Genomic DNA, 362,500 nt, shown 5'->3' with positions numbered 1-362,500 from the left:
CCAAGACTCTTACCTTGAGGCTAGCCCTAAAGCTATTTCGGAGAGAACCAGCTATCTCCAGGTTCGATTGGCATTTCACCCCTACCCACACCTCATCCCCGCACTTTTCAACGTGCGTGGGTTCGGGCCTCCATTCAGTGTTACCTGAACTTCACCCTGGACATGGGTAGATCACCTGGTTTCGGGTCTACGACCACGTACTCATGCGCCCTATTCAGACTCGCTTTCGCTGCGGCTCCGCATCTTCTGCTTAACCTTGCACGGGATCGTAACTCGCCGGTTCATTCTACAAAAGGCACGCCATCACCCGTTAACGGGCTCTGACTACTTGTAGGCACACGGTTTCAGGATCTCTTTCACTCCCCTTCCGGGGTGCTTTTCACCTTTCCCTCACGGTACTGGTTCACTATCGGTCACTAGGGAGTATTTAGCCTTGGGAGATGGTCCTCCCGGATTCCGACGGAATTTCACGTGTTCCGCCGTACTCAGGATCCACTCTGGAGAGAACGAAGTTTTGACTACAGGGCTGTTACCTCCTATGGCGGGCCTTTCCAGACCTCTTCATCTACCTCGTTCCTTTGTAACTCCGTACAGAGTGTCCTACAACCCCAAGAGGCAAGCCTCTTGGTTTGGGCTAATCCCGTTTCGCTCGCCGCTACTCAGGGAATCGCATTTGCTTTCTCTTCCTCCGGGTACTTAGATGTTTCAGTTCCCCGGGTCTGCCTTCTCATATCCTATGAATTCAGATATGGATACCACTCCATTACGAGTGGTGGGTTTCCCCATTCGGAAATCTCCGGATCAAAGCTTGCTTACAGCTCCCCGAAGCATATCGGTGTTCGTCCCGTCCTTCATCGGCTCCTAGTGCCAAGGCATCCACCGTGCGCCCTTTCTAACTTAACCGTTAAAAAGAATCACTATGTGATATCTTGTGTTACTAATTGAATGTGATGTCTACTGTTATCTAGTTTTCAAAGAACACGTTTCGAAGGAATGATCCTTCAAAACTAAACAAGACAGGGAACGTTCTGTTTATAAGACCCAAGGTCTTATATTCCGTAAATATCCTTAGAAAGGAGGTGATCCAGCCGCACCTTCCGATACGGCTACCTTGTTACGACTTCACCCCAATCATCTGTCCCACCTTCGGCGGCTGGCTCCATAAAGGTTACCTCACCGACTTCGGGTGTTACAAACTCTCGTGGTGTGACGGGCGGTGTGTACAAGGCCCGGGAACGTATTCACCGCGGCATGCTGATCCGCGATTACTAGCGATTCCAGCTTCACGCAGTCGAGTTGCAGACTGCGATCCGAACTGAGAACAGATTTGTGGGATTGGCTTAACCTCGCGGTTTCGCTGCCCTTTGTTCTGTCCATTGTAGCACGTGTGTAGCCCAGGTCATAAGGGGCATGATGATTTGACGTCATCCCCACCTTCCTCCGGTTTGTCACCGGCAGTCACCTTAGAGTGCCCAACTGAATGCTGGCAACTAAGATCAAGGGTTGCGCTCGTTGCGGGACTTAACCCAACATCTCACGACACGAGCTGACGACAACCATGCACCACCTGTCACTCTGCCCCCGAAGGGGACGTCCTATCTCTAGGATTGTCAGAGGATGTCAAGACCTGGTAAGGTTCTTCGCGTTGCTTCGAATTAAACCACATGCTCCACCGCTTGTGCGGGCCCCCGTCAATTCCTTTGAGTTTCAGTCTTGCGACCGTACTCCCCAGGCGGAGTGCTTAATGCGTTAGCTGCAGCACTAAGGGGCGGAAACCCCCTAACACTTAGCACTCATCGTTTACGGCGTGGACTACCAGGGTATCTAATCCTGTTCGCTCCCCACGCTTTCGCTCCTCAGCGTCAGTTACAGACCAGAGAGTCGCCTTCGCCACTGGTGTTCCTCCACATCTCTACGCATTTCACCGCTACACGTGGAATTCCACTCTCCTCTTCTGCACTCAAGTTCCCCAGTTTCCAATGACCCTCCCCGGTTGAGCCGGGGGCTTTCACATCAGACTTAAGGAACCGCCTGCGAGCCCTTTACGCCCAATAATTCCGGACAACGCTTGCCACCTACGTATTACCGCGGCTGCTGGCACGTAGTTAGCCGTGGCTTTCTGGTTAGGTACCGTCAAGGTACCGCCCTATTCGAACGGTACTTGTTCTTCCCTAACAACAGAGCTTTACGATCCGAAAACCTTCATCACTCACGCGGCGTTGCTCCGTCAGACTTTCGTCCATTGCGGAAGATTCCCTACTGCTGCCTCCCGTAGGAGTCTGGGCCGTGTCTCAGTCCCAGTGTGGCCGATCACCCTCTCAGGTCGGCTACGCATCGTTGCCTTGGTGAGCCATTACCTCACCAACTAGCTAATGCGCCGCGGGTCCATCTGTAAGTGGTAGCCGAAGCCACCTTTTATGTTTGAACCATGCGGTTCAAACAAGCATCCGGTATTAGCCCCGGTTTCCCGGAGTTATCCCAGTCTTACAGGCAGGTTACCCACGTGTTACTCACCCGTCCGCCGCTAACATCAGGGAGCAAGCTCCCATCTGTCCGCTCGACTTGCATGTATTAGGCACGCCGCCAGCGTTCGTCCTGAGCCAGGATCAAACTCTCCGATAAATGGATCGCAGATTGAGTTCACCACATCCTGTGGTAACATCTGCGTGATCTGCATCGTGCAGACCTCAGTTTGACTGACTACGCACATCGCTGTGCGATTTATAATAAAACTTGAATTAACAGGTACGTTTTGTCTTGTTTAGTTTTCAAAGATCATCCGTCACTTCTTTAAGAAGCGACTTTTTTAGTATAACATTTCGACTTTGTTTTGTCAAATGTTTTTTATTTTATTTCTCCGCCGCTGTGAGCTTGTTTTTTCAGAAGCGCATCAGCGACGTTTAATAATATACCATGCTCAGGAATCAGAGTCAACATCTTTTTTAAAAGAATATCCTCGATGAAAGACAGCCTGTCCTTTGGTTTCAATTCGGCACACGCTGATAAGACCTTTTTCTGTCAGGTAATCAAGCTTGACGCCAAGGTCTTGAATGAAATGTTTTAAGTCAGGATGCTGAAGAAGCTCGCTAAATTGCCAGATGTCCTTTTCTTTCATCACTTCGAAAAGATGTGCTGAACCAATCTCAGCTTTAGAATGAATCAGAAAATCATTTGCTAAGAATAATAATTCAAGCCTTTTTTCCAAGCTTTCGTGACTTTCAATCAGCTCGGAATATAATTTGTACACTTGAGGCTCCATCTGACGCACTTGACTCCACACAGTGGTTTCCGGATGGAATCCTCTGTCGATTACTTCAATACGTGCTAGGTGATGCAATGCATGGACTACTGCATTGTAGGCATCTAAAAATTGATTGGCTTCAAAGAAAGCTTTTCCTTCAACGTATCTTCTAATTAACTTGCCGTATTCAAGGCCGATCTTCAGTTTACGTTCTGCAAACGGAAAAGTATTAAGCCTGTCGATAAGCTCAGCAATATACTCATTGCGGTCAAACATGACTCTTCCGTTTACAATCCAATCTATGATTCTTCTATTTGTGCCGAGCAAAATCCATTCTTGAACCTGAGCATCAGTTATCACATGCAAAGAGGCTGTTTTGTGATCAAATTCATAATGCTTTATAAAAACAGGCTTATCAGACTGCTTTACAATGACAAGCAAAGCGGCATCAAAGTTATCTGTTATGGAAGACGTTTTGTTTCTTCTCTCAATCATAATAACAGCCAATGTATTGGGATGACTTGCTCTTTCTTGGTAAATTGGACGGAGAAGATTTTCCATCACTATTCCTCCAATGCAATTGTTCAATTTTTTTATTCTCTATTTGATTCAATTCTATGGTTAAATCGAAATTCCTTTTTTCTAAACACATTGAACTATTATAAACAATTTCAAAGCAAGTCTCCATATTTAAATTCCATTTCAAACGAAAACATGAAGAAAATACCATCAGGTTTGTGCTATATTTAATTCAGAGGGGGATGGACATGGCGAAATACTCCAGCAAAATTAATAAAATCAGAACGTTTGCGTTAAGTTTGGTTTTCGTTGGGTTTATCATTATGTACATCGGGATTTTTTTTAAGGAGTCCGTTTTGCTTTCGAGTTTGTTTATGATACTCGGGCTTTTATCTATCGGGCTCAGCACGGTTGTTTATTTTTGGATCGGCATGCTCTCGACCAAAGCGGTTCGGGTCATTTGTCCGGGCTGTGAAAAAGAGACCAAGGTTTTAGGCAGAGTAGATATGTGTATGCATTGCAGAGAGCCGCTGACTTTAGATCAAAGCTTAGAAGGAAAAGAATTTGATGAGTCTTATAATAAGAAGAAAATGTCGAAATAAATAAGCTGACCGTTTTGCGGTCAGCTTATTTTAATGGTTTTCTTTTTTTGAACACTCTTGGCAGACGCCGTAAATTTCTAAACGGTGGTGGCTTACTTTAAAGCCGGTCACATGTGCAGCAAGCTGTTCCACTTCATCAAGGCCGGGATAGTGGAAGTCCACAATTTTACCGCAGCTTTCACAAATGGCGTGATAGTGATCGGATGTAACAAAATCAAATCTGCTGGAAGCATCACCGTATGTGAGCTCTTTTACCAGGCCGGATTCCCGGAACACACGCAAGTTGTTATATACCGTCGCTACGCTCATGTTAGGAAATTTCCCTTCCAGAGCTTTATATATATCGTCCGCTGTTGGATGAGCCATAGAGTTAACGAGATATTCCAGAATCGCATGACGTTGAGGAGTAATGCGAACTCCGGTTTCCTTCAACGTTTCTAAGGCTTCTTTTAGTTCATGTGCAGCCATCCGTCATGCACCTCTCTTCTAAAAAAGATTCTTACATTATAATGTTTATAATTAGTGTAACTCTTTTTACGATAATTTGTCAATTGATATTAGGGTAAAAGTTGCAGCTATGCTATGAGGCTGATTGACGATTTTACTTTCCCGACATATCTTTCAGCGTCTGGAGCGCTTCAGCTACATGGTCTTTCACTTTTACCTTTCTCCATTCTTTAATGAGCCGGCCTTCTTTGTCAATCAAAAAAGTCGAGCGTTCAATCCCCATATATTCTTTTCCGAAGTTTTTCTTCAGTTTCCATACATCAAACGCCTCCGCCAGCTTGTGTTCGTCATCGACAAGCAGCAAAAACGGCAGATTATGCTTCTCTTTAAATTTCCCGTGTTTTTCCTCGCTGTCCGGGCTGACGCCGATAATCACAGCATCCAGCTCAGCGAAGTTTTCGTGGCTGTCACGAAAATCGCACGCTTCAGTTGTGCATCCCGGTGTCATGTCTTTTGGATAAAAGTAAAGGACGATATACTTCCCTTCATAATCCGATAATTTTACGATCTCCCCATGATCGCCTTTCAACTCAATATCAGGCGCTTTTTGTCCGATTTCAATAGTCATTTCTTTACCTCCGGATGTTTTTGTATTAAGCGTATCCAATTCTTGTCCAGATTACAACTATGACCCTGTATCTTGAGCCTGAATCCGTTGTTCTTGTCTGGAAGCATGCTACAATAGAGGGGACGCAAGGAGATATAGGAGGTTATTATTTTTGTATACAAAATCAGTTGAACTTCACCGTGAAGCATTAGAGCATATTGTCGGCGGTGTAAACAGCCCTTCAAGATCATATAAAGCAGTTGGCGGGGGTTCTCCTGTTGCAATGGAGAAAGCAAATGGCGCTTATTTTTGGGACGTCGACGGAAACAAATACATTGATTATTTGGCGGCTTACGGGCCGATCATCACCGGACATGCCCACCCGCATATTACAGAGGCGATTAAAAAAGCCGCAGAAAACGGTGTATTATATGGAACACCGACAAAACATGAGGTTACTTTTGCAAAGATGCTGAAGGAAGCCATCCCCGCTATGGATAAAGTAAGATTCGTCAATTCAGGGACAGAAGCTGTGATGACGACCATCCGTGTGGCTCGTGCTTACACAGGCCGCACCAAAATTATTAAATTCGCAGGCTGTTATCACGGCCATTCAGATCTTGTACTCGTAGCGGCAGGCTCCGGTCCGTCTACTCTGGGCACACCTGACTCAGCCGGTGTACCGAAAAGCATTGCAAACGAGGTCATTACAGTTCCATTTAATGATATTGACAGCTACAAAGCGGCCTTAGATAAATGGGGCAGTGAAATCGCAGCGGTTCTCGTTGAACCGATTGTCGGCAACTTCGGTATCGTTGAGCCAAAAGAAGGTTTCTTAGAACAAGTAAACGAACTGACACACAATGCGGGCGCCCTCGTTATTTATGATGAAGTCATTACTGCTTTCCGCTTTATGTATGGCGGTGCTCAGGATCTTTTACAAGTGAAACCGGATTTAACTGCACTTGGAAAAATTATTGGCGGCGGACTTCCAATTGGAGCCTATGGCGGCAAACAAGAAATTATGGAGCAAGTCGCACCGCTCGGCCCTGCATATCAGGCAGGAACAATGGCCGGAAACCCCGCTTCTATTTTATCCGGCATTGCTTGCCTGGAAGTGCTGAAAGAGGAAGGCGTGTATGAAAAGCTTGACCATCTTGGCGCTATGCTTGAGGAAGGCATTTTGGCACACGCAGAAACCCACGGCATCACAATAACAGTCAATCGGTTAAAGGGTGCGCTGACGGTTTACTTCTCTGATGAGAAAGTAGAAAATTACGATCAGGCAGAACGCAGTGACGGTGAAACATTCGCTACGTTTTTCAAGCTGATGCTTGAGCGCGGCATTAATCTCGCACCTTCTAAATATGAAGCGTGGTTTATTACAACAGCGCATACAGAGCAGGATATTAAAGATACGCTTGCTGCTGTTGAGGATGCTTTTAAACATCTTAAAAAGTAATTTTGCACAACCCCGGACAGGAGCTTAAAGCTCCTGTTTTTTTGTACTTTTAAAAAGCGTGTAAGATTTTGGTCTTTTTCTTGAAAAATAGCTTGAATAATTGTATTGATCCCTGTATATTACTTAATTGTTTAGCAAATAAACTCACAGGGAATTTTAATGATTAGCCATTTGCTAGGTCAAACAATTTATTATAGAAAGGAATGCACGCACAAACCAATGAAACTTGGTGCCCGCATTTTCAAAACAGGGATCGCGATTACACTGGCTCTTTATTTAGCTTCGTGGATCGGACTTCCCGCACCGATTTTTGCTGGGATTGCAGCGATATTTGCGATCCAGCCGTCAATTTACCGCTCTTTTCTTATTATTATTGATCAGGTTCAGGCAAATATTATCGGAGCTGTTATCGCCACAGTGTTCGGTCTTATTTTCGGACCCAGTCCGATTATGATCGGATTGACAGCAGTTATTGTTATTACCATAATGCTGAAGCTTAAAATTGAACATACGATTTCGATTGCTCTTGTTACAGTTATTGCGATTTTAGAATCTGCCGGTGACGACTTCTTAATGTTTGCGCTGATCAGAACAAGCACAGTCATTTTAGGGGTACTTTCTTCCTTTATCGTCAACCTGGTGTTCCTGCCGCCTAAGTACGAGACAAAGCTGATTCATAACACAGTCGAAAACACTGAAGAAATTATGAAATGGATCAGGCTGATTATGCGCCAGTCAACAGAGCATTCGATTTTGAAAGAGGATATTGAAAAATTGAAAGAAAAAATGATCAAGCTTGATCAGACATATCTTCTATATAAAGAAGAAAGAAGCTACTTTAAGAAAACGACTTACGTGAAATCAAGAAAACTTGTCCTGTTCAGACAGTCGATAATAACCGCAAACCGGGCGCTCGACACGCTGAAGAAGCTGCATCGCCTGGAAAACGAGATTTATCATATGCCTGAAGAGTTTCAGGAAACGCTGACTGAAGAGCTTGATTACCTGCTTTATTGGCACGAGCGGATTTTGATGAGGTTTGTCGGCAAAATTAAACCGCATGATGATACAGATGAAGAAGGCATCCAATACAAACAGCTGCTGACAAAGTCATTTCTTAGAAACCAGCGCAACTCTGATGATGAGCTTCTTGATTATAATATGCTTAATATTATGGCAAGCGCTGTGGAATATCGCGAGCAGCTTGAACATTTAGAAACACTTATTACAAGCTTTCAAACGTACCATCCAAAAGACTGCGAATTGGAAATAGAAGAGTAGCCCGGTTCACATCACCGGGTTTTTTTATACAAAAAAATCTTATATCCTTGATAAAAGGATATAAGATCAATGTTTAGTTCAAGTTTTGGATTGTGAATAAGTGCTTGTATTGACTGTCATAATCCATCAGTTCATCATGGGTTCCTGTTTCGATGATTGTTCCGTTTTCCATGACGACAATTTTATCCGCATGTGTGATGGTTGATAAGCGGTGGGCCACAACAAAAGTTGTTCTGTCTTTCGCCAGCTTGTCCATCGCTTCTTGAATGTAGTGCTCACTTTCAAGATCCAAAGCTGAAGTAGCTTCATCCAAGATCAGCAGCGGCGGATTTTTCAGAAATACACGCGCAATGGAAATCCGCTGTTTTTGTCCCCCTGAGAGCTTAACGCCTCTTTCTCCCACACGGGTCTCATACCCTTCCGGAAAATTCATAATAAAATCATGTGCATTGGCTGCTTTTGCGGCTTCCATAATGTCTTCAAGCGTGGCATCAGGTTTTCCGATCGCAATATTTTCTCTAATCGTTTCACTGAATAAAAAGGTATCCTGAAGCACCATGCCAACCTGATTGCGCAGGCTTCTTGCTTCATACCCCCGAATGTCTGTCCCGTCAATCAATAGGCTGCCGCTTGATACATCATAAAACCTTGGAATCAGGCTGACAAGCGTGGATTTCCCTCCGCCGCTCATTCCAACGAGGGCTACGGTTTCTCCTCTGGTTACTTTTAAAGATACATCGTGAAGGATGTTTTCTTTTCCCTCTTCATATTGAAACGACACATTACGAAATTCGACTTCTCCGCGGATATGGTCAGCTTTGATGGCATTTGGTTTGTCAGTCAGTTCATACGGCTCGTCAATAAATTCAAATACCCTGTCCATTGAAGCGATTGACTGCGTCAAGGTTGTAGAAGAATTAATCAGCCTTCTGACAGGGTTATACATTCTGTCGATATACCCGACAAACGCAACCATCGTTCCGACTGTCAGCGGTCCGTTGATGACAAAATAGCCGGCAAATGCAATCACGATGAGCGGTGCCAGATCTGTAATGGTGTTGACAACCGCAAAAGTTTTGGCATTCCAATTCGTATGACGGATTGCTTTATCTAAGAAATGGCTGTTTTTTTCGTTAAAGTTGGCCTGCTCATGGTCTTCTATCGCAAAGCTTCTGATCACCGGCATGCCTTGAATCCGTTCATGCAAATGCCCCTGTACTTGAGCAAGCGCCTGTGACCGCTCTCTTGTCAGCTTTCTTAAACGGCCGTAAAAATACTTCACTGATATACCGTATAACGGAAACAAAATGATGGAAATAAGCGTTAATTTAACGTCCAGTGTCAGCATGATAGAGATCACGATCAAAATCGTCAGCATATCGAGCCATATATTCATCAGACCTGTGATCACAAAATCCTTTGTTTGTTCCACGTCATTGATGACTCGGGAAATGACTTCCCCTGTTCTAGTATTCGCATAGAAACGAAGGCTCAGCTTCTGTATATGATCAAACAGCTTGGCTCTTATATCATAGAGTACCTTGCTGGCTGTCCACTGGGCAAAATATTGCCGATAATATTCAACAGGCGGGCGCAAAATTAAAAATAAGGCGAACATGATCGCCATAATGGTGAACAATGACGTTGTTTTGTCACTGGCCGTGCCGCCTCCTTGAATAATGTCGTCAACTACGTACTTCAGGAGCAATGGGAGAGCAAGCGGAATGGAGAATTTTACGATCCCGATTAATACTGTAATGAAAATTTGCTTCTTATAAGGTTTGACGAATTGCATATAGCGTTTCATAACCCCCACGTTGATTCCCCCTCTCTTTATCATGATGTGTGTGAGCCCATGTGAAAAACCTGTTGTACCCCGCAACAGGTTTTTACTCAACCATTATTTTGTATAGCGCAAATACCGTTCATACCACATATCGACAAACTCGGGTGCAAACGGGCCCTGCCGCTGATGAATCCAATGGAGCAGCGTGTTTAAGTAGTCTCTTAAAATACTGTCAATTTCTTTTGGATAATTCATGGCTTTCCGATGATCATCATATTCGTCTTCATCGAGAATATTGTAAGTCATGTCAGGAAAAACCTTAACATCTAAGTCATAATCAATATATTTAATTGCTTCGCCATCATAGGCAAACGGAGAACTGATGTTGCAATAATAATGAACCCCGTCTTCCCTCAGCATCCCGATGACATTAAACCATTGTCTTGCGTGAAAATAACAGATTGCGGGCTCTCTGGTTATCCATGTCCGGCCGTCTGATTCGGTTACCATCGTCCGGTCATTGGCTCCGATGACACACATTTCTGTACTTTTTAAGATTGTTGTCTCATTCCAAATTCTATGAATCAGCCCATTATGCTTATAGCTGTGAATTTGAATGGTTTCTCCTTCCTTGGGATAACCCATATTTCTCCCCTACTTTCTATAAAGCCCTACAGTTAGTATGTCCAAATTTGCTTACCGACAACGTCTTTTACCTATTATAACGTTACAAATTGAAAAATGAAAATAAAAGAGCCATTCCGGCTTGGGAATGGCACATTCCTGCTCTACACATAGGAAGACGGCTTTTCTGAGCTGCGATATGAACGAATCACCTGCTCTGTCTGTTTTTGAAATGTATCCTGTATATCAGCAAGATGTTTTCGTTTTACCGCAATTTCATCCTGAATACCGCGCAGCCTTGCATCCCTTTCCAAGTGCCGGAGTTCTGCTTCGATTTCTTTGCAGCGGTCGAGCTCTGATTGGAGATCGAGAAGCTTGTCCATCGTTTTCATCTGTTCTATTACCAGCTTTTCAAATTCCGTCATCGGTTCCTCCTTCAGCCTGGTCAAAGTCTAAACGTTTCTACCATTACTCATTTCGATTCTGATCTGGCAAACCCTTTGACTCATTCTGTTGAGCTTTCACAAGTTTTGTCGTTTTTCAAACAGAAAAAAGCACTTCCACCCGAAGATGAAGTGCTTTTTTCTGTTTCAGTGATTAGCTGTTTTGTTGTTTGTTTTGTTCAGCAGATTGGTTTTGCTGTCTTACCTGCTGTGTGTTCGTTTCACTTGCGAATTCAGTGCCGAATTGACCTTGTTGGCCAGCAGCTGATTGTTGGTTTTGTTTTCTGACTTGCTGAGCGTTTGTTTCGCTAGCAAATTCAGTGCCGAATTGACCTTGACCAGCAGCTGATTGTTGGTTTTGTTTTCTGACTTGTTGAGCGTTTGTTTTGCTGAAGTTATTTGAGTTAGCCATTGTTATCACCTCCACGGTCATTAGAATGTGCAGGTGATCGAGTGGCTATTCCTTTTTTTAAAAAAATTTTTTTAAACGAGCAGAGAACGCCCGCCGTCAACGATAATGGTCTGTCCGCGGATCATGTCAGCTTTTGATGACACTAAAAATTCAACCGTATCGACCATATCTTTAATCTCTACCATACGTCCCGCCGGGGTATTTTGACGTGCATCCTCCAAAAGGTCTTCTCTGTTCGGGAAGTGTTTGAGCGCATCTGTGTCAATCGCTCCGCCTGATACCGCATTTACGATAATCTGTTTTGGTGAAAGCTCTACTGCGAGATAACGGGTTAAAGCCTCTAACGCAGCTTTTGACACACCAACTGTCGTATAGTTTTCAAGGTAGCGGATTGAACCTAATGAGCTGATGCTGACGATATGACCGCCGCCGTTTTTCTCCATCAGCTTTGCCGCTTCCTGAGCGCAGAAAAGCAAGGCTTTTGCATTGATGTTCATCGTCCAGTCCCAATGTGTCTCCTCTAATTCCATAACCGGTCTCAGTACGCCTGATGCAGCATTATTAACAAAAACATCCAGTCTTCCAAAGGTTTCATCAATTTGCTGAAACATCTCTTTAATTTTTGCAGGCTGCCCTACGTTTGCTTTTACGATAAGCACTTTCACGCCAAGTTTTTCGATTTCTTCCGCTGTTTCCAGAGCGGCTTTTTTGCTGCGTGCATAGTTAATGACAATATTATAGCCGTTTTCCGCAAGTCTGATCGCCGCTGCTTTTCCGACGCCGCGGCTGCTTCCTGTTACCAGTGCGCATTTATTTTGTTCCATTTTTTCCTCAGCTCCTTGTAGCGTATAGTTCTCTTCATTCCACAAACAATAATGGCAAGAACTTTAAAGGGGGTCTTCTGTTATGTATGTCGGACGAGATATGAGCGAATTGACCATGATTTCCAAAAAGGACTGGAAAAATAGTGAACTCGCCTTTTTTCATCATGCCTTTCAGCAAATTATGCCTTACTTGAACGAAGAAGGCCAATCAAAATACCGTGAATTAACGCAAGAGATTGAAGCGCGCGGCGGAATGAAGCGCAATGAAGCAGACTACAGCCACGGCACGCGCGTCAGTTATGATTAAGGACTCTTACCGAGCAGCCGAATTAAATGACTCCGGCTGCTTCCACTGCCATCTTCCAAATTTTCTGGTGTGACACTGGAAATGCGAATTCTTCGAGCTCTTCCTTCGTTACTATTTTCAGGTCTGCAGTATCCGACACTTGTTTTACTTTACCGAAAAACACAGAAATATTCCATACCAGGTGGGTAAAAACATGCTCCACTACACCTTGGAGGTCACTGATTTCAGCTTTTATGCCAAAATCACTTTCTAAAAATGCAGTGAGCTGCTCGCGCTCTGTTTTGATTCCTTTTTGTGTTTCAAGATTCGGGAATTCCCACAGATTGGCAAGCAGTCCCTTAGACGGGCGTTTATGAATATAGACTTGTCCGTCATCATCTGTCAGCACAATTGCAGCCATTGTTTTGATCCCGGGTTTCTTCTTTTTGCTTTTCAGCGGGAGTTCTCGTTCAGTGCCTTCTGCAAACGCTGAGCAATGCTGCTGGACAGGACAAAGCAGGCAAGAAGGTGATTTCGGCGTACAGATGATGGCTCCCAGCTCCATTAAACCCTGATTGAATTCAGAGGGTTTTTCTTTTGAAATAAACGCACGGACTGCTTCTTCAAAAATCGTTCTTGTTTTTGGCTTGGCAATATCATCCCAGATGGACAGAATTCTCGACATGACACGCATCACATTTCCGTCAACCGCGGGAATCGGTTTATTGTAGGCGATGCTTAGCACCGCTCCTTTTGTGTAAGGGCCTACGCCTTTTAAACCGCCGAACTCTTTTTCTTCTGACGGAACAACTCCCCCGTATTGCTGCTTCACTTCTTTAACCGCGCTTTGCAGGTTTCTGACCCGCGAATAATAACCGAGGCCTTCCCATGCTTTGAGCACTTTTTCTTCATCGGCATCAGCGAGCGCTTCTACTGTCGGGAATTGCTCCACAAACCGTAAAAAGTAAGGAATGACCGTCTCTACCCTCGTTTGCTGGAGCATCACTTCAGATACCCACACCTTATACGGATCTTGGTCCTCTCTCCACGGCAGAATGCGCTGTTCTCTTTCGAACCAGTTAATTAAATCATTTTGAAATTGCTGTATATCTTTTTGTTTTATCTTATCTTCAAGTACGTTCATATGTGTTTCTCCCCAGTCTCTCGCGCCCCGCTTTTCTTTAGACTGTTTTTTGTTGTACACTAAGGGCACAGTACGATAATATGTTACATTAAATAGAAGTAAAGAAAAAGCGGAAACATATGAGAACGATTAAACAGGTTAAAAGATTGGGTATATAAAAATAGGTAATGTCTTACAAAAGTGAATGTGCAGGATACACCTGCAAGGAGGTCACCTATGGATACGGGCACACATGTTGTCATGGGCATCGCCCTCGGCGGAATCGCGACACTGGATCCGGTTGTCGGAACAGATCCGGCAATGGCTCACGCAGTCATGATCGCTACGCTTGCGGGCTCACAGGCTCCTGATATTGATACTGTGTTAAAACTTAAAAACAATGCTGTTTATATAAGAAATCACAGAGGCTTTACCCATTCTATTCCCGCCGTTTTGTTTTGGTCTGTCATCATTCCGGCGATTTTGTATTTATTTTATCCGCAGGCTGATTTTCTGCATCTGTGGCTGTGGACATTGCTAGCAGTTGTGCTGCATGTATTTGTTGACATTTTCAACGCGTACGGAACACAAGCCATCCGGCCGTTTTCGAAAAAATGGGTGGCACTCGGGCTGATTAACACATTTGATCCGTTTATATTTATCAGCCATCTGGCGGCCATCGCGGTTTGGTATGTCGGCGGCAGCCCCGGTATTACATTTCTCACCTTATACGTAATACTGGCAGGCTATTATATCTTGCGCCTGATGATGCAGCTGCGAATCAAACGGCAGCTCCGTGAGATGATTCACGAAGAGATCGAAAGCATTATCATTTCACCGACGATGAAATTCAGGCAATGGCGGATTGCGGTTACGACTGCGCATGCTTTTTATGTAGGAAGGAGCATGGACGGGCATGTGGTGATACTTGATACGTTTAATCGGGTGCCGGTTCCTGAAACCGACGTTATGCAAGCGGCGAAGCAGGATGATAACATTGCGGCGTTTCTGTCGTTCTCCCCGGTTTACAGGTGGGAAGTGGATACGTATAAGGATCATTACGAGGTACGGTTTATTGACCTGCGTTACCGGAGTAAAGGGCACTATCCGTTTGTGGCAATCGTTCATATCAGCCATGATCTTGAGATACGCTCATCTTATACCGGCTGGATATTCAGCGAAGAAAAGCTTCAGAAAAAATTAAAGCTCGGCTCTATTTAGAGCCGGGCTTTTTTGCGTCTTGTATAAAAAACAGCTAAGAGCAGACTGATGAAAGACATCAGTGCGGATATTTTAAAATATGGCGGATAGTAGGTGAGTTCAATTTGATTGTCTCCCTTTTGCGCCTTAAAACCGATAAAAGTGTAATCGGCTTTTTCAATTTTCTGCTGTTTTCCGTTAATTTTCAGCTCCCAGCCTTTCTCATACGGAATCGGGAGCATGATGTACTGGGGTTTGGAATTGTGATATGTGAATGTCAGCTTGTTTTTATTCCATTCCAGGCTGTCTGTTCTCTCTGTTTTGTTTTGCGACACAGCGTTTTTTAATGTTTGATAATTTTCTTCATAAAGCGCTATGTGTGAAAGCTCGTACGTTCCTTTCGGAAGCCTGATCGAGATATGATCTGATTGAGGCACTCTGATGGTCAAATCATTTACACCCGTTTTATAGATCGATTGATTGGATTTTCTTGTTGTGACATAATCATTTACCTTTAGCGTAAATCCTTTTTCTTTTGCTTTGCTTTTTAAATAAAAACTGACATAGTAATCGCCCGGACCGGCTGTCGCCTTTTTCGGAGTGATGATCAATTCTCCGCCGTTTTCTCCAGTTACAGTGAGGAGTCCGTTTTGATATTGAGCTTGTTTTGCAGTGATATCCGATTTGGAGATCAGATTCGCCAGATCAGGGGGCTGCTCTGTTTTTTCAGTTGGATCTGCTAATACAATTCCTTTCAGCATCGCTTGCTCTTTCGCAAGAGCGGGCAATTTTTCCAAATCCCTTTCTGAGTAAACTTTATCGGCTGATTTGACAAAAGGAAGCATGTATTGATTTTCATAAACGGTGTAGTGCTCTGATTCCATATGTTTTGTAAAGCCGTATGGAACATTCGCTTCGTTTATTTTTTCCGTCATATAGTATCTGCCGTAAAGCAAGCTGTACAAATTCGCTCTGTCCCCCAATGAAGCGTAGCGGCTGACGCTTTCTCTTCCCATATCGATGCGAAGATCATTCCAATAGAAGGAGAGCAAGTGGCTGTTTAAAATGCTCGAGTAGGCGCTGAATCCATTAAATCCGTAAATAATCGGAGTGTTATTGCGGACGCCATTCATCCAGTCGATTCTCATGAGCGGATCATTGTCTTCCTTTTGCACACGTCTAATGAGCTGAGATTGTTCGTCTCCTTTGTATTCCTCGCTTGTCATATAGGATTTTGAGACACTGTCCAGCCCGCCTCCTTCTGAGAGCGCATATTTCTGATAGGTGTTAGCGACAAGCAGCGAAGACAGAATCACCACACCGTATACAGCCAGCTTTGCCCGTTTTTTCACAAAAACTGCGGCAAACAAAGCAGCGATTGTCAGGAACAAAAGCAGCAGGATGCTTTCATTAGCTGGCTTCCATATATCAAGCTCATACCTTTGGACATGATACCAATAAAGAAGCAGAACAATCGCTGCTGCAGGAAGCAGTTCTTTCCGCCTCAGCTCCTGCAGCTGCGATAAACCTGCGGCGGCTGCTCCGGCGATTGTAAAGGCCAAAATATATTCAAACCGGTTTTGCGGGGCGGAAAAGCCGTTAAAGGCGCTTGCCGCGTACGGACTGAAATGAAAGAGGATAAACAGAAGGCTCAATCCGGCAAAAAGGCGAAACACCCGGTGTTTATAAAAAGAAATGACAAACAAAAACAGCAAAAAGATGGCTGGCACCACGATAATCCTGCTTGAAAATAAAATATTATCATCGAAATTCAGCCACTCTATTTTTTCATTATAAGGAGGGCGCAGGTTATTTAAATACCCGTAAACCACCGGCACAAATACCGCCGCACTGATACCGAAAGAAAGGAGTCCCGAGACTAAAAACATTTTGCATTGAACCCATTTTTTCACTTCATGATCTTCCAGCTTGATGAGCCATCTGAACAAAATATAAATTCCAATGAAAATCAGATTTATGTATGCAAAGTAAAAATTGTTGATTAAGCTCAGTGAGCAAGCAATGATAAACCATGCCGGACGCCGCTCCCTGATGATTTTTTCCGCTCCAAGCACGAGAAGCGGGAGCCAAATCATTGTATCGGTGAAAAATTCCCAATACGATTCGTGGCGAAAGTAAATAATCGATACTCCGTATAGTACAGCACCCGTAAACGCCGCTGCTCTGCGTTTGAGCAAATAGCTGAAAACAGAAGCTGCTGTAAAAATAATCAGACTCAGCTTTAAAATGCTGATAAAAACGGCTGACTGTGCCCAAAAAAGCGTGTCCGCCTCACCGATGAGATGAACGGATTGCAGCAGCCATACTGCGGCGGCTGTCGCGAGAAAAAGGAAAGAAGCAGAAAAATAATAGCCAAGCTGACTGAATGTGCCGCCGCCGAGTCCGAATGAATAATCATAGAAAAAGTTTCCTTGCGTGTATTGTTCATATAATAATTTCTTAAATACGATCATTTGCGCCAGTCCGTCACCTGGACCTGTCATATATCTGCCTTCCGCCCATTCTTTCACAAAAAAAGCGTGCGCAAGAACGGCTATGAATAGACTGGCCGCATACATCATGACATGTTTTCTTTTTTTCATAAGAGTTCTCCAGTCTTGCCGTTAACTGTAAGCATGCAAAAAAGCACTGCCAATGGCAATAGATTCATTTCAGTGCAGTTTGGTCAGGCGCCGCATGTTTTTCAATTCGTTCGTTTCAGGCAGATCTTTGCTCGGAATATTTGCTTCTTTGATCAAATAATGCGGACGTTTTTTTGTTTCGTAATAAATTCTGCCGATGTATTCTCCTATGATGCCAAGGCTTAACAGCTGAACCCCGCCAAGGAATAAGACCGCAGATATAATTGTGAAATATCCGGGTACAGAAATACCGTTTGTAAGAATTTTGACGAACGTGGCTATGATATAAATAAGAGAGAGCAGCAATACAAAAATGCCGGTGTAAAAGCATATTCTCAGCGGTTTATGGTTAAAGGAGACAACGCCGTCCATTCCGTAATTAAAAAGGCTGCTGAATGACCATTTGGATGTGCCGTTTTTTCTTTCGACATTTTCGTAAAAAACAATTTTCTGTTCGAAGCCGATCCAGCAAAACAGGCCTTTTGAAAAGCGGTTGCCTTCGCTCAATTTCAAAAGTGCATCCACAGCTTGGCGGCTTAACAGCCGAAAGTCTCCGACACCGTCACGCAAATCAACTTCCACCGCTTTATTAATGAACTTGTAGTAAAGGGACGAAAGAAGCGAACGCACGGGGTTATCCCCTTTTCTGTTCCTTTGGGCAATGACTTGATCATAGCCTTCCTCGTAGCCTTTAATAAAGTCCTTCAGCAAATAGGTCGGATGCTGCAAATCGGCGTCCATCACGACAACGGCCTCACCTTGAACATGTTCAAATCCGGCCAAGATCGCGGCTTCTTTTCCAAAATTCCGCGAAAATGATATGTATTTCACTCGGCTGCATTTGGATGCCAGGTCTTTGATCTGCTGAAGCGTGTCATCAATACTTCCGTCGTTAATGAAGAATATTTCATAATCATAATGAATGTTTTTGAATTCCTTTTTTAAAGATTCATGAATGAGTTTGACATTATAACCTTCATTGTAAGACGGGATAATAATCGAGATTAATCCTTGCTTCATTAAGGCACCTTCTTTTTATTATTCTTTTTAAGTATTGCCTTAGGGGAATTGTACACAAATCTTCAGTAAGGCTATTCCTTTTTTTAAAGTCGTTTAAACCTGTTTTTTGTTACATTTTTGGTATGACATTTGAGTATATGTAATGTTATTTTGTCAGGATTAAAATAGAGTATGAAAAAAAAGCATAGAAAAAGTCTGCCATTTCGACAGACGGTGCAAAGAAAATCTGACTTATTGGTTTTCAAGATATTCTAAAATAAGCTGATTCACGATGGCCGGCTTTTCGTGGCTGATCCAATGGGACGCTTCATCCACAAATATTAAATGCCCGTTTGGACAGCGTCTTGCTGTTTCTTTTGCAAGCTTTCTGCTTAAAAAGCGGTCCTCCATTCCCCAGATCATCCGATAAGGGGCTGTATGGCATTCGCGGGAATTTTCTGCAAGGCTGCCTTTTCTGAGGGCCCTGTACCAGTTCAGCATTGATGTCAGGGCGCCAGGCTGCTTCCACGCTTCTTTGTACTTATTGATATCCTCAGAAGAAAAAAGCTCCGGCCGATCAGATAGCCCGATGGCTTTATCTAATTTCTCATAATCATTTTCTTTTAACGCGGCCTCCGGTTTGTCCGGCAGCTGGAAGAAGGCAATGTATGAGCTTTTCAGCCATTGCGGAGGGTAGACTGGCGTTACGGTTTTCATGACGTGCGGATGCGGTATGTTAATGGCGATAAGCTTTTCAAGATATTCCGGACGTGTTGATGCCAAGTGCCAGGCTACTGCTCCTCCCCAGTCATGACCGATCACGATTGCTTTTTGATCAGTGAATTGCGAAATAAGCCCAATGATATCATCTCTTAATGTATCAATCCGATATGCCTCAATTCCTTCCGGTTTGTCACTGAGATTGTAACCTCGCTGATCAGGAGCGATCACCCGGTACCCCGCGTCCGCAAGCGGTTTGATTTGGTTTTTCCAGCCATACCAAAACTCAGGGAATCCATGGAGCAGGACGATAAGCGGGCCGTCCTCCGGTCCTGCGGAAGCAACGTGGAGTGTGATTCCATTTGTTTTGACAAACTGGCTGTTAACTCCTTCCACTTAAATCTCCTCCTTGACTTTGCGTCATATGTTTCAGCCTTTTCTCCGTCAGCATAAAAGTGATGATACAAGCAGCAACAAGCAAGATCAGCTGAAGGATGATAAAGCTTGATCTCAGGAGCACCCCGGCCCCCAAGACAATCAAACCTGACAGGATCATGAGCGCCGCACTGTAACGGTTGGCTTCCTTCCATAACTTTTGATCTGACATTGAGCGTCTCGTTCTGAATCCATATACACTGTTAATGGATTTTGGAGGGAACAATTTGATGAAAAGACCTGCAATTATCATGAGCCCTCCGCCGATTAAACATGCCATATGATCATCTCCTCTCTCATTGTTACGTTCAGAAAGAAGAAATGTTTCAATATCCAGACAAAAAGACAAGCAGGAGCCTGTCTATTTAGCGTATTTGTAAATCCTTTGTCGGAATATAGCCTTTTATCCCGCCGTAATCAACGAATGCCCAGCTGAAATCAAATCCTCCGTTTTCACTGAATCCCCAGCCGAGCAAAGTGACTTCTGTCCCCGAGGAAAGCTGCTTGGCTTTTCCATTTTCCGGTGTTGGAGAATAGAAGGCAGTCTGCTTTGCTGTTTTTGCTTGACTTGCGGTTTTCATTAAGAAGTGTGTTGAAATATATGCTTTTTTTCCTTTGAATTCGATTTGAGCCCAATCAGCATTAGCAAATCCCTTTACAGTGACTTTCTGTTCAGATGATACTGTGCCGAGAATCGCGCTTTTTTGTTTTGGCTCAGCCCGGACATTCAGTTTTCCTGCTTTAATCATATACGAATCTGATGATGGCAGAGAGACATTTATGGTCTGAAGGGTTGCAGCTTTTGCTGCGGGAGCAGTGCTAAATGCTGTGAAACTCAGTCCTGCGGCGGCAGTTAAAGCGAGTAATACTTGTTTCTTTTTCATACATAGCTCCTCCTCGCATTTTGACAAGATATAAGAGATATTCCCTGATTGCCTGGAGGATGAAACACTTTTTGTTTATTTTTTCTAACAGTTAAGGAAATGTTAAGGTTTGTAAGGTGTACATTACATTCTAATCTATGTATGATACATTATGTAAGGTATACGTTACATAATGAGAGAGGACAAATAAGATGAAGCACGGGGTTCGTAATTGTGTAAAAGAATACAGAAAAGCTAAAGGATGGACTCAGGATCAGCTGGCAGAAAACATTCAAGTGACAAGACAGACGGTCATTGCAATTGAAAAACAAAGATATGAACCCTCGATAGGCACTGCAATTAAATTATCTTCAGCATTAGAGTGCTCATTAGATCAATTATTCTGGATAGAAGGAGACAAATAATATGAACATGACGTATCGTACCGGATTATTTTTGCAAACTTTGCTTCCCATTTTATTGTATGTCCTTTATTGGCATTCACCTTCAACTTTAACACTTCTGTTAGCAGTCATCGGAACTGCACGAGTTCTTTATTCTGCCGCACATATTCATAGAAATAAACTCTGGGGAAACGTACACTTTCAGAATGACCAACGCACCCGCTCAAATGCTCATTTCGCGGGCTATATATCACATTGGGTGATGATTGTTATTTTGCTTATAGGTGTTGTTCTTATTCATCAATCCATGCTTCCTCTTTCCTATCTGCAGCTGATTGCATATACTGCTTTTCTTGGTTTTATGCTTAGAATGGTGATGAGTGATGTACTAAATACAAATGTGTAAAAAAACAGCCTGCCGTACTTTGCCGGCAGGCTGTGTTAATGTAAAAGCCCTCTGCTTTGGTTTAAGTAATCATTCACGTCTTCACGGCCGCTTTGGAAAAGGTGGAGCTGGCCGCCATAGTTCTCAATCCACTGTGTGACGATTTTTTCGGTCATTTTTTCGCCTTGGTAGGCGTGTCCGGCTTTTGCATAGGTTGCTTCAAAGTCGCTCCATAACAATTCCACCCATGTTTTCGCCTGAATGTAGCTGATCATATCGTTTTTTTCCAGAAGCAGATTTGTCAGTTTCTCAATATACGTATTCATTTGGTGGTCTCCTTTCCTTCAGGAAAAAAATTACGCTTTAAAACTTCATGTTCTCCATATACTAACCTTACGTCTTCATCCGGCAAGACGCAACTTTTTGATCTCGAACCTAGGGGGATATGACATGGTCCGCAATAAAGAAAAAGGATTTCCTTACGAAAACGAAAACAAGTTTCAAGGTGAACCGAGAGCGAAGGACGACTATGCTTCAAAACGTCCTGACGGGTCAATCAACCAGCATCCTCAGGAAAAAATGAGAGCCTCCGGCAAACGATAAAAGAAGAACAGCTGCACATGTGCAGCTGTTTTTTTACCCTTTATTGACTTGATACTCATAGACGCTTTTCTTTTCAGAAAGATGCGCGAATGTTGAGAGCACCAGTCCGCAAGCGGTCATCAGCGCTCCTCCCGCAAACAGCCAGGAATAAGAGCCGGTTCCGCTTAAAATGATGCCGCCGATCCAAGCGCCGAGCGCATTAGCCAGGTTAAATGCAGACACGCTCACAGCTGCGGCGATTGTTGTGCCGTTCTCAGATGAAGAAAGCACCTTTGTTTGCAAAAGAGGCGGTGTGCCGAATGCGCAAGCTCCAAATAAGAAAGTCGCGACAATGGCTGCGGCCGGATAAACGGCGATGTACGGAAATACCGCAAGTACGCCGATCAAACCGATCATGACGCCAATCATGGTCCGGGTCAGCAGAGGAAGCGGCACTTTTCCCGCAAAGAAGTTTCCCGCAACCCCTCCCAAACCATAGGCGAAGAGGGCGCCTGTAATGCCGACTGTGCTGAAACCCGCTGAATTTCTTAAAATCGGCTCGATAAACGTATACGCGATAAATACGCCTGAATAGCCTAAAATTGTAATCGCAAAGGAGTACAGCACCTGTTTATGTTTAAATACTCCCCACTCATTCATGAGCATCGGGATGACTTTTGGTTTTCTGTTCGGCACAGTAGCCATCAGGCCTAAAAATCCGATCACTCCAAGCACCGTAATGATGGAAAACACGACTCTCCAGTTTAGGACATCACCCAAGTAGGAACCGAATGGAACACCCAGCATCAAAGCCACTGTTAAACCGCCGTTCATAGACGCAGCGGCTGCGGCGCGTTTTTCCGGCGGCACCATTTCACTAGCGAATACCATCGCAATCGCAAAGAAAGCGCCGTGAATGGAAGCAGATAAAATTCTTGAGACCGCCAATACCGCAAAATTCGGTGCCAGTGCGCTCATCAGGTTGGAAAGGATGAAAATCCCCATCAATCCAAGAAGCACCGGCTTTCTCGGGAGCTTGACAGAAACAATCGTGACAAGCGGGCCTGTCACACAGACGCTTGCCGCATAAGCGGTGACAAGGAGTCCCGCAGAGGAAACATGTATATGAAAGTCATCGGCAATCGACGTCAAAATACCCATCACCGCATATTCTGTGTATCCAATTGAAAACGTGCAGATCATTAGAACAAAAATAATTAATTTTACTGATGGATTTTTCATACTCAACGTCATCGCCTCCTTTAATGTGAAAAAACAACGAGTTCCATCTTAAAAGAAATCCAGGGTGAATTCAATCATTTTTTCTCTAAAAATCGCCTTGAGTGTGCTCAAATAAAAAAGAGGCTGTTATTCAGCCTCTCGGTTACCCCTGCTTCTTTTGCTGTAATACTGAGATTGGAAGCGCTTCTTCTTGATCGGGAGCTGATGTTCTGTATCCCCAAGCGAAAACGCCATTTAAATAGGTAATGTGGAACTCGTCATCAGAACCGTCCACAACATACGTTTCTCCCGGCGAGAAGTCCTCCGGGTTCAGCAAGTAGGCCTTTGCCATGGCAATTTTCCGTTCGAGCACTGCCAGTTCATTTATGATTCCAAGCTGTTCCGCTTTCCTTGCTTTTTCAGAAAGTCCTGCGATTTCTGTATTGAGTTCGTGCGTTGTCATTTGACTGTATCGTTTCTCCATTTTCAGCTACTCCTCTTCCTGCAGAAATTGATCGATTAAATCGAGTGAGAATCCTTTTCTGAATAAAAATTGTTTGACCTTCATGGCACTTTCATAGGAGCCGTCATAACGGTATTTTCTAAACGCTTTTTCCGCATGAAGACGCAGCGCTTCTTTTTCAGTATCTTCGTCATTTTCGTATTCAATCTGCTCCAGCGCCGCAGAGATGACATCAAATGAGAAGCCTTTGCGCTGCAGCTGCATCTGTGCTCGCTGTTTGATTTCTTTTGAAGAGAGTTTCTTGTCTTTCTTCAGAAGCTTTTCGATATGCTTAACTGCTTTTTCCGTCTGTTCTTCAAAGGAGAAAGAACTCAGTGTATCTTTGATGGTGTCGTCATCGATCCCCTTCGCTTTCAGCTCTCTGAACAAAACGTCAGGCCCTTTTCCGTTTGTTTTTTTGTGAGTGCTCACGTAGGCCGCCGCAAACTCTTGGTCATTTAAATAGTTGTAATCGTTCAGCTTATGAATCACTTCCGTAATGACGGGCGCCGAGGTTTCTTTTTTCTTTAAATGGTCTTCTACCTCTTTCGTTGACCGCATTCGATAGGATAAAAAATCAATCGCACGGTTGAAGCCTTTTTTCACTTCATCTCCGTATTGAATCTCAATGATCTCGAGGTCATCAAGCTCTTTTCCCTTTGTAAGCTCAAATTTCACGAGCACATCTGCGTCAACACTGAAAGCATATTTTTCATCCAGAAAAATATTAAAGCGTTCCGTATTCTTCTTTTGCGCTGAAATCTTTGTAATAAATGGCATTTTAATCTCCCTTCTCCGGTCTCAAACGCGTTTTCTATGATCAAAATGAGGTAAAGTATAGGTATCAGAACGATGAGGAGAGATGTTTATGAATATTGCAATGACGGGCGGAACGGGTTTTCTCGGTACGCATCTGACTGGCGTCCTCACCCGCCAAGGACATCATGTTTATATTTTATCAAGAAACGCGCCAAAAACTGAACAAAAAAATATCTCTTATGTCCAATGGCTGACTGAAGAAGCTGCGCCTGAACAAGAACTTCCTCATATTGATGTTTGGGTAAATCTTGCGGGAAAATCAATTTTTGGCCGCTGGAACGAAAAAACGAAGCAGCAAATTCTCTCCAGCCGGATCGATGCAACCCGGGAAGTACGGCGGCTTATTCATAAACAGGCGGAAAAACCAAAGGCGCTTATTCAAGCCAGTGCAGTGGGCATTTACGGCACTAGCCTTGAAAAAACCTTTACAGAAGACTCCCCCACGTCGGACGAGGATTTTCTCAGCCACACTGCACATATGTGGGAACGGGAAGGGCAAAATATAGAGGCGATGGGCATTCGAACGGTTTACGCGAGATTTGGCGTGATGCTCGGGGAAAAAGGCGCTCTCCCGCTGATGGTTCTGCCATATAAGCTGCTGGCCGGAGGAACGATCGGGACGGGCAATCAGTGGCTGTCCTGGATTCACGTGGATGACGCCGCCCAGCTGATTGTATATGCAATCGAAAACGACAGCATCTCAGGTCCTGTTAATGTGACAGCGCCTAATCCGGTTGAAATGAAGCAGTTCGGAAAAACGATTGCACGGGTGAAACACCGTCCCCACTGGCTCCCCGTTCCAGCATTCTTTTTATCAAAAGCATTGGGAGAAATGAGCCTGCTTATTGTGAAAGGACAGCGCGCTCTGCCTAAAAAAGCAATTACGTCCGGATTCCGTTTTACATATTCAGATCTTGAATTCGCCCTGTCGCAGCTGCTGACGGACCGAAAGGCTGTATAAAAACGGAAGGAAGCGTCAACCTTAAGAATAACATGGTTGAAGGAGGTCCTTTTATGGAAAAGAAGAGGGAGAAGCACCAGCAAGGAGCCAACCTGAAGAAAATGCAAGAAGTTCTTTATTCGAGTGAATTTAAAAAGGCGGAAAAAGCTGCTAAGCGGAAGTAGGGATACATAACGCCGGAAAGCAGATACTATGTTTGTTTGATATCACTTTTTAGGGGGAATTTGATATGGGCAGAAATCATATTCACAAAAACCGTGATAAAAACAAACAAAAACTTCCTCAGGTTCCCGATGCGTTAAAACGAGAAACTGACGGCGTTTACGAGGAATATTCAAGTGAACTTGCTGATGCGGATGACCGCGAAGCGCAGGAGCGCGCGAAAGCGGCTGACAGCAGAGCGAAAAGCAAAAAACGTTAATGAAAAACCCCTTGTCTCTGCTTGAGACAGGGGGTTTTTTACAGCTCGGTGAACCGTTCCTTTATCGGTGTGCGTTTTTTCACTTCCGGCATTTCATCAGGATAGCCTGTTTGTATGATCGCGGCGAAGCGCTCGTTATCCTGTAAACCGAAGGCTTGATGCACGTCTTTGTCATAGAGGATCTTTCCGCTTTTCCAAACCATGCCGATTCCTTTTTCCCAGGCAAGAAGCTGGAGGTTTTGAATCAATGAGCTGGTTGCCGCAAAATCATCATCTCGGGCTCTTTCGTTCTCATCTTCCTGAAATACAACGAGCAGAAATCCCGGCACACGGCTGAGTGTCTTTTTGAAGTTTTGGAGTTTTTCTTCCGTCATGTCCGGCTTTGATTTTTTAGAAAATGAAGCAAAGGTTTTAATCAAGCTTGCTTTTCCTGTTTCACTGGAAACGTAAATAAATCTCCAAGGCTCCGTCACTCTGTGATTTGGCGCATATTTTGCCGTTTCTAGCATGTCAAGGATGACAGCCGGAGGGACGGGATCTTGTTTAAATTTACGGATTGATCTTCTGCTGCGTATGATATTCCGCAGTGCTGAATCTTGATTTATCTGTTCGGCTTGAGGCATACCGCTTCACCCTTTCTATCCAATTGAAAATGATTATCAATCATAATCATAACGGAAAGTGCAGCTTTTTGTAAACCGTCAGCCATATTAGATTTCAAGAATCCGAGTTTCTGAGTAAACGGCAGTCCCTGTCATGTTCACTTTGATGTGATCGTTATCTCCATTTATTTCAATTTCCACTCTTCCGTCTTTCCCCATCTCCTGTCCTTGTTCAATGATGAATGTACGCTGCCCGGACCGGCCGTATTGCTGCATGTAAGCTCCCATTACACCGGATGCTGTGCCAGTCACGGGATCTTCTATTGTTCCTGAATACGGCGACGAAAAGTGGCGCCCGTGCAGGTCACTGTCAGAGTGAATCGTTTCAAAGGTAAACGGATGCACTGAGGCTTTTGGCAGATCAACTAGAACATCCGGAAATTGTTTGTTATTCGGCACCATTTTTTTAGAGGCTTCTAATGATTTGAGCGGAACGATTGCAGTCCATATGCCTGTACTGCCAAAAACAATTGGAAGGTCCTCATGAAAGTCCTCCGCCGTAATCCCCAATGCGTCCGCGAGCTTTTCCCGGTCGCCCGTAAATGGTTTGAATGTCGGAGCAGCCTGTTCAAGTGTGATATGGATGCGACCCTCTTTTTCAGAAATGTTTGCTGGCAGGATACCGGCTTTTGTCTGGATGCTGTACGTTTTACCAATCTCCAGCCTTCCTTTTTCACACAATGCGTATAGGGAAGCGACCGTCGCATGTCCGCATAAATTCATTTCGTGTCCAGGAGTGAAGTAACGGAGTTCAAGATCAGCCGCCTCGCTGTTCCGAATAAAGGAGGTTTCTGAATATCCTGCGATTTCAGCTATTCTCTGCATTTCTTCTTCTGTATAATGGTCCCCGTGCAATACCACACCCGCGGGGTTTCCTTTGCCGGGATTTTCCGTAAATGCTTCATATTTTAATACCTCTGCTTTCATTCGCCTGCCATCCTTTCTGCATTAATGTCTCTGTCAGTATAACAAAATATTAATGGGAATTTTCAGTCATTATTAAAAAACCCATTTTCTTTGCAGAGAAAATGGGTCCTTACATTCAGGAATTTCTTGTTTTATAGAGCAAATAAATAAAGTAGGGGGCGCCGATCGCCGCTGTAAAAACGCCTGCCGGCACTTCGACCGGGGCAAATAAGGTTCTGCCGATGATGTCTGCTCCTAATACGAGCAGAGCCCCGATCAGTGCAGATGCTGGGAGCAGGGCACCGTAAGACGAGCCGACGAGACGCCTTGCGATGTGCGGCGCCATCAGACCGACAAAACCAATCGTTCCGGCAACAGAAACCGCACAGCCCGTAAGAGCCGTACTCAGCAGAAGCAGGAAGAACCGGTTTCTTTGCACGGAGCTTCCCGCGCCTGCCGCAATATCTTCACCGAGCATCTGTATATTCATATTTTTAAGACAGATAAAACAAATGAATAAGAGAATGACAGACAGCAACACGGCTATTTTTACATGCTGCCAGTTAGATCCGTAGACCGAACCTGTTATGTATACATTGGCTTGGGACGCCCTGTAGATCGGTCCTTTGATCATGAGCAATGTGGTCATCGCTTGTGCAGACATTGAAAATCCGATTCCGATCAGCACCAGCCGAAACGTGGAGGCGCCATTTTTGTATGCGAGTAAATAAACGATAAGTCCAACAACTGATGCCCCGATAAATGCGGCAGCCGGAAGCCATGACAGACTGATCGTCAGTGAATCGCTTCGGTCTGAGAAGAACATCATGACAAGCACCACAGCCACAGCCGCTCCGCCCGTGATTCCGATAATATCCGGGGATGCGAGAGGGTTTCTGACCAGCCCCTGCAAAATTGCGCCTGCCGCAGCCAAGCAAACGCCGGCGCATACAGCTGTCAATATTCTTGGCATGCGGAACGACATCACCATCATTTCATCGAGCTTTGAACCTGCACCGAAAAATGTTTTGGCCACATCCCAAGGAGGAATGAACCGCTGTCCGAGACCGGCGCTTATGATGAACAAAGCCGCTGTTAAACAGAGTAAAACAAAAAAGACAATCCATGCTTTCTTTTCAGCCGCTGTAATGCCAAAACGAAGTTTCATAGATTCGCCCCCCTTCTTGCGATGTAAACAAACACAGGCATGCCGATAATCGCCGTCATAACCCCGACAGGAACTTCCTGAGGCATAATGATATATCGTGCCCCGATGTCCGCGGCAACAAGTAAAATCGCACCCAACACAGCGGAAAACGGCAGAACCCAGCGATAATCATTGCCGATGATAAAGCGGGCAAAGTGCGGGATGATGATGCCGATAAAGGAAATCGGTCCGGCAATGGCGACAGCCGAACCGGCAAGCAGGACAATGCATAGTGCCATAGCAAATTTCAGCAGTCCCGTTTTTTGACCAAGTCCTTTGGCAACATCTTCTCCCATGACAAGAAGATTAATTTTTCGGCCGAGGAAACAGCTGATTAAAAGCGCCGCCGCGGCATATGGAAGCATTGTCATCAGCAAATCGAGACTCCTGCCCTGCACAGAGCCCGTCAGCCAAAATAGCACCTGAGCCAGCTCGAGTTCATTGACGGAAAGCATGCCTTGTGTCAGCGAAGAAAACATTGCCGCCATGGCTGCTCCAGCCAACGTTAATTTGATCGGCGTGAGCCCTTCTCTTCCAAGCGAACCTGCGGCATAGACAATCGCGGCGGTAAAGGAAGCACCGAGAAACGAGCTCCATACAAGCGCTTGGGGTGATTGAATATGCAGAAAAAATGATCCGGCAACAATAAAAAAGCCGGCCCCTGCGTTGATTCCGAAAATCCCTGGTGATGCTAGCGGGTTTTTTGTCAGCGCCTGCATCAGAGCGCCGGCAGCCGCAAGGGAAGCGCCGACGACCGCGGCAACCAAGGCGCGCGGGAGCCTGACGTCTTTAATGATGACTTGCTCATTTGATCCGTTAAAAGATGTAAACGCTTGATAGACCTGTCCCCATGACGTACCGGTATAGCCGTATATGACACTTGCGCAGACAGCCGCCAGCAAAACGAAAAGCAGACATAATAACAAAATCCATTTCGAATAAGCCTTTTTGAAGATCATCATCCAATTCTCCTAGTGATTTACTATGTACCATTCTTCATCATGACTGCAGTAAATTGATTGTTTTTGAGAATCATCCTCAATTAATGATTGACACTCTCACCACTGCTTATTATGATCTAAATGATAATGAATTTCAATATTGGGAGGAAAAAGATGAAAAAGCACATCAGCATGCTATTTGTATTACTTATGGCCGTTATGGTGCTTTCTGCCTGTAATAGTTCAGAAAGTTCAAGTAACAGCGAGGGGTCAAGCAGCAAAACAAGAACGGTTAAACATGCAATGGGGACATCAGACAACATTCCAGCCCATCCAAAACGGATTGTCGTCTTAACAAATGAAGGAACAGAGGCGCTTTTAGCGCTTGGCATTAAACCCGTCGGGGCCGTGAAGTCATGGAAGGGCGACCCGTGGTATGACTACCTGAAAGACGATATGGAAGGTGTTAAAAACGTCGGGCTAGAAACTGAACCGAATGTGGAAGCCATCGCGGAATTAAAGCCTGATTTGATTATTGGAAATAAAGTGCGCCAAGAAAAGATTTATGATCAGTTAAATGCGATTGCGCCCACGGTTTTTGCTGAATCTTTAGCCGGGAACTGGAAGGATAACCTGACTCTTTATGCCGACGCGGTAAATAAGGCGGACAAAGGCAAAGAAGTCATTGCCGATTTTGATAAGCGCGTTGCCGATATGAAAGATAAGCTTGGCGATCAGACAAAGAAAACTGTGTCTGTTGTACGCTTTCTGTCCGGCGAGTCAAGAATCTATTATAAGGATTCATTCTCTGGCATTATTCTAGACCAGCTGGGTTTTAAACGTCCTGAAAAGCAAGTGGAGCTATTCAAGAAACAAAAGGACCAATTCACGTTCTCAACAGACAGCAAAGAATCCATTCCCGATATGGATGGCGATGTGCTTTTTTATTTCACTTATAAAGCCGATAATGCAAAAGATAATGAAAAATGGGCCAATCAGTGGACGAGCAGTTCACTATGGAAAAACCTCAAGGCTGTGAAATCAGGGAACGCCCATGAGGTCGATGACGTCGTGTGGACAACCGCAGGCGGAATCAAAGCCGCAAACTATCTGCTTGACGATATTGAAACGTATTTCTTAAAGTCTAAATAAAAAAGAACTCCGTCTGTTTAGACGGAGTCTTTTTTGCTTTTGCCGATCAGACGCGTGACGAGGAACATGGTGACAGAAAGAGATCTGTTTTTCCGATACGCCAAGTATTTTCCGCGCCATTCGGGTTTGTATTTTTCTTTAAATGCCCGGAGCCCGCTGAAACTGTACATGTACCGAACATTATTAAAAATGACAGCCGCGAAGCGTTCAGACCAGAAGGATGTAAAGGCTGTGCCGACATTGGCCAAGGGCGCCATACCCATGTTAAATGACGTGCACCCCTCCTCCTTCGCCCATAAAAACATGCGGATGAACAATGCATCCATAATACCGTTCGGGGCGTCGCTGCGATAGCGCATCAGATCGACCGAGATTTCGCCTTCCTGATACATTGGCATGATATTGGCGAAAGCGACAATGTCCCCTTCGGCATTTTTCATATAGGCGATCGGTGCTCTCTGTAAATATGACGGATCAAAGAACCCGAGCGAAAAGCCCTTCTCCTTTTTCGAGCCGAGCCATTCATCGGAGATTTGTTTGAGCTCTTCTAAAAACGCTTCTGAAAATGGAGGATGATCTACATGGAAAGTATATTCCTCCCGTTCAAACCGGTTATTGATCGCCCGCAGGCCGGCTTTTTTCTTCCCTGATATGGTAAACGTGTTTAAATCCACATAGGCTTCCTCGCCAAGTTTAAAAAAGTTATAGCCAAAATCGTGGTACAGCGCCATGTCCTCTCGTTCGATTTGATAGAACAGAACACTGAACCCCTTTTGATGTGCTTCGTTAAGAAATTCTTCGAGCACAAGCGGGAACGACTCCTTTTGGCCGGACGGATCGCCGAGCACGACCAGTCGTCTTGCGATTTTCCCAAACAGAAGCAATGCATTGCCGTCGCTAGAGAAATAAAAGCGCTTATCTCCCAGAAAGCCGAGATGGCTGAGCGCGTTGCCGCCTTTTTCATTCAAAAACTCAGCAAGACGTTCTGGATTAGCTTTTTCCCCAATTGGTTTGGTTTTCTTATGATACACCACTGTAAAAATAAAGAAGAACAGCGGAACGGCAATGATTGCCATGATGGTCGCATGTGTAATATGGGAAGTGCTGTGGACGAAATATTCGTGGCGCAGCACCTTTTTCATCCGATCCCAGATGAAGCTTGCGATAATGTTATAGTTAAACAGCGCCACAGTAAACAGGGCCGCAGCGAAAATCATTTGCCCGAGCGTATAGGAAGCCTGTTCTCTGACAAATTGTTTTTTCAGCAGCACAAGCAAGACGATGATAATCGGCAATATGAATATTGCACTGATATTGAGCCCTTTTAAAAAGCTGAAAACAAATCCGCCGACAAGTGCTGTAATCGCCATTGTATAGGACCGTTTTGTCCGTTTATAAAGCTCGATCGGCAATATCAGCAAAATGAGCGCTGAGCTTAAGGACAGCCCGTTGAACAGCAAAAGGACCGGACGGGGAATGTGCGGAATGACTGTCAGCCGATCAATCGGCAGTGACACCGACGCAAGGACAATGAGACCGGCTACGAACACAATGAGTGAAAGCGATCCCTGTAAAATCCTCACTAACATGGCCCGCTGTACGACAAGCAGCACGTTTGTCGTTTCGATAGCCGGCGCAATTCGCGGGTTCGTTTCAAGCCGTTTCATCGTACTTTCGGTCAGATCGCCGGCAGCAAAGAACAGTCCCAAAACGAACGGGATAAATGAGTAGACGAGCCGGTACAGCACAATCGACGTCACAATGGCTTCCTGATGGTAGCCAAGCTGCTCCATTCCGAGCAAAAACAAAAGGTCAAACGAGCCGAAGCCGCCCGGAACAAGACTGATCATGCCTCCGATTGCCGCAATCACAAATACCCCGAACACATACCTGATGTCAGCATGAATTCCCATGGCGAACAGAGACAGATAGATTACGATTCCAGCCATAAGCCATTCTGCAACGGAAGCACCCATATAAGCGAAAATCGGATTTTTCACTTTGTCTGCGCCCTCTTCATCCCCTGCTTTGCGGCCTTTTCGTTTAGCCGCCGCCAAAGAGATCGGCACAATCAGCGCGAAGCCGATAACAACCGCCCACAGCCATGGTTTTTCATTGATGACTTCATCCACGGGCAGCAATCTTGCGACAACGAAAATGCTGAAAACTGAAAGGCCGAGCAGCATAGAGGATGTAAGCCAGGCAATTCCCTTCACCAGCGCTTTATGGTCTTTTGTATGCTCCTTATAAAACATCATTCTTAACCCGACTCCGGCTAACCCTCCGAAGCCAAGGACATTATTAAATGAATTGGCAATCCAGGATACTCTGAACACCTTTCCGTTTGTGATCGAAAGGCGCAGCGAATATTTAAGAACGTAATCATATAGTGACATGGCCGCAACAGCAAGCAGGCCGATGAGCACAAGAATGAATAAGTCGGTCCGCTCCAGCCCGTTGATTACCATAAGCGTTCGTTTGAATGACAGGTTTGTCAATTCTTTTTTCGACTGATAAAACACAAATAGTAAAACAGCAACAGGAAAAACGATTTTTAAAATTGATAAAGCATTCTTTTTAATCAGCAATGGTCTCTCCAATCATATACAGTTCGATATTTCTTTCCCCAATAATCTCCAACTCATTATACACTACCGCTATTTTTCGGACAAAGTCTCATCTGCGGTTTATGCTGACTTTCTTTCAGCGGTTAAAATCGAGTAATATGGTAAGAGGAGCGAATGACGAGGAAGTGATCAAATGGAATATAACTTACATGATACAACAGTATTAAACGAAAATATTCTTTCATCTGAGGAACGTGAAATTTGGGTGCTTTATATGAAAGTCTTAACATCTGCCGGGCTCGGTGATGTGTCTGAGTGGATGAAGCTGGATATGAGCATGCCGCAAATGAAAGTGCTCATGCTTTTAAACAATCACGGAACGCTGAAGGTCAGTGACATTGCAGAGAAAATGGGGGCTTCCCTGTCAAATACAACCGGGCTGCTTGACCGCCTTGAGAAATCCGGCTTTGTTAAACGCTCACACTCTGAAGAGGACCGCCGTTCAGTGGTTGTTCATTTAACGGAGGATGCGAAAAATATTTTTCGCGGGCTTTATCAAAAGGGCCATATGAAATTGAAGCGTTCCTTGGAAATGCTGTCTCCTGATGAAAAGCAAGCTGTTTCCAAAGGGCTTTCTATTCTTTCCAGAGCGCTGGAGCAGGCTAAAAAAGAATAATGTCAGCGAAGTCTGTCCTCACGCAAACTGCGGAGGCAGACTTTTTTCATTTGACATTTGGTTCATTTTAAATGAATAATATATTCCGAGTGAAGTAAAAGGAGCTGATGAATATGCATAAGGCATTGGCAGATCAAAAAAGCCAAAAGTGGGCGATCAGCCTGTTTACCATCGGTGTGTTTATGGCTGCGCTTGATAACGGGATCATCTCCGCTGCGCTGACCACGATAAACGAATCATTTGCCGTTTCTCCGTCTTGGGGTTCATGGGGCATTACGCTTTATACGCTCGGTCTCAGCGTCAGTGTGCCGATCGTCGGAAAGCTTTCCGACCGCTACGGCAGAAAAAAGCTGTTTCTTATTGAAGTTGGCCTTTTCGGGCTTGGTTCTTTGCTTGTCGCTTTAAGCCAAAGCTTTCCGCTATTTCTTATCTCACGGCTGATTCAGGCGCTTGGAGGCGGCGGGATATTCATCATCGGAAGTTCTCACGTCCTTGCTACACTTCCAAAGGAAAAGCAAGGGAAGGCCCTTGGTTTGCTAGGGGCGATGAACGGGATGGCTGCTGTGCTCGGACCCAATATCGGAAGCTTTCTGCTTGATTGGACCGGGTCATGGCATTGGCTGTTTTTGATTAACCTGCCGATTGCAGTGCTGCTGGTTGTTTTCGGTGCATTTTTTATTGTGGAAACCAAAGCGCCGGAGGCCAAACGTCTCGACACGGCCGGAATTTTTCTTCTGTCCTTGTCAATTTTGGCTGTCATGTACGGCATGACAAACCTTGACGGGGCAAATCTCTTAAAAAGCCTGGGAGATCCTGAGGTTTATGGATGTATTGTTTTCGGTATTTTTTGTTTTGCGGCGCTCGTATGGTTTGAGAAGCGGATGGAAATGCGCGGGGGCGATCCCATTCTGGCGTATTCTTTACTTCGGAATCACATGTTTCAGCGAACGCTTATCATCGGTTTGCTATCCGGGGGCCTCTTGGCGGCGGTTATTTTTATTCCGTCATATGTTGAGCAATATTTAGGCATTCCTGCCGCAAAAGCGGGCTATTGGATGACACCTCTTGCCTTAGCTTCCGGAATCGGCGCTTGGCTTGGCGGAGCGCTCACCGACAAAAAAGGACCGGTGAAAACTGTTGTGCTTTCAGGAATTATTTCATGTGCGGGATTTGCTTTATTTCCGCTTTGGGTGACGGAAAAATGGGAGTTTGTCATTGCAAGCGTGGCGGCCGGCATCGGTTTTGGCTTTCTGCTAGGCGCTCCGCTGAATGTTCTTGTATCAGAAGCAGCTAAAGCGAATAAGGGCACGGCGCTCGGCACGCTTTCATTAGTAAGGCAAATCGGACTGACATTGGCGCCTACTCTTTATGCAGGTTTTATCACAGCAGGGTTTGACCAAATCGGCGATGAAATCAGCAGCCGCTTATCAGACAGCGGACAGTCAGGGAAGGCTATGCAAATGATTCCCGAGATCGACAGTTCAGATGTTTCTTCTTTACAAGAACAGATCGAACGCATTCCTGTGCCTGAAGTCAAAACTGCGATAAGCGATGCCATTCATGCCAGTGTTGCCAGCGGCTATGATCATTTATATGCGGCGGCGGCTGTGATTTCTCTGCTGGTGGTTGCAGCAATCAGTCTCCCGGCTTTCCGCCGGCAAAAGCGTTAAGACCACCCCATCCGTTTGGAAAGCTCCGTAATATGAGCGATATGGTGATGTGAGTGCCAGACATACAGCCCGAGCGCGTTCTCTAGGGTAATGACCTCTTTTGTATCGGGATGGTAAAATCCGCGCTGAAATTGCTGATCTGTCAGAGTGCGAAGAAGAGCTGTCCATCTTCCGTGAAGCTCCTGCAAAAGCGCGAGTGAACCGCTCGGCTCCGCTGTTTTGGAGTCTTCAAGCTCCGACCATGCTTTTTCATCATACGGACGGATGGCCGGCGTCTCTTCTGTCAAGCTTAATTTAAAACGGATATAGCTATTCATATGACTGTCAGCCAGATGATGAACAACTTGCCGGACGGTCCATCCCCCGTCTCGGTACGGTGTATCAAGCTGGCTGTCCGTCATTCCTTCAACCGCTTGCTTCAGCTTAACCGGCACTTCCTCCAGCACTTGAATCCATTCTTCTTTCTGCTCGTTTGATATGAATTTCCTAGGTTTGTACTCTCCTATCGGATAGCTTAGATTGGCTGTTGACATGCGCATCTCCCTCCTGAATGCTTTATTCAATCTTTATTATTTTACAAGAAAACGATTGTTTATTGTGTTATTTTCCCATACAATAAAAACGACACTAGTGTCACTTTTATAAACAGGAGGAGAAAACTATGGGTCAATCATTGTTTTGGAGAAATAAAGGGCTGATGACGCTGTTAGCCTCGCAAACGATTTCTTCCCTTGGCGACTGGCTGCACATTTTGGCCGTCTTAACATTAGCCGCCTTTCAGCTGGATGCTTCTTCACTGGATATGTCTTTTTTAATGATGTCATATGCACTGCCTGTCATTGTTCTCGGCCCCGTATCGGGTGTGCTTGCAGATCGATTTGACAGAAAAATGATCATGTTTCTGTCTGAAATCGGTCGCACCCTCACCGTTATCAGCTGTGTTTATGTCAGTGAGCTTTGGCAGCTTTACGTATTGCTCAGCCTTCAGAGCTGTTTTTCTTCATTGTTTTCACCTTCTAAAAACGGTAAGCTTAAGGAATTGACATCAGAAGCTTTTCTTCAGCAGGCCGTTTCTATCAGCAGCATCATCGATAACACTGCAAAAATTTCCGGTCCCGCGCTTGGCGGCATAATGGTCGCCGCAGTCTCCATTCATTCCGTTTTCTTCATCAACGCGGGCGCTTTTCTTCTATCTGCTGTCATTTTGTTTTTGCTTCCGAGAGATGCATTTCAGCAAACATCCAATACACCTCAAGACAAAACATCAGCACTTGCTTCTATAAAAGAAGGTTTTCTATTTATGAAACAGACACCTCTTCTATTGACGGGCTTGTTCACGGCTTGCTTTGTTCTCTTCATATTGCAGATAGGCGATTCACAGGCTATTATTCTCATCCGCTCTTTTCCCGGTGCGCCGCCCGAACTTGCAGGATGGTGCATGGCCGTAAGCGGGGCCGGCATGTTGCTGACGGCGGTCACTGTAGGGAAAAGGCGAATTTCCTCTTATCTGCTTTATTTCACACTAGGGGCTTGTCTGCTTGGAATAGCAACTGGATGTGTGCCATTTCTGGGAGGCCTCGGAATTGTCGGCACAGCACTTTTTATCTTCTCTTTTTTCATCATGGGAGCAGCTTTCGGGCTCGTTCATATCCCGTTTCAAATTCTTGTTCAGACGTCCGTGCCTGTTGATTATAGCGGCAGAGTGTTTGGCGCTATTCAGAGCATGACGACTCTCGCCTCCATTCTCGGCATGGCGGGCGGGGGCGTGCTGGCCGAATTGATCGGCGTATCTCTTGCTTTTCTGATCTGTGGCTGCTTGCTGATTGCGGCCGGGTTGACTACACTTATAGGTAAGAAAATGGCAGAAAGCAGGCGATATTTTGTCACCGAAAGTAACAAAGGAGCACAAAGATAAACGGCAAGCGGAGATTTTAGAAGCCGCCAAAACCGTTTTTAAACGAAAAGGATTTGAATTAACGACAATGAAGGACGTTGTGGAAGAATCGAGCTTCAGCAGAGGCGGCGTCTATCTTTATTTTTCCAGTACAGAAGAGATGTTTCGCCGCATCATTGAGGCCGACCTCGATGAAGGGCTCCGAAAGCTGGATGAATCAGCTGAAAATCGAAGTGTCTGGGAGACTATTACCAGCTACCTCGATGGACTGACTGAAGGCCTGCGTGGAGCGGCGGATACATTGGCGCCGGTACAATTTGAATATTTGGTGACGGCTTGGCGCAATGAAGAACGGCGCGAGTATTTGGAGAAGCGTTATGATCTTTTTGTGACAAGGTTTTCGAAGCTTTTGCAAAAAGGAATCGATCAAGGGGAATTTCAGCCGCTGCAGCCTCTGGCGACGATTACTAAGTTTTTTCTTAATGTGAACGATGGCATCATCCAGAACGCGCTTTATTTCAATGAAGATAAAGCTGATGTATCAGGAATGGCTGAAGCAGCTAAACTGTATTTAAAAACAGTATTGCAAGTGAATGAAACATAAAAATCACGGCAGGAACGTTTCTCCTGCCGTGATTTTTCAGCCTGCGTGGTCTCGCACTTCCATTTTTACTTTTCGCCTCTTCGGCTGATAGATTTTCCCTACAAACAAATATCCATATTTAAACTTGTTCAGTGCCCAGGATGTCAGGATCGGGCCCGCTGTGCAGACGGCAAACAGCAAGAAAACGGCCGGCACGGCGGGAATGTCTGGCATATTTAACAGCAAAACATAGCCAATGATCATAAAATAAGCGTGCAGCAGATAAATCGAAAAGGAATAGTTACTGATAAACATAATGATTTTCGGCACCTGCTTTATGTTAGAAAACAGGTGAAAGCACAGGAAAATCATACTTGTTGAATAAAGCATGATGTCAGGCCGCTTTGAGCTGATCATGCCGACCTCTCCGAAATAAGAAACAGCCACAACCAACGCGGCGGACCCGACCGCAGCGCCGTATACCCACCAGCGGTATTGATTCAGCAGCGCTAAAAACCGCTTGTACTCTTTTCCGCAGTAATAAGCGAGACAAAAGTAGAAAAGCCAGCCTGCAAACGGAACCCAGAAGAACGGAAATGAACCGCCTTGTTCAGAAGCGGGTGCCGGACTGTCTGCTGAGAAATAGCCCAAATAAGCGGCTGTCACCACAAACGAAACAGACAGCACCCATTTTGGCGATGCTTTTTTCAAATACTCATGAAAGAGCATGTGCAGGATATAAAATTGGAAGATGACAAGAATGAAATATCCGATAAAGTTTCCTAAAAATACGTTTTCCAGATATTTCTGCACAAACGCCAGAAAAGTCAGCTTTCCCCCCATTGCACTGGCCATCAGCAAGGCATCAATGGCTGCGATAAACAAAAAGGGAATAAAAATCACTTTTCCTCTCTTCTTCAAAAATCCCTCCGGCACCCCGTCAGGATAAGAACGCGCCAGCAAAAACTCAGAGATAAAAATGAAAGCAGGCGTGCTGAACATCAGGAGTGTGCGCAAAGAATCAACCGTGTGAGAAATATCAGCAAGTGCTTCCGCCTGAAGCATCAGGACCATTGAAATGATATGGAGCAAGACGACACTTAAGCACGAAATGCAGCGGATCATAAAAATTTCTTTAATTTGCATAACAGCGCTCCTTTTATTTCAAATTTATAGAAATTGATGGTTGTACCATAACACACCTGCTTCAATTGAAAAAAGTGCCTGATTTCTTATCTTTCAGTATGCACGAACGACTAAGACCCATAAAAACCCATAACTTTTTGACATACCGCCCTCAGCCATTTGTCCCGTGCAGCCGGGCTGCTATGCTTGACGCGCGGGTACAGTGTCCTGTTCACTTTTTTGATTCCGCAAAATTGCAAAATGCCTTTTTGATAGTAATCTAATCCGCGATTTGCCTCGGCATCCACGAGTGAAATTACCAAAAAAGCCGGCGTTGCGGAAGGGACCATTTGTCATGAAGGCGGCGGCTCCCGCATTAGCGAAAAGCTTCAAACAAAGAAGGATTAGAGCAGGATTATCCGTTATATGAAGTATTCATTCCGGAAGTGCTGAATAACTGTATTAGAACTTACAAAAAGGTCAGTTTTCGTTCCGACTTTCTGCTCTTTTCAACCTGCCAGAAAACAAAAAACCTGCTGTAACTGAACAGCAGGTTTTAACATAGCGCATATCTTGAAGCATTAGTTCGTATTTAGTCCCCCGCCATTCAATCCTTCTTTGATATAGGCGTTGACTTGGCTATTAGAAAGCAATCCAATATGTCCAATGCCATACAGCTGGATGTTTCTGGCTCCCTGTAATCGAGACAAGCTATTGATTACAATTTGATCATTGAGACTGTAAATAGATGTATAGAGGATCTTTTGATTAGGATCTGTACCCGGCAGCGCCGTTGATGACACTAAACCATTAGCCCCTCCAAGCGTGACAACATTTTGAATCTTATTGCCCCCGCCTAAATATTTAATATAGTACAGCGTATTGGCGCCTCCCATACTATGAGCCACAATATCTACTTTTTTTGCCCCCGTCTCTTTTAAAACACGGTCAACATATGCTGCAAGCTGCGGGCCGTTATTTAAGTTATTCCCTGTTTTATCATAAAAATCAATTGCATACAGTTTATTGCTTTGCCAGCCCTGAGAGATTAAGTAATTTTTAATAGCAAAAAAATTGTATGATGCACCGCTAATCCCATGAACAAGAACAACAGGGTTATGTGCTGTTTCCGCCTTTGCACTTGAAGGCGGAGCTGCTAGAATAGACAAAATCATTGATAGACAAATAGATGATGCAATAAGTAATCTTTTCATTTTCCGTTTCTCCTCAATCATGTATTTACCAGAATGATTATACAGTTAAATTTAAACTTGGTAAATATAAACTTATCAGAATCTTCAATTTCATTATTATTTTGATGAAAGCATAAATTTTTCTATTGGCAGTTGTCTTCCATACACTCGAAAGAAACTTGAAAGGACTATAAGCGTAAGGGGACATGCGGTTGTGTTCCCAGTCTCCCTTTCCTATAATATAGGGAACAGATGAAAGCTAGACATGAGAATAGATGGCATTCACTATTTTGTATAAGAATTCACATTTGTTTTTGCCGGTATAAGAGAAAAGAACGATCCGATTTTGCGGCGGCAGGGCATTTAAAAAGTTTCTTTTTTGCAAAAACAGCCATAGACACGGAGGACAGCATGAGAGTATTAAAATACGCCATATTAGGGCTTTTACGAAAAGGCGAATTGAGCGGATATGATATTACAAGTTATTTCAAAGCGGAGCTCGGCCAGTTTTGGAGCGCCAAGCACAGCCAGATTTATCCGGAGCTCAAAAAACTGACAGATGAAGGCTTTATCACATTCCGGACAACGATTCAGGGCACAAAACTTGAGAAAAAAATGTATACCCTGACAGACAGCGGAAAACAAGAGCTTCACGTGTGGCTGACCCGCCACCACCCTATTCCGGAAACAGTGAAGGATGAATTTATGCTGAAGGCTTATTTCATTTCTTCTCTGTCACGCCAGGAGGCAGCCGCCTTGTTTACAGACCAGCTGCTGAAGCGCAAGGACAAGCTCGCTGATCTGCAAGGAAGTTATGAAAAGCTAATGGCCTCAGCGGAGCCGATGCCGATGTCGTTTTCTTCACCGGATTTCGGCCACTATCTGGTACTGACAAAAGCGCTGGAACGGGAGAAGAATTACGTATCCTGGCTGGAGCATATTTTAGCCATGATACAAGAGGATACCCAGGAGCGGCCTTAAAGGCTGCTCCGCTACTCTTATGCAGGAGGACGTCAAATGAATGTGACATTGAATGAATTAATGGGCAAACAGATCCGAGTGGTGCCGATGGACAGGAGCCATATTCAAGGTTTATATGAAGCGGCAAATAAATGAAAGAATTTGGACCCATTTGCCGAAAACGATTGAAACCGCATATGATATGGAGGACTTTGTTGAGGAAGCATTGCATCATAAAAAATCCGGAACAGAATTTCCTTTTGTGATGTTTCATCGTGAAACCGGCAAAATCGTCGGCATGACTCGTTTTCTGTATATATCGCCTGACAGCAGAAGCCTGGAGATCGGCTGGACGTGGTTTCATCCTTCGGTATGGGGCACAGCCGTCAATACTGAGTGCAAATATTTACTTTTACAGTATTGCTTTGAACAGATGAACACCATTCGGGTGCAGTTTAAAACAGATGAACGGAATATCAGATCCCAAAAGGCGATAGAACGATTGGGAGCAGTGAAAGAAGGAATATTACGAAATCAAATGATCAGAAAAGACGGAACATTTCGTCACTCCGTCTTTTACAGTATTATCGAAAGTGACTGGCCGTCCGTCAAACAACACTTGGAACAAAGACTGAACCTGACAGAACACACGATATAATGATAAAAGCATCTGCCCGGAGGCGGATGCTTTTACGTTCGGAGCGCTTTCAGCCCCGCTGTGAAGGTCACGGCGGCAAAAGCAAGCAAGATGCCGCAAATGCCGAGTATATCCGTAATGGTTGCCCCGTTAGCGATAATGTCTGTCAGTCCGCTCATCGCCCACTTTTGCGGGAGAAAGTCAGCAATGGACTGCATCAGCTTCGGCTCAATTTCTATCGGCCAATACATTCCGCTCACCATACACGTCGCAATAACGAACAAGTTGCCGAAAGCAAGCTGCTGCTCTGGTGTTCTGACATTGGCAGCAATCATCAGCCCGATGCCCACGACTGCAAACAGAAAAAAGGATACTAACACGATCAGTGCAGCCGGATTGCCCCAGCTGATTCCGAACAGCCAATGGGATGCGAGAAGCAGCATTCCAAATTGGATCCAGCCTATCACAAAGAACGACAGCACATACCCCGCTCCGATTTCCGCGCGGCTGACAGACGCGGTGAGCAGTCTCGGCCAGACGCCATTTTTCCGCGCTTCTAATATCGTGCCCGCTGCCCCCATCATTGTCAGCATCACAAACAGAATGGAAAAGCCTGCAGCTCGTGAAGCTGTGTCACTTACGCCCTTGCCTTCTTTTTTATCATTAAGAGATTCCCGTTTTACAGCTGGGGCGCTATCTCCATGATCTTTGGCGATTACCGTTTTATAAGCCGATTTCCAGCTTTCCCCCGCCGCCTCGGCCGCAGTTTTTGCCGCGGTTACCTGAATGTTGAGCTTTGCCAGCTTGCTTTCGGCATACTGTTTAGCGACTGGCGCCTCTGTCAGCTCTGGACCGTGGCTGAAGACCAGCTCCGGCTTCTCTCCTTTTTCCAGCTTCTCTTGGAAAGTGCGGGAAAGGGTGATGACTCCGGCAATTTTCTTTTGTTTCAGTTTTTCTGAGGCTTTGCTTTTAGACATCGTTTGAAATGTATACATGTCATCATGTTGCTTGAGTTCCCGGATATAATGCTGTGAAAGAAGCGTGTCATCCTGATCGACGATCGCAAGCCGCACCTTATCATCATTTCCGCCGAGCATACCGCCGAATACAAAGGTCAGCAGCAGCGGGGCAGCGAACATCATTAAATAGTTCTGCGGCTTCTTAAAAATGAGAGAAAGCTCAACGCCGCAAATGGCTATGATTTTTTTCACCGTGTTTTACCTCCTTATCTTGTGTGAAGCCTTCTGATGCCAACAGCCAGTGAACAAAGACCGATTGCTGCAAAAAGAAGGACCGGTGTTTGAAGTTCAGCCCAGCCTCCCCCCTCCATTAAGGAAAGAAAGCCCTCGAGCGCCCATCGATTGGGTACCGCCTTTGAAACAGATTGCAGAAAATCCGGAAATTGATAAAACGGAAGCATAGAACCGCCGAGAACGGCAAGCACCTGAATGCCAAAACCCCCCAAAACATCTGCTGACTTCATATCGCTGATGCACGAAGCAAGAAGCATTGAAATGCCGGATACAGCTGCTGCGTAGGAAAGCCCCAGCACGCACACAAACAAGAGATTGTCTCCCCAGTACACATCAAATATATTGATGGTCACAATAAGAAAAATGAAAAATTGTATAATGGCAAACAAATAGGTTCCGAGCCACTTCCCGAAGAGAATGGCGTATTTTTGTGCAGGCGTCATCAGCAGTCTGGCAAGGGTTTCTGTTTCCTTTTCCAGCAAAAATGATTTCGCGCCGACCGTCATATGAAACAGCATAAACATGCAAAGCATTGCCGCCGAATAGTATTGAAAACTGGTAACTTCTTTTGTGCCGACTGATTTCTCCGTAACAGCAAGCCTGGCACCCGCTTCTTTTTCAAGCGTCTTAGCAAGATTTTCTGCAATGAGGGCAGGATTGAGCTTTCCTTGTTTTACAGCTTCCGTCTTGGTGACATATTCCATCGAGGCGGATGCCGCTTCTCGTACCGCCTTGTATTGATCTATAAAAGACACTGCAGCCGTTTCTATGATAGAGCTTTTTAATTCCTGATCAGTGCCAGCATAAACAGCGGCCGGTTTCTTGCCGGATCCCCAATGTGCCGGGACGGCAATTCCGACATCAATTTTCTTTTCCGCCAGCAGCTTTTTCATTTCCTTTTTACTGCTCGCTTCTGTGACCTTGATTATCTTCATTTTTTCAAGTACATCTGTTTTAAACATCTTCGACGCGCCTGACTGATCAGACTGGACATAGCCGACTTTGATTTCATCAATCTCGCTGCCTCCGCCAAGGATTGATCCAAGAGCGGCCCCTAATATGGCTGTTAAGATCAGCGGCATTAGGATAAGCATCATAAACCCTTTTTTGTCCGTGATTCTGATTTTGACATCTTTCCATGCGATCCATATTGCTTTTTTCATCGCCTTCCCTCCTAATCCCGCAATGTGCGGCCTGTCAGATTCAGAAACAGCCGTTCCAGATTCGGTTCCTGAACCTGAAGAGACAGGAGATTCGTTTGATGGGCAGCGGCTTCCGTGAGCAGGCTGGTGACTACTTTCTCATGGTGCGCCGCAGCAACCTCAATTTTGAGCTCTGATTCACTCACTGTTACATCATTCACATAGGCAAGCGAGCGGACAGCAGAAAGAAATCCTTCATCTGCCCCGCTGACAGTCATCTGGATGATCGTGTCTCCTCCAAGACGGCTGCACAAGTCGTTTTTTGTGCCGATCGCAATCATTTCTCCCTGATCAATAATGCCGATCCGGTCACATAAATACTCGACCTCTTCCATGTAATGACTCGTATAGATCACAGTCATGCCTGTTTCGTTGAGCTGTTTGACTGTTTCTAAAATATGATTTCTCGATTGGGGGTCAATGCCGACGGTCGGTTCATCCATGATAAGCAGCTCAGGCTTATGCATAAGGGCGGCGCCGATGTTAATTCTCCGTTTCATTCCGCCGGAGAATGTTTCGATTTTATCTTTAGCCCGCTCAGTAAGCCCTACATATTCAAGGACTTCTGCTGATCTTTTTTTGGCCTCTCCATGCGTGAGTCCATACATTTTTCCCCAAAATACGAGATTTTCTTGAGCCGTCAGTGTCGGGTACAGGGCGATTTCCTGCGGGACGATGCCGATTTTTTGTTTGGCTTTGTTCGTGTCTTTACCGATAGCATACCCGCCGACTGTAATCTCCCCTCCGTCAAGCGGCACAAGTCCGGAAATCATAGAAATGGTTGTGGACTTCCCCGCTCCGTTCGGTCCGAGCAGTCCGAACGACTCACCCTTTTTCAAGGAAAAAGAGATTCCTTTGACAATTGTTTTTTTTCCGTATGCCTTTTTGATATTTTCTGCTTGAAGCACGCTGTTTCACTCCTTTTTTTATCCCATTGCCATTGTAGAAGAGATTGAGGGGTGAAACATGTGGCGCCGGATAGAACATCGGGCATAAAAAAAAGGCCTGTGACAGGCCTTTTCAGGGCAACGCATATGCCAAACGTCATCTATCAAAAGACAGATACGCCATGTCTGACGGAATAAATGGCGGCTTGGGTTCTGTCTCTGACCGACAGTTTGCTGATAATGTTTGACACGTGATTTTTCACTGTTCCTTCTGTAATGTACAGCTTTTCGGCAATTTCTTTATTGTTCAGTCCGTACCCGAGCTCAGTCAGCACTTCCATTTCACGCTCGGTCAGGTCGAGCAGTTCCTTCGGTTTTTCTTTCTCTTCCGTTCCTTTCAGCTGTTTTTCCCGTTTCCATTCATTCAGCATTTGGGCTGTGAGTTCCGGCGGGAGCACCATTCCTCCTGATTGAACAGTCATCACCGCTTTCACAATCGTATCGGCAGACATGTCCTTTAACAGGTACCCGCTTGCCCCTTCTTCAAGCGCTTCGGCAATCAGCTCTGAATCTTTAAAGGTCGTCAGCATCAGCACCTTTACGCCCGGCAGCGAGCTGGTGATCAATTTTGTTCCCTCCACCCCGGTGGACACCGGCATGCGGATGTCCATCAATACGATATCCGGTTCCAGCTCTTTCGCCTTTTCAAAGGCTTCCTGTCCGTTTCGCGCCGTGGCGATGACATCGAGCTCTTGCCGGAGCTGAAGCAGAGACGCCAGCCCTTCTCTGACGATATCCTGATCGTCGGTAATGATGATTTTAATCATGATAAACTCTCCTTTTGCTGTGCGGGCCCAAAGCTCCATTTTTTATTGGCCAAAGAAAATTCCGCCATCACGGTAAATCCTTGATCCCGCTCGCTTTCAAAACGGATCATCCCGCCATGTTCGGCCGCCCGCTTTTTCATATTCAAGAGACCAAATCCCAGCGCGGCCTCAGGATTTCCTTTTCCGTCATCTTTAATCAAAAGACTGACTGTTTCCGGTGAACACGTGAGCTGAATCGAGCAGGCAGTGGCGCCGCCGTGACGTTTTGCATTGGTCAGCGCCTCCTGCACCGTTCTGATCACAGTCGGATGCAGAGACAGCGGGACCAGCGCAGGATCGCCGCTGACCGTCAGTTCAGATGTGACGCCCGCATTTTTGTAAAAGTCTTCTGTCAGTTGTTTTAGCGATTCAATGAATGAGGGATCGTTCTCCGTTTGCAGGGTTCGGACTGATAAGCGGATATCGCCGAGTGCTTCACGGGCGAGCGTTTCACAAACGCCGACTGTCTCATCTGCTTTTCGGCTGTCTCTTTTTTGCCATTCACGCAGAAGCTGCAGCTGGACAAGAAGCGCCGTCATTTTGTGCCCTACTGTATCGTGGATATCCCGTGCCATTCTGTTCCGCTCGTGAATGGCAGTGAGTTCTTCGACCTGCTTCGCATATAAATGCAGCTCCTGGTGTGCTGCTGACAGCGCCCGATGCGAATCTGTCAGTTCCTGAAACTGCTGTTTTGCCGTTTCTTGTGCTTCAAGAAGTTTGCGGATTAATTTGCCGACGACTCCGCAGAACACCACAAATGTCATGCTGGTGATGTGATCCATGACATATTCATTGCCGGCTAGCAGATATGTACGTATGAGGACAATTGAAAACAAAATTGAGCAAAGACATAACAGAAACCATGCCATTTTTCTATTGAACCCGCGCAGAAAAAATGCGACAGCTACCGGGCATAGCATAATAATGAACAAACCATTGCCGGGAAACATGAACCCGAACGAAAAGCCGACCGTAAGATCAATCAGACAAAACCAGACGTCATACTTCTCTGTTTTCAGCAGAAAATGATTGGCTGCATACACGGCAGCTCCTAACGCGATAAATAGATATTCAAACCAGTTATCATCCTTTACAAGGGACAGATACATTGAACAGCTCACCATCAAGGTGAATATTCTTGTAAATAAAAGAGCTTTCACGCTCATCACTCCTATAAGCAATTCCTTTCTTATCATACCTGCCTCCTGTTATTTTTTACAGGTGTTTCTGGAAAATAAAAACCGCATATGAACTTTATGTCATATGCGGCGCTTCCACTTATTTATTCGAATAATGGATGTAAAATGAGGCACCATTTTGCTGTATTTAAAGCGATTGTGCCCGATACAAGATGGTTTCAAACGTCCCCTAACAGGTTGGTTCTCCCATCATAACAAGGCGGACAGAAATAAAAAATCCCTCTGCCGTTTTTTACGGCAAAGGGATGACAGTTAAATCACAAATTTGATATGTGCTCCGGAGACAGGGTCTTTCACAAGAAAATGGTTTTCCGTTTCTTCAAGCGAATATCCAGCGTTTTTGACTCGGTCCGACACACGTTTGAGTTCCTCCTGATGAGGCAGGATAACGGTGTAATAGTCGAGCCCGCTCGCATTTGCCGGCTTAGGTGGCGCATGTTTCCCAGCCCAGATGTTTAAGCCGATATGGTGGTGGTAGCCTCCGGCTGAAATGAAGAGAGCAGACATGCCCGCATAGTCTCCGACAATGTCAAAGCCCAGCACATCTGTGTAAAACGCTTTTGCTTCTTTCAGATCACTGACATGCAGATGAATGTGCCCGATGACCGTACCGTTTGGAAGTGTTGTTTTCCGCTCTTCTCCGGCCTCTTCCAAAAGGCCCTCGATGTCGACAGCAGTTGTTGTCATGACGTAATTTCCTTCACGATCCCGCTGCCAAGTGCTGCGGGGGCGGTCAGCGTACATTTCAATTCCGTTTCCGTCCGGATCAGAGAGATAGAGCGCCTCGCTGACAGCGTGGTCTCCCTGTCCGAGGGCAATCCCGTTTTCAATCAAACGGGCGAGCGCGATACCAAGTTCCTTTCTGTTGGGAAGCAAAATCGCAAAGTGATACAGACCCGTTACCGTGCGTTCAGGCAAGACGACAGCGCTCGGATTTTCTTCCAGAATAAGCAGGGGGCGTTTTCCGTCAGCCGTTAATTCAGCTTGGCGGTCCGTCTTATTCAAGACTTGAAAGCCGATCACGTTGCAGTAAAACTGAAGGGAACGCTCCAGACTGCGGATTGTGAGTTTGACATAGCCAATGGTTGTATCCTCATGAATGCTGGTCATGCTGTATGCCTCTTTTCTTATGCTGATACGTTTCCGTTCTTTTTTGCTTTAAACACGAATGGGTCCAGTGCCAGGAATCTGCTTCCAGTAAGCGCCAGGTGAATGGATGTCAAAAGCAGAAGGTAATCAAATTCCGCATTGCCCATGAATGGCGCTTTCAGCTTCACTGTGATGATGGCGCCGATCAGCGTAAGAGCGAACAGTACACCGACAATACGTGTAGCCAATCCGAAAAAGACGAGCACTCCGCCAACGAGTTCAATCGCTGCGATGACATACGCCATAAAGCTTGGAAGGCCTATGCTGCCGAAAAATTGGATCGTGCCCTCCATTGCCTGAAACTTTGATAAACCGTGAACAAAAAAGATAATACCTGTGATGACTCTTAAAAGTAATGTGCCAATTTCAAATGATTTATTCATTTTTATCCTCCTTGATAAATGTTATCACTTACTTAATGTAAGCTAGTATATATACATAACTTGTTTACGTCAAGTAATTTCGTTACATTTTACGAAATTGAAATAAAAGTACTATAAATCTGTAACAAAAAAGACCTTTGTACAGGCCAAAGGTCTTTTTCTTTATTTCTGAAATTGGCTTTCGTATAAGTCACTGTAAAATCCTTTTTGGCGTATCAGCTCATCATGGCTGCCTTTTTCAATCATTTCGCCGTCTTTTAATACGATAATCTGATCCGCTCTTTGAATGGTATTCAGCCTGTGGGCAATGATGACGCTCGTTCTCCCCTCCATTAAACGGGCAAGCGCTTCTTGGATTTTCACTTCTGTAACGGTATCAATGTTGCTTGTCGCTTCATCCAAGATGAGCAGAACCGGATCGGCCAGTACGGCTCTTGCTATGGAGATCAATTGTTTCTGTCCTTGACTGATGCCCGAGCCGTTTTGCGTCAGCACTGTATCATATCCTTTTGGCATCCGCTCAATAAAGCTGTGGGCATTCGCTGTTTTTGCAGCGGCCTCGACTTCCTGATCGGAGGCATCTAGCCTGCCGTAGCGGATATTTTCTCTGATCGTGCCTTGGAACAAGAACGAATCCTGAAGCACAAACCCCATGTTTTTTCTCAGGCTGGCCCTTGTCAGCTTTTTAATATCAATCCCGTCAATTAAAATGCTCCCCTCATTGGGCTCATAAAAACGGGCAAGCAGATTGGTAACAGTGGTTTTTCCCGCTCCCGTCGGGCCGACAAAGGCGATTGACTGTCCGGCCGGCACTGTGAATTGGAGGTGTTTCAGTGTCTGATTGTTTTCCTCGTAGCCGAAGGAAACATTTCGGAATTCAATGCTGCCTGTTTGTATCGGCTGATGCAGGGCATTCTTTTCATCCTCACGCTCCTCTTTTTCATCCAGTACGTCAAACACCCGTTCAGCGCCGGCAATAGCGGACAGCATCGTATTAAACTGATTGGCCAGATCATTTAATGGACGGGTGAACTGTCTTGAGTACTCGGCAAAGACAACGATGGTGCCGATGGATATCCAGCCTTTCAGCGCAAACAGTCCGCCGATTGCAGCAATGATCGTAAAGCTTAAATTGTTTAAAGAGTTCATCACTTTCGGGATAAAGCCGGAAATCGTCTGTGCCCAGAAGCCTGAAGTCTTGAGTGCTGCGTTTTTTTCCAGAAACTCAGCTGTAATCTGGTCTTCCCGTGAATACGCTTTGATGACCTTTGCGCCTGAAATGCTTTCTTCAATATATCCGTTCAGCTCGCCAAGATTTTTTTGCTGTTCTTTAAACAGTTTTCCCGTACGGTTTGTAATCCATTTCAGACTCACCGCCATTACCGGAATGATCGTCAGCGTGATCACAGTCAGCAGCGGACTCATATACAGCATGACGGCAATCGTTCCGACGAAGGTGATGACACTCGACAGAATTTGAATCACAGACGTATTTAAAGTGGAGCTGACATTTTCGATGTCATTGGTCACCCGGCTCATCAGTTCGCCATGCCGCTGTTTATCAAAAAACGGGATCGGCAGCTCATGCAGATGGGTGAACAGCTCGCTTCGCATTCTAAAGACAGTGCCTTGCGAAATCGTGATCATCCAATAGTTTTGAAACCATAGTGATAAAGATTGAATGAGATATATGCCAAGCAGAATGAGCAGAACGGGAATAAGCCCGCGGACCGTCTGGCCGACGATGAAATGGTCGATAGCCTTTCCGATCACAAAGGGGCCGAGGAGCCCGAATATCGCGCTGATTACGACCATCAGCATAACGAGTATGAGCAGCCCTTTTCGTTCTGCCAGGTAAGACCAGATTCGTCTCAGGGTGCCTTTTGTATCCTTTGCTTTCGCTCTTTTTTTGGCGCGTTCTTTTTTATCGATTGGGATTTTGGGATATTGGAAAGGCTTGCGGATGTCTTTCAGCACGACTCGCTCCCCTCCCTTCCGAATTGCGACTCGTAAATGCGTTTGTATAAATGTGAGTCAGAAAGCAGCTGGCTGTGTGTGCCTTTTTCTATCAGCTCTCCATCCTCGAGCAGCAAGATTTCATCAGCTTTCATGGCCGTTGTTATTTTTTGTGTAATGATTAAGGTTGTGCACTCATATGTGCTGATGGCCTCAAGCAGCTTCGCCTCCGTTTGCAGGTCAAGCGCGCTTGTGCTGTCATCCAAAAGAAGGATGGACGGTTTTCTGATCAGCGCCCTTGCAATAGAAATCCGCTGCTTTTGGCCGCCGGACAAATTGACGCCTCTTTGTCCCAGGACGGTATCATATCCCTTCGGAAGCTTCATGATCGTTTCATGGATTTGTGCGTGTTTGGCCGCTTCCATTATTTCATCAAGTGAAGCATTTTCTTTGCCCCAAGCAATATTTTCTTTGACAGTGCCTGAGAACAAGAGCACTTCCTGGGGCACAAATCCAATTTGCTTGCGAAGGCCCTCCGCCGGAAAGTCATCAATAGGCTTTTCATCTATGTAAATGCTGCCCGAATCCGGCTGATAAAGCCGCGGAATGAGCTGAAAAAGCGTCGATTTCCCTGATCCCGTCGCCCCGAGAATCGCGATCGTTTCTTTCGGCTTTGCGGAAAATGTGACATGTCGCAGCGCTTCTCTGTCCATATCCGGATATCGGAAGGACACATCCTGAAAGTCAATTCGGCCTGACAAGCGAGCTGAGAGTAATCCTTCCTCCTGCCCGTCACCTTCTGTTTCAAGCACTTCGCCGATTCTGTCGCCTGAGGCTTTTGCCCGGGTGAAAATCATAATCAAAAACGGGAACATAGAAAGCGCACCCGTAATTCGTGTCGCATAGTTAATAACCGCAACGACATCGCCGACCTGAGAACCTCCGCTTGTGATGCTGTGAGCTCCCGCCCATAAAATAAAAAGAATGCAGAGGTTCATCAGCAGCATCAGCACAGGCATCGTAAATTCTACAAGCTGAAATGCCGAGACCGTTTTTTGCATCAGCATCGTGTTTGCTTTGATAAATCTCTTGACCTCATGGCTTCCGCGCAGCAGCGCTTTAATCAGCTTGATCGCGGTTAAATTCTCCTGCATGATCGTATTCACCTGATCCAGCCGTTTCTGCACAGATCGGAACAGCGCCCCGCCCTTTTTCAGTACCCAAAGCAAAAACAAAATCAGGATCGGAATCGTCACAAGAAGAAAAAAGCCGAGCTTCACATTAACAGCGAGTGACAGCGCAATGCCGCCCACAATCATTAGCGGCGCACGCAGCATAAACCTCAGACTCATAAAAATCAGGTTTTGCACCTGTGTTACATCGTTTGTCAGCCTTGTCATATAGGATGAGGACGAAAACTGTCCAAATGTTGAATAAGAGAAGGACTGGATTTTTTGAAAAAGCCCTTTTCTCGTATCGTAGGAAAAGCTTTGGCTGACATGGGCAGCGTAAAAGGAATTCAGCATACCCGCCGCAAATGATAAAATGGTCAGACCGATCATGACCGCACCCCATATCCAAACGTGCCGCATGTCTTGCTTCATAATCCCATCGTCGATGATTTTTGCGATCAATAGAGGCTGTACCAGTTCAACCGCGAGTTCCGTCAGCATGAGAATCAGCGCAATTCCCACCAGAAGTGAGTATGGTTTCAAATATGATAAAGCCTTTGACATGTAAAAGCCTCCAAATCCCTTATACTCGATTGTCTCTTTCTTTACTTTACTATGATGGTCTTTTTGACGGCAAACGAAAACCCTCCCAAAAAGGAGGGTCTGCTTTATTGATCTAATAGTTTTTCCACACGCTCCCGCATCTGCGGCACGCTCAATCCGATAATCACCTGAAACGCCTTCCCGTTTCTGACGACGCCGTGTGCGCCAAGCGCGCGGAAGACGCTGTCGGGTTCGACCTTTTTTTCATCCTTGACGCTGACTCTGAGGCGAGTGGCGCAGTTTGTGACCTCGGTGATGTTGTCTTTTCCGCCTAACGCTTCGATGTACAATGCAGCGGTTTCATCTGCCGTTTCTGCCGCGGAGGCTGTTTCGTCCTTTTTGTTTTTTCTTTCTCTGTATTCTTGTTTCGAATACAGCTTTGTTTCCTGCTGATCGTCAATTTCCCGTCCCGGTGTGGCAATATTGAATTTGAGGATCAGAAATCGGAAGACGAAAAAATAAATTGCTGTAAATGAGAGTCCAATCAGAATTTGATACACATACGTCATACCGTGGCTGCCAAAGAGCGGAATCCAGTTCAGGGTAACCGCCTCAATTAACCCGCCCCCCATGTTTCCGACAACACCGGCCATATACATGACCGTCGACATTGTCGCGGCGAGTACGGCGTGAACCGCAAATAGGAAAGGAGAGATGAATAAGAAAGTAAACTCAATCGGCTCTGTGATGCCGGCGACGATTGCCGTGAGTGTGACAGGAATCAGCAGGCCGGCGACAAGTTTTTTCTTTTCCTTTTTGGCTGTGACATAAAACGCGAGCGCAATCCCCGGAATGCCGAAGATTTTTGAATTGCCGTGAAGCGCGAATCCGCCTTGCGGGAACAGCTCCTTCAGCGGTTTGGCGCTTTGTGAATATTCACCAAGGTGCTGCGCCCAGTACGTGACGATCCCGCCTTCCGCCACAGCCGGGCCGTAGATGAACGGCGTGTAAATAAAATGATGAAGACCGGTCGGAATCAAAATCCGTTCCAAAAATGTGTAAATCCACACGCCCACCGCCCCGGAAGCGACAAGAAAGCTTTGAAGCGACCCGATTCCCGTTTGGACCATCGGCCAGATAAAAGACACGGCCAGAGCGACCGGAATCATAATGAAGAAGGAAATCATGACGATATACGTGGAGCCTTGAAAGATGCCGAGAAAATCAGGCAGTTTTTTATCAAAATAGCGGTTATGCAAAAATACGACAATGGAAGAAATAAAGATTGCCCCGATAATGTTGGTATCAAGCGTTTTAATGCCGGCAATCATCGTTAATCCGCTCGTTCCGCCGACCTCTTGATTCATATCGACGCCAAAGGCGCCTCCCCAGACTGTCAGGATCGAGCTGACAAAATAATTAAACGTTAAATAAACCGTAAGCGCTTCCAAACAAGCGCGCGCCTGAGCTTTTTTCGCCAAAGCGACTGGAATGCCGATGGCGAATAAAAGCGGCATTTGATTAAACACCGTCCAGCCGCCTTGCTCAATGATATACCAGCACTGATACCAAAACCCGTCAGGATCAGCGAGCGGCCCCATCAGGGTTTCGTTTTTGAAAAGCGTGCTGACACCCACGATAATGCCGGCGAACGCAAATAATAATACAGGCACAAACATCGCGCTTCCAAAGCGCTGGACTTTTTGCATCATACCAAAACCCCCTGCTACTCAATGTCGTTTTTTTCAGCTTCTTTGTAATCAACATATGCGCGGAACAATGCTTCGCCAACGAGAAAAAACGGCGCAAAAGCGACAATTTCTTTTTTATCACTCAATGTCACGGGCTTGCTTGTCGCATAAAGATTATGCGGTGTGAGCTGGGCGAGGACATTGTTTTTCAAATTCGTAATGGAAATAAAGGGAACCCCCTTTGCGGAAAGCATCCTTGCCTGCGGAATCAGCTCAGGCGTTTCTCCGGACAGCGAAATGATGATAAACAGATCATTCACCTTAAAATCATCCTGCATCTGGTCAAATTCATTACTGCCCTCAATCAAAATCAGATACTTATTGAGAGGGATAAACATTCTTTGCAAATCATGGGCGCATATCTTTTGCGCCGTTCCGGACCCGTACACGAAAATGCGGTCCGCTTCATCAATCAGCTGGCACATGTCCGTCATGTCCTTTGTCCTTATAAATTTCAAATTTGCTTCAATATCATCCAACAGCTTTTGAAAACTCATACTCTCGCCTTCTTCCGGCTGATCTTCCCACTTCAAAAAAACGCGAAATTCACTGTAGCCGCTGAAACCGAGCTTTTGGGCAAGACGCAAAATCGAGGAACGCGATACGCTGCATGCTTTCGCAAGGGCATCGATTCCAAGACGATAGCACGTGTTCTTGTGATTCAATATATATTTCAAAATATGAAAATCATTGTCATTTAATTTACTGTAATGCTGATTAATCAGTTCTTCGAGCTGCATATCAGATCCCCCCATTTTCTTTCTATTATATACAATATAGATTTCGAAAATGGGGGATTTTTCAGTTATGAGATACGGCTCGGGCTTTGATCAAGCTCAGGCCAGAAATCTTTGTTGGCCTCCAATAAATCTTCGAGAATAAGCCTTGCCACACGGGCGTTCGGCACTGTTTTTGAGAGAATGAGCGCCTGCCATAGCTTTTGGAAGGATTTTTCCGTCCATGCCTCAACTGTCAATTTCTCAACTGATACCTGCTGTTCCATCAGTCCTTTTTGGAACTGCGGAATGTTTCCGACTGTGATCGGTTCAGGCCCGTTTGAGCCGACGATACACGGCACCTCTACCATTGCTGTCGGGTCAAAGTTTGCGATTGCCCCGTTATTTTCAACAATTAAAAGCATTCTTTCACCTGTATTGTAGGCAATGGCGCGGGCAAGATCGACGATATATGACGCGTGATCGTCTATTTTGATTTCGCTGTTTTTAGAGGACTGCTCGCGTGCAATCATGTCGCATTGGCTGAAAATAAAGGCTTCGCGTCCTTCCATGACTTCGTTTGCCCGCGTATGGTTCGGATTTGATTTTTTCACCATGTCATCCGGGAACAGATAATATTGTAAATACGTATTCGGTAATGTGTCCGGATCGGCGGCCTGCACGTCACGCGCTTTTGCGAACGTGTCATTCCAGCTCGCCTCCACCGCCTCGGACTCTGCGTTCGGAATATACCCGTACTGAGACACATGTTCCTTCAGCTTCGGCATTAAATCATTGCCCTCTTGATCCTGAATGGATGTCCACCAGCCGAAATGATTTAATCCATAATACCGGACCTTCATTTCTTTTCTTGAGGACAGGCCGAGAATTTGCGCCATACGGTCTTCGATACCGACCGGCATATCACAGATGTTGAGGATTTTTGAGTTCGGTCTGAGGCGTCTCGTTGCTTCCGCCACAATCGCCGCCGGGTTGGAGTAATTCAGCATCCACGCATCTGGCGAGTATGTTTCCATGTAATCTAATATTTCAAGCACGCCCCCAATTGAACGCATACCGTATGCGATACCGCCCGGTCCGCACGTCTCCTGGCCCACAACTCCGTACTTCAGCGGAATTTGCTCATCAAGCGCACGCATTGCGTATTTCCCTACCCTGATGTGTGCCATGACAAAATCAACGTCTGTAAAAGCTTCTTCCGGGTCAGTCGTCGCTGTAAATTCAATTTCGGGTGCTTTTTCTCTGATAAAAACGTCACAGGCCCCCGCGATCCGCTCCTGTCTTTCCTTATCATTGTCATACAGCTTCAGCTTTCTGATCGGAAACTCATCCAAATGGTCTAAGAGCATCAGAACAATCCCGGGAGTAAATGTGCTCCCTCCGCCCGCTATTACGATTGAGAATGATTTTTTCTTCATATGACGACCTCCTTGATAACGTTTACATTTTATTTATATCATGTGACAGCTTGTCTCGTAATGCTTTTGGCGCACTTAGATCATTTGATCAGTTTTAGTTTTTTTTCCCATTGAGCGGGAAATTTCTCACTTATCTATCAGTTCAACAATTTGATTTTTTTACCTTTTTTGTAATCTCAAAGTCTCATCATCTGTGAAATTTGAGTGAATATACGCCCTTCCAATTCTTATGAAAAGGTTCTTTTGTACGATTCGGATACATGCCGAATTATTTATAATCATTTATATAAAACATCCATTTGTGCGTTAATTTAGGAAAGGCAGGGGACAAAAGTTGGACTCACATAAAGTCATCGAGCTTGCAAATCAGTACAGTGCAGCCGCAGAAGAGGTCAGAAGCTCAAAAATGCTCCTTGACTCCCGCTTATCTGCATTGGGCGATGCTTGGCAGGGAAAAGCAAGAGACACATTCGACCAGGATTTCGAGGAAACAAAAGCCGCCTACGATCAGTTCGAACAGGAGCTGCTTGAAACAAGCCAGGAACTTAAGGCAGCTGCCGTAAAAATAGAAGAACGAAAAGCTGAGATTGCCAGAATGGAAGAATTAGAAAGAAAAGCAAGAGAGGAAAGACATAAACTCGAGAGGTGAATAGCGTGTCAGGAAACATTGCAGTTGATCCGGATAAGCTTGAACAGCTGGCAAATGATGTGGTCACAGAATTAACTGATATGGAAAACAAATATAAGGATTTACATATGGAGCTGGGACAGCTGATTTTACAATGCGATCCCCGCTACAGCAGCTGTTTTTCGGGGGTTGGGGATGCTTGGAGCTCAGGAAAAGCACTCGTCAGCAAGCTGAGTGACAATGAGATATTCATCAGAAAAACGAGCGACAAATTTGTTGAGCAAGACAATATTTTACGAAAGCTTTATAACGCTTACGACAAATATGGAACGATGACAAGCTTAACCGCCTTGATGCTGACCCAGGGAAAATACTACGGATTAGGGCTTACAAAGTTTGTGAAACAGCCAAGCGGCTTACATACTGCACGGCATTCAAAGCTTCTATTGGACATTTCCAGAGCAGTAGACAGCTCCCGTTATCAAAAAGCAGCCAGAGTGCTTTTGAACCCAAAATATCTGTTTAAAAAGACAAACCGGCCATTTTCTGATTTGGTACATAAAAAGTTTACAAAATACTTTCCGCAGGACACGGTGGATTTTTCAAACAGCGTAAGGAGCTATACAAGAGGATTTGTTAATGAAGCCGGCGTACGCTCAACACTGAAGGATGTCGGAAAAACAGGTTTGAAATTCGCAAAAGGAAATGCCATTACAGCGACACTGATAACCGGAGCGACAGAAACGTTTGGAGCAGGCTTAAAGATCGCCGAAAATTACGCGAAATACGAAGACAAACCCGAAGTGCTCAAACGAGAAAATGCAAAAGCTGTTGGCAATGCAGTGAATAACACGATTTTTGTCGCTGGCGGCGCAACGGCAGGCGCTGTAATAGGAGGGGCGATCGGAAGTTTTGCAGGCCCTGTTGGTACTGTCCTCCTTGGCGCAGCTGGCTCTTATGTTGGCGGAGTGGCAGGAGAACAAATTGCCAAATTTACGGCAGGTTTCGCCGAAAAGACAGCCTTAAAGCTGAAAGAACCGATTCATGCTGTTGTTAATACTGCCAAAAAAGGGCTGGAAGCGGCCGGCAAAGTTGTAGAATCAGTGAATGACGGCATAGATGCGGCTAATAAAACAATTCATAAAGGAATGGCCAAAGCAAAGAAAACGGCGGACTCGCTCATACACGGCGCAACTCATTTCCTTAAAGGCAAACTTTCATTCGGATAGGAGAATAAATCATGAATCAGTTTACGATCAGCTTAGAAGAGCTCATATTTTGTTTTTACAGCGAAGGCTTTTTTGAACAGGGCATGTCACTGAAGCAAGCCTATTTCCCTGAAATAGAGGATGAGCAGCTCGGATTTTTATTTGAAGCGGCCTGCCGTTCGCTTTTGGCGAAGGATGCTGCTGAATATCGGAATCATCAATACAGGTTAAAGGACGAGTACTGCCCGTTTATCCACGTATTAAATGACGCGGACTATACAGTGAAGCTTTCCAAGTTTGACGAGCAAGGCAGCGAACGGAATGTTTCCTGCCATGTTTCAAAATTCGGCACCTACTCCCATGAGCTTCTTTTTGATGAGCAAGTACATAGCATAAAAAAAATGGAATCAAGTGACGGATTACTTACAAAAACAGCTGAGTTTTTAAATATAATAGATACCGAGGATAAAAGCGAATCTATCCTGACTTTGACATCAAAAGAATTTGAAGCACTTCTGGAAGGTGCTTCCGAGACTCCCTCATACCTGAAGGAATTCCTTGGAAAGCACGACTACCAAGAGGACATTACCCGGTTTATAAATGATTTGTCATTACGTAAAGGAAAGATGGATACGCTGATGCGCCTGTCTTACGATAAAGATAACGCACCGGAAGTGGATGACATGGCTTTTATCCTGCCCGGCACCCGCCATACTTGGCTTGTAACGGGTATCACCCAGAATGAATTTACTGTCATGGCTGCTCATAAGGATGTTGTAAATCAAATCATTTCAAAACCGAACGAGAATCTGAATTGATAAAAGGAGAAGAGCATTGGAAAATCAAGTAGTCGAAGTCAAAAGCAGAATGTTCCTGAGAATATGGGCTTTTGTCGGATCTGCCGGTATGGGGCTTGCTTGTTTATGGCTGTTTTATATGGGGATTACCTTTCAAACGAAATATTATCTCCTAGCCATTCCAGCAGGTTTTCTATTCACCTTGTTTTGTTTATATTTATTTATCATCTTTTTTCCTGCCTTTACCCCTAGGGGAAATATCATCTTCCGTATTAAAACCGGAAAAGATGGTGAGATATTCACTGACAAAGCAGCTGTGAAATTTGCCGATATCAAGAAAATTGAAATGAATCGCAATAAATACCGCTTAAAAGGGATTTTTCAGGAAGATGTCATAATTCAAACAACTGACCACAAGACGATTCGCATTCCTACTTGGAATATCATTCCGAACCCTTTGTTTTTTGAAGCGGTTGAACGTTATATTGTCCCACATATGAATAATGAAGCGAAAACGAATTGGATCGGTCAGTTTACAGAGATTCAGCGCAATGTGTATTTAAAAGAATTTGAGAATCATCCGAAGCTTTAGGAGCAGCACATTGGAATCACATGATATCGAAGTCAAAAGCAGAATGTTTTTCAGAATATGGCTGTTTCTCGCAACAGGCGGCGCCGTGATTGCAGGCGTGTGGCTGGTGTCAGAAGCCATTACGTTCGAATCCAAGTACTCTCTGCTTTATTTGGGCGGCGGATTGATGGCGGTTGTCTATGGCTTGATCACATTTTCTATGGTTTTACCAGCGTTCACAAGCCGAGGACATGTTATTTTTCGTATCAAACAAGGGCCTGATGGGAAGATTTTCACAAAAAAACGCAGCGTGCCTTTTACTGAAATCAAGCGCATTTATATGGGGCGCCATCAATACAGTTTGAAAGGGATTTTTTTTGAGGATATTATCATTGAGAGGAATGACGGCAAGATCGTTCGCATTCCGACTTGGAACATCATAGCTAATCCATTATTTTTCGAAGCGGTTGAACGCTATATGCTGCCCCATATGACGGAAGAGGCGAAAAACAATTGGATCAGCCAGTTTACGGAGATTCAGCGCAGTGTGTATTTGAAGGAATTTGAAGAGAATCCGAAGCTTTAACGCGTCTCGCTCCTTTATAATGAAATACAACTGCAGTTTGAGGGGTGTGCGTGATGCTGATGACCATTCTTTTATTTCTCGCGGCGGGACTTGCTGAAATTGGCGGAGGCTATTTGATTTGGCTGTGGCTGAGAGAAGCGAAGCCCGTCGGATACGGGGCAGCCGGGGCACTGATATTGATTGTGTACGGCATTCTCCCGACGTTTCAATCCTTCCCTTCCTTCGGCCGTGTATACGCCGCTTATGGAGGAGTGTTCATCGTACTAGCTGTCTTTTGGGGGTGGCTTGTCGATCGGAAAACTCCTGATCTGTATGACTGGATCGGCGCACTGATTTGTCTGATCGGCGTTTGTGTGATCTTATTTGCGCCGCGAGCATAACAAAATGGCCTGCTTATGAAAGCGGGCCATGTTTGTTTAATCCTCTTTTAAGTTGTTCAGCAGCACTTCATGCTCCTGCTGCGGTTCGTCCAGCGGATAAATTCTTGCTGTTCCGGTTTCTTCATTCACATGCTGAATGTAAATCGGAACTCCGTTATACGTTACTTTCTTCATATCCGGTGATTCCACGATTTCTTTCGCTCTCTGTATATTCATCTCAACACCCTCCTTCACCCATAACGTTTCCATTTCTTGAAAGAAGTATGCTTTATGATCCAGCGGTCATATTAAATTTTTTCAATCGTTTGTAGAAAGTGCTGCGCGGAATGCCGCTGATTTTCGCAGCTTGGGAGACGTTTCCTTTTGCCGTTTCAAGCGCATTGATGAGGATATCTTTTTGAATTTGCTCACGGAGATTAAGCCCCTTTGTTTCAGCCTCCTTTTCTTTTACGGGGCCGATCGGCAAGCCCGACGCTTCGAGCAATAAGGAAAGCGGCTCGTCACTCAGCCGTCCGTCCGGAAACCTGATGGAAAGGCGTTCAAAGACATTAAACAGCTCGCGAATATTCCCCGGCCACTTCCATTGCTTCAGTACGTCCAAAAAGGCAGGCGGAAGCTCTCCCGGCCATCCATTTTTCTGTGTGTAGTACGCAAAGAGGGTCTCAATATCTTCGAGACGGTTCCGCAGCGGAGGAAGCTGAATCGGGTAGACATGAAGGCGGTAAAACAGGTCCTCTCTGATTTTTCCGCTTTCTGCGAGTTCACGCAAATCACAATGTGTGGCAGCAATCACTCTGATATCAACCGGAATTTCTTTTGTCCCGCCGACCGGCGTAATCTTGCGTTCCTGAAGCACCCGTAAAAGCGCCACCTGCATCGAGTGGGAAATTTCTCCGATTTCATCTAGAAATAAGGTGCCGTGATGTGCTTTTTGGAAGGCGCCCTTGTAGCCATCTCGTTTCGCTCCTGTAAAAGCCCCTTCTGCATAGCCGAACAGCTCGCTTTCGATTAAATCCGACGGGATCGCTCCGCAATTCACGGCTACAAACGGGCCGTGCTTACGGTCGCTGTTTTCATGAAGCGCGCGGGCCGCGACTTCCTTGCCCGTGCCGGTTTCACCCGACAGGCAAACTGTCGCATCAGCCGCGGCCGCTCGTTCAAGGCTTTTGAGCATCGCTTGCGATTGCCTGCTTTGTCCGAGGACTCCATTGAATCGAAAGGCCGGCTTTTTCTTTTGTTCCGATAAATAAAAACAAGTGGCGCTGTTCCCCATGGTGACCGCTTTTTCGATCGTAAAACCTCTTTCCTTCAACTCATAAAGATGCCGGCCTTGCCAATCCGGTATTGACGTTCGTATCGGCAGGCTTGCGCCGATGATGTGCTGCTTGGCATTGCAAAGCACGATCGGCACACGGGACGCTGCCCTATCGGCAAAGCGGCTGAGCAGTTCAAGCTCTTTCTCCCTGCTTTTGGCTGCCAATTCCCTTTCCGCGGCAAAGGCAATGGCCGCGGAAATGCCGAGCATATTTGGCTGTGCGTGCGCTGCCGGGCAAGAGATATCAATCACCCCCGCAAGACTGCCGTCCTCATAATGAATTGGTGCTGCTGAGCAATTCCAGTGATGGGAGGCGACAGAATAATGCTCTGATCCTTGAATGACAACCGGCTCGCTAATGTGAAGCGCCGTTCCAATTGCATTTGTGCCAACCGCCGTTTCTGTCCAGCACGCGCCTTCGACAAAGTTAATGCGTTTGGCTTCATGCAGCGCGCGGCGATGGCCGTCAAGCGCCAGCACCACGCCGTCCGCATCAATTAATAGCGCCATCATTTCCATTTCTTTTATTGCGGGCAGCAGTTTTTCCAGATAAGGCATTGCGGTCGACAGAAAGAATGAATGCTTGTTTGACTGCTGATCCAGTTCCGTTTGCTGCAAAACCTTCGGGCCTTTTTCTAAATAGGGGTTAACCTCAGCCTTTCTGCAGCGGTGCCAGGATTCGGCTATCCTTTTTCTTATTCGGGCTTCGTCCAGCACGCCGTCTTTCACAAAACGTTTCCAGGTTTGCAAATCGTTCGGGATCGAATTCATTCCTTGATCGTTCCTCCCTTACACGCCGTTTTCATCTATTGTAGGGGAAAAATAAAGCGCTTTCAACATAAAAAAGCCGGCGCATTCGCCAGCTTTTCTTGTTATGCATGCACCGCAAGCCCAATCGTGCTTAACAATGCTTCGTGCAGCGTTTCCGACAGTGTCGGATGGGCCGCGATAAAATGCTCTGCCATATCCGCCGTCATTTCTCCGTTCATGATGGCAGCCGCCTGGCCGATAAGCTCGGTCACATCCGGTCCGATCATTGAGACTCCGACGATTTCGCCGAACTCCGGTTCCGCCACGATCTTGACCTTTCCTTCCGCTTGGTGTTTGATGAGCGCCTTCCCGTTTGCGGAAAAAGGAAATTCACCAATCTGTACATCTCCGTAAACGTGTCTTGCCTGTTTTTCCGTCAATCCGATACATGCGATTTCCGGCGATGTGTAAATACATCGGGGCACGTTTTTTTCATTCATTTTGACGTCGCGTCCTGAAGCGTGTGAAGCAGCGATGATCCCTTCATGGAAAGCAGCATGGGCCAGCTGAATGCCACCGATCGCGTCCCCGCATGCGTAGATATGAGGAACATTGGTCTGCATCTGCTCATTTACGGGAATACCTTTTTGGGAAAAATCAATTCCCGCCTGGTCAAGCTGTAATCCATCCAGACGAGGTTTTCTGCCGATCGCCACCAGCACATAATCGGCCTTTGTCTTAAACTCACGCTGTCCGCTTTTCCATATCGCCGTTTTGGCTGCTTGATCAACACGCTCTAACCGGGAGGAGGTGTGAACTTCAACTCCGTCTTCCTCAAGCTTTTCCTGAAAGAGACGGGCGATATCCTCGTCCTCTGCCGGGATCAGCTGGCCGGCCGTTTCAATGATCGTCACCTTCGATCCAAGTCTGGCGAACAATCCGGCATACTCGCAGCCGATCACACCGCCGCCGACAATCACAAGCGAACCGGGAATTTCAGAAAGGCCGAGTGCATCTTTGCTGTCGATCACCCATTTGCCGTCAAACGGGGCAAAGGGCAGCTGGATCGGCTCTGATCCGGAAGCAATCAATATTTGTTCAGCCTCTCTGATTTCTTTTCCGTTCTCCCCTTCGATCAAGAGCTTCTTGTCAGAAAGAAAGGAGGCCTCCCCCTTCACGACTTGTATTTGATTTTTTTTCATTAAGTACTGTACGCCTTGGACAAGCTGGCTGACAACCTGCTGTTTTCGGCTCTGCATTTTGTCCCAATCAACCGATATTGCACCGTGCGGAAGCTCAATTCCGAAGCGCCCGGCATGTTTAATTTTATCGAGCACATTTGCGCTTTCTAACAAAGACTTCGTCGGAATGCAGCCTTCATTCAAACAGGTTCCTCCAAGCGAGCCTTTGTCAATGAGCAGCACCTTTTTTCCCTGCTGTGACGCTGAGACTGCTGCCGCATAGCCTGCTGGTCCCCCTCCGATAATGGCTAATGTCATGTCGTTTCACCTGCTTTTCTATAAAATTAACGCTGCCGGTTCCTCCAAATATGTTTTGATCGCCTTCAGAAATTCAGCTGCCGGAGCGCCGTCACAGGTTCTGTGATCAAACGTCAGGCTGAGCGGCAGTATCGTACCTCTGACAATCTCCTCTCCTTGAAAAACCGGTGTGTCATAGCTTGCTCCGATGCCAAGAATGCCTGTTTCGGGCGGATTTAATATCGGTGTAAAATGCTCCACGCCGGATGCGCCAAGGTTTGTGACTGAGAAGGTCGAGCCTTGCAATTCTTCGCTCCCCGCACGTCCCTCGCGTGCTTTTTTGGCGTTTTCTGAAATGGTTTTGGCCAGCTCAATCAGCGGCAGTTTTTCAGCATGACGAATGACAGGGACAACCAACCCTTTTTCAAGAGCAACAGCCATTCCGAGATGAACATGAGGATGTGTGATAATGCGCTCATTTTTGTAGAAGCTGTTCAGCATAGGGTGTGATTGGAGAGCGAGCACCGCAGCTCTTGAGACAAAATGAGTGATCGTCAATTTCGTGCCGTGCCGTTCCTCCGCTGTCGGCGAAAGCTGTTTTTGAAGAGCTGCCAGCTTAGTGATATCAGCCTTCATTGTAATCGTCAGCTGGGCGCTGTTTGCCAAGCTTTCCTGCATTCTGGACGCGATCACTTTTCTCATGCCTGTAACTGGCGTTTCCTGCGCCTTTTGTTCGGAAACTGGCTCAGCCTGTTCCCTTTTTTGTTCAGAAAGCGCCTTTGTGACATCATCCTTTACGATTCGTCCGCCCGGTCCCGTGCCTTTCAGATTTTTCAGGTCTAACCCTGCTTTTTCCGCTATTTTTCTGGCGACTGGAGAAATTTTCAGTCTGTCTTTTTTAGTGTTTGCGGGTTTGTTCTCCTGTTTAGGAGGCGGGGGATTGGCTTGCCTGCTAGCTTCAGCGGCTGGCTCTTTCGCCTCTTCCTGTACCGATTCATTAGCGTCCCCGATGTAGCAAATGGCCGTACCGGGCGGAACCTCTTCCCCTTCTTTCACCTTAATATCAATCAGCGTGCCCTTTTCAGGCGCTTCGATGTCCATTTCAATTTTCTCCGACTGAATGCTGGCGATGCTTTCTCCCTTTTCAACCGGATCTCCCACTTTTTTGTTCCAAATCGATACTTCTCCTTGTTTCATGGCCATTCCCAACTTTGGCATCACTACTTTGACCGCCATATGTGTCCCCCCTTTAATTCACTGCCGGCTCGCCAAGCAATTCAAGCGTGACGCTGACGATTTTATCTGGTGTCGGCAAATATTGGTCTTCAAGCACTGGCGAAAACGGCACAGGTGTGTGCGGCGCTGTAATCCGCTTAATCGGCGCATCCAGCAGATCAAAGCCTTTGTCGGCCACAATCGCGGCTATATCTGTGGCTATGCTGCATCGCGGATTGGCTTCGTCAATGATGATCAGCCGGTTTGTTTTTTCTAGCGATGTGAAAATTGCTTCCTCATCCAGAGGAGACAGACTGCGCGGATCAAGAACTTCGGCTTCAATGCCTTTTTCTGATAATTGTGCTGCCGCTTCGAGTGCGGTATTGACCTGCTTGCCGATCGCAAACAGCGTAATGTCGCCGCCCTCGCGTTTGATGTCCGCTTTTCCGAGCGGGATTGTATAATACTCTTCCGGCACTTCCCCTTTCATGTTGTAGGACGTTTTGTCTTCAAAAAAGAACACCGGATCGTTGTCTTCGATCGCCGCAAGCAGCAGACCTTTGGCATCATACGGATTCGACGGAACAACCGTCTTCAGCCCCGGAATGCTTGTGAAAAGGCCGTACAGCGTCTGGGAGTGCTGTGCCGCAGCCCGGAAACCCGCTCCGTATGTGGTGCGGACGGTAATCGGCACTTGCGCTTTTCCGCCGAACATATAGCGGAATTTTGCCCCTTGGTTAATGACCTGGTCAAAGCACGTGCCGATGAAATCGTTAAACATCAGTTCCGCAATCGGTCTCAGCCCTGTTGATGCCGCAGCCATAGCGGCGCCCATATAGCCCGCTTCAGAAATGGGCGTATCCAGCACCCTGCTCCGTCCAAATTCCTGAACGAGCCCTTTTGTGACGCCTAATACGCCGCCCCATGCTTCGTCATCCTGCAAATGATCGACTGCCGCTCCTCCGGCTACATCCTCACCGATCAACAGCACATTTTCATCTCTTCTCATCGCAAGCTTCATTGCTTCATTGATCGCGTCTGACATACTTATGACTCTCGCCATCTTACATTCCTCCTTTTTCGTATGAGACATATACATCTGCCAGCAGCTCTGATTCTTTCGGATATGGGCTGTCTTCGCTGAACGAGACGGCTTTTTCAATCGATTCTTTGACGCTTTGTTCAATGTCTGCCAGTTTTTTTTCATCCGCCTCTTTTAACAGATAGTTTTTAAAGCCTTGTATGGCATCCTTTTCTTCAAGGTGCTCAGCTCTTTCATCCTTTGTTTTATAGGTTTGGGCATCTCCTTCGAAATGGCCGTAGTTTCTGTAAGTCATGCATTCAATCAAGGATGGGCCTCCGCCGTTTCTTGCTCGTTCAATCGCTTCCTCTGCTGCCTGATAAACTGCTAAAATATCTTTTCCGTCCACGGTTACTCCCGGCATGTTATAGGCAGCTGCCCGATCAGCGATTGAATCACAGGCTGACGCGTACTCAAATGGGGTAGCTTCACCATAGCCGTTGTTTTCAGCAACAAACACGACAGGAAGGTTCCATACAGCCGCTAGATTCAGTCCTTCGTGGAAGGTGCCTTGGTTATTTGCTCCGTCTCCGAAAAAGCAAACGCTTACATTATTGGTCTGTTTATATTTAGCCGTGAGCGCTGACCCGCATGCGAGCGTAAAACCGCCCCCGACGATTCCATTTGCCCCTAACATGCCCTTATCGAGATCGGCAATGTGCATCGACCCGCCCTTGCCTTTACAAAGCCCGGTCGCTTTCCCGAAAATTTCAGCCATCATGCCATCCAGATCACAGCCCTTGGCGATACAATGCCCATGCCCTCTATGTGTGCTTGTAATGCTGTCGCCATCATCTAAGTGAGCGCACACGCCTACAGCTACCGCTTCTTCACCGGCATACAAATGGACGAATCCGGGAAGCACTCCCTCTGCGAACAGTTCATGCACTTTGTCCTCAAAGCCCCTGATTTCCAGCATCTTTTGGTACATCCACAGCGCTTTTTCCTCAGTTAATGACAAGCCTTCTCGTTTTAACAGTTCCATTGTGTGTGCCTCCTTCTATTTAGGGTTCACCTTAATGAATGCAAGAAGTGTGCCAGCTATTGGATGCCCGTAAAATCAGTCTTTTATGTTGATACCATGAGACAGTTTGAGACAGGTGTCTCATTTTGTCTCGATATGAAACCATGTGTCTCGTTTTATTCCAAATCAAAAAGACCGGGCACCTGCCTGGTCTTTTGACGTCGATCGACATATTTATTTCCTCGGAAATCTTATCAACTTCCTAATGCCTCTGCATCGTTTTTCTGAATGGCGATTTCAGGAGTGAAATCAATTGAATATTTTACATAACCAAAGCCGCCGTCCCCATCCTTCTGCATGCAGTCTATCGTGCCTCTGAAATATGTATACCCTTTTTGATTAAGCGTTTTTCTGACGGTTTCCGCCATCGCCGCGGCATCTGTTTTTGTTTTTCCGCTTGCATCTAACTGAATCGTCAAACTCAGCGGCGCTCTTTCAGCCAATTGCTTGCTCCATCTTGTATCTAATGTAAACTGGGCGTTTTCAACGCTGATATCTGCTTCGGCTTTTATAAGTTGCGGAACGGCTTTTTTCAAATCCGCTTCGATTTCCTTTGATGCTTCTTGATTTAGATGTTTTGCAACAGACTCGGTATAGGCTTCTTCAATCCCATCGCAGGTTACCTTAGGATGGAGAAACCCCATCTCGCACATTTGGTAGCTTTGAGATTGGGTGTTTGCTTGAAACACATATTCCGAGGTTTTAACGTTATATACCCCATTCGTGATCTTGATTTCTTTTTGAGGATAGGTTTCTTTCACATAAGAGACAAGCTTTTGCTCTGCGGTATTTTTCGTAAATGGATCACCGAAACATACATGATAGATGAATAGTCCGCATCCGAATAATGCAATGGCAAGTAAGCCAACCACAAGTTTTTTCATGTTCACACTCTTTTCTTCATCTGCACGTTCTGCAGTTCATGCTTTTCTTCAACAGCCCGATTCAGCGCTTGAAGCATGTAACCAATGCCTTTGTACGATGACAGAGGCCAGCTGATATTCTGATGTTCTTCAATGACGGCGTTTAGGACGTTTCGGTATTTTTTCCCGCCAAGCATAACAAGCTGTTCAATGTCGGAAAAGCCTTTTTCGTGAAATTGACGGCGCAGCTCGTCCGCTGCCATAATCTCCGGGTGAGCGGTTCCAAAAGTGACATCGTAATTTTCGGGTACGACATCATCTGGGCGAAGGAATCCGTGCTTAGCCGACAATATGACCCACTCGTCGAAAAAAGCTTTCGCATATCGCTCGCACGCCTGATGAAACGGGCTGAGATAAGCGTCTTCCGCCCTTACCGGACCTGTATCTGGCCGGATGTCCCATATTTTTTTCTTGCCGCAGGGGATGATGCATAGTCGTTTCATTTTTCTCTTCCCCCTATTTCTGTTTCATATAATAGTTGAAATAACAAGCGCCCCTGTTTTATTTTCCATATCCCGGGCAGTTAGTTCCTCACATTATTGTGAAAGAGGCATTTGTTAAAATTTATTTTTATCTTTTCCCAAACCAGCTGTAAAATCTCCTTTGATCATTGAAAACATATATAAATCTTCAAATTTACCACAAGCGAATTCATAATGTCTCAACAAACCCTCTCTGCTAAAACCTTGTTTTTCTACTAGTTTTATCGATGGGATATTAGAAGGTTCAATAAGAGCTTCAACTCTTTCCAGCTGCAAGTGGTTATATCCATATTTGACAACAGCCTCTAATGCTTCACTGACGATTCCTTTTCTCCAGTAATCTTTGCTTAATTCGTACCCAACTTCAGCTCGATAATGTTTTGCAAGTCTATTAAGAAATCCACAACTTCCTATTACGACGCCAGAATCTTTAAGGGTAATTCCCCATCTGATTCCTGTACCTTCTTCATAAATGGATTTATACCACCTGATCTCTTCCCACACATCTTTAGTTGTTTCAAAGGGGTCTAACCCCATCGGCTTAACAACATCTTGATCTGAAAGATATGGTAGCATATCTTTGGCATCTTCAAAGTTTACTTCTCTTAAACGTAATCTTTTTGTTTCAATTATAGGAAATTCTTTCACCGTAAACTCCCCCTTCATTGTTTCCGCACCATCTCCTGTTATTACCATGTATTTTATCTTATCCATTTAGATAAAAAAAGATAGCAAGGACAATTCCCTGCTATCTTGATTCTTATAATACTTCAACAGCTTCTAGGCAGCATGTCTCCCTGAATATCGAGATGAAAATTTGCAGGAATAATCCGGCGCAATACCGCATTCACACCAGTTTAATGTCCCCACTTCGCTCTCACCTTGAATTGGAACACTTTTTACTTTGGCTCCGCCCCATCAAGATACTTCCTCTCAAATTCATCGAGCAATGCACGCACTTCATCTGTTGACTTTGTGTTCATGCATTGATTTCTTAATTCACTGGCCCCTCTGAATCCGCGGAGGTAAATCTTGAAAAAGCGAGGAAGAGGCTTGTATGGACGGGCTTCTAATGCTGAATATTTATCATGAAGATCCAGATGCAGCCGTAAGAGATCAAGCAATTCCTTACTGCTATGCTCTTTCGGCTCCTTTTCAAAGGCAAATGGATTTGTAAAAATACCGCGGCCAATCATAATCCCATCAACACCGTATTGTTCAGCAAGTTTCAAGCCAGTTTGACGGTCAGGAATATCCCCATTGATCGTCAACAGTGTATCTGGCGCTACCTCATCACGAAGTTTCTTAATCTCCGGGATGAGTTCCCAATGCGCATCCACTTTGCTCATTTCCGATCTTGTACGCAAATGGATAGAAAGATTCGCAATGTCTTGTTTCAGTACGTGTGTCAGCCACTCACGCCATTCGTCAACATCTGTGTAACCAAGCCTTGTCTTCACACTTACAGGCAATCCCCCTGCTTTTGCTGCTTGTATTAGTTCTGCTGCAACCTCTGGACGACAAATAAGGCCGCTTCCCTTTCCATTCCCCGCCACATTAGGTACAGGGCAGCCCATATTAATATCCAGACCCTTAAACCCTAATTCCGCCATACCAATACTCATTTGGCGAAAGTTCTCAGGCTTGTCTCCCCATATATGAGCTACCATTGGCTGTTCATCCTCTGTAAAAGTCAAACGGCCGCGCACACTGTCCTTCCCATCCGGGTGACAATAGCTCTCCGAGTTTGTAAATTCCGTAAAGAACACATCAGGTCTTCCTGCTTCACTCACTACATGGCGAAACACAACATCCGTCACATCTTCCATTGGTGCCAGTACAAAAAAAGGCCGTGGTAATTCACGCCAGAAATTATCTATCGTCATTACATTCAAATCCTTTCATTATGGGATACGGCTACACCTTTATCCCAAAATTAAAAAGCTGACCATACTTCTTTTACACTTATAGCATGCTTAAGCACTTCTTATCAAACGATAGTAAATTTTGAACATTTAAATCTTTGCTAATCACACATAAAAAGTGACAAAGTTTGGGTCAAAGGTTTAGGTACATGATTCAGGTTTCTTCTGTATGTTCCTGAAAATTTTCTTATCAATTGCTGGGGGGCTCATCACATACTTGTTTCTGCGTCCCTGTCCAAATTTGTTAAAAAAGTATTGCCAAGATACTGAATCGAGAAATTATTTGATACAGAATGGGAAGTTTACTTTTACAGTACAATTTCTGTGAAACGGTAATAAACATGATCCCCTGTTCCCCTCCATTTTCTATCTTTATAAGGATCTCTGAAAAGAGAAGAGTCAGGGCAAGGTCTGCGCATGAAAAAGACCCGGAAATCGGCAATGTTCATTCTACCGAAATCCAGATCTGATTAGGACTTAATGAGACGATTTCATTACAAGCTTCGCCACTGCTTCAACATGAGCCGTCTGCGGAAACATATCGACAGGCTGAATATATTCCACGCGATAGTCTTTCGACAGCGCCTGTAAATCCTTCGCAAGCGTGGATGGATTGCAGGAAACGTACACAAAGCGTTTCGGTTTGACTTTTTTGATCGTGTCCAGGAACGTAGTGTCACAGCCAGTTCTTGGCGGGTCGACGATGACGACGTCCGGGCGGAAACCTTCTTTCGTCCATTTCGGGAGCCAGTGCTCGGCTGTTCCTGTTACGTACGTGGCGTTTGTCATGCCGTGTTTTTTGGCGTTTTTCTTGGCATCATCAATTGATTCCTTGATGACGTCCATGCCGCGGACTTCCTTCGCTCCGTCCGCCACCCACATGCCGATGGTGCCGACGCCGCAATACGCGTCAACGACTTTTTCTTTTCCGGTCAGCTGCGCCGCTTTTTTCACTTCGTCATACAGCTTGACGGTTTGCTCCGGGTTGAGCTGGAAGAAGGCGCGGGCGCTCAGTTCAAATGAAACATCTCCGAGCACCTCTTGAATCACGGTGTGTCCGGCGAGGGGTTTTGATTTCTCACCGAAAATAACAGAGGTTTTCGCTCCGTTTACATTTTGAATAATGGATTTGACCTCAGGCAGGCGCTTTTGGATCGCGTTGACGATTTCTTCCTTATGCGGAAGCGTTTCTTTTGCTGTCACAAGCACGACCTGCACTTCGCCTGTTTCAAAGCCGACTCTCGTCACGATCGTGCGAACGTCGCCTTTTCGTTTTCTTTCATTATAAACAGACACATTGAAGTCCTCTAAAATGCGGCGGACGATGCCTGTTGTTTTATTTGTTGCCGGATGCTGGACGACGCAGTCTTTGATCGGCACGATATCATGAGAATCAAGGCCGTATAAGCCGGCGATGATGCTGCCGCTTTGTGAGCGTCCGATCTGGAATTGGCTTTTGTTGCGGTAATTCCATGGATTGTCCATGCCGACCGTTTCTCTGATATCCATGTTTTCGACTTTAAACTTCGTATGGCGCTCCAGAGACTGGATGACGATGTCGCGCTTTTCCCGAAGCTGCTGGCTGTATGCAAGATGCTGAAGCTGACATCCGCCGCACTGCTCGTAGACAGGGCAAGGCGGTGCCACCCGATGCTCTGAAGCCTTGCGAATCTTCTTGATCCGTCCCTCCGAAAACTTCGGCTGCACTTTCGTCGCTTGGACGACAACCTCTTCACCAGGAAGGGCGCCGGGCACAAAGACGACTTTTTTCTTAAAATAGCCGACACCTTCTCCGTTAATGCCGAGACGTTTAATCGTCAGCGGAAAGGTCTGTCCGACTTTCAGTTCGACGGGCGCCTTTTTGTTTTGTTGGTTCACGTTGTTCTCTCCGTTTCTATATGAAGCTTTCTGCAGATGGCAGAAAGTGAAATGGTTTTTTCACATCTTTCTAGTATAACACGTTTGCACGATTTCCTTCATTGTCAGACGAATTATTCTATACTCCTCCACAAATACAACGACGCATAGCTCAAATAAGGCTCCCACTCCTTGCTCATCGCGAGCATAACATCCTTTGCCGGTTTGTCGTCCAAATTGAAATGGCGTTTGATCGCGTTTTGCAGTCCGATATCGGCCAGCGGGAATAAATTGGGCCGTCCGAGCCCAAACATCAGTACGTTTTGTACTGTCCACGGGCCGATGCCTCTGATTTTGATCAGTTTCTTCATGATGTCTTCATCTGTCAGTTGGGGCAGCTCTGACAAATCGAGTGTGCCTTCTGCGATCATCCTTGACGTATCAATAGCGTATTCCGCTTTTCTCATGCTGAACTGGAGCTCGCGGAGATCTTGATAATCCAGCGCCGCAATCGTTTCCGGCTTCGGATAGCACCACACGCCGTCCTTCTGCTCGCCGAAGGTTTGGACAAACCGTTCTGTCAAGGTGTACGCAAAAGATAAATTCAGCTGCTGATGCACAATGCATTTCATGATACAGTTGTACACGCTGTAGTCCAATACAAGCGGCGTGCCTGCATGCTCTTCAAAAATCGCGGAAAGATTCGTTTTTGAGAAATGATCAAGGACATGCTGCAAATCATGTTCCCATTGAAAAATCCGTTTGATTTCCTTCATCATGTCTTCCTGCTCTGTTTCCCCGCTGACGAGAAACTCGGGCTCGTCCGCATGGCCTAAAGCCTGCACCTTCACAATACATACGTCACCGGCCTTATTTCTGATCGGCACTCTTATGTCCCGCGCTTTCAAATCAACTGCATTCAGAGGGTCTAACGCCAGCCTGTTGAGCACACGGTCAAAATGGTACGGCGGTGTGACCGATACTTTTTCTTTCCACATATGATCAGCCCTTTTTCCGTTTTTTGTTCAGTATACCACGCCGCTGGAAACCGGTAGAAAACACTGTATACTTTTCTGAAAAAGGCCGCATGATATAATGGCAGGTGGAGGGTTGTTTATGATCAACATTACCGCTATCACAACACAGCATCAGCTTTTGAAAAATATACCGATCGAACGGGTTGAACAGCCGGATATTGCGTGGTACTGGGTTGATTTTTACGGCCCGGAGGAAACGGAAACCGCGTTATTGAGAGATTTTTTTCATTTTCATCCGCTTGCGATTGAAGATTGCTTTCAGCATATGCAGCGCCCGAAGCTTGACCATTACGATGGCTATCGCTTTTACGTGCTTCATGCGCTGAATCAGGAAACACTTGAGACCGAGGAAGTCGATATCTTTCAAGGCGAAACATTTGTCGTCACCTTTCATTTACACGAAACGCCCGGTATCGCCAAAGTCCGGGAGCGATTATATGCTTCACCGGACATGTTTAAAAAAGGGCCGGGGCATATTTCTTACATGATCATGGATCAGCTTGTTGATGAATATTTTCCTCTGGTGTACAAAATAGAAGACCGGCTGAATGAGATTGAAGACAGCCGCAGCCACAAAACGTACGGGACGCTGATGAGCGAGGTGTTTGAGCTCAGAACTGACCTATTGCATCTCAGGCGGACCATTATTCCGATGCGTGATTTGCTGTATCGGATTTTAAGTCTTGACCATGTGAAAGAGCAGCGGGAAACAAAGGCATACTTCAGCGATATTTACGATCATTTATTAAAGCTTTCAGAAATTGTGGAATCTAACCGCGACATGACGTCCGATTTGCGTGACAGCTACGTGACACTGAATTCGAACCGGATGAATGCGATTATGATGACATTGACCATCGTGTCTACGATTTTTATCCCGCTCACGTTTATCGCCGGCGTTTACGGCATGAACTTCGACAACATGCCGGAGCTTCACTGGAAATACGGATATTTCGCTGTGCTTGGCCTGATGGCCGCTCTTGTGGCCGGCATGCTGATATGGTTTGTACATAAAGGATGGTTCAACATCTTTAAATGAGGACAGCGTGAAGCTGTTCTTTTTATTTTGGTAAGCCGATTTCCAGCATATCCTGTTCATTTTGTATATAATGAAAAAAATGTTCAGGGAGTGATCAGATTGAAAATCGCTGTGATCGGACTCGGCAATATGGGACAGCCCATTGCCCGAAACGTGCTACAAGCAGGCTATCGTTTGACAGTATACAATCGGACGAAAGAAAAGACGGAGGAATTCGCATCCCAGGGCGCCCAAGTGGCAGAAACGCCGCGCCAGGCGGCCGAGACCGCTGATATTGTCGTGACAATGCTTTCTGATGACAATTCTGTCAGCGCCGTGACATTCGGCAAAGACGGATTGATTGAAGGATTATCAGAGAATGGCATTCACATTTCGATGAGCACGATCAGTGTGGAGTTCTCAGAAAAACTCGCGGCCGCCCATGCAGAAAAAGGACAATCCTTCCTTGCGGCTCCTGTGCTGGGAAGACCGGATGCCGCCGCAAAAGCCGCGCTTCGCATTATAGCGGCAGGACCCGCGGAAGCGAAAAAAACAGCAAAACCTCTGCTCGAAAGCTTGAGTCAGCAAGTGTTTGACGTCGGCGAAGAAAGCAAAACAGCAAACGCAGCGAAAATCAGCATCAATTTCCTGCTCGTATCCATGCTGGAGGCGTTATCTGAATCATTCCTGTTGATGGAGAAATACGGACTAGAGCAAAAACAATTTTTAGAGATCGCCAACGCGCTTTTCGGTTCCCCCGTATATCAAAATTACGGAACGATCATGGCCGAGCAAACATTTGAGCCGGCGGGCTTTAAAATGTCATTAGGGTTAAAGGACACCAATCTGGCGCTCGCCGCCGCGGAGCAGGTTTCTGCAAACCTCCCTCTTGCCGAGCTGGCGAAAAGCCATTTTGAAAACGGTATTGAAAAAGGGCTTGGAAACCTAGATTGGGCCGCTTTAATAAAATGCATAGAAAAATAGAAAAAGCCTCTCCATTGCGGAGAGGCTTTCTTGCTTACAAAGACGGAAGCTTCATTTCTTTCTCAAACATCAAGTCATCAATGCTTTTAAAGGTATAGCCTTGTTTTTTCAGGTCGGTAATCGCATCGTCCAGCGCCTCGGCATTGTCCTTGGAGACAGTGTGAAGCAGGTAAATCGCACCCGGATGCGCCTGTTTGATCATGTGGTCGTAGGCGTATTTTTTTCCTTTTTGATGATTGATTTTCCAGTCGACAAAAGCGACGGACCAGAAAACGGTTTGATAGCCCATGCGTTTTGTTTCTTTCAGCACATATTCACTGAATACGCCGCGCGGCGGCCGTAAGTACAGGTTGTCCTGCTTTCCCGTGATCTTATAAACTTCCTCGTTGACTGAATCAAGCTCATCCTGAATTTGGTCAGCTGTTTTTGTCGTCAGATCCGGATGGTGAAAGGAGTGGTTGCCGATGATATGCCCTTCATCCGACATCCGTTTGATCAGCTCGGGCTGATCCTTCACGAAATGCCCGGTGACAAAAAACGTTCCTGTCACGTGATGTTTTTTTAAGACATCAAGCACCTTTGGCGTATAGCCATTTTCGTAGCCGTTATCAAATGTTAAATAAATTGTTTTTTCTTTTGTATTGCCTAAATAAAACGCGTCATATTGTTTGATCAGGCTGTTCAGCTGTTTTCCCGCATCTGGCGGCTGATGATTAACGCTTCGCTTAAAGCCCCAATTAATCGGCTCATTCGGTACCGCATCTGCCTGTTTTGCTCCTGCTACAAGCAGGACGGCGGCGCAGCATATTGCACACATCCACTTCATGGCCAGCGCTCCTTCTGCATTTTTTCTTATTTTACAGAAAGGCGCCCTGTTTTATACTAACGCTTTATGCCAATATAAAAAACCGCGGCATGCGCGGTTTTATTCCCAGTCTTTTTTAAATCGTTCATATTTGGCTTCCAGGTCATCCAGCATGCCGATGAGTCTGTCTATATCTTCAACGTCTGTTGCTTCAGGGTCTAATGAATCGATGACGTTCATAAACATGTCTAGTCTGTTCTTTAAATAATCAAGCTGCTGATCTTTATTGTTTACTGCGTTCCCCATTCTGCGCCTCCATTCATTTTTTATTATGGTAGCTCATTTTTTGCTGTTTTTCAATCGCCCCGCTACTTGCGATCTTGGCAAATCAGGTCTAAAATTAACTGTTGGCAGCGTTAGTATGCCCCATTTATAAAGGAGTTAGATAGTCATGACACAAAACACGAAGCTGCGTCCGATTACACCTGAGTTCGATCCTTGGGAAGCCTATATGGATGTCGACCAGTATGGAGATATGCAGCTGACGAACGTTGAATTTACAACGACGACACTGTGCAATATGAGATGCGAGCATTGCGCTGTAGGCTATACATTGCAGCCCAAAGACCCGAATGCTCTGCCAATAGATCTTCTGTTAAAACGGCTGGAGGAAATTCCCCGCCTCAGATCCATCAGTATTACAGGCGGAGAGCCGATGCTTTCATTAAAATCTGTAAAGGAATATGTCGTGCCGTTATTGAAATACGCCCACGAGCGCGGGGTGCGGACCCAAATCAATTCAAACCTGACTCTCGATATCGAGCGATACGAATGGATTATTCCGTATCTTGATGTGTTACATATTTCTCATAACTGGGGAACGGTTGAAGAGTTTGCGGAAATCGGTTTTGCTATGATGGACAGAAAACCGACCTTCGAACAGCGCGCGCGCTATTTTGATAAAATGATCGAAAACAGCCGCAAGCTAGTGGATGCCGGAGTGATGGTATCAGCGGAAACGATGCTGAACAAACGCACACTTCCGCACATTGAGCATATTCACCGCCAAATCACAGAAGATATGAAATGTCAGCGTCATGAAATCCATCCGATGTATCCGAGTGATTTTGCGAGCGCCCTTGAATCTCTCAGCCTGAAGGACATGAGACAGGCGATTCACCGTTTGCTGGATATTCGTGATGAAAAGACATGGATGCTGTTCGGCACACTGCCGTTTTACGCATGCAGTCCTGATGAAGAGGATCAAGAGCTGCTTCGCCGGCTTCGCACGGCGAAAAACGTGACAGTGAGAAATGACCCTGATGGCCGGTCGCGCCTGAATGTCAATATTTTTGACGGAAATATTATCGTGACCGACTTTGGCGATACACCGCCGCTCGGCAATATACAAACGGACAGCCTGCCTTCCGCCTATCAAAAGTGGAGAGAAACAAAGCTGGCCAAAGAACTGAACTGCCACTGCCCGAATGTCCGGTGCCTCGGACCAAACGTTCTCGTCAAAAACAGCTACTACCAGGATACAGATTTTTCAAAACGTCAAGCCAGGAGTTAGATGCGGATGGAAGAAACACTTACGGAGATTTTTCAGAATAAAATCGTTGATGTTCTCCTCGTCGCCGTCATTTTGTGGATCGGTGTTTTTATCATTAACCGATTGGTGCAGTTATTTTTTAAACGGACGGACTTTATTGAAGAAAGAAAAGAGAAAACCATTGAAAGCCTTGTCCGTTCTATCACCCAATATACGGCGACGATCGGTTTTATCTTTTATGTTATTTCTTTATTTGTGCATGATTTCGGCAAGATTTTAGCCGGGGCGGGCGTAGCCGGTATCGTCATCGGTTTTGGCGCCCAATCACTGATTAAGGATGTGCTGGCGGGTGTGTTTTTAATTTATGAACGCCAGCTTCATAAAGGCGATTATGTGACGGTAAATAATTTATTTAACGGCACCGTCGAAGAAATCGGCCTGCGCTCGCTGCAAATCCGTGAATGGAGCGGAAAGCTTCTCACCATCAGCAACGGCGAGGTCAGACAAATAGAAAATTATAATATTGATTTTATGCGGATTACCGAATCCTTTCTCATCAGCTTTAAAGAAGATCCAGATCGTGTATACAGTGTGCTGGAGGAAGCGTGCGACATGCTGAATGAAGAGCTTCGCGATTCACTGAAGCGGGATGAATTCGGAAACCCGACAGAGCCTTTTCAAATACACGGCATCACCGCTTTGAATAAAATCAACCGCGGGGTTGAATTTACCGTAAAGGGCATGGTGCGGGATGAAGATTATTTCAGTGCCAGCCTTGCCGCCAGACGGGTTCTCGTTCGCCAGCTGTACCAAAACAATGTGCAAATGCTTGAGGAAGCTATAAGAATCGAAAGAACCCAATAAAAAAACTGATTCCATAATGGAATCAGTTTTTTGTTTATCTTGGCTGTGAGGAAAGCTGGAAGCTAAACGTGACATGGTCTTGAACCGGAATCCACGCGCCGATTCCCTGTGACGTGACATTTTTCACTACAAGTTTTCGTTTATTGCCCTTGAGCACTAAATAGACTTCTCCGTAAGTCACTTTCCCTTTTTCATTCACAGCCGGAGCATATGCGTTTAAATAACCGAGTTTTTTCGGAGCGACTTTATAAATTTGATCTCGTTTTGTTCCCGCTCCGATGACCGTTTCAAATGCTAGCGGAAGATTTGTTTTTTTCATCGCCTTCAGCATCATCATGCTTTTGACATCTTCCGTGTTTGGAACTTTTGCTGTCAGGCCGCCCGTTACTCTATATTGCTGCTCTTGGTCATAATGCATTTCAGCCGTTTGTTTTCCGCCGCGGTTATCCGCGCGGTTTGTATTGATTTTTTTATACTCCCAGTTGGCGACTGTTTCATTCGATTCATATCCAAGCGCCCATTTCCCGAGAAATATTGTGGCTCGGTAGCCGACCGCAAGCGGTGTGCCAGAGACCGTAGACTCGTTCAGCATTTTGATGAGGTGCGGATTTTCGATCTGTACCTCTGATGAACTCAGCAGTTCCTTAGCCAGCTTGCTCGGCTGAAGCATCGGCTGATCCTGTGAAGCATTCGGATACGTGTTTTCCTTCGAAATGCTTGCTACAGAATTCGGCACCTTAAACTGCTTCTTCGCGTGGATGGGCTGAACGCCGAAAAAACTAAAGAATAACAACACAATAAGTGTGGAATGAAATAGCTTTTTCATCATATCACTCTTTCTATCGCATTTTCCCTTAGTCTTTTCATCCCGCTTTGTTGTTATCCATCATTTTTTCAGGTTAAAGAAGGAAAAAGCCGATCGCCATAATGACATAAGCCGCTAGCAGCGTGGCACCTTCAAACCAGTTGGAATCACCATCATTCGAAATGGCAATCATCAAGAGAACGGAAGATACCATCGCGACAAGCTCCGGCAGTGTAAACACAAGCGGCATGCTTACCGGGAAAAAGATAGAGCAGATCACGAGAACCGGCGCAACAAACATGGCAATCTGCAAAGTGGAGCCGACAGCGATCTCCACCGCAATATCCATTTTATTTTTATAGGCCATAATGATGGCAGACGCGTGTTCCGCCGCATTACCGACAATCGCAACGATGATGACCCCGATAAACAGCTCGCTCCAGCCGAACTGTTCAGCAACCGAGTGGAATGTGTGCACCAGATTTTCGGAAATGTACGCCACGACAATTGTTGCCGCAAACAAAACAATCGTGGCAACCTTCCCTGACCATTCCGGCTGCTCCTCTTCCTCAGGCTGGACAGCATTGTTCGGCTGATATACACCGCGGTGCGTGACAAGCTTAAAGTACAGAGCCGCCACATATAACAGAATCAAAATGATGCTGATACCGATGCTTAAATTAAGCTTGCTTGTATCCCCCATTCCAACCGAAAATACCTCAGGAATTACGAAAGCCACAATAATGGCGAAAATCAAAAGCCCGGAATTATGGCGTGCATCATGGATATTAAACTCCTGCCGCTTGTATTTTAAACCGCCGACAAAAAACGATAACCCCGCAACCAGCAGGAGATTTCCCAGCACTGAACCTGTTAAAGAGGCAAGCACGATTCCTGTAAGGCCTTCCTTTAATGCAAATAGCGAAATAATCAGCTCAACCGCATTCCCGAAGGTGGCGTTCAACAGACCGCCGATCCGCGGCCCGGCAATAATGGACAGCGATTCTGTCGCTCTTCCCATATAGCTTGCCAGAGCAATAATTGTTACACAATAGACTGCAAAGAGAATGGCAGAAGGCCAATGCATCAAACTGCCGATAACAGAAAGCGGAACACCAGCCGCCACTAATATAAAAAAGATACGATTCATAGTGAATTGACTCCTTTAGTATGACTTGTTTTATTTTTATTCTTCACAAAAATCATCATGATTACACGAGGTCAAATGTTTGCGCGCGATATAGGCTTTTTTCAGGTTGCCGCCTTTTGGAAATCGGTGTACGATCAACATAGATCTCACAAAGGAGAACAGACACGATGTCACGAATGCATTTTTCTATTCTGGTTTTGCTCGTTTCCATATCCGGGTTTTCACAGGGCATGCTGCTCCCCGTCATCTCGATTATCTTTGAAACAAATGGTGAATCAGCGGCGATGAACGGCCTGCATGCGACCGGGCTGTACATCGGAGTGCTATTGGCTTCTCCGTTTATGGAGGCTCCGCTTAGAAAACTGGGCTTCAAACCGCTGATCGTCATTGGCGGAAGCATCGTCATTTTAAGCTTGTTCGGGTTCATTTGGCTTCAGTCGGTTTGGGTGTGGTTCCTGCTTCGTCTTTTCATTGGGATCGGCGACCATATGCTTCACTTTTCTACGCAAACGTGGGTGACCTCCATGTCGTCAAAGCAAAACCGCGGGAGAAATCTTTCCATTTACGGACTCTCCTTTGGTCTTGGTTTTGCTGCGGGCCCGTTTATGGTCCCGTTTGTTAAGCTGAGTCCGGCACTGCCTTTTATCGTGTCAGGCTGCATCAGTTTGCTTGCGTGGCTCTTTGTTTTCTTGCTACAAAATGCATACCCGGAAACCAGCCCTCACGAAACCAAATCAGACAATAGTTTCAGACGCTTTTACCAGGCTATGCTGTTTGCATGGGTTGCGTTTATGCCTACGTTCGGGTACGGATTTCTGGAGACTGCATTAAACGGCAGCTTTCCTGTGTATGCGCTGCGTCTGGGTTTATCTGTGGACGCCGTCGCTTTGATTCTTCCTGCATTTGCGATCGGAAGCATTATTTTTCAATTCCCGCTCGGCATTCTCAGCGATAAATACGGAAGACGGAATGTGCTGCTTGTGATTTTGCTGACGGGGGCCTTTTGCTTTCTCATCGCAGGCGTGTTCCCTTTTCCTTACGTGATCGGCTGCTGCTTCTTTATTGCGGGCATGGCAGTCGGGTCAACCTTTACACTCGGCATCAGCTTTATGACAGACCTTCTTCCGTCCCACCTGCTTCCGGCGGGGAATTTGCTATGCGGCATTTCATTCAGTCTCGGCAGCATTTTCGGGCCGATTGCAGGCGGCTGGTATATGCAAACCTTCGAAAGTGCTAACTTGTTTTATTTGATTACCCTCATTCTAGCCGCTGTCTGGCTCGCTATCGCTTTAGGCAAACCGAAAAGCTGGCCAGCGGCTGAGACCTATTCTTCCTCTTCATAAGAAAAAGCCTCCTGACACAAAGTCAGGAGGCTTTTGTTCTAATGATAGCCGTTTTGTCCGTTGGCACTTCCGCTTGTTTTATGACTCGATTTGCTCTTTGAGTTCTGTTTGTTATGGCTTCCGCCTTTTTTCGTATGCTTTGTCATCACGTTTTGCCCCCCGGATCATTTTTGAACTGAAGTTCCTTTATAGGGTGCGCTAATTGTAGGGATTTTCATCAGGAAGCTTTTTACGTTTATGTAAAAGCGCGTTGATTTCTCCCCCTAAAATAATTAAAATCCCGCTTAAGTAAAACCAGATCATCAGGACGATGATCCCCCCAATGCTTCCGTATGTGGCGCTATAGTTCGCAAATGTACTGACGTAAAACGAAAACAGGGTGCTGACGACAATCCAGCCGATGGCCGCAAACAGCGCACCCGGCATTACAAAGCGAAGCGACAGCTTTTTGTTAGGCGCGATGACGTACAAAGCGGAAAAAACAATCAGTAGCACAAGCGGGCTGACTCCCCAGCGGATCGCCGTCCAGATGGATAAAAACAGGTCCGAAGCGCCGACAAAGTCCGCAGCAAGCATTCCGATCTGCCGGCCGAATACCGGCAGAAGCAAGGCAACTAAAATGGTAAACACCATGGCGATCGTCAGAAAAATTGAGGTTAGACGTACAATGATAAAAGAGCGGTTTTCCTCCACTTCATACGCGTGGTTTAACGATCTGACGATGGCATTCATTCCATTAGACGCAGACCATAACGCCGCGATGATCCCGAATGACAGCAATCCGCCGTTTCGGTCATTTAATGTTTGGTGGGTAATGGATTCAACGAGGGACATCGCACTTCCGGGAGCGTATTGTTTTATAACCCCCAGCACGTCATCTGTAGAAATCGGAAGATACGCGGTGAGCGTCAGCATAAAAATCAAAAACGGGAACAGCGATAACAGAAAAAAATACGCCAGCTCCGCAGATTTGCTTTGCCCCTCATGAAGGGTGTATCTGCCGAACAGCTCTTTCAGAAAGTTCATGTCGTCTCACCTCGAATGTTTAATCATTTATCTTTTGTAAAATGTTCCTTTGTTTCCTGTACCAGCTCCATCACTTTCGGCGTTGTTTTCTTCAGCTCTTTGACTTGCTGATTAACGAAGCCGACTTCATCTGACAGCGTCTGGGCCAGCTGTTTGGCTTCATCAATTTTTGTAATGACATTGTTTTTCAATAGTTCAGGATTGTTTTTGTACAGAGACATTTTATGCTTGCACGTCATCCATCTCATGCCGCAGGCCTGTCTCGTCGGCTTATGGAGCAAGGATAGCGCCGCGCCTGCCGCAGCTCCGAGAATGACACCTTTCAGCAACCAGCGTTCATTGTTCATGATGAACTCTCCTTTCCCTCACAATTGTTTTTCTTCTTGAATGGATGCAAGCAGATGCTCACAGCCTGATCTGATCAATTGATAGACCACGTCAAAGTTCCCAGTGTAGTAAGGGTCGGGAACGTCCGCAAGATCTGAATCATCAACGTAGTCAAGCAGCCTCTTGATCTGTGCGGCTTTTTTTAAACCCGCCATGCTTCTCAGGCTTCCGATATTTTCTGCATCCATCGCAATGATGTAATCAAAATCGGTTAAATCCTGTTCGCGCACCTGGCGCGCCAGCATGCCTTCAAAGCTGATCCCTTCTCTGTGCAATATCTCCTGCGTTCCTTCATGCGGAGGATTGCCGACGTGCCAGCCGCCGATGCCGGCTGAGTCTGTTCTGATTTTCCCCTCTAATCCTTTTTTCGCTGCCAAGTCCCGAAATATCGCTTCCGCCATCGGAGACCGGCAAATGTTTCCCAAGCAAACAAATAACACGCTGATCATGTTGTGCAACCTCCCTATTCTTTGCCCATATTTCTCTAAAAAGAAACCTTTACCGCTATCTTAGTAGGATGTTCAATCACTTTTCAACTGATGTCACCACTTTTTTGAAATAAATGGCCGAAATGAGAATAGGGTTTTTTTCTGATGGAATTCTGTTAGAATAAAACATACCAAATGACGCGAAAGAAAGGATGGAATCATTTGTCCAGCCAAAATACAGAAACATTAACTCAAATGATTGAAGAGATTTCACAAAAACTGAACATGCTGAATGTCGGGGTTATCAAAGCGGAAGACTTCAGCGACGAAAAAATAGAGGACCTCACCTACCTTCATAAAATGGTGATGAAAAAAGCAGCATTCAGCCCGAGCGAAATGCAGGCGATCGCTCAAGAACTTGCATCACTTCGAAAATAATGGGGCTTGCCGGCATCCGGCAAGTCTTTTTTATTATTGATGAAGATGATTCTTTTTGCTTTCGTTTATTAGGGAGCCGGAAAGACGCGGCAGCAAGGCGCCGGGCTTCCTGAGGCCGGCGAATACAGCAAATGGCCGAATAAGATTTTGAAGGAGTACTAGAATGAAAACGAAATACGTCAAAACAGCAACCGGAATGTACATCAACTACTTCTTGCTCGGAATGGTCAATATCATTCTCGCATCCAACATGTCCTCCTTAACGAAGCAGTGGAATACCGACCCGACAGGCATCAGTTATGTGATTGCGGCTATCGGATTCGGCAAGCTGCTGACATACGGAATATCTGGCGTTTTATCAGATAAAATAGGCAGAAAACCGCTCATTGTGGCTTCCGCCGGATTGATGGCTGTCTTTTTAATCGGTATTCCATTATCACCGAGTTATGAACTTGCGTTTGTGTTTGCTTTATTAGCCGGAGTCGCAAATTCGGCCATGGACGCAGGAACATATCCGGCTTTAACGGAGCTCTTCCCAACTGCTCCCAGCTCGGCGAATGTCTTGGTAAAAGCTTTTATGTCTCTCGGGGCCGCTCTTTTGCCGCTCCTGATTACAGTTTTGGCAGACCATAGCCTATTCTACGGATATGCATTTTATTTGCCGGCAGCTGTCTATGTGCTGAACATCCTCTGCTTATCAGCGGTTTCGCTGCCAAAAAAACAGAAACAGCCCATCAGCACCGGGCAACAGGGATCTCCTGCTTTCTTATCTGAACCCGACATGAAGAAAGAAGGCGCCGCGCTGATTATCATTGGTTTTACATCAACGGCTTTATTCACAGTATCTCAAATCTGGCTTCCAAGCTTCGCCCAAAAGGCTGCAGGGTTAGCTGAATCAGCTTCCGTACAATTGCTGAGCTACTATAGTATAGGCGCTTTGGTATCTGTTTTATTATTAGCCCTTCTGCTGAACAGATGGGTAAAACCGGTGATGATTACGCTGCTGTATCCGATTATTACATTATGTACGCTTGCCGTTATGCTGACAGTTCACGTCCCAGTTGTACTGGACATCACAGCCTTTTTCTTAGGATTTTCAACCGCAGGTGTGTTTCAAATTACCATTACATTAATGACAGAGCTTTTCTGGAACCGCAAAGGCACCGTCACCGGAATTGTTGCGACAGCTTCAAGTATTGCCTCGATTCTGCTGCCGATCGCCACCGGGCTCATCGCAAAAGCGGGAGGCATAGCCCATATCTTTATGTTCGACTTCGGCATTGCCGTCATCGGAACAGCTTCTGCTGCTTTTTTGTATTACAGATACAATAAACTGACCGCACGTTCCAAGCTATCATGAAAAAACGGACGTCCCCGCAGGGCGTCCGTTTTTGTTATTTTTCAAGCAGTGCCAAAGATTCGCGGTTAAATGCAGGAATGTCATCCGGCGTGCGGCTGGTGACCAATTGATTTTGGCAAACCACGACTTCCTGATCAACGACATCTGCCCCCGCGTATTCCATATCTACACGAATGGACGTATAACCTGTCGCTTTTCTGCCTTCCAGCGCTTTAGCAGTAATCAGCAGCTGCGGGCCGTGACAAATCGCAAATACCGGCTTTTTGTCCGTCATAAACGCTTTTGTAAACTGGACGAAACGCTCATCGGCACGAAGCTGGTCAGGTGAAAAACCTCCCGGAATTAATAGCGCGTCAAAGTCGGAAGGGTTTACGTCATCAATGGACGCATCGACTGTGACTTGCGCATTTCCCTGCTTGCCTTTTACGGTTTTCCCTTTTTCATTTTCGATAACGGTCAGCTCATGCCCCGCTTCTTTAAATGCTTTTGCTGGTTCAGTATACTCGCTGTCTTCGAAATAATCTGTCAGCACAACTGCGATTTTTTTACCCATGATTGATAACCTCCCCCTTAATATGTCTACATAAAACACTCTACCCCAGCCACAATATAATAAACATTTTGCAGAGCCGACAAACGATAAGCATAATGACCCAATTCACATCACCCAAAGATGATACATAATACTTATTTTTCTCCCTTTTACAATAATCATAAAGAAACATCTACAAATGCTTACAAAATATTCTTACAATAGAACCAGTAACACAAATTTCGTTGAAAGGTGGAGAACTGGTGAGAATACAGAAAAGACGAAAAGACGTCAGTAACATTCTCCGTATTCTGCTGCCCCCAATTATGATACTTAGCCTAATCCTCCCAACACCGCCCGTTCATGCAGAAGAAAACACGGCTCCTCAAGTGAATCTCAGTATTTTGGCTACAACTGATATTCATGCCAACATGATGGATTACGATTACTACAGCGACAAAGAAACGACAGAATTCGGGCTTGCCAGAACGGCGCAGCTGATCCAAAAGCACCGCCAGGAGAACCCAAACACCTTGCTCTTGGATAACGGTGACTTGATTCAGGGAAATCCGCTGGGCGAATACGCAGTGAAATACGAAAAAAACAACATTATCTCCGGCGCGAAACCCCACCCAATTATCAGCGTCATGAACGCGCTGAAGTATGACGCAGGAACACTTGGCAATCATGAATTCAATTACGGGCTCGACTTTCTTGACGGCACGATAAAAGGAGCCGATTTCCCGATTGTAAACGCCAATGTGAAAACAACTGGCGGCGAACACCGTTATACGCCGTATGTAATTAACGAGAAAACAGTCACAGATGAAAACGGAAACGAACAGAAGATCAAGGTAGGGTACATAGGTTTTGTCCCGCCGCAAATCATGACCTGGGACAAAAAGAATCTCGAAGGACAGGTTCAGGTGCAGGATATCGTCGAATCTGCCAATGAAACGATTCCGAAAATGAAGGCAGAAGGCGCGGATGTCATTATTGCCCTTGCCCACACTGGTATTGAAAAGCAGGCGCAATCGTCAGGTGCAGAAAACGCCGTTTTTGACCTGGCCACGAAAACAAAGGGCATTGATGCGATTGTCTCGGGCCATCAGCACGGACTCTTCCCTTCCGCAGAATATGCGGGTGCCGCTCAGTTCGATGTTGAAAAAGGAACCATTAACGGCATTCCGGTCGTCATGCCAAGCAGCTGGGGCAAATACTTAGGCGTCATTGACCTCAAGCTTGAAAAAACAGACGGCTCGTGGAAGGTCGAAGATTCCAAGGGCAGCATCGAATCAATTTCCGGCAGCGTCACATCCAGAAACGAAGCCGTCACAAAAGCCATTCAGCAAACACATCAAAACACGCTGGAATATGTCAGAAAGCCTGTCGGAAAAACAGAAGCCGACATTAACAGCTTCTTTGCACAAGTCAAGGACGACCCTTCTATTCAAATTGTGACAGATGCGCAAAAATGGTACGCGGAAAATGAAATGAAGGATACCGAGTATAAGGATCTTCCAATTTTGTCTGCAGGCGCGCCGTTTAAAGCCGGCGGCAGAAACGGTGCCAATTACTATACAAACATTCCGGCCGGGGATCTTGCGATTAAAAACGTCGGAGACTTGTATCTGTACGATAATACCCTCCAGATCGTGAAGCTGACCGGCAGCGAGGTGAAGGACTGGCTCGACATGTCAGCTGGACAATTTAATCATATCGATCCGTCAAAAGGCGGCGACCAGGCCTTGCTGAATGAGAATTTCCGCTCCTACAACTTTGACGTGATTGACGGCGTCACCTATCAGGTCGATGTCACAAAACCGGCCAAATACAACGAAAATGGAAAAGTGATCAACGCGGATTCAAGCCGGATCATCAACCTTTCCTATGAAGGCAAACCGATCAGCCCGAGCCAGGAATTTCTCGTAGTCACGAATAATTACCGCGCCTCCGGCGGCGGCGGTTTTCCTCATCTGACGAGTGATAAGATTGTCCACGGCTCCGCAGTTGAAAACAGACAGGTACTGATGGATTACATTATTGAACAGAAAACATTAAACCCAAAGGCCGATAACAACTGGTCGATTGCACCGGTTTCCGGCACAAATTTGACGTTTGAATCTTCGCTTTTAGCCAAGCCTTTTGCGGACAAAGCCGATGATGTCGCTTATGTGAGACATTCTTCAAATGAAGGCTATGGCGTGTACAAGCTTCAATTTGACGACGATTCAGATACCGATCCTCCTGAAGGCGGATTATGGGATCTTACCGTCATGCATACAAATGATACGCACGCTCACCTTGATGACGCAGCCAGACGAATGACGAAAATCAACGAAGTAAGAAACGAAACAGACCACAACATCCTGCTTGACGCGGGAGATGTGTTTTCCGGCGACCTGTATTTCACGAAATGGAACGGTTTAGCCGACCTGAAACTGATGAACATGATGGGTTATGACGCCATGACCTTCGGAAACCACGAATTTGATAAAGGTCCGTCCGTTCTTTCTGATTTTCTCAGCGGGAACAGCACAACTGTCGATCCGGCGAATCGCTATCACTTTGAAGCGCCTGATTTCCCAATCGTCAGCGCGAACGTGGATGTATCAAATGAACCTAAGCTAAAATCATATGTCAAAAAGCCGCAGACCTTTACTGCGGGAGAAAAGAAAGAGCCGGGCATCCATCCGTACATTCTGTTAGACGTTGACGGTGAGAAAGTGGCCGTGTTCGGACTGACAACAGAAGACACAGCCACAACATCAAGCCCGGGCAAAAGCATTGTATTTAACGATGCATTTAAAACTGCGCAGAACACCGTGAAAACGATTCAGGAAGAAGAAAAAGTAAACAAAATTATCGCGCTCACCCACATTGGGCATAACCGCGATCTTGAGCTAGCCAAAAAAGTGAAAGGCATTGACTTGATCATCGGCGGACACACCCACACTCTCGTGGACAAAATGGAAGTCGTGGAAAACGACGAACCGACGATCGTGGCACAGGCAAAAGAATACGGCCAATTCTTGGGGCGCGTTGATGTCGCGTTTGATGAAAACGGGGTGGTGCAAACAGACAAATCAAATCTGAGCGTGCTGCCAATTGATGAACATACGGAAGAAAACGCGGAAGCAAAAAAAGAGCTCGATCAGTTCAAAAGTGAATTAGAAGACGTGAAAAATGAAGAAGTCGGCTATACGGATGTGGCGCTTGACGGCCAGCGTGAGCATGTGCGCACGAAGGAAACGAACCTCGGAAACTTCATCGCGGACGGTATGCTGGCAAAAGCGAAAGAAGCAGCCGGCGCCAACATTGCGATTACAAATGGCGGCGGCATCAGAGCAGGCATTGACAAAGGCAAGATCACACTTGGCGAAGTACTGAACGTAATGCCGTTCGGCAATACGCTTTACGTGGCCGATTTGACCGGAAAACAAATTAAAGAAGCCCTTGAACAAGGCCTAAGCAATGTGGAAAATGGCGGCGGCGCTTTCCCTCAGGTGGCCGGAATCGAATATACCTTTACATTAAACAACGAACCTGGACACCGTGTGTTAGACGTGAAAATTGAATCGCCTAACGGAGACAAAGTTGCTATAAATACGGATGATACCTACCGCGTGGCAACAAATCATTTTGTCGGTGCCGGAGGAGACGGATATTCTGTCTTTACAGAAGCCTCCCATGGTGAAGACCTTGGCTACGTTGATTATGAGATTTTCACCGAACAGCTGAAAAAACTAGGAAACAAGGTCTCTCCTAAAGTTGAAGGACGGATCAAAGAAGTATTCCTGCCGACAAAGCAGAAGGACGGCAGCTGGACACTCGACGAAGACAAATTTGCGATTTATGCCAAAAACGCCAACAAGCCGTTTGTCTATTATGAAACGTCTGAAGGATCACAAGAGAAACCAATCAATCTAAAAATGAAAAAAGACCAGGTCAAGCTATTGAAGGATAGAGAATTAGATCCTTCCCTGACGGTGTTCAACTACTGGTACAGCATGAAGCTTCCAATGGCGAATATCAAAACCGCGAACACTGAAATCGGAATCAAATCTAAGGGAGAATTAAACGTCTCCCTATCAAATGTATATGACTTTACAGTGAAGCAAAAAGGAAAAGAAATAAAATCATTCAAGGAGCCCGTTCAGCTTTCGCTTCGCATGTTTGATATTGAAGAAGCCCATAACCCTGCCATTTATCATGTCGACAGGAAAAAGAAAGCTTTCACAAAGACAGATAACGGATCAGTTGACGATGATATGGTGACAGGATACACAAACCACTTCAGCGAATACACGATCTTAAATTCCGGTGCTCACGATAAACCGCCGGCGTTCCCGTCCGATCAGCCGACAGGCGGCGGTGATGATGGCAAGAATGGCGGAGGGCCCGACAATCCAGGCGGAAAGCAGCCAACTGACGGAAACGGAGGAAATGATACGCCTCCCGGCACTCAACCGACTAACGGCTCTGGAGGAAACGGTTCGGGCGGATCAGGAACAGACGGTCCGGCTGGCGGCCTCCTTCCGGACACAGCCACATCCATATACTCGATCCTGTTGGCCGGATTTCTGATCAGCGCACTCGGTACGGCAATGTACTTACATCAGAGGAGAAAACAGAATAGAGCGAATCAGGCATAAAAAAAAGCTGCTCGTTATCGAGCAGCTTTCGTTTTTATACCCATTTCACAACATCTTCAACTGCAGATCTTGTTTTCGGACGAGGGTCTCGCACACGGTAGCCGAATGCCACCATAACAGAAATATCAAAGCTTCCGTTTTCCAGAAGGCCTTCTTCTTCAAGGATGCGATGAATTTCATCATATTGGAAGCCTTCCACAGGGCAGGAATCAACGCCGATTTGCGCAGCGGCTGTCATCATGTTGCCAAGCGCGATATAGGTTTGTTTTGATGCCCAGTCAAACAGGGTTCTGTCGCTTTCAAGCAAATGCAAATCGTGCTTCTGGAACTCCTCTGTTTTGCTGAGATAACCTTCATACACGTCTTGCGGCATTTGTTTTACTTCTTTTAAATGACGTTTGATGTAGTCCGCATTATATTTGATATCCTTCGCTGTACGTGCCAGAATCAGGACGAAATGGCTTGCTGTCGGAAGCTGCTTTTGCGCGCCCCATGTGTATTCGCGAAGCTTTTCGCGGAATTCGGGATTTTGGACAACAACGAATTTCCAAGGCTCAAGGCCGAGTGAACTTGGAGACAGTCTTCCTGTTTCTAAAATAAATTCAAAATCGCTGTCTGATACTTTTTTATTCGGGTCAAATTCCTTTGTCGCATGTCTGAAATTGTATGCGTCCAGAATTTGTTTCTTTACATCTGCCATGTTAAGCACCTCTCCTTTTGGTTACTCTCACTTCTATTGTAGCCATTCTCACAAAAAGTAAAAGTACGCACATTTTTGTATGATAGTATCAATTTTGATACCAAGAGAAAAAAGCGCTCTGCCGCAGGCAGGCGCTCTTTATTTTCCCCGTCGCGCAAAATCGACAAACCTGAATTTGTCCAGACGGTGTCTGCTTTCCGTATATTGAAAGAGACTTGTATCCTCTAAAAAGACATAGTTTCTCACAACCACCATATGGTCATAGCCTCGTAAATCAAGCAATTCCCTGTCCTCATCCGTACACGGCTCGGCCACAATTTCTTTCTGCGCATAACTGATCAAAAGACCAAGCTCTCCTTCAATATATTCATAAATGGAGTTTTCGCAAATTTCTTTCGTCAGGTGAGGCACATGCTTTCTGAAAAAGTAGTCCTTGTCCAAAATGACATGCTCCCCGTCAATCTTTCTTGACCTGATCACTTCCCATATGTCATCATCCGGCTGTGCCCGAAGCTGTTTTTGGATCAGATCTGACGGGGGCACCAGCCCGAATTTGTGAACGGCTGTTTTCGTATCTTTTCCCAAAGTTTGCGCCAGTTCCTTGAAGCTGACAAGCCCAGAGACCGGAAACTGCATTTTTTCACGGTTGAGAATCACGGAGCCTTTCCCCCTGATTTTCTGGATATATCCATTTTGAGCCAGCATGTGAAGCGCCTTTCGAACCGTTTCTCTTGATGTGCCGTACTGTACGGTCAATTCATGTTCAGACGGAAGAATCTCCTCCGCCTTCCATCGGCCGTCTTCAATTTGCTGTGCGATGTCTTTATAGATTGTGATAAATTTATTCACCTTCATTTATGACCACCCAGCTTAGTTTAGCACGGTTTTGTTAAATGATAAACAATGGACTCATACGGGCGGAGCGTCATATTCTTCAGTTCTTCTCTCTCTTCATCATTTGTCAGAAGCACCTCTGCCTTCCACTCGCCGGGCTTCAGCGTGTCCGGCAGTGTAAAGGCTGCCTCCGTCCCGTAAAAATTATTGATGATGAGCAGCTTCTCATTTTCGCCATGTCTCATATACGCAAAAACGTTCGGATCATCCTTTGCGATCAATTCATACGTTCCCTCTGTGACAATGTCATAGGTTTTTCGGATCTGGATCAGCTTCCGGTAGTGATAAAAGACCGAGTGTTTGTCCTTCAGTGCCGCCTCAGCATTGATCTCCCGGTAATTTCCGGCGGCCGGTATCCATGGCGTGCCTGTTGTAAATCCGGCATTCGGCGTATCATCCCACTGGACGGGTGTTCTGGAATTGTCACGGGATTTTTCCTGTAAAATGGCTAAAATCTCTTTCTCCGCCATGCCTTTTTTCTTGAAGGCGTGATACATGTTCAGCGACTCGACATCCCGATAGGAGCTGATGCCGGTAAACTTCGGATTGGTCATGCCGAGCTCTTCACCCTGATAAATATAAGGCGTGCCCTGCATCATATGAATGGCCGTCGCAAGCATTTTTGCTGATTTCACCCGATATGGACCGTCATTTCCATATCTCGATACAATGCGCGGCTGATCGTGATTGCACCAGAACAAAGCGTTCCAGCCCCCTCCCGCCTGCATCTCCGTCTGCCATACAGATAAGATCTCCTTCAGCTTCAGAAAATCGAACGGAGCCAAGGCCCATTTTTCTCCGTTTGGATAATCGACCTTGAGATGATGGAAGTTAAACGTCATATCAAGCTCTTCATTGCCGGGATTTGTATATCGGATGCAATGATCTACAGTTGTTGAAGACATCTCACCGACCGTCATGCTGTCATAATGTGAAAACACCTTTTCGTTCATTTCATGCAGAAATTCATGCACCCGCGGCCCGTCAGTGTAAAAGGTACGGCCATCATCGCCGTTTTCCGCATTCGGAAAGCGCTGGTCTTTTGAAATCAGATTAATGACATCAAGCCTGAAGCCATCAATTCCTTTTTCAAACCAAAAATGCATCATCTCATAGACATGCTTTCTGACCTCTTCATTTTCCCAATTCAAATCAGCCTGTGTGACATCAAACAGGTGCAGATAATATTGGCCTGAGGCTTCGTCAAGCTTCCATGACGAGCCGCCGAATTTCGATTCCCAGTTTGTCGGGGCTGTCCCGTCTTCGTTCGAGTTTTTCCATATATAAAAATCACGGTATGGGCTGTCTTTTGAAGAAATCGCCTCTCTAAACCATTTGTGCTCAGTTGACGTATGATTGACTACAAGATCCATGACGACTTTTAAGCCTCTTTTGTGCGCTTCAGCTAATAAGCGTTCAAAATCTTCCATTGTGCCGTACTCTTGATAAATCGTGTAGTAATCACGAATATCATACCCATTATCATGCTGCGGCGAGTCGTAAATCGGCGTTAGCCAAAGAACATCCACCTGAAGCGTTTTTAAGTAATCAAGCTTTTCAATAATTCCATTCAAATCGCCAATGCCGTTTCCCGTCGTATCTTTAAAGCTTTTCGGATAAATTTGATAAACCACGGCTTTTTTCCACCATGGTGTTTGTTCTGTTTTCATCTGTCTCCACCACCGTCTTTTTTAATGAAAATGGGAAAAAGGGAACGTCAAAAACACGTCCCGCTCCCCTTTGTTATTTACGTTTCAGTCGCGCATAAGCGTATGTTCCGGCAAACGGAACAATCAAGACAATCGCCATCCCGATTGCGAATGCGCCCCAGTACTGGCTCATAATCGAGAAAATGCCGGGCACGCCGCCAACACCGACGGAGCTTGCCAAAACGCCTTGAGATGAGATATACATCCCGGCAAGCCCTGAGCTGATCATCGCAATGATAAACGGAAATCTGTAGCGAAGGTTCACCCCGAATATGGCAGGCTCTGTAATGCCCAGATAAGCGGAAATGCCTGATGTTAAGGAAAGGCCTTTTTGTTTCTCATCCTTTACGATAAACATCATCGCCAGCGCCGCTGACCCTTGAGCGATATTTGACAGCGCCAGCATCGGCCATAAAAAAGTGCCTCCGAGCTTAGAACCGATCAGCTGCAGATCAACTGCCAAAAACGTATGATGCATTCCGGTAATCACCAGTGCCGAGTATAAGCCGCCGTACAGCAGCCCGCCCAGCGCGGCAAATGAGCCGAACACCGAGATAAGCCCCGAAGTTAACACATTCCCGATCGCAAATGTGACCGGTCCGATAATGATAAAGGATGCAAAACCTGTCACGAGCAGCGTAATCGGCGCGACGACTAAAAGCTGTATTCCCTCGGGTGTCCGTTTCGTCAAAAACAATTCAATCTTGGCGAGCAAATACGAAGCGAGCAAAATCGGGAGCACCTGCCCCTGGTAGCCGACCTTCTGCACCTCAAGGCCGAAAAGATTCCATACAGGGATCTCTCCGCTTTGTTCCGCAGCGCCATACCCCCACGCATTCAGTAAATCAGGATGCACGAGCATAACGCCGAGCACAATGCCGAGGAGCGGATTGCCGCCAAACCGTTTCACCGCCGACCAGCCGATCAGCGCTGGCAGGAACGTAAAGGCCGTGCCTGCGATTAAATTGATCATATTGGCGAGATCCGCCCACTGCGGGTACACTTGCACAATCGATTTTGTACTGAAGAAAATCCCCTGCGCCGTTAAGATATTGTTGATCCCCATTAAGAGACCCGCCGTGACAATCGCCGGCAAAATTGGAATAAAGATATCTGCAAGCGTTTTCACAGCACGCTGCAAAGGATTCATATTTTTTTCTGAGGCCTTCTTCACGTCATCCTTTGTTGACTCGCCAATCCCCGTTTCCTTGACCAGTTCCGCATATACTTTGTTGACTGTTCCCTGGCCGATCACAACCTGAAACTGCCCGTTTGTCGAAAACGACCCCTTTACAACATCGATTTGATCCAGCACCTCTTGGTCAACCTTGCTTTCATCTATTAACGCGAAGCGTAAACGTGTTACACAATGAGTTGCCGCTGCAATATTTTCAGCACCGCCGACTGCTTCAACAATTTGCCGTGCTGATCTGTTCAGTTCCCCCATGCCAACCCCTCCGTTTGATAACTTGTATATACAACTTATGTTTACATTGTATTCCTGTATATACATGTAGTCAACAACTTTTTATAGCGCTTTCATACTATTCGTAAAGTCATAGAATATCTTAAACAGGCAGGGTTGCTCTAAAGAATAAACACGAGAAAGCCCTGCAGCTCCTGCGTGAGCTCGAAGGAAAACTCTGACCTTTTTAACAGAAGGCTGCTCAGATTTGTGTTTACAAAGTTGGACTTCGGAAATGTGCATGCGGATCTATTGTATATATCGAAGGAATCGTAAAATCTGAATCTATTCAGGATCACGTCCTCCGTCTTTTTTTTGCGGCATCTGAGGGATGAAATAAGGAAAACGAGGAATCTCAGCCGATATGCTGTCTATTTCCAGCGTATTGGCTGAGACGAGTTTAGATCTATTATTTTGTAAACGGCAAAATGCCTGATTGTAAAAATAAAAGGCGGCCAAAGGAGAGTCACTGAAGAACCGATCACCGAGTCCATCAGAAGGCTTTACAGAAAGCCTCAGAGTCAATAGTGCTTTTGTGCGCTTTCGCGTCAATCACTTCAGCTTAAACGATCGCTTTTAAAATCGGCCCGAGAACCAAGACCGACATCGTCTTAGCCTATATCGGACGGAATGGCAGGTACGCAGGGCATTGACAAGATGAAAAAAGAATCAAAACAGATAGACTTAACAGAATCAAACCGCTCATTAACGTGGTGATGCGATCTTGCTGCCTTTGTTCACCTAATTGATTATCAAGAGTAAGACGAGGTTAAGTTCCAAAAACACTAAGAGTTTTCGGCTTCTTTTGTCTGGCAAACAGCACTCTGTTTCGTTTTTCTTCTATCTTTCAGGTAATACTGTTCAGATGTGAAAAATTCGGTATACAGCGCTTTTACCTTCTTGCTCAATAATAACAGCGCAATCACATTCGGAACGAGAATGAAAACTAACGCTAAGTCCAGAAAGCCCCAGATGGCTTTTGCTCCGCCGGCGGCACCTATGATAATAGCCGCTAAATAAACGAATTTAATAACATGCCCCGACAGCCGTCCGAATAGAAATTCAGCTTGTTTTACGCCGTAAAAGATGACAACCATAATGGTCGAGACAACAAAAAAGACGAGAGAAATCGAAACGAAGTATCCTCCGCCAGTTCCGAAATAATGCTGAAATGCAGCCGTAGTCAGTGCTGCTGGGTCACTTGAGGCGTTCTTCCCTGTCCAGACTCCGGATGCAAGGACGACAAATGCCGTGGTGGTGCAGATAATCAAGGTATCAATGACAATGCCGATCACAGACCAGAACCCTTGTCTTACGGGGTGGTCAGTCATTGCCGCCGCATGTGCAATCGGGGCGGTTCCCATCCCGGCTTCATTAGAATACAGGCCGCGGGCAAACCCCCAGCGGATGGTTTCAGCCAAGGCAGCGCCTGCAAATCCTCCTGCTGCCGAAGAAGAAGTAAACGCATTCGAAAATATCAGAGAGAAAAACGCCGGAACAGATGAAAGATTCATAAGAACGATCAGGAGACCGGCTCCCGCGTATGCCCCTGCCATGAGAGGCACAACAAACTCTGTTACTTTTCCGATCCGCTTAACCCCGCCAATTACAACTAAAGCAATCAAAAACGCGATGCCGATTCCGGCGTATATTTTATTGAAAGAAAACGTTTCGGCAAGAGAGACTGAAACTGAATTCCCCTGAACCATTATGCTTGGAATCAGCTCTACGATCAGTGCAACAGAAAAAAACACGCCGAGCCATTTCATGCGCAGCCCTTTTGTTATGTAATACATCGGTCCCCCGACAAATTCACCCTGCTCATTTTTTTCTCTGTAATGAACCGCAAGCACACTTTCTGAAAACTTAATTGCCATAGCAAATAAGGCAACCAGCCACATCCAAAAAACAGCCCCGGGACCGCCAAACATGATAGCCGCAGGCACTCCGACAATGTTCGCCGCCCCAATCGTCGAACTGAGGGCTGATGTCAATGCCTGAAGAGGCGTAACTGTCCCCTCTCCCTTCGGCTTTTTTCCTACGCTGCCGATCGTCTGCTTTAAAATGTATAATGGATAGCGAAATTGAAAAAACTTCAGCAAAATGGTGAAGTACAATCCCGTCCCCGTCAGTAAGATAATTAGCGGCGGCCCCCACAGCCAATCAGATATACGCTCTACCCATTCTAATAGTTGTTCCATCCCATCACCCTTTCCCGTTTATGGGTCAATTCCCCACAGATGGAAAAACATAAACCTTTTAGGGCAGACAGAACTAAGTCAAATTGAGGAATAAAGGAAGCTGTACGGCTAAAAAACATCGCCTGACAAGGAAAACTAAGTGGAAGAAGGTCTGTTTCGCCCCAGCCGCTCATATACTTGATTCTTATAAAACGATGACGCTGGTTTGGAAAACATGCCTTTTTTGTCGGCAAGCTTATCGAGCATCAGCTGCTTCTCTGATTTTTTTCTTACTAATTGCTCACGTTCCTTTTCGTCATAGCACTTGGAGATTAAATGGTTGAGGGTCATAAGCTCTTTTTTCAGTGCACCCTCATCCTCAGCCATCCCTGCATTTTTTAACATTCGGTATCCCATCCGCAGGGATTCCGGCAAGTGGGCCGCATCATCCTTTGGCAGCGGTTTTCCCATTCCCGGCAGGTTGTCAAATTCTCCGTCTTTGATGGCGCGTTTAATCTTATCTTCAGACACAATATGAGAATAATCCATCGTCCCACCTCTTTTCATTAATGAATATATTTTATCATACAGCTGTCACAAACCATATTATTCCTTTATTTACAGTAATAAACCTGCTTTTACATCTGGCAAATTCCTAAGAAAACGTTGATTCGACGGCGTTTTTCGCCACTTTTTCCATCGGACGATTTTCACTTTTCTAATCCGCTGATTCGTGTTATATTGGATACGTTCGTTTTTTCTATCGTTTCGCTCGAACTGTGATCGGAAAAAAGGAGTGTAACAATGAAAACATTTATAAAAGAAAGAGGACTGGCCTTCTTCTTAATTGCGGTCGTCCTGTTATGGGTAAAGACGTATGTCGGTTATGTCCTGAACTTCAATTTAGGAATAGACAACACGATCCAGAAAATATTGCTTTTTGTGAATCCGCTCAGCTCAAGCTTATTCTTTCTTGGATTTGGACTTTTGTTCAAGAAAAAATTACAGCAGACAGCCATCATAGTGATTCATTTTTTAATGTCTTTTTTACTGTACGCAAACATTGTGTATTACCGATTCTTCAATGATTTTATTACGATTCCGGTCATTATGCAGGCTAAAACAAACGGCGGCCAACTCGGTGACAGCGCATTTTCGCTGATGAGACCGACTGACGCCTTTTACTTTATCGATACGATCATTCTGATTATCTTAGCGATTAAAGTGAACAAGCCTGCCGATACGTCTAACAAAAAATCATTCCGAATCGTTCTTGCGTCTTCGATTCTCGTTTTCTTAATCAACCTGGCAGTTGCGGAGTCAGACCGTCCTGAATTGCTGACGAGATCATTTGACCGAAACTATCTTGTCAAATATTTAGGAACATACAATTTCACGATTTATGACGCTGTGCAGAATGTCAAATCCAACAGCCAGCGCGCACTTGCCGATTCAAGCGACGTAACGGAAGTTGAGAACTACATGAAAGCCAATTACGATGTGCCGAACAATGTATATTTCGGCAAAGCGGAAGGAAAAAACGTCATTTACGTTTCACTTGAATCTTTACAGTCCTTTATCATCGACTATAAAATTGATGGCAAAGAAGTGACACCGTTCTTAAATAAACTGGCGCACGATAACGAAACGTTCTACTTTGATAACTTTTTCCACCAAACAGGACAAGGTAAAACATCGGATGCAGAATTTATGATGGAAAACTCTCTGTACCCGCTGGCTCAGGGTTCCGTTTTCGTGAACAAAGCGCAAAACACGCTTCAATCCGTTCCGGCGATTTTGAAGTCTAAAGATTACACATCTGCGACGTTCCACGGGAATACGCAGACGTTCTGGAACCGAAACGAAATGTACAAAGCGGAAGGCATCGATAAGTTCTTCGACTCTGCTTACTATGACATGAACGAAGAAAACACGAAAAACTACGGCATGAAAGATAAACCGTTCTTTAAAGAATCAATGCCGCTGTTAGAAAGCTTGCCGCAGCCGTTCTATACGAAGTTCATTACCCTGTCTAACCACTTCCCATTCGGAATGGATGAGGGGGATACTGACTTCCCGGCTGGAGACTTTGGCGACTCTGTCGTCAACAACTACTTCCAGTCAGCCCATTACCTTGATCAGTCCATTGAACAATTTTTCAATGACCTGAAAAAAGACGGGTTATATGATAAATCGGTTATCGTGATGTACGGAGACCACTACGGCATCTCTGAAAACCACAATAACGCGATGGCCAAAGTGCTTGGCAAAGACGAAATTACCGATTATGACAACGCCCAGCTTCAGCGAGTGCCGCTCTTTATCCACGCTGCCGGCGTGAAGGGCGAAAAGGTTCATAAATATGCCGGAGACGTCGATGTGGCTCCAACCCTTCTGCATTTGCTCGGGGTGGATACGAAAGACTACCTGATGTCCGGTTCTGATATTTTATCTAAAGAACACCGTGAAGTGATTCCGTTCCGTAACGGAGACTTTATATCACCGAAGTACACGAAAATATCCGGCAAGTACTATGACACAAAAACCGGTAAACAGCTTGATGAATCTGAGATCGACAAGTCAGAAGACTCACTCGTCAAGAAGGAACTCGAAATGTCCGATAAAATCATAAACGGAGACCTGCTGCGTTTCTACAGCCCGAAAGGTTTTACAAAGGTGAACCCTTCCGATTATGATTACACAAAACACGGCGAGGATTCAGAGACGTCAACAGAAGACGAAGATAAATAAGAAAAAAGCAGAGAGGCCAGCCTCTCTGCTTTTTTTATTTCACTGCAGCACGTAATTCCTCTGCCGCAAACTCTACATTCGGGCCAATAATGACTTGTACTGATTGCCCGCCCGATTTGACGACTCCTTTTGCGCCTGCTTTCTTTAATAACGCTTCATTTACTAAAGACGTATCTTTCACTGTCAGTCTCAGCCTTGTCGCACAGTGATCAATCGTCTGCAGGTTTTCTTTTCCGCCAAGCCCCTTCAGCATGATGTTTTCATTGACAGACTGTGCTGTGTTCTCGTCCAGCACTTCATCCAAATCATCATCCTCACGTCCCGGCGTTTTCAAATTCAACGTCTTAATTAAGACGTAAAACACGACAAAGTATACAGCCGCATAGCATATACCTACCAGAAGCAGCAGCAGCGGCTTTTCTGCAATTCCGTAGCTCAAAAGATAATCGATCGCACCGGCTGAAAAAGAAAATCCAGAGCGTATGCCGAGCAAATTAACGATGAATAGCGACAGTCCGGTTAAGACTGCATGCACAGCGTATAACAGCGGAGATAAAAACATAAATGCAAACTCAATTGGCTCGGTTATCCCTGTGATAAACGCAGTCAACGCAAACCCGATCATCATTCCGGCCGTTGCTTTTCGTTTTGACGGCTTGGCAGTCACAATCATTGCCAGACATGCCGCCGGAAGACCGAACATCATAATCGGGAAGAATCCCGTCATGTATGTGCCCGCTGTCGGGTCTTTAGCGAAAAAGCGCGCCAAATCTCCTGTCACTCCGTTATATTCGCCGAATTGGAACCAAAAAATATTATTTAGCACGTGGTGAAGACCGAGCGGAATTAACAGCCTGTTGAATAAGCCGAATATGCCCGCGCCGATTCCGCCAAGCCCAAGCATCCACTCCCCAAACGCGTTAATTCCCGATTGAATCGGCGGCCATATCGAACCGAATATTCCTGCTAAAATGATTGTGAAAATAGCGGTGACAATCGGCACAAGCCGTCTGCCGCTGAAGAACCCGAGATATTCCGGCAGTTTTGTATCCTTGAAGCGGTTATAGGTGTAACCCGCAATTAAACCGGCAATAATTCCCCCAAATACCGCCATGTTGTTTGCTTCATTAATCGATTTTGTTGCCGCGTCGAGCATCAGATACGAAATCGCCCCCGATAAACCCGCGGCCCCATTGCTGTCCTTTGAAATGCCGATGGCAATCCCAATCGCAAATATAAGCGGCAGGTGATCAAAAACAGCAGTTCCCGCTTGATAAACAAACGGGATATCGAATAAATCCTCCCTGCCAAGTGCAAGGATAATCCCGACTGCAGGCAAAACCGCAATCGGGAGCATAAATGACTTTCCAAGCTTTTGTAAAAATGAAAGCATACCCATCCCCCTCTTACCCTTTTTTAAAAATATACCATACAAGATATCTAGTGATCTATACCAATTTTCCCGGCATATTTCTTTTTTCCCAGGTTCGTGTGTTTCCTATTCTAGAGCCAATTGTGGTAAGCTTAAACTAGATTATTTAAAAAGAAAGCGGGAATGACAGATGATTGTAACAAACGATCAAGAATTAGACGGCCTGAAAAAAATCGGCAGAATTGTAGCGCTGGCGCGTGAAGAAATGAAACGGAAAGCAGAGCCCGGCATGAGTACAAAAGACCTTGACCTTATCGGAAAAGCGGTGCTTGACGAGCATGGCGCTGTTTCGGCTCCGCAAAAAGAATACGACTTTCCTGGTGTTACATGCATCAGCGTAAATGATGAAGTGGCGCATGGTATTCCAAGCACATCCACTATTTTAAAAGCCGGAGATCTTGTGAACATTGATATCTCTGCTGAATTCGGCGGTTTCTACTCCGATACAGGCATCTCGTTTGTGCTCGGTGAAGGAGAAGAACGACTTCACAAGCTATGCCAATGCGCAGAGGATGCCTTCCAAAAAGGGCTGCAGCAGGCAAAAGCCGGCAAGCGCCAAAATCAGATCGGGAGAGCCGTTTATCATGAAGCACGTTCTAAAGGATTTACCGTCATTAAAACCCTGACTGGCCACGGAATCGGCAGAAGCCTTCACGAAGCGCCGAACCACATCATGAACTATTATGATCCATTTGATAACGCGCTCTTCAAAAACGGCACAGTGATCGCACTTGAACCATTCATTTCAACAAAAGCGGAAACCATCGTCGAAGCTGGAGACGGCTGGACCTTTAAGACGCCGGATAAAAGCATGGTCGCCCAAGTTGAGCACACCATCGTCATTACCAAAGACGAGCCGATTATCCTGACACAGCTGTAAAAACACATTTCGTATGTTTAACCTCCTCCTATTACAGGTAAAGCATCACTATTCTGCAGGAGGAGGCACTGTAATGAACAGAGATCAAGAAAAAATCCAAATTGAAAATGAAATGAATGCAATGCACGGAACAATAAAAGAAGAAATGTTAAAAGACTTTGAAGAATTTAAAGACTACCTGAAAAAACAAGTTAACCGGGGCAAAAAAATAGGATTAGATGACGGCAAGCTTGTCAAAAGCGCTGCGATCCTGGGAGACTATCTCGCGAAACATGAAGAGCCGCAAAACGGCGAAGAAATGCTGCTTCAGGAACTTTGGAGCGTTGCGGATGATGATGAGAAAAAACATTTGGCACAGCTGTTAGTCAAATTGGTTGAGAAACAATAAATACCTAAGCCGGGCGTATGCCCGGCTTCTTTATATTGTCACAAGCCCGGCCCATCCAGATATGCTACACTAGGATTAATGTCTGTGAAAGGAGCCATTGTCCGCATGTGGTTTATTATTTTTGGAATCGTCTTTTTCATTGAAGGCATCATCATGACCGTTTTCGGCGTGAAGAAAAAAAACGGGATGCTTACATATATCGGTATTGTGTTCAGCATCATGACACTTGGCATTGTCGTGCTGAAACTCACCGGGCATTAAATCATATTCAGCGTTTACTCCGCATATACATACAAGAAGAAAGTTCGCATCACTAGTGCGAAAGACTCAGTTTTTCCCGCATCTCTTTTCAGCATCTTTTGATAGATGTTACAATGCCAATCGTTTGGTCAATCAGATAGGGAAAGGAGTTTTCTGACATGCATTACGGCAGTAAAGGCTGGTATGTGGCAGAATTAAAAAAGCAGGGTATCACGAAATATGAAGGAAGAAAGCTTCAAAGCTATAAAACCTATTTTCTTGCCAACCTGCTTGAAACAAAGAAAAAACAATCCTGACATGGTAAAGCCGCGCACGTTTAGATGCGCGGCTTTTTTATTGAATCGGAAGCAGCCTGTCCCGTTTTTTGATAAAGGAAGATCTCCAGCTTTCCGACAATGCATCTTCACTTAAAATCCGTTCAATGGCGGCGAGATTTTTTGTGTCATGGTATTTGATATGGTTTGCGAATTGGACGGATATGCCTTTTTTGCCTCTGGACAGCAGGTCGAGCTTGGCGCCCGGAGCAACCCTGCCCTCTTCCAGCACGCGAAAATAAAATCCCGTATATCCGGTTTGCTGAACTTTCAGCACCATATCCTTTGCACCGAACTTTTTGGCAAGCTTTATACACGGCTGACGCGGCTGGCTGACCTGAACCACGGCGTCATCGAGCTGAAAGACATCGCCTATGCAAACGTCCTCCTCAGTCAGGCCTTGCACCGTGAGATTTTCACCAAACGCGGCGCTCGGGAGCGGTCTTGAGAGAAACTCGGCCCAAAACGGATAGTGCTCCGCCGGATAGACACAGACAGCCTTATCAGGGCCGCCATGATTGACGAGATCCGCTTGTCCGTCTCCCTCAAAATTCTCCCGATACAGCATCACTGCGGAATCTGCCGGCCGCTTCATAATGCCGGTCTCTATTTTCTTTCCATCGTATTCAAGCGTCTGCGGCTTTCCCAGATTAAGAGAAAGAATGGAATAATGCGCTGATGTCATATAAACACATCTCCTTTACAGGATATAAAATGATTGATTATCATAAAAAGAAAAGGTGGTTTTTTACATGCTTCAATATCGAATCGTTGCAGACGGCCGGGTTCAAGGTGTCGGTTTCCGCTACTTTGTTCAAGCGGAAGCCGATAAGCATAAACTCACCGGCTGGGTCAAAAACCGTGATGACGGGCGTGTCGAGATTTTGGCCGAAGGGCCGGAAAACGCCTTGCAATCATTTCTTGAGGCCGTGAAGAAAGGCAGCCCCTTTTCAAAGGTTACCGGCATCTCTGTCACTGAATCCAGCAGCCTTGAAGGCCATCACCGGTTTTCAATTGTCTATTCGTAAGGCTTATCCTGATAAAAGTAATTCGGCTTGACGATTGAATTGTCATAAGACCGGTGAAAAATATGTGTGGAGGCGGGTGAAATCGGCGGTATCAGCCACGTCCAGTCACCCGTCAGCTTTCTGCCCGCTTCTTCCTCCTGTTCTTCAAACCGTTTAAACTGGCTTGCAGCCGTGTGATGATCGACAATGCTGACGCCGTGCTTTTTATACGAGTGCAAAACAGCTTTATTCAATTCAACAAGCGCCTGATCCTTCCATAAATCTGTATTGTAATCAGCAGCGATGCCGATCACGGACGCCACTTTTTTCAGCATGTCATACCGCTTCACATCTGCCAGGTTTCTTGCTCCGATCTCCGTCCCCATATACCAGCCGTTAAACGGTGCGGCATTATAATGAACGCCCCCGATCTCAAGCCTCATATCCGCAATAATCGGCACGCCGTACCATTGCAGCTTCAAGTCAGAAAACGCTTCGAATTCCGGGTGGGTCAGCGGAACTTCTATCACCAGTGAGCGGGGCAGCTCATACCAGACCGGCAGCTTGTCACCCTTCATGCGAAAAATAAGGGGAAGAAGATCAAAATCGGTCCGCTCTCCGCGCCAGCCGAGCTGCTCACAGGCTGCGGTGAGAGAACGGGAAGCAGGATCGCCGATTCTTTCTCCGTTGGATTCATATCCCGCGTACCGGATCAGCTGATGATTCCAGATCTCGACTTGCTTTTCGCCCTTCTCTTCCGGAGGGAATATCGTAATGGTCGGCCTGATTTTCCCGTTATTTGTGGCGGTTTCAATGTGATGAAACAGAGCGTCCCGTACTTCTTCTTTAGTCCGGACGTCACGTCTGTCAATGACATTCAGCGAGTTCCAGAACAGTCTGCCGATGCAGCGGTTGCTGTTTCTCCAAGCCATTTTCGCCCCGTGCGCCAGCTCTTCCTTTGTATGTACATAGCTTCCAGTCCGGTCAATCTCACTTTTAATGTCATCGAGGCGGTCTTGCGCTTCATCCTCCTTTCCGAGTTCCTGATAGCAATTGGCAATAAACGCTTTCGCTTCGTTCCAGAGTATTTCTTTATCTTCCAACAAACTCTCTCCTCCAAATCGCATTCATGCTTCTCATTGTATCGTTTTTGAGCGGGAAGACAAATGGTTTTTCTGCATCTTCTTGGAAAAACAAATAAAAAAACACCCGCATTTGCGAGTGTCAAAGGAATGATAAATGATGGGCCAATTCCATTAAATCACTGCGAAAGTTTCTGCCTGTCATTGGGATGCCGTGCCCGGTCAGCAGCGCTTCCGGTTCTCGTTCGGCAAGTCTTTGAATGGACTCGGCGGCCATCTCAGTGTCAGGTGTGAAATAAGCCGGCGGGCCGTGAAGCTCCTGTTTTTGAATGAAGACGTCAGCCATTTTTTCCTGTTCAACTGTAATCACCGCATCGCCAGCGACAAGCACACGGCCGTCCTCGCGGAATAATGAAATATGGCCCGGTGTGTGGCCCGGTGTTGCGATCCAGATCCACTCGTCCAAAAACGGAACAGTGCCGTCTTCAGGCAGTGCTTGAACATGAGAGGAAATATCGATCGAATGGCGCGGAAACAGCGGCGACAGCTTGGCAACCAGCCCGCTTTTGCTGTCTGGGCGCGCCGGCGGATAATCCTCTTTTCCGGTCACAAAAGGCATTTCCCGCGAATGAACATAAACAGGAACATCCCAATGCTCAAGGATCTCTTCAATGGCCCCGATATGATCAAAGTGCCCGTGTGTCAGAATAATGGCCTTCAAGTGATAGTCATCACCGAATCTTTGTTTTGCTTCGTTTAAAATCATGCCGGCTGATTGAGGCATGCCGGCATCTATTAAAATAAATGAACGTGGTTCAGAAGGATACTGAATAAAATAGACATTCGCAATTTGCACGGTCAGACCATGTACACCCTTTGCGGCCTCGAACCCAGTCCCGCTTCTGACTGAAGTCAGCGGCATATAAGGATCACTCATGAAGACACCTCCGGTACGTTGTATGCCGTTAGTGTATGTCATTCCGCCTGAATTATCATGCAGAAATCGAAATGGCACCGATCAATAAAGCGGTAACCGTCATGACAATCACGGCGAGAACCGCCCATTTCAAAGCGAATTTTTGATGATCGTCAATGGAGACCCCGACAAGCCCGACAAGCAAATGTGTAGATGGCACAAGCGGACTCAGCATATGAATCGGCTGTCCGATAATTGAGGCTCTGGCAATTTCGACTTTATCAACACCGTATGCGACAGCCGTTTCTGATAAAATCGGCAGCACTCCGTAAAAATACGCGTCATTCGGCATGAGAAATGTGAAAATGCCGCTAGTTAAGGCTACAATCGCCGGGATAAACCCGCCCATTTGTTCAGGAATCATCGACACAAGCGAAATCGCCATTTCGTCAACCATTTTGGTGCCTGTTAAAATTCCCGTAAAAACGCCTGCTGCAAAGATCATGGAGCCAATGGCCAGCACGTTGCTTGAATGTGCTGAAATACGCTGTCTCTGATGATCAAGGTTCGGATAATTCACAATGAGTGCAATACAGAATGCGATGACAAACAGCACCGTTAAACTGATTTTGCCTGATACTAAAAAGCCTATTAATGAAAGCGTCAACAACAAATTGAACCACCAAAGCTTCGGGCGTTTCCACTCATCTTCAACCGCAGCGGCCGGTTCGTTGACATCGGCCGGCTGTTTCAGCTCAATCACGCCGAGTCGTTTGCGCTCCGCTTTACCCAGCACATACGCAACTGCGACCATACAAAGCATTCCGCTCGCGATCACAGGGATCATCGGCCCGGTCAGCTCAGCCGGATCAACCCCTAGCGCGCTCGCCGCCCGCGGCGTCGCGCCTCCCCACGGAATCGTATTCATAATCCCCATGCCGACACCGGCGATTCCCGCCAATATAATCGGCCGGATGCCGAGCAGCAAATAGAGCGGAAGCATTGCGCTTGTTGTAATCATATAGGTTGTTGAACCGTCTCCATCCAATGCAACAAGCATCGTAAGAACCGCTGTCCCGACAACGATTTTTAACGGATCGCCTTTGACCATATTTAATATTTTGGCAACCATCGGATCAAAAAGCCCAGTGTCAATCATGATCCCAAAATATAAAATCGCAAACATAATCATAACAGCCGTCGGCGCCACCTGCTGAATCCCCGAGATCATCATATCGCCAACTTCAGTGAACCCGAAACCGGCTATCAACGCAAACACAATCGGCGTCAAAACCAATGCCGTCAGGACAGAAAGCCGTTTTGTCATGATCAGTACCATAAACACAAGCATCATAAGAAATCCTAAGATTGCTAACACATTCATTCCCCCTTTAAATGAATCCGCTTACATTTTATCCCCTATTCCCCTTTTGCCTTTTTGTCATCGTATGAGAAAAACGGTTTCAAGTAAATAATTTGGTTTTTTTATATTTTTAATTTTTTAAAACCGTTTTGTTCTTTTTGGTCATATCTAAACACAAAAAAAGCATTCCGCCTACGGCAGAATACTTTTTGCTTAATTGCCTGTCATGATGGTTTGATAAAACGCTGATTGTTCTTCAAGAAACCGTTTCGTTTCCTTGCTGTTTAAATAAAAGCTCTCCCAGTCTTGCTCGTTTATTTTCTGCTTCCATTCGGGCGAGGATGTAACCTTTTTTAATGCTTGGTCCCAGTAAGAAATCTCTTCCTCAGACATGTTTTTCGGCCCCAGCACCCCTCTCCAATGAGAGAAGACAAACGGAATGCCCTGCTCTTTCCACGTCGGCACTTTTGGAAAACCGGGCAGCCTTTTATCTGACGTGACGGCGGCTAATGTAATCTCGCCGTTTCGCTCGTACGGCTTGGCTTCTGAAACAGTCATGGAAGCTGCTTCTATCTCATGCCTGATCAGCGCCTGGATCAATTCTTCACTGCTGTCAAACTGTAAAAACTCAATGTCGAAAGGGTCAATCCCGTACATATCAGCGGCTCTGACGAACGAGAGCTGATCGTCATTGCCAAGCCCCGGGGAAAAACCGATTTTGACTTTGCCAGGATGCTTCTTGATCTCTTTCAGCACATCCTTTCCGCTTTTCAGCGCCGACCCTTTCGGAAGAGCGACAGTCTGCCATTCCTTAGCGAGAATCGCCAGCGGCGTAAAATCATCAGTTTTTAATTTACTTTGTCCGAGCAGGTAATTGCTCAGGATTAAACTGGACATCATACTGATAGTCTTCCTGCCGCTTTGGTTGACATATTTCCAGCCTTTATCGCCTCCGCTCCCAGGCTTATACACAATATGAATCCCGCCTTTCATCAGCTGTTTTTGCCTGAGCACGGATTGAATCGCCTGCGCCGTTACATCCCAGCCCCCGGAAGGCTCGGCAGGCACAACGATTTCAACCGGCCCGTCCGGCAGACGTGGAGCGGCCGCCTTCCGGATGTCACCTTGCATGAAGACCAATAGACAAATAAATAGGATCACACATTTTTTCATCGCTATTCAGCCGCCAAATAATATTTTCTCTCCGGTCTGCCGATAATCCCGTACTCCAGCTCGGCTCGCGCTTCTTCCTTAGACACAAGATATTCGGCATAGCGGCGGGCTGTTGTTCGTGACGCGCCCATTGCTTCGCCAAGTTCTTCAGCTGTCATTCCTCCGTCCGCAGTACGCAGCGCCTCTTTGATTTTTTTCAGCGTGATCGGATTGATGCCTGTCGGCAAATCCTCCGCAGTGACAGCTCCCTTAGAGCTGCCCCCAAAAATATGGTCAATCATGGATTGGCTGACCTCCGGCTGAGACAGCAGCACCTGCCTTTTTTCTTTATACTGGAGCAGCACCTGTTTGAACTTGTCAGCCGTTACGGGCTTTATCAAATAGTTTGCGATGCCCGTCCGCAGCGCTTCCTGTAAGTGGCGGGTTTCCGTTGCGGCTGTGATGATCATAATATCCACTTCCGGAAACCGTCTCCGTATCTCTGGAATCAATGCTGTTCCAAGCTCGTCCGGCATATAAATATCCAATAGCAGCAAATCAGTTTTGTGTGTCTCCAAAAGCAACATTGTCTCTTTGGCATTGCCCGCTTTGCCGATAATGCTGAATCCATCAAGCTGTTGAATCAATCTCTCATGAATTTGCGCAACCCGAAAATCATCCTCCGCAATCACGATGTGAATCAAATGGATTCCCCCTTTGTCTGTTTCTCCTTCGGTATAAAAACAGTAAATACCGCTCCCCCGCTTTTTTGATTTGTCAGCTCGATCCAGCCTCCCAGCTCACGCACTGACTCTTTTACGTTGGCGAGTCCGTAGCCTCTCTTCATCCCCTTTGAAGAGTAGCCTCTTTCAAACACTGCCTCCATTTTATCAGGCGGCACTCCCATTCCCGTATCGGATACTTCGATAACAATATCCCGTCCGATATCTGTAATAAAACATGAAACCTCCTGTACGCTTTGATCCGCTACAGCTTCGAAAGCGTTATCAATCAAATTGCCGATAATCGTAATGAGATGGGACAAGCCGACATGAGGAGGAAGAGGCCCAAGTGTGCTGTTGTCATCGATCGACAGCTTCACCTTTTTTTCCGATGCTTTGCTCATCTTTCCTAACAAAATCGCCTGCACCTGCTGCGAATGAATATTTTGGAATAAAATATCATGCTGTTCATTTTGGATGGCGTATTCCTCTTTAATCAATTCAATCGCTTCCTCATATTCGCCAAGCTCAAGCAGCCCTAAAATCGCGTATAGCTTATTAGAAAATTCATGAGTCTGGGCGCGCAGATCTTCTGAGTATTTTCGCACCTCTGTCAGCGTGTCAATCAGCTTTTTCAGTTCTGTTTTTTCTCTGAAGCTGATAACTATTCCATACGCCTGTCCGCCTTGTGTCATGACTTTTGTATTGATAATAAAGACTTGGTCGTTGACGCATACCTCCTGATTCGGCGGCATATCTTCCTGCTCAAGCACAGACATCAGCTCTGCTCCCGGCATCACGTCATCAACAGGCACGTTCATCACAGGCTCGGGTAGCTTAAGCATTTCAGCCGCCGATACGTTCATCATCGTTACAATGCCATCACGATTGGTGGCGATAATCCCTTCCTTAATCGCCCGCAGCATCGCATTCCGCTCCCGATAGAGAGAGGCAATTTCGTGCGGTTCAAGGCCAAGCGTATCCTTTCTGATGCTTTTGGCAAGCGCGGCGGCACCGGCAAATCCAAGCAGCAGCACGAGTACAGCCATGAAGCTTAAGTCTCTCAGATGTTTCTTGATGCCTTGCTCTGCCTTGGTTTGCAGAAAATCAACGGACACGCTGCCGATTACGTGGCTGCGCCCCTTTTGTTCCTCGATAATCGGTGCGCTCCCACGGATCACCCTTTGTCCATCCGCTTTCGTCTCTGAGACGTGAGAGCCTCCAAACAGGATTTCTCTGCTTCTCGTCAGATGCTTATTTCCGCTATTTTCCGAGGCGGTTCGGACCATTCCTTTTTCATCAAGCACATAAATCGCATAAGCGCCGGTCTGTTCTTTCATTTGTTCAATGACCTCCTGCGCCTCGGCAGCTTGCCCGCCTTTCGACACGATAAGCTCCTTTGCCGGCGGCATATAGGAAATCGTTCTCGCCGTCTGCACCGCCAGCTGCTCTGCCTGTTTTCGCCCTTCTTTTGTTTGCTGAACGGCAAACGTGACCGTCAGCACGCCAATCACAAAGATCAGCAGCGCCGCAATCAACCCCATTATTTTTGTTTGCAGAGAAAAATGGAATCGCTTTTTCACCACAGCACCAGCCGTCCTTTCTACCTAGATCATACCATTTTTCGCCCGGGAATTTTCTTATTTTTCAAAATCCACTTCTTTGTTAATCAGGATCTATTATTCAGATCAAGATGTTTCCTTTTCACATTGTCCAGTTTTGCTGAACAATCCTTCTTTCATGAAGGAATCATTCCGTCTGAACATTTCGATATACATATAGTATCTGAGTGATATGGTGAAGGGCGGGAGGTTATGGTGAAAACGAGTCTTATTGTGCTGACTTATAATCAATTGGCGTTAACAAAACAATGCTTGGAGAGCAGATGAACGCATACCGATGATGACTGTATAGAAGTGATTGTTGTAGATAACGGCTCCTATCAAAACGATTTTTAATGAAACAAAGAAGGGTTTGCGAAAGCCTGCAATCAGGGCCTTGAGGGATAAGGTTTCTTGGTGTTATTTACGCGGATATTAGAACAAATTAATTAAGTGACTGATCATCCTCTATGACTTGTCTAGTAAATGACTGAGTCTCATTTGTCATGTGATCGAATATAAAAAAGGCAGACCGCGTCTGCCTTTTTTCTTTCTACCATATCCCTAATAATTTCCACCATAATCCGCCGATCACAAGCCATGTGACAATATGAACGATCGACAGGATAAATCCGATAGACCACCATTTGCCTTGCGAAATGTAGCCTGCCCCGAAGAAGACCGGAGCCGCTCCAGAACCGTAGTGAGTCGTTGACCCGAACAGGTTACTGATGAACGCGAGGCTCAGCGCTGCTAAAAGCGGCGGTGCGCCCGCTGCCACGACAACAGCCAAAAATGCTGAATACATCGCACTGATGTGGGCTGTCGCACTTGCAAAGAAGTAGTGAGAGTAATAATACACAACAATTAAAATTAAAAATGCCACAATCCAAGAGAATCCTGATACAGATGATTTCATGGCGTTGCTGAACCAAGAAACCATGCCTAATTCATTCAGGAAGTTGGCCAGCATAACAAGCGCCGCAAACCAAGTGAGCGTATCCCAAGCGCCCTGTTCTTTCTTGATATCATCCCAAGTCAGAACCTGTGATAATAAAAGAACTGACAATCCGATCAGTGCGGTTGTGGTTGCGTCGATGTTGAAGCTGCCGCCAAAAATCCAAAGAGCAAGCACTAAAAGAAACACAATAACCATGGAAAGCTCTGATTTTTTAAATGGTCCCATTTCTTTCAGTTTTTCGGTTGCGATTTTCGCTGCGTCCGGTGTTTCTTTAATTTCCGGCGGATACAGCTTGTAAATCACAAGCGGTGTGATGATTAAGCTTACAAGTCCCGGTACAATCGCGGCAATTGCCCAGCTTGTCCATGTTAAGTCCACCCCTGCGACATCATGGGCCAGCTTGGCAATCAGCGGGTTCGCCGCCATCGCCGTCAGGAACATAGCAGATGTAATCAAGTTTCCCTGAAAACCGGTTTTTAATAAGAAAGCACCTATTTTTCTTTCTGTTCCATCTGCCGGGCTTGATCCGAATGTTTCGGATAATGATCTGATAATAGGAAATATAATGCCTCCTGCACGCGCCGTATTACTTGGAATAGCAGGTGATAATATTAAATCACTGAACAGCAGTGAATAAGAAAGTCCAAGGGTTTTCTTCCCGAATTTCTGAACGAATACATACGAAATTCTCGCACCTAGCCCGGTTTTGATAAATCCCCGGGAAATAAAGAATGCGATGACGATAAGCCAGATGGTCTTATTCCCGAATCCGCTTAATGTATCCTCAATTGATAATGTTCCAGTTAATGCAGTAACCGCCAATGCAAAAATTGCAATTGCACCCATTGGCAAGGGCTTGGAGATAAAGCCGATAATTGTCGCGACGAAAATCGCAAACAAATGCCATGCTTTAGGTTCAAGTCCGGACGGAGCGGGAATAAACCAGATGATTAGTCCCACAGCGACAGTAATAAGCAATGGAACAAGCTTTACTGCTGACTGTTTTCCTGCGTCTTTTTCTGAAGCCATAAATAGGTCTCCTCCTATATACTTGTTTTCCGATCCCCTTTTTCATTCTACTCCTTAACTAAGTTAATAAACATTTTAATTAATTAAAAAAACACAAAGGTGAGCAGCCCTTTGTGTTTTTTCATTTCTTAATTTAGTTTACCCGCGCCCGCTTGAGATGTAACATTTGACTTCACATTCGCGGAAGCATCAATTGATCCCTGCAAAGATGGCGTCCATCCGACAGAAGAGCTCAGCCCGTTTGCAGCCGATGCGTTGATCTGCGTACCGTTCAGCAATGTGCCGGAATCGTATAAAGCCGTTCCCCCGCTGAATACGCTGATCGTTTTAGCAGCAGTCAATCCCGGAACGTCAATGGCATTGTTTTGCGCATAAATTTTAGATGATTTTCCGATTCCCCACGCATAGCTAAAGGCATACTCTGATGAGTTTTTATTGCCTTCATAATAGTTGTTGTAAACGTGTACCTGTCCAAAACGGACTCTCGGTGCGCGCTGAACGATATTTTTGTAGCGGTTATGATGCAGTGTGATTTTTAATTTGCCGTCATCGGAAGTTTTGCTGTCGCTTGATCCGAAAATGGAGCTTTTATCATGATCGTGATAGAAGTTATAAGACATTGTAATGTAATTAGCGCCGTTAGAGGCATCAGTTTGGCCGTCATGGTGCTGATATTCTCTTCCAAAATACTTTGGAGAGGTGCTGTCTGGACGCGAACCGTCATTAAATGTACAGTGATCGATCCATACATGTGTACCGCCGTTTATTGTGATGTTGTCATATTGTGAGTTCCAGTTTCCTGAACTTCCGTCAGTCGGGTCCCATTGCGGGAAATAGTCATATGCGTCTTGGAATTCGATATTGCGGATAATGACGTTATCGCTCTTGATCTGGAAGTTTCCGCCCAGAACTTTAGCATTTGACCCTGATCCGACGATCGTCGTATTTGCAGGGATATCCACCATCACGCGTGCCTTTTGGTTTTTCTGTGAGCGTGCTCTGGCCTCTTCCTGTGTTCCGGATGGTTCTTTTTTGCCCCATGTGCTTGGGTCATAGGCTTTCAAATATTTGTTCAGATCGTACTCTGGATCTTTATAATCATTCAGACCAAGCGGTTTCAGATTGTCATCGACATTCATGTCAATCGTTCCCTTGATATAAATGATTTTTGGCGTAGTGTTGGTGTCCTTGCCCAAAGCCGAAACGAGCTGGCTTCTGTTGCTGACTGTATACACGTGGGATGACGAGGCTTTTGATCCGCCTGTCGTGCCTGTCGAGTACGCTCCCCAGCCATCATTTGACCCTAACGTCTGATGGCCCAAATCCGCTGCGTTCGCCCCAACCGGAGTCAAGCCTAATAACAAAGCCGTGGCTAACATCACTTTTTTCATGCAGTCTGAACCCCCATTTTCTATTTTGTGAGAATTTGTTCCATATTCTCACAAAAAACATAATAGCAAATTCATGGGTATCCATAACCGAAAATGTACCGCTTTTTATTGCGGCATCCTGCAAAAAAACACCGCAAAGACCGCAAATATAAAAAACCCCAAAAGGACGATAATCGCCTTTTGGGGTTACATTCCTGCATCATGCCCAAGATTTTACTTTTTCGTTGTCTGTCACAAAGAGAAGCACTTTCCCTTCATCGAGCCGTTTTTCAAACTGAGCCGCTTCGTCTTCTGAAAAACCGATTTCGTGGATTTTATTGCGCAGCTCGTCACCTTTTTTATTAAATATGTTTCCTACCGCATGTTTGAAACCTGTTTCTTTGGCTCCGATCGTGTTGGCATTCGTGTTGTCTGCCAGTCGTTCCGTTCTGTCATCGTCGTGAGCTAAGACGTATACATCCTCTTTTGCGACACCCATTTGCTGTAATTCTTCTACATCCTTCATGAGCTGTTCGTCGTTTGTATACTCTCTTACAACTGGTTTCATATCCAATTCCTCCTTCATCATGTCTATGTTATATTCATACCCGATCCTTTTTCTATGAAACAGCATCCAGAGCATTGGGCACAAAAACAGGAAGAATGGTAGTAGATATTTCATTTCTAACCATGGTAAAGTGATAGAACGAGAGTATTTTCAGAATAGTCAAAATCAAAACCGCTGCACGGAGCGTCCGAACATGAATCGCCATTTTTATCCGTACAAGCAGGAGGTATGTCCAATGCAATACTTTTCACCAGAACAGCAATACAATGCGTGGGTTGTGAGTGATTTAGTAAAACAGGTCTTCCATCAGCGTGTCGGCTATTCAGCCGGCATTCACCAGCTTGCCATCTTTGCCGAAGAAACATTTCACATCGATATTGACTTTGTTTTCTCTATTGTCATGAATATCGGAGACATTGAATTTGCGCTCTCTGAAGAAATCGAAAAAAAATTGTCCGGCTATCTCAGCGTTCTTCTTCCCCATGTCAGCAGAGATATGCTTGAAGCCTCTAAAGCCAACGCCAGTTCGTTTTTATCCCACAGACACGGCGATGCTGTGTACGATTTATTTGTGCCATATGACCCATACATCAAAAAAACATAAAGCAGCGGGCTTCTGTTTCTTTATTTAAAAAATATTGACATAGGAAGCCATGATATTATAGTGTTTATTTGTGATAATGATTCTCATTATTAAATTCAGAAAAAAGGAAGAAAACAATGCGCACCTATCCTAACAAGTTTATTGCCATCATCAGTGTTTTATTAATCGCTTGTTTCATTATATCCGGCTGTTCATCAAGTCAGGATAACAGCGGCAGCAAAGCCGGAAGCAAATCTAAGGATTCAAGAGTCATTCAGCACGAAGACGGGAAAACAACAGTGACCGGCACACCTAAAAAAGTTGTTGTGCTTGAGCTTTCATTCCTGGATGCTGTTTACAATCTCGGCATCACGCCGGTAGGCATCGCCGATGACAACAAAAAAGACATGATTCAAAAGCTGGTCGGCAGCCCGATTGATTATACATCCGTAGGCACGCGAAGCGAACCGAATCTTGAGGTCATCAGCTCCTTGAAGCCTGATTTAATCATCGCTGACGCTGAACGCCATAAAAACATTTACAAACAGCTGAAACAAATCGCACCGACCATTGAATTGAAAAGCCGGGAAGCGACTTATGATGAAACAATCGACAGCTTCAATACCATTTCTAAAGCATTAAATAAAGAAAAAGAAGGAAAAGAAAAACTCGCCGACCATACAAAGGTCATTGACGATCTGAAAGCGGAGCTTCCAAAAGATGAAGACCGCAGCATCGTTCTCGGCGTGGCAAGAGCCGATTCCTTCCAGCTTCATACGTCATCTTCTTATGACGGAGAAATCTTCAGCATGCTCGGCTTTACGCACGCCGTGAAGTCAGATAACGCGTATCAAGAGGTCAGCCTCGAGCAGTTAAGCAAAATCGATCCAGATATTTTGTTTATTTCAGCCAACGAGGGTAAAACAATCGTAGATGAGTGGAAAAAGAATCCGCTCTGGAAAAACCTAAAAGCGGTGAAAAACGGACAAATCTACGATGCAGACCGTGACATTTGGACAAGATTCAGAGGAATCAAGTCCAGTGAAACAAGCGCCAAAGACGTGCTCAAAAAAGTGTATAATAAGTAGGACAAAAGAGAAGCGAGGAGAATCCTTGCTTCTTCGTTTTTGCAAACAGACGCAGCAAGGAAGTGAGACTGTTGTATTACTCAGCCAAACGGCGCTCATCATCAAGATTGATGGTTTTTATCATTGCACTGATCATCCTTATTTTCGGGCTTGGGCTGAATCTCTCAGTAGGCGCCTCAGACATCGGCATCATTGATGCTTTGACATATCTTTTTGTATGGGACGGATCAAAAGAACAGCTTATCATCTCTACTCTTCGCCTCCCCCGCACATTAATCGGCGTTTTCGTCGGCGCCAGCCTGGCTGTAGCAGGAGCGCTGATGCAGGCCATGACAAGAAACCCTCTGGCTTCACCTCAAATTTTCGGTGTGAATGCGGGTGCATCGCTGTTTGTCGTTGCTTCTCTCGTCATTCTGCCGGCGTCGTCCTACTCTTCGGTTGTGTTCGCTTTTGCAGGTGCGGCGGCAGGCGGCGCAATTGTGTATATGATTGCCTCTTCCGGCGGAATGACACCTGTCAAACTGGCGCTGTCAGGAATGGCGGTGCATTTGTTCCTGTCCTCCATGACACAGGCGATTATTATTTTAAATGAGTCTGGAGAGGATGTGCTGTATTGGATGACGGGTGCGATTGACGGAAGCAATTGGCAGGACGTTATGACCATTGCCCCGTTTTCTGTCATCGGCATTGGACTTGCCCTTGTGTTTTCAGGCCCCGTTTCTGTTCTCGGTCTCGGTGATGAAACCGCAAAAGGACTCGGGCAAAACATGAACGGCATGCGGATTCTGATCAGCTTTATCATTTTAATTCTTTCCGGCGCTTCTGTGGCGGTTGCCGGCCCAATCGGCTTTGTCGGGCTGCTCGTCCCGCATATCGTCCGCAAGCTGATCGGAGAAAATTACAAGTATGTGCTGCCGTTTTCGGCGCTGTTCGGCGCCATCTTATTGGTGTACGCAGATGTCCTGGCCAGATGGATTGCATTCCCTTATGAATCTCCGGTCGGCATTGTCACCGCCATTATCGGAACACCATTTTTCTTATATTTAGCAAGGAAAGGGCGAAATCTGAAATGAAGAAATCAACCAGAAAACAAAAACGCCCCTTGCTGGCCATCCTCATATTGGCTGTCATCCTGCTAGTGCTGTCCGTGATCAGCATCGGCTTCGGGGCATTGTATATTTCACCTGATGCGGTGGTTACGAACCTGTTAGGAGCGGATCATTCCTTCGAGTTTATTATTCAGCAGTACCGGCTCCCCCGCATTATACTGGCGATTCTGGCAGGCGCCGGGCTTGCCGCTGCCGGAGCCATTTTGCAGGGTGTCATCCGAAATCCCCTTGCGTCTCCGGACGTTGTCGGAATTTCAAAAGGGTCCGGACTGGCCGCCATGGCCGTTATTCTCATTTTTCCTGAGTCTCCGGTCTACGTGCTGCCGTTCTCCGCATTTGCCGGAGCAGCCATTATTGCTGTAGTATTATTAATGATAGCCCGCAAAAAAAGCATTCAGCCCTCTTCATTGGCTTTATCAGGCATTGCCTTAGGCGCGGTCTGCCACGCCGGCATGCAATATATGATGGTCAAATTTCCGGGGGACGTCAATGCAGCGCTCATTTGGCTGACAGGCAGCCTCTGGGGGAGAAACTGGGAAGAAGTCAAGCTCCTTGCGCCATGGCTTTTGGTTCTGTTGCCGATTGTCTGCATCCTCATTCCGAAGCTTGATCTGATGTCACTCGGAGATGAGTTAGCGCAGGGTCTCGGCGAAAATGCAAACAGGCTGAGATTCATCCTGATTTTCACCGCAGTTGCACTGGCGGGGAGCTGTGTAGCTGTCGTCGGATCAATCGGTTTTATCGGGCTGCTTGCGCCGCATATCGCCAGAAGGCTTGCCGGAGAAAAAGCTAAATATTTACTGCCTGCATCGGCATTAATTGGTGCTATTATATTACTAATCGCAGATACATTAGGACGCGGCATCATGCCTCCGGTTGAGATACCCGCCGGAATATTGACAGCTGTGATCGGCGCGCCTTATTTTTTATATTTATTGAAATTCGAAGCGAGGAAACAGTAGGGAGAGGATACCATGGGAAAACTGGCTGCAGACCAGCTCACTCTTTCATATGACAGCACAGTGATTATTGACGGAGTCGATTTAAAGATTGAAGAAGGAAAAATCACTGTGCTCATCGGCGCCAACGGCTGCGGAAAATCAACAATCCTCAAATCGCTTGCCAGGCTGATGGCACCAAAAAGCGGCACGGTCCTATTAGAAGGAAAAGATATTCATCGCCAGCCGTCCAAAGAAGTGGCTAAAAAGCTGGCGATTCTTCCTCAGTCTCCTCAGGCGCCTGAAGGATTGACGGTACAGGAACTATGCTATTTCGGCAGACATCCTCATAAAAAACTGTTATCCAAGCATACGCAAGAGGATCACGATATGGTAGAGTGGGCGCTTGACGCAACCGGAATGAATGAGCTGAAGGATCGGACACTTGATGCCCTTTCAGGCGGTCAAAGACAAAGAGCCTGGATTTCCATGGCGCTTGCACAAGGCACTGATTTGCTTTTGCTCGATGAACCGACCACTTACTTGGACATTTCTCACCAAATTGAGGTGCTGGAGCTGCTGAAAAAGCTGAACCGGGATCATGGACGCACAGTTGTCATGGTGCTTCACGACTTAAACCAAGCCGCTCAATATGCTGACTATCTGATCAGCGTCCTGGACGGAAAAATCTACAATGCCGGAACGCCGGAAGACGTCTTTACCCAGCCGTTTTTCCGGGAAGTCTTCGGCTTGGAATGCTGCATCATGAGAAGCCCGATCGACCAGAAGCCGATGTGCCTGCCGATGGGACTATGCCCAAAATTACGGACGTGATGAAAAAGGAGAGGAATCTGCCTCTCCTTTTTTTATGCGGCTTACTTTTTGTATTTCATCACTTGTCCGTGTTACATTGGTGTCAATCAAATGATAGGAGGATGAATATGACAACAGCTCAACAGCAGATTCAATTAGCAAGACGTCCGCAAGGGGTGCCCGTTCACGAAGATTTCCGCTTTGAAACGATCCCCGTTCCTGAGCCGAAGCAAGGTGAGGTGCTTGTCAAAACACTCTATGTCTCAGTCGATCCTTACATGCGCGGACGAATGCAAGACACGAAGTCATACGTAGAGCCATTTGCCTTAGACGAAGCGCTGTCAGGCGGTGTCATTGCTGAAGTCGTGTCAGACGGAGATAAGCTGAAACAAGGAGAAATCGTAATCGGAAACCTGAACTGGCAGGAATATTCCGCTGTCAGCGAGTCCGCCGTGCGAAAAATTGATACAAGTCTCGCCCCTGCTTCAGCGTATCTCGGCATTTTAGGAATGACCGGTTTGACGGCATATTTCGGCCTGCTGGACATCGGCCGCCCGAAAGAAGGCGAAACCGTGGTTGTCTCCGGAGCTGCAGGGGCTGTCGGTTCCGCTGTCGGACAGATCGCCAAAATTAAGGGAGCACACGTCGTCGGTATCGCAGGCTCTGATGACAAAATTGACTACTTAAAGAATGAACTGCAATTTGACGAAGCGATTAATTACAAAACTGCAGATGATATTCAACAAGCGCTTGCTGACGCTTGTCCGAACGGTGTCGATGTGTATTTTGACAATGTCGGCGGGCCGATTTCAGATGCGGTCATGAACCTTCTCAATGAGTTTGCCCGTATCCCTGTGTGCGGCGCCATTTCTTCCTATAACGCGGAAAACGAAGCGGACGACATGGGCCCTCGCGTCCAATCCAAGCTGATCAAAACGAAGGCGCTGATGCAAGGATTTATCGTAAGCGACTACGCCGACCGTTTTCCTGAAGGCGCAAAACAGCTGGCGGAATGGCTGAGCGACGGAAAGCTTCATTATGAGGAAACGATTACTGAAGGCTTCGAAAACATTCCCGATGCATTTCTTGGCTTATTTAAAGGAGAAAATAAAGGTAAACAGCTGATCAAAGTCAGTGATCCAAGCTGAAAATATACCAATAAAAGGAGGGCTTTCCGCCCTCCTTTTATTTTTGAGAATACGTCAATGACGAAGAGTCAAAGTAAAAAATCCATCTTCATCAGGTTCTGTTTCTGCCGACGTAAACCCGGCTGCTTTAAAACAGGATAAACTGACTTGATTGTCTTCTTCAATGCAGGCAACCCATTCACTTACCCTCGCAAAATTGGGATCATCAATTAATTTACGTAATATCGTTTTCCCATAACCTTGAAGATGCTGCTGAGGATTTACGATCAATCCAATATACGCCTTATCCTCTACGAACTCAATGACGGCCATCCCTGCCGGCAGCTGTTGGTCATATGCCATCATGACAGCATTGCTTTCATCATTAATCACTCGGGCGTACCACTGATGTAATGGCAGCATTCCATCCATTCTCTCCCTGACATTCTCATTCTCAAACCACTTTTCAATAATGTTCAGCTCAGACTCCTTCAAAAAACGAAAACGGTCTATCGAAGCCATCTCCTCATCCCGCTCCTATTTTCTGTTATTTTACAGCAAAAAGGAAGGGCGATTCCGCCCTTCCTTTTATTTCGTATTCAGGTTACCGCCTGAATAAACAGCTTCACTCAGCTCCACGCCAAGTTTCTTCGCCATTTTCTTCAGCTTTGATTCTTCCATACGCGTGACAAGACTCAGCACGTTCCCTTCTTTTCCAGCCCGTCCTGTTCGCCCTGATCTGTGAACATAGCTGTCTTCATCAGGAATATCGGCGTGGATCACATACGGCAGGTTTTCAATATCCAAACCGCGCGCGGCAATGTCAGTTGCCAAAAGCAGCGGAAACTCGCCCTGCTCAAACGCTTTAATAATCTTCGCCCGCTCCATCTTTTTCGCCTCACTGTGAAGGATGCCAAGGCCGACATGATGGTACGCCAGCTTTTCCGCGTACACACTAAGGTTACCGATATCTCTCACAAACACAAGCGCCTGCATGCCATGAAGTCTTGAAAGCTTTTGCAGCAGCTTCACTTTGTCGCGCTGGTCACAGATGATGTATTGATGCTTCACTTTTCCCGCTTCCGCTTTGCTGCGTTCTACCTTCAAAACCTCGGGCTCTTTCGTCATGTCGCGGAGCACGTCTTCTGTTTCTTTCTTCAGTGTGGCTGAAAAACAAAGAAGCTGGCGGTCTCTTAATGTAGTTTTAATGATTTGCTTGATTGTTTCACGATGCTCCGGCAGGACAAGCTGATCGGTTTCATCAAGTACGATCGTTTTCACTTCATGCATCTTGAGTTTTTTCGCTTGAATCAGCTCAAACACCCTGCCCGGCGTCCCGACGATAATATGCGGATGATTCTTTTTCAGCTTTTCGACCTGCTTTTTCACATTCGCTCCGCCGATTAAGGAAACTGCCCGTAATTCTGATCCCATTTTCCAGTCCTGAATCACCTGAAAAATCTGCATCACCAGCTCACGTGAAGGTGCTAAAATCACCGCCTGCGGATGCTTCTGATCAGGTTTGATGCGCTCCAATACCGGCAGTGCGTAGGCAAGCGTCTTACCTGTTCCTGTCGGCGATTCTGCGATGACATCCTTACCTTCCATGATGAGTTGGGCCGCCTGCTCCTGCACAGGAGTCGGCTTTTCAAAGCCTGAAGCGTTCCAATTTTCTTTGATAAATGATTGTGCATTATGTAAAAATGGCCAAGTTTGCGTCATTTTTGTTCTCCTCGATTCCTAAAATCTATTCCATAGTATCTCAAAACAGCGCGCAGAACGCAATTTTTCTTTTTCTTTCCTATGCCTTTCAACAATCGTCTTCCTCCTTTATAATCAAAAGGTGAGAAATACACGCCATACAGCGTGTTCGATAAACGATAGAGGTGTAAACATGAGTATTTTATCTGTAAAGGACTTAAGCCACGGCTTTGGTGACCGGGCCATTTTTAATAATGTATCTTTCCGTCTATTAAAAGGCGAGCACGTCGGTCTGATCGGCGCGAACGGTGAAGGAAAATCGACCTTCATGAATATTATTACCGGAAAGCTTGAGCCTGATGAGGGAAAAGTCGAATGGTCAAAAAACGTCCGTGTCGGCTATCTGGATCAGCATACCGTGCTTGAAAAAGGAAAATCCATCCGTGATGTGCTGAAAGACGCTTTCCATTATTTATTTGCAATGGAAGAAGAAATGAATGAGATTTATAACAAAATGGGCGAAGCAGATCCTGACGAGCTTGAAAAGCTTCTTGAAGACGTCGGTGTGATTCAAGACGCGCTGACGAACAATGATTTTTATGTGATTGATTCTAAAGTGGAAGAAATTGCACGCGGACTCGGCTTGAGTGATATCGGACTTGACCGTGACGTTACTGATTTGAGCGGGGGTCAGCGCACAAAAGTGCTTCTCGCCAAGCTGCTTCTGGAAAAACCGGAAATCCTGCTTCTCGATGAGCCGACCAACTACCTTGATGAGCAGCATATCGAATGGCTGAAACGCTACCTGCAGGAGTACGAGAATGCGTTCATCTTGATTTCCCATGACATTCCGTTCTTAAACAGTGTCATCAATCTGATTTATCATGTAGAAAATCAGGAGCTGACACGCTATGTCGGCGACTACCATCAGTTTATGGAAGTCTACGAGGTGAAGAAACAGCAGCTTGAAGCGGCCTACAAAAAACAGCAGCAGGAAGTCGCGGAGCTGAAGGATTTCGTTGCCCGCAACAAAGCCCGCGTCAGCACGCGAAACATGGCGATGTCCCGCCAAAAGAAACTCGACAAGATGGATATGATCGAGCTGGCGGCGGAAAAACCGAAGCCTGAATTCCACTTCAAGCCGGCCCGAACATCAGGAAAGCTGGTTTTCGAAACGAAGGATCTCGTGATCGGTTACGATTCCCCGCTCTCACGTCCGCTGAACCTCCGCATGGAGCGCGGGCAAAAAATCGCCCTTTACGGCGCAAACGGGATCGGGAAAACGACATTGCTGAAAAGCCTGCTTGGCGAAATCCAGCCGCTCGAAGGCTCTGTTGAACGAGGCGAGCACCTCTTTACCGGCTATTTCGAGCAAGAGGTCAAGGAAACAAACAACAATACGTGTATTGAGGCAGTTTGGAGCGAATTCCCTTCATATACACAGTATGAAATCCGCGCCGCTCTGGCAAAATGCGGACTGACGACAAAACATATCGAAAGCCGCGTCTCCGTATTAAGCGGAGGCGAAAAAGCGAAGGTCAGATTATGCAAGCTGATCAATTCGGAAACCAACCTGCTGGTGCTCGATGAGCCGACAAACCACTTGGATGTCGACGCCAAGGAAGAGCTCAAGCGCGCCCTCAAAGAATACAAAGGCTCCATTCTTCTTATTTCTCACGAGCCTGATTTCTATATGGACATCGCGACAGAAACATGGAACTGCGAGTCTTGGACGACGAAAGTGCTTTAATGTTACGAAAAAACCCGCCCTTCACCAGGCGGGTTTTTTACTACCATTTTTTCTGAACGATTCTCAAAAGCTCTCTGTCTTTTAAAATGAGCTGCAATGGCGAGGTGAATTCATCAAGTGTCAGCTCTCTTTTGGCAGACAGTTCAAGGTCTTCCTCATCAGCCCATGCGGTGAACCATTCAACCGAAAAGCTGTTTTTCATAACGCTGTGTATGTATTGATAAAGCATGTGTAAACACTTCAGGTCATATGCTTCAGGCTTTGCCTTATGCATGGCAAATGATCCCTCTTCAGCATGAACTATTATTTGATAAGGCAACCGTAAATGCACAGACACATTCTCAGCTTCCTCAAGATCAATGCCCGCCGCGTCAATACCTGACCGGAGCGGATGCCCTTTCCAGGAGCAGCCGGAAGACTGACTGAAAAAACCGGTTTCTAAAGGCGTTTTAGCAGCTAAATAGTAAAATTGTGTCATCAGGATGCCCTTTCTCGCGTCGATTTAATTATGATTAGATTATAACCGATTGCAAAACATATCCTTGCATGCCATTTCACTTCATAATAGAAGGGGTTAAAAATATGATAAATGGCTATCTGACGGGAAATACGATCATACCATTATGATGGGAAGGTTAAGCAAATAAAAAAAGACACTGCACCTTAGCAGTGTCTTTCGTTATTAATGCCCTGCCTTGATTCCGGCAAGATGTTTACGACCCATGAGAAGGACAAGCATGCCGACAAAAACGACGATACCGCCTACTGTATATGGTGTGCTTGCGGTAAAGTGTTCTGACAGCATTCCCGCAATCCACGGAGCGAGCGCGCCGCCGATGAAGCGGACTGAGCTGTAGGCTGAAGACGCGATTGAACGTTCAACAGGCGCAGCCCCCATGACAGCTGTTGTCATGATCGTGTTGACCATACCAAGGACAGCACCGGCCACAACGATACATGTAATAATCAACGCCTGATGCTCTGTCCAGATGCCCATAATGATCAGAATGACCGCAAAGGCGATAAAGAGAACAACCAAGGAACGCACTGTGCCCAGCGCTTTGTGCACGATCGGCGCCGTAAAGACTGACGTAATCGCCAGCAGAAGTCCCCAGCCAAAGAAAACATATCCAAGGCCGTGTTCATCTAAATCCAGAACGAACGGAGAATAAGCGAGCAAAATAAAAAATCCAAAGTTGTATAAGAAAGCCGATACCGCCATTGTCAAAAGGCCTTTATATTTGAGTGCCTTCATGGCGTCAAATACCCCAACGCGCTTCGCCGGTTTAGGCAATTTCGGCAGCATCAAGGAAATGGCGATTAACGCAATAAACATCAGGACAGATACTCCGAAGAACGGCGCACGCCATGAGATGCTTCCAAGCTCTCCGCCTGCAAGCGGTCCGACGGAAATCCCGAGTCCGAGCGCCGCCTCATACAAAATAATCGCTTGAGCGCTGCCGCCGACAGACACGCCGACAATGACCGCAAGCGCTGTTGAAATAAATAAAGCATTACCTAGTCCCCAGCCGCCGCGATAGCCGACAAGCTGAGCAATTGAGCTTGAACTTCCGCCAAGCGCTGCAAAGACAATAATAAAAATAAGTCCGAGAATTAACGTCCATTTTGCGCCGATCCTGCTGGAAATGGCTCCTGAGAAAAACATCATAAATCCGGTAACGAGCAAATAACTTGTAAATAAGAGTGATACTTCACTAGGTGAAGCATGTAATTGTGCGGCAATCGCCGGAAGAATAGGATCGACCAGCCCGATTCCCATAAAGGAAATCACACAGGCAAACGCGACAGCCCATACAGCTTTCGGCTGATTCAGCAAACCTGTCTTCTGATTCACTTGTTTTGAATTATCCATTTGATCTGACCTCCATCTTTATTCCATTAAAAGAAACGCTACAAAAATAGCGTTTAGCAAACGTTTTATTCGATTGATTGAATGGCATGCTCCGCTTTGTCTTTCATCCCGTGCAGACGTTCCTTAAAGCTTTGGAATGTGCGGATTTTTTCATCAATCAAATCCAGCTGGTGATTCAGCGTTTCCTGAATTTCCTCCAGCTTCTCTTTCCGTTCCTTTGGATCCAGTGACAACAAATACCCCTCTTTGTTTAACTCAAGCTGGCGGCTGGTTTCCATGAAATGCTGAAGCTCCTGAAGGGAAAAGCCAAGCACTTCCTTTGTGCTGATCACTTTCTCAAGCTCTTCCATATCATCCTCTGAATAAAGTCTAACGCCGCCTTCCGTCCGTTTCGGCGCTGGAATCAAGCCGATTTCTTCATAAAACCGAATGGTCCGCTTTGTCAGCCCGCTTCTTTTGGCAACTTGATCAATCTTCATCCATTCCATGGTAAATCCCCCTTCGCCTTTTCTGTTATTATTATACACCTTTTGCACCTTAACGTAAACGTTAAGTTTTGAAATGTAATAAAAAAGACGAGTACATAAAGCACCCGTCTTTCATTATCCTATTTTAAGCTAAGCTCCCTGTCACTGACAAAGACTGCTTTTGCATACTTTCAGAAAGCAGTCGATACGCGATAACCTTCTTCTTGTACTGTTTCACGACATCGATATGGTCATCGTAGCTGTACACAAACAGCTTTACATCTTTTTTGCCTTTTTTCGTATCTATCACGAGCGGTGTTCCGCCGTTTTCGGGGTATAAATAACGCTCTTCGTCGCCTGGGTAAATATAATATTTCTCCAGAAAGACAGCTTCGTTAAATTGATCGATCATGTGCCTTTTCTCTTCACCCTCGAGCCATTTTCCATCTAGAGAGAGAACAGCATCTTCGTCGTTCAGCTTGGCGTGCACCTCAAATTTGCTGAGCAGCCATTCTATGACGCCTGTTGGCAGGCAGGTTAATACGATTTTCACCAGACTCATGAGGATTAACATCACGATAGCCCATGTCATACTTCATCATCTCCGTTAGTTTTCCGTGTGCCGCTGACACACAATTCCATCCTATCATAAGCTGGCCGTTTCGTTTTTGTACATTATGTGAAAAGTGCGGCCTGCTGCGGCCGCACTTTTCTAGCTTTCCAGCTCTTCTATCATGAGGGACAATTCCGTCCAGCGATCCATCGCTGTCTCAAGCTCTTCCGCTGTTTTTGCCTGCTCGGCCATCAGCTCTTGAATTTTCCCGAAATCACTGCCCGCCGCGGCGATATCCGCTTCAAGCTGTTCATGCTTTTCTTCAAGCTCGGCAATTTTATCTTCAATGCCGTCCCATTCAAGCTGATCTTTGTAAGAAAGCTTTTTCCGTTTTTTCTTCGGTTCCGCTTCAGCCGGTTTGATTTCAGCTGCGGGTTTTTCAGCCGTTTTTTTCGCTTTGGCCTGCTCCATATAGTCGCTGTAGGAGCCCTGGAACCGTGAAATCACGCCATTCCCTTCAAATACAATCAAACGGTCTACGACGCGGTCAAGGAAGTAGCGGTCATGGGATACGGTGATGACAACGCCGGGGAACTGTTCAATATAATCCTCAAGCACGCTTAACGTTTCTGTATCCAAGTCGTTCGTCGGCTCATCGAGAAACAGCACATTCGGCTCCTGCATCAAAACCTGAAGCAAGTATAAGCGCCGCTTTTCTCCGCCGGACAGCTTGCGGATATAGGTTTGCTGCATGGAGCGCGGGAAGAGGAAGCGCTCAAGCATTTGTTCAGCGGTGACGATATCGCCGTCCTCTGTTTTCACGACTTCCGCTGTTTCCTTAATGTATTCAATCACCTTCAGCTCACCGTTCATTTCACTGTGATCCTGGGTATAGTAGCCGATTCTTACTGTTTGGCCGATCGTAATATGCCCGCCGTCAGGAGTGATTCGTCCGGCAAGGCTGTTTAACAGTGTTGTTTTTCCAATGCCGTTCGGCCCGATGATCCCGATTCGTTCACCAGGTATAACCAGTTCATTGAATCGATCGACAAGCACGTTTCCTCCATAAGCGATCATCACGTTCTCCGCTTCGATTACTTGCTTTCCAAGACGGTGGGAGCCGATCGCAAAGTCGAGCGAGCCGGCTGACTGAGGGCCTTTCTGCTCCTTAAGCGATTCTACCCTGCCGATTCTCGCCTTTTGTTTTGTGGAGCGTGCTTTCGCTCCCCGTCTGAGCCAGGCCAGTTCACGGCGCAGCAGATTTTGCCGCTTCGTTTCTTTTTGCTCAGCCTGCGCTTCCCGTTCCGCGCGCTTTTCCAAAAAGACTTCATAGTTGCCTTTGTAGGTATAGAGACTGCCCCGTTCAAGCTCATAAATGCGGTTTGTCACGCGGTTTAAGAAGTACCTGTCGTGCGTCACCAGCATGACGGCGCCTGGATATTGCGCCAAATACCCTTCAAGCCATTCAATCGTTTCATTATCCAAATGGTTCGTCGGCTCGTCTAAGATCAGGAGGTCGGCGGGCTGGATTAAGTTTTTCGCAATCGCCACCCGTTTTTTCTGTCCGCCTGACAGCTCGTTGACAGGCTTTGTTACGTCAGTTACTCCCAGCTTCGATAACACCGTTTTCGCCAAGGTATTCGCATCCCACGCATTGTTTGCATCCATTTTCGCCTGCGCAGCCAGCAGGTGTTTCTGGCGTTTTTCATCTTCCGGGTCTTCTCCCAGTTCATAGAGCGCCTTTTCATATTCACGGAGCGTTCTCATGACAGCCGATTCACCGGAATAAATATGCTCCAGTACAGTTTGTCCAGCAGGCAGCTGCGGGTCCTGATGAAGAAATTCAACATGCACGCTGCCGGATTTGGCGATGTCTCCTTCTTCAACAGATTCCAAGCCGGCAATCACTTTCAGCAGCGTTGATTTTCCGGTGCCGTTCGGCCCGATTAATCCGATTCTCTCATTCTCTTCAATATGAAAGGAGATATGGTCAAATAACGTCTTATCTCCGTATGTTTTGTAAAGGTTCTCCGCTTTTAGTATGCTCATGGTTCCTATCAATCCTCACGTAAGTTCATGTGTACATTTTAAATCAGCCGCTGGAATAAAACTAGTAAAAGAGCAGACAAATTTCATGGAAATACCGGACAGAAAAAAAGACCGGGGACTCTGTCCCCAGTCTCTTACTCTTCTTCAAGCGCTTTCTCTGCCATTTTAGCGAGATGCTGCGCACTGCCTGAGATCTCCTGCATCGTGGCGGAAATCTGTTCAACAGCAGCAGCTTGTCCGTCAGTATGCTGATTAATCGATTCAATCGATTCTTCTAGCCCTTTTAACAGGCTGTGGATTTTTTTCGTGATCTGATCGATCTGGCCGACATTTTCTTTCGAATGCGTCGCAAGCTTTCTGATTTCATCCGCTACGACAGAAAATCCTTTTCCGGACTCCCCTGCCCGTGCGGCTTCAATCGCAGCATTTAAACCGAGCAGATTGCTCTGATCAGAAATGCCTTTCACGGTTACTGAAATATCAGCGATTTCTCCCGCGCTTTCGCTTACCTTTTTCGCTTGTGAGGAAATGCCCGACATTTGCGATGAGAAACCGTTAATTGATTCAGAAATATCGGAAATGGCCGCAGCCGTTTGTTCAACAACTGCCGATAAGCTTTCCGCTACATCATGAAGCTTAGAGGACTCCTCAAGACTCGTGCCGAGGCCCACTCCCCCAATCACTCTTCCGTTCTGGTCATGAAGCGGGATGGCGCGTGCGATTAATGGAAAGCCGAACAACTCCTTCGGCACCATGCTCGTTTTTTTCTGATTGCTGCGGATCGCGTCTGTGATGATATCTCCTTCCTGCAGCGGATCTCCGGCTTTTACGTTAAGGGAAAAGGTTTTTGCCGGAATATTGACCAGCAATTTCTCCGTATCATAAATGCCGATTGTAATATCATCCTGAACCAGGCTGTTTAAATAAGGGGCTACTTTCACAAATGCGTCTAGAAGATCTGCTGTTTCATTTTCCGTTCTTATGCTCAATTCCAATCACTCCTTTTATTAGTAAGGGAAGCTTCGTTTTTCGTGCTGAACCGAAATCCATTTCAGCGTCGTAAATTCTTCAAGGCTCCATTCGCCATTTAATCGGCCGAGGCCAGATTGCTTTTCACCGCCGAAGGCCACATTCGGTTCATCATTAATCGTCGTGTCATTAACATGGATCATGCCCGTTTCAATCCGTTTCGCAAAAGCCACGCCGCGTTCAAGATTTGAGGTATGTACGGCTCCGCTTAAGCCAAATGGGGTATCATTCGCGATATCCACCGCTTCGTCTTCTGAATCAAACTTCATGAAGGAGACGACTGGCCCGAACAGCTCTTCCTTGGCAATGCTCATAAACGGTTTTACGTCTTTTAAGATGGTCGGCTCCACGATCGTCCCGTTAAATCCGCCAAGCTTCACTGGAACAGCCCCTTCTTCAATCGCTTTCTCAACAGATTTCATTAACCCGTCAGTCTGCCTGCTGTTGATTAAAGGCCCGATAATCGTATCAGGGTCCATCGGGTCGCCAACTTTCAGCGATTCCACTTTTGCCTGATACAGCTCAAGGAATTGATCATAAATTGATGAGTGAACCAGTACGCGATTGGCTGACATACAAATCTGGCCTTGATGGGTAAATCTGCTGAACACTGCCGCATTGACTGCATATTCGATATCCGCGTCTTCAAGCACGATAAAGGCGCTGTTTCCGCCAAGCTCAAGAAGCGGCTTTTTAAAGTGCTTCATCGCGAGCTGGCCGATGTAGCTCCCCACTTTCGTAGATCCTGTAAATGAGATGATCCGCGGCACTGGATGTTCGACAAAGCTGTCACCGATTTCTGCAATGTCAGTGACAACAACATTCAGCAGTCCTTCCGGAACGCCCGCGCTTTCAAAAATCTTCGCAATCAGCGTACCGCCGCAAATCGGTGTTTCTTCGTGCGGCTTCAACACAACGCCATTGCCTGCTCCGAGTGCCGGCGCTACTGATTTCATAGATAAAAAGAATGGGAAGTTAAAAGGACTGATGACACCGACAACACCTGCCGGCACGCGATATAATCTGTTTTCCTTGCCGTCTATTGTAGAAGGAAGAATTTTCCCTTCCATGCGGACAGGGAACGTCGCCGCTTCTTTCATGATATTTTTCACGAGTCCGATTTCAAAAGCGGCTTTCAGCCTTGTGCCGCCCAGCTCTTCCATAATCAAATAAATGATGGCTTCTTCATTCTCTTCTATATACGTTACGGCTTTTTCTAAAATTGCTCTTTTCTCGAATGGGTTGACCGCATCCCATTTTTTCTTTGCCAAAGCCGCTGCCCGGTACGCTTCATCTACATCATCAGCAGTCGCTTTTTGAAAGGATGTGATTGTTTTATGAGTATAAGGATTTTTGTTTTCCAATACATTTGGGCTGCTGCCCTCCTGCCATTTTCCGCCAATAAATTGTTTGTTTAATTCTTCATATTGAAACATGGTCAGCATCTCCTTTTTAACAGCAAATCAAAATATGGCCAATCTATCATTTCTATCGGTTCACCATCAGCAAAATTCAATATCCCGTTTGTAAAAATTACTATATTATGATACGACAACGCTTTTTAGCTTCTATCGTTTAAAGCAGAAAAATATATGATTGACGGCGTCAAATTTCGACAATATAATACAACGAGAAATGTATATAATGATTAGAATATTTTGAATTTTCCAGGAGGAACTTTTTATGAGTTCATTATTTAGAAAAAAACCGCTTGAAACATTAAATGCGCAGAGCCAGTCAAAAAGCCTCGCCCGTACTTTAAGCGCATTTGATTTAACACTTCTCGGTATCGGGTGTGTCATCGGCACTGGGATTTTCGTTATTACAGGAACTGTGGCCGCGACCGGTGCCGGTCCTGCTCTGATCTTATCGTTCATTTTAGCGGGTCTCGCCTGTGCGCTTGCCGCCTTCTGTTATGCTGAGTTTTCGTCTTCGATTCCGATTTCAGGAAGCGTGTACTCATACTCCTATATCACACTTGGAGAGCTGCTCGCCTTTTTAATCGGATGGGATCTCATGCTTGAATATGTCATTGCGCTGTCGGCGGTTGCCACGGGCTGGTCTTCATACTTTCAATCGCTGCTCGCCGGCTTTAACTTTCATATTCCGGCTGCGCTGACAGGAGCTCCGGGAAGCTCGCCGGGCGCCGTGTTTAACCTTCCGGCTGCGGTTATTATTCTCCTCATCACTGCAATTGTCAGCAGAGGTGTCAAAGAAAGTACACGCTTCAACAACGTGATCGTGCTGATGAAAATCGGAATTATTTTATTGTTCATTATTGTCGGCTTCGGTTATGTCAAACCGGATAACTGGACTCCTTTTATGCCGTTTGGAATGAAAGGCGTCATTGTCAGCGCGGCAACGGTTTTCTTCGCGTATCTCGGATTTGACGCAGTTTCCAACGCTTCAGAAGAAGTGAAGCATCCGCAAAAAAATATGCCGATCGGCATCATTTCAGCTCTGGCCGTCTGCACCATTTTGTACATCACGGTATCGCTTGTTTTGACAGGTATGATGCCTTATGCCAAATTAAATGTCGGTGATCCGGTGTCCTTTGCGCTTAAATTCGTCGGCCAGGATGCGGTTGCGGGAATTATTTCTGTCGGCGCTATCATCGGAATCACAACAGTGATGCTCGCATTGCTGTATGCCCAGGTCCGTTTAACCTTTGCCATGAGCAGAGACGGTCTTTTGCCGGGATTGTTCGCAAAGATTCATCCGTCATTCAAAACGCCGTTCCGCAACACATGGCTGACAGGAATCGTCGCGGCGGGAATCGCAGGATTTATTAATCTCGGCACACTTGCGCACCTTGTGAACATGGGAACGCTTGCGGCATTTACTGTCATTTCGATCGCTGTGATTGTGTTAAGAAAGAAACACCCGGAAATCAAAGCCTCCTTCAGGGTGCCGTTCGTTCCGGTTGTGCCAATCATCAGCGCTGGAATATGCCTTTGGTTTATGTACAGCCTTCCAGGCATCACATGGCTTTCATTTGTCATCTGGATCGCCGTCGGAACAATCGTTTATTTCCTTTATGCAAAAAAACACAGCTTATTAAACAAATAATTGTAAGCCGTCGGTGCGGACATTTCAAACGTCCAATTCGCCGGCTTTTTTCTTTTTTGCGTGTGCTATACTTTGAGTATACATACAGAAAGGAAGACCAGCCTTGAAACCATACCGCACTTTATTATTTGATGTAGATAATACCATTTTGGATTTTACAGCGGCAGAAAAATCAGCGCTGCGCCTGCTGTTTGAAGACCAGAACATTCCGCTTACCGATGAAATGGAATCCCGATATCAAACAATTAATCAAGGCCTCTGGAGAGCCTTTGAAGGCGGAAACATGACTCGCGATGAAGTGATGACCAACCGTTTTTCCGCTTTGTTCAAGGAATATGGATATGAAGCAGACGGAGTGCTGCTGGACCAGAAATATCGCCGTTTTCTTGAAGAAGGGCACCAGCTTATGGACGGGGCTTTTGATCTCATCGCAAAACTGGAACAGCATTTTGATTTGTATATCGTGACAAACGGCGTTTCCAGTACTCAATATAAGCGTCTCAGAGATTCAGGATTATTTCCGTTCTTCAAGGACATTTTCGTTTCTGAAGACACAGGTTTTCAGAAGCCGATGAAAGAGTACTTCGACTATGTGTTTGAACGGATTCCCCATTTTTCAGCGGAGCACACCTTAATCATCGGCGATTCGCTGACAGCGGATATCAAAGGCGGACAGCTCGCCGGAATTGATACGTGCTGGCTTAATTCTGGCATGAATCTCACTGAAACAGAGGTTGTGCCGACGTATCATATCCGTAAGCTTGAAGAGCTATATCAAATTCTGAAAATCGAAAAACCAATCATCAACTGTTAATGTTTTTTGGCTTCGGGTGCTGCTTCTATCCAGAAGGCGTCTTTTTTCCTCTTGATAAATCCTTCACCTTATGAATAATATGGTGGTATGCATTGGTGATATATGTTAGGAGGAGAATCATTTGGCTATTGCCGCCCCGCTGAAGGAAAAACCTGTTCAAAAACCGGGCACTACCGTGTATCCGATTTTGTTTATCATCGGAATCTGCCACATGCTCAACGATTCGCTTCAGGCTGTGATTCCGGCCATGTTCCCGATTTTGGAACGCTCCATGAGTTTGACGTTCACACAGCTCGGCATCATCGCTTTTACGTTAAACATGGTGTCTTCCGTCATGCAGCCTGTTGTCGGCTGGTATACGGATAAACGGCCGCGGCCGTACGCCCTGCCGATCGGGCTGACTGCCAGCATGCTCGGCATATTGGGCCTTGCATTTGCCCCGTCATTTGTGACGATCTTGTGCTGTGTGTTTTTCATCGGATTAGGCTCCGCTATTTTTCATCCGGAAGGCTCCCGTGTGGCTTATATGGCCGCCGGCACAAAACGCGGGCTTGCCCAGTCCATTTATCAGGTCGGAGGAAACTCAGGCCAAGCGATGGCGCCCCTGATTACCGCGCTGATCCTTGTCCCGCTCGGACAATTCGGTGCTGTCTGGTTTACACTTGTAGCCGCGCTCGCCGTTATGTTTCTGCTTTATATTGCAAAATGGTACGCCGCTCGGCTCGGCAGTCTTGCACAGAAGCAGGGCACCCAAAAGAAAGCCGCTGAACAAAACTCGTCTGTCACCAAGTCCGTTATAACCGCTCTTATTATTATTATCTTTTTGATTTTCGCGCGTTCTTGGTATACGAGTGCGATCGGCAACTTTTACACGTTTTACGCGATGGATACATATCACGTAAGCATTCAGCAGGCTCAGAGCTATATTTTCGTCTTTTTGCTGTTTGGCGCTGTCGGAACCTTTCTCGGCGGCCCGCTCGCAGACCGTTTCGGAAAACGAGTTGTCATTCTCGGCTCGCTGCTGTGCTCAGCGCCGCTGGCGATTCTGCTTCCATTTGCCGGACCGGTTCTGGCCTATGGGGTACTCGCTTTGATCGGCTTGGTTCTCATGTCGAGCTTTTCCGTAACAGTTGTGTATGCACAGGAGCTTGTCCCCGGAAAGATCGGCACGATGTCCGGTTTAACCGTCGGCCTCGCCTTCGGTATGGGAGCAATCGGCGCTGTGGCGCTTGGCGCTCTCATTGATGCTGCGGGACTGACCCCGACCATGATTGCCATTTCGTTTCTCCCGATTCTTGGCATCCTTGCGTTTCTTTTGCCGAGTGATCAGAAACTGAGAGAATGGCATAGCTGAAAAAAACCCCTGCCGCCTGGCAGGGGTTTTTTAATCAAGCTGAATAAAATGAGTGTCCGGCACCGCGTGCTTCGGGATAAAACCGTCCGCAAAGTCCGGAAATGCCGCCTGTATTTCGTCAATCCATCTTTTCAGGTTTAACACATACGGCATATAAATCATTTCAATTGTCGCTTCGTCTTCAATGCGGTAATACCAGCAAAGATTAAATTCGTTCTCCGTCACCAATGTGAATCCGGAGAAATGATAGAAAATCAGCGGCGTTTCATCTAGATAAACGCGGCCGTCCTTTTGAGTCACCTGATAGTTTTCTATATTCCAAAGCGCCGTATTGGCTCCGGTTGATTTGACAACATGCACACCCTGATACTGCGCCGGCCACTTCTCCACATACCTTTGATCGCCGTACGTCTTTCTTTTCGTATTCATTTCCACCGTGCAATATTCAATGCAATCCTGTCTCCACTGCCACACCGCTTGATAGGCTTCTTCCGTATTCCGGGCGCCGACAAAGCCTGTGTTAAAACGCCCGGTCCGCTCATAATAAGACTTGAACCGCGGCGAGTTGCGGTGATCGGTCAAATACAGTGAAGCCGCCGGATTTTCGGCAAAAATACGCGCTGGATCAGAAAAGAAAAACAGATCGGTATCCATATGGGCATAATATTCGGCGTCATCCCACTGGCTCATGACATGGAACAAAAATGCGGGCTTCAGTGTCCAGCAATACTCATGGAACGTTCTGTTGCTTTTCGCTTCCAATAGCTCCGGATCTTCCATTTCATGAAGCTGCACAAAGGTGACATGCTCCCATGGCACGTGCTGTAGCAATTCATATGCCTTCTGATCGACACACAGCACATATAAATGAAAATCATCGCAATGCTCATGGAGGGAATGAATCATAGGCATCAGTTTAAAGATGTGCGTCCTTGACACTATTGTTGAAAAATGAAATTGACTCACCATACCACATCCATTTATCTAAGATCCACGTGCAGTATATCATTGACAAGCGCATACAGCGCATTGGCAAAATCGTTTACGCCAAGCTTCTTCTTCGCTTTTGGCAGAAGCTTTTGAACGGCTTGCAAATCAAAGCTTTTCGCAGTCACCCGCGGTGTTTTTTTCTGCCAATCCGGGTCCAGATTGCGATCCTTCACGACATGGAGCAGCTCAAGAAACAGATGCAGCAGCATGTCGTATTTCTTCGAGTCCAGCAGCTTATGAATATCATCCATGATCCTGTTGGTCATGTCCGGAGGGAATGGGCCGTTAAAGGCAAGATGAACGTCTAATGACTGAATGTTGTTATATTTGTCGCACATATAGGCAATGTTTGCTCTGATATCGTCTACTGACTGACAATTGCTCGGGTGCTCCTGATGAACGCTGACAATATCGCGGTGCAGCCTGAACGTGAGTCCGGCCTGATGGAGCCTGATCCCAAGATCATAATCCTCAAACCCGTACCGCACAATGCCTTCGTCAAACAAACCGAGATCAGCCACATGCTTTCGTTTTACTGATGAATTGTTTGTGATAAAAAAACGCCACGGCATATGGTAGCCCTTTAAGTCATCGCCGTATTCATCCAGTATCCGCTTCAGCACGTCAATAAAATCGGTATCAAGGTCAAAGCTTTGGTCCAGAAAGCTTTCGTTTTTGATATCCGCTTCCGCCAGAAGCTTTTGTTTGTCTTTTTTCGGCATTTCATCATACAACTTTGCGAGCTGCTTCTTATGTTCATCTTCAAAGCGCTCATAATAATAGCTGTAGATCCTTTTCCAAAATAAACCGCACACAACAAGATTTTCTTTGTTTTCATGCGCTTTGATATGCTTTGCCACAAGATCTTTGGCAGCAAGCATATCGCTGTCATGAAATATCAGAATATCTCCTCTGGCATTGCGGACCGCCTGATTTCTTCCGTATGCAATGCCCCTGTTTTCTTTAATCCGTACAAAAATCAGCGGAAAGTCCGCTTGAAACGATTTGAGCATCGAGAGCGTCCCGTCCTCAGAGCCATTATCCGCTACGATGACCTCAAACTCTTCATCGCACTCCTGCTGGTTTAAAGACAGAAGGCTGTTATAGAGGCGCTCCTTTGAATTATATGCAGGAATAATAACGCTTGCTTTCACTTCATTTTCACTTCCTGTATTTAATCATTTATTTGTTATCATCTTTTGAAGCAAAACCGTTAAATTCAGGGTCAAGCGCTTTGATATGCTGAATGATATGCGGCAGGGTCTGCTGGTACAGCTCATGCACGAACGGCAGGTCTGTGCGTGTTGTTTCGTGAATCTGTTTGATTTCATTGATGCTGACGATTCGATATCCGCTGAAATGATAGAAGATCAGCGGGTTTCCATCTTCCAGCACAATTCGGCCATCCTTCCAGGAAAACGTATGCTGTCCGTAATTCCAATGGCCAATGTTCACACCTGGTGTCGTAATGTCACACACATTCGGAAACAGCTCAGACATATAATCCAAATAGCCCTGATCCCCGAATTTCCCTTCACCCGGCGCATTTTTACACTCCTCAAGACAGCGCTCCTTCCACCACTCCAGACAGTCCGTTCCTGCTTTATCATGTTTAAAGCTGATAAAGCCCGAGTTATATCTGCCTAACAGACGCTGCAGCATATCAATTTGCTCTCTCTCAAAGGAAGGGATGATAATATCGCCCCGGGAAAGCAGCACCGAGCAGTCCGGCTGGTTCGCAAATATCGGTGACGGGTCGGCGTAGAAAAATAAATCTCCGTCAATATACGTCACCCGTTCCAGTTCGGGATTGCTGTTCAGCACAGCTTGCAGAAAGATCGGCTTCATCGTCCAGCAGTATTCGCTTTGATCCCGTGTATCCTTCAGCTTTAGGAGCGTTTCATTTTCAAGCGCTGACACCGGTACAAGTGTCAGCTGCTTCAGATTCAATTTCTGCAATACGCGGTGCGTGTCATCATCCATACAAAGCGTAAAAATGGGGCTGTCTTGATCGACTTGCGCTAAAGACTTAAATAAGGCGACTGCCTGATATAATCTTCCTTTTGATAAAACGGTGCAATAGGCGCTCGTCACGGTATGTTCACCTCATTTCGCGTTACTTTTTGAAGAATTCTGTGTACCACGCAATGGTTTTTTCAAGTCCTTCATCAATGGTGTAAGCAGGTGTCCAATTCAGCAGCTTTCTCGCTTTTTCCGCAGATAAATATTGGTGCTTGATTTCATTGCTTCCCTGATTCAGCACCTTCGGCTTTAGATTGCTGTTCATTTTCTTTAATATTTTCTCGACTAACTCAAGCACAGTCAGCTGAATCTCATTGCTGAAGTTAAAGGCTTCTCCGGCGAGATTGTGTTCCTCCATTTTCTCCGCCAGAAGCAGATAAGCCTGAACGGCATCTTCAATATAGAAATAGTCGCGGACAAAGGTGCCGTCGCTGCGGATTTCGGGAGCTTCCCCGTTCAGCACAAGCTGAATCGTCTGCGGAATGATGCGGTTGAAGTTCAAATCCCCGCCGCCGTACAGATTTCCGCAGCGTGTAATACAGACCGGCAGGCCATAGGTGTGAAAATACGTATGGCTGATCAGATCCGCGCAGCTTTTCGATACGTCGTACGGATGCTTGCCTTGCAGCGGCATATCTTCATCGTACGGAAGGTTTTCTTGATCGCCGTATGCTTTATCGCTTGACGCGACAATGACACGCTTGATTAACGGATGCTTCCGGCAGGCCTCAAGAACATTCCACGTGCCGAGAATATTCGCTTCAAAAGTGGAAACCGGGTTGCGGTTCGCTACGCCGACAATCGCTTGTGCAGCGAGGTGAAACACCGTGTCGATTTCATACTCGCCAAGTGCGCGTTCAATCACGGGCAAGTCTTCAAGAGCGCCCTGCACGATGTTCATTTTCTTCACGTGTTCTCCCTGATATAGGTTGGACTGAGGCACATGATCTCTGACAAGCCCCGTCACGTTTGCGCCCTGTTCGATCAGCTCTTTCACCAAATAGCTTCCTAAAAGACCTGTACAACCCGTGACAAATACGTTTTTATTTTTCCAGAAACTCAAATCAGTTCACCATACCTTCCATACATGTTGTCCTTGATCCCACAGCTTGTTGACTTCCAAAAGATTTTTATACGTATCGATTGCCGTCCAAAATCCGTAATGGCGATACACGGCAAGTTCACCGTCTTTCGCAAGGTTCTTCAGCGGTTCATCTTCGAACATGGCGTTTCCGTCCTTCGGCAAATAATCGAAAACCTTTGGATTGAGAACGAAAAATCCGCCATTGATGATGCCGTCACTCGATGTCTTTTCAGAAAATGTTTTCGCTATGCCATCCTCAACCGTTAAGGTGCCGAACTGCGAGACTTTATCAATGCCGGTGACAGTCGCGGCAGCACCCTTTGTCTGATGATAGCTGATGAGATGAAAAAGATTGATATTGGCCAGCCCGTCCCCATAGGTGAGCATAAACGTTTCATCGCCGATGTAGTCCTTCGCCTGCAAGATTCTTCCGGCTGTCAGCGTGTCTTCCCCTGTCTCCAAAAATGTGATTTTCCACGTTTCAGGCTGTCCCAGCATCTGCACCTCTCCTGTAGAACTGTCGAGCGTGAGGCTGTTGTGCTTCCATTCGTAGTTCAGAAAATATTCTTTGATTTTTTCTCCTTTGTAGCCTAAAAGCAGAATAAACTCGTTCACTCCGTAGTACTGATAGATTTTCATAATATGCCATAGAATCGGTTTTCCGCCTATCATGGCGAGCGGTTTAGGAAGTTCATTCGTGACCTCACTCATTCTCGTTCCTTTTCCGCCGCAGAGAATGACCGCTTTCATCTCTACCCCTCATCTCTATGAATATTGAGTTCGAAACCTTGGTACCTCCTTACAATCTATCAAGGCATTTCCCCGATAATTTGTCCGATTCCAATACCGGTTTCAAAATCTACTGTAATGATATGAGAGAGAGGCGGCCTTGGTGACCAAATAGAATCTATTTTTTCAACTTGGTTATGTAACCACACAAAAAAAGAGCCCTGAGCGCGGCAATGCGCCCGCTCAAGGCTCTTCTTTGTCTTATTCGATATCTTGTTCCTTGCCGTAATGATAATCAGAAGGATCAACAGTTTTAAAGTCACTGAGTTTATGGAATCTCAGCAAGTCTTTGTAAAGGACACTGTCTGAAAGCTTCAGCTGCTGTGTCACTCTCGTTTTCAGGTTCTTCGTATCTTCATTCGCTTTTACTTCTTTACCTGTCTTCGTATCATAGATGATATTGTCGACAGATGTGTACTTCGGCGTTACGAAGTCGCCGTTTCTAAACGCCACTGTGTCGTCGTGGTCTTTAGAGAATAAATCGGTACCGAAGTTGATATATTTCTCAGAATCAATACCTTGCAAGTGAAGAAGTGTCGGCATGACGTCAATTTCGCCGCCATACGTATGGTTCACTCCGCCTTTTTTGCCAGGAATGCGGATCATCAGAGGTACACGCTGGTTTTGCGCGTTTTGATAATCTGTGATCTCTTTTCCGAGAATTTCTTTCATCGCGCGGTTATGGTTTTCAGAAATCCCATTGTGGTCACCGTAAATCATGATGACTGAGTTGTCATACAGACCTGCTTCCTTCAGTTCCTTGAAGAATTGCTCAAGGGACTCGTCAAGGTAACGGGCAGTCTGGAAGTAGCTGTCGACTGTATTATCGCCAGTCGTCGCTTTCTTAATCGTCGCGTCTTTTTCATCCAAGTTAAACGGATAATGGTTTGTCAAGGTAATCAAATGCGCGTAAAACGGCTTTTTCAGAGATTCAAGTTTTGGAATCGATTCTGTAAAGAACGGCTTATCCTTGAGCCCCATATTAATGATGTTTTCTTCTGACATATCATACGTGCTTGCGTCGAAAAATTTGTCATAGCCGATATGTTTGTAAATCTGATCGCGGTTCCAGAACGATTTGTAGTCACCGTGCAGAACGGCGCTTGTATAGCCTTCCTTCTGATCCAAAATCGCAGGAAGCGACTGGTATGTGTTTTCGCCTTTTGTTACAAATGCGGAGCCTTCCGGAAGACCGAAGATCGAGTTATCCATTGTCAGCTCGGCATCAGATGTTTTACCCTGACCTGTCTGATGGAAGAAGTTATCGAAGTACGTGACGTCTTCGCCGCCGTGGGCCAGTTTATTTAAGAATGGCGTAACTTCTTCACCGTTCAGCTTGTAATCAATCAGGAACGACTGGAAGCTTTCCAGGTGAATCTTAATGATGTTTTTGCCTTTGGCAGAACCAAAGTACTCAGCGTTCGGCTTCGCGTAATGTGACGTCGTGTAATTCTCGACACTTGTCAAATCATCGCTGCTTGCATACGCTCTTTGCGTTTCTGTTTGAGCCGTCTGCACACCGTCATAAATGGTGTAATTGTAAAGACCTAAGTATTTTACGATATAATTGCGGTCAAACGTTCTTGTCAGCAGCTGCGGGCGGTCTTTTTCCGCAAAATGCAGGTTGATGAAAAACAGTGCGACCCCGGAAAGAATCACCAAAGACGCAAAACGTTTTTTCATTTTGAATTCTTTGAATTCAGGTCTCCAGATCAGTACCGCAATCAAGATGATAATATCTAAGAAATAGAAAATATCATGACCGGCCATGATGCTGAAAATACCGTCTCCCATGTTTCCGACGTTGCCGGACTGTTTAATGTTCGGGAACGTTAAGAAATCATCAAAGAAACGATAGAATAAAATATTTGCATATAAAATGAACGTCATCACAAAATCAATAATCAGCATGATAATAGCCGATTTTCGCCCTTTCGCAAGCAAAGCCAGTCCTAAAAAGAAGACGGCGCTTGAGAACGGGTTAAACACCAAAAGGATTTCTTGGGTTGTGCCTTTTACCCCAAGGTTAAACTCTGTTTTGTAGGATAAATACGTTTTTGCCCAAAACAGTATAACAGCCAACACAAAAAAGCTAAGTTTGTAAGAAAAAAGTTTCTTCATGGCAACCTCTACTTTCTTAAACACTTTAAGTCTTTATTTACTTTTACCTTCTCTTTTTATCCTGTCTTCCAATTCCTTCTTTCCAAACAAAATCAAGGCATCACACAACAAATAAATATACCGCGCTAACCGGGATATTTACGTTTTGCACCATACCAGTTCTATTACACCTATTTCAAACCAAACACTGGACGAAAGAAGCCCTCAATTCGTTTCACTTTTTTCTCGTAAATAAAAAAGGTTTCTTTTGTCATGCCCGCTTTTGGAAAAAAAGAAATAGATACCGAGTATAAGAATAACATAAACTAGCAAAAACGAAAAATAGGTCTTAAGGACAGCCCGCCCATCAGGCGGACTGTGGTTATTGTATGCACAGACGTTTAGCGAGATCACATTTTTTTAAAAAGGACATAACAAAAGGACTGGATCTTTCCAGTCCTTTGTAAAAACAATCAAATCCCCGACCAGACATCCTTTGCATACATGCCTGTTTCCTGCAGATGTCTGAGCCAGTTTTGCGCTTCTTCTTCACTGGTGCCATGAACAGACTGATACGCGTTTTGCAGCGCGGCCTCCACATCAGGCGCCATCCTGCTGCCGTCACCGCATACATAAAGCCGGCCGCCGCGGTCGAGAATCGAAATTAAGGTTTCCGCATGTTCCGCCATGAGGTGCTGAACGTACGTTTTCGGTATGCCTTCTTTACGGGAATAAGCCGTGTGCACAGTAACAACTCCGTCTTGTTCAAACTGCTTAAGCTCATCCCGGTAAATAAAATCGCGGTCATTTCTGCAGCCAAAATAAAGATGGGCTTCACCGAGCGTTTTCCCCTCGCGTTTTAAAGCTGACCGGGCTTGCAGGAATCCGCGGAATGGCGCAACCCCTGTTCCCGGCCCCACCATGATGATTGGTGTTTCAGGGTCTTCCGGAAGCTGAAATCGGGATTCCGGTGTGCGGACAAACATCACGACATCATCTCCCGCCTTACGCTCCGCCAAGTCATTCGATGCCACTCCGCGGTATTCGCCGCGTCCGCTCCAAGCCGGCCCACGCACAACGCCTACAGTTATCGAGGCTTGTTCCGGATTCACCCGCGGAGAGCTTGAAATCGAATAATACCGCGGTTTTAACGGGCGTAAAAGCTCTAAAAACCGTTCAAACGGCATTTCACATGCTTCATATTGTTCGAGCAGATCCAGCATGGAAATCCGTTTTTTCAAAATTTGTTCCTGATAAACGCCCTCTTCTGTCATATCTTCCAATTCACGTTTATGAGGCGGACAGACGGTAAATGCGGCCAGCTCGCGTATTTGCGCCCTTGTTGCCGCTTCCTGCACCTCGACGCTGTAGCTGAGCAGATCATGCAGGCTGACAGGCCGATTCAAAGGCAGATGCCCCGAGCTGCGCCCGCTTGCCGTCAGTGTAACTTGGTCAGTTCCTTTTAAGCCGAATCTGTGAAGAATCCGGCTGACATTTGTCCGGCTGTTCCTTGGCAGAACGCCAAGGTGATCGCCCTCCCGGTATTCGACGCCAGAAGGCAGCGCAATTTCAATATGGCGGGTGCTGCGCCCACTGTCTGCGGACTGGAGTTCACGATTTTCCGCAATGGATGCGTGAACCGCTTCATACGACCGGGCTAATGGGGATTCTCCCAGCCCCCTGACAAACTGAAGGCTCAGCGTGCTTCTCTCCTTATCAGCGTTTTCATTAAGCTCGAGTCCGAAGGCTTTGATGGCGTCCGACCACATGCTTTTTTTCCACTGGTCAAGCTGTCCTTCAAAATCGCCGCTCACATCGCCCTCTCCGCGTGCAGAAAAACGGGTCGCCCCTTTTTCCGCTAGCTGCTCGTCAATGGTTCGGGGTACATATTGATACGTGCTTGCCCAGTTATGATCTCCGCAGCCAAACACCGCATAATGGACACCCTCAAGCTCACCCGGCTGTATTTCTTCAAGCCACTGCACAAACTGTCCCGCATTGCTTGGCGGTTTTCCATTGTAGGAAGAGGTGACGATCACAACAGCTCCCTCTTTCGGCAGCTTTCCAATCTGATCGTTCAAAGGCGCAACCTCAGTCCTTACGCCGTGAAGACTGGCTGTATCTGCAAGCTCCCGGGCGACGCCTTCCGCGGTGCCTGTATCAGAGCCGTACAATACGAGTAGCGGCCGGTTGTTGAGACCGATAACCGAAGCACTTTTCGTTTCCTGTTTGCCCTTTTGTTCATCGTCGTGCGCCGCTTTTTCCTCAGACGGAACGCCGGCATGAATCGCTTCCTGATTTCGCGTTTGAACCCGGATGTGAAAATCACCGGGCTTAAGTGTCAGCGTTTGTTTGATATCAAGCTCATAATTCTCATGATCGATCAAAGTGAAATATTTTAAAATCATGCCCAACACAAGTGTAGCCTCATGCAGGGCGAACTGCATGCCAATACAGGCTCTCTGTCCATTCCCGAACGGCTTGTAGGCATGATGAGGCACTTGGTCCTGATGTTCGAACCGTTCTGGACGGAATTCCTCAGCATCAGCTCCCCATGCGTCTTGATCGCGGTGAAGCTGCGGAATCAAGACAGAAATTCTGTCCTTGGTTGTGATCGGATATTTTCCGCCAATGACCGTATCTTCCTTTGGATAAAGGCTGAAAGCCGGAGCCGTCGGCCATAGACGCAATGATTCATTTAAAATCATCCGGATGTATTTCAGGTCAAGCACTTGTTTATAGGTCGGCGCTGCATCCGTCAGCACCCGGTCGACCTCTTCATACGCCTTTTTCAATTTGTCGGGATGCTTCAATAAAAAGTAGATCGCAAACGAAAGCAGGCCGCTCGTTGTTTCATGGCCGGCAATTAAAAATGTAATGATCTGAAAACGGATGTTTTCATCATCAAGCTTTTCCCCGGTCTCTGGATCTTCCACCTTCAGCATCCGGGCGAGCAAGTCTTTTTCATCCTGATCCCCATCCGCCTTGCGCTCTGCAATAATGCTGTCGACTAACGAAAACATCGTTTGTATATCGTGGTGGAATTGGCGCTTTGTTCTGACCATGAGTTTATCCTGAACATCAAGCCGCTGCATCTGGTGCATCGCTTCATCCAGCGCGCGCACCATACTGTTGATAAACGGATGAGGCGTTTCTCTGTAGTAGCTGTTAAAACGATAGTTAAATCCGCATAACCCGATCGTGTCCAGCGTCAGCCGGGTCATATCCGCAGGGACGTCGACTGCTTCGTTCGGATTGAGCCTGGCCCACTTTTGAATCAGCTGAACAGCGATATCGACCATTTTTTCATGATAATCCTTCATGGCCCGCTGGCTGAACGTCGGCATCAAAATGTTGTGCGCTTTTCTCCAGTTGGGCTCATGCGTCCAGCTTGTAAACAATCCGTCACCGGAAAACGCGCGAACTTTTTCCAAAGCGCCTTCAATGCTTTTATCGAAACGCTCTTCATCACAAACTTCTTTTACGAGTTCATGGCCGGACACCACAATTGTCGTGCCCGCCGGTGTGTGAATTTGAAAAATGGGGCCTTGCTCGTCCGCCAATTTGATCAGTGACAGGGTCGGTTTATCTTTATCAATTAAAGGAAGATTGCCGAGCGGTCCAAACGTCTTCGGCTGAGGAATCGGGCTTGTTTCCTTCATCGAACCATTCCTTTCGTATGTAATGCTTTCTATCTGACTACATTTCCCTTTCATGGTGACGATTATTCCATTTCTCTGATTGACGCCTGATCATTGTTTTTTCTATACTTGAGAAGCTGTACAATACGCAAATAAGGTGAGTTCATATATGGATTTTGAAATTCGGTTTTTATCCTTTTATGTCATACAGGTGGAAGGCAAGGATGAGCAGGCAAACAAGCAATTCAAGCACTTCCAGACCCTTGATACAGAGGAATTTGAAGAAAGCGAACTGAAGGACTTTCTTGACGGAGAGCTGAAAAAAATCGTCAAACGGAAAGCCGACCGCCATCCGCAGTCCGAGCAGGTGCCGACGAAAATCGGCCATTTTATCGTCGAACCCGGCCACGAGCTGGATTCCAACCCGAACTACAACATGTTCAACCGCGCGCGCTTGGCGGAAACAAAAGAGGACTTTAACGAGCTGAGCGAACAGTTCGTCCGCACGTACCTTGATACAAGCGCGGTCCGCGGCGGAGTGTTCTTAGTCGCTTCGGCCGTGCCGAGAAAGTACTTCGACGAGTCATTTGTCTTCATTATGAAATGTGATTTTGAGCCGAAGGTCGCCCGCATCTCAGACGCGTCCTCCCTCATTAAAAAAGTCGAAATGGCCATCACGACAAAAAACATGAAGAGCATCCAATACCCGTTCATGCCGGAGGAAGGAATGGTCGAGGAAGGCGAGCTGAAAATCCACCAAGCCTCCCACGCCCGCTATTTCGAGGATTTCCTGAAATTCGTTGAGTACGGCGAATCAATGCCGGAAATCATGAAAACCCAGGTCATGAACATGGTGCAGGAGCACGTCTATGAGACATTTGAGGACAACAGTGAAGAGCTCAAGCAGTTTGAACAAGACATCGAAATCTGGGAAGCGAGCGAAAAACGGGAAATCCAAGAACGCCTCGACACGCATCAAGTGATCGAAGCCTCCGCCCAGATCATCGAGCACACGCCGGAAGCCGAGCTGAAAATGAAAGTCGGAGAAACCGAGATTAAGGGATTGCTAGCGGATTTTGGCGAATCGATTCACCTAGCGAAGGTGAACGGGCGCTATGTCGCGCTGATTGAAGCGGAGACGATTTCGTTTGAGAAGGGCAGTTCGCCGGTGGAGTTTTATAAACCTGAAGGGCTGCATGAGGTGATTGAGCGGATACAGAATAAAACAGAGCAAGAATAAAAAGTCCAGAATTCAATTCTGGACTTTTCCTATTTAATATCCTTCTCTCAACACCGCATAACACTCCCCGATCAGCTCTTCCGCTCCCGGCTGGCCTTTCAGCCCGCGGCGGACGATTTCTGAGGATAAATCCTGCACGTTGAGCGCTCTTGGCGCTCTTCTTTCGTAGTATGCATGAAATGCGGTTTTGATGCTGTCGTGGTTTTTGAGTTCTTCGGCTAGGACCATGGCATCCTCGATGGCCATTGCCGCTCCTTGTGCGAGGGTCGGCGCTCCGGCATGGGCGGCGTCTCCCCCGATGACGACGCGGCCTTTGTACCATGGCTCCTGCACTGCAACCTGCTCCAGCTTGTTAAAAATGACGGGGTGTTCTTTTGACATATGCTTTGTGACAAAATCGAGTCCCGGAAAGCCAGAGAGAATCTCTTTGACTCTATCAAACCGGGTGTCTTCCTCATCCCAATAATCGCTCGCGCAAGGCTGGAGGACGAAAACATAGCCGGCATGTTCCCCCAAAGGCACAACGCCGATTTGTGTCTCTCCGCTTCTGTACATCAATGTCGCGTCCTCAAATGTGTCATCGGGAAGTTCGATATAAAAGCGCCACGCCCCCATGCCGAGAAACTCTTTTTCTATTTCTTTTTGCAGCATGGCATCCCGCACAATAGAATGAATGCCGTCAAAGCCCGCCAGAATATCGGCCTGCATCTTTTCGCCATCATCAAATACAGCGGTAACCGCTTCAGGCGTTTCTTCATAAGCCACAATCTTTTTCCCCCACAAGATCCTTGCACCCGAAGCTTCGGCATGCTTGATGAGAATGTCATTTAACGTTTTTCTCAGAATATTATTGCGGCCCGGAAGCTTATCATCTAAGAAAGACTCACTGACTTTGAATAATAGATTCCCCTGCTTATCGAATGTTTTAAACCATGCTGTTTGAAATCCATGCTCGCAGCACTCTTCAAATACGCCCAGCTCCTTTAACACCGCCAGTGCGTTTTGCGGCTGGAGAATCCCTGCGCCGGTCTTGCGGTTTTCTGCAGCCGCTTCACATAAGGTGACGGAAAAACCTGCTTTACTGAGAGAAATGGCTGCCGACAGCCCGCCGATTCCGCCCCCCGCAATCAGTATATGTTTCATGTTGATAACCACCTTTTCAGTTCTCTGCATGTAGTTAGGCACCTAATTATATTACCTTACTATGTGCGGCAAACAGCTGTCAATCAACTCCAACACAGGTTGCGTTCTGATTTTCCCTCCATTATAATCGTGTCACGACAAACGTACGGGAGCTTATTGTGATGGAATTAAAACATTTACCGAAATACAAGCATATAACAGAACACGCCGAGACGTATTCCAATGTGAACGCCGGTTCTCTTGAATTATTTTTATCTTTGTTTGATATCTCGAAAAAAATGAATCATGTGATGGAGCATTATTTCGCCAGATGCGGACTGTCTGAAGGAAAATTTAAAATCCTGATGCTTTTGTTCGATGCAAAGGACCACACGTTAAGCCCGACGGAGCTCGCCAAGCAATCAAACGTCACAAAAGCAACGATTACCGGCCTGCTTGACGGACTCGCGAGGGACGAATTTGTCCGCCGCAGGCATCACACCGAGGATAAACGAAAAATGAGTATCGAGCTGACAAAGGAAGGCAAAGAACGGCTAGAGCAATTTCTGCCCGGCCATTTCAGCAAGATTTCCGCTGTCATGGAAAACTACAGCGACGAGGAAAAAGACATGTTCGTAAATATGCTGGGTGATCTGTTTGAAAAGCTGAGCGTGTTTAAAGACTAAAAAACCCGTCCGGTCTGGACAGGCTACAGCATTTTTCTTTAAACACGTTGACAAATATCGCTGATTACAAACACAATGCCGATCAGAACGAATAGAAAAATGCCGGACACTATTGTCACGCTATTGTACATAAATAACAATTTCAAAAAGCGCCTATCTCAATGACAGGCGCTTTCTGATTAATCATCACTGTTTAAAATGCCAAAGAAGCGAAGCAGGTTGATGAACAAGTTGATAAAGTCAAGATACAGTGACAATGCCATAACCGGAATTAAGTCCTCTGTAATATGACGGTGTTTGATTTGGTTTAAATCATACAAGATGTAAAGGGAAAAGACGATGGTTCCGATCACGGAATACGCCATCATCGCCGCTGAGTTTAACGGGCTGAAAATGTTGAAAATGCCCACCACTGCGAGTGCGAGCACCGCTACCAGCAGAAATGACCACAGGAAGGATAAATCCTTCTTCATTTTTGCGCCGATTGTGCCGAGAACGGCAAAAATGACAAATGTAGAGCCAAAGGCTTCAAGCACGACATAGGCGCCGGCGATAGAAGCGTAGTGGCTGACGATCGGAAATAACGTAATGCCGGAAATGAAAGCGAATGTATATACAAACGCATACCCGACCGCTTTTCTTCTGCGCATCCAGAAGGCCAGAATAATCATCCCCACTTCAAGAATGGAAAGCGGCAGCATCAAAGCGACAGGAACAAATTGGCCGATATAAAGGCCGACAGTCGCGATCAGCAGCGTGAAGACAAAGACTGTCAAAATGCGCTGCATGATCGATTGCTTACTCTCGTGAACCGTAGCTTGCATGTCAAAAATCCTCCTAAGAAATGATCTTAAAGGTCTATTATATAAAAAATGGATGAAATATGTATATGTTTTAAGGAGAATTTATGTCGAACAAAGGCCTTTAAAAAACCTCTTTTACTTCGATTCTTTGCTTTTCAGTGAGAAACGGTGCTTTTCGACCTTCTCAATCTGTGTGATCTGGGAATCGTGTACGGTGATTTGAACGGTGCCGAAATCCAGTGTTTCCAACGAACTGATGATTTTTTCAATCACTTTCGGATCAACGGTTGTTTTTGAAACCAATGACCTTCCCCCCTGTTTGGTTTTAATTCATAGTATTCTTATAAGAATTATAATATTATGTTTTTTCCAATAAATCAATGGTGATTTCTATTCAAATCAAAAAGGCATATGATCACCTCATCAAGGGGCGGTCATATGCCTAATCAGATTTCATCTTAGTTTTCTTCCAATTCCTCAACAATACAGCGGACGCCCATGTTTTCAAGCGCCTGCTTCAGCGTGCCGTATGTTTCATATTCACTGAAATCGAGCCCTAATTGAATGGATGTTTGGGCTACATCCGGTCGAATGCCTGAAAATACGGCTTTGACGCCAAGTAAGAAAAGTGTTTTTGACAGGTTGTACAATTGCTGTGCAACCATTGTATCCACAATCGGGACGCCGGAAAGATCGACAACAAGACTTGTGATTTTTCTCTCAATGCATTGGACAGGCACTGTCTCTAAAATCACCTGCGCACGTTTTGTGTCGACAGAGCCAATCAGCGGCAATATGCCGATTCCATCCGCAATGGAAATCACCGGACAGCCTAATTCACTGATTAATTCCTGCTGAGAAGTGAGCCTCATCAGCATAAATTTTTGATACTGCTCGGAAAACTCAATAATCAGCTTATCGAAAGACTGATTCACAGTACGGTTCCAGCGGTCAGCATCCTCATTTGTGACGATATCCCGATGCTCTTTTATAAACGTAACGACAGCATCCCAGAATGCGATTCTTGAATTTGATATGGCTTCGACGACCTCATGCACCGGAACATCTTGCTCTACTCTGTTTTTCGCAACATTCAGCGCCCATTTTGCCATATTGTCTTGAAATTCGGTTTGTTCCTCCAGGAATGCACTTGCGATTGTTATATTCGTAAACGTATGCTGCTCTGTCAAAAGCTTTTTCGTTTCTTCACTTAAATGGTCGGCGGAGTATAATTCGCCTTGCAGCTGACTTCGTAAACTGAACCATTTCTCAGTAATGTCAGCCGTATGGTCTATGATATATTGATATAGTTTTTGATCGATATTCACGGTCTGTCTCCTTTTTCATAATAGAAGCTCTTATATTATAAAATTATAAATCGGAATTGTGAATGGGACTAGGGAAAAATGGATTGTTTCTGCACACTGAGCGCATGCCAATTTCATCCATAGGCAGATTCACTAATATAAGCCCACTCTCATATCCTGTCAAATGTACAGTTTACTATGAGAAAGGACGTTATGATATGTATTATCATCCATATATGTATGACGGACCGATTTATGATCCATGGCTCGCAGTTGAATATGATTACCGCTACCCAGTTGGATACCCAGAGCCTGGAATTGGCGGAGGCGCCGTGCCCGGAATTGGCGGAGGCGCTGGGCCCGGAATTGGCGGGGGTGCCGTGCCCGGAATCGGCGGAGGCGCCGTGCCCGGAATTGGCGGGGGTGCCGTGCCTGGTATAGGCGGAGGCGCCGTGCCCGGAATTGGCGGGGGTGCCGTGCCTGGTATAGGCGGAGGCGCCGTGCCCGGTGTTGGAGGCGGGGCGCCGCAAGGTCCTCCCCCGCATAAAAAGCCGGCAAAACCGACAAAGCCTCAGGGCTTGCATGGGGCGGCTTATTTAGTTGAACCCGTTCTCATTCAGCCTTGCCTCTTCCGTTTTACCTATGTTTGGTTAACCAACGGCAGCTCATTTTGGTTCTATCCAGTCATTCTTGGCAGAGAATCCGTCGGCGGCTTTTATTGGGATGCCTCACACCACCGCTGGTTTTATTACGCCTTGGACACAAAACATATAGATGTCGTAAGCTGCTCATTTTAATGGTAAATCAGCCGGTTCTCCCGGCTGATTTTTCTGTGTTACTTCAGCTTTATAAAGGTTATGATATACATATCTATCGAATTGGAGGTTTCCCTATGATCAAACAAATCGGCACTGTGGCTGTATATGTTGAGGATCAGCAGAAAGCAAAGCAATTTTGGTTGGAGAAGGTCGGTTTTGACATTGTGGCGGACCATCCGATGGGGCCAAACGCAAGCTGGCTGGAGGTCGCACCCACGGGGGCACAGACTCGTTTAGTCATTTATCCGAAAGCGATGATGAAAGGCGCCGAACACATGAAGGCTTCTATTGTCTTTGAGTGTGAAGACATCTTTGGTACATATGAAAAAATGAAGGCAAACGGCGTAGAATTTCTCAGTGAGCCGAACCAGATGGACTGGGGCACCTTTGTTCAATTTCAGGACGAGGACGGCAATGAGTTTTTATTGAAAGCATAAGTGTGACGGCGGAGAAAATGCTCCGCCGTGCTCTTTTTTTGACATTGAGAATGAATTTCATTTACAATAACGGATATATGAGCGTGATTGGGGAGAGATACATGTTTGTTCAGTTAAGAAAAATGACGGTAAAAGAAGGCCATGCTGATAAAGTGATCGAACGTTTCAGCGCTGAAGGAATCATTGAAAAACAGGAAGGCTTAATTGATGTGACCGTGCTTGAGAAAAACGTCCGCCGCGGCGATGAGGAAGTCGTTGTCATGATACGTTGGCAATCCGAGGATCACTGGAAACAGTGGGAAAAAAGCGATGCGCATATCGCTGGGCATAAAGCGAACAAAGGCAAGCCAAAACCTGACTATATGATCAGCACTGAAGTGAGCATGTATCACGTGAGAGCTGTTAAACAAGGGACTCATCAATAACGAAAAAGAGCTTGGGCTATGCCGCAAGCTCTTTTTTCATGAGGATCTGCTTTCTTCAAATGTGATGGCGTACAGCGGTTTATTAGGATGCCATTCAGCAAATAATACATCCTTAGTCTTTTCAATCCCCTGCTTTTTCAGCGTTTGCTTCAGCCACTGTTCGTCTACCCCTGCTTCTCGCAGGTTGTCATACACAATCTCCCCATCAAGAATTAAAGTGGTGGGCAAAGACACATTTTGCTGCGGAAGATTCATATCTTTTCTCGTCGGATTGCCAAAATCGGATTTCTGAAGAACACTGACCATCCCGTTTGTTTCTAATATGGCATATTCCACTTCCTGTATGGAAAAGCAGCCTGCCTGCCTTAAAAGGCTCTGCAGCTGATTAATGTCGAGCTTGTTTTTCTTCAGCATTTCATATTTGAGCTTTCCATTATGGATGACGATATTCGGTTCACCTTCCAGGAACTTTCTGGACCCTTTTACTTTTTGGGTAATGAATTCAATTAGATAAATCAGCAGTCCCCACAGCAGCGAAGCGAAAATAATCTCTCTGATCTTAATTTCATGATCGTACACTGCATTTCCGACCAGTTCCCCTAAAATCAATGCAGAAATAAAGTCAAACGGCGTGATTTGAGAGAATTGGGTTTTTCCGAGAAACTTCAAAATGACAAATAAAATACCCAAACCGCAAACTAATTCTACCGCTACATTGAGATAATCTCCCATGTTGATAGCACCTACTTCTTAAGAGCTACTATCATTATGGTCAACTGCACGTTTTCTAAACGGTCACTGATCGCTATTAAAAATTCGGCTGGTGCTTTGAAAGCATGTCGTCAAAAAGCTGCTCCGCATCACGGCGGTCGAGCGTGACAAGCGGGTCATTGAGAAACGCTTGAAAAGCGAGACCGCGGTCCTTTGTTAGCCCCGCTTCCGCCACTGCCTCCTGATTGGATACGTGTCGTGCCGCCAGCATTTCCACACCCTTCGGCAGCGCTCCGGAAACAATCGGCTGGACACGGTTGCGCGTAATGAATGCGTTTGTTTCCACGATCGCATCTAATGGCAGATGAGCGACCTGGCCTTGATTCGGCAGATTCACATTTGTTACAAGTTCGCCCAGTCCGAGGAGCGCCGCCATGATGCTCACGCCCTCTTCTCCTGATGCTTTCCTCTCAACACCCTGTTTTTGCTGTGCCATGTGATCCGTTTCTTTTTGTTTCCGGTTTCTGTCCTGTTTTCTGAGGGATATGGGTGTCAGGTGAAACTTCCATGTCTCAGGCTGTTTGAGATAACAACCGGGGAGAAACTCAGCCAGGTGCCTGTCACCGGCAGCGGGGATGGCACCGTACGCTTCAAATAAATCGAATGTAATACGGTGCGCAGAGCGAAATACGCTGTCCTTCCAGCTTTCCCCCTCCAGCTCATAGCCGGATTCGGCATAATGCGCGCAGAAATCACGGAAAACAGGCAGCAGATCAATATGCCGGTAAGAAGCTGCTGTGACCCATGTAAAATGGTTAATGCCCAGCACATGAACATGGACGTCTTCACGCCGCTTTACCTCTAGTCCAAGCCTATCTGTAACCATCTCCGCCAGCAGTTTTTGCGTGCCGAATATTTCGTGGCAGCAGCCGAACGCTTTTATGCCGGGAAACACTTTATACAGCGTTCTCGTGCACACAGACATTGGGTTTGTATAATTAATGACCCATGATTCGGGGGCGTAGTCTCTTATTGCCCGGGCAATTTCTGCAAACATCGGAACGGCCCGCAAACCTCTCATGATTCCCCCCGGGCCAACAGTATCACCAACTGATTGATAGATGCCGTATCGCTCAGGCAGATGAACGTCCGTTTCCATGTCATCCAGAGTGCCCGGCAAAATCGAAATAATCACGATATCCGCACCGGATAACACTTTTTTCAAAGTAGACACCGCCTCGTACCGCCATCTGCCGTCTCCGCTGTTATTGCCGATGATTTCATTTTTCTGCGCCGCTTCAACATTCAGATCATAGAGCGCCACCATGCCTGACATTCGGTCATCAAGGGACAAATCGCTCATTAAGCTTCGGGCCCAGCCTTGGGAACCCCCGCCGATATAGGCGATTTTGATCTGATCTAACGTACTGATATGAAACACTCCCTTTCTCAGCCTTTCACAGAACCGATCAGCATTCCTTTGGCAAAATGTTTTTGTAAAAATGGATAAACCGCCAAAATCGGTATGGTTGCGATGACGATGACAGCAAGCTTAATCCCCTGCTCCGGCGGAATGGTATTTTGCATCGTATCGCCATTGGTCGCCGTTAAGTCCGATAAAATCGTGACCTGGCGGAGCACCATTTGCAGCGGCCATTTTGCACTGTCATTGATATATAAGAGAGCATGGAAGAAATCATTCCAAATCCCGACCGCATAAAACAGCGCAAAGGTGGCAATGACCGGCTTTGACAGCGGCAAAGCAATCCGCCAAAAGACGCCGATTTCTGAACAGCCGTCAATTTTTGCTGATTCCTCAAGCTCCCGCGGCAGCTGCTGAAAGAAGTTTTTGATAATAATAAGGTTAAACGGATTGATCGCCATTGGCAGGATCAACGCCCAATAGGAATCCAGCAATCCAAGTGATTTGACAACAAGATACGTCGGAATCATCCCCCCGGAAAACAGCATCGAGAAAATCACAAGGTTTAAAAGCAGATTCCGTCCCTTCACATGCCGCTTCGCCAGCGGATACGCCATCGTAAAGGTGAAAAACAATTGCACGGCTGTCCCGACTACGGTAATGAAGATGGATACGCCCATACTTCTGATAAACGTCGGTGTCGAAAACACGTACCGATAAGCGTCAAGGGTAAAGGTTTTCGGGAAAATAAAGAAGCTGCGCTGAGCCAGCTCAGCTTCTGTCGCAAAGGAACCGGCGATAATATACAAAAACGGCAAAATGGTAATCGCGCCGACGCCGCCAAGAAACAAAATGTTGCAGACGTCAAATACCCGTCCGGCTTTTGTGTTGTGCATCGTATGAATGTCAGCCATACCTCTCCCCCCTTTAAAACAATCCTTCCTGATCGAACTTTTTCGCGATGTAATTGGCACCGAAAATTAAGATAATCCCGACAACTGATTTAAACAAACCGACAGCTGTGCTGTAGCTGTACGCGCCTTGGGTAATCCCCATCATGTAAACGTACGTGTCGAAGATGTCAGCCACGCTGCGGTTAAGCGAGTTTGTCATCAAATACACCTGTTCAAAACCGATATTTAAAAAGCTTCCGATCCTTAAAATCAAAAGAACAATGATGGTGCTTCTGATTGCCGGAAGCGTAATATGCCACATCCGCCTAAACCGGCCGGCCCCATCCATAATCGCCGCCTCATATTGCTCCTGATCCACCGTTGCCAAAGCGGCGAGAAATAAAATCGTTCCCCAGCCTGTCTCCTTCCAGATGCTTTGCATGACAATCATCGGCCGGAACCAGTCAGCGTCTGATAAGAAAGAAATCTGATTCCCTGTCAGGCTCATGACCATTTTGTTGATGACGCCTGTATCGACTGTAAAGAAAACAAAGGTGATGCTGACCACGATTGTCCATGAGACAAAATGGGGCACATAAATAAGGGTCTGAATGCACCTTTTATACACAGCCTTCCTCAGCTCATTCAACAGCAAAGCCAAAATGAGCGGCGCGGGAAAGGCAAACAGCAGATCAAGGCTTGCCAGCATGAGCGTGTTGCGCAGCAGCCGGAAAAAATCCGGATTCATAAAAAAATCTTTAAAATAATCAAGACCAACCCATTCGCTTTTCCAGAAGCCGAGATATGGCGAATAATCCTTAAACGCGATAAGCACGCCCCACATCGGCAGGTATTTGAAAATCAGAAAATAAAGCAGACCGGGAATAAGAAGAAGATAAAGCCATTTGTCTCTTTTGAGCGCAGCCATCCAGCTGATGCCTTTTCCAGCAGCGAGAACTGGTGCGTTTCCCTTCTTCGGCACCGTTTCCATATCTGTTCTCCTTTCGTGTTACCGATGCGCCCGCTGAACGGCAGGCGCATCGGTTTATTTTGACGATTGATACAATTTGTTTAAGTCCTTCATCAGTTCATTGCCGCCGCTGTTTTCCCAAAGCTTCACCGCATCCTTGAAGCCTTTTTCATCGATTTCTCCGATAATAAATTGTGTTCTTGCATCGAGAATGATGTTGTCCAGCTGGGCTCCTTTTTGGGTATATACATCGGATACAAGCGACTCAGCCGGGTTAAAGACGGCTATTTTTTCTCCTTCAGTGATGATGTCCTTGCGATGCTGGAAGAGCTTTGTTTTCTGATCTTCGATGTAGTACTCGCTTTTCGGGATGGACATGCTGAACTGAGCCAAGCCTTCATGCTCATACAGAAGGGATTTGTTGTTTTTTTCAAGAGAGGTGAATACGCCGTCCTTCAGCTCATAATTACGGCCCTCGACTCCGTTGTTGGTCAGAATCTGCGCCTCCTTATCGTTCAGCTTATCGAGGAAGGACAGCACCTCTTTCAGCTCTTTTTCCGTTTTCACGCTTGATTTTGGTATCGCGATCATGCCTGAATATCCTGATGTCGGGAAAGTGCGCTTGCCTTTTGGTCCTTCTACTGTGCCGACGATATCAATGATATCCTTGTTCGACTCATCTGCTTCTTCCATGGCGCTTTGAATTTGCGACGCTCTGGAGCCTGTATCAACGATGACACCCGCTTTTCCTTTTACAACCGGGTCATTCCACTTCGCCGAATCCATAACAGCGAAATCCTTGTTGATCAAGCCTTCATCATACAGCTTCTTAAAGAAGGTGAGCGCCTCCATATATTCCTTCGTTGTAAAATCAGGCACCAGCTTTCCGTTTTCAACGCCGTAGCGATTCGGGGCGCCGAACCAGATTTGCAGAACATCCCACGGGCTTCCGTTGCCAAGCCCCATCCATTTCGGCACGACCATGCCGTACGTATCGTCCTTGCCGTTTCCGTCAGGATCTTTTTCCTTAAAAGCCTTCAGCACTTCATAAAAATCATCAAGCGTTTCCGGCATATCGAGCCCGACGTTTTTGAGCCAGTCGGTTCTGATGATCATACAGGCTCTGATCAAGTCTCTCGATCTGTAGACCCCGTACACCTCGCCATTTACCGAGCTGTTCTTGAGTATCTTTTCATCAGCCTGGCTTATATTCTTGTAGTCTTTTAAATAAGGAGACAGCTCCCAAAAAGCGCCCGCTTTGACAGACTTAATAAAGCCGGCTGACTTATCTTTAATCACAATCGCATGCGGCATCTCTCCAGAGGCCATGACGATGTTAAATTTATCGTTGTAGGATGAATCAGGCACCCATGTGACCTTAATATCTTTGCCTGTGTATTTCTCTAACGCTTTTAATGATGGGCTTTTATCACTCGGGCTTTCCGGTGACAGCAGCGGTGCCATGATGTTAATCGTGTTTTTTGAATCGCTCGCTGAATTGGATGTTTCTGAATTGCTGCACCCGGCTATCATCATGGCAGCGAGCGGTAAAGCAATCCATCTTTTTCGTATTCTTTTTTTCATGATGCGTAAGTCCCCCTTTTTCTCCTTTTTCATTTCTCCTTTGCCACCCTTAATATAAAGCGCTTACATAAATTCTTGCAATCTTCATTTTTTGCATCATTTCTCCTATGAATTGACGGCAGTTATCCTTTTTTGCCGGATGTATCCTTTTTTGCGGGGAGGTATTCACCAATTAATTCAAGTGCCGCAATGACATTTAAACACCATTGGGAGACAGTGTTTGTCGTTACCCACGTAAGCTCTTCAAGCTGAGTCCACGTCTCGATTTGCGCGGGTTTGATCGGAAGCGGCGTATGGCTCAGTTTATGGTCGAGCAAAAGATTCCACGCTTTTTCGGCGAGGTTATGGTCTTGTTTTTTTCTCGCAGCATAGGCTGTCATACCAGCCGCAAACATCGGCCAGTGAAAATGCCCGTCATGGAGCGCACCTCCGCTTTTTTTGCGTTTTTCTTCATCACTGAATGTGTAAAACTCGCCGAATTCACTCAGCATTTCCTTCCATTCACGGTCATCGAGAAGCTCAGCCAGCTCCATCCACACTTGCGGCGCGCCAAACGCAATGATCATATGATAGCCGCCCGCGATGCCGTCTCCCATGTGATGAAGCATAGATGTCGCCGGATCATATTCAAACGTCGGACCTGATAATAAGCGAAGGGGCAGGGGTTTCAGGCAGCTGATGCCAGTTTGGATTTTCCTGAGATATTCAGGATTCTCAGTCCGCTCCCATTCCGCCAGCCAGTTCGAGCAAAACGCCGCCCAGTCCGGCCCCGTTCTGACGTGAGTCGGGTGCTCTCCTTTCTCGTAGAAAGCACGCATCGGATCGGTGTTCACTAGGGCGGCATCGGCGTCCTTCACTTCCGTCAAAAGATCTCCCGTGCGCTCATCGCCCGTCAGATAATAATAGAATTTATAAAGGCCGGCCATGCTGATTCTCGCTTCCTTGCAGCCGCATCCCCAGTGCACCACGTTATGCCGGGAGCCAAGCCCCGCATATTCTCCGAGATGAAAACAGTCGGTTTCACTTGTATGGCGGGTCATTGCTTCTGCCATTCGGAACAGTTCTTCTCTGCCGGAGCGGAAAAACGCCTGCCACAGCCACAAGGTTGGAACGAGCTCATTATTTTGCCACGCGTACCCGCCGAGATCATACCGCCACATATGCCGGACCGGGTCATACGTATGCATGACGTCTCCATAGTTCCAGAACCCGTACCATCTGCGCTGCTCCACTTCTTTTTGATAAAACGAGAAGGCGGCGTCCAGCTGTTCTTCCAGCTCTTTTTTGACCGGATCGGCCGTATCGATTACACTCCAAACGCCAAGCGCTTTTGACTCGTAATAAACGTCCGGCTCACAAATAAGCAATGGCGGCGCCTGCCATTTGTCCGCTAACGCATTCAGCACGTCATCAGACGGCATCTGAGAAAAGCATGACAGGCTGATGTCGTTTGTGTTGGCAATGCCTGTCGGATCAGAGCGCATCTCATCAAACCCTTCGTACGCGCTGACGACATGGGTGTCCCCTGTATAATGCCTGAAATCCATTGCTTCCGCGTCTGGCGGCCAGAGCCAGACGGTCAAGTTCGGCTGATCACCGGCAAGACCTGTTATCTCAAGTGACGACGGATATTTTTCAAAAAAATACCGCAGACCGAGCGCTAAGCCTCCATTTTCGCCGCCCGCATAGCAAAGCCCCTTCGCCCGCGTACCATGCAGCATGTCAACCCATGAATATTCCTTTTCGGTCCGTTTTGCCAGTCGGTAATGATCGCTGGAGTCCTGAACAAGTTTCATATCATTCCAAACTGCGTTCTGTACGCCGTGTGCGAACCAATCCTTGTGCTCTTCACTTGGAGAAATCGGTTCGCCGTTGATGTGCCGCTGATAAAGTGGATGCCGTTCATTCCATTTGCGGGTGCCAAACAGCTGGGCGGGTTCCTTATAAACGCCTTTGTCCCCCGCAAAACGGAAATGGCGGTTGTACGGCTCTCCCTGTAAAAAGAGGTCAAACTGCATGCCAAGCCCTTTGATGAACTCTCGTTTGAAATTTCTGTCGATCAGCTGAGTGTGCATGATATTCATCTCTGAAAGCCCGGCATAAAACGTCAATCTGATAATGAAGGGCAGCCATTCTTCATTTGTCTTTTGGAGTACATGCCCCCCCTCAATCTTGATGACTGCTTTTACAGGACCTCTCTGTTCAATGACCGCACGTTTTATGAGACTGACCGATGTTTCATGAGAGAAAACCTTTTCCGCCGCCATCTCCTTTCTCGTTTCCTTTATTGCGATCAGCCGCCCGCCTGCGGCGATCGGCTTTCCGTTAATCACCAGCGATTGAATGATGTCGGAACCTGTTTTATTCACAGTGCAAACAAGCGCCCCGGTATCCACTTGAATTGCACCCTTTGACTCGTGGATCATGAGCTTTTTCGCTGGCAGCTGGTTTTCATCTCTTTGAAGGGTAAAGCTTGTATCGGTTTGCTCACTGAACACAGCCGCGTGCTTCGTCCATTTGATGCTCCCGTCCGGCCAATAGGCCGACGGATCGCTTTGCACATAGCGGCTTTCACCCTTTGCATTTACAAGCGCCAGACAGTCTCCCTTTTTCAATTCACCTCTTTTCCAAGGCACACCCCACGTTACGCCGCTTGTCAGCTTAGGCTGTTCTGATAGCCATTTGATCTTTTTCATCGGTTCTCTCCTTCCATATAAAAAAGCTGATTCAATGCAAAGAATCAGCTGCGATTATCAAACTGAATCACACGGTATTCGTGTTGGCCGACTGACAGTCTCCCCGCTCCGACTGAACGGTTTGCCAAAAGGTCGGTCCCCTCTTCCCGAAGCGTCACACTCCCGCCTTTTCCATCCATATTAACGATAACCCATACAAGGCCGTTTCCTCCTTTTCTCGGGGCAACAATCGTACCGGGGGTGACATCGGACTTGACAGAAACGGCTGCTTCTCCCGCATAATGCCTGACGAGTGCTTCCAGCATTGCATCCCCTTTTTCGCCTGATGGAAGCGAGCCGAGCATGACCATTTTCCCTTTGCCGTGCTCTCGTTCTGACAGAAATGCATGGCCGGCGCCAGGCCCGGATTCAATTGTGCCGAGAGTGTTTCCGCTCTCTGTATCAAACACCGCGCTCCACAGCCCGAGCGGCGCCGTCATGCCAAACGCTTTTCCTGTATTTGCATCCTCGTTCATCGGGAACGTGAACAGTGTTTTGATTCCGGCTGTTTTCTCCAGTTCTCCAAGGGCATAATCGGTATGAACCGTATGCTCGCCCGTACGCCCTCCCGTCAGCGGCCCGGCAATCCATATGCCGCCCGCTTCAGCAAATGCGGAAGCTTTTTTGATAAAAGCAGAAGACAGATAAGGCACAAATGGTGTAAACAGCACACGATAGCCCTCCAGCGGAAAGCCTTCCGGAACGAGATCACGATGAATACCCGTGTTGAGGATGCGCTCGTAAAAGTGTGTGATAAGCGTTCGGTGTTGGAGCCCCCGGTGAGGTTCTGTTTTCAGAAACGCTTTCGCCCTGTCGGAATAGGTCATTGCAACTTCAGCCTGAACGGGCACCGTAGAAAGAATGATCGGTTCGATTTCCTTTCTTGCCCGCTCAACCGCCAAAACGTTTTGATAACCAATCGTCGGCTCTCCCCAGGCACTAAGGACGGAACCGTGTGAAATCTCGCTGCCGGAACGCTGCTGGCGCCACAGCCAGTAGCAAAATCCCTCGCTCCCCAAGGCGTAAGAAGACACGGCTTCAGCTTGTAAATACCCACCGGCGTGCGGCATGGCACAGCTTTCGAGCGAGGCTTCATAGGACGGGCTTGTTTCCAGAATCCAAAACGGGCGGTCTTTTTTGAAATGCCTCCAAATATCACAATTTAATAAAAATGCAGATGCATTTTCTTGGGAAGCGTACGTATCATAGGAAGCAAAATCGAGATTCTGAAACATCCGCTCATTGTCTGTGCTGAACATGACCGATCCGTTATGAGTGATTGGCGCATCTGAATAACAGCGGATGATTTTCGCCTGTTCATCCGCAAATTGAGCGATCATCTCCATCGAAAACAGCTGATACATCGTGCGCAATGAAGCGTGATGCAAAAACGGGGCCGGACCCGGCTGCGGCACCTGCTCAAAGGTTTGATAGGTTTCGCTCCACACATCGGTTCCCCACGCTTCATTTAACCGTTCAATCACACCGTAACGGTTTCTAAGCCAGTCATGCCATAAGCTTAAGCACGTCTCACACATGCATTCAGCCACATGGCATTTAAATTCATTATCGAGCTGCCAGCCGATCAGCCCCGGCAGGTGTCCCAGCTCTTTGGCGATGCTTGTGGTGATGATGGCGGCTCTTTTTCGGAAATACGGGTTATTTGTACAAGCATGCTGACGGGAGCCGTGCCCCATCACCTCTCTTTTTTCGTTGATATGCATTCGCTCAGGCCGGCCGTGCGACAGCCAAATAGGCGGTGTCGGTGTCGGTGTGCACATGATCATTTCGATGCCGTTGTCATACATCCGGCTGATCATTTCCTTAAAAAAGCTCACGTCAATTTTTCCTTCTTCCGGCTCGATTACAGACCAGGCGAATTCACCCATTCGCACCACATTGATGCCGACCTGCCGCATCCTGTCAATGTCCTGCTGAATCGTCTTTTCATCCCATAGCTCCGGATAATAGCAAGCGCCGTGATATAATTTTCTCCCCAAGTCCTTCACCCTTCTTTGACGATAGATTCTGTTAATGGCAGGCCGATCTCCTTCATGCCTTTCGCTACGAGTTTTGCCATTTCATTTGCGCCTTTTTTTGTAAAGTGCGTGTAATCGTCAATCCCCTCAGAAACCATAAAATAGGTGTATACTTTTTCTTCGCCCTTCTCAGTAAAGAAAGCGAGGCTTTTTTCCATCAGATCAATGAGCTGGACATTCTCCTCAGCGGCTGTCTGCTTCATGGCAATGCAATAATCAGGAAAGTCGTTCAAAAACACGCCGTTTTCATAATGAAAGCGGGCTACTGGGGTAATGAGAAGCGGATGCGCGCCTTTTTCTCTAGCGCCTGCGATATACTGCTTTAAATATTGTTTATAGGTGGTATAGGGCTCGGTGTAGCGCTCCGGCTTATTTTTCGACGCGTCATTATGGCCCATCTGCACAAACAGCCAATCATCCGGCTCAATCACATCAAGGATCGCCTGAAGCCTGCCTTCCTCCACAAAGGTTTTTGAGCTTCTGCCGCCGATCGCTTTATTGATCACCTGAATATGCTCCGGCAGATGCGAACCGAGAAACTGCCCCCAGCCCCCTTGATTTGTACTTTCTCCATACGTTTGGACAGTCGAATCACCAGCAAGATAAAGATGATGTGCCATGTCTCATTCCCCCTCGTTTTTTTCACTTAATATAAACTCAATGGCAGAAAGCTCCTCGTTTGAAAAGTCCGCTGATTGCAAGGCTTGAACGTTTTCCTCTATTTGTTGCGCCCGGCTTGCTCCAATTAAAACGGAGGTCATCCGGGCATCCTTCAAAAGCCATGAGAGCGCCATTTGCGGGAGCGATTGTCCCCGTTCTTTCGCAACCAGATTCAGCCTTTGCGCCTTACTGACCGTCCTTTCGGTAATGTGCTCCGCCTGGAGGAAAGGACTGTTCGCATCCTTTGCTCTTGAGTTTTCCGGGATGGCGGAAACGTACTTTGTCGTAAGAAGCCCTTGAGCGAGCGGCGCAAACGCGATGCAGCCGGCTCCCTTTTTGTCCAGCACATCAAGCAGCCCTTTTTCCGGATCTCGGTGAAACATCGAATATCGCGTCTGATGGATGGCGAGCCGGACTCCGAGCTGTTGTAAAAGATCGGCGGCGCGCTCTGTCTCTTCAGGGCTGTAGTTTGACAGTCCGACATACAAAGCTTTTCCTTGACGCACAAAGCCCGCCAGCGTCTCCATCGTTTCCTCAAGCGGCGTTTCAGGATCAGGACGGTGCGAATAGAAGAGATCCACATAATCAAGCCCCAGCCGCTTTAAACTTTGATTCAAGCTGGCAGTTAAATGTTTTTTCGAACCGCCATTGCCATACGGCCCCTTCCACATGTCATAGCCGGCTTTAGTGCTGATGACGAGTTCATCACGGTAAGGCGCAAAATCCGTTTTCAGCATGCGCCCGAACATCTCCTCAGCGGAGCCGGGCGGCGGGCCGTAATTGTTGGCCAGATCAAAATGGACAATGCCTGCATCAAATGCGGCTCTCAGCATGGACCGCGCGTTCTCCGGAGAATAGGCAGCGCCGAACTGATGCCAGAGGCCGAGAGAAACGGCGGGAAGCCTTAATCCGGTTCGCCCGGCTTTGTGATAGGTCATTTTGTCATAGCGTTCAGTCTTTGCTTCGTATCCCATACGGTTCCTCCTAAAGCGGCGTCTCCGCTCTGTTTCCCGCTATGTACAGAGCGGGCTTCGGCGGTTTTTTCATCCCTGTTCCGAGATAAAAGCTTGTGTGCGGCGGCTGGTTGTACGCGGTGTTCTGCCAAGCGATCCCCAGCCTGTAAACCGGATCGTGCATCAGTGTGTAAAAACGATGGCGGGTAAGGTGTGTCGTTGTATAGATACGGAGCGCACTGCTGTCTTCGGTTCTCCAAATGACCTCTTCCCGCCAGTCTCCGAACAGGTTGGCCTGAAGAACCGGGCTTCCTTTTGTCCCGTTGTTGGACAGCACACCTTCCGGCTGAAAAATCGTTTTTAAACAGCGGTTTTCAGCATCCCACTTTTCAATCTTTGGTTTGCCGATTGTCCCATTCCATTCATGATCCAACAGCTCCCTGACCAAGTCCCCGTCCCACCAAATGGCGAAATTGGCTGAAGCAGGCGCTTTGTCACTGATTTTTTCTCCTTTGCTCGTATAGAGCCCATATGACATTCCATCATTGCCCGGCGGATCAATTCCCCAGACGAGCGATCCCTTGTACCGAGGGTCAATGTGAGCCGCCATTCCTCTGCCGACATCTGTTCCGGCATGGACGCCCCATAACACCTCGCCTGTTCCGGCATCACGCAGCGACAACCCATACGGCTTGCTTGCGTCCTCATGAACCTGAAACACTTCAAGCCCTTTGCGTGACGGATCTAGATCGCCGACGTGCATGGCGTCTCCGTGTCCGAGTTCCGTCGTGTACAGACCGGTTCCGTCATGATCAACCGCCATGGCGCCGTAAATAATTTCATCCTTTCCATCTCCATCAACATCGGCAACGCTCAAGCTGTGGTTGCCCTGTCCCGCGTATGCTTCATGCCCCGGCTGATTGGAATCAAACATCCAGCGTTTTTTGAGCCTGCCGTTCCTGAAATCATAAGCGACCAGTACCGTTCTCGTATAATAGCCCCGTGCCATCACCAGGCTCGGCCGCTCTCCATCTAAATAAGCGATTCCGGCGAGAAAACGGTCCATCCGGTTGCCGTAGCCGTCTCCCCAATCCTTCAGGTTACCGCGAGGCGGTTCATAATCGACAGTCGTGAGCGCTTCACCGGTTTCCCCTTTAAACACTGTCAAATATTCCGGACCTGACAGGATTCTGCCCTGCTCATTCCTGAAATCAGCATGCGCTTCACCGATGATGTTTCCTTTGCCGTCTATTGTGCCGTCGGCTGTTTTCATAGCGATTTCTGCTTTTCCGTCACCGTCTAAGTCATAGACCATAAACTGCGTATAATGGGCGCCTGCTCTGATATTTCTGCCGAGGTTGATCCGCCACAGAAAAGTGCCATTCAGTTTATAGGCGTCAATGAGGACGTCTCCGGTATATCCGTCGTGGGCGTTATCTTTTGAGTTGGACGGGTCCCATTTCAGGATGATTTCATATTCTCCGTCCCCATCCACATCTCCGACGCTCGCATCATTGGCGCTGTAGGTATACGGTTTTCCGTCCGGTGTCACGCCGCCTTCGGGTTTGTTAAGCGGGAGCTCGAGAACGTTTTCCCGCCAAACGGAAGCTTCTTTCGAAAGCCTTTCTTCCCGGCCTTTATAGACAGCCGCCACTTGATAGAGAGAGCCCTCCGTTCCCTTTTCATCCAGAAAATTGGTGCTATCCGCAATCGGTTTGCCAGTGATCCGATCTCCGTTCCGATAAATGTGAAAAGCAACAGTCTCATGATCGGTTCCGAGAAAACGCCAGCTCACAAATACGCCTTGCTCCGTTTTGACCGCGATCAGGCCTCTGGTCAGGTATTCCATTTGCCTCTTTTTTGGTTTCATTTTAATTGGGAACGGGCCAAGCGTGCGGCCCGTTCCTTCCCCCCTTCTGTTAAGGCGTATACATATTCGGTTTAGACTGTGCCGCCATGCCGTCTCCTAAAAAGAAGCTTGTATGCGGCGGCTGGTTATACGCGACATTTTGCCAGGCAATGCCGAGCCGGTACACAGGATCATGCATCAGCGTATACAGCCTGTGCTCGGTCGGGATTGTGGTGGTGTAGATGCGGAGCGCACTGCTGTCCTCGGTTCTCCACACAGCTTCCTCCCGCCAGTCACCGAGCAGATCAGCCTGAAGAGCCGGTGTTGCTTTTGTAGAGTTATTGGAGACAGCACCTGATGCCGTCAGCAGGTTTTTAGAGACGCCGTTTTGATAATCCCATTTATCAATCCTGTTGCTGTCCAGCTGTTCCCGCAGCAGGTCATCGTCCCACCAGATGCCGAAATTGGTTGACGACGGCACACTGCTGCCGATTTTGGCGCCTTTCGATGTGTAAAGAGAACCGTTCGCCCAAACCTCTTGTCCCGGATAGCGCGGATCAATATCAGCAGCCATGCCCCGGCCTACATCCTTGCCGGCGTGGACACCCCAAATGATTTTTCCCGTTGCGGCGTCACGGAAGGATAAGCCGTATTGCGCGTTTTTGTCCTCATGAACCTGAAATACTTCAAGCCCCGGCCGGCTCGGATCAAGATCTCCGGCATGCAGCGCGTCTCCGTGGCCTAAGCCTGTCGAGTACATGCCTTTGCCGTCATGGTCAACCGCCATTGAGCCGAAGATGATTTCATCCTTGCCGTCTCCGTCCACATCTGCAATGCTTAAGTTGTGATTTCCCTGTCCGGCGAAAGCTTGATTACCCGACTTAGAGGAATCCAGCGTCCAGAGCTTTGACAGTTTTCCGTCTCTGAAGTTATACGCAACAAGCATGGTTTTGGCGTAATAGCCTCTAGTCATAATCAGGCTCGGACGCTGTCCGTCGAGATACGCAATGCCCGCAAGAAAACGATCGACCCGGTTGCCGTAGCTGTCACCCCAATCTGATACATTGCCCCGTGCCGGTTCAAAGTTTGAAGTGACAAGCTCTTTTCCCGTTTCACCTTGAAAGACAGTCAGGTACTCAGGACCAGAAAGCACACGCCCCTGCTCATTTCTGTAATCGGCATTCGCATTTCCGATCACTTTTCCCGTGCCGTCTTTTGTTCCTTCAGCGGTTTTCATCGCCACTTCCGCTTTTCCGTCACCATCCAGGTCATACACCATAAACTGAGTGTAGTGTGCGCCCGCTCTGATGTTTTTGCCGAGACCGATTCGCCATAATTTTGTTCCGTCCAGCTTATACGCATCAATAAACACTTCACCCGTATAGCCGTCCTGTGAATTGTCCTTTGAATTGGACGGATCCCATTTTAGGATCAGCTCATACTGCCCATCGCCATCCACATCGCCCGTACTGGCATCATTGGCACTGTAGGTATAGGCTTCACCCTTTGGTGTCGTGCCGCCAGCCGGTTTATCAAGCGGAACGGAATGATACGGCTGTGCCCATACAGAGGCTTTTTCAGAAGCGGCCTGCTCGGTTCCGTTTACAACAGCCCGAATGGAATACGATGAGCCAGCTGTTCCGTTTTTATCGATATAATTCGTGGATTTGACAGGCGAAGCATTCAGCTTTTGTCCGTCTCTGTACACATTAAACGTCACAGATGCGTTTTCTGTCCCAAGAAACCGCCAGCTGACAAAAATGCCGCCATCCGTTTTGACTGCCACAAGGCCCCGGTTCAGCGCTTCCATCTGCCGCGCCGCTCCTTCTGCTTTGACAGGAAACACAGAAGCCCCCATCATCAACAACACCAACAATGTGAGAGTGGTAAACATGCTTTTTCTTCGTCTAATCATCAGACAGCTCCTTATCATTTATCTGTAAGCGCTTACTTAAATTGGATTTTATGCGCTTGAGGAGCTGTCTTCAATGTCACATTTTTGCATAAACGTTTTTGATTAGCTGCACTTTTTTGCCCGTTTGTCATTTTTTTGTTTATCAGGCCTGATGACGGTGCTGCGCCTCTGTTTTTTGAAACCCTCTGAAAGCAAAAAACATCGACACGAGCCCAAATAAACTTGGGCCGTAAAATGGGATCAGGCCCGGAAGCGTATACAGCAAATAAAGCACAAATCCGCAGCCGATCAGCATGCAGCCGGTGGTCAGCGGCCGCATGGCGCCTAACAGCAGCGCTTGCGGAATATATTGGCGAAGCGGAAGCTTGTAATGCACATAAAGAGGAAACACATACATGAGCGCGACAGTATACAAAAGCCCCGCCAAGAGGGTGCAGCTCGTCACGGTAAAGGACAGCCAATCCGCACTTGCCGAAAAATAATAATAATTAGCCGACAAAATAAGCAAAAGAGCAAAAAACGCAAGTCCAATCGCATTGACCTTCAGAAACTCTTTTTTGTAGGTATCCAGAAATAACGCAAATACCGGGACATCTTTTTGCCCCATCAGCCATTTCCGTATGACGGCACACATCGCGGCTGTGCTCGGCGCCCATCCGAAAAGAACGCCGCCCAAAAGTGTAAACAACAGCCACAGCCCGTTCAGCCACGCGATTTTTACGACCGCTTCACAGCCTGCATAAAGCGCATCCGTCACAGTCGTCTTCATTTTCTCACCGCTTGGTGCACAGACAAATCACGATAAGCGGCTTTCATCGGCGCCATTTGCCTCAGCCCGATTTTTCCTTTTGTTAACACAGGTCCGAATGTGCTTCCGTCATCCTGCCACTCCAGAATGGGCAGATCATTGATCGAAAAATGCACATACCCTTTATCCTTAATAAGCTTCATATGATACGGGGAATCAGCGTCGTCCGGAGAAGGCAGCGGATCAGCTCCCATTGCAGCGAGGTGGAAACCGCGGCTTTTTCTTACATTGCAGGTGCGGAACGCTCTTTCCTCCGGGTATTTTCTGCGGAAATACGACAGATGGAGCGCATTGATGTCTCCGGAATGGTATTCGGGGTACTTTCCTGTTCTTTTCTTGAGCCGCGGGTCAAATAAGTCCTCGCCTCCGATGCCGGCGGCTGCGAAAAACAGCATACACAGCCCCGGCTGTTCAATCGGGTAAAAATCCCACTTCACAATGATGCCGTCGGGAAATGTTTCCGGGCACCAATAAACAAAGTGCGCTTCGTCCTGTACATGTGACAGGTGCATACGGTAATCTTCGAATGAAACCTGCCCGCCTCCCTCCATCCGCCAGTCCTTCACATCGCTTGCTGAACGGAACGGATTGCGGTACAGGCACGCGCCTTCTTTATACATGTTCTTTCCCCTCCCGGCTTACGAGATGGTCCTTCAGCGGAAAGCCGATTTCTTCGATGCCTTCAGCAACGAGCTTCGCAACCTCCATGGCCCCTTCTTCTGAAAAATGCGTATTATCCTCAATGCCATCTGGATAATTCGGATGTTCATTCGGCTGAAGCCACACGAACAAACGCTTTGACTCCTCCGGTCCGTATGCTTCATAAAGCGCCTTCGTTTTCGTTAACAAATCAATGACCGGCACATCAAACTCCTTCGCTAACGCTTTCATCGCATCCGGATACTCACCGAGCGTGTGCTCAATATTTCCGTTCTCATCAAAGCGGCGGCGCTGCACTGATGTAACGAACACAGGCTGCGCTCCTTTTTCTCGTGCTGTGTCCGCAAACAAAGTGAGAAATTGCTGATACGTCGAGTACGGCTTCGTCCCCCGCGGTTTCTGGTCATTGTGGCCGAATTGAATAAACAAATAATCGCCTTGTGCTATGCACTCAGCAATCGCCCGAAGCCTTCCTTCCTCCACAAAAGAGTTGGTGCTTGCTCCCCCTTTGGCGTGATTGCGCACCTTCACCTGTTCAGTGAACAATTGACCGAAAACCTGCCCCCAGCCTGCCATCGGCGCTTCATGCGGCGGGCAGTCGCTTACGGTGGAATCCCCTGCTAAAAACACCTGAATCGGTTTTTCCATCACATGTCCTCTCCTTTCACGGCGTTTCCTGATACATTTGCCTAAAAACTCCCGGCGGCATGCCGACCTGCTTTTTAAAAATCCGGTTGAAATAATTATGGCGATAGCCGACTTCTTCTGACACATCATGAATTTTTTTATTCGTATTTACCAGCAGTTCTTTTGCTTTTTCAATTCTGATGCGGGTCACATAATCAATAAAATTAACGCCCGTCACTTGTTTAAAGGCCTTGCTCAGGGTGTAAGAATTCATGCCCAGCGCATCCGCGCAGCTTTCAAGAGAAAGATCCGCCATATACTGCTCATGAATCATCGCAATCACACGTTCTGCCACCTGTTTTTGCTGTCTGTTTTTTCTGCCTTCAAGTTTGGCGAGATACGGGGTGACAACCGCATCCATCAGCCAGGCAGCCGCTTGGACAGGCTCATGCAGCTCAGATATTTCCCGAAGCATATCCCTGTTGCCAAACAGCTCGCTCGGATGAAGGCCGGAATGCAGAATATCCTCCTGGATGCGGGAAAACAGCTGAATCAGCGCAGAATGCACTTGTCTGTCGCTGACCGCCTTTTCGGCCAGTTCATCCATACATAAGCGAATCAGCTCTTCTGCTTCCGCTTTTCTTTCCAGCCGAATGGCCTGAACGATTTGCTTTTCAAGTTCAAAAGGATAGCAGGGTGCGGATGGCTCAGCCTGAAAAACATCATCCTGCAAATCTATGATCTGATGGCGATTGGCAAAACACCTGCGGGACTTGCCGCTTTTCACATCCTTAAACAGAGATGGGATATCCATAATACGGGCCGATTGCCTGCTCATTGTTCCGGTCAGGCTTAGTCCCGTGACCGCACCAAATATGCGGGCCAGCTCTGAAACATACCCCTTCAGATCCGATCCGCTCGTTTTCATCACAAGCACGGTGACGGAAAGGCGGCCAATATCAAGAATTGAAGGTTGAAAACGGCGGTTTGCCGAAAGCTCCTCATGTAAATTGGTCAGTGTAAACACAGCAAGCTGTTCATCATCGGCATAGAACATGCTTTGATCACCACGAAGCCCTGTCACCTGAAGATCAAGCACGTGAAATACGTGTTCCCCGATGTCCCAGCCCGCATCCTCCATCCGCGATCTGAGACTGTCCTCTGTGTCATAGTAAAAATCACCCTGGAGAAGGTGCTGCAAAAAACTCTTTTTCATATGGGGCGTCTGCCGGAGCAGCTGCTCTTGAAGCTTTCGGCTCTCAAGGGAAAGATCATTCCATCTCTTTTCTATCCACTTAAATTCGTCCTGGCCTGACGCCTGCCATGTTTTTTTCTCTCCTCCCGTAAACAGTCCGAGCAGATGCTGAATCGGGCGATAGATTTTCTTTGAAGCGTACCACGTCATGCACACAGCCAAGCCGATACAAATGACAAGCATCACAATAATCACCTTTGATAAAAACACCATCGGCGCTGTAATAGCTGAAAGAGGCGCCGCAGAAACAAAGGTCCACTTCTGATGCATTCGCTTCATTTCTCCATAGGAGACGGAATACACCGTGCCGTCCCAATCCATCTGAAAATGACCTTTCTGGTGAGGCTGTTTTTTCACCTCATTCAGTAAAGCATTTTCAAAATCCTTTTCTCCTCCATGGAAAAGCACCTCCCGCTTTTGATCCAGAAGAAGCGCGCTGCCTTCAGGATAAGGAGACAAACTTTGCAGGAGCGCCTCCATTTCTTTCGGGTCTACCGTCAGCATGATCGCGCCAAACGGTTTCTCGGCCGCACCCGGAATGAGCTGAATCAGTGCGGCGTCTTTTCCCGGCCGGCTCCAATAAATACTCCGATCTGAGGTGAGAAGCGAGCGGTATTTGCGAAGCATATCCTGTTCTGTCAGCGCGCTGTATTCAGGGCTCAGCACAAGAGGCCGGGGGCTGTTCAGAAAGATAGAAGCCTGCTGAATCAGCGGCTGCTGGTCCCGCAATAGAAACAGCTTTTTCGTTAATTGATAGGAGAATGTAAAGTCTTTCTCCAAATCCTTTTCGGCCAATCCGTTCATCAGCGAGGAATCGTATGCCATTTGGGCAAGCGTCAGCTCAAGGTCTTCCAACTTCTCATCCATCCGGCTGACTTCACGCGCCACCTGTGTTTCATGCGACTTTTGCAGCTCTTTCTCCACCTTATCGATAGACAAAAAGTAGATGGCCCCGCCTGTCAGCAGTCCGGGAATACAGGCAATCAGCAAAATGAAAACAAAGTTTCTTTTGAAATACGTTCCCTTCCAGTGTGAAACCCGTTCTTTCTGTTGAGGCTGTTTTTTCATCCCTTTCCCCCCGCCGCCGTCTTTACTGATACACGCGTTTTTTCGTTCTCAGCACATCAGCGAGAAATGTGAGTGCAAGCCCCTGTCCCCAGCCTTGTATTCGTTTGTAAGGCACTTGTTTGTATCCTTCCGCATTTTTCATGACGGCTGTGCCCGCGGATACTTTACTGACCCGACCGTCCTCTTCCACCGCATCCAAAATGGCGGCAAGTGATTTCTGCACGTATTTTGTATAGAGCTTCCCGCTCGACAGCAAAGCAGAGGCAATGCCCGCCGATGCGGAAACCTCAAAATACGAATCCGGATCATCCAAAATGGTATGCCACAGCCCTGAATCGTCCTGCAGCCGGACAAGCGCGCTCAGCTGGTCTCTGAGCGATCCATCAATAATCATAAAAGAAGGATGCGTCACCTCAATGAGCGGGAGCGCTTTTGCCATCGTGAGCGCAGCCCAGCCATTCGCCCGGCCCCAATAAATCCCCGATAGGTGGTTTTGCGCTTTATTGTCCCAGGCATGGTAATACAGATTGGTCATGGGGTCCTGCAGCACGTCCTCATGTCCATGAAACTGGCGCAGGCCGTCCTCAAAGTAGTCCTCCCGCTCCATCACACGGCCGATTCTCAGCATAAACAGCCCCGCCATCATCAGCGTATCCGCCCATGCCTGCTCAGGAAACACATAATCCGCCGAGTTCACCGTATGCTGAAGAATACCTTCCCCAAAGCGCGGCGCGTGATGAAGCACATATTCCGCCATCTCGCCAGCCGTTTCCAAATAGACATGATCTCCCGTCACCTGATGCAGAAACAAAAGCGTATGCCCGATGGAAACCCCGTTGATCGACAGCGGCGGCAGCCCATCCTCAAGCTGTTCATCCACCCACGTTTTTAACAGTTTGATATACTCCTCGTTTTCCGTCGCTTCATACGCCTCCGCCACGCCGTAAAACGCGACGCCGCCCGGCCAATCCCACGCAAAATCCATTTGAAATGTTCGTTTCACGATTCGGTCAATAACGGATGTGACCTTTTCTTCATCAAAGATAAGCTGTGCCATCTGCAACACTCCTTTTTATTTTAATCCAGTCGTACTGATGCCCTGAACGATATATTTTTGAAACAGAAAGAATACGAGAATCACAGGCAATAACGAAACGGCAGACATGGCAAACATCGCGCCCCAGTTCGAAGCGGATTCCGTATCGAGGAAAAGCTTCAGCGCAAGTGAAACAGGATAAAGCTCCGGCTTATTCAAATATAAGAGCGGCTGAATCAGCTCCTCCCACTTCCAATAGAAGGAAAAAATCGCAGACGTCGCAAGCGCCGGTGCAATGAGCGGCAGAATGATCCGCCAAAAACAGGCAAAGCGCCCGCACCCGTCGATTCTCGCTGCTTCATCCAGCTCCTCAGGGATCGTCCGGATAAACTGGATCATCAGAAAGATAAAAAACGCATGCCCGAAAAATTGCGGAACGACAATCGGTTTAAAAGAATTCAGCCAGTCTAATTTCGCAAACATAATGTACTGCGGAATCATCAGCACTTCATGCGGCAGCATTAACGTTCCCATCATGCAGGCGAACCAAAATGCTTTTCCTTTAAACGGGATGCGCGCGAAGCCGTAGGCAATGACAGCCGATGACAGAACGGCGCCGATTGTAGACAGCCCGACAATGATCGCCGAGTTTTTAATAAAGGTCAAAAACGGCTGACCCGCAATGCCCTTCCACCCTTCAGCATAGTTGCTGAGAATAAAAGGATCTGGAATGAGAGAATGAGAGGTTGTGAAAATACTGGAGCTTTCTTTAAAAGAACTGACAAACAGCCAAATGACGGGATACAGCAATAACACCGCCAGTGACGCCGTAAAAACATGGAACAGAATGCGTTTTGGCTTGATGCGCCCGGCTTTTTTCCCTTCAAACACCGGGGCTTGCCTGACAGGCTGGTTGACCGGCTCCATCCGTTATTCCTCCTTTGATTCGTAGTGAACCCAATATGATGATGTTTTAAATAAAATCAGCGTAATCAGCCCGACAATGATCAGCATGATCCACGCCATTGCCGAGGCGTAGCCCATTTGAAAATAGTTAAACGCCCGCTGGAACAAATAAAGTGAATACAATAGCGTCCCGTCAAGCGGACCGCCCTCGCCTTTTGAGATGATATAGGCCGGGGTAAAGGTCATAAAAGCAGAAATCGTCTGCATGACCAGGTTAAAGAAAATAATCGGCGTCAGCATCGGAAGCGTGATCCTAAAGAAGCGCTGCACCCGATTTGCGCCGTCCACGCTGGCCGCCTCCAAGTATGATGCCGGAATGTTTTTCAGCCCGGCCAAAAAAATCAGCATGGATGACCCGAACTGCCAGACGGACAGCAGAATCAGCGTCCATAACGCGCTTGCCGGGTCTTGGTACCAGAGAATTTTTTGATCAATCCCGACAAAAAACAGCAGCGCATTGATGACCCCGTCATTGCCGAAAATATTGCGCCACATAATGGCAACAGCCACACTTCCGCCGATGATCGAAGGCAGATAAAACAGCGTCCTGTAGATAGCCGTTCCCTTTGCCGCATTGTTTAAAATGACGGCAATAAAAAGCGCGAAGCCGAGGCGGAGCGGAACCCCGGCAAGCACGTACGTGAAAGTGACCTTCAGCGACTGCCAATACTTTTCATCACCCGTAAACATTTCCTTATAGTTATCGAGCCCGATCCACTTCGGTGCCGTAAAGAGGTCGTAGCTTGTAAAGGACAGAAACAGGGACGCGCCCATCGGAATCACCGTAAAACAGAAGAAGCCGATAATAAACGGAGAAATAAAAGCATATCCCGCCAGATTGTCTTTTCTCATACTCCGGCTTATTTTCATTCTGTCAGCCCCATTTCCCGTCAATTATTCCTCTCTAAAATGTCATTGGCCTGCTTCCGGAACGTTTTGGCGGCTTTTTCCGGCGATACCTTCTGATACAGAATCTGATCAGACGTATCCTTCAGCAGCTTGATGACCTCCGCGCTTCCTACAGGCTCCGGCGGATCGGCTTTGCTGATATTTTTCGACGCGGCTTCCACATATTCCACAATGTTGGCCTCTTCCTCATTCAGCTCCGGTTTAATCGCATCTGCCACCTTGTCGGAAACCGGAACACCCCGTTCGCCTTTGATCAGCATGTTGGCTTCTTTATTGTTGACGAAGAAATCGATAAACTTTGCGGCCTCTTTTTTATGCTCAGAGCTTTTCGGAATCGAAAACAGCATACTCGGCTTCAGCGTCAGCGCTTTTTCCTTCATTTGCTGCGGCGGCAGATAGAGAGAAAGCGGCGAGTCTGTCAACCGGGCAAAGCCTAAATATTGATTCGAGTAGTTCCATGTAATGGCTGATTTGCCTTTGACAATAAAGTCATCTTCCATCCCTTTAATTTGGGCGCTTTCGTCCGGTGTTGGCGACGTTTTTGCTTTGACCAGTCTCAGCTGCCTCTCAAAATAGTCAACAAACAGCTTGTCATCCTGATACGCAAGGCCCATGCCGTCCTCTTTATAAAAACGCTCACCCTTCGTGCGCAAATAATACGGGAAGAAAATATCAGGCGGGTGCATTCCGTTAGATCCGTATATGCCGGCTTTTTCCTGCAGCTCATACGCCAGCTTCTCATAATCCTTCCACGTCCAGTTTTCCTGATGAATTGAAACACCGGCTTTCTTCAGCAGATCATCATTGGCAATCACAGAAAGCACGTTGACCCCAAGTGTAAATCCGTAAAGCTTTCCGTCAATCTTTCCGCCGGACAGCATATTCTCATCGATTGAACTGACATCAATTGTTCCGTCCTTCATATATGGCGATAAATCCTCAAGCTGATTTTTCTTTCCGTATTGCGCCAAATATGCCGTATCCATTTGAATGACATCAGGCAGCTGGCCCGCGGCAGACATTGGCGCAAGCTTCTTCCAATAGTCATCCCAGTTCGCAAATTCCGCTTCAATATGGACGTGCGGATTCTTTTTCTCATATAATTCAATGACCTTTGTTGTATAGTCATGCCGCGGCTGTCCGCCCCACCATGCGATTCTGAGCGTAATGTCTTCTTTTTTCCCTGATGCTTCTTCACCCGCAGAACATCCGCTGAAAAACAAGACGCACACAAGTGACAGCAGCACGTAGTAAACCTTCTTCACATCAATCCCCCCTTTAATGTAAGTGCTTACATTTTATTTTAAAGGGTTGTGACGGGGCGAAACACTCAAAAAACAGTGGCGAAAGTTAAAAAAACAGAGATGGCTATCCTGCGGAAGAAGCGCCTCCCTGTTTTCTTCTGAATTCTGACGGTGTCAGACCGGTATATTTTTTAAAGACGAGACTGAAATACTTCGGATTATCACCGAATCCGATTTCTTCCGCGATTTCTGATACACTCACATCCCGCCTCAGCTTCATCTGCTTCATCGCATGCTCAAGACGCACCCGCGTAACATATTGGGAAAACTTTTCGCCTGTCTCCTGCTTAAAGATTTTCCCCACATAATCAGGGTTCATAAACAGCATATCTTTTGCTGCCCATTTCAGAGAGAGATTCGGATTGCCAAGCTCGTCGGCGACAAGCCTGGTGATTTTAGAAATCAATTCACTCCGCTTTTGGCCACCGGCCGTTTCAGTTGCTTCACGGAACAGCTGTCCTGCGTCCTGCAGCTCCCCCGTCCGGCTGATAATCACCCGGCAGCCTGCAAAGCCGTCCGCCGCCTTTTTCTCCAGATCGGGCGTGCCCTCCTCCACGGCAAACACCGCACGTCCTCCGCTGCAGCAAAAAGCTGTCAGCGCGGAACCAAACGCCTCTCTGGCGGCAGAATCTTCAGGCTGAGTGTTCTCCGCGATGATAAGGCGAATCTTCTTTCCTGCAAGCGAAGGCGGCGGAGACAGATGGGTGACACCGGCGATCAAGCCTTCCAGGTATTGATCAGCCGCAAAGGAACGGATATGATTCAGCTCATGTTTCAGGTGGGCGGCTTTCTTCTTCCGCACATCATGCAGCTTCAGCTCGGCGATGATTTCCTCTAATGAACGGATAATCTGCTGCTCATTACAGGGCTTCAGCAAATAATGCCTTACCCCGTATTTCATCGCTTCCTTCGCGTACTCAAACTCCCCAAAACCAGACAGGACGATAAATTGCACGGACGGGCAGACGGCTGACACCTTTTTGATCAGCTCAAGCCCGTCCATACCGGGCATTTTTACATCAGTGACGACGATATGCGGCTGCTTGTTTACGATCTTCTCATACGCTTCAATTCCGTTCTGCGCTTTGCCGACTAAAGAAGCGCCAAGCGTCTCCCACTTAATGATCCCTGCCATTCCGTCAAGAATGATTCTCTCATCATCAGCAAGGAGTATTTTGTACATCACACCACCTCATTTCGGCACGGTATTGTCAGCAAAATCGCTGTTCCCTTCCCTTTCTCACTTTGAATGCGTAAGCCATACGGCTCCCCGAACATCAGTCGGATGCGTTCATGAATATTCCAGAGCCCGATCCCTCTTCCGCCCGTTTTTTCAAGAATACGTTCGTCCATGCCGGGCCCATTATCTTCGACAGTAATACAGACGCACTCCTCCGTTTTTTTCGCTTGAAGGCGGATGGCGCATGGCCGAGTAAAAGGCTCAAGCGCGTATTGAATCGCATTCTCCGCCAGCGGCTGGAGTGTCAGCTTCGGAATTCGGCAATGCTTCACCTCATCGGCGATGTCCAGTGTGAAGTTCAAGCGCTCCTCAAACCGGAACCGCTGAATCGTCATATAGTGAAGCACAATATCCGCCTCCTCCTGAAGGGTCACTGTATCTTCTTTGATATGAATGCTGTTTCGCAGGAGAAAACCGAGCGATTCCACCATTTGAGAAATTTGCTTCTGCTGATTCGCTTTCGCCAGCCAATTGATGGACTCAAGCGTGTTATACAAAAAATGCGGGTTAATCTGGGCTTGCAGCGCCTTCAACTCTGTTTCTTTAATAATAAGCTGCTTTTCCACATTTTCTTCCATCAGCTCATTGATCCGCTTCATCATCACGGTAAAATGGCGGTTCAGCGTTCCGGCCTCATCCTGTGTGTGTTCCGGCAGTGACAGCGACACGCCCGCCTCAATTCCGCCGTGCTGCACCGATTTCATTGCGGACACAAGCTGCTCGATCGGCTCTGTGATGCTGTTGGCAATCTTCCGCCCGAAAAGCAAAACCACACTGAAAAACAAAAGAAAACACGTACCGATCACCGTTTTCATAAAGGAAATTTTCGCGAACATCTGATCAAAGGGGATGACATTGTAGTAGCTCCAGTTTTGATAGGATGATTGAAGGAAAGAAATAAAATAACGTTTGCCATTCTTTTTTACCAAGTCATAACCAGGATGCCGCAGCGTCTGCTTTGTCATCTCAGGCGTAAGCACCGATGCATGTGCCGAATACACCAGATTGCCGTCCTTGTCTGCGATCATTATGTCTCCTACCGAATCGCCCCAATCCTTCGGCAAATCACGAATCATCTGTTTCACATTCACTTGAATCAGCACCATGCCCAAGCCATTTAAACTCAGCTGATGAAACGATCTGATTTGCCGCGCTGAAATCAGGACAGGATCTGAATTGCCAAAGGTCATCCAAAGATTCCTGCCTTTTTGTGCTTTCGCCCGTTCAAATACCTCTTCCTGCTGCTGCTTCATAAGGTCCGATGAACTGCTTCCGGCGGAATACTCTGAGCCGCGGGCATCAATCAAATGAATCGAATCAATGTACTTTTCATCGCCGGCATATTGCGCAAGCTGATCCCACAGCTCCTGCTTCATTTGATACTGGTCATACGTATCATCACGGTTTTGCATGCTGAGAATGCGCTGAATTTGTTCATCGGTAATGATTTCATACGATACATCTTCGATTTTCTTCAGCTCGTCTTCAATCCGTTCAGAAGACATCCGCAGGACCTCCGAGGATTTGCGGTAAATTTGCTCATCATAGACATGAAAAGCGTACTGCACCCCGCTGTATACAAACAGAAAGGACACGGCCATGATCGATGACAGAAACACAAACAGCTTATCCTTAATCTTCATCCGCCTGTACCAGCCCGCGACTCTTCCTTTCATGCCGCCTTTTCTATCTCCTGACGCTGATCTATTGACCTAAATGCTGTAAAGGACAGCTTCGTTAACAACAAGCTCAGCACGCTGCCGCTGAAAAACAGCAAAAACGTCATATGAAACAGCACTAGAAACAACATTCCGACCGCACCCGCTGCCATCATCAGCGTCACCAATGGCCGGCTGAAGGCAATTAAAAAGCTGATGCTCAGCACCTGTCTGAGCTTTACATCAAAATGAGAAAAGACCGGAAACACATATAACAGCACAAACAAGAAAATCAATCCGATGCTCATAAACACATTCACCAGCACAGGCTGATTCATCTGAGCGGCAATCCGTATATCCGCAAACAAAAACAAACCGGCCGTCACAAGAATGAGCCCCAACAGCTGAGCTGCACCCCACTCCTTCTTAAACGTCCGGATAAACACAGAAAACACCGGGACATCCGTGTTCCCCTTCGCCCACTCTCTCGCCACTGAAAACATCGCGGCCGTAGCAGGCATCAACCCAAACACGACGAGCCCGGCAAGAGAAAACAAGATCCACAGCACATTTACATAAGCCAGTCTCATCACCCATGTACAAAAATGATTCAGCCCATTTGTCAGGCTATGTATCATCGACATCACCTTCCCACTACAGAAAACGCTTTCATTGTAAAGTAATATGTATTTCTCCACTCGAAAGAAAATTCCTGCCGCCCCGTAAAAAATTCGACATCATTTGAGACGGCACATGTCTTACCTTCTCCTGATTTGCCTTTTCAACAGCCGGAACACCGTCTCGATCAAGTACCCGGCAAACGCTCCGACTATCACATGAATCCCAAGCATGCCCAGCGCCATGCCATCCCAGCCGCCGACAAAAAAGATGCTGCACCAAATTGTGATCACACCGAGAACAAGCAGCCCACCCAGTATCCATTCCGGCCATTTATTTGGCGGCATCCTCAACCGCAGAAAAATGGAGACACAAGCGGAAATACAAGCCGTCGCAATGGCCATCACATAAAAAAGATCATCCGGCCTGTCCTCCCTTTTCAAAAAGGCAAAAAAGCCCCCTAAAAAGGACGCTTATTCTGACTTGTTCAGTTCTTTCTCAAACAAATGAAACCCCGAGGCATCTGATCCCTTAAATTCATATCCCATTCTCCGGTAGAAGGAATGCAAGGCGTCGTTATCAGCAACACAATCAAGACGGATCCGCTTCTTCCCCGGATACTCAACACCTGTCTCCGTCCATGTGAGAATCTCGGCCCCAAGCCCATTCCCCGCAAACCGGCGGCTGACCGCCAGTCGATGCAAATAAATGGACTCTTCGTGCCCTTCGTCTCCCCAAAGCGTTCTGTCCCACTCGCTCGGCTCAGGAAGAAGCATCACTACACCGGCCAGCTCTTGATCTTTCTGGAACACAAACACATGTCCGCTTTCAATTGAGCCAACAATATCATGTGAGTCATGCCCCTCCAGCAGCCCGCTCCATTGGTCAGAGCCCCGGTCCCGCAGCCATTCAGCCGTACGGACGAGCAGTCCCGTTATTTGCTCTGCATCCTCACGATCTGCCAGGCCGGCGTGAAAATCATTTGCGACAGTTTCTTTCGTAATCTTAAAAGATGTCATAAAGGCCCCCCGATCAAAACTAAACTTACATGCATACCTTCATTATAATGCAAGCAAACGACAAAAAAACAGAATATTTTGTCTGTATGTAAAAGGACGCATGAAGGGAGCCCCCGCTGCCTGTTAAAAGAGTTTCTTCTTATCCCGTTCTTCTTTTAAAATCTCAACCGCTTCCCTGAAGCGCATAGAATGCACAATTTCACGTTCACGCAAAAACCGCAGAGAATCGTTCAAATCAGGATCATCCGAAATATCAATCAGCCACTGATACGTCGCACGCGCTTTTTCTTCTGCCGCGATATCTTCATACAAATCCGCAATCGGATCGCCCTTCGCCTGAATATAGCTTGCCGTAAAAGGCACCCCCGCCGCATTGTGATAAAAAAGCGCGCCGTCATGATTCGCGTAATGATCGCCAAGCCCGGCTTCACGCAGCTGCTCCGGCGTCGCATCTTTCGTCAGCTTATACACCATCGTCGCAATCATTTCCAGATGGGCAAACTCCTCCGTGCCGATATCTGTTAAAAGGCCGATGACCTTATCAGGAATGGTATAACGCTGGTTCAAATACCGGAGAGCCGCGGCCAGCTCGCCGTCCGCTCCGCCATATTGCTCAATCAAATACTTCGCCAGCGTCGGATTGCACGTGCTGACCTTGACAGGATATTGCAGCTTCTTTTCATACACCCACATTCAGGCATTCCTCCTTATACTTGCCACGGCCAAGGCCCTTTTCCCCAATCCCAATCCTCGCCCGCGGGGCTGTTTCCGAACTGCAGAAGCGGTCCGTAAGATGATTCGAACTGTCTTTTTAAGTGCCTCGAATAACCGGAATATTGATTAAATTGCTTCAGTGCGTCTTCATCATCAGGATGTGTATCTAAATACAGACTCAGCTCAACAAGCACAAAATCCGCTGCTTGAATCTGCTCAAGCTGGCGGTAATATTCCGCATCAACCTTTTTTGTCATGTGTGTCTCCCCCTCGATAAGGATTTTCATAAAAATCATAGAGATCCTTCCAAAGGGTGCCTTTCCTTAAAGCCTCCATCGGCGAAAACTGCTCCATATGCTCAGGCTGAAAGGTCATATAGAGGTTAGGCGGCGTTCTGTAATATTTCTTCCCTATGGGCGGACAGGGATCAAAACGGCTGTGAAAGGGCGTGTATGATTTAACAGGTGTAAACGGCTGCATATCCTTCATTCTGGCTCCTCCTTTCTCAAAAACAATGACCTTAATAGGTATGAGGCAGGAGGCGTTATGATGACAAAAATTTAATAAGGAAGCTTGATTTGTTTTTCTATATCTGCAATCCGGAGCGGGCCCAAAAGCGTTAAACGCGTTAATTGATTCGCCATAAATAAAGGACTGTACTTCATGCCGCTTTCCAGCCAGGAACAAATCATCCCGATATGGGCGGAGGTGATATAGCTGACCAGTATCTCTTTCAATCTGAAGCTGTTTCTCAGATTCTTCAATGGATGAAAGCAATTCCGTAAATTCGTTTCTGAACGAATTCCGCCATCAGACTTCTGAATTGAGGAAGCCCTCTGTCGCTCAGCATTACTTGAAAGTACTCGGCGTGTTCATGGATGTACTCAAAGAGTTTCACAAATGAAACAGGCGGATGATCCTCATCCATACTGACCGGTTCTACCGGCGTATCAGGCTTAACCTGCCGGATTAAATCATCGAGAACCTCCGTCAGATTCAAAATCGGCACCGAAAACGCGGCAAGCCTTTTTAAACTCAATAGATAAAAAGAAGACCTTCGGCAGAGCAGAAAGTCTTTCTAGACTGTTCAGTCCAAAAAGAGGTCAGCGCGTCCAGTACGAAGCGTGATCAGCCGCAAACTCATCCAGCGAGCGGGGCTCTTTTCCCGTGACACGCTTCACTGTATCCGTCACCCGGTGTTCGGCACCATGGCGGATCGCTTCATCTAATTCCGCCATAAAGCGGGCATAATCCGCAGGCAAACCTGCTGTTTCCATCCTATTTTTCAGTTCGGAAGAAGACATGCTGACATGCGTCACCGGTCGTCCCGCCGCGGCTCCTATAATCTCCGCCGCTTCAGTGTAGCTCAGCGCCTCAGGTCCCGTCAGAATATGATGAGTATTATGAGGCACACTGTCAATCAAAGCACGCACTCCTGTTTCTGCAATATCATCAGCATCAATAAAACCAAGTTTCCCTTCACCCGCCGCCGTGATGATCTGCCCTTCAGTTTGAATGGACCTGCGATGCTGGACATTGATGAAGTTTTGCATGAAGTATGACGGCCGCAGCACCGCCCATTCCGGAAACCCGCGTACTGCACGATGCAATGCCCCAAATACAGGACCATCCTCAGGAACAGCGGACGCGCTGAGCATCACCACACGTTCAGCACCGAGCCGCTTTGCTTCCTTTAAAAAGGGAAGCACATAAGGAGACGGATCAAGCACACCAACCGGCGCAACGAGGTAAATCCGTTTCACCCGCTCCAATGCAGGCGTAAAGCTGGACTCATCCTTCCAATCAAAATATACATACTCCGCATTGCTAATCTCTCCCTTTTTCCTGCTCGCGATGCGAATGCTGTAACCCTGCTCAATTAACCGTTTAGCAATCCGGCTCCCTGTTGTGCCGGTTCCTCCCGTAATCAGAATCTGATCGTGACTCATCATTTTTCATCCTCCTCTGTTTGTACAAATGTTTCTCCAAATGTCTCATTGACGACAAGCGGATTCCAATAATCCTTATAATGCAAAATGCTGCCGTCCTTCGTTTCAATCACACTGATATAGGTTTGCCGGTAAGGCAGCCCAGTCGCGATCGCATAGCCTTCACATTGAAACTCCGCAATGATCGTGTTTGTATCAGCCGAGCGATACACTGTCGGAGCAGTAAAAGCAGAAATATGAATGTTATCAGGAAAATCCTTAATATAATCGTAAATGGCCGCCTTCCCTTCAATTCTTTCCGGAAATCCCTCTGGCGCATAGGGAAACTCCAACACAGCATGTTCATCCCACAGCTCTGCCCAGCGCTCCATATCCTTTTCAAGCATATATTGCATAAATTGATTCAGTGTGTCACATGCTTTTTCGTATTCCGTCATCATCATGGATCATCACCTCTTTTTTTAGACCATTCAGTCCGAAAACTACATCAAAGGGCAAAGCACCCTTTATCAAAAAAAGTCAATCAAGTACAGATAAACTCACTTCAACATAATCCTGAAGCTGGTCAAAATCAGCAGAAACCTTAGCGATAAACGTCAGAGACAGCCGGCTCTGGTTTAAATAACGGGCAAGGGCCGATATATCAAGATGTTCCTTCAATTCTCCTTCAGCCTGTGCTCTTCTCAGCGCCTGATAAAAGGCCGTCTCAAGCTGTTTCGTCTGTCCTTCAAAGTACCGGGCAAGGGCCGGATCATGCGGGATTTGTTCAATAGCGCTGTTGATGATAAAACACGCCTTTGAACGTTCAGGATCTTTCAGGACATTCACACCCTCCTGAAAAATATCACGAATGGCTTCCTTGACAGAGCCCGGTGCCTCAAGCCTTTCCACAACAGCCGCGTTTTTTCCCTCAAGATACGTTTTAACAGCTGACAGAAACAAATCCCGCTTCGTTCCATACGTATCGTACAAACTCTGGCGCGCAATGCCTAAATGAGAAAGCAGCTCTTGCAGTGACGTGCCTTCGTAGCCATACTCTCCAAAAACCTCTATCGCTCTGCGCAAAACAAGCGCGGTATCGAATTCTTTATTCCTACCCAAACGAATATCACCTCCTGCAAGAAGATATTACCTTTTCCAGACTGAACAGTCAAGAAAAACAAAAACAAAAAAACACCCTTGATCAGCAAGAGTGTCCGTTCTCCACGCTTTTTATTTATGGCCGTCTTTTCCCCAGTGCCCCATTTGGTGGTGATGGTGCCCGTAATTTCCGTCATCATGATGCCCATAATTTCCATCCTGATGATGTCCGTAATTTCCATCCTGATGGTGTCCGTGATGTCCATCATTATCATAGTGCATTCCGTAGCTCGGATAACTCATTGAGCTCGGATAGCCTCCGCTTGGGTAGCCGCCGAATCCTCCAGACATGCCATAACCCGGGTAGCCTGCGCCTCCATAACCTGGTTGGCCCATCCCTGTATACATGCCATGGCCCGGATAGCCCGCGCCTCCGTACATGCCGAATCCCGGACCGCCTGCACCATAGCCTGGGTAAGCGCCAAAACCGGGTCCGCAGCAGAAGTGTCTTGTATCAGTCATATCCAATCTCTCCTTCACATAGGTTACAGTCCAGCGTATGAGAAGAGCTTACAGATCGTATAGACACCTGCCTAAAAAGGAGAAAATAATTTTTGGAACACAAAAAACAGAATAAAATTCAGTCTGCTTTTAATTTATCTCTCGTAACTTTATAACTTTCTTTTCACTTCTACTATTATGGGTTTGTGTTGTGATGTATGACCCTTTATAACATATAACTTTTATTAGAGTGATTCTATTAATACATTTCCTTTAACAACAAAGGATACTTCTTCATTTTTCTCCTCATTATACAGACTTACCTGAAATGCCTCTAGCCTTTTATAGGCTTTCATAAATGCATTAAATCCTCTTTTTTTATTATTTCCATTTGTATAGCCATTTATTATACAACCATTAAAATCAAGTTGTATGTAAACTCTATCTATTTCTTCTTTAACATATAGTTTAGTTTGATTATAAAAATCTATACTCTGCCCCTTAGATGGGAAATCTCGAATCAAATCTAACTTTTCGGTCATACTTTTAATTACATTATTAAAATCCTTATTCTTGCTATAAATTTTTCCGACTAACGGAATTCCCCATTTTTCTTTAGTATTTTTCTGTACACCTATAAAAATTTTATCGTACTCGTTTGGTAAATTTAATAAAACCTCTTGTTCTTTTCCTAGTTCTACTTTGATTTGATTTTTTTTATGTAGTGTAACCCTCAAAGCGAAACTATTTTCCCTTCCTATATAAGCTAAAACTATGCCATTGTTTTTATTCAGTTTTTTTCTTTGATAAAGACCCATCCATTTCCCTATATAAATCAATCCTTTATCATGTTGATTATTTGCTAATAAAGACACCCCTAAACCAATTAATCCTAACTCATTAGTAGGTTCGATATCCAAACATTGAAGATAATATTCTGAAGCTAACTCATACATACCTTGATTTTTATAATTGTCCCCTATTAAAGCAAGGGCTTGTGCATTTTTTAAATTGATTTTCAACACCTTTTCCAAATAATATAATGCATTTGGATAATCAAATAATGCCGTATATATATTGCCAATGATTAATAATGCCCACTCATTTTCTATATCAAGATCGAGAACTTGTTTTAGCCAATTAATTGCTTTCGAATAATTACCAAGAGCAAAATGCAATATTCCATATTGGATATATCCCTCAGGAGTTTCCTTAATAGATAACGATTTTTGTATTGATTTTATTGCTTGTTCATAATTTTTCAACTCAATATAAGCTGAAGCCTTTATTAGATAAATCAGATAATTATTCTCATTAATTTTTAGTGATCTATTACAAAATCCAACCGTCTTTTTATACTTTTTAGATAACATAGATAAGACTGAACATTTAATAAACACTTCTTCCTCTTCAACAAAATTCGCCATACTGCTACAGAGTTTTAAAGCCTTTTCAAACTCTTTTTTCTGGATCCAATTCTCTATTTCTTGATTTTTTTGATCAAATGAGCTTAATAGTTTCTCCTTTCTTAATAGAATATTTTGATTGCTTTCTAATATGATTTTTTGGAACTTCTTTATGTTATCACCAATTTGAATAATCCTTTCATATATTCTGTTTATATTTTCTTTATTTAACTCTTTATAAAACCTATAAGTTAATCCTTTTTGAGATGTTGAATTCAAATTGAGATTTTTTTTCAATGCGTACTTTTGTATTTCATTTGCCCATTCCCAAACAAAAATCTCTTCATCCTCCAAATAAATCATAAATATAGAAGAAGGATTATTTAATAGATAATTTAGACTTTTTATTTTCACCTCATAACTATAAGTTCCATCCATATTCTTAATAGAAGCACTATTTAACTTATCCTTAAGTTGAATTTGACAAAGGTAATTACTTGCATATTTTTTATTTTCACCTATAAGTTTAGCCTCTATATTCAGATCAACACCATAATCATTTTGCCTTATGTCCCTTATAATAAAATTTGAACGACCTATAACTAATCTAAAGGCAGTTATACTATTTTCTTCCTGTTCATGTTGACTTGTTGTTTCTGGTAGATTTACTTCCATATTACCCACTCCTTAATTCGAAAAAATTATTGTTAACATCTAAAATTTACGAATCATCAGTTTTAATAATTCAATTACACATAATAAATTCTTTAATTATATATATTTAAAAATTTCTTTTACGAAATTAAAACTTCGAATAATCAAGTTTTAGAAAAATAAATGTTATGTTACAAATATACATTTTAAGCCATACTAAATAATATTTACAAAATAATTATTAAAAGGAATTTAACATTTACAAATAAAAATAGGCTTAAAAAGGAAAACTCATTTTTGAGGACCGTTACGGTAGACTCTGAACTTTTTGCTCTGTATAAATTAAAATTCTTTCTTCATCAATGAACTCAGATTTGTTATTGTGAATTCCTATCATATTCTGATTTATTTTATCCATTTTATTTATTGTAGCCTTTAATTTTCTGTGTATTGATATATACTATAGAATCAACTTATCCTTTGATATTAAAAGAGCTCACCTCTTCTATGAATGATTTTCATACAAAAAGTGAGCTTAAATGTGCAAGTGTATTAGAAATAAAAAGCGTTAATTTAACACGTTTGCTTTACTCTCCTAGATCTACGTTATGATACACCTGCTGAACGTCTTCCAAGTCCTCTAACGCGTCAATCAGCTTTTCGAACTGTTCCTTCGCGTCCTCAGGAAGTGTCACTTCACTTTGCGCAAGCATGGTCAGCTCCGCTACCGTAAATTCCTCGACGCCCGCGTTTTTAAATGCCTCCTGCACCGCATGGAATTGATCCGGCTCCGCATAGACGATCACGCTGTCATCCTCTTCTAAAATATCGCGGACATCCACATCCGCTTCCATGAGAATTTCAAGCGCTTCATCAGCCGTTTTACCTTCCACACCGATAACAGCCGTCGCGTCAAACATGTAAGCAACAGATCCGCTCACACCCATGTTTCCGCCATTTTTCCCGAACGCCGCACGCACTTCCGGCGCCGTACGGTTCACATTATTCGTCAGCGCATCAACGATAATCATTGATCCGTTCGGCCCGAAGCCCTCATAACGAAGCTCATCATAATTTTCTTCCGCTCCGCCCTTCGCCTTCTCGATCGCACGTTCAATGATATTTTTCGGCACGCTGTAAGTCTTCGCGCGTTCAAGCACAACTTTCAGCGCCTGATTGGATTCCGGATCAGGCTCGCCCTGCTTAGCCGCCACATAAATCTCACGGCCAAACTTTGCGTAGACCCGACTCGTATTTGCGTCCTTAGACGCCTTCTTCTCTTTAATATTGTTCCACTTACGGCCCATGATGTTCCACTCTCTTTCATATATATCAATCTAAATACTGTTATTCACTTTAACCATTATACCTCAAATGCTTTGGTTGTTTCGAGTGTCTTGCGTTAGAAATAGAAGGAATGCGGTAGTTTAAAAGAACCAGACGACACGAACTTCCAATAAAGCAAGAAAAAAAGCCCTAGCTAAGGGCTTTCTTATCCTGATCAGTCATGTCATTGTGAGGAGAATGATCGATATACGTCGTGTTTCGATCCGTTGATTCCTTAACACCGCCGGAGTTTGTCAAGAACGGAAAAGACAGGCTTCCGCCAAATATAAGAGTAACACCAAGACATACCATCACTTTTTTCTTAATATTCATATAGACACTCCCCTTTTTGAATATCTTCTTGTGCTTGCAGCACTTTTCGGTAAAGCACAGCAGCATCTTCAAAATGACAGCGGCTTTCAAATACAGATGCCGCACTTTGGGCACATGCTTCCACATAGGCGTGCAGATTCTTTTCTTTAAAGCCGCTCAATACATCATGAATCCTGTCTTCATCCATAACATCTTTGTACACCGCCTGTAAGAACGTATACAATTCTTTATAGTATTTATGGTGAAGCATATTTGGATATTTTTTGATATGTTCTAAGCCTTCATCTATAAACTGAAACGCCTGCTGTTTTTGTCCAGCTTTACATAATGTCCAGCTTAACCCAAACAAGACTTTCGGCAGCAAATCAGGAACCGACTCTCTGCTTACTTTCGCCGCTTTTTGGAAGTGCTCAATTGCCAAATCATATCTTCCTGACCTGTCATAACTGTTGGCGATGTTCAATAAAGAGATGCCAATGAACCTGTCGTTTTCAATGTCCATTGCCAGCTCCAGCGCCTTTTTTAAATGCGGGAGCGCTTTATCATAACATCTGAAGTCATCATAATTTCCCGCTACGATAAACAAGCTTTGTATTCTTCTCATACAATATAACGGATGATCTTGATAAATGTTTAAGGCTTGAAGGATATGATGCATCGACACATGGGTTTGTTTCATATTGTAGTATGCTTCTGCTACCTTAAAATGAAATTCCGCTTTCTCGATTTCATCTGTTACAAACGGAAGCTCCTTCTCCGCCTCACGGTAATATCCAATCGCTTCAACATATTCTTTCTGATCAAATTCATACATGCCGCGGAAAAACAAAGAGTAGTATTTCAAAAGACCTGTGAGTTTTTTCTGAGGGGCTTCAATCGTTTCCAAAAGCTCTGTCACTGTAGGGCGATTCCCGTAAGTTTGTCCCGGCTCCAAATAATCCAGCATCAGCTGGTGCCGAAAACACATCAGAGAATAATAGATCAGCAAATCCTGATCCTCTTCCATCTGCTGAATGTCCTGCTCCACCTCCGCTTTCAGAACCTCAGCATCCGGAACACTGAACTGGCGAATCATCTTGTACCATTCATTAATCTTAACACCAACACGCGAAGATGGTATCGCTTGCTTCACTCGCTTCCCTCCCTCTCTGTAAGATATGTCATATTCTATCAATCCCAAATTTTGAAAACAAGACAACAGGAAGAAATTGTTTTTTCATCCTGTCAATTTGTTTTCTTCAGCAAAAAAAGACCCCATGCAAGGGTCCCGTGTCATTCTTTTTTCATATACGTTTTCACTGATCATAAACCACAACAAAATCCTGAACCTTCACTTGTTCCTCAGGCAAATCAAACTGATAAAGCATCTTCTTAGAATGGATATCAAACACACCCACGTACCCGCCAATGCCCTTTTTATGCTCTTCCTGGGCAACAACATACAGTCGATTCCCCTTAAACTTCGCTTCCATATAAGGGAATGTCAAGTCGTATGTATGAAAAGAAAAATCCTTCCCATATTCCAGCAAGTGAGCTTTCCCCTCTTTGTCTTGATACATAACGTAAAAACTGCCGCTCTCTTTGTCATAGTACACGGTATCAGCATATTCAAGATCATCAGGATACGGAATATATTTTGTCTTCCATGTTCCTTTTTCAATCACAGTCAGTTCATGCTCCGAGCTCGCAACAATAAATTCCTCCGAGTCTGCGAATTTATCAGCGTATGAGGCTAAGGTCAGGGTCTCTATGATTTCCTCTGTGTTTCTGTCGATCACGTAAATAGCCATGCTTTGAATGACATAAATATAATTCCCGTCACTCGCCCCCATCGTGACAAGTGTAGGCAAGGTGAGGCTATATTCCTTTTTCGTTTTTTTGTCGTTTATATGCACGTCATTCCCCGTCGTATCAACGTTATAGGCCTTAACAGAAACATCCTTCCCCTCATACCAAAACGAAAATGGATTTGATAGCGGATGCTTTTTTATGGCATCCTTCTCCAGCGTGTAATAAAAGGACTCATGTTCCGCTAGTAATACAATGTCTGTTGATGCGTAAGACTTCGTTTGGATGTACGGCACATCCGCCACCTTAAACGTGCGCCTATTAAATCTTTCGCCTGTTGAGGTTGAGAGCAGCGTGCTTTCTTTTATGAGAGGATTGGAATAGATAAAAAAGATGCGGTCTTCTTCGGGCTGGATAGAGGAAGTTGTGACCGGATATATGTTCTTATTTTGAGAGTAAATATATGCAGCCAACATTAAAACACTTGCGAACAAGCTCAATAGTATAAAACGCTTTTTCATATAAACAGCTCCCAGTATATGGTTCAAAACTCTATATCGTTTTCAACATGCTCTGCACATTTCCCTTGTAACCCAATAAAAAAAGAACTTCTCAATGGAAGTTCTCACTTATTTTTCTCATAGGTTGCTTGATCAATCCCATGATATATTCAATGTGTTCGTCGTCCTTTATGAAAATTTCGTAGTCGCCATTTCCCCAGTGACCGGTCTCAGAGACATCCCGCATTCTCTCTTCAGGATCCTGCAATTCTCCCTTTTTCATATTCACCCACACCTTAAGTCCGCTTTTTAAAAGAGAAATATCCACGAAGTTTACTTATTTGATGTAAACGCAATATAAATCTTCGTCGGTTTGATTGAAATATGATCGTCTTTCCTATTCCTAAATCTGCTCCCTCGGATGATGTGTGAGTTGCTCAATATAGACTCTTATCAGTATGTTTAATTTGTATTGATTTAGAAAAGCCATCTTAGAATAGACACTCGTTAATTTAACAAATGATTAACTTCTTTGTATTTTATTTATCTTTTTTAAGATTCTAAAAATACGAATAAAAACACTGCTAGTCTTACAGCCAGATATATTCTCTGTGGTACTCACGTATTTCATTAAGCACAAGTCTTCCTCTACTCTTGTTAACGGACAATACTTCAGGGATCAAGTCAAGATCAAGCTTTGCATTTCTAGTACCAAAAGCAACTGCCCCGTTACCGCTTAAAAGATTTTCGTACTGCTCAATACTTAACTCATATCGTTCATCTAAATGCTCTTTAATACCCGACTGCTTAATTTTCTCTTGTCCGCTTAATGTGACTATTCCACTGTGAAATTCCGAACAACAGCCTGACCCGTAAGAAAAGCAGCCCAGTCTCTTAGGGGAATCAAAGTCACCATTATCAATAGTACTTAACAATGATAAGAAAACAGTTGCCCCCATAATATTCCCGACACGCTGACAATAAGTTAAGCCCGGAATCACTCTATTGCTAAAATCATTCTGAATAACGTCGGTCTTAGCTTTGCACATTTTACGCATCATTTTTCGATGTGCTCCCTTTACCATTCCGCCAAATGGTGTATGGAACACTAAATAATGAAATGATTTTTCATAATCAACATCTTCTACACGCTTCTTATATTCTAAAAATGAAGATTCACAACAATCCAAATACGACATAAGGGATAAATCTGCATTCCCCGCCTCGCTGTCTGGAATCGGCCTGCATGTATCCATAATCTCATAGCCATAATACCCGTTCGCACCAATATCAACTTCATATATATACGGTGTGTCACTAATAAGCATCGCTACAGCACCTGCTCCTCCAGTAGGTTCAGCAAATGACCAGTCAGCCATTAGCGCTTCTCCTGCATCTGCAGCCATAAATCGAGCCAAATCTGTCGCGACAACTAATACCTTTGCCCCTGGTGATACCTGAGAAAGCACAAAATTAATAGCCATCTGAAAGCCCGCAGTTCCCGAATAACAAGCGTTCTTTAATTCAAAAAGACGGCAATTACGGTTTAAACCTAAGTAATGGTGAATGTATGTACTTATGGATTTCCCAAAATCAATACCTGATTCTGTACAAGTGATGACCATCTCTATACGATCCTTTTCTTGAGAGGAAAGAGCATCTATAAGAGGCATTGCTGCATTTACCCCAAAAGAAACAGGATCTTCATAAGGAAGAGGCACTGTCTTCTCCTTCATTAACAGGTTATCAAACCTTTCATTATCTAGATTCCGATATTTTGCAAGTTTTTGGACGTCCAGATAAGCAGAACCCCCGTAAAAATTAATAGCTTCAATTCCAACTGTTTGCTCGTTCATTATTTAGCCCCTCTCAAATACTTCTTTAAAACTTGATGCAACATAGCTGATTCTGAATGCTCCTCAAATCTGATTTAGATATTGAATTAATATAATGGCTTGCCCAATATAACTATCTCTTAATAATAGGTTATTTTCACCATATTTTTAGACTTCAGAAAAATATACGGAAAACCAGCCTAGACTAACATTTGTTTACAATATTCATTAAGCTGTTCCGCCGTTTCAGTCATGAGCATAGTTCCTATATCAGCGACATGTCGATTTCTCCAGTCTTCCATCTCAGACCCCTTTACCCACTGATTGAAAGATCCAAGTGCGGACCCACATAAGATTTGATAATCTGACTGATTATCTTCCTCACCATTAAGAGCCCATTGAGCTGATTTAATAAAATACCATTTAAAAGTAAGTAGCATTTTCAGCTTTGGATTTATTTCAGCTTCCTTAAGTGTCTTCCTGCTTGTATACTGCTTAACCTCAGTGTAAACTTCCTCTAAGCTCTTTTTAAAATAATTATTTTCAATTTGCTTTTTCACCATTTCATCGATCCCATCAATTGAATGATGACTGCTATAAATCGAATGCAACTTATTGCTCCTAACTTGATACAGGGTTCCCTTCTTGAGCACCTGCACCTTACTACTCGTTTCATAAAGATCCCATGAAGGTGCGTATCCTGTATCTTGTACATTAATACCGCTTAACATCTCCTTTGCTGGAACACTTATATCTGCTTCTACAGAGCATTGATTAATTGATCCTGTTGTTATAAAATCTGCCCCCATTATAAATGCACCAGCTGCTGCTGTCGGGGTCCCGATTCCACCGCCGACACCGAGACGAATTTTATAATGATACCCATGTTTCTTAGTCATTTCACTTCTTAATCTAAAAAATGTTGGTAATAATACAAAACCATTTGCAGCATCTGTATGTCCTCCCGAATCTCCTTGAACACATATATCATAAGCCATCGGAATTTGTTGAGATAACTGCGCCTCAGTTTCCGTAATCTCTCCTTCTCTTAATAGACTGTCAACTATCTTTTTTGGCGGCGGGCTCATATAACATTCAGCTACTTCCGGTCTTGATAGCTTAGCAATGATTCTGTTCTGTATAATGACATTACCTGTTCCATCTTCTTTAAGACCTTTGATTCTATACTTTACCAGTGGCTTAGTGATTGTTACATATCCAGATGCTTCAATAGTTCTCACACCATATCTAAGAAATAAATCAAAAATTCTTTTTTCTCGTTCAGGATTCTCAAAATCAGGAGATAGACTGAAACCATAAGGCTCGCCATTTTTTAATGTTCTTTGAATATTTTTAATGCCCTTTTCAATTGAAGAATCATCAACACCAACAGTGCCGTAGAACGCGAGTAAGCCTGCTTTACCCGCTTCAGTTACTAGCCGCTCGCCGGAAATTCCTCTATACATACCACCTAATATATAAGCATACTTTAAGTTATAATCATGGATGAACGAACCATCTCCCAGCATTTCCGGTGAAATACTTTTCGAGATGGTTTTTGGAAAACCTGTTTCGTTTATAGTTGAATTCGTCACTTCTGCCTCGCTCTTGATATGAACTTCTTCCATGATTTCATCCTGCTCTTCTCTATACCTCTCTGTTGGAAGATCCTCTTCTTCAATCATAATCGGTTCAGCGTCTCTGATAATTGTTTGAACCATTCCCTGAACAACTCGCCCAGGCCCTACTTGGATAATATCCTCTACGCCTTTTGCTAATAAATATCTTATGCTATCTGTCCATTCAACGGATGATACCAATTGTTCAGATAACGTTTCTAACACCCGAGACTGTCTATATGGTCTGGCATAAACATTCGAAATTACCGGAATCTTCATGCTGCCAATCTTAAACTTTTGGAGATATTCAGTGAATTCATCTCTTGCCGGCTGCATATACCTTGAATGGAAGGCTCCGCTAACATTTAGGACCTTGTACATCATACAATTACTATGGTTCTGAAAAGGGTCTTTTGCCTTTTGAATATCCTCTCGATATCCTGCAATAACAATTTGATTAGGTGTATTCATATTTGCCACATCAAGGTTGGTAAGTTTATTTTCATGGAGTACTTGTTCAACTTGCTCCTTCGTTAATCCGACGACTGCAGCCATTTGACCGCCTGCTTCTCGGAACATCAATTCTCCTCTTTTTTTAACTAGCTTTAAACCGGTTTCAAAGTCTATGGCGCCAGATGCAAATAAAGCCGCATACTCACCAATACTGTGTCCTGCTAAATAATCCGGTTCTCCCTCCCCATCCTTTAGCTTCTTTAGATAGGAGAATACACTTACAACATAGAGTGCTGGCTGTGTATAAACGGTTAATCCGAGCTTATTTTCTGGGTCATTTAGACACAGATCCTTTATTGAGTACCCTAGTATTTCATCAGCCTTTTGCGTCAATTCGCTGAATTCATCAAATAGCTCAGCCCCCATTCCCTTTTCCTGTGAACCTTGCCCTGGAAAAACATACGCTTTCATCTTATGCCCTCCTGTTTCCTTTATCGTATTCATTATGCTTGTTACATCCATGTCCACATTAAAAAGTGAAGCTATTTTAAATACATCTTTATGCTCCGGCAAAATGTAATGTAACATCGCAGCCAGCTCTCCATCAGGAGATAAATCAATAAACATCGTATCATTTGTCGCCGTGTTGGTAATGGATTCCTTAAATCTTATTTGTTCCCTGATAACCTCCCAAAAGTAGTCCATTTTCACTTGATCCAGTGCCTTACCAGTAACAGAGGAAATGATTTTGCATGCGGGCTGCTTTAGATTTACTTCAGCAAAAAGCCTGCAGCATTCCTCTCGCATACTTTCAATTTCACGAGAATGAAATGCATATTGTACCGGAAGCACCTGACTAAGAATACTATTGTCACTCAATCGCTTTTTTATTGATCGGATCCTTTCTGAATTTGCAGAAACCACAAAATGATGACTATGGTTAACTGCTACTAATTCGCTCCCCGTGAATATGTCTTTACGATTCTGAAACACTGAAGCATCATCAAATACAGTGATCATTCCGCCCATGGGGGCTTTGTCCATTATCAGTTCTGAAAGCTTTACCAGCAAAGCAACTGCATCTTGCATCTCGATCATGCCAGAGATAACGGCACCGCTAAACTCTCCCAAACTTGCTCCGATTACTCCATTGGGGACAATCCCATTCTGAATCATCATCTGTGCTGCTGAATACTCATACATAAAAATGGCGAGATTCGTTTGAAGAATCGGTAAAAAAGCTTCACCCCGATTTTTATTTTCATCAAAAACAATGTCACGTACAGAAATACCTGCAAACTTTACGATTTCATGATCGACGGCATCTATATTTTTTCTGAAGTCAAAATTTGTTTCGTATAGTTTTTTACCCATGCCATAAAAATGACATCCTTGCCCGGCAAACATAAATATTTTTTCCATTGATTACTCCTCGATTTCAGAACAATTCCAATGTTCCTATATGATGAATCGATATTTTTTATTTTTTCTATGGATGTATATTCCCACCTGTGAAACTACCGATTGTCGTGCTCTCATAATTTATTTTTCGCTGATTTCCATTGCCAGCATTGCGATAAGCTCTTCCTCACTCATCTGATCAATTTTATTAAAAAGAGCTTCATCTTCTTCACTGTTATGGACCGGATCTATGAATAGAGTCCTGTTTTGATCTATAGCCGCTTCTTCTGCTTCAGCTAAGCCAGGAAGGTCCTCTGGCTCTGATAGAATCTCCAATTCGTCCAAATTCAACATCGGCAAAATATACTTAGATACCTCGACAATATTTGGGTAGTTAAAGAAAATCTGTTCATCAAGCTCTATATTAAAAACTGTTTGAAGCATGTTATACCCCTCGGCAATTGCAATGGATTCCAACCCCAGCTCAAAGAATCCCTGTTCAGGGTCTGGCAGTCTTCCTTCTGTGAATCCTAGTAATGAAGCAAATATTTCCTGAATGTAATGAATCATCTTCGGAATTTGTTCACTTTCAAATGAATTGGCAAGTTGATAAAGAAATGTCATATCAGAACCGTTTGACAACGGCTCTTCCTCTTTACATGGACTCGCACTTTTATCCGAAATACTCATTTCCAACTTTTCTTCAAATGGAACCGCTTTTTCTGGAGTTCGATACATCCAGTACTTTTCTTTTTCATAAGGGTATACTGGAAGCGAAATCCGATATGGCAGGAAACCTTTGTAAAGTTCACTAAACGGGATTTCGTTACCTTCCACCCATTTAGCCGCCATCTCATAAAGATCACTTTCTGCAGATACCTTTCCGGAGTAATCGCCCGGCTTGATCCTTTCGCTTGCCGGAATAGCCTTTCCCGCTATCAATCCTCTTATATGTTTAATTTCATTGACATCCTCATTCAAAAATTTCTCAACCATTTTCCTTAATTCCTCATACTCGGAAACAATAAAAGCCACTCTGTATGGAAAAGCTTTACGGCCTGTCTGTAGTGTAAATGCAATATCCCTAAGATCAGGCACTTTCTGATCTTGGTCCTTCGTATCCACTAGATAATGAAAAAGCTTGGTTGCATACCTTTTTAATGCAGATTCATTTTTGGCTGACAATGGAATGATAACTGGATTTTTTCGGGTTCCTTCCGCCGGTCTCCTTTCAGGTTCATACTCCTCAATAATCATGTGGACGTTTACTCCGCCAACACCAAACGAGCTAATACCCGAACGCCTTGGACACTTTGTTTTTCTGCCTTTAAGGATTGTCGGCTGTTTCCATTCTTCGGCCTTCATCTGAACATAAAATGGAGTTTCGGCAAAATGAATATCTGGATTGATTTCCTCCGTATTAAGCCTGCTCGGCAATAACATTTTATGTTTCATCTGCAACAATACCTTAGCAACTTGTGCTATTCCTGCAGCAGCTTCAGGATGGCCGATATTTGACTTTACTGAACCAATTGAACAATATTGTTTATCTGAAGTATATTCAGCATATGCATCCGTTAAAGCTGTAATCTCAATTGGATCTCCAAGAGATGTTCCCGTTCCATGTGCTTCAACATAGCTGATAGTCCGTGGATCTACATTTGCCTTATTCAGTGCTTTCTTAATGACTTCTTTCTGAGCAACTGGATTTGGGACAGAATAGCCATTCGTTTTGCCATCATGGTTAACAGCTGAGCCCTTAATGACACCGTATATATGATCCCTATCCCTTCTAGCCTTCCAAAGAGGTTTTAAAAGCACCGCGCCTACCCCTTCACCTGGTACATAACCGTCTCCGCCTTTACCGAAGCTTCTGCAATGCCCGTCAGAGGCTAGGAATTTAGCAGAATCTAAGGTGATGTACTTACTTGGATGTAAGGTTAAATTCACCCCGCCTGCTATCGCCATATCACATTCATCTCTTAATATGCTTTCACAACCGAGGTGTATAGCATATAGCGATGAAGAACATGCCGTATCCACAGACAAGCTCGGCCCTCTAAGGTTGAGCAAATAGGATACTCTGTTAGCAACTGAATAAATCTGTGAATTAATCGGAACTGCATTCCCTCTATCAATCTCAGCAGCCCCTGAAAGACCGTAAGTGTTAAAGGTAACACCTGCATAAACCGCCACATTTCCTCGTTGATCTTCATCATAACGATCACCTAATGATTCTGGCGTATAACCGGCATCTTCCAGGCAACTCCAGACAGCCTGAAGAAATAAACGTTCCTGCGGGTCCATAAAAGCCGCATTGAGGGGGGAGATATTAAAGAATTGCGGGTCAAATTTATCAGCATCCGCAACAAATCCTCCCCATTTGCAGCTAATATCTGGATATTTCTTATGGTCCCATCTTTCTTTGGGAATCTCGGTAATACTGTCCTTTCCTTTCATGAGATTCCTCATAAACTCATCCATGTTTTCTGCCTGTGGAAATGTTCCGCTGATTCCAATAATCGCAATTCCCTGTTCATCTTCAGAGATTTTTTCCTCCGCGACAGTTTGAGGTACTGCTTCCTTCGAAAAAGGAACCGGTTTTTCCGGTCTAACGTTTCCGGTTTCCGCAATTTGATGATCATTAAGAGAATTTAGCAGCGTAATGATTTTCCCCCTCTGCTTTTCAACGAAATACTTGCTAAGCGTATATAAGTTTTTATATGTAAACATAAGAGTGGCTGGCAATGTACCAAAGACCTGTTCAAAAAATCTATTAAGCTGATTGATATGAATAGAGTCAATTCCATAGCTTTCAAATTCTTCATGCGGAGAAAGATAGTCTGTCGGTATATTAAGAACTTCTGAAAACATTTGCTTTAAATATTCAAGAATGGCATCAGTTAGCTTCGCATCATCCTCTGTCGATAAGTAATAAGGCCTTTCTAATACGGGCGTTTCTTCTTGAATTTTTTTAAGTATAGGATCTTCAGGATCGTTTTTTATCATCTCCTTGTTCGGTATCAGGCGGTGATCCTTCCCGACTTGCAAGATCCAATGTCGTTTTCGATCAAAAGGATAGGTTGGAAGAGACATCCTTTGTCTCGTCTCATCCCTATACATTTTTCCCCAATCAACATCAGCTCCCATCACCCAGAGCTCGGCGATTTTTTCCATATCTCTATCCTCAAGAAACTTTTGCATTTGTTTCTTGGCAATTTCACCATTTAGGAGAATATCGAATTTTTCAATGAACTCATTGGTATTTCCTTGTTTGAGGTTAGGATTATCGTTTTTTCCATTACAATAGTCAGACAGACCTTTCTTAAGATCATTGACATCCCCGGCAATGATTGCTAATCTCTCTTTCATGCTTTCACGTCCTACTTGAAGAGTGAATGCAAGATCTTCAAGGGGAAAATCCATTTTCACATCAGGTTCTGCCTTCTCAGGTATTGAACTTTTTGACTCAAAGGAGGATAAATATTCAGCCAGACCATTCAAAGTGGAATGATATACCAGTTCGTTGTCTGGGATCTCCAGTTTTAGCTTTTTCTCGAGTTTATGATGTAACACCGTTAAATCATAGGCATCTAACCCATAGTCAGTAAATGGCTCATCATAGTCCACTTCTGCCTGACTTATGCCTAAAATTTCAGCGATCTCCTGTTTAATGATTTCTTTAACAACATAATTACGCTCCGCGATACCTGTATTAACTTTGATTGACTGGTCATTGGGATGAATAGGTTTATATGTTTCCAGAAATAAATGTAACTGATCAGCATAAACCTTAAGTCGTTCTTTATTTTTAGCTGAAAGAATAAAAAGCTGAGAATGACTGTCTTCTCTGGATATCGAAGGCGATCCCTTCTCGTATTCCTCAAGAATAATATGCGCATTTGCACCGCCAGCTCCAAAAGCGCTAACTCCGGCTCTTCTGGGATAACGTTTTTCCTCTGATGCCGTTTTAATAGCAGGCTGTTTCCACTCTTCGAGTGAACGCTGGACATAGAACGGATTATTTTTAAAATCAATGAAAGGATTTAACTGCTTAGAATGAATAGATGGAACAAGCATCTTATGCTTCATCTGAAGCAGTACCTTTGTGACTGCCGCAATACCAGCTGCAGATTCCGAATGTCCAATATTTGATTTTACTGAACCGATAGCACAAAATTGCTTCTCATCCGTATATTCATGAAAGGCCTTCGATAGGCCCGATATTTCAATCGGATCACCTAATGCTGTACCTGTTCCGTGCGCTTCAATATAACTAATAGTCCGAGGATCAATGTTAGACTTTTCGAGAGTTTCTTTAATCAGTTCACTTTGTGCATTCGGGTTTGGCACTGTATATCCACTCGTTTTGCCGCCTGAGTTAATTGAACTTCCTTTGATCACTGCATAAATCTGATCTCCATCTTCAACAGCTTTACTCAGTGGCTTTAGCACGAGCGCTCCAACCCCTTCACCCGGAACATATCCATCCCCATCACCGCCAAAGCTTCTGCATTTTCCATCCGTTGAGCAAAAGTTTCCTATGCTGAGCTGAAGATATTTGTTAGGATGAAGAGTTAAATTCACTCCTCCGGCAATAACCATCTCAGCCTCACCTTTGCGGATGCTATCACAGCCAAGGTGGAGAGCCACGAGGGAGGAGGAACACATTGTATCCAATGCGATACTGGGGCCATGAAAATCAAAAAAGTATGAAACTCTGTTTGCGATTGATGCAAAAGAAGAGCGGCCTGAGATTTTATCTCCAAATTGTTCCGTTTCAAGCAACTGATAGAGACCGTACATCGCACCCACAAATACCCCAACTTTCTTGCCTTTAAGTGAAGCGCTGGCATATCCTGCATCTTCAATTGCATTCCAGGTCGCTTCTAAAAACAATCGTTCCTGCGGATCAATAAACTTCGCCTCATTTGGAAGAATACTGAAGAATTGAGAATCAAACATCTCTATATCATCAATAAATCCTCCCCATTTGCTGTATGTTTTTCCGATAATCCCTTTATCTGAATCATAGTATAGACTATGATCCCATCTGTTTTCGGGAATCTCTGTAACACAGTCCTTTCCCATCTTCAAATTCTCCCAAAACTCATCAAGGTTCTGCGCCATAGGATATCTGCCTGATACTCCGATTATTGCGATATCTTCATCACGAGCTTCTGTTTCCCGCCTGCTTTTCTTTTTTTTCTGATTTCCCGGCAATTTAACCCGTACGTTCTTTTTGCCTTTAGGTTGGTCTTGAACGTGAAGGTTTTCCGTTCGGTCTCTATCAGTTAGTCCAAACAACATTGTTAAGGCTTCTTTTTTATAATTCACTAAGTATTCCGCCAGTTCAGTGATGTTATTATATTCAAAAAACAATGTTTTGGAGAGATCCCCTAACTTCTCCTCCATTGTTTTTGTCATGCCCATAATCGCCACAGATTCAATGCCAAACTTACTAAAGGTCTCATCGTTTCTGATTTTATCTATTGGGGTCTTGGTTTGAATTGATATTAGCATTTTTAAGAATGTTTCAGTCCTATTAAGCAATATCTTTTGGCTTGCATCTGTTACAACAGGATCATTTATCGGTGGGGTCATACTATTGTCCTTTTCAGACGAAATAGCATCATTATTTTTCATTTTTTTTATTTCGGATTGGATTTTTTCTCCTTCACCCTGTAAGACTATAAGTTGCGATCCCGATTGCTGTAATCCATACTCTAACGCCGGGATCCCCCTTTCCTTTGGGAGCGGAACCATACCAAATCCATCCTTCATGATTTTTAGTTTCTCATCATTCACGCTCATTTTACCGCCTTCCCATAAAGGCCAGTTTATTGAGAGAGTCTTCCCGAAACGTTTACCGGCTTTACACTGAGCATCTCTCCACTGTGCAAAATAATCCATATAACTGTTTGCATACCCATAATCGCTTTGGCCGACATTACCTAAAACTGCCGCAACAGATGAAAATAAAACAAAGAAATCAAGAGGTTCGTCCTTTAATGCTTCATCCAAATTCTTCGTACCGAAGACCTTTGAAGCTAATACCGATTGAATTTCCTCATCATTTTTGTTTAACACAAATGAATCTCTAATAACTCCCGCAGAGTGGATAACTCCATTTATGTTTCCAAACCTTTCCTTTGCTATGGCAACAAGCTTCTCAACTTGCTGCTTGTTTGACACATCCGCTTTAACATAAAGGATATCTGCTCCTAGGTTTTCGAGTTCTTGCAGCTTTGAATCATTTTCCCTTTCTATCTCACTGCGTCCTGTCAGAACAAGCCTTGCGTTCGTCTTTTGAGCTAGGTGTTGGGCAAAGATTAGCCCCAATTCTCCTAGACCCCCCGTGATAAGATAAACGCCCTGTTCTTTAAGGAAATCAATTGAGTCAAACTGTTGGATTGATTCAGTTATTTTCATTCTTCCCCTCATTCCTTTCGTTTTCCCAAAACACAAATCCAATATTAGGGGATGAATCGCAGGTTAACCATTTCCAAAAACATTCTAACTTTTTGATTGGTTATGTGTTTTTCCTGATTTAGTCCCGCTTCCCATAATCGGACTCAATCGTGTTTACGAGAAGCGGGAACTAATATAAAAGGCCGTTTATGAATACACTAACCCTTTCCCCTACAAATCGGTATTAAATTCATTTGACTTAAAGAATTGATAGTTCTTTGATACCTTTAACTAATCGGATGTTGCCCTCATAACGCACCTCTACTTCTGAATCAAAAATATCAAGCTCATTTAATAGAAGTCTTGCGTTAGAAATGTCACCTTCTTTTAAGAAACGATCTGCTTTTTGTATTTCAACTGTCCTTAAAAGAAATGCAGGATTCTCCATACGGATTGTTTTAGAAAATCCGCTTATTGCGCTGTATTCAGGAATGACCTCTTCTTTGTTATTGACAAACGTAAATAGCAGCCGGATTTTTGTTTTAATTTTCTGCTTAATCAGTGCTTGACTGAGATAAAACATCGAATAAATTCCTTGTTCCAGGTGATCATTCAAATCCTCATTTGTTTCAGCAGAACTTTCGATATCCCGATACAGTATTATCCTATCCGGCTGTAACCCATGTTCTTCGAGTTTCTGAAGCAAATTTTGATAGTCATCCTGCAACATTGGATTTATATCATACATATGCTTCGCTTTCTGGCGATAAACTTTCCCGGGATTAACCAGTATGACTTCTGATTCATCATTGTCCTGTCTAAGCTGCTCTAAAATATTCTTGTACAATTTTTCATCTTGATCAAACACGATTACTGAACCTTTTGCTTGCTGCGGGATGATTTCATCATCCCTGTTCATTTGTGACTCAGATTCACACCATTCAGTTGTATAAAGATATGTTTTAAAATCAGAATCATTGGTTTGTTTCATACTGGACTGACTTTCCTGGTCAGTCATATTAAATGCTTTTAAAGTGAACTCATCTACACATACCAATGTTTTTCCAGAACGATCGGCAATCTTAATGTCAAACTTTTGAATTGATGATTGTGAATTCTGTGCATGGCTTGAACGTGTAACATAGGCAACACAATCATTCACCAACGATTCATAAATTCTTATTTCAGTAATAGCAAATGGTAAAAGGATTACGGATTCAGACTGTACATTTCTTTCTATTAAACCAAGCACCGTTTGAAAAGCTCCGTTTAGTAATGCAGGATGAAGGACATAGTCTTTGTTCGTTTCTTCCATATCCGGTGACAGCTTTAAATACCCTAATGCTTCTGATTCATTGGAATGTATTTCTTGAATCACCTGGAAAGTGTTTCCGTTTATCAATCCGCTCGCTTTCATTGAATCATAACAATCTTGCCCATGATCAATCGTCCTGCAGCGTGCCTGTATCTGCTCAATATCTATTGAAGCTTCTCTTGCCTTTGAAACCAGACTCTCCCTAAACTCCAGCTTGCCTTCTGTACAAATGACCGGTTCATGCTCCTCTGCCTCACTTGGAATACTTATCTCAAAATCAATTGTCTGTTCGTTCGGATACAAACGAATCTCTGTATTCACTGTTTCACTTTTAACCTCAATTTGATTAGTCCAGACAATATCCTTGATCACATTTATCTGATCTTCTGTGCTCAATTCGCCAGCAATCCTTGTCATTTCCAAAATAGCTGAGCCAGGCAATACCTTTCGCTCTCCTAGCCGGTGATCTCTTAGGAAAAATTCATTTCCTGAAAAGTTGGAACAAAAGCGCTGGTTATAAAGACTTGAGAGGTTCTTATGAATAAGCGGATGAATATTCCCTTCTCCCTGATTTCCATTTTCAATTGGCATCTCAGGACTAAGTTTCACCCAATATTTTTCTCGTTCAAATGGATAAGTTGGCAGACTTATCCGCTTTGGCTTTCGATGACGGTAAAGATTATTCCAATCGAATTTGACTCCATTAACCCAATATGCACACAATTGATCGTATTGGGCACGATCGATGCAGTCCTTTACAGCTTTATTTAAGCCGTCAGCTGATGTAAAAGCATATTCAAATTTTCGTTTACCATAAACTTGGCCATAGTAAATCTCACTTTCAGTCTCATGATCCATTACGAAGGCTTTCAGCTTTTGAACGAGTGTTTCTCGTGAGTGTGCAACAAATGCAATCCGCTCCTCCATCGCTTCGCGTCCAACCTGAAGAGTATAAGCGATATCGGACAAATCGTTCTCCGAAAGGTTTTGATTCTCTATTGCATCTAAAAGGTTTTTAGCTGATATATATAACTGATCTTTAGATTTAGCTGATAAAACGATCACCGCTGGTTTCATTGATTGCGAGTCAGCAGGTTTACTTCCCCGTTGTTCAGGTGTGTATTCCTCTAGAATAATATGAGCATTCGCTCCGCCAGCACCAAATGATGAAATTCCTGCAATTCTTGGATGTTCCTTCACCTCTCCATTAACTTCTGCAACCGGGCGCTTCCACTCCATTACTTCTTGAGGTACAAAAAACGGACTGTTTTTAAAATCAATATTTGGATTGAGCTCACTCGAATGCAGGGATGGTACAATTTTTTTATTTCTCATTTGTAGTAACACTTTTGAAATAGCTGCAATGCCAGAAGCACTTTCACAGTGTCCGATATTTGATTTCACGGATCCGATTGCAATATTGGAAGCTTTGTCACCATAAGCTTTAGTCAAAGCAGCAATTTCTATCGGATCTCCTAATGCTGTACCTGTGCCATGGGCTTCTACATAACTGATCTTATCAGGACTTATATTCGACTCTTCCAGCGCTGTACGAATCACTTCCGACTGTGCGGCAGGATTTGGTACCGTATAGCCATTGGTTTTCCCGCCATGGTTAATCGACGTTGCCTTAATCACTCCATAAATATGGTCTCCATCAGCAACGGCCTTATCCTTTGGCTTTAGAAGCAAAGCTCCGACTCCTTCACCAGGAACGTAACCATCTCCGCCCTTTCCAAAACTCACACATCTTCCATTCGTAGATGCAAATTTCCCTTGGCTGATCAGAAGATACTTATTTGGGTGACTGATCACATTAACTCCGCCTGTCACAGCTAACTCACATTCCCCATGTTTGATGGCCTGACACGCCATGTGAATCGCTACAAGCGAAGAAGAGCACATCGTATCTACGGCTAGACTCGGCCCATGAAAATCAAAGAAATATGAAACACGATTTGCTATTGATGATGGATTACCAGAAAGGACAATCGGATTCCCTACTTTCTGCTCCTGAGCAGCGTAAAGCTGATAATCTTCACTCATGACGCCAACATATACTCCCACGTTTCGGCGTACATCAGAACCCGGATTATATCCAAGTGCCTGTCTTGTATAACCAGCGTCTTCAATTGCCTCATATACACTTTGCATAAACAATCTTTCTTGAGGGTCCATGATTTCTGCGTCAGCAGGTGAAATATTGAAAAACAGCGGATCAAAACAGTCTATGTTTTTCATGAAACCGCCCCATTTCGTATAAGCTGTTCCAACATGATCCTTATCCTCATTAAAATACTTACTGTGATCCCACCTTGATAATGGAACCTCAGAAATACAGTCACGTCCATCATGCAAATTATCCCAGAATTCATTTAAGTTTTCTGCCTGAGCAAAAGCTCCTGACATACCGATAATGGCAATATCTTGGAGCGTCTCTGTCTTCTTCACATTGCTTGGCATCAAACGAGAATTTTTCCTAGCTGTAATACCTTGATTTTTCTGCTCTGCAGAAGTACTGGATTTTACAACTTCCGGCAGGTGCTCTTCAGCTGAACACCCTGTCAGTTTTGGAAATTGATCAGCGTACTTATTGACAAAATAATGAGTAATAGCATGAATACTCTGACATTCAAAGAGCAGCGTTTTCGGCAACGGTCCAAATGTTTTTTCTAACTGTTCAGTCAGCTTCATAACAAAAATCGAATCTATTCCATATATATCCAGAGGTTGTTCCTCGTCCAATTCCTGAATTGGAATGTTTAAAGCTTCTGCAAAGATCTGTTTAAAAAACATCATTGCCTTTTCATTAAAATTGCCTTCAGATTCATTTCCAGTTATCTCTTTTACTTTTTCAAAATTCCCAATAGACTCATCGGATTCAATAAATACAGAGCGGATTTTTTGAGCATATCCCTCTACAGCTATTATCTGAGACTGGTTCATTGCCAGTGATTGATAAAATAGCTTTAATCCGGTTTCAGTACGGAGACCCGTAATTCCGGTACGTTCACTCATTGCCTTTTCAAATGATTCATCCAGAAGGATTCCTCCTTCTTTCCACAAAGGCCAGTTGATAGAAATCGTTTTCCCCTTACGCTTATCTGCATTCACCAAATCTTCCCTGTATGCGGCAAATGCATCTATAAAAGCATTTGCTGCCGCATAGTCAGCTTGGCCTACATTACCTGTTATTCCTGACAGAGAAGAACATAGCACAAAGAAATCAAGTTCCATCTCTCGACTTGCCAAATCAAGATTTATTGTTCCTTGAACCTTTGGAGAAAGAACAGCTGACAGCTCTTTTTTTGTCTTTTTGTATATAAAATTATCCATAACCAGACCTGCAGAATGAATAATTCCATTTATTTCTCCAAAATCCTGATGGATCCCCTCTAATAGATTCACCATGGATCCCTCCACACTGACATCAGCCTGTCTATAAACTACTTTCACCTGATGATTGCTTAATTCGTTCAACACAGCCTGTTTATCTTCAGTTAGAGGAGACCTTCCAGTAAGCACAACAACGGCATTCTTAACCTGATGAGTGATTTCCCTTGCAAATATCAGCCCCAGACCGCCCATACCTCCGGTTATTAAATAGACACCGCCATTTTTCCACACGTTTGTCTGCGTTCCTGCCGGATAATTGAAACATTCCTCCATTTTCAAGGTGAATCGTTTTCCGTTCTCATACAATACAGAGTGATCAAGGCTGTATTTCGCATTCTCAGTCAATTTTTCAGCAAGAATACCTGCATCATTATCATCCTTGATCCCTATCACCTGACCATGGATATTCGGATTCTCAAGATGTGCTGTTTTAAGCAAACCTGCTAATCCCATAAGCAGGTATCGGTCATTTGTAACCGATACTGCGACCTGTATCAATACTTGATCCTGAGACTGACAGCTTATCTCATTTTTCACGGTTTCAAATAAGTCCAATGCATATTGGGTAAATCGCTTCGCTATGCTTTCAGATTGACTCTTTAACGTAATAATATGGCAATCCTTACATTCAGAATTGAATATGCTGCCCACTTTCTCATTCACATCACACAGTATAACTATCCGTTTGGAGTACTTGTAAGATGCCTCCGCTTTTTCTATGTTTGTCACTTCCCATTTTGGGGTAAATGTAAGAGGTGTGACATTTTCGGCTATAGATGGTTTCTCAGATAAACTGTTACGATCGCCCTTTTTAACAGCGCGAAAATATATATCTTCAATCTTAACGCAAATATTTCCAGTTGAATCAAATAGATCAATATCTAAATACTCTCCATCATTCTCGATAACCTGATTATGACTGGGACGTAAGTTCACCCACATCGAAGGAGAACAACCTTTGTAAACAGTAAGCTTCTTAATCATGAAGGGAAGTCTAGGCGTTGCTGAATCGTCTCCTGTGGATACGCGCTGTCCTCTGAACATGTGAACAGCATCCTCTTCTATACCAATGGCAGCTTGTAACGCAGAGTCCATTATACATGGATGCAGAGTATATTCTGATACAGTCTCTGCTAACGAATCTGACATCTTTAAATGGGCAAGAACTTGGCTCTCCCCAAGGTCTAAGAACTCAATGCCCCTTTGTCGAAGGCCATAATCAATTCCAATTGATTTAAAATGATCATAAATCTTTTCCGATTCAATTCGTTCTAGACAGCACTGACTTCTTATCTCGTCAACTTCAACTTTGGGAATTTCATTGTTTTGATTAAGACTTGCATACCCTTTACAATACAGAATCTGATTAGAATCATTGTCTTCTGATAGGCTGAAAACCCTGAATGCTATTTCACCATTTTCTTCAAGATCTAGTTCAATATGAATTTGAACCGGACGATGATCAATAATTACCGGTTGGATCCAGACTATATCTTTAAACTGAATCACATACGTTTCATCTGAATTTAAAGCATTACTGATCGAGGCATAGACCATTTCTATATAGGCCGCTGCCGGCATCGTCTTTCTTCCATTCACCAAATGATCAGAGAAGAAGGTTTCCCTGCCCGTAAAAACAGAACTGTACCTCTGCTGATTAAAATCTGACGTATTGTGATGTACAAGAGGATGAATAACATGATGACTATTCACGGCCAATTCATATTCCTGAGATTGAGTCTCTTCGTTTGGTATCCAATAAGATTCCTTGGCAAACGGATAGGTTGGGAGACTTATTCTTCTAAACTTTTTGTCTGAATAGAATTTACCCCATTCTATATTTAGACCTTTAACCCATAGCTCAAGAATTTTTTCATTTTCACCCTGTATGAACCATTTACCCAACACGCTCTGAAATTCTTTATCAGAATCCAAAACGTTTAGCACATTATTAATCCTTTTCGCTTTTCCTCTATAATAGTCCCCTGAACCTTGCAGAAAATCAGTTAGTTTTTGATTTAATTCTGAGATTGAGGTAACCGTAAACGCAAGACGTTCTTCCATTGCCTCACGTCCAACCTGAAGGGTATAAGCGATATTCTTCAACTCTGCATCGGAAGGCAATCTTTTTTGATTCCATGAAATGAACTGCTTTACTTGTTCCTGTAGCTGCTCTTCTTTTCTAGCAGAAAGAGTAATCATGATTGGTTCATTGTTTTGTTGATCAGAATTGAATTCGACTGAACTTTCAGGGATATATTCTTCTACAATCACGTGAGCATTTGAACCTCCTGCACCAAAAGCTGAGATCCCTGCGATTCTAGGATATTCCTTTGTTTCACCATTTTCTTCAATCATTGGACGCTTCCACTCAGTTAATCCTTGGGATACAATAAATGGACTATTCACAAAGTCTATATCGGGATTCAGCTCAGCAGAATGTAAGGATGGAACAATCAGCTTGTTTTCCATTTGCAGAAGAACTTTTGTCAGACCCGCGATCCCTGCTGCACTCTCACAATGGCCGATATTGGATTTAGCAGATCCTATAAGACAGAACTGCTTGTCCTTTGTCTGTTCTCCAAATGCTTTCTTTAAGCCAGATATCTCTATTGGATCTCCTAAAGAAGTTCCCGTACCATGAGCTTCGATATAACTGATTGTTCTTGCGTTCACTCCCGATTTTTTAAAAGCTTTTTTAATTAAACTCGCTTGTGCACGCGGATTTGGGACCGTATATCCATTTGTTTTTCCACCGTGATTAAGAGCAGTCCCTTTGATTACTCCGTAAATATGATCTCCATCTGCAATTGCCTTTGCCTTAGGCTTAAGGATGACTGCTCCTACCCCTTCCCCCGGTGTATAGCCGTCTCCGCCTTTTCCAAAGCTTTCGCATCTTCCCTTACTTGACATAAATCTGTTTTGTCCAAGCATTAGAAACTTATTTGGATGAAGCGAGAGATTTACTCCACCTGCAATGGCGGCCTCACATTCACCAAACAAAATACTCTGACATGCCAGATGAATGGATACCAATGATGAAGAGCACATAGTATCAATCGCCATACTTGGTCCGTGGAAACCACATGCATAAGAAACTCGATTTGCAATCGAAGCAGGACTTCCATTTAATGTATACCTATTTCCTCTAGCCTGCGCTTGTGCGCCATATAATTGATACTCTTCATACATTACGCCTACAAAGACACCAACATTGGATTCCAATCGATATTCCTTGCCTTTTCCAAGAGTGTGCCTTGTATATCCTGCATCTTCAATGGCATTGTATGCGCATTGTAAGAATAGTCTTTCCTGAGGGTCTAAGGCTTGAGCATCCTTTGGCGAGATATTAAAAAATAGCGGATCGAACTCATCGACACCATTAATAAAACCGCCCCATTTAGCATAAGTTTTGTCTGACTTACTCTTGTCTTTATCATAGTAAATACTATGATCCCAGCGGTCTTTTGGAATTTCAGTAATACAATCTTTGCCGTTCTTCAAGTTGATCCAAAATTCTCCAATGTGATCTGCCTGCGGATACTTTCCTGCAAGTCCGATAATGGCGATTTCTTCTCTACTATCATGATGATCATTTATTTCTTTCATTTCAGTAACGGCTCGAGTTTCGTTCTTTTCTTTCCATCTCCAGCCTTTAGCTTTGCTTCCGCCATTACGTTGTTTTTCACTAGCAGAAGGATTATTACACAACGGTATGGCCTCTGGATCCTTTTTCTTAATACCCAGCATTGCTATTATTTCGTTTGGATAAGCTTCAGAAAAATACTCTGCTAATTCCATTAAACTTTGATATTCAAAGAACAGCGTTTTAGGCAATACTCCAAATGTTTTTTCTAACTCATTTGTGAGCTGAATAATCATGGTCGAATTTATCCCATATGTTTCTAAAGGAACACGTGAATCAATCCGTTCAACGTCAAGCTTCAACTCAGATGAAAGAAGATGCTTTAACGCAACTGCAAACTTATCTTTTAGCCTGTTTTGATCATCACTCTGTTCTTCCTGCTTTAAGTCCCCACTATCAAATTCATATACTGGCAAGCTGTTAAATAAATAACTGTTGAGTTTTTCAGTACTCCCTTCAAGTGCCAAAATCTGAGACTCTCCGCTTGATATGCTCTCATATAATAGCTCGATTCCCGTTGCAGTATGCATCGGAATAAGACCAGTAACTTCCTGGATCGCCTTTTCCATTTCTATACTGATTTTCATTCCGCCTTCACGCCATAACGGCCAGTTAATGGAAACAGTGTGTCCGCAGCGTTTCCCTTCTGCTCCCAGACCATTTCTATATGCAGCAAACTGATCCATAAAGGCATTTGCAACTGCATAATCAGCCTGTCCTATGTTTCCTGTCACTGCCGCCATTGATGAAAAAATAATAAACAGATCTAATGGTACGTCTTTCGTTGCCTGGTCAAGGTTATAGATTCCAGAAACTTTTGGCGCCAAAACATCACGGAGTTCTGTTTCATTTTTCTTTATAATAAAATGGTCACGGATTATTCCAGAACAATGAATCACTCCATTGATATCACCAAACTCTTCTACCGTTCCTTGAATCAACCCATTCACCTGTTGCTTGTCAGCCACATCCGCTTGTCGGTATATGACTCTGACACCATCTCTCTCCAATTTTCTAATCTGCCTTCTATTATCCTCTGTTAAGGATGAACGTCCAACTAAGACTAGGGTGACGTTTTTCCCTTTATTGGCTATTTCATTGGCAAGTATAAGCCCTAAACCACCTGCTCCCCCAGTGATAAGATATACTCCGCTATCCTTCCAGCAAATACCAGTCTCTGGTCGAACTTCTACTTTCTTTAGTTCAGAAACAAAGCGGCCATTTTCTGTATATCGTACTTGTTGATCGACAGGATCTGTACCGCTCTCTTCTAAGCGTCTGCATAACTCAGCTATGCTGCATTCCTTTTGTGATTCAATCAACTGGCAAATCATATTGTGATTTTCAAGTTGTACCGTCTTTAAGAAGCCCGAGAAACCTGCTAAAACCTTATTTTCAGACTCTGTCACAATAAAGAGCTGAGTGAGTATTTGTTCTTTATACAACATCTGAGAAGACAGTTTTTTTACTTCTTTGAGCAGTTGGACGGTATAATCTGTAAATTTATCCGCAATATTTTGAGCATTAGATCGCAAAGCAATACATTTTGTGTCCTGTAAGCAGAGCTCTACATCTTGAATAAACTTTTCCTCAGGCTCACAAAGAATAACCAGTCTCCTACTAAATGAACCTCTCTTCGAGTTGGCAGTCACACTCTTTTCCGTCCATTTTTTAGAAAACATGATTTGTTCACTTAAAAAATCACTCTTTTCAGACCCGGCTTTATATGTTTTAAAAGCAATTTGGCTGATTCTAATGCAGACATTTCCCTGTAAATCACAAAGATCAATATTCAGTTTCTGCATTTTATCTTTTGACTTACTCTGTTTGTCCTTCCTGATATAGGCCAACATTTGAGAAGAGCAGTCTTTTAGAATCTCAATTTCATTTACTGCAAACGGCAGTTTTACCTCTTGGCTCTTCTCCGTATCTGATAATATCGTTCCCAGCATCTTATCATCGGATAGAGAAAAAGCGATCGTTGCCTGCAATGCTGCATCTAAAAGACTAGGATGTAATGTATATTGGGAACTGTTTACCAGCACTTTTTTCGGAATTGATAGTTCTGCGATGATCTCGTCCTCTCCAATATATACTGACTCTATTCCTTTATGTGATGGACCATAACTAATGCCTATGCTTTCGAACAGCTGATAGAACGACTCACCACTTACTTTAGACGCACCGCATTTTGACATAATGCCATCAATATCCACTCTTGATTCAGTTGCATCTTGATCTATCAGCACGCTTCCCTGGCAATGAACTGTTTCCTCACTTGCATTATCCGTCTGACTATAAATCGCAAATTTGATTTCACCGGAATCTTCGGGTTCAAGTGAAATGTGAAGAGCTGCCGCCCCGCTCGTCACCTCAAATGGTCTTTGCCAAACCACATTATGAATGTGTATCACTGTTTCATTCTGATCAGCAACTTCAAGCGCAGATTCCACAGCCATCCAGGCCATTTCAAGATATACAACACCCGGCAGAACCTTTTTACCATTAATGACATGATCCTTTAAGAAAAACTCTTGTCCATTAAACACTGTGCTATAACGTAATTCATATACGTTAGAGGTGTTCTTGATGACTAGCGGATGCATTTCTTCAACAGATATATGCCTGCTATTTAAACTTTCTAACATTCCCTTCGGCCAATACCGTTCTTTTGCAAATGGATAAGCAGGCAGTGATATGCGATATGGTTTACTCTCCTTATAAAACTGATTCCAATCTATTTCCTTTCCCGTAACCCACAACTCGGCAATTTTGCCAAGCTCATTTGTTTCAATAAGACTTGAAACAGTTTTTGCGCAAGTTTTTTCACCAATTGTCGATTTAATTTTCTGCTTAGCATCAAGAATGTTCCCTTTATAAAATTGATCTTGATTCTCATTTTTTCCATTTATAAATAAGGTAAGCTTTCTGACCAGCTCATTACTATTTTTTGCGATAATCGCTAATCTTTCTTCCATCGCTTCTCTTCCCACTTGTAAGGTATAGGCAATAGAAGGTAGGTCAGCAAAAATCCCCTTTGATATACTTCCAGATTCTATATCTTGCGGCAGCAACTCGCTTATATATCCGGCAATCGAATGAATCGAAGAAGTGAGATTAAATACTGAATCAGGAAGATAGATTTCCAGTTCCTTCTCAATTTCGTTTTTTAACCTCATGGACTGGACAAAATCAAATCCATATTCATCTAATTCGATTTTTGCATCGATATTCGTTTCTTTTATTCCTAATATATTTGCAGAAATACAGGTGATCTTATTTCGGATATCATCAAATATCAGATTCTCACCTGATGTCCCAGACTGTTTCTTTTGCTGTATACCGTTTTTCTTTTGCAAATACTCAATTAGTAATTTTGCATATTCTCTTAATCTCTCTTCATTTCGAGCTGAAAGAACAAATAACATTGGAGTGTGATCGCTTACTGTAGGTGATCCATGTAAAAACTTGTATTCTTCAACGATAACATGTGCATTCGCACCGCCTGCACCAAATGAACTAATCCCGGCCCTTCTTGGCACTTTCGTTTCTTTTCCGTCCTTAAAGATCACCGGCTCATCCCAATACTCAAGTTTCTGCTGTATATAAAATGGAGTTTTCTTAAAATTAATGTTCGGATTAAGGTTTTCCGAGTGAATGGACGGAACCAACTGGTGATTTTCCATTTGCAGCAGCACTTTTGTTAACGCCGCAATTCCTGATGCAGATTCCAGGTGTCCAATATTTGATTTTACTGATCCTACCGAACAAAACTGCGTTTCAGTCGTTTGCTTCCCAAAAGATTTTGTCAAGCCGGTAACTTCAATTGGATCTCCTAGAGCAGTACCCGTCCCATGCGATTCAATGTAGCTGATTGTTCGTGCATTAATATTTGCCTTTTGCAGAACATCTTCAATTAAATCCCCTTGGGCATTTGGATTTGGCACTGTAAATCCGCTTGTTTTGCCGCCGGAATTAATAGAGCTGCCCTTTATAACTCCATAAATATGGTCTCTGTCTTTCACAGCTTTCTCTAAAGGTTTTAATAAAACAGCTCCCACCCCTTCGCCGGGAACATATCCATCACCGCCCTCACCAAAGCTTCTGCAACGGCCATCACTTGAAGCAAACTTGCCCATACTCAGCATAATATGTTTATTAGGATGCAAGGTAAGATTTACACCGCCCGCAATCACTAAATCACTTTCTCCATTTTTAATGCTTTCACATCCGAGGTGAAGGGCAGTTAATGAAGAAGAGCACATGGTATCAACAGCCATACTTGGTCCAGTGAAATTACAGAAGTAGGATACCTGGTTGGCAATAGAAGCAAAAGACGAACCTATGGGCACCCTTTTCCCTTTTACCTCACCTTCAAAAAGCTGATACATGCCATACATTACACCAACAAATACTCCAACCTTATCCTTTTCCAATAAGGCCCTTGTATAGCCAGCATCCTCAATAGCCTGCCAAGCGGTTTGCATAAAAAGTCTAGCCTGAGGATCCATCTGTTCTGCTTCAATAGGTGGAATATTAAAGAAAAGCGGATCAAACATAGAGACGTCATTGATAAATCCGCCCCATTTACTATATGCCTTCCCAATCCTTTGTTTATCGGCATCAAAATATTTTCGGTAGTCCCATCTATCCTTAGGTATTTCTGAGATGCAATCTTTTCCATTCTTTAGGTTTTCCCAGAACTGTTCAAGATTATCTGCCATCGGGTAACGCCCGCTTACCCCAATAATTGCTATGTCTCCTATATCCTTCTTGACCGTTGTTTCAGATGTTAAAAAACGAGATCTCTTTCTTTTTTTCAGTGCTGACTCATCTGAATCTTCACTTATATTTTCCTCAGCGAGACGGCTTCCTTTATCCGTTTTTGAAGGTTTTCCAAACATGTTAATAATTTTTTCAGAATAATGATTTAGGAAGTAGTCTGTTAATTCCTTTAGATTACGGTATTCATAGAATAATGTTTTTGACAGTTCACCAAATGACTTTTCAAGGACACGAGTAAGACTCATAATAAGGATTGAGTCAATCCCATAGATTTCAAACGGCTCCAAAACATTAATCTTTTCCGCATCGATTTTAGTTTTTCCCGATAATACTTCTCTTAAAAATTCCTCTGTCTCTTCTCTGAACGTTTCAACTTCAGAAATATTTTCATTTTCTATAATGAGAGAATCAGTGATTGAAACTTTATCAGCCTCACCATTTAATACATCCACAAACCACTTCACTTGATTTATTTTACCCTTCACTAAAACTAACTGAGAGGCGTTTAGGCATAATCCATCTTCAAACGTTCTGATACCCTCTTCTATTTCTAACGGAATAAGCCCGCTTTTCTCTTCCATCGCCTTTCTTGATTCAAAGTCGATACCCATTCCTCCGCTTATCCAAAACGGCCAATTGATTGAAATTGTTTTTCCATAACGTTTCCCTTGAATACGCATATTTTCTCTATTTTCAGCGAAATGATCCATATAACAGTTCGCATAACTATAATCACATTGACCAATATTTCCAAACACGGAAGCAAGGGAAGAGAACATAGCAAAAAAGTCAAGATGCTCATCCTTTAAAATTTCATCTAAAAACCTGGTTCCGTATACCTTTGCTGCCAATACCACTGACATTTCCTCAGGTGTTTTATTCCAGAATAGAGAGTCCTTCAGAACACCAGCAGCATGAATGACGCCATCTATTTTATGAAATCTGCCTTTAGCTTTAGAGACAAGTTCGGCTGTTTCTTGTCGATTTGAAATATCCGCTTTAATATAGAGCACTTCAGAGCCGCGAGCTTCCAGCTCTTTAATCATAGCCCGCTCATCAGCGTCCGGCTTTCTGCGTCCTGTTAGAATTAGTTTTGCCTTCACTTTCTCACTTAAATAACGTGCAAAGATAATTCCAAGGCCTCCAAGGCCACCTGTAATCATATAAACACCATTATTTTTGATAAGAGCGGAATCAGACATATCCTTCTTTTTATCTAATGCTCGGATTTTCTTAACCCATCTTTTCTTTCCATCATGACGAACGTCACGACGTTCGTCCTCTATATCAAATTCCCCTAATAATATTTCTGAAAGTACTGAGATACTTATAGCAGCACCCTTTAATTCAACAGTCTTATAGTCGAACAACTGATTTTCCATTTGTAATGTTCTAAAAAATCCGCTCATTGCACCCTGTTCCGGTGTCTGATTTTTCATAGCAGCCTTATAAACGTATAACAGCTGTATCTTGCTATTCGTTTTTTGAGCCATTAACGCTTGAGTTAGCGCCAGCATTGAATATACGCCGCGTTCTAATCTTTCATCAAGCTGATTCTGTTTACTAATGGAGTCATCACAAGGCCAATTGTAGATGATTCTACCAGGTATAATCCCTTTATCTCTCAGCGCCTGTAACAAGACTTCAAATCCATCCGTATTAGACGGATTCATGACGAAAGTTTGTTGATCAATTACTCTATGCTTTACCCCCGGTTTTACAAGAATAACTGTGTCGTTAATTTTATTTTCCAAAGCCTTGCGAAGATCATTATTCATGTCGAAAAGGAGTAAAGCACCCTCAGCTCCGGATTTTTTCAGGCTTGTACTGCTATTAGCTTTCTCAGCTTCCCATACATGCTTGAAATACAAAGCTGATACTTGATCTGCTGATTGCAGTTCATTTGGAACCGCTTTGTCATTCTTAACAGAATTCTTTTTTTCTTGAATCGGCTTCACATTAAAGTCATTTATCACAGCTGAAATATTTCCTAAATCATCTGTAACAGTAATATCAAAGCTCTTTATTAAGCGACCTTGCGTATCATTATGTCTCTCCGTCTTAACAGCAGTTGTGTATACATAACCGGTTTCGCTCAGAGAAGAATGGATAGTGATTTTCCCCAGAGAGAAAGGAAGATAAACCTTATTCTCTTGCTCATTCTGTAGGAATATAGAGATTGTCTGTAATGCTCCGTCCAGCAAACCTGGATGTAAGCAATATTCTTTGGTCTCTTCCTTACTAGATGGGACATTTAATTTGACTCGTGCTAAAACTTCATTTTCGTTATAGGCTATTTCTTCTAGAGTCTGAAAGCGGGGACCATATACGAGCCCGTTATTCTTTACTGCTTCATAATTCTCTTTTGATTCAATCATCAACTGACAAGAGGATTTATATGCTTCAATATTTAATTGCTCTAATTGATCATTCTCTTTGTTTTTATATTCTATTGTTCCCTCTGCACACAAAATTTCTTCATCACTGTTTTTTGCGGATTCATCAGGAATACTTAGCTCAAAAGCAGCCTGATGATCCCCTTCTGGATATAGACGGATGTAAACAGTTTGCCCGTCTTCATTTACCTTTATGGGATAGACCCAGGAAATGTTGCTGATACTAGAAACCTGTTTTCCCCCAGATATTTCCCCAGCCGCTCTGGCCATTTCTAACATGGCTGCAGCAGGAAATATTTTGCTGTTTTGAACCATATGATCTTTAAGAAAGAACTCTTGTCCAGTAAAAACCGAGCGGAAACACTGCTCTGAAAAGTCTGAGACATTCTCATGCAATAATGGGTGCAGCACATTCATAACAACCCTCTCTTGGTGAGTATTGCGCGCTCTTTGCTGCAGCCAATGGACTTCCTTTTCAAATGGATAAGCAGGCAGAGGAATTCTTCTTGGTTTTACTGCATACTCCCTCTCCCAATCTACTGTTTCCCCAGCAATCCACCGATTAGCTAACACATTATACTTACAGGCTGATCTATCTTTATAAACCTCTTTCTCAGCAATGTCCTGCTTATCAACTTTATTACGTATTTTATTTCTCGTTATGCCGCCCCTTAAAATTTCTGTACCATTCGCTCCATTTCGAAGAAAAATTGAGAGTTTGCTGGATAAATCATGTAGACCAGAAGTAAGGATTGCTAATCGTTCGTCCATTGATTCCCGCCCGATCTGTAATGTATACAGGAAATTAGCAATATCTAATTCAGGGTTTGCCTCAAGATAATCTTTCATGTTTTCCACATAGATATTCAGCTGTGTCTCATTTTTCGCTGAAAGGACAAATATTCCCGGACTGTTACTGGATATTTCCATCTTCTTTTTGTGGTTTCCAGCCTGATGATTTGACATATCATATTCTTCAATCACTGCATGAGCATTGGTCCCGCTATATCCAAAAGAGCTAATACTCGCACGACGGGGATACCCATTAATTGTATTCCATTCATTCGTTTCTCGATTGATATAAAAAGGTGAATGATTGAAATCAAAATGTTCGTTTGGCGTGTTTACGTGTAAGGTAGGCACTAATTTTTTATGTTTCATAGATAACAATATTTTATGAATTCCCGCCATAGCAGCCGCTGCAGAAGTATGACCAATGTTACTTTTCACCGAACCTATGGCACAATAATTCTTTGCATCTTTTTTTTCACTGAATGCAGTGGACAGTGCTTCCAGTTCAATCGGATCACCTAACTTTGTACCCGTTCCATGCATTTCAGCATAACTTATACTTTCAGGATCTATATTGTATCTGTCATACATATCACGGACTAACTCAATCTGACTTCCGAGATTTGGTGCCGTTATCCCATTAGTCTTTCCATCCTGATTGATAGCAGAACCGATAATAACTCCGTATATATAGTCTCCTGCATCCTGAGCATCCTTTAGCCTTTTTAGAACAACTGCTCCGACACCTTCCCCTGGCACAAATCCGTTTGCACTATTATCAAATGCTTTGCACTGACCATCTGCAGACAACATTCCGGCCGAACACATACTAATATAAGATTCTGGTGTTAAATACAAACTGACCCCGCCAGCCAATGCCATATCGATTTCACCACGTAGCAGTGCCTGAATCGCCAAATGTGTACTGACAAGTGAAGATGAACAAGCCGTATCGATAGAAATGGCTGGTCCCTTTAAATTGAGATAATAGGCGATTCGGGCAGCGCCAATTGCATTACTATGTGCCGTTACACTTGAGTTCTCGCTACTCTGCTGGCTTTGAATGTTATATTCGCCATTTACAATACCCAAGTACACACCGCACTTTTTGTGATTCAACGCACTACGACTATATCCGGCATCTTCAAAAGCTCTATATCCCTCTTGTAAAAAGAGGCGATGCTGCGGATCCATCATTTCAGCCTCAGACGGCGGGATTTCAAAAAATAGAGAGTCAAAACAATCAACATCTTCGAGCATTCCCATCCATTTACAGTATATACTTCCCTCTTTTGAAATTTCAGGGTCATAATACTCGCTCATATCCCATCGGGACTCTGGAATTTCTTTTATTGCACTTTTCCCATTAGACAAAACTCCCCAAAACTGATTAATATTTTCCGAATCAGGATAACGACCTGATATCCCTATGATTGCTATCCTTTCATCCTGTTCAGAAAAATTGCCTCCAGAGTTTTCAGCTTCATATATTTTAGAATTTAGATTACTTATATTCTTATTGGAATCCTCAGAAACTATATTTGGTTTATCTTCATCAAAGCTGGAATTAAATTCTTGCAGTTTTTTTTTAGCCTCTTCTGGCGTTATTTTTTTCTCATTCAACGCTTTTAGAATATCTTTTAATTCCATGTTGTCATCCCTTCTTCCGGTTCGTCCCTATCAGCTTCTCCGCATAATTAATATCAACTTCCCCTTGATATACTTGCCATAGTAATTCCTCAACCTCATCGCCTTCTTGGCTTTTATTCATACTTTCAAGTACTTCGTACAGATATCTCGTAAAATCCGCTAGTGTTGGATACTGGTAAATCTTTGTCATACTTATTGATATTTTGAATTTCTGGTTTACAGCGCGAATCCATTCAACACCTATGATTGAGTCAAGTCCAAGCTCTGTAAAGCTTGCTTCTGGATCGACTTCCTTCACATCCATGTATAGTTCCCTTGCTAAACTTTCCGTTAATTCAGTGAGCAACTCTTTCATAAATAATCTTGAATTTATCTGGCTTGTTGTTGCTGTTCCTTCTTCCTCGGTTGGTTCTGAAAACGATTGTTGAATGGTTGTTTTTACCCGATCCTCTTTTTCCGTACATTTCGGCAGCCTGGATAACGACTTAGGAGATTTCTCTTCCTGATTTTCACTGCATTCCTGTGCTCCTGTCATCTTTTCGATTACATCGTAAAGATATGTCACAAATTCCATAAGTGTTGGATACTGATAAACCTTTGTCATACTTATTGATGTTTTGAATTTTTTATTTACATCACGAATCCATTCAACTCCGATGATTGAGTCAAGCCCCAGCTCTGTAAAACTTCTGTCTGTCTCAATATCCTCAACATCCATATACAGTTCCTTTGCTAAACTTTCCGTTAGTTCATTCAGCAGTTCTTCTGCAGAAAGCCCTGTGCTTATCTGATTACTACTCTGTACCGCAAAGTTCTTATGTGAAGATAACGGGTGCAGGGTGTCTGTCTTTGCTGGTTCCACTTTTCCCGTAATATCCGACAACCTCACTAACGGCTTAAGAGTTTTCGCTTCCCGTTTTTCACTGATGTTTTTAGGCACTTCTTCTGCCTCTGTCGTTGCTTTGAGCACATCGGAAAAATATTTCGTAAATTCCATAAGTGTCGGGTACTGGTAAATTTTCGTCGTACTTATTGAAGTTTTGAATTTTTTGTTTATCGTACGAATCCATTCAATGCCAATGATCGAGTCAAGTCCCAGCTCTATAAAACTTCTGTCTGCCTCAATGTCCACGACATCCGTATACAGCTCTTCCGCTAAACTCTCCATTAATTCATCCAGCAGCTCTTGTACAGATAGCCCTGGACTTTTGCCATAATCCGGATCCGATAAAGGTTGCAGAATGTTCGTTTTTGTTTCCTCTTCTTCAGAAATACTAGGTAACTGCATCAACGGTTTTAACCTTATATTTTTCGGTTTTTCATAAGCTGTTTCAGCAGTTGCAACGATTTCAACAGGTACATCCAATTCTTCTGTTAAGATTATTTTTGACGCTTTTATTTTATCGAGTGTCCCCGTTCTTTTACTGGTTTCCTCTGCTTGATTCATGTTAACCATTGTGATCTGCTCTCGGGCAATTGCTTTAATGTTATCCTTTGGTATTGCCGTTTCCTCGTTGCTCTGGTGAATTCTATTGACTTTTTTATGGACCCAGTAATGCTTTTTGCCAAACGGATAGGTCGGTAAATTGACTCTATTAAGTTTTTCAATATTAAATATTTTCTCGCAGGATACTTCATAACCCAAACAGTACAACTCAGCCAAAGCGCACAGACTTTCTTTATACTTATTCGAATTTTCTTCATCCACATGGCTCTGCTTTATTAAATCCTTCACCGCTTTACTGAGACCGGTCTGAGCTATAAAGTGTCTTGACACTCTTCCTTTAAATAGATCCGGCAGTATTTCGTTCCCTTCAGCTTGTCTGAGTACTCGGACTGCATCTTCCGTGTCTTTGATCACAACGGCACAGCGATGATCGAAGTGATGTCTTCCTTCCATTAGGGTATAGCTGATTTCGGGTAATTCTCCTTCAATCGACTTGTTTTCCTCAAAGAATTCTATCAGATCAAAGATTCTTTGCTGTAATGCTTCAGATGTTTTAGCGGACAAGGCAAGCAAATAATATGGTTTGTCGTTCTGAGTGTTTTCCTTCTCTCTTACAGTACTTTCTGGCGTATAGCTTTGAAGCACGACATGAGCATTCGTACCGCTCATTCCAAAGGAGCTGACTGCACCAAGTCTGTTTTTCCCTTCTTTATCTGTCCATTTTCGATTTTCTCGATTAATGAAAAACGGACTGTTCTCCCACTGAATATAGTCATTTACCTGTTCACAATTAATGCTCGCCGGAATGGTCTCCTTCTTCAATGCCATCACAAGGCTTATCAGGCTTACGACCCCTGAGGCCGCCAAGGTATGACCGATATTCGGTTTCGCGGACGTTAATGCACAGTAACTTCTTTCCTCTGTATAATCTTTAAATGCCTCCGCCAATGCATTAATCTCGATCGGATCACCGAGTTTCGTCCCCGTTCCATGGGTCACGATATACTCCATATCTTCTGGCTTGATATGAAAACGATCGTACACTTCTTTGATGAGCCGGCTTTGCGAACGTCCGCTTGGCGCGGTAATTCCGTTTGTTTTTCCGTCATAATTAATTCCGCTTCCCACTACGGTTGCGTATACTGGGTTACCGTCGGATTCCGCTTTTGACAGCCTTTTTAAAACGATAACGGCCACGGCTTCAGCCGGCACCATTCCGTTTGCACGCTTGTCAAAGGCATAACACTTTCCGTCTGCCGACAACATGCCCGCCTTATTCATCCCGTTATAACTATCAGGAGTAATCAATAGATTGGCCCCTGCCACGATGGCAGTATCACATTCTCCGTTTCTGAGACTTTGGCAAGCCTGATGAACAGCTACAAGTCCTGACGAGCACGCCGTATTGATGGCCATGTTTGGGCCATCAAGGTTTAAGAAATAAGAAAGTCGCGCCGCCAGAATGGCATTATGGTTTGAAGTAATCCCGGCCTCTTCGTCAACTAACAGTTTGTAATCCCCGTCCTCGATTCCAACAAACATTCCTATTTTTTCGTCTTCAAATGACTTGGAACCATAGCCGGCATCCTCCAATGCCTTCCATGTTTCCTGAAGCAGCAGTCTCTGTCTGGGATCCATATTAATTGCTTCACGCGGGGATATTTCAAAAAACTGAGGGTCAAATTCGGAAATACCTGGAATTACCCCGAATCTTTTGTTCACTTCTTTTCTATCCTCAGTATTATTCTGACTTTCCCGCCATTCGGCGCGCTCATATGGCACCTCACCGATTACTTCCCGTCCGTCATGCAGGAGGGACCATAGTTCCTCTACATTCCTTGCACCTGGGAACCTTCCGCTCATTCCAATGATGGCAATTGGTTCTTTTTCAACCGCCTGTTTCTTCTGCTTCGTCTCCAATTTTTCGGAACGGATCTTTCTTATTTTCGGTCCTCTATTTTCCGGTGGTGTTGTTAAAGAACCTTCTTCCTCACCCTCGTGATAGAACGCCTGCATTTCATCAGAATAACGTTCAAGGAAATACTGGCTTAACCTCTCTATCGTCGGATAACCAAAGAAGATATCCGGCGTAATCTCTAATTCATAACGCTCACTTAACACATCGGCAAATTCCGCAAGACTGATAGAGTCGAAGCCGAAGTCACCTAAACCCTCATCTATATTCAGCTTTTCTTTTGGATATTTAAGAATTCGACTGATCGCATCCTTTAGTTCCCAAATCACACACTGTTTTATGTTCCAGCCGCTCATTTCAGCTCTTCTGCCTTTTCCGGGAGGTAACGCTGCTCTTTTCACTTCAGTTTTTGCCCTTGTTTCTTCACTTAACCCAAGGAATTTATATACTCTCTCCCGGTTTCCCGTCATGACAAGCCACTGAGTATGTTTCTGGCGAAGAATGGCTTCAAAAACTTCCGTTCCTTCTGTTGATTCCAACAATCTTTGTCCGCTGGACTTGAGGTACATCCGGCTGCTTTGCTCATCGGCAAAGCCCATCCCTTCACTCTCCCACAGCGGCCAGTTCACCACAACGGTCTTCCCTTTATGTCGGGTGTTCCGATATGCCCCGTAGCTCATGAGGAATCGGTTTCCGACTGCATAGTCACAGTTTCCGAAATCTCCTATGATCGCTGAGCTTGATGAGAAATAACAGATGAAATCAAGATGCTCTCCCTGTAATGCTTCTTCAAGCGCAAGCGTTCCCTGAACTTTTGGTTCTAAGGTTTTTAAGTATTCCTCGATTTCTTTTTCGAGTATACTTCCTCCACCTTCTATCCCGGCGGCATGGATGACTCCGTCTATATGACCAAAGCGGGCTTTTCCTGCCTGGACAGCTTGTTTCATTTCCTCTGCATGACACACATCGGCACTGTAATACATGACCTCTGCTCCGGCGTTCTGCAGCTGTTCAAGTTTTTCTTTCTTACCCTCAATGCTGCTTCGATTGACAAGAATAAGCTTCGCCTTGTACGCATCAGCGAGCCAGCGGGAGAAAATCATGCCGAGGCCGCCTGCGCCTCCTGTAATGAGGTAGACGCCGCCTTCTTTGAGTACATCTTTTTTTGAGCTTTCTGTCTGAATCGGGGAGATTCTGCTTACCTTTCGGAGACCGTCTTCATACAGAACGCTTTCCGCCTTTTCCGCATGCAGCTCCTTCCACATCGCTTCCGCCCATTCGGCAGCACTTGTCTCTTTAAGATCCGCACAGATGACGTTGACCTTTGAACCCGGCATAACGAGGCCGGCGGACCGCTCGATCCCAATCCAGGATTCCGTATGGCAGCGTTCCAGTCCGTCTCTGTATCCTCCGGCGATCATAACCCTTCCGGTTTTTAATCCCGCTGCCGCCAATCCCTGAAGCATATAGATCATGCCGGACGGATCCGTCACACATTCCGCGTCTTCTGTCGGCCACATATACCATATGGCCTCTGCGTTTCCGGTTTGGGATTTTATTTCCTTCAAGCATTCCGCATAGTCGCTTTTTTCGTTTAAACGAATGGTATACCGATTCTCAGACTCTCTCTTATAGCCTGTCCCGCTGCCGATAAAGACCGGCTTGGCACCGGAACCCAGCTCTTTTAATTTCTCTGTCGCAGCCTGACGGCGGCTTTCATCCGTCAGGAACACAACCACCGTTTTGATGTCCTGTTCCTTCATGGTTAATGCTTCTTCCTGCCATGCCTCTTCAAAGGTCATCATGTCATACTGGTCTGCGGACACCTTCTTCGGTGTCTCGAATACATAAGCAAGCCCGGTAATCACACCAGATGGTGTTCCTGATTCATCATAAAGCGTGATATCAACCTTGTTTTGCCCCGCAGGCTGTAAGCTGACAAGTCCCCAAACCGGATGACCTGCCCCCGCTGGAATCTCCATTTCCTTTACACTGGACAATCTGGCCTGCGAAACGCCGTTTGAGGCGTCTTCATGAACGGCTTCAAGACAGGCCTCCAGCACTCCCGGGATCAATACCTCGGATTCCTTATACGTTCCGCTTCCTTTATCCGGCTTTTTAAACTTGATTAGAAATTGATGTGCCTCAGGCGATCCGTTGCCTGTCCATACCTCTTCAATATGTCGGCTGGTTGTCCGGCGTTTATGATCGATATGAGGGAAACGGGCACGCAATTCCTGCAGGTCGGTTTTTGAAGCTGACGCTCCTTCGCGGAAACCTGCTTTTCCTTCACTGCTTACCTCTGCCTCTTCTTCCAATTCCCCCGTTTGTGAATAGATCTCCCATTCGATCTCGTCTTCTTCCCCTTGATAGAGGGCGATATTCACACTGGCATTTTCGTCTGGCATAATCGGCGTATGCCATTCGACGTCTTTGATCACGACTGAAGCACCGGCAGTATCCACGGACATTCCTGCCGCAACCCTGGCCATCTCAAGATGAGCTGACTCCGGCAGATAAACAGAGCTTTCATTTACGGAATAGAGGAAATCCTCTTTTCCAGTTAATGCAGAAGTGAAACGCTGCCTACTAAGATCAGATGTATTTTCATGGACCAGCGGGTGTATAATACCGAGCTGGTTCGTTGATACTGCAGACGGCTGTTTAATTTCTGAAGGCACCCAGTATTTTTCCTTCGCAAACGGATAGGTCGGAAGACTGACTCTTTTCAGCTTCCCATTATCAAACAGCTCTTGACACGATACTTCATAGCCTAGGCAGTAGAATTCAGCCAATGCATACAGATTCTCTCTGTATTCAGCCGGATTTTCCTGGTCCTTATGACTTTGTTCGATGAGACCTCTCACAGATTTATGGATAGCTTTCTGAGCTGTAAAATCCTTTGGTACTCTCCCCTTAAACAAATTCGGCAGTTTTTCGTTCCCTTCAGCTTGTCTGAGTACTCGGACTGCATCTTCCATGTCTTTGATCACAACCGCACAGCGGCAGTCGAAGTGATGTCTTCCTTCCATCAGCGTATAGCTGATTTTTGCCAGGTCCATCGCTCCACTATTTTGAGATTTTTCAAGAAAACCCGCCATCTCATGAATTTTCCCCTGCAAGGCTTCAGGTGTTTTGGCCGATAAAACAAGCAAATAATATGGTTTGTCGTTCTGAGTGTTTTCCTTCTCTCTTACAGTACTTTCTGGCGTATAGCTTTGAAGCACGACATGGGCATTCGTACCGCTCATCCCAAAGGAGCTGACTGCACCAAGTCTGTTTTTCCCTTCTTTATCTGTCCATTTTCGATTTTCTCGATTAATGAAAAACGGACTGTTCTCCCACTGAATATAGTCATTTACCTGTTCACAATTGATGCTCGCCGGAATGGTCTCCTTCTTCAATGCCATTACAAGGCTTATCAGGCTTACGACCCCTGAGGCCGCCAAGGTATGACCGATATTCGGTTTCGCGGACGTTAATGCACAGTAACTTCTTTCCTCTGTATAATCTTTAAATGCCTCCGCCAATGCATTAATCTCGATCGGATCACCGAGTTTCGTCCCCGTTCCATGGGTCACGATATACTCCATATCCTCTGGCTTGATATGAAAACGATCGTACACTTCTTTGATGAGCCGGCTTTGCGAACGTCCGCTTGGCGCGGTAATTCCGTTTGTTTTTCCGTCATAATTAATTCCGCTTCCCACTACGGTTGCGTATACTGGGTTACCATCCGATTCCGCTTTTGACAGCTTTTTCAAAACGATAACTGCCACGGCTTCAGCCGGCACCATTCCGTTTGCACGCTTGTCAAAGGCATAACACTTTCCATCTGCCGACAACATTCCGGCCTTGTCCATACTGTCGTAACCCTCGGGGGTGGTCAAAAGATTGGCCGCAGCCACGATGGCAGTATCGCATTCTCCATTTCTGAGACTTTGGCAAGCCTGATGAACAGCTACAAGTCCTGACGAGCACGCCGTATTGATGGCCATGTTTGGGCCATCAAGGTTTAAGAAATAAGAAAGTCGTGCCGCCAGAATGGCATTATGATTTGAAGTGACGCCCGCCTCGCTTCCTACTAACAGCCTGTAGTCGCCTTCCTCAATTCCTATAAACATCCCTATTTTTCTGTCTTCAAATGACTTGGAACCATAGCCGGCATCTTCTAATGCCTTCCATGTTTCCTGAAGCAGCAGCCTCTGTCTGGGATCCATCATCTCTGCTTCACGTGGTGATAATTCAAAGAAGAAAGGGTCAAATTCATCAACTCCCGGTACCACTCCGAAACTTCTGTTTGTTGCTCTGCCGTCGTCCTTATGAGTTTCTAGCCATTCTGCACGTTCATGAGGTTTGCGAATGACATCTTTTCCCTCATGCAGGAGGGACCATAGTTCCTCTACATTCCTTGCATCTGGAAACCTTCCGCTCATTCCAATGATGGCAATTGGTTCTTTTTCAACCGCCTGTTTCTTCTGTTTCGTCTCCAATTTTTCGGAACGGATCTTTCTTATTTTCGGTCCTCTATTTTCCGGTGGTGTTGTTAAAGAACCTTCTTCCTCACCCTCGTGATAGAACGCCTGCATTTCATCAGAATAACGTTCAAGGAAATACTGGCTTAACCTCTCTATCGTCGGATAACCAAAGAAGATATCCGGCGTAATCTCTAATTCATAACGCTCACTTAACACATCGGCAAATTCCGCAAGACTGATAGAGTCGAAGCCGAAGTCACCTAAACCCTCATCTATATTCAGCTTTTCTTTTGGATATTTAAGAATTCGACTGATCGCATCCTTTAGTTCCCAAATCACACACTGTTTTATGTTCCAGCCGCTCATTTCAGCTCTTCTGCCTTTTCCGGGAGGTAACGCTGCTCTTTTCACTTCAGTTTTTGCCCTTGTTTCTTCACTTAACCCCAGGAATTTATATACTCTCTCTCGGTTTCCCGTCATGACAAGCCACTGAGTATGTTTCTGGCGAAGAATGGCTTCAAAAACTTCCGTTCCTTCTGTTGATTCCAACAATCTTTGTCCGCTGGACTTGAGGTACATCCGGCTGCTTTGCTCATCGGCAAAGCCCATCCCTTCACTCTCCCACAGCGGCCAGTTCACCACAACGGTCTTCCCTTTATGTCGGGTGTTCCGATACGCCCCGTAGCTCATGAGGAATCGGTTTCCGACTGCATAGTCACAGTTTCCGAAATCTCCTATGATCGCTGAGCTTGATGAGAAATAACAGATGAAATCAAGATGCTCTCCCTGTAATGCTTCTTCAAGCGCAAGCGTTCCCTGAACTTTTGGTTCTAAGGTTTTTAAGTATTCCTCGATTTCTTTTTCGAGTATACTTCCTCCACCTTCTATCCCGGCGGCATGGATGACTCCGTCTATATGACCAAAGCGGGCTTTTCCTGCCTGGACAGCTTGTTTCATTTCCTCTGCATGACACACATCGGCACTGTAATACATGACCTCTGCTCCGGCGTTCTGCAGCTGTTCAAGTTTTTCTTTCTTACCCTCAATGCTGCTTCGATTGACAAGAATAAGCTTCGCCTTGTACGCATCAGCGAGCCAGCGGGAGAAAATCATGCCGAGGCCGCCTGCGCCTCCTGTAATGAGGTAGACGCCGCCTTCTTTGAGTACATCTTTTTTTGAGCTTTCTGTCTGAATCGGGGAGATTCTGCTTACCTTTCGGAGACCGTCTTCATACAGAACGCTTTCCGCCTTTTCCGCATGCAGCTCCTTCCACATCGCTTCCGCCCATTCGGCAGCACTTGTCTCTTTAAGATCCGCACAGATGACGTTGACCTTTGAACCCGGCATAACGAGGCCGGCGGACCGCTCGATCCCAATCCAGGATTCCGTATGGCAGCGTTCCAGTCCGTCTCTGTATCCTCCGGCGATCATAACCCTTCCGGTTTTTAATCCCGCTGCCGCCAATCCCTGAAGCATATAGATCATGCCGGACGGATCCGTCACACATTCCGCGTCTTCTGTCGGCCACATATACCATATGGCCTCTGCGTTTCCGGTTTGGGATTTTATTTCCTTCAAGCATTCCGCATAGTCGCTTTTTTCGTTTAAACGAATGGTATACCGATTCTCAGACTCTCTCTTATAGCCTGTCCCGCTGCCGATAAAGACCGGCTTGGCACCGGAACCCAGCTCTTTTAATTTCTCTGTCACAGCCTGACAGCGGCTTTCATCCGTCAGGAACACAACCACCGTTTTGATGTCCTGTTCCTTCATGGTTAATGCTTCTTCCTGCCATGCCTCTTCAAAGGTCATCATGTCATACTGGTCTGCGGACACCTTCTTCGGTGTCTCGAATACATAGGCAAGCCCGGTAATCACACCAGATGGTGTTCCTGATTCATCATAAAGCGCAATATCAACCTTGTTTTGCCCCGTTAAGTTGACAAGTCCCCAAACCGGATGACCTGCCCCCGCTGGAATCTCCATTTCCTTTACACTGGACAATCTGGCCTGCGAAACGCCGTTTGAGGCGTCTTCATGAACGGCTTCAAGACAGGCCTCCAGCACTCCCGGGATCAATACTTCGGGTTCCTTATACGTTTCGCTTCCTTTATCCGGCTTTTTAAACTTGATCAGAAATTGATGTGCCTCAGGCGATCCGTTGCCTGTCCACACCTCTTCAATATGTCGGCTGGTTGTCCGGCGTTTATGATCGATATGAGGGAAACGGGCACGCAATTCCCGAAGGTCGGTCTTTGAAGCTGACGCTCCTTCGCGGAAACCTGCTTTTCCTTCACTGCTTACCTCTGCCTCTTCTTCCAATTCCCCCGTTTGTGAATAGATCTCCCATTCGATCTCGTCTTCTTCCCCTTGATAGAGGGCGATATTCACACTGGCATTTCCGTCTGGCATAATCGGCGTATGCCATTCGACGTCTTTGATCACAACTGAAGCACCGGCAGTATCCACGGACATTCCTGCCGCAACCCTGGCCATCTCAAGATGAGCTGACTCCGGCAGATAAACAGAGCTTTCATTTACGGAATAGAGGAAATCCTCTTTTCCAGTTAATGCAGAAGTGAAACGCTGCCTACTAAGATCAGATGTATTTTCATGAACCAGCGGGTGTATGAAGCTGTCTTGAATAAAATTCTTTCCTATTGACTGCTTAATTTCAGATGGCACCCAATATTTTTCTTTTGCAAATGGATAATGAGGAAGGTTGACTTTATTAGGAATCATATCCGCAAAAAGTGATTTACAAGACAACGTATAGCCACGGGTATAAAACTCGGCCAACGCAAATAGGTTCTCTCGGTACTTGGTCGGATTCCCTTGCTCCGCACGACATTCTTCGATTAAATCCTCTACAAATTTACTGATAGCAGACTGTGCTTTAAAGTCTTTTGGCAAACTTCCCGTAAATAGATTGGGGAGTTTTTCATTTTCATCAGCGTGCCTGAGTACATGGACTGCGTCTTCCCTGTCCTTAATCACCATAGCAAAACGATGGTCGAAATGATGTCTTCCATCCATCATTGTATAACTAATTTCAGCCAGTTCTTCCGCTCCAATTTTTCTGTTTTTTTCAAGTACATCCGTTAAGTCATATATCTTTTTCCATAAAGCTGCTGGCGTTTTCGCTGATAACGCAATAAGATAAAACGGAAGTTCTGTCTTTCCATGTACACGTTTTTTTATATTTCCTTTAGAGGCATAGCTCTGGAGCACCACATGGGCATTCGTACCGCTGATTCCAAAGGAGCTGACTGCACCAAGTCTGTTTTTCCCTTCTTTATCTGTCCATTTTCGATTTTCTCGATTAATGAAAAACGGACTGTTCTCCCACTGAATATAGTCATTTACCTGTTCACAATTGATGCTTGCCGGAATGGTCTCCTTCTTCAACGACATCACAAGGCTTATCAGGCTTACGATCCCTGAGGCCGCCAAGGTATGACCGATATTCGGTTTCGTGGACGTTAATGCACAGTAACTTCTTTCCTCTGTATAATCTTTAAATGCCTCCGCCAATGCATTAATCTCGATCGGATCACCGAGCTTTGTCCCCGTTCCATGGGTCACGATGTATTCCATATCCCTTGGATTGATATAAAAGCGCTCATAGACTTCTTTGATGAGATTGCTCTGTGAACGTCCGCTTGGCGCAGTAATTCCGTTTGTTTTTCCGTCATAATTAATCCCGCTTGCTACTATTGTTGCATAAATAGGGTTGCGGTCCTCTTCAGCTTTCGAAAGTCTTTTTAAGACGATGACAGCCACAGCTTCTGCTGGTACCATTCCGTTTGCACGCTTATCAAAGGCATAACACTTTCCGTCTGAAGACAGCATTCCTGCCTTGTCCATACTGTCGTAACCCTCGGGCGTGGTCAAAAGATTGGTCCCCGCCACGATGGCAGTATCGCATTCTCCGTTTCTGAGACTTTGGCAAGCCTGATGAACAGCTACAAGTCCTGACGAGCACGCCGTATTGATAGCGACATTCGGTCCGTCTAGATTCAGAAAATAGGAAAGTCTTGCCGCAAGGATGGCATTATGATTAGAAGTGATTCCTCCCTCACTCCCTACTAACAGCCTGTAATCACCTTCCTCTATTCCTACAAACATCCCTATCTTCTCACCTTCAAAAGACCCAGACCCGTAACCAGCATCCTCTAGTGCACTCCATGTTTCCTGAAGCAGCAATCTCTGTCTGGGATCCATCATCTCTGCTTCACGAGGTGATAGTTCAAAGAAGAAAGGATCAAATTCATCTACTCCCGGCACGACTCCAAATTTCCTGTTCGCTGCTTTGCCGTCGTGCGTATCACCTTCCCACCATTCGGCACGTTCATGCGGTGCTTCACGAATGACATCTTTTCCCTCAAATAGGATGGACCACAATTCTTCCACATTCCATGCATCCGGGAATCGTCCGCTCATACCAATGATACCAATCGGTTCTTCCCTCATATTAGAAGTTTTCCTGCCTGGACGATTACGCCTTGTATTTCTTCTCCTATTTTCAATGTTTCTGTTCTCTAATGATTTGTTGACTATAGCAGAAGCTCCCTCTTCTGCTGTATGGATTACTTCTACACCCTCCTGATAAAATATTTTCATTTCATCAGAATAACGTTTAAGTAAATATCCGCTCAGTCTATCCAAGGTTGGATAGGCAAAAAACACATCAGGTGTGATATCGATATCATAGCGGTTACTTAATGCGTTCGCGAATTCAGAAAGACTTACTGAATCAAACCCAAAGTCCGCAAGGTTTTCATCAGCCTCCAGCTTTTCTCTCTGAATTCTGAGTATCTTGCTTACTAAGTCTCTTATTTCCCATAGTACGCACTCTTTTAAAGTCCAGCCTTTCATTTCAGGCTTTCTCCCTTTTACCGGTTTCTGGGCTTGTTGCTTTTCTTCTCTTACCTTCGTTTCCTCTTGACTAAATAATCTATAATCGGTCAAAGGTTCTTCAGTAGTATGTTTAGAATTCATGTGAGATTTAATCACCATAGTGAAGGATCAGCTCCTGTTTCGCCCTGATTTGTACTAATGTATCTCAAACCTGTAATATAACTTAATAGATTTCCATGCTCGTCACAGAAATCAATATCCATCTCTAAAACATCTGTATCGTGAACACCAACCATCTTATTGACACGAACCACTCCCCAGATGTATGAGCCTGACCCAACGATGAACTCCGCTTCCTCCATACTCACTGCTTTTGCTCCATAACAGAAATTACCGCTATATAAATGAAATGCATGCAAACATGAATCGAGTATAGCCGGCTCAAATATTATCGGATTTTTAGCCTCTTCATTTTCATTAGAGATAGAATCACTAAACTTAATTAAAAGTTCATTTGTCTCACCAACAGCAAGCTCTTCAGTTGACCACAGCTCCTCAATATAACGAGTAAACTCTGAGTGAGTGTCTGCAGCATCTGCCATATTAGAAAATACATTATGGGAGTAAATCTCACGCAGAGCATTAAGATCGAGGATCTCAGGTGTAATCATCTCCATGAAAACCGCCTTACCTTCGCTGCATATGTGTCCTTCTCTGTCTATATCATTTTCACCATAAAGCTCCCATTCAACTTCACCATCATTTGCTTCGTACAAAGCAATTTGAATCTGACTGGAATCCTCATTTACAATAACTGGTTTGTTCCACGTAACATCCCTTAATGTAAGTGTAAATTCGTGATTATTCATATAAAGGCTGGAAGCTATACGCGCTACCTCAATATGAGCTCCTTCTAATAAAACCCCATCTCCCTGATTTAAACCTTGCTTGAAGAACTTTTCTCTCCCCGTAAACCAGGAACTAAAACGTTGCCCGTTAATATCAGATATATTCTGATGAAGTAACGGATGTGTTATACCAGTCATATCTGCATTCGAAAGAGGCTGCGATTCTGGTATATCGGTTACCCAATACTCTTCTCTCATAAATGGATAGACAGGCAGGCTGACCCTGCGTGGTTTAGTATTGTGATATAGCTTTTCCCAATCAAGATCAAACCCTTTTACCCAGTAATCCACAAGTTTTCTATACTTTCCTTTCAATCCCCACAATTCGATGACTTTGACTATGTCTTCATCATTCGCAAATATGGCCATATCTCCATTCGAACTCTTTGCATATCCCTGATAAAAGTCTTCTATATCTGTGCGCCCTCCTAGGAATGCAGCCAAATTTCCCTCAAGCTGTTGGATTCCTGATACAAGCATGCCCATTCTATATTCCATGGCCTCTCTCCCTACCTGAAGAGTATAGGCGATGGATGCTAGGTCCTCATCTTTGTAACGGTTTTGTTTTATTTCTGCATGCAGCCTTCGCGCACGTTCTTTCAACTGTTCGCTGCTTTTTGCAGATAAGATAATAACTGCTGTCTCATGCTTTCCTGACGGTATTTTTTGAATACTGTCCTCTGAACGATACTCTTCGATTATTACATGGGCATTGGAACCTCCTGCACCGAAGGCAGAAATTCCGGCTCTTCTCGGATATTCCTTTTCTGCACCGTTTTCCTTTATGATTGGTCTTTTCCATTTCCTTAAATACTGTGGTACCTCAAATGGTGAATTTTCAAAGTCAATATAGGGGTTCAGCGATTTTGAATGGAGAGATGGAGCAATTTCTCCGTGTTTCATTTGCATTAGCACTTTGGTTATTCCTGCAATTCCCGCTGCACTTTCACAATGTCCAATATTGGACTTAGCTGATCCGATTGCACAGAATTGTTTGTCATCCGTATACTCTCTGAATGCCTGAGTCAATCCCGAAATTTCGATTGGATCTCCCAAAGCAGTACCTGTTCCGTGAGCCTCTATATAACTGATTGTTCTAGGATTGATTCCGGCACGCTTCAGTGTTTTTCCAATTGCTTCCCTTTGGGCATTAGGATTTGGTACAGTGTAACCGTTTGTCTTTCCTCCATGATTTAGAGCAGTCTCTTTTATAACTCCGTATATATGGTCTCCATCTTCTACTGCTTTTGAGAGTTTCTTGAGCATTACGGCTCCAATGCCCTCCCCAGGAACATATCCATCTCCGCCTTCGCCAAAACTTAGACATTTTCCATTACTTGAAACGAATTTTCCTTGTGACAGCATTAGATATTTGTTCGGATGAATTGATACATTTACTCCTCCGGCAATCGCCGCTTCACACCCGCCCTGCTGTAGGGCCTGGCATGCCAGATGAATGGATGTCAACGATGAAGAGCACATGGTGTCTACCGCCATACTTGGTCCATGGAAGTTAAAATAATAAGATACACGATTAGCAATTGATGCAGCACTTCCTGATAATGTAATCGGTCTTCCCTGGCTTTGGGCCTGAGCACCATACAGTTGATACTCTTCATACATAACCCCAACATAAACACCTACATCACCCCCAAGTCCGCTGTCTTTATTTTTTCTGAGCATTTCTGGTGTATATCCCGCATCCTCGAGAGTTTCATATACACATTCAAGAAACAGTCTTTCCTGCGGATCCATGGTTTCAGCCTCACGCGGTGAAATGTTAAAGAACAGCGGATCGAAGTGTTTCACTCCGTCGATGAATCCTCCCCATTTACTGTATGTTTTACCGGTCTTGTTTAGGTTCTGATCAAAATAGGGTCGATAATCCCAGCGATCCTTCGGTATTTCAGTAATACAATCCTTCCCATCACGCAGATTATCCCAGTATTCCTGTACATTTTCTGCCATAGGATATTTACCTGATACTCCTACAATTGCAATATCCATTGCCTCTCTAGCACTCTTTTCAGCCTCAGGTTCCTGATGATTCATAAATCTAGTCTTTCTTCTAGTCTGAATCGACTTATCTTTCTTCTCAGGTATACTTATAGTTTCAATCCTCGGAGCCTCAGTTACCTCAATACCAATAAGCCTATTCAGCTGTTCCCTGTATGAGGCTAGAAAATATCCACTTAATTCCCAGAGAGTTTGGTATTCATAGAATAGTGTCTTTGGCAATGTTCCGAATATACTCTCTAATTTGGTGGTCAGTTCCAAGACCAAAATAGAATCAATTCCGTATTTCTCCATAGGGGCATTTGTTTCTATACGGGTTGCTGGTAACTTCAGTACCTCTGATAAAACCTTCTTAAGGTAATTCGCAGTCTTTTCTTTTAAAAATTCCGGCTTAGTTTCAAATCCACTATGCTGTTCCTCTTGTGACGCATTCACTTGAACTGCCGTTATGTATGGCTCCTGTTTATTCATTCCATCAATGATTTTGTCAATGTTACCAGTCAGGCAAAGTACTCTTTCACTGTCTGTTGCCCAGCAATCATAGAATGCCTTGATTCCACTTTCTGTCGGCATGGCGATGAATCCAGTATTTCTTTCCATGATTCTCTCTTTCTCTTCGCCGATTCCCATTCCGCCTTCCTTCCATAACGGCCAATTAACAGACTGTGTTTTCCCTTTTCGCTGTCCCTTGGCAACCAGCTTATTTCTATAACCAGCATAAGCACTCATGAACTCATTGGCTGCCGCATAATCAGACTGTCCTGGATTTCCAAGGCTCCCAGATATAGAAGAAAAAATTATGAAGAAATCCATATCAAGATCTGCGGATGCCTCATCAATGTTGACGATTCCAGATACTTTCGGTTCAAGGACCTCTATGAATTCTTCCTGTGTCTTTTTAATAATGTAATTGTCTTTTATGATTCCGGCACTGTGAATAATTCCATCCAATCCTCCGTCTTGCTTAACAATACTAGATATTAATTCCTCTACCTGCTTGCTATCCGACACATCAACCTGTCGATACTGACTATTCATCCCCATTTTCTGAAGTTCTGTAAGATGCTCTCTAATTCGGTCATTTTCCTGTGAACGTCCCGTTAAAATAAGTGTTCCTCTACCTATTTTCTGTGCAGCCTCTTTCGCAAAAATCAGTCCGAGGCCTCCCGCTCCTCCAGTTATAAGATACGTTCCGCCATCTTTCCATGGCAGCTCTGCTTTTTCAGTTGTTTTCACCTGTTTCCATTCAGCAACATATCTTTTTCGATTTGTATATCGGATATGTTTGTCTTCTGGATTGTTTTTCTCCGACTTTATGATTGAGATAATGTCCGCATTATTTTCTTCTGCATCTATCTCTATAAACTGTGCCGATAATTTCGGATTTTCTTGACAAGCAGTCCTTAACATTCCCACCATTCCACTGTAAAGCTTCCCTTCCTCACTTCCTGGAACGATTATTTGAAGAAGTACACTGCCTCCATCTCGGTCTGCAAGAATATCCTTTATCTCCTTAAATACTTTTCCCGCATAAGTTTTAAAACGTGAATCTTTTTTATCATCACTGCTGTTTAGGCTTATACTGCGAATTAGAGTACTGATGCCTCCAGCCCGATATTGGCGTTCGTCTGGGATATTCTCTCTGTCACAATAAAAAACGATATGACGATTGTATTCATGTGTTTGTCTTGATACCGGCGCTTCTTTCCATTCAATTTCCATAATCTTTGTTTCGATCGGCTTTCCTTCTCCAATGCTTCCATCCAGCATACGTGAAGTGTAGCCTTTTATGCGTGCACATATATTTCCTTCGCCATCACAAAGGTCAATATCGTATTTGATCACCCTGTTATCTCGGCCTTGAACATTTCGAATGATTGCTCGCATTTCTGTATGACAGCGGCTATATACTTCCAACTCATCTATGGCAAATGGCAGGCTGGGCTTTGTTTCTATCTCTGTGTCCCCAGAACTTATAGCAAAACCGATGGATGCCTGAAAGATACCGTCCATGATACTAGGATGAAGCACATACTGTTCCGCAGTGTCCTTAACAGCATCCGGTACTTTTACTTTTGCAAAGACAATTCCTTTACCTATGCGAATTTCCTCGACTCCTCGATGGCCAGGCCCATACTGCATCTGCATTCTTTCAAATGTCTCATAACACTGTGTTGAACTTATTGTTTCCGTGCACTGTGCCTTTATGGAATTCAAATCCAATACAGAAGATTTTGTACCTTCAACCAACACTGCACTCCCCTGGCTATGCACAGTAAATCCTTTCGCTGTATCGTCCGTTTCCGTATATACCTCATAGGCAATCTCGCCGCTGTTCTTTGGATAAAGCCCAATATTCACCTGTACGGGCTGATCTGTAATGGTAATCGGTTTAACCCATCCAACATTTTGCAGTTTTATTCGTTCATAGTCCTTATCTGTACCGCCTGTTGCAAGTTGAACAGCTGCTCTTACCATTTCCAAAAAGGCTACTCCAGGAAGCGTTCGCTTACCTTTGATAATATGGTCAGCCAAGAAGAACTCATTTCCGGTAAAAATAGAACTGTATCTCTGTTCTGATAAATCGGAGGTATTTTGGTGAAGCAATGGATGTATTGAACCAACTTGTACTACACTTAGAGGATTTATTTCTTCCGGATAATCCATCCAATATTCTTCCTTGGCAAACGGATAGGTAGGAAGACTGACTCTTTTTAGCTTCCCATTATCAAACAGCTCTTGACACGACACTTCATAGCCTAGGCAGTAGAATTCAGCCAATGCATACAGACTCTCTCTGTACTTAGTCGGATTTTCCTGATCCTTATAACTTTGGTCGATGAGATCCCTCACAGATTTACGGATAGCACTCTGAGCTGTAAAGTCCCTAGGCACTCTTCCTTTGAACAAATTCGGCTGTTTTTCGTTCCCTTCAGCTTGTCTGAGTACTCGGACCGCATCTTCCGTGTCTTTGATCACAACGGCACAGCGGCAGTCGAAGTGATGTCTTCCTTCCATCAGCGTATAGCTGATTTTTGCCAGGTCCATCGCTCCACTATTTTGAGATTTTTCAAGAAAACCCGCCATCTCATGAATTTTCCCCTGCAAGGCTTCAGGTGTTTTGGCCGATAAAACAAGCAAATAATATGGTTTGTCGTTCTGAGTGTTTTCCTTCTCTCTTACAGTACTTTCTGGCGTATAGCTTTTAAGCACGACATGAGCATTCGTACCGCTCATTCCAAAGGAGCTGACTGCACCAAGTCTGTTTTTCCCTTCTTTATCTGTCCATTTTCGATTTTCTCGATTAATGAAAAACGGACTGTTCTCCCACTGAATATAGTCATTTACCTGTTCACAATTAATGCTCGCCGGAATGGTCTCCTTCTTCAATGCCATCACAAGGCTTATCAGGCTTACGACCCCTGAGGCCGCCAAGGTATGACCGATATTCGGTTTCGCGGACGTTAATGCACAGTAACTTCTTTCCTCTGTATAATCTTTAAATGCCTCCGCCAATGCATTAATCTCGATCGGATCACCGAGTTTCGTCCCCGTTCCATGGGTCACGATATACTCCATATCTTCTGGCTTGATATGAAAACGATCGTACACTTCTTTGATGAGCCGGCTTTGCGAACGTCCGCTTGGCGCTGTAATTCCGTTTGTTTTTCCGTCATAATTAATTCCGCTTCCCACTACGGTTGCGTATACTGGGTTACCATCCGATTCCGCTTTTGACAGCCTTTTTAAAACGATAACGGCCACGGCTTCAGCCGGCACCATTCCGTTTGCACGCTTGTCAAAGGCATAACACTTTCCATCTGCCGACAACATTCCGGCTTGTTCCATGCTGTTATAGTTTTCAGAAGTAATCAACAGATTGGCCCCTGCCACGATGGCAGTATCACATTCTCCGTTTCTGAGACTTTGACAAGCCTGATGAACAGCTACAAGTCCTGACGAGCACGCCGTATTGATGGCCATGTTTGGACCGTCAAGGTTTAGGAAATAAGAAAGTCTGGCGGCAAGCACAGCATTATTATTGGAAGTAACGCCGCTTTTACTTCCAGTCATAAGCCTATAGTCACCGTCTTCTACTCCTACGAAAAAACCTACCTTTTCATCTCCAAATGACTTAGAACCATAGCCGGCATCTTCTAATGCTTTCCAAGATTCCTGAAGGAGCAGCCTCTGTCTAGGGTCCATCGTCTCTGCTTCACGAGGCGATAGTTCAAAGAAAAGAGGGTCAAATTCAGCAATTCCCGGTACCACTCCAAGTTTTCTGTTCACTGATTTGCCAGCCTCAGTGTTTTCATAATCTTGCCACAATCGAACTCGCTCATGCGGGAGCTTACGGATTACTTCCCTGCCTTCGAGTAAAATGGACCATAGTTCCTCTACATTCCTTGCATCCGGAAACCTTCCGCTCATTCCAATGATGGCAATCGGCTCTTTTTCAGTTGAAGCCTTAACTCTCTTTCTAGCATGGTTATACCTTACTCTTTTTCTTTCTTTCACCTGATCCATTTGTACTTCTGTAATAATTTCTTCTGTTACAGCAGAAACCTCTACAGCCTCTTGATAAAAAAACTGCATTTCATCAGAATAACGTTCAAGGAAATACTGACTTAACCTCTCTATCGTCGGATAACCAAAGAAGATATCCGGCGTAATCTCTAATTCATAACGCTCACTTAACACATCGGCAAATTTCGCAAGACCGATAGAGTCGAAGCCGAAGTCGGCTAAGTTCTCATCTGCGTCAAGCTTATCTCTCGAAATTCTAAGAATCTGGCTGATCGCATCCCTTAGTTCCCAAATCACACACTGTTTTATGTTCCAGCCGCTCATTTCAGCTCTTCTGCCTTTTCCGGGAGGTAACGCTGCTCTTTTCACTTCAGTTTTTGCCCTTGTTTCTTCACTTAACCCCAGGAATTTATATACTCTCTCCCGGTTTCCCATCATGACAAGCCACTGAGTATGTTTCTGGCGAAGAATGGCTTCAAAAACTTCCGTTCCTTCTGTTGATTCCAACAATCTTTGTCCGCTGGACTTGAGGTACATCCGGCTGCTTTGCTCATCGGCAAAGCCCATCCCTTCACTCTCCCACAGCGGCCAGTTCACCACAACGGTCTTCCCTTTATGTCGGGTGTTCCGATATGCCCCGTAGCTCATGAGGAATCGGTTTCCGACTGCATAGTCACAGTTTCCGAAATCTCCTATGATCGCTGAGCTTGATGAGAAATAACAGATGAAATCAAGATGCTCTCCCTGTAATGCTTCTTCAAGCGCAAGCGTTCCCTGAACTTTTGGTTCTAAGGTTTTTAAGTATTCCTCGATTTCTTTTTCGAGTATACTTCCTCCACCTTCTATCCCGGCGGCATGGATGACTCCGTCTATATGACCAAAGCGGGCTTTTCCTGCCTGGACAGCTTGTTTCATTTCCTCTGCATGACACACATCGGCACTGTAATACATGACCTCTGCTCCGGCGTTCTGCAGCTGTTCAAGTTTTTCTTTCTTACCCTCAATGCTGCTTCGATTGACAAGAATAAGCTTCGCCTTGTACGCATCAGCGAGCCAGCGGGAGAAAATCATGCCGAGGCCGCCTGCGCCTCCTGTAATGAGGTAGACGCCGCCTTCTTTGAGTACATCTTTTTTTGAGCTTTCTGTCTGAATCGGGGAGATTCTGCTTACCTTTCGGAGACCGTCTTCATACAGAACGCTTTCCGCCTTTTCCGCATGCAGCTCCTTCCACATCGCTTCCGCCCATTCGGCAGCACTTGTCTCTTTAAGATCCGCACAGATGACGTTGACCTTTGAACCCGGCATAACGAGGCCGGCGGACCGCTCGATCCCAATCCAGGATTCCGTATGGCAGCGTTCCAGTCCGTCTCTGTATCCTCCGGCGATCATAACCCTTCCGGTTTTTAATCCCGCTGCCGCCAATCCCTGAAGCATATAGATCATGCCGGACGGATCCGTCACACATTCCGCGTCTTCTGTCGGCCACATATACCATATGGCCTCTGCGTTTCCGGTTTGGGATTTTATTTCCTTCAAGCATTCCGCATAGTCGCTTTTTTCGTTTAAACGAATGGTATACCGATTCTCAGACTCTCTCTTATAGCCTGTCCCGCTGCCGATAAAGACCGGCTTGGCACCGGAACCCAGCTCTTTTAATTTCTCTGTCGCAGCCTGACGGCGGCTTTCATCCGTCAGGAACACAACCACCGTTTTGATGTCCTGTTCCTTCATGGTTAATGCTTCTTCCTGCCATGCCTCTTCAAAGGTCATCATGTCATACTGGTCTGCGGACACCTTCTTCGGTGTCTCGAATACATAGGCAAGCCCGGTAATCACACCAGATGGTGTTCCTGATTCATCATAAAGCGTGATATCAACCTTGTTTTGCCCCGCAGGCTGTAAGCTGACAAGTCCCCAAACCGGATGACCTGCCCCCGCTGGAATCTCCATTTCCTTTACACTGGACAACCTGGCCTGCGAAACGCCGTTTGAGGCGTCTTCATGAACGGCTTCAAGACAGGCCTCCAGCACTCCCGGGATCAATACTTCGGGTTCCTTATACGTTTCGCTTCCTTTATCCGGCTTTTTAAACTTGATTAGAAATTGATGTGCCTCAGGCGATCCGTTGCCTGTCCATACCTCTTCAATATGTCGGCTGATTGTCCGGCGTTTATGATCGATATGAGGGAAACGGGCACGCAATTCCCGAAGGTCGGTCTTTGAAGCTGACGCTCCTTCGCGGAAACCTGCTTTTCCTTCACTGCTTACCTCTGCCTCTTCTTCCAATTCCCCCGTTTGTGAATAGATCTCCCATTCGATCTCGTCTTCTTCCCCTTGATAGAGGGCGATATTCACACTGGCATTTCCGTCTGGCATAATCGGCGTATGCCATTCGACGTCTTTGATCACGACTGAAGCACCGGCAGTATCCACGGACATTCCTGCCGCAACCCTGGCCATCTCAAGATGAGCTGACTCCGGCAGATAAACAGAGCTTTCATTTACGGAATAGAGGAAATCCTCTTTTCCAGTTAATGCAGAAGTGAAACGCTGCCTACTAAGATCAGATGTATTTTCATGAACCAGCGGGTGTATAATACCGAGCTGGTTCGTTGATACTGCAGACGGCTGTTTAATTTCTGAAGGCACCCAGTATTTTTCCTTCGCAAACGGATAGGTCGGAAGGCTAATAAAGTGAGGTCTGACTGCCATTTGATCAAACAGTTTATTCCAATCTATACTAATCCCCTTCGTCCAAAAATCAAGAATCCTTTCATACTTTTTATTTTCGAGCAATTTTTCTATTGCAGTCTGCAGTTCCTCTTCTTTACCAAAAACAGATAAAATATCATCATTTCCATGGGCAGCCCCCTGGAAAAAGTCAATGGTGGCTTCTTCGCCTGCTATATAAGAATAAAGTTTTTCTTCAAGTTCTTTTATAGAAGTTACTAATAAAGCTAAGCGATATTCCATATGTTCACGACCAACTAAGAGCGTATAACTAATATTAGTAAGGTCAGCATCCGTAAACTTCCGTTTATCAATCGTCGTAGCCAAGCGTTGCACCTGGTCGCGGAGTCGGATTTTATCCCTGGCGGATAAGACGATAATTTCAGGTTGTTTTAACATTTCGTCGATTCCCCCCATAATAAGCCCCTTATTTTCCCTTAATATATTCTTCTAATATAACGTGAGCATTAGCTCCCCCAGCACCAAATGAAGAAACGCCAGAAATTCTCGGATATTCTTGACTTGTGCCATTATGTTCAATTACCGGCCTCTTCCAATCAACCAGTTCCTTTTGTACATAAAATGGACTATCTTCAAAATCAATATGAGAATTTAATTCCTCTGCATGTAGGGATGGTGCAATCTGGCCATTTTTCATTTGAAGAACGATTTTCATTAAACCGGCAATTCCTGCTGCACTTTCAAGGTGCCCAATATTGGACTTGGCTGAACCGATAGAACAGAATTGCAAATCTTTTGTATCACTTTGAAATGCCTGTGTAAGACCCGCAATCTCAATGGGATCTCCAAGCTCAGTTCCTGTACCATGAGCTTCCATATAGCTAACTGTACGTGCATTAACTCCTGATTTATCCAATGCATTACGAATAAGTTCGCCCTGCGCGTTTGGATTAGGCACTGTATAACCATTTGTTTTTCCTCCATGGTTAATACTTGTACCTTTGATAACTCCATAAATGTTATCGCCGTCTTCTATTGCTTTAGCAAGAGGTTTTAAAAGGATCGCTCCTGCACCTTCGCCCGGTACAAACCCATTTGCCCCCTTGCCAAAGCTCTTACATTTGCCATCACTTGACAACATTTTCTTTTCACAGAGTAAAATATAAGTTGCTGGGTGAGTATATACATTCACTCCTCCAGCAATGGCTATTTCACAATCGCCCCGTTTAATAGTTTCACAGGCTTCATGGATGGCTGATAATGATGAAGAGCACATTGTATCAATAGGCAGGCTCGGACCGTGCAAATCAAAAATATATGAAATACGGTTTGCAACTGAACTAAACGAAGTGCTGAGATTAATATTCTCACCTTGCTTCCATAAATCTGGACCGTATAACTCAAATCCAGTTTTTGTGATGCCTATAAAAACACCAACATTACCATTGTGATGCTGCTTAATCCTCTCCTTGGTATAGCCTGCATCTTCAAAAGTTTTCCAGCACTCCTGCAAGATCAAGCGTTCCTGTGGGTCCATCGTCATCGCTTCACGTGGCGAGATCTTAAAAAAAAGAGGGTCAAAGTCGGCAAAGCCATCGATAAATCCGCCCCACTTACTATAGCTCTTGCCCTGTTCGATAGCTTTTTTTACATCACTAATATAAAAGCCATCTAAAGACCATCGTTCCTCTGGAATTTCCGTAATGCTGTCTTTACCAGCCCTTAGATTTTCCCAGAACTCATCAAGATCATTCGCCTGCGGTAATCGTGCGCTCATTCCTATTATCGCAATTGGCATAGAATTTGATGTTCCATGTTTGTTCACCTGATTATCTTGATCTAGCAAATTACTTATCCGCCTGTCAGTCCTGCTTCCGTCAAACATTGAATCCGTTTTACGGGTTGAAATACTATTATTTTTATCCCCCTCTTCCACACTCATACTTTGATCTTCATTTAAATTAAAGAGATTCAGAAGGGTATCCTTTTGGTTTCTAATCAAGTAATGTACTAATTCATCAATACTCTTGCATTCAAAGAACAGAGTACTGTATATATTGTTGAAAACTTGATTAAATGTATAAGTTAAATGCTTGACCATAATCGAATCAATACCATACTTTTCAAGGTCTTCTCTTGTATCCAACTGGTGGTACGGGATCTTGAGAGACTGTCCCACTAATTTGGCTATATACTGGGTGCTCTTTTCTAATAACAAGTTTTCAATTTGAGTGCTCTCTCTTCTCTTAGGTTCCTGAATGGGAATAGCCTGTGACTTAGACGGCATACCGTTTGCTACCATTGAATTTTCTTTTGATTTGTCGCCTCTCATATAAAGGAGCTGACATTCAGGTAAAGACATAATAAAGTCCAAATCCTCCATAGCTTTTTTAGGATTAATCGGACTCATTCCAGACATAGAAATTCTGATCTTAAACGCTTCAGAAAGTGACTCGCCAATACCGATGTCTCCCCAATATCCCCAATTAATTGTTTTAACTTTACATGACCATTCTTTTGATAGTCTTTGAACAAATCCATCCTCAAATGTACAACCTGTAGAATACCCGCTTTGTCCGCCTAGTTTATTAAAGGAGGCAACAGATGAAAAATAGACAACAAAATCAAGAGATTCATTCGCAAAAACTTTTGCCATATATACGCTGGCATTTATCTTTATTCCTATGATTTTTTTATAAGTGTCTACGTCCAATTCAGATATACTTCTGTCAAGCAAGCCAATAGCTGAATGAACAAGGCCGTTAACATGTGGATATATTTTTTTAATTTGTTTGTATGCTCTTTCCAGTGACTCTACATCAGTAGCGTCTGCTGAAATGTAGCGCGGTGCCGGACCAAAAGCACTGAGTCTTTCAATTTTTTTATCGATTTCGGTATTCCTCATTCTTCGACCAATCCAGATGATATTCGCCTTATAATGACGAATCATGTACTCACTCCAGGTTTCTCCGATACCTCCGGCTCCGCCGATAACAACATAGACTCCGCCTTCTCGATAAACACTTTGTACCGAGGAGTTCTTCCTGCTGTAGCTAACAAGCTGCATTTTGTACCAGCTGTTCTTTCTATATGCAACTGCGTTTCCTTCTTTATCTACAGGTATATGTAACATTGTATTTACAGGCCAGTGCACTGGATTTTCTAAATCAACAAGACGAATGTTCCATTGAGGAAATTCTTTAGCTACAGAACCAACTATCCCATTAATCCCAGCATGCACAGGATTTACAATGTCATCATCCAATACAGCCTGACTGTTAGAGGTAATAACAGTTAAATCAAATTCTTTATTATGATATTCAAGCTGAAGAAGGGCCTTTATCATTTTAAATAAGAAAATTACTCCATATTCTTGAGAGTCAACGACCTCTTGACTAACTACTGAATATATTTCGCTGGCAGGCACTATCCACACAAGGTGGTCAATTTCACCGTTTTTCTTCAGTTTTCCAGCAATTTTATCGATGCTCCACTCTTTATCCTGAGTATTCCATACGGACGCATTTGGATATTCCCTTAATAACTCAGTTCTTCCTTCACTGAAATCACCGGCAATCAGCATATGGTTTACTGTTTTTTGTTTATTTGCTAATACAATTCGCTTCCATACAGGAATCATTGTAATGTTTTCTTCTGTAATTTCATTGACTCTATCTTTAATGGTAATAGATTGATTATTTCCTTGCAGACTATCGCTGGATCCATTCCCTTTCTCTAAGATGTTGATTTGATATTCTTCTGATAATTGATAGGAGTAATCTGTTAATTTTATAATGATATCTCCTTCATGATTACATAAAGTAATATTCACTTGTTGAAATAAAGCCTGTGTAGAATCAAGTATTCCTTCATCATTTAAGGTTACATAAGCCCACATTTTTTCGGTGCAGGCATTTATGACTTCTAATTCTCCAAGAGCCATACTTAAAGGTTTTTTAACTGAAATGATTTCATCCTTTTGATTCTGCTTGAGCGTTAGCCCCATTACCGATTGTAAAGCCGCCTCAAGCATACTTGGATGAAGCATAAAGGAACCTTTGCTGTCATTTACGCAACTTGGCAATTCCAATTCAGCTAATACACTTTTCTGTCCAATATAAAGTTTCTTTAGTGCATTAAATCCCGCGCCATTTTTGATCCCTGCTACATGTAAAACTCGATTCCATTTATTCGAGCTTACATAGTTTGAATTACATTTATCTTTTATTGCTCTTATATCTATTAAACCAGATCTGTCAGGCTGTACAAATTTTCCTGTACCTCGACAATGTACAACCGGATTACTTTCACTTTTACTATAGATTTCATAAATAATCGGTCCATCGGCTTCTGGATATAACCCGGTAAACAGTTCCAACTGTTGCAATTCATCTGATATAGGGTTCATCCACTCTATATTTTGGATTAAGATCCCATTAGTTTCTGCGACAATCTCCCTGCCTGCATCAGCAAATGCCATTCTCGCCATTTCCAGGTAAATTGAATCAGGTAATAAGCGCTGCCCTTTAACAGTAAAATCTCTTATAAAAAACTCATGACCTGTAAAACCAGTACGGTAACGTTGTCCTAATAAGGATGAGACATTTTGATGCAGGAACGGGTGAATAATTCCTGTGTCACGCTTGCTGTAAGGTTGAAAAACCTCCGCCTTTTCTATCCAGTGACTCTGCTTCGCAAAAGGATATGAAGGAAGATTGACTTTGTTAAACTTTACATCGCCAAAAAGATCTGTAGATACTTCATAACCTAGACAATAAAACTCGGCCAACGCACACAGATTTTCTTTATACTTATTCGGATTTTCTTCCATATAATTTTGCTTTATGATATCCTTCATCGCTTTCCTAAGTACTGCCCGGGCTGTAAAGTCTCTTGAGACTGTCCTTTTAAACAAATTCGGCAGTTTTTCGTTCCCTTCAGCTTGTCTGAGTACTCGGACCGCATCTTCCGTGTCTTTGATCACAACCGCACAGCGGCAGTCGAAGTGATGTCTTCCTTCCATCAGCGTATAGCTGATTTTTGCCAGGTCCATCGCTCCACTATTTTGAGATTTTTCAAGAAAACCCGCCATCTCATGAATTTTCCCCTGCAAGGCTTCAGGTGTTTTGGCCGATAAAACAAGCAAATAATATGGTTTGTCGTTCTGAGTGTTTTCCTTCTCTCTTACAGTACTTTCTGGCGTATAGCTTTTAAGCACGACATGAGCATTCGTACCGCTCATTCCAAAGGAGCTGACTGCACCAAGTCTGTTTTTCCCTTCTTTATCTGTCCATTTTCGATTTTCTCGATTAATGAAAAACGGACTGTTCTCCCACTGAATATAGTCATTTACCTGTTCACAATTAATGCTCGCCGGAATGGTCTCCTTCTTCAATGCCATCACAAGGCTTATCAGGCTTACGACCCCTGAGGCCGCCAAGGTATGACCGATATTCGGTTTCGCGGACGTTAATGCACAGTAACTTCTTTCCTCTGTATAATCTTTAAATGCCTCCGCCAATGCATTAATCTCGATCGGATCACCGAGTTTCGTCCCCGTTCCATGGGTCACGATATACTCCATATCTTCTGGCTTGATATGAAAACGATCGTACACTTCTTTGATGAGCCGGCTTTGCGAACGTCCGCTTGGCGCTGTAATTCCGTTTGTTTTTCCGTCATAATTAATTCCGCTTCCCACTACGGTTGCGTATACTGGGTTACCGTCGGATTCCGCTTTTGACAGCCTTTTTAAAACGATAACGGCCACGGCTTCAGCCGGCACCATTCCGTTTGCACGCTTGTCAAAGGCATAACACTTTCCGTCTGCCGACAACATGCCCGCCTTATTCATCCCGTTATAACTATCAGGAGTAATCAATAGATTGGCCCCTGCCACGATGGCAGTATCACATTCTCCGTTTCTGAGACTTTGGCAAGCCTGATGAACAGCTACAAGTCCTGACGAGCACGCCGTATTGATGGCCATGTTTGGGCCATCAAGGTTTAAGAAATAAGAAAGTCGCGCCGCCAGAATGGCATTATGGTTTGAGGTAATCCCGGCCTCTTCGTCAACTAACAGTTTGTAATCCCCGTCCTCGATTCCAACAAACATTCCTATTTTTTCGTCTTCAAATGACTTGGAACCATAGCCGGCATCCTCCAATGCCTTCCATGTTTCCTGAAGCAGCAGTCTCTGTCTGGGATCTATGTTTGCTGCTTCACGAGGCGATAGTTCAAAGAAAAGAGGGTCAAATTCAGCAATCCCCGGTACCACTCCAAGTTTTCTGTTCACTGATTTGCCAGCCTCAGTGTTTTCATAACCTTGCCACAATCGAACTCGCTCATGCGGGAGCTTACGGATTACTTCCCTGCCTTCGAGTAAAATGGACCAAAATTCCTCTATATTCCTTGCATCTGGGAACCTTCCGCTCATTCCGATGATGGCAATGGACTGCTCATTTTCTTTTATTTTCGTATTCTTTCTGCCAGCACGCTTCCGTCTGATCTTTTTCCCCTTATTCTCCAAATCCTGTTCTGCTGCTGAAGCACCCTCTTCTAATGCCATAGAAACTTCCTGCACGCTATCCTGATAAAATCTACTCAGTTGATCAGGGTAGCGATCAAGTAAATATTTATTTAAGCTATCAATGGTTGGATAACTAAAGAAGATATCTGGTGTAATCGGCAGCTCATAACGTTCGCTTAACACTTCTGCAAATTCGCCAAGACTGACTGAATCAAAACCGAAGTCAGCTAAGTTTTCGTCTGTACAAAGCTTTTCTCCTGGAATTCTAAGTATTCGACTTATCACGTTCTTTAATTCCCAAAGCAGGGACTCTTCTAGACTCCGGAGGCTTCTACCTGTTTCTTTTTCACAGTCAAAGCTCTCTAGTGACATCATTTCCCTCACATGAATTGCTTTTTCCTTTTCTTCTTTATGTCTAGCAACAGGCATAAATCTATTCGCATCTTTCTGATAAAATGCCTGCATTTCATCAGAATAACGTTCAAGGAAATACTGGCTTAACCTCTCTATCGTCGGATAACTAAAAAAGATATCTGGCGTAATATTCAACTTATAATTGCTGGTTAATACATCTGCATATTCACCAAGACTCACTGAGTCGAAACCTAAATCTGACAAGGTTTCATCTGCGTCAAGCTTATCTTTCGAAATTCTAAGAATCTGGCTGATCGCATCCTTTAGTTCCCAAATCACACACTGTTTTATGTTCCAGCCGCTCATTTCAGCTCTTCTGCCTTTTCCGGGAGGTAACGCTGCTCTTTTCACTTCAGTTTTTGCCCTTGTTTCTTCACTTAACCCAAGGAATTTATATACTCTCTCCCGGTTTCCCGTCATGACAAGCCACTGAGTATGTTTCTGGCGAAGAATGGCTTCAAAAACTTCCGTTCCTTCTGTTGATTCCAACAATCTTTGTCCGCTGGACTTGAGGTACATCCGGCTGCTTTGCTCATCGGCAAAGCCCATCCCTTCACTCTCCCACAGCGGCCAGTTCACCACAACGGTCTTCCCTTTATGTCGGGTGTTCCGATATGCCCCGTAGCTCATGAGGAATCGGTTTCCGACTGCATAGTCACAGTTTCCGAAATCTCCTATGATCGCTGAGCTTGATGAGAAATAACAGATGAAATCAAGATGCTCTCCCTGTAATGCTTCTTCAAGCGCAAGCGTTCCCTGAACTTTTGGTTCTAAGGTTTTTAAGTATTCCTCGATTTCTTTTTCGAGTATACTTCCTCCACCTTCTATCCCGGCGGCATGGATGACTCCGTCTATATGACCAAAGCGGGCTTTTCCTGCCTGGACAGCTTGTTTCATTTCCTCTGCATGACACACATCGGCACTGTAATACATGACCTCTGCTCCGGCGTTCTGCAGCTGTTCAAGTTTTTCTTTCTTACCCTCAATGCTGCTTCGATTGACAAGAATAAGCTTCGCCTTGTACGCATCAGCGAGCCAGCGGGAGAAAATCATGCCGAGGCCGCCTGCGCCTCCTGTAATGAGGTAGACGCCGCCTTCTTTGAGTACATCTTTTTTTGAGCTTTCTGTCTGAATCGGGGAGATTCTGCTTACCTTTCGGAGACCGTCTTCATACAGAACGCTTTCCGCCTTTTCCGCATGCAGCTCCTTCCACATCGCTTCCGCCCATTCGGCAGCACTTGTCTCTTTAAGATCCGCACAGATGACGTTGACCTTTGAACCCGGCATAACGAGGCCGGCGGACCGCTCGATCCCAATCCAGGATTCCGTATGGCAGCGTTCCAGTCCGTCTCTGTATCCTCCGGCGATCATAACCCTTCCGGTTTTTAATCCCGCTGCCGCCAATCCCTGAAGCATATAGATCATGCCGGACGGATCCGTCACACATTCCGCGTCTTCTGTCGGCCACATATACCATATGGCCTCTGCGTTTCCGGTTTGGGATTTTATTTCCTTCAAGCATTCCGCATAGTCGCTTTTTTCGTTTAAACGAATGGTATACCGATTCTCAGACTCTCTCTTATAGCCTGTCCCGCTGCCGATAAAGACCGGCTTGGCACCGGAACCCAGCTCTTTTAATTTCTCTGTCACAGCCTGACAGCGGCTTTCATCCGTCAGGAACACAACCACCGTTTTGATGTCCTGTTCCTTCATGGTTAATGCTTCTTCCTGCCATGCCTCTTCAAAGGTCATCATGTCATACTGGTCTGCGGACACCTTCTTCGGTGTCTCGAATACATAGGCAAGCCCAGTAATCACACCAGATGGTGTTCCTGATTCATCATAAAGCGTGATATCAACCTTGTTTTGCCCCGCAGGCTGTAAGCTGACAAGTCCCCAAACCGGATGACCTGCCCCCGCTGGAATCTCCATTTCCTTTACACTGGACAACCTGGCCTGCGAAACGCCGTTTGAGGCGTCTTCATGAACGGCTTCAAGACAGGCCTCCAGCACTCCTGGGATCAATACTTCGGGTTCCTTATACGTTCCGCTGCCTTTATCCGGCTTTTTAAACTTGATCAGAAATTGATGTGCCTCAGGCGATCCGTTGCCTGTCCACACCTCTTCAATATGTCGGCTGGTTGTCCGGCGTTTATGATCGATATGAGGGAAACGGGCACGCAATTCCTGCAGGTCGGTCTTTGAAGCTGACGCTCCTTCGCGGAAACCTGCTTTTCCTTCACTGCTTACCTCTGCCTCTTCTTCCAATTCCCCCGTTTGTGAATAGATCTCCCATTCGATCTCGTCTTCTTCCCCTTGATAGAGGGCGATATTCACACTGGCATTTTCGTCTGGCATAATCGGCGTATGCCATTCGACATCTTTGATCACGACTGAAGCACCGGCAGTATCCACGGACATTCCTGCCGCAACCCTGGCCATCTCAAGATGAGCTGACTCCGGCAGATAAACAGAGCTTTCATTTACGGAATAGAGGAAATCCTCTTTTCCAGTTAATGCAGAAGTGAAACGCTGCCTACTAAGATCAGATGTATTTTCATGGACCAGCGGGTGTATGTTACTTTGCTGCTGCTTCGATTCAATATCTTTGAAGTTTTCAATATGATTAGTCCCCTCTGCCAAAACTTTTACTGGAGGCATCCAGCAACTTTCTCTAGCAAAAGGATATGTAGGCAGACTTATTCTCCGACCTGCAGTATAAAAAACTTTTTCCCATTCAAAATCGTATCCTGCCACATAAAATTCCGCCAAATGAATGAGCTGTTTTTTATATTTTACTGTGTGACGATTTTTTATTTCTTTTATAGCTTCTGCCGCTTTTCTAATTTTTTTTGACAAGGAATTCCAATCTTCATTACCAAGCATATTCCTTCTGATACATTCATCTCTTTCTTGATTTTCCAGCACTGCTGCAAGCTTTTCTCGCAAATCTGTTACACCATCTGCGATGACAGCGATTCTCTTTTGAAAAAGCTCTCGTCCAAAAAGCAAAGTAGCACTTACATCCGCAATTTCAACCTGATCACTATTTTTTTTAAGCCAATTTTTCAAATCCATTACTTTTTGTTTTAAGGATTCGTCAGTTTTCGCTGATAAACCAAAAAAATAATGAGATTTTGAACGTTTTTTTGTCTTCTTGACCACTCGATGTTCTTCTAAAATTACATGGCCATTCGTTCCGCCAAATCCAAATGAACTCACTCCCGCTCTACGCGGAATAACCTCTTCTCCATCTTTTAAAGACTCCCACTCTTTCAATTGATCAACAATGGAAAAAGGACTATTATCAATGGAAATCTTCGGATTGATCTGATGATAACCCAAATTCCCTGGCAGCTTACCGTATTTCATTGCCATCAGCACTTTAATGACGCCTGCAATTCCAGCTGCAGATTCCAAATGTCCGATATTAGTCTTAACTGATCCTAAGCCGCATTGAGCTTTTGTCTTGTCCTTTTCTTTTAAAAGAACTTGAGAAGCTCTCATAAGCCCTTCAAATTCTATCGGGTCACCTTTTGGTGTTCCTGTTCCGTGCGCCTCGATATAATTAATGCTATCAAAAGAAACATTCGCTCTGTTTACAGCCTGAATGATGACATCCGCCTGAGCATCAGGATTCGGATACGTCAATGTGAATGTTTTCCCCCCATGATTGATGGCGGATCCCTTGATAATTCCATGGATCGGATCTCCGTCAGCAAGAGCTTTATGAAAGGGCTTTATTAAAACTATGCCCGCACCCTCACCACGTACATACCCATCTGCACCTTGGTCAAAAGCCTTACACGAACCCGAAGGAGATAACATCCCCATTTGGGAAAATGCAATTTGTCTAGAGGGTGAAAGTAATATGCTGACTCCTCCAGCTAAAGCCATCTCACAATCTCCGTTCATAATTGATTGACATGCTGTATGTAATGCAGTGATAGATCCAGAACATGCATTATCAATTTCAAGGCTTGGACCTTTTAAATTATAATAATAGGAAATACGATTGGGAATAATTGCCGAAGAAGTGCCCGTTGAATGATGCGGGACAATCCTTTCCTGACTTCTTTCAATTAGCTCTTTATAATCAAAATTAAATGCACCGAGGAAAACCCCGATTTTATCTCCTGATACATTAGATGGGCGGATTCCTGCATCTTCAAAACATGACCATGTGAGTTCTAGCATCATTCTTTGTTGAGGATCCATGGCATCTGCTTCTCTGTTAGATAGTCCAAAAAATCTCACATCGAAAGTATTAACATTGTCTATAAATCCTCCCCATTTACTTACACTATTACTTTTATACTCCCCTTCAATAGTTCGAAATTCTTTCCAACTCCATCTATCTTTCGGAATTTCTTTAATACTCAAACGTCCATTTTTAAGATTATCCCAGTACTCCTCATAATTCTCTGCTTCCGGAAAACGACATGCAATTCCTACAATAGCCATATCTGATGTCTTCGCGTTATAGCCGGTTGTGGTTGACAAATTCCTTTTGCCCTTTGACATGTCTTGGTTATTCATATATATCCCCCCATAAAAATAGTGGATGAACTTATAATTAAATTTAAATTAAAGTGTAAAACTTATACTAATCTTCAGAAAAAAAGAAATATATTAAGAGATGAATCAACAAAATAGAGTATCAAGGATTGTTAAATAAATAGTTGAGCAGTGTCAATTTGAAGGATTCAGACATACTAGTATATGAGAATAACATTCGGTCAAACGAAGTATTGGTATAGAGTATAACTTTTAACTGCATCAAAAAAGCTTTATTTACATCATAAATCCTTATAAAACCCTTTGGTGAAATGTGGTTTATACGGTATGAACTATTCCAAAAATAAAGTTCCTATTACTGACTTATATCCTGAATTTAACATTCATTCCAACAAGGACTACCAAAATAAAAATTCCTAAGCTTCTAATAATGCATATTGAAATATGTATAAAAAGCTCCCTTCTCACAAACATGTAGGGATAATTTCCTGGTTATTATATCACTTATATCCATTAATGGCTATTTTTTCTCCGTAAAAAAAGCCCAAAAAAGTGAAAATGAACTAAACGATTTTCACCATGCTCTGGACTTAGTCGTATAGAATAGAATATAATAGAATCATCTGTCTGCATTTCACCTTCAAAACGAATTTTCTATTTAGATAGAATGATACGTTCCTTTGATAGAAAAAATGAAAACCCTCCAACTAATCCCCACATGAAGACTGTTATTATCAAATAAATGAATGTGAATTTCCAAGATGTGATATCTAGATAATTTGTGATCGACCCTAGAGGTACGCCCGCTAATAATATTAATGCGGTTAGATAAGAAGGTGCGATTGACATTTCAGAAGAGTAGATCATAGACAACTGAATCGTTAGTACTGTCAATCCTAAAAATAATAAGGGGGTGATTAAAAAGATAGATAGCAGCAGTGATACCGAAATGCTCATTACATTATTTGCGACCAGCAAAACAACTAATGGCGATAGAATTGAAACAAGAAAATTCGGCAAAAAAACAGCAAAACTTTTGCCAATCCATATTTCAATCGGCTTCAGCTGAGTGGATAAAAGGGATGAGATGATTCCGTTTGCTTTTTCTTTAGTAAATGTACCGCTTGTAAAAAACGGTATGCTTATCACGAGTGGAATCAGTGCCAGCATAAAAAGGATATTGGAAATAATAGTACAAGAAATCGTTCCGCTAACATCTGAAGAAATTAGGGCTTGATCAGGTAATAACCAATTAATAGAAACAACTGCTACTGCTGTAAGGACGAGGAACATAAGCAAAAGAATCTTATAAGATTTCCAACTGATATATTCATCATAGTCTCTCTTAAAAACCACTTGTATTCGATTAAATTTTATTTTTGACATGATAAAATAATTTTCTCCTTTCTAAATTTATAACGGAACATTATACATACAATAAAAAGAATTACTGCGAGACCGATATTCGAAATGAAAAATACAGAAGAATTTATGTCTAAAATATGACGTGCCAAAAGATTAATAACCAAACCTGCAAATACCGGTAAAAATATGGTCGCTATCACATTGCCAGCCTCAGTATTTCCAATAAGTCCGACAAAATGGATTAATAAGCTTAGACATAAATAGATAACCTGTACTGCAAAATATGTGCATAGAACAATCCAAACATTTGAAAACACAACAAAACTTGAGGATAAATAAATTGAACTAAAAATCAAAGTTAAAAATAATGGAATAATCGTTCCCAATAAAAACCCAGGCAAGAAAAGCGCAATACTTTTCGCAATCCAAATCTCCTTAATACTGGATATTGTAGCTAAAAGAGATTCTATATTTTTATTAACCTTTTCACGTGTTAAAGGAACTGAAAATAAAACACAATAATTAATCCCTGTTAAAACAACAGCGGCGCAATACCCAAGAATACCGATGTAATGGACAAGCGTATTTTCATCAATTCTGCCGGATGCAGGTTCAATGATGAGCTTAGCCCCAACTATACCAATAACAGCCGTACATATAAGTGCGATTCCTAGATAAACCATTATCAATGACTTAAATTGAAAGATACTCTTCAAACTGGCATTGATAATTGCCATTATTCTTCTCATTGGTTTACATCGCTCCTTACAATTTTGTTATACACATCTTCTAATGAAGCATCGTTTTTAGATACTCTCTCTACTTCAACTCCCTCTTTTGCAAGCATATTAATAATATCAGGAACTTTTATGTTTCCTGAAGGTGTAAAAATAAGATCTTTTTCATTTATTTTAGATAGTCCAAATTCCTTCATACTCTTAAGTTTGTTTTTTGTACGATCATCAATCAGGGTATTGGCATGCACGGTAATGATGTTCTTACCTACCTGTCTGCACAATTCATCCAAACGTCCATAAAGCTTAATTTCACCATTGTTAAGCAAAGCAACTCTGTTGCAAATTTTTTGCACTTCATCCATATTATGCGAACTCAACAAAACCGTCTTATTCTCTTTATGAACAAGATCAAGTAAAATTTGTCTAATATCCAATTGGGCAGAAGGGTCAATTCCGGATGTTGGCTCATCAAGAATAAGGACTTCCGGTTTATAAACAAGAGCTCTTGCCAAGGCAAGTCTTTGTCTCATTCCTTTTGAAAATGTTCCAACTTTATCTTGTGCCCTATTAGCCAGCCCCACCAGATCTAATACTTTTTTTATTTGCGTTTTATCTACAGGCTTTTCATATATTTTCAAGTAGTATCCTAAATTCGCTTCAGCTGTCATGTTATCGTATAATCCATCTCCGTCAATGACAAAGCCAACTTTTTTTCTTGATTCATCGTTAGAAACATCATATCCCATAATTGAAGCACTGCCCTCATCCGCTGCGTATAACCCGAGTAAAATTCTTATTGTTGTCGTTTTTCCTGCACCGTTTGGCCCAATGAAACCAAAAATATCTCCTTTTTCAACATTGAAGCTTATCCCTTTTAAAATTTCACGTCCTTGCAAGGACTTTTTTATGCTTTTAACTTCAATTGGTGAACTAATCATAATTTACCTCTTTTCTTTAAAAAATTATCCGGCTGACAAAATACAAAACCTTCCTGCTTTCATCCTTAAACGAAGAACTATGGAGTTAACGGATTAAACTGCCAGAATTTCAAAGGTTCAAAAATCCTGGCTTGTTTGCTCCTGTTAGTTAATTTTTTTACATACTAAGTCCATCAATCTATTTTTTGTATATAGACTCATAAATTTCTTTATTTAAAAGCTCAAGAATTCTTTCTTCTGATTGACTCTTATCAATAAATACATGGTCGCCTGCCATTGTATAAAGTGTAAATGAGTTTGTTGTAATATCGTCCCAAGCATTCATATCCTCAAATAAAACCCTTTGGTCATCAATTCCGTGGAAACCGATAATAGGGACGTTAAATTCCTCCAAATGATTATATTGGAATCTTTCAATAATTCGATACGCAGAAATGATCAATGGCAGTGTTAATTTTGTTCCTTCCAACATGCCGTCTGTAACCTCGTCTTCTACGCCCCAACCTAATAAAAAGGCTCTGCTTACCATGTCAATAGATGATGTTGCCTTTATTTCTTCAAAATCAGGAATATGATTGATACCTAGCAATTTTAATTCTTCAAGAATTTGCATAAGACTTGTATTCGGTAAAATGGGTGCAGTATACCCAGATACAAATAATTTCACATAATTTACACCAGGTGTCTTAGAAAGTTTGTTTCCCAGTCTGTATGCGAATAAAGATCCCCAGCTATGACCGAATGTCATACAAGGTATGTCATAAATAACATCTGAAAGCGCATCTATAAGAGTATCCATGAATTCATCGATATCCGTCGGAGTTTCTTCTTTCATTCTTTCAAAATCAAGTCCTGGGAGTTTAATTGGACAAACATCAACTTCAGGACCAAGCTTTTCTTTCCATTCCCTGTACATATCTGCACTTCCAAATCCATATGGAAAACAGAATAAACGAACTTTTGCCTCACTGTTTGGCTTATAATCATAGATCCATTTTTCTATACCTTCCTCAGCTTGAGGTCCTTTTATTTTACGCTGCTCGGCAAATGATTCTCCTCCAGGAAGAAATTTAGTCAGTTCTAAAGCCATCGATGTTATAGTTGTCGATTGAATTACTTCAACAAATGAAAACTCTGCTCCAAGAAGCTGTGAAAGCTTACCATGGAAACGTAATCCCATCATGGAGTCTAACCCGAAATTATCCAGCTGCTCATTAACATCTAATTCCTCAGGCTCCATTTCCACAATTGAAGCGAGGATACCGCGTACATATTCTATTAAACGTTCAACCTTTTCCTTATGATCTGCCTTTGAGTATTTCACTAAGAAGTTTTTGTCTTCTTCATTTTGAAATGCAGAGGTTGATTCCAAAAGCTCCTTCATTGCTCCCAAGTATTCTTCATCGAATTCCTTCATAATGACATTATCAATCATAATAATGGTTTTACCATCTTCGCCAAGGATTTTTATATCTCCCTTGATTTGCATACTTTTGTCGTTATATTCTGAAATCCTAATTTGCGCAAACAGCTTTCCTTTGTAATTGATCGATTTGAAAATTGATTCTCCAAGATTTGAAATCATAAATTTTTTACTTTCTGACGAGATACTTGTTGGGATAAAATTGAATACTTGTGCACAACTGTCAATAACGCCCGGATGTAAATATAATGCATAGTCATCTCGGGAGTTGGTATTTTGTTTAATACTGATTAAAGCTTCCCCTTCTTTATACCATATCTCATCAACCCAGCGTACAGACGGTCCAAAATGGAATCCCCGTTCTTCCAGTAGCTTATAAAAGTCTTCTCCAGAATCATGCATGTCTGATACAGAAATAATAGATTCCACTGACAATGACTCATATGCTGCAAGAGAATTTTCTTTTAATGTCATATTTCCTTGAACATGAAGATTCCAGTTGATTTGCTCATGATTTTTACTGTAGAACTGGAACTTAATTATTCCATCATCATCTTCTAACACTAGTAAGATATCTTTCATCTCACCCTCAAATACCATAATCGGACTTATAAATTCCATTTTATTCAAACTGAATTTCACAATGCCATAAAGGTTTCCAATCGTATCTGCAAGCATTTCTAAATAGTAACCCACATGTACTACTCCCGAGTTATCAATAAGTTCCGGTAAATTCTTATAAGAGAGGGTATATTCATATTGCTTATGTCTGTAAGGTAGACTGATTTTCCTTCCTTTTAAAGCATTGCTCAATTTTAAATCTGTTTCTTTAAAGGAACCAGCATCTGGTTGAGTAATCCAATACTTTGTTTTGGCAAAAGGATAGTTTGGCAAAATAATCTTATAATAAGAATACCCTTCATAAAAGCTTTGCCAATTGATATTCGCTCCTAGACATATTAGTTTTGCCATTCCCTGCAGCATTTTATATAAGCTATTCTGGTCATCACTGATTAATGGAATATGTACCACATCATCCTTTTGGTACATTGTCGTTTTACTCTCTTTCAGACAACTAGAATCACCTATCTCCACAAAGTAACGATAGCCTTGCTGATAAAGAAACTCTAATGATTTCTCGTACTGCACCGGTGAAAACAATTCCTTTTTCCAGTAATCAGTAGTAAGTCTTTGAGAGTTACGAATGGTTTCTCCTGAACTTTCTGAAATATAACGACATTTAGGCTTGAAATAAACTTCATCCGCAATTGTATGACCATAATCATCTGCATAATTTTCGTAAAGTCCAGATGGCCAGTCAGACTCGTCCTCTTCAACTGTTTTAATTCCCTTACTTTGGAAATCTAAAACTACTCTATTAATATCCTCTGCCTGACCAGATAGCACAAATTCGTTTTTCGAATATATTGCAGAAATATGGACCTTGCCTATGAATCTATTTAATATCTCTTCTGCATTCTTTCTATCGGCAAAAATCCTGTAATGAGTTGCTCCGTTTACTTTACTAATAATATTCTGAGCCTCTACAAAGTGCTTTACTGCCGATTCAACACTCATAATTCCCGCCGTTATAGCAGCTATATAGTTGCCGGTTCTTTCACCAAAAGTGATTTCCGGTTTAACCCCTAATGATTCCATAAGCTTCATCGTGGCATACTGAACAGCAAAGAGATACATATATCTCTGTTTTTGTTTTGTAAACTTTTTATGCAGAAAGGCATCGATAAGCCCATTTCCATAATATGGTTCAAAGTGCTTCAAGCACTCATTAAACTCATGTTTGAATATCGGGAATAAATTGTAAATGTGAACTGAACTTTCTAGAGTTTTATTCGTATTGCCATTAAAAACAAAGGCAATTTTAGGTGGGAACTGCTCATTAATTCTTGCTGTATAAACATTATTATTCTTCAATACATTAAATGGCATTCGAAATGCCAATTTATTGCTATAAGTATCACTGTCGACATAAATGGTATTTCTCTTTTCAGCTTCATTTAGAACCTGTAAAAATCCTTCTCGGAAATCCTTAATGCTATTTCCTACAAATACAGCACGATGGATATAACTCGAACGACATGCATTTGTAACATAACAAACATCTTCAATATTTACTTCAGGGTGTTTCACAAAGTATTCGTCGTATCTAGAAATTAACTCAATTAATGCTCTTTCATCCTTAGCGCTTAAAAATAAAGTATAGGATTGAAAATTGTTTTTTGAAGAAAGTTCCCTTAATGGCGCTTCCGATAAAATCATATGTGCATTTGTTCCGCTAAATCCAAATGAGCTAATACCGGCTATTCTTTCTTTTTCTCCGGATACCTCCCATTTTATATGCTCACGAGGAAGCACTGCTGGAATTTTTTCAAGGTTAATTCTCGGATTAGGAATATCAGAGTTAACAACACGTGGTATCTCTTTATGGTGAAGACTAAGAACTACTTTGATCACACTGGCAATACCCGCTGCACTCTCAAGGTGCCCAATATTTCCTTTAACCGCTCCAATGACTAAGGGATTATCTCTTTGTTCTCCATTTTTATTCCCAAAAACCTCAGTAACTGCCCCAATTTCAATCGGATCACCTAATGGAGTCCCAGTGCCATGAGCCTCAAGATAACTAATCTGTTCAGGTTTTAAAGAGCATGCGTCTAATGCTGACTCTATAACCATCTTTTGTGCTTTCCCATTCGGAACTGTTAGACCACTACTGGATCCATCATTGTTTACTGCACCGCCGCGAATCACCGCATAGACGGTATCGCCATCCCTTTCTGCATCTGAAAGTCTCTTTAGCACTAGTACTCCACAACCTTCACCACGCCCGTATCCACTTCCATTAGCATCAAATGGCTTACATCTTCCATCTTTCGAAATCGCATCCATCATACATAAATTTGACATAACAATCGGTGAAAGCATTAAATTGACACCGCCAGATAATGCCATGTTACATTCTCCGCGCCGCAATGATTCTACAGCCAAATGTGTGCTAACCAACGAAGAAGAACACGCAGTATCAATAGATAAAGACGGTCCATTCAGGCCAAAGACATAAGATATTCTTCCTGAGGCGATACTAGAAGTAGTACCAGTCCCAATATATTGATTTACTTTTGACTTATCCTGAGGAAGCATGGCATACTCACATGCTCCTGAAATCCCTATAAATACCCCTGTTTTACTTCCTCTAAGTTCAGTTGGATTTTGTCCTGCATTCTCTAATGACTCCCAACAAACCTCCAACAACTGACGATGCTGAGGATCCATTGAATTAGCTTCAGCCGAAGATATCTTAAAAAACTTCGCATCGAATTCAGACACATCTCTCTTTAAGAAACTTCCCTGCTTGACATACATTTGACCAATAGTCTCCGGTGATGGATCATAATGATCATCTGCACTCCATCTATCTTCAGGAATGTCGATAATTGTTTCATTCCCTGTCTTTAGTAATTCCCAGTATTCCTCAGGAGAGTTACATCCCCCTGGGAATCTACAAGCCATCCCAACGACTGCTACAGGCTCACTGCTCGATTTCTGTGCATCATCCAGTTGATTACGCAGTTTCTGAATAGTAAAAAGTGACTGTTTTAATAATTTACTATTTATCGCATCTGCCATAATTTAATTTCCTTCTTCCTTGAGTAACTCATTTTGGTTGGGGTAACCTGCAGCATATACGATAGGCGGTTGATTTTTTTTTGTTTGCACCATGTTCACTTCCCATGTATAGCCCTCTGCCTCAATCGAATGAACGATTTCTTCTAAATCCTTCTTTGTATAAATTCGCACAATTGATACAAAACCATCAAACATCATTACTAACGGAGCAATCGGAATCAAGTATGTAAAAATCAATCTTGCAAAAATAGTCTGAATGTCCCCTCTAATAACCTTAGCAAACTGAATCCAATAAAAAATTAAGAATAATGGAGATAATAGAATTAAAATAGGAAGTATAGTCCATGCAAACCCGGGAGGCATTAACATTGATTCTCCAACAACAATTCCCTGACGCTTCTCTGCAGCATTTTTGAAAATAGCCTTAGCATCAGAAGAATTCATATGATGGAATCCCCCGAATATAGTTCTCATCCCTTTTAAATCGGCAGGTACTTCTGCTGCATCAACTGATTCAGGTATATATACCAGTTTATTATTACAATCCTTTGTAATTCTCTCAATTGCTTCTTTATTTGGGAATTTATCTGTTAGGGTTAGTTTCACAGACTCATCTTCCTTTTGAAGGGTATCAATCATTCCTAGCCAAGGTCCGCCGCCGCCAGAGCATAGATCAACAATCTGATTTGTGTCTGACTTTTTCATTACCTTTTTTATCACCGGAATAATATCATCATAAGGTGATCCTTTTTTTAGCATAGAGTTAAGGACATCTGTAATAAGATCTCTTAAAAATTTAGGAAACCATTCAAAATCCATAAACTCAAATAATTGCAAACGTTTCATTTTGCATCCCCACTTTCCATCCTTTAATTTTTTCGAACAGCCTTCTCTTTGGGTTAGCCATTCAACTAACCTTTAACTTTCATGCCTTTTGAGTATAATAGATGTATTTATCCCACCAAATGCAAATGAGTTACTCATTGCAGTATGTATATTGGCCTGAGTCGATTGTTTTCCAGCAAACCGGAAACTTGAATCAATTGGACAATTAAGATTAAGATTTGGGTGAATAAATCCATTATTCAACTGTTGTATGCATGCAATAGCTTCGACAATACCCGCTGAAAAAAGGCAATGACCCGTCAAGCTCTTAGTGGAATTAATCCAAATTCGGTTTATCTCATCCTTAAAGATGGATTTAATTGCATTTAATTCGATTTCATCTCCTAAAGGCGTAGAAGTACCATGTGCATTAATGTAATCAATATCACCTAAAGTAATATCCCCATCCTTAAGTGCCTTTAACATAGCAGATGTCTCGCCTTGCACTCTTGCATCCGAAAGGCGGTTACCATCGAGGACGATTGAGCCGCCAATTATTTCAGCAAGAACTCTGACCTTTCTTCTCTTAGCGGATTCCATCGATTCAAGAATAAGGCTCCCGCTCCCCTGTCCAAGAATAAATCCCTCATGATCTTTATCAAAAGGGCGGCAGGCTGACTTGGGATCTTTTTCAAATCGAATTCCCCCCATTGCTCCCAGATTATAAAATCCCTGCAATTCAATTGGAGAAAAATCCGCCATTGGACTTGCTACTATACAAACATCCGCATAACCTGATTTAATCAGTCTGTATGCTTGAAGCAAGGCAGCATTTCCACTCGCAGAAGCTCCTCCTACTGTAAAACCCTCACCATGCACCCCAAATAGTTCACTCAAAGTTCCAACAAAATTGGTGTCGAAAAATTGCAATGCATAGCTTGGACTAAGATATTCTAATGAACTGCTATATCTTGATGCAGTCCTATAGTGAAGATTTTGAGAAAAATTACTTCCTGCTACCAATACTGACATTCGATCTGAAGTCGATACTCCACAGCTTAATCCAGCACTATAAAAAGCTTCCAGAGCCGAAGCAACAACAGTCTCCATTATTAGCGGCATTCGTCTCATAATAGATTTAACTCTACTGAGCAGTTCTACAGGATAAGATTTATCTAATAAGTACCTACTTAGCGAAAAATTTCTGACTTCAGCTCCAACATTTACCTTAAGGCCTTCAAGATTCATATTTTCCAGCTTGCCAATTCCTGAAATACCCAATTTTAAAGCACTGTTAAATTCTTCGCAATCATGACCTATTGAGCAGACAATCCCCTGACCCGTTACTGCTACTTTATGAGTATCCATTTACCACACTCCTAAAAAAGAACATAAGTATATCCGCCCTAATTATCTATCCATTCACTATGGTCTTCTTCAATCCTGCTGCTATAATTTGAATAATTTCATTAATATTTTTCGCTTCGCCAAATGCAACCATCGGGATAGAGACTTTAATAGACTCTAATGTACTCATAATGATCTCGGCTCGGTCAATCGAGTTAGCACCTAAGTCTCGTAGGCTATCCTCAATCGTAATCTTCACATTCTCGATTTCTGGAACAATTTCACAAATATTTTGTTTGAGAACCTCAAAAATTTCGTTATCAGTCATATTAACATTCGTTCCTTTCTATTTATTGTTCACTCCAACATCAATCATAATAATAGAGTAAGAGCATTTTTCATTTAAAAAAGAAAGACTTTACACAACAATATGATTCTTTAATATAAGATCAACACAAAAGCTAGTTATCACATTTACATCCTTTTTTCCAGAAGGAATAAGGGAGAAGAAACTTAGGCTTTAATATTATAAGACTAAAATAGTGATTTACTCTAAAAAAGTAAAGCTCTAAAAATGACACTTATCCTCACACTAAACCTACCGTACTATTTTTATATGACTTTAACTTAGAAGATATAATTCCTATAACAGTGTTTTATCTCCTCCTACCACAATACTAATGGCTAAATTTTCTCAAACTTTCAACATTTAAGTTGATATTACTATAAATTCATTTTTTTCACAATAATTCCCTAACGACAAAAAACCCAGAGGAGACATTCATCTGGGGGTGAAACATTAATTTCGAATGACTTATTACATTAATAAATTAATCTAGAAGGACTAAAAACAAATATAAAGAGGATCAATTATACAATTTCTTAATATTTTCTTTAACTTCCGGCTGGTGAAATGTTAAATCGTGCATTGCCACTTCTTGTTTAATGATCTCAGGAATCTTTTTACGATGTTCTGCAACAAGATGATCCTTTAATGTAACCAATGATATTCTTGGTTTTTCAGCTATTATTTCTGCGAGTTCTAAAGCACGCTTTATCACTTCTTTCCTTGGATATACTTCAAAAGGCGCACCTCTTTTTTCCAATTCAGAACCACGAAAAGTACGAGCACTCATCAAAAAATCTTCCGCCAAAGTTAGCCCTAATTTTATAGGAAAAATATAAGTTGAGCCAAAACCTGGGGTAAAACCATACTTCATAAAGTTAGCTGTATATACACTTTCTCTTGATAAAATAATAAAATCAGCAAACATTCCAAAAGCCAGACCGCCCCCAATCGCATGTCCCTGCATAGCCGCAATCACCGGAATTCTGCAATCCAGCGAAAGACTATATATATTCTTATCTCCAGGTGATTCGTCAAAATTGGCCTTGCCTTCCTGAATCGCTATTAGGTCTTCCTTCGTTCCGCCTGATGCAAAGTAATTGTCATAGCCAGTAATAATCACTACTTTAAAATGTGGGTTTTCTTCTATTGTTTTAAAAGCCTCTTCAAGCCCAAGCACTAACTCCCTTGTAAACGTGTTTTTATTTACTCTGTCTTGCATCTTTACTAGTGCAACACCTGGCCTTATCTCTATTAATTCAACTGTCAAATTACCCATTGTTCACCCCTCCCATGGAAATATCCCCTCTTCCACAAAAAGACGGATTCTCTCCAAGTTATGGTCATCAGAAAAAATTGTACGGTTTGTTTCAACAGCTTGATCCTTACTCTTCATGACAAAATCATTTAATTCCATCATATAGTTCTTATATTGCTCAATTCCGGACTTTGGCAGTTTTATAACACGAGCAAGCTGTCGTTTTAAAAGGCTGTCACTATTTTTGTGATATTCGTCTACCATTCCCCAGTCATGTGCCACTTTTACATTCACCGGCTTTGTCATAAGCGTCAGATAATGTGCTTTCTGATAGCCTATTTTACGAATTAAAAAAGGCAAAACCATTGCTGGGAAAAGCCCAAACAGTAACTCCGATAAACTAAAAACCGCAGTATCGTCGGCGATTACAATATCACTGGCAGCAACAAATCCTATTCCGCCAGCATTTACAGCTCCGCGCACATGTGATATTGAGATAAATGGTCCGCTCGCCATTTTGAACCACAAATCATAAAGCAAATCAGGGCGGGTTGCTATTTGTTTCTCATTATTACAGTTAAATTCAAATTCATTAAAATCCGCACCAAAGCAAAACGCTTCGGGCGACCCTTCGAAAATAACAACACTGCTTCTCTTCTCACATAAGATAATGGCTCTATGACATTCTTCAATCAGCAAATTATTAATGGCGTTCTTTGCATTAGGGCGATTAAACTTTATATAACAAACAGGACCTTCAAATCTAACCTTAATTGTTTTCCACTCCATCACTTGCACCTACTTGCATTTTATCATTCTAACAAATCACGTTTAGCCTAAAGTGAAGATGATATATACTTTCAACGATTAACCGATTCAACCCTTCATTGATTTTTATATAGGGGTAAACTTACTCTGATATCCAGTGATTCGCTTTCTACGATCGCCTCTGTACTTCCGCACATTTGTTCTGCAAGAAGTTTTACAATCGCCAGACCTAATCCAGTCGATTTATTTCTCGCCCTATCACCTGTATAGAAACGATCGAAAAGCTGCTCTTCATCAATCTTATAAGCATCCTTAATCGGATTTTTAAAAGATATCATAACTCTATCCTTCAATAATAGTAACCTAACCTCAATATCTCCTTCTGAGTGCTGAATACAATTCCGAATAAGATTTTGAATGATTCTCTTAACCATTTTCTTATCTGCCAGAACAAATATGGGTGAGGTTTCTTTAAATTGAACAGCCAAATTATTTTCTTCTAGTATTGGTATAAATGCTACAAGAGATTCGGCCACAAGATTGTTAAGATTTGTTCTTTCAAGATCGATCTCTGGTTCCGAATTAGTAAGATAGGTATATTCAAAGAAATACTGAATTAAGTTTTCCAATTCATCTGTATGCTTTACAGCAATTTCAAGTTTTTTCTGCTGTTCATATGATAATTCTCCATTTTTGACTAGTTGTTGGTATCCTTTTATTGCAGTTAGAGGTGTCCGTAAATCATGCGAGATATTAACAATTAATTCTCTAAACTTTCTATCCTCACGAATACTCTTAAGGCGGAGACTCTCCTCCGCCTTAAGGTATCTATTAATATTAACTGTTAGTTTATTCAGATCCTTATTAATCAGTTCCACACTAACAGGCTGACGAGTGTGTTCAGTCAAACGTTTTTCAAGCTGGTAATTGATGTTGCGAAGTTGCAGCTGTATTAAAACAATATAAAGCACTAATAAAATAATTAATATCGTCAGAATAGCAACTACAATCTCCACTTTTTAACCAACCTTCCAATTATTTAACTTCTGATTTTCTAAAAATTCCATTCGTAATACTTAGAAACCACACACAAAACAGCAAACTGACACCTATAGCTTTCAAAATCACATCTGTACCTGCATCCATTGTCAAGACTGAACTGCCTATTGAAAAAGGTGTATAGGATAAAATATTATTCACTACGTCAGATTTACTTCCTAAACCTCCAAGTATTTGTAAGACTAATATTGCTCCAAACCCGATAAAGATAACTAATGAAGACTTTCTGAATAAAAAGGATAGGAGCACACATACAGTCATTTCTGATGCATAGGCAAGTAACATAACAATCATGATAACAAGCATTTTTCCAAAAACCAAGGGAGTTAAATCCAAGCCATTTTCGTTTGCTAAAATACTAAGGAAAACTGATGCAGCAAATGGATGAGCGAACTCGGCCCCAGTAGCAAATGCGATCAATGTCACAACCGCATATGGCACAAGCATTAACATTACTAGTAAATAGTATACGATTGCTTTACTTATGATCACGACTATCCGGCTGATTCCACATGAAGAAATGGCATCATGTATTGTTTTATTATCAAAATCACCGCATATATAGACCCCTGCTAAAAATGGTCCGACAATTGCTACCATCATGATATCCGTCAGTCCAGAAAGCGGTCCGCTTAATTCCTGATCAATTTTTCCTTGTGCAACTAAATATGACACTAAAGCTACTACAGTAGCAGCGATCCACATAATTAAAAATAATATTTTGATCGCTTTTGATTTTCTTAATTTATATAAATCAGATTGAATGAGATTCATCATTCTTCTTCACCCCCAATAACAGAAATAAAGTAGTTTTCCAATGTATCTCCTTCTATGGAAAAATTCGTGGTCAAAATTCCATGATTGAAAAGAGCTTGCGCCACTTTTTTCTTTTCATCAACATGATCATATAGTTTTATCGTCTTATTAGGTAAGACTTTAAAGTTTGTTGTATTAAATTCTGTTTCTAATATACTCAACAGTTTTTCAGGTTCTTCACATTCTATGAGTATATGTTTCCTGCATCGATTCTCTAATTGATCAAGAGTTAAGGTCTGTTTTATCTTTCCGTCATGAATAATTATATAATCCGTTGCCACCTGAAATAACTCAGGAAGATTATGACTCGATATAAGGATAGTTATGTGTCTCTCTTCACATAACTTTATCAGTAAGTTTCTCACCTCTTTGACTCCGAGCGGATCAAGTCCATTAATGGGTTCATCGAGAATTAACAATTCAGGATTGTTGATAAGTGAAATGGCTATACCCAATCTCTGTTTCATTCCAAGGGAAAAGTCTTTAACCTTTTTTTTCCCTGTATCACTAAGTCCAACTAATTGTAAAAGTTCATCCTCTATTTCCGTATTTGGAATCCCTCTCATAGTCCGATGTGCTTTCATATTTTCCTTAGCAGTCATATTCATAATAAGACTGGGAGATTCTATCATAGAACCGATTCTTTTACGTTCAGCTTGGATGGCTTTCGCACTTTTTTTTCCGAAAAGTTCCATACTTCCTGATGTAGGGTAACTAAGCCCTGCTATGACCCTCATTAATGTACTTTTTCCGGCTCCATTACGTCCAATTAACCCATATATTTTTCCAGGTTCCAAAGTAATTGATACATTATCTAATGCATTAAAGCTGTTATATGTCCTTGTTAATTCATTTGTTTTTAAAATGAATTCTGTCATGTCAATCACCTTTCCTTTCTTTACATAAGAATAATATCCAAAGGTTAAGAAAAGGTTAAGAAATGTAAAATAAGTGGTAAGCAAAATATCATTTTCAACTTACACCTTGTGCAATCGATACCCCAACCCCCAAACTGTTTCCACATAATCTGCGTGTGGATTGGAGGTTTTTAACTTATTACGCAAATTACTCATATGCGTTTTTACTGCATTATCATCTCCAAGGTATTCTTCTTCCCATATCGATTCATAAATGTTGATCTTTGAAAACACTTTTCCAGGATTCTGCATTAGTAATTCCATGATGCCATACTCCTTCGCTGTAAGGTCCAATTCCTTTCCGCTTAATATAACGCGTTTTTTACTAACATCTAATTCCATATCCTTATACTTTAAAACTTTATTCTTTATATTTTCGTTATGAGAACGGCGTAAGTTTGTCGTTACACGTGCCGCGACTTCTCCCAAATCAAAGGGCTTCGTAATATAATCATCAGCACCTAATTTCAATAAATTAATTTTGGTTTCAACCATATTTTTTGAAGAAATAATAATGACTGGAACATCGGAAATTTTTCGGATTTCTTTTAGAATCCCATCTCCGCTTTTGTAAGGAAGCATTATATCCAACAAGATTAAATCATACTCTCCTTCTTTTGCTTCCTGCATGCCTTCTGCTCCATCAAAAATTGAATTCACCCAGAATCCTTCATTTTCTAAAGACTCCGCCAACATCAAATTTATGTCTTTATTATCTTCAATAATAAGTATTTTGTTCAATCGTTCTTCACCCCTGTGAGTCATTCTGTCTTCACTCTTCTAATCCCACTTGTTCCTAATTTAGGCCCTGTCCTCTCAAGAATAATATTTAAGAATTCTTTTAGTAACCATTCAATCTTATTAAAATATGTTCTTTTATTAATATAATTCTTTGTTCTTCCTTATTTAATAAAGTTTTTGTCTGAGTCAGTTGTAAACAATATTAACATAAGGAGACATTTTTTTATTTTATAATACTGGATAATGTTTACTTAGAACAACATTTTTCAATTCAATTCTTAAGGACTTATTCGCATAACAATTCCTTAACGGTCAATAAACTTTATTTCACTTTAATTTTTAATAAGATAGTTAATTCTATAACAAATTAATTCAAATCAACTTTATATTTTTACAGAGATCTTCTGTGTATCATAAGTGGGAAAACAACCAAATAGTCAGTGTTAGAAAGAAGGGAATTTAAAGCAGAAGATTTCATATCATGAAGTCATAATTTCAAAAGAAATTTTTAGTACGGCACACAATCCATCTGTAAAGACATAAAAATATTAACAATGCCAAAGAAACACATTTTCACGAATATCTATTAAGGAAATATTCTTAATATGGCAGCTGTTCGAGAAATGAATTTATACAAGTAAATGGAGGACTTAAAACGCTTTTTAACTCTTAACTTTTTGTGTACACTAATGAACAAACCTTTTGTAAAAAACAGAAATACGTGATGTGAACACTGAAATTGTCTTTTCGATAACAATTTCACAACAGGATCAGGGATTGTCTAAATAAGATGACTCAGATTTTAATTGATGTAAAAGTCGTGATTAAGCAAATTAATATATGAAATACTCAAAGAAATACTGGCCTCAGAAAGTCCCTGTGAAATTTTTACTCATTAGTTGAAAAGATCATACTGTAATTTACACATAAATACAGTTCATTAATCTATTGCTGACACATAAAAGGCAGCCACCCCAAAGGGTTAGCTGCCTTCTTTAAGTTCCAGCACAGCCACACACTCCACATGATTCGTATGCGGAAACATATCCACAGGCTGCACTTCTCGCGTCACATACCCGCCATCCTCAAGCACCCGCAGGTCTCTCGCAAGCGTACCCGGATTACAGGACACATACACCACCCGCTTCGGTTTCATCTCCACAATCGTCCGCAGGAGTGCTTCGTCGCAGCCTTTTCTTGGCGGATCTACGACTAGCGTATCGGCCGTGATGCCTTCTTCATACCATTTTGGAATTACGGTCTCGGCTTCCCCGACCGCAAACTCTGCGTTTGTGATGCCGTTTAATTCAGCGTTTCGTTTGGCGTCCTCAATCGCTTCCGGCACAATTTCAACGCCGTACACTTTTTTCGCCTGCTTTGCCAGGAAGAGAGAAATCGTGCCGATGCCGCAGTAGGCGTCGATGACGGTTTCTTCGCCTTGCAGTTCCGCGTACTCAAGCGCTTTGTCGTAGAGCACTTTGGTTTGCTCCGGATTGACCTGATAAAACGATCTGGCGGAGATGGCGAATTTGACGTCTCCGATGAGGTCGTAGATGTATTCTTCGCCCCAGATGACGTTTGTTTGGTTTCCGAAGATGACGTTTGTTTTGTTTGGGTTGATGTTTTGCACGATGGATTTGACGTGCGGGAATTGCGCTGTGATGTCTTCGATAATCTTCGCTTTGTGCGGGAAATCGTTTGTTTTTGTGATGAAGACGATCATCATTTCACCCGTAACGACGCCGTATCTGACCATGATGTGGCGGAGCCAGCCTTTGTGGCGTTCTTCGTTGTAGGCTTTGACACCGTATTTGGCGCAAATGTCTTTGACAGCTTGGACGGCTTCGTCGTTTTTGGATTGCTGGATCAGGCAGGCGCTCATGTCGATGATGTCATGGCTGCGCTGCTGATAGAATCCGGCGACGAGTCCGCCTTCTCGTTCTCCTACCGGCACCTGTGCTTTGTTTCTGTAGTTCCAAGGGTCTTGCATGCCGAGTGTCGGGTGCACGGTGACATTGGACAGGTCCAGCTTACCGATCCGTTCTAAGACATCTTTGACTTGTTTTTGTTTAAACAAGAGCTGGCCTTCGTAGGTCATGTGCTGAAGCTGGCAGCCGCCGCATTGCTTGTAAATCGGACATGGAGCGTCGGTCCTGTGCGGGCTTTCTTCCTTCAGTTCGATCAGGCGGCCGAAGGCGAAGCCTTTTTTGACGCGTGTGACTTTGATTTGGGCTTTTTCTTCCGGCAGAGCGTTCGGCACGAAGATCGGGAAGCCCTGCACCTTTGCGACGCCCGCTCCTTCGTGCGTTAAGTCCTCAAATGTCACGTCGTAGTATTCATTTTTTTCTACTGGGGGTTTCATTTTCATGTATGTTCACCTCTTGTTTTAAGCGAAAGAAAAACTTGGCTCATTAAAGCCAAGTTTTTAGTCATCCAGCTGTTCCGCTTTCTCTTTCGGCATGACGACGTGAATGTGTCGATACAGATTCACGAATTCGCCCGGCAGCATGCCGCCGTACTCGCCGTCCAGGTTCAGCTGCATCTTTTCTGATACATTGACTTTCACGCGGTTCGCTTTTGTATAAATAATGTGCTGGTCGTTGATGTGTTCGCCGCGGAGCGCCATCGATGCGACTCTGATAAATTCAGCAAGGTTTGCTTTCTTTAATATCATCAAATCAAACATGCCGTCATTCAGGCTGGAATCCGGCGCGAGTTTTTCGAACCCGCCGACGGAATTTGTCAGCGTGACCAAAAACAGCATGATTTCACCTTGAAACAGCTTGCCGTCATATTCAATCTCGACTTCAGTCGGACGAAGTGAAGGCAGCATTTCCATACCCTTTAAATAATAAGCAAGCTGGCCGAGCATCGTTTTGAGTTTGCTTGGGACGTCGTACGTCAGCTCCGTCAGGCGGCCTCCGCCGGCGATATTGATAAAATACTGGCCGTTGACCTGTCCGATGTCAATCGGGCGGGCAACACCGTTAATGACCGTATCTGCCGCTTTTAAAATATCCTCTCGCGGAATGCCAAGTGCTCTGGCGAAGTCATTTGTTGTGCCGACTGGAATGACGCCGAGTGTCGGACGATTGTCTAGTGGAGCAAGCCCGTTGACGACCTCGTTGATCGTTCCGTCTCCGCCTGCCGCAATGATCAGGTCAAACTCACGCAATGCCGCTTCCTTGGCAGCGTGCGTTGCGTCTCCCGCACATGTTGTGGCATGGGTGGAGGTTTCATAGCCGGCTTGTTCAAATTTTTGCAGGACCTGGGCAAGATGCTTTTTAAAGACCTCCCGTCCCGAAGTCGGATTGTATATTATGCGTGCACGTTTCATTATCTCATCATCCTACTTAAGAGTATCCGATCCATTTTTACACTAACAACCTTTAATTATACTATGAGTTAAAAAAATCGCAACAAAATGTACATAATCTTACAGAAGGAAACACAGAAAAGCCCCAGCATAGCTGAGGCTTTTTGTCATTTTTACTCTTCTTCCGTTCCAGGTTTTTTCTTGCGGAACTTGGCCAATACTTCGTATACGATTGGCACGATCAAGAGCGTCAGAAGCGTCGAACTGATTAAACCGCCGATAACCGTTACGCCGAGTCCTTTTGAAATGACCTGGCTTCCGCCTTCGAAGCCGAGTGCTAATGGAATCAAGGCGCCGATTGTCGCGATGGCTGTCATCAGGATCGGACGGAGTCGTGTGGAGCCGGCTTCTAAGAGCGCTTCTCTCGTAGACAGTCCTTCCGCTTCCTTATGAATCACGCGGTCAATTAAGACAATGGCGTTTGTAACAACGATACCGATCAGCATCAGCATACCGATCATCGCGTTCAGACTGATTGTCTCACCTGATACGTAAAGTCCGACCAGGGCACCGATGATTGTAAACGGCAGTGAGAACAGAATCGCAAATGGCGCTAATGCTCCGCCGAATGTAATCACAAGCACAAGGTAGACGATCGCAATCGCTGCCAGCATCGCTAATCCAAGCTTCGTAAAGGAATCCGCGATATCTGCGGATACACCGCCTGTATCGATTGTTACGTTGTCAGGCATGTCAAGCTTATCAATTTTCTTCTGTACATCAACTGATACAGCTGTCACGTTATCTGATGCAACCTCACCAGTGACATCAGCATACACTTTTCCGTCACGTTTAGACACCGTATCAGATGTTGTGCCTTCTTTTACTTTTGCCACATCACCAATTTTGACTTCTTTGCCAGTTGCTGATGTGATCTTTTTGTTCTCTAAATCTTTGACACTCTTATACTCGTCTTTTTCGGTTTTAATGTTCACATCAAGCTCTTTGCCGTCTTTTTTCACGGTTGTGAGCGGGTCCTGTGCTGTCTCTGACATTAAGGCCTTAGAAATTTGAGAAGCTGTTAAACCGAGTTTGCTCAGCTTTTCTTGGTCAGCGACAAATGTATACTCATCATATGTGCTGGAAAGGCCTGAATTTACGTTTTTCAGATCCTTTTCATCTTTCATGATTTTTTCAATGTCTTTAACCGTGTCTTTAATATCGTTTTCAGAATCGCCATACACATAGTATGTTAATTGGTTGTTATTTCCTGAAGAGCTGAAGTCTTGTGACTTCCATTCTCCGCGGTCAGATTGCTTTTGGATTTCCTTCAGAACGTTATCTTTTTCTTTATCAAAGTCAGGTGTGTCGCTTTCATATTTGATATAGAATAACGCACCGTTAGAATCTCCTCCGGCAAGCGGGCTGCCAGAGCCTAATGAATACTGAACCGTATCGACATGCTTGCGGTCAAGCAGGATTTTTTCTGCTTTTTCAGCTTCATTTTCGGCTTCTTTTTTCGTTTCACCCGGTTCAGGGCTGTATGTGATCTGCATCGTTTTTTCTTCCTCTGACGGAAGGTAGCTGGCACCAATTAACGGTACGAGGAACAAGCTTCCAAGCAGCATCAAAACGGCGATGATAGACGTGATCCACTTGTGGCTCAGCGCCCAGTTCAGAACTTTTTTATAGAAGCCTGCCAGTCTGCTAGGTTTATGTTCTTTCGCTTTGATCGGCGCTCCCGTTAATGATTTTTTGAACAGGCTGTGCGCGAGCATTGGCACGAGCGTGATCGAAATCAACAGGGATGCGGCAAGCGCAAATACAATCGTTAAGGCGAAAGGAATAAACAATTCACCAATTTGTCCGCCTACCAATGCGAGCGGCAGGAATACCGCGATTGTCACGATAGTGGATGACATGATCGGTTTAAACATTTCCTTCGTTGCTTCACGGACCAAGGCTTTTCCGCGCAGCGGCTCATCTTTGAGTCTCATGCGGCGGTAAATGTTTTCGATAACAACGATGGAGTCATCGACAACCCGTCCGATGGCAACGGTCATCGCACCGAGCGTCATGATATTCAGTGTGATATCAAGCTGCTGCAGCACAAGCAGTGCGATCAGCAATGATAACGGAATGGAAACGATTGAAATTAATGTTGATTTGATATCTCTTAAGAATAAGAGAATAATCACAATCGCAAAGATAGCGCCGAAAATGGCTTTGCTTAACATCGTGTCAACTGATTCTGTAATCGGTTCTGCCATGTCAAGGGTTGCACTGTATTCGAAGCCTTTATGATCTTCTTTGTATTGCTTCAGCTCATCTTTGACACTGTCGGCAACCTCTACCGTGTTGGCATCGTTTGCTTTGATGATGTTGATGCCGATGCTGTCTTTTCCATTTGTGCGGGAAATTGATTCAGCTTTTTTGACATCTTTAATCGTTGCAATGTCAGATAGCTTGACCGTCGGCACGTCTGTGCTAACACTTTGCTGTGCCTGCGCTGCCGCCTGCGCGCTTTGAGCCGCTTGTGCGCTTTGTGCTGCTGCGGCGCTGCTGCCTGCACTAGAAGCAGATGCCGTTGGAATTCTCATATTCTTCAAATCTTTAATAGTTTCAATATCGCCGCTGACGACGACTGATTTCTCTTCTTTGCCGAATGTGTACAATCCAAGCGGTGTTGTCACATCTGAACCTTGAATCACTTGTTTGACTGTATCTTCATCGAGGTTGTATTCCTTCAATTTGTCTTCTTTGAAAGAGAATTCAACCTCTTCAACCTGCTGGCCTGATACTTGGACAGAAGCTACTCCTTCTGTTCCTTCAAGCTTCGGTACGAGGCTATCTTCCACTTTTTTCGTCAGCTCTTGAAGATTATCTTTATCGCTGGATACGCTGAGCGTCAGAATCGGGAAGGAATTCATGCTGTAGCGGGAAATTTCAGGATCTTTCGCGTCATCAGGCAGGCTGACGTTTTCTAATGCTTCAGCCGCTTCTGTTTTCGCTTTGTCCATATCTTTCTCATAATCATATTCAATCATGACCGACGATGCGTTTTCATAGGACGTGGACGTAACTACGCTCACGCCGTCCAGGTTCTGCACCGCTTGTTCAACCGGTTTCGTTACTTCATCAGCGACTTGGCTAGGCGTCGCTCCCGGATATGTCGTGCTGATTGTCAGGTAAGGCATGTTTACATCAGGAATGGATTCTTGCTTCATATTCATACCCGCGTACAAGCCGGCTGCCGTTACAATAATCGTCATCAGCCATACGGCGAATTTGTTTTTCAGAACGAAATTAATAACGTGATTCATCATATCCTCCATTGTGTTTTTATTGACTGACTGGTCATTCTATATAATACTAAACGGTATAACGCAACATCGTCAACTCATATACCAGAAAATTTTTCTAAATTTTTCAAGGATTAAGGGGAAGCACGTCATGAATGAGAAAAAAGAGAGAATCATAAAAACAAGCATTCGTTTATTTGCGAAAAAAGGATACGCTTCGACGACCATCCAGGAAATCGCCAGTGAATGCGGCATCTCAAAAGGCGCTTTTTATCTGCATTTCAAATCAAAAGAAGCGCTGCTATTGTCTGCCTGTGAATATTACATCGGCATGTCTATGAAAAAAATGAAACAAATAGAAGAGGATCTCGCCGGACAGCCGCCTAAAGATGTGCTGAAAAAACAAATCAGCGCCCAGTTTGAGGATTTTCGCGATCATAAGGATTTTATTGTTCTGTTGCTTACTGAAAATATCATTCCGGAAAACCAAGAAGTAAAGCAATACTTTTACAAAGTCACAGCCGAGACAGATAAACTGTATCGGAACGCTTTGCTTGCGACTTATGGCAAGGAAACTGAGAACTACCTCTCAGACCTCTCCATCATGGCAAGAGGCATTGTGCACTCCTATATGAATGTGATGGTATTTAATGAAGAAATCAAAATTGATGCAGACAACATATCTGAATTTATCATGGAGAGACTGGATGATCTTGTACAGGGGCTAAGCCGTTCCAGCCTGAATCCACTCATGCCAAAAGACATTTACAGCCTGGTGCCGGCGGATAAAGGCCAGATTCTTCAGGACATTCAAAAAGTGAAAGAAAACAGCGCATTGCCTGAGGACATCATCGTTTCGCTCGATGTGATCGAGGAAGAGCTGTCACAGGAAAAGCCGCGCAAGCCGATTATTAAAGGCCTGCTGTCAAATTTGACCGGAAGTGATTTCGAAGAAGTTGAAAAGCTTCGCGCTTTGATCTCTATCTTTATTACTATTTGATCATAAAAAAGCAGCTCCCTCTGCAATGAGGAGAGCTGCTTTTTCATTAGCGTTTTTTGATTTCTTCAAGCAGGATTTTGTTAACCATCGGCGGGTTGGCTTGTCCTTTGGACGCTTTCATAATTTGTCCGACAAGGAAGCCGATCGCGCGGTCTTTCCCGTTTTTAAAGTCTTCAATTGACTGAGGATTGTTGTCAAGCGCCTCTGTGACAAGCTTCAGAAGCACGCCTTCATCAGAAATCTGCACAAGGCCTTTTTCTTTCACAATCTTCTCAGCGTCGCCGCCTTTTTCAATTAATTCCTTGAACACTTTCTTCGCGATTTTAGAAGAAATTGTTCCTTTTTCAATTAATTGAATCATGCCGGCAAGGCCTTCCGGTGTCAGCGCAACATCAGAAAGCTCTTTTTGCTCAGCGTTCAGATAAGCTGACACTTCACCCATGAGCCAGTTTGATGCTTGTTTTGCTTCAGCGCCTTTTTGAACTGTTTCTTCGAAGAAGTCTGCCATTTCTTTTGTCAGTGTCAGAACCATCGCATCATATGCAGGCAAGCCAAGCTCATCGATATAACGCTTGCGGCGTTCATCCGGAAGCTCTGGAATGCTTGCTTTTACGCGTTGCTTCCATTCATCGTCAATGTAAAGCTCGACAAGGTCAGGCTCAGGGAAATAACGATAATCGTCAGAACCCTCTTTGACACGCATAAGAATGGTTTTCTTCGTTGCTTCATCGTAACGGCGAGTTTCCTGCTGGATCACACCGCCGGACAGAAGAACCTGCTCCTGGCGTTTTTCTTCATGCTCAAGGCCTTTTTGAACAAACGCAAAGGAGTTCAAGTTTTTCAATTCCGTTTTTGTGCCGAATTCCTCTTGGCCGATCGGACGAAGAGAGATATTGGCGTCACAGCGAAGTGAACCTTCTTCCATTTTACAGTCAGACACGCCTGTATATTGGATGATGGACTTCAGCTTTTCAAGATACGCATATGCTTCTTCCGGCGTGCGGATATCCGGCTCAGATACGATCTCGACAAGCGGCGTTCCCTGGCGGTTGAAGTCAACAAGAGAATAGCCGTCTCCTGTATGCGTCAGTTTTCCGGCATCTTCTTCAAGGTGAAGGCGTGTGATGCCGATACGTTTCGTTTTTCCGCCGACTTCAATTTCGATCCAGCCGTTTTCGCCGATCGGCTTATCAAATTGAGAAATCTGATACGCTTTCGGGTTGTCCGGATAGAAATAGTTTTTGCGGTCAAACTTTGTATCCGTTGCGATTTCACAGTTCAGCGCCATTGCCGCTTTCATTGCGAATTCCACGGCTTCTTTGTTTAGTACAGGCAGGACACCCGGATACCCGAGGTCGATGACACTTGTCTGTGTATTCGCCTCCGCGCCGAATGGCGTCGGAGAGCTTGAGAAAATTTTTGAATTTGTTTTTAATTCAACGTGGACTTCAAGTCCGATTACCGTTTCAAAGTTCAATTCATTTCACCCCTTACAGTTCAGGTTTTGCTTTATGATGGTCTGTCGCTTGTTCGAATGCATGAGCGACGCGGTATACAGTGCTCTCGTCAAAGTGTTTTCCGATGATTTGCAGGCCGAGCGGAAGTCCGTCAGCAAATCCGCATGGCACGCTGATTCCCGGAACACCGGCAAGGTTGACCGGAATCGTTAAGATATCGTTTGCGTACATTGTGAGCGGGTCTTTCGTGTTTTCACCGATTTTAAACGCAGGTGTCGGTGTAGTTGGTCCAACAATGACATCATATTTCTCAAATACGTCTTCGAAGTCTTTCTTAATCAAAGTACGCACTTTTTGCGCCTTTTTGTAGTACGCATCATAGTAACCTGAGCTTAAAGCGAATGTTCCAAGCATGATACGGCGTTTCACTTCATTTCCGAAGCCTTCAGCACGCGTTTGCTTGTAAAGGTCGATCAGGTTTTCCGCATTGTCCGTGCGGTATCCGTAGCGGATGCCGTCAAAACGTGCAAGGTTGGCAGACGCTTCAGAAGAAGACAGCAGGTAATACGTCGCAAGCGCGTATTTACTGTGCGGAAGAGATACTTCTTCCCATGTAGCGCCAAGGTCTTCTAGAACTTTGAGCGCTGCAAGAACAGATTCTCTCGCTTCTTTGCAGACGCCTTCGCCAAGATATTCTTTCGGAACCGCGATTTTCAATCCTTTGATATCGCCAGTTAATGAAGAAAGAAAATCCGGAACGTCTACATTTGCGCTTGTAGAGTCCATTTTATCAACGCCTGAAATGGCTTGCAGCAAGAATGCGTTGTCCTCAACCGTACGTGTAATCGGCCCGATTTGGTCTAATGAAGACGCAAATGCGACCAATCCGTAACGGGACACGCGTCCGTAAGTGGGCTTTAATCCGACAACGCCGCAGAAAGAGGCAGGCTGGCGGATGGAGCCGCCTGTATCAGAGCCAAGAGAAAACGGAACTTCTCCCGCGGCAACTGCAGCCGCAGATCCGCCGCTTGAACCGCCAGGAACCGTATCTAAGTTCCAAGGGTTTTTCGTCAGCTTGTAAGCTGAGTTTTCTGTTGATGACCCCATGGCGAATTCGTCCATGTTCAGTTTTCCGATTGTAACCGCTTCAGCATCTTGAAGGCGCTGAACGACAGTTGCGTCGTAGATCGGGTCAAAGTTTTCGAGAATTTTGCTGGAGCAAGTCGTGCGCAGCCCTTTTGTTACGATATTATCTTTTACGCCGATCGGCATACCAAAGAGAAGACCATGCTCAGAACGGCTGTCAACCGCCTCATCGAGCTCCTTCGCATATGCGCGCGCTTTTTCTTCATCTAATGCCAAAAAGGCTTGTACCTTATCATCTACCGCTTGAATGCGTTTATAAGATTCATCGACCAGGTCAGAAATCTTAATCTCTTTTTTATGTATGAGCTGTTTTAATTCTGTGATTTTGTGATCAAATAATGACATTCTTGTGTCCCTCCTTTAGTCCAGAATTGATGGCACACGAATATAGCCGTCTTTGTGGTCAGGCGCATTTTTCATGACATCCTCAACCGGAAGACCTTTACCCGCTTCATCTTCTCTCATGACATTTTTCATTTTCAGCACGTGAGTTGTAGGCTCAACATGGTCTGTGTTGACTTCATTCAGCTCCTCGGCAAATGAAATGATGCTGTCAAGCTGTTCAGTGAACATTTTTGCTTCTTCTTCAGTAATCGCAAGTCTCGCAAGATGCGCAACGTGCTTTACTTCTTCTATTGAAATTCGTGACATATGATCCACCTCCACATATTTCTCCGTTAAGTCATATAATACTGATCATATCAAAAACAAGCCCTTTAAAGCAACAAAACGCCTTGGGGCGGGCCTGTGTTTTCGAGACAATACCCTATATATTTTATACTAAAAAGAGGCGAAGGAGAAACGAAATATTTTTCTGAAAATTTTTACTTTAATTATTTTTGAAAGCGTTTCAATCTTTATTCCCTTCTAGGTTTGCCCCGGTATTTCCCGCTGACCGTCTATGTTTCATCGCTTGAATGGGTGGGAATACTTTGTTAGGTTAAGTTACCAAGTGCACCTGCAAAAGAATGTCTTCTGTGTCGCACTTGCGCCAGACTGCTTAACTGGCACCATCAATTTGAGAGGTGATGCAAAATTATTAGAATTGAAGAGAGGGTAAAACGTGAGTATTGAAATTATTATTTCTTTAGGAATTTACTTTATTGCCATGCTGTTAATCGGCTGGTATGCATTTAAGAAAACAACTGATATCAACGATTACATGCTTGGGGGAAGAGGTCTCGGGCCGTTTGTTACTGCTTTGTCTGCCGGAGCGGCGGATATGAGCGGATGGATGCTGATGGGTGTTCCCGGCGCGATGTTCGCAACAGGGCTGTCAACCTTATGGCTTGCTTTAGGTCTTACAATCGGGGCGTACTCAAACTACTTGCTGCTGGCTCCAAGGCTGCGTGCTTATACGGAAGCGGCGGATGACGCGATTACGATTCCTGATTTTTTTGACAAACGATTCCAGCATTCTTCATCACTGCTGAAAATCGTATCTGCTTTGGTTATCATGATCTTTTTCACATTGTATACCTCTTCCGGTATGGTATCTGGAGGACGGCTGTTTGAATCTGCTTTTGGCGCGGATTACAAATTAGGCTTGCTTCTGACTACCGGTGTTGTCGTATTGTACACACTGTTTGGCGGTTTCCTTGCTGTCAGTCTGACTGACTTCGTGCAGGGTGCGATCATGTTTGCAGCACTAGTGCTTGTGCCGATCGTTGCTTTTACCCACGTGGGCGGCGTTGCTCCGACTTTCCATGAAATCGGCGCTGTTAACCCACATTTATTGGATATCTTTAAAGGCGCGAGCGTCATTAGCATTATTTCCTATTTAGCCTGGGGCTTAGGTTACTACGGCCAGCCTCATATTATCGTCCGGTTTATGGCCATTAAAAACATTAAAGATTTAAAGCCCGCGCGCCGAATCGGCATGAGCTGGATGATCATTTCGGTTCTCGGTTCCGTGCTGACCGGTTTGGTCGGTGTTGCTTATGCCCATAAATTTGGAGTCGCTGTAAAAGATCCGGAGATGATATTCATTATCTTCTCTAAAATCTTGTTTCACCCTTTAATTACAGGATTCTTATTGTCAGCTATTTTAGCTGCGATCATGAGTTCCATCTCCTCACAGCTCTTAGTAACAGCAAGTGCTGTGACAGAGGATTTATACCGGACGTTTTTCAGACGAAAAGCTTCCGATAAAGAATTAGTAATGGTCGGGCGTCTGTCCGTCTTAGTGATTGCCGTTATTGCGGTATTCTTATCATTGAATCCGAGCAGCTCCATTCTTGATTTGGTCGGATACGCGTGGGCCGGCTTCGGTTCAGCTTTCGGACCTGCGATTCTGCTCAGCCTGTATTGGAAGCGGATGAACGAATGGGGCGCGCTTGCTGCGATGATTGTCGGGGCTGCGACCGTGTTGATCTGGATTACAACCGGCCTGGCAAAATCCACCGGCGTGTACGAAATCATCCCTGGGTTTATCCTCAGTATGATTGCCGGCATTATCGTCAGCATGATCACAAAGCGGCCTGCAAAAGCCTCTTACCGATTATTCGGTGTCATGGAAAAACTGTTAAAACGCAAAAAATAATCAAAAAGCCATCAAGCGCTGCTTGGTGGCTTTTGTGCCCTTGTTTTGCGATAAATACTGTGAGAAAATCATATTTATTTAAAAACACCATAGATAAGGGGGAAGTTGCTGTTGAGCTGGTATATTGATCCTGACATTTTATTAAAATTAGGCATTGCCACTTTGATTGGCATGGTCATCGGGCTGGAGCGCGAGCTGAAGAATAAGCCGCTCGGGTTAAAAACCTGTATCGTTATCGCCGTCAGCTCATGCATGCTGACGATCGTCAGTATTAACGCGGCATATCATTTCCCTAAATACTACCGCATCATGATGGACCCGCTGCGTCTGCCGGCGCAAATCATCTCCGGCGTCGGGTTTATCGGCGCAGGTGTCATTTTGCGGAAAAGCAACGACGTCATTTCCGGCTTAACCACATCGGCTATGATTTGGGGTGCGGCAGGGCTCGGGCTTGCTACCGGAGCGGGATTTTATAAAGAAGCCTTTGCCAGCCTTCTGTTCATCCTGATCAGCGTTGAATTTCTGCCGTGGGCGGTCAGAAAAATCGGTCCAGACCGTCTGCAGGAAAAAGACATCCGCATCAGAATGTCACTTTCTGATAAAGACAAAATGACAGAGATCTTAAAAGAAATGAAAAGAAGAAACATTAAGACACACTCCGTCCGAATCGATGACCTTCATGAAAAAGAATTTCCGATCATGGAAGTCAAAGTCCGTGTCCATAAAAACAGATACACGACCGATGTCTACTATGATATAAAAGACATTGAAGGTGTCGTCGGCGTGAAGTGCGATACATTATAAAAGCCAATGGGGCATTATATCCCATTGGCTTTTTTCGTTCTAGACGAGCTTAGAAAAATCAAATTCAGTGATCGGCGTGCGGTTTTCTATATCTCTTCTGAAACCGGCCAGCATTTCTTTTTCTTCTGCGCCTATTGAATTAAGATCAAACATTTGATGCAGCAGTCCGTATATCAGCATGTGACGCAGGCGGAGAAAATCAGGTATTCTTTTCAGCCACGAAGCATCAAGATCATTTTCTTCTCTGTATCCGTTCATAAAGTGCGTCATAAATTCCTCTGTAAACACGGCTTTATTTTCATATGGAACGACCGGGTACCACAGCACATTATAGAGGAGAATGCTGATATCATTGACAAACCAATTGTAGCCGATGTCATCAAAATCAAATGTTGTGATTTTCCCTTGGTCCCAGTTAAAATTGCCATGGTGGAGGTCTGCATGAACCAAGCCGTAGCTGTCCCTGCTTTTTGGTAATTGACGCAGTTCATTCATTAGCTCATCCGCCTGCTGAAACACCTGAGTCTGGTCTTCCGGCACGTATTTTCTAAGCATCAGCTGCTCTTCTTCATCCCACTCCTGTCTTTTAAAAGCAGGATTGTTGAGCTTGTAGCTTTTTGTCAAGCTGTGCATTTTCCCTGTGTATCTGCCAAGCTCAAAAAATAGGGTTTCATTCCAGTCGGATTCGTCCACTTTGTGCCCCGGTGCTTTTTCATAGGCTCGCAATAAAAATGCTCCGCCGCTTCCGTCAGGGACTTCTTCAATCTCTGTGCCGTTTAGCGACAAAATCGGTTTTGCGACTGAAAGCCCGCCTTCATCCAGATGACGGAGCCATTCCATTTCACCCATCATATAATCAGCCGATCTGCGAATTGTATGGGTAATCTTTAAAATATAAAGTTCATTGTCTTTTATAAACTCATATACATAGTTTTCGGCATCAGCCAGAAAACGCACCTGATTTCTTGAAAAACCGTATCTCTCCGCAGCCTCTGCCAAAACCTTCTCCTCACGAAATACTTTCTTGATTTCTTTATGCACGTTTATCTCCCTTTCTATGCTTTTGATTTCTTCTATTGTTTTTACACGATTTCCAGCATCAACATACCCCCATTTGGTTTTTGTTTCGGCAGAAGCGGAAACGATTGCGGTTTCCTTATACTGTTAATTGTAACACAAAAAAACCCTCGAGCCTTAATTGGCACAAGGGTTTTTTGCATGTTTATCAGTCATAAATATGAACAGTCGGCTCTTTATCGCCAGCATCGCGGAGAATGACCGCTTCCTGTCCGTCTGAGGATGTAATATCCACTTCGAGATCTAGTGAGCTCTTTGAGTAGTAGTCCATGACTTCCCCCGTTAAGAATTGGGTAAACGCGACGACTTCACTCTTTCCGTAGAATTGCATCGGAATTTCAATTTTCATTTTCTTCATTTCATCGTTTTCATACAGGGCCGTTCCGACAACACCTGTGTAGTTCGGGAAGTAGTTGTCAATTGAGTTTTTGAACCGTTTAAAGACTTCAGTATCATCAGGATATTTCTCTGCAGTGCTCGTATCGGCCGGATAGAAGACGTATTTTTCATTTACATCGTCCCAGTTTGAGATATCAGAGGAGCCTGCTTTGACTTCTGTTTTGGCGATAAAATTGCCGGGAACGATTGATGTTTTGGACGCCTGTTTGTAAAGCGCAATCGTAATCGGCACATTTTTCAAGTTGTCTTTTTTGCGAAGGCGGTTAATGACCTCCTGCGCGATTTTTTCTCCCTGTTTACGGAGTGTGCTGTTGTCAATCTCCACTTCTTTTTGAGGGTCGCCTGTTTTTTCACGGTAGTAATACACTGAATTTAACGCCAAGCCGATCATAACGCCGCCAAGCTGGATGGAATTCTTGTCTTTTCTGACTAAGTAATCATGTTCCAGCATCGAAGCTAAATAAACCGGACTGCTTTCGTTTTTCTCTTCAGTTGAACCGGAGCTAGGGAGTGCTGGGTTCAGACCCTCGTTTTTAAAGTTTTTATCTTCTTTTTGGGCTTTTTTCAGATCAGAGCCTGTTTTTTTCCGAGCCAGCCAGCTTAATACTGTATCTTCATCTAAGTATTGTCCTTCTTGGAACAGATAATCGTCTGTCGAGAAAGAGTCCTGGGCAAGGCGCATCAGCCCCGTTTCAAACTCATCAATATCAAGTCTTGTATTCAGCTGTTCCGTTGTCAGGCCGCGTGCTTTCCCCGCCTTAAACGGAAGCACCATTTTGTAATAGGAGTCAGAGATATTGTATTTCGGGATAATCGCTTTTTCTGACGATTTCGCCGTTTTTTGCGTAATCTCTTCCTCCTTCTTCCCCCCAAAACCTGACGAACAGGCAGACAGCATTAACACTGCCGCCGTTGCCGCCATTACCAACGTCTTTTTCAATAGAAAACACTCCTCTTATTTCTTTAGCTCTCCCATTAACTGTTCTTCATTCCACACTTCAATATTCAGCTCTTGCGCTTTTGTCAGCTTGCTTCCCGCCGCTTCTCCGGCGATGACCAAGTCTGTGTTTTTGCTGACGCTTCCAGTCATCTTTCCGCCGAGCGCTTCAATTTGCGCTTTCGCTTCGTTTCTTGACAGCTCTTCCAGCTTTCCTGTCAGAACGATGGTTTTGCCTGCAAAATAGGAATCGCTGTCCTCTGCTTTTACTTTTTTCGGACCTTTATAAAGTGTGTTTACGCCCAGCTCCTCAAGCTCTGCCAAAAGCTCGAGCATTTCTTCTTTATGGAAATAGGTGATGACTGCGTCAGCCATTTTTTCACCGATTTCATCTATTGCGAGAAGTTCCTCTATGGTGGCTTTTTTCAGATTATCCAGGCTTTCAAAGTGCATGGCGAGCGTCTTTGCAGCCTTCGAGCCGATAAAGCGGATGCCGAGGCCGAATAACAGGCGCTCTAATGAATTTTCCTTCGATTTCTGTATAGAGCTGATCAGGTTTTCAGTTGATTTTTCGCCCATGCGTTCGAGCTGAATCACCTGTTCCTTCGTCAGCTTATACAGATCTGCCACATTTCGGACGAGATTCTCCTGAAACAGCTGTGTGATGACTCGTTCGCCAAGCCCGTCAATGTTCATGGCATTGCGGGAGACAAAATGAATCAGCCCTTCTCTGATTTGTGCAGGGCATTCAGGATTGATGCAGCGAAGCGCCACTTCTCCTTCAATGCGGACGAGTTCACTGCCGCATTCAGGGCATTCTGTCGGCATACTGAATTCCTTTTCTTCCCCTGTCCGCTGTTCAACGAGAACGTTCACGACTTCAGGAATGATATCGCCGGCTTTTTTGATGACTACCTTATCCAAAATCCGGATATCCTTCTCTCTAATTAAATCTTCGTTATGAAGGGATGCTCTTGAGACCGTTGTACCGGCTACTTTTACAGGCTCAAGAATCGCGGTCGGCGTAATCACACCCGTTCTTCCGACATTTAATTCGATATCGAGAAGCTTTGTCACGACTTCTTCTGCTGGAAACTTGTACGCGATGGCCCAGCGCGGGCTTTTCGCCGTAAAACCAAGCTCCTCCTGCTGATCAAGGGAATCCACTTTGATGACGATGCCGTCAATTTCATACGGGAGATCGGCGCGTTTCGCCTGAAGCTCATCGATCAGCGCAATGACTTCTTCTATGCTGCCGCATTTTTTCCGTTCCTGGTTCGTTTTAAAGCCGATGTCGTCGAGAAAATCAAGTCCTTGGCTTTGTGTCTCCACACCCATTTCGTCAAGCTCCGCTATACTGTAGACGAAGATATCGAGATTTCGTTTCGCCGCAATTTTAGGGTCGAGCTGTCTGAGTGATCCCGCAGCGGCATTGCGCGGATTTGCGAACGGTTCTTCCCCGTTTTTGATCCGTTCTTCATTGAGCGCTTCAAACGAACGCTTCGGCATATACGCCTCGCCGCGCACTTCAATCGAAAGGCTGCGTTTCATTTTGAGCGGAATAGTGCGGATCGTCTTCAGATTTTCCGTAATATCCTCTCCCGTTGTCCCGTCGCCTCTTGTCGCGCCTCTGACAAAATAGCCGTCTTCATAACGGAGAGAAACAGCAAGACCGTCTATCTTCAGCTCCACATTATACGCCACATCATCACCCACGGCCTGGCGCACACGGCGGTCAAAGTCGCGGAGATCGTCAGCATTAAACGCGTTGCCCAGACTGAGCATCGGCGTGCCGTGAGTGACTTTTTGAAACGCTTCAAGCACAGCACCGCCGACACGCTGCGTAGGAGAATCAGGCGTTCTGAGGTCTGGATGCTCCTCCTCAATCGCAATCAGCTCCTGCATCAATCTGTCGTATTCGGCATCCGGGACGCTCGGTTCATCTAAGGTGTAATATTCATAGCTATACTTGTTGATGGTGCGGCGCAGTTCTTCTGCCCGCTGCTTCGCTGTTTCTTTGTCCATCTGCTTCTTCCTTTCCTCTTCAATTACTGCTTTTCTATTGGCGCGAATGCCGCTAATAAGCGTTTCACACCGATCGGGCTCGGGAAGGCAATATCGAGTTCGGTCCCTTCTCCTTCGCCTTTCACGCTGACAACGGTTCCTATGCCCCATTTTTTATGCCCGGCTTTATCTCCGACAGCCCAGTTTAGGGTATCGCCGCCTGTTTTGCTTGCGTAGGACACCGGACGGGAAACAGGGCCGCGTCTCGGCTGCATTTTTCTCGCAGACGGCGCTCTCGTTTCTTTTTTCTCATTTAGGTTTTCCAATAAATCATCAGGAATTTCACCGATAAAGCGTGATTCCGGGTTCATATTTGTTCTGCCAAACAACGTGCGCATTTTTGCGTTGGTCAGATAAAGCTCCTGCTCCGCTCTTGTAATGCCCACGTAAGCGAGACGGCGTTCTTCTTCCATCTCTGCTTCTTCCATCAGTGAACGGCTGTGCGGGAAGACGCCTTCCTCAAGTCCCATAAGGAAAACAACCGGGAATTCCAGTCCTTTTGCGGCGTGCAGCGTCATCAGCGTGATCGCATCCGTGCCGCCGGATTCTTCCTCTTTCTGGTCGAGCTGGTCGATATCAGCGATCAGTGCCAAATCAGTCAGGAACGCAACGAGTGTTTTGTCTTCGCTTTTCTGTTCAAAGTTTTTCGTTACAGACAAGAACTCGTCGATGTTCTCTAAACGGCTTTGAGCTTCAATTGATTTTTCAGCCTTCAGCATTTCTCTGTATTCGGTTTTATCGAGAATTTCTTCGGTCAGCTCGGTAATTGATAAATAGTCCTGCATGTTTGTCAGGTTCTCAATCATCTGTCTGAAGCTGTCGAGCGCGTTTGCTGCCTTGGCGCTGACGCCAATGAAATCAACCTGCTGAATCGCTTGGAATAGTGACAAGCCGTTCATCGCTGCATATGAAGCGATTTTTTCAAGCGATGTGGCGCCGACTCCGCGCTTCGGCACATTGACAATACGCGTGAAGCTGATGTCATCATCCGGATTGGATACGAGCCGCAGGTACGCGAGGATGTCTTTGATTTCTTTTCTGTCATAGAACTTTGTGCCGCCGACAATGTTATAGTTCAGGCCCGCTTTGAGAAGCGTTTCCTCAATCACACGGGACTGGGCGTTTGTCCGGTACAAGATGGCGATATCCGACAGCTTCCGTTTGCCGGAGTTATGAAGCTCATAAATTTTCCCGGCAACAAATTGTCCTTCACCGAATTCATTGTCTCCGCGGTAATAGGAAATTTTAATTCCTTCATCGTTTTCCGTCCATAGATTTTTCGGCTTTCGGTTTGTGTTGTTTTGGATCACTTCGTTGGCCGCGCGCAAAATCCGTTTTGTTGAACGGTAGTTTTGTTCAAGCAAAATGACGCTGGCATTCGGATAATCCTTTTCAAAGGAAAGGATGTTGGCAATGTCCGCCCCGCGCCATCTGTAGATGGACTGGTCGGAGTCACCGACAACGCAAAGGTTCTGGAAGCGCTCCGCCAGCTGCTTCACGAGCATGTATTGCGCTCTGTTCGTATCCTGATACTCATCGACGTGGATGTATTGAAATTTGCGCTGATAAAACTCAAGCACTTCCGGAATACGGTCAAATAGTTTAATGGTCGTCATAATTAAGTCGTCGAAATCAAGCGACTGGTTTTTCAGCAGTTTTTTCTGATAATCAGTGTATACATCGCTGACGACCTGATCATAGTAACCGCCGGCAACCTTAGAAAATTCCTCAGGTTCGGTTAATTCATTTTTCGCACTGCTGATCGTGCCGAGGATGCTCCTCGGATCAAATTTTTTCGGATCGAGGTTGCGTTCCTTCAAAATTCCCTTGATGACTGAAAGCTGGTCAGCCGTATCAAGGATTGAGAAATTGCGGTTGATCCCGATGCGGTCGATATCTCGGCGCAAAATCCGCACACACATGCTGTGGAACGTGGAAATCCAGATATCATCCGCTCCGGGCCCGAGAATGCTCTCCACACGTTCTTTCATTTCTCTGGCCGCTTTATTTGTAAATGTGATCGCCAGAATGTTCCACGGCGCCACATGCTTTTCCGCCATTAAGTAAGCGATTCTGTGCGTCAGGACACGCGTCTTTCCGCTTCCCGCTCCCGCCATCAGCAGCAAAGGCCCGTCCGTTGTTTTGACAGCTTCCTGCTGAACGGGGTTTAATCCGCTTAATAGTTGATTGCTAATGTAATTCAAAATTCGTCACCCGCCTATACAAACATATGTTCTATCATAAACCAAATCCGTACATTTCGCTACTCGCCTTTGACAGCTGCTACTGTCTTCAGCGCTTCATCAAAATTCTCATACACAGCGTTGCCCACCACGATGACATCCGCGTGCTCGGCATACTGTAATGCCGTCTCCGCGTCTTTGATGCCGCCTCCGTAAAACAGGGTGGACGTTTCCAATACAGCCTTCGTTTTCTTCACGGCTTCTATGTCCCCAAGAGCGCCGCTGTATTCCAGATAAAAAACCGGAAGCCGCAGCAGCTCAGACACGCGCGCATAGGCGATGATATCGTCATGATTCAGATTGGTGTCCGCCTCCGTTAAAGCCGCGGCTTTGCAATCAGGATTTACGATACAGTAGCCTTCCGCCACGATTTCTTCCATCGACATCAGTTCTCCATATTCCTTCATGGCTTTCTGATGCATGCCGACTATCCAATCCGGATTTTTGCTGTTTAATACACTCGGAATAAAATATAAGTCAAAGCCAGGGACAATCGCTTCAATCGCTGACACCTCAAGGACACACGGCACCAAAAACCGTCTCACCTGAGACAGCATCCGCAGGACATTATCCTCCGTCACACCGTCGCTTCCCCCGATAATGACCGCATCAGTCCCTGACTCACAAAGAATCTCCAGCTGTTCATCAGGCAAATCTTTATTTGGATCGAGTTTAAAGACATGCTTCCACTCCGTTACATCGTACACGTCATCCGTTCCTCCATTCGTTTCTTACCATTTAAACATTATAACAAATTCACATAGCGCGGAAAAACGGAAAAAACCGTCATTCTCGTTATTCACTGAAAAAGGTGTTTTGATTCTATTTCCCCTCTCTTTTTATAGAAACAGACAGTAATATTTTCTATTGTTTGGAAACGCTCCAACAGTGGAAATGGTTACATAAAAAGGGAGGCTAACAGATGGAATACATCATTATTGCACTTATTGCATTTATCATCGGGATCATCGTTATCCCCATCGCATTGTTTGTCTGGATTTACATAAAGGACGAAAAACAGAAGGAGCATTCAATCCTCCGCAATTATCCTGTCATCGGAAGGTTTCGCTATATTTTTGAAAAAATCGGACCGGAGCTGCGGCAGTATTTATTCAGCAATGACAATGAGGAACAGCCTTTTTCACGAAAAGAATATGAGCAAACAGTCATATCAGGAAAATACAAAAGCAGAATGATGGGATTCGGATCGGTAAGAGATTTTGATCAACCGGGCTATTATATCCGAAACGCCCTTTTCCCAAAGCAAAAAGAAGAATTGCGTGTGGGCCAGTCTCCGAAAATCGATACCCACATCTATAAAATCGATTCGAACAATCTGTTCAGACGCAGCGAACATGCCGAACGTACCAAGGCTGATCCGTATTTTCTCCATCCTGATGATGTCCAAGTCATCGGCGGGAGTACATGCGAAAAGCCTTTTTATGTGAAGGGATTAGTCGGTCAATCCGCCATGAGCTACGGTTCACTTGGAGAGCGCGCCATTACGGCGCTGTCAAAAGGGCTGCACCAGGCGGGCGGCACTTGGATGAATACCGGTGAAGGCGGATTGTCTGAGTATCACTTAAAGGGAGGTGCTGATATCATCTGCCAAATCGGCCCCGGTCTATTTGGCGTACGCAATAGAAAAGGGGAATTTTCGTGGGAGGAATTTAAAAAGAAAAGCCGGCTAGATCAAATTAAAGCGTTTGAGCTGAAGCTCGCACAAGGAGCCAAAACCCGCGGCGGACATGTGGATGGCGCTAAAGTGTCAGAAGAGGTGGCAGACATTCGGAATGTCGAACCCGGAAAGTCAATCGACAGCCCAAACCGCTTTCATGAATTTTCAAGCGCGCCTGAAATGCTGGATTTTATTGAAAAGCTGCGAGACGTCGGTCAAAAGCCGGTCGGCATTAAAATTGTTGCAGGCCAGCCTGATGACTTGCATGAGCTTTTTTCTTATATGCAGAAAAGCGGAAAACATCCTGATTTTATTACGGTAGACGGTAGTGAAGGCGGTACCGGCGCTTCCTTCTATGAGCTTGCCGACACAGTCGGCCTCCCGATTATGACGGCGCTCCCTATCGTTGACACGCTGCTCAGACAATACGGCTTGCGTGACCGTATGAAACTTTTTGCTTCCGGAAAGCTGCTGACCCCTGACAAAATCGCGGTCGCTTTAGCTCTGGGTGCTGACTTTGTCAACATTGCACGCGGCATGATGTTTTCAGTCGGATGCATCCGCGCCCTCGTCTGCCACACCAACACATGCCCGGCAGGCGTTGCGACAACAGATCCGAAGCTGCAAAAAGCGCTGAGCGTTGAGGAAAAGCAGCACCGCGTCTGCAACTACGTCATTTCGCTGCGTGAGGGGCTGTTTAATCTGGCCGCAGCAGCCGGGATCGATTCGCCGGTTCACTTTTCCAAGGAGCATGTTGTCTACCGAAAAGAGGATGGCAGCACAGTTGACATTGACAATCTGATTGAGAAAATTGTTTCATAAAAAAACCGCCCCTTGCCAGACGGCAGGGCGGTTTTTTATTTGGAAGAAGACTCTGTTTCATTCTCCTTCACACGGTCAAGCGCCATTTCATATGCGTCATTTCCATAATTTAAGCATCGTTTCACTCGGGAAATGGTCGCTGTAGAAGCGCCTGTTTCAGTTTCAATTTTATGATACGTGTTTCCTTCGCGAAGCATACGCGCCACTTCAAGGCGCTGAGCCAGCGATTGAATTTCGTTAATTGTGCAAAGATCATCGAAGAACCGATAACATTCCTCCAGGTCTTTCAGCGATAAGATCGAGTTAAATAACTGGTCCAGTTCTTTGCCGCGTAATTTATCGATTTGCATCGTTACACACCTTCTCCTTTACTAATGGAAGCCGCATCGAGATCAGGCACGATATTTATCCATGTCTTTCCTGGCACAAACGGCAGCCATTTGCCGTCTTTCACCGGCACAATTCTTCCGTTTACATTTTTCCAGTCTGCTTCAATGACGTTTCCGTGCTGAAACAGCAGACCTTTACCCCCTGATTCTATGTCGATGTCACGCCTTCCATCTTGGTCAATAATATGATGGCTGGCTTCAACAATGAAAATATTTTGCATTGCAACCGGCTTTCCGGTTTCCCGGTCTGTCGTCATGACACCATCAGAGCTTCTCGTATAAGCTTCAGTTTTTTTATCATAGTTGTATTCGACAAGATTTGTAACGTTTTTTGTTCCATAATCTACCCGAACATTATAAGATTCATTTACAGGTTTTGCATCTGATGTTTGAAACAGCATTGGATCTGTTTCCTGCTTCAGCTCATATCCCTTTTGTTCCGCCGCCTTTTTTATGTACTGATAAGACGTGAAAGAATTGTGGGGCGGTTCGCTGAAATCAGCTCTCCAAAATAAGCTTCCGTCAAAATCCAATCCGTTCATATAATCGGCAGCTCCGGATTCCAGCTGCTCCTTGGCGCCGGGACTCCAGCCGTGATGGACAAATATGCTGTCAAAACCGTTGCTGAGAGTGACGAAATATTCCCGCGCACTCCGCACAGGTCCGACAGTTTCAGGCATCTGGCTCTGAAAAATGGCCAGAAACCTTGTAATTTGACCTTCGGCAAGCGCTTCTATGACAATGTCGGCTTTAGACAGTCCTGATTGCGGCCTCGCCTTCGGGTGATTGTTCACCACAACAGCAACAGGCCTGCGTTCAGTCACCTTCTGCTCAGTCTCCAGTCCCGTCAAAGGAGCTTTCAGCTTCTTTGTGTGATCAGGGACAGCGTCCTTCTGCTGGCAGGATACTAGCAGGAAAAACGCGAAACACAGTACGCAAACTGTCATCCATTTTTTCATATGTCGGCTCCCCGCTCTTTTATATTTTAACGCATTATCGATGGAAAGAGTACAGTTTTTTTCATCACGTCGAAGATTCCCCTTGGCGTAATGCGTATATACGGGAGGTGCGTGCTTTGCAAAAAGAGCAGCGTATAAACCGGATCACAATACTCATAGCCTCTTTCAGTCAAAAGATCTCTCAGCTTCTGTTCCTTTTCCAGCACGATGTCATACGATTCCGAAGAAGCGCATCCGCACAGTGAAAGCGGAATTTCGTGAAGGATTTTTCCGTTTTCCGCAAGCACAATTCCCCCGCCAATTTCTTTCATGCGGGAAAAAGCAAGCAGCATATCCGCTTTGTTTTTTCCAATCGCGACAATATCCCCCGTCGTCGTAAAGGAGCTCACAAATCCCTGCACACTTGACGCAAATCCTTTTATCATCGTATTAACGCGCCATTTCCCATGTCTGTCAAGCATCGTTAAATAACTTTCATCATGGTCAAATGAAAGCTGTTCGACCGAGTTGTCGATCTCAATCATATACGGCTCCATAATCACCGCATTCCGCATTTTTACGCCCATCGGCATGGAAAACTGCAAATCATCCATCGTCATATCATATGAAAGCTCAAGCGGGACAAGACCGCCTTTGTTCCAGTTCGTATGTGGAAACGCATTCATATCATGGCCGTCTTCACGCAGAATTTTTCCTTTTGACAGAACGGTTACCGGATTCGGCTGCAACGGGTCCTCAAGGATATTCAGTGATGCAAGTCTTCCCGGCCCGACAACGCCTAAATAATCATCCATTTGGTAATACTTTGCGATGTTAAAGGATGCCATATTGTACGCATCGATTGCCGGGACCCCTTCTTCCAGCGCAATCCGGATGAGCTCGTTTGTCATGCCGCCTTTATAAAAATTAGGCGTAGCGCCGTCTGTTGTGTAAAAAAAGTGGTCGTAGTAGCGGAAGCCCTTTTCATGAAGCTCCTTCAATATGTTTCTTAAATCAGGGCGAATGGACGAATTTCGAAGTGATACATAATAGCCCAGTTCCAGCCTTCTCATCACTTCATCACCTGTCATGGCTTCATGATCACAATCCGCTCCGAACAGCTTCATTTTTGTAAGCGTTTTATCTGAAGCGCCGGGAAAATGCCCTTCTATACGTTTCCGCTGTTTTTTTGTGGCCTGCATGCAGTGAAGCATTAAATCATCGCCATCTACAAGACGCGGCCAGCCGGTCATTTCTCCGCCTTGAATGACATCAGGATGTTCAATCCACTGCTTTCTGACGTCAAATGGAAGAACGTGATCCTCGTTCAGCACCTCGGTCTGCAGGTCATACCGTGACCACCAAAAATACTGAACCGGAAGCTTTTTGAGCTCGTTCAAAATAGTAAGCGCTTTCTTTTTTCCGCTTTGCAAAAGCAAAAATAAGTTATCATTTACGAATGTCGTTGTACCGTACTGAGACACATATTCCGCCAGCGTTTGGGGATTATATATTTGAAAAGGATGTGCGTGCGGTTCAATATAGCCAGGCACAATGTATTTTCCTTCACAATCAATAGTATGAATTTCTTCGGTTCTATCCGGAAGTTCATGACCAACATAAACAATACGGTCCTGATAAATCCAAATGTTTTTTTTCAGCCATTGTTTTACATATGGATTTAAGACGAGAGCATTCCGTAAAAGGAGCGTTGGAAGCAGCTTAGCGTCTACAACATCAACCTGTGCCCTGATGTCTTTGTTTTTCCAGTTAAAGGTGCGTTCGGACATTCACATACTCTCCTTTACATGTATTAGACTCATGTTATCACATCCTTCTCCATCACGCACGATAAAAACGTTACAAATTTTTGAAGGTTCAATTAAAAAACTTTTTTAAGTAAAAGGAGCAGATTTCATGAAACCAAACATCAGTCTCATCAATGCCGTCTTCCGTATCGCCTGCGGACTGACAATTATGTCAGCCGCCAGCGCCAAGTATACGAAAAAACCTTGGTGCAGAATGCATCTGTTCTGCATCTTTATCGGCGCCATGAAGGCAGGCTCAGGCATACTGCGTTTCTGCCCTGTGACCTATATGTTTCAAAACAGCACTGGTGAAAACCATGGACAGGATCATCAAGAATCGTAAGCAAAAAAGCTTGATCATGAAACGTGATCAAGCTTTTTCTCAGTATATCTCTTTGTCTTCATATAGAAAAAACCAACAGCCGCAAACGCAGCCGGATACAAGAGAGCCCAGCCGCTAAATAAGTAGATCACTGTACAAAGAAGAAGCGCCCCCAAAGCCATCCACCAGCCTGAATCCTTCCAGTTCAGCAGCTTCAGCGCTGCCGCCATTGTGCATATGTAAGATGCGATGAATGCTGAGCTTGGTCCTTTCAGGAGCGTTGTCAGATCAATTTGAAATATGCCGTTTGCCATAAGAACGAAACCAAACACGAAAGCCAGCGCTGTTAATACACGGACAGGTGTTTGTTTTGTATGACTGAGCTTTCCGAAATACCCGGGAATATGACCTTCTCTCGCCAACGCATAGACCATTCTTGAAAACCCTGCAATGTTGGCATGAATGGTGGCGAATGTAATAAAAAGAGCTAAACAAGTCGTTACATATACCCCAAAATCCCCTGTACCTTTTGATATGAGCATCGTCAGAGATGCGATTTCTCCTTTTTCTCCGTATGCATGAGTGCCCACAGTGACAAACGATAGCATGATATACAGCACCGCCACACAAGCTGCCGCTAAGAATAAACTGATTGGAACATCCTTTTCCGGATGTGTAAACTCTTCAGCTAATGGGGTAATCATTTCCCAGCCTACAAAAGAAAAAAAGATGATGACAGAAACAGAACCCGCGGCAAACCAGCCATGCGGCAGAAAAGGCTTAAATTCAGCTGCTTTTACGTGGGGCAGTGAAACAGCAACAGAAATGACAAGCAGCAGCAGAATGACACAGATGACGAGTATGCTGATGTTTGCTGATAATTGAATGCCCCTGATATGAAGCCAAATGGAGATCGCCAGCATACTTGCTGCAATGAAAGCAATCTGCCAATCCGAAGCCTGTGTGACGTAGCTGACATAATGTGCGCCAGTCAAAGCGATCACTGGCACACCGATCGGAACCGATCCCAGCATGATCCAGCCCAACATGGCTCCGGCTTTTGGCCGAAAAGCAAGCTGAACATAAGCCGTAATCCCTCCTGCGCTTGGCGCCATTCTGACAAGGCGCGCCAGTGTGCCGACGAGCAGAAAGGATAAGAAAGACATAAATCCCCAAACCAATACAGAAGCGGGGCCGGCAGCATCAGCCGTGACAGACGGAAGGATTAAGATCCCGCAGCCTAATACGGCCCCGATCGTTAATGCCGCTCCTTGAACCCAAGTAATCGAACGCTGTAATTCCGGCAAAATGATTGCCTCCTTTCATGTTAATGGCTTTATTATAGAAAAAAACAAACGGCACCCATATGCTACAATTAAGCTAAATCAACAACATTTCCTCATAATAAAAGGAATTCTCATCAATTCACTTAAACATATAAAGGAGCAATACCAATGGACGATACAGACCTTCAGATTCTTTCGCATTTGCAGCAAAATGCCAGATTAACGATGGTTGAATTAGGAAAGCTTGTCGGACTCAGCTCTCCGAGTGCGGCGGAACGTGTCAGAAAGCTTGAGGACAAAGGGGTCATTACCGGGTACAGCGCTGATATCTGTTATGAAAAGCTAAACAAACATGTCACTGCTTTTATCCTGATGGAGCCGAAAAGCTGCAAGCACTACGCCGCCTTTGCCGCAGCTCACCCCGATGTGGCAGAGAACCACCGGATTACAGGTATGTACAGCTATGTGACAAAAGTGGTGACGGAATCTGTGCATAGTCTAGAAGATTTTATAGACGCTTCGATGGCCCACGGAAAACCGACCACGCTTGTTGTGCTTTCTTCTTCCGCTTTCCGGCATGCTTTTGCATAACAAAAAACCCGCAGCACAATCTGCGGGTTTTTCTTCACTTTATTTTTGGGCAGCCTTCAGAGCTCGTGCTCCGATATCTTTTCTGAAAAACAGGCCGGGTTTGATAATCTCATCAACGGCTTTGTACACTCTGTCTCGTGCCGCTTCAAACGTTTCATCAAAAGCGGTCACATTGGCGACACGGCCTCCGTTTGTGACGAACTCTTCACCTTCTGTTTTCGTTCCGGCATGGAAGACGACAACTTGATCAGCATTTGCTGTCAGGCTGCCAATCGGCGTGCCTTTTGCATAGCTTTCAGGATAGCCTTCTGAAGCAAGCACGACACTGACTGCCGCCGTATCCTTCCATCTCAAGTCAACTTCCTTATCATCTAAAAGATCTAGAAGCACTTGTACCAGATCAGAATCCATACGAGGCAGTACAACCTGCGTTTCCGGGTCGCCGAAGCGGGCATTAAATTCAATGACCTTCGATCCATTCGCAGTGAGCATCAGCCCCGCGTACAAAACGCCTGTGAAGGAACGCCCTTCTTGAACCATTGCTTTTGCGGCTGGCTTGACGATCGTTTCTACAGCATGACGCACGGTGTCTTCCGAAATTTGCGGAACAGGAGAGTAAGCGCCCATTCCTCCTGTATTCGGCCCTTTGTCTCCATCAAACGCGCGTTTATGATCCTGGGCAATGACCATCGGATATACCTTTTCTCCTTTGACAAATGCCATGAGGGAAAACTCTTCGCCGGAAAGAAATTCTTCGATCACGACAGATGCGCTCGCATCACCGAATTTTTCATCTTCAAGAAAGTCATGCAGACACGCGATGGCTTCTTCTTCCGTCATCGCAACGGTTACGCCTTTTCCAGCCGCCAGTCCGTCCGCTTTAATGACAATCGGAGCGCCTTTTTCCTGCACATAAGCCTTGGCTTTTTCAAAGGATGTAAACGTGTCGTATTCTGCGGTCGGAATGTCGTATTTCTTCATTAAATCCTTTGCAAACTGCTTGCTTCCTTCGATGATCGCAGCGGCTTTTGACGGACCGAACACACAAAGACCGGCTTTTTCGAACTGGTCAACAAGGCCTTCAATTAAAGGAACCTCAGGCCCGACAATGGTCAGCCCGACCTGATTTTCTTTTGCAAATGAGACAAGCCCGGCGTGGTCGCTTTCCTCAATGTTTACAAGCTGTGCAGAAGATGCCATGCCGTCATTTCCCGGAGCGGCAAATACCGTATCAACAAGGCTGCTTTGCGCCACCTTCCATGCCAGCGTATGCTCTCTTCCGCCTTTACCGATAATTAATACATTCACGTCGTTTTCATCCCCTTAATGTTTGAAGTGTCTGATGCCGGTGAATACCATAGCAATGCCGTACTCGTCCGCTTTTTTAATGGAATCCCCGTCACGGATAGATCCGCCTGGCTGGATGATAGCTGTAACGCCCGCTTTTGCCGCTTCCTCGACTGTATCCGGCATTGGGAAATATGCATCTGATCCGAGTGCGCTGCCTTTCGCTTTTTCCCCTGCCTGCTCGATTGCGATTTTCGCTGATCCGACGCGGTTCATTTGTCCGGCTCCTACACCTACTGTCATGTTATCTTTTGCAAGAACGATCGCATTGGATTTCACATGTTTCACGACTTTCCAAGCAAGCTTCAAATCTTCCCACTCTTGCTCGTTCGGCTCTCTTTTTGTCGGAATACTGATTTCAGCATCAGCAAAGCCGTGCATATCTAAATCTTGAATCAGCAAACCGCCTTGTACAGATGTCAGCTGTTTTTCTTTTTGAACGGCAGCTGTCACATCAAGTGTCAGCAGACGGAGATTTTTCTTCGCTGTCAGGATATCAAGCGCTTCTTCGCTGAATGAAGGCGCAATGATGATTTCTAAGAAAATATGATGAAGTGCTTCGGCTGTTGCCTTGTCCACTTCACGGTTCAACGCGATAATGCCGCCGAAGATCGATGTTTTATCTGCTTCGAACGCTCTGTCAAACGCTTCTGCGATCGTTTCGCCAGTTCCCACGCCGCACGGATTCATATGCTTCACAGCAACCGCAGCAGGCTCAGTGAATTCACGAACAATTTGAACAGCTGCGTCCGCATCTTTAATGTTGTTGTAAGAAAGCTCTTTGCCGTGCAGCTGTTCTGCTTGCGCAATAGATCCTTTGACAGGAAGCGCGCTTTGGTAGAATGTTGCTTCTTGATGAGGATTTTCCCCATAGCGAAGCGATTGTTTTTTCTCAAACGTAACGGTGAATTGCTCTGGTTCTGTTTCACCGACAACATTTGTCAGATAGTCAGCGATCAGCGCATCATATGCCGCAGTGTGGCGGAATACTTTTGCCGCCAGCTCGCGTTTTTTCTGAAGCGAAACATCGCCCTCTTCTTTGATTTGATTCAGAACAGGGCTGTAATCCGCTGGGTCAACGATAACCGTCACGTCCTGATGGTTTTTCGATGCCGCACGCAGCATGCCAGGTCCGCCGATATCAATGTTTTCAATAGCCTCTTCGTACGTCACATTCTCTTTAGAAATCGTTTCTTTAAATGGATAGAGGTTGACGACAACAAGGTCAATTGGCGCAATTCCGTGTTCATTGATCTGCGCCATATGCTCTTCGTTGCCGCGAACTGCAAGAAGACCGCCGTGAATATTCGGATGAAGCGTTTTTAAGCGCCCGTCCATAATTTCCGGAAAACCTGTCACTTCAGAAATTCCGATGACATCAACACCGTTTTCTTGAAGAAGCTTTTTTGTGCCGCCGGTTGAAATAACTTCAACGCCAAGCTCTGTCAGTTCTTTTACGAAAGGAACAAGATTTGTTTTATCTGAAACACTGATTAGTGCGCGTTTAATGGTCATGCCTTTTCACCTCTGTTATTTAATCCTAATAGCTCTTTAATCACACTCGGATACCATTTATGCTCAAGCTTGTGAATCCGCTGTTCGATTGTTTCCAATGTATCGTGTTCGTCAATTTCGATTGCCTTTTGAGCGATGATCGGCCCTGTATCCATTCCTTCATCAACATAATGAACCGTAATCCCGGCAACCTTCACACCCGCCCGGTATGCCTGTCCCACTGCGTCTATTCCAGGGAAAGCAGGAAGAAGGGAAGGATGGATGTTGATGATTTTTCCTCCGTATGCCTGAAGCAGCGTATCACCGATCAGTCTCATATAGCCGGCCAAAACGATCAATTCTGCTTCATGAAGATGAAGCTGTTCAATTATGGCCCGTTCAAATGCAGCCTTGTTTTCATAAGACTTCGGCTCAAATGCAAAGGATGGAATCTGGAATCTTTCCGCCCGCTCGATGACTTTCGCCTGCGGCTTATCGCAAACGAGGAGCGAAACGGCTGCATCCCAGTTCTCCTCTTTCAAACGCGTGACGATGGCTTCAAAGTTTGAGCCGTTTCCGGATGCAAATACCGCAAACTTTTTCATGAAAGTGCAGCACCGCCGAATGTAACGCCTTCACCATGTTTCACTCGCCCGATCAAATAGGCTTTTTCGCCTTGGCTTTCAAGCGTTCCGATGACTTCAGTGAGATGTTCTTCTTTTACTGCAAGAACAAATCCGATGCCCATATTAAAGACGTTAAACATGTCTTCTTCTTTCAGCTTGCCGTGTTCCTGCAAGAAAGAGAAGATTGGCGGGATCGGCCAAGAGCCGTGATCGATTTCCGCACTTAAGCCTTCAGGAAGCATACGCGGAAGATTTTCGATAAATCCGCCGCCTGTTACGTGCGCCATACCATCAATGAGTCCGCTTTTCACAGCCGCAAGCACAGGCTTCACGTAAATTCTTGTCGGCTCAAGCAGTTCTTCGCCGAGCGGGCGTTCAAACGGCGCATACGTTTTGTCGAGATCAAGCTCTGCATCGTCAAGAAGCACCTTTCTCACAAGGGAAAACCCGTTGCTGTGAAGGCCGCTGGAGCTCAGGCCGATTAAAAGGTGACCTTCCTTGATGTTTTCTCCGGTCACGATTTCATCCTTTTCCGCCACACCAACTGAGAAACCTGCAATATCGTATTCATCAGCTGTATATAATCCAGGCATTTCAGCGGTTTCTCCGCCGACCAAGGCTGAACCTGATTGCTCACAGCCATCCGCAACGCCTTGTACGATCTGCTCGATTTTCACAGGGTCCGCTTTGCCGACCGCTAAATAGTCGAGAAAAAAGAGCGGCTCCGCACCTTGCGCAAGCACGTCATTGACACACATGGCAACAGCATCTACACCAATCGTGTCATGTTTATCCATGGAAAAAGCCAGCTTTAATTTTGTGCCGACACCGTCTGTTCCCGAAATTAAAACAGGTTTCTGATAAGAAAGCTCCGACAGATCAAACATGCCGCCAAAGCCGCCAAGGCTGCCCATAACGCCAAGCCTTTTCGTACGCTCCACATGTTTTTTCATCCGTTTTACAGCTTCATATCCGGCTTCGATGTCAACTCCTGCGTTTTTATATGCTTCAGACATCCTATTCACTCCTTTAAGGCGCTTTTCAAAATATCTCTCCGAACAAGGGCAGAAAGAGAAAGGCAGCCAAACTGCGCTGCCTTTATGTCATTTTCAAGTTTTATTTGGTTAACACCGCTTCTTTTACATGAGGAAGCACAGTGTCCTGATAAATTTCAGTCGGATATTTCCCTGTAAAGCAAGCAAGACATTGTCCGCAATTCGAGTCTTCGTATTTTCTGCCGATTCCTTTCAGCAGCCCTTCGACACTCAAAAATGAGAGAGTGTCGGCTCCGATTTCCTGACGGATTTCTTCAACCGAGTGGGAGGACGCGATCAGTTCTTCATGTGTGGACGTATCAATGCCGTAAAAGCACGGATGAGCGATCGGCGGCGAACTGATTTTCACATGCACCTCTGTCGCACCCGCTTCTCTGAGCATTGTTACGATCCGGCGGCTTGTTGTTCCGCGCACGATGGAGTCATCCACCATAACGACGCGTTTCCCTTCAACAACCCCGCGCACCGCAGAAAGCTTCATTCTGACGCCCTGCTCACGAAGAGCCTGAGACGGCTGAATAAACGTTCTGCCCACATAACGGTTTTTGATTAATCCAAGCTCGTACGGGATGCCTGTTGCTTCCGCGTAGCCGATAGCCGCTGAAATACTGGAATCCGGAACGCCTGTCACGACATCAGCTTCAACCGCTGATTCCTGAGCGAGCATTTTTCCAAGGCTTTTACGCGCGCTGTGCACGTTAATGCCGTCAATATTGCTGTCAGGTCTTGAGAAATAAATGTACTCCATGCTGCAAATGGAACGGTTGATATTCATGGAGAAGCGCTCTGATTTCATGCCATCATCATTGATAATCAGCATTTCTCCCGGCTCCACCTCGCGAAGGTACGTCGCACCGACGACATCAAATGCGCATGTTTCTGAAGCGACGACATAAGCGTCTCCCATCATGCCGATTGACAGCGGTCTAAGCCCGTTCGGGTCAAGCGCTACGATCATTTCTGTTTCAGTCATGATCAGGAACGCGTAGGCGCCTTTCAGCATGGAAAGCGAGTTTTTAATCTGATCCTTCAGCGTGAAGTGGCCGCTTCTTTTGATCAGGTGAGCCAAAACCTCTGTATCCGAAGAGGTCTGGAAGATGCTCCCTTGGTTTTCAAGCTGCTGCTTCAGCTGAGTGGCATTCACCAAGTTTCCGTTATGGGCAAGCGCCAGGCTGCCGTTGTTTTGAGAGCGGAAGAGGAGCGGCTGAACATTTTCATATCCGCCGCCGCCAGCCGTTGCGTACCGAACGTGTCCGATTGCGCCTTTCCCCTTTACTTTGCTGAGCTCACCGTTTTGAAATACTTCAGTGATCAGTCCTTGGCCTTTATGCGCCGTCAGCTTTTCACCGTCAGTCGCCACAATGCCCGCGCCCTCCTGTCCTCTGTGCTGGAGGCTGTGAAGGCCGTAATACGTGATTTGCGGGGCTTCTTCATGCCCCCAAATCCCAAAAACGCCGCATTCTTCATTTAAGCCTTTGATTTCAGCAAGCATGGGATAGCTCCTTTCCACGCGCGTTCAAGCTCTTTTGTCTGCGCGTGAATCAATTGTTGTCCGTCTTGGTTTTGAATGCTCAGAAGTCCGTCAGCTGTTACCTCACCGATATGAACCGCATCTTGTACAGCTGCTTCAAACGCTGCTTGATGTTCTTTTTTCACAGAAACGACGAAGCGGGATTGAGATTCAGAGAATAATAACGCTGCTTCCCCTTCAACAGTCACGTTAGCGCCAAGGTTTTCCGTCGTCATGACACTTTCAGCAATCGCTACGCCTAAGCCGCCTTCAGATACATCGTGCGCTGATTGAACAAAGCCTTGTTTGATCGCGTCAAGCAGTGCCTTTTGGCGTGCCTGTTCTACATCTAGATCGATTTGCGGCGCTTTGCCGTAAATGCGGCCTTCTGTCATTTTTTGCAGCTCGCTTCCGGCAAACTCAGGTTTTGTTTCGCCGATGACGTACACGAGGTCGCCCGCTTGTTTGAAATACTGCGTTGTGATGTGTGCTGTATCTTCAATTAAACCGACCATGCCGATCACAGGTGTCGGGTAGATCGCCGTTCCGTTTGATTCGTTGTAAAGCGATACGTTTCCGCCGATCACAGGTGTGCTGAGAACGTTACACGCCTCACTGATGCCGTCAGCCGCTTTTTCAATCTGCCAGAAGATTTCCGGTTTTTCCGGGTTTCCAAAGTTCAGGTTATCTGTAACCGCAAGCGGTTCTGCACCTGAGCAAACGATGTTGCGCGCCGCTTCAGCGACAGCGATTTTTCCGCCGACCTCTGGATCAAGGTAGAGATAACGGGCGTTACAGTCAGTTGTCATCGCCAGCGCCTTTTTCGTTCCGCGGATTCTGAGAACACCCGCATCAGACCCAGGAGCGACAACTGTATTCGTCCGCACCATGTAGTCATACTGGTCGTAAACCCACTCTTTGCTTGCGATCGTCGGCTGCTGCAGGAGCGCCTTCAGTGTTTCATTCGCATCGTCAATTTGAGGAGCCGGGACATCCGTCTCTAAAAATTCGCGGTAGTAAGCAGGCTCTTGAGAAGGCTTGTGGTAAACCGGCGCTTCTTCTGCCAAGGCATCAACAGGGAGCTCGCATACAACCTCACCTTTATGTGTCAGGCGCAGCAGTTTATCATCTGTTACACGTCCGACAGAAACCGCTTCAAGATCATACTTGTCAAAAATATCGATGATTTCCTGCTCACGTCCGCGCTCGATAACAAGCAGCATCCGTTCCTGTGATTCAGAAAGCATCATTTCATAAGCAGTCATGCCTGTTTCACGCTGCGGAATCAAGTCAAGGTTCATTTCAATGCCTGAACCCGCTTTACTTGCCATTTCCGCGCTTGAGCTGGTCAGACCGGCAGCTCCCATGTCCTGAATGCCGACTAGGGCGTCACATTGAATGACTTCCAGACACGCTTCAAGCAAAAGCTTCTCCATAAACGGATCGCCGACTTGGACAGCAGAACGCTTTTCTTCAGATGAGTCTGACATTTCTTCAGAAGCAAACGTAGCACCGTGGATTCCGTCACGCCCTGTTTTCGCTCCTACGTACATTACTGTGTTTCCGACACCCTTTGCCTGGCCTTTTTTGATGTCTTCATGATTGATTAATCCGACGCACATTGCGTTGACAAGCGGATTTCCTTCATAGCTGCTGTCAAATTGCACTTCGCCGCCGACTGTCGGGATTCCGATGCAGTTCCCGTATCCGGCGATACCTGCTACTACTTCTTCAAACAAGTACTTCACGCGCGGTGAAGTCAGTTCACCAAATCGAAGAGAGTTTAATACAGCGATAGGACGCGCCCCCATTGAAAAGACATCACGGATTATGCCGCCTACGCCAGTCGCAGCGCCTTGGTACGGTTCGATGGCTGATGGATGGTTATGCGATTCAATTTTGAACACAACCGCTTGGTTGTCACCGATATCAACGATTCCGGCACCTTCCCCCGGACCTTGCAGCACGCGTTCGCCGCTCGTCGGGAATTTACGCAAAATCGGCTTTGAGTTCTTGTAGCTGCAATGCTCTGACCACATGACTGAAAAAATTCCGATTTCTGTGTAGTTCGGCAATCTGCCAAGAATGGATTCAATCAATGCAAACTCATCATCACTGACACCCATTTGCTGATATAATTTCTCTTCTTTAATTTGTTCTTTACTTGGTTCAAGCAGTAGTGACATGAGTTTCCCTCCAATTTTTCACGATAGACTGAAACAATGTAAGACCGTCGGCGCTTCCAAGCAGTTCATCGACCGCGCGCTCAGGATGAGGCATCATGCCTAATACATTTCCTTTTTCATTAACAACACCGGCAATATCGCTGACACTTCCGTTAATATCGGAACCGTATGTGAAAGCAATTTGATTGTTTTCTTTTAATGAAGCAAGCGTTTCATCATCACAGTAGAAGTTCCCTTCACCGTGGGCAACCGGAACCGTAATCGCTTGGCCCTTTTCATAGGAAGAGGTGAATAATGTTTCGTCGTTCTGCACGATTAATTCAACCGGACGGCAAATGAACTTCAAGTCTTTGTTGCGTCTCATTGCACCTGGCAGAAGGCCAAGCTCCTGTAAAATCTGAAATCCGTTGCAGACGCCGAGAACAGGTTTTCCTTCAGCCGCTGCCTGTTTTACAGCTGGCATAATATTCGCAAAACGGGCGATGGCGCCGCATCTCAAGTAATCTCCGTAAGAAAAACCTCCCGGAATTAACACCCCGTCAAAGCCGTCAAGGCTTGTTTCCTCGTGCCAGACGTATTCCACATCATGACCGAGTTCATCCTTTACGGCGTGAAACATATCGATATCACAGTTAGAGCCAGGTAACACAATCACCGCAAATTTCACTGTGCGACTACCTCCTCAACCTCGTATCTGTAATCTTCAATCACTGTATTCGCAAGAAGTTTTTCGCACATTTCTTTGACTAGCACGTCAAGATCACGGTCAGACTTTTCGATTGTTAGCTCCATGTATTTCCCGATGCGCACATCGGCGACTTCCTTGTAAGACATACTGTGCAAGGCATGCTGGACAGCGCTCCCTTGTGGATCTAGTACACTTTCTTTTAAGCTGACATAAACTTTTACTTTATACATGATGAATGCCTCCCAGTCTTTTGAAAATCTCTTCGTATGCGTCGGTTAAGCTTCCCAGATTGCGTCTGAATAAATCTTTGTCCAGCTTTTCGTTCGTGTCTTTATCCCACAAGCGGCATGTGTCAGGTGAAATTTCATCCGCCAAAAGCACTTGCCCGTCTGCATCTAGACCGAATTCAAGCTTGAAATCTATTAATCTGACATGACAATCGTCAAAAATGGTTTGAAGCTCTTCGTTTACTGTTTTTGTAATGGACTTAATGGTTTCTACCTGTTCAGGAGTCGCCGCTTTTAAGAGCCAAATATGATCTTCTGTGATGAGCGGATCACCCAGCGCGTCATCCTTGTAGTAAAACTCGATAATCGGCTGTTCAAGCTTCGTGCCTTCTGGAATGCCGAGACGTTTGGACATGCTTCCTGCCACAACATTTCTGACAACGACTTCCAGCGGCACAATCGTTACCTTTTTAATGAGCTGCTCTGTTTGCGAAATGCGCTCGATAAAGTGGTTGTTAACCCCTTTTTCGTGAAGGTGTTTGAAAATCAGGCTTGAGATCTCATTGTTTAAGCGCCCTTTGCCGCTGATTTCCGCCTTTTTTTCTCCGTTAAAGGCAGTTGCAGAATCTTTATACACCACATACAGCGTGTTTTCGTCGTTGGTTTTGTAAATCTTTTTCGCTTTTCCTTCATATAAAAGTTCATTCTTCACAATATTCACGGAAGGCCTCCTAACCCGAATGTTGGGAATTTTCAAACTAAGGCGGCGCGGAAGAAGCCGCCTAAACGCTTCTTCTATGCTAAACCTAAACGTTCAAAGATCAGATCCACATTTTTCAGATGGTAATGATAATCAAAGCAGTCAGCAATTTTTTCCGGAGAAAGACGGGAAGTGATTTTCTCTTCCGCTTCCACAAGCTCACGGAACGGTACTTGCTTTTCCCATGCCTCCATTGCTTTCGGCTGCACTGTGTCATAAGCTTCTTCACGAGTCAGGCCTGTGTCAATCAATGCCAGCAGCACGCGCTGAGAGTAGATCAGCCCCAATGTGCGGTCCATGTTGCGCTTCATGTTTTCCGGGAAGACCGTTAAGTTCTTCACAATGTTGGAGAAGCGGTTCAGCATGTAATTCAGCGCGATTGTCGCATCCGGAAGAATAATTCGCTCCGCTGAAGAATGAGAAATATCGCGCTCATGCCATAATGGAACATTTTCGTAAGCTGTCATCATGTAGCCGCGGATGACACGCGCTATACCTGTCATGTTTTCAGAACCGATCGGATTCCGTTTATGCGGCATAGCTGATGAACCTTTTTGCCCTTTCGCAAAAAATTCCTCGACCTCGCGTGTTTCACTCTTTTGCAGTCCGCGGATTTCAACTGCGAATTTCTCAATGCTTGTCGCAATCAAAGCAAGTGTCGCCATATAATCAGCATGGCGGTCACGCTGAAGCGTTTGTGTTGAAATCGGTGCGGCTTTCAGGCCGAGTTTCTCACAAACATACTGCTCTACAAACGGATCAATGTTCGCGTATGTGCCGACAGCACCGGAAATCTTACCAACCTCGATGCCTTCCTTCGCTTGTTTAAAGCGTTCGAGATTGCGTTTCATTTCTTCGTGCCAAAGCGCCAGTTTTAAACCAAATGTTGTAGGCTCTGCGTGTACGCCGTGTGTACGGCCCATCATGACGGTGTATTTATGTTCTTTCGCTTTTTCTTTTATAATGTCAACAAATCTCTCAAGGTCCTTGAGCAGAATGTCATTTGCCTGTTTTAATAAGTAAGAAAGAGCGGTATCTACGACGTCAGTTGACGTTAAGCCGTAATGCACCCATTTTCTTTCTTCGCCCAATGATTCGGATACAGCGCGCGTAAAAGCAACTACGTCATGGCGCGTGTCCTGTTCGATTTCTAATATGCGGTTGATGTCAAATGACGCGTTTTCGCGCATCAGCTTTACGTCTTCTTTTGGAATAACGCCAAGCTCCGCCCACGCTTCACAGGCAAGAATTTCAACCTCTAACCATGCTTGAAATCTGTTTTCATCCGTCCAAATCGCGGACATTTCAGGTCTTGAATAACGTTCGATCATTCTGCTTGTCCTCCGTCTCTATTTCTCCATTTATTTGTGATCTCCTGAATCCATTCGTCTTCAGGCTGCTTCATAAAAGTAATATGCCCCATTTTGCGGCCTTTTTTGATTTCATGTTTTCCGTATACATAAAGCTTTGCTTCTTTTAAAAGCTCTGGCTCTTCCTCTGGGATCTTCACTTCATCGCCGAGAAAATTCACCATCATGCCAGGCTTCAGCAGCTCCGTTTTTCCAAGCGGAAGGCCGCAGACCGCTCTGATATGCTGTTCAAACTGGCTTGTTTCGCAAAGATCCAGCGTGTAATGTCCTGAATTGTGCGGTCTTGGCGCCAGTTCATTAACCAAAAGCTCATCGCCCTCTGTCAGGAACATTTCAACAGCAAGCGGTCCGACAAGGTTCAGCTCATCTGCGAGCTGAACGGCCAGCTCAGCAGCCTTTTCCTGAATCCTTTCTTCAACCCGTGCAGGCACGATGCTTTGGAACAGAATATTATTGTGGTGAATGTTTTCTGCGGCCGGGAACGTCGAAATCTCTCCGTTTACCGATCTGACAACAATCACGGACAGTTCCATTTTAAAAGAAACCCAGCTTTCGAGAATGCAGGTTCCGTGCTCTAAAAGAGCTGAAGCCTCTTCTATTTGTGACGTTTCCTTGATGACAAATTGGCCTTTGCCGTCATATCCGCCGCGGCATGTTTTCAGCACTGCGGGAAGCCCCAGCGACTGAACCGCCTCTTTCAGCTCAACCTTTGTTTTGACGATGCGGTAAGGTGCAACTTCACAGCCCGCGGATTGAATCGCTTTTTTCTCTGTTTCACGGTTTTGGGTAATGAGCAGCAGCTCACTTCCTTGCGGGAGATACGCATGACCTTTCAGCCAATGCAGCGCATCATAATCGATGTTTTCAAACTCATACGTGATAATATCGCTGATCTCAGCCAATTTCCGAATCGCTTCGCGGTCGTTGTATGAAGCGGTGATTTCAATATCCGCAACCTGCCCGCACGGCGAGTCTTTTACCGGATCGACGACCGCGACTTTATATCCCATTTGTTTTGCGGAGACAGCCATCATTTTTCCAAGCTGTCCGCCGCCGATAATACCGATGACGGCTCCCGGATAGATGATTTGATTAGACAAGCTGATCACTGCTTTCTAACACTGTTTGTTTTGTATTTTCTCTTCTTTCATCTAACTTTCTGGCCAGATCCTCGTCAAAAGCTGACAAAATTTGCGCCGCTAACAGACCTGCGTTCACAGCGCCCGCTTTTCCGATGGCTGTTGTGGCAACCGGCACGCCTCCAGGCATTTGCACGATGGAAAGAAGTGAATCGAGTCCGTTCAGCGCCTTGGATTGAACCGGAACGCCGATGACCGGCAGCGTCGTTTTAGCAGCTGTCATCCCCGGCAGGTGCGCCGCTCCTCCAGCACCGGCGATAATCACCTTGATGCCTCTTTCTCTGGCTGTTTCAGCGTACTCAAACATGAAATCAGGCGTCCGGTGAGCGGAAACCACCTTCTTTTCGTACGGCACTTCAAGTTCTTCAAGTATGTCGCATGCGTTTTTCATTGTCTCCCAATCGGAAGTGCTTCCCATGATGATTCCTACTAGCGGCTGCATTCTGTTCCCACCTTCTAATGCTTTAGTTTTCAGAAAATAAAAAATACCCGGCTTTGTATTGACTTATGAGGAAGCAATACAAACCGGGCATGGTGCATGTATCGGCAGTCGTTCGCTTCTGCGATATATCCATGTCAGTTTTATCGATCACTTTCCTGCATAGTCCGGCAATTTACGGTTGCCGGGTAGAAACTTATGGGCCATATTCCCAAGATTATATGAGGTCGTGTTTTGATTTCATGTTTATCTTAACAACGGACTTGGATAATGTCAACGATATTATCGAACGATACAAAAATTCATTCTTCTAATGTTCGTGTTTTAGATCAATTTCCCTTCAAATACGATTTTTTTTCCGCACGGAACGATCTGAATTGACCCATTTTCCATCTTTTCCTTGAAAATCGGCTCTTCCATTCGACGTACAGGCATATATCCTTCTTCTTTCATTTGCTGAAGCACTGCTTCTATCGTTTGCTGTTCTGTCACTTCAAACTTTTTCTTCTTCGGCTTTGCCATTATTCTTTAATTCTCCTCTTCTTCACCGCTTTGACCCAGAAGCCGCCGTGGATCGTTTTTGGTTCATACGCAATAATAAAAGCTTTCGAATCAAGCGTTTTAATCGTATCATACAGCTGCAGCTCATATCTTCTCGGCGTCAAAATCTGCAGGGCCGTGCGGTCGCCTTCAAGCCCGCCGGCCACCCAATTCGTTACGCCGTAGCCTTTTTCACGAAGCTGCCTTGGAAGATCGAGGTCAAGCTCTTTTGTAATCACATTGACCATAATATAGCCAAGCGCCAGTTTTTCTTCGATTTTCATGCCGACAATAACGCCCAAACCATAGCCGAGTGCGTACGCAATCACGTTTTGAATCTGGTCTAAGTTATCAAGCACAAGGCTCAGCCCTGTCACATAAACCAGAATTTCAATGGTGCTGATTCCGGCCGCTAAATACCGCTGGCCTTTCAGTGTTAAAATCATTCTTATTGTAAAAAATGATACATAAACAACATTGATAATCAGAATAATGAGAACCATTGCTAATCCGTTTGATAATAAGGTTTGCATCATTTTATAAAACCTCCTTACTCATTCAACTTACGTAAAGCATTCATATTCTACTAGAGAATTGAACCCTTTACAATCAGCTATGGCCGTCATCGCAGGCAAAATTTTTCGACACACTCTCTTCATCACTCAGCAATAGTTTACCCTCTTTCTGTCCTTTTCAAAATCCAAACAAAAAAGCCCGCTTTTCAGCAGACTCATTTTTCTTTATCTATTGTCACATCTCTTTTTTCATTTTCCGAAGGGACTCATATTCTTTCTCAAGTTCACTCAGCGTATAATCAGCGAGCTGTTCCCCTCTTCCGCGATAAAATTCTGAGAGCATTAATTTGGTTTTTAAAAATTCCTTCTTTTGATAAATCGCCTGACGAAGTAAATGGGCCATGTCCATCATCCTCCACCGCATTTTCCTCATCATACACGGATTAATCCTACAATTCAACTGTGTTTTTTAGATATATTTGTAAAAACTGTGACATCAAAAAAACCGGCGTTTTCAGCCGGTTTTTTTACATTAAAGCGGGATAAGCGATGCCGTAAAATATTCAGAAATAAACGGCCAAGTCACTGCCGCAAACAGCAGCGCAACTGCTAAAACAGCAAACACACAATAGATATAGTCAATCGGTGCCTCGCTTGCCGCCTGATACAGACGCTGTACATATAACGCCATCATAAAGAAGATCGAAAACAGCATTAACACTGTAAAAAGGACAGTCAGCATCGGTACATTCACGATCGCAAATATCATCCAAATGATTGAAACGGCGATCACCGGAACAAGCAATGAGCCAAAACCAGCCGCAGCTTCCTTGAATGATACCTTTTGCTTCATCATATACCGAGTCACGGCCCATATGGAGAAGACCATAACAGCAAAAAAGACGAGCATATACACAAGAACAACAAAAAATCCGTCATAAAACGCGTGATGGCGCTCTCCAAAACCAAGCGGCCTGTTCCAGCTCGCCTTTAACTGAAACCAGTTTCCGATTGAAAAAACGATACTAAATATGAGCATTGAAATAAGACCATATTTATAATGAGAGAAACCATCTGCCACAACAGTTTTCGCCGGGGACTTTAATATTGAAAAAGCAAAGCCGCAATATCTGTTAATGGCTGCCCAAACAGAGGATAGCTTTTCTTTCACAGACGATTCTACGCGTTCCTTATGTTGTTTCTGCTTTTGTTTCTGCTTTTGCTTGCTTTGGCGGCTGGCCTTTCTGGACATCCGCGAAAGCGGCTCTTCATCTATTCCTTCATTCTGGTTAACTTCTTCTTCAAACGTTTCTTTTCTTTCTTCCGTCATGTTAGCAACTCCTATCAAAAATATACGGCGGAATACCATTCAGTAAGAAAATAAAACACTTATATAAGGTACCGAAGCCTTCCTGAACAGTCAAGTCATTTCCATTTAAGTAAACAATGGCGGCACATCTACATGACGGTATATGATATGAAATGGTTTTGCCTTTCGCAACAAAATAAAAAACCAGCCGCAACATCGCAGCTGGTTTTCATTCATTATTTCAAGAAAATAAAGTAAAGAATAAATACAACAAACAGTCCGTACATGATCGGATGAACCTCTTTGGCTTTACCTTTGCACACCATTGTAATCGGGTAGAAAATAAATCCGATCGCAATCCCAGTCGCAATGCTGTACGTTAGGGGCATCATGATCATTGTAAGGAAAGCGGGAACCGCCACTTCGAACTTATCCCAAGCGATTTTGCCAAGCGGCGCTACCATTAGTGCACCGACAATGATCAGTGCCGGAGCTGTTACATTTGACGTAACGACTGATAGAAGCGGCGAGAAAAACATAGCGAGTAAAAAGAGCAACCCAGTTACAATTGCCGCAAATCCGGAACGAGCGCCCGCAGCAACACCCGAGCTTGATTCCACATAAGACGTTGTCGTAGACGTCCCAAGCACGGAGCCGATAACGATGGAAGTTGAGTCTGCTAAAAGCGCACGGCCCGCACGCGGCAATTTGTTTTCCTTCATTAAACCAGCCTGTGTTGCCACAGCAACCAGTGTACCAGCCGTATCAAAAAATCCGACAAACAAGAATGTTAAAATGACGATCAGCATTTGCACAGAGAAAATATCCGGCAAGTGAATCCAAGCTTGTCCAAAGGTCGATTCAAGGCTCGGCACACTTCCGACGATTTGAGACGGAACCGGAACCAAACCGAAAATCATCCCGGCAATCGCCGTTAACAGCATCCCGATAAACACGCCAGCGTTCACGCGAAGCACCATCAAAATAACCGTTACGATGACACCGAAAATCGTTAACAGCACAGGACCGCTGTGAATGTTTCCGATTGTGACAAGGGTTGAAGGATTCGATGCAATAATTCCTGAGCCCTGCAAGCCGACAAATGTAATAAATAGGCCAATCCCCGCTCCGACTGCCAATTTCAGCTCAGGCGGAATGGCGTTAATGATTTTTTCACGAAAACCTGTTAAAGAAAGAGCAACAAAGATCAGTCCTGAAATGAAAACACCAGACAAAGCGGCCTGCCAGGAAATCCCCATACCGAGAACAACAGAAAACGCAAAAAACGCGTTCAGCCCCATACCGGGCGCAATGGCAATCGGATATCTTGCAATCAATCCCATTAAGATACAGCCTGCTGCAGACGCCAAAGCTGTCGCAGTAAAGACCGCGCCTTGATCTATTCTCAATGCTTCCGGAAAATCTTTCACACTTTCCAAAGCTAGCGTAATCGGATTGACGAACAGGATATACGCCATGGATAAAAAGGTCGTTAATCCGCCGATGATTTCGTTGCGATAGCTGGTGCCCAGCTCATCAAACTGAAAAAACTTTTTCAAGCTATTTGACTCCCTTCACTCTTTGCTATTTATCCTGCCCTGAAATCGCCAAATAAAAAACGCCCCAATATATTTTGGGACGCTTGACTACAGACGGATTCCAGTTTGAATAAATAAACGTGTTTTATTTATATCAAACGAAAGAAATGTTTACGTAGTCAAGCCATTTACGGTAGCTTGGTAGAGACTTGCGAGCCATATCCCCGCGATTATACGAATTCATCTTATTTGATTTCTGTGTCTATTGTACCAAGTTCGATTTGAAATGACAATATAAATAACGAACATTACTTATTAAAAAAATTGGTTTATTCGTCTATTGACCAAATGGGCAACAATGATAAAAACCGTATGTATGGCAACATACGGCTTTTCAACTTATAATTATTTTTTTTCGGTAGGCTGACTCACCTGATGCACTGGTACAGTAAACGAGAATGGCTCTAGTTGAATCAGGTGATTTAAAACGCCGTTATCAATATACAGACCGTACTCATTAAACTCAAAATGCTTTAAAGACAGCTTATCATTATAATCATCATCCAGTTCAAAAGTAGATACCATTTCGGCTGTTTTCATATTTTTCACTTTAGCTATATTTGCTTTCAAATAATAACCTTCTTCATAATCACCCACTGGATCAAGCCAAGATTGCATTTTTTTCGTATCACCAAGGCCAATCGTTTCACCGATATTCACTAAGTCATTTTCATTCATGCTTGAGGTATCAATTCCAGTGAAGCGATAATGAACCAATACTTTCTTCCCTTTTTGGTTAATGTTATTGATTTCAATCCCTATGTTTTGATGGTTTGTTTCTGAAACATGAAACGGCATCTCTGCATTTAGCGGGACAATTTCACTGCCCTCTGCCTCAGATTTAATATTTGCTATTAATGTTAGCTTTTTTGCCTTTGGATTAATTGGTGATTCTAACTGTGTTTGTCCTTTTGCTCTTACCGTTCTCTCGTTTACTTTTTTGCGGTCTCCAAGTTGGATGTTTGACGCTGTCATCTCATATGTGTTTCCTAAATCATCTTTGACTTCGTTAATTTCAACCGTATCATGCTTTGCTACGCCTTGATAATCGATTGTAAATTGAAGGACAGATCCGAGCTTTCCGTTCTCTACTTGAATATTGGAAAATTGATAACGATTGTGATGCACTGATACCACTTTTGAGCTTTCTAAATAACCCGCATTCTTTTTGGTAATAGGCAGTTTGAAACTCCAATTCCCCTGTATTTCATTGATATGAGTAATCACAAAAGGCGTGGTATCCCCATTTTTTATTTCGGCTCCTTTTGTATAAAGCCTTAATTGACCAGCGTATTGTTTGTTATTTAATTTTTTGAGCATTAAGGAATCAAGATCGATTGAAAAATTATCGTTAAAACTCGCTTTACTGACATTATAGCTGAGCTCTTTTTCACCAGACTGGAGGTTATCAACAGTAAAGTTATAGACAAGCTGCCCGGCATCGTAGTATGAACTGTTCACAGATATAGTAATGCCTCGCGACTCCGCTTTTTCATTCAGATTTGTGACCAAATTGCTTTTAAACAATGATAGGCCAACTTTATCTTGAAACTCCTTATAAATTTGGCCGACAATGGGTATGCTTCCCATCGCTTTGTTAACAGATGGCAGAAAAAGACCGGACGTTAAATACAGTATACCTACCACAGCAGCAACAGCCATTCCATTTGTAATGGTTCGTCCCCAATTAAAACGGCGCTTTGTGTTACTTTCATTTTCAGCACGAACGACAGCTTGATGTATTGCTTTTTTGAGTGCTCTCTTTGGCACTTCTATGTCATCATACAACTGTTTTACTTGGTGTTTTTCCATATTTTTTTATCCTCCTTTTCCAGCTCCTGTTTTAGTGATTTTCTTGCTCTATGTAAATGTGTTTTAATTGTGCCTTCTGCCATTCCTGTTTGTTCAGCTATCATTGAAATCGAATAATCTTGAAAATAATAAAGCTGAATTGTTAACTGAACATGTTCATCAAGTGTATCCAGCGCATTGCGCAAGTCTATATATTCTTCAATATTCCTTGGGTTCGTGCCAGTGTCATGATGGCTTTCAAACGGAACCAATTCCCCCTTCTTTTTCTTCATTGCAAAAATTGAATTAATAAGAATTCGGGTGAGCCACGTTAAAAAGTACTTTGGCTCTTTTAGTTTTTCTATACCTATAAAAGCTTTATAAGCCGTTTCCTGTACAGCATCAAGTGCATCTTCTTTATTTCTTAAATAGAGATAGGCTGTTTTATATAAAGTCTCCTGATGTGCCAGCATAAGCTTTTCAAAGGCTCGAGAATTTCCTTTTCTCGCCTTTGTAATCAATCTTTCTTCCTTCACCTTATCCACCTCCTATGTTGTTAGATACAAGAACTGCCAAAACGGTTTCAAAAAGTTAACAAAAAAACGCCCCTTTTATAAAGGGACGTTTTTCTTAGGTATTTACTTATTCCCACTCAATCGTCGCAGGCGGCTTACTTGTAATATCGTACACCACGCGGTTAATGTGCTTCACTTCGTTTACGATACGTGTAGAAATCACTTCAAGCACATCCCAAGGGATACGCGCCCAGTCAGATGTCATGCCGTCGATTGATGTAACGGCGCGGATTCCGATTGTGTAATCATATGTTCTCGCGTCACCCATAACACCAACGCTGCGGATGTCCGGAAGAACAGTGAAGTATTGCCAGATATCACGCTCTAAACCATGATTAGCAACTTCTTCACGGAGAATCGCATCTGATTCACGAACGATTTCCAGTTTTTCTTCTGTTACTTCGCCAAGAACGCGGATGCCGAGTCCCGGTCCTGGGAAAGGCTGGCGCCATACGATGTCATCCGGAATGCCGAGCTCTGTGCCAAGCGCGCGCACTTCGTCTTTGAAGAGCGTGTTTAACGGCTCGATCAGTTCAAACTGCATGTCTTCAGGAAGCCCGCCGACATTGTGGTGAGATTTGATCGTTTGCGCCGTTGCAGTACCGCTCTCGATGATATCTGTGTAAAGCGTTCCTTGTGCAAGGTAGTCGATGCCTTTAAGCTTGTCCGCTTCATCATCGAAAACGTAAATGAATTCATTACCGATGATTTTACGTTTTTGCTCAGGATCAGAAACGCCTTTTAGTTTATTTAAGAATCTATCTTGCGCGTCTACTTTAATGACGTTCATGTTAAAGCCTTCGCTGAATGTTTTCATAACGCCTTCAGCCTCGCCTTTACGGAGCAGGCCATGGTCTACAAAGATACAAGTCAGCTGGTCGCCGATCGCTTTATGAATCAAAACAGCAACAACAGAAGAATCAACGCCGCCGCTAAGCGCGCAAAGAACCTGTTTGTCTCCGACCGTTTCACGGATTTTTTGCATTTCGATATCGATAAAGTTCTCCATTGACCATTTGCCTTCGCATTCGCAAACGCCGAATACAAAGTTTTTCAGAAGGTCATTGCCGTATTCAGAATGGCGCACTTCCGGGTGGAACTGAACGCCGTACCATTTTTTATCCGCTTTGCTCATTGCTGAGTTCGGGCAGTGATGGCTTGTCGCATCAACAGTGAAACCTTCAGGCACTTCTACAACCAAGTCACCGTGGCTCATCCAAACCACTTGTTCATTCGGAAGATCTTTGAACAAATCAGGTGTTCCTTCGATGTGGATGTTCGCTTTGCCGTATTCACGCTGGCTGGCAGCTTCTACTTTTCCTCCAAGGTAATGAGTCATCAGCTGCATGCCGTAGCAAATTCCCAATACAGGAACATCTAATTCGAAGATTTTCTCGTCACAGCGGAAAGAGCCTTCATCATATACACTGTTCGGACCGCCGGATAAAATAATTCCTTTTGGATTCATTTCTTTAATTTCTTCAGCCGTCAATGTATGCGGATGCAGCTCACTGTATACACCAAATTCACGGATGCGGCGTGTAATCAGCTGATTGTACTGACTGCCGAAATCAAGGACAAGAATCATTTCATTCACTAACTTTGTCATGGTTGTCACCTAATCTCCTCTAAGTTTTTTGACACAGAAAAAAACGAGGACAGATATGAAACACGCTCCGCCCTCTTTGGCAAGGCCGTTTGCCGGAGTCAGGCAACTCGCTCCCAGACTCCGATAATATTCACTAATTCTAACAACACGTCGATAAGCGGTCAAGACCATCTTCTTTTAATTAAATTTTCCCATAACTCTCTGGAATCATTCCAAAGCTTTGCCGAATCGTCATTTCTGTACAGCGCCCGTTCATAGTTTGCTGTCAGCTTTAACATGTCTTCAGAATGATATGTTTCGTCGATTCGTTTTGCGTACTCCCGCAGCGTTTCGCTGTCACGTTTAGGCAGGCCTCTTCTTTTCATCTGTTTCAGGAGCGCGCCGTATGCCTCAAAAAACACATGCTGATCACTGCGGTGCTTCAATTTTCTCACTGTGAAAACAGGAAGCCATAACGAACGGAAAACATAAAGCAAAACCGCTGTCAAAAGAACCGCAGCCATGGCGGCATACCAGCCTGCGCCAACGCTTGCATGCGCAGACGTTGTTTTTTTGGAAACGGCAGGCTCACGTTTATCCTTTTGTTTTTGCTCCTTCTCCGGCTGTGTTCTCTTTTCTTTCTGTTCCTCTTTTGCTTTCTCAGGCGAGCTGCTGCTTTCGCTGCCGGAATCCTTTGTATCGGAGGAAGCAAACTCAGCCGGATTTGTGAACCCTTTTGTCGGCTCAAAAGTGACCCATCCCTGCTCTGGAAAATACACCTCTACCCAGGAATGGGCGTTGTTATTTGTCACTTCATAGATGCTGCCGTTTTTGTTCCCCGCTTCTTTATATTCACCAGACGTATATCCTTTTACCCAGCGTGCCGGAATGCCGGCCGAACGCAGGAGCACCACCATCGAGGACGAAAAGTTATCACAATAGCCCATCTTTGTTTCAAACAGGAATTGGTCCACATAATCTTCATCATCTTTAGGGATGGTGACGTTTTCTGTTTCATAGGTGAACTCGTTTGACCCTAAATAGTCCTCAACAGCTTTGACCTTATCAAACATATTATCGTGATCTTGAGTCAGCTTGATCGCTAGCGTTCTCACCCGCTCAGGCAGAGTATCCGGCAGCTGCATATAGCGGTCGCTGAAGGTGTACTCCTCACTGTTTTGTCTCACTTTCACTTTTTTCAGCTCATCCTGTTTATAGACCGGGGAGTTGTACGTCACTGTATAACTGCCCATGTTCCGAATATCACCGGTCTGCTCACTGATCGGAGAAATTTGTTCAGTGTTCCCGTTCATTTCAAGCGAGACAGCCTGCTTTGGCTTAATATTTTGCGCACCAATCGGATACATTACATGGTTATATCCGTAACGCTCATCGACCTTCACGCGTACAGTGTTCCGCTCTGTGGAAACCTTATGATCAAACCACAGATTTTCAACGTTGCCTCCGCTAAGCTGATACGACATGCCCGTGTCTGTTTCAATCCAGCCTTTTCCCGTATACGTATCCTTTGTTTCCACGCGGAAATATGTGCGCTCTTTTCCCTGCCACGTGAAAACAGGGCTAGCGTCCTGCTGAAACGGACCGCCAAGCGATTCATCGTGATTCCCGTATCCGATTTTGCTTTCTCCTGCCGGCACACGATCATGATTGGTGACTTTTTTGAGAAAAGGAACGGGATCCGGCCAATTCGGATCTGATTTCGGCGCGGCAAGCCCAAATCCCACCGCGCCCAAAATCAGCACAGACAGGGGGAGAAACCATGTCAGAACAGCCGCTTTCGGTAACGTTATTCGTTCCATCAGCTTAATGCGTTCCAAATACAGAAGGCCCAGCATAAAGAAGCCAATCAGCACGATACGGATAACAGCGTAAGCGGCGTCATAAGGCGTAAATGTATCAAGAATCGTAATATACGCCACTGTCATCATAAAGAAAAATAAGATCCTCCTCTGGTAAATCACCCAGTAATGAAGGAGATAGACCAGCAGCCACAGCAGCACAAAAAACAGCAGGGTCCGAAAAGAAGGAATCATATTATTCCATTGTCCTGTCTGAATAAACGTGATATTCAAATAGACATCCTGTAAAAAAGAGCTGACCCAGCTTAAGTCAAAAATAGACCCTTCGTAAAACAGAATGTGTATCGAAATGAATGTAAATAAGACACAAAAAGGAACGGTGACAAACCACCTCATCCTGAAAAAAGTCAGCAGAAACGTCAAGCCGATAAAGACAATAAAAAAGCCTGTATGCTTCGTGTCTGTAAAATGGTCCAGCGGCCTGAGCCACTCCCACAGCAATAAAAAAGCCAGAAAATAAAATAACAGCAAGCTCAGACGGCTTCCCTTCTGGTCATCAAGCGGCATGTACACCGTCACCTCTCTTTCTAAACAACACGCGAAGCTCGGCCGCCTCTCATGATTTGAACCCTGATTTGGTGTTTCAGCATGCGTTCGATCATCATATGCTCACCTTGGGAAAGATCGGCGTCTTTCTCTTTTGCCAGTATAATGGTAACCGGACCGATCCCTGCTTCTGACGTCTTCACCAAATCCTCCGTAATCTGTCCCGTGACAATCACTTTATCAGCCTGGCGAACAGACGGCTTCCCAAGCTCCTCACCCGCAAAACGGCTTACGCGGTCAGCAGCATCACAATCACAAACGGCTAAGTGATGGAGCATGTGTTTAAAATGCCGCTCTCCCTCCTGAATCGGAAAAATGGACCTTTCCTTTCCTACTGAAGCCAGACCTGCTCCTGCGCCATTTTTCAAAACAGAATGAAGAATCGAAGCTGTCACGGAAACGACCTCTTCGAATGCGTCAGAGCTAAAACGGTCCATCAGAAGAAACAGGTTTTTGTTTCTCGACGGTTCAAATTCCTTCGTCATCAGCTGGCTCCGTCTCGCCGAAGTCTTCCAGTCTAACGCCGCAAAACGGTCTCCCGGCTGATAGTTCCTTACACTCGCTGCGACAGAAGAGTGGTGCTGATGAACAGGTGATGCCCCGCTTACGCCATCTTCCTGATATCGCTCATTCAGCTGATACTGAAGAGGCTGAAAGAAAGGATAAACAAACACCGAATCGTCTGCCCCATAAAACGACGTTTTTTCAATCAGTCCGAGGACATCCCCGGTCCGCACCCTAATGGCATGAAAATGATGCTCTCCACGCAGTACCGGCGTTATTTGATATGACATCGTGATGCTCCGTTTGAACCATGGGAACACCAGCTGTTTGGCCAAAGCTTCATCTCCGTTTAATGGCTCTAACCCTGACGGCAGACAATCTTCAATCACCATATACATCAGGGGAAACGGCAGTTTTCTTTTAAGCGTAACCGAAGCTTCCAGCCTGTCTCCCGCATGCAATTGCGTTTTGACGATATGCCGCGACACCTGAAAGGAGCGGAGCGGGTACATCGCCAGCAGACCGGCGTATACAACAAAAGGGAGAAATGAATAAAACAAAAACCAGCTGACAAAGCCGCCCTGAAACATTGCATAAGAGAAAACAGCACCCGTCAATAACGTTAATACGAGCAGTTTCCACCCGTACATCAACCATTGAAATTTCTTTTTCATCAGCGGACCGACGACCTTTGAACCGGAACTTTCACGCCAGACATGATCTCCCGTATGATTGTTTCTGCCTGGATCCCTTCAAATTTTGCTTCCGGCTGCAGGAGCATCCGGTGCGGCAGCGTATAAGGGGCAAGATATTGAATATCATCCGGAATGACATAATCGCGGTCATGAAGCAGCGCAAATGCCTGGGCCGCTTTCATGAGAGCGATGGATCCGCGCGGACTGACGCCTAAGTGAACAGAGGCATGCTGTCTCGTCTTTTGCACGATTTCGACAATATATTCCTTCATGCTGTCATCAGCACGGACATCCTGCACTTCTCTCTGCAGGCGGATGAAATCTTCTCTTGAAATTACAGGCTCAAGTGTCTCAATCGGATGGCTTTTTTCCTGAAGAGATAAGACATCCAATTCCTCTTCAAAGGACGGATAGCCCATGCGAAGTTTAAATAAAAAACGGTCAAGCTGGGCTTCCGGCAAAGGATATGTCCCTTCATATTCCACAGGGTTTTGCGTTGCCATAACAAAAAATGGAGCGGCAAGCGGCATTGTGTTGCCATCTACCGTGACGCTTCCCTCTTCCATCGCTTCAAGCAAGGCAGACTGTGTCTTAGGGGATGTTCGGTTGATTTCGTCAGCCAGCACGATATTCCCCATAATCGGGCCCGGCCGGTATTGGAACTCCATTGTTTTCGCATTATAAATAGAAACACCCGTTACATCGGAGGGCAGCAAATCCGGTGTGAATTGAATTCGTTTAAAATCAGCGCCGATCGATTTCGCCAGAGCGCGAACCATCATCGTTTTCCCTACGCCCGGCACATCCTCAAGCAGCACATGTCCTTTGGCAAGAATAGCTGCTAAGCTGAGTTTTGCGATGTCCCGTTTTCCAACCATTACTTTATCGATATGTTCAACTGCTTTTCCCAGCAAAGGATGCAGGTCTTCTTGGTATGACATTCTCTTCCTCCTAGTCATCTACAAAAATCATCATATAGTAACCTAACTTTACCACAAAAAACGACCTGTATAAAAAAACGATTCTAGCAAATTACTGCCAATACATACAGGGCAATCAAACAAAAAAAGCCTCCCATGACAGGAAGCTCTCATTACCCAGTTATTTGTTTTGCAAAGGCTCCATATGAACATGCGAATAATCAATCGCATGCTCCTCCTTCATTCTCCGCTCAATTTCATTCGCAATATCATGGCTTTCTGTAATATTTAATTCTGATGACACTTCAATCACTACATCTACGTGCACAGAGCTGCCCAAATATCTCGCCTTGATGTCTTTTAACCGGCTGACACCGGAGATTTTTTCGATCGTCTGTTTATAATCGGACATGTCCTTTACGTCAAAGCCATCAGTCAATGAATGCGATGATTCCTTAAAAATATCCCATGCCGTTTTGCAAATGAGAAGGCCGATGACAAACGCAGTCACCGTATCAATCCATGCAAGATGGAATTGCGCGGCCAAAATACCGATAAACGTGCCGACACTGACGAATGCGTCCGATTTATTATCAGCCGCTGCCGCAAGCAGCGCTTGGCTGTTCACCTTTTTGGCAAGCCTTTTGTTGTACTGATAGACAATCAGCATCATGACTGCCCCGCCTGCAGCCGTCCAAGCCGCAATCATATCCGGTGTTTCTTCTTTCACAGAAAAAATAGATTCACCGGCGCTGAAAAGCACTTGCAGGCCGACAACCATCATAATAAACGATGCGATAAGTGATGCAATTGTTTCCGCCCGAAAGTGGCCGTATGGATGATCTTCGTCAGGAGGCTTTTGAGAGATGCGGAGACCGATCAGCACAGCAACAGAAGCAATAATGTCTGTTGTGTTATTTAGCCCGTCTGCCGTAAGAGCTTCCGAGTGAAATACATAACCGATGATCAGCTTAATCGCGGACAGCACAAGATACGCCGCAATACTGACCAGCGCCCCGGATTCTCCCTTTTTCAGTTCATCATATCTCTCCATAAAAAACCTCCTCTCCGCTCATGTTTTCTATCATTATGATACAAAGCTGAACCGCAGTGGGTCTATAGAAACATGATTCACTCACCACAGAAAAATAGTGACGATAGAACATTTTTTACTCAAGGCAACTTAGTTTCATTTGTAAAAAGTGTTTCAAATCCAATGATACCAATACTTCTAGCCATCGAACACTTTTTCAAACATATAGCAAATCAAAAAAACGGGTAATTGACGGAAAATTTTTTCTTTTATTTCGAACATATTCACTCCAAAAAACAGCAAACAAAACCCTACAAATTTGAAATAAACTGTTATATTTTCTGACATAAATTTTCGACAAAATGTATATTTATGTTACAGTTTCAATTATCATAATATTCAGTAACAACTTTAATTTTCAAGGAGGTAACATATGAACCAGTCTCAATCAGGATTAAAAAAAGAATTAAAGACCCGACATATGACGATGATTTCTATCGCCGGCGTCATCGGAGCCGGATTATTTGTTGGCAGCGGTTCAGTGATTCACTCGACCGGGCCCGGTGCCATTGTCTCTTATGCATTAGCCGGATTATTGGTCATCTTTATCATGCGAATGCTTGGTGAAATGTCGGCTGTAAATCCGACAAGCGGATCATTCTCCCAATACGCTCATGACGCTATCGGACCGTGGGCAGGATTTGCAATCGGCTGGCTCTACTGGTTTTTCTGGGTTATTGTTATCGCTATTGAAGCAATCGCGGGAGCAGGCATTATCCAATACTGGTTCCACGATATTCCGCTTTGGATGACGAGCTTAATTTTGACGATTTTACTCACACTGACAAACATCTACTCTGTTAAATCATTTGGTGAGTTTGAATATTGGTTCTCCCTCATTAAAGTTGTTACAATCATCGCATTCTTAATCGTTGGTTTTGCATTTATTTTTGGCTTCGCCCCAGGCAGTGATCCAGTCGGTTTCGCAAATATCACGGGCCAAGGCGGATTTTTCCCGGAAGGCATAGGCTCTGTATTGCTCGGAATTGTTGTCGTGATCTTCTCCTTTATGGGAACGGAAATTGTTGCGATTGCTGCCGGTGAAACATCAAACCCGGTCCAATCTGTAACCAAAGCGACCCGATCCGTTGTATGGCGCATCATTGTCTTTTACGTTGGTTCAATCGCCGTTGTCGTTGCGCTTCTGCCTTGGAACTCAGCGAATATTTTAGAAAGCCCTTTCGTCGCTGTTCTCGAACATATTGGAGTGCCGGCAGCCGCGCAAATTATGAACTTTATCGTCCTCACAGCTGTACTTTCTTGCCTGAATTCAGGTTTGTACACCACATCCAGAATGCTGTATTCACTTGCAGAAAGAAACGAAGCGCCGCGCCGCTTTATGAAACTGAGCAAAAAAGGAGTTCCCGTACAAGCAATTGTGGCAGGAACATTTTTCTCTTATATCGCGGTCGTAATGAATTACTTTTCACCTGACACCGTCTTTTTATTTTTAGTCAACTCATCAGGCGCAATCGCCCTGCTCGTTTATCTTGTTATCGCTGTTTCCCAGCTGAGAATGCGAAAAAGCCTCGAAAAAACAAACCCGGAAGCATTGAAGATCAAGATGTGGTTCTTCCCGTTCTTAACCTACCTGACCATTATTGCCATCTGCGGTATTTTAGTATCCATGGCATTTATTGAATCTATGAGAGATGAACTGCTGCTGACAGGCGTTATCACAGGCATTGTATTGCTTTCTTATCTTGTGTTCAGAAAACGCAAGGTGACTGAAAAAGCATCAGCCAAACCGGTCACTCAGCAGCAGCCCGATATCCTGCCTTAACGGCAGGATTTTTTTGTCACCTTCACGTCCTTAATGTCATTAACTATAGTACCAATTAGGGAATATTTAGATAAGGACAGATGAAAATGACACTTGAAAAATTTGCGGATGCTCTCCCAATCCCAGATACACTAAAGCCGGTACAGCAGTCAAAAGAAAGCACATACTACGAAGTAACCATGGAGGAATGCTATCATCAGCTTCACCGCGATCTCCCTCCAACCCGTCTGTGGGGCTATAACGGTTTATTCCCCGGTCCCACCATTAAGGCCAAAAGAAATGAAAACGTTTATGTGAAGTGGATGAATAACCTACCTTCAGAGCACTTTCTCCCGATTGATCACACCATTCATCACAGTGACAGCCAGCATGCCGAACCCGAAGTAAAAACCGTCGTTCATTTACACGGCGGCGTCACTCCAGATGACAGCGACGGTTATCCTGAGGCCTGGTTTTCTAAAGACTTTGAACAAACAGGCCCTTATTTTAAACGAGAGGTTTACCATTATCCGAATCAGCAGCGCGGAGCTATTTTATGGTATCACGATCATGCCATGGCGCTCACGAGGCTGAATGTGTATGCCGGGCTCATCGGTGCTTATATCATCCATGAACCAAAGGAAAAACGCCTGAAGCTCCCATCAGGTGAATACGATGTGCCGCTTTTGATCACAGACCGTACGATTAATGCTGATGGCTCTTTATTTTATCCGAGCGGACCGGAAAACCCTTCACCGTCACTGCCTAATCCGTCAATCGTTCCAGCCTTTTGCGGAGATACAATTCTCGTCAACGGGAAGGTATGGCCATACATGGAGGTCGAACCGAGAAAATACCGTTTCCGCGTCATCAATGCCTCTAATACGAGAACATATAACCTGTCACTTGATAATGGCGGAGAATTTATCCAGATCGGTTCTGATGGCGGACTTTTGCCGCGCTCCGTCAAGCTAAACTCCTTCAGCATTGCGCCGGCTGAACGCTTTGATATTCTCATTGACTTCGCCGCGTTTGAAGGACAATCGATCATTTTAGCAAACAGCGAGGGCTGCGGCGGTGACGTTAATCCAGAAACAGACGCAAACATCATGCAATTCAGAGTCACAAAACCGTTAGCCCAAAAAGACGAGAGCAGAAAACCAAAATACCTGGCATCTTACCCTTCGGTACAGCACGAAAGAATACAAAACCTCCGAACATTGAAGCTGGCGGGCACTCAAGACCAATACGGCAGACCCGTCCTTCTTCTTAACAACAAACGCTGGCACGATCCTGTCACTGAAGCACCGAAAGCCGGTTCTACCGAAATATGGTCGATCATCAATCCGACTCGCGGAACACATCCGATCCATCTTCATTTGGTCTCCTTCCGTGTATTGGACCGGCGCCCATTTGATACAGCCCGTTTTGAAGAGCGCGGAGAACTGGCCTACACCGGACCCGCCGTTCCGCCGCCACCAAGTGAAAAAGGCTGGAAAGACACGGTTCAGTCCCACGCCGGTGAAGTCCTGAGAATCGCCGTAACATTCGGGCCGTACACTGGGCGGTACGTATGGCATTGCCACATTCTTGAGCATGAAGACTATGACATGATGAGACCGATGGATATAATTGACCCCCATAAATAAGTCCCATAAAACTTGCCTGCTGCAGGCAGGTTTTTTTATCTATGAAACTTTTTTCTTCCATAAATCGTATAACTTAGAAACAGCGAAGAAAGGAGCGGCTTTTTATGCTGACAAACGATCTCAAAGATAAAACAAATCAATATATTTCAATTTATGACGAATTAAAATCAAAATTAAGGTGGAAAGTTGCTCATAATCAGATATTAATGCTCATCTCCTCTGCATATATTGTGAATAAAAGAGATTTTGATTTTCAGCGCTTTTATGATTTAAGCAGCTATATAAAATCAAACATCGGCAGCTTCTCAACACTCAATTCTCACCACCGCTTTACTGTCGCTTCAATTCTGGATATTCATTTTCAGCATGAGGCGAAGCAAGCGTTTCTTCCTTTCATCGATGTATACAGCCAAATGGTGAAGCTTGGATATAAACGGGATATTTTCACGTACCTTTCCGCTCTGATCATGCTCACCGGCAAGACCGAAACGATAAACCAAAGAGAACAGATGAACATGGGGCTCTCTGTTTATCAGCAGATGAAGAAAAATCACTATTTCCTCACTTCAACTCAAAATGTTCCGCTTGCCGTATTGCTTGCCCAAAACGGAAATGGTTTGCGGGCGCTGAACAAGGCAGAAACATGCTATCAGCTGCTGTCCGCTAACGGCTTTAAAAAAGGCCAATACTTACAACACGTCAGCCATATTCTTGCCCTGCAAAGTGAAAAAGACCCTGAAACCCTTGTTTCCCAATGCAAACTGATCTTTCAATCCATTACTGAATCTCATAAAAAGCCAAAAGATTTTCATTATCCCGATCTCGCCCTTCTCACATTCTTGGAAGAGCCGGACATCAAAACCGTTTTAGGCATCACTCATGAGCTGAACCAAGAAAAAGCATTTAAATGGGAAAAGGATATGAACTTCAAAATTGCTGTCAGCTTATATCTCAGCGAGTATATGGAGAAAGATCTGCTGATGGAATCAGGCCTATACACAGCAATTGAAACGGCCATCCAAGCACAGCAGGCAGCTGCAACAGCTGTGATCATCAGTTCATCAGCCATTCATTCACATGACGGAAACTAAAGGAGGAGAAAACATGCCATATATCACATTAGAAGATCAGACCCGCCTATACTACGAAACTCACGGGAGCGGGACACCCATCCTATTTATACACGGCGTGCTTATGAGCGGACAATTTTTCCACAAACAACTTTCAGCGCTATCTGCCAATTATCAATGTATTCGCCTTGATCTTAGAGGGCACGGCGAATCCGACAAAGTTCTTCATGGACACACCATTTCCCAATACGCCCGTGATATCAAGGAATTTATGTGCGCGATGGAGCTTGATCCTGCCGTCCTTGTTGGCTGGTCAATGGGCGCTTTCGTGGTATGGGATTATATCAATCAATTTGGGAATGATAACATACGAGCCTCTGTTATCGTCGATCAATCGGCTTCCGACTACCAATGGGACGGCTGGGGACACGGCCCGTTTGACTTTGACGGCTTGAAAACAGCGATGCACGCTATTCAAACTGAGCCGCTTCCATTCTACAAAAGCTTCATCAATAATATGTTCGCAGAGCCGCCAGCATCAATAGAAACAGAATGGATGCTTGCCGAAATTTTGAAACAGCCGGCAGCCATTTCAAGCACGATTTTATTTAATCAAACGGCAGCTGATTATCGCGAGACCATGCAAAACGTTCATGTTCCGACATTGTTATGCTTCGGAGAAGACCGCAAATTTTTCTCAATAGAAGCCGGAGAACACCTGCGTGAACATATTTCAAACGCAAAGCTCGTTACATTTTCTAAGAGCAGCCATTGTCCGTTTTTAGAAGAACCGGATGCTTTTAACAGCACGCTTCTGTCCTTTTTAGATGAGCAGATTGGAAAGTCATAAAGAAAAAGGAATTAGGAGATTAGGGCAAAGTATGAGACAATAAGAAATGTGCAGTAAAATACATGAGGGAAGAAGTGACTTTATGTCTTACTATAACAAACGAAATCAAGAACCGCTGCCAAAGGAAGATGTGAGTACTTGGGAATGCACAAAAGAAGACTGCAACGGCTGGACCAGAAAAAACTTCGCCAGCAGTGACACGCCATTGTGCCCTTTGTGCGGAAGTAAAATGGTCGACGGCACCCGTTCATTAGTGAATCTCCAAAACAACAGCCAAACGAAAACAAGTTAGCTCTTCCCTTTTTTAAAAGCAGTCTCTATCAGCAAACAATCCTCGATCAGAGATACAAATTTTATATCCAATAGCACGGCCTCTCGATTTGACGAGAGGCCGAGATAATGAAGCCCAAAACTGTAAACGTTTCGGGCTTTTTTACTTTCTGTTATGGTATAATATGGATATGAGGGGTGATGATGTGATCAAAAACCAACAGCAGGCTGACCTGAAGAAACGAGCTTCAGTCAAAAAGTTGAACTTGGCTATAAACTCATGTGCGGAACTTATGAATTGGTCCATACCGATCATTCGTTTCTTTAAATGGCTCGGATCATTTGCCCTGCACCTCGTCCATTAAAAAATCACTCAGCATTTGCTGAGTGATTTTTTCAGTTAATGACAGAAAAGCTGTTGATGATGCCATTTGGATTTTCCCATACTTTTTTGAACGTCTTCGTATCAAGGTCATAAGAATAAATTGTCCGAACCTTGGCTTCACGCCCAGTTTCGTCCTTCAGCTTTTTAGCCCCTTTGGCTTCGGCAAGGAAATAAATCTTCTTTCCGTCCTTGGAGAACTGCGGCTGCGCGTCAATTAACAGCTTAAATGTTTTCTGATTTGAAATGATTTTTTTATAGGTTTTCGTGTCTGCATTCAGCATTTGAATAGTAGCCGTTTGCTCCGTGCCTTTTTGTGTATATGACGTAAACAGAATACGTTTATCGTCATCAGAAACAGCAATATCACTGATAAACTGCTCCAGGCTCTTAAGCTCATGAAGGCCGCTTTCATGACCGGCCGAAAAGTGAATCTTTGTCGGCTCAGGATCGATTCCCTTCTCATTGGCTTCATCCGTTTTTTTGTAATCTTCTTCTACAGAATAATGAAGCAATGCAAATGAATCTGTTTTTTGGTTATAAAAGAAGCTGCTGACGCTGTCATCCTGGTCATTAGCGGCAGGATACAGGTTTTTGTACTTCTTCGTTTTCAAATCAAAGGATGCGATACGAAAATTGCTTTCGTCCGCTTTCCCTAAACGAAAATAGATTTTTGAGTGATCCTTTGATAAAAACAAGCTGTCCGCGCTTTCCGGACCTTTATAAAGCATAGTTTTCTTATCAGACTTAAGGTCAAGCTTAAAAAGCCTCATCTCATTTTGATCGTTATTGCTTGTATAATAGAGCGCCTGCTGTTCTTTGTCCAAGGCAAATGCCGGATAGCTGGTCAGCTTCGCCTCGTGGATCACCTTTTCATTTTCATAATACTTCGTCAGAAGATCGGTATCGGTAATCGAAACCAGAAGCTTCTCACTGTTCTCCGTGTTCACGGAAACATCGGCGGCACTCTCACTGACTTTATCTTTAAAAGAATAAAACATAAAACCCCCAGCTGCCGCCAAAACAACGACGATTGCCAATAAAACGATTCCTTTTTTCATCTCTTATCTCCACCAATAGAAAAAGCAAGAATGCGACTTCTTGCTTTACAGATTTAAACTATGTATTAATAGCTGTAATGTCCCGCTACTTTTCCTTTGCTTAATGGATATCCCAGCGCTTTAAACGCTTTAGGGCTTACATCCAGCACTGCATGAGGCATTCTGCCAACATCATTTTTATAAACCGTAATCACCTTTTTAGGCTTCGCTTTAGCATAAGCTCTGATTTTTGTCCCATTTCTAGGTACGTCAAATCCGATCTTTGTCGCACAGTCCCAATGTCCAAGTTTTTTACCTGAAGAGCCTTTTTTCCCAACTCCGTTATACCAAGTAATATTTCCGTTCACATGTTTTGCACTGGCATCTGCCGAAAAACTGAAAGCTCCCAAAGTACTTCCTACTAAGATAAAAGCGGCTAAAATGACTTTCTTCAACATTTCGTCCCCCTGTTTGTTAACATCTAGGAAAAATTATACACGATCAACCAGGGATTTTTTATTTCAATATCCTTACAGTAATGTTACAAAGTCGAAAAAATCCCCTCTGCTAAAATAAACCATGGAAGATTATCCTATTATAATTACAGCATTAGCGTTATAATTGTTGATAGAGTAGTTGTCGCATTCAATATGAACGAACCATTACCGTATTGTTCAAGCCAAATTCATAGTTATGTAAACCAATCATACTCTCTCATCATAAAGAAAAAAGAGTGTGCGAGACTCTTTTTTCTTCAAAGTTTCTTATTTCAAAAAACGTAGATTATATTATATATAAGTTTTATCTTTTTTTGGTTTTAAAAAATGGCGATTTTGTGAACAGTTCATATTGATCGGTGCGGAATTACTCATATCAAAAGATATAGGAGTGGTAATCCATGAAGGCAGCTAGATGGCATAACCAAAAGGATATCCGTATTGAAAATATTGAAGAGCCAAAAGCGGAACCGGGAAAAGTCAAAATCAAAGTCAAATGGTGCGGCATCTGCGGCAGTGATTTACACGAGTATTTAGGAGGCCCGATCTTTATCCCGGTGGACAAACCCCACCCTTTAACAAAAGAAACAGCACCTGTCACAATGGGGCATGAATTCTCCGGTGAAGTTGTTGAAGTCGGGGAAGGCGTTGAAAACTATAAAGTCGGAGACCGAGTCGTTGTGGAACCGATTTTTGCAACACACGGACATCAGGGTGCGTACAACCTTGATGAACAAATGGGATTCCTCGGCTTAGCCGGAGGCGGCGGCGGATTCTCTGAATACGTTTCTGTAGATGAAGAGCTGTTATTCAAACTTCCTGAGGAATTATCATATGAACAAGGCGCACTCGTTGAACCTTCTGCAGTCGCTTTATACGCTGTCCGCTCAAGCAAAATCAAAGCCGGTGACAAAGCGGCTGTATTCGGCTGCGGCCCGATCGGACTTCTTGTTATTGAAGCACTGAAAGCTGCCGGTGCTACTGATATTTATGCTGTTGAGCTCTCACCTGAGCGCCAGCAAAAAGCTGAGGAGCTCGGCGCCATTATCGTGGATCCGTCCAAAACAGACGATGTAGTGGCACATATCACAGACCTTACAGGAGGCGGCGTTGACGTAGCCTTTGAAGTAACCGGGGTTCCAGTCGTTTTACGCCAAGCGATCCAATCTACAACAATTGCCGGTGAGACAGTAATCGTCAGCATCTGGGAAAAAGGCGCTGAAATTCATCCGAACGATATCGTAATCAAAGAGCGTACAGTGAAAGGAATCATCGGGTACCGTGACGTATTCCCAGCTGTATTGTCATTAATGAAAGAAGGTTATTTCTCAGCCGATAAACTCGTTACGAAAAAGATCGTCTTAGACGATTTAATCGAAGAAGGCTTCGGAGCTCTGATCAAAGAGAAAAACCAAGTGAAAATCCTTGTCAGACCAAACTAAACATACAAAAAAAGAATCCGCATTCAAGTGCGGATTCTTTTTATTCCACTTAGCCAATCACTTCAGCGCCAGCCTTTTCTTTCGCCTCACTGCGATCATGAGCACGGAAGCTTTCCTCAAGCTGCTCAAGCGAAAGACCTTTTGTTTCCGGTAAAAACTTGTTCACAAACAGAATCGAGCAAATCCCCAGCGCAACGAAGATGAAGAACGTTGTTGATAACCCAATGCCTGCCATCAAAATAGGGAAAGTCAGACTGACTGCGAAATTGACCATCCACAAGCAGAATACCGTAACACCCATTCCCAGACCGCGAAGGCGCAGCGGGAAAATTTCTGAAAGCATCAGCCATGTCACTGGTGAAATCGCACCCTGCTGAAACGCCAGGAACGAAACCGTTAATGACAAAACCACATATGGAAGCGCAGGCGATCCTTCCAGCACAAGTGAAAATATCCCGATCAGCAGCAATGCCGTTGTCGTTCCGATCAGCCCTGTAATCAGCATCGGCCGGCGACCGACTTTACCGAGCAGCCAAATTCCGACGAACGTGGCAAGGACGGAGATCACACCATTGGCAATATTCCCGATCAGCGCTGCTTCCGTTTGGAATCCGGAATCTCTTAAAATTTCAGTGCCGTAATACATGATGGAGTTTACACCCGTAATTTGCTGTACAATTGCAATTCCGATTCCTATAAATACAATCCGGCGCACCCATGGCACTGCAAGATCTTTAAACGTAGCTTTCTCAAGTTTATCCTCTCTTTTGAAAGCGGATTCAATTTCAGTCAGCTCAGAAGCAGCGCGTTTTTCGTCCCTGATTTTCTTCAAAACCCCTAAAGCATCTTCATTCCTTCCTTTTGAAACAAGCCAGCGAGGACTCTCAGGCATTCTGATCATTCCAAAGAACAGGAATACGGCCGGAAGAGACGCTATCACGAGCATAAATCTCCATACATTGGAGCTGTCTCCCATTGTCGTCCCGAGGATGGCATTAAAAACAAAGGCCAATAGCTGTCCGGATACAATCATTAATTCATTCTGGGTCACCATCCGTCCTCTGCTTTCCACAGGTGACATTTCCGCTAAATAAGCAGGCACCGTCACGGATGCGCCCCCGACGGCAATTCCAAGCACAAAACGGGAGATGATCATGATTGTTACGTTTGGAGCCAGTGTACACCCAATCGTTGAGATAAAAAATATAATGGCGAGGAAAAGAATATTTTTACGGCGTCCGTTAAAATCAGACATTCTTCCGCCAAGCACAGCTCCAAGTGCAGCTCCAAAAAGAAGAGAACTGGTGACGAGCCCCTCTGTGAAAGCATTGAGATTAAGCTGATCAGGCTCACCCATATATGGTAAAGCTCCATTTAATACCCCGGTATCATAACCGAAGAGAAGCCCGCCGAAAGTCGAAACTAAAATAATTGTGCGTAAAAATGACATTTGACTGCCTTTTGTATTCATACCGTTTCCCCCAGTCTTTTTCAAAATCGATCACTGCGTATTTCAAAAACGTATTCTAGGGCTGCCGCCTTCCTCAAATGCCATGAGCAGGCCGCAGAAAAAAGTTCAAAATGTCTTTTTTCACTGGCTTCATAACCTTCCCTTCTTTTCAGCATGTGTTGAAGACAAATAACTTGGAAGCGATTTCATTTTTTCACCAAACAACAATGGGTATATTTTTGATGTCTGACTTGATGAATTGTCATCTTATAATCACTTTGTAGTGTTGTTATAGTAATATCATAGTGATATATTTGTCACTTCTGATATTATCATAATTTCAAAAACGCTTTCAGTCAATATAAATTTCTGAAAATTCCTTATCTTTATGCCAGTAAAATGACCAATTCAAGGGGAAATTGAACTTTTTTCATGCCAGAAATGTGGAATCAGTATGTATTATCTGTGAATTTCTGTTTCATTTCTGTCTTCATCAAAATGGGTAAGTGTTGGGTAACTTCCCCTATACATTTCTTCTCTGCATGATTCGCTTCTCAAACATTCAAATGATTGTTTCAGATTCAAGACAAAAGGAAATAGAAGAGGAAAATAAAGATGGCTAAATGGCTGGCTCTAATTGAATAAGAGGAGGCAATAAAATTGAATGAGATGTATATCATTGCAGGAATTTTATTGTTGGCAGCGGGGATAATTGATTTTATATGGACAACATTATGGCTTGAGAGCGGAGCCGGTCCGATCACAAGATGTTTATCTGCATGGCTGTGGAAAGGCTTCCGTAAGATCAGCGGAGATCACGCAAAGGTTCTCAGTACGGCAGGGCCGCTGCTGTTATGCATGACATTATTGGTGTGGATCGGTTTATTTTGGAGCGGTTGGACGTTTATCTTCTCAAGTGACCCTCATTCTCTTGTAGTTACTCAGAGTAAAGAACCAGCCTCCTGGTCAGATCGAGCTTATTTTTCTGGATATGTGATGTTTACATTAGGAAATGGCGACCTTACACCGAACGGAGCCCTTTGGAAGCTTGTGACAGTCGGTGCTACAGCTGAAGGTCTGCTTACAATTACTTTTTCTGTCACGTATTTAATTTCTGTCTTGAGCGCAGTTAATCAAAAGCGCTCATTCGCCCAGAGTGTACTGAGTCTTGGGCATAACGGAACAGAGATTGTCCAAACTGCGTGGAACGGGAGACATTTTCACGACATGGATCTGCTTCTCGCTACATTTTCTTCAGAGCTGGGAAAGCTGACCGCTCAGCATAACGCCTTCCCCATTCTTCATTTTTACCATAGCACACAGCGTGAGGAATCTTCCGTGATTGCAGTCACTGTATTGGATGAAGCGTTAACCATTTTGACATATGGCATTCCAAAGCAGTACCTTCCGAATCAGCTGCACATAAAAGAAGCGCGCTCAAGTGTCAAAAACTACTTAGACACCGTTCATACAGCATATATCCATCCGGCTGAACAAGAACCGCCGGAGCCCAGCCTCTTGAAGCTAAGGGATTGCGGCATCCCAACCCTATCGGAGCAAACATTTCGAACAGCGGTCAAATCTTTAAAAGAACGGCGGCAATTGCTTTTGGGCATTGTTCAAGCGGGTGCGCGTAAGTGGCCTGCACAAGAGTAAGGGGTAAAAAAGAGGATGCCTCCCAAAAGTCCAAAAGACTTTTAAGAAACATCCTCTATTTTTATTACAAAGATAAAGAAGCTTCAATCTCTTCCATACGCGGCAGCGCATCAATCGCTCCAATTTTGGTGCAGACAAGAGCGCCCACCTTATTGGCAAAAGACACGATATCACGCAGCTGCTCAAAATCAGTTTCTACCGATTGAATCTTATCTGTACCTGCTAACTTGAACAAAGCCGCTCCGACAAAAGCGTCTCCCGCTCCTGTAGAATCAATCGAAGTGACAGGAATACTCTGAATGATTTCATGTTCCTTGCCATTAGACAGCAATGTTCCGTTTTTCCCAAGGGTCACGGCAACCATCTTGGCTCCGATACCATGAAGGATATTGACGCCCTCTTCATGATCCTTCGCACCAGTGATGATCTCCAGCTCCTCGTCACTCACCTTAACAAAATCACTTAAAGCAATGGCTCTTTTTGCAGCACTAACAAACTCAGAGACTCTTCCCTTCCATAAATCCCCTCGATAATTAGGATCAAATGAAAGAAATTGCCCGTTATCCTTCGCAATGGACATAAGCCGTAAATAGGCTGTACAAAATGGATCAGATAACAATGCCGTCGCTGATCCAAAATGAAGGATTTTCGCTTGATTCAGTTTATCCTGATCGACATCTTCGATCGTAAACAGAGCATCCGCGCCTCTATTGAAAACAAAATCGCGCTCTCCATTATTCTTTAATGAAACAAAAGCAAGCGTTGTAGGTGCTTTCTCATCCATCACCAGCATAGAGGTATCAACATGAACAGCATCTAACGTTTGCTTCAGAAAATACCCAAAGGGATCTTTCCCTACTTTTCCTGCGAAAGCAGCGTCCCCTCCCAGCTTGGCAATCGCCGCTGACACATTTGCCGGGGCGCCGCCGGCACTTTTTAAAAATTGACGCCCTTTCTTTAAATCAACGTCCACATCGGTACAAAAGAAATCGATCAATAACTCCCCAATACAAACAACAGACTGACTTCGCATGTTATCACACTCTTTTTACATATTCTAGATTACAGTCTCAGTATATTACTTTCAGTCATAAATACAACCTTTTACATCGAATATTAGAAATATTAAATATATTCACTTATCTGGATTTCTTCTCAAGCTCGGTGATGATCTGTTTATATCTATTTTCAGTTAAAGGATAAAAGGCTATGATGATGATAGAGAGTAAAATAAATAGTCCCGGAATTAAGGCATTCATATGTTTAATCGCATTCAGTGACGTCACGGTTTGATCAGTATTCGCCACATATCCTGCAATTCCTAAATAGATGGCAGAAAACGAACCGGCCAGTGCAACACCTAACTTATTGATAAAACTCATGCTGGAAATCACCACTCCGTCGGCACGAACCCCTGTCTTCCATTCCGCATAATCAACACAATCGGCAACCATTCCCCAAGCAAGCGTATTTAAAGGGGTTGTAAAGAACCCTGAAGCAAATAGCCAGATGAAAATGAGCGTCACCGAAGAATACGCCGTAAAATGCAGACCTGCATACGAGATCAGTGACAAAGCAGCCGATATGATCATCACATTTTTCCTGCCCCATTTCTCAGAAAAGTATGGAATAAACAAGTTACTGATGAGGGCTGCGCCAAAAAATAAAACGGTTCCAAAGAACACCAATTCCTTTTGATTCACGTTATACGTAAAGTAGTACACCATTGTACTGATTTTAATATTAAACCCGATTGCAAATGCTAAAAATGATGACGTTAGAATCAGTAAAGGTTTGTTTTGAAACAAAACGGATAATGTCTTTTTCATTCCCTGTTTCTTTGTTTTCTTAGGCGCAATCCGCTCACGCACAGTAAAGAAACTAAAGAGATTCAAAGCGATGCTTATAATGGCATAGACGAAAGCCGTCATCTGAAACCCAAATGCCTGGTTCTCTCCTCCCAAAGCTGCTGCAAGCGGAGTTGCACAGGAGATGGATAGAAGGATTCCGACATAAACCAAGATCATACGAATTGTTGTTAATACCGTTCTTTCTTTTACAGAATTCGTTATCCGGCCCGTTAAGCTGTTCACCGGAATCGTTTGCATACTAAAGGACATGCCGAGCAGAATATAGGTAATATACGCATATACGATGTTTCCCGTTGCTCCAAAGTGAGGAGTAGTGAAACACAGGACAGTAAATAATGCGAAAGGAAATGCAACCCACAGCAGATAAGGCCTTGCCTTTCCCCACCTTGTGTTCGTTTTATCTAAAATAACCCCCATAATCGGGTCAAAAATAGCATCCAGCACCCGCACAACAAGAAATAATGTAGCGATGACCACAGGCTGTATGCCGCCGATGTCCGTATAATAAAACAGCAGGTATGCGTTTACAAATTGAAACACAATATTATACGACATATCACCGAAGCCGTACCCGATTCGTTCAAGCCAGGACAGACCGGCACTGGATTTTGTTTGATGTTTCGCCTTCATTACCGTTGCTTTTTCTGTTTCGATCATCTTTTCCACCCCAAGAATCCGTTTTCATTTCCAGTAAACAAGAGGGAGAATACAAAGCCCTCCCCCTGTTCACTCAGCGATTTGGATACACCATCACTTTTAAACATTCATTCTTAAATTGAAGCGCCCGCTCCATCGCCTCTTGCGTGTGCTCCAGCGCATATTGATCCGTCACAAGGTGCTTCGTGTCAACAATACCCGAAGCAAGGAATTCAATTCCTTTTGGATACGTATTGGCATAACGGAAGATGCCGTATATATCAATCTCATTGTCCGCGATAAATGGCACATTTAGCGGAATTTCATTCTGAGAAGGCAACCCGACAATCGCAAGCTTTCCGCCGCGTCGTACAGAAGCCAATGCAGATTGCAGTGCCGCAGGATTCCCCGCTGTTTCCCAAGCAACGTCAACGCCACTTTCATTTGTGATTTTTTTGATCTCTTCAATAGCATCCTGTTCACGGATATTGATCACATGAGTAGCTCCCATTTTTTTCGCGGCATTTAACCGCAGCGGCTCTAAGTCAGTCACAATGATTGTACTTGCTCCAAATGCTTTAGCGGCTGCAACAGCCATTAATCCAACAGGGCCCATTCCCATGATCGCAATCGTTGATCCAGGCTGAAGCTTCGTTCTCATCGCTGCATGGATACCGACAGAAAATGGTTCAATCAAGGCAGCATCCTCATAGGAAAGTGAATCTGGAATAGCGAAAACAAAGTCCTGTCTGATTTTGATATATTGTACAAACGCGCCGTCTACTGGCGGCGTGGCCAAAAACTGTACATCCGGGCAAAGATTATAGCGCCCTTCTTTGCACGCTTCACAGCGTCCGCACGTAACACCCGGCTCTACAGCGACGCGGTCTCCCACTTTAAATTGATCGACAGCTGATCCGACAGCGGCAATTTCTCCCGCGCATTCATGTCCGAGGATAAATGGCTTCTCCACTACATAGTTGCCTATTCTGCCGTTTGTATAGTAATGCAGATCCGATCCGCAAATACCGACAGCCATCACCTTAATCAACACTTCATCATGGCTGATGTCAGGTACAGGCAATGTTTCTATTCTGATTTCTCTTGTGTTATGCATAATAGCAGCCTTCATGGTTTTAGGTACTGTGTGAGTCATTTGGCAAATTCCTTTCTTTATGAATACTTCTAACGGCATGTGGCCGCTTCATCAAGAAATGTAAGTGCATACATTTTTGTTTTCTCTGTTACTGCCCCCATTTTATCTGCTTTTCAAGACGTTCAACAGCCTTTCCTGCTGTATAAAAGGACAGCGGCACTGTACTTTTATTTTTTCATATACAAAAAACGCTGAATTGATAAAATAGTACTAATAGGAGGTGCAGGCTTATGGCTGAACTTGAAAACCGAAAACAATTTGCACAACTGCTGGCACCTGGCGTCAAAACGCTAAAACTTCATCCAGATTATAAAGTCAGAAGGAATAAGAACGAAAAAACAGGACAGTCTTATTTAGACAACATTTCACACCAGCTGGGAGTTTCCCCAAACACGATTAAAAGCTGGATCGGACAGATGGGTGCGAACTATGTTCCCGGAAGAATCGAAGACGGAAAACTGTTCGGAATGATCTGGATCATTCTTGAAAAAACCGATATGAATATACAGTGGTTTACCGATCTGCTTGAGACCACCACTATACCGGTAATCAAGCCTGCATTGCCTGTATGGGCGGCCTCATGTCTTAAAAAAGCGAAAATAGTACGGCAGGACAACTCATTCGGAGCACCGCTTGATCAAGATATTGAAAAAACAGTCAAACGTTTATTTCCCGATATTCTCGACCATAAAACGAATGCGCTTACAGAACAGATGCCTTTGACACACAACTTACCGTCACGCTGGTCGGGTCACTTTATAGGACGAAGATTTGACATCGAGGCGATACGGCAATGGATGCTTTCCCCATCACCCGTCTGTTTAATTACCGGATGGGCAGGCATGGGAAAAACGACAACTGCTCTAGAAGCAGCCTATTCCTGTATCGGCGATTCCTCAGATTGGCCGGCATTCAACAGCATCATCTGGCTCAGTGCTGATTGGAAAGGATTGAGCTTTAGCGATTTTTTAAATACGATTGCATACCAGCTCGGCCGAACGGAACAAATCGATAAATCCATAAACGAAAAACGATTTGTCGTCCGCAATGCTTTGGCCAATTACACCAGAGAAAAACCGGTACTGCTGATCGTGGACAGCATAGACACTGCCGAAAGAGACATTCACGAATTTATCACCAGCCTGCCCCAAGGTGTGAAAGTCCTCCTCACAGCACGTGAAAACTTGAAGCAAACCTATCGGGAAGGCTTCGGAGAAATGGTAACCATCCAGCTGAGCGGACTTGAACAAACAGATGCCCTGGAATATTTTCATCAAGAAGTGAACCGCTGCCTGCAAATGTGCAACGACCCAACTAAACAAGCAAAGCTGGCGCAGCTGCTGGAACTGTCTCCAGAACTGAAGAGCGAGTTCATTTCAGCGACAGCCGGAAACCCGAAAGCCATGGCACTCAGCATCGCCTATATGTCAGACGATGACATGCCCGCTCGGCAGCTGATTCATGAGCTCGGAAAAGCAGGCTATTCACTATTAGATCTGTTTGATTTTCTATTTGGGCGCACATGGCACAGATGCAATGAAGACACCCGGAAGCTATGGCAGGCGCTATGCTTTTTCAGCAAGCCGCCAGACGAAAAAAGCCTGGCGGCAGCAGCCGGATTAGACGCTCGCCGTTTCCATTACGCAGTTGAACAAATGCGGTCTTTTGCTCTGATTCAGCCCGAACGAAGCAAAGGAAGGACACAGTACTTCGCCCATCAAACCGTTGTCGCATACGGAGAACAGCACTTATCCGAAAATCAGCAATATGAAAAAGAAGCCTGCAGCCGCTGGGCGCACTATTATATTCATTATGCGGAAACCCATTTAAAGCGGGAACAGCCAAACTCTGTCTATTGGAGCTATCTCCTGGGACGTGATTTAGACCCAATCAAAAAAGAATGGCCAAACATCCTAAAGGTCACCAAATGGGCAAGCGAAACCGGACAAAATGAAATCTTAATTGAACTCATCACCCGCATCAGCCATTTTCTAAGCAGAATCAACATGCCCTTACGAATCGAATACGGCCGTAAAGCCGCCGACGCCGCCCATCAATTAGGCAAACACACACGAGAAGCCTTCTTCCGAATCGACACAGCAGGCTGGGCACTGATGGAAGTCAACGATTTAGACGAGGCACTTCAACAAATTGAAGCCGGCCTGAAAACGCTGGAACAATCAGACACTGAAGAGCAAGACGTTCACGATCTACAGGTATGGGGACTCGCACTGCAATCGAGGCTGCTTTTAAAAGCTGGAAGTCATGAAAAAGCGGAAGCGATTTTAACCGAAATCAAAGATAAACCGATTTCCCCTGCGATTCAGCACAGAGTTCTATTGGTTCGCGGAGATCTGAGCTATGTGAAAGGTCATATTGAAGAAGCCATTCAATTATACGAAGCGGCAAATCAGATAAGTTCTATGTATGGGGGCGAAAAAACGATAGAAGCCTATTTCAATTTAGGTGTGGCTTACGTGAAATGTGATCAGTTTGAGAAAGCGGAAGAAGCTTTTGAGCAAATGCTTTATGACAAACATAACGCGAATCAGGTTGAGCTGATTTATTATTATTATGGGATGGCGCAGCTGTTGCATCGTAAAGGAGAGAAAACGAAAGCGATGGAAGCTAATCAGAAAGCGATTCGTTTGATTGATTCGTGGGAGCCTGCGATTGGGATTCGAGGAGACGTAGAACGATTGGATATGGTTTTTAAAAGAAATTAAGAAAACAATTATTGTTAGTAGTTGTAAGATAAATATTATAAAGAATTTTGCAACTTGCATATATAATCAGTAATAAAAAGCTATAGACCTTATCCCATAAAAAATAATATTATTTTTATGGGATAAGACGTCTGAAGATTAGAATATTGAAACATTAAACAAGTCGATGTAACATAATCAATTGAAAGGTGATCAGTATTGTTTATTAGAATAATAGTAAAGATAAGCATCTTCAATAGATTTGCTTTTTGTTTTGCAGAATAACTCATTTCTAGTACCTTTAAATACAAGGTTTCCTTTATTAAATAGAACAAGTTCTAATTTATCTTCACCTATGTCTAGGTTTTTAAGCAAATCTAATTGATGAGTGCAGATAATAAAACTATTTTTATTTAGATTATTAATTAAATATTGTTTCAAATTAAATATTGAAACAGGATCTAGAGCAGAAAAAGGTTCATCTAGAAAAGTAAATTCTGTATTCAGTTCTAGTGCAGCAATGTGAGCTACCTTTTTTTTCATGCCATTAGATAGGGTAAATATAAATTTATTCTTATAATCCCACAGATCAAATAATTTTAGTAGATTATGCATCTTTTGCTTTAATTCATTATTAAACTTATTGTACAGCTTAGATACAAAAGTGAGGTACTCTATAACAGTTAAATCTTCTAGTAAGATATATTTTTCAGGTGAAAAAGACATCATATATTTAGGAGAATGAATTATATTTCTTCCGCCATCATAGAAGTTAATCGATGAATTTTTTTGATTGTTCAAACCCAAAATTTCTTTAATTAAAGTGGTCTTCCCTGCACCATTATGACCTAAAATTGCATATATTTTATTCTTTTTGAATTCTATACTAACTTCATTTAAAGCACTTACACTTCCAAATTGTTTCGATAAAGCAACTACTTTTATGGATTCTAGCATATTATATTTTCCCTTTTTTCAATAATATATTTGTAAATATTCGGCTTATTAATTTCAAAATGAGAAAAATCGGTATTGCAAAAATGATAGAATAAATAATAATATTTATAATATTTAACGAGACTTCTCCATTTTTATATAATTCATATATAGGAAATTGTTTTATTGGCAGGTATGTGTCAGAGTCCACCGGATTCTTCAAATTTCCCCCAAAGAAATAAAAGCTCCCAAAAAATAATATTAAAATATTAATCAAAATGGATATAAAAAACATCCTTACATTTTTCATATTTCTTTCTCCTCCTTAATAATATTCATTAACATTCTGCCATCCTGTGCAAAAAAGAGATTTAGAGTTTCACAAAAAAGAAGTAAGATTACCATATTGAAGATATAATCAATAGAAGAAAACAGAAATAGTATGACCATTAATAATAAATAACTAAGGAACGGCCCTCCCAAAACTATTGTTAACTTATTTATTTTATTTAATTTGCTGTAATCTAACGAATTAAAAGAGACGCTAATTAAGTAGCTAGATATATAAACTTCATAATTTAAATTATTAATTTTTAAAAAAATAATATGACCTATCTCATGAACACAAACATATAAAACTAATAACAATGTTAATTGCAAAGAAACCATAAAAGAACTAGTAATCAAGTACAAAGTAATTGAAATGAAAATGAGCAAATATTTTGCTTTAAACAAATAACCAAAGTACAAATAAAAAAAAATATTAACTAATTTCATTTATCTTATAATCCTTTACAGTTACCCATTTAATTACGAATAATACAAATATAAAGAATATAAAAACGATCATTTTGAGAAGTGGTATTTCTATCATTGATACTCGTGTAATGATTTCTGGAATTACTTTATAGCTAATAATCAAAATAATACCGCTTGAAATTGATTGAGTAATTGCTCCTAAATATTCTCCAAACAGATAGCTAATAATAATTGAAATATAGATACTAAAATAAAGTACAAAACAAAAAATGAAAAAACTAGAGTTCTCTATAATAGCTATAAACCCAGAGTTTCCAAGTATAGATATCACAAAGCAAAATATAATCATAAAAAATATTGAAGTTATAAAATAACAATGTAGTAACCATATAGAAAACTTAAAATTTGATGCTCTCAACATAAATAATGGTTTTGCTGTTTTCATTACTTTATTGAATACAAATCCTATATTACCTATTATAGCTATTACTTGAAAAAGCTCCACCATAACATAAAATTGTTTTGTTATATATGATAGTACTATCAAAAACATCATGGTCATTATAAAAAAAATAATGTTCTTTCTTAAATCAAAAATCAATAAAAAGAAGTAGACATTATAATTTTTACATCTAGATTTCTCATTTCCCTGCACAACCGCTCCATAATATATCCTCATTGACATAGTGTATATATATATTATAACAATCGCAATATAAAACACATATATTAAAGAGGGAGGTACAGTCATTCTCAACCAGTGAATACCAATAAACTTATGAATCGGGAGTGTTATCAATAATAAAAAAAACAATATAAATAGTGTTTTAAATAAAGTAAAGCTATTGCTTACTAAATTCATTTTCACAACAAATTTATTTATAAAAATTACAATCATATAGCTTATTAAGAAAAGCAAAAGACTAACAATCTGCCAAAAAATAACTGAGTACATGATCATTATATTATTATAAATTGATAAAACAATATAAAGAAACAGAAAAGAAAGTACAGCCGGAATAATATAGAAAGAAATTGATTTTAAATATTTTAAATATTCTTTATATATGTAATCAATTATTGAATAGGAGGTATTATTATCAGATTCATTTTTCTTTAGAAACCATATCAAAAATGGAAAAATTGAAGCAGTGATAAATATATAAGAGACACTTGGGAATAAACTTATATTTATCTCAACTTCGTATTCTAACAGTGAAGGTAAAAATACAGCTGCCGAAATACTTGCTATTACAATTAATAATACCGAGAAAAAGACTTCGGTTCTTTGAGACGCAAATATAAATAGTCTATTTTTGATACGACAAAATAAAATTTGAATTAAAAGACTAACTCTTTTCATAATAATTCCTTTCGTTAGCTAGCTTGAATAGAAGGTTATGTAATAGTATTTATTCTAACGACAACCTAATTTAAAAACTCCCTCTTTAATCTTAACAGACATTTCAAAAGACTTTCCTAGCTGGGCCCAGCAAATTGTTTGACCAATTGCCCAGGTTACAAAAATAACCGACAATACAACAATTATAAAAACAAGAGGGCCAACACATAAATATGATTTTTTTGCACTTTTATTAATGTTCAATCCCCTTTTAAGATCAGATGTAATTAATAAAAAACTATTATAAATAGATATCAGTAAAGAATTATAATAAGCTTGCATTAGTTCTCCTCCGTTTATTACATAACCTTCCATTCAAACAATATAATAACTTATATTACTTATTTTTGTAAATGGCATTTTGTAAATTTAATAGGATTTTTATTGTTCTACAACTTCTATATTTATAAAGTAATCTTTAGATGTTTTAATCTCTACGCTATTACTTATAAACTTCTAGTACTTTCTTTATTTAGTTGATTCTCCTTGATAACCTCAAAATAAAAACTTCTCTATAATGCCTGATGCAGACCTGCTTCCACTGAATGGTTATTATCTTTTGCTTCTATAATCGCTAACGGAAAGTTAGATTTATAAAACAGGACCTAGTCAGCTCTTTTCTTCTTTCCTCTGGCTGTCGCGTTTCCACGTAATATGATCCTGCCTGCAGTAAATGCGTATTCCAGACGTACCTGCTTTCTTTATATCCCAACCGGCATCTGTAATCGCAGGTGTAATATACCTCGCTTTAATATCTTCTTCAGACAAATGTCTTTTTCCCATAAGCTCAGCTCCTTCATCCTGTTTTATGAAATTGCTTCATCTATTTCAAACTCCATAATGTCTCCAATATCGCATTTAAGACACCTGCAAATTTTATATAAGATTTCCAGATTAAAAGGTTAGCACTTTCCAAACCCGAGCGATGATGTTATATGTAATGCCAGCCTACTTTTTCAAATCAGTTTTATTTATTTTTTTATCAATCAAAAGCTTCTACAATTTATCATAGTTAATTGACAAGTTTAGTCCTCTTCAGTAAAAAAGACACTTTAATTGTAGCATATTGCCAAACGGAAAATGGAGAAATCCTTACAATAATGTAAGGGACTAAATAAATTTTTAGTGAATTATCTTTAATTTACTTCCCAAAACAATATCCTACATTTAGGACAAAGCTACGTATATTAGAATCTTTGATTAAAGATATGAAAAGCAGCGGTTTGAATTGATCACATCCCGCTGCTGCTCTACAAAAACACATTGAAACTCAGGATAAAGTAAAACGAAGACTAGGCAAGGGTTTATGATAAGGACTTTATTTCCGTCCAAAATAAATGTCATCCGGAGTGTCCCATCTTTATTAAGATGGTTGAAAATCGGATGGCTACTTGTAATGTAAAGAATACATCTATATTAAAAGAAAAGATTCAATGCACAGTCATATCCACAGGTTCTTCTTCTTCAAAGGTATCTACGTACAAATTAAAATCATTTACCAAGCTTTCTAAAAGTAGGTAAAGTATTTTGAAGGTGGAACAGCCACTGCAGAAAAGTAACTGGATACGCAAAAAATGGTCTCAAGTTTGAAGGTTATATTGATGAAGCTACTGGAGAAATAACAAATTTTTTCCCTACCAATTAAATAATTTGGAGTGAAAGTGAAATGGATAATAAAAACAAAGATATAATTAATCATTTTTTTCAAGTTATGGGTGATGAACGTTTTTTACGCATTTTAGAGAAATTCTCCAACGGGGAGGGTTATGGTATAGAGAATGTCTGGTGTGTATTTACTGATGACTACGAAGAGTGGGAAGAAGATTACTTTGGAGATGAGGGTATAGCTTTTTATTTCGATTACCCAGCTGTTGAAGAAGATAAAGAAGTAATATTAGATTACGAAAATTTCTATAAATATTTAAACGAAATTGTTGGTCAATATCTTGAACGACACCCAGAAAATAAATCAGACGTAGAAAAATACATGCGAAGACTTAGTGAGAAATATAATATTAAGCTATAAGGAAAAGCTGTTAATATTTCGTTGATGAACATGCTATGTTTTTTTTTTTGAATTATTTTTTTGAAGCCCCCTGAAATTATGATATGATCCCCTCGTAGTAGACACCTTTGAGGTGAAGGATGTTAGAACAATAGGAGTTGGACAATATGACAGAGTGGAGATTTGCAGAAGATCATATTGGGGAAACAACTATTAAAAAAACCGAGAAAGTTCAAGTTTTATTTTAGAAGTCCTAGAAGATTACCAGGATGGAAGAATGCTTTCAGGAATAGATCCTGTGATCCTTTCAGTTACGAAATCTGTTTCGATTATCGCAAGAATAAAGAGAATCCCTCCGTGGTTTTCTGAGATCATGAAATTGCATATGAAGATCTTAATGGAGCTTTGAGTCATATATGTGATTCATTTACCGAGTTGTCGAGTTGGTTAATAAGCTCTATGAGGTTGAATGGATATAGAAAATGACCAAAAATAAATAACAATGCCCTTCCTCTTTGTGGATAAGGGCTCTTATTATTTCAATTACTTATTGTTTCACTTTTATTTTGGTCGGGCTCATAATATCATGGATAAGCCCAGAATAGGCTGGAACCTTCTCGCTGCATTCCAAATAATGCCCCGTGTTATTTTTTGAGACGATGGAATTCAACTCACTTCTGGTTTTCAGCAGTCGAAGATGAGGTACTGCGCCTCCTTAAAAATCACAAAGTAAATCAAAACAAAGTCAAGATGCAAATAAAGTATGAATTGTATGATGAGAATTTTGTATTTCAGTCGATAGAATAGTCTATATCGGGGTTACCTACCGTTTATCAAAACTATTGAGTATCGATATAAAACAGTGCTGAAAAAATCAAACCACAAAAGACAGAAAAAAAGAAGCCTCTCACAAGTTCGGTGAACTCATGAGAAGCCTCGAAAATTTATAAATGGCATCAAAAGGGCATCAAAAATGACGTCCGTTGCCGACAAACCCTTGTTTATCAAGGGTTTTTTGTCGGTTTTACATCATGCCACCCATACCGCCCATGCCGCCCATGTCAGGCATTCCTGCGCCGCCGGCATTTTCTTCCGGTTTGTCAGCGACAACAGCTTCAGTTGTTAAGAGCATTGCTGCTACAGAAGCTGCGTTTTGCAGTGCAGAGCGTGTTACTTTCGTTGGATCAACGATACCTTTTTCGATCATGTTTACCCATTCGCCAGTTGCAGCGTTGAAGCCTACGCCGATTTCTTCGTTTTTCAGGCGCTCAACGATGACAGATCCTTCAAGACCTGCATTGTGCGCGATTTGACGAATTGGCTCTTCAAGCGCGCGAAGCACGATGTTGATACCTGTTTGCGCATCACCTTCAGCTTCAACTGCAGCCACTTTGTTATATACGTTGACAAGCGCTGTACCACCGCCGGATACGATGCCTTCTTCAACAGCTGCGCGAGTTGAGTTCAGGGCGTCTTCGATGCGAAGTTTACGCTCTTTCAGCTCAGTTTCAGTCGCAGCGCCGACTTTGATGACAGCTACGCCGCCAGCAAGTTTAGCAAGACGCTCTTGTAATTTTTCTCTGTCGAACTCAGAAGTTGTTTCTTCCACTTGAGCGCGGATTTGAGTGACGCGTGCAGAAATTTTATCTGTTTCGCCAGCGCCTTCAACGATTGTTGTGTTTTCTTTTGTAACAACAACTTTAGAAGCGCGTCCCAATTGTCCGATTTCAGTAGATTTCAGGTCAAGGCCAAGATCTTCTGTGATGACTTCTCCGCCAGTAAGGACAGCGATGTCTTCAAGCATTGCTTTACGGCGGTCACCGAATCCAGGAGCTTTAACAGCAACTGCGTTGAATGTGCCGCGAAGTTTGTTCACAACAAGTGTTGCAAGAGCTTCACCTTCAACATCCTCAGCGATCAGAAGCAATGGTTTGCCTTGCTGAACAACCTGCTCAAGCACAGGAAGGATTTCTTGAATGTTTGTGATTTTTTTGTCTGTGATTAAGATGTAAGGATTGTCAAGAACCGCTTCCATCTTATCAGAATCAGTTACCATGTAAGGAGACGCATATCCGCGGTCGAATTGCATACCTTCAACAACTTCAAGCTCAGTTGTGAAGCCTTTAGACTCTTCGATTGTGATAACGCCGTCGTTGCCTACGCGCTCCATTGCTTCAGCGATAAGGCTTCCGACTTCCTCATCAGCAGCAGAGATCGCAGCAACCTGAGCGATAGATTCTTTGCCTTCGATTGGCTTAGAAATTTCTTTCAGGTTCTCGATCGCAACGTTTACAGCTTGTTCCATACCTTTACGCACGCCTACAGGGTTAGCGCCTGCTGTTACGTTTTTAAGGCCTTCACGGATCATTGCTTGCGCAAGAACTGTCGCAGTTGTTGTACCGTCACCGGCAACGTCATTTGTTTTGCTGGCTACTTCAGCTACAAGCTTAGCACCCATGTTTTCAAACGCGTCTTCAAGTTCGATTTCTTTAGCGATTGTTACACCGTCATTAGTGATTAACGGAGAACCGAATTTTTTCTCTAGAACCACGTTGCGTCCTTTTGGTCCTAAAGTTACTTTTACAGCATCAGCAAGTGCATCAACACCGCGAAGCATTGCGCGGCGAGCTTCTTCACTAAACTTAATATCTTTTGCCATGTGTACGAAACCTCCTCGAATTTTTAAGTATTTGTTTATTTAAGAATTAGCCGATAACAGCTAAAATGTCGCTTTCACGTAAGATTAAGTATTCAGTACCTTCGTATTTCACTTCAGTACCTGCGTATTTTGAGAAGATAATGCGGTCGCCCTCTTTTACTTCTAAAGCAACGCGCTCTCCGCTTTCTAACACGCGACCTGAACCAGCTGCCACGATTTTGCCTTCTTGCGGCTTTTCTTTTGCAGAATCCGGTAACACAATTCCGCTGGCAGTTTTTTCTTCAGATTCTACGAGTTCAATGACAACGCGATCACCTAATGGCTTTAACAATGTAATAACCTCCTCAATAGTATGAATATGTAATTTTAGCACTCAGCACTAAAGAGTGCTAACACAATTCTTATAATAAAGAATCTCACTTCCAATTTCAAGTGATAAGATAAAAAATTTTTCACGCTTACATCATTCTTTTCAGCTCAGATATCCCTTGGCTTTTTCACCCTCGATTCAATTATGTTACAATAGCTGTAGACAAAAGAAACCCATTTAACAAAGGAGTACATACCATTTGAGAAAACAGTATTGGTTTATTATTTTGACATATATCATCATGCAGTTTTCAGCAGTAATTGCGATTCCCTTGTTATTTAAATTCGGTTATGCGGGAGGACAGCCCACAAAAGAAAATCTGCTGTACGCGCAGGGATTATGGTCCGTCATCAGTTTTATTGCCTGTCTGATTGTTGTTTTGCTCATTCTCAGAACCGCGCCTAAATCTACGCTGCGAAACGAAAAGAAAGACTCGGTCGGACTTTCGATCCTTTGGGCGATAGCCGGGTTTTTCATCGCCCTTTTCTCTCAAGGATTAGCCGGTTCTATTGAATATTATGTATTTGGCATCGGAAGAGAATCAGAAAATACAAAAGCCATCCTGGATGTGATTCAGGCAGTTCCGCTCATGATTATCGTTTCTTCTATCATCGGGCCTATATTAGAAGAAATCATCTTCAGAAAAATCATTTTCGGCGCGCTGTACGAAAAAACGAATTTCTTTATTGCCGGACTGATCAGCTCCATTATTTTCGGAATTGTTCACGCGGATTTAACGCACCTTCTGCTGTATACGGCAATGGGCTTTACCTTTGCATTTCTATATGCGAGAACCAAACGGATTTGGGTGCCGATTTTCGCCCATGTAATGATGAATACATTCGTCGTCATTATGCAGCTTGAGCCTGTTCAGAAATACCTTGAACAGCAAAGCACACAAATGCAATTGATTATTGGAGGATTATTTTCATGAGAAACCCGATAGTGTGGGGAATGATCTACTTTGCCGTAGGGTGCATCTTTACTTATCTCGCCGCAAGCTCGCCAGGCAGCATGTGGTCATTTTACTCCATCCTGCTGATGGTGTTCGCTGCATACAACATCAGCATTTCTTTTAAGATGTTCGCCTTTTCATTTAAAATAAAGAAGAACCAGAAATAAAGAAAATCCATTTCTCTTCTATGAGAAATGGATTTTTTATGTTGGCTAAGAAGAAACGTCCTGATCGGCAGCACTGCTTTTCTGCGCTTTCCGATAGGCAGCCTTCGATATTAAAATACTGATTTCATACAAAATCAAGAGCGGAACAGTCACCATCATATGAGACAAAAGCTCAGGTGGTGTAATCAGAGCAGCAATCACAAGCAGCGTAAAGTACGCATACTTTCTGATTTTCGCTAAGAACATCGGTGTCACAATTCCAAGCCTTGTCAAAAACATAAGGATGACCGGCATTTGAAACAACAGTCCAAACGGAATCGTCAGCTGCAGAAGAAAATGAAAATATTCATTAATTCCAATCACCTGAGTGACATTCAAATCCTGAGAGATCCGTTTCATAAAATCGACAACAAAAGGAAATAAAATATAATAGGAAAAAGATAAACCCGCTAAAAACAGCAAAATAGAGATCGGAATGTAGCTGAGCGTTACTTTGCGCTCCTTTTCATAGAGGCCCGGGCTCACAAAAGCCCAAAGCTGATAAAGAATAACCGGCGAAGTCAGGACAATCCCGATGATAAACGCAAACTGCATAAACACATAAAGCGGGTCTGTCAGATTAAACGCATTGAGCGTGAGCTCCTTTGCTTCATCGGTTTCTTGCAGATACACTATAATCGGCTTCGCTAAAAAAAATCCCGCGATAAAAAAAACGACAAACGCCAGCGCCACAACCAGCAATCGTTTTCGAAGCTCCGCAATATGCTCCAGCAGCGACATTTGATTCACTTTCATTTGTGTCATCCTAACTTACTGATTCTCTTTCTTTTTTTCCTCATCATCACTCGCTAATCCTTTAGTAGCGTTTTTGAATTCACGAAGTGTGTCTCCAGCCGCTTTTCCCAACTCAGGCAGCTTTTTGGGACCAAAGATAATCAGAGCAACGATTGCGATAACAGCAAGGCTTCCAGGACCGATCGGCATATTTGGGCTCCTCCTTTCCGGTTACTCGATTTCCTCTAAAACAGAATAATGCTTCAAGAAATAAACCAGTGACTGAAGCTCTACTGCTAAATCTATATGATGAATTCGAATGTGTTCCGGCACATTCAAACGGGCCGGCGTAAAATTAAGAATACCCTTGATCCCTAACGCAACCAATCTGTCAGTAATCGATTGGGCCGCTACTGCGGGCACTGTCAGAATGGCAACTGATTCGCCTTTTACATGTTGTTCAAGATCATCGAGGTTAAAGACGGGCACACCGCCTACCTCAGTTCCTATTTTACTCTCATTTATATCAAAAGCCATAGAAATTTTTGTGTTATTATTTTTTGTGAAATTATAGTGAAGAAACGCTGTTCCTAAGTTTCCGACACCAATCAGGATAACGTCTGTCATTTCATCCTGATCAAGCGTTTTTCGGAAAAATGACAGCAAATAATCGACATTATATCCGTATCCTTTTTTGCCAAGAGCTCCAAAATAGGAAAAATCCCTGCGAATCGTGGCAGAATCAACCTTTACGGCATCGCTGAGTTCAGCGGATGATACACGCTGTTTTCCTGACGCATGCAGATTCTTTAAAAAGCGATAATAAAGCGGCAGCCGTTTTGCCGTCGCCTGCGGAATTTTTGATTGATCCTTATTCATTTTTGGTCCTCCAAATTATACTCGGATAGTTCTCTTTTAAAGTCACCGTTTTTCCCGCCTGTCTTTTCCAGCAAGCAGGTAGGGCCGATGACCATCCCCTTATCAAGCGCCTTGCACATATCGTAAACAGTAAGGGCACACACCGATGCAGAAGTTAGCGCTTCCATTTCCACACCTGTACTCCCTTTCGTTTTGACCTGTGCTTTTATATGAAGTATAACTTCTGTTTCTTTTATTTTCCAGTCAAACGAAATATCGACCCCGCTCAAGGATAGCGGATGGCACATCGGAATGATATTTGATGTTTGTTTCGCAGCCATAATGCCCGCAACCTGAGCGACAGCAAGTACATCTCCTTTGCCGATATCATGGCTTTTTATTTTCTCGTACACTTCACTCTTCATGTGTACGCTTGATACAGCCGCCGCAGTACGGACAGTCGAAGATTTTTCGCTGATATCCACCATCTGGGCTCTGCCCTGTTCATTAAAATGAGAAAATCCATTCATAGTAAAAACTCTCCTTAAACAGATCATACACTATTTTCTTCTCTATGTCTTATTCGGCCAATGTATTGTTTGCTGAGTTCTGGTTCATAAGCTACACTTAACTTATTATAGCAGAGGTGAAATAATATGATGATCTTACAAATTAATCAGCTTTCCAAATCATTTGGTGCTGATACTATTTTAAACAATATAAAGCTGGAAGTCAGAAACCGTGATCGCGTCGCTATTGTAGGAAGAAACGGCGCTGGGAAATCTACACTCCTTAAAATTATCGCAGGTCACCTTTCATATGAAAAGGGTGAAATGATCAAGCCGAAAGATATCACAATGGGCTATTTGGCCCAGCATACCGGCTTGGATTCTAAGCTTACCATAAAAGAAGAGCTGCTGACTGTTTTTGATCACTTAAAAGCGATGGAAAAAGAAATGCGAAACATAGAAGAAAAAATGGCGGCAGCTGACCCAAGTGAACTGGAAAGCATCATGAAAACCTACGACCGCCTTCAGCAGGAATTTAAAGATAAAGGCGGCTATCAATATGAAGCAGATGTCAGATCTGTGCTGCACGGTCTCGGCTTCAGCCATTTTGACGATTCAACACAGGTGCAAAGCCTAAGCGGTGGTCAGAAAACAAGACTGGCCTTGGGTAAGCTTCTGTTAACACAGCCTGACCTTCTCATTCTAGATGAGCCGACCAACCATCTGGACATTGATACGCTGACATGGCTTGAACATTATTTACAAAGCTATTCAGGCGCCATTCTGATTGTTTCTCACGACCGCTACTTTTTGGACAAAGTGGTGAACCAGGTGTACGAGGTATCAAGATCAGAAAGCAAAAAGTATCACGGCAACTACAGCGCTTATCTAGACCAAAAAGCTGCCCAATATGAAAAGGATCTTAAGCTGTATGAAAAACAGCAGGGTGAAATCGCCAAGCTTCAGGACTTCGTAGACCGAAATCTGGCGAGAGCCTCAACGACAAAAAGAGCACAAAGCCGGCGGAAACAGCTTGAACGGATGGACGTCATGTCAAAACCGCTCGGCGACGAAAAATCAGCAAATATTCATTTCGACATTACAAAACAGAGCGGGAACGAGGTCCTGCGGGTTCAGGATCTGGCCATCAGCTATGAAAACCAGCCGCCGCTTCTGACAGATGTGTCGTTTAGACTTACAAGAGGAGAAAGCGCCGCTCTTGTAGGTCCCAACGGAATCGGAAAATCAACCCTGCTGAAAACATTAATAAACACACTGAAGCCAGATCAGGGAACAATAGCGTACGGCTCAAATGTCAGTGTCGGTTACTATGACCAGGAACAGGCTGAGCTGACTTCCTCTAAACGCGTCATTGATGAGCTGTGGGACGAGTATCCGGAGCTTCAAGAGAAAGAAATCAGAACGTGCCTCGGAAATTTCTTATTCTCCGGGGATGATGTGCTCAAACCCGTCCATTCCCTAAGCGGGGGCGAAAAAGCAAGAGTGGCCCTGGCCAAGCTGATGCTGCAAAAAGCTAACTTTCTCATTCTTGATGAGCCGACGAACCATCTTGACTTAGACAGCAAAGAAGTTCTCGAGAACGCCTTGATCGATTATCCGGGCACATTGTTATTTGTCTCACATGACAGATATTTTATTAACAGAATCGCAACAAGGGTATATGAGCTTTCTCCAAACCATATTGAAGAATATCTCGGAGATTACGATTATTATACAGAGAAAAAAACACAGCAGCTGGAATTAGAGAAAATGAAACAGCAAGAGGAAACTGAAAAAGCCACGGCTGCAATGAAATCCGACTCTAAACGTTCTTATGAGGAAGAAAAAGAATGGAAAAAGAAAGAACGCCAACGACTCAGACGCATAGAAGAAATTGAAACGACAGTTCAAACCATAGAAGAAAAAATCAGTCACAATGATGAATTACTTTGTGATCCGGAAGTATATCAGGACCACGAAAAGGTACAAGCCATCCACGCTGACAACGAGAAACTCAATCAAGAATTGGAAAACCTACTATCAGAATGGGAAGAACTATCCACAGAAGAAGATTAAAAAAGTCAAGCACCTCTTTTTTAGAGGTGCTTTTTATCCACAGAAAATAGCCTTATAAGCAAACGAAGAAAGCGATTTATACACAATATCCACAAAATTTTCTGAATTTATCCACTTTATTAACAGCCTCTCAACCCCTTTATCCATCTATATCTCTATAATTACTCACAGATATGTGGATAAATTGAGAATTATCTGTTAATAACAATAAAAAAGCCTCACTCCATTATGTCGTGAGACCTTGGTAAGAAGTCAGTTCAAGACCAGGCTGGCCATTCATATCATATGATCCGCGAATCCCTTTTTCAAAAGCAATTGTACCGGCCGCAGCAATCATTGCAGCATTATCTGTACATAAGGATAGCGGAGGAATGATGAGCGCTGTCCCCTCATGCTGGGAAATTTCCTTCTGTAACGCAGCTCTGAGTCCTCTGTTTGCAGCTACTCCGCCGGCCAAAAGAACCTGTTTGACACCATATTCTTTTGCAGCGCGTGCCGTTTTTGTCACTAAGACATCAATGACGCTATTCTGAAAACTGGCAGAAAGATCTTCCGGCGCAATTTCCTGTCCTTTTTGAGCCGCGTTATGAAGCGTATTGATCACAGCTGATTTCAGCCCGCTGAAGCTGAAATTATAAGAACCTTCTTCAAGCCATGCGCGAGGCAGAGGAATAGTGTCATTCCCTGATTCCGCAAGCTTGTCAATCTGCGGTCCGCCTGGATACGGGAGCCCCATCGTTCTTGCCACTTTGTCATAAGCTTCCCCTGCTGCGTCATCGAGTGTTTCCCCGATCACTTCAAATGAACCGTGCTCTTTCATATAAACCAATTCCGTATGGCCGCCGGAAACGACCAATGCAAGCGCTGGAAAAACGATCTCTTCTACCAGACGGTTTGCGTAGATATGGCCCGCTATATGATGGACTCCAACTAACGGAATATGATGCGCAAAGCTCAATGCTTTAGCGGCGTTTACTCCGATTAGCAGTGCTCCCACCAATCCCGGGCCTTCAGTAACTGCAATCGCATCTATGTCACGGTATGTCATGTCTGCTTTACGGAAAGCCTCTTCGATCACTAAAGTGATTTGCTCCACATGATGTCTTGATGCAATTTCCGGCACAACCCCTCCGAATCGTTTATGGCTTTCAATTTGAGAGGCCACAACGTTCGAGACGATTTCTGTTCCGTTTTTGACAATAGCTGCTGCCGTTTCATCGCAGCTCGTTTCGATTCCTAATATATAAAGATCTTTTTGCTCATTCATTTATCGTCACCCACATAATTAACGCATCTTCCCCGTTATCAGTATAATAGTTCTTTCTTATTCCGCCGGGCTGCATCCCGAACTTTTTATATAAACTTTGAGCAGGGTGATTGGAAACCCTCACTTCAAGCGAAAGCCGCCTCGCCTCTTTTTCTTTACAAAGCTCGAGAGCTGAACGAAAAAGTGCTTCTCCTAAAGACTGGCCCCTATACTCTGGTTTAATCGCGATATTTGTGATTTGGGCGTCGTCCATCACAATCCAAATCCCGCAATAACCCGCGATACAATCGTCCTTTTCAATCACGAGATAGTGGGCATACGGATTTTCAAGCAATTCATGATAAAACGAATCCTTCGTCCAGGGAGACGTAAAGGAGGATGTTTCAATTTCGTATACGTGATCAACATCATCAAGCTGCATTTTTCTGACTGCTGCTTTTGTTTTCATCCTATCACCCTACTTTTGACTTTCAATCCATTTCGCTTCAGCTTCTGCAAGCCGTAAATAATCCGGCACAAGCCCGTGAATATCAGCAGCTTCCCTATCCGCACCCAAGTAAGCCAATTCGGAAGGGCGGGGATTATGCTGAGCCGCAGACCCTATGATTCCTTTTGTCCCTAATACATCCAGTATCGTCTCCTCGTGTATGAATGTATCATGACCTAAAAACAAAACAGGGCGATCCTTCTCTTTTAGCATCTCCAGCCACTCTGTCAGCATCACATTTTGATCCGGCACAGCCTGTTCTAAAAGACCGTTTTTATATTCATAAAGACCTGTATACACCTGTCCGCGTCTCGCATCAAATATAGGGCTGATCAGACCGTCAAAGTGACGTCCATTTGCCGCCAGCGCTTCAAGACTTGAAACAGCAGAAATCGGAATGTTTAAAGACCAGGCAAGTGTTTTGGCTATGGTTACACCGATTCTCACCCCTGTGTACGAGCCTGGACCTTTTGCGACAACAATTTTAGAAAGATCCTGCGGGGTTATATCACAATCATTCAGCAAAGAATGAACAGCAGGCATCGCCCTCACAGAGTGATTCTTTTTTAAATATGTCATGTATTCTGCTATGACAGTGTTGTCCCGAAGCAGCGCTATGCCTAAAGTATAATTCGATGTATCAATTGCTAATATTGTCATGTCTACTTATCTCCTCACAAAGCATTTCATACCGATTCCCCACAGCTGTAAAGATGATCTCTCTTTCATCGTCACCAACTCTTTTAATGGCAATTTGCAGTCGCTCCTGCGGAAGCTGCTCTTCAATTAAATGTGCCCATTCCACTAAGCAGACACCTTGTCCATGAAAATATTCATCAAGTCCTAAGTCTTCACTCTCGTCTTCCATTCTGTATACATCCATATGATAAAGAGGAAGTGAACCATCGTTATATTCTTTTATGATCGTAAACGTCGGACTGTTTACAACACGTGTAATTCCGAGTCCTTCAGCAAAACCTTTTGTAAAGGTTGTTTTCCCAGCTCCTAAATCGCCCTCTAATGTCAGGACGTCCCCAGGCTTTGAAAACGATGCAGTCAGCTTAGCAATCGCTTTTGTTTCTTCAGGATTTACAGTTCTCCATTTTAATTGCTTCACACGAGTCACCCGTCTTATTTAAAATGATTATATCCTTTTTTCTCTAAAGTCATTGTTTCTTCATTTGTCTTTAATACGACATTGGATTCTGTCTTTTCACGGACACATCCAATCTTTTTAATTGGCAGTTGAAGTCTGCTGCACTCCTGCTGTAACACTTCCCAGTCTTCCTTTGAGATCGTCCCAGTCAGCTCAAAATCCTCTCCGCCAAACAAAGCCCATTCCTTCCATTTGGA

280 protein-coding genes, 2 rRNA genes, 8 pseudogenes and 2 riboswitches (2 of these 292 only partly in view) are annotated in these 362,500 nt (G+C 44.3%); of the genes and pseudogenes, 73 read left to right on the top strand and 217 right to left on the bottom strand.

All coding sequences use genetic code 11. The features are described 5' to 3' along the window. From P3L57_RS04660 to P3L57_RS04650, 3 genes are all read right to left on the bottom strand, one after another. Window positions 1-903 (bottom strand): 23S ribosomal RNA (locus P3L57_RS04660); it reaches 2,025 nt to the left of the window's first position. A gap of 169 nt (window positions 904-1,072) precedes the next feature. Further along, a 16S ribosomal RNA gene (locus P3L57_RS04655) occupies window positions 1,073-2,622 on the bottom strand. The 16S and 23S rRNA genes sit together here, the layout of an rRNA operon. A gap of 295 nt (window positions 2,623-2,917) precedes the next feature. Next, window positions 2,918-3,802 (bottom strand): nucleotidyltransferase-like protein, encoded by an 885-nt coding sequence (locus P3L57_RS04650; protein ID WP_069487583.1) that lies wholly within the window; start codon window positions 3,800-3,802, stop codon window positions 2,918-2,920. Window positions 3,803-4,008: 206 nt separating this feature from the next. Here P3L57_RS04650 and P3L57_RS04645 point away from each other — a divergent pair, with 206 nt between their 5' ends. Continuing rightward, a complete protein-coding gene (locus tag P3L57_RS04645) occupies window positions 4,009-4,362 on the top strand; it encodes a YgzB family protein (protein WP_010333473.1) in 354 nt (117 codons plus the stop codon). A 30-nt stretch (window positions 4,363-4,392) separates the two neighbouring features. On the opposite strand, the gene perR is transcribed toward P3L57_RS04645, so the two are convergent. Then, on the bottom strand, window positions 4,393-4,830 hold the full coding sequence (gene perR / locus P3L57_RS04640; RefSeq protein WP_010333472.1) for a peroxide-responsive transcriptional repressor PerR: 438 nt from the start codon (window positions 4,828-4,830) through the stop codon (window positions 4,393-4,395). 133 nt (window positions 4,831-4,963) lie between these two features. Continuing rightward, window positions 4,964-5,437 (bottom strand): thioredoxin-dependent thiol peroxidase, encoded by a 474-nt coding sequence (gene bcp, locus P3L57_RS04635; protein ID WP_024120665.1) that lies wholly within the window; start codon window positions 5,435-5,437, stop codon window positions 4,964-4,966. A gap of 151 nt (window positions 5,438-5,588) precedes the next feature. On the opposite strand from bcp, the gene P3L57_RS04630 reads away from it, so the two are divergent. Beyond that, complete coding sequence (locus tag P3L57_RS04630) at window positions 5,589-6,878, top strand: glutamate-1-semialdehyde 2,1-aminomutase (protein WP_044163752.1); 1,290 nt, start codon at window positions 5,589-5,591, stop codon at window positions 6,876-6,878. Between the two features lie 219 nt (window positions 6,879-7,097). Then, the gene (locus tag P3L57_RS04625) at window positions 7,098-8,159 is read left to right on the top strand and encodes an aromatic acid exporter family protein (protein ID WP_044163751.1); all 1,062 of its coding nucleotides are present in this window, start codon (window positions 7,098-7,100) and stop codon (window positions 8,157-8,159) included. 73 nt (window positions 8,160-8,232) lie between these two features. Here the strand turns inward: P3L57_RS04625 and P3L57_RS04620 are convergent, their stop codons facing one another. From P3L57_RS04620 to fabL, 5 genes are all read right to left on the bottom strand, one after another. Continuing rightward, complete coding sequence (locus P3L57_RS04620) at window positions 8,233-9,975, bottom strand: ABC transporter ATP-binding protein (protein ID WP_044163749.1); 1,743 nt, start codon at window positions 9,973-9,975, stop codon at window positions 8,233-8,235. Between the two features lie 84 nt (window positions 9,976-10,059). Then, on the bottom strand, window positions 10,060-10,590 hold the full coding sequence (gene ntdP, locus P3L57_RS04615; protein WP_003223272.1) for a nucleoside tri-diphosphate phosphatase: 531 nt from the start codon (window positions 10,588-10,590) through the stop codon (window positions 10,060-10,062). 143 nt (window positions 10,591-10,733) lie between these two features. Then, entirely contained in the window at window positions 10,734-10,994 is a 261-nt protein-coding gene (locus P3L57_RS04610) for a YgaB family protein (protein ID WP_024120661.1), read from the bottom strand. Window positions 10,995-11,166: 172 nt separating this feature from the next. Then, window positions 11,167-11,424, bottom strand: a complete 258-nt coding sequence (gene sspE / locus P3L57_RS04605; protein WP_024120660.1) for a gamma type acid-soluble spore protein SspE — start codon at window positions 11,422-11,424, stop codon at window positions 11,167-11,169. Between the two features lie 71 nt (window positions 11,425-11,495). Next, entirely contained in the window at window positions 11,496-12,248 is a 753-nt protein-coding gene (gene fabL, locus P3L57_RS04600; RefSeq protein WP_010333464.1) for an enoyl-[acyl-carrier-protein] reductase FabL, read from the bottom strand. Window positions 12,249-12,330: 82 nt separating this feature from the next. Here fabL and P3L57_RS04595 point away from each other — a divergent pair, with 82 nt between their 5' ends. After that, window positions 12,331-12,555 (top strand): hypothetical protein, encoded by a 225-nt coding sequence (locus P3L57_RS04595; RefSeq protein WP_024120659.1) that lies wholly within the window; start codon window positions 12,331-12,333, stop codon window positions 12,553-12,555. A gap of 22 nt (window positions 12,556-12,577) precedes the next feature. Here P3L57_RS04595 and mutY read toward each other — a convergent pair whose 3' ends face one another. Continuing rightward, on the bottom strand, window positions 12,578-13,678 hold the full coding sequence (mutY, locus tag P3L57_RS04590) for an A/G-specific adenine glycosylase (RefSeq protein WP_069487584.1): 1,101 nt from the start codon (window positions 13,676-13,678) through the stop codon (window positions 12,578-12,580). Window positions 13,679-13,894: 216 nt separating this feature from the next. Between mutY and P3L57_RS04585 the strand changes: the two genes are divergently transcribed. Further along, on the top strand, window positions 13,895-14,878 hold the full coding sequence (locus tag P3L57_RS04585; protein WP_024120657.1) for a metal-dependent hydrolase: 984 nt from the start codon (window positions 13,895-13,897) through the stop codon (window positions 14,876-14,878). Here P3L57_RS04585 and P3L57_RS04580 read toward each other — a convergent pair. From P3L57_RS04580 to P3L57_RS04560, 5 genes are all read right to left on the bottom strand, one after another. Continuing rightward, the gene (locus tag P3L57_RS04580; protein ID WP_069487585.1) at window positions 14,875-17,460 is read right to left on the bottom strand and encodes a YfhO family protein; all 2,586 of its coding nucleotides are present in this window, start codon (window positions 17,458-17,460) and stop codon (window positions 14,875-14,877) included. The genes P3L57_RS04585 and P3L57_RS04580 overlap by 4 nt on opposite strands. 69 nt (window positions 17,461-17,529) lie before the next feature. After that, window positions 17,530-18,519 (bottom strand): glycosyltransferase family 2 protein, encoded by a 990-nt coding sequence (locus P3L57_RS04575; protein WP_010333459.1) that lies wholly within the window; start codon window positions 18,517-18,519, stop codon window positions 17,530-17,532. A gap of 231 nt (window positions 18,520-18,750) precedes the next feature. Next, window positions 18,751-19,614, bottom strand: coding sequence for an alpha/beta fold hydrolase (locus tag P3L57_RS04570; protein WP_069487586.1), 864 nt, complete (start codon window positions 19,612-19,614; stop codon window positions 18,751-18,753). Further along, complete coding sequence (locus tag P3L57_RS04565; protein WP_044163737.1) at window positions 19,601-19,933, bottom strand: SdpI family protein; 333 nt, start codon at window positions 19,931-19,933, stop codon at window positions 19,601-19,603. Before P3L57_RS04565 ends, P3L57_RS04570 begins: the two co-directional genes overlap by 14 nt. A gap of 85 nt (window positions 19,934-20,018) precedes the next feature. Beyond that, window positions 20,019-20,537, bottom strand: a complete 519-nt coding sequence (locus P3L57_RS04560) for an SH3 domain-containing protein (protein ID WP_059291601.1) — start codon at window positions 20,535-20,537, stop codon at window positions 20,019-20,021. A 191-nt stretch (window positions 20,538-20,728) separates the two neighbouring features. On the opposite strand from P3L57_RS04560, the gene P3L57_RS04555 reads away from it, so the two are divergent. Continuing rightward, window positions 20,729-20,941 carry a helix-turn-helix transcriptional regulator gene (locus P3L57_RS04555; protein ID WP_059291602.1) on the top strand — a complete coding sequence of 71 codons (213 nt, stop codon included), beginning with the start codon at window positions 20,729-20,731 and terminating at the stop codon, window positions 20,939-20,941. Window position 20,942: 1 nt separating this feature from the next. Beyond that, the gene (locus P3L57_RS04550) at window positions 20,943-21,326 is read left to right on the top strand and encodes a hypothetical protein (protein WP_044163733.1); all 384 of its coding nucleotides are present in this window, start codon (window positions 20,943-20,945) and stop codon (window positions 21,324-21,326) included. 35 nt (window positions 21,327-21,361) lie between these two features. On the opposite strand, the gene P3L57_RS04545 is transcribed toward P3L57_RS04550, so the two are convergent. Continuing rightward, the gene (locus tag P3L57_RS04545; RefSeq protein ID WP_024120650.1) at window positions 21,362-21,631 is read right to left on the bottom strand and encodes a YfhJ family protein; all 270 of its coding nucleotides are present in this window, start codon (window positions 21,629-21,631) and stop codon (window positions 21,362-21,364) included. 124 nt (window positions 21,632-21,755) lie between these two features. Here P3L57_RS04545 and P3L57_RS04540 point away from each other — a divergent pair, with 124 nt between their 5' ends. Continuing rightward, window positions 21,756-21,908 carry a small, acid-soluble spore protein K gene (locus P3L57_RS04540; RefSeq protein WP_010333452.1) on the top strand — a complete coding sequence of 51 codons (153 nt, stop codon included), beginning with the start codon at window positions 21,756-21,758 and terminating at the stop codon, window positions 21,906-21,908. Between the two features lie 33 nt (window positions 21,909-21,941). Here P3L57_RS04540 and P3L57_RS04535 read toward each other — a convergent pair whose 3' ends face one another. The 3 genes from P3L57_RS04535 to recX all read right to left on the bottom strand — a co-directional run bounded on the left by P3L57_RS04535 (window position 21,942) and on the right by recX (window position 24,390). Continuing rightward, a complete protein-coding gene (locus P3L57_RS04535) occupies window positions 21,942-23,135 on the bottom strand; it encodes an MFS transporter (RefSeq protein WP_083244566.1) in 1,194 nt (397 codons plus the stop codon). Window positions 23,136-23,271: 136 nt separating this feature from the next. Further along, on the bottom strand, window positions 23,272-23,592 hold the full coding sequence (locus tag P3L57_RS04530; protein ID WP_059291604.1) for a YfhH family protein: 321 nt from the start codon (window positions 23,590-23,592) through the stop codon (window positions 23,272-23,274). A gap of 6 nt (window positions 23,593-23,598) precedes the next feature. Next, window positions 23,599-24,390: a recombination regulator RecX gene (gene recX, locus P3L57_RS04525; RefSeq protein ID WP_059291605.1), complete on the bottom strand. Its 792-nt coding sequence runs from the start codon at window positions 24,388-24,390 to the stop codon at window positions 23,599-23,601. 88 nt (window positions 24,391-24,478) lie between these two features. On the opposite strand from recX, the gene P3L57_RS04520 reads away from it, so the two are divergent. The 3 genes from P3L57_RS04520 to P3L57_RS04510 all read left to right on the top strand — a co-directional run bounded on the left by P3L57_RS04520 (window position 24,479) and on the right by P3L57_RS04510 (window position 25,811). Next, the gene (locus tag P3L57_RS04520; protein ID WP_059291606.1) at window positions 24,479-25,390 is read left to right on the top strand and encodes a TIGR01777 family oxidoreductase; all 912 of its coding nucleotides are present in this window, start codon (window positions 24,479-24,481) and stop codon (window positions 25,388-25,390) included. A 53-nt stretch (window positions 25,391-25,443) separates the two neighbouring features. Then, window positions 25,444-25,554 (top strand): YfhE family protein, encoded by a 111-nt coding sequence (locus P3L57_RS04515; RefSeq protein WP_010333447.1) that lies wholly within the window; start codon window positions 25,444-25,446, stop codon window positions 25,552-25,554. A gap of 65 nt (window positions 25,555-25,619) precedes the next feature. Next, entirely contained in the window at window positions 25,620-25,811 is a 192-nt protein-coding gene (locus P3L57_RS04510) for a YfhD family protein (protein WP_044163723.1), read from the top strand. 38 nt (window positions 25,812-25,849) lie between these two features. On the opposite strand, the gene P3L57_RS04505 is transcribed toward P3L57_RS04510, so the two are convergent. From P3L57_RS04505 to P3L57_RS04490, 4 genes are all read right to left on the bottom strand, one after another. Next, the gene (locus P3L57_RS04505) at window positions 25,850-26,434 is read right to left on the bottom strand and encodes a nitroreductase family protein (protein WP_059291608.1); all 585 of its coding nucleotides are present in this window, start codon (window positions 26,432-26,434) and stop codon (window positions 25,850-25,852) included. Between the two features lie 87 nt (window positions 26,435-26,521). After that, window positions 26,522-27,400: a PhzF family phenazine biosynthesis isomerase gene (locus tag P3L57_RS04500; protein WP_059291609.1), complete on the bottom strand. Its 879-nt coding sequence runs from the start codon at window positions 27,398-27,400 to the stop codon at window positions 26,522-26,524. 115 nt (window positions 27,401-27,515) lie between these two features. Further along, window positions 27,516-28,547, bottom strand: coding sequence for a FecCD family ABC transporter permease (locus P3L57_RS04495; protein ID WP_069487587.1), 1,032 nt, complete (start codon window positions 28,545-28,547; stop codon window positions 27,516-27,518). After that, entirely contained in the window at window positions 28,544-29,545 is a 1,002-nt protein-coding gene (locus P3L57_RS04490) for a FecCD family ABC transporter permease (protein WP_059336056.1), read from the bottom strand. Before P3L57_RS04490 ends, P3L57_RS04495 begins: the two co-directional genes overlap by 4 nt. A 156-nt stretch (window positions 29,546-29,701) precedes the next feature. Here P3L57_RS04490 and P3L57_RS04485 point away from each other — a divergent pair, with 156 nt between their 5' ends. Beyond that, the gene (locus P3L57_RS04485; protein WP_044163716.1) at window positions 29,702-30,679 is read left to right on the top strand and encodes an ABC transporter substrate-binding protein; all 978 of its coding nucleotides are present in this window, start codon (window positions 29,702-29,704) and stop codon (window positions 30,677-30,679) included. Window positions 30,680-30,696: 17 nt separating this feature from the next. On the opposite strand, the gene mprF is transcribed toward P3L57_RS04485, so the two are convergent. Further along, window positions 30,697-33,267, bottom strand: coding sequence for a bifunctional lysylphosphatidylglycerol flippase/synthetase MprF (gene mprF, locus P3L57_RS04480; RefSeq protein WP_059291611.1), 2,571 nt, complete (start codon window positions 33,265-33,267; stop codon window positions 30,697-30,699). Window positions 33,268-33,439: 172 nt separating this feature from the next. On the opposite strand from mprF, the gene P3L57_RS04475 reads away from it, so the two are divergent. Together P3L57_RS04475 and P3L57_RS04470 are read left to right on the top strand one after the other, a co-directional pair. Beyond that, window positions 33,440-33,922, top strand: coding sequence for a MarR family transcriptional regulator (locus P3L57_RS04475; RefSeq protein ID WP_059291612.1), 483 nt, complete (start codon window positions 33,440-33,442; stop codon window positions 33,920-33,922). A gap of 113 nt (window positions 33,923-34,035) precedes the next feature. After that, window positions 34,036-35,592 carry an MFS transporter gene (locus tag P3L57_RS04470; protein WP_069487588.1) on the top strand — a complete coding sequence of 519 codons (1,557 nt, stop codon included), beginning with the start codon at window positions 34,036-34,038 and terminating at the stop codon, window positions 35,590-35,592. On the opposite strand, the gene bstA is transcribed toward P3L57_RS04470, so the two are convergent. After that, window positions 35,589-36,125, bottom strand: a complete 537-nt coding sequence (bstA, locus tag P3L57_RS04465) for a bacillithiol transferase BstA (RefSeq protein ID WP_044163708.1) — start codon at window positions 36,123-36,125, stop codon at window positions 35,589-35,591. The two genes, P3L57_RS04470 and bstA, sit on opposite strands and share 4 nt — an antisense overlap. Window positions 36,126-36,253: 128 nt before the next feature. Between bstA and P3L57_RS04460 the strand changes: the two genes are divergently transcribed. Both P3L57_RS04460 and P3L57_RS04455 read left to right on the top strand, forming a co-directional pair. After that, window positions 36,254-37,507, top strand: a complete 1,254-nt coding sequence (locus P3L57_RS04460) for an MFS transporter (RefSeq protein ID WP_069487589.1) — start codon at window positions 36,254-36,256, stop codon at window positions 37,505-37,507. After that, window positions 37,473-38,090, top strand: a complete 618-nt coding sequence (locus P3L57_RS04455; protein WP_044163704.1) for a TetR/AcrR family transcriptional regulator — start codon at window positions 37,473-37,475, stop codon at window positions 38,088-38,090. Before P3L57_RS04460 ends, P3L57_RS04455 begins: the two co-directional genes overlap by 35 nt. A gap of 36 nt (window positions 38,091-38,126) precedes the next feature. On the opposite strand, the gene P3L57_RS04450 is transcribed toward P3L57_RS04455, so the two are convergent. After that, window positions 38,127-39,215 (bottom strand): acyltransferase family protein, encoded by a 1,089-nt coding sequence (locus P3L57_RS04450; RefSeq protein ID WP_069487590.1) that lies wholly within the window; start codon window positions 39,213-39,215, stop codon window positions 38,127-38,129. Between the two features lie 560 nt (window positions 39,216-39,775). Then, a complete protein-coding gene (gene estB / locus P3L57_RS04445) occupies window positions 39,776-40,408 on the bottom strand; it encodes an esterase EstB (RefSeq protein WP_069487591.1) in 633 nt (210 codons plus the stop codon). Window positions 40,409-40,798: 390 nt separating this feature from the next. On the opposite strand from estB, the gene P3L57_RS04440 reads away from it, so the two are divergent. Together P3L57_RS04440 and P3L57_RS04435 are read left to right on the top strand one after the other, a co-directional pair. Further along, a complete protein-coding gene (locus P3L57_RS04440) occupies window positions 40,799-41,368 on the top strand; it encodes a PadR family transcriptional regulator (RefSeq protein ID WP_069487592.1) in 570 nt (189 codons plus the stop codon). 36 nt (window positions 41,369-41,404) lie between these two features. Continuing rightward, window positions 41,405-42,005: pseudogene (locus tag P3L57_RS04435) on the top strand (GNAT family N-acetyltransferase). A 32-nt stretch (window positions 42,006-42,037) separates the two neighbouring features. Here P3L57_RS04435 and lnrN read toward each other — a convergent pair. The 12 genes from lnrN to glvA form a co-directional block, all read right to left on the bottom strand. Beyond that, window positions 42,038-43,195, bottom strand: a complete 1,158-nt coding sequence (gene lnrN, locus P3L57_RS04430) for a linearmycin resistance permease LnrN (protein WP_059353369.1) — start codon at window positions 43,193-43,195, stop codon at window positions 42,038-42,040. Between the two features lie 14 nt (window positions 43,196-43,209). Then, a complete protein-coding gene (lnrM, locus tag P3L57_RS04425) occupies window positions 43,210-44,400 on the bottom strand; it encodes a linearmycin resistance permease LnrM (RefSeq protein WP_059291619.1) in 1,191 nt (396 codons plus the stop codon). Between the two features lie 11 nt (window positions 44,401-44,411). Continuing rightward, window positions 44,412-45,347 (bottom strand): ABC transporter ATP-binding protein, encoded by a 936-nt coding sequence (locus P3L57_RS04420; RefSeq protein ID WP_059291620.1) that lies wholly within the window; start codon window positions 45,345-45,347, stop codon window positions 44,412-44,414. A 143-nt stretch (window positions 45,348-45,490) separates the two neighbouring features. Then, complete coding sequence (gene lnrK / locus P3L57_RS04415) at window positions 45,491-46,153, bottom strand: two-component system response regulator LnrK (RefSeq protein WP_059291621.1); 663 nt, start codon at window positions 46,151-46,153, stop codon at window positions 45,491-45,493. Then, complete coding sequence (locus P3L57_RS04410) at window positions 46,150-47,352, bottom strand: sensor histidine kinase (RefSeq protein WP_083244576.1); 1,203 nt, start codon at window positions 47,350-47,352, stop codon at window positions 46,150-46,152. The genes lnrK and P3L57_RS04410 overlap by 4 nt, the downstream gene beginning before the upstream one ends. Window positions 47,353-47,643: 291 nt before the next feature. After that, window positions 47,644-48,501 carry a catechol 2,3-dioxygenase gene (gene catE / locus P3L57_RS04405; protein ID WP_069487593.1) on the bottom strand — a complete coding sequence of 286 codons (858 nt, stop codon included), beginning with the start codon at window positions 48,499-48,501 and terminating at the stop codon, window positions 47,644-47,646. A gap of 17 nt (window positions 48,502-48,518) precedes the next feature. Next, complete coding sequence (catD, locus tag P3L57_RS04400; protein ID WP_044163684.1) at window positions 48,519-48,923, bottom strand: DoxX family oxidoreductase CatD; 405 nt, start codon at window positions 48,921-48,923, stop codon at window positions 48,519-48,521. Window positions 48,924-49,085: 162 nt separating this feature from the next. Continuing rightward, complete coding sequence (locus P3L57_RS04395; protein WP_069487594.1) at window positions 49,086-50,900, bottom strand: ABC transporter ATP-binding protein; 1,815 nt, start codon at window positions 50,898-50,900, stop codon at window positions 49,086-49,088. Next, entirely contained in the window at window positions 50,894-52,615 is a 1,722-nt protein-coding gene (locus tag P3L57_RS04390; protein ID WP_069487595.1) for an ABC transporter ATP-binding protein, read from the bottom strand. Before P3L57_RS04390 ends, P3L57_RS04395 begins: the two co-directional genes overlap by 7 nt. Window positions 52,616-52,719: 104 nt before the next feature. Next, on the bottom strand, window positions 52,720-54,306 hold the full coding sequence (malP, locus tag P3L57_RS04385) for a PTS maltose transporter subunit IIBC (RefSeq protein ID WP_059291626.1): 1,587 nt from the start codon (window positions 54,304-54,306) through the stop codon (window positions 52,720-52,722). A 14-nt stretch (window positions 54,307-54,320) separates the two neighbouring features. After that, complete coding sequence (locus tag P3L57_RS04380; RefSeq protein ID WP_044163676.1) at window positions 54,321-55,085, bottom strand: MurR/RpiR family transcriptional regulator; 765 nt, start codon at window positions 55,083-55,085, stop codon at window positions 54,321-54,323. A gap of 65 nt (window positions 55,086-55,150) precedes the next feature. Further along, window positions 55,151-56,500 carry a maltose-6'-phosphate glucosidase gene (gene glvA, locus P3L57_RS04375; RefSeq protein ID WP_044163674.1) on the bottom strand — a complete coding sequence of 450 codons (1,350 nt, stop codon included), beginning with the start codon at window positions 56,498-56,500 and terminating at the stop codon, window positions 55,151-55,153. A gap of 334 nt (window positions 56,501-56,834) precedes the next feature. Here glvA and P3L57_RS04370 point away from each other — a divergent pair, with 334 nt between their 5' ends. Genes P3L57_RS04370 through P3L57_RS04345 form a run of 6 tightly spaced genes read left to right on the top strand, consistent with a single transcriptional unit; the run spans window position 56,835 to window position 60,670 of the window. Next, window positions 56,835-57,149: a WXG100 family type VII secretion target gene (locus P3L57_RS04370; protein ID WP_024120614.1), complete on the top strand. Its 315-nt coding sequence runs from the start codon at window positions 56,835-56,837 to the stop codon at window positions 57,147-57,149. A gap of 5 nt (window positions 57,150-57,154) precedes the next feature. After that, the gene (locus tag P3L57_RS04365) at window positions 57,155-58,357 is read left to right on the top strand and encodes a hypothetical protein (RefSeq protein ID WP_059336040.1); all 1,203 of its coding nucleotides are present in this window, start codon (window positions 57,155-57,157) and stop codon (window positions 58,355-58,357) included. Window positions 58,358-58,368: 11 nt separating this feature from the next. Continuing rightward, the gene (locus P3L57_RS04360) at window positions 58,369-59,154 is read left to right on the top strand and encodes a hypothetical protein (RefSeq protein ID WP_059353378.1); all 786 of its coding nucleotides are present in this window, start codon (window positions 58,369-58,371) and stop codon (window positions 59,152-59,154) included. Between the two features lie 16 nt (window positions 59,155-59,170). Further along, window positions 59,171-59,725, top strand: coding sequence for a YfjD family protein (locus P3L57_RS04355; protein WP_083244567.1), 555 nt, complete (start codon window positions 59,171-59,173; stop codon window positions 59,723-59,725). 10 nt (window positions 59,726-59,735) lie between these two features. Next, complete coding sequence (locus P3L57_RS04350; protein WP_255204749.1) at window positions 59,736-60,290, top strand: YfjD family protein; 555 nt, start codon at window positions 59,736-59,738, stop codon at window positions 60,288-60,290. 50 nt (window positions 60,291-60,340) lie between these two features. Next, window positions 60,341-60,670: a YnfA family protein gene (locus P3L57_RS04345; RefSeq protein ID WP_081638253.1), complete on the top strand. Its 330-nt coding sequence runs from the start codon at window positions 60,341-60,343 to the stop codon at window positions 60,668-60,670. A 36-nt stretch (window positions 60,671-60,706) separates the two neighbouring features. Here P3L57_RS04345 and P3L57_RS04340 read toward each other — a convergent pair whose 3' ends face one another. The 12 genes from P3L57_RS04340 to P3L57_RS04285 all read right to left on the bottom strand — a co-directional run bounded on the left by P3L57_RS04340 (window position 60,707) and on the right by P3L57_RS04285 (window position 73,718). Beyond that, window positions 60,707-60,886, bottom strand: a complete 180-nt coding sequence (locus P3L57_RS04340; RefSeq protein WP_010333419.1) for a small acid-soluble spore protein H — start codon at window positions 60,884-60,886, stop codon at window positions 60,707-60,709. Between the two features lie 52 nt (window positions 60,887-60,938). Then, on the bottom strand, window positions 60,939-62,756 hold the full coding sequence (gene acoR / locus P3L57_RS04335) for an acetoin dehydrogenase operon transcriptional activator AcoR (protein WP_059353379.1): 1,818 nt from the start codon (window positions 62,754-62,756) through the stop codon (window positions 60,939-60,941). A gap of 101 nt (window positions 62,757-62,857) precedes the next feature. Beyond that, window positions 62,858-64,234, bottom strand: coding sequence for a dihydrolipoyl dehydrogenase (gene lpdA / locus P3L57_RS04330; RefSeq protein ID WP_059336038.1), 1,377 nt, complete (start codon window positions 64,232-64,234; stop codon window positions 62,858-62,860). A gap of 18 nt (window positions 64,235-64,252) precedes the next feature. Then, window positions 64,253-65,449, bottom strand: coding sequence for a dihydrolipoamide acetyltransferase family protein (locus tag P3L57_RS04325; RefSeq protein ID WP_059336037.1), 1,197 nt, complete (start codon window positions 65,447-65,449; stop codon window positions 64,253-64,255). 13 nt (window positions 65,450-65,462) lie between these two features. After that, a complete protein-coding gene (gene acoB, locus P3L57_RS04320; protein ID WP_059291633.1) occupies window positions 65,463-66,491 on the bottom strand; it encodes an acetoin:2,6-dichlorophenolindophenol oxidoreductase subunit beta in 1,029 nt (342 codons plus the stop codon). A 1-nt stretch (window position 66,492) separates the two neighbouring features. Then, complete coding sequence (gene acoA, locus P3L57_RS04315) at window positions 66,493-67,494, bottom strand: acetoin:2,6-dichlorophenolindophenol oxidoreductase subunit alpha (RefSeq protein ID WP_059291634.1); 1,002 nt, start codon at window positions 67,492-67,494, stop codon at window positions 66,493-66,495. A gap of 233 nt (window positions 67,495-67,727) precedes the next feature. Further along, window positions 67,728-68,417 (bottom strand): YfjL-like protein, encoded by a 690-nt coding sequence (locus P3L57_RS04310; protein ID WP_069487596.1) that lies wholly within the window; start codon window positions 68,415-68,417, stop codon window positions 67,728-67,730. 2 nt (window positions 68,418-68,419) lie between these two features. After that, window positions 68,420-68,899: a DUF6884 domain-containing protein gene (locus P3L57_RS04305; RefSeq protein WP_059291636.1), complete on the bottom strand. Its 480-nt coding sequence runs from the start codon at window positions 68,897-68,899 to the stop codon at window positions 68,420-68,422. A 114-nt stretch (window positions 68,900-69,013) separates the two neighbouring features. Then, complete coding sequence (locus P3L57_RS04300; RefSeq protein ID WP_175422407.1) at window positions 69,014-69,586, bottom strand: GNAT family N-acetyltransferase; 573 nt, start codon at window positions 69,584-69,586, stop codon at window positions 69,014-69,016. A 251-nt stretch (window positions 69,587-69,837) separates the two neighbouring features. Next, window positions 69,838-70,824 carry a tRNA dihydrouridine synthase gene (locus tag P3L57_RS04295; protein WP_069487598.1) on the bottom strand — a complete coding sequence of 329 codons (987 nt, stop codon included), beginning with the start codon at window positions 70,822-70,824 and terminating at the stop codon, window positions 69,838-69,840. 516 nt (window positions 70,825-71,340) lie between these two features. Then, entirely contained in the window at window positions 71,341-72,741 is a 1,401-nt protein-coding gene (rlmD, locus tag P3L57_RS04290) for a 23S rRNA (uracil(1939)-C(5))-methyltransferase RlmD (RefSeq protein WP_069487599.1), read from the bottom strand. A gap of 113 nt (window positions 72,742-72,854) precedes the next feature. Continuing rightward, complete coding sequence (locus tag P3L57_RS04285; protein WP_069487600.1) at window positions 72,855-73,718, bottom strand: DNA-3-methyladenine glycosylase family protein; 864 nt, start codon at window positions 73,716-73,718, stop codon at window positions 72,855-72,857. A 118-nt stretch (window positions 73,719-73,836) separates the two neighbouring features. Between P3L57_RS04285 and corA the strand changes: the two genes are divergently transcribed. Beyond that, the gene (gene corA, locus P3L57_RS04280; protein WP_059291643.1) at window positions 73,837-74,796 is read left to right on the top strand and encodes a magnesium/cobalt transporter CorA; all 960 of its coding nucleotides are present in this window, start codon (window positions 73,837-73,839) and stop codon (window positions 74,794-74,796) included. Window positions 74,797-74,895: 99 nt separating this feature from the next. Further along, complete coding sequence (locus P3L57_RS04275; protein WP_069487646.1) at window positions 74,896-75,759, top strand: NAD(P)-dependent oxidoreductase; 864 nt, start codon at window positions 74,896-74,898, stop codon at window positions 75,757-75,759. Between the two features lie 34 nt (window positions 75,760-75,793). Here P3L57_RS04275 and pdaA read toward each other — a convergent pair whose 3' ends face one another. Next, window positions 75,794-76,585 carry a delta-lactam-biosynthetic de-N-acetylase gene (gene pdaA, locus P3L57_RS04270; protein ID WP_069487601.1) on the bottom strand — a complete coding sequence of 264 codons (792 nt, stop codon included), beginning with the start codon at window positions 76,583-76,585 and terminating at the stop codon, window positions 75,794-75,796. A 99-nt stretch (window positions 76,586-76,684) separates the two neighbouring features. Further along, complete coding sequence (locus P3L57_RS04265; RefSeq protein WP_010333401.1) at window positions 76,685-76,870, bottom strand: SE1561 family protein; 186 nt, start codon at window positions 76,868-76,870, stop codon at window positions 76,685-76,687. A gap of 145 nt (window positions 76,871-77,015) precedes the next feature. Between P3L57_RS04265 and yfkAB the strand changes: the two genes are divergently transcribed. Continuing rightward, window positions 77,016-78,137, top strand: a complete 1,122-nt coding sequence (gene yfkAB / locus P3L57_RS04260) for a radical SAM/CxCxxxxC motif protein YfkAB (protein WP_059291645.1) — start codon at window positions 77,016-77,018, stop codon at window positions 78,135-78,137. Continuing rightward, the gene (mscC, locus tag P3L57_RS04255) at window positions 78,138-78,980 is read left to right on the top strand and encodes a mechanosensitive ion channel protein MscC (RefSeq protein WP_083244568.1); all 843 of its coding nucleotides are present in this window, start codon (window positions 78,138-78,140) and stop codon (window positions 78,978-78,980) included. 34 nt (window positions 78,981-79,014) lie between these two features. Here mscC and P3L57_RS04250 read toward each other — a convergent pair whose 3' ends face one another. Together P3L57_RS04250 and cax are read right to left on the bottom strand one after the other, a co-directional pair. Next, on the bottom strand, window positions 79,015-79,809 hold the full coding sequence (locus tag P3L57_RS04250; RefSeq protein ID WP_082687919.1) for a YfkD famly protein: 795 nt from the start codon (window positions 79,807-79,809) through the stop codon (window positions 79,015-79,017). Window positions 79,810-79,879: 70 nt separating this feature from the next. Next, a complete protein-coding gene (gene cax, locus P3L57_RS04245) occupies window positions 79,880-80,935 on the bottom strand; it encodes a calcium/proton exchanger (RefSeq protein ID WP_024120588.1) in 1,056 nt (351 codons plus the stop codon). A 167-nt stretch (window positions 80,936-81,102) separates the two neighbouring features. Between cax and P3L57_RS04240 the strand changes: the two genes are divergently transcribed. Continuing rightward, a complete protein-coding gene (locus P3L57_RS04240; RefSeq protein ID WP_044163643.1) occupies window positions 81,103-82,278 on the top strand; it encodes an MFS transporter in 1,176 nt (391 codons plus the stop codon). Between the two features lie 198 nt (window positions 82,279-82,476). On the opposite strand, the gene P3L57_RS04235 is transcribed toward P3L57_RS04240, so the two are convergent. The 3 genes from P3L57_RS04235 to P3L57_RS04225 are packed head-to-tail and all read right to left on the bottom strand — an operon-like array spanning window position 82,477 to window position 84,140. Then, entirely contained in the window at window positions 82,477-83,304 is an 828-nt protein-coding gene (locus tag P3L57_RS04235; RefSeq protein WP_044163642.1) for a YihY family inner membrane protein, read from the bottom strand. A gap of 23 nt (window positions 83,305-83,327) precedes the next feature. Further along, window positions 83,328-83,651, bottom strand: a complete 324-nt coding sequence (locus tag P3L57_RS04230; RefSeq protein ID WP_024120585.1) for a hypothetical protein — start codon at window positions 83,649-83,651, stop codon at window positions 83,328-83,330. A gap of 18 nt (window positions 83,652-83,669) precedes the next feature. Then, a complete protein-coding gene (locus P3L57_RS04225) occupies window positions 83,670-84,140 on the bottom strand; it encodes a low molecular weight protein-tyrosine-phosphatase (protein WP_059336026.1) in 471 nt (156 codons plus the stop codon). Between the two features lie 201 nt (window positions 84,141-84,341). On the opposite strand from P3L57_RS04225, the gene P3L57_RS04220 reads away from it, so the two are divergent. Continuing rightward, window positions 84,342-84,557, top strand: a complete 216-nt coding sequence (locus P3L57_RS04220; protein WP_044163637.1) for a DUF1128 domain-containing protein — start codon at window positions 84,342-84,344, stop codon at window positions 84,555-84,557. 163 nt (window positions 84,558-84,720) lie between these two features. Next, the gene (locus P3L57_RS04215; RefSeq protein WP_059336025.1) at window positions 84,721-85,917 is read left to right on the top strand and encodes an MFS transporter; all 1,197 of its coding nucleotides are present in this window, start codon (window positions 84,721-84,723) and stop codon (window positions 85,915-85,917) included. A gap of 34 nt (window positions 85,918-85,951) precedes the next feature. Here P3L57_RS04215 and P3L57_RS04210 read toward each other — a convergent pair whose 3' ends face one another. Next, the gene (locus tag P3L57_RS04210; RefSeq protein WP_059336024.1) at window positions 85,952-86,470 is read right to left on the bottom strand and encodes a type 1 glutamine amidotransferase domain-containing protein; all 519 of its coding nucleotides are present in this window, start codon (window positions 86,468-86,470) and stop codon (window positions 85,952-85,954) included. Window positions 86,471-86,712: 242 nt separating this feature from the next. Here P3L57_RS04210 and P3L57_RS04205 point away from each other — a divergent pair, with 242 nt between their 5' ends. After that, complete coding sequence (locus tag P3L57_RS04205) at window positions 86,713-91,104, top strand: multifunctional 2',3'-cyclic-nucleotide 2'-phosphodiesterase/3'-nucleotidase/5'-nucleotidase (RefSeq protein WP_083244569.1); 4,392 nt, start codon at window positions 86,713-86,715, stop codon at window positions 91,102-91,104. Between the two features lie 34 nt (window positions 91,105-91,138). Here the strand turns inward: P3L57_RS04205 and P3L57_RS04200 are convergent, their stop codons facing one another. The 6 genes from P3L57_RS04200 to P3L57_RS04175 all read right to left on the bottom strand — a co-directional run bounded on the left by P3L57_RS04200 (window position 91,139) and on the right by P3L57_RS04175 (window position 98,601). Continuing rightward, the gene (locus tag P3L57_RS04200) at window positions 91,139-91,804 is read right to left on the bottom strand and encodes an NAD(P)H-dependent oxidoreductase (protein ID WP_044163631.1); all 666 of its coding nucleotides are present in this window, start codon (window positions 91,802-91,804) and stop codon (window positions 91,139-91,141) included. Between the two features lie 138 nt (window positions 91,805-91,942). Then, a complete protein-coding gene (gene treR / locus P3L57_RS04195; RefSeq protein ID WP_264798311.1) occupies window positions 91,943-92,659 on the bottom strand; it encodes a trehalose operon repressor in 717 nt (238 codons plus the stop codon). 20 nt (window positions 92,660-92,679) lie between these two features. After that, a complete protein-coding gene (gene treC / locus P3L57_RS04190; protein ID WP_264798310.1) occupies window positions 92,680-94,368 on the bottom strand; it encodes an alpha,alpha-phosphotrehalase in 1,689 nt (562 codons plus the stop codon). 73 nt (window positions 94,369-94,441) lie between these two features. Beyond that, the gene (gene treP / locus P3L57_RS04185) at window positions 94,442-95,854 is read right to left on the bottom strand and encodes a PTS system trehalose-specific EIIBC component (RefSeq protein ID WP_059353393.1); all 1,413 of its coding nucleotides are present in this window, start codon (window positions 95,852-95,854) and stop codon (window positions 94,442-94,444) included. A gap of 803 nt (window positions 95,855-96,657) precedes the next feature. Next, window positions 96,658-98,073, bottom strand: coding sequence for an alanine/glycine:cation symporter family protein (locus P3L57_RS04180; protein WP_069487605.1), 1,416 nt, complete (start codon window positions 98,071-98,073; stop codon window positions 96,658-96,660). A gap of 135 nt (window positions 98,074-98,208) precedes the next feature. Further along, window positions 98,209-98,601 carry a DnaJ family domain-containing protein gene (locus tag P3L57_RS04175; RefSeq protein WP_059291655.1) on the bottom strand — a complete coding sequence of 131 codons (393 nt, stop codon included), beginning with the start codon at window positions 98,599-98,601 and terminating at the stop codon, window positions 98,209-98,211. Between the two features lie 255 nt (window positions 98,602-98,856). Between P3L57_RS04175 and ltaS the strand changes: the two genes are divergently transcribed. Further along, window positions 98,857-100,803 carry a lipoteichoic acid synthase gene (gene ltaS / locus P3L57_RS04170; protein ID WP_059353394.1) on the top strand — a complete coding sequence of 649 codons (1,947 nt, stop codon included), beginning with the start codon at window positions 98,857-98,859 and terminating at the stop codon, window positions 100,801-100,803. Between the two features lie 34 nt (window positions 100,804-100,837). Here the strand turns inward: ltaS and nagE are convergent, their stop codons facing one another. Then, window positions 100,838-102,196, bottom strand: coding sequence for an N-acetylglucosamine-specific PTS transporter subunit IIBC (gene nagE, locus P3L57_RS04165; RefSeq protein ID WP_024120573.1), 1,359 nt, complete (start codon window positions 102,194-102,196; stop codon window positions 100,838-100,840). A gap of 169 nt (window positions 102,197-102,365) precedes the next feature. Here nagE and map point away from each other — a divergent pair, with 169 nt between their 5' ends. The 4 genes from map (at window position 102,366) to P3L57_RS04145 (ending at window position 104,060) form a co-directional block, all read left to right on the top strand. Beyond that, the gene (gene map, locus P3L57_RS04160; protein ID WP_069487607.1) at window positions 102,366-103,115 is read left to right on the top strand and encodes a type I methionyl aminopeptidase; all 750 of its coding nucleotides are present in this window, start codon (window positions 102,366-102,368) and stop codon (window positions 103,113-103,115) included. Window positions 103,116-103,188: 73 nt separating this feature from the next. Next, window positions 103,189-103,503 (top strand): DUF3243 domain-containing protein, encoded by a 315-nt coding sequence (locus tag P3L57_RS04155; protein WP_044163609.1) that lies wholly within the window; start codon window positions 103,189-103,191, stop codon window positions 103,501-103,503. Window positions 103,504-103,608: 105 nt separating this feature from the next. Next, complete coding sequence (locus P3L57_RS04150; protein ID WP_010333377.1) at window positions 103,609-103,764, top strand: hypothetical protein; 156 nt, start codon at window positions 103,609-103,611, stop codon at window positions 103,762-103,764. 158 nt (window positions 103,765-103,922) lie between these two features. Then, window positions 103,923-104,060 (top strand): YflJ family protein, encoded by a 138-nt coding sequence (locus P3L57_RS04145; RefSeq protein WP_010333376.1) that lies wholly within the window; start codon window positions 103,923-103,925, stop codon window positions 104,058-104,060. 37 nt (window positions 104,061-104,097) lie between these two features. On the opposite strand, the gene P3L57_RS04140 is transcribed toward P3L57_RS04145, so the two are convergent. Further along, entirely contained in the window at window positions 104,098-104,763 is a 666-nt protein-coding gene (locus P3L57_RS04140) for an MOSC domain-containing protein (RefSeq protein ID WP_229043541.1), read from the bottom strand. A gap of 67 nt (window positions 104,764-104,830) precedes the next feature. Here P3L57_RS04140 and P3L57_RS04135 point away from each other — a divergent pair, with 67 nt between their 5' ends. Beyond that, the gene (locus tag P3L57_RS04135) at window positions 104,831-105,106 is read left to right on the top strand and encodes an acylphosphatase (protein ID WP_010333374.1); all 276 of its coding nucleotides are present in this window, start codon (window positions 104,831-104,833) and stop codon (window positions 105,104-105,106) included. On the opposite strand, the gene nosA is transcribed toward P3L57_RS04135, so the two are convergent. From nosA to P3L57_RS04105, 6 genes and pseudogenes are all read right to left on the bottom strand, one after another. Further along, the gene (gene nosA, locus P3L57_RS04130; protein WP_217828178.1) at window positions 105,097-106,188 is read right to left on the bottom strand and encodes a nitric oxide synthase; all 1,092 of its coding nucleotides are present in this window, start codon (window positions 106,186-106,188) and stop codon (window positions 105,097-105,099) included. The genes P3L57_RS04135 and nosA overlap by 10 nt on opposite strands. A 121-nt stretch (window positions 106,189-106,309) precedes the next feature. Further along, window positions 106,310-107,104, bottom strand: coding sequence for an MBL fold metallo-hydrolase (locus P3L57_RS04125; protein WP_202663643.1), 795 nt, complete (start codon window positions 107,102-107,104; stop codon window positions 106,310-106,312). A 55-nt stretch (window positions 107,105-107,159) separates the two neighbouring features. Continuing rightward, window positions 107,160-108,461, bottom strand: a complete 1,302-nt coding sequence (gene citM, locus P3L57_RS04120) for an Mg(2+)/citrate complex secondary transporter CitM (protein ID WP_202647055.1) — start codon at window positions 108,459-108,461, stop codon at window positions 107,160-107,162. Between the two features lie 198 nt (window positions 108,462-108,659). Then, on the bottom strand, window positions 108,660-109,619 hold the full coding sequence (locus P3L57_RS04115; protein WP_059353399.1) for a tripartite tricarboxylate transporter substrate binding protein: 960 nt from the start codon (window positions 109,617-109,619) through the stop codon (window positions 108,660-108,662). Window positions 109,620-109,621: 2 nt separating this feature from the next. Continuing rightward, the gene (locus P3L57_RS04110) at window positions 109,622-110,302 is read right to left on the bottom strand and encodes a response regulator (RefSeq protein ID WP_059336013.1); all 681 of its coding nucleotides are present in this window, start codon (window positions 110,300-110,302) and stop codon (window positions 109,622-109,624) included. Further along, window positions 110,274-111,906, bottom strand: a pseudogene (locus tag P3L57_RS04105) (sensor histidine kinase). Before P3L57_RS04105 ends, P3L57_RS04110 begins: the two are co-directional and overlap by 29 nt. A gap of 228 nt (window positions 111,907-112,134) precedes the next feature. Here P3L57_RS04105 and P3L57_RS20710 point away from each other — a divergent pair. Continuing rightward, window positions 112,135-112,323: pseudogene (locus P3L57_RS20710) on the top strand (glycosyltransferase family 2 protein); the annotation flags it as partial. 151 nt (window positions 112,324-112,474) lie between these two features. Here P3L57_RS20710 and P3L57_RS04100 read toward each other — a convergent pair. The 3 genes from P3L57_RS04100 to P3L57_RS04090 all read right to left on the bottom strand — a co-directional run bounded on the left by P3L57_RS04100 (window position 112,475) and on the right by P3L57_RS04090 (window position 115,849). After that, window positions 112,475-113,911 (bottom strand): anion permease, encoded by a 1,437-nt coding sequence (locus tag P3L57_RS04100; RefSeq protein ID WP_264798309.1) that lies wholly within the window; start codon window positions 113,909-113,911, stop codon window positions 112,475-112,477. Window positions 113,912-114,039: 128 nt separating this feature from the next. Continuing rightward, window positions 114,040-115,302 (bottom strand): pectate lyase, encoded by a 1,263-nt coding sequence (locus P3L57_RS04095; protein ID WP_264798308.1) that lies wholly within the window; start codon window positions 115,300-115,302, stop codon window positions 114,040-114,042. Between the two features lie 199 nt (window positions 115,303-115,501). Then, window positions 115,502-115,849, bottom strand: coding sequence for a YflT domain-containing protein (locus P3L57_RS04090; RefSeq protein WP_024120550.1), 348 nt, complete (start codon window positions 115,847-115,849; stop codon window positions 115,502-115,504). Window positions 115,850-116,084: 235 nt separating this feature from the next. Between P3L57_RS04090 and P3L57_RS04085 the strand changes: the two genes are divergently transcribed. The 6 genes from P3L57_RS04085 to P3L57_RS04060 all read left to right on the top strand — a co-directional run bounded on the left by P3L57_RS04085 (window position 116,085) and on the right by P3L57_RS04060 (window position 121,528). Beyond that, window positions 116,085-116,453, top strand: coding sequence for a DUF3212 family protein (locus P3L57_RS04085; RefSeq protein WP_044163589.1), 369 nt, complete (start codon window positions 116,085-116,087; stop codon window positions 116,451-116,453). Window positions 116,454-116,569: 116 nt separating this feature from the next. After that, the gene (locus P3L57_RS04080; protein WP_059336009.1) at window positions 116,570-117,520 is read left to right on the top strand and encodes a Fe(3+)-citrate ABC transporter substrate-binding protein YfmC; all 951 of its coding nucleotides are present in this window, start codon (window positions 116,570-116,572) and stop codon (window positions 117,518-117,520) included. A gap of 71 nt (window positions 117,521-117,591) precedes the next feature. After that, on the top strand, window positions 117,592-118,593 hold the full coding sequence (gene fecD, locus P3L57_RS04075) for a Fe(3+) dicitrate ABC transporter permease FecD (RefSeq protein WP_024120546.1): 1,002 nt from the start codon (window positions 117,592-117,594) through the stop codon (window positions 118,591-118,593). Further along, window positions 118,590-119,591 (top strand): Fe(3+)-citrate ABC transporter permease YfmE, encoded by a 1,002-nt coding sequence (gene yfmE / locus P3L57_RS04070; protein ID WP_059293855.1) that lies wholly within the window; start codon window positions 118,590-118,592, stop codon window positions 119,589-119,591. Before fecD ends, yfmE begins: the two co-directional genes overlap by 4 nt. Before the next feature lie 12 nt (window positions 119,592-119,603). Then, the gene (gene yfmF, locus P3L57_RS04065; RefSeq protein ID WP_010333352.1) at window positions 119,604-120,401 is read left to right on the top strand and encodes a Fe(3+)-citrate ABC transporter ATP-binding protein YfmF; all 798 of its coding nucleotides are present in this window, start codon (window positions 119,604-119,606) and stop codon (window positions 120,399-120,401) included. A 107-nt stretch (window positions 120,402-120,508) separates the two neighbouring features. Then, a complete protein-coding gene (locus P3L57_RS04060) occupies window positions 120,509-121,528 on the top strand; it encodes an NADP-dependent oxidoreductase (RefSeq protein WP_059293856.1) in 1,020 nt (339 codons plus the stop codon). Window positions 121,529-121,582: 54 nt separating this feature from the next. Here P3L57_RS04060 and P3L57_RS04055 read toward each other — a convergent pair whose 3' ends face one another. Both P3L57_RS04055 and P3L57_RS04050 read right to left on the bottom strand, forming a co-directional pair. Then, on the bottom strand, window positions 121,583-122,029 hold the full coding sequence (locus P3L57_RS04055; RefSeq protein ID WP_277617507.1) for a GNAT family N-acetyltransferase: 447 nt from the start codon (window positions 122,027-122,029) through the stop codon (window positions 121,583-121,585). Between the two features lie 66 nt (window positions 122,030-122,095). Then, window positions 122,096-123,229, bottom strand: coding sequence for a DEAD/DEAH box helicase (locus P3L57_RS04050; protein ID WP_264798305.1), 1,134 nt, complete (start codon window positions 123,227-123,229; stop codon window positions 122,096-122,098). Between the two features lie 172 nt (window positions 123,230-123,401). Between P3L57_RS04050 and P3L57_RS04045 the strand changes: the two genes are divergently transcribed. After that, complete coding sequence (locus P3L57_RS04045; protein ID WP_264798304.1) at window positions 123,402-124,958, top strand: ABC-F family ATP-binding cassette domain-containing protein; 1,557 nt, start codon at window positions 123,402-123,404, stop codon at window positions 124,956-124,958. 40 nt (window positions 124,959-124,998) lie between these two features. Here the strand turns inward: P3L57_RS04045 and P3L57_RS04040 are convergent, their stop codons facing one another. From P3L57_RS04040 to yfmT, 7 genes are all read right to left on the bottom strand, one after another. Next, window positions 124,999-125,436 carry a hypothetical protein gene (locus P3L57_RS04040; protein ID WP_277617506.1) on the bottom strand — a complete coding sequence of 146 codons (438 nt, stop codon included), beginning with the start codon at window positions 125,434-125,436 and terminating at the stop codon, window positions 124,999-125,001. A gap of 204 nt (window positions 125,437-125,640) precedes the next feature. After that, window positions 125,641-126,831, bottom strand: a complete 1,191-nt coding sequence (locus tag P3L57_RS04035) for an MFS transporter (protein ID WP_059293859.1) — start codon at window positions 126,829-126,831, stop codon at window positions 125,641-125,643. 65 nt (window positions 126,832-126,896) lie between these two features. Then, window positions 126,897-127,319, bottom strand: coding sequence for a MerR family transcriptional regulator (locus P3L57_RS04030; protein WP_024120538.1), 423 nt, complete (start codon window positions 127,317-127,319; stop codon window positions 126,897-126,899). A 124-nt stretch (window positions 127,320-127,443) separates the two neighbouring features. After that, a complete protein-coding gene (locus P3L57_RS04025) occupies window positions 127,444-127,890 on the bottom strand; it encodes a YfmQ family protein (RefSeq protein WP_069487616.1) in 447 nt (148 codons plus the stop codon). Between the two features lie 120 nt (window positions 127,891-128,010). Then, a complete protein-coding gene (locus P3L57_RS04020; protein WP_044163569.1) occupies window positions 128,011-129,900 on the bottom strand; it encodes an ABC-F family ATP-binding cassette domain-containing protein in 1,890 nt (629 codons plus the stop codon). Window positions 129,901-130,034: 134 nt separating this feature from the next. Beyond that, on the bottom strand, window positions 130,035-130,439 hold the full coding sequence (locus P3L57_RS20705; protein ID WP_369888597.1) for a methyl-accepting chemotaxis protein: 405 nt from the start codon (window positions 130,437-130,439) through the stop codon (window positions 130,035-130,037). 468 nt (window positions 130,440-130,907) lie between these two features. Then, on the bottom strand, window positions 130,908-132,365 hold the full coding sequence (gene yfmT / locus P3L57_RS04010; protein ID WP_069487617.1) for a benzaldehyde dehydrogenase: 1,458 nt from the start codon (window positions 132,363-132,365) through the stop codon (window positions 130,908-130,910). A gap of 247 nt (window positions 132,366-132,612) precedes the next feature. Between yfmT and bcaP the strand changes: the two genes are divergently transcribed. The 3 genes from bcaP to P3L57_RS03995 all read left to right on the top strand — a co-directional run bounded on the left by bcaP (window position 132,613) and on the right by P3L57_RS03995 (window position 136,166). Further along, window positions 132,613-133,998 (top strand): branched-chain amino acid transporter BcaP, encoded by a 1,386-nt coding sequence (bcaP, locus tag P3L57_RS04005; RefSeq protein ID WP_059353406.1) that lies wholly within the window; start codon window positions 132,613-132,615, stop codon window positions 133,996-133,998. Window positions 133,999-134,101: 103 nt separating this feature from the next. Next, the gene (locus P3L57_RS04000; protein ID WP_069487618.1) at window positions 134,102-134,812 is read left to right on the top strand and encodes a YjjG family noncanonical pyrimidine nucleotidase; all 711 of its coding nucleotides are present in this window, start codon (window positions 134,102-134,104) and stop codon (window positions 134,810-134,812) included. A 121-nt stretch (window positions 134,813-134,933) separates the two neighbouring features. Beyond that, complete coding sequence (locus P3L57_RS03995) at window positions 134,934-136,166, top strand: MFS transporter (RefSeq protein ID WP_059336001.1); 1,233 nt, start codon at window positions 134,934-134,936, stop codon at window positions 136,164-136,166. A 30-nt stretch (window positions 136,167-136,196) separates the two neighbouring features. Here the strand turns inward: P3L57_RS03995 and P3L57_RS03990 are convergent, their stop codons facing one another. The 7 genes from P3L57_RS03990 to P3L57_RS03960 form a co-directional block, all read right to left on the bottom strand. Beyond that, a complete protein-coding gene (locus P3L57_RS03990; RefSeq protein ID WP_069487619.1) occupies window positions 136,197-137,132 on the bottom strand; it encodes a putative nucleotide-diphospho-sugar transferase in 936 nt (311 codons plus the stop codon). Window positions 137,133-137,146: 14 nt separating this feature from the next. Next, complete coding sequence (locus P3L57_RS03985) at window positions 137,147-138,310, bottom strand: glycosyltransferase family 2 protein (RefSeq protein ID WP_069487620.1); 1,164 nt, start codon at window positions 138,308-138,310, stop codon at window positions 137,147-137,149. Between the two features lie 28 nt (window positions 138,311-138,338). Next, window positions 138,339-139,250, bottom strand: coding sequence for a putative nucleotide-diphospho-sugar transferase (locus P3L57_RS03980; protein ID WP_059353410.1), 912 nt, complete (start codon window positions 139,248-139,250; stop codon window positions 138,339-138,341). A gap of 22 nt (window positions 139,251-139,272) precedes the next feature. Further along, window positions 139,273-140,241 (bottom strand): GDP-mannose 4,6-dehydratase, encoded by a 969-nt coding sequence (locus tag P3L57_RS03975; protein WP_024120527.1) that lies wholly within the window; start codon window positions 140,239-140,241, stop codon window positions 139,273-139,275. A gap of 6 nt (window positions 140,242-140,247) precedes the next feature. Beyond that, window positions 140,248-141,012, bottom strand: a complete 765-nt coding sequence (locus P3L57_RS03970) for a glucose-1-phosphate cytidylyltransferase (protein WP_059293866.1) — start codon at window positions 141,010-141,012, stop codon at window positions 140,248-140,250. Window positions 141,013-141,252: 240 nt separating this feature from the next. Continuing rightward, the gene (gene ltaS1, locus P3L57_RS03965) at window positions 141,253-143,172 is read right to left on the bottom strand and encodes a lipoteichoic acid synthase LtaS1 (protein WP_069487621.1); all 1,920 of its coding nucleotides are present in this window, start codon (window positions 143,170-143,172) and stop codon (window positions 141,253-141,255) included. Window positions 143,173-143,624: 452 nt separating this feature from the next. Further along, window positions 143,625-146,813 (bottom strand): bifunctional cytochrome P450/NADPH--P450 reductase, encoded by a 3,189-nt coding sequence (locus P3L57_RS03960; RefSeq protein WP_069487622.1) that lies wholly within the window; start codon window positions 146,811-146,813, stop codon window positions 143,625-143,627. A 148-nt stretch (window positions 146,814-146,961) separates the two neighbouring features. Here P3L57_RS03960 and P3L57_RS03955 point away from each other — a divergent pair, with 148 nt between their 5' ends. Further along, window positions 146,962-148,032: a DUF3900 domain-containing protein gene (locus tag P3L57_RS03955; RefSeq protein WP_069487623.1), complete on the top strand. Its 1,071-nt coding sequence runs from the start codon at window positions 146,962-146,964 to the stop codon at window positions 148,030-148,032. Window positions 148,033-148,065: 33 nt separating this feature from the next. Here P3L57_RS03955 and P3L57_RS03950 read toward each other — a convergent pair whose 3' ends face one another. Further along, window positions 148,066-149,175 carry an FAD-dependent oxidoreductase gene (locus P3L57_RS03950; protein WP_069487624.1) on the bottom strand — a complete coding sequence of 370 codons (1,110 nt, stop codon included), beginning with the start codon at window positions 149,173-149,175 and terminating at the stop codon, window positions 148,066-148,068. A gap of 161 nt (window positions 149,176-149,336) precedes the next feature. Between P3L57_RS03950 and yetL the strand changes: the two genes are divergently transcribed. After that, window positions 149,337-149,840, top strand: coding sequence for a transcriptional regulator YetL (gene yetL / locus P3L57_RS03945; protein ID WP_069487625.1), 504 nt, complete (start codon window positions 149,337-149,339; stop codon window positions 149,838-149,840). A 179-nt stretch (window positions 149,841-150,019) separates the two neighbouring features. On the opposite strand, the gene P3L57_RS03940 is transcribed toward yetL, so the two are convergent. The 3 genes from P3L57_RS03940 to P3L57_RS03930 all read right to left on the bottom strand — a co-directional run bounded on the left by P3L57_RS03940 (window position 150,020) and on the right by P3L57_RS03930 (window position 151,971). Further along, complete coding sequence (locus tag P3L57_RS03940; RefSeq protein WP_059293873.1) at window positions 150,020-150,664, bottom strand: Bax inhibitor-1/YccA family protein; 645 nt, start codon at window positions 150,662-150,664, stop codon at window positions 150,020-150,022. 114 nt (window positions 150,665-150,778) lie between these two features. Beyond that, window positions 150,779-150,946 carry a YezD family protein gene (locus tag P3L57_RS03935; RefSeq protein WP_044163542.1) on the bottom strand — a complete coding sequence of 56 codons (168 nt, stop codon included), beginning with the start codon at window positions 150,944-150,946 and terminating at the stop codon, window positions 150,779-150,781. A 155-nt stretch (window positions 150,947-151,101) separates the two neighbouring features. Beyond that, window positions 151,102-151,971, bottom strand: coding sequence for an STAS domain-containing protein (locus P3L57_RS03930; protein ID WP_044163541.1), 870 nt, complete (start codon window positions 151,969-151,971; stop codon window positions 151,102-151,104). Between the two features lie 197 nt (window positions 151,972-152,168). On the opposite strand from P3L57_RS03930, the gene P3L57_RS03925 reads away from it, so the two are divergent. From P3L57_RS03925 to hmoA, 3 genes are all read left to right on the top strand, one after another. Further along, window positions 152,169-152,747, top strand: coding sequence for a hypothetical protein (locus P3L57_RS03925; protein ID WP_069487626.1), 579 nt, complete (start codon window positions 152,169-152,171; stop codon window positions 152,745-152,747). Between the two features lie 95 nt (window positions 152,748-152,842). Continuing rightward, entirely contained in the window at window positions 152,843-153,205 is a 363-nt protein-coding gene (locus tag P3L57_RS03920) for a VOC family protein (protein WP_069487627.1), read from the top strand. Window positions 153,206-153,306: 101 nt separating this feature from the next. Beyond that, window positions 153,307-153,630, top strand: a complete 324-nt coding sequence (gene hmoA, locus P3L57_RS03915) for a heme-degrading oxygenase HmoA (RefSeq protein ID WP_024120514.1) — start codon at window positions 153,307-153,309, stop codon at window positions 153,628-153,630. Between the two features lie 36 nt (window positions 153,631-153,666). Here the strand turns inward: hmoA and P3L57_RS03910 are convergent, their stop codons facing one another. From P3L57_RS03910 to srfP, 62 genes and pseudogenes are all read right to left on the bottom strand, one after another. Next, window positions 153,667-154,362, bottom strand: coding sequence for a DUF421 domain-containing protein (locus P3L57_RS03910; RefSeq protein ID WP_044163534.1), 696 nt, complete (start codon window positions 154,360-154,362; stop codon window positions 153,667-153,669). A gap of 76 nt (window positions 154,363-154,438) precedes the next feature. Beyond that, window positions 154,439-155,782, bottom strand: a complete 1,344-nt coding sequence (lplD, locus tag P3L57_RS03905) for an alpha-galacturonidase LplD (RefSeq protein ID WP_069487628.1) — start codon at window positions 155,780-155,782, stop codon at window positions 154,439-154,441. 8 nt (window positions 155,783-155,790) lie between these two features. Next, window positions 155,791-156,678, bottom strand: coding sequence for a carbohydrate ABC transporter permease (locus P3L57_RS03900; RefSeq protein ID WP_044163530.1), 888 nt, complete (start codon window positions 156,676-156,678; stop codon window positions 155,791-155,793). A gap of 13 nt (window positions 156,679-156,691) precedes the next feature. Further along, window positions 156,692-157,648 (bottom strand): ABC transporter permease, encoded by a 957-nt coding sequence (locus tag P3L57_RS03895; protein ID WP_059293876.1) that lies wholly within the window; start codon window positions 157,646-157,648, stop codon window positions 156,692-156,694. A 54-nt stretch (window positions 157,649-157,702) separates the two neighbouring features. Then, a complete protein-coding gene (locus P3L57_RS03890) occupies window positions 157,703-159,211 on the bottom strand; it encodes an extracellular solute-binding protein (protein WP_059336070.1) in 1,509 nt (502 codons plus the stop codon). A gap of 122 nt (window positions 159,212-159,333) precedes the next feature. Then, on the bottom strand, window positions 159,334-161,907 hold the full coding sequence (locus P3L57_RS03885; protein WP_069487629.1) for an exo-rhamnogalacturonan lyase family protein: 2,574 nt from the start codon (window positions 161,905-161,907) through the stop codon (window positions 159,334-159,336). A gap of 44 nt (window positions 161,908-161,951) precedes the next feature. Beyond that, window positions 161,952-163,946 carry a beta-galactosidase gene (locus P3L57_RS03880; protein ID WP_069487630.1) on the bottom strand — a complete coding sequence of 665 codons (1,995 nt, stop codon included), beginning with the start codon at window positions 163,944-163,946 and terminating at the stop codon, window positions 161,952-161,954. Window positions 163,947-163,951: 5 nt separating this feature from the next. Then, a complete protein-coding gene (locus P3L57_RS03875; protein ID WP_069487631.1) occupies window positions 163,952-164,605 on the bottom strand; it encodes a rhamnogalacturonan acetylesterase in 654 nt (217 codons plus the stop codon). Window positions 164,606-164,608: 3 nt separating this feature from the next. Next, on the bottom strand, window positions 164,609-165,619 hold the full coding sequence (mgrA, locus tag P3L57_RS03870) for an L-glyceraldehyde 3-phosphate reductase (RefSeq protein ID WP_069487632.1): 1,011 nt from the start codon (window positions 165,617-165,619) through the stop codon (window positions 164,609-164,611). Window positions 165,620-165,629: 10 nt separating this feature from the next. Continuing rightward, on the bottom strand, window positions 165,630-167,468 hold the full coding sequence (locus tag P3L57_RS03865) for a rhamnogalacturonan lyase (RefSeq protein WP_069487633.1): 1,839 nt from the start codon (window positions 167,466-167,468) through the stop codon (window positions 165,630-165,632). A gap of 49 nt (window positions 167,469-167,517) precedes the next feature. Beyond that, entirely contained in the window at window positions 167,518-169,362 is a 1,845-nt protein-coding gene (locus tag P3L57_RS03860; protein WP_069487634.1) for a rhamnogalacturonan lyase, read from the bottom strand. Window positions 169,363-169,504: 142 nt separating this feature from the next. Further along, window positions 169,505-170,131: a YesL family protein gene (locus P3L57_RS03855; protein WP_059293883.1), complete on the bottom strand. Its 627-nt coding sequence runs from the start codon at window positions 170,129-170,131 to the stop codon at window positions 169,505-169,507. Further along, window positions 170,128-170,790 carry a YesU family protein gene (locus P3L57_RS03850; RefSeq protein WP_059293884.1) on the bottom strand — a complete coding sequence of 221 codons (663 nt, stop codon included), beginning with the start codon at window positions 170,788-170,790 and terminating at the stop codon, window positions 170,128-170,130. The genes P3L57_RS03855 and P3L57_RS03850 overlap by 4 nt, the downstream gene beginning before the upstream one ends. Then, window positions 170,783-171,481, bottom strand: a complete 699-nt coding sequence (locus P3L57_RS03845; protein ID WP_083244572.1) for a rhamnogalacturonan acetylesterase — start codon at window positions 171,479-171,481, stop codon at window positions 170,783-170,785. The genes P3L57_RS03850 and P3L57_RS03845 overlap by 8 nt, the downstream gene beginning before the upstream one ends. Before the next feature lie 13 nt (window positions 171,482-171,494). Next, window positions 171,495-173,780, bottom strand: coding sequence for a transcriptional regulator YesS (yesS, locus tag P3L57_RS03840; protein WP_069487635.1), 2,286 nt, complete (start codon window positions 173,778-173,780; stop codon window positions 171,495-171,497). A gap of 22 nt (window positions 173,781-173,802) precedes the next feature. Next, window positions 173,803-174,837 (bottom strand): rhamnogalacturonyl hydrolase YesR, encoded by a 1,035-nt coding sequence (gene yesR / locus P3L57_RS03835; RefSeq protein WP_059293887.1) that lies wholly within the window; start codon window positions 174,835-174,837, stop codon window positions 173,803-173,805. A 15-nt stretch (window positions 174,838-174,852) separates the two neighbouring features. Further along, window positions 174,853-175,743, bottom strand: coding sequence for a carbohydrate ABC transporter permease (locus P3L57_RS03830; RefSeq protein ID WP_059293888.1), 891 nt, complete (start codon window positions 175,741-175,743; stop codon window positions 174,853-174,855). A 3-nt stretch (window positions 175,744-175,746) separates the two neighbouring features. Beyond that, a complete protein-coding gene (locus P3L57_RS03825) occupies window positions 175,747-176,676 on the bottom strand; it encodes a carbohydrate ABC transporter permease (protein WP_083244573.1) in 930 nt (309 codons plus the stop codon). After that, window positions 176,673-177,956 carry an ABC transporter substrate-binding protein gene (locus P3L57_RS03820; RefSeq protein ID WP_069487636.1) on the bottom strand — a complete coding sequence of 428 codons (1,284 nt, stop codon included), beginning with the start codon at window positions 177,954-177,956 and terminating at the stop codon, window positions 176,673-176,675. Before P3L57_RS03820 ends, P3L57_RS03825 begins: the two co-directional genes overlap by 4 nt. A gap of 103 nt (window positions 177,957-178,059) precedes the next feature. Further along, window positions 178,060-179,178, bottom strand: a complete 1,119-nt coding sequence (locus P3L57_RS03815) for a response regulator transcription factor (RefSeq protein WP_069487637.1) — start codon at window positions 179,176-179,178, stop codon at window positions 178,060-178,062. Further along, window positions 179,178-180,911 (bottom strand): cache domain-containing sensor histidine kinase, encoded by a 1,734-nt coding sequence (locus tag P3L57_RS03810; protein WP_044163497.1) that lies wholly within the window; start codon window positions 180,909-180,911, stop codon window positions 179,178-179,180. Before P3L57_RS03810 ends, P3L57_RS03815 begins: the two co-directional genes overlap by 1 nt. Next, complete coding sequence (locus P3L57_RS03805; protein ID WP_083244574.1) at window positions 180,908-181,537, bottom strand: YesL family protein; 630 nt, start codon at window positions 181,535-181,537, stop codon at window positions 180,908-180,910. Before P3L57_RS03805 ends, P3L57_RS03810 begins: the two co-directional genes overlap by 4 nt. Window positions 181,538-181,651: 114 nt before the next feature. Beyond that, window positions 181,652-181,954 (bottom strand): YesK-like family protein, encoded by a 303-nt coding sequence (locus P3L57_RS03800; protein WP_369888473.1) that lies wholly within the window; start codon window positions 181,952-181,954, stop codon window positions 181,652-181,654. Window positions 181,955-181,984: 30 nt separating this feature from the next. Beyond that, window positions 181,985-182,530 carry a GNAT family N-acetyltransferase gene (locus P3L57_RS03795; RefSeq protein WP_059293894.1) on the bottom strand — a complete coding sequence of 182 codons (546 nt, stop codon included), beginning with the start codon at window positions 182,528-182,530 and terminating at the stop codon, window positions 181,985-181,987. A gap of 123 nt (window positions 182,531-182,653) precedes the next feature. Further along, a complete protein-coding gene (gene cotJC, locus P3L57_RS03790) occupies window positions 182,654-183,223 on the bottom strand; it encodes a spore coat protein CotJC (RefSeq protein ID WP_024120490.1) in 570 nt (189 codons plus the stop codon). Between the two features lie 14 nt (window positions 183,224-183,237). Further along, the gene (gene cotJB, locus P3L57_RS03785) at window positions 183,238-183,501 is read right to left on the bottom strand and encodes a spore coat protein CotJB (protein ID WP_044163490.1); all 264 of its coding nucleotides are present in this window, start codon (window positions 183,499-183,501) and stop codon (window positions 183,238-183,240) included. Continuing rightward, window positions 183,485-183,733 (bottom strand): spore coat-associated protein CotJA, encoded by a 249-nt coding sequence (gene cotJA / locus P3L57_RS03780; RefSeq protein ID WP_024120488.1) that lies wholly within the window; start codon window positions 183,731-183,733, stop codon window positions 183,485-183,487. The genes cotJB and cotJA overlap by 17 nt, the downstream gene beginning before the upstream one ends. Before the next feature lie 71 nt (window positions 183,734-183,804). Further along, complete coding sequence (locus P3L57_RS03775) at window positions 183,805-183,981, bottom strand: TetR-like C-terminal domain-containing protein (protein WP_252188259.1); 177 nt, start codon at window positions 183,979-183,981, stop codon at window positions 183,805-183,807. 23 nt (window positions 183,982-184,004) lie between these two features. Beyond that, window positions 184,005-184,283, bottom strand: a complete 279-nt coding sequence (locus tag P3L57_RS03770) for a TetR-like C-terminal domain-containing protein (protein WP_257205547.1) — start codon at window positions 184,281-184,283, stop codon at window positions 184,005-184,007. A 64-nt stretch (window positions 184,284-184,347) separates the two neighbouring features. Continuing rightward, complete coding sequence (locus tag P3L57_RS03765; RefSeq protein ID WP_406795218.1) at window positions 184,348-185,196, bottom strand: NmrA family NAD(P)-binding protein; 849 nt, start codon at window positions 185,194-185,196, stop codon at window positions 184,348-184,350. Continuing rightward, on the bottom strand, window positions 185,193-185,636 hold the full coding sequence (locus P3L57_RS03760; RefSeq protein WP_059293896.1) for a nuclear transport factor 2 family protein: 444 nt from the start codon (window positions 185,634-185,636) through the stop codon (window positions 185,193-185,195). The genes P3L57_RS03765 and P3L57_RS03760 overlap by 4 nt, the downstream gene beginning before the upstream one ends. Window positions 185,637-185,712: 76 nt before the next feature. After that, the gene (locus tag P3L57_RS03755; RefSeq protein ID WP_044163482.1) at window positions 185,713-186,294 is read right to left on the bottom strand and encodes a TetR/AcrR family transcriptional regulator; all 582 of its coding nucleotides are present in this window, start codon (window positions 186,292-186,294) and stop codon (window positions 185,713-185,715) included. Window positions 186,295-186,405: 111 nt separating this feature from the next. After that, complete coding sequence (locus tag P3L57_RS03750; RefSeq protein WP_193660219.1) at window positions 186,406-186,795, bottom strand: spore coat protein; 390 nt, start codon at window positions 186,793-186,795, stop codon at window positions 186,406-186,408. A gap of 224 nt (window positions 186,796-187,019) precedes the next feature. After that, complete coding sequence (locus tag P3L57_RS03745) at window positions 187,020-188,855, bottom strand: DUF4365 domain-containing protein (RefSeq protein ID WP_193660218.1); 1,836 nt, start codon at window positions 188,853-188,855, stop codon at window positions 187,020-187,022. 566 nt (window positions 188,856-189,421) lie between these two features. After that, a complete protein-coding gene (locus tag P3L57_RS03740) occupies window positions 189,422-190,141 on the bottom strand; it encodes a YebC/PmpR family DNA-binding transcriptional regulator (RefSeq protein WP_010333282.1) in 720 nt (239 codons plus the stop codon). Between the two features lie 169 nt (window positions 190,142-190,310). After that, window positions 190,311-190,493, bottom strand: coding sequence for a phosphatase RapH inhibitor PhrH (gene phrH / locus P3L57_RS03735; RefSeq protein WP_044163478.1), 183 nt, complete (start codon window positions 190,491-190,493; stop codon window positions 190,311-190,313). Continuing rightward, window positions 190,483-191,625: a response regulator aspartate phosphatase RapH gene (gene rapH, locus P3L57_RS03730; RefSeq protein WP_264798298.1), complete on the bottom strand. Its 1,143-nt coding sequence runs from the start codon at window positions 191,623-191,625 to the stop codon at window positions 190,483-190,485. The genes phrH and rapH overlap by 11 nt, the downstream gene beginning before the upstream one ends. A 163-nt stretch (window positions 191,626-191,788) precedes the next feature. Further along, the gene (locus P3L57_RS03725) at window positions 191,789-192,802 is read right to left on the bottom strand and encodes a hypothetical protein (RefSeq protein ID WP_059293900.1); all 1,014 of its coding nucleotides are present in this window, start codon (window positions 192,800-192,802) and stop codon (window positions 191,789-191,791) included. Window positions 192,803-192,893: 91 nt separating this feature from the next. Beyond that, window positions 192,894-193,064, bottom strand: coding sequence for a hypothetical protein (locus P3L57_RS03720; protein WP_254665060.1), 171 nt, complete (start codon window positions 193,062-193,064; stop codon window positions 192,894-192,896). A gap of 307 nt (window positions 193,065-193,371) precedes the next feature. Beyond that, window positions 193,372-194,637, bottom strand: a complete 1,266-nt coding sequence (locus P3L57_RS03715; RefSeq protein ID WP_044163470.1) for a hydroxymethylglutaryl-CoA synthase family protein — start codon at window positions 194,635-194,637, stop codon at window positions 193,372-193,374. A 179-nt stretch (window positions 194,638-194,816) separates the two neighbouring features. After that, window positions 194,817-198,110 (bottom strand): ACP S-malonyltransferase, encoded by a 3,294-nt coding sequence (gene fabD, locus P3L57_RS03710; protein ID WP_059293901.1) that lies wholly within the window; start codon window positions 198,108-198,110, stop codon window positions 194,817-194,819. Window positions 198,111-198,461: 351 nt separating this feature from the next. Continuing rightward, window positions 198,462-204,452 (bottom strand): annotated as a pseudogene (locus P3L57_RS03705) (SDR family NAD(P)-dependent oxidoreductase); the annotation flags it as partial. 307 nt (window positions 204,453-204,759) lie between these two features. Next, window positions 204,760-222,279 (bottom strand): annotated as a pseudogene (locus P3L57_RS03700) (SDR family NAD(P)-dependent oxidoreductase); the annotation flags it as partial. Window positions 222,280-222,484: 205 nt separating this feature from the next. Beyond that, a complete protein-coding gene (locus P3L57_RS03695) occupies window positions 222,485-235,198 on the bottom strand; it encodes an SDR family NAD(P)-dependent oxidoreductase (protein ID WP_277617505.1) in 12,714 nt (4,237 codons plus the stop codon). A gap of 134 nt (window positions 235,199-235,332) precedes the next feature. Beyond that, window positions 235,333-245,682: pseudogene (locus tag P3L57_RS03690) on the bottom strand (SDR family NAD(P)-dependent oxidoreductase); the annotation flags it as partial. Window positions 245,683-245,788: 106 nt separating this feature from the next. Further along, window positions 245,789-256,804: an SDR family NAD(P)-dependent oxidoreductase gene (locus P3L57_RS03685; protein ID WP_277617504.1), complete on the bottom strand. Its 11,016-nt coding sequence runs from the start codon at window positions 256,802-256,804 to the stop codon at window positions 245,789-245,791. A gap of 633 nt (window positions 256,805-257,437) precedes the next feature. Beyond that, window positions 257,438-258,169: a hypothetical protein gene (locus P3L57_RS03680; protein ID WP_059293352.1), complete on the bottom strand. Its 732-nt coding sequence runs from the start codon at window positions 258,167-258,169 to the stop codon at window positions 257,438-257,440. After that, window positions 258,157-258,897: a hypothetical protein gene (locus P3L57_RS03675; protein ID WP_044152728.1), complete on the bottom strand. Its 741-nt coding sequence runs from the start codon at window positions 258,895-258,897 to the stop codon at window positions 258,157-258,159. The genes P3L57_RS03680 and P3L57_RS03675 overlap by 13 nt, the downstream gene beginning before the upstream one ends. Continuing rightward, the gene (locus P3L57_RS03670; RefSeq protein WP_059293353.1) at window positions 258,894-259,823 is read right to left on the bottom strand and encodes an ABC transporter ATP-binding protein; all 930 of its coding nucleotides are present in this window, start codon (window positions 259,821-259,823) and stop codon (window positions 258,894-258,896) included. The genes P3L57_RS03675 and P3L57_RS03670 overlap by 4 nt, the downstream gene beginning before the upstream one ends. A 178-nt stretch (window positions 259,824-260,001) precedes the next feature. Then, window positions 260,002-264,894, bottom strand: coding sequence for a type I polyketide synthase (locus tag P3L57_RS03665; protein ID WP_083244581.1), 4,893 nt, complete (start codon window positions 264,892-264,894; stop codon window positions 260,002-260,004). A gap of 3 nt (window positions 264,895-264,897) precedes the next feature. Continuing rightward, the gene (locus P3L57_RS03660; protein ID WP_044152732.1) at window positions 264,898-265,740 is read right to left on the bottom strand and encodes a hypothetical protein; all 843 of its coding nucleotides are present in this window, start codon (window positions 265,738-265,740) and stop codon (window positions 264,898-264,900) included. Window positions 265,741-265,812: 72 nt separating this feature from the next. After that, the gene (locus P3L57_RS03655; protein ID WP_059293354.1) at window positions 265,813-267,087 is read right to left on the bottom strand and encodes a beta-ketoacyl synthase N-terminal-like domain-containing protein; all 1,275 of its coding nucleotides are present in this window, start codon (window positions 267,085-267,087) and stop codon (window positions 265,813-265,815) included. A gap of 46 nt (window positions 267,088-267,133) precedes the next feature. After that, window positions 267,134-267,394 (bottom strand): acyl carrier protein, encoded by a 261-nt coding sequence (locus tag P3L57_RS03650; RefSeq protein WP_059293355.1) that lies wholly within the window; start codon window positions 267,392-267,394, stop codon window positions 267,134-267,136. 538 nt (window positions 267,395-267,932) lie between these two features. Further along, entirely contained in the window at window positions 267,933-268,691 is a 759-nt protein-coding gene (locus P3L57_RS03645; protein ID WP_059293356.1) for a polyketide synthase, read from the bottom strand. A 3-nt stretch (window positions 268,692-268,694) separates the two neighbouring features. Next, on the bottom strand, window positions 268,695-269,459 hold the full coding sequence (locus P3L57_RS03640) for an enoyl-CoA hydratase/isomerase (RefSeq protein ID WP_044152741.1): 765 nt from the start codon (window positions 269,457-269,459) through the stop codon (window positions 268,695-268,697). Window positions 269,460-269,554: 95 nt separating this feature from the next. Continuing rightward, window positions 269,555-270,454 carry a sensor histidine kinase gene (locus P3L57_RS03635; RefSeq protein ID WP_044152743.1) on the bottom strand — a complete coding sequence of 300 codons (900 nt, stop codon included), beginning with the start codon at window positions 270,452-270,454 and terminating at the stop codon, window positions 269,555-269,557. Window positions 270,455-270,473: 19 nt separating this feature from the next. Continuing rightward, complete coding sequence (locus P3L57_RS03630) at window positions 270,474-271,274, bottom strand: ABC transporter permease (protein WP_044152745.1); 801 nt, start codon at window positions 271,272-271,274, stop codon at window positions 270,474-270,476. Next, window positions 271,271-272,191 carry an ABC transporter ATP-binding protein gene (locus tag P3L57_RS03625; RefSeq protein ID WP_044152747.1) on the bottom strand — a complete coding sequence of 307 codons (921 nt, stop codon included), beginning with the start codon at window positions 272,189-272,191 and terminating at the stop codon, window positions 271,271-271,273. Before P3L57_RS03625 ends, P3L57_RS03630 begins: the two co-directional genes overlap by 4 nt. A gap of 99 nt (window positions 272,192-272,290) precedes the next feature. Then, entirely contained in the window at window positions 272,291-272,971 is a 681-nt protein-coding gene (locus P3L57_RS03620) for a response regulator transcription factor (RefSeq protein ID WP_044152749.1), read from the bottom strand. Between the two features lie 982 nt (window positions 272,972-273,953). After that, complete coding sequence (rlmD, locus tag P3L57_RS03615) at window positions 273,954-275,339, bottom strand: 23S rRNA (uracil(1939)-C(5))-methyltransferase RlmD (RefSeq protein ID WP_099043927.1); 1,386 nt, start codon at window positions 275,337-275,339, stop codon at window positions 273,954-273,956. Window positions 275,340-275,396: 57 nt separating this feature from the next. Then, window positions 275,397-276,308: a diacylglycerol kinase gene (locus P3L57_RS03610; protein ID WP_010333270.1), complete on the bottom strand. Its 912-nt coding sequence runs from the start codon at window positions 276,306-276,308 to the stop codon at window positions 275,397-275,399. Between the two features lie 152 nt (window positions 276,309-276,460). Further along, a complete protein-coding gene (gene srfP, locus P3L57_RS03605; protein ID WP_264798582.1) occupies window positions 276,461-279,610 on the bottom strand; it encodes a surfactin resistance protein SrfP in 3,150 nt (1,049 codons plus the stop codon). A gap of 130 nt (window positions 279,611-279,740) precedes the next feature. Between srfP and P3L57_RS03600 the strand changes: the two are divergent. Beyond that, window positions 279,741-280,605, top strand: a pseudogene (locus P3L57_RS03600) (TetR/AcrR family transcriptional regulator); the annotation flags it as partial. 30 nt (window positions 280,606-280,635) lie between these two features. Here the strand turns inward: P3L57_RS03600 and gatB are convergent. The 3 genes from gatB to gatC are packed head-to-tail and all read right to left on the bottom strand — an operon-like array spanning window position 280,636 to window position 283,843. Beyond that, window positions 280,636-282,066, bottom strand: coding sequence for an Asp-tRNA(Asn)/Glu-tRNA(Gln) amidotransferase subunit GatB (gene gatB / locus P3L57_RS03595; protein ID WP_010333268.1), 1,431 nt, complete (start codon window positions 282,064-282,066; stop codon window positions 280,636-280,638). Window positions 282,067-282,079: 13 nt separating this feature from the next. Then, the gene (gatA, locus tag P3L57_RS03590; protein ID WP_069487682.1) at window positions 282,080-283,537 is read right to left on the bottom strand and encodes an Asp-tRNA(Asn)/Glu-tRNA(Gln) amidotransferase subunit GatA; all 1,458 of its coding nucleotides are present in this window, start codon (window positions 283,535-283,537) and stop codon (window positions 282,080-282,082) included. Window positions 283,538-283,552: 15 nt separating this feature from the next. After that, on the bottom strand, window positions 283,553-283,843 hold the full coding sequence (gene gatC, locus P3L57_RS03585) for an Asp-tRNA(Asn)/Glu-tRNA(Gln) amidotransferase subunit GatC (RefSeq protein WP_024120463.1): 291 nt from the start codon (window positions 283,841-283,843) through the stop codon (window positions 283,553-283,555). Window positions 283,844-284,255: 412 nt separating this feature from the next. Here gatC and opuE point away from each other — a divergent pair, with 412 nt between their 5' ends. Both opuE and P3L57_RS03575 read left to right on the top strand, forming a co-directional pair. Further along, entirely contained in the window at window positions 284,256-285,734 is a 1,479-nt protein-coding gene (gene opuE, locus P3L57_RS03580; RefSeq protein ID WP_059293360.1) for a proline transporter OpuE, read from the top strand. Between the two features lie 105 nt (window positions 285,735-285,839). Continuing rightward, window positions 285,840-286,538 carry an MgtC/SapB family protein gene (locus P3L57_RS03575; RefSeq protein ID WP_081638247.1) on the top strand — a complete coding sequence of 233 codons (699 nt, stop codon included), beginning with the start codon at window positions 285,840-285,842 and terminating at the stop codon, window positions 286,536-286,538. 39 nt (window positions 286,539-286,577) lie between these two features. On the opposite strand, the gene P3L57_RS03570 is transcribed toward P3L57_RS03575, so the two are convergent. From P3L57_RS03570 to pcrB, 5 genes are all read right to left on the bottom strand, one after another. Then, window positions 286,578-287,585: a phosphotransferase enzyme family protein gene (locus P3L57_RS03570; protein WP_175422408.1), complete on the bottom strand. Its 1,008-nt coding sequence runs from the start codon at window positions 287,583-287,585 to the stop codon at window positions 286,578-286,580. Between the two features lie 178 nt (window positions 287,586-287,763). Beyond that, complete coding sequence (locus tag P3L57_RS03565) at window positions 287,764-288,954, bottom strand: CamS family sex pheromone protein (RefSeq protein WP_024120459.1); 1,191 nt, start codon at window positions 288,952-288,954, stop codon at window positions 287,764-287,766. Between the two features lie 15 nt (window positions 288,955-288,969). Then, complete coding sequence (gene ligA, locus P3L57_RS03560; protein WP_059352570.1) at window positions 288,970-290,976, bottom strand: NAD-dependent DNA ligase LigA; 2,007 nt, start codon at window positions 290,974-290,976, stop codon at window positions 288,970-288,972. A 23-nt stretch (window positions 290,977-290,999) separates the two neighbouring features. Further along, window positions 291,000-293,219, bottom strand: a complete 2,220-nt coding sequence (gene pcrA, locus P3L57_RS03555; protein ID WP_059335953.1) for a DNA helicase PcrA — start codon at window positions 293,217-293,219, stop codon at window positions 291,000-291,002. A 59-nt stretch (window positions 293,220-293,278) separates the two neighbouring features. Continuing rightward, complete coding sequence (gene pcrB, locus P3L57_RS03550) at window positions 293,279-293,965, bottom strand: heptaprenylglyceryl phosphate synthase (protein ID WP_059352569.1); 687 nt, start codon at window positions 293,963-293,965, stop codon at window positions 293,279-293,281. A 215-nt stretch (window positions 293,966-294,180) separates the two neighbouring features. On the opposite strand from pcrB, the gene P3L57_RS03545 reads away from it, so the two are divergent. After that, window positions 294,181-295,758, top strand: coding sequence for an FMN-binding glutamate synthase family protein (locus P3L57_RS03545; protein ID WP_069487680.1), 1,578 nt, complete (start codon window positions 294,181-294,183; stop codon window positions 295,756-295,758). 35 nt (window positions 295,759-295,793) lie between these two features. Here the strand turns inward: P3L57_RS03545 and P3L57_RS03540 are convergent, their stop codons facing one another. The 3 genes from P3L57_RS03540 to P3L57_RS03530 are packed head-to-tail and all read right to left on the bottom strand — an operon-like array spanning window position 295,794 to window position 298,875. After that, the gene (locus P3L57_RS03540; RefSeq protein ID WP_014479070.1) at window positions 295,794-296,108 is read right to left on the bottom strand and encodes a YerC/YecD family TrpR-related protein; all 315 of its coding nucleotides are present in this window, start codon (window positions 296,106-296,108) and stop codon (window positions 295,794-295,796) included. A gap of 2 nt (window positions 296,109-296,110) precedes the next feature. Further along, complete coding sequence (locus P3L57_RS03535; protein WP_059352567.1) at window positions 296,111-297,106, bottom strand: DUF3048 domain-containing protein; 996 nt, start codon at window positions 297,104-297,106, stop codon at window positions 296,111-296,113. Between the two features lie 26 nt (window positions 297,107-297,132). Further along, window positions 297,133-298,875, bottom strand: a complete 1,743-nt coding sequence (locus P3L57_RS03530) for an adenine deaminase (protein WP_069487679.1) — start codon at window positions 298,873-298,875, stop codon at window positions 297,133-297,135. Between the two features lie 127 nt (window positions 298,876-299,002). On the opposite strand from P3L57_RS03530, the gene P3L57_RS03525 reads away from it, so the two are divergent. Further along, a complete protein-coding gene (locus P3L57_RS03525) occupies window positions 299,003-299,236 on the top strand; it encodes a YgaP family membrane protein (protein ID WP_024120452.1) in 234 nt (77 codons plus the stop codon). Between the two features lie 14 nt (window positions 299,237-299,250). On the opposite strand, the gene P3L57_RS03520 is transcribed toward P3L57_RS03525, so the two are convergent. After that, window positions 299,251-300,525, bottom strand: coding sequence for an APC family permease (locus tag P3L57_RS03520; RefSeq protein WP_059293368.1), 1,275 nt, complete (start codon window positions 300,523-300,525; stop codon window positions 299,251-299,253). Between the two features lie 144 nt (window positions 300,526-300,669). Here P3L57_RS03520 and P3L57_RS03515 point away from each other — a divergent pair, with 144 nt between their 5' ends. After that, complete coding sequence (locus P3L57_RS03515; protein WP_044152772.1) at window positions 300,670-301,092, top strand: Lrp/AsnC family transcriptional regulator; 423 nt, start codon at window positions 300,670-300,672, stop codon at window positions 301,090-301,092. A 39-nt stretch (window positions 301,093-301,131) separates the two neighbouring features. On the opposite strand, the gene purD is transcribed toward P3L57_RS03515, so the two are convergent. The 24 genes from purD to mneS all read right to left on the bottom strand — a co-directional run bounded on the left by purD (window position 301,132) and on the right by mneS (window position 327,448). After that, window positions 301,132-302,400, bottom strand: coding sequence for a phosphoribosylamine--glycine ligase (gene purD, locus P3L57_RS03510; RefSeq protein ID WP_069487677.1), 1,269 nt, complete (start codon window positions 302,398-302,400; stop codon window positions 301,132-301,134). 15 nt (window positions 302,401-302,415) lie between these two features. Then, window positions 302,416-303,954 carry a bifunctional phosphoribosylaminoimidazolecarboxamide formyltransferase/IMP cyclohydrolase gene (gene purH, locus P3L57_RS03505; RefSeq protein ID WP_044152774.1) on the bottom strand — a complete coding sequence of 513 codons (1,539 nt, stop codon included), beginning with the start codon at window positions 303,952-303,954 and terminating at the stop codon, window positions 302,416-302,418. Beyond that, window positions 303,951-304,538: a phosphoribosylglycinamide formyltransferase gene (gene purN / locus P3L57_RS03500; protein WP_059335945.1), complete on the bottom strand. Its 588-nt coding sequence runs from the start codon at window positions 304,536-304,538 to the stop codon at window positions 303,951-303,953. The genes purH and purN overlap by 4 nt, the downstream gene beginning before the upstream one ends. Continuing rightward, entirely contained in the window at window positions 304,535-305,575 is a 1,041-nt protein-coding gene (purM, locus tag P3L57_RS03495) for a phosphoribosylformylglycinamidine cyclo-ligase (protein WP_044152776.1), read from the bottom strand. The genes purN and purM overlap by 4 nt, the downstream gene beginning before the upstream one ends. A 100-nt stretch (window positions 305,576-305,675) precedes the next feature. Then, window positions 305,676-307,106 carry an amidophosphoribosyltransferase gene (purF, locus tag P3L57_RS03490; RefSeq protein ID WP_024120445.1) on the bottom strand — a complete coding sequence of 477 codons (1,431 nt, stop codon included), beginning with the start codon at window positions 307,104-307,106 and terminating at the stop codon, window positions 305,676-305,678. Then, window positions 307,082-309,310 carry a phosphoribosylformylglycinamidine synthase subunit PurL gene (purL, locus tag P3L57_RS03485; protein ID WP_059293372.1) on the bottom strand — a complete coding sequence of 743 codons (2,229 nt, stop codon included), beginning with the start codon at window positions 309,308-309,310 and terminating at the stop codon, window positions 307,082-307,084. The genes purF and purL overlap by 25 nt, the downstream gene beginning before the upstream one ends. Next, entirely contained in the window at window positions 309,294-309,977 is a 684-nt protein-coding gene (gene purQ / locus P3L57_RS03480; protein ID WP_044152779.1) for a phosphoribosylformylglycinamidine synthase subunit PurQ, read from the bottom strand. Before purQ ends, purL begins: the two co-directional genes overlap by 17 nt. After that, the gene (gene purS / locus P3L57_RS03475; protein WP_010333246.1) at window positions 309,974-310,228 is read right to left on the bottom strand and encodes a phosphoribosylformylglycinamidine synthase subunit PurS; all 255 of its coding nucleotides are present in this window, start codon (window positions 310,226-310,228) and stop codon (window positions 309,974-309,976) included. Before purS ends, purQ begins: the two co-directional genes overlap by 4 nt. Beyond that, window positions 310,221-310,946, bottom strand: a complete 726-nt coding sequence (gene purC / locus P3L57_RS03470; protein ID WP_059293373.1) for a phosphoribosylaminoimidazolesuccinocarboxamide synthase — start codon at window positions 310,944-310,946, stop codon at window positions 310,221-310,223. Before purC ends, purS begins: the two co-directional genes overlap by 8 nt. Before the next feature lie 74 nt (window positions 310,947-311,020). After that, window positions 311,021-312,316, bottom strand: coding sequence for an adenylosuccinate lyase (purB, locus tag P3L57_RS03465; RefSeq protein ID WP_044152783.1), 1,296 nt, complete (start codon window positions 312,314-312,316; stop codon window positions 311,021-311,023). Next, complete coding sequence (purK, locus tag P3L57_RS03460) at window positions 312,313-313,455, bottom strand: 5-(carboxyamino)imidazole ribonucleotide synthase (RefSeq protein WP_069487676.1); 1,143 nt, start codon at window positions 313,453-313,455, stop codon at window positions 312,313-312,315. The genes purB and purK overlap by 4 nt, the downstream gene beginning before the upstream one ends. After that, window positions 313,448-313,936 (bottom strand): 5-(carboxyamino)imidazole ribonucleotide mutase, encoded by a 489-nt coding sequence (gene purE, locus P3L57_RS03455; protein ID WP_024120439.1) that lies wholly within the window; start codon window positions 313,934-313,936, stop codon window positions 313,448-313,450. The genes purK and purE overlap by 8 nt, the downstream gene beginning before the upstream one ends. 140 nt (window positions 313,937-314,076) lie before the next feature. Next, window positions 314,077-314,178, bottom strand: a riboswitch (purine riboswitch). A gap of 79 nt (window positions 314,179-314,257) precedes the next feature. Next, on the bottom strand, window positions 314,258-314,455 hold the full coding sequence (locus P3L57_RS03450; RefSeq protein WP_044152785.1) for an NETI motif-containing protein: 198 nt from the start codon (window positions 314,453-314,455) through the stop codon (window positions 314,258-314,260). Beyond that, complete coding sequence (locus P3L57_RS03445) at window positions 314,455-315,009, bottom strand: DUF2179 domain-containing protein (RefSeq protein ID WP_024120437.1); 555 nt, start codon at window positions 315,007-315,009, stop codon at window positions 314,455-314,457. Before P3L57_RS03445 ends, P3L57_RS03450 begins: the two co-directional genes overlap by 1 nt. A 214-nt stretch (window positions 315,010-315,223) precedes the next feature. Beyond that, the gene (locus tag P3L57_RS03440; RefSeq protein ID WP_010333239.1) at window positions 315,224-315,391 is read right to left on the bottom strand and encodes a Fur-regulated basic protein FbpA; all 168 of its coding nucleotides are present in this window, start codon (window positions 315,389-315,391) and stop codon (window positions 315,224-315,226) included. A 129-nt stretch (window positions 315,392-315,520) separates the two neighbouring features. Next, window positions 315,521-316,318 (bottom strand): hypothetical protein, encoded by a 798-nt coding sequence (locus tag P3L57_RS03435; RefSeq protein WP_069487675.1) that lies wholly within the window; start codon window positions 316,316-316,318, stop codon window positions 315,521-315,523. A 215-nt stretch (window positions 316,319-316,533) separates the two neighbouring features. Continuing rightward, entirely contained in the window at window positions 316,534-317,856 is a 1,323-nt protein-coding gene (gene pbuG, locus P3L57_RS03430; RefSeq protein WP_069487674.1) for a hypoxanthine/guanine permease PbuG, read from the bottom strand. Between the two features lie 135 nt (window positions 317,857-317,991). Beyond that, a riboswitch (purine riboswitch) is annotated at window positions 317,992-318,093 on the bottom strand. A 147-nt stretch (window positions 318,094-318,240) separates the two neighbouring features. Then, window positions 318,241-319,707, bottom strand: coding sequence for a DUF4179 domain-containing protein (locus P3L57_RS03425; RefSeq protein WP_069487673.1), 1,467 nt, complete (start codon window positions 319,705-319,707; stop codon window positions 318,241-318,243). Continuing rightward, complete coding sequence (locus P3L57_RS03420) at window positions 319,689-320,222, bottom strand: sigma-70 family RNA polymerase sigma factor (protein ID WP_059293376.1); 534 nt, start codon at window positions 320,220-320,222, stop codon at window positions 319,689-319,691. The genes P3L57_RS03425 and P3L57_RS03420 overlap by 19 nt, the downstream gene beginning before the upstream one ends. 106 nt (window positions 320,223-320,328) lie before the next feature. Further along, entirely contained in the window at window positions 320,329-321,870 is a 1,542-nt protein-coding gene (guaA, locus tag P3L57_RS03415) for a glutamine-hydrolyzing GMP synthase (RefSeq protein WP_044152794.1), read from the bottom strand. A gap of 161 nt (window positions 321,871-322,031) precedes the next feature. Further along, entirely contained in the window at window positions 322,032-324,236 is a 2,205-nt protein-coding gene (locus tag P3L57_RS03410; protein ID WP_069487672.1) for a DUF4129 domain-containing transglutaminase family protein, read from the bottom strand. A gap of 20 nt (window positions 324,237-324,256) precedes the next feature. Beyond that, a complete protein-coding gene (locus P3L57_RS03405) occupies window positions 324,257-325,453 on the bottom strand; it encodes a DUF58 domain-containing protein (RefSeq protein WP_069487671.1) in 1,197 nt (398 codons plus the stop codon). Then, window positions 325,453-326,415: an AAA family ATPase gene (locus P3L57_RS03400; protein WP_069487670.1), complete on the bottom strand. Its 963-nt coding sequence runs from the start codon at window positions 326,413-326,415 to the stop codon at window positions 325,453-325,455. Before P3L57_RS03400 ends, P3L57_RS03405 begins: the two co-directional genes overlap by 1 nt. 160 nt (window positions 326,416-326,575) lie before the next feature. Continuing rightward, window positions 326,576-327,448, bottom strand: coding sequence for a manganese transporter MneS (mneS, locus tag P3L57_RS03395; RefSeq protein ID WP_044152802.1), 873 nt, complete (start codon window positions 327,446-327,448; stop codon window positions 326,576-326,578). 412 nt (window positions 327,449-327,860) lie between these two features. Between mneS and gabP the strand changes: the two genes are divergently transcribed. From gabP to P3L57_RS03365, 6 genes are all read left to right on the top strand, one after another. Further along, entirely contained in the window at window positions 327,861-329,270 is a 1,410-nt protein-coding gene (gene gabP / locus P3L57_RS03390) for a GABA permease (RefSeq protein WP_069487669.1), read from the top strand. A gap of 86 nt (window positions 329,271-329,356) precedes the next feature. After that, entirely contained in the window at window positions 329,357-330,898 is a 1,542-nt protein-coding gene (gene cotA, locus P3L57_RS03385; RefSeq protein WP_044152805.1) for an outer spore coat copper-dependent laccase CotA, read from the top strand. 104 nt (window positions 330,899-331,002) lie between these two features. Beyond that, window positions 331,003-331,989 (top strand): DUF4003 family protein, encoded by a 987-nt coding sequence (locus P3L57_RS03380; protein ID WP_069487668.1) that lies wholly within the window; start codon window positions 331,003-331,005, stop codon window positions 331,987-331,989. 13 nt (window positions 331,990-332,002) lie between these two features. Further along, window positions 332,003-332,818 carry an alpha/beta fold hydrolase gene (locus P3L57_RS03375; protein ID WP_069487667.1) on the top strand — a complete coding sequence of 272 codons (816 nt, stop codon included), beginning with the start codon at window positions 332,003-332,005 and terminating at the stop codon, window positions 332,816-332,818. A gap of 82 nt (window positions 332,819-332,900) precedes the next feature. Then, a complete protein-coding gene (locus tag P3L57_RS03370) occupies window positions 332,901-333,110 on the top strand; it encodes a cold-shock protein (protein WP_044152810.1) in 210 nt (69 codons plus the stop codon). Window positions 333,111-333,294: 184 nt separating this feature from the next. Further along, complete coding sequence (locus P3L57_RS03365) at window positions 333,295-333,453, top strand: hypothetical protein (protein ID WP_038954158.1); 159 nt, start codon at window positions 333,295-333,297, stop codon at window positions 333,451-333,453. Window positions 333,454-333,484: 31 nt separating this feature from the next. Here P3L57_RS03365 and P3L57_RS03360 read toward each other — a convergent pair whose 3' ends face one another. After that, on the bottom strand, window positions 333,485-334,531 hold the full coding sequence (locus tag P3L57_RS03360) for a PD40 domain-containing protein (protein ID WP_069487666.1): 1,047 nt from the start codon (window positions 334,529-334,531) through the stop codon (window positions 333,485-333,487). Window positions 334,532-334,596: 65 nt separating this feature from the next. Further along, entirely contained in the window at window positions 334,597-334,968 is a 372-nt protein-coding gene (walM, locus tag P3L57_RS03355; RefSeq protein ID WP_081638245.1) for a cell wall metabolism protein WalM, read from the bottom strand. A gap of 440 nt (window positions 334,969-335,408) precedes the next feature. Here walM and bdhA point away from each other — a divergent pair, with 440 nt between their 5' ends. After that, window positions 335,409-336,449, top strand: coding sequence for a (R,R)-butanediol dehydrogenase (gene bdhA, locus P3L57_RS03350; protein WP_044152816.1), 1,041 nt, complete (start codon window positions 335,409-335,411; stop codon window positions 336,447-336,449). A gap of 49 nt (window positions 336,450-336,498) precedes the next feature. Here bdhA and P3L57_RS03345 read toward each other — a convergent pair whose 3' ends face one another. Then, window positions 336,499-337,920 (bottom strand): sugar porter family MFS transporter, encoded by a 1,422-nt coding sequence (locus tag P3L57_RS03345; RefSeq protein ID WP_069487665.1) that lies wholly within the window; start codon window positions 337,918-337,920, stop codon window positions 336,499-336,501. Between the two features lie 639 nt (window positions 337,921-338,559). On the opposite strand from P3L57_RS03345, the gene P3L57_RS03340 reads away from it, so the two are divergent. Continuing rightward, entirely contained in the window at window positions 338,560-339,555 is a 996-nt protein-coding gene (locus P3L57_RS03340) for a potassium channel family protein (protein ID WP_069487664.1), read from the top strand. Window positions 339,556-339,619: 64 nt separating this feature from the next. Here the strand turns inward: P3L57_RS03340 and P3L57_RS03335 are convergent, their stop codons facing one another. The 3 genes from P3L57_RS03335 to gutB form a co-directional block, all read right to left on the bottom strand. Further along, window positions 339,620-340,588, bottom strand: coding sequence for a carbohydrate kinase family protein (locus P3L57_RS03335; protein ID WP_059352551.1), 969 nt, complete (start codon window positions 340,586-340,588; stop codon window positions 339,620-339,622). A 106-nt stretch (window positions 340,589-340,694) separates the two neighbouring features. Then, entirely contained in the window at window positions 340,695-342,083 is a 1,389-nt protein-coding gene (locus tag P3L57_RS03330; protein ID WP_069487663.1) for a glycoside-pentoside-hexuronide (GPH):cation symporter, read from the bottom strand. A gap of 73 nt (window positions 342,084-342,156) precedes the next feature. Then, on the bottom strand, window positions 342,157-343,218 hold the full coding sequence (gutB, locus tag P3L57_RS03325) for a sorbitol dehydrogenase (RefSeq protein ID WP_069487662.1): 1,062 nt from the start codon (window positions 343,216-343,218) through the stop codon (window positions 342,157-342,159). Between the two features lie 230 nt (window positions 343,219-343,448). Between gutB and P3L57_RS03320 the strand changes: the two genes are divergently transcribed. Then, complete coding sequence (locus P3L57_RS03320; protein WP_069487661.1) at window positions 343,449-345,944, top strand: tetratricopeptide repeat protein; 2,496 nt, start codon at window positions 343,449-343,451, stop codon at window positions 345,942-345,944. Between the two features lie 192 nt (window positions 345,945-346,136). Here the strand turns inward: P3L57_RS03320 and P3L57_RS03315 are convergent, their stop codons facing one another. From P3L57_RS03315 to P3L57_RS03295, 5 genes and pseudogenes are all read right to left on the bottom strand, one after another. Beyond that, entirely contained in the window at window positions 346,137-346,880 is a 744-nt protein-coding gene (locus P3L57_RS03315; RefSeq protein ID WP_069487660.1) for an ATP-binding cassette domain-containing protein, read from the bottom strand. Window positions 346,881-347,622: 742 nt separating this feature from the next. Further along, window positions 347,623-348,981 carry a hypothetical protein gene (locus P3L57_RS03310; RefSeq protein WP_069487657.1) on the bottom strand — a complete coding sequence of 453 codons (1,359 nt, stop codon included), beginning with the start codon at window positions 348,979-348,981 and terminating at the stop codon, window positions 347,623-347,625. A 54-nt stretch (window positions 348,982-349,035) separates the two neighbouring features. Further along, on the bottom strand, window positions 349,036-349,302 hold the full coding sequence (locus tag P3L57_RS03305; RefSeq protein ID WP_069487656.1) for a hypothetical protein: 267 nt from the start codon (window positions 349,300-349,302) through the stop codon (window positions 349,036-349,038). A gap of 233 nt (window positions 349,303-349,535) precedes the next feature. Further along, window positions 349,536-349,803: pseudogene (locus tag P3L57_RS20700) on the bottom strand (type I restriction endonuclease subunit R); the annotation flags it as partial. Window positions 349,804-349,826: 23 nt separating this feature from the next. Further along, complete coding sequence (locus P3L57_RS03295; RefSeq protein WP_254665062.1) at window positions 349,827-349,895, bottom strand: hypothetical protein; 69 nt, start codon at window positions 349,893-349,895, stop codon at window positions 349,827-349,829. Window positions 349,896-350,686: 791 nt separating this feature from the next. Between P3L57_RS03295 and cdiI the strand changes: the two genes are divergently transcribed. Then, window positions 350,687-351,046, top strand: a complete 360-nt coding sequence (cdiI, locus tag P3L57_RS03290) for a ribonuclease toxin immunity protein CdiI (RefSeq protein WP_069487655.1) — start codon at window positions 350,687-350,689, stop codon at window positions 351,044-351,046. 1,003 nt (window positions 351,047-352,049) lie between these two features. On the opposite strand, the gene groL is transcribed toward cdiI, so the two are convergent. Further along, window positions 352,050-353,684, bottom strand: coding sequence for a chaperonin GroEL (groL, locus tag P3L57_RS03285; RefSeq protein WP_010333214.1), 1,635 nt, complete (start codon window positions 353,682-353,684; stop codon window positions 352,050-352,052). A 46-nt stretch (window positions 353,685-353,730) separates the two neighbouring features. Further along, complete coding sequence (gene groES, locus P3L57_RS03280) at window positions 353,731-354,015, bottom strand: co-chaperone GroES (protein ID WP_003155970.1); 285 nt, start codon at window positions 354,013-354,015, stop codon at window positions 353,731-353,733. A 238-nt stretch (window positions 354,016-354,253) separates the two neighbouring features. On the opposite strand from groES, the gene P3L57_RS03275 reads away from it, so the two are divergent. Beyond that, a complete protein-coding gene (locus P3L57_RS03275; protein WP_069487654.1) occupies window positions 354,254-354,988 on the top strand; it encodes a CPBP family intramembrane glutamic endopeptidase in 735 nt (244 codons plus the stop codon). Next, window positions 354,985-355,176 (top strand): DUF4305 domain-containing protein, encoded by a 192-nt coding sequence (locus P3L57_RS03270; RefSeq protein WP_024120410.1) that lies wholly within the window; start codon window positions 354,985-354,987, stop codon window positions 355,174-355,176. The genes P3L57_RS03275 and P3L57_RS03270 overlap by 4 nt, the downstream gene beginning before the upstream one ends. Window positions 355,177-355,221: 45 nt before the next feature. Here P3L57_RS03270 and tatC read toward each other — a convergent pair whose 3' ends face one another. Genes tatC through moaC form a run of 4 tightly spaced genes read right to left on the bottom strand, consistent with a single transcriptional unit; the run spans window position 355,222 to window position 357,338 of the window. After that, window positions 355,222-355,980: a twin-arginine translocase subunit TatC gene (tatC, locus tag P3L57_RS03265; protein WP_082687911.1), complete on the bottom strand. Its 759-nt coding sequence runs from the start codon at window positions 355,978-355,980 to the stop codon at window positions 355,222-355,224. Window positions 355,981-355,986: 6 nt separating this feature from the next. Next, a complete protein-coding gene (gene tatAY, locus P3L57_RS03260; protein WP_010333210.1) occupies window positions 355,987-356,160 on the bottom strand; it encodes a sec-independent protein translocase protein TatAY in 174 nt (57 codons plus the stop codon). Window positions 356,161-356,181: 21 nt separating this feature from the next. Continuing rightward, complete coding sequence (locus P3L57_RS03255; RefSeq protein ID WP_044152840.1) at window positions 356,182-356,829, bottom strand: redox-sensing transcriptional repressor Rex; 648 nt, start codon at window positions 356,827-356,829, stop codon at window positions 356,182-356,184. Continuing rightward, window positions 356,826-357,338, bottom strand: a complete 513-nt coding sequence (gene moaC / locus P3L57_RS03250) for a cyclic pyranopterin monophosphate synthase MoaC (RefSeq protein ID WP_010333208.1) — start codon at window positions 357,336-357,338, stop codon at window positions 356,826-356,828. Before moaC ends, P3L57_RS03255 begins: the two co-directional genes overlap by 4 nt. 126 nt (window positions 357,339-357,464) lie before the next feature. Between moaC and P3L57_RS03245 the strand changes: the two genes are divergently transcribed. Then, window positions 357,465-359,393, top strand: coding sequence for an ABC-F family ATP-binding cassette domain-containing protein (locus P3L57_RS03245; protein WP_069487653.1), 1,929 nt, complete (start codon window positions 357,465-357,467; stop codon window positions 359,391-359,393). Window positions 359,394-359,619: 226 nt separating this feature from the next. Here P3L57_RS03245 and tsaD read toward each other — a convergent pair whose 3' ends face one another. The 5 genes in view from tsaD to thiL are tightly spaced (at most 14 nt apart) and all read right to left on the bottom strand, a layout consistent with a single transcriptional unit that may run on beyond the window. Beyond that, window positions 359,620-360,660: a tRNA (adenosine(37)-N6)-threonylcarbamoyltransferase complex transferase subunit TsaD gene (tsaD, locus tag P3L57_RS03240; protein ID WP_069487652.1), complete on the bottom strand. Its 1,041-nt coding sequence runs from the start codon at window positions 360,658-360,660 to the stop codon at window positions 359,620-359,622. Beyond that, window positions 360,653-361,108, bottom strand: a complete 456-nt coding sequence (gene rimI, locus P3L57_RS03235; RefSeq protein ID WP_024120406.1) for a ribosomal protein S18-alanine N-acetyltransferase — start codon at window positions 361,106-361,108, stop codon at window positions 360,653-360,655. The genes tsaD and rimI overlap by 8 nt, the downstream gene beginning before the upstream one ends. A gap of 9 nt (window positions 361,109-361,117) precedes the next feature. Continuing rightward, window positions 361,118-361,807, bottom strand: coding sequence for a tRNA (adenosine(37)-N6)-threonylcarbamoyltransferase complex dimerization subunit type 1 TsaB (gene tsaB / locus P3L57_RS03230; protein WP_069487651.1), 690 nt, complete (start codon window positions 361,805-361,807; stop codon window positions 361,118-361,120). Next, complete coding sequence (tsaE, locus tag P3L57_RS03225; protein WP_059293404.1) at window positions 361,788-362,264, bottom strand: tRNA (adenosine(37)-N6)-threonylcarbamoyltransferase complex ATPase subunit type 1 TsaE; 477 nt, start codon at window positions 362,262-362,264, stop codon at window positions 361,788-361,790. Before tsaE ends, tsaB begins: the two co-directional genes overlap by 20 nt. Window positions 362,265-362,278: 14 nt before the next feature. Continuing rightward, on the bottom strand, window positions 362,279-362,500 hold the final stretch of the coding sequence (gene thiL / locus P3L57_RS03220) for a thiamine-phosphate kinase (protein WP_069487650.1). It continues 756 nt past the right edge of the window; only the last 222 of its 978 coding nucleotides appear in the window; the start codon falls outside the window, past its right edge; its stop codon occupies window positions 362,279-362,281.

Origin of the sequence: Bacillus sp. B28 (assembly GCF_029536185.1) — a bacterium.
GTDB lineage: Bacteria > Bacillota > Bacilli > Bacillales > Bacillaceae > Bacillus > Bacillus halotolerans.
This window is presented reverse-complemented; position numbering and strand designations above follow the sequence as displayed.

Bases quoted from the DNA above. Each gene is read 5' to 3' on its own strand.
- P3L57_RS04650 (WP_069487583.1), bottom strand. From the start codon at position 3,802: ATGGAAAATCTTCTCCGTCCAATTTACCAAGAAAGAGCAAGTCATCCC.
- P3L57_RS04645 (WP_010333473.1), top strand. From the start codon at position 4,009: ATGGCGAAATACTCCAGCAAAATTAATAAAATCAGAACGTTTGCGTTA.
- perR (WP_010333472.1), bottom strand. From the start codon at position 4,830: ATGGCTGCACATGAACTAAAAGAAGCCTTAGAAACGTTGAAGGAAACC.
- bcp (WP_024120665.1), bottom strand. From the start codon at position 5,437: ATGACTATTGAAATCGGACAAAAAGCGCCTGATATTGAGTTGAAAGGC.
- P3L57_RS04625 (WP_044163751.1), top strand. From the start codon at position 7,098: ATGAAACTTGGTGCCCGCATTTTCAAAACAGGGATCGCGATTACACTG.
- ntdP (WP_003223272.1), bottom strand. From the start codon at position 10,590: ATGGGTTATCCCAAGGAAGGAGAAACCATTCAAATTCACAGCTATAAG.
- P3L57_RS04610 (WP_024120661.1), bottom strand. From the start codon at position 10,994: ATGACGGAATTTGAAAAGCTGGTAATAGAACAGATGAAAACGATGGAC.
- sspE (WP_024120660.1), bottom strand. From the start codon at position 11,424: ATGGCTAACTCAAATAACTTCAGCAAAACAAACGCTCAACAAGTCAGA.
- fabL (WP_010333464.1), bottom strand. From the start codon at position 12,248: ATGGAACAAAATAAATGCGCACTGGTAACAGGAAGCAGCCGCGGCGTC.
- P3L57_RS04595 (WP_024120659.1), top strand. From the start codon at position 12,331: ATGTATGTCGGACGAGATATGAGCGAATTGACCATGATTTCCAAAAAG.
- mutY (WP_069487584.1), bottom strand. From the start codon at position 13,678: ATGAACGTACTTGAAGATAAGATAAAACAAAAAGATATACAGCAATTT.
- P3L57_RS04585 (WP_024120657.1), top strand. From the start codon at position 13,895: ATGGATACGGGCACACATGTTGTCATGGGCATCGCCCTCGGCGGAATC.
- P3L57_RS04580 (WP_069487585.1), bottom strand. From the start codon at position 17,460: ATGAAAAAAAGAAAACATGTCATGATGTATGCGGCCAGTCTATTCATA.
- P3L57_RS04575 (WP_010333459.1), bottom strand. From the start codon at position 18,519: ATGAAGCAAGGATTAATCTCGATTATTATCCCGTCTTACAATGAAGGT.
- P3L57_RS04565 (WP_044163737.1), bottom strand. From the start codon at position 19,933: ATGGCATGTTTAATCGGCGGAGGGCTCATGATAATTGCAGGTCTTTTC.
- P3L57_RS04560 (WP_059291601.1), bottom strand. From the start codon at position 20,537: ATGAAAAAGAAACAAGTATTACTCGCTTTAACTGCCGCCGCAGGACTG.
- P3L57_RS04555 (WP_059291602.1), top strand. From the start codon at position 20,729: ATGAAGCACGGGGTTCGTAATTGTGTAAAAGAATACAGAAAAGCTAAA.
- P3L57_RS04550 (WP_044163733.1), top strand. From the start codon at position 20,943: ATGAACATGACGTATCGTACCGGATTATTTTTGCAAACTTTGCTTCCC.
- P3L57_RS04545 (WP_024120650.1), bottom strand. From the start codon at position 21,631: ATGAATACGTATATTGAGAAACTGACAAATCTGCTTCTGGAAAAAAAC.
- P3L57_RS04540 (WP_010333452.1), top strand. From the start codon at position 21,756: ATGGTCCGCAATAAAGAAAAAGGATTTCCTTACGAAAACGAAAACAAG.
- P3L57_RS04530 (WP_059291604.1), bottom strand. From the start codon at position 23,592: ATGGAGAAACGATACAGTCAAATGACAACGCACGAACTCAATACAGAA.
- recX (WP_059291605.1), bottom strand. From the start codon at position 24,390: ATGCCATTTATTACAAAGATTTCAGCGCAAAAGAAGAATACGGAACGC.
- P3L57_RS04520 (WP_059291606.1), top strand. From the start codon at position 24,479: ATGAATATTGCAATGACGGGCGGAACGGGTTTTCTCGGTACGCATCTG.
- P3L57_RS04515 (WP_010333447.1), top strand. From the start codon at position 25,444: ATGGAAAAGAAGAGGGAGAAGCACCAGCAAGGAGCCAACCTGAAGAAA.
- P3L57_RS04510 (WP_044163723.1), top strand. From the start codon at position 25,620: ATGGGCAGAAATCATATTCACAAAAACCGTGATAAAAACAAACAAAAA.
- P3L57_RS04505 (WP_059291608.1), bottom strand. From the start codon at position 26,434: ATGCCTCAAGCCGAACAGATAAATCAAGATTCAGCACTGCGGAATATC.
- P3L57_RS04500 (WP_059291609.1), bottom strand. From the start codon at position 27,400: ATGAAAGCAGAGGTATTAAAATATGAAGCATTTACGGAAAATCCCGGC.
- P3L57_RS04495 (WP_069487587.1), bottom strand. From the start codon at position 28,547: ATGAAACTTCGTTTTGGCATTACAGCGGCTGAAAAGAAAGCATGGATT.
- P3L57_RS04490 (WP_059336056.1), bottom strand. From the start codon at position 29,545: ATGATCTTCAAAAAGGCTTATTCGAAATGGATTTTGTTATTATGTCTG.
- P3L57_RS04485 (WP_044163716.1), top strand. From the start codon at position 29,702: ATGAAAAAGCACATCAGCATGCTATTTGTATTACTTATGGCCGTTATG.
- P3L57_RS04475 (WP_059291612.1), top strand. From the start codon at position 33,440: ATGGAATATAACTTACATGATACAACAGTATTAAACGAAAATATTCTT.
- P3L57_RS04470 (WP_069487588.1), top strand. From the start codon at position 34,036: ATGCATAAGGCATTGGCAGATCAAAAAAGCCAAAAGTGGGCGATCAGC.
- bstA (WP_044163708.1), bottom strand. From the start codon at position 36,125: ATGTCAACAGCCAATCTAAGCTATCCGATAGGAGAGTACAAACCTAGG.
- P3L57_RS04460 (WP_069487589.1), top strand. From the start codon at position 36,254: ATGGGTCAATCATTGTTTTGGAGAAATAAAGGGCTGATGACGCTGTTA.
- P3L57_RS04450 (WP_069487590.1), bottom strand. From the start codon at position 39,215: ATGCAAATTAAAGAAATTTTTATGATCCGCTGCATTTCGTGCTTAAGT.
- estB (WP_069487591.1), bottom strand. From the start codon at position 40,408: ATGAAAAGATTACTTATTGCATCATCTATTTGTCTATCAATGATTTTG.
- P3L57_RS04440 (WP_069487592.1), top strand. From the start codon at position 40,799: ATGAGAGTATTAAAATACGCCATATTAGGGCTTTTACGAAAAGGCGAA.
- lnrM (WP_059291619.1), bottom strand. From the start codon at position 44,400: ATGAAAAAAGCAATATGGATCGCATGGAAAGATGTCAAAATCAGAATC.
- lnrK (WP_059291621.1), bottom strand. From the start codon at position 46,153: ATGATTAAAATCATCATTACCGACGATCAGGATATCGTCAGAGAAGGG.
- catE (WP_069487593.1), bottom strand. From the start codon at position 48,501: ATGACCAGCATTCATGAGGATACAACCATTGGCTATGTCAAACTCACA.
- catD (WP_044163684.1), bottom strand. From the start codon at position 48,923: ATGAATAAATCATTTGAAATTGGCACATTACTTTTAAGAGTCATCACA.
- P3L57_RS04390 (WP_069487595.1), bottom strand. From the start codon at position 52,615: ATGTCAAAGGCTTTATCATATTTGAAACCATACTCACTTCTGGTGGGA.
- malP (WP_059291626.1), bottom strand. From the start codon at position 54,306: ATGATGCAAAAAGTCCAGCGCTTTGGAAGCGCGATGTTTGTGCCTGTA.
- P3L57_RS04380 (WP_044163676.1), bottom strand. From the start codon at position 55,085: ATGCAGCTCGAAGAACTGATTAATCAGCATTACAGTAAATTAAATGAC.
- glvA (WP_044163674.1), bottom strand. From the start codon at position 56,500: ATGAAGAAAAAATCATTCTCAATCGTAATAGCGGGCGGAGGGAGCACA.
- P3L57_RS04360 (WP_059353378.1), top strand. From the start codon at position 58,369: ATGAATCAGTTTACGATCAGCTTAGAAGAGCTCATATTTTGTTTTTAC.
- P3L57_RS04340 (WP_010333419.1), bottom strand. From the start codon at position 60,886: ATGAATATACAGAGAGCGAAAGAAATCGTGGAATCACCGGATATGAAG.
- acoR (WP_059353379.1), bottom strand. From the start codon at position 62,756: ATGAATTCGATCCCGAACGATTTGCAAACCTGGAAACGTTTTGTGAAA.
- lpdA (WP_059336038.1), bottom strand. From the start codon at position 64,234: ATGACATTAGCCATTATCGGAGGGGGACCAGCAGGCTATGCGGCAGCA.
- P3L57_RS04325 (WP_059336037.1), bottom strand. From the start codon at position 65,449: ATGGCGGTCAAAGTAGTGATGCCAAAGTTGGGAATGGCCATGAAACAA.
- acoB (WP_059291633.1), bottom strand. From the start codon at position 66,491: ATGGCGAGAGTCATAAGTATGTCAGACGCGATCAATGAAGCAATGAAG.
- acoA (WP_059291634.1), bottom strand. From the start codon at position 67,494: ATGGAACTGTTAAAACGAGAAGGCTTGTCATTAACTGAGGAAAAAGCG.
- P3L57_RS04310 (WP_069487596.1), bottom strand. From the start codon at position 68,417: ATGAAAAAACTTGTGGTTGGCTTACTTGCCATTGCATTATTCGGATGC.
- P3L57_RS04305 (WP_059291636.1), bottom strand. From the start codon at position 68,899: ATGAAACGACTATGCATCATCCCCTGCGGCAAGAAAAAAATATGGGAC.
- P3L57_RS04295 (WP_069487598.1), bottom strand. From the start codon at position 70,824: ATGACGATAGATAATTTCTGGCGTGAATTACCACGGCCTTTTTTTGTA.
- P3L57_RS04285 (WP_069487600.1), bottom strand. From the start codon at position 73,718: ATGTGGAAAGAAAAAGTATCGGTCACACCGCCGTACCATTTTGACCGT.
- corA (WP_059291643.1), top strand. From the start codon at position 73,837: ATGATCAACATTACCGCTATCACAACACAGCATCAGCTTTTGAAAAAT.
- pdaA (WP_069487601.1), bottom strand. From the start codon at position 76,585: ATGAAGTGGATGTGTGCAATATGCTGCGCCGCCGTCCTGCTTGTAGCA.
- P3L57_RS04265 (WP_010333401.1), bottom strand. From the start codon at position 76,870: ATGGGGAACGCAGTAAACAATAAAGATCAGCAGCTTGATTATTTAAAG.
- yfkAB (WP_059291645.1), top strand. From the start codon at position 77,016: ATGACACAAAACACGAAGCTGCGTCCGATTACACCTGAGTTCGATCCT.
- mscC (WP_083244568.1), top strand. From the start codon at position 78,138: ATGCGGATGGAAGAAACACTTACGGAGATTTTTCAGAATAAAATCGTT.
- P3L57_RS04250 (WP_082687919.1), bottom strand. From the start codon at position 79,809: ATGATGAAAAAGCTATTTCATTCCACACTTATTGTGTTGTTATTCTTT.
- cax (WP_024120588.1), bottom strand. From the start codon at position 80,935: ATGAATCGTATCTTTTTTATATTAGTGGCGGCTGGTGTTCCGCTTTCT.
- P3L57_RS04240 (WP_044163643.1), top strand. From the start codon at position 81,103: ATGTCACGAATGCATTTTTCTATTCTGGTTTTGCTCGTTTCCATATCC.
- P3L57_RS04235 (WP_044163642.1), bottom strand. From the start codon at position 83,304: ATGAACTTTCTGAAAGAGCTGTTCGGCAGATACACCCTTCATGAGGGG.
- P3L57_RS04230 (WP_024120585.1), bottom strand. From the start codon at position 83,651: ATGAACAATGAACGCTGGTTGCTGAAAGGTGTCATTCTCGGAGCTGCG.
- P3L57_RS04225 (WP_059336026.1), bottom strand. From the start codon at position 84,140: ATGATCAGCGTGTTATTTGTTTGCTTGGGAAACATTTGCCGGTCTCCG.
- P3L57_RS04215 (WP_059336025.1), top strand. From the start codon at position 84,721: ATGAAAACGAAATACGTCAAAACAGCAACCGGAATGTACATCAACTAC.
- P3L57_RS04210 (WP_059336024.1), bottom strand. From the start codon at position 86,470: ATGGGTAAAAAAATCGCAGTTGTGCTGACAGATTATTTCGAAGACAGC.
- P3L57_RS04200 (WP_044163631.1), bottom strand. From the start codon at position 91,804: ATGGCAGATGTAAAGAAACAAATTCTGGACGCATACAATTTCAGACAT.
- treR (WP_264798311.1), bottom strand. From the start codon at position 92,659: ATGAAGGTGAATAAATTTATCACAATCTATAAAGACATCGCACAGCAA.
- treC (WP_264798310.1), bottom strand. From the start codon at position 94,368: ATGAAAACAGAACAAACACCATGGTGGAAAAAAGCCGTGGTTTATCAA.
- treP (WP_059353393.1), bottom strand. From the start codon at position 95,854: ATGGGGGAACTGAACAGATCAGCACGGCAAATTGTTGAAGCAGTCGGC.
- P3L57_RS04180 (WP_069487605.1), bottom strand. From the start codon at position 98,073: ATGGAACAACTATTAGAATGGGTAGAGCGTATATCTGATTGGCTGTGG.
- P3L57_RS04175 (WP_059291655.1), bottom strand. From the start codon at position 98,601: ATGGATTATTCTCATATTGTGTCTGAAGATAAGATTAAACGCGCCATC.
- ltaS (WP_059353394.1), top strand. From the start codon at position 98,857: ATGAAAACATTTATAAAAGAAAGAGGACTGGCCTTCTTCTTAATTGCG.
- nagE (WP_024120573.1), bottom strand. From the start codon at position 102,196: ATGCTTTCATTTTTACAAAAGCTTGGAAAGTCATTTATGCTCCCGATT.
- map (WP_069487607.1), top strand. From the start codon at position 102,366: ATGATTGTAACAAACGATCAAGAATTAGACGGCCTGAAAAAAATCGGC.
- P3L57_RS04155 (WP_044163609.1), top strand. From the start codon at position 103,189: ATGAACAGAGATCAAGAAAAAATCCAAATTGAAAATGAAATGAATGCA.
- P3L57_RS04150 (WP_010333377.1), top strand. From the start codon at position 103,609: ATGTGGTTTATTATTTTTGGAATCGTCTTTTTCATTGAAGGCATCATC.
- P3L57_RS04145 (WP_010333376.1), top strand. From the start codon at position 103,923: ATGCATTACGGCAGTAAAGGCTGGTATGTGGCAGAATTAAAAAAGCAG.
- P3L57_RS04140 (WP_229043541.1), bottom strand. From the start codon at position 104,763: ATGACATCAGCGCATTATTCCATTCTTTCTCTTAATCTGGGAAAGCCG.
- P3L57_RS04135 (WP_010333374.1), top strand. From the start codon at position 104,831: ATGCTTCAATATCGAATCGTTGCAGACGGCCGGGTTCAAGGTGTCGGT.
- P3L57_RS04125 (WP_202663643.1), bottom strand. From the start codon at position 107,104: ATGAGTGATCCTTATATGCCGCTGACTTCAGTCAGAAGCGGGACTGGG.
- P3L57_RS04115 (WP_059353399.1), bottom strand. From the start codon at position 109,619: ATGAAAAAATGTGTGATCCTATTTATTTGTCTATTGGTCTTCATGCAA.
- P3L57_RS04100 (WP_264798309.1), bottom strand. From the start codon at position 113,911: ATGGCTTCAGAAAAAGACGCAGGAAAACAGTCAGCAGTAAAGCTTGTT.
- P3L57_RS04095 (WP_264798308.1), bottom strand. From the start codon at position 115,302: ATGAAAAAAGTGATGTTAGCCACGGCTTTGTTATTAGGCTTGACTCCG.
- P3L57_RS04090 (WP_024120550.1), bottom strand. From the start codon at position 115,849: ATGAAACCAGTTGTAAGAGAGTATACAAACGACGAACAGCTCATGAAG.
- P3L57_RS04085 (WP_044163589.1), top strand. From the start codon at position 116,085: ATGCAATACTTTTCACCAGAACAGCAATACAATGCGTGGGTTGTGAGT.
- P3L57_RS04080 (WP_059336009.1), top strand. From the start codon at position 116,570: ATGCGCACCTATCCTAACAAGTTTATTGCCATCATCAGTGTTTTATTA.
- yfmE (WP_059293855.1), top strand. From the start codon at position 118,590: ATGAAGAAATCAACCAGAAAACAAAAACGCCCCTTGCTGGCCATCCTC.
- yfmF (WP_010333352.1), top strand. From the start codon at position 119,604: ATGGGAAAACTGGCTGCAGACCAGCTCACTCTTTCATATGACAGCACA.
- P3L57_RS04060 (WP_059293856.1), top strand. From the start codon at position 120,509: ATGACAACAGCTCAACAGCAGATTCAATTAGCAAGACGTCCGCAAGGG.
- P3L57_RS04055 (WP_277617507.1), bottom strand. From the start codon at position 122,029: ATGGCTTCGATAGACCGTTTTCGTTTTTTGAAGGAGTCTGAGCTGAAC.
- P3L57_RS04050 (WP_264798305.1), bottom strand. From the start codon at position 123,229: ATGACGCAAACTTGGCCATTTTTACATAATGCACAATCATTTATCAAA.
- P3L57_RS04045 (WP_264798304.1), top strand. From the start codon at position 123,402: ATGAGTATTTTATCTGTAAAGGACTTAAGCCACGGCTTTGGTGACCGG.
- P3L57_RS04040 (WP_277617506.1), bottom strand. From the start codon at position 125,436: ATGACACAATTTTACTATTTAGCTGCTAAAACGCCTTTAGAAACCGGT.
- P3L57_RS04035 (WP_059293859.1), bottom strand. From the start codon at position 126,831: ATGGATAATTCAAAACAAGTGAATCAGAAGACAGGTTTGCTGAATCAG.
- P3L57_RS04030 (WP_024120538.1), bottom strand. From the start codon at position 127,319: ATGGAATGGATGAAGATTGATCAAGTTGCCAAAAGAAGCGGGCTGACA.
- P3L57_RS04025 (WP_069487616.1), bottom strand. From the start codon at position 127,890: ATGACATGGGCTATCGTGATGTTAATCCTCATGAGTCTGGTGAAAATC.
- P3L57_RS04020 (WP_044163569.1), bottom strand. From the start codon at position 129,900: ATGAGCATACTAAAAGCGGAGAACCTTTACAAAACATACGGAGATAAG.
- P3L57_RS20705 (WP_369888597.1), bottom strand. From the start codon at position 130,439: ATGTCGGGCATTTCCTCACAAGCGAAAAAGGTAAGCGAAAGCGCGGGA.
- yfmT (WP_069487617.1), bottom strand. From the start codon at position 132,365: ATGTTTCAATATGAAGAATTAAACAAACAATTTATTGGCGGAAAATGG.
- bcaP (WP_059353406.1), top strand. From the start codon at position 132,613: ATGAGTTCATTATTTAGAAAAAAACCGCTTGAAACATTAAATGCGCAG.
- P3L57_RS03970 (WP_059293866.1), bottom strand. From the start codon at position 141,012: ATGAAAGCGGTCATTCTCTGCGGCGGAAAAGGAACGAGAATGAGTGAG.
- ltaS1 (WP_069487621.1), bottom strand. From the start codon at position 143,172: ATGAAGAAACTTTTTTCTTACAAACTTAGCTTTTTTGTGTTGGCTGTT.
- P3L57_RS03960 (WP_069487622.1), bottom strand. From the start codon at position 146,813: ATGAAGGAAACAAGCCCGATTCCTCAGCCGAAGACGTTTGGACCGCTC.
- P3L57_RS03955 (WP_069487623.1), top strand. From the start codon at position 146,962: ATGGATTTTGAAATTCGGTTTTTATCCTTTTATGTCATACAGGTGGAA.
- P3L57_RS03950 (WP_069487624.1), bottom strand. From the start codon at position 149,175: ATGAAACATATACTGATTGCGGGGGGCGGAATCGGCGGGCTGTCGGCA.
- yetL (WP_069487625.1), top strand. From the start codon at position 149,337: ATGGAATTAAAACATTTACCGAAATACAAGCATATAACAGAACACGCC.
- P3L57_RS03940 (WP_059293873.1), bottom strand. From the start codon at position 150,664: ATGCAAGCTACGGTTCACGAGAGTAAGCAATCGATCATGCAGCGCATT.
- P3L57_RS03925 (WP_069487626.1), top strand. From the start codon at position 152,169: ATGTATTATCATCCATATATGTATGACGGACCGATTTATGATCCATGG.
- P3L57_RS03920 (WP_069487627.1), top strand. From the start codon at position 152,843: ATGATCAAACAAATCGGCACTGTGGCTGTATATGTTGAGGATCAGCAG.
- hmoA (WP_024120514.1), top strand. From the start codon at position 153,307: ATGTTTGTTCAGTTAAGAAAAATGACGGTAAAAGAAGGCCATGCTGAT.
- P3L57_RS03910 (WP_044163534.1), bottom strand. From the start codon at position 154,362: ATGGGAGATTATCTCAATGTAGCGGTAGAATTAGTTTGCGGTTTGGGT.
- P3L57_RS03900 (WP_044163530.1), bottom strand. From the start codon at position 156,678: ATGGCTGACATTCATACGATGCACAACACAAAAGCCGGACGGGTATTT.
- P3L57_RS03895 (WP_059293876.1), bottom strand. From the start codon at position 157,648: ATGGAAACGGTGCCGAAGAAGGGAAACGCACCAGTTCTCGCTGCTGGA.
- P3L57_RS03890 (WP_059336070.1), bottom strand. From the start codon at position 159,211: ATGAAAAAAAGAATACGAAAAAGATGGATTGCTTTACCGCTCGCTGCC.
- P3L57_RS03885 (WP_069487629.1), bottom strand. From the start codon at position 161,907: ATGAAAAAGATCAAATGGCTATCAGAACAGCCTAAGCTGACAAGCGGC.
- P3L57_RS03875 (WP_069487631.1), bottom strand. From the start codon at position 164,605: ATGGCACATCATCTTTATCTTGCTGGTGATTCGACTGTCCAAACGTAT.
- mgrA (WP_069487632.1), bottom strand. From the start codon at position 165,619: ATGGGATACGAAGCAAAGACTGAACGCTATGACAAAATGACCTATCAC.
- P3L57_RS03865 (WP_069487633.1), bottom strand. From the start codon at position 167,468: ATGAAACCAAAAAAGAGGCAAATGGAATACCTGACCAGAGGCCTGATC.
- P3L57_RS03860 (WP_069487634.1), bottom strand. From the start codon at position 169,362: ATGATTAGACGAAGAAAAAGCATGTTTACCACTCTCACATTGTTGGTG.
- P3L57_RS03855 (WP_059293883.1), bottom strand. From the start codon at position 170,131: ATGAAGACGACTGTGACGGATGCGCTTTATGCAGGCTGTGAAGCGGTC.
- P3L57_RS03850 (WP_059293884.1), bottom strand. From the start codon at position 170,790: ATGTATAAAGAAGGCGCGTGCCTGTACCGCAATCCGTTCCGTTCAGCA.
- yesS (WP_069487635.1), bottom strand. From the start codon at position 173,780: ATGAAAAAACAGCCTCAACAGAAAGAACGGGTTTCACACTGGAAGGGA.
- yesR (WP_059293887.1), bottom strand. From the start codon at position 174,837: ATGGCACAGCTTATCTTTGATGAAGAAAAGGTCACATCCGTTATTGAC.
- P3L57_RS03830 (WP_059293888.1), bottom strand. From the start codon at position 175,743: ATGGAGCCGGTCAACCAGCCTGTCAGGCAAGCCCCGGTGTTTGAAGGG.
- P3L57_RS03815 (WP_069487637.1), bottom strand. From the start codon at position 179,178: ATGTACAAAATACTCCTTGCTGATGATGAGAGAATCATTCTTGACGGA.
- P3L57_RS03810 (WP_044163497.1), bottom strand. From the start codon at position 180,911: ATGAAAGGAAGAGTCGCGGGCTGGTACAGGCGGATGAAGATTAAGGAT.
- P3L57_RS03805 (WP_083244574.1), bottom strand. From the start codon at position 181,537: ATGTCGATGATACATAGCCTGACAAATGGGCTGAATCATTTTTGTACA.
- P3L57_RS03795 (WP_059293894.1), bottom strand. From the start codon at position 182,530: ATGACATCTTTTAAGATTACGAAAGAAACTGTCGCAAATGATTTTCAC.
- cotJC (WP_024120490.1), bottom strand. From the start codon at position 183,223: ATGTGGGTGTATGAAAAGAAGCTGCAATATCCTGTCAAGGTCAGCACG.
- cotJB (WP_044163490.1), bottom strand. From the start codon at position 183,501: ATGACAAAAAAGGTTGATGCGGAATATTACCGCCAGCTTGAGCAGATT.
- cotJA (WP_024120488.1), bottom strand. From the start codon at position 183,733: ATGAAGGATATGCAGCCGTTTACACCTGTTAAATCATACACGCCCTTT.
- P3L57_RS03765 (WP_406795218.1), bottom strand. From the start codon at position 185,196: ATGATGAGTCACGATCAGATTCTGATTACGGGAGGAACCGGCACAACA.
- P3L57_RS03760 (WP_059293896.1), bottom strand. From the start codon at position 185,636: ATGATGATGACGGAATACGAAAAAGCATGTGACACACTGAATCAATTT.
- P3L57_RS03750 (WP_193660219.1), bottom strand. From the start codon at position 186,795: ATGACTGATACAAGACACTTCTGCTGCGGACCCGGTTTTGGCGCTTAC.
- P3L57_RS03745 (WP_193660218.1), bottom strand. From the start codon at position 188,855: ATGGAAGTAAATCTACCAGAAACAACAAGTCAACATGAACAGGAAGAA.
- P3L57_RS03740 (WP_010333282.1), bottom strand. From the start codon at position 190,141: ATGGGCCGTAAGTGGAACAATATTAAAGAGAAGAAGGCGTCTAAGGAC.
- phrH (WP_044163478.1), bottom strand. From the start codon at position 190,493: ATGAATATTAAGAAAAAAGTGATGGTATGTCTTGGTGTTACTCTTATA.
- P3L57_RS03725 (WP_059293900.1), bottom strand. From the start codon at position 192,802: ATGAAAAAGCGTTTTATACTATTGAGCTTGTTCGCAAGTGTTTTAATG.
- P3L57_RS03720 (WP_254665060.1), bottom strand. From the start codon at position 193,064: ATGAAAAAGGGAGAATTGCAGGATCCTGAAGAGAGAATGCGGGATGTC.
- P3L57_RS03715 (WP_044163470.1), bottom strand. From the start codon at position 194,637: ATGAACGAGCAAACAGTTGGAATTGAAGCTATTAATTTTTACGGGGGT.
- fabD (WP_059293901.1), bottom strand. From the start codon at position 198,110: ATGGAAAAAATATTTATGTTTGCCGGGCAAGGATGTCATTTTTATGGC.
- P3L57_RS03695 (WP_277617505.1), bottom strand. From the start codon at position 235,198: ATGAAAGGCTGGACTTTAAAAGAGTGCGTACTATGGGAAATAAGAGAC.
- P3L57_RS03685 (WP_277617504.1), bottom strand. From the start codon at position 256,804: ATGAATAACCAAGACATGTCAAAGGGCAAAAGGAATTTGTCAACCACA.
- P3L57_RS03680 (WP_059293352.1), bottom strand. From the start codon at position 258,169: ATGTCAAAAATAAAATTTAATCGAATACAAGTGGTTTTTAAGAGAGAC.
- P3L57_RS03675 (WP_044152728.1), bottom strand. From the start codon at position 258,897: ATGAGAAGAATAATGGCAATTATCAATGCCAGTTTGAAGAGTATCTTT.
- P3L57_RS03670 (WP_059293353.1), bottom strand. From the start codon at position 259,823: ATGATTAGTTCACCAATTGAAGTTAAAAGCATAAAAAAGTCCTTGCAA.
- P3L57_RS03665 (WP_083244581.1), bottom strand. From the start codon at position 264,894: ATGGCAGATGCGATAAATAGTAAATTATTAAAACAGTCACTTTTTACT.
- P3L57_RS03660 (WP_044152732.1), bottom strand. From the start codon at position 265,740: ATGAAACGTTTGCAATTATTTGAGTTTATGGATTTTGAATGGTTTCCT.
- P3L57_RS03655 (WP_059293354.1), bottom strand. From the start codon at position 267,087: ATGGATACTCATAAAGTAGCAGTAACGGGTCAGGGGATTGTCTGCTCA.
- P3L57_RS03650 (WP_059293355.1), bottom strand. From the start codon at position 267,394: ATGACTGATAACGAAATTTTTGAGGTTCTCAAACAAAATATTTGTGAA.
- P3L57_RS03645 (WP_059293356.1), bottom strand. From the start codon at position 268,691: ATGGGTAATTTGACAGTTGAATTAATAGAGATAAGGCCAGGTGTTGCA.
- P3L57_RS03640 (WP_044152741.1), bottom strand. From the start codon at position 269,459: ATGGAGTGGAAAACAATTAAGGTTAGATTTGAAGGTCCTGTTTGTTAT.
- P3L57_RS03630 (WP_044152745.1), bottom strand. From the start codon at position 271,274: ATGATGAATCTCATTCAATCTGATTTATATAAATTAAGAAAATCAAAA.
- P3L57_RS03625 (WP_044152747.1), bottom strand. From the start codon at position 272,191: ATGACAGAATTCATTTTAAAAACAAATGAATTAACAAGGACATATAAC.
- rlmD (WP_099043927.1), bottom strand. From the start codon at position 275,339: ATGAAAATGAAACCCCCAGTAGAAAAAAATGAATACTACGACGTGACA.
- P3L57_RS03610 (WP_010333270.1), bottom strand. From the start codon at position 276,308: ATGAAACGTGCACGCATAATATACAATCCGACTTCGGGACGGGAGGTC.
- srfP (WP_264798582.1), bottom strand. From the start codon at position 279,610: ATGAATCACGTTATTAATTTCGTTCTGAAAAACAAATTCGCCGTATGG.
- gatA (WP_069487682.1), bottom strand. From the start codon at position 283,537: ATGTCATTATTTGATCACAAAATCACAGAATTAAAACAGCTCATACAT.
- gatC (WP_024120463.1), bottom strand. From the start codon at position 283,843: ATGTCACGAATTTCAATAGAAGAAGTAAAGCACGTTGCGCATCTTGCG.
- ligA (WP_059352570.1), bottom strand. From the start codon at position 290,976: ATGGACAAAGAAACAGCGAAGCAGCGGGCAGAAGAACTGCGCCGCACC.
- P3L57_RS03545 (WP_069487680.1), top strand. From the start codon at position 294,181: ATGGAATACATCATTATTGCACTTATTGCATTTATCATCGGGATCATC.
- P3L57_RS03540 (WP_014479070.1), bottom strand. From the start codon at position 296,108: ATGCAAATCGATAAATTACGCGGCAAAGAACTGGACCAGTTATTTAAC.
- P3L57_RS03535 (WP_059352567.1), bottom strand. From the start codon at position 297,106: ATGAAAAAATGGATGACAGTTTGCGTACTGTGTTTCGCGTTTTTCCTG.
- P3L57_RS03530 (WP_069487679.1), bottom strand. From the start codon at position 298,875: ATGTCCGAACGCACCTTTAACTGGAAAAACAAAGACATCAGGGCACAG.
- P3L57_RS03525 (WP_024120452.1), top strand. From the start codon at position 299,003: ATGAAACCAAACATCAGTCTCATCAATGCCGTCTTCCGTATCGCCTGC.
- P3L57_RS03515 (WP_044152772.1), top strand. From the start codon at position 300,670: ATGGACGATACAGACCTTCAGATTCTTTCGCATTTGCAGCAAAATGCC.
- purH (WP_044152774.1), bottom strand. From the start codon at position 303,954: ATGACCATTAAACGCGCACTAATCAGTGTTTCAGATAAAACAAATCTT.
- purN (WP_059335945.1), bottom strand. From the start codon at position 304,538: ATGAAAAAGTTTGCGGTATTTGCATCCGGAAACGGCTCAAACTTTGAA.
- purM (WP_044152776.1), bottom strand. From the start codon at position 305,575: ATGTCTGAAGCATATAAAAACGCAGGAGTTGACATCGAAGCCGGATAT.
- purF (WP_024120445.1), bottom strand. From the start codon at position 307,106: ATGCTTGCTGAAATCAAAGGCTTAAATGAAGAATGCGGCGTTTTTGGG.
- purL (WP_059293372.1), bottom strand. From the start codon at position 309,310: ATGTCACTACTGCTTGAACCAAGTAAAGAACAAATTAAAGAAGAGAAA.
- purS (WP_010333246.1), bottom strand. From the start codon at position 310,228: ATGTATAAAGTAAAAGTTTATGTCAGCTTAAAAGAAAGTGTACTAGAT.
- purB (WP_044152783.1), bottom strand. From the start codon at position 312,316: ATGATCGAACGTTATTCAAGACCTGAAATGTCCGCGATTTGGACGGAT.
- purE (WP_024120439.1), bottom strand. From the start codon at position 313,936: ATGCAGCCGCTAGTAGGAATCATCATGGGAAGCACTTCCGATTGGGAG.
- P3L57_RS03450 (WP_044152785.1), bottom strand. From the start codon at position 314,455: ATGGCAAAGCCGAAGAAGAAAAAGTTTGAAGTGACAGAACAGCAAACG.
- P3L57_RS03445 (WP_024120437.1), bottom strand. From the start codon at position 315,009: ATGATGCAAACCTTATTATCAAACGGATTAGCAATGGTTCTCATTATT.
- P3L57_RS03440 (WP_010333239.1), bottom strand. From the start codon at position 315,391: ATGGCCCATTTACTTCGTCAGGCGATTTATCAAAAGAAGGAATTTTTA.
- P3L57_RS03435 (WP_069487675.1), bottom strand. From the start codon at position 316,318: ATGACGGAAGAAAGAAAAGAAACGTTTGAAGAAGAAGTTAACCAGAAT.
- P3L57_RS03425 (WP_069487673.1), bottom strand. From the start codon at position 319,707: ATGGAAAAACACCAAGTAAAACAGTTGTATGATGACATAGAAGTGCCA.
- guaA (WP_044152794.1), bottom strand. From the start codon at position 321,870: ATGACAAAGTTAGTGAATGAAATGATTCTTGTCCTTGATTTCGGCAGT.
- P3L57_RS03410 (WP_069487672.1), bottom strand. From the start codon at position 324,236: ATGCCGCTTGATGACCAGAAGGGAAGCCGTCTGAGCTTGCTGTTATTT.
- P3L57_RS03405 (WP_069487671.1), bottom strand. From the start codon at position 325,453: ATGAAAAAGAAATTTCAATGGTTGATGTACGGGTGGAAACTGCTCGTA.
- P3L57_RS03400 (WP_069487670.1), bottom strand. From the start codon at position 326,415: ATGTCATACCAAGAAGACCTGCATCCTTTGCTGGGAAAAGCAGTTGAA.
- mneS (WP_044152802.1), bottom strand. From the start codon at position 327,448: ATGGAGAGATATGATGAACTGAAAAAGGGAGAATCCGGGGCGCTGGTC.
- gabP (WP_069487669.1), top strand. From the start codon at position 327,861: ATGAACCAGTCTCAATCAGGATTAAAAAAAGAATTAAAGACCCGACAT.
- cotA (WP_044152805.1), top strand. From the start codon at position 329,357: ATGACACTTGAAAAATTTGCGGATGCTCTCCCAATCCCAGATACACTA.
- P3L57_RS03380 (WP_069487668.1), top strand. From the start codon at position 331,003: ATGCTGACAAACGATCTCAAAGATAAAACAAATCAATATATTTCAATT.
- P3L57_RS03375 (WP_069487667.1), top strand. From the start codon at position 332,003: ATGCCATATATCACATTAGAAGATCAGACCCGCCTATACTACGAAACT.
- P3L57_RS03370 (WP_044152810.1), top strand. From the start codon at position 332,901: ATGTCTTACTATAACAAACGAAATCAAGAACCGCTGCCAAAGGAAGAT.
- P3L57_RS03360 (WP_069487666.1), bottom strand. From the start codon at position 334,531: ATGAAAAAAGGAATCGTTTTATTGGCAATCGTCGTTGTTTTGGCGGCA.
- walM (WP_081638245.1), bottom strand. From the start codon at position 334,968: ATGTTGAAGAAAGTCATTTTAGCCGCTTTTATCTTAGTAGGAAGTACT.
- bdhA (WP_044152816.1), top strand. From the start codon at position 335,409: ATGAAGGCAGCTAGATGGCATAACCAAAAGGATATCCGTATTGAAAAT.
- P3L57_RS03345 (WP_069487665.1), bottom strand. From the start codon at position 337,920: ATGAATACAAAAGGCAGTCAAATGTCATTTTTACGCACAATTATTTTA.
- P3L57_RS03335 (WP_059352551.1), bottom strand. From the start codon at position 340,588: ATGCGAAGTCAGTCTGTTGTTTGTATTGGGGAGTTATTGATCGATTTC.
- P3L57_RS03330 (WP_069487663.1), bottom strand. From the start codon at position 342,083: ATGATCGAAACAGAAAAAGCAACGGTAATGAAGGCGAAACATCAAACA.
- gutB (WP_069487662.1), bottom strand. From the start codon at position 343,218: ATGACTCACACAGTACCTAAAACCATGAAGGCTGCTATTATGCATAAC.
- P3L57_RS03320 (WP_069487661.1), top strand. From the start codon at position 343,449: ATGGCTGAACTTGAAAACCGAAAACAATTTGCACAACTGCTGGCACCT.
- P3L57_RS03315 (WP_069487660.1), bottom strand. From the start codon at position 346,880: ATGCTAGAATCCATAAAAGTAGTTGCTTTATCGAAACAATTTGGAAGT.
- P3L57_RS03310 (WP_069487657.1), bottom strand. From the start codon at position 348,981: ATGAAAAGAGTTAGTCTTTTAATTCAAATTTTATTTTGTCGTATCAAA.
- P3L57_RS03305 (WP_069487656.1), bottom strand. From the start codon at position 349,302: ATGCAAGCTTATTATAATTCTTTACTGATATCTATTTATAATAGTTTT.
- cdiI (WP_069487655.1), top strand. From the start codon at position 350,687: ATGGATAATAAAAACAAAGATATAATTAATCATTTTTTTCAAGTTATG.
- groL (WP_010333214.1), bottom strand. From the start codon at position 353,684: ATGGCAAAAGATATTAAGTTTAGTGAAGAAGCTCGCCGCGCAATGCTT.
- P3L57_RS03270 (WP_024120410.1), top strand. From the start codon at position 354,985: ATGAGAAACCCGATAGTGTGGGGAATGATCTACTTTGCCGTAGGGTGC.
- tatC (WP_082687911.1), bottom strand. From the start codon at position 355,980: ATGACACAAATGAAAGTGAATCAAATGTCGCTGCTGGAGCATATTGCG.
- tatAY (WP_010333210.1), bottom strand. From the start codon at position 356,160: ATGCCGATCGGTCCTGGAAGCCTTGCTGTTATCGCAATCGTTGCTCTG.
- P3L57_RS03255 (WP_044152840.1), bottom strand. From the start codon at position 356,829: ATGAATAAGGATCAATCAAAAATTCCGCAGGCGACGGCAAAACGGCTG.
- moaC (WP_010333208.1), bottom strand. From the start codon at position 357,338: ATGAATGGATTTTCTCATTTTAATGAACAGGGCAGAGCCCAGATGGTG.
- P3L57_RS03245 (WP_069487653.1), top strand. From the start codon at position 357,465: ATGATGATCTTACAAATTAATCAGCTTTCCAAATCATTTGGTGCTGAT.
- tsaD (WP_069487652.1), bottom strand. From the start codon at position 360,660: ATGAATGAGCAAAAAGATCTTTATATATTAGGAATCGAAACGAGCTGC.
- rimI (WP_024120406.1), bottom strand. From the start codon at position 361,108: ATGAAAACAAAAGCAGCAGTCAGAAAAATGCAGCTTGATGATGTTGAT.
- tsaB (WP_069487651.1), bottom strand. From the start codon at position 361,807: ATGACAATATTAGCAATTGATACATCGAATTATACTTTAGGCATAGCG.